Origin of the sequence: Rhizobium indigoferae, assembly GCF_034554815.1 — a bacterium.
Classification (GTDB): domain Bacteria; phylum Pseudomonadota; class Alphaproteobacteria; order Rhizobiales; family Rhizobiaceae; genus Rhizobium; species Rhizobium leguminosarum.
This window is the reverse complement of the sequence record NZ_CP140635.1, coordinates 2803107-3264479: the sequence shown is the minus strand read 5'-3', so window position 1 is coordinate 3264479 and position 461373 is coordinate 2803107. Positions and strand designations below refer to the sequence as shown.

Annotated in this window: 408 protein-coding genes, 1 tRNA gene, 2 other RNA genes and 9 pseudogenes (1 of these 420 cut by a window edge); 240 read left to right on the top strand and 180 right to left on the bottom strand. The window is 60.6% G+C overall.

The features are described from left to right. The 5 genes from mmsA to araD form a co-directional block, all read left to right on the top strand. Window positions 1–951, top strand: the 3' portion of a protein-coding gene (mmsA, locus tag U5G49_RS16380; protein WP_018243173.1) for a multiple monosaccharide ABC transporter ATP-binding protein. It extends 588 nt beyond the left edge of the window; 951 of the gene's 1539 nt are visible here — the last part of the coding sequence; its start codon lies off the left edge, out of view; it ends in the stop codon at window positions 949–951. Then, the gene (gene mmsB, locus U5G49_RS16375) at window positions 948–2159 is read left to right on the top strand and encodes a multiple monosaccharide ABC transporter permease (RefSeq protein WP_018243172.1); all 1212 of its coding nucleotides are present in this window, start codon (window positions 948–950) and stop codon (window positions 2157–2159) included. Before mmsA ends, mmsB begins: the two co-directional genes overlap by 4 nt. Window positions 2160–2265: 106 nt before the next feature. Beyond that, window positions 2266–3261 carry an AraD1 family protein gene (gene araD1 / locus U5G49_RS16370; RefSeq protein ID WP_193443355.1) on the top strand — a complete coding sequence of 332 codons (996 nt, stop codon included), beginning with the start codon at window positions 2266–2268 and terminating at the stop codon, window positions 3259–3261. A 68-nt stretch (window positions 3262–3329) separates the two neighbouring features. Next, the gene (locus U5G49_RS16365) at window positions 3330–4763 is read left to right on the top strand and encodes an aldehyde dehydrogenase family protein (protein ID WP_112904510.1); all 1434 of its coding nucleotides are present in this window, start codon (window positions 3330–3332) and stop codon (window positions 4761–4763) included. Between the two features lie 61 nt (window positions 4764–4824). Then, entirely contained in the window at window positions 4825–6564 is a 1740-nt protein-coding gene (gene araD, locus U5G49_RS16360) for an L-arabinonate dehydratase (RefSeq protein ID WP_193443358.1), read from the top strand. Between the two features lie 168 nt (window positions 6565–6732). On the opposite strand, the gene U5G49_RS16355 is transcribed toward araD, so the two are convergent. Genes U5G49_RS16355 through U5G49_RS16345 form a run of 3 tightly spaced genes read right to left on the bottom strand, consistent with a single transcriptional unit; the run spans window position 6733 to window position 9920 of the window. Then, window positions 6733–7557, bottom strand: a complete 825-nt coding sequence (locus U5G49_RS16355) for a transglutaminase family protein (protein ID WP_130652884.1) — start codon at window positions 7555–7557, stop codon at window positions 6733–6735. 12 nt (window positions 7558–7569) lie between these two features. Continuing rightward, window positions 7570–8511 (bottom strand): alpha-E domain-containing protein, encoded by a 942-nt coding sequence (locus U5G49_RS16350; protein ID WP_018446778.1) that lies wholly within the window; start codon window positions 8509–8511, stop codon window positions 7570–7572. Next, window positions 8511–9920, bottom strand: a complete 1410-nt coding sequence (locus U5G49_RS16345) for a circularly permuted type 2 ATP-grasp protein (RefSeq protein WP_018446777.1) — start codon at window positions 9918–9920, stop codon at window positions 8511–8513. The genes U5G49_RS16350 and U5G49_RS16345 overlap by 1 nt, the downstream gene beginning before the upstream one ends. 367 nt (window positions 9921–10287) lie before the next feature. Between U5G49_RS16345 and U5G49_RS16340 the strand changes: the two genes are divergently transcribed. Further along, on the top strand, window positions 10288–11187 hold the full coding sequence (locus tag U5G49_RS16340) for a DMT family transporter (protein WP_112906634.1): 900 nt from the start codon (window positions 10288–10290) through the stop codon (window positions 11185–11187). A 158-nt stretch (window positions 11188–11345) separates the two neighbouring features. Here U5G49_RS16340 and U5G49_RS16335 read toward each other — a convergent pair whose 3' ends face one another. The 3 genes from U5G49_RS16335 to U5G49_RS16325 all read right to left on the bottom strand — a co-directional run bounded on the left by U5G49_RS16335 (window position 11346) and on the right by U5G49_RS16325 (window position 15585). After that, window positions 11346–13079, bottom strand: a complete 1734-nt coding sequence (locus U5G49_RS16335; RefSeq protein ID WP_193443528.1) for a DEAD/DEAH box helicase — start codon at window positions 13077–13079, stop codon at window positions 11346–11348. 246 nt (window positions 13080–13325) lie between these two features. Further along, on the bottom strand, window positions 13326–14441 hold the full coding sequence (locus tag U5G49_RS16330; protein WP_193443360.1) for a DNA alkylation repair protein: 1116 nt from the start codon (window positions 14439–14441) through the stop codon (window positions 13326–13328). 115 nt (window positions 14442–14556) lie between these two features. Continuing rightward, window positions 14557–15585 (bottom strand): LacI family DNA-binding transcriptional regulator, encoded by a 1029-nt coding sequence (locus U5G49_RS16325; protein WP_018243162.1) that lies wholly within the window; start codon window positions 15583–15585, stop codon window positions 14557–14559. A 162-nt stretch (window positions 15586–15747) separates the two neighbouring features. Between U5G49_RS16325 and U5G49_RS16320 the strand changes: the two genes are divergently transcribed. Beyond that, complete coding sequence (locus U5G49_RS16320; RefSeq protein ID WP_018243161.1) at window positions 15748–16695, top strand: dihydrodipicolinate synthase family protein; 948 nt, start codon at window positions 15748–15750, stop codon at window positions 16693–16695. 197 nt (window positions 16696–16892) lie between these two features. After that, entirely contained in the window at window positions 16893–18278 is a 1386-nt protein-coding gene (locus U5G49_RS16315) for an MFS transporter (protein WP_018446771.1), read from the top strand. 229 nt (window positions 18279–18507) lie between these two features. On the opposite strand, the gene U5G49_RS16310 is transcribed toward U5G49_RS16315, so the two are convergent. Next, on the bottom strand, window positions 18508–18816 hold the full coding sequence (locus U5G49_RS16310; RefSeq protein WP_193443362.1) for a hypothetical protein: 309 nt from the start codon (window positions 18814–18816) through the stop codon (window positions 18508–18510). Between the two features lie 317 nt (window positions 18817–19133). Here U5G49_RS16310 and U5G49_RS16305 point away from each other — a divergent pair, with 317 nt between their 5' ends. Further along, window positions 19134–22493: a PAS domain-containing hybrid sensor histidine kinase/response regulator gene (locus tag U5G49_RS16305; protein WP_193443364.1), complete on the top strand. Its 3360-nt coding sequence runs from the start codon at window positions 19134–19136 to the stop codon at window positions 22491–22493. A gap of 102 nt (window positions 22494–22595) precedes the next feature. Here the strand turns inward: U5G49_RS16305 and argS are convergent, their stop codons facing one another. From argS to mnmD, 3 genes are all read right to left on the bottom strand, one after another. Beyond that, window positions 22596–24299, bottom strand: a complete 1704-nt coding sequence (argS, locus tag U5G49_RS16300) for an arginine--tRNA ligase (RefSeq protein ID WP_052215249.1) — start codon at window positions 24297–24299, stop codon at window positions 22596–22598. Window positions 24300–24586: 287 nt separating this feature from the next. Beyond that, a complete protein-coding gene (locus tag U5G49_RS16295; protein WP_047618729.1) occupies window positions 24587–24781 on the bottom strand; it encodes a hypothetical protein in 195 nt (64 codons plus the stop codon). A 71-nt stretch (window positions 24782–24852) separates the two neighbouring features. Beyond that, window positions 24853–25581, bottom strand: coding sequence for a tRNA (5-methylaminomethyl-2-thiouridine)(34)-methyltransferase MnmD (gene mnmD, locus U5G49_RS16290; RefSeq protein ID WP_047618727.1), 729 nt, complete (start codon window positions 25579–25581; stop codon window positions 24853–24855). Here mnmD and U5G49_RS16285 point away from each other — a divergent pair. The 8 genes from U5G49_RS16285 to U5G49_RS16250 all read left to right on the top strand — a co-directional run bounded on the left by U5G49_RS16285 (window position 25580) and on the right by U5G49_RS16250 (window position 31080). Then, on the top strand, window positions 25580–26758 hold the full coding sequence (locus tag U5G49_RS16285; protein WP_193443366.1) for an NAD(P)/FAD-dependent oxidoreductase: 1179 nt from the start codon (window positions 25580–25582) through the stop codon (window positions 26756–26758). The two genes, mnmD and U5G49_RS16285, sit on opposite strands and share 2 nt — an antisense overlap. Before the next feature lie 114 nt (window positions 26759–26872). After that, window positions 26873–27580, top strand: coding sequence for a DUF1045 domain-containing protein (locus U5G49_RS16280; RefSeq protein WP_193443368.1), 708 nt, complete (start codon window positions 26873–26875; stop codon window positions 27578–27580). Window positions 27581–27695: 115 nt separating this feature from the next. Continuing rightward, window positions 27696–28619, top strand: coding sequence for an allantoinase PuuE (gene puuE, locus U5G49_RS16275; RefSeq protein ID WP_018243154.1), 924 nt, complete (start codon window positions 27696–27698; stop codon window positions 28617–28619). Beyond that, window positions 28619–29119, top strand: coding sequence for a 2-oxo-4-hydroxy-4-carboxy-5-ureidoimidazoline decarboxylase (gene uraD, locus U5G49_RS16270; protein ID WP_193443370.1), 501 nt, complete (start codon window positions 28619–28621; stop codon window positions 29117–29119). The genes puuE and uraD overlap by 1 nt, the downstream gene beginning before the upstream one ends. Next, complete coding sequence (locus U5G49_RS16265) at window positions 29116–29478, top strand: HepT-like ribonuclease domain-containing protein (RefSeq protein ID WP_018243152.1); 363 nt, start codon at window positions 29116–29118, stop codon at window positions 29476–29478. Before uraD ends, U5G49_RS16265 begins: the two co-directional genes overlap by 4 nt. A gap of 4 nt (window positions 29479–29482) precedes the next feature. Beyond that, a complete protein-coding gene (locus U5G49_RS16260) occupies window positions 29483–29983 on the top strand; it encodes an ureidoglycolate lyase (protein ID WP_032980743.1) in 501 nt (166 codons plus the stop codon). Further along, complete coding sequence (gene uraH / locus U5G49_RS16255; protein WP_003541961.1) at window positions 29980–30336, top strand: hydroxyisourate hydrolase; 357 nt, start codon at window positions 29980–29982, stop codon at window positions 30334–30336. Before U5G49_RS16260 ends, uraH begins: the two co-directional genes overlap by 4 nt. A gap of 3 nt (window positions 30337–30339) precedes the next feature. Continuing rightward, on the top strand, window positions 30340–31080 hold the full coding sequence (locus tag U5G49_RS16250) for a metallophosphoesterase family protein (RefSeq protein ID WP_193443372.1): 741 nt from the start codon (window positions 30340–30342) through the stop codon (window positions 31078–31080). A 142-nt stretch (window positions 31081–31222) separates the two neighbouring features. On the opposite strand, the gene U5G49_RS16245 is transcribed toward U5G49_RS16250, so the two are convergent. The 4 genes from U5G49_RS16245 to U5G49_RS16230 form a co-directional block, all read right to left on the bottom strand. After that, on the bottom strand, window positions 31223–32968 hold the full coding sequence (locus tag U5G49_RS16245) for a flotillin family protein (protein WP_193443374.1): 1746 nt from the start codon (window positions 32966–32968) through the stop codon (window positions 31223–31225). Continuing rightward, the gene (locus tag U5G49_RS16240; RefSeq protein ID WP_193443376.1) at window positions 32965–33612 is read right to left on the bottom strand and encodes an OB-fold-containig protein; all 648 of its coding nucleotides are present in this window, start codon (window positions 33610–33612) and stop codon (window positions 32965–32967) included. Before U5G49_RS16240 ends, U5G49_RS16245 begins: the two co-directional genes overlap by 4 nt. Window positions 33613–33617: 5 nt before the next feature. Beyond that, window positions 33618–34775, bottom strand: a complete 1158-nt coding sequence (locus U5G49_RS16235) for a PspA/IM30 family protein (protein WP_193443378.1) — start codon at window positions 34773–34775, stop codon at window positions 33618–33620. Between the two features lie 232 nt (window positions 34776–35007). After that, window positions 35008–35619, bottom strand: coding sequence for a CDP-alcohol phosphatidyltransferase family protein (locus U5G49_RS16230; protein WP_193443380.1), 612 nt, complete (start codon window positions 35617–35619; stop codon window positions 35008–35010). Window positions 35620–35821: 202 nt separating this feature from the next. Here U5G49_RS16230 and U5G49_RS16225 point away from each other — a divergent pair, with 202 nt between their 5' ends. The 3 genes from U5G49_RS16225 to U5G49_RS16215 are packed head-to-tail and all read left to right on the top strand — an operon-like array spanning window position 35822 to window position 39381. After that, window positions 35822–37606 carry a bifunctional alpha/beta hydrolase/class I SAM-dependent methyltransferase gene (locus U5G49_RS16225; protein WP_193443382.1) on the top strand — a complete coding sequence of 595 codons (1785 nt, stop codon included), beginning with the start codon at window positions 35822–35824 and terminating at the stop codon, window positions 37604–37606. A gap of 9 nt (window positions 37607–37615) precedes the next feature. Continuing rightward, on the top strand, window positions 37616–38944 hold the full coding sequence (locus U5G49_RS16220) for a phosphatase PAP2/dual specificity phosphatase family protein (protein ID WP_193443384.1): 1329 nt from the start codon (window positions 37616–37618) through the stop codon (window positions 38942–38944). Then, a complete protein-coding gene (locus U5G49_RS16215) occupies window positions 38941–39381 on the top strand; it encodes a hypothetical protein (RefSeq protein ID WP_193443386.1) in 441 nt (146 codons plus the stop codon). Before U5G49_RS16220 ends, U5G49_RS16215 begins: the two co-directional genes overlap by 4 nt. 250 nt (window positions 39382–39631) lie before the next feature. Here the strand turns inward: U5G49_RS16215 and U5G49_RS16210 are convergent, their stop codons facing one another. From U5G49_RS16210 to puuD, 3 genes are all read right to left on the bottom strand, one after another. Then, window positions 39632–40774 carry an alpha-hydroxy acid oxidase gene (locus U5G49_RS16210; RefSeq protein ID WP_128412321.1) on the bottom strand — a complete coding sequence of 381 codons (1143 nt, stop codon included), beginning with the start codon at window positions 40772–40774 and terminating at the stop codon, window positions 39632–39634. 121 nt (window positions 40775–40895) lie between these two features. Beyond that, entirely contained in the window at window positions 40896–42206 is a 1311-nt protein-coding gene (gene guaD / locus U5G49_RS16205) for a guanine deaminase (RefSeq protein WP_193443388.1), read from the bottom strand. Then, window positions 42203–43441: a urate hydroxylase PuuD gene (gene puuD, locus U5G49_RS16200; protein WP_193443390.1), complete on the bottom strand. Its 1239-nt coding sequence runs from the start codon at window positions 43439–43441 to the stop codon at window positions 42203–42205. The genes guaD and puuD overlap by 4 nt, the downstream gene beginning before the upstream one ends. Window positions 43442–43484: 43 nt before the next feature. Here puuD and U5G49_RS16195 point away from each other — a divergent pair, with 43 nt between their 5' ends. Both U5G49_RS16195 and U5G49_RS16190 read left to right on the top strand, forming a co-directional pair. Beyond that, entirely contained in the window at window positions 43485–43643 is a 159-nt protein-coding gene (locus U5G49_RS16195) for a hypothetical protein (RefSeq protein ID WP_155295816.1), read from the top strand. 164 nt (window positions 43644–43807) lie between these two features. Beyond that, window positions 43808–44140 (top strand): hypothetical protein, encoded by a 333-nt coding sequence (locus U5G49_RS16190; protein ID WP_018243137.1) that lies wholly within the window; start codon window positions 43808–43810, stop codon window positions 44138–44140. An 88-nt stretch (window positions 44141–44228) separates the two neighbouring features. Here U5G49_RS16190 and gcvA read toward each other — a convergent pair whose 3' ends face one another. Next, window positions 44229–45125 carry a transcriptional regulator GcvA gene (gene gcvA, locus U5G49_RS16185; RefSeq protein ID WP_193443392.1) on the bottom strand — a complete coding sequence of 299 codons (897 nt, stop codon included), beginning with the start codon at window positions 45123–45125 and terminating at the stop codon, window positions 44229–44231. 101 nt (window positions 45126–45226) lie between these two features. Between gcvA and U5G49_RS16180 the strand changes: the two genes are divergently transcribed. Next, window positions 45227–45418: a hypothetical protein gene (locus U5G49_RS16180; protein ID WP_047618702.1), complete on the top strand. Its 192-nt coding sequence runs from the start codon at window positions 45227–45229 to the stop codon at window positions 45416–45418. Here U5G49_RS16180 and xdhC read toward each other — a convergent pair. The 4 genes from xdhC to U5G49_RS16160 form a co-directional block, all read right to left on the bottom strand. Next, complete coding sequence (gene xdhC, locus U5G49_RS16175; RefSeq protein WP_193443394.1) at window positions 45394–46209, bottom strand: xanthine dehydrogenase accessory protein XdhC; 816 nt, start codon at window positions 46207–46209, stop codon at window positions 45394–45396. The two genes, U5G49_RS16180 and xdhC, sit on opposite strands and share 25 nt — an antisense overlap. 62 nt (window positions 46210–46271) lie before the next feature. Further along, window positions 46272–48611, bottom strand: a complete 2340-nt coding sequence (gene xdhB / locus U5G49_RS16170; protein WP_193443396.1) for a xanthine dehydrogenase molybdopterin binding subunit — start codon at window positions 48609–48611, stop codon at window positions 46272–46274. 103 nt (window positions 48612–48714) lie between these two features. Then, the gene (xdhA, locus tag U5G49_RS16165) at window positions 48715–50181 is read right to left on the bottom strand and encodes a xanthine dehydrogenase small subunit (RefSeq protein ID WP_193443398.1); all 1467 of its coding nucleotides are present in this window, start codon (window positions 50179–50181) and stop codon (window positions 48715–48717) included. Between the two features lie 28 nt (window positions 50182–50209). Further along, window positions 50210–50986 carry a 3-hydroxybutyrate dehydrogenase gene (locus U5G49_RS16160; RefSeq protein WP_193443400.1) on the bottom strand — a complete coding sequence of 259 codons (777 nt, stop codon included), beginning with the start codon at window positions 50984–50986 and terminating at the stop codon, window positions 50210–50212. Between the two features lie 158 nt (window positions 50987–51144). Here U5G49_RS16160 and glpK point away from each other — a divergent pair, with 158 nt between their 5' ends. The 6 genes from glpK to map all read left to right on the top strand — a co-directional run bounded on the left by glpK (window position 51145) and on the right by map (window position 57344). Next, complete coding sequence (glpK, locus tag U5G49_RS16155; protein ID WP_193443402.1) at window positions 51145–52638, top strand: glycerol kinase GlpK; 1494 nt, start codon at window positions 51145–51147, stop codon at window positions 52636–52638. Window positions 52639–52810: 172 nt separating this feature from the next. Continuing rightward, a complete protein-coding gene (locus U5G49_RS16150) occupies window positions 52811–53185 on the top strand; it encodes a YciI family protein (RefSeq protein WP_018446745.1) in 375 nt (124 codons plus the stop codon). Next, the gene (locus U5G49_RS16145) at window positions 53182–54441 is read left to right on the top strand and encodes an RNA polymerase sigma factor (protein ID WP_018243127.1); all 1260 of its coding nucleotides are present in this window, start codon (window positions 53182–53184) and stop codon (window positions 54439–54441) included. The genes U5G49_RS16150 and U5G49_RS16145 overlap by 4 nt, the downstream gene beginning before the upstream one ends. A gap of 100 nt (window positions 54442–54541) precedes the next feature. Beyond that, window positions 54542–55009, top strand: a complete 468-nt coding sequence (locus U5G49_RS16140; protein ID WP_018243126.1) for an SRPBCC family protein — start codon at window positions 54542–54544, stop codon at window positions 55007–55009. Window positions 55010–55263: 254 nt separating this feature from the next. Further along, complete coding sequence (locus tag U5G49_RS16135) at window positions 55264–56325, top strand: LLM class flavin-dependent oxidoreductase (RefSeq protein WP_193443530.1); 1062 nt, start codon at window positions 55264–55266, stop codon at window positions 56323–56325. A 260-nt stretch (window positions 56326–56585) separates the two neighbouring features. Beyond that, complete coding sequence (gene map / locus U5G49_RS16130; RefSeq protein WP_018243123.1) at window positions 56586–57344, top strand: type I methionyl aminopeptidase; 759 nt, start codon at window positions 56586–56588, stop codon at window positions 57342–57344. A gap of 72 nt (window positions 57345–57416) precedes the next feature. On the opposite strand, the gene U5G49_RS16125 is transcribed toward map, so the two are convergent. Further along, on the bottom strand, window positions 57417–57992 hold the full coding sequence (locus U5G49_RS16125; protein ID WP_018243122.1) for a PadR family transcriptional regulator: 576 nt from the start codon (window positions 57990–57992) through the stop codon (window positions 57417–57419). 166 nt (window positions 57993–58158) lie between these two features. On the opposite strand from U5G49_RS16125, the gene U5G49_RS16120 reads away from it, so the two are divergent. Both U5G49_RS16120 and sbmA read left to right on the top strand, forming a co-directional pair. Beyond that, window positions 58159–59343, top strand: a complete 1185-nt coding sequence (locus tag U5G49_RS16120) for a YbfB/YjiJ family MFS transporter (RefSeq protein WP_193443404.1) — start codon at window positions 58159–58161, stop codon at window positions 59341–59343. A gap of 125 nt (window positions 59344–59468) precedes the next feature. Beyond that, the gene (gene sbmA / locus U5G49_RS16115; protein ID WP_193443406.1) at window positions 59469–60734 is read left to right on the top strand and encodes a peptide antibiotic transporter SbmA; all 1266 of its coding nucleotides are present in this window, start codon (window positions 59469–59471) and stop codon (window positions 60732–60734) included. A 211-nt stretch (window positions 60735–60945) separates the two neighbouring features. Here sbmA and U5G49_RS16110 read toward each other — a convergent pair whose 3' ends face one another. Beyond that, entirely contained in the window at window positions 60946–61932 is a 987-nt protein-coding gene (locus U5G49_RS16110; protein WP_026230718.1) for a polysaccharide deacetylase family protein, read from the bottom strand. Between the two features lie 136 nt (window positions 61933–62068). Here U5G49_RS16110 and U5G49_RS16105 point away from each other — a divergent pair, with 136 nt between their 5' ends. The 3 genes from U5G49_RS16105 to der all read left to right on the top strand — a co-directional run bounded on the left by U5G49_RS16105 (window position 62069) and on the right by der (window position 64986). Next, window positions 62069–62653 carry an NnrU family protein gene (locus U5G49_RS16105; protein WP_193443409.1) on the top strand — a complete coding sequence of 195 codons (585 nt, stop codon included), beginning with the start codon at window positions 62069–62071 and terminating at the stop codon, window positions 62651–62653. A gap of 206 nt (window positions 62654–62859) precedes the next feature. After that, the gene (locus U5G49_RS16100; protein ID WP_028732950.1) at window positions 62860–63543 is read left to right on the top strand and encodes a tetratricopeptide repeat protein; all 684 of its coding nucleotides are present in this window, start codon (window positions 62860–62862) and stop codon (window positions 63541–63543) included. An 18-nt stretch (window positions 63544–63561) separates the two neighbouring features. Then, the gene (der, locus tag U5G49_RS16095) at window positions 63562–64986 is read left to right on the top strand and encodes a ribosome biogenesis GTPase Der (protein WP_018243116.1); all 1425 of its coding nucleotides are present in this window, start codon (window positions 63562–63564) and stop codon (window positions 64984–64986) included. 105 nt (window positions 64987–65091) lie between these two features. Here the strand turns inward: der and U5G49_RS16090 are convergent, their stop codons facing one another. Beyond that, the gene (locus tag U5G49_RS16090) at window positions 65092–65541 is read right to left on the bottom strand and encodes a MarR family winged helix-turn-helix transcriptional regulator (protein ID WP_193443411.1); all 450 of its coding nucleotides are present in this window, start codon (window positions 65539–65541) and stop codon (window positions 65092–65094) included. Between the two features lie 161 nt (window positions 65542–65702). Here U5G49_RS16090 and U5G49_RS16085 point away from each other — a divergent pair, with 161 nt between their 5' ends. After that, window positions 65703–66716 (top strand): alpha/beta hydrolase, encoded by a 1014-nt coding sequence (locus U5G49_RS16085; RefSeq protein ID WP_193443413.1) that lies wholly within the window; start codon window positions 65703–65705, stop codon window positions 66714–66716. 6 nt (window positions 66717–66722) lie between these two features. Here the strand turns inward: U5G49_RS16085 and U5G49_RS16080 are convergent, their stop codons facing one another. Together U5G49_RS16080 and U5G49_RS16075 are read right to left on the bottom strand one after the other, a co-directional pair. Continuing rightward, window positions 66723–67904, bottom strand: coding sequence for a glycosyltransferase family 4 protein (locus U5G49_RS16080; protein WP_193443415.1), 1182 nt, complete (start codon window positions 67902–67904; stop codon window positions 66723–66725). Between the two features lie 240 nt (window positions 67905–68144). After that, entirely contained in the window at window positions 68145–69185 is a 1041-nt protein-coding gene (locus U5G49_RS16075) for a glutamine synthetase beta-grasp domain-containing protein (protein ID WP_047611346.1), read from the bottom strand. 432 nt (window positions 69186–69617) lie between these two features. Here U5G49_RS16075 and gstI point away from each other — a divergent pair, with 432 nt between their 5' ends. Next, window positions 69618–69809 (top strand): glutamine synthetase translation inhibitor GstI, encoded by a 192-nt coding sequence (gene gstI, locus U5G49_RS16070; RefSeq protein WP_018243111.1) that lies wholly within the window; start codon window positions 69618–69620, stop codon window positions 69807–69809. Between the two features lie 117 nt (window positions 69810–69926). Here the strand turns inward: gstI and U5G49_RS16065 are convergent, their stop codons facing one another. The 7 genes from U5G49_RS16065 to U5G49_RS16035 all read right to left on the bottom strand — a co-directional run bounded on the left by U5G49_RS16065 (window position 69927) and on the right by U5G49_RS16035 (window position 76984). Next, the gene (locus tag U5G49_RS16065; RefSeq protein WP_113542379.1) at window positions 69927–70847 is read right to left on the bottom strand and encodes a sugar kinase; all 921 of its coding nucleotides are present in this window, start codon (window positions 70845–70847) and stop codon (window positions 69927–69929) included. A 194-nt stretch (window positions 70848–71041) separates the two neighbouring features. After that, window positions 71042–71383, bottom strand: coding sequence for a hypothetical protein (locus U5G49_RS16060; protein ID WP_130652858.1), 342 nt, complete (start codon window positions 71381–71383; stop codon window positions 71042–71044). A 162-nt stretch (window positions 71384–71545) separates the two neighbouring features. Next, on the bottom strand, window positions 71546–72532 hold the full coding sequence (locus tag U5G49_RS16055) for an ABC transporter ATP-binding protein (protein WP_018243108.1): 987 nt from the start codon (window positions 72530–72532) through the stop codon (window positions 71546–71548). Further along, entirely contained in the window at window positions 72525–73517 is a 993-nt protein-coding gene (locus U5G49_RS16050; RefSeq protein ID WP_018243107.1) for an ABC transporter ATP-binding protein, read from the bottom strand. The genes U5G49_RS16055 and U5G49_RS16050 overlap by 8 nt, the downstream gene beginning before the upstream one ends. Next, window positions 73518–74435, bottom strand: coding sequence for an ABC transporter permease (locus tag U5G49_RS16045; protein ID WP_018243106.1), 918 nt, complete (start codon window positions 74433–74435; stop codon window positions 73518–73520). Further along, the gene (locus U5G49_RS16040) at window positions 74432–75355 is read right to left on the bottom strand and encodes an ABC transporter permease subunit (protein ID WP_017965401.1); all 924 of its coding nucleotides are present in this window, start codon (window positions 75353–75355) and stop codon (window positions 74432–74434) included. The genes U5G49_RS16045 and U5G49_RS16040 overlap by 4 nt, the downstream gene beginning before the upstream one ends. A gap of 48 nt (window positions 75356–75403) precedes the next feature. Further along, entirely contained in the window at window positions 75404–76984 is a 1581-nt protein-coding gene (locus tag U5G49_RS16035; RefSeq protein WP_112904438.1) for a peptide ABC transporter substrate-binding protein, read from the bottom strand. A 285-nt stretch (window positions 76985–77269) separates the two neighbouring features. Here U5G49_RS16035 and bglA point away from each other — a divergent pair, with 285 nt between their 5' ends. Further along, window positions 77270–78916: a beta-galactosidase BglA gene (gene bglA, locus U5G49_RS16030; RefSeq protein ID WP_018243104.1), complete on the top strand. Its 1647-nt coding sequence runs from the start codon at window positions 77270–77272 to the stop codon at window positions 78914–78916. Window positions 78917–78990: 74 nt separating this feature from the next. Here bglA and ade read toward each other — a convergent pair whose 3' ends face one another. Both ade and U5G49_RS16020 read right to left on the bottom strand, forming a co-directional pair. Then, a complete protein-coding gene (gene ade, locus U5G49_RS16025) occupies window positions 78991–80688 on the bottom strand; it encodes an adenine deaminase (RefSeq protein WP_193443417.1) in 1698 nt (565 codons plus the stop codon). A gap of 119 nt (window positions 80689–80807) precedes the next feature. After that, the gene (locus U5G49_RS16020; RefSeq protein ID WP_193443419.1) at window positions 80808–81911 is read right to left on the bottom strand and encodes a branched-chain amino acid ABC transporter substrate-binding protein; all 1104 of its coding nucleotides are present in this window, start codon (window positions 81909–81911) and stop codon (window positions 80808–80810) included. A 488-nt stretch (window positions 81912–82399) separates the two neighbouring features. Here U5G49_RS16020 and U5G49_RS16015 point away from each other — a divergent pair, with 488 nt between their 5' ends. Next, window positions 82400–83314, top strand: coding sequence for an HD-GYP domain-containing protein (locus U5G49_RS16015; RefSeq protein ID WP_018243100.1), 915 nt, complete (start codon window positions 82400–82402; stop codon window positions 83312–83314). A 126-nt stretch (window positions 83315–83440) separates the two neighbouring features. Here the strand turns inward: U5G49_RS16015 and U5G49_RS16010 are convergent, their stop codons facing one another. The 6 genes from U5G49_RS16010 to U5G49_RS15985 form a co-directional block, all read right to left on the bottom strand. Further along, window positions 83441–84766, bottom strand: a complete 1326-nt coding sequence (locus U5G49_RS16010; RefSeq protein ID WP_193443421.1) for an aspartate aminotransferase family protein — start codon at window positions 84764–84766, stop codon at window positions 83441–83443. Window positions 84767–85122: 356 nt separating this feature from the next. Beyond that, window positions 85123–85440, bottom strand: coding sequence for an ArsR/SmtB family transcription factor (locus U5G49_RS16005; protein ID WP_003561417.1), 318 nt, complete (start codon window positions 85438–85440; stop codon window positions 85123–85125). A gap of 115 nt (window positions 85441–85555) precedes the next feature. Further along, complete coding sequence (locus U5G49_RS16000) at window positions 85556–86305, bottom strand: HugZ family pyridoxamine 5'-phosphate oxidase (RefSeq protein ID WP_026188488.1); 750 nt, start codon at window positions 86303–86305, stop codon at window positions 85556–85558. A 31-nt stretch (window positions 86306–86336) separates the two neighbouring features. Beyond that, window positions 86337–87389 carry a choline ABC transporter ATP-binding protein gene (choV, locus tag U5G49_RS15995; protein ID WP_018243097.1) on the bottom strand — a complete coding sequence of 351 codons (1053 nt, stop codon included), beginning with the start codon at window positions 87387–87389 and terminating at the stop codon, window positions 86337–86339. Next, window positions 87386–88231, bottom strand: a complete 846-nt coding sequence (gene choW, locus U5G49_RS15990) for a choline ABC transporter permease subunit (protein WP_026242356.1) — start codon at window positions 88229–88231, stop codon at window positions 87386–87388. The genes choV and choW overlap by 4 nt, the downstream gene beginning before the upstream one ends. A gap of 72 nt (window positions 88232–88303) precedes the next feature. Continuing rightward, window positions 88304–89260, bottom strand: a complete 957-nt coding sequence (locus U5G49_RS15985; protein WP_018243096.1) for a choline ABC transporter substrate-binding protein — start codon at window positions 89258–89260, stop codon at window positions 88304–88306. Between the two features lie 237 nt (window positions 89261–89497). Here U5G49_RS15985 and U5G49_RS15980 point away from each other — a divergent pair, with 237 nt between their 5' ends. The 3 genes from U5G49_RS15980 to U5G49_RS15970 all read left to right on the top strand — a co-directional run bounded on the left by U5G49_RS15980 (window position 89498) and on the right by U5G49_RS15970 (window position 92528). Then, window positions 89498–90100: a thymidine kinase gene (locus U5G49_RS15980; protein ID WP_018243095.1), complete on the top strand. Its 603-nt coding sequence runs from the start codon at window positions 89498–89500 to the stop codon at window positions 90098–90100. Window positions 90101–90176: 76 nt separating this feature from the next. Next, window positions 90177–91250, top strand: a complete 1074-nt coding sequence (locus U5G49_RS15975) for a hypothetical protein (RefSeq protein ID WP_193443424.1) — start codon at window positions 90177–90179, stop codon at window positions 91248–91250. A gap of 147 nt (window positions 91251–91397) precedes the next feature. Continuing rightward, window positions 91398–92528, top strand: coding sequence for a DUF2333 family protein (locus U5G49_RS15970; protein ID WP_168298495.1), 1131 nt, complete (start codon window positions 91398–91400; stop codon window positions 92526–92528). 121 nt (window positions 92529–92649) lie between these two features. Here U5G49_RS15970 and U5G49_RS15965 read toward each other — a convergent pair whose 3' ends face one another. Further along, entirely contained in the window at window positions 92650–93111 is a 462-nt protein-coding gene (locus U5G49_RS15965) for a PAS domain-containing protein (protein ID WP_018243092.1), read from the bottom strand. Window positions 93112–93157: 46 nt separating this feature from the next. Then, the gene (locus tag U5G49_RS15960; protein ID WP_018243091.1) at window positions 93158–93883 is read right to left on the bottom strand and encodes a helix-turn-helix transcriptional regulator; all 726 of its coding nucleotides are present in this window, start codon (window positions 93881–93883) and stop codon (window positions 93158–93160) included. Between the two features lie 474 nt (window positions 93884–94357). On the opposite strand from U5G49_RS15960, the gene U5G49_RS15955 reads away from it, so the two are divergent. Continuing rightward, complete coding sequence (locus tag U5G49_RS15955) at window positions 94358–96052, top strand: hypothetical protein (protein WP_193443426.1); 1695 nt, start codon at window positions 94358–94360, stop codon at window positions 96050–96052. Between the two features lie 126 nt (window positions 96053–96178). Further along, complete coding sequence (locus U5G49_RS15950) at window positions 96179–97858, top strand: formate--tetrahydrofolate ligase (protein WP_018243088.1); 1680 nt, start codon at window positions 96179–96181, stop codon at window positions 97856–97858. On the opposite strand, the gene U5G49_RS15945 is transcribed toward U5G49_RS15950, so the two are convergent. Next, window positions 97837–98058 (bottom strand): hypothetical protein, encoded by a 222-nt coding sequence (locus U5G49_RS15945; protein WP_018243087.1) that lies wholly within the window; start codon window positions 98056–98058, stop codon window positions 97837–97839. The two genes, U5G49_RS15950 and U5G49_RS15945, sit on opposite strands and share 22 nt — an antisense overlap. A gap of 462 nt (window positions 98059–98520) precedes the next feature. Here U5G49_RS15945 and U5G49_RS15940 point away from each other — a divergent pair, with 462 nt between their 5' ends. Genes U5G49_RS15940 through U5G49_RS15930 form a run of 3 tightly spaced genes read left to right on the top strand, consistent with a single transcriptional unit; the run spans window position 98521 to window position 102396 of the window. Further along, window positions 98521–100461 carry a DUF3604 domain-containing protein gene (locus U5G49_RS15940; protein ID WP_193443428.1) on the top strand — a complete coding sequence of 647 codons (1941 nt, stop codon included), beginning with the start codon at window positions 98521–98523 and terminating at the stop codon, window positions 100459–100461. A 34-nt stretch (window positions 100462–100495) separates the two neighbouring features. Continuing rightward, window positions 100496–101404, top strand: a complete 909-nt coding sequence (locus U5G49_RS15935) for a peptidylprolyl isomerase (protein WP_284200516.1) — start codon at window positions 100496–100498, stop codon at window positions 101402–101404. Continuing rightward, the gene (locus U5G49_RS15930) at window positions 101401–102396 is read left to right on the top strand and encodes a HupE/UreJ family protein (RefSeq protein WP_193443430.1); all 996 of its coding nucleotides are present in this window, start codon (window positions 101401–101403) and stop codon (window positions 102394–102396) included. The genes U5G49_RS15935 and U5G49_RS15930 overlap by 4 nt, the downstream gene beginning before the upstream one ends. A gap of 173 nt (window positions 102397–102569) precedes the next feature. On the opposite strand, the gene U5G49_RS15925 is transcribed toward U5G49_RS15930, so the two are convergent. Then, window positions 102570–103523, bottom strand: coding sequence for an extensin-like domain-containing protein (locus U5G49_RS15925; RefSeq protein ID WP_193443433.1), 954 nt, complete (start codon window positions 103521–103523; stop codon window positions 102570–102572). Window positions 103524–103794: 271 nt separating this feature from the next. Between U5G49_RS15925 and U5G49_RS15920 the strand changes: the two genes are divergently transcribed. From U5G49_RS15920 to queF, 6 genes are all read left to right on the top strand, one after another. Further along, window positions 103795–106029, top strand: coding sequence for a TonB-dependent hemoglobin/transferrin/lactoferrin family receptor (locus U5G49_RS15920; RefSeq protein WP_193443435.1), 2235 nt, complete (start codon window positions 103795–103797; stop codon window positions 106027–106029). Window positions 106030–106295: 266 nt separating this feature from the next. Next, window positions 106296–108485: an anthranilate synthase gene (locus U5G49_RS15915; RefSeq protein ID WP_113542370.1), complete on the top strand. Its 2190-nt coding sequence runs from the start codon at window positions 106296–106298 to the stop codon at window positions 108483–108485. 123 nt (window positions 108486–108608) lie between these two features. Further along, a complete protein-coding gene (locus tag U5G49_RS15910; RefSeq protein ID WP_003561395.1) occupies window positions 108609–108848 on the top strand; it encodes a hypothetical protein in 240 nt (79 codons plus the stop codon). 15 nt (window positions 108849–108863) lie between these two features. Continuing rightward, window positions 108864–109535, top strand: a complete 672-nt coding sequence (locus U5G49_RS15905) for a DUF2161 domain-containing phosphodiesterase (RefSeq protein WP_193443437.1) — start codon at window positions 108864–108866, stop codon at window positions 109533–109535. 213 nt (window positions 109536–109748) lie between these two features. Further along, a complete protein-coding gene (gene emfA, locus U5G49_RS15900) occupies window positions 109749–110663 on the top strand; it encodes a CDF family cation efflux transporter EmfA (RefSeq protein ID WP_018243077.1) in 915 nt (304 codons plus the stop codon). Further along, complete coding sequence (gene queF / locus U5G49_RS15895) at window positions 110663–111127, top strand: preQ(1) synthase (protein ID WP_183619217.1); 465 nt, start codon at window positions 110663–110665, stop codon at window positions 111125–111127. The genes emfA and queF overlap by 1 nt, the downstream gene beginning before the upstream one ends. A 136-nt stretch (window positions 111128–111263) precedes the next feature. On the opposite strand, the gene U5G49_RS15890 is transcribed toward queF, so the two are convergent. After that, window positions 111264–112034, bottom strand: a complete 771-nt coding sequence (locus tag U5G49_RS15890) for a DUF2076 domain-containing protein (protein WP_193443439.1) — start codon at window positions 112032–112034, stop codon at window positions 111264–111266. A 231-nt stretch (window positions 112035–112265) separates the two neighbouring features. Here U5G49_RS15890 and U5G49_RS15885 point away from each other — a divergent pair, with 231 nt between their 5' ends. The 3 genes from U5G49_RS15885 (at window position 112266) to leuA (ending at window position 116404) form a co-directional block, all read left to right on the top strand. Further along, entirely contained in the window at window positions 112266–112850 is a 585-nt protein-coding gene (locus U5G49_RS15885) for an ATP-dependent Clp protease proteolytic subunit (RefSeq protein WP_003561390.1), read from the top strand. A gap of 142 nt (window positions 112851–112992) precedes the next feature. Beyond that, window positions 112993–114222: a benzoate/H(+) symporter BenE family transporter gene (locus U5G49_RS15880; RefSeq protein WP_193443441.1), complete on the top strand. Its 1230-nt coding sequence runs from the start codon at window positions 112993–112995 to the stop codon at window positions 114220–114222. 430 nt (window positions 114223–114652) lie between these two features. Continuing rightward, on the top strand, window positions 114653–116404 hold the full coding sequence (gene leuA / locus U5G49_RS15875) for a 2-isopropylmalate synthase (RefSeq protein WP_047618613.1): 1752 nt from the start codon (window positions 114653–114655) through the stop codon (window positions 116402–116404). Window positions 116405–116495: 91 nt separating this feature from the next. Here leuA and U5G49_RS15870 read toward each other — a convergent pair whose 3' ends face one another. After that, on the bottom strand, window positions 116496–117005 hold the full coding sequence (locus U5G49_RS15870; protein WP_193443443.1) for a winged helix-turn-helix transcriptional regulator: 510 nt from the start codon (window positions 117003–117005) through the stop codon (window positions 116496–116498). Between the two features lie 5 nt (window positions 117006–117010). On the opposite strand from U5G49_RS15870, the gene U5G49_RS15865 reads away from it, so the two are divergent. Continuing rightward, on the top strand, window positions 117011–117991 hold the full coding sequence (locus tag U5G49_RS15865; protein WP_193443445.1) for a quinone oxidoreductase family protein: 981 nt from the start codon (window positions 117011–117013) through the stop codon (window positions 117989–117991). A 56-nt stretch (window positions 117992–118047) separates the two neighbouring features. Here the strand turns inward: U5G49_RS15865 and U5G49_RS15860 are convergent, their stop codons facing one another. The 4 genes from U5G49_RS15860 to U5G49_RS15845 all read right to left on the bottom strand — a co-directional run bounded on the left by U5G49_RS15860 (window position 118048) and on the right by U5G49_RS15845 (window position 121220). Continuing rightward, window positions 118048–118893: an anti-sigma factor family protein gene (locus tag U5G49_RS15860; protein ID WP_018243070.1), complete on the bottom strand. Its 846-nt coding sequence runs from the start codon at window positions 118891–118893 to the stop codon at window positions 118048–118050. Window positions 118894–118895: 2 nt separating this feature from the next. Further along, a complete protein-coding gene (locus U5G49_RS15855) occupies window positions 118896–119405 on the bottom strand; it encodes an RNA polymerase sigma factor (protein WP_018243069.1) in 510 nt (169 codons plus the stop codon). A gap of 186 nt (window positions 119406–119591) precedes the next feature. After that, window positions 119592–120152 carry a tetratricopeptide repeat protein gene (locus U5G49_RS15850; RefSeq protein ID WP_018243068.1) on the bottom strand — a complete coding sequence of 187 codons (561 nt, stop codon included), beginning with the start codon at window positions 120150–120152 and terminating at the stop codon, window positions 119592–119594. Window positions 120153–120311: 159 nt separating this feature from the next. Next, window positions 120312–121220: a metallophosphoesterase family protein gene (locus U5G49_RS15845; RefSeq protein WP_193443534.1), complete on the bottom strand. Its 909-nt coding sequence runs from the start codon at window positions 121218–121220 to the stop codon at window positions 120312–120314. Window positions 121221–121293: 73 nt separating this feature from the next. Between U5G49_RS15845 and U5G49_RS15840 the strand changes: the two genes are divergently transcribed. After that, window positions 121294–121770: an NUDIX domain-containing protein gene (locus U5G49_RS15840; protein ID WP_018243066.1), complete on the top strand. Its 477-nt coding sequence runs from the start codon at window positions 121294–121296 to the stop codon at window positions 121768–121770. Between the two features lie 6 nt (window positions 121771–121776). Here the strand turns inward: U5G49_RS15840 and U5G49_RS15835 are convergent, their stop codons facing one another. After that, on the bottom strand, window positions 121777–122763 hold the full coding sequence (locus tag U5G49_RS15835) for a glutathione S-transferase family protein (RefSeq protein WP_018243065.1): 987 nt from the start codon (window positions 122761–122763) through the stop codon (window positions 121777–121779). 194 nt (window positions 122764–122957) lie between these two features. On the opposite strand from U5G49_RS15835, the gene U5G49_RS15830 reads away from it, so the two are divergent. Further along, a complete protein-coding gene (locus U5G49_RS15830; protein ID WP_193443447.1) occupies window positions 122958–123521 on the top strand; it encodes a GNAT family N-acetyltransferase in 564 nt (187 codons plus the stop codon). A gap of 60 nt (window positions 123522–123581) precedes the next feature. Here U5G49_RS15830 and U5G49_RS15825 read toward each other — a convergent pair whose 3' ends face one another. From U5G49_RS15825 to U5G49_RS15805, 5 genes are read right to left on the bottom strand one after another with little or no spacing between them, the layout of a single operon-like run. Continuing rightward, window positions 123582–123998 (bottom strand): GNAT family N-acetyltransferase, encoded by a 417-nt coding sequence (locus U5G49_RS15825; protein ID WP_018243063.1) that lies wholly within the window; start codon window positions 123996–123998, stop codon window positions 123582–123584. Between the two features lie 4 nt (window positions 123999–124002). Next, complete coding sequence (locus U5G49_RS15820) at window positions 124003–126072, bottom strand: hypothetical protein (protein ID WP_193443449.1); 2070 nt, start codon at window positions 126070–126072, stop codon at window positions 124003–124005. 1 nt (window position 126073) lies between these two features. Continuing rightward, complete coding sequence (locus U5G49_RS15815) at window positions 126074–128887, bottom strand: DUF4159 domain-containing protein (RefSeq protein ID WP_193443451.1); 2814 nt, start codon at window positions 128885–128887, stop codon at window positions 126074–126076. After that, a complete protein-coding gene (locus U5G49_RS15810; RefSeq protein ID WP_018243060.1) occupies window positions 128884–129804 on the bottom strand; it encodes a DUF58 domain-containing protein in 921 nt (306 codons plus the stop codon). The genes U5G49_RS15815 and U5G49_RS15810 overlap by 4 nt, the downstream gene beginning before the upstream one ends. A 13-nt stretch (window positions 129805–129817) precedes the next feature. Then, window positions 129818–130828 carry an AAA family ATPase gene (locus tag U5G49_RS15805; RefSeq protein ID WP_003541786.1) on the bottom strand — a complete coding sequence of 337 codons (1011 nt, stop codon included), beginning with the start codon at window positions 130826–130828 and terminating at the stop codon, window positions 129818–129820. 158 nt (window positions 130829–130986) lie between these two features. Here U5G49_RS15805 and U5G49_RS15800 point away from each other — a divergent pair, with 158 nt between their 5' ends. Genes U5G49_RS15800 through U5G49_RS15790 form a run of 3 tightly spaced genes read left to right on the top strand, consistent with a single transcriptional unit; the run spans window position 130987 to window position 133507 of the window. Next, a complete protein-coding gene (locus U5G49_RS15800) occupies window positions 130987–131610 on the top strand; it encodes a DUF1285 domain-containing protein (RefSeq protein ID WP_018243059.1) in 624 nt (207 codons plus the stop codon). Then, window positions 131607–132257, top strand: a complete 651-nt coding sequence (locus U5G49_RS15795) for a CoA pyrophosphatase (RefSeq protein ID WP_018243058.1) — start codon at window positions 131607–131609, stop codon at window positions 132255–132257. The genes U5G49_RS15800 and U5G49_RS15795 overlap by 4 nt, the downstream gene beginning before the upstream one ends. Beyond that, on the top strand, window positions 132254–133507 hold the full coding sequence (locus U5G49_RS15790; RefSeq protein WP_018446690.1) for a CCA tRNA nucleotidyltransferase: 1254 nt from the start codon (window positions 132254–132256) through the stop codon (window positions 133505–133507). The genes U5G49_RS15795 and U5G49_RS15790 overlap by 4 nt, the downstream gene beginning before the upstream one ends. Here U5G49_RS15790 and U5G49_RS15785 read toward each other — a convergent pair whose 3' ends face one another. From U5G49_RS15785 to hemF, 3 genes are all read right to left on the bottom strand, one after another. After that, complete coding sequence (locus U5G49_RS15785) at window positions 133508–133693, bottom strand: DUF1059 domain-containing protein (RefSeq protein ID WP_003561358.1); 186 nt, start codon at window positions 133691–133693, stop codon at window positions 133508–133510. 113 nt (window positions 133694–133806) lie between these two features. Next, window positions 133807–134076, bottom strand: coding sequence for a hypothetical protein (locus tag U5G49_RS15780; RefSeq protein ID WP_018243056.1), 270 nt, complete (start codon window positions 134074–134076; stop codon window positions 133807–133809). Between the two features lie 103 nt (window positions 134077–134179). Next, the gene (hemF, locus tag U5G49_RS15775; protein ID WP_166481019.1) at window positions 134180–135091 is read right to left on the bottom strand and encodes an oxygen-dependent coproporphyrinogen oxidase; all 912 of its coding nucleotides are present in this window, start codon (window positions 135089–135091) and stop codon (window positions 134180–134182) included. Window positions 135092–135269: 178 nt separating this feature from the next. On the opposite strand from hemF, the gene U5G49_RS15770 reads away from it, so the two are divergent. Continuing rightward, on the top strand, window positions 135270–135530 hold the full coding sequence (locus tag U5G49_RS15770) for a hypothetical protein (RefSeq protein WP_018243054.1): 261 nt from the start codon (window positions 135270–135272) through the stop codon (window positions 135528–135530). A gap of 3 nt (window positions 135531–135533) precedes the next feature. On the opposite strand, the gene U5G49_RS15765 is transcribed toward U5G49_RS15770, so the two are convergent. Together U5G49_RS15765 and U5G49_RS15760 are read right to left on the bottom strand one after the other, a co-directional pair. Further along, window positions 135534–137180 carry a Na/Pi cotransporter family protein gene (locus tag U5G49_RS15765; RefSeq protein ID WP_018243053.1) on the bottom strand — a complete coding sequence of 549 codons (1647 nt, stop codon included), beginning with the start codon at window positions 137178–137180 and terminating at the stop codon, window positions 135534–135536. A gap of 216 nt (window positions 137181–137396) precedes the next feature. Next, complete coding sequence (locus tag U5G49_RS15760; protein ID WP_018446686.1) at window positions 137397–137858, bottom strand: tRNA (cytidine(34)-2'-O)-methyltransferase; 462 nt, start codon at window positions 137856–137858, stop codon at window positions 137397–137399. Window positions 137859–138244: 386 nt separating this feature from the next. Here U5G49_RS15760 and U5G49_RS15755 point away from each other — a divergent pair, with 386 nt between their 5' ends. After that, window positions 138245–140101: an ABC transporter ATP-binding protein gene (locus U5G49_RS15755; RefSeq protein WP_018243051.1), complete on the top strand. Its 1857-nt coding sequence runs from the start codon at window positions 138245–138247 to the stop codon at window positions 140099–140101. A gap of 112 nt (window positions 140102–140213) precedes the next feature. Here the strand turns inward: U5G49_RS15755 and U5G49_RS15750 are convergent, their stop codons facing one another. Then, a complete protein-coding gene (locus U5G49_RS15750) occupies window positions 140214–140444 on the bottom strand; it encodes a CopG family ribbon-helix-helix protein (RefSeq protein WP_047618585.1) in 231 nt (76 codons plus the stop codon). A gap of 162 nt (window positions 140445–140606) precedes the next feature. Here U5G49_RS15750 and U5G49_RS15745 point away from each other — a divergent pair, with 162 nt between their 5' ends. After that, window positions 140607–142520, top strand: coding sequence for an ABC transporter ATP-binding protein (locus U5G49_RS15745; RefSeq protein ID WP_130729334.1), 1914 nt, complete (start codon window positions 140607–140609; stop codon window positions 142518–142520). Here U5G49_RS15745 and U5G49_RS15740 read toward each other — a convergent pair. Then, entirely contained in the window at window positions 142476–143408 is a 933-nt protein-coding gene (locus U5G49_RS15740) for an endonuclease/exonuclease/phosphatase family protein (RefSeq protein WP_193443453.1), read from the bottom strand. The genes U5G49_RS15745 and U5G49_RS15740 overlap by 45 nt on opposite strands. Before the next feature lie 284 nt (window positions 143409–143692). On the opposite strand from U5G49_RS15740, the gene petA reads away from it, so the two are divergent. The 4 genes from petA to U5G49_RS15720 all read left to right on the top strand — a co-directional run bounded on the left by petA (window position 143693) and on the right by U5G49_RS15720 (window position 147122). Beyond that, window positions 143693–144271, top strand: a complete 579-nt coding sequence (gene petA, locus U5G49_RS15735) for a ubiquinol-cytochrome c reductase iron-sulfur subunit (protein WP_026188482.1) — start codon at window positions 143693–143695, stop codon at window positions 144269–144271. Between the two features lie 14 nt (window positions 144272–144285). After that, entirely contained in the window at window positions 144286–145554 is a 1269-nt protein-coding gene (locus U5G49_RS15730; protein ID WP_018243046.1) for a cytochrome b, read from the top strand. 25 nt (window positions 145555–145579) lie between these two features. After that, a complete protein-coding gene (locus tag U5G49_RS15725; protein WP_047618577.1) occupies window positions 145580–146464 on the top strand; it encodes a cytochrome c1 in 885 nt (294 codons plus the stop codon). A 115-nt stretch (window positions 146465–146579) separates the two neighbouring features. Continuing rightward, window positions 146580–147122, top strand: coding sequence for an adenine phosphoribosyltransferase (locus U5G49_RS15720; RefSeq protein ID WP_018243044.1), 543 nt, complete (start codon window positions 146580–146582; stop codon window positions 147120–147122). Window positions 147123–147146: 24 nt separating this feature from the next. Here U5G49_RS15720 and U5G49_RS15715 read toward each other — a convergent pair whose 3' ends face one another. Further along, a complete protein-coding gene (locus U5G49_RS15715; RefSeq protein ID WP_018243043.1) occupies window positions 147147–147614 on the bottom strand; it encodes a MaoC family dehydratase in 468 nt (155 codons plus the stop codon). After that, entirely contained in the window at window positions 147611–148102 is a 492-nt protein-coding gene (locus tag U5G49_RS15710; RefSeq protein WP_130652836.1) for a MaoC family dehydratase, read from the bottom strand. The genes U5G49_RS15715 and U5G49_RS15710 overlap by 4 nt, the downstream gene beginning before the upstream one ends. 81 nt (window positions 148103–148183) lie before the next feature. On the opposite strand from U5G49_RS15710, the gene U5G49_RS15705 reads away from it, so the two are divergent. Beyond that, the gene (locus U5G49_RS15705; RefSeq protein ID WP_130652835.1) at window positions 148184–149281 is read left to right on the top strand and encodes a hypothetical protein; all 1098 of its coding nucleotides are present in this window, start codon (window positions 148184–148186) and stop codon (window positions 149279–149281) included. A 192-nt stretch (window positions 149282–149473) separates the two neighbouring features. On the opposite strand, the gene ychF is transcribed toward U5G49_RS15705, so the two are convergent. Beyond that, entirely contained in the window at window positions 149474–150577 is a 1104-nt protein-coding gene (gene ychF / locus U5G49_RS15700; RefSeq protein WP_026188481.1) for a redox-regulated ATPase YchF, read from the bottom strand. 264 nt (window positions 150578–150841) lie between these two features. Here ychF and clpS point away from each other — a divergent pair, with 264 nt between their 5' ends. Then, the gene (clpS, locus tag U5G49_RS15695; RefSeq protein ID WP_026188480.1) at window positions 150842–151153 is read left to right on the top strand and encodes an ATP-dependent Clp protease adapter ClpS; all 312 of its coding nucleotides are present in this window, start codon (window positions 150842–150844) and stop codon (window positions 151151–151153) included. A 31-nt stretch (window positions 151154–151184) separates the two neighbouring features. On the opposite strand, the gene U5G49_RS15690 is transcribed toward clpS, so the two are convergent. The 5 genes from U5G49_RS15690 to U5G49_RS15670 form a co-directional block, all read right to left on the bottom strand. Beyond that, the gene (locus tag U5G49_RS15690) at window positions 151185–151637 is read right to left on the bottom strand and encodes a GNAT family N-acetyltransferase (RefSeq protein WP_047618566.1); all 453 of its coding nucleotides are present in this window, start codon (window positions 151635–151637) and stop codon (window positions 151185–151187) included. Window positions 151638–151641: 4 nt separating this feature from the next. Next, on the bottom strand, window positions 151642–152373 hold the full coding sequence (pth, locus tag U5G49_RS15685) for an aminoacyl-tRNA hydrolase (RefSeq protein WP_047618563.1): 732 nt from the start codon (window positions 152371–152373) through the stop codon (window positions 151642–151644). Between the two features lie 92 nt (window positions 152374–152465). Further along, window positions 152466–153179, bottom strand: coding sequence for a substrate-binding periplasmic protein (locus U5G49_RS15680; RefSeq protein ID WP_018446677.1), 714 nt, complete (start codon window positions 153177–153179; stop codon window positions 152466–152468). A gap of 25 nt (window positions 153180–153204) precedes the next feature. Beyond that, a complete protein-coding gene (locus U5G49_RS15675; protein ID WP_047618560.1) occupies window positions 153205–155556 on the bottom strand; it encodes a putative bifunctional diguanylate cyclase/phosphodiesterase in 2352 nt (783 codons plus the stop codon). A gap of 184 nt (window positions 155557–155740) precedes the next feature. Beyond that, complete coding sequence (locus U5G49_RS15670) at window positions 155741–156349, bottom strand: 50S ribosomal protein L25/general stress protein Ctc (RefSeq protein WP_018243034.1); 609 nt, start codon at window positions 156347–156349, stop codon at window positions 155741–155743. A gap of 403 nt (window positions 156350–156752) precedes the next feature. Between U5G49_RS15670 and U5G49_RS15665 the strand changes: the two genes are divergently transcribed. After that, window positions 156753–158300 carry a hypothetical protein gene (locus tag U5G49_RS15665; RefSeq protein ID WP_130717365.1) on the top strand — a complete coding sequence of 516 codons (1548 nt, stop codon included), beginning with the start codon at window positions 156753–156755 and terminating at the stop codon, window positions 158298–158300. Window positions 158301–158517: 217 nt separating this feature from the next. Here the strand turns inward: U5G49_RS15665 and U5G49_RS15660 are convergent, their stop codons facing one another. The 6 genes from U5G49_RS15660 to lgt form a co-directional block, all read right to left on the bottom strand. After that, the gene (locus U5G49_RS15660; RefSeq protein WP_018073974.1) at window positions 158518–159450 is read right to left on the bottom strand and encodes a ribose-phosphate pyrophosphokinase; all 933 of its coding nucleotides are present in this window, start codon (window positions 159448–159450) and stop codon (window positions 158518–158520) included. Window positions 159451–159555: 105 nt separating this feature from the next. Beyond that, window positions 159556–160377, bottom strand: a complete 822-nt coding sequence (locus U5G49_RS15655; protein ID WP_130729331.1) for a hypothetical protein — start codon at window positions 160375–160377, stop codon at window positions 159556–159558. Window positions 160378–160468: 91 nt separating this feature from the next. After that, entirely contained in the window at window positions 160469–161620 is a 1152-nt protein-coding gene (locus U5G49_RS15650; RefSeq protein WP_130729330.1) for a M24 family metallopeptidase, read from the bottom strand. Window positions 161621–161625: 5 nt separating this feature from the next. Continuing rightward, window positions 161626–162420, bottom strand: coding sequence for a peptidoglycan editing factor PgeF (gene pgeF / locus U5G49_RS15645; RefSeq protein WP_018243030.1), 795 nt, complete (start codon window positions 162418–162420; stop codon window positions 161626–161628). A 111-nt stretch (window positions 162421–162531) separates the two neighbouring features. Beyond that, window positions 162532–163632, bottom strand: coding sequence for a class I SAM-dependent methyltransferase (locus tag U5G49_RS15640; protein ID WP_193443455.1), 1101 nt, complete (start codon window positions 163630–163632; stop codon window positions 162532–162534). 19 nt (window positions 163633–163651) lie between these two features. Continuing rightward, a complete protein-coding gene (lgt, locus tag U5G49_RS15635; protein ID WP_193443457.1) occupies window positions 163652–164500 on the bottom strand; it encodes a prolipoprotein diacylglyceryl transferase in 849 nt (282 codons plus the stop codon). Window positions 164501–164701: 201 nt separating this feature from the next. Here lgt and U5G49_RS15630 point away from each other — a divergent pair, with 201 nt between their 5' ends. The 4 genes from U5G49_RS15630 (at window position 164702) to U5G49_RS15615 (ending at window position 167033) form a co-directional block, all read left to right on the top strand. Beyond that, window positions 164702–164962 carry an accessory factor UbiK family protein gene (locus U5G49_RS15630; RefSeq protein ID WP_003541711.1) on the top strand — a complete coding sequence of 87 codons (261 nt, stop codon included), beginning with the start codon at window positions 164702–164704 and terminating at the stop codon, window positions 164960–164962. Between the two features lie 389 nt (window positions 164963–165351). Beyond that, complete coding sequence (locus U5G49_RS15625; protein WP_003541709.1) at window positions 165352–165852, top strand: type III secretion system chaperone family protein; 501 nt, start codon at window positions 165352–165354, stop codon at window positions 165850–165852. Between the two features lies 1 nt (window position 165853). Continuing rightward, window positions 165854–166681, top strand: coding sequence for a pyrroline-5-carboxylate reductase (gene proC, locus U5G49_RS15620; protein WP_193443459.1), 828 nt, complete (start codon window positions 165854–165856; stop codon window positions 166679–166681). Between the two features lie 10 nt (window positions 166682–166691). Next, on the top strand, window positions 166692–167033 hold the full coding sequence (locus U5G49_RS15615) for a tRNA-binding protein (RefSeq protein WP_018243026.1): 342 nt from the start codon (window positions 166692–166694) through the stop codon (window positions 167031–167033). 90 nt (window positions 167034–167123) lie between these two features. Here the strand turns inward: U5G49_RS15615 and U5G49_RS15610 are convergent, their stop codons facing one another. Continuing rightward, window positions 167124–167819 carry an MBL fold metallo-hydrolase gene (locus U5G49_RS15610; RefSeq protein WP_193443461.1) on the bottom strand — a complete coding sequence of 232 codons (696 nt, stop codon included), beginning with the start codon at window positions 167817–167819 and terminating at the stop codon, window positions 167124–167126. Window positions 167820–168107: 288 nt separating this feature from the next. On the opposite strand from U5G49_RS15610, the gene U5G49_RS15605 reads away from it, so the two are divergent. Further along, a complete protein-coding gene (locus tag U5G49_RS15605; protein WP_026188479.1) occupies window positions 168108–168725 on the top strand; it encodes a DUF1236 domain-containing protein in 618 nt (205 codons plus the stop codon). Between the two features lie 181 nt (window positions 168726–168906). Further along, window positions 168907–169176, top strand: a complete 270-nt coding sequence (locus tag U5G49_RS15600) for a hypothetical protein (RefSeq protein ID WP_193443463.1) — start codon at window positions 168907–168909, stop codon at window positions 169174–169176. Window positions 169177–169325: 149 nt separating this feature from the next. Here U5G49_RS15600 and U5G49_RS15595 read toward each other — a convergent pair. Next, window positions 169326–169529: pseudogene (locus tag U5G49_RS15595) on the bottom strand (branched-chain amino acid aminotransferase); the annotation flags it as partial. 328 nt (window positions 169530–169857) lie between these two features. Here U5G49_RS15595 and U5G49_RS15590 point away from each other — a divergent pair. From U5G49_RS15590 to U5G49_RS15580, 3 genes are read left to right on the top strand one after another with little or no spacing between them, the layout of a single operon-like run. After that, window positions 169858–170349: a MarR family winged helix-turn-helix transcriptional regulator gene (locus U5G49_RS15590; RefSeq protein ID WP_018243022.1), complete on the top strand. Its 492-nt coding sequence runs from the start codon at window positions 169858–169860 to the stop codon at window positions 170347–170349. After that, window positions 170350–171051, top strand: coding sequence for a response regulator (locus U5G49_RS15585; RefSeq protein ID WP_003581129.1), 702 nt, complete (start codon window positions 170350–170352; stop codon window positions 171049–171051). It abuts the gene before it with no gap. A 24-nt stretch (window positions 171052–171075) separates the two neighbouring features. Continuing rightward, the gene (locus U5G49_RS15580; RefSeq protein WP_018243021.1) at window positions 171076–172452 is read left to right on the top strand and encodes an ATP-binding protein; all 1377 of its coding nucleotides are present in this window, start codon (window positions 171076–171078) and stop codon (window positions 172450–172452) included. Window positions 172453–172553: 101 nt separating this feature from the next. Here U5G49_RS15580 and U5G49_RS15575 read toward each other — a convergent pair whose 3' ends face one another. Next, entirely contained in the window at window positions 172554–173012 is a 459-nt protein-coding gene (locus U5G49_RS15575; protein ID WP_113542335.1) for a winged helix-turn-helix transcriptional regulator, read from the bottom strand. 34 nt (window positions 173013–173046) lie between these two features. Between U5G49_RS15575 and U5G49_RS15570 the strand changes: the two genes are divergently transcribed. Further along, the gene (locus U5G49_RS15570) at window positions 173047–173913 is read left to right on the top strand and encodes an oxidoreductase (protein WP_131703959.1); all 867 of its coding nucleotides are present in this window, start codon (window positions 173047–173049) and stop codon (window positions 173911–173913) included. Window positions 173914–173973: 60 nt separating this feature from the next. On the opposite strand, the gene U5G49_RS15565 is transcribed toward U5G49_RS15570, so the two are convergent. The 3 genes from U5G49_RS15565 to U5G49_RS15555 all read right to left on the bottom strand — a co-directional run bounded on the left by U5G49_RS15565 (window position 173974) and on the right by U5G49_RS15555 (window position 176162). Further along, on the bottom strand, window positions 173974–174429 hold the full coding sequence (locus U5G49_RS15565) for a BA14K family protein (protein ID WP_026230703.1): 456 nt from the start codon (window positions 174427–174429) through the stop codon (window positions 173974–173976). Window positions 174430–174570: 141 nt separating this feature from the next. Next, the gene (locus U5G49_RS15560; RefSeq protein ID WP_003561293.1) at window positions 174571–174786 is read right to left on the bottom strand and encodes a cold-shock protein; all 216 of its coding nucleotides are present in this window, start codon (window positions 174784–174786) and stop codon (window positions 174571–174573) included. A 485-nt stretch (window positions 174787–175271) separates the two neighbouring features. After that, the gene (locus U5G49_RS15555; RefSeq protein ID WP_193443465.1) at window positions 175272–176162 is read right to left on the bottom strand and encodes a DMT family transporter; all 891 of its coding nucleotides are present in this window, start codon (window positions 176160–176162) and stop codon (window positions 175272–175274) included. 100 nt (window positions 176163–176262) lie between these two features. Here U5G49_RS15555 and U5G49_RS15550 point away from each other — a divergent pair, with 100 nt between their 5' ends. Then, on the top strand, window positions 176263–176733 hold the full coding sequence (locus U5G49_RS15550) for a hypothetical protein (RefSeq protein WP_026230701.1): 471 nt from the start codon (window positions 176263–176265) through the stop codon (window positions 176731–176733). A gap of 4 nt (window positions 176734–176737) precedes the next feature. Here U5G49_RS15550 and U5G49_RS15545 read toward each other — a convergent pair whose 3' ends face one another. From U5G49_RS15545 to U5G49_RS15535, 3 genes are all read right to left on the bottom strand, one after another. Beyond that, window positions 176738–177880 (bottom strand): PQQ-dependent sugar dehydrogenase, encoded by a 1143-nt coding sequence (locus U5G49_RS15545; protein WP_193443467.1) that lies wholly within the window; start codon window positions 177878–177880, stop codon window positions 176738–176740. 168 nt (window positions 177881–178048) lie between these two features. Next, window positions 178049–178768 (bottom strand): class GN sortase, encoded by a 720-nt coding sequence (locus tag U5G49_RS15540; RefSeq protein ID WP_193443469.1) that lies wholly within the window; start codon window positions 178766–178768, stop codon window positions 178049–178051. Then, on the bottom strand, window positions 178758–181145 hold the full coding sequence (locus tag U5G49_RS15535) for a marine proteobacterial sortase target protein (RefSeq protein WP_193443471.1): 2388 nt from the start codon (window positions 181143–181145) through the stop codon (window positions 178758–178760). Before U5G49_RS15535 ends, U5G49_RS15540 begins: the two co-directional genes overlap by 11 nt. Window positions 181146–181529: 384 nt before the next feature. Here U5G49_RS15535 and U5G49_RS15530 point away from each other — a divergent pair, with 384 nt between their 5' ends. From U5G49_RS15530 to U5G49_RS15520, 3 genes are all read left to right on the top strand, one after another. Further along, the gene (locus U5G49_RS15530; RefSeq protein WP_018243012.1) at window positions 181530–182732 is read left to right on the top strand and encodes a pyridoxal phosphate-dependent aminotransferase; all 1203 of its coding nucleotides are present in this window, start codon (window positions 181530–181532) and stop codon (window positions 182730–182732) included. A 269-nt stretch (window positions 182733–183001) separates the two neighbouring features. Beyond that, a complete protein-coding gene (locus U5G49_RS15525; RefSeq protein WP_193443473.1) occupies window positions 183002–183907 on the top strand; it encodes a glycosyltransferase family 8 protein in 906 nt (301 codons plus the stop codon). A gap of 47 nt (window positions 183908–183954) precedes the next feature. Next, window positions 183955–184824: a 3-deoxy-manno-octulosonate cytidylyltransferase gene (locus U5G49_RS15520; protein ID WP_130652827.1), complete on the top strand. Its 870-nt coding sequence runs from the start codon at window positions 183955–183957 to the stop codon at window positions 184822–184824. Window positions 184825–184934: 110 nt separating this feature from the next. Here U5G49_RS15520 and U5G49_RS15515 read toward each other — a convergent pair whose 3' ends face one another. Next, window positions 184935–186032 carry a calcium:proton antiporter gene (locus tag U5G49_RS15515; protein WP_130652826.1) on the bottom strand — a complete coding sequence of 366 codons (1098 nt, stop codon included), beginning with the start codon at window positions 186030–186032 and terminating at the stop codon, window positions 184935–184937. A gap of 232 nt (window positions 186033–186264) precedes the next feature. Between U5G49_RS15515 and U5G49_RS15510 the strand changes: the two genes are divergently transcribed. Then, a complete protein-coding gene (locus tag U5G49_RS15510) occupies window positions 186265–186546 on the top strand; it encodes a DUF2188 domain-containing protein (protein WP_017965291.1) in 282 nt (93 codons plus the stop codon). Window positions 186547–186548: 2 nt separating this feature from the next. Here the strand turns inward: U5G49_RS15510 and U5G49_RS15505 are convergent, their stop codons facing one another. Beyond that, the gene (locus tag U5G49_RS15505) at window positions 186549–187064 is read right to left on the bottom strand and encodes a GrpB family protein (protein ID WP_193443475.1); all 516 of its coding nucleotides are present in this window, start codon (window positions 187062–187064) and stop codon (window positions 186549–186551) included. A gap of 95 nt (window positions 187065–187159) precedes the next feature. Then, window positions 187160–188059: a LysR family transcriptional regulator gene (locus U5G49_RS15500; RefSeq protein WP_018243007.1), complete on the bottom strand. Its 900-nt coding sequence runs from the start codon at window positions 188057–188059 to the stop codon at window positions 187160–187162. A gap of 94 nt (window positions 188060–188153) precedes the next feature. On the opposite strand from U5G49_RS15500, the gene U5G49_RS15495 reads away from it, so the two are divergent. After that, window positions 188154–189176, top strand: a complete 1023-nt coding sequence (locus U5G49_RS15495) for an NAD(P)H-binding protein (protein WP_130652824.1) — start codon at window positions 188154–188156, stop codon at window positions 189174–189176. Here the strand turns inward: U5G49_RS15495 and U5G49_RS15490 are convergent. The 6 genes from U5G49_RS15490 to trxB form a co-directional block, all read right to left on the bottom strand. Continuing rightward, window positions 189173–189973 carry an aminoglycoside phosphotransferase family protein gene (locus tag U5G49_RS15490; protein ID WP_018243005.1) on the bottom strand — a complete coding sequence of 267 codons (801 nt, stop codon included), beginning with the start codon at window positions 189971–189973 and terminating at the stop codon, window positions 189173–189175. The two genes, U5G49_RS15495 and U5G49_RS15490, sit on opposite strands and share 4 nt — an antisense overlap. 74 nt (window positions 189974–190047) lie before the next feature. Continuing rightward, window positions 190048–191172: an alkene reductase gene (locus U5G49_RS15485; RefSeq protein ID WP_018243004.1), complete on the bottom strand. Its 1125-nt coding sequence runs from the start codon at window positions 191170–191172 to the stop codon at window positions 190048–190050. A 25-nt stretch (window positions 191173–191197) separates the two neighbouring features. Beyond that, a complete protein-coding gene (locus U5G49_RS15480) occupies window positions 191198–192364 on the bottom strand; it encodes an MFS transporter (protein WP_193443477.1) in 1167 nt (388 codons plus the stop codon). 1 nt (window position 192365) lies between these two features. Next, a complete protein-coding gene (locus U5G49_RS15475) occupies window positions 192366–192659 on the bottom strand; it encodes an ArsR/SmtB family transcription factor (RefSeq protein ID WP_018484589.1) in 294 nt (97 codons plus the stop codon). Between the two features lie 553 nt (window positions 192660–193212). Next, the gene (locus tag U5G49_RS15470) at window positions 193213–194109 is read right to left on the bottom strand and encodes a LysR family transcriptional regulator VtlR (protein ID WP_018446649.1); all 897 of its coding nucleotides are present in this window, start codon (window positions 194107–194109) and stop codon (window positions 193213–193215) included. 22 nt (window positions 194110–194131) lie between these two features. Continuing rightward, complete coding sequence (gene trxB, locus U5G49_RS15465) at window positions 194132–195106, bottom strand: thioredoxin-disulfide reductase (protein ID WP_018243001.1); 975 nt, start codon at window positions 195104–195106, stop codon at window positions 194132–194134. Between the two features lie 231 nt (window positions 195107–195337). Between trxB and U5G49_RS15460 the strand changes: the two genes are divergently transcribed. After that, window positions 195338–195805, top strand: coding sequence for an Lrp/AsnC family transcriptional regulator (locus U5G49_RS15460; protein WP_003541645.1), 468 nt, complete (start codon window positions 195338–195340; stop codon window positions 195803–195805). A gap of 32 nt (window positions 195806–195837) precedes the next feature. Here U5G49_RS15460 and U5G49_RS15455 read toward each other — a convergent pair whose 3' ends face one another. Next, window positions 195838–197184, bottom strand: a complete 1347-nt coding sequence (locus U5G49_RS15455) for a sigma-54-dependent transcriptional regulator (RefSeq protein ID WP_130652820.1) — start codon at window positions 197182–197184, stop codon at window positions 195838–195840. 4 nt (window positions 197185–197188) lie between these two features. After that, complete coding sequence (locus U5G49_RS15450) at window positions 197189–199057, bottom strand: ATP-binding protein (RefSeq protein WP_130652819.1); 1869 nt, start codon at window positions 199055–199057, stop codon at window positions 197189–197191. A gap of 224 nt (window positions 199058–199281) precedes the next feature. On the opposite strand from U5G49_RS15450, the gene U5G49_RS15445 reads away from it, so the two are divergent. Then, window positions 199282–200616, top strand: coding sequence for a dicarboxylate/amino acid:cation symporter (locus tag U5G49_RS15445; RefSeq protein WP_018242998.1), 1335 nt, complete (start codon window positions 199282–199284; stop codon window positions 200614–200616). Between the two features lie 73 nt (window positions 200617–200689). Here the strand turns inward: U5G49_RS15445 and U5G49_RS15440 are convergent, their stop codons facing one another. Beyond that, entirely contained in the window at window positions 200690–201748 is a 1059-nt protein-coding gene (locus U5G49_RS15440; RefSeq protein WP_130652818.1) for a glycosyltransferase family 4 protein, read from the bottom strand. 27 nt (window positions 201749–201775) lie between these two features. Further along, complete coding sequence (gene greA / locus U5G49_RS15435; RefSeq protein ID WP_003541639.1) at window positions 201776–202252, bottom strand: transcription elongation factor GreA; 477 nt, start codon at window positions 202250–202252, stop codon at window positions 201776–201778. Window positions 202253–202505: 253 nt separating this feature from the next. On the opposite strand from greA, the gene U5G49_RS15430 reads away from it, so the two are divergent. After that, complete coding sequence (locus tag U5G49_RS15430) at window positions 202506–203738, top strand: putative DNA modification/repair radical SAM protein (RefSeq protein ID WP_028732917.1); 1233 nt, start codon at window positions 202506–202508, stop codon at window positions 203736–203738. Next, window positions 203738–205192 (top strand): UdgX family uracil-DNA binding protein, encoded by a 1455-nt coding sequence (locus U5G49_RS15425; RefSeq protein ID WP_193443480.1) that lies wholly within the window; start codon window positions 203738–203740, stop codon window positions 205190–205192. Before U5G49_RS15430 ends, U5G49_RS15425 begins: the two co-directional genes overlap by 1 nt. Window positions 205193–205248: 56 nt before the next feature. Here the strand turns inward: U5G49_RS15425 and carB are convergent, their stop codons facing one another. Continuing rightward, on the bottom strand, window positions 205249–208737 hold the full coding sequence (gene carB / locus U5G49_RS15420) for a carbamoyl-phosphate synthase large subunit (RefSeq protein WP_112904308.1): 3489 nt from the start codon (window positions 208735–208737) through the stop codon (window positions 205249–205251). Between the two features lie 269 nt (window positions 208738–209006). Continuing rightward, on the bottom strand, window positions 209007–209783 hold the full coding sequence (locus tag U5G49_RS15415) for a LytTR family DNA-binding domain-containing protein (protein WP_018242993.1): 777 nt from the start codon (window positions 209781–209783) through the stop codon (window positions 209007–209009). A gap of 47 nt (window positions 209784–209830) precedes the next feature. On the opposite strand from U5G49_RS15415, the gene U5G49_RS15410 reads away from it, so the two are divergent. Beyond that, window positions 209831–210361 carry a DUF2306 domain-containing protein gene (locus U5G49_RS15410; protein WP_193443482.1) on the top strand — a complete coding sequence of 177 codons (531 nt, stop codon included), beginning with the start codon at window positions 209831–209833 and terminating at the stop codon, window positions 210359–210361. A gap of 77 nt (window positions 210362–210438) precedes the next feature. After that, window positions 210439–211359, top strand: coding sequence for a KPN_02809 family neutral zinc metallopeptidase (ypfJ, locus tag U5G49_RS15405; protein ID WP_193443484.1), 921 nt, complete (start codon window positions 210439–210441; stop codon window positions 211357–211359). A 58-nt stretch (window positions 211360–211417) separates the two neighbouring features. Here ypfJ and U5G49_RS15400 read toward each other — a convergent pair whose 3' ends face one another. After that, a complete protein-coding gene (locus U5G49_RS15400; protein ID WP_193443486.1) occupies window positions 211418–212413 on the bottom strand; it encodes an aldo/keto reductase in 996 nt (331 codons plus the stop codon). Between the two features lie 139 nt (window positions 212414–212552). Here U5G49_RS15400 and U5G49_RS15395 point away from each other — a divergent pair, with 139 nt between their 5' ends. The 3 genes from U5G49_RS15395 (at window position 212553) to U5G49_RS15385 (ending at window position 216399) form a co-directional block, all read left to right on the top strand. Next, window positions 212553–213464 carry a LysR family transcriptional regulator gene (locus U5G49_RS15395; protein ID WP_193443489.1) on the top strand — a complete coding sequence of 304 codons (912 nt, stop codon included), beginning with the start codon at window positions 212553–212555 and terminating at the stop codon, window positions 213462–213464. Window positions 213465–213602: 138 nt separating this feature from the next. Further along, window positions 213603–214853 (top strand): TCR/Tet family MFS transporter, encoded by a 1251-nt coding sequence (locus U5G49_RS15390; RefSeq protein WP_018446636.1) that lies wholly within the window; start codon window positions 213603–213605, stop codon window positions 214851–214853. A 142-nt stretch (window positions 214854–214995) separates the two neighbouring features. Beyond that, complete coding sequence (locus U5G49_RS15385) at window positions 214996–216399, top strand: MATE family efflux transporter (RefSeq protein WP_018446635.1); 1404 nt, start codon at window positions 214996–214998, stop codon at window positions 216397–216399. Between the two features lie 10 nt (window positions 216400–216409). Here U5G49_RS15385 and U5G49_RS15380 read toward each other — a convergent pair whose 3' ends face one another. Both U5G49_RS15380 and carA read right to left on the bottom strand, forming a co-directional pair. Further along, window positions 216410–216730, bottom strand: a complete 321-nt coding sequence (locus U5G49_RS15380) for an antibiotic biosynthesis monooxygenase (protein WP_028732909.1) — start codon at window positions 216728–216730, stop codon at window positions 216410–216412. 128 nt (window positions 216731–216858) lie between these two features. Beyond that, window positions 216859–218064, bottom strand: coding sequence for a glutamine-hydrolyzing carbamoyl-phosphate synthase small subunit (gene carA, locus U5G49_RS15375; RefSeq protein WP_026230698.1), 1206 nt, complete (start codon window positions 218062–218064; stop codon window positions 216859–216861). A gap of 273 nt (window positions 218065–218337) precedes the next feature. Between carA and U5G49_RS15370 the strand changes: the two genes are divergently transcribed. Further along, a complete protein-coding gene (locus U5G49_RS15370) occupies window positions 218338–218793 on the top strand; it encodes a GatB/YqeY domain-containing protein (protein ID WP_018242983.1) in 456 nt (151 codons plus the stop codon). Between the two features lie 3 nt (window positions 218794–218796). On the opposite strand, the gene U5G49_RS15365 is transcribed toward U5G49_RS15370, so the two are convergent. After that, on the bottom strand, window positions 218797–219687 hold the full coding sequence (locus U5G49_RS15365) for a hypothetical protein (protein ID WP_193443491.1): 891 nt from the start codon (window positions 219685–219687) through the stop codon (window positions 218797–218799). 669 nt (window positions 219688–220356) lie between these two features. Here U5G49_RS15365 and dnaG point away from each other — a divergent pair. The 17 genes from dnaG to U5G49_RS15280 all read left to right on the top strand — a co-directional run bounded on the left by dnaG (window position 220357) and on the right by U5G49_RS15280 (window position 237870). Next, window positions 220357–222366, top strand: coding sequence for a DNA primase (dnaG, locus tag U5G49_RS15360; protein WP_018242981.1), 2010 nt, complete (start codon window positions 220357–220359; stop codon window positions 222364–222366). Continuing rightward, window positions 222366–224246: a DNA helicase RecQ gene (recQ, locus tag U5G49_RS15355; RefSeq protein WP_193443493.1), complete on the top strand. Its 1881-nt coding sequence runs from the start codon at window positions 222366–222368 to the stop codon at window positions 224244–224246. The genes dnaG and recQ overlap by 1 nt, the downstream gene beginning before the upstream one ends. A gap of 48 nt (window positions 224247–224294) precedes the next feature. Then, entirely contained in the window at window positions 224295–225023 is a 729-nt protein-coding gene (locus U5G49_RS15350; protein WP_193443495.1) for a class I SAM-dependent methyltransferase, read from the top strand. A 164-nt stretch (window positions 225024–225187) separates the two neighbouring features. Further along, on the top strand, window positions 225188–226375 hold the full coding sequence (locus U5G49_RS15345; protein ID WP_193443497.1) for a glycine C-acetyltransferase: 1188 nt from the start codon (window positions 225188–225190) through the stop codon (window positions 226373–226375). Window positions 226376–226631: 256 nt separating this feature from the next. Then, on the top strand, window positions 226632–227669 hold the full coding sequence (gene tdh / locus U5G49_RS15340; RefSeq protein ID WP_193443499.1) for an L-threonine 3-dehydrogenase: 1038 nt from the start codon (window positions 226632–226634) through the stop codon (window positions 227667–227669). A gap of 10 nt (window positions 227670–227679) precedes the next feature. Further along, entirely contained in the window at window positions 227680–228027 is a 348-nt protein-coding gene (locus tag U5G49_RS15335; RefSeq protein ID WP_193443501.1) for a GFA family protein, read from the top strand. 571 nt (window positions 228028–228598) lie between these two features. Then, window positions 228599–230656 carry an RNA polymerase sigma factor RpoD gene (rpoD, locus tag U5G49_RS15330; RefSeq protein WP_011652885.1) on the top strand — a complete coding sequence of 686 codons (2058 nt, stop codon included), beginning with the start codon at window positions 228599–228601 and terminating at the stop codon, window positions 230654–230656. 241 nt (window positions 230657–230897) lie between these two features. Beyond that, window positions 230898–231191: a GYD domain-containing protein gene (locus U5G49_RS15325; RefSeq protein WP_018242976.1), complete on the top strand. Its 294-nt coding sequence runs from the start codon at window positions 230898–230900 to the stop codon at window positions 231189–231191. Between the two features lie 167 nt (window positions 231192–231358). Then, on the top strand, window positions 231359–232099 hold the full coding sequence (locus U5G49_RS15320) for a DUF930 domain-containing protein (protein WP_193443503.1): 741 nt from the start codon (window positions 231359–231361) through the stop codon (window positions 232097–232099). 85 nt (window positions 232100–232184) lie between these two features. Further along, window positions 232185–233315 (top strand): DUF930 domain-containing protein, encoded by a 1131-nt coding sequence (locus tag U5G49_RS15315; RefSeq protein ID WP_193443506.1) that lies wholly within the window; start codon window positions 232185–232187, stop codon window positions 233313–233315. A 106-nt stretch (window positions 233316–233421) separates the two neighbouring features. Then, window positions 233422–233583 carry a hypothetical protein gene (locus tag U5G49_RS15310; protein WP_164902203.1) on the top strand — a complete coding sequence of 54 codons (162 nt, stop codon included), beginning with the start codon at window positions 233422–233424 and terminating at the stop codon, window positions 233581–233583. Between the two features lie 108 nt (window positions 233584–233691). Next, window positions 233692–234489, top strand: a complete 798-nt coding sequence (locus tag U5G49_RS15305; RefSeq protein ID WP_193443508.1) for an APH(3') family aminoglycoside O-phosphotransferase — start codon at window positions 233692–233694, stop codon at window positions 234487–234489. 75 nt (window positions 234490–234564) lie between these two features. Further along, window positions 234565–235371: an AraC family transcriptional regulator gene (locus U5G49_RS15300; RefSeq protein ID WP_193443536.1), complete on the top strand. Its 807-nt coding sequence runs from the start codon at window positions 234565–234567 to the stop codon at window positions 235369–235371. A gap of 83 nt (window positions 235372–235454) precedes the next feature. Further along, window positions 235455–236354 carry a DMT family transporter gene (locus U5G49_RS15295; RefSeq protein WP_193443510.1) on the top strand — a complete coding sequence of 300 codons (900 nt, stop codon included), beginning with the start codon at window positions 235455–235457 and terminating at the stop codon, window positions 236352–236354. 3 nt (window positions 236355–236357) lie between these two features. Further along, window positions 236358–237050: a B3/B4 domain-containing protein gene (locus U5G49_RS15290; RefSeq protein WP_166481041.1), complete on the top strand. Its 693-nt coding sequence runs from the start codon at window positions 236358–236360 to the stop codon at window positions 237048–237050. A 97-nt stretch (window positions 237051–237147) separates the two neighbouring features. Beyond that, window positions 237148–237546, top strand: coding sequence for a DUF427 domain-containing protein (locus U5G49_RS15285; RefSeq protein WP_164594728.1), 399 nt, complete (start codon window positions 237148–237150; stop codon window positions 237544–237546). An 81-nt stretch (window positions 237547–237627) separates the two neighbouring features. Next, the gene (locus U5G49_RS15280; RefSeq protein WP_018242968.1) at window positions 237628–237870 is read left to right on the top strand and encodes a DUF6894 family protein; all 243 of its coding nucleotides are present in this window, start codon (window positions 237628–237630) and stop codon (window positions 237868–237870) included. A gap of 159 nt (window positions 237871–238029) precedes the next feature. Here the strand turns inward: U5G49_RS15280 and U5G49_RS15275 are convergent, their stop codons facing one another. After that, window positions 238030–238275 carry a DUF6894 family protein gene (locus tag U5G49_RS15275; RefSeq protein WP_018242967.1) on the bottom strand — a complete coding sequence of 82 codons (246 nt, stop codon included), beginning with the start codon at window positions 238273–238275 and terminating at the stop codon, window positions 238030–238032. Window positions 238276–238408: 133 nt separating this feature from the next. Here U5G49_RS15275 and U5G49_RS15270 point away from each other — a divergent pair, with 133 nt between their 5' ends. Further along, on the top strand, window positions 238409–239128 hold the full coding sequence (locus tag U5G49_RS15270; RefSeq protein WP_018446617.1) for a Crp/Fnr family transcriptional regulator: 720 nt from the start codon (window positions 238409–238411) through the stop codon (window positions 239126–239128). Window positions 239129–239206: 78 nt separating this feature from the next. Continuing rightward, window positions 239207–240142 (top strand): LysR family transcriptional regulator, encoded by a 936-nt coding sequence (locus tag U5G49_RS15265; protein ID WP_018242965.1) that lies wholly within the window; start codon window positions 239207–239209, stop codon window positions 240140–240142. A gap of 27 nt (window positions 240143–240169) precedes the next feature. On the opposite strand, the gene U5G49_RS15260 is transcribed toward U5G49_RS15265, so the two are convergent. Next, complete coding sequence (locus tag U5G49_RS15260; RefSeq protein WP_193443512.1) at window positions 240170–241096, bottom strand: NADP-dependent oxidoreductase; 927 nt, start codon at window positions 241094–241096, stop codon at window positions 240170–240172. Beyond that, window positions 241096–241563 (bottom strand): ester cyclase, encoded by a 468-nt coding sequence (locus tag U5G49_RS15255; RefSeq protein ID WP_047618415.1) that lies wholly within the window; start codon window positions 241561–241563, stop codon window positions 241096–241098. Before U5G49_RS15255 ends, U5G49_RS15260 begins: the two co-directional genes overlap by 1 nt. Before the next feature lie 240 nt (window positions 241564–241803). On the opposite strand from U5G49_RS15255, the gene U5G49_RS15250 reads away from it, so the two are divergent. From U5G49_RS15250 to U5G49_RS15225, 6 genes and pseudogenes are all read left to right on the top strand, one after another. Beyond that, complete coding sequence (locus tag U5G49_RS15250; RefSeq protein ID WP_026230697.1) at window positions 241804–243024, top strand: MFS transporter; 1221 nt, start codon at window positions 241804–241806, stop codon at window positions 243022–243024. A gap of 134 nt (window positions 243025–243158) precedes the next feature. Beyond that, a complete protein-coding gene (locus tag U5G49_RS15245; protein WP_050565075.1) occupies window positions 243159–243698 on the top strand; it encodes a DUF922 domain-containing Zn-dependent protease in 540 nt (179 codons plus the stop codon). Window positions 243699–243789: 91 nt separating this feature from the next. After that, window positions 243790–244142: pseudogene (locus U5G49_RS15240) on the top strand (DUF1428 domain-containing protein). Window positions 244143–244246: 104 nt separating this feature from the next. Then, window positions 244247–244669, top strand: a complete 423-nt coding sequence (locus tag U5G49_RS15235) for a secondary thiamine-phosphate synthase enzyme YjbQ (RefSeq protein WP_193443515.1) — start codon at window positions 244247–244249, stop codon at window positions 244667–244669. 126 nt (window positions 244670–244795) lie between these two features. Beyond that, window positions 244796–245101, top strand: a complete 306-nt coding sequence (locus U5G49_RS15230) for a hypothetical protein (protein WP_064245031.1) — start codon at window positions 244796–244798, stop codon at window positions 245099–245101. A gap of 177 nt (window positions 245102–245278) precedes the next feature. Beyond that, a complete protein-coding gene (locus tag U5G49_RS15225; protein WP_018446610.1) occupies window positions 245279–245659 on the top strand; it encodes a hypothetical protein in 381 nt (126 codons plus the stop codon). Between the two features lie 449 nt (window positions 245660–246108). On the opposite strand, the gene U5G49_RS15220 is transcribed toward U5G49_RS15225, so the two are convergent. Next, window positions 246109–246849: an SIMPL domain-containing protein gene (locus U5G49_RS15220; RefSeq protein ID WP_193443517.1), complete on the bottom strand. Its 741-nt coding sequence runs from the start codon at window positions 246847–246849 to the stop codon at window positions 246109–246111. A 197-nt stretch (window positions 246850–247046) separates the two neighbouring features. Between U5G49_RS15220 and U5G49_RS15215 the strand changes: the two genes are divergently transcribed. Then, on the top strand, window positions 247047–247493 hold the full coding sequence (locus tag U5G49_RS15215; protein WP_193443519.1) for a GNAT family N-acetyltransferase: 447 nt from the start codon (window positions 247047–247049) through the stop codon (window positions 247491–247493). Between the two features lie 198 nt (window positions 247494–247691). After that, window positions 247692–248243 (top strand): hypothetical protein, encoded by a 552-nt coding sequence (locus tag U5G49_RS15210; RefSeq protein WP_166481048.1) that lies wholly within the window; start codon window positions 247692–247694, stop codon window positions 248241–248243. A 166-nt stretch (window positions 248244–248409) separates the two neighbouring features. On the opposite strand, the gene U5G49_RS15205 is transcribed toward U5G49_RS15210, so the two are convergent. Beyond that, window positions 248410–248556 carry a hypothetical protein gene (locus U5G49_RS15205; protein ID WP_018242953.1) on the bottom strand — a complete coding sequence of 49 codons (147 nt, stop codon included), beginning with the start codon at window positions 248554–248556 and terminating at the stop codon, window positions 248410–248412. Between the two features lie 253 nt (window positions 248557–248809). Between U5G49_RS15205 and U5G49_RS15200 the strand changes: the two genes are divergently transcribed. Continuing rightward, on the top strand, window positions 248810–249010 hold the full coding sequence (locus U5G49_RS15200) for a hypothetical protein (protein ID WP_028732885.1): 201 nt from the start codon (window positions 248810–248812) through the stop codon (window positions 249008–249010). 103 nt (window positions 249011–249113) lie between these two features. Here the strand turns inward: U5G49_RS15200 and U5G49_RS15195 are convergent, their stop codons facing one another. After that, entirely contained in the window at window positions 249114–249308 is a 195-nt protein-coding gene (locus U5G49_RS15195) for a hypothetical protein (protein WP_246288819.1), read from the bottom strand. A 356-nt stretch (window positions 249309–249664) separates the two neighbouring features. After that, on the bottom strand, window positions 249665–250126 hold the full coding sequence (locus U5G49_RS37120) for a hypothetical protein (protein ID WP_193443521.1): 462 nt from the start codon (window positions 250124–250126) through the stop codon (window positions 249665–249667). 236 nt (window positions 250127–250362) lie between these two features. Here U5G49_RS37120 and U5G49_RS15185 point away from each other — a divergent pair, with 236 nt between their 5' ends. The 4 genes from U5G49_RS15185 to U5G49_RS15170 all read left to right on the top strand — a co-directional run bounded on the left by U5G49_RS15185 (window position 250363) and on the right by U5G49_RS15170 (window position 255771). Continuing rightward, window positions 250363–251577 carry a hypothetical protein gene (locus U5G49_RS15185; RefSeq protein ID WP_018242948.1) on the top strand — a complete coding sequence of 405 codons (1215 nt, stop codon included), beginning with the start codon at window positions 250363–250365 and terminating at the stop codon, window positions 251575–251577. A gap of 12 nt (window positions 251578–251589) precedes the next feature. Next, window positions 251590–253023: a DUF6384 family protein gene (locus U5G49_RS15180; RefSeq protein ID WP_193443523.1), complete on the top strand. Its 1434-nt coding sequence runs from the start codon at window positions 251590–251592 to the stop codon at window positions 253021–253023. A gap of 11 nt (window positions 253024–253034) precedes the next feature. Then, entirely contained in the window at window positions 253035–254453 is a 1419-nt protein-coding gene (locus tag U5G49_RS15175) for a coiled-coil domain-containing protein (protein ID WP_193443525.1), read from the top strand. 1123 nt (window positions 254454–255576) lie between these two features. Beyond that, complete coding sequence (locus tag U5G49_RS15170; RefSeq protein ID WP_003577126.1) at window positions 255577–255771, top strand: hypothetical protein; 195 nt, start codon at window positions 255577–255579, stop codon at window positions 255769–255771. Between the two features lie 626 nt (window positions 255772–256397). Here the strand turns inward: U5G49_RS15170 and U5G49_RS15165 are convergent. Continuing rightward, window positions 256398–256473 (bottom strand) — tRNA-Ile (locus tag U5G49_RS15165). A gap of 201 nt (window positions 256474–256674) precedes the next feature. On the opposite strand from U5G49_RS15165, the gene U5G49_RS15160 reads away from it, so the two are divergent. Further along, window positions 256675–257043, top strand: a complete 369-nt coding sequence (locus U5G49_RS15160; RefSeq protein WP_018242932.1) for a response regulator — start codon at window positions 256675–256677, stop codon at window positions 257041–257043. A 121-nt stretch (window positions 257044–257164) separates the two neighbouring features. On the opposite strand, the gene U5G49_RS15155 is transcribed toward U5G49_RS15160, so the two are convergent. From U5G49_RS15155 to U5G49_RS15145, 3 genes are all read right to left on the bottom strand, one after another. Next, window positions 257165–257368 (bottom strand): hypothetical protein, encoded by a 204-nt coding sequence (locus U5G49_RS15155; RefSeq protein ID WP_018242931.1) that lies wholly within the window; start codon window positions 257366–257368, stop codon window positions 257165–257167. Further along, a complete protein-coding gene (locus tag U5G49_RS15150) occupies window positions 257365–258030 on the bottom strand; it encodes an acyl-homoserine-lactone synthase (RefSeq protein WP_193445469.1) in 666 nt (221 codons plus the stop codon). Before U5G49_RS15150 ends, U5G49_RS15155 begins: the two co-directional genes overlap by 4 nt. A 236-nt stretch (window positions 258031–258266) precedes the next feature. After that, entirely contained in the window at window positions 258267–258992 is a 726-nt protein-coding gene (locus tag U5G49_RS15145; protein WP_193445686.1) for a LuxR family transcriptional regulator, read from the bottom strand. A gap of 123 nt (window positions 258993–259115) precedes the next feature. Between U5G49_RS15145 and U5G49_RS15140 the strand changes: the two genes are divergently transcribed. Together U5G49_RS15140 and U5G49_RS15135 are read left to right on the top strand one after the other, a co-directional pair. After that, on the top strand, window positions 259116–259310 hold the full coding sequence (locus U5G49_RS15140; RefSeq protein WP_018242928.1) for a hypothetical protein: 195 nt from the start codon (window positions 259116–259118) through the stop codon (window positions 259308–259310). Window positions 259311–259645: 335 nt separating this feature from the next. Next, window positions 259646–261571, top strand: a complete 1926-nt coding sequence (locus U5G49_RS15135; RefSeq protein WP_193445470.1) for a DUF5054 domain-containing protein — start codon at window positions 259646–259648, stop codon at window positions 261569–261571. 87 nt (window positions 261572–261658) lie between these two features. Here the strand turns inward: U5G49_RS15135 and U5G49_RS15130 are convergent, their stop codons facing one another. Both U5G49_RS15130 and U5G49_RS15125 read right to left on the bottom strand, forming a co-directional pair. Continuing rightward, on the bottom strand, window positions 261659–261889 hold the full coding sequence (locus U5G49_RS15130) for a DUF2934 domain-containing protein (protein WP_018446600.1): 231 nt from the start codon (window positions 261887–261889) through the stop codon (window positions 261659–261661). A gap of 25 nt (window positions 261890–261914) precedes the next feature. Continuing rightward, window positions 261915–262121 carry a hypothetical protein gene (locus U5G49_RS15125; RefSeq protein WP_018242926.1) on the bottom strand — a complete coding sequence of 69 codons (207 nt, stop codon included), beginning with the start codon at window positions 262119–262121 and terminating at the stop codon, window positions 261915–261917. Between the two features lie 354 nt (window positions 262122–262475). Between U5G49_RS15125 and U5G49_RS15120 the strand changes: the two genes are divergently transcribed. Then, a complete protein-coding gene (locus tag U5G49_RS15120; protein ID WP_193445471.1) occupies window positions 262476–262859 on the top strand; it encodes a BRA0787 family protein in 384 nt (127 codons plus the stop codon). Window positions 262860–263058: 199 nt separating this feature from the next. Further along, the gene (locus U5G49_RS15115) at window positions 263059–263472 is read left to right on the top strand and encodes a DUF4174 domain-containing protein (RefSeq protein WP_193445472.1); all 414 of its coding nucleotides are present in this window, start codon (window positions 263059–263061) and stop codon (window positions 263470–263472) included. Window positions 263473–263534: 62 nt separating this feature from the next. Here the strand turns inward: U5G49_RS15115 and U5G49_RS15110 are convergent, their stop codons facing one another. Next, on the bottom strand, window positions 263535–264245 hold the full coding sequence (locus U5G49_RS15110; protein WP_018242923.1) for a GntR family transcriptional regulator: 711 nt from the start codon (window positions 264243–264245) through the stop codon (window positions 263535–263537). 267 nt (window positions 264246–264512) lie between these two features. On the opposite strand from U5G49_RS15110, the gene U5G49_RS15105 reads away from it, so the two are divergent. The 8 genes from U5G49_RS15105 (at window position 264513) to U5G49_RS15070 (ending at window position 271807) form a co-directional block, all read left to right on the top strand. After that, a complete protein-coding gene (locus tag U5G49_RS15105) occupies window positions 264513–265601 on the top strand; it encodes an ABC transporter ATP-binding protein (RefSeq protein WP_020493400.1) in 1089 nt (362 codons plus the stop codon). 52 nt (window positions 265602–265653) lie between these two features. Continuing rightward, window positions 265654–266952, top strand: coding sequence for an ABC transporter substrate-binding protein (locus U5G49_RS15100; protein ID WP_018074083.1), 1299 nt, complete (start codon window positions 265654–265656; stop codon window positions 266950–266952). Window positions 266953–267263: 311 nt separating this feature from the next. Beyond that, window positions 267264–268178 carry an ABC transporter permease gene (locus U5G49_RS15095; protein ID WP_018242921.1) on the top strand — a complete coding sequence of 305 codons (915 nt, stop codon included), beginning with the start codon at window positions 267264–267266 and terminating at the stop codon, window positions 268176–268178. 1 nt (window position 268179) lies between these two features. After that, window positions 268180–269001 carry an ABC transporter permease gene (locus tag U5G49_RS15090; protein ID WP_018242920.1) on the top strand — a complete coding sequence of 274 codons (822 nt, stop codon included), beginning with the start codon at window positions 268180–268182 and terminating at the stop codon, window positions 268999–269001. 1 nt (window position 269002) lies between these two features. Beyond that, window positions 269003–269746: an aspartate/glutamate racemase family protein gene (locus tag U5G49_RS15085; protein ID WP_018242919.1), complete on the top strand. Its 744-nt coding sequence runs from the start codon at window positions 269003–269005 to the stop codon at window positions 269744–269746. A gap of 3 nt (window positions 269747–269749) precedes the next feature. Then, entirely contained in the window at window positions 269750–270361 is a 612-nt protein-coding gene (locus tag U5G49_RS15080) for a flavin reductase family protein (RefSeq protein ID WP_018242918.1), read from the top strand. A gap of 192 nt (window positions 270362–270553) precedes the next feature. Further along, window positions 270554–271051 (top strand): heme-degrading domain-containing protein, encoded by a 498-nt coding sequence (locus U5G49_RS15075; protein ID WP_012758341.1) that lies wholly within the window; start codon window positions 270554–270556, stop codon window positions 271049–271051. A 132-nt stretch (window positions 271052–271183) separates the two neighbouring features. Further along, window positions 271184–271807 (top strand): DUF2799 domain-containing protein, encoded by a 624-nt coding sequence (locus tag U5G49_RS15070; protein ID WP_193445473.1) that lies wholly within the window; start codon window positions 271184–271186, stop codon window positions 271805–271807. A 110-nt stretch (window positions 271808–271917) separates the two neighbouring features. Here the strand turns inward: U5G49_RS15070 and U5G49_RS15065 are convergent, their stop codons facing one another. Continuing rightward, window positions 271918–273177, bottom strand: coding sequence for an AGE family epimerase/isomerase (locus U5G49_RS15065; RefSeq protein ID WP_193445474.1), 1260 nt, complete (start codon window positions 273175–273177; stop codon window positions 271918–271920). 269 nt (window positions 273178–273446) lie between these two features. On the opposite strand from U5G49_RS15065, the gene metH reads away from it, so the two are divergent. After that, complete coding sequence (gene metH / locus U5G49_RS15060) at window positions 273447–277220, top strand: methionine synthase (protein ID WP_193445475.1); 3774 nt, start codon at window positions 273447–273449, stop codon at window positions 277218–277220. Between the two features lie 134 nt (window positions 277221–277354). Here the strand turns inward: metH and U5G49_RS15055 are convergent, their stop codons facing one another. Together U5G49_RS15055 and U5G49_RS15050 are read right to left on the bottom strand one after the other, a co-directional pair. Next, on the bottom strand, window positions 277355–278119 hold the full coding sequence (locus tag U5G49_RS15055; protein ID WP_018242914.1) for a GntR family transcriptional regulator: 765 nt from the start codon (window positions 278117–278119) through the stop codon (window positions 277355–277357). Next, entirely contained in the window at window positions 278116–279000 is an 885-nt protein-coding gene (locus U5G49_RS15050; protein WP_193445476.1) for an N-acetylglucosamine kinase, read from the bottom strand. Before U5G49_RS15050 ends, U5G49_RS15055 begins: the two co-directional genes overlap by 4 nt. A 532-nt stretch (window positions 279001–279532) precedes the next feature. Here U5G49_RS15050 and U5G49_RS15045 point away from each other — a divergent pair. The 5 genes from U5G49_RS15045 (at window position 279533) to U5G49_RS15025 (ending at window position 284871) form a co-directional block, all read left to right on the top strand. Further along, a complete protein-coding gene (locus U5G49_RS15045) occupies window positions 279533–280789 on the top strand; it encodes an ABC transporter substrate-binding protein (protein WP_018242912.1) in 1257 nt (418 codons plus the stop codon). 218 nt (window positions 280790–281007) lie between these two features. After that, window positions 281008–281955 (top strand): carbohydrate ABC transporter permease, encoded by a 948-nt coding sequence (locus tag U5G49_RS15040; protein WP_018242910.1) that lies wholly within the window; start codon window positions 281008–281010, stop codon window positions 281953–281955. Window positions 281956–281964: 9 nt separating this feature from the next. Continuing rightward, window positions 281965–282804 (top strand): carbohydrate ABC transporter permease, encoded by an 840-nt coding sequence (locus U5G49_RS15035; protein WP_018074095.1) that lies wholly within the window; start codon window positions 281965–281967, stop codon window positions 282802–282804. Between the two features lie 41 nt (window positions 282805–282845). Beyond that, window positions 282846–283859, top strand: a complete 1014-nt coding sequence (locus tag U5G49_RS15030) for a Gfo/Idh/MocA family protein (RefSeq protein WP_050578507.1) — start codon at window positions 282846–282848, stop codon at window positions 283857–283859. A 10-nt stretch (window positions 283860–283869) separates the two neighbouring features. Then, the gene (locus U5G49_RS15025; RefSeq protein WP_017988986.1) at window positions 283870–284871 is read left to right on the top strand and encodes an ABC transporter ATP-binding protein; all 1002 of its coding nucleotides are present in this window, start codon (window positions 283870–283872) and stop codon (window positions 284869–284871) included. 74 nt (window positions 284872–284945) lie between these two features. Here the strand turns inward: U5G49_RS15025 and U5G49_RS15020 are convergent, their stop codons facing one another. The 6 genes from U5G49_RS15020 to U5G49_RS14995 form a co-directional block, all read right to left on the bottom strand. After that, window positions 284946–285251 (bottom strand): NIPSNAP family protein, encoded by a 306-nt coding sequence (locus tag U5G49_RS15020; protein WP_012758329.1) that lies wholly within the window; start codon window positions 285249–285251, stop codon window positions 284946–284948. 196 nt (window positions 285252–285447) lie between these two features. After that, complete coding sequence (locus U5G49_RS15015; protein ID WP_028732867.1) at window positions 285448–286509, bottom strand: ABC transporter ATP-binding protein; 1062 nt, start codon at window positions 286507–286509, stop codon at window positions 285448–285450. A 12-nt stretch (window positions 286510–286521) separates the two neighbouring features. Continuing rightward, on the bottom strand, window positions 286522–287310 hold the full coding sequence (locus U5G49_RS15010) for an ABC transporter permease (RefSeq protein WP_003561111.1): 789 nt from the start codon (window positions 287308–287310) through the stop codon (window positions 286522–286524). After that, window positions 287307–288200 carry an ABC transporter permease gene (locus tag U5G49_RS15005; RefSeq protein WP_018242905.1) on the bottom strand — a complete coding sequence of 298 codons (894 nt, stop codon included), beginning with the start codon at window positions 288198–288200 and terminating at the stop codon, window positions 287307–287309. Before U5G49_RS15005 ends, U5G49_RS15010 begins: the two co-directional genes overlap by 4 nt. Window positions 288201–288271: 71 nt before the next feature. Further along, entirely contained in the window at window positions 288272–289375 is a 1104-nt protein-coding gene (locus U5G49_RS15000; protein WP_018242904.1) for an ABC transporter substrate-binding protein, read from the bottom strand. 190 nt (window positions 289376–289565) lie between these two features. Further along, the gene (locus U5G49_RS14995) at window positions 289566–290438 is read right to left on the bottom strand and encodes a MurR/RpiR family transcriptional regulator (RefSeq protein ID WP_018242903.1); all 873 of its coding nucleotides are present in this window, start codon (window positions 290436–290438) and stop codon (window positions 289566–289568) included. A 179-nt stretch (window positions 290439–290617) separates the two neighbouring features. Between U5G49_RS14995 and U5G49_RS14990 the strand changes: the two genes are divergently transcribed. From U5G49_RS14990 to U5G49_RS14965, 6 genes are all read left to right on the top strand, one after another. Further along, entirely contained in the window at window positions 290618–291388 is a 771-nt protein-coding gene (locus tag U5G49_RS14990) for an N-formylglutamate amidohydrolase (RefSeq protein WP_130717247.1), read from the top strand. 119 nt (window positions 291389–291507) lie between these two features. Further along, on the top strand, window positions 291508–293064 hold the full coding sequence (locus U5G49_RS14985; RefSeq protein ID WP_028732865.1) for an amino acid permease: 1557 nt from the start codon (window positions 291508–291510) through the stop codon (window positions 293062–293064). A 145-nt stretch (window positions 293065–293209) separates the two neighbouring features. After that, window positions 293210–294577, top strand: coding sequence for a glutamine synthetase family protein (locus tag U5G49_RS14980; RefSeq protein ID WP_018446579.1), 1368 nt, complete (start codon window positions 293210–293212; stop codon window positions 294575–294577). Between the two features lie 207 nt (window positions 294578–294784). Next, complete coding sequence (locus U5G49_RS14975) at window positions 294785–296170, top strand: aldehyde dehydrogenase family protein (protein WP_193445477.1); 1386 nt, start codon at window positions 294785–294787, stop codon at window positions 296168–296170. Continuing rightward, window positions 296167–297318, top strand: coding sequence for an iron-containing alcohol dehydrogenase (locus U5G49_RS14970; RefSeq protein WP_018242898.1), 1152 nt, complete (start codon window positions 296167–296169; stop codon window positions 297316–297318). Before U5G49_RS14975 ends, U5G49_RS14970 begins: the two co-directional genes overlap by 4 nt. Window positions 297319–297549: 231 nt before the next feature. Continuing rightward, the gene (locus tag U5G49_RS14965) at window positions 297550–298248 is read left to right on the top strand and encodes a ParA family protein (protein ID WP_018242897.1); all 699 of its coding nucleotides are present in this window, start codon (window positions 297550–297552) and stop codon (window positions 298246–298248) included. Window positions 298249–298304: 56 nt separating this feature from the next. Here the strand turns inward: U5G49_RS14965 and U5G49_RS14960 are convergent, their stop codons facing one another. From U5G49_RS14960 to U5G49_RS14945, 4 genes are all read right to left on the bottom strand, one after another. Continuing rightward, window positions 298305–299060 carry an ABC transporter ATP-binding protein gene (locus U5G49_RS14960; RefSeq protein ID WP_018517480.1) on the bottom strand — a complete coding sequence of 252 codons (756 nt, stop codon included), beginning with the start codon at window positions 299058–299060 and terminating at the stop codon, window positions 298305–298307. Window position 299061: 1 nt separating this feature from the next. Further along, window positions 299062–299901 carry an ABC transporter permease gene (locus U5G49_RS14955; RefSeq protein WP_113542698.1) on the bottom strand — a complete coding sequence of 280 codons (840 nt, stop codon included), beginning with the start codon at window positions 299899–299901 and terminating at the stop codon, window positions 299062–299064. A gap of 21 nt (window positions 299902–299922) precedes the next feature. Then, entirely contained in the window at window positions 299923–300891 is a 969-nt protein-coding gene (locus tag U5G49_RS14950) for an aliphatic sulfonate ABC transporter substrate-binding protein (RefSeq protein ID WP_026230694.1), read from the bottom strand. A gap of 235 nt (window positions 300892–301126) precedes the next feature. Continuing rightward, the gene (locus U5G49_RS14945; protein ID WP_193445478.1) at window positions 301127–302530 is read right to left on the bottom strand and encodes a L,D-transpeptidase; all 1404 of its coding nucleotides are present in this window, start codon (window positions 302528–302530) and stop codon (window positions 301127–301129) included. A 361-nt stretch (window positions 302531–302891) separates the two neighbouring features. On the opposite strand from U5G49_RS14945, the gene U5G49_RS14940 reads away from it, so the two are divergent. From U5G49_RS14940 to U5G49_RS14930, 3 genes are all read left to right on the top strand, one after another. Further along, window positions 302892–303731: an aldose 1-epimerase family protein gene (locus tag U5G49_RS14940; RefSeq protein ID WP_130717243.1), complete on the top strand. Its 840-nt coding sequence runs from the start codon at window positions 302892–302894 to the stop codon at window positions 303729–303731. A gap of 71 nt (window positions 303732–303802) precedes the next feature. Then, window positions 303803–304141: a TIGR01244 family sulfur transferase gene (locus U5G49_RS14935; RefSeq protein WP_018074112.1), complete on the top strand. Its 339-nt coding sequence runs from the start codon at window positions 303803–303805 to the stop codon at window positions 304139–304141. A gap of 73 nt (window positions 304142–304214) precedes the next feature. After that, window positions 304215–304559 carry a RidA family protein gene (locus U5G49_RS14930; protein ID WP_018446572.1) on the top strand — a complete coding sequence of 115 codons (345 nt, stop codon included), beginning with the start codon at window positions 304215–304217 and terminating at the stop codon, window positions 304557–304559. A gap of 45 nt (window positions 304560–304604) precedes the next feature. Here the strand turns inward: U5G49_RS14930 and U5G49_RS14925 are convergent, their stop codons facing one another. Genes U5G49_RS14925 through U5G49_RS14910 form a run of 4 tightly spaced genes read right to left on the bottom strand, consistent with a single transcriptional unit; the run spans window position 304605 to window position 309415 of the window. After that, on the bottom strand, window positions 304605–306263 hold the full coding sequence (locus tag U5G49_RS14925) for a thiamine pyrophosphate-binding protein (RefSeq protein WP_018242891.1): 1659 nt from the start codon (window positions 306261–306263) through the stop codon (window positions 304605–304607). Window positions 306264–306276: 13 nt separating this feature from the next. After that, complete coding sequence (locus U5G49_RS14920) at window positions 306277–307479, bottom strand: CaiB/BaiF CoA transferase family protein (protein WP_018242890.1); 1203 nt, start codon at window positions 307477–307479, stop codon at window positions 306277–306279. 17 nt (window positions 307480–307496) lie between these two features. After that, entirely contained in the window at window positions 307497–308453 is a 957-nt protein-coding gene (locus tag U5G49_RS14915; RefSeq protein WP_026188474.1) for a DMT family transporter, read from the bottom strand. Between the two features lie 32 nt (window positions 308454–308485). Then, the gene (locus tag U5G49_RS14910; RefSeq protein ID WP_018242888.1) at window positions 308486–309415 is read right to left on the bottom strand and encodes an alpha/beta fold hydrolase; all 930 of its coding nucleotides are present in this window, start codon (window positions 309413–309415) and stop codon (window positions 308486–308488) included. A gap of 157 nt (window positions 309416–309572) precedes the next feature. On the opposite strand from U5G49_RS14910, the gene U5G49_RS14905 reads away from it, so the two are divergent. From U5G49_RS14905 to metF, 4 genes are all read left to right on the top strand, one after another. Next, complete coding sequence (locus tag U5G49_RS14905) at window positions 309573–310313, top strand: ribonuclease T2 family protein (RefSeq protein WP_018242887.1); 741 nt, start codon at window positions 309573–309575, stop codon at window positions 310311–310313. Between the two features lie 98 nt (window positions 310314–310411). Continuing rightward, a complete protein-coding gene (gene ettA / locus U5G49_RS14900; protein WP_018242886.1) occupies window positions 310412–312061 on the top strand; it encodes an energy-dependent translational throttle protein EttA in 1650 nt (549 codons plus the stop codon). Window positions 312062–312227: 166 nt separating this feature from the next. Continuing rightward, window positions 312228–313253 carry an ArsR/SmtB family transcription factor gene (locus U5G49_RS14895; RefSeq protein WP_130729273.1) on the top strand — a complete coding sequence of 342 codons (1026 nt, stop codon included), beginning with the start codon at window positions 312228–312230 and terminating at the stop codon, window positions 313251–313253. 1 nt (window position 313254) lies between these two features. Next, on the top strand, window positions 313255–314157 hold the full coding sequence (gene metF, locus U5G49_RS14890) for a methylenetetrahydrofolate reductase [NAD(P)H] (protein WP_018446564.1): 903 nt from the start codon (window positions 313255–313257) through the stop codon (window positions 314155–314157). A 464-nt stretch (window positions 314158–314621) separates the two neighbouring features. Here the strand turns inward: metF and U5G49_RS14885 are convergent, their stop codons facing one another. The 5 genes from U5G49_RS14885 to U5G49_RS14865 all read right to left on the bottom strand — a co-directional run bounded on the left by U5G49_RS14885 (window position 314622) and on the right by U5G49_RS14865 (window position 319797). Next, on the bottom strand, window positions 314622–315527 hold the full coding sequence (locus tag U5G49_RS14885) for a DMT family transporter (protein ID WP_130729272.1): 906 nt from the start codon (window positions 315525–315527) through the stop codon (window positions 314622–314624). A gap of 132 nt (window positions 315528–315659) precedes the next feature. Beyond that, window positions 315660–316877, bottom strand: coding sequence for a lytic murein transglycosylase (locus tag U5G49_RS14880; protein WP_193445479.1), 1218 nt, complete (start codon window positions 316875–316877; stop codon window positions 315660–315662). A gap of 81 nt (window positions 316878–316958) precedes the next feature. Beyond that, the gene (locus U5G49_RS14875; protein WP_018242881.1) at window positions 316959–317756 is read right to left on the bottom strand and encodes a glycoside hydrolase family 25 protein; all 798 of its coding nucleotides are present in this window, start codon (window positions 317754–317756) and stop codon (window positions 316959–316961) included. A 125-nt stretch (window positions 317757–317881) separates the two neighbouring features. Beyond that, window positions 317882–318556, bottom strand: a complete 675-nt coding sequence (locus tag U5G49_RS14870) for a class I SAM-dependent methyltransferase (RefSeq protein WP_028732849.1) — start codon at window positions 318554–318556, stop codon at window positions 317882–317884. Next, complete coding sequence (locus U5G49_RS14865; RefSeq protein WP_047623411.1) at window positions 318553–319797, bottom strand: DUF3419 family protein; 1245 nt, start codon at window positions 319795–319797, stop codon at window positions 318553–318555. Before U5G49_RS14865 ends, U5G49_RS14870 begins: the two co-directional genes overlap by 4 nt. Before the next feature lie 217 nt (window positions 319798–320014). Here U5G49_RS14865 and U5G49_RS14860 point away from each other — a divergent pair, with 217 nt between their 5' ends. Further along, complete coding sequence (locus tag U5G49_RS14860; RefSeq protein WP_130652776.1) at window positions 320015–321439, top strand: serine hydrolase domain-containing protein; 1425 nt, start codon at window positions 320015–320017, stop codon at window positions 321437–321439. Between the two features lie 39 nt (window positions 321440–321478). Here U5G49_RS14860 and U5G49_RS14855 read toward each other — a convergent pair whose 3' ends face one another. The 3 genes from U5G49_RS14855 to U5G49_RS14845 form a co-directional block, all read right to left on the bottom strand. Then, entirely contained in the window at window positions 321479–322414 is a 936-nt protein-coding gene (locus U5G49_RS14855; RefSeq protein ID WP_065276109.1) for a lytic transglycosylase domain-containing protein, read from the bottom strand. A gap of 114 nt (window positions 322415–322528) precedes the next feature. Further along, complete coding sequence (locus U5G49_RS14850; protein ID WP_018446558.1) at window positions 322529–323164, bottom strand: LysE family translocator; 636 nt, start codon at window positions 323162–323164, stop codon at window positions 322529–322531. Between the two features lie 57 nt (window positions 323165–323221). Next, window positions 323222–324433, bottom strand: a complete 1212-nt coding sequence (locus U5G49_RS14845) for a pyrophosphate--fructose-6-phosphate 1-phosphotransferase (protein ID WP_130729270.1) — start codon at window positions 324431–324433, stop codon at window positions 323222–323224. Between the two features lie 409 nt (window positions 324434–324842). Between U5G49_RS14845 and U5G49_RS14840 the strand changes: the two genes are divergently transcribed. From U5G49_RS14840 to murB, 18 genes are all read left to right on the top strand, one after another. Then, the gene (locus U5G49_RS14840) at window positions 324843–325550 is read left to right on the top strand and encodes a J domain-containing protein (protein ID WP_182563434.1); all 708 of its coding nucleotides are present in this window, start codon (window positions 324843–324845) and stop codon (window positions 325548–325550) included. Next, window positions 325547–326308: an N-acetylmuramoyl-L-alanine amidase gene (locus tag U5G49_RS14835; RefSeq protein ID WP_182563433.1), complete on the top strand. Its 762-nt coding sequence runs from the start codon at window positions 325547–325549 to the stop codon at window positions 326306–326308. The genes U5G49_RS14840 and U5G49_RS14835 overlap by 4 nt, the downstream gene beginning before the upstream one ends. Before the next feature lie 262 nt (window positions 326309–326570). Beyond that, window positions 326571–327098 carry a lytic transglycosylase domain-containing protein gene (locus U5G49_RS14830; RefSeq protein WP_018242872.1) on the top strand — a complete coding sequence of 176 codons (528 nt, stop codon included), beginning with the start codon at window positions 326571–326573 and terminating at the stop codon, window positions 327096–327098. Window positions 327099–327196: 98 nt separating this feature from the next. Further along, complete coding sequence (locus U5G49_RS14825) at window positions 327197–328381, top strand: NAD(P)/FAD-dependent oxidoreductase (protein ID WP_047623408.1); 1185 nt, start codon at window positions 327197–327199, stop codon at window positions 328379–328381. Window positions 328382–328392: 11 nt separating this feature from the next. Further along, on the top strand, window positions 328393–329568 hold the full coding sequence (locus tag U5G49_RS14820) for an NAD(P)/FAD-dependent oxidoreductase (RefSeq protein WP_130729269.1): 1176 nt from the start codon (window positions 328393–328395) through the stop codon (window positions 329566–329568). Window positions 329569–329724: 156 nt separating this feature from the next. After that, window positions 329725–330122, top strand: an RNA gene (rnpB, locus tag U5G49_RS14815) — RNase P RNA component class A. A gap of 410 nt (window positions 330123–330532) precedes the next feature. Further along, window positions 330533–330970: a division/cell wall cluster transcriptional repressor MraZ gene (gene mraZ / locus U5G49_RS14810; protein ID WP_026188472.1), complete on the top strand. Its 438-nt coding sequence runs from the start codon at window positions 330533–330535 to the stop codon at window positions 330968–330970. Between the two features lie 17 nt (window positions 330971–330987). Then, window positions 330988–332013 (top strand): 16S rRNA (cytosine(1402)-N(4))-methyltransferase RsmH, encoded by a 1026-nt coding sequence (gene rsmH, locus U5G49_RS14805; RefSeq protein WP_018242868.1) that lies wholly within the window; start codon window positions 330988–330990, stop codon window positions 332011–332013. A gap of 1 nt (window position 332014) precedes the next feature. After that, complete coding sequence (ftsL, locus tag U5G49_RS14800) at window positions 332015–332518, top strand: cell division protein FtsL (RefSeq protein ID WP_193445480.1); 504 nt, start codon at window positions 332015–332017, stop codon at window positions 332516–332518. Then, on the top strand, window positions 332518–334278 hold the full coding sequence (locus U5G49_RS14795) for a peptidoglycan D,D-transpeptidase FtsI family protein (protein ID WP_018242866.1): 1761 nt from the start codon (window positions 332518–332520) through the stop codon (window positions 334276–334278). Before ftsL ends, U5G49_RS14795 begins: the two co-directional genes overlap by 1 nt. A 6-nt stretch (window positions 334279–334284) precedes the next feature. Next, on the top strand, window positions 334285–335805 hold the full coding sequence (locus U5G49_RS14790) for a UDP-N-acetylmuramoyl-L-alanyl-D-glutamate--2,6-diaminopimelate ligase (protein ID WP_193445481.1): 1521 nt from the start codon (window positions 334285–334287) through the stop codon (window positions 335803–335805). Next, window positions 335802–337235: a UDP-N-acetylmuramoylalanyl-D-glutamyl-2,6-diaminopimelate--D-alanyl-D-alanine ligase gene (locus U5G49_RS14785; RefSeq protein WP_193445482.1), complete on the top strand. Its 1434-nt coding sequence runs from the start codon at window positions 335802–335804 to the stop codon at window positions 337233–337235. Before U5G49_RS14790 ends, U5G49_RS14785 begins: the two co-directional genes overlap by 4 nt. A 22-nt stretch (window positions 337236–337257) precedes the next feature. After that, on the top strand, window positions 337258–338358 hold the full coding sequence (gene mraY, locus U5G49_RS14780; RefSeq protein WP_003541415.1) for a phospho-N-acetylmuramoyl-pentapeptide-transferase: 1101 nt from the start codon (window positions 337258–337260) through the stop codon (window positions 338356–338358). 7 nt (window positions 338359–338365) lie between these two features. Continuing rightward, window positions 338366–339778, top strand: a complete 1413-nt coding sequence (gene murD / locus U5G49_RS14775) for a UDP-N-acetylmuramoyl-L-alanine--D-glutamate ligase (RefSeq protein WP_193445483.1) — start codon at window positions 338366–338368, stop codon at window positions 339776–339778. Between the two features lies 1 nt (window position 339779). After that, window positions 339780–340934, top strand: coding sequence for a putative lipid II flippase FtsW (gene ftsW, locus U5G49_RS14770; RefSeq protein ID WP_018242862.1), 1155 nt, complete (start codon window positions 339780–339782; stop codon window positions 340932–340934). Window positions 340935–340940: 6 nt separating this feature from the next. Then, window positions 340941–342065, top strand: coding sequence for an undecaprenyldiphospho-muramoylpentapeptide beta-N-acetylglucosaminyltransferase (gene murG / locus U5G49_RS14765; RefSeq protein WP_193445484.1), 1125 nt, complete (start codon window positions 340941–340943; stop codon window positions 342063–342065). After that, on the top strand, window positions 342062–343477 hold the full coding sequence (murC, locus tag U5G49_RS14760; RefSeq protein ID WP_018446549.1) for a UDP-N-acetylmuramate--L-alanine ligase: 1416 nt from the start codon (window positions 342062–342064) through the stop codon (window positions 343475–343477). The genes murG and murC overlap by 4 nt, the downstream gene beginning before the upstream one ends. Beyond that, window positions 343474–344448, top strand: coding sequence for a UDP-N-acetylmuramate dehydrogenase (gene murB / locus U5G49_RS14755; RefSeq protein ID WP_018242859.1), 975 nt, complete (start codon window positions 343474–343476; stop codon window positions 344446–344448). The genes murC and murB overlap by 4 nt, the downstream gene beginning before the upstream one ends. Window positions 344449–344451: 3 nt before the next feature. Here murB and U5G49_RS14750 read toward each other — a convergent pair whose 3' ends face one another. Next, window positions 344452–345381 (bottom strand): UDP-glucose 4-epimerase family protein, encoded by a 930-nt coding sequence (locus tag U5G49_RS14750; RefSeq protein WP_193445485.1) that lies wholly within the window; start codon window positions 345379–345381, stop codon window positions 344452–344454. A gap of 114 nt (window positions 345382–345495) precedes the next feature. Next, entirely contained in the window at window positions 345496–346809 is a 1314-nt protein-coding gene (locus tag U5G49_RS14745) for an MFS transporter (RefSeq protein WP_130652767.1), read from the bottom strand. Between the two features lie 219 nt (window positions 346810–347028). Between U5G49_RS14745 and aqpZ the strand changes: the two genes are divergently transcribed. From aqpZ to ligA, 10 genes and pseudogenes are all read left to right on the top strand, one after another. Further along, window positions 347029–347715 (top strand): aquaporin Z, encoded by a 687-nt coding sequence (gene aqpZ, locus U5G49_RS14740; protein WP_028732837.1) that lies wholly within the window; start codon window positions 347029–347031, stop codon window positions 347713–347715. A 273-nt stretch (window positions 347716–347988) separates the two neighbouring features. Further along, window positions 347989–348915 carry a D-alanine--D-alanine ligase gene (locus U5G49_RS14735; protein WP_018242855.1) on the top strand — a complete coding sequence of 309 codons (927 nt, stop codon included), beginning with the start codon at window positions 347989–347991 and terminating at the stop codon, window positions 348913–348915. Beyond that, window positions 348903–349835: a cell division protein FtsQ/DivIB gene (locus U5G49_RS14730; protein ID WP_193445486.1), complete on the top strand. Its 933-nt coding sequence runs from the start codon at window positions 348903–348905 to the stop codon at window positions 349833–349835. The genes U5G49_RS14735 and U5G49_RS14730 overlap by 13 nt, the downstream gene beginning before the upstream one ends. Then, entirely contained in the window at window positions 349832–351163 is a 1332-nt protein-coding gene (gene ftsA / locus U5G49_RS14725) for a cell division protein FtsA (RefSeq protein WP_003561012.1), read from the top strand. The genes U5G49_RS14730 and ftsA overlap by 4 nt, the downstream gene beginning before the upstream one ends. 55 nt (window positions 351164–351218) lie before the next feature. Next, on the top strand, window positions 351219–352937 hold the full coding sequence (ftsZ, locus tag U5G49_RS14720) for a cell division protein FtsZ (protein ID WP_105006763.1): 1719 nt from the start codon (window positions 351219–351221) through the stop codon (window positions 352935–352937). 261 nt (window positions 352938–353198) lie between these two features. Further along, entirely contained in the window at window positions 353199–354155 is a 957-nt protein-coding gene (gene lpxC / locus U5G49_RS14715; RefSeq protein WP_018446543.1) for a UDP-3-O-acyl-N-acetylglucosamine deacetylase, read from the top strand. Window positions 354156–354412: 257 nt separating this feature from the next. Further along, a complete protein-coding gene (locus U5G49_RS14710) occupies window positions 354413–355282 on the top strand; it encodes an outer membrane protein assembly factor BamD (RefSeq protein WP_018242851.1) in 870 nt (289 codons plus the stop codon). 5 nt (window positions 355283–355287) lie between these two features. Then, window positions 355288–356961, top strand: coding sequence for a DNA repair protein RecN (recN, locus tag U5G49_RS14705; RefSeq protein ID WP_193445487.1), 1674 nt, complete (start codon window positions 355288–355290; stop codon window positions 356959–356961). A gap of 80 nt (window positions 356962–357041) precedes the next feature. Further along, window positions 357042–357568, top strand: a pseudogene (locus U5G49_RS14700) (DUF6886 family protein). 110 nt (window positions 357569–357678) lie between these two features. Beyond that, entirely contained in the window at window positions 357679–359835 is a 2157-nt protein-coding gene (ligA, locus tag U5G49_RS14695; RefSeq protein ID WP_193445488.1) for an NAD-dependent DNA ligase LigA, read from the top strand. Between the two features lie 31 nt (window positions 359836–359866). On the opposite strand, the gene U5G49_RS14690 is transcribed toward ligA, so the two are convergent. Then, window positions 359867–360403 carry a GNAT family N-acetyltransferase gene (locus tag U5G49_RS14690; protein WP_193445489.1) on the bottom strand — a complete coding sequence of 179 codons (537 nt, stop codon included), beginning with the start codon at window positions 360401–360403 and terminating at the stop codon, window positions 359867–359869. Between the two features lie 283 nt (window positions 360404–360686). Between U5G49_RS14690 and U5G49_RS14685 the strand changes: the two genes are divergently transcribed. Together U5G49_RS14685 and U5G49_RS14680 are read left to right on the top strand one after the other, a co-directional pair. Then, a complete protein-coding gene (locus U5G49_RS14685) occupies window positions 360687–361277 on the top strand; it encodes a 3'-5' exonuclease (protein ID WP_193445490.1) in 591 nt (196 codons plus the stop codon). A gap of 76 nt (window positions 361278–361353) precedes the next feature. After that, window positions 361354–361848 carry a CreA family protein gene (locus U5G49_RS14680; RefSeq protein WP_018446537.1) on the top strand — a complete coding sequence of 165 codons (495 nt, stop codon included), beginning with the start codon at window positions 361354–361356 and terminating at the stop codon, window positions 361846–361848. A gap of 111 nt (window positions 361849–361959) precedes the next feature. Here the strand turns inward: U5G49_RS14680 and U5G49_RS14675 are convergent, their stop codons facing one another. Next, entirely contained in the window at window positions 361960–362427 is a 468-nt protein-coding gene (locus U5G49_RS14675; RefSeq protein ID WP_017965084.1) for a chemotaxis protein CheW, read from the bottom strand. 2 nt (window positions 362428–362429) lie between these two features. Next, window positions 362430–362807 (bottom strand): annotated as a pseudogene (locus U5G49_RS14670) (methyl-accepting chemotaxis protein); the annotation flags it as partial. 484 nt (window positions 362808–363291) lie between these two features. Here U5G49_RS14670 and U5G49_RS14665 point away from each other — a divergent pair. Then, complete coding sequence (locus tag U5G49_RS14665) at window positions 363292–363894, top strand: SCO family protein (protein ID WP_026188469.1); 603 nt, start codon at window positions 363292–363294, stop codon at window positions 363892–363894. Window positions 363895–363962: 68 nt separating this feature from the next. Beyond that, complete coding sequence (locus U5G49_RS14660; protein WP_113542724.1) at window positions 363963–364841, top strand: 50S ribosomal protein L11 methyltransferase; 879 nt, start codon at window positions 363963–363965, stop codon at window positions 364839–364841. 262 nt (window positions 364842–365103) lie between these two features. Here U5G49_RS14660 and U5G49_RS14655 read toward each other — a convergent pair whose 3' ends face one another. Beyond that, window positions 365104–365277, bottom strand: coding sequence for a hypothetical protein (locus U5G49_RS14655; RefSeq protein ID WP_012758267.1), 174 nt, complete (start codon window positions 365275–365277; stop codon window positions 365104–365106). Between the two features lie 279 nt (window positions 365278–365556). On the opposite strand from U5G49_RS14655, the gene U5G49_RS14650 reads away from it, so the two are divergent. Next, window positions 365557–367392, top strand: a complete 1836-nt coding sequence (locus tag U5G49_RS14650) for an aminopeptidase P family protein (RefSeq protein WP_131704293.1) — start codon at window positions 365557–365559, stop codon at window positions 367390–367392. Window positions 367393–367422: 30 nt separating this feature from the next. On the opposite strand, the gene U5G49_RS14645 is transcribed toward U5G49_RS14650, so the two are convergent. Then, complete coding sequence (locus U5G49_RS14645) at window positions 367423–367731, bottom strand: AzlD family protein (protein ID WP_018242840.1); 309 nt, start codon at window positions 367729–367731, stop codon at window positions 367423–367425. Window positions 367732–367734: 3 nt separating this feature from the next. After that, window positions 367735–368466 (bottom strand): AzlC family ABC transporter permease, encoded by a 732-nt coding sequence (locus U5G49_RS14640; RefSeq protein WP_193445492.1) that lies wholly within the window; start codon window positions 368464–368466, stop codon window positions 367735–367737. A 133-nt stretch (window positions 368467–368599) separates the two neighbouring features. Here U5G49_RS14640 and U5G49_RS14635 point away from each other — a divergent pair, with 133 nt between their 5' ends. Continuing rightward, on the top strand, window positions 368600–368863 hold the full coding sequence (locus U5G49_RS14635) for a DUF2164 domain-containing protein (protein WP_026188468.1): 264 nt from the start codon (window positions 368600–368602) through the stop codon (window positions 368861–368863). Between the two features lie 103 nt (window positions 368864–368966). Here U5G49_RS14635 and U5G49_RS14630 read toward each other — a convergent pair whose 3' ends face one another. The 3 genes from U5G49_RS14630 to U5G49_RS14620 form a co-directional block, all read right to left on the bottom strand. Further along, on the bottom strand, window positions 368967–369632 hold the full coding sequence (locus U5G49_RS14630; protein WP_193445493.1) for a dihydrofolate reductase family protein: 666 nt from the start codon (window positions 369630–369632) through the stop codon (window positions 368967–368969). 99 nt (window positions 369633–369731) lie between these two features. Further along, window positions 369732–370358: a bifunctional nicotinamidase/pyrazinamidase gene (pncA, locus tag U5G49_RS14625; protein ID WP_026188467.1), complete on the bottom strand. Its 627-nt coding sequence runs from the start codon at window positions 370356–370358 to the stop codon at window positions 369732–369734. A 331-nt stretch (window positions 370359–370689) separates the two neighbouring features. Then, entirely contained in the window at window positions 370690–371175 is a 486-nt protein-coding gene (locus U5G49_RS14620; RefSeq protein WP_193445494.1) for an EF-hand domain-containing protein, read from the bottom strand. A gap of 398 nt (window positions 371176–371573) precedes the next feature. On the opposite strand from U5G49_RS14620, the pseudogene U5G49_RS14615 reads away from it, so the two are divergent. Continuing rightward, window positions 371574–371920: pseudogene (locus U5G49_RS14615) on the top strand (hypothetical protein). Between the two features lie 27 nt (window positions 371921–371947). Here U5G49_RS14615 and U5G49_RS14610 read toward each other — a convergent pair. Then, window positions 371948–374428, bottom strand: coding sequence for an ATP-dependent helicase (locus U5G49_RS14610; RefSeq protein ID WP_193445495.1), 2481 nt, complete (start codon window positions 374426–374428; stop codon window positions 371948–371950). A gap of 248 nt (window positions 374429–374676) precedes the next feature. On the opposite strand from U5G49_RS14610, the gene U5G49_RS14605 reads away from it, so the two are divergent. The 9 genes from U5G49_RS14605 (at window position 374677) to U5G49_RS14565 (ending at window position 388363) form a co-directional block, all read left to right on the top strand. Further along, the gene (locus U5G49_RS14605) at window positions 374677–375153 is read left to right on the top strand and encodes a VOC family protein (RefSeq protein WP_193445496.1); all 477 of its coding nucleotides are present in this window, start codon (window positions 374677–374679) and stop codon (window positions 375151–375153) included. A 410-nt stretch (window positions 375154–375563) separates the two neighbouring features. Next, a complete protein-coding gene (locus U5G49_RS14600) occupies window positions 375564–377507 on the top strand; it encodes a PrkA family serine protein kinase (RefSeq protein ID WP_018242831.1) in 1944 nt (647 codons plus the stop codon). Window positions 377508–377519: 12 nt separating this feature from the next. Further along, window positions 377520–378791 (top strand): YeaH/YhbH family protein, encoded by a 1272-nt coding sequence (locus U5G49_RS14595; RefSeq protein ID WP_026230684.1) that lies wholly within the window; start codon window positions 377520–377522, stop codon window positions 378789–378791. Beyond that, window positions 378788–380338 (top strand): SpoVR family protein, encoded by a 1551-nt coding sequence (locus U5G49_RS14590; RefSeq protein WP_018242829.1) that lies wholly within the window; start codon window positions 378788–378790, stop codon window positions 380336–380338. The genes U5G49_RS14595 and U5G49_RS14590 overlap by 4 nt, the downstream gene beginning before the upstream one ends. Window positions 380339–380498: 160 nt before the next feature. After that, on the top strand, window positions 380499–381422 hold the full coding sequence (locus U5G49_RS14585; protein WP_193445497.1) for an adenylate/guanylate cyclase domain-containing protein: 924 nt from the start codon (window positions 380499–380501) through the stop codon (window positions 381420–381422). A gap of 268 nt (window positions 381423–381690) precedes the next feature. Next, window positions 381691–382902 (top strand): efflux RND transporter periplasmic adaptor subunit, encoded by a 1212-nt coding sequence (locus U5G49_RS14580; protein WP_193445498.1) that lies wholly within the window; start codon window positions 381691–381693, stop codon window positions 382900–382902. Next, entirely contained in the window at window positions 382899–386054 is a 3156-nt protein-coding gene (locus U5G49_RS14575) for an efflux RND transporter permease subunit (RefSeq protein ID WP_193445499.1), read from the top strand. Before U5G49_RS14580 ends, U5G49_RS14575 begins: the two co-directional genes overlap by 4 nt. Before the next feature lie 371 nt (window positions 386055–386425). Continuing rightward, window positions 386426–387424, top strand: coding sequence for a flagellin N-terminal helical domain-containing protein (locus tag U5G49_RS14570; RefSeq protein ID WP_018242826.1), 999 nt, complete (start codon window positions 386426–386428; stop codon window positions 387422–387424). A 273-nt stretch (window positions 387425–387697) separates the two neighbouring features. Then, window positions 387698–388363, top strand: coding sequence for an OmpA family protein (locus U5G49_RS14565; RefSeq protein ID WP_065276333.1), 666 nt, complete (start codon window positions 387698–387700; stop codon window positions 388361–388363). Window positions 388364–388412: 49 nt separating this feature from the next. On the opposite strand, the gene U5G49_RS14560 is transcribed toward U5G49_RS14565, so the two are convergent. Continuing rightward, window positions 388413–388820, bottom strand: coding sequence for a DUF2000 family protein (locus tag U5G49_RS14560; RefSeq protein ID WP_193445500.1), 408 nt, complete (start codon window positions 388818–388820; stop codon window positions 388413–388415). A 45-nt stretch (window positions 388821–388865) separates the two neighbouring features. On the opposite strand from U5G49_RS14560, the gene U5G49_RS14555 reads away from it, so the two are divergent. Further along, complete coding sequence (locus tag U5G49_RS14555; protein ID WP_193445501.1) at window positions 388866–389780, top strand: AraC family transcriptional regulator; 915 nt, start codon at window positions 388866–388868, stop codon at window positions 389778–389780. Window positions 389781–389840: 60 nt separating this feature from the next. Here the strand turns inward: U5G49_RS14555 and U5G49_RS14550 are convergent, their stop codons facing one another. Further along, a complete protein-coding gene (locus U5G49_RS14550; protein WP_193445502.1) occupies window positions 389841–390935 on the bottom strand; it encodes an AbrB family transcriptional regulator in 1095 nt (364 codons plus the stop codon). A 253-nt stretch (window positions 390936–391188) separates the two neighbouring features. Then, window positions 391189–392091: a LysR family transcriptional regulator gene (locus tag U5G49_RS14545; RefSeq protein WP_028732818.1), complete on the bottom strand. Its 903-nt coding sequence runs from the start codon at window positions 392089–392091 to the stop codon at window positions 391189–391191. 92 nt (window positions 392092–392183) lie between these two features. Between U5G49_RS14545 and U5G49_RS14540 the strand changes: the two genes are divergently transcribed. The 3 genes from U5G49_RS14540 to U5G49_RS14530 all read left to right on the top strand — a co-directional run bounded on the left by U5G49_RS14540 (window position 392184) and on the right by U5G49_RS14530 (window position 398706). Further along, entirely contained in the window at window positions 392184–393218 is a 1035-nt protein-coding gene (locus U5G49_RS14540) for an aldo/keto reductase (protein ID WP_193445503.1), read from the top strand. Window positions 393219–393380: 162 nt separating this feature from the next. Beyond that, complete coding sequence (locus U5G49_RS14535; RefSeq protein WP_193445504.1) at window positions 393381–394793, top strand: FAD-binding oxidoreductase; 1413 nt, start codon at window positions 393381–393383, stop codon at window positions 394791–394793. A 202-nt stretch (window positions 394794–394995) separates the two neighbouring features. After that, entirely contained in the window at window positions 394996–398706 is a 3711-nt protein-coding gene (locus U5G49_RS14530) for an AsmA family protein (RefSeq protein WP_193445505.1), read from the top strand. A gap of 105 nt (window positions 398707–398811) precedes the next feature. On the opposite strand, the gene U5G49_RS14525 is transcribed toward U5G49_RS14530, so the two are convergent. The 4 genes from U5G49_RS14525 to ssrA form a co-directional block, all read right to left on the bottom strand. Continuing rightward, window positions 398812–399036, bottom strand: a complete 225-nt coding sequence (locus tag U5G49_RS14525; RefSeq protein WP_130717159.1) for a ribbon-helix-helix domain-containing protein — start codon at window positions 399034–399036, stop codon at window positions 398812–398814. A 159-nt stretch (window positions 399037–399195) separates the two neighbouring features. After that, window positions 399196–399390, bottom strand: a complete 195-nt coding sequence (locus U5G49_RS14520) for a DUF4169 family protein (RefSeq protein WP_065276327.1) — start codon at window positions 399388–399390, stop codon at window positions 399196–399198. A 50-nt stretch (window positions 399391–399440) separates the two neighbouring features. Continuing rightward, window positions 399441–399956: an SspB family protein gene (locus U5G49_RS14515; protein WP_018446518.1), complete on the bottom strand. Its 516-nt coding sequence runs from the start codon at window positions 399954–399956 to the stop codon at window positions 399441–399443. 127 nt (window positions 399957–400083) lie between these two features. Continuing rightward, window positions 400084–400446: a transfer-messenger RNA gene (gene ssrA, locus U5G49_RS14510) on the bottom strand. 111 nt (window positions 400447–400557) lie between these two features. Between ssrA and U5G49_RS14505 the strand changes: the two are divergent. From U5G49_RS14505 to U5G49_RS14480, 6 genes and pseudogenes are all read left to right on the top strand, one after another. Beyond that, window positions 400558–401085 (top strand): annotated as a pseudogene (locus U5G49_RS14505) (thymidylate synthase); the annotation flags it as partial. Window positions 401086–401224: 139 nt separating this feature from the next. Further along, the gene (locus tag U5G49_RS14500) at window positions 401225–402133 is read left to right on the top strand and encodes a thymidylate synthase (RefSeq protein ID WP_193445506.1); all 909 of its coding nucleotides are present in this window, start codon (window positions 401225–401227) and stop codon (window positions 402131–402133) included. Between the two features lie 478 nt (window positions 402134–402611). Next, on the top strand, window positions 402612–405629 hold the full coding sequence (locus tag U5G49_RS14495) for a hypothetical protein (protein ID WP_193445507.1): 3018 nt from the start codon (window positions 402612–402614) through the stop codon (window positions 405627–405629). A 4-nt stretch (window positions 405630–405633) separates the two neighbouring features. After that, window positions 405634–407658: a hypothetical protein gene (locus U5G49_RS14490; RefSeq protein WP_193445508.1), complete on the top strand. Its 2025-nt coding sequence runs from the start codon at window positions 405634–405636 to the stop codon at window positions 407656–407658. Next, on the top strand, window positions 407655–408221 hold the full coding sequence (locus U5G49_RS14485) for a hypothetical protein (protein ID WP_193445509.1): 567 nt from the start codon (window positions 407655–407657) through the stop codon (window positions 408219–408221). The genes U5G49_RS14490 and U5G49_RS14485 overlap by 4 nt, the downstream gene beginning before the upstream one ends. Then, the gene (locus U5G49_RS14480; RefSeq protein ID WP_193445510.1) at window positions 408218–409897 is read left to right on the top strand and encodes a hypothetical protein; all 1680 of its coding nucleotides are present in this window, start codon (window positions 408218–408220) and stop codon (window positions 409895–409897) included. The genes U5G49_RS14485 and U5G49_RS14480 overlap by 4 nt, the downstream gene beginning before the upstream one ends. 327 nt (window positions 409898–410224) lie before the next feature. Here U5G49_RS14480 and U5G49_RS14475 read toward each other — a convergent pair whose 3' ends face one another. After that, the gene (locus tag U5G49_RS14475; protein ID WP_193445511.1) at window positions 410225–410782 is read right to left on the bottom strand and encodes a helix-turn-helix domain-containing protein; all 558 of its coding nucleotides are present in this window, start codon (window positions 410780–410782) and stop codon (window positions 410225–410227) included. A gap of 522 nt (window positions 410783–411304) precedes the next feature. Between U5G49_RS14475 and U5G49_RS14470 the strand changes: the two genes are divergently transcribed. The 4 genes from U5G49_RS14470 to U5G49_RS14455 all read left to right on the top strand — a co-directional run bounded on the left by U5G49_RS14470 (window position 411305) and on the right by U5G49_RS14455 (window position 414392). Continuing rightward, window positions 411305–412279, top strand: coding sequence for a hypothetical protein (locus U5G49_RS14470; protein WP_193445512.1), 975 nt, complete (start codon window positions 411305–411307; stop codon window positions 412277–412279). A 94-nt stretch (window positions 412280–412373) separates the two neighbouring features. Continuing rightward, window positions 412374–413135: a metallophosphoesterase gene (locus tag U5G49_RS14465; RefSeq protein ID WP_193445513.1), complete on the top strand. Its 762-nt coding sequence runs from the start codon at window positions 412374–412376 to the stop codon at window positions 413133–413135. 143 nt (window positions 413136–413278) lie between these two features. Further along, entirely contained in the window at window positions 413279–413851 is a 573-nt protein-coding gene (locus U5G49_RS14460) for a hypothetical protein (protein WP_193445514.1), read from the top strand. Beyond that, window positions 413835–414392, top strand: a complete 558-nt coding sequence (locus U5G49_RS14455) for a hypothetical protein (protein WP_193445515.1) — start codon at window positions 413835–413837, stop codon at window positions 414390–414392. The genes U5G49_RS14460 and U5G49_RS14455 overlap by 17 nt, the downstream gene beginning before the upstream one ends. Window positions 414393–414964: 572 nt before the next feature. Here U5G49_RS14455 and U5G49_RS14450 read toward each other — a convergent pair. Both U5G49_RS14450 and U5G49_RS14445 read right to left on the bottom strand, forming a co-directional pair. Then, the gene (locus tag U5G49_RS14450) at window positions 414965–415594 is read right to left on the bottom strand and encodes a hypothetical protein (protein WP_193445516.1); all 630 of its coding nucleotides are present in this window, start codon (window positions 415592–415594) and stop codon (window positions 414965–414967) included. A gap of 31 nt (window positions 415595–415625) precedes the next feature. Further along, window positions 415626–416420: a lysozyme family protein gene (locus tag U5G49_RS14445; protein ID WP_193445517.1), complete on the bottom strand. Its 795-nt coding sequence runs from the start codon at window positions 416418–416420 to the stop codon at window positions 415626–415628. 165 nt (window positions 416421–416585) lie between these two features. Here U5G49_RS14445 and U5G49_RS14440 point away from each other — a divergent pair, with 165 nt between their 5' ends. From U5G49_RS14440 to U5G49_RS14405, 8 genes are all read left to right on the top strand, one after another. Beyond that, window positions 416586–417359 carry a gasdermin gene (locus U5G49_RS14440; protein WP_193445518.1) on the top strand — a complete coding sequence of 258 codons (774 nt, stop codon included), beginning with the start codon at window positions 416586–416588 and terminating at the stop codon, window positions 417357–417359. Window positions 417360–417391: 32 nt separating this feature from the next. Then, window positions 417392–418711, top strand: a complete 1320-nt coding sequence (locus U5G49_RS14435) for a hypothetical protein (protein ID WP_193445519.1) — start codon at window positions 417392–417394, stop codon at window positions 418709–418711. 8 nt (window positions 418712–418719) lie between these two features. After that, window positions 418720–420204, top strand: a complete 1485-nt coding sequence (locus U5G49_RS14430; RefSeq protein ID WP_193445520.1) for a C25 family cysteine peptidase — start codon at window positions 418720–418722, stop codon at window positions 420202–420204. Window positions 420205–420210: 6 nt separating this feature from the next. Further along, entirely contained in the window at window positions 420211–421413 is a 1203-nt protein-coding gene (locus U5G49_RS14425) for a S8 family serine peptidase (protein ID WP_193445521.1), read from the top strand. A gap of 57 nt (window positions 421414–421470) precedes the next feature. Then, window positions 421471–423222, top strand: coding sequence for a trypsin-like serine peptidase (locus tag U5G49_RS14420; protein ID WP_193445522.1), 1752 nt, complete (start codon window positions 421471–421473; stop codon window positions 423220–423222). Further along, window positions 423219–424349, top strand: coding sequence for an AAA family ATPase (locus U5G49_RS14415; protein WP_193445523.1), 1131 nt, complete (start codon window positions 423219–423221; stop codon window positions 424347–424349). The genes U5G49_RS14420 and U5G49_RS14415 overlap by 4 nt, the downstream gene beginning before the upstream one ends. After that, window positions 424346–428674: a hypothetical protein gene (locus U5G49_RS14410; RefSeq protein WP_193445524.1), complete on the top strand. Its 4329-nt coding sequence runs from the start codon at window positions 424346–424348 to the stop codon at window positions 428672–428674. Before U5G49_RS14415 ends, U5G49_RS14410 begins: the two co-directional genes overlap by 4 nt. Before the next feature lie 1259 nt (window positions 428675–429933). After that, window positions 429934–430686: a DUF5983 family protein gene (locus tag U5G49_RS14405; RefSeq protein ID WP_193445525.1), complete on the top strand. Its 753-nt coding sequence runs from the start codon at window positions 429934–429936 to the stop codon at window positions 430684–430686. A gap of 124 nt (window positions 430687–430810) precedes the next feature. On the opposite strand, the pseudogene U5G49_RS14400 reads toward U5G49_RS14405, so the two are convergent. Next, window positions 430811–431002: pseudogene (locus tag U5G49_RS14400) on the bottom strand (flagellin N-terminal helical domain-containing protein); the annotation flags it as partial. Window positions 431003–431146: 144 nt separating this feature from the next. Here U5G49_RS14400 and U5G49_RS37115 point away from each other — a divergent pair. Both U5G49_RS37115 and U5G49_RS14395 read left to right on the top strand, forming a co-directional pair. Continuing rightward, window positions 431147–431680, top strand: a complete 534-nt coding sequence (locus tag U5G49_RS37115; protein ID WP_193445526.1) for a DUF3624 family protein — start codon at window positions 431147–431149, stop codon at window positions 431678–431680. A 422-nt stretch (window positions 431681–432102) separates the two neighbouring features. Beyond that, complete coding sequence (locus U5G49_RS14395) at window positions 432103–433224, top strand: helix-turn-helix transcriptional regulator (protein WP_193445527.1); 1122 nt, start codon at window positions 432103–432105, stop codon at window positions 433222–433224. 51 nt (window positions 433225–433275) lie between these two features. On the opposite strand, the gene U5G49_RS14390 is transcribed toward U5G49_RS14395, so the two are convergent. Together U5G49_RS14390 and U5G49_RS14385 are read right to left on the bottom strand one after the other, a co-directional pair. Beyond that, window positions 433276–433659, bottom strand: coding sequence for a hypothetical protein (locus tag U5G49_RS14390; protein WP_210262334.1), 384 nt, complete (start codon window positions 433657–433659; stop codon window positions 433276–433278). Between the two features lie 22 nt (window positions 433660–433681). Further along, window positions 433682–434479 carry a hypothetical protein gene (locus tag U5G49_RS14385; RefSeq protein WP_193445529.1) on the bottom strand — a complete coding sequence of 266 codons (798 nt, stop codon included), beginning with the start codon at window positions 434477–434479 and terminating at the stop codon, window positions 433682–433684. Window positions 434480–435357: 878 nt separating this feature from the next. On the opposite strand from U5G49_RS14385, the gene U5G49_RS14380 reads away from it, so the two are divergent. Then, complete coding sequence (locus U5G49_RS14380) at window positions 435358–436113, top strand: SDR family NAD(P)-dependent oxidoreductase (RefSeq protein ID WP_193445530.1); 756 nt, start codon at window positions 435358–435360, stop codon at window positions 436111–436113. A 955-nt stretch (window positions 436114–437068) separates the two neighbouring features. Here the strand turns inward: U5G49_RS14380 and U5G49_RS14375 are convergent. After that, window positions 437069–438937, bottom strand: a complete 1869-nt coding sequence (locus U5G49_RS14375; protein WP_193445531.1) for an ATP-dependent nuclease — start codon at window positions 438935–438937, stop codon at window positions 437069–437071. Between the two features lie 946 nt (window positions 438938–439883). Here U5G49_RS14375 and U5G49_RS14370 point away from each other — a divergent pair. The 6 genes from U5G49_RS14370 to U5G49_RS14345 all read left to right on the top strand — a co-directional run bounded on the left by U5G49_RS14370 (window position 439884) and on the right by U5G49_RS14345 (window position 450214). Then, a complete protein-coding gene (locus tag U5G49_RS14370) occupies window positions 439884–441149 on the top strand; it encodes a metallophosphoesterase family protein (RefSeq protein ID WP_193445532.1) in 1266 nt (421 codons plus the stop codon). A gap of 1 nt (window position 441150) precedes the next feature. After that, entirely contained in the window at window positions 441151–444657 is a 3507-nt protein-coding gene (locus tag U5G49_RS14365) for an AAA family ATPase (RefSeq protein ID WP_193445533.1), read from the top strand. Window positions 444658–445072: 415 nt separating this feature from the next. After that, entirely contained in the window at window positions 445073–446314 is a 1242-nt protein-coding gene (locus U5G49_RS14360) for an endonuclease/exonuclease/phosphatase family protein (protein WP_193445534.1), read from the top strand. 67 nt (window positions 446315–446381) lie between these two features. Beyond that, window positions 446382–448010, top strand: a complete 1629-nt coding sequence (locus U5G49_RS14355; protein WP_193445535.1) for a right-handed parallel beta-helix repeat-containing protein — start codon at window positions 446382–446384, stop codon at window positions 448008–448010. Between the two features lie 10 nt (window positions 448011–448020). Further along, the gene (locus U5G49_RS14350; protein ID WP_193445536.1) at window positions 448021–448713 is read left to right on the top strand and encodes a hypothetical protein; all 693 of its coding nucleotides are present in this window, start codon (window positions 448021–448023) and stop codon (window positions 448711–448713) included. Between the two features lie 592 nt (window positions 448714–449305). Beyond that, a complete protein-coding gene (locus tag U5G49_RS14345) occupies window positions 449306–450214 on the top strand; it encodes a hypothetical protein (RefSeq protein ID WP_193445537.1) in 909 nt (302 codons plus the stop codon). Between the two features lie 245 nt (window positions 450215–450459). On the opposite strand, the gene U5G49_RS14340 is transcribed toward U5G49_RS14345, so the two are convergent. The 5 genes and pseudogenes from U5G49_RS14340 to U5G49_RS14320 form a co-directional block, all read right to left on the bottom strand. Continuing rightward, window positions 450460–451032: a hypothetical protein gene (locus U5G49_RS14340; protein WP_193445538.1), complete on the bottom strand. Its 573-nt coding sequence runs from the start codon at window positions 451030–451032 to the stop codon at window positions 450460–450462. A 269-nt stretch (window positions 451033–451301) separates the two neighbouring features. Beyond that, window positions 451302–451754: a GNAT family N-acetyltransferase gene (locus U5G49_RS14335; protein ID WP_077120320.1), complete on the bottom strand. Its 453-nt coding sequence runs from the start codon at window positions 451752–451754 to the stop codon at window positions 451302–451304. Beyond that, window positions 451751–451954, bottom strand: a complete 204-nt coding sequence (locus tag U5G49_RS14330) for an OB-fold nucleic acid binding domain-containing protein (RefSeq protein WP_168317885.1) — start codon at window positions 451952–451954, stop codon at window positions 451751–451753. Before U5G49_RS14330 ends, U5G49_RS14335 begins: the two co-directional genes overlap by 4 nt. 617 nt (window positions 451955–452571) lie before the next feature. Then, window positions 452572–454242, bottom strand: coding sequence for a P-loop ATPase, Sll1717 family (locus U5G49_RS14325; protein WP_193445539.1), 1671 nt, complete (start codon window positions 454240–454242; stop codon window positions 452572–452574). A gap of 194 nt (window positions 454243–454436) precedes the next feature. Next, window positions 454437–454696, bottom strand: a pseudogene (locus tag U5G49_RS14320) (DUF982 domain-containing protein). Between the two features lie 459 nt (window positions 454697–455155). Between U5G49_RS14320 and U5G49_RS14315 the strand changes: the two are divergent. Both U5G49_RS14315 and U5G49_RS14310 read left to right on the top strand, forming a co-directional pair. Beyond that, entirely contained in the window at window positions 455156–456094 is a 939-nt protein-coding gene (locus tag U5G49_RS14315; protein WP_193445540.1) for a sialate O-acetylesterase, read from the top strand. Window positions 456095–456453: 359 nt separating this feature from the next. Further along, a complete protein-coding gene (locus tag U5G49_RS14310; RefSeq protein ID WP_193445541.1) occupies window positions 456454–456720 on the top strand; it encodes a DUF982 domain-containing protein in 267 nt (88 codons plus the stop codon). 64 nt (window positions 456721–456784) lie between these two features. Here U5G49_RS14310 and U5G49_RS14305 read toward each other — a convergent pair whose 3' ends face one another. Beyond that, window positions 456785–457003, bottom strand: coding sequence for a hypothetical protein (locus U5G49_RS14305; protein WP_246289264.1), 219 nt, complete (start codon window positions 457001–457003; stop codon window positions 456785–456787). A 168-nt stretch (window positions 457004–457171) separates the two neighbouring features. Further along, entirely contained in the window at window positions 457172–457417 is a 246-nt protein-coding gene (locus U5G49_RS14300; RefSeq protein ID WP_193445542.1) for a BON domain-containing protein, read from the bottom strand. Window positions 457418–457661: 244 nt separating this feature from the next. Between U5G49_RS14300 and U5G49_RS14295 the strand changes: the two are divergent. Further along, a pseudogene (locus tag U5G49_RS14295) lies at window positions 457662–457778 on the top strand (DUF982 domain-containing protein); the annotation flags it as partial. A gap of 118 nt (window positions 457779–457896) precedes the next feature. Here U5G49_RS14295 and U5G49_RS14290 read toward each other — a convergent pair. Then, window positions 457897–461298: a TM0106 family RecB-like putative nuclease gene (locus U5G49_RS14290; RefSeq protein ID WP_193445544.1), complete on the bottom strand. Its 3402-nt coding sequence runs from the start codon at window positions 461296–461298 to the stop codon at window positions 457897–457899. Between the last annotated feature and the right edge of the window lie 75 nt (window positions 461299–461373).

Below are 461373 nucleotides of genomic sequence, written 5' to 3'. Positions count from 1 at the left end.
ATCATCATTTCCCATAAGCTGAACGAGATCCGCAAGGTCGCCGACCAGATCACGGTCCTGCGCGACGGGATGACCGTCAAGACGCTCGACTGTCATGCGGACGAGATCAGCGAAGACATCATCATCCGCAACATGGTCGGTCGCGATCTCGAGGACCGCTACCCGCCGCGTTCGGTGCCGATCGGCGAAACCATTCTCGAAGTGAAGAACTGGAACGCCTATCACCAGCAGCACCGCGACCGTCAGGTCCTGCACAATATCAACGTCACCGTCCGCAAGGGCGAAGTCGTCGGTATCGCTGGCCTGATGGGGGCAGGGCGCACCGAATTCGCCATGAGCCTCTTCGGCAAGGCCTATGGCCACAAGGTTTCGGGCGAGGCGCTGATGCACGGCAAGCCGGTCGACGTCAGCACCGTGCGCAAGGCGATCGATGCAGGTCTCGCCTACGTTACCGAAGACCGCAAGCAGCTCGGCCTCGTGCTCAACGATACGATCCTGCACAACACGACGCTCGTCAATTTGAAGGCGGTGTCGAATGCGTCCGTTATCGACAGCGTCAAGGAATCGAGAGTTGCGACCGACTATCGGTCGAAGCTGCGCATCCGTTCCTCCAGCATCTTCCAGGAGGCGGTCAATCTTTCCGGCGGCAACCAGCAGAAGGTGGTGCTGTCGAAGTGGCTGTTCTCGGATCCCGATATTTTGATCCTCGACGAGCCGACGCGCGGCATCGATGTTGGCGCAAAATACGAAATCTATACTATCATCAACCAGCTTGCCGCCGATGGAAAGGGCGTTCTGATGATCTCGTCGGAAATGCCCGAACTGCTCGGTACGTGTGACCGCATCTACGTGATGAACGAAGGACGCATCGTCGCGGAACTGCCGAAGGGAGAAGCAAGCCAGGAAACCATCATGCGCGCTATCATGCGCTCAGGGGAGAAGAAACAATGACGCCGATCAATCAACCCATCGCTGAGCAGGGGCGTGTCGTCTCCGTCGGAGACTACGTTCGCGGCAACATCCGCGAATACGGCATGTTTATCGCGCTCATCGCGATTATGGTGTTCTTCCAGTTCTCGACCGGTGGCGTTCTCTTCAGGCCGCTCAACCTGACCAACATCATTCTGCAGAACTCGTTCATCGTCATCATGGCGCTCGGCATGCTGCTGGTGATCGTCGCCGGCCATATCGACCTTTCGGTTGGCTCCGTCGTCGGCTTTATCGGCGCTATCGCCGGCGTCATGACGGTGCAATGGCACACCAACTATGTCCTGGCGGGTATCGTATGTCTCGCCATGGGTGCGCTTGTCGGCGGCATCCAGGGCTATTTCGTCGCTTATCACAAGATCCCGTCCTTCATCGTCACGCTGGCCGGCATGCTGGTCTTCCGCGGCCTGACGCTGTTCGTGATGACGGCATCGGGGACCGGCACCAGCATCGGTCCTTTCCCGCCGGCTTTCCAGCTGATCAGCATCGGCTTTCTGCCGAACGCTTTCGATATGGGCGGCATCAACTCGACCTCGATCATTCTCACCGTCGTCGGCGCCGTAACCCTCTTCTATCTGGCATGGCGCAAGCGCCTGTCGAATGAAAAGCATGGCAATGACGTCGAGCCGCTAGGCTTTTTCCTCGTCCAGAACGCCCTCGTCACCCTCGCCATTCTGGCGCTCGGCTACCAGCTGTCGATCTATCGCGGCTTCCCGAATGTGCTGATGGTCATGCTCGTTCTGGTGGCTGCCTATGCCTTCATTACCCGCCGCACGACGATCGGCCGCCGCATCTACGCCATGGGTGGCAATGAGAAGGCGACGAAGCTTTCCGGTATCAACACCGAGCGGCTGACCTTCCTGACGTTCGCAAACATGGGCCTGCTTGCCGGACTGGCCGGACTGATCGTTGCCCTGCGTCTCAATTCGGCGACGGCCAAGGGCGGCTTCGGTCTTGAACTCGACGTGATTGCGGCCTGCTTCATCGGCGGCGCATCCGCCCAGGGCGGCGTCGGCAAGGTGACCGGCGCTGTTATCGGCGCTCTGATCATGGGCATCATGAACAACGGCATGTCGATCCACGGTCTCGGCACCGACTCGCAGCAGATGGTCAAGGGTGCGGTGCTTCTCGCTGCCGTGTTCTTCGACGTTTACAATAAGAACAAGGGCTGAGCTTAGCTCGGCACCCGCATCGCAGTCATAAGAAACCTGAATTCCGGCTCCGCCTGGAGCCGGAGAGGCGTAGCTGTGCCATCGCCAAAGGAAAAGGATGAGTAACGTGCTTATTTCACAGATCAAGGGTGCAAACGGAGAGATCATCGTCGCCGTGCGCGAGGCGGGCGGCGCTGCCAGGTCGATCAAGAATGCCGTCAGCGTCTATGCGCTGGCGATGGAAGCCGCAGACGGCGGCAAGTCGCTTGCCTCGGTCATCGAAGCGCATGGCTACGGCGATGCCGTCGATCTTGAGAAGGCCTATGCAGAAGGCCGCTTCCTGCCGCCGATCACCCATCCCGATGCCGCGCACCTGCATCTGACCGGCACCGGCCTGACGCATTTGGGCTCGGCGGCAACACGCGATTCGATGCACAAGAAGACCACCGAAGCCGCGGAGGAAACCCTCACGGACTCGATGAAGATGTTCAAGATGGGCCTTGAGAACGGCAAGCCGAAGGCCGGCGAAAAGGGCGTCCAGCCCGAATGGTTCTACAAGGGCAACGGCTATGGCGCCGCTGCCCCCGGCGCGCCGCTCATCTCGCCCTCCTTCGCGCTCGACGGCGGCGAAGAGCCTGAAATGGCTGGCATTTACGTGATCGCCAAGGACGGCACGCCGTTCCGCATCGGCTTTGCAATGTCGAACGAGTTTTCGGACCACGTCACCGAGCGGATCAACTATCTCTTTCTGGCCCACTCAAAATTGCGCCCGGCCGCCTATGGTCCGGAAATCCGCGTCGGCGCGGCGCCGGAAGATATTCGCGGCACCTCGCGCATCAAGCGCGGCGACAAGGTGATTTTCGAAAAGCCGTTCCTGTCCGGCGAGGCGAACATGTCGCACACCTTCGCCAATCTGGAGTATCACCACTTCAAATACGGCCTCTTCCGTGTTCCGGGCGATGTTCATGTCCATATGTTCGGCACGGCGACCCTTTCCTTTGCCGATGGCGTCAAGACGGAAGAGGGCGATGTCTTCGAGATCGAAGTCGCCGAATTCGGCCTGTCGCTCCGTAACCCACTCAAGATAGCCGCCGAGGAAGAGATCGCCGTCAGGCAGCTCTGAATTCCAGACCTGGCCGCATCGGCGGCCGGATCTTTGCTCGTAAACGGTAAAGGAGGCTTGTTAAGCCCATGACCATTTATCAAAATCTGATCGCCGGCGAATGGGTCGGCTCGAACGCCACGAAGAACATCAATCCGTCGGATACGAATGAGGTCGTCGGCCTCTATGCCGATGGCAGCGCTGATGACACGAGAAACGCCATCGCTGCCGCCAAGGCCGCTTTCCCGGCCTGGTCGCGTTCGGGCATCTGGGAGCGCCACGTCATCCTGAAGAAGGCCGGCGACGAGATCATGGCGCGCAAGGACGAGCTCGGTGCGTTGCTTGCCCGCGAAGAAGGCAAGACGCTGCCGGAAGCCACCGGCGAGGTTATCCGCGCATCGCAGATTTTCGAATTCTTCGCCGGTGAGGCGCTGAGGCTGGCCGGCGAGGTCCTGCCGTCGGTTCGTCCGAATATCGGCATCGAGATCACCCGCGAGGCTCTCGGCGTCATCGGCATCATCACGCCGTGGAACTTCCCGATCGCCATTCCCGCCTGGAAGATCGCGCCGGCGCTCTGCTACGGCAACACCATCGTCTTCAAGCCGGCCGAACTGGTGCCCGCCTGTTCCTGGGCGATCGTCGATATCCTGCATCGCGCCGGCCTGCCGAAGGGCGTGCTGAACCTCATCATGGGCAAGGGCTCGGTCGTCGGCCAGGCAATGCTCGAAAGCCCCGACGTTCACGGCATCACCTTCACCGGTTCCACCGGCACCGGCAGGCGCGTCGCCGCTGCCTCGATCGAGCATAACCGCAAGTTCCAGCTGGAAATGGGCGGCAAGAACCCGATGGTCGTGCTCGACGATGCCGATCTCAACGTCGCCGTCGAGGCAGCCGCCAATTCCGGTTTCTTCTCCACAGGCCAGCGCTGCACCGCGTCATCGCGCCTCATCGTCACCGAGGGCATCCACGACAAGTTCGTGGCGGCGCTGACCGACAAGCTGAAGACGCTCGTCGTCGACAACGCTCTGAAGGCCGGCACGCATATCGGCCCTGTCGTCGATGAGCGGCAGCTGAAGACCGATACCGACTATATCGAGATCGGTAGAAAAGAAGGCGCGAAACTCGCCTTCGGCGGCGAAGTGATATCCCGCGAAACGCCCGGCTTCTATCTGCAGCCGACGCTGTTTACCGAAGCGACCAACCAGATGCGGATCTCGCGCGAGGAGATCTTCGGGCCTGTTGTGTCGGTGATCCGGGTCAAGGATTACGACGAGGCGCTGGCGACGGCCAACGACACGCCGTTCGGGCTCTCTGCCGGCATCGCGACGACGAGCCTGAAACATGCGACGCATTTCAAGCGCAATTCCGAGGCCGGCATGGTGATGGTCAACCTGCCGACCGCCGGCGTCGATTTCCACGTTCCCTTCGGCGGCCGCAAGGGCTCGTCCTACGGCCCGCGCGAGCAGGGCAAGTACGCCGCCGAATTCTACACAACCGTCAAGACCGCCTACACGCTGGCTTGAGAAAAATGCGATGAACCGGGCCGTACGAGGCGGTCCGGCGATATCCCGAAGGATAGAGACGATGAAAAAGAAAGCGGAATGGCCGCGCAAGCTGAGGTCGCAGGAATGGTACGGCGGTACGAGCCGCGACGTGATCTATCACCGCGGCTGGCTTAAGAACCAGGGTTATCCGCACGACCTGTTCGACGGCCGGCCGGTGATCGGCATCCTCAACACCTGGTCGGATATGACCCCGTGCAACGGTCATCTCAGAGAGCTCGCTGAAAAGGTGAAGGCGGGCGTATGGGAGGCCGGCGGCTTCCCGCTTGAGGTGCCGGTGTTCTCGGCATCCGAAAACACCTTCCGCCCGACGGCGATGATGTACCGCAATCTTGCCGCGCTCGCGGTGGAAGAGGCGATCCGCGGCCAGCCGATGGATGGCTGCGTATTGTTGGTCGGCTGCGACAAGACCACGCCGTCGCTTATCATGGGGGCGGCTTCCTGCGACCTGCCTTCGATCGTCGTCACCGGCGGGCCGATGCTGAACGGCTATTTCCGCGGCGAACGGGTCGGCTCGGGCACGCATCTGTGGAAGTTTTCCGAAATGGTGAAGGCCGGCGAGATGACGCAGGCCGAATTCCTCGAGGCGGAAGCCTCGATGAGCCGTTCGTCGGGCACCTGCAACACCATGGGCACGGCCTCCACCATGGCTTCCATGGCCGAGGCACTCGGCATGGCGCTCTCCGGCAATGCCGCGATCCCGGGCGTCGATTCCCGCCGCAAGGTCATGGCGCAGCTTACCGGCCGGCGTATCGTGCAGATGGTCAAGGACGACCTGAAGCCCTCCGAGATCATGACGAAGCAGGCCTTCGAGAATGCCATCCGCACCAACGCGGCCATCGGCGGATCGACCAACGCCGTCGTTCACCTGCTCGCCATCGCCGGCCGTGTCGGCATCGATCTTTCGCTTGACGACTGGGATCGCTGTGGCCGTGACGTCCCGACCATCGTCAACCTGATGCCGTCGGGCAAGTACCTGATGGAGGAGTTCTTCTATGCCGGCGGCCTGCCGGTGGTGCTGAAGCGCCTCGGCGAGGCGGGTCTCCTGCACAAGGATGCGCTGACGGTATCCGGCGAGACCGTCTGGGACGAGGTCAAGGACGTCGTCAACTGGAACGAAGACGTTATCCTGCCGGCCGAAAAGGCGCTGACAGCTTCGGGCGGCATCGTCGTGCTGCGCGGCAACCTCGCGCCGAAGGGCGCGGTGTTGAAGCCTTCAGCGGCTTCGCCGCATCTGCTGGTGCACCGGGGCAGGGCTGTTGTTTTCGAGGACATCGACGACTACAAGGCCAAGATCAACGACGATAACCTCGACATCGACGAAACCTGCATCATGGTCATGAAGAACTGTGGGCCGAAGGGCTATCCCGGGATGGCCGAGGTCGGCAATATGGGGCTGCCGCCGAAGGTGCTCAAGAAAGGCATCCTCGACATGGTGCGCATTTCCGACGCTCGTATGTCCGGAACCGCCTACGGTACCGTCGTGCTGCACACCTCGCCGGAAGCGGCGGTTGGCGGGCCGCTCGCGGTTGTGAAAAACGGCGACATGATCGAGCTTGATGTGCCGAACCGTCGCCTGCATCTCGACATTTCCGAGGAAGAACTGGCGCGGCGGCTCGCCGAGTGGCAGCCGAACCATGATCTGCCCACATCCGGCTATGCCTTCCTGCATCAGCAGCATGTCGAAGGGGCCGATACCGGCGCCGACCTCGACTTCCTCAAGGGATGTCGCGGAAATGCGGTTGGCAAGGACAGCCACTAGTCGGGTTATCCAAGATTGGAAAAGGCGGGGCATCACCCCGCCTCTTTCTTGTCTGCCGGTTTTCTCGCCTGATGGCGATCAAGCGTTCGAGACCGCGATGTGACGATCTTCATCGGCGCCATGTTCGAAGAGTGCGCGGATCGCCGGCCATTTGTCTTTGCGGTCGGCTCAACTCTGGCTCTGGCTTTGCATCTGTCCGCCGTCCTCGACCTTCACGGTAACCGACAGCGTTTCGCCCGGCGTGCCGATGCGCATGCCTGAAATCGGCGCGGCGTCGCGATAGCAGAGGCCGGAGGCGACTCTGATGTAGCGCGCGTCCGGGCAAATCTCGTTCGCGGGATCGAACCCGACCCAGCCGAGGCCGGGAATATGGGCCTCGGCCCATGCATGGGTCGCAGCCTGTTCGATCTTTTCCTCCATCATCAGATAACCGGAGATGTAACGCGCCGGTACCTGCAAGGCGCGGGCGGCGGCAATGAAAATATGCGCATGGTCCTGGCAGACGCCGCTCTTCTTCTCCAACGCCTGTTCGGCGGTCGTCTCGGTGTTGCTGGTGCCCGGCTTGTAGTCGACCGTTTCGTGGATTGCGGCCATTAGCGCGTGCATGCGGGCGAGCTCGTTATCGCCACCGACGCCCTTGATCAGTTCCTTGACCAACTTGCCGCCCTTGGTCAGCGGCGTGTCGCGCAGGAAGAGCCAAAGCGGGCAGAAGCCGGCATGCGGGCCGGTGACGCCGTTATTGTCCTCCGTCTCGACCTCGCCTTCGGCGAGGATGCGCGTCACATCCTGCTCGCCTTCCAGCGAGACCAGATTGACGTGATTGCCGTACTGGTCGTCATATTCCACTTCGGGCGTGGCGCCCTCGACGTTCAGTGCCCAGCCGAGCACTTTCTGAGCGGGGCTCGTCGGCGGCGTTAGCCGCAGCCTCTGTAGCGAGAACTGCGTCGGTCCGTCGTAGCGGTATTCGGTGAGGTGGCTGATCTTCAGTCTCATGTTGTTATCCGCTTATACATAGAACCGGTAGCCGTCGGAAATTTCCGCGCCGAGCTTATTGTTGCGCGAGACGAAATCCTCCAGGAATTCGTGCAGGCCCTGATCCATGATATCCCGGATCGCTCTCGTCTGCAGTGTCTTGCGGATCGCATCCGCGGTATCGTGGGCAGGGAGCCGCTCCTCGTAATCCTGGGCGAGATAGCCGAGATTGCTGACGATCTTCTCGTAGCAATAGGCAAGCGAGCGCGGCATCTGGACATTGAGGGTCAGGAAGTCGGCGATGTTCATCGCCCGGTATTCGCCGTCATAGGCCCAGCTATAGGCGCGGTGGGCGGAGACCGAGCGCAGGATCGATTCCCACTGCACATTGTCGAGAGAGGAGCCGACGGCCGAGACCGAGGGTAGCAGCACGTAGTATTTCACGTCGAGGATGCGGCTGGTATTGTCGGCCCGCTCGATGAAGGTGCCGATGCGGGCAAAATTATAGAGCTCGTTGCGCAGTGTCGAGCCATGGAAGGCACCGCGGATGAGGCCCGCCCGGCGCTTGATGACATCGATCACCTCTGGCATTTCGGCCGCCTTGACGCGCTTTTCGAGCAGCGACTTCAAGTCGATCCAGCATTCGTTGGTGGCTTCCCAGGTCTCCCGCGTCAGCGCGGTGCGCACCATGCGGGCATTGTTGCGGCCGGACTCGATGCAGGACATGACGCTTGATGGATTGGCGCGATCGCGCAGCAGATAGTCGATCGCGTCGGCATTCGTCAGCTTCGTGTGGCCCTCGTCATATGCCTCGCGCACCCCAGCGCTTTGCAGCACGCCATCCCAATTGTCATCGCCTGCGCTGCTGCGGGTGAGCGACATGCGCAGCCCAGCATCGACGAGGCGGGCGATATTTTCGGCGCGCTCGATGTAACGGAACATCCAGTACAGGCCGTTTGCGGTTCTTCCGAGCATCAGTCCTCCAATACCCAGGTGTCTTTGGTGCCGCCGCCCTGGCTGGAATTGACCACCAGCGAGCCCTGCTTCAGCGCCACGCGGGTGAGACCACCCGGAATGATCTGAACCTTGTCGGATACAAGCACATAGGGGCGAAGGTCGACATGGCGCGGCGCGATGCCCTTGTTGACGAGGATCGGCACAGTGGAGAGCGACAGCGTCGGCTGAGCGATGTAATTGTTCGGCTTGGCCTTCAGCTTCTCGGCGAAATCGGCGCGCTCCTTCTTCGATGCCGTCGGGCCGACCAGCATGCCGTAGCCGCCGGAGCCGTGCACCTCCTTGACCACCAGCTCTTCCAGATGCTCCAGCACATATTTCAGGCTATCGGCTTCCGAACAGCGCCAGGTCGGCACGTTTTCGAGCAGCGCCTTGCGGCCGGTATAGAATTCGACGATCTCGGGCATATAGGAGTAGATCGCCTTATCGTCGCAAATGCCGGTGCCCGGCGCATTGGCGATGGTGATGTTTCCGGAGCGGTAGACATCCATGATGCCGGGAATGCCGAGCGCGGAATCGGCCCGGAAAGTCAGGGGATCGAGGAAGTCGTCGTCAACGCGGCGGTAGAGCACGTCAATCGCTTCGTAACCGCGTGTCGTCCTCATCTTCACCTTGCCGTCGATGACGCGCAGATCCGAGCCTTCGACCAGTTCGACGCCCATCATGTCGGCGAGGAAGGAATGCTCATAATAGGCGGAATTGTAAATGCCCGGCGTCAGCACGGCGACGCGCGGCTTGCCCTTGCAGCCAGGAGGGGCGAGCGAGGCGAGGCTCTGGCGCAACAGATAGGGGTAATCCTCGACACGCTGCACCTTGTTCTCATGAAAGAGTTCAGGGAACATCTGCATCATGGTTTCCCGGTTTTCCAGCATGTAGCTGACACCGGAGGGCGTGCGGGCATTATCCTCCAGCACGTAAAACTGGTCCTCTCCGGTGCGCACGATGTCGGTGCCGACGATGTGCGTGTAAACGCCGCCGGGCGGCCGGAAACCGATCATTTCGGGGATGAAGGTGACGTTGTTCTCGATCAGCTCACGCGGAACGCGGCCGGCGCGGATGATCTCCTGCTTATGGTAGATATCGTCCAGAAAGGCGTTAAGCGCGATCACCCGCTGCTCGATGCCTTGGGCGAGCTTGCGCCATTCGCGGGCGGAGATGATGCGGGGAATGATGTCGAAGGGGATGAGCTTTTCGGAACTGTCGGCGTGGCCGTAGACCGCGAACGTGATGCCGGTCTTCCGGAAGATGTTTTCCGCATCGCGGGACTTGGATATCAGATGCGCCCGGTCTTGGCTGTTGTACCACTCGAAGTATTTTTCATAAGGCGCGCGAGGACTTTCGTCCCCGGTAATCATTTCGTCAAATGCCAAAGGCTCGGCTCCCCTTTTTGTTCATTTGAATACAACGCAAATGGCAATGCAAGAACCATGCGCAGTTCGAGGAAAAGATTTTGCGCTGCGGGAAACGGGTGAAAATCTGGGCATTTAAGGTGATGCGGTGCGGCATGGCGGATAATCAATCGCAAGGGCTGCGCAAAATCTGAGCATGTGACCGTTTTTCGTTCGGCCAGGGCGATCGAATATGGTCATGTGCGCGAGCTTCGGCGCCCTCCGTGGCAACCGCCATCCGGTCGTTGCATCAGCGAAATTTCAAATAAGCATCAACGCTTCGCTTTTGACTGCAGCCGCCGGGTGGGGCTATCAGCACGGCGAACCCTTCTCTCCCGAGCCATGCCCCATGTCTCTCGATCGCCTTGCCCCCGCCGTTTTCGTCCTGCTCTGGTCCACGGGCTGGGTAGTGGCGAAATACGCCTCGCTGCATTCAGAGCCCTTCACCTTTCTTTCGATACGCTATGCGCTGTCGGCGGCGGCATTCCTGGCGCTCTGCCTGGTGGTGCGGGCGCAATGGCCCAGCCGGGCGGCGACGCTGCGCGCCGTCTATTCCGGCTTCTTCCTGCATGGTTTCTATCTCGCCGGTCTCTGGTGGGCGATCGCCAATGGCGTGCCGGCCGGCATATCGGGCATCATCGCGGCGCTGCAGCCGTTGCTGACGGCGATGGCAGCTCCCTTCCTCATCGGCGAGCGGCTGCAGCAGGCACAGAAGCTCGGCCTTGCCCTCGGCTTCATCGGCATTGCCATCGCCGTTTCGCCGAAGCTGCTCGATCCGGCGACCGCCGATCTCACGCATGCCGCCCTGCCGCTGGCGATCAACCTGGTCGCCATGGCGTCCGTCACCTACGGCACGCTCTATCAGAAGAAGCACCTGCAATCCGGCGACCTCAGAACCATCGCGACCTTGCAATATATCGGAGCGCTGATCCTCACCCTGCCGCTTTCGCTGATCTTCGAGCATCAGCATTTCGACGGCGCCGCACAGGCCTATGGCGCGCTTGCCTGGTCGGTCTTCGGCCTGTCGATGGGCGGCGTCGGGCTGCTGCTTCATCTGATCCGTCGGGGCCAGGTGTCACGCGCCGCCTCGCTGATCTACCTGATGCCGCCAGCGGTCGCCCTAGAAGCCTTCATCGCCTTCGGAGAACCGCTGACCCTGCCATTGATCGTCGGCACCGTAGTGGTCGTGACAGGTGTCTATCTCACCAACCGCAAGGCGTTCAGCGAGCATAGGCCTGCGGAGGTTTAGAGCGCCGTGCGTCCTTTCGGACGTACAAAGGACGCTCTAACTCTTTGAATCTACGCATCGTGCTTTCCGAAAATCGATTCCGATCTTCGGGCCGATGCGCTGGATAACAAAAAGGCCGGAGATATCCCCGGCCTTTTTGCTTTTCGATCGTTCAATTATCAGGCGCGTTCGCGGCGCTGGCCGCCGCCGTTGCGGGAGCCGGAGCCACCGCGACGGTTGCCGCCGTTGCCATCCCGGCGCGGTTCGCCGGCCTGGGCCTGCTGCGGGCCGCGGTCCTCGCCGTGCTTGCGGGCCGGACGGCCATGGGCGTGACGGCTGTTGCCGCGGTGATGACCGCTCGGTTCACCATTGGCATGGGCGCCGTGATGGGCCGGACGCTGTGGCTTTGCAGAGGAGCGGAAATCGGAGGTCGAGGCCAGATCGTTGTCGGGGCCGAGATCCGGGGTCGCTTCACCGCGGCGCTGACCGCGGAAATCCTCGTTGCGGCTGGTCGGGCGCTCCGGACGCGGACGACGCTCCTCGCCGCCGGCGCGGACTTCGCTGCCTTCACCTTCGCGGCGCGGGCGGCGTTCCTGACGGTTGCCGCGATGCTCCGAACGGTTCTGGTCGCCACGGCCTTCGCCACGACCCTGACCTTCGCGACCCTGGCCGCCATTGCGATTGCGGTTGTTGCCATTGCCGTTGGCACGGCGGGGTCCGCCGCTGATGTTGGCCGGCGGTTCGCCGCTTGCGATAGTGATGTCGATGCCCATCAGGCGCTCGATATCACGCAGCAGCTTGGCTTCGTCGGGAGCGCAGAAAGCGATGGCGATACCGTCGCGGCCGGCGCGCGCCGTGCGGCCGATGCGATGGACATAGGCGTCAGGCACCTCAGGCAGGTCGTAGTTGTAGACATGGCTGACAGCAGGGATGTCAATGCCGCGGGCGGCGACGTCGGTGGCAATCAGCGTCTTGATGCTGCCGTCGCGGAAGGCCTTCAGCGCCCGCTCGCGCTGGCCCTGGCTCTTGTTGCCGTGGATCGAGGCGACGGAATAGCCGATATTCTCGAGATGCTTCATCAGCTTCTCCGCACCGTGCTTGGTGCGCAGGAAGACCATGGCGCGGCCGTCAGGGTTTTCGGTCAGCGACTTGCGGAGCAGTTCCGTCTTGTCGTTCTTGCCGCCGACGAAATGGACGTACTGTTCGACCTTGTCGGCAGCCTTACCCGGGGGCGTGACTTCGACCTTGACGGGATCGACGAGATATTCGCCGGCGAGATCGGCGATCGCCTTCGGCATGGTGGCCGAGAAGAGCATGGTCTGGCGCTTTTTCGGCACCATCTTGGCGATCTTGCGCAGATCATGCACGAAGCCGAGGTCGAGCATCTGGTCGGCTTCGTCGAGCACGAGATAGCGGACCGTGGTCAGCGTGATCGCGCGGCGATTGACGAGGTCGAGCAGGCGGCCCGGGGTGGCGACGAGGATGTCGGTGCCCTTTTCGAGCTGAAGCTGCTGCTTGTTGATCGAGACGCCGCCGACGACGACGTTGATGCGCAGCGACGACTTGCGGATGAACTTCTTCAGGCTCTCGGCGATCTGGTTCACCAGTTCGCGGGTCGGCGCCAGGATCAGCGTGCGCGTCGTGCGGTTGTCGGGACGCCGCTCATCGGCGAGCAGCTTTTCGATCAGCGGCAGGCCGAAAGCGGCGGTCTTGCCGGTGCCGGTCTGGGCAAGGCCGATCAGGTCGCGGCCTTCGAGGAGGAGGGGAATGGCATGTTCCTGGATGGGCGTCGGCGTCTCGATGCCGAGCTGGAACAAAGTAGCGACGATCGGCTTGGAGACACCAAGCGATTCAAAATTAGTCAAGGTATAACCTTTCGGGGCGCCACAATGACTATCGCCGGAACGCACCATGCGATCCGGTTTCATTCTGGCGTCAAGAACCCCGCGTGAAGTGGGAACTTGTGAGTTGGAAAAAGCTTTCCAGCGCTTCTGGCCGCTCATGGGAGTGCGGCGCTCTATCGAAATGCGCTTTTGTCCCTTCTTCCTGCGTCTGTATTTTTCAGCAGGGGCACGCTCACGCGGCGGCCGGAAGGGTGAAAGCTGACCCGCATTTGGGCTAGTTCGCGTGGAAAGTCAAGTGCAGTGCACAAGAAAGCCTCAAGCCGGGTCAGGGGAGGGCATGACGAGGACGAAGCTTTGCGATGCGGTCTCAACGCCGTTGACGAGGATGGCGATGCGATGTTCGCCTGGATAATAGCGTCGCGTCGTGATTGGCCGCATGGCGTGGCGGCGCCCAATCGTATGGCTTTGCCCCGGAGCGAGCATTATTGCCTTGCACTTGAAGACCTTGGGTGAGAGCGAACCGTCGCTCTTCATATGGTGAATGGCGTAGTCGATCATCAGCGACTGCGCTCGCTCGCCGGCGTTTGTTACCAGGATTTCGAAATCCAGCCCTTCGCCGAACATCACCTCAGCATTCCGGAGCCGCAGTTCGCATTCGAGCGAAGCGGCCGCGGCGAAGCCGAAATTGGCGAGCGCCTGCGCGTGGCCTTTCTTCAGAAGCGTGCGCGAGGCGTGTTTCAGCAGCCAGCGACGTTCGGATGAAGCGCCGTCGATATGACTGGCGATGAAGGCGGCGACCAGGTCCGGGTGGTCCTTGGCGACGTCGTTCAGGCTGTTGGCCACGGAGCGGCGCACATAATCTTCCGGATCATCCATCAGCGCGGTCAGGATAGGCAGGATCGACGCTGGATTCTTCACGAGCTGCGGCAGACGCATCGCCCAAGGCAGGCGCGGCCGCGTTCCTTCGCTCGCCAGCCGTCGCACATGCTGATCGGGATCGTCGACCCAGCCTGAAATGATGGCCAGCGCGCGCTGCTGGTCGCGGTGGATAAAGGGGCGGATGCCGTATTCGGCTGTGAAATGTGGCGTCAGCGCCTTCAGGAGAGCAAGACCGAGATCGAAGTGATCGGGGCCGCGTGCGGCGATGAACTGATTGACCGGCAGCAGCATCCAGCCGGAGAGCCCCGGCCTGCCGGCGGCGGGCAGGCTCGCCTTGAGCATGGCTGCGGCCTCTCGGAAATCACCGGGAAGTGTTGCAAACAGTGCGTCGCGGATCAGGGCCGAGCGCTCCATCAGCTCCAACGCGGTGAGGCCCTCGGTCGCCAGCGTCACGAAGCGGCTTTTATCGAAAGTCGGCGCGTTGCCGGCAATGCGATCGGCCATATCGCCGACCAATGCCTCATGCAGCAGGTTCTTGAGCGGTTCTGGCATGCTGGTCCTTCCTCTCTATGCGGCCGCCGCATGCCGCCCGCATGAGGGTCTGCGAAACATCTGGCCATTTGCTATCGGATCGTGTGGAGATAGCGGGATGCGTGTGACGCGAGCTTTAGCGTATCGGTGCCGTCGATTTCCTTGGAATGAGGGTTGGAGCCGAGATCCGAATACGCTCGTCGGCAGCGCTGTTGTCACCGGCGAGAAGATCAAGGGCGTTTGATGCAATTTGCTCAAACGGCACCCGCAACGTCGTGAGCGGTGTGGGGAGGTGGCTTACAATCGGAATATCGTTATAGCCTACGATCGAGATGTCCTGCGGCACGGAAAGGCCAAGTTTCGTCAGTCCCGACAAGGCGCCGATGGCGGTGTTGTCGTTGACGGCGAAAATAGCGGTTGGGCGCGGACTAAGATGCATCAGTGTCTCGACGGCTACCGCACCGGACTCGATGCCGAAAGTCGAGGGAATGATGTAGGAGGGATCCGCATTCAATCCAGCTTCTTCCAGGGCGTGCCGGAAACCCTCCACTCGGCCCCGCGAACTGGAGGCATAGGATGGACCGGCAATGACGCCAATTCTGCGATGGCCGAGATCGAGGAGGTGGCGTGCCGCGAGGTAACCACCGAGCCGGTCATCGCCGACCGACGAGAGGCTGTGGCCATCCGTCCGGAGTGCCAGGACATAAGGAATACCGCGTTTTGCCAGCTCGTCCGGAAAGTCATCGTCTTCCCGCGCTGTCGAAAGAATCAGTCCATCGACACCGCGCTTCAGCAGAGACTCGGCCGCGAGCCGGTCTGCCTTTGGCTTGTCGTCGGTCGTTGCGACAATGGCGAAGCGGCCACTACGGCTGCAAGCCTTGGCCAGGGCTTCGTAAAGCATGGCCATGACCGTATCCGTCAACCTGGGCACGATCACCCCGATTGTCATTGTGTTGCCGCGCCTAAGGCTCGCTGCGGAAACATCCCGGACGTATCCCAGTTCTTCGGCAACCTTGCGCACGCGCCGCGCGGTCTCGCTGTCGGAGCGGGGTAGCCTCTCGTCCAGTATGCGGGACACGGTAGACTTGGAGACACCGGCTGCGGCAGCGACGCCGTGAATAGTGACGCGAGTCTGCCCCGGAACTTCATCCGTCTTTGAATTCATTGAGCCTTTTCCAATCGAGTCAGCAAGACGCCGCGGCTCTCTCAGCATGCACCAAAAAAGATATTGACTCCAGAGATTTCGAGAACGATAGTGGGAACGTTCCCGTAAACGATCCTATATCGATCGCGAGCGAACTGCGATCGCACGAAGGAGGAGACCAACATGCAACCGATGGATATGCGCGGGCTGAGCCCGGCCCCCGTTACCGCTTTCACCCGCGACGGTGAAGTTGATCACAAAGCCAACGCCAAACTCGCCAAATGGCTGGTCTCGATGGAAGGCGTCAAAAGCCTCGTCATCCTCGGTCATGCCGGCGAGGGCACCTTCCTCACGGAAGAGGAGCGCCTTGCTCTCATCCACACTTATGTTGAAGCAGTCGACGGTGCCGTTCCGATCATTGCCGGGATTACCGGTGAAGGCACGAAGGTCGCCGCTGAAGAGGCTAGGAAATGCAAGGCCGCTGGTGCCACCGGCGCACTCGTCTATCCCAACCACGGCTGGCTGCGTTTCGGCTTTCAGAAGGGAGCGCCTCAGGATCGCTACAAGGCAATCTGGCAGGAGTCTGGCCTTCAGTGCATCCTGTTCCAATATCCCGACGCCACCAAGGCATCATACGATCTCGATACACAGCTTGCGATTGCCACACAGGAAGGCGTCGTCGCCACCAAGAACGGCGTGCGCAATATGAAGCGCTGGTATGTCGAAATTCCGGAGCTGAAGAAGGCCAATCCAAAGCTGCAGGTTCTGAGCTGCCACGATGAATGGCTGCTGCCAACCATGTTCGATGTCGACGGTCTGCTCGTCGGTTATGGCAATATCGCGCCCGAGCTGCTCATCGACCTGATCAAAGCTGGCAAGGCGCAGGACTATCCGGAAGCGCGCAAGATCTTCGAGCGCCTTCTTCCGGTGACGCGTGCCGTCTATCATCGCGGCTCTCATATGGAAGGCACCGTGGCCCTGAAACTCGGCCTCGTGCACCGCGGTATCCTTGACCACGCTACGATCCGCGAGCCGCTGAAGAGCCTTGGCGAAAAGGCCGAAGCGGAGATCTTTGCTGCCTTCGACGCCGCCGGTATCGGTCGCGTTGACCAGTTGCTGGCTGCCGAGTGACCTCTTTGACGCCCCTGCGCAGGTCGCAGGGGCGCATTCCGAAGGGAGGAGGAAACCATGGAAACTCGCCGAGGCAAACTTGAACGTCTTTGCAGGCCATTGCTCTGACAGGACGAACTGACGCGCAGTAGCAACCATCAAGCAGGAGCGCCCCTGGCCGGGAGAGTGGTAGGCCACGGGGCGAGAAGGAGGAACCAATGAATGTCATGCAGCCTATGCCGGCTGAGACGGCGAATGCCGCTGATCCTCAGGCCGAAATCAGCGCTCGTCTGGAGCGCCTTCCCATCACCCGCGAGGTATTCTGGGCGCGCAATATCGTCGGCGCGGCAACATTCTTCGACGGCTACACGGTCATCGCCATCGCTTATGCCATGCCCGTCCTCGTCCGCGAGTGGGGCCTGACACCCTCACAGACAGGCATGATCCTGTCGATGGGCTATCTGGGGCAGTTGATCGGTGCGATCCTGTTTGGCTGGCTTGCCGAGAAGGTCGGCCGGCTGAAAGTCCTTCTGTTCACGATCCTGCTCTTCGTCAGCATGGATGTCGCATGCCTGTTCGCTGCCGGGGCCGGCATGATGATGGCCTTTCGTTTCGTCCAGGGGATCGGCACCGGCGGCGAGGTTCCGGTCGCCAGCGCCTATATCAACGAGTTGATCGGGTCGAAGGGGCGCGGCAAGTTCTTCCTCCTCTATGAGGTCATGTTCCTGCTAGGCCTCGTCGGCGCCGGGCTGATCGGCTACTTCATGGTACCGGTTTACGGCTGGAAGGCGATGTTCGTCGTCGGTCTCGTTCCCGCAATCATCATGATTCCTCTGCGCTGGTTCCTGAAGGAATCACCGCGTTGGCTGGCTGCCAACGGCCGCTATGGCGAAGCAAACGCTATCGTCACCCGCATGGAAGAGAGTGCCCGCGCAGCCGGCAAGGAACTGCCCGAGCCGAAGCTCATCCAGGCGCCGGTCCGCCGCAAGTCGGACTGGCGCGAGCTCTTCCAGGGCATTTACCTGAAGCGGACGCTTTCCATCTGGGCAATGTGGTTTACCGCCTATACGGTGGCCAACGGTACGATCACCTGGCTGCCGACCCTGTATCGACAGGTCTTCAATCTGCCGCTTCAAACCAGCATCTTCTATGGTTTCCTGACGTCGGTCGGCGGCGTGATCGCCGCCGTCATCTGCGCGCTGCTCATTGACAAAGTGGGACGCAAGCGCTGGTACACCGGTGCACTGCTTCTCGCTCCCGTGCCGCTGCTGGCTCTCGCATGGCTCGGCGCGACGTCTCCCATCCAGGTTCTGGTTCTTGCCGGTCTCGCTTATGCGATTGTCCAGACCGTCACATTCTCCCTGTACCTATACTCGGCAGAGATCTACCCAACGCGCCTCAGGGCACTGGGAACAGGAACCGGCAGCGCCTGGCTTCGCTTGGGATCATCGACCGGTCCGATCCTCGTCGGCACGGTGATGTCTTCCATGGGCATCCAGTATGTCTTTGTGAGCTTCGCAGCCATTCTGATCGTCGGTGCGATCATCACGGTGTTGTTTGCGGTCGAAACCAAGGATCGCGTGCTGGAGGAGCTTTCTCCGTAATGGTTGAAAATGCGATCTGATCGGCTTGGAGCTGGCGGATGAAAATCCGCCAGTTTCATTTGATTGTCGTTCCGACTACTGCATCATTCCTTAAATCGGAATCGATTTAAGGATAAAATTATGCATAAATTCAAAGCGTTACAGCATCCTCTGTACGTCTGAAAAGACGCGCGGCGCTGTAATTTGACCGGCGCCGACGAGAGGTCAGGCGACGCCGGATGCGGTTCCGCTATCGCTGGCAAACTTTGACGCGATAGGGATTGCCCCAATCGTCGTGCAACCATTCGAAATGGCAATAGTCCGACCGATAGTAAGTCCGGTAAACGGGGTAGGGGCGGTAAGCGGGATAAGCGGGATAGACCGGGTAGGCGGGACGGGCGGCCTCCGACAGCAGGGCGCCGCCAACGACGCCGGCGGCAAGGCCGCCCCAGAAGGCATCGCGTGGACGGGCATCGGCGGTGGTGGCGGTGGCGAGCGAGGCGCCGGCGAAGGTCAGGGCGATCAGGCCCGTCGCCATGGTCTTATGAAAAACGGACATGGTATTTTCCTTTCATGGGCATGGCTTCCATAAAGCCATGCCGAGACTCGGCCCGGATCGCGGCGGCGCAATGGCCGCGCAAGCGGCTCCGGCATTAAATTTTCGTCATGATTTCAAGGGATCCCGACGTCGAAAGAATTATTGCGAGCGTTCTTTCAGTCTCGTGCAAGCCGGGGCTGGTAATCTCGAATTATCTTCAGCTTGGTGAGCCGCCTCGTAAAATTCCGCTGTCGAAATTTATGGTTAAAACCTTGTTAAAAGCCTTGGCGTTATAGTTTTTGTAGTCGATATTTCATTCATTGCGGGAGCGATATTTTTTGAAATCAGCCGGGGAACTTTTGGAGTTGGCTTGTCGCCGGATCGCTGATCTGGATACCCCGGCCTATGTCAAGAACAGCGAGTTACGCTATGTCGCCGTCAACGAGGCCTATGCCCGTTTTCTGGGTCGCGAAATCTCCGATTTCATCGGCAGGCGCAGCCGCGAGCTTCTCGACCGTCCCGAGGAAGAGGATCGTGAGGACAAGGAGCGCCGCGCGCTGGTATTCGGCACTGAGGAAAACGCAATCTGCTTCGATGCGGCGGGCCTCAGCCATGAACGCATCCAGATAGAAAGCTTTTCGCCATCGCTGGACCGGGCTTACGTGCTCGGCATTTTCGAAGTGCGCGCCGCGCCGCGCCGCGCCGCCGACGATAGCGACGACGCCGCCGATTTCGCCCGCGTGCGCGAGGCACTGGAACAGCTCGACCATCCGATTGGCATATTTGCCGAGGATGGCCGGCCGCTGGTCGTCAACGCCGCCTATCGCAACGACGCAAAGCCTGCGGCTGTCAGCGACACGGCCTGGCATGAGAGCGTCAACGAGCTCGACCTGCTGCGTACCATCCTGGAGGACCTCCCGGTCGCGGCCTTCGTGCGCGACGAGAAGCATCGCCTCGTCTATGCCAATCAATATTACGAAACCTTCAGCGGCCATAGCCGTTCTCGGGTCCTTGGGATGACCGAACACGAAATGTTCGGTCCGGAAGGCGGCGAGGCGATCTACCAGGAAAACCTGCTGGCGTTGGAGGGAGGCAAGTCGAAGGAGATCGAAAGCCTGCTGCCGAGCAAGGACGGCCATATCTATTCCGTCCTCTCGCGCGTCAACCGCGTTGTGACAGCGGATGGTCGGCCCTATGTCGTCGGCTCCTTTTCAGACATCTCGCCACTCAAGGAACGAGAGAAGGCGCTGATCGAGGCGCAGAAGCAGGAAGAGGTGCTGCACCGGGATATCGAGAATATCCTACGCTCGCTTCCGATCGGCGTGCTGATCCTCGATAACGACCACCGGATCCTCTCCGTCAACGACGAGTTCTACAGCATCTGGGAGTTGCCGCTCGACGATCCCTTCGACGGCCGCCCCTTCATCGATGTCATCCGCCGCAATTATGAGCTCGGTCGCTACGACGGCACACAGACGCCCGAGGAGATCTACGCTTTCCGCAAGCACCTGTTCGAAACCGAGGAGCCCGAGCCGATCGAGCTCGGCTGGGCGGGTGGCAAATCCGTCATTTTCGACAGCCGCCGTATCTCAAACGACCGGATACTGCTGACCTATGCCGACATCACGGCAGTGCGTGAGCGGGAAAATGAGGTCCACGAGGCCCGTGCCGCGCTGGAGCATCTCGGCGAGATGATGCGCGACGCGACACACGCCATGCCGCAGGGCCTCGCCATCGTCCAGGACGGCATTATCAAGATGTCTAATGAGGCGCTGGCTCATATCCTGGAGATTCCCGCCACCTATATCGAGACCGGGCAAGGTTGGCTCGGCATGTTCGAGTTCTGCGCTGCGCGTGGCGACTTCCACGAGGACGCGGCCGAGATTCTGCAGGGTTGGCGCGACAATATCGCGGCGAGGTTGCCCATCTCCACTGCCTTCCATGTCGGCGGCGAGCGCTGGGTGAACATGGATGCAACGGTCAGCCGAGGACAGCATTGGGTGGCGCTTTTTACCGATGTCACCGAACTCAAGAGCCGCGAAGAGGAACTGCGCCAGCTGCTGTCGCGCGCCGAAGCAGCCGACCGCGCCAAATCCGAATTCCTCGCCAATATGAGCCACGAGATTCGCACACCGATGAACGGCGTGCTTGGGATGGCGGAACTGCTTGCCAAGACCAATCTCGATACGCGCCAGAAGACCTTCGTCGATATCATCGTCAAGTCGGGCAATGCGCTGCTGACGATCATCAACGATATCCTCGACTTCTCGAAGATCGATGCCGGGCAGATGAAACTGCGCAAAGCCGCCTTCGATATCACCGAAGCGGTGGAGGACGTAGCGACACTCTTGTCCTCGCACGCGGCCGAGAAGAACATCGAGCTCCTGGTGCGAGCCGCTCCCGATTTGCCCGCTGCGGTCATTGGCGACGCCGGGCGCTTCCGCCAGATCGTCACCAATCTCGTCGGCAACGCTGTCAAGTTCACCGAGCGCGGCCATGTCTTTGTCGATGTCGGCTTCCAGCCGGCCGCAGGCGGCGAGATCATGGCGAGCATCCGCATCGAGGATACTGGTATCGGCATTCCGTCGGAGAAGCTCGAATCGGTCTTCGACAAGTTCTCGCAGGTGGATGCCTCATCGACCCGGCGGCATGAGGGTACAGGCCTCGGTCTTGCGATCACCGCCGGGCTCGTCGACCTCTTCGGCGGTTATCTCAGTGTCGAGAGCGAATGGGGCAAGGGTTCGGTCTTCACCGTCAACCTGCCGTTTGCGGTTGCGGCGGCCCGCCTTGAGCCGAAGCCGTTGCCGATCAACGTGCAGGGTGCGCGCATCCTCGTCGTCGACGACAATGAAGTGAACCGGCGAATCCTGACCGAACAGCTGTCCCTTTGGGGCTTCGACGGCGTGGCCGCCGAAGGCGGCGGTACCGGTCTTGCGATTCTGGAGGCGGCGGCCAATCTCGGCGTCACCGTCGATGCCGTCGTGCTCGATTATCACATGCCCGATATGAACGGCGCCGATGTCGCGCGCAGGCTACGAGCCGATCCCCGCTTCGTCGAACTGCCGATCATCTTCCTGACGTCGATGGATATTTCCGGCACGGAAAAGGAATTCGCGGCGCTGAACGGCCACGCGCATCTGATGAAGCCGGCGCGCGCCAACGTGCTGCGCAACACCGTCGTCGAGGTGGTGCGCGCCAGCCGCGTCAAGCAGGCATCCGAGGCCGAGATTGCCCGGCTGCAGACGGAAGTGGCCGTGCAGGCGCCCGCGCCTGCGCCGCAGAAGCGAACCGCTGAATTCGTCGACGTGCTCGTCGCCGAGGACAACGAGGTCAACCAGATCGTCTTCACACAGATCCTGCAAGGCACGGGTCTTTCCTTCCTCGTCGTCGACAATGGCGAGGAGGCGGTCGCCGCCTGGGAGCGGTATACGCCGCGCATTATCATGATGGACGTCTCAATGCCCGTCATGAACGGCCATCAGGCGACCCAGACGATCCGCGCGCGCGAAAACGGGCAGGGGCACCGGGTGCCGATCATCGGCGTCACCGCCCATGCGCTCGAAAGCGACCGCGAGCTCTGCCTCGATGCCGGCATGGACGACTACATGTCGAAGCCGATCAGTCCCGAACTGCTCGAGGAAAAAATCCGCCAGTGGCTCGGAACGAGCGAGCAGCAGCCGGAGCGCACCAGCTACTGATCTGCGCGAATTGGGTAACAACTGCCGCCGGCCTTGGGATCCGATCTCTTGTGGACGTCAGCCATCCGACTGCCGCTTTCGGATGCCTCCACAAGCAAAGGGTCACATCCTTCGCACTGTTTCCATTCCGAGAAGCTCGAGACACTTCCCAATCACTTGCCCAACCAGCTTGCAGGTGGCGAGACGTCCGGGTGGATCTTCTCCGCTCAGCACCGTGCAGTCCGTGTAGAAGCGGCTGAAAGTGTCTGCCACCTGGTATGCCCGTTCGGCGATCTCGAACGGCTCAAGCTGCCGGGCGGCCTCGGATAGGGAATACGGATACCAGAGACATTCGACGAGCACCGCCCGTTCCGACGGATGACTGACCGAGACCTTGACGCTTGGAACGATGCCCGCTGAGGCTGCTTTGTTGAGGATCGAACAGATCCTGGCGTAGGCATATTGCAGGTACGGCCCCGTCCGTCCCTCGAAAGAAGTCATCCTGTCGATATCGAAGACGTATCCAGTCTTCCTCGGGATGGAGAGGTCGGCGAACTTCAGCGCGCCGAGGCCAACCACGGTCGCCGTGTCCTTGTCCGTCACTTTCTCCGCGGCCTTCGCAAGTGCCAGCTCGATCATGCCGCTGAGCGACGCCGCGGAGCCGTCACGGGTCTTAAACGGCTTCCCGTCCCATCCCCGGACGGTACCGAAGGTCGCGTGTCGCAACTCAATACCGTGAGCATATCCTGCCGAACGCGCAGCCGAGAAAACGCTCCCGATGTGGAGCGCTTGGCGGTCATCGGTGCAATAGATGATCCGCTGCGCGCCGATATCCCGCACCCGCCGCCGCATGGTCGCCAGATCCGTCGTGCCGTAAAGCGCGGCACCATCGCTCTTCCGCAGCAAAAGCGGCGGGACGTTGTCGGGAAGTCCATCGCCGGAGACGTCGATGACCAGCGCTCCGTCGCTCTCCCGGGCAAGCCCGCGTGACACGAGGTCGTCGAGCATGGGGGCGACCTCGGAGTGGGCGTCGCTTTCGCCGAGAAACAGATCGAAATGCGCCCCGAGCTGTCCGGCGGTGGCTGACACTGCATCGAGGGAGATTTCCCGCATCCGCCTCCACGCGGTCGTGAGGATGGGGTGGCCGTCCTGGAGCATGTTCGTAAGCAACCGGGCGGTCGCAAGCGCGGTATCGTCCTCGCTGGCCGCATTGCCGGACTTGTAAAGTATCCCGAGCTCCCCGACCGACATCCCGTCGAAGGAAAAGTCTTCGATGAAAGGCACGGGATCCCCGTTCTGCCAGCCGGAGGCGATGGCGGCGCCGTGCAGGAGCTTGCCCATCTGCAGACCCCAGTCACCTAGGTGGATGTCCGAGATCACGTCGTGTCCGATCTCGACCAAAATGCGCCGGAGGCTCTCACCGATGACGAATGACCGGAGGTGCCCGACATGTAGGGCCTTCGCGACATTGGGGCCACCGAAGTCGATGACGGTGCGGACGGGGACCTCCTTCGCGACGCCGAGCGCGGGGTCTCCCAGCATCGCGGTCGCCTCTGCGGCAATGGCCTCGTCCGACAACCGGAAATTCACGAAACCTGGACCTGCGACGGACACGTCGTCGAAGACGTCGTTGCACGCCGCTGCGGCGACGGAGGCGGCCAGCTCGCGCGCGTTCTTCCGAGTTGCCTTGGCGAGCCGCATCATGTCGTTGCTCTGGAGGTCGCCGAATTCAGGCTTCGTTGACCGGACGACGGAGGGGACGGCTTCGAGGCCATTCAATTTATATGCGGATGCGAGTGCGGCGAGCGCGGCCGATTTCACGGACATGAATCATTCCCTTGACTGCATGGCTGAAGGTTCGCGGAAGCTTGAGAGCTTCAGCGTCGTCTTCGCACAGTCTTTGGAACGCTATTCTCCATGTCGGGCCTTATGAGTTCGGTCTGTCGATAGACCGTCGCGACGCCGAATGCAATCTTTGCGATAAGACAAATTACGGGACGGAAATCCGAGATTAGAACCATTCGCAACATTCATGTGGCGATCCTGTGAGGTAGCAACGCAAAGTCCAGCGGCCGTTGCTACCTAGTTGCAGATCTTTGCGGGAAACGGGACAATCACGAACGGTCGTTGTATTTGGCCGCAAGACGCGCGGCGACATCGCTGATGGGCTTGATGCGGCCTGCTTCTGTGTCGGCGATCCCCTGGTCTATTGCCAAATGGAGCGCTATCAGCCGTTCTTTCGGCTCCGATTTCACGCGTCCATTCACACGGTTGTCAAGTTGCGGTTCAGAATTCGTTATGCTTGCCATATCCTTTCCTACCAGGAAATAGTCGCGCGAAACGACAAAAGTTAGCAGCCTCCGCGATTGACTCGACAAGCTTATCCACTGGGTTCTTTGATACCACAGAGCATTTCGCGCTTGCCGGCGAAGCCTTGGCGGCGCTCGACGGCAAAACCCGCGGCGATGAGATTGCGGCGCACGAAACCGGCAGCCGCATAGGTGGCGAAGGTGCCGCCGGCTGCGCTTTTCTCGCAGACGAGCCGCATCAGTTCCTCCGACCACATATCGCTGTTGCGCGACGGGGCGAAGCCGTCGAGATACCAGGCGTCGAAGTCGTCTTCGGCTGCCGCGACGCCGTCCAAGGCATAGCCGCATACGACGCTGAGCGTCGTCTGGGCGTCGAGATCGAGTCGCACGATACCGGCCGGTATTTCCGGCCAAGCCGCCGTCAGCACCGGACGTTCGGCATCGATCTCCGGCCAGTGCGACAGCGCCCGGCCGATTTCTTCGCCGCGCATCGGGTGGAGTTCGAAGGAGGTGAAATGCAGGTGCTGGCCGTCGGCACGGTGGAGCTTCCATTGCCGCCAGGTTTCGGCGAAGTTCAGGCCGGTGCCGAAGCCGAGTTCTCCGATCCGGAATCTCTGCCGCCCGTTCCAGCGCTCCGGCAGGCCGTTACCGGCAAGAAAAACGTGGCCGCATTCCAGCCGCCCATCGGTCTGGCAATAAAAATGATCGCCAAAGGCGGTGGAATAGGGCATATCGCCGTCGCGCCATTCGAGCGGCTGCGGCGCGCCCGCGCCAATCTGATCGGGGTTCACGTCTGTCATGGAAAAAGCCGATAGTCCTCAGCCGGTCTCAGGTCAATCATCCTCAGAATTGCTGATCGTCGGCGGCGGCATCATGGGGCTCTGGGCGGCCGTCCATGCCGAGCGCCGGGGCATCCGTACTCTTATTGCTGACGCCGGGAGGTTGGGCGAAGGTGCAAGCGGCGGCCTGCTCGGCGCGCTGATGCCGCATATGCCGGACCGATGGTCGGAGAAGAAGCAGTTCCAGTTCGATGCGCTGGTCTCGCTCGAAGCCGAAATCACAGCGCTCGAAGCCGAGACCGGGCTTTCCTCCGGGTATAACAGGTCCGGACGGCTGATCCCGCTGCCGAAGCCGCATCTCAAAAAAATAGCGCGCGGCCATTTCGAGGACGCTGAACAGCATTGGCGGGTGGGCGAGCGCCGCTTCCATTGGCATGTGCTCGACAGGCCACCGGTCAACGGCTGGATCGAGGCGTCCGCCGGCGAGAGCGGCTTCGTGCACGACACGCTCGCCGCGCGCGTTGCGCCCCGCTTGCTGATCGCAGCGCTTATCGCCTTCCTTCGGCGAGCAAAGCATGTTCGTATCCTGGAGCATGCGACGGTTGCCGGCCCCGATCCTGATCGCGGCACGACCGAAGTCAACGGTGAAACGATCACTTTCAGTCACTGCATCGTGGCCGCCGGCCATCGCTCCTTTCCATTGCTGCAAGAACTGACGCCGGGGCTGAAACAACCGCTCGGCCAGCCGGTCAAGGGGCAGGCAGCACTGTTGAAAGCCGATATTGACCCGGCGCTGCCGACGATCTTTCTCGACGGGCTCTATGTCATCGCGCATGAGGGCGGGCACGTGGCAATCGGCAGCACCAGCGAGAACCGTTTTGACGATCCCAGCTCGACCGACGCCCAGCTCGACGTGCTGATCGAGGCGGCGCGCGGCATCGTGCCGACGCTTCGCGACGCTCCCGTTGTCGAACGCTGGGCCGGGCTTCGTCCGAAGGCGATCGACCGGGATCCAATGATCGGCCGCCATCCCGATCACTGGCGCCTGATCGCGCTGACCGGCGGCTTCAAGGTCAGCTTCGGCCTCGCCCACCGGCTGGCGGAGGCGGCGATATGTATCGCAGGCGATACAGACTGCGGATTTCTGCTGCCGGAAAGCTTCGCAATTTCAAGCCATATTGCGACGGCTTCACGTTAAACGTGAATTAGGCGGCGCTGCGTTTCGTTATTCTGTCATGCAAATCACCTATCTGCTTGCGCATCGACAGCGCCGGATCTCACCGGCGCTCACTTCCTTGATGGAGGAAATTGCATGCGCTATGCCATTTGCTTCACGCCTCCGGCGAGCGATCCGTTGTCGCTCGTGGCCGCCAATTGGCTTGGCCGAAACGTGTTTTCGGGCGATATGATGGAGCCTCCGGCAGTCCGTGGCCTCGGCATTCACGAGATCGCCTTCCATACCGCGGTGCCGCGGCGCTACGGATTTCACGGCGTTTTGAAGGCGCCGTTCCACTTGTCCCGCGACATGCCCGAATCGCAACTCCTGCGCGATCTGATGCGTTTTTCCGGGACCTTTGTTCCCTTCCAGATTCCGCGCATCGAAGTCGCCCGGCTCGGCAATTTCTACAGCCTGCTGCCGAGCACTCCCTGCGAGCAGATCCAGTATCTCGCTTCGGCGATCGTGCAGGAATTCGATCGTTTCCGCGCGCCGCTCAGCGAGGCTGAGATCGAACGCAGCGATCCGGACGGGCTATCGGCGACGCAACTTGCCAATCTGCATCGCTGGGGCAATCCCTACGTGATGGAGGAATTCCGCTTTCATATGCCGGTGACGGGTCCCGTCAACGCGATCGACATGCCGCGCATCGAGCCGGTGTTGCGGACAATCTTCGAGCCTGTCCTCACCGAGCCTGTCACGGTTTCGAACGTGGCGCTGATGATAGAGGAGGGCACGGGCGGTCCTTTCCGCGTTCACTCGCTGCATCCGATGGGCAAGGTCAGCGCGCGCAAAATCGCCTAAGGATGCTGATGAGCTAAAGCCTTGTGCTGCAAAGGCAAAATCCGGCAGAGCAGTTTCCGTCTCGACATTCCGGCTGCGGATGCTACCGTTCCCCGTCTTTTCAGAAGGTGATTTGATGGTATCCGAGACTTATCCGCGCAATCTCGTTGGTTACGGGCGTCTGACGCCTGATCCGAAATGGCCGGACGAGGCACGCGTCGCCGTGCAGTTCGTCATCAACTACGAGGAGGGCGGCGAAAGCTCGATCCTCGACGGCGATCCAGCTTCCGAAAACCTGCTGTCGGAGATCGTCGGTGCGGCCGCGTGGCCAGGGCAGCGCAACCTCAACATGGAATCGATCTACGAATATGGTTCGCGTGCCGGCTTCTGGCGGCTTTGGCGCATGTTCACCGATCTCAAGGTGCAGGCGACCGTCTACGGCGTGACGCTGGCGATGGCCCGCAACCCCGAGGCCGTTGCCGCGATGAAGGAGGCCGGCTGGGAGATCGCCAGCCACGGCTACCGGTGGCTGGAATATAAGGATTTTCCCGAAGATCTGGAGCGCAAACATATCCTCGAAGCCGTGCGACTGCACACCGAACTCACCGGCGTGCGGCCCTACGGCATGTATCAGGGCAAGCCTTCCGACAACACGCTGCGACTGGTGCAGGAGGAGGGCGGTTTCCTTTATTCCTCCGATTCCTACGCCGACGACCTGCCTTACTGGGTGAAGGGCGTCGACGGGAAACCCTTCCTGATCATTCCGTATACGCTTGAAACCAATGATATGCGATTTGCGACGCCGCAGGGCTTCAATGCCGGCGATCAGTTCTTCACCTATCTGAAGGATGCCTTCGATACGCTTTATGAGGAAGGCAAGGCGGGCAGCCCGAAGATGATGTCAGTCGGCCTGCATTGCCGCCTCGTCGGACGTCCGGGCCGGGCAGCGGCGCTGAAACGCTTCATCGAATATGTGCTGAAGCACGACAATGTCTGGATTCCACGCCGCATCGAGATCGCCGAACACTGGCACAAGCACCATCAGCCGGAAGCGCTTTGATGGTGTCGCGCGAGGATTTCGTCTCCCGCTTCGGCGGCGTCTTTGAACATTCGCCTTTCATCGCCGAGCGCGCCTATGACGCCGGCCCCGTGATAGAGCCGCTGACCGTGGCCGGCGTGCATGCGTCGCTGACCGCCATCTTCCGCGCGGCAAGCCCGCAGGAGCGTCTCGGCGTGCTCAACGCCCATCCTGACCTTGCCGGGCGCCTCGCGATATCGGGCGAACTCACCGAGGACAGCCGGAAGGAGCAGGCCGGCGCCGGTCTCGATCGCTTGAGCCCAGCCGAGTATGCCCGATTCACCGAACTCAATTCGATCTATGTCGAAAAATTCGGCTTTCCCTTCATCATCGCCGTCAAGGGGCTTGGCAAGGACGATATCCTGTCGGCGTTCGAAACACGGATCGGCAATGATCGGCATGAGGAATTTGTGACCGCGACGGCGCAGGTCGAACGGATCGCGCTGCTGCGGCTGACATCGATGCTGCCGGAGGCTGAATGAAAGAGCGGCGCGCCATCGACTATCTCAATGAAATGTATGAGGCGGCATCCGAAGCGCTGTCTTTCGTCGGCGGAATGGATGAGGCGGCGTTCGCCGGGGACAAGCTCACCTTCAAGGCTGTTGCCTTCTGCCACTTCACCATCGGTGCGGCGGCGTCCCGACTGCTCGTCAACCATCCGGAATTTGCGACTGAGCATCCCGATCTGCCATGGACGAGAATCTGTGGCATGGGTAACCGTATCCTCGAGGAAGTCTTCGATCTCAGTCCGTCGAACATATGGGAGGCGACCTATCGCACGCTGCCGGAGCTTCTTTCCGCGATCGATGCTGTCCGTTACTGGCATGCCCAAGGCGAATGAAGCCATGTCCGAATTTCTCGAGATCCGCCCGCTCACCAAATCCGCCTTCGCTCCCTTCGGCGAGGTGATTGAGGCCGATCCGGCCTCGATGCGGTTCATCAATGGCGGCACGACGGAGCGTTTTCATGCGCTGGCCACCGCTGATGCGACGGGCGAGGGCGCAGGCGTCATCATCAACCTCTTTCGCGGACAGCCGCGCAGCTTCCCCTATGACGTCGGGATGATGGAGCGCCACCCCCTCGGCAGCCAGAGTTTCTCGCCGGTCTCGGGCCGTCCTTTTCTCGTCGTCGTCTCCGAGGACGAGAACGGCCGCCCGGGCAGGCCGCAGGTGTTTCTGGCGCGCGGCGACCAGGGCGTAAACTACCGCCGCAATGTCTGGCATCATCCGCTGATGGCGCTCGACCAAGCCTCAGACTTCCTGGTCGTCGACCGCGACGGGCCAGGCAACAATCTGGAAGAATTCTTCTTCGAAGCCCCTTTTATCATCAAAGAGCCAGCCCCATGACCGGACTGACCACGCATGTTCTCGACACCGCCCTCGGCAAGCCGGCCGAGGGCCTGAGGATCGATCTTTTTCAGCTCGACGGCGAGATTCGCAGGCATCTGAAGACGGTCGAGACCAATGCCGACGGCCGGGTTGATGGCGGCCCTATCCTCATTGGCGAAAATTTTCGAGCCGGTACCTATGAGCTGGTCTTCCACGCCGGCGATTATCTGAGGGCGAGCGGCACGCCTCTGCCGCATCCGGCCTTCCTCGATCTCGTGCCGATCCGCTTCGGCATTGCCGACGTCACGGCGCATTACCATGTGCCGCTGCTGATTTCGCCCTATGGCTATTCTACCTATCGAGGGAGCTAAAAAATGCGGTTTGCGGCAATTGCCGATATCCACGGAAACCATCTGGCGCTCGAGGCGGTGCTTGCGGATATTCGTGCACAGGGCATCGAGGAGATCGTCAATCTCGGCGATTTCTTTAGCGGGCCGCTCGAAGCCGGCAAGACGGCAGACTTGCTGATGCCGCTCGGCCTGACCTCGATCTGCGGCAATCACGACCGCTACCTGATCGAACGGGATCCGGCGGCGCTGCATGTTTCGGATGCCGCCGCTTATCACCAATTGTCGCCAGCCCATCTCGATTGGATCCGTAGTCTTCCATTCGATACCGTCTATTGCGATGAGGTCTATCTCTGCCATGCGACGCCGAAGGACGACAATCTCTACTGGCTGGAATCCGTTTCGCCGGAGGGTTTCGTCTTCCTGAAGCCGATCGAGGCAATCGAGGCGCTGGCCGACGGCATCGACCTGCCGCTGATCCTTTGCGGCCACAGCCACATCCCCCGCGCTATCAGGCTTTCCGACGGCCGTCTCATCGTCAACCCCGGCAGCGTCGGCTGCGCGGCCTATGACGACGAGCTGCCCTATTACCACAAGGTGGAAGTCGGCCATCCGCTGGCGAGCTACGCCATTCTGGAAAAGACGGCGGCCGGATGGATATGGCAGTTCCGAACGGTCGCCTATGACCATATGGCGATGTCAGCACTGGCCACCGAAAGGGGCCGTGCCGACTGGGCAGGCGCGCTGGCAACGGGTTGGGTGAGATAGAGCATGATGCCGAAAAGTATGTGCGGTTTTCGGGCAACATCATGCTCTAACTAATTAATTTAGAACAAGATTCGGATTTTAGGCCGAACCGGCCTAAAATCTAACCCGGAAAGGCTCTAGTCCAGACCCGCTTTCGCGGCGATCAGTCCTTCTTTGGTGCCGGCTTCGGGGCCGGAGGGATGATCGTTTGTGTCGGGGCTGGGGCCGGTGTTGCCGGCCTTGCCGGGGCTGCGGTGGTTGCCGGTCTTGCGCCATCGAGATTTCCAAGAAGTGATGAGATGGCATCGTCGCCGTCGAAGCCGGCTTCCTTCAGCAATTTGTCGAGGATCGGTTTATTCGCCTGATAGGAGAGGAGCTGGCTGGCCAGCCCTTCGCCGAGCCCGATGCCGTTTCCGCCGGCCGCTCCGTTTCCGCGGCCGAGCATGCCGCCGGTATCGAATATCCTGATATCGGAGATCTTCTCGATCGGCTTGACCGCCTCGGCGAGCGCCTGCGGAATGATGCGGATACGTTCGCGGGTGATCTCGAACTCGATGATAGCAGAGCTCAGCTTGTTGCGAGCGTCGTTGAGCAATGCTTCGCTCTCGGCCGCGGCCTTGCCGGTTTCGAGAATGCCCTTGGCCTTGATGATCGCCGCATCCGCCTCGGCGGTTGCGAGCGTCTTGATGGCCTCGGCCTGGTCGCTTGCTGCCTGCTTTTCGGCCTCCGCGCCGACGGTGACGGCGGTTGCTTCCGTCTCGGCTTTCTTGCGCGCATCAATCACGGCAATCTGCTTTTCGCGTTCGGCAATCTCGATCGCCTTGGCTGTGCCGACTTTTTCCTCTGCCGCGATCGCCAGGGCGCGGGCCGTTTCCGCAGCCGCCTTCGCTTCGGATTCTTCACGGCTTTTGTTGGCAACGGCGATCGCGCTCTCCTGTGCCACGATCTGGAGGTCACGCTTGGCTTCGGTTTCGCGTTGCTGGACGGCGCGGGCGGCGTCGATGTTGGCGCTTTCGCGAGCCTGCTTGGCGGATGCCTCGCGTTCGGCGATCGCCTGTTCGGAGGCGATGCGGGCTTCCTCCTCGGCGCGTTTTGCGGCCTGCTCCTGCTGCGCGGTTTCGGCACGTGTCGCCGCGGATTTGTTGGCGATGTCTCTTTCCTGGCTGAGTTCGGCCTCTCGCTTCGTCCGCTCGATGGTCAGCGATTGCTGGCGGGCCTCGAGATCCTTCTGGGCGATGGCGACTTCGGTGTCGCGAACGATCTCGTTCCGCTCCTTCTTGCGTCCCTCGGTGATGCGGGTCAATGCCGCCAGGCCCTGCGCGTCGAAGAAGTTGTTGGCGTTGAAATGCTTGATATCGGTCTGGTCGAGGCGTGTCAGCGACACGGATTCGAGTTCGAGGCCGTTCGACTGGAGATCGGCGCCGACAGCTTCCTGCACGGCCTTGACGAAATCCATGCGCTGTTCCTGCAGCGCGTCGAGATTCATCGTCGCGGCCACCGAGCGAAGACCGTCGACGAATTTCGCCTCGATCAGGATGCGGAGGGCCTCGGCGTCATTGGTGCGATTGCCGAGTGTCTGAGCTGCAAGCGCAATCGAGGAGGCATCGGGTTTGACGCGCACATAGAACTCGGCGCCGATATCGACGCGCATGCGGTCTTTGGTGATCAGTGCATCGCCTTCGCCGCGGCGAACCTCGAGCCGCAGCGTCTTCAGGTTGACCCGCGCGGTCGAATGGAAGATCGGAAGGACGACCGAACCGCCGTCGAGCACGACCTTCTGGCCGCCGAGACCGGTGCGCACATAGGCCTCATCGCGGCTGGAGCGCGTGTAAAGAGAGGCGAGGACAAAACCGATGCCGAAGATCAGAACAATCCCAATGCCGGCTGGTAGAATAACGTCGTACATCATTGCTGCTCCCTGAAAGATTGATTGTTCGCATCGGTGGGGTCGACCGGCGCGGGAATGGCGATAAACACATTGGCCTTGTGATCGACGAGAAGAACCGAAGCGCCGATCCCAAGCGGACCCTCGCCCTTGGCGGCTCGGGCTCGAAGCACATGCCAGTTTCCGTGCTGATCTTTGACACGGACGCGGCCCGGCAGTCCCTGATCGAGCGGGCCGATCGACACCTCGGCGGTCCGGCCGAGGAAGGCGTCGAGATCGACGGCATAGGTTTCGTCGTGCGGTACGAGCCGCGCCACAGTTCTGCTCGATGCCCTGACCATAGGGATGGTTGCGAGCGCGGCAGGTATGACGGCGATGAAGCTCGGCAGCGGCGCCCAGAGGGCGCTGGCGACGGCCTGCAAGGCAAACCCAGTCATCGCGAAGAATCCGAGTGTCATCATCAGAAGAATCAGCAGGGGAACACCGCCGAGATTGAGCCAGGACAGGTATGCCAGGATGCCGTCATGGCCATGAGCCTCCGGCTTTCCCAGAAAATCCGTCATCGAAAAACCCATGACCATCGCAAGCATCTCGATCGCGGTCAGACCTACAAGCACGGCGGCGGCAATGGCAAAGGGAGCGCATTCGGGAGCGAAGAGAAGGGCCATCGGCGTTACCGGTTATCCGCCTTGAAGCGTGCGAGGCGTGCCTCGATCGCCTGTTCGCGATGCAACCGGTCGAGTTCGTCCAATTCGGAACTATGGGCATGCTCGCCAGTAGGAACCCCGGTCAGCCGAGAGACTGCCGCGGCAGCGCGGGCAGCATCTGCACCCGGTGCGGGCTGGCTGTGGCCGGTCGCGGCGTGTTCTGGATGCCGGGCGATGCTGCGCTTGAAATCGGCAAGGCGGGCGTCCGCCTCGCGGCGCGTGGCGAGGACGGCCTGCAAGGCTTTCTGGCCTTCGTCCACCTGTTCCCTGGCATCGGCCAGCGCCTTGTCGAGCGCTGCGATCTGGGATTCGAGATCGATCTGGCGAGCAACGCCGGCCTTTGCCAGGTCATCCCGCTCTGACGAGACGGCGATGCGGATCTTTTGGTCGAGCGCGTTCAGGTCGTCGACGATTTCGTCCTTGCGGCTCTGGATGCGGTATTCCTCCGCGCGCGCCTTGCCGAGATCGGTGCGGGCCTCATCCGCCGCTGCATCGATCTCGCGGATCGCCTGTTCGATGACGGCGATCTTGTTTACGCCTTCGGCCTTGTCGATCGCCGCATTCGCGATGCCCGCGATCAGACGGCCCATGCGTGAGAGAATGCCTTCGTTCGTCATGTTTTCCTCCATCCGAGCGGAATTCGGCGTAACGCCGATGTGAATCTCGTAGCGATTCTGGCCTGCAACGAGGTAGGCCGGAAAAATACTCTCCCATCCCCTGGAATAACCCGCGACATCGAAGGGCACGGCGACACGTCCGTGCACCGTGGCGATCGTCAGGTCCGAGGGGCCTTTGATGGCGAAGAGCTTGTCATCGAGCGGCAGATGCGGCGGATCGGCGGTGACGCCGCGATTGGCGGCAAAATCGCGAAGGCCGAGCGTGACCAGCCTTGCCGGCAAGCCCGTCTGCTCGCGGACGGTTTCATAGGCAAGGTCATGCAGCACGACGAGATTGGCGCCCGTCCTGTCGGAGACGAGGCCAGTCAGGATTTCGATCATCCTGAGATAGGCGGCAATGGTATCGTCCAGCGCCTGCCGGGCACTGTCGTCAGGCGCCAGCGTGTAGCGCAGCAGCGATGGATGTGGTGTCTTACCTGTGATAACCATAGGTAAAACATAAAGCACCGCTTTTGTGCTTTCAAGGGGTGGCGATGAAAATACAACCTAGGCTTAACGTGCGGTTAGAAGGACTGAGGCAGTGTCCAATATCGAGAGATGTCGCGAGCTGGCGGCAGTGAGCAGCCTTGTGAAAAGATTCACTTCTTGAAGCCCAACGCGTGACCGGCAGCAAAAGCCTCGACACAATTCCGGATCACATGTGCCGATGAAAGAACCGGCAGCAGATCGGCTCGGTTCCCTATCGGGCGGCCGTATGCGCCTCGCGAATACCGGCGCTGATACGGTTGATGGTGGTCCATATGAGAAGTAGAGCCACCACCGCCCAGAGCCACGAAGTCCATGCTGCAAATGTACCACCAACCGCGACAAAGATGCCGAGCGCGCCGAAAAGGACCGCGCGGTCGCTCTTGCCCAGCGGCCCGTCGTAACGCCGGCTTGCCCCGACCGTTTGACCCAGAACGCCGGTAAATTCCGTCAGCGCCGAGAGGAATATGACCGCCATCGCCGGCACAAAGCCGTTCGGATCGATGAGCGCAAACGGCAAATACAGGGCGACATCCGACACGACATCACCGATCTCGTTCAGATACGCGCCTAAAATGCTCTTCTGCCCATGTTCGCGCGCGAGCATGCCGTCGATGGCGTTGAGACCCATGCGCAGGAGAAACCATACAGGCACCAGCAGGAACCAATGCGGCAGCGGGGCGACGCTCAGAAAAAAGCCCAATGCAACCGAGACGGCGGCGGCAACTGAAGTCACCTGATTGGCGGTGACGCCTCGCGCCGCGAGGGAACTCACCAGAGGGCGAAGAATATTCTGAAATCGGGACTTCAATTGATAGACAGACATGCTACCTCATTGGAATTTCGTGCATCGAAATAGTCTATCCCCGCCTCTCGCGGGTGCAGATCATCTTAGTTATGAGGAAAGCCACACTTCATATCGGTTCTCGTAAAGGACTTACATTTGCAACTAGACTTTTGCAATGCAGGCAAATCACTGTTCCCGCCAATGGTTGTAACCCACCCACCAATCAGAATTGGAGAAGACCGTGCTGCAAACTGCCGATAGTGGGCAACCGTCCTCGACGGCCAGACCAATGCATGAATCCGAATTCGCATCGCATGATGGCACTCGACTCTTTTATCGGGCGTGGCCTTCGACGGGCGCTGCACCGAATGGTGTAATCATTCTTCTCCATCGCGGCCACGAGCATAGCGGCCGCGTCACCCACCTTGCCACCGAGCTCGGCCTCGATGATTTTTCCTTCTACGCCTGGGACGCACGCGGCCATGGACGCTCGCCGGGAGAGCGCGGCTATTCGCCATCCTTTGCTGCCTCGGCGCATGATCTCGATTGTTTCGTCCGCCATGTCAGCGAGACAAGCGGTACTGCTGTCGAAGACATCGCCGTCATTGCGCAGAGCGTCGGCGCGGTCCTCGCCGCCACCTGGGTGCACGACTATGCGCCGCCGATCCGTGCGCTCGTGCTTGCCTCACCGGCCTTCAGCGTCAAGCTCTACGTGCCTTTCGCCAAAGAAGGCATTGCACTCTGGGAAAAGGTTAAGGGGACATTCTTCGTCAATTCCTATGTCAAGGCGAGGTTCCTGACGCATGACCCCGAGCGCATCGCCTCGTACGAATCCGACCCATTGATATCTAGGCCAATTGCCTCCAACATCCTGTTGCAGCTCTATGAGGCGGCAGCCCGCGTTGTCGGCGACGCCCGCGCCATCACCGTCCCGACCCAATTGCTGATCTCCGGCAGCGACTGGGTGGTGCGACACGCGCCGCAGCACCGGTTTTACGAAAACCTCGGCAGCCGGATCAAGGAACGGCATGTGCTTGCCGGCTTCTACCATGACACGCTTGGCGAAAAGGAGCGCGCGATTGCCCTGGCCGAAGTCCGCCGTTTTATAGACGCGCGTTTCGCCGAGCCCCGGGCGCCTGCCAACCTTTGCACCGCCCATATCCAGGGCTATACAAAGGACGAGGCCGACCGGCTCGCGAGCCCGCTGGACGCCACATCCCCACGTGGCATCTACTGGGCGCTCAGCCGCCTCAACATCAAGATCGGTGCTTTGGTGTCTGAAGGCATAAAGACAGGGGTCAAGACCGGTTTTGATTCCGGCTCGACCCTCGATTACGTCTACGAGAACAAGCCGCGCGGGCTCGGTCCCGGCGGGCGATTGATCGACAAGGTGTTCCTCGATGCGATCGGCTGGCGCGGCATCAGGCAGCGCAAGCTACACTTGCAGGAACTGATCGACCGCGCGCTGCAGCGCCTGAAAGCAGTCGGCCGCAATACCCACATGCTCGACATAGCGGCCGGGCACGGCCGTTATGTCCTTGATGCGATCGAGACAGCTGCCGTGCGTCCCGATAGTGCGCGGTTGCAGGACTATTCCTCCATCAACGTCGATGCCGGCCGCAAGAGCATTGCGGCGCGTGGACTGAGTGATTTCGTCAGCTTCCGCCAGCAGGATGCCTTTGACTGCGAGGGTCTGGCTGCAATCACGCCGGCTCCGGATCTCGCGATCGTCTCCGGCCTTTACGAGCTGTTTTCCGACAATGCGATGATCGCCGCGTCGCTCAACGGGATCGCCCGCGCGATGCTGCCCGGTGGTCTGCTTGTCTACACCAACCAGCCATGGCATCCACAACTGGAGATGATCGCCCGCGCACTGACCTCCCACCGCGGCGGCGAGGCGTGGGTGATGCGGCGGCGGACGCAAGAGGAAATGGACCAACTGGTCGCCGCAGCCGGTTTCCGCAAGATCGAACAGCGCATCGATCAATGGGGCATTTTCACTGTCTCGCTGGCCGAGAGAGTCTGAGGGCAAAGCGTGGAGAGGGCACGTTCTACTTTTTCCGCGGCAGCACCGGTCCCGAAGCGGGCGGCGCTCTGGCTCGTCTTCCTGGGACCGTTCTTCTATCTGAGCTATGGCGGCGCCAATTGGCTGGCATCGCAACGCGCTCATGTGCCGAACGTCGCCTTCGCATGGGAAAGCGCCATTCCGTTCCTTGGATGGACTATTATTCCATATTGGTCGATCAATCTGTTCTATGCACTCTGCCTGTTCATCAACACGACGCCGCGCGACGTGGATATGCTCGCGCGACGTTATCTGACGATCCAGATAGTGGCCGTCGCCTGCTTCGTCGCGTTTCCGCTCCAAGCGACTTTCGTGCGGCCGGCAACGAGCGGCCTGCCCGGTTTCATGTTCGCCGTCCTCGGTGGCTTCGATAAGCCGTTCAACCAGGCGCCGTCGCTGCATATCGCGCTCCTGGTGGTGATCTGGGATCATCTGCGCGGCCGGTTGCCGCGGAAGGCACGGCTTCTTTGGCACCTTTGGTGCCTCCTGATCGGTGTCTCCGTGCTGACCACGTGGCAGCATCACGTCATCGACATACCGACCGGCATGCTGCTCGGTCTGTCTGCCGTCTGGCTTTTTCCGCGCGATGCCGGGTCGCCTCTCGCGAACTTTGCGATGAGCGGCGATCCAAAGTCGCGCCGTCTCGGCATCTATTATCTGTGCGGTGCCGTCGCATTTTTCGGCCTTGGAGCGCTCTGCACGCCTCTATCGGCCGCAGCGCTTCTGTTGCTCTGGCCGGCTGTTGCGCTGGCGATCGTCGCAGTCGGATATTTCGGCGCCGGTCCGCAGATATTCCAGAAACGCGTCGATGGCCGGGCCACGCTTGCCAGCCGCTGGCTATTGGCACCCTACCGGCTCGGCGCTCTCATCAACATTCGGCTCTGGACCCGGAGAATGCCGGCTTCTGTGGTGATCGCTGACGGCGTCCATCTCGGTCGTTTTCCACGTGGCCACGAGGCCGACCGTTTTGCCACGGTGATCGACATTACCGGCGAACTTCTGCGCCCCGGCGGGACACGCGCGCGCTGGTGCAGCTTTCCCACCCTTGATCTTACAGCCCTCGACAAGATCCAGACGCTCGCCGCAGCGAACCTCGTCGAGGATGCGCGCCAGCAGGGACCGGTCCTCGTCTGCTGTGCGCTAGGTTTCCAGCGGAGCGCCTGCGTTATCGTGGGCTGGCTGCTCATCAGCCGACGTTGCGAAAATCCAGCCGAAGCACTGCGGCTGATCGAACGGGCGGGGTGGCGCGTTCATCTGCCGGCGGAAAGTATCCATGCCATAGCGGAGGGCGTGCAATGACGCAGTGGAATACCACGGCCTCGGCGGCTGCGCGAAATCTCGGCCGCAATTCAATCTTCTGCGGGCTGACAGCGCTGTTGCCACTGATTGTCGGCCCGGTCACCGTGGGATATCGAGGCCTCGCTCCACCGCTCGGCTGGCTTTTGATGCTCGTTTTCTGCGTGATTGTTCTTGCGCTGGCGATCCATCTCCTCTTCGATGCGCTGTTGTTTCGCCTCGCGGCGAGCTACGAGACCGAGACGGCCGGTCTTGCCGCCATCGACGACCTGTTGTCCCGAATGCAGCTTCGCAAGCCTGACCGGATACCGCCTGACCTCGAGAGGCGGATTGCCGGATCGCGCCGCATCGCCTGGCGGCAGCGTTTTGCGCTCGCCATCTCTCTCGTGATTTTCGCGATCCTTCTGCTCGATGCGACCGATGGGCAGCCGCTCTGCTGAATACGACGGCAGGCGATAGATGCGGGTGCTCTCCGGCATGCGTCTGGCAGGTCTTGCCCACGCCATCAGGGACGTTCAGCCAGTGCCGATTTCTCTCCTTGAGCCTCTTTGCTGTTATCTGGCGTTCGAGGTGGAATACCAGAAACGGACGCCCGGACAGCATGCTCTCAGAATCGTGTGCTCAATGACTCAGCAATCGCGACGGCGATTCCGGGATTGGTGACTCTCCTAAGCTGGCTTCTCAAGCAGGTCATTGCCGCCCTGCGATGATCGACGAATTTACGTCATTGATGTCGCGCCTGCCGCAGAGCGCCATGGTGATGTCCATCTCCTTGCGGATGATGCCGAGCGCCAGCGATACGCCTTCCTTGCCCATGGCGCCGAGACCGTAAAGGAAGGGGCGGCCGATATAGGTACCCTTGGCGCCGAGCGCCACGGCCTTCAGCACGTCCTGGCCGGAGCGGATGCCGCCGTCGAGATGGACCTCGATGCGGTCACCAACGGCATCGACGATCTTCGGCAGCATGCTGATCGAGGAGGGGGCGCCGTCAAGCTGGCGGCCGCCGTGATTGGAGACGACGATCGCATCGGCGCCGGTGTCGGCGGCCGCCTTCGCATCCTCCGGATCGAGTATGCCCTTGATGATCAGCGGGCCGCCCCATTGTTCCTTGATCCAGGCGACATCCGCCCAGGACAGCCGCGGGTCGAACTGCTCGTGCGTCCATGCGGAGAGCGAGGCGATGTTGGAGACATTCTTCGCGTGGCCGACGATATTGCCGAAGGTGCGGCGCTTGGTCTGCAGCATATCCAGGCACCAGAAGGGCCGGGTCGCCATCTGCCAGACATGTTTCGGCGTGAATTTCGGCGGCGCCGACAGGCCGTTGCGCAGGTCTTTATGCCGCTGGCCGAGAATCTGCAGGTCGGCGGTCAGCACCAGCGCCGAGCATTTGGCGGCCTTGGCGCGATTGATAAGGTTGAGAACGAAATCCTTGTCCCTCATCACGTAGAGCTGGAACCAGAAGGGGCGCGTCGTCACCGAAGCGACGTCCTCGATCGAGCAGATGCTCATCGTCGAGAGCGTGAAGGGAACGCCGAACTCCTCGGCGGCGCGTGCCGCCAGCATCTCGCCGTCGGCATGCTGCATGCCGGTCAGTCCGGTCGGCGCCAGGGCCACCGGCATCGACACTTTCTGGCCGATCATCGTCGTTTCCAGCGTGCGGTCGGTCATGTCGACCATCACCCGCTGGCGCAGCTTGATCTGGCTGAAATCGCTCTCGTTTGCCGCGTAGGTCGATTCCGTCCAGGCGCCCGAATCCGCATAGTCGAAAAACATCTTCGGCACACGGCGCTGCGCGAGCTTTTTCAGGTCAGCGATGGTGAGCGGAGCGGCCATGAATTGAACCTTCACATCTGAATGCGGCTATCGGCCATAACATGAATTTCGTGGGAGCGTTACGGGAAATTGGCCGTGCCAGGCAGCTTTCACGGTCCGATTTCAAGAGTAACAGGGCGTCTCATTGAAGCTCCTTCTTCGACGCAACGCCGGCCACATAGGTCTCGGCGATCGCCCGGTCGTCGCCCATCGTCTGCAGCAGGAAAAGCTCCTCGGGCAGCGTCTTCACCACTTCCATCTTCAGCGCCATGGCCGGTGTCGCCGCGGCATCGAGAACGACGAGATCGGCCTCGGTGCCGGGTTCCAGCGTGCCGATCCGGTCCGCCAGCGACAGGGCCTCGGCATTGCCGCGGGTCATCAGGTAATAGCTTTCCAGCGGGTTCAGCCGTTCGCCGAGCAACTGCTGGATCTTGTAGGCCTCGTCCATCGTCCGCAGCATCGAATAGCTGGAGCCGCCGCCGATATCGGTCGCCACGCCGATGCGAACCGGCTTTTCGCGCCGTGTCAGCGCCTTCAGCGGAAACAGGCCTGAGCCGAGGAAGAGGTTCGAGGTCGGGCAGTGGACGGCGACGGCACCCGCCTCGCTCATGGCATCGGCTTCGCGCTCGGACAGGTGGATGGCGTGGCCGAAGAGGCTCTTCGGCCCGAGCAGGCCGTAGCGGGCGTAGATGTCGGTATAGTCGAGCGCGTCGGGATAGAGCTCGCAGGTGAATTTGATCTCGTCGTGGTTTTCCGAAAGATGCGTCTGGATGTGCAGGTCGGGAAATTCGCGGGCAAGCGCTGATGTCGCCTCCATCTGCGCCGGCGTGGAGGTGATGGCGAAGCGTGGAGTGATGGCGACATGGTTACGGCCCTTGCCGTGCCAGGCCGCTATCACCTGGCGGGTCTCATCATAGCCCATCTCGGGCGTGTCGAGCAGGCCCTGCGGGGCATTGCGATCCATCATCACCTTGCCGCCGACCATGCGCATATTGCGCCTCAGCGCCTCGGCAAAGAAGGCGTCGGCCGAGGTCTTGTGCACGGAGCAATAGGCGACCGCCGTCGTCGTGCCGTGGCGGATCAACTCGTCATAGAAATGCGTGGCGATCCTTTCAGCATGCGCACTTTCGACGAAACGGCATTCCTCGGGAAAGGTGTAGGTGTTCAGCCACTCGAGCAGGTTGGCCGCATAGGAGGCGATCACCTGCATTTGCGGAAAATGCAGGTGCATGTCGATGAAGCCGGGCATGATCAGATGCGGGCGGTGGTCGATCTCGACCATGTCCTCGCCTGTTTTTGCCTTGATGTCGACATAGGGGCCGACTGCCGCGATCAGCCCATTCTCGATCAGCAGGCCGCCATCCTCCTCGTAGAAATAGCTTTGGCTGTCGGTAAGGCTTAGCGGCGCGCGATGGAAGGAAAGCAGGCGGCCGCGCAGGAGTGTCGTCGTCATTGTGTCTTGCCTTCGACTGCGCTCTCGAACCAGGCGACGAGCAGCTTGCGTTCATCCGGCGTGATGTCGGTGATGTTGCCGGGCGGCATGGCATGGCTGCGGCCCGCCTGTATATAGATTTCGCGGGCATGGGCGGCGATTTCCGCGTCATTTTCGAGCAGCACGCCCTTCGGCGGCCGTACGATGCCCTCATAGACGGGCTCGGCCGCGTGGCACATGGAACAGCGCGTCGAGACCAGTTGCTTGACGGCGGGGAAATGCGGATCGTCGGCGAATTGCTGGAAGGCGGGCGCGACCGCCGCCGCATCCGTTTCGCCCGTCAGCAGCTTCGGCGCGGTTGAAAGCCACATGATCAGGATGAAAAGGATGACGGTGACGATCCACGTCCAGGTCGGCCGGCCCTTTCTGGCATGCGTGGTGTTGAACCAGTGGCGGATGGTGACGCCCATCAGGAAGACCAGGGCGGCGATCAACCAGTTGAACTGCGTTCCGAAGGCCAGCGGATAATGGTTCGACAGCATGAAGAAGATGACGGGCAGCGTCAGGTAGTTGTTATGCAGCGAACGCTGCTTGGCGACCTGCCCGTATTTGGGATCGGGAACCCGTCCGGCGATAAGGTCGGCGACAACGATCTTCTGGTTCGGAATGATGATCATGAAGACGTTGGCCGACATGATCGTGGCGGTGAAGGCGCCGAGATGCAGGAAGGCGGCGCGGCCGGTGAAAAGCTGCGTATAGCCCCAGGCCATGAAGACGAGCACGACATAGAGCACCGCCATCAGCCCCCAGGTATTCCGCCCAAGCGGGGATTTGCAGAGCAGGTCGTAGACGATCCAGCCGAGGGCAAGCGACGCCAGCGAGATCAGGATGGCGACGGGCGGGCTGATATCGAGCACATGCCGGTCGATGAGGAAGAGGTCGGCGCCGCCATAATAGACGATGCAGAGCATCAGGAAGCCGGAAATCCAGGTGAAATAGCTTTCGTATTTAAACCAGGTCAAATGCTCCGGCATCTGGGCGGGCGCCACCAGATATTTCTGGATATGGTAGAAGCCGCCGCCATGAACCTGCCATTCCTCGCCATAGGCACCGGGCGGCAGATGTGGGCGTTTCACCAGTCCGAGATCGAGCGCGATAAAATAAAAGGACGATCCGATCCAGGCGATCGCGGTAATGACATGGAACCAGCGCGCCGCGAAGGCGAGCCATTCCCATGCTATGGCATATTCATACATCGAGTTCCCCTATCTTCCTCCGACTCGTGACATTGCGGAAATTTTGGCGGGGAGGGAAGAGGAGATTGAAGAACTGCACACGCGCGACGACCGGCACGGCCAAAGGAGCAATGGAATGATCACCGCGTTCGTCGAGATCTTCAGCGGTTTTGCCGAAGCTGCCGATCGCGGTCGGATCGCCGATCTGCTGTCGCGTGCCTAAAAGCTGCCGAGAAGGCTGTGCATTATCTCAGCCTTATACTGAATCTGCTAATTCAGCAGATCTGGAACTGCGACGACTCGATTACAGTTATTTTTGCAGGCCGCCGGAATAAAATAAGAACCGTTAGCTCATCGGCGGCGCATTCATCGACGGAGAAGATGCCCATGCGCAGTATTCTGACGTGTGTGATGATTGCGTATGCGTCGTTGGCGACGGCTCACGACGCACCTTCGGGGTGGAGTTATGACCCCTATTGTTGCAACGGCGACAGTCATAATGGCGATTGCCAGATGATCCCTTCGAAAAGCGTGGCGGTGACGCCAGGCGGATATCGTGTGACGCTGATGCCGGGAGACCACCGGCTGGTGACGCATGCTCATGTCTTCCTGCTGCCAATGACGAAGGCAATGCAATCCGGCGATAACGACTATCATCTCTGTCTGTTCCCGAACGAGGATACGCCGCGCTGTTTCTATGCGCCGGAAATGGGATATTGAAGGCGGACCACAGCACCGGACCCGGCTCACCAACCGGGTCCGGTATGTCGTTCTCCGAAAACCGCTGTACAGTTTCAGGCGGCATGCATCAATTTCCGGCTGCCTTCATCTCCTCAAGGATCCAGTTGCGGAAGGCCTTGATCTTGGGCACGTTGCGACGGTTTTCGGGGTAGACGAGCCAGTAGGCCTTGCCGTCGCTACGGGTCAGTTCGAAGGGCTGGTAGAGCCGGCCGAGCGCGATCTCGGCCGCATAGAAGGCCGGATGGAGAATGGCGACGCCATGGCCGGCGATCGCCGCATCGGCTTCCACCGCCTGGGAGCCAAGCTGGTTGCGCGGGCGCCGATCGAGATCCGTCTCCGTGACGCCGGCTGCCTCGAACCATTGTTTCCACCAGACGTCGCCGGCGTCAAAGAGATCGAACTTCAGGAGATCGCGCGGCTCGCTGATGCCGCCTGCCGTCTCCGCCAGCTTTGGGCTCAGCATCGGGGTGAACTCCAGGCCCATCAGCCGGTGCAGCGTCAGCCCCGGCCAGTTGCCGTCGCCCCAGCGGATGCCGACATCGATCTGCTCGCGGGCGAAGTCGATGATATCAGAGCTCGCCTGAAAGCGCACCGCGATCGCCGGATGTTTCAAGTGGAAGGAGCCGAGGCGCGGCGCCAGCCATTTCGAGGCGAAGGTATGGGTCGAACTGATGGCGAGCGTGCCTTCGACGCTGTCGCGGGCCGTCGCCATTGCGTCGTGCAGCATGGCAAAGGCTTCGGTTACCTTCGGCGCCAGCCGCTCGCCGGTCTCCGTCAGTGCGATCTGGCGGGGACGGCGCAGGAAGAGCGGCTCGCCGACATTCTCCTCCAGCAGCTTGATCTGGTAGCTGACGGCCGTCTGCGTCATGCCGAGCTCGTTGCCCGCCTTGGTGAAACTTCCGAGCCGGGCAGCGGCCTCGAAGACGCGCAGCGCATTCAGCGGGAATTGCTTGGAGAGTTTCATGGATAAGTTCTCTTGATGCAGGCAGACGGTCGTTCGATTGGAATTGCAGCATTTTTACCGTCAAACTGCAACTCATACCATCAAGCCATCGAGGTGATGTCATGGATTGCTATGCTATCGAACAGAGCCCGCCGCAGCAGACCATCGGAATTTTCCGGCGCATCGGCGGTCGGCTGGCGCGGATCTGGCGCATGCCCAGCCTCGATCTCGACACGGTGCCGGATCGCGTCAAGCGCGATCTCGGTTTTCTCGACGGACGCGATCCCTATTACGAGGACGAGCGCATGCGGTAGGCCGCGAGCGCCGTGAGGATTTCGGCGGCGGTCATGGCGGCGATCACCTCAGGGCGCTTGTCCCTGACCGCCGAGCCGCCGATCGGCAGCGTCAGCCGCTCCATCCAGCCGCGCTCTCCGCCACCTTCGCGGGAAAGCCAGCTTGCAAAGGTGGCGCGTTTGGTCGCCGAGCCGATCATGCCGGTATAGGCGAGGTCGGTCTTTTCCAGCGCCTCGCGGGCGATGAGGAAATCCAGCGCGTGGTCGTGCGTCAGGATGACGACCACGCCGCCGGCCGGAATATCCCTGACCAGTGCTTCGGGCATCGGCACAAGCCGCGCCTTCGTCTCTGCCGGCAGGTTGGCGAGCTCTTCCTGTCGCGTTTCGACGACCGTCACCGACAGCGGCAGCGGCGCCAAGGCCGCAGCCAGCGCCCGGCCGACATGGCCGGCACCGAAGAGATAGACCTCCGGCAGACACTCGATCTCACTGGTTAGCCTGGCTTCGATTTCTTCAGCAACCGCCTTTGTCACCCGGCGAAACCGCAGTTGCGTGCGTCCGCCACAGCACTGGCCGATGTCAGGGCCGAGCGGGATATCCATCTCCGCCATCCCACCCGTTCCCGCGAGCATGTCCCGCGCATTCGCGATCGCCATGAATTCGAACTGGCCGCCGCCGATCGTGCCCCATAACGCGGTTTGCGATGCCAGCATGAAGGTACCCGCCTCACGCGGGGTGGAGCCTTGTGTGCCGGTGATGTCGATGAGGATGCAGTCCGGGTGGGCGGCGAGGAAGCGGCGGATGTCTGTCATGGGTGGCTGACCGATGGGTTCGCCGCCGAGGCTAACAAACGAGCCGGACGCATTCGCATCTGCTACACCCGCTTCATCCGCTCGACCGCCATCAGCACCCGCTCCGGTGTCGCCGGTGCGTCGAGCCTCGGGCAGACCCGATAATCCGCGACACTTGCTACCGCCATCGACAGCGCTTCCAGCACCGAGATCGCCAGCATCAAGGGTGGTTCGCCGACGGCCTTGGAGCGGCCGATGGTGGCCTCAGTGTTCTCGGACCATTCGGCGAGGCGCACGTTGAAGATCTTCGGACGGTCGGAAGCGAGCGGGATCTTGTAGGTCGAGGGGGCATGGGTGCGGAGCCGGCCCTTGTCGTCCCACCAGAGTTCCTCCGTCGTCAGCCAGCCCAGGCCTTGGACGAAGGCACCTTCGACCTGGCCCATGTCGATCGCCGGATTCAACGAGCGGCCGACATCGTGGAGGATGTCGGTGCGGTCAATCAGATATTCGCCGGTCAGCGTGTCGATCGACACCTCGGTGCAGGAGGCGCCGTAGGCGAAATAATAGAAGGGCGTGCCGCGGCCGGCCTTGCGGTCCCAGTGGATCTTCGGCGTCTTGTAGAAGCCGGCGGCGGAAAGCTGGACGCGGGCGAAATAGGCCTGCTTGATGAAATCGGGGAAGGGGATCTCGATCTCGCCGACGCGCACGCGGTTCGGCAGGAAGACGACGTCGGCAGGCCCAACATCCCACTTCTCGGCGGCGAAGGCGACCAGCCGTTCTTTGATCTGGCGAGCAGCGTCATAGGCGGCCATGCCGTTCAAGTCCGAGCCGGAGGAGGCGGCAGTGGCCGAGGTGTTCGGCACCTTGGCCGTCGTCGTCGCGGTGATCTTCACCCTGTCGATATCGACCTGGAAGCTGTCAGCCAGCACCTGCGCCACCTTGGTATAGAGGCCCTGGCCCATTTCGGTGCCGCCATGGTTCAGGTGGATCGAGCCGTCCTGGTAGATGTGGACGAGGGCGCCGGCCTGGTTGAAGGCAGTCATGGTGAAGGAGATGCCGAATTTCACCGGCGTCAGCGCGATGCCCTTTTTTATATAGCGGCTGTCGCGGTTGAAGGCGATGATGGCGTTGCGCCGTGCCTGGTATTCGGACGTTTCCTCCAGCTCCTCGACGATGCGGGGGATGATATTGTCCTCGACCTCCTGATGGTAGGGGGTGAGCGTGCGCCCGGAGCCCGGCTGGCCGTAGAAATTCAGCTTGCGGACATCGAGCGGATCCTTGCCGACGGCATAGGCGATTTCCTCGATGAAACGTTCGGCCCCGAGCATCCCCTGCGGCCCGCCGAAGCCGCGGAAGGCGGTATTGGAGACGGTGTGCGTCTTCAGCGGTTTCGACGTCAGATGCACATGCGGGTAGAAATAGCTGGAATCGGCATGGAAGAGGGCACGGTCGGTTACCGGCCCTGAGAGGTCGGAGGAGAAGCCGCAGCGTGCCGCATAGGTCGCGTCGACCGCGTGGATGCGTCCTTCGGCATCGAAGCCGAGCTCGTAATCGACGAGGAAATCGTGGCGCTTGCCGGTAGCGCTCATATCCTCGTCGCGGTCCGGGCGGAATTTGATCGCGCGGCCGAGCTTCTTGGCGGCAATCGCCGCAAGTCCTGCGAACTGATTGCCCTGCGTCTCCTTGCCGCCGAAGCCGCCGCCCATGCGGCGCACGTTGACGGTCACGGCGTTGGAGGGTATATCGAGCACATGGCCGACGATGTGCTGGATCTCGCTTGGATGCTGCGTCGAGGACCAGACGGTGACCTCGTCGTCCTCGCCGGGGATCGCCACGGCGATATGGCCTTCGAGGTAGAAATGCTCCTGTCCGCCGATGCGCATCTGACCTTTCACACGCATGGCGGCATTCGTCATTTCCGTATCCGGCTCGCCGCGCCGCAGCGTCATCGGGGTGATGACGAGCGGGCTGCCATTGGCGAGCGCCCCGTCGATATCGCTCCAATGCGGCAGGTCGCGATAGTCGATCTTTGCCAGCCGCGCGGCGCAGCGGGCGGCATCACGCGTCTCGGCGATGACGGCAAAGATCGGCTGGCCGTGGAACTGAACTAAAGTTTCGGCCAGCAGCGGCTCGTCATGGCTGCCGTTGGAGCTGACGTCGTTGACGCCGGGCACGTCTTTGCCGGTGAAGACCCAGACGACGCCGGGATAGGCGGCGACCGCGGAGAGATCGATAGCGGCGATTTCGGCATGTGCCCGGTCAGAGAGGCCGAGGGCGCCGTGCAGTAGACCTGCGGGTTCCGGAATATCGTCGATATAATCGGCGGTTCCGGTCACATGTTTATGCGCTGAATCATGTCGCTGCGAGCCGTGCATCGGGCCTGCGATGATGGCCTTGCGGTCTTCGAAGGTGGACTTGTCCATTAGCGCCTCCCTCCGCGAAGGGAGTGAGGGGAGGCGACCGCGACCGTTCCCATCGAAGCTTGCCACCAGGTCTTGGAGATCAGGCTGAAGATCGATTTTTCCATCACGCCACCTCCTCGAACCGCTTCAGTTCGGCCGGCGCGCCGACGGTCTCAAGATAGAACCGCGTCAACAGGTTCTTCGCCGTCAGCTGGCGGTATTCCGCCGTCGCGCGCCAGTCGGTCAGCGGCTGGTAATCGGCGTCGAATGCGGGGCGGGCTGCCTCGATCGTCGTTTCCGTCCATGGTTTGCCAATCAACTCGGCCTCCACCGTGCGGGCGCGTTTCGGCGTCGCCGCCATGCCGCCGAAGGCGATGCGAATATCGGTGATCATCTCGGCATCGTCGAGCGTCAGCAGGAAGGCGCCGAGCACGGCAGTGATGTCCTCGTCGCGGCGCTTGGTGATCTTGTAGGCAGCAAAGCGGCTCATTGCTGCGGGGTAGGGCACGAAGACGCACTCGACGAATTCGCCGGGCTTCCGGTCCTGCTTGCCATAGGCGATGAAGAAATCCTCGAGCGGCATTCTGCGCTGGCCTTGCAGGGATCGCAGCGTCAGCGTCGCGCCGAGCGCGATCAGCGGCGGCGGGCTATCGCCAATCGGCGAGCCGTTGGCGATGTTGCCGCCGATCGTGCCCATGTTGCGCACTTGCTCGCCACCGATGCGATCGATCAGCCGCCCGAGCGCCGGGATTTTCTTGGAGATCGCCTCGAAGGCCCTGGTGTAGCTGACGCCGGCGCCGATGGTGACGCCGTCCTCGCCTTCCGTAACCGACTGCAATTCGCTGAGGTGATTGATGAAGACGACCGGGCTCAGCCTGCGCATCTGCTTCGTCACCCAGAGGCCGACATCGGTCGCGCCGGCGACGATAATCGCGTCGGGTTCCTGTGAAAGGACCTCGGCCAGCGCCTGGACAGAAGCCGGCACGATCAGCCGGTCTTCGCCATTCCCAATCCTGATCGTGCCGCTCGCCTGCATTGCCCAAAGCCGCGCGACGATTTCCGAGCGCGTCCGTTCCAGCGGGTCGAAGAGCGTACTCGGCCGCACTAGGCTCACCTGCTCGGCGGCCTTGACGATCGGCTCGTAGCCCGTGCAGCGACAGAGATTGCCTTGTAGCGCCTTTTCAATTTCCTGGCGGCTCGGCTTTTCCTTGGCGAGCCAGAGACCGTAAAGCGACATGACGAAGCCCGGGGTACAGAAGCCGCATTGCGAGCCATGACAATCGACCAATGCCTGCTGGACGGGATGCAGCGCGCCGTTCTTGCCGGCCAGTTGCTCGACGGTCACCACATGGCTGGCATGCAGCGAACCCATGAAACGAATGCAGGCATTGACGGATTCATAGGCGAGCTTGCCGTCGGCCAGCCGGCCGACGAGCACGGTGCAGGCGCCGCAATCGCCTTCCGCGCATCCTTCCTTGGTGCCCGTCAGTTGTCGCTTCAACCGCAGAAAATCGAGAAGCGTCTCGGTTGGCCTGACATCGGTAAGCGTGACGTCCTCGCCATTCAGGATGAAGCGGATGCTGTCGTTCATGATGTTCCTGTTGTTGTTTTCCAAATGGTTAAGCCGCCGTCCAGCCACCGTCAATCGAGATGTGCGTTCCCGTCACCTGCCGGGCGGCATCGCTGGCGAGATAGAGCGACAGTGCGCCGATTTCTTCGGCCTTGACGAATTCATGCGTCGGCTGCGCCTTGAGTATGACCTCGCTCTTCACCTGTTCCTCGGTCATGCCGCGGGCCTTGGCGGTATCCGGTATCTGCTTCTCTACGAGCGGCGTCAGCACGTAGCCGGGGCAGATGGCGTTCACGGTCACGCCGAATTCGGCGAGCTCCAGCGCTGCCGTCTTCGTCAGGCCTAATATACCATGTTTTGCCGCGACATAGGCGGATTTGAAAGGGGAGGCGACGAGCCCGTGGGCCGAGGCGATGTTGATGATCCGGCCGTACTTCTTCGCTTTCATCAGCGGGATCGCGGCGCGCATGGTATGAAAGGAACTCGACAGATTGATCGCGATGATCTGATCCCATTTCTCGATCGGGAAATCCTCGACCTTCTCGACATGCTGAATGCCGGCATTGTTGACCAGGACATCGACGCCGCCGAAGGTCTTGGCCGCCGTTTCGATCAGGTCGGCGATCTCTGCGGGCTTGGTCATGTCGGCCGGATGATAGAGCGCCCGGCCTTTGGATAATGATTCAAGCCGTTCGACGATCGCCTTGATTTCATCAACCTTTCCAAAACCGTTGATGACGATGTTGTCGCCCGTTTCTGCGAAGGCAGTGGCGATCGCAAGACCGATGCCGCTGGTGGAACCGGTGACGACGACTGTTCTGCTCATGCTGTTCTCCCTGAAATGGCGATGCTGCGGTGCAGCGCTTAGCTGCGAGGTTATGCCCAAAGCCGGCGGGCTGGCAATTCCGCTTTATTCGCTTTTCTCGCCCCCATCCGTGTCCTATTGATTTGCTTCGACAATTGACATGCTGAGGGAGGGTTTTCATGAGCGGATATGTTCTGGCGATCGATCAGGGAACGACGTCGACGCGGGCGATCGTCTTCGATGGCGACATGCATGTCGCCGGCAAGGGCCAGAAGGAATTTACCCAGATCTACCCGCGCTCCGGCTGGGTCGAGCACGATCCCGAGGAAATCTGGGATTCGGTCGTCTCCACCGTCCACATGGCGCTGCGCGATGCCGGGATCGAGGCTAGGGATCTTGCAGCACTCGGCATCACCAACCAGCGCGAGACGGTGGTCGTCTGGGAACGCGAGACGGGTCGGCCGATCCAGAATGCCATCGTCTGGCAGGACCGGCGCACGGCAAGCTATTGCGACAATCTGAAAAGGCAGGATCTCGAGCGGCTGTTCACGAAGAAGACCGGCTTGATCCTCGATCCCTATTTTTCCGGCACCAAACTTTCCTGGATGCTTGCAAACGTGAAGGGCGCGCGGGCGCGCGCTGCCAGGGGCGATCTCTGCTTCGGCACGATCGACACTTTCCTGATCTGGCGGCTGACGGGTGGCAAGAGCTTCGTCACCGATGCCACCAATGCCTCGCGCACGCTGATGTACAATATTGCCGAAAACGCGTGGGACGAGGATCTGCTCGATATTCTGAGGGTCCCCGCCGCGATGCTGCCGGAGGTCAAGGATTGCGCCGCGGATTTCGGCACCGTCGATCCTGATATCTTCGGTGCTGCTATCCCCATCCTCGGCGTTGCCGGCGACCAGCAGGCGGCCACCATCGGCCAGGCGTGTTTTGCGCCGGGCATGATGAAATCGACCTATGGCACTGGCTGTTTCGCGCTGCTCAACACCGGCGCCGACATGGTGCGTTCCAAAAATCGGCTGCTGACCACCATCGCCTATCGCCTGAACGGCGAGACGACCTATGCGCTGGAGGGTTCGATCTTCATCGCCGGCGCCGCCGTGCAATGGCTGCGGGACGGGCTCGGCATCATCGGCAGCGCGGCGGAGACCAACGCGCTTGCCGAAAGGGCCGATCCGACGCAGGAGGTCTATCTGGTGCCCGCCTTCACCGGTCTCGGCGCGCCGCATTGGGATGCCAAGGCGCGGGGCGCGATCTTCGGGCTGACGCGCAACAGCGGCCCGGCGGAACTCTCCCGAGCGGCGCTGGAGGCCGTCTGCTATCAGACCCGCGATCTGCTCGACGCCATGCAGAAGGACTGGAAGAACGGCACTGAGGACACAGTGTTGCGCGTCGACGGTGGCATGGTCGCCTCCGACTGGACGATGCAGCGCCTTGCCGATCTGCTCGATGCGCCGGTCGATCGCCCGATGATCCTGGAGACGACGGCGCTGGGGGCTGCCTGGCTCGCCGGCAGCCGGGCAGGGGTGTGGCCGGACAGCGACGGTTTTTCGGCGACCTGGAAACGGGATCGGCGGTTCGAGCCAGACATGGACGAGAAGGTGCGGGCGGCGAAGCTCAAGGGTTGGAAGAATGCGGTCAAGCGGACGCTGAGCGAGGGCTGAGGCGCGATCAGCGCCCTCATGTAGCGCCGCTCGTCCCGGGAGATGCCAGCCATTTCTTCAGCTATGACGCCGTCCGTGCTCCGGAAGATCACGAATTTCCGGTCAATAATTTTTTGATGCGGCCTGTCGGGTAAGCGGTTACTCCTTCGTCATTCAAAAAGAGGAGTGAGCGATGCTTTATGCAATCCTTTGTTACGCCCATGAGGAAACCGTCTTCGCCTGGACCAAGGAGGAAGAAGCTGCCGTCATGGAGAAGCTCTACGCCGTGCAGGAGCCGCTTGCCGCATCCGGCAAACTCGGCCCCGTCGGCCGGCTGATGCCGACGACGGCCGCGACCACCGTGCGCAAGGGCAAGGACGAGCCCTTGGTCATTGACGGACCTTTTGCGGAAACGAAAGAGGCGCTTCTCGGCTTCTACGTCGTCGACTTTGAAACGCTCGACGAGGCGATCACCTTCTCGAAGCAGCTTTCATCCGTCAATCCAGGTTCCACCTCTTACGAAATTCGGCCTTTCTACGTCTTCAGGCCCGGAGATGCTTCATCATGACAGACATTGCCTGGATCGACCTCGCGCTTGCATCGGCCCGCCCGAAGGCGCTCGGCGCGCTGCTGCGCTATTTCCGCAATCTCGATACCGCGGAAGAGGCGTTTCAGGAAGCGTGTCTGAGGGCGATTCGAACATGGCCGGAGAAAGGGCCACCGCGCGATCCCACAGCCTGGCTCATCTTCGTCGGTCGAAACAGCGGCATCGATGCGGTGCGCAAGCGGGCGAAGATCCAGGCTCTGCCGGATGAGGACGTCATCTCCGATACCGAGGATGCCGAAAGCGATATCGTCGAGCGGCTGGACGATTCCAATTATCGCGACGATATTCTGCGGCTGTTGTTCATCTGCTGCCATCCCGATCTACCGGCGACCCAGCAGATCGCGCTGGCGTTGCGCATCGTATCCGGTCTTTCGGTGCCGCAGATCGCGCGTGCCTTCCTGGTTTCCGAGAGCGCCATGGAACAGCGCATCACCCGGGCCAAGGCGCGCGTCGCCAAGGCCGGCGTGCCTTTCGAAACGCCGAGCCCGCAGGAGAGGGCCGAACGGCTCTCGATCGTCAGCACGATGATCTACCTGATCTTCAACGAGGGCTACAGCCAGGCCGATCCCAGGCATGAGGCGGCTGCCTTCAGCGACGAAGCGATCCGGCTGGCGCGATTGATGCTGCATATCTTCCCATCCGAACCGGAGCTGATGGGGCTGCTTGCGCTCATGCTTCTGCAGATCTCGCGCCGGCCGGCACGCTTCAACGCCGGGGACGAGATCGTGCTGCTCGAAGATCAGGACCGGTCGCTGTGGAACCAGCCCTTCATCAATGAGGCCTTAGCGCTGCTCGACAAGGCGCTGCGCCATCGTCAGCCTGCCCCTTATCAGATTCAGGCGGCCATCGCTGCTGTTCATTCCCGCGCAAAACGCGCTGGGGATACCGACTGGGTAGAGATCGACCTGCTTTATCGCGCGCTGGAGCGTCTCCAGCCGTCGCCTGTGATAACGCTCAACCGGGCCGTCGTCGTCTCCAAGCTCCAAGGTGCGCAGGATGCGCTCGACCTCATCGATCCGCTTGGCGAAAAACTTGGCGGCTATTTCTACTATCACGGCTTACGGGGCGGGCTGCTGAAGCAGCTTGGCTTGACCAGCCAGGCGCGAGAAGCCTTCGACCGCGCCATTGCACTGGCCCATTCGGCGGCTGAGGCAGCCCATATCCGCCGGCAGATCGACAAGATGCAGGAAGAGACCACGCAGCCGATCGCAAAATAAAATGCGAAAGGGCCTGCGGGCTGTCGGAATGCCGAACTTCGACACGTCCTTGTAACGACCTGACAGGAGACAGGTTTCATTCAAATGGAGAGATGTCGACATGACCGCCAGCACGCAACATGAACTCGTCCTCGTTCGCGAATTCGACGCGCCACGCGAGAAGATCTACAAGGCATGGACTAATCCTGATCTGCTGAAGCAGTGGTTCGTGCCGCGTCCCTGGGGGGTGGCGGAAGCGACGCTCGACGTCCGCCCCGGCGGTTCCAGTGTGGTCGTCATGCATGACCCCGAGGGCAATCAGTACCCAAACCGCGGCGTCTATCTCGAGATCATCGAGAACGAGAAGATCGTCTTCACCGATGCCTATACAAGCGCCTGGGTGCCGTCCGAGAAACCGTTCTTCACGGGCGTCATCCTGCTCGAAGATCTCGGCAACGGCCGGACGAAATATACGGCCAAGGCGCTGCACTGGCGCGCCGAGGACAAGGAAGCGCACGAGAAGATGGGCTTCCACGAAGGATGGGGCAAGGCAGCGGACCAACTGGCGGAGTTGCTGGCGAAGATGTAAGCGGGGGCGAGGCGGCGCGGCGAGACCGCGTCGTCCTGGCAGTTGAAGCATCGTCTAAGACGGTTCGAAAGATGATTCCGCCGGTGCTTCGAAGTCGTTGAATTCAGATTCGAATTGGTCGCCGATCGGTCTTCCAGATCGCCGAAGACATCACGCCGCCCATCGAAATTCTCGAACATTCCGTTTCAAAATTTGTATTTGCGCTCTATCCCCGGCATCCTTATCTCAGCCGAGAATTCAACAGGATGCCGATGATGGAACTGGGGCTTTACACATTCGCCGACGTCAATCCCAACCCTGGCGGCAGCAGAGGCGTCGAAGGGGCGGAGCGGCTGAAGAATCTGATCGAGGAGATCGAACTTGCCGACCAAGTGGGGCTCGACGTATTCGGGCTCGGCGAACATCATCGGCCGGACTATGCCGCATCCGCTCCCGCAGTCGTCTTGGCCGCGGCCGCCGTCAAGACTAGGAATATCCGGCTGACCAGTGCGGTCACCGTGCTCTCTTCCGATGACCCGGTGCGCGTCTTCCAGCAGTTTTCGACGCTCGACCTGATTTCCAACGGCCGGGCCGAGATCATGGCGGGGCGCGGCTCCTTCATCGAGTCCTTCCCGCTATTCGGCTACAATCTCGAAGACTACGACCAGCTTTTCGAGGAGAAGCTTGATCTGCTGCTGGCGCTGCGCGACAACGAGGTTGTGGAATGGAAGGGTGAGCTTCGCGCGCCGATCATCGGGCGCGGCGTCTATCCGCGACCGCTGCAGGATCCGCTACCGCTCTGGGTTGCCGTCGGCGGCACGCCGCAGTCGGTGGCGCGCGCCGGCGCGCTGGGCCTGCCGGTGGCGCTGGCGATCATCGGCGGCGAGCCGCGGCGTTTCGCGCCGCTCTTCGATCTCTACCGCGAGGCGGCGCGCCGGGCAGGTCAGGACCCGGCGAAGCTGAAGACCAGCATCAACGTCCATGGCTTCATCGCCGATACAACGGAGGCGGCGGCCAATCAGTTCTACGGGCCTCAAGCCGAGGTGATGAACCGCATCGGCCGTGAGCGCGGTTGGGGACCGACGAACCGGGCGCATTTCGACATGTCGCGCGGGCCGAATGGCGCGCTCTTCGTCGGTGATCCCGAGGCGGTCGCCGAAAAGATTATCGCCCATCACGCCCTCTTCAAGAACGACCGCTTCCTGCTGCAGATGGCGATCGGCCTGATGCCGCATGCCGAGATCATGCGCGGCATCGAGCTTTACGGCACGAAAGTCGCGCCGATCGTCAGAAAGGCATTGACTGAAAGGGGCGAAGAGGCGAAAGCCACGGCCTGACGAGCGCATAACGTCGAACATCGGAATTGATTTTCGAAAAAGGATTGTGCGCCACTTCAACGTGATGAGCGTCCTTCGCGCGTCCTGTCGAACGCGCGGCGCTCTAGAACAGGATGATTTTAGACCGGGTCGGCCTAAAATTTTGAATCCGGTTCTAAATTAGATAGTTAGAGCATCATGTTGTCCGAAAACCGCTCACACGTTTCGGCATCATGCTCTGAGGCGGCCGCGGCCGTCCTGCGCAGGGCCGGAACAGACGAATGGTTATCGCAAACGACGACGAACTGGTAAAGCTCAAGGAGATCGGCCGGATCTGCGCCAACGCCATCCAAGTGATGGCAGCGGCGATGGAGCCCGGCATGACGACGCTGGAGCTCGACCAGATCGGCCGCAAGGTGCTCGAGGATTCGGGCGCGCGCTCGGCGCCAGAGTTCTGCTACCAGTTTCCCGGTGCCACCTGCATCAGTATCAACGAGGAAATCGCCCACGGAATTCCCGGCCCGCGCGTCATCCGCGCCGGCGATCTCATCAATATCGACGTCTCGGCGGAAAAGGATGGCTTCTTTGCCGATACTGGCGCTTCCTTCGCGGTGCCGCCGATCAAGCCAAAGATCGAGCGGCTCTGCCGCGACGGCAAACGGGCACTCTGGGTCGGGCTCAACCAGGTCAAATCGGGCGAGCCACTGGCAAAGATCGGCACCGCCGTCGGCGCCTTTGCGCAGAAGAACCGCTATACGCTGGTCGCCAATCTGGCGAGCCACGGCGTCGGCCGCTCGCTGCACGAGGAGCCGGCCGAGCTCTCGACCTGGCCGGACCCTTCGGAAAAACGGATGATGACGGAAGGTCTCGTCTTCACCGTCGAACCTTTTCTCTCGCTCGGCGCAACATGGGCCGAAGGCGGCGACGATGCCTGGACGCTCTATGCCGATCCGAAGGCGCCGACCGTGCAATATGAGCATACGGTGGTCGCAACGCGCAACGGGCCGGTGGTTCTGACCTTGCCGGATGAGCGGGCGTAAGACCGGTACTGAACAATGAAGAAAGGCGGCGGGAGCTGACTCTGTCTCAAATCCCGCCGTACAGTCTTCGTCTCAGCTCCGCGTTTCCGGCCTGCCGCCTTGCAGGATTTCGGTGGCGGCGCGTTCGAGGATGCCGGCGATGCGGGCAGCTTCGGGTTTCGACCAGGGATAGCGCATGCGCATCGCCGAGCGCAGCAGCATACGGGCGGCGCGGATATCGCCGCCGTCCTGCATGAAGTCGCCGTCATCACTGTCGTCGGCGCCGTGACGGTCTGTTTCGAAGACACGCTTCACGTGGGCCATCTTCTCGCCGATGCGCTCCAACTTGGCGAACGTATGCAGGATCATGGCACGGTTTTCCTCGACGCGGCGGCGGCCGGCCTCGGTGATGCGATAGAGCTTCTTGGCGCCCTCAGCCTCCACCTCGGCAAGACTGGTTTCCTCGAGATAAGTGAGGGCGGGATAGATGACGCCCGGACTCGGCACGTAGAAGCCGCCCGAGCGCTCTTCCAATATCTTTATCAATTCGTAGCCGTGGCGCGGCTGCTCAGCGAGCAGCGCCAGGATGACCAGTTGTAGATCGCCGGCCGCGAATTTGCGGCCCATGCGGAAATCTCCGCCGAACATGCCGCCTTTAAAACCTCTCATGATTCTTCCTTTCATCGTGGGATGTATCTCCAGCTATGTCGTAAAACATATATCGTACGATAATAGCTTTCAAGTGCGACTGAGAATTTTTGATGTTTCGGGAAATTGATCGATCGATCAGAATTACTTGATTGTGATGCCGGTACTGCGGCGTGATAAACGCGGCATGCTCGAGCGCATCCGTCACTCCCCACCGAACCTTGTTTCCACTGCCGCTGCCGGCGCCGTTGCCATGGCCGCCGCCATGGGCTTCGGGCGCTTCTCCTACACGCCGATCCTGCCCGGGATGATCAGCGGCGTGCCGCTTTCGGCAGCGGATGCAGGCTTCATCGCGTCGGCCAATTTCGTCGGCTATCTCGTCGGCGCCGTGCTTGCAGCCTATGGCTGGGCGGCGGGGCGGGAGCGGCCGGTGGCGCTGTTGTCGCTGCTGGCAACCGCGATCCTGCTTGCCGCCATGGCCGCCACCGATTCCGTCGCCGTCTTTGCCATCATTCGTTTCTTGGCCGGCGTCGCCAGCGCCTTTGCGATGGTCTTCACCTCGTCGATCGTGCTCAGCCACGGGGCTGCCGCTGGCAACGATCATGTGCAAGCAGCGCATTTCGGCGGGCCGGGTGCGGGTATCGCGCTGTCTTCGGTCATGGTGCTGCTGATCGGCCTCGGCTTTCACGATCAACCGGGCGGCTGGCGGGCCGATTGGATCGGCGGGGCGCTCTATTGCGCAGCAAGCCTTGTCGTCGTCTTCCTGCTATTGCCGTCGGCGCCGGCGCAATCGGCGCAGGTGGGCAAGGAGCCGGCGCTCACCTGGAACCGGCCAATGGTGCTTCTGACGCTGTCCTACGGCCTGTTCGGCTTCGGTTACGTCATCACCGCGACCTTCCTCGTTACCATCGCGCGCCTTTCTGCAACCGGACCCTTCGTCGAATTCCTCTGCTGGTTCATCGCCGGCCTGACGGCGGCGGTGGCGCTGTTTGCCTGGAAGCCGCTGGTCAAGCCGCTCGGGCTTGGCGGGGTCTATGTCGCAGCGCTTCTGATCGAGGCCGCCGGTGTGCTTGCGACCGTAGCGCTGCCGCCTTCCGTCGCACCGCTGATCGGCGGGGCGCTGTTCGGGGCGACGTTCCTGGCAATCACTGCTTATGGGCTGCAGATCGGCCGCAAGCTTTCGCCTGACAGTCCGCGGCGGATCCTGGCGATGATGACGGCCGCCTTCGGCCTCGGCCAGATCGTCGGACCTGTTGTTGCCGGCTGGATCGCCCAGCGCAGCGGCAGTTTTACCGTCCCGACGGTGATCGCCGCGATCGCGCTCGTCGCCTGCGCGGCGCTGGTGATGCCCGTGATCAAGAAAATCTCTTAACCGGTTACATCTCCGTAACAATCGGCCGAACCCATTGCTGCTTCCTTCGAACTGCCTTAGTTTCCGGCACAATCAGTGTTCGACGACACTCCCGAGACTCACAGTTCAGGAAAGCAAAGCCTCCCGTGTTTCATTCCTTTTTTCCGCAGCCAAAGGCGTTCTTTAGTTCGCTCGTCATTTGGACCCTGATTTCCATTGCCGGCTGGTATCTCTTCGCCGCGAGCCTCGGTGTATCGCTCGGTTATGCGCCGGTTGCCGAAGAGCAGCAGCCGATTGACCTTTCGTTCTTCCTGCTGCCCGAAAATGTCTGGTTCTACGGCTATTTCTTTCTGTCGGCGGTGGTCTTCTGCGGTGCATGGCATCTGAAGGCGCTGAACCACCCCTGGAAGATTTGGTCGATCTGGGGTTCGGCACTGATCATCTTCGTGACCTACTTTGGCGTCCAGATTAGCGTTGTGATCAATAACTGGCGCCGGCCGTTTGGTGACCTTCTGCAGAACGCATTGTCGAAGCAGCCAGGCATTTCCGTCGATAATTTCTACAGCCTGATGTGGGTCTTCTGCCAGATCGCATTCCTCAGCATGTTCGTATCGATCATGACCGACTTCTTCACCAGCCATTACATCTTCCGCTGGCGAACGGCGATGAACAATTTCTACATGTCGAAGTGGGAAAAGCTTCGTCACATCGAAGGCGCCTCCCAGCGCGTTCAGGAAGATACGATGCGCTTTTCGAGCACGCTCGAAGGTCTTGGTATCAGCCTCATCAACTCGGTGATGACGCTCGTGGTATTCCTTCCGATCCTTCTGGCCCTGTCGCATTACGTGACCGAGCTGCCGTTCATCGGGCCAGTGGCGAATTCGCTCTTTTGGCTGGCGCTGTTCTGGTCGGCTTTCGGCACGCTTCTGTTGGCGGTCGCCGGCGTCAAGCTGCCGGGGCTGAATTTCCGCAACCAGCGCGTCGAAGCGGCGTATCGCAAGGAGCTCGTCTATGGTGAAGACCATGCGGAACGGGCTGAGCCGCTGACCGTCAGGGAGCTCTTCGGCAACGTTCGCCGGAACTATTATCGCATGTATTTCCACTACATGTATTTCAATGTCGCCCGTTATTTCTACATCCAGGCCGACGCGCTCTTCGTGGTCTTCATGCTGGTGCCGACGATCGTGGCGGGCACCATCACTTACGGTATCTTCCAGCAGATCTCGACCGCCTTCGGACAGGTCAGCAACTCGTTTCAGTATCTCGTCAACTCCTGGACAACGATCATTGAACTGCTCTCGATCCATAAACGCCTCAAGGCCTTCGAGGCTGCGATCGACGACGAACCGCTGCCTGAAATCGACCAGCGCTACCTGGAGCGTGAGACGGGGGTCGTGCACGCCGACGGCTGATGGGCAGGGAATCTTTGCGAGCATCGGAAGATTGGCGTTTGGGGCGCCTCCTCCTCGCTGGGTAGGAGGGGCAATCGCAGCGTCGCAACGAATCTCTTCTCCCCCGCGGGGAGAAGATGCCGGTAGGCAGATGAGGGGGGCGGCCAGGCACGTCGTCTCGTTCAAGGGAACTTAGAGACACCCTGAAGGCTCGACAGCGCCATAGCCGCCATCAAAGACCTGACGTCTGCAATCTGCCGCGGGCCTCGATCATCGGGATCGCCTCCGAATAGCTGACGCAGGCGACGTCGGCGCGGTGGCAGACGTCGCTGACCAGGCGGTCGAGCGCCCGCCAATAGGCGCCGCCGTTCATTTCGACGAAGTGGAAGCCGAGCTGTAGCGGGACGCGGGCGCCGGCATACTGTTTGTCGAAAGCTTCCTTGAAAGCGGCATAGGCGCGATCCTCGAATTCCGCGGAATCGGCCGTATCCTCCTCACCCTTGGAATGGCGGACGAAGAGATTGTAGTCCATGCCGATGATCGGCTTCTCGTTCGGGCCTTCGGGGATCAGCGGCAGGCCGAAGCGGATGATGCCGTCTTCCTCGACAGGCATGGCAGGCCCTTTGGTGACCAGGCTCGCATCATAAGTGAAGCCCGCCTTCTTTTCGGCGGCGATCATGTCAGCGCCCGCGGTTGCCGAGAGATAGGGGGCGCGAAAGCCCTTGATGGCGTGATCGACCAGATCCTGCCAACCGGTCGGCTCCTGCAGGCCGACGCTCTTCCAGGCGTTTTTCAACGTCGCATGAAAGGTTGCGTATTCGGCCGACCAGTCGGCCTCGCTCCAGAGGCGGCCGTCGAAATGGCCACAGGCATGGCTCGATATGTCGTGTCCTTCGAGGTGGGCGTGCCAGATATTGCCGAGGCGCTCGCGGATCTCGTCGTCGCTCTGCGCGAAGCCGACATTGGATTTTCCGCGTTTCTGGTGCGGCGCCTGATAGGCCTTCTTCGCCGCCTCATTCATCAGGAAGGTGCAGGAGAGAAAATAGGTGAAGTGGGCGCCGTTTTTCGCCGCCATCTCGCGGCTCTTCAGCCAGAGCGCGTTGTCGTGGGCGCCGTCGAAGGAAATGATGACGAGCTGTTTCGGCCGGTCGGCCGCCTCGGCGATTGCCGGGAGCAGGAACGAGGCAGCCAGACAGGTGGAGAGGAGAAGACGGGACATGGACACCGCGACAATTTGTTCGCGGTTTCCCTCCGACAGAATTGCGGCGAAGCTGCGGTCGCGCTGGCATTTTTTCACGCCAGCCGTTAGAGCCTTTCCTGGTCAGATGTGACAAACGGTACGGAAGGGATCCGCAATGACATTGCTTATCGTCGGCATCATACTTTTCCTCGGGGTGCATCTGGTGCGGGTGGTGTCGCCGGACTTTCGCCGCTCGATGATTGCAAGCCTCGGCGAGAAGGGCTGGCGGGCGGCCTATTCGATCGCCAGCATCGCCACGCTGGTTCTTTTGATCTACGGCTTCGGGCAGGCGCGTGATGTGACCGGCATGCTTTACAATCCGCCGGTCTGGATGGCGCATATAACAATCACGCTGATGCTGATCGCGATGATCTGTCTCGTCGCCTCGCTGCTGCCGGCGGGGCATATTGCAACCAAGACCAAACATCCGATGGTGCTGTCGGTGAAGATCTGGGCGCTGGCGCACCTGCTCGCAAATGGCGAGACGTCGTCGGTCCTGCTGTTTGCCGCCTTTCTCGGCTGGGGCGTCATCCTGCGCATTTCCTTGAAACGGCGGCAGCGGGCGGGCGAGATCACGCTCCGGCCGTTCGTCTCGGCCAAATACGACCTCTATGCCGTCGTCATCGGCATCGTCGTTTGGGCGCTGATCATCTGGAAGCTGCACGAATGGTTGATCGGGGTTTCGCCGCTCGTCATGTGACCGGCGCATAACCCCGAAATTCGATTCCGATTTTCGGGAAGGATTATGCGCGGATTCAAAGTGTTAGAGCGTCCTTAGCGCGTCCTGTTGGACGCGCGGCGCTCTAATCTTTCACATCCCCCTTACAACGGCTGCAAAATGGGGTAGAAGGCCCGATAATATGCGTTTTGCATTGTGTATGGGTATTTCCGCGGCCGGAGACGAGAATGGCATTCAACGACGACAGCTTCATCCGTGAAGTCAATGAGGAATTGCGATCCGACCAGATGAAGGGTGTCTGGCGCCGGTTCGGCCGCTATATCATCGTCGTCGCCATTCTGATCGTCGTCGGCACAGCCGGCAAGGTTCTCTACGAGTATTGGGACGACAACCGTTCCTCCGGCACCGGCGACCAGTTTCTGGCGGCGATGAAGCTTGCCGACGAGAACAAGAACGACGAGGCGCTGGCCGCGCTCGACAAGCTCGAGAAGGAAGGCCATGGCGCCTATCCGGTGCTGGCGCGGATGCGGGCCGCGACCGTCCAGGTGCAGAAGGGCGATACCGCCGCGGCAATCGCCGCCTTCAACGAGATCGGCAAGGACAATGCCGTTCCGGCCGCCGTGCGCGATGCCGCCAAGATGCGTGCCGGCTGGCTGCTCATCGAGAACGGCGCTTACGAACAGGTTTCGGCCGCGATCGAGGAAATGGCTGTTCCTGGTAACGCCTTCCGTCATTCGGCGCGCGAGGCACTCGGCCTTGCCGCTTACAAAGCCGGCAACATGGCGCAGGCGCGGCAGTGGTTCCAGTCGATCGTCGATGATACCGACAGCCCACGCAATGTTGCCAATCGCGCCCATATGATGCTTGATCTGATTACCGCATCCGGCAAGGCGCCCGCCGCTCAGGGCTGATCGCGTTAAGGACAAGATATGAGTTTCACGGTCGCCATCGTCGGTCGTCCGAATGTCGGCAAGTCGACACTTTTCAACCGGCTGGTAGGTAAGAAGCTGGCGCTTGTCGACGACACGCCGGGTGTTACCCGCGACCGCCGGCCGGGCGATGCGCGGCTGATGGGCCTGACCTTCACGATCATCGATACGGCTGGTCTGGAAGAGGCCGACGCGGAGAGCCTGCAGGGCCGGATGCGGGCGCAGACGGAAGCGGCGATCGACGAGGCGGATCTTTCGCTTTTCGTCGTCGACGCCAAGAGCGGATTGACGCCCGTCGATACCGACCTTGCCGAAATGTTGCGCCGGCGCGGCAAGCCGGTGGTGCTTGTCGCCAACAAATCCGAAGCGCGGGGCTCCGACAGCGGCTTTTATGACGCCTACACGCTCGGGCTCGGTGAGCCGACGCCGATTTCGGCCGAACATGGGCAGGGCATGCTCGACTTGCGCGATGCGATCGTTGCGGCAATCGGCGAGGACCGGGCCTATCCCGCCAAGGAGGATGTCGCCGTCACAGATGTCGACATTCCACAGACGGAAGGCGAGGACAGCGACGCGGACGAAGAGCCGGCCTATGACGAGACGAAGCCGCTCAGGGTGGCGATCGTCGGCCGGCCGAATGCAGGAAAATCGACGCTGATCAACCGTTTCCTCGGCGAGGACCGGCTTTTGACCGGGCCGGAGGCAGGCATCACCCGCGACTCCATCTCGGTCGAATGGGACTGGCGCGGTCGCACCATCAAGATGTTCGATACGGCAGGCATGCGCCGCAAGGCGCGGGTTATCGAGAAGCTGGAGAAGCTTTCGGTTGCCGATGCGCTGCGCGCAATCCGCTTCGCCGAAACCGTCGTCATCGTCTTCGATGCGACGATCCCCTTCGAAAAGCAGGACCTGCAGATCGTCGACCTCGTGCTGCGCGAGGGCCGTGCCGCCGTGCTCGCCTTCAACAAGTGGGACATGATCGAAGACCGGCAGGCGGTGCTTGCGGATCTGCGCGAAAAGACCGATCGCCTGCTGCCGCAGGCGCGCGGCATCCGCGCCGTGCCGATCTCTGGCCAGACCGGCTGGGGACTGGACAAGCTGATGCAGTCGATCATCGACACGGACAGGGTCTGGAACAAACGCATCTCGACGGCGCGGCTCAACCGCTGGCTGGAGACGCAGCAGATTCAGCATCCGCCTCCGGCCGTTTCCGGCCGCCGCATCAAGCTGAAATATATGACGCAGGTCAAGGCCCGCCCGCCGGCCTTCATGATCTCCTGTACCCGCTCGGATGCGCTACCGGAATCCTATACACGCTATCTGATCAACGGGTTGCGCGCCGATTTCGACATGCCGAGCGTGCCGATCCGCATCCATTTCCGCTCGCCTGACAATCCGTTCGAAGGCAAGAAGAGGCGGACGTAGGCGGGGAGCTTGCACTGATTGGTGGGGCATTGCGCACGCGTCGTGGAGCCATCCCCTCTGCCTTGCCCGGCAGGGCAGAAGGGGGGGTCACAGGCACTGTGATAGCTATCCGGCAATCTCAGCCACGCTTTTGTTCAGCGCTTCACGCAGCGCCACGATCTCGGCCTGGAGGCGAGTGAGGTCGACTGTATCGCGACCGCTGGCAGCGGCGATGCAGCCGGGGATGCCGATCGCCTTTTCCTTGAGGCGCTTGCCTTCGTCCGTCAATCGAAGCATCACGACGCGTTCGTCGTCCTTGCTGCGTTCGCGTCTGACATAACCTGCGGTTTCAAGGCGTTTGAGCAGCGGGGTCAGCGTGCTCGATTCCAGGAAGAGCTTTTCACCCAAGCCGCCGACGGTCTGGCCGTCCTGTTCCCAGAGCGAAACCATCGTCAGATATTGCGGATAGGTGAGGCCGAGCGTGTCGAGTAGCGGCTTGTAGACGCGGTTCAGTGCGTGGCTTGCCGTATAGACGGCAAAGCAGATGAAATTGTCGAGCTTCAACTGATCCTGCATGGGAAATCTCCAAAATCAAACAAATTTACATCGTGCGATAAATAATCGTAGCCGCTTTTTATGCATGATAGCTATGCAGAAATATAAATTGTGCGATAAACAATCGTGCGCGATATAAAGTCAGTGTTCACAACGAACACCGAAACCGAGAGGACAAGACAATGTCGACCATCAAGACCGTAGTTTCCGCAGCAGCACTGCTCGCAGCCTCCGCCGTTGGCGCGCTTGCCGATCCGGTACTCGAGCCGACAACGCAGAAATTCATCGACGGGCTTGCCGGCGGCAAGCCGATCTACACGCTGTCGCCGGCCGATGCCCGCAATGTCCTGGCCGGCGCGCAGAAGGGCGATGTGAAGAAGCTTGCTGCTAAGGAAGAGGACCGGGTCATCAAGGCTGGTCCGACAGGCAGCATCAAGCTGCGCATCGTCCGCCCGGAACATGCCGAGGGCACACTGCCGGTCATTCTCTATTTTCATGGCGGCGGCTGGGTGCTGGGCGATGCGGATACGCATGACCGGTTGGTGCGCGAGATCGCCAACGGCGCCGGTGCCGCTGTCGTCTTCGTCGACTACGAGTGCTCGCCGGAAGCCCGCTATCCCGTTGCCATCGAGCAGGCTTATGCTGCGACCAAATATGTCGCCGAGCACGCCAAGGAGTTCAAGGTCGACGCCTCCAGGCTCGCGGTCGCAGGCGATAGCGTCGGCGGCAACATGGCGGCGGTGGTGACGCTGCTTGCCAAGGAACGCGGCGGCCCTGCCATCGATCAGCAGGTGCTGTTCTACCCCGTCACCGACGCCAATTTCGACAATGGTTCCTACAACCAGTTCGCCGATGGCCCGTGGCTGACCAAGGAGGCGATGAAGTGGTTCTGGAACGCCTATCTGCCCGACGAAGCCAAGCGCAAGGAGCCGACGGCTTCGCCACTGCAGGCATCGCTGGAGCAGTTGAACGGCCTGCCGCCGGCGCTCGTCATCGTTGACGAAAATGACGTGCTGCGCGACGAGGGTGAGGCCTATGCCCGCAAGCTCAGCCAGGCCGGTGTGAAGGTCACGTCGATGCGCTATAACGGCACGATCCACGACTTCGTGCTGCTAAACGCCATTGCCGAAACGCCTGCCGCACGCAGCGCGATTGCGGTCGCGAACGACACGCTTCGCAGCGCGCTTCACAAGTAAAACCAATCAGTCTGCGGACGGGAGGGGCCCGGCGGTTTCGCCGGGCTTTCTGCTTCTTGGAAGCGATTTGGCAAACTGCCAGGCCTTCTTCCATTTCGGCGTGATGACGCCGTTGGCGGCGCGGATATTGTTGATGAACTGCAGTGTCGCCGCTTCCCAGGAATATTGCATAGCGAGTTCACGCGCCTTGCTGCGCGAGGCGGAGAGGGCGGCAAGGCAGGCGGCTTGCAGGTTGGCGTCGAGCGCCCCGACGTCACTGTCCTCGCCGATGATGTCGAGCGGGCCGGTGACCGGGTAGGCTGCGACCGGCACGCCCGATGCCAGCGCTTCGAGAATGGTGTTGCCGAAGGTGTCGGTGAGCGAGGGAAAGACGAAGACGTCGGCCTGGGCATAGGCTTTCGCCAGATCCTCGCCGAACTGCACGCCGGCGAAGAAGACGTCGGGATATTGCTTTTCGAGCTCGGCGCGGGCCGGACCGTCACCGACGACGACCTTGGAACCCGGCAGGTCGAGATCGAGGAAGGCCGGCAGGTTCTTTTCCAGCGCCACACGGCCGACGGTCATGAAGATCGGACGCGGCAGGCCGAACGGGTTTTCCTCGAGCGCCATCGGACGGAACTGGGTGGCGTCGATGCCGCGGCTCCAGGGCATGAGGTTGCGGATGCCCTTATCCGACAGTTCGCGGGCAAGGCTCGGTGTCGCCACCATGCAGCCGGCTCCGCCATTGTGGAACCAGCGGACAAAGGAATAGAGCCAGCTCTTCGGTATGGGCAGGCGCGCGGAGACGTATTCCGGAAAGCGGGTGTGGTAGCTCGTCGAAAACGGCATGCGGTTCTTCAGGCACCAGCGGCGGGCGGTCAGCCCCAGCGGACCTTCGGTGGCAATATGCACGTAGGAGGGATTGTGCTTTTCGATCTCGCGGGCGATGCGGCGGTAATTGGCGATCGATAGGCGGATCTCGGGATAGGTCGGGCAGGGGATGCTGTTGAAGCGCTCCGGCGTCACCATCGAAACCTCGACGCCCATCTTCGCCAGTTCGCGATTGGTGTTCTCGATCGAGCGCACGACGCCGTTGACCTGCGGGTGCCAGGCATCGGTAACGATCACCAGCCTTTCGGGCAGGTTTCCGGCGGCTGCGGCATTGGCCCAGCTCTCGCCGCTATAAGTGTTTGCCGGACGTTGCAGCATGTCACGATTTCCATCCGCGTCGCAGTGATCTGGCAACGCTCAACCCCTCAGCGGGGTTCCGGAACGGCGATTCCCGCTTGCTTATTTTGAGGCATGACCATGATGGAAATATTACAGCCCATATTGCAAGGATTGCAGGGCTTTCGCTGGCCCGATCGCCTCGATTATGTCGGCGGCGGGCGGCGGTTTTCATGCATAAAGAATGACGGCGCCGGTCCTGGACCGGCGCCGTTTGGGAGGTTAAGCGGCAGCGGAAGCCGAGCTTGCAGTCGGAACTTCCGAGATCGTCTTCAGAACCTGCGAAGCGATCTGGTAGGGGCAGCCCTGTGAGTTCGGGCGGCGATCTTCCAGATAGCCCTTGTAGTCGTTCTTGACGAAGGAGTGCGGAACGCGGATCGAAGCACCACGGTCGGCAACGCCGTAGGAGAACTTGTTCCACGGAGCCGTTTCATGCTTGCCGGTCAGGCGCTTGTCGTTGTCAGGACCGTAGACGTTGATGTGGTCCATCAGGTTCTTTTCGAACTGCGCCATCAGCGCTTCAAAATAGGCCTTGCCGCCGACTTCGCGCATGTACTTGGTCGAGAAGTTGCAATGCATGCCCGAGCCGTTCCAGTCGGTGTCGCCGAGCGGCTTGCAGTGATACTCGATGTCGATGCCGTATTTTTCGGTCAGGCGCTGCAAGAGGTAGCGTGCCATCCAGATCTGGTCGGCGGCTTTCTTGGAGCCCTTGCCGAAAATCTGGAATTCCCACTGGCCCTTGGCCACTTCGGCATTGATGCCTTCGTGATTGATGCCGGCAGCGAGGCAGAGGTCGAGATGTTCTTCGACGATTTCGCGGGCAACGTCGCCGACGTTCGAATAGCCGACGCCGGTGTAGTACGGACCCTGCGGAGCGGGGTAGCCCTGCTCCGGGAAGCCGAGCGGGCGGCCGTTCTGGTAGAAGAAATATTCCTGCTCGAAGCCGAACCAGGCGTCTTCGTCGTCGAGGATGGTGGCGCGGGCATTCGATGCATGCGGCGTGACGCCATCCGGCATCATGACTTCGCACATGACGAGAGCGCCGTTGGTACGGGCCGGGTCGGGATAGATGGCGACCGGCTTCAGCACGCAATCGGAGCTGCGGCCTTCAGCCTGCTGTGTCGAGGAGCCGTCAAAGCCCCAGAGCGGAAGCTGTTCCAGCGTCGGGAATGCGTCGAATTCCTTGATCTGCGTCTTGCCACGCAGGTTCGGTACCGGAGTGTACCCATCGAGCCAAATATACTCGAGCTTATATTTTGTCATCGTGACTCTCTCAATGCTACGAAGGTGAGCAAATCCGGAGGTGATCTCGGCGCGCAAGCGCATCCGACCGCCAGGGATGACGCTTTAAAAGCACGTAGCGTGCCAGTTTTGGCGCCACGCAAAAGAAAAATCGCGAATCAGCGTGCTGGCCGATTTTTTCTCTTTTGGAAAATCGGGCTGTTTTTAACGGCCACAGGCGGTATCGCCCATCAAAACGCACTTTTCCCATCTGGAACTGGATGAAAATTGCGGCGTTAGGCTGAAATGATGAAGTGTTAAACAAATTATCGGAAGCTTTTAGCCGAGACAGCATGCCGACCGATTACAATTGTAACATTGCCCTTATTTTATGCAATTTGCATAAACTATGTGCATTGTGCTATGTAGATGGTCCTGAAATGTTGATGCGCCGAACTGAATGGAGGCGATCTCATGCCCACCGGTTTCCATCGTGAATCCGCAACGATCTACCAGTTTCCCGTGAAGGCGATACGAAACGCCAACCGGTTCGAACGCGCCAGGCTGATGGAGCGCGAGGCAGCAGACGTCTGCGATGCTGCGCTCGACAGCTGCTGGTACCATGACGAGGCAGTACGCGAGTCCGATCGGCCGACGAAGTCCTGATTTTTTCTTTCGTATAACCCTGAAATCGAAATCGATTTGAGGGATCAGCGGAGCAAACGATGCCGACGAGGCGGGAAGCGCCTGTGCATGGCGTTCGTACTGCGTCAGCATGCGCGGCTAGCCGCCATCCAATCCGAGCTTTTCCCTTACGACCAATGCACCATGTTCGCTGACGACGCGGGCAGCGACCTTTGCTGCGAAGCGGGCGGCGGCAGGCGCATCGCCTGCTTCGAGGTATCGTGCGAGAAAGGCGCCGTTGAAGCTGTCGCCGGCGCTGGTCGTGTCGACCACCTTCTTCACCTTTTCAGCCGGAACGAAGGTTTGCTCGCCGGCAAAATTCAGCGTGACACCGTCAGCGCCGTTCTTGACGACGATATCGACGGCGCCCAGTGCGCGATAGCGGTGGATCGTCGCCTCAATGGAATCATCGCCGAAATGGGCCGCCTCGTCGTCGAAGCTCGGCATTACGAGCACGGAGGAGCGGGCGCCTTCGCTGATCGTCGTGTGCATCACGTCGTAGCTCGACCAGAGGCGCGGCCGGATGTTCGGATCGAAGACGACGAGCTTGCCGGCGGCCTTGGCGCGACGGACTTCGGCAAGCAAAGTCTCGGCATCCTCATGTGGCAGGATGGCAAGGGTGATGCCGGAGAAATAGATGACGGCAGCGCTCTCCACCGCCTCGCGCAGGCGGTCCGGATCAGCCGCCAGGCTGCGGGCAGCCGAGCTGTCGCGCCAGTAGCTGAAGGAACGTTCGCCGTTCTTCAGATTGATCATATAGAGGCCGGGCGTCCTGCCCCTGATGCGGCGGATGAGGCTGGTGCCGATGCCTGATGTGTCGATGAAGGCCAGCATCTCATCCGACATGGCGTCGTCACCGAGGGCGGTGAAATAATCGACCGACCAGTCGGCGGCAAGGCAGGCGCGGGCATACCAGGCGGTGTTGAAGGTATCGCCGGCAAAGCCCTTGCGCAGCAGGCCGTCACCTGCCTGCGAGAGTTCCACCATGCATTCACCGATCGATAGAAACCGTCTGCTCACCTTGTCCTCCCGGCTTAGAGCGCTGCGGATCCAACAGGACGCGCTAGGGACACTCTATCACTTTGAATTGGCGGATTATCCGCAGGTCTTCATTCGCTGATACGCGGAGCCGGGCAGAGTGACAAGCGTCGATATTACGGGAGATGAAAGCCCGTCTTCGCGGGCGAGGCGAAGGCGGGCTTTCAGAAGGACGCCTATTCGTGGATGGTGTAGCTGCCCATCGCGCAAAGATCTTGCGTATCTTCCGTGGTTGCGAGGTTTGAGCCTTCTTCGAATTCGAAGCGCATGTCGTATTTGCAGACGGTGCGGCCATCGGCGATGGTGATATCGATGCTTTCGCCCGGATTGAGAACGTCGTCACCGAAGACGTCTTCTTCCCATTCGCCGACGCCGGTCGGCGAGCTGTAGAAACGTGTCAGGACGGAGTTCGTCCCGTTGGTGAGCTTGAAGTTCAGATCTTCGGCATGCGACGAAACCGCGGAGGCGGCGATCATCGTGGCGGCGAGTGCGATCAAAGCTGATATTTTCGATTTCATGTATGCGTTCCCCTGGCTTGCGATTAGGCCGAAATGGGATAGCATTGGCTCATAAAATCTTTCTTATCGGGGAGTTTAGATCCAAAAATAGTCCGCTTCGTCCCGCGATGGACGGCGGTCGGACATTCAAGGCGAGGGCCGCCTGGGCGGCCGTCTTTCCGTTCATGGCCTGTCCATATGATAGCAGGCGGCCTTCTGCCCGGGGCGGACCTCCTCGGTCGGCGGCATTTCGGTGCGACAGATGTCGGTCGCCTTCCAGCAGCGCGGTGAGAAGACGCAGCCCTTCGGCGGGTTGAGCGGCGAGGGCGGGTCACCCTGCAGGCGGATGCGGGTGCGCAGGCGCGCAAGCTTCGGATCGGGAATCGGCGCGGCGGAAAAGAGCGCCTGCGTGTAGGGGTGGGCCGGATGATCGAAGACGGTGGCGCAGTCGCCGGCTTCCACCACCCTGCCGAGATAGAGCACCAGCACATCGTCTGAGATCAGGCGGACGACGGAGAGGTCGTGGCTAATGAAGATCAGCGTCAGGCCGAATTCCTTGCGCAGCTTGCGCAGGAGCGTGATGACCTGACCCTGGATCGAGACGTCGAGGGCCGAAACCGGCTCGTCGCAGATAATGAGCTTCGGTTTGGTGACGACCGCGCGGGCGATGCCGATGCGTTGCGCCTGGCCGCCGGAGAATTCGTGCGGATAGCGGTTGATCATTTCCGGCACCAGGCCGACGGCGGTCATGATCTCGCGGACACGTTCGGTGCGCTCGGCTTTGGAGAGTTTCGGCTCGAAGACGGTGAGCGGCTCGGCGATGATGTCGCCGACCGTCATGCGCGGGTCGAGCGAGGCGATCGGATCCTGAAAGATGATCTGCATGTCGCGGCGCGCGGCGCGCATTTCCTCATCCGACAGGTCAAGCAGGTTCCGGCCCTGCCAGAGGATGCGGCCCTTCTGCGATTTCAACAGCCGCAGGATGGAGCGGCCGAGCGTGGACTTGCCGCAGCCGGATTCGCCGACGATGCCGAGCGTGCGGCCTTCGCTGAGGTCGAAGCTGACATTGTTGACGGCTGTGAGAAAGATCGGCGGCTTGAAGAGGCCTTTTGCCGGCAGTTCGAATTGGGTCGTTAGGTTCTCGACCCTCAGAAGCGATCGTTCAGCCATGGTTCAACAGCTCCTCGCGACGCGGGAAGGGGTGGTAACAGGCGGCGCAATGGTGCGGCGCCAGGGTTTCGAGCGGCGGCGGGCGGTCGATGCAATCGTCCTGGACCTGCGAGCAGCGCGGCGAGAAATTGCAGCCCTTCGGCAGGTGCTGCAGGTTTGGCGGACGGCCGGGGATGACGACGAGGTCGTCGACATCCTGGTCAGGGCGCGGGATCGAGGCATGCAGTGCTGCGGTATAGGGATGGGCCGGATTGTCGAAGAGTTCGTCGACCGGAGCCTCCTCGACGATGCGGCCGGCATACATGACGGCGACGCGGTCGGCGAGGCCGGCAACAACGCCGAGATCGTGGGTGATCATGACGAGCGCTGTGTTCATCTCCGCCGTCAGGTCGTTGAAGAGATCGAGGATCTGCGCCTGGATGGTGACGTCGAGCGCCGTCGTCGGTTCGTCGGCGATCAGAAGCTTCGGCCGGGTGAGCAGCGCCATGGCGATGACGATGCGCTGGCGCATGCCGCCGGAGAGCTCGTGCGGGTAGAGATGGAAGCGTCGTGTCGGATCGGGGATGCCGACGCGTTTCAGCATGTCGAGTGCGGCGGCGGATGCCGCGCGCGCCGTCAGCCCGCCGTGAACCTCGAGCTGCTCCGTCAGTTGCCGGGAGATCTTCAGCGACGGATTGAGGGCGGTCATCGGGTCCTGGAAGACCATCGCCATGTCCTTGCCGCGGATCTGGTCGAGCTCGCGCGGTTTCAGCGCCAGCACGTCCTTGCCTTCGAGCAACGCCTGTCCCGTCGTTTTGCCGTTCTTGGCGAGCAGGCCCATGATGCCGAGGAAGGTTTGGCTCTTGCCGGAACCGGATTCGCCGACGATGGCGATGCGCTCGCCGCGCTTGACCGTCAGGTTCATGTTCGAGACTGCCTTCACCTCACCGTCCGGCGTTTTGAAGGTGATCGAATAGTCTTTGAGTTCGAGGAGGGTATCCGTCATTTAACGATCCTTCGGGTCGAACGCGTCGCGCAGGCCGTCGCCGATGAAGAGCAGGCTGAGCAGCAGGGCCACGAGGAAGCTTGCCGGGAAGACCAGCAGCCAAGGCATGCTTTCCATGGCATCGGTCCCCTCGGCGATCAGCGTGCCGAGCGAGGTCAGCGGTTCCTGCACGCCGAAGCCGAGATAGGAAAGGAAGCTTTCGGTGGCGATGATTTCAGGCACCGTCAATGCTGCGAAGATGACCACGGGTCCGACGAGGTTCGGGATGATGTGCTTGATGATGATCTTGAACGGCCGCTGCCCGGATGCGCGGGCCGCTTCGATGAATTCGCGATGCTTGATCGATAGCGTCTGGCCGCGAACGATGCGGGCCATGGTCAGCCATTCCAGCGCGCCGATGGCGGCAAAGAGTAGATAGACGTTGCGGCCGAAGATCACCATCAGCAGGATAACGAAGAGGATATAGGGAAGCGCATACATGATATCGACGAAGCGCATCATGATCGCATCCAGCCTGCCGCCGATATATCCCGATACCGCACCGTAGAGGACGCCGATGAAGACGGAGACGACGGTCGCCGTCAGCGCCACGGCCAGCGAGACGCGAGTGCCGTAAAGGACGCGGGCGAGAAGGTCGCGGCCGTTCGGGTCGGTGCCGAAATAATGGCCGGTCTCGAACGAGGGCGGGATCCGGAAGGCCGCCCAGTCTGGATCCTCATAGTTGAAGGGAATGAACCAGGGGCCGATGAAGGCGACGAGGATCAGCAGCGTCAGGACGACGATCGACAGGACGGCCGCCTTGTTGCGGCCGAGGCGGCGCAACGCATCCTTGGTGAGCGAGCGGCTTTCGGGTGCCAGGCCTTCCGCCGCCAGCAGCTCCTGGGCGAGCAGCTCGCGTTTTGCGGGGTTGAGGATCATCGGTTTCTCACTTTCGGATCGAGCCACGCATAGGCGATATCAACGAGAAGGTTCAGGAACACGATCAGCACCATGTAGAAGATGACCGTGCCGAGAACCATGCCGTAATCACGGTTCAGCGCTGCGTTGACGAAATAGCGGCCGATGCCGGGCAATCCGAAGATGCTCTCGACAACAAGCGAGCCGGTGAGAAGATAGCTTGCTGCCGGACCCAAATAGGAGACGACCGGCATCAAGGCGGGCTTCAGCGCGTGGCGCATGACCGTCAGTCGAGGGCCGATGCCCTTTGCCTTGGCGGTGCGGATAAAATTCTGGTTCATCACCTCGATCATCGAGCCGCGCGTGATGCGCGAGATACGGCCGGCATGCGGCAGGGCGAGAACGACGATCGGCAGGATGAGGTATTTGATCGAGCCGTCACCCCAGCCGCCGACTGGAAACCATGCGAGATGGATGCCGAAGACGAGCTGCAGGATGGGCGCGATCAGGAAGTTCGGTAGCACGACGCCGATCAGGATGAGCGCGCCCAGAATATAATCCGGTGCCTTGTTCTGATAGAGCGCCCCAAGACAGCCGACCGCGACACCGACGATGATGGCAATCAGGAAGGCAGCCGTACCGATGGTGAAGGTGTAGGGCAGACCGATCATGATCTGCTGGGCGACGGTGAAATCTTCGCTGGCGAAGGAGGGGCCAAGATCGCCCCGGAGCAGGTCACCGACATAGATCAGGTACTGCTGGATAAGCGGCTTGTCGAGATTGTAGTGGATCGCAAGGTTCTTCAGGATCACCGGCGGCAATGGCCTTTCGCCATCGAAAGGGCCGCCGGGGGCAAGGCGCAAAACAAAAAACGAGGCTGTTACGGCGATCCACATGACGGGGATCGTCGACAGAAGGCGACGGAGGGCGTATTTGATCATGGTCGTGGGCCGGTCCTTTCCGCAACGCGCGGAAAGGACCGTTTTCCCTTACTCTTTCATCGACAGCCAGCGGGTGCGGTGGATGTCCTGGATGTTATCGACGAAGCCTTCGATCTTCGGCGAAACGACGTTCTTCGAGACATAGTAGTAGATCGGCAGGGCGGCGGATTCATCCAGCGCCAGCTGTTCGGCCTTCTTGAAGATCGCGGCACGCTTGGTGAGATCCGTCTCGGCGTTGCCTTCCTTGATCATCTTGTCGTACTCGGGATTGGACCAGCGGCCGTAGTTCATCTGGACACCTGTCACCAGAAGGTTCAGGAAATTGTCCGGGTCGTTGTAGTCGGCGAGCCAGCCGGCGCGGCCGATTTCGACCTGGCCACGCTGCATCTGGTCGTAATGCACCTTGGTTTCGGCATTGACGAGCTCGACATCGACGCCGAGCGGCTTCCACATGGAGGCGATGGCGACGGCGATGCGCTTGTGGTTGTCGTTGGTGTTGTAGCTGAGCACGGCGTGCAACGGCTTGTCCGGGCCGAAACCGGCTTCGGTCAGAAGCTTCTTGGCTTCGGCGACCTTCTCGCTATAGGGCAGGTCCTTCCAGCTGACATAGGCCGGCTCGCCGTAATTCGCCGTGCCCGGCGGAACCCAGGAATAGGCCGGCAGCTCGCCGGTGCCGAGGATTTGCGGGCCGATGACTTCACGGTTGATCGCCATGGAGAGAGCCTGGCGGACGCGCTTGTCGCTGAAGGGCGGCTTCTGTGAGTTGACGACGTAATAATAGAGGCCGGAGAAGGGGGCGACATGCGCCTGGCCGGGCAGGTTCTTCTTCATCCACTCGTATTGGTCGGTCGGGAAGTCGGTGAGGATATCGAATTCGCCGGCGCGGTAGCGCTTCAGCGCGGCTTCCTGGTCTTCGAGCACGAAGAACTTCGCTCCGTCGATCTTCAGGTCCTTGGTGTCATACCACTGATCGTTCTTGACTGTGGTGACATGCGAGCCCGGAACCCATTCGACGGGCTTGTAGGGGCCGTTGGTGACGATGTTGCCGATCTTGACCCAATCCTGGCCCTTCGCCTCGACGACATGCTTCGGCAGCGGGTAGGCGGTGTAATGCATCAGGGCATTGATGAAATAGGGGGTGGCATTTTCGAGGGTGATTTCGAGCGTCTTGTCGTCGATCGCCTTGACGCCGAGCTGGTTGAGATCGGTGATCTCACCCTTGTTGATCTTTTCGGCGTTCTTGATGGTGAACTGCAGATAGGCATAGTCGGCGGCGTTCTTCGGGTCGACGAGGCGCTGGAAGGCGAAGACGAAGTCTCCTGCCGTTACCGGCTGGCCATCTGACCACTTGATGCCGTCGCGAAGCTTGAAGGTGTAAACCTTGCCATCAGGCGAAATCGTCCAGCTTTCGGCCTGGCCCGGGATCGGATTATCCTTGGCGTCCTCGGTGACGAGGCCTTCGAAAATGTCGCCGGCGATACGGTTTTCCCAGTCTCCGGAAAGCTTCTGCGGATCGAGCGACTGCGGGTCGCCACCATTGTGAATGTTGAGCGTGGCCGCATGGGCCGAAAACGCCAGCAATGTGCCAAGCATTGCAGAGGCGAGAAATTTTTTCGCGAAATGGTTCATGGTGGGTCCACCTTTCTAGGCTTTTCGCCTTTATTAGACATTTGTTCCCGGTGTTTGACCTCTTACGTGCAGGTCAGCGCGCACATTATCACAAAGGCTTTGCGTTGCAACCCCAAATCCGGAGTGTGGAAACGGGTTGTGGACAAGCCTATATACGTCTCCCCCTTGTCGGATCGCGACGACGCGCCGTGACATCCGCCACGCTCTCATCACAGCTTCACCCGGTTGTCTTTTGTTTTGTCCGCTTTAGTGTGGCGAGCGCAAACGAGGCAGGAGATGTAGCCGATGGCATTGCAGGCAGGCGGGAGTGCGGACTGGTGGCGCGGCGCGGTGATCTATCAGGTCTATCCGCGCTCGTTTCAGGACACCAACAGCGACGGTCTCGGCGATCTCAGGGGAATCACCCGCCGGCTGCCGCATATAGCCAGCCTCGGCGTCGACGCGATCTGGCTTTCGCCCTTCTTCAAGTCGCCGATGGCCGACATGGGCTACGACGTTTCCGATTATTGCGACGTCGATCCAATCTTCGGGACGCTCGCCGATTTCGACGAGATGATGGCCGAAGCGCACAGGCTCGGCATCAAGGTTGTTATCGACCAGGTGATCTCGCATACCTCCGACCGGCATCCCTGGTTCGTCGAGAGCCGGTCGAGCCGGACCAATCCCAAGGCGGATTGGTATGTCTGGGCCGATCCGAAGCCGGATGGTACGGCGCCGAACAACTGGTTGTCGATCTTCGGCGGGCCGGGCTGGGAATGGGATGGCGTGCGCCGGCAATATTACCAGCACAATTTCCTGACCTCGCAGCCAGACCTCAACTTCCACAGCAAGGCCGTGCAGGATGCAGTCCTCGAGACGGTGAAGTTCTGGCTCGACCGCGGCGTCGACGGCTTCCGCCTGGATACGGTCAACTATTATTTCTGCGACAAGCAGCTCAGGAGCAATCCGCCGCACGAGCCGGATGAAGATGACGCAGGCCTTGATGCGCCCGACAGCAATCCCTACGGCATGCAGAACCACCTCTACGACAAGACGCAGCCGGAAAATGTCGATTTCCTCAAGCGCTTCCGGGCGCTGCTCGATCAGTACGAGGATCGCACGACTGTCGGCGAAGTCGGCGATGGCGCGCGTTCGCTGAAGACGGTTGGCGCCTATACGAGCGGCGGCGACAAGCTGCACATGTGCTACACATTCGATCTGCTCGGGCCGGATTTCACCGCCGAGCATATTCGCGGCTGCGTCGAGGCCTTCCACAAGGCAGTCACGGACGGCTGGGTCTGCTGGGCTTTTTCCAACCACGACGTCATGCGCCATGTCAGCCGTTTCGCGCGCACGGAGGAAGAGCGGCCCGTCATCGCCAAGCTGGCGGTTTCGGTGCTTGCGGCGCTACGGGGCTCGATCTGCCTCTATCAGGGCGAGGAGCTCGGCCTGCCGGAGGCCGAGCTCGCCTTCGAGGATCTGCGCGACCCCTACGGCGTCCGCTTCTGGCCGGCCTTCAAGGGCCGCGACGGATGCCGCACGCCGATGCCCTGGGAAGCCGGCAAGGCGCATGCGGGCTTCACATCCGCGGAAAAGAGCTGGCTGCCGGTGCCTTACGAGCAGGCAGCACTTTCCGTCGATACGCAGGAGGCGAGCGATAGCTCGGTGCTGCACCACTACCGCAAGACGCTTGCATTCCGAAAGAGCCATCCGGCGCTGGTCGACGGCGACATGGCCTTCATCGGCACCAACCAGGACCTACTCGCCTTCACTCGCGAAAAGGACGGAGAAAAACTGCTCTTCGTTTTCAACCTGACGCGCAAACCGGCGGAATTCCGCCTGCCTGATGGCATCGTGCTCGGGGAACCGCTTGATATGCCGGGCTTCGAGGCGGTAGCGGGCGCGGGATCAGTGAAGCTTGCGGCGCTCGACGGGTTTTGCGCGCGGGTTTGATGTTCGACTGCTGTGTCTCTAAAGGCGAACGTCGAGAGGTTGTCCACCGCGGAGCCAGCCCTGCTTCAATCGCATCACCCGATGAGCGCGAACTTGTCCACATCCACCATGCCGCGGTCGGATATCTTCAGGTGCGGGATGACCGGCAGCGGTAGAAAAGCGAGCTGGAGGAAGGGTTCTTCCAACGTGGCGCCGAGCGCGAAGGCGGCCTTGCGCAGATGGTGCAGGATGTCGCGAACCGTCTCATAGGGCTCGAGGCTCATAAGACCAGCGATGGGCAGGGCGATTTCGCCGGTGACCTTGCCGTCTTCGACGACGACGAAGCCGCCCTTGATCTCGCCGAGGCGGTTTGCGGCGCGCGCCATGTCGTCCTCGCTGACACCGACCACGCAGATATTGTGGCTGTCATGGCCGACGGTCGAGGCGATCGCACCCTTCTTCAGGCCGAAGCCCTGGACGAAGCCGTTGGCATGGTTGCCGTTCTTGCCGTGGCGCTCGATGACGGCGACCTTGATGATATCGTTGGCAAGATCGACCGTCGTCTCGTTGCCCCTGACGGGCAGGCGATAGCGGCGATGCTCGGTGATGATCTTGCCTGGCATGACGCCGATGACAGGCGTTTCGCCCTCGGCGACCGGGACGCCGAAATGGGCGGCGTTGACGGGCCTGGCCTTGACGCTGTCGAGGCCGATCGGGGCAACCGGCCTGCGCGAAGAAAAGAGCGCATCGGTGACGCGGCGACCGGCGGAGAAGATCATGTCGGCGCGGCAGTTTTCCAGGCTGTCGAGAACCACCAGATCGGCGCGCCAGCCCGGCGCGACCAGGCCGCGGTCCCTGAGGCCGAAGGCGCGGGCGGCCGAAATCGAGGCGGCGCGGTAGATCGCCAGGGGCTCGACGCCGCTTGCGATCGCCGTGCGGATCATATGATCGAGATGGCCCTGTTCGGCGATATCGAGCGGATTGCGGTCATCGGTGCAGAGTGCCAGGTAAGGGGAAAGCCGCTCGGTGATAATAGGCATCAGCGCCGCGAGATCCTTGGATACCGAACCCTCGCGCACAAGGATATGCATGCCCTTGCGGATCTTTTCCAGCGCTTCGGCGGCAGTCGTGCATTCGTGCTCGGTGCGGATGCCGGCCGAGAGATAACCGTTAAGATCGTTGCCGGACAGCAGCGGCGCGTGACCGTCGATATGGCCGCCCTGGAAGGCATCAAGCTTGGCCATGCAGACGGGATCCTTGTGGATCACGCCGGGGAAATTCATGAATTCGGCAAGGCCGATGACCTTCGGATGGTGGCGGTAGGGCAGGAGGCGCTCGATCGGCAGATCGGCGCCGGAGGTTTCGAGATGCGTCGCCGGAACGCAGGAGGAGAGCTGGACGCGGATGTCCATGATCGTCTCCAGCGCCGATTCGAGAAAGAATTCGATGCCGGCGGTTCCGAGCACATTGGCGATTTCGTGCGGATCGCAGATCGCGGTCGTCACGCCGTAGGGCAGAACGCAGCGATCGAATTCATGCGGTGTGACGAGCGAAGATTCGATATGCAGATGCGTGTCGATGAAGCCGGGAACGACGATCCTGCCCGATATATCGATTTCGGTCTCGCCATCATAATTGCCTGAGGTGCCGACGATGCGATCGGCGCCGATCGCAATGTCCGACAGGACGAGTTCGCCGGTAACGAGATCGAAGAAACGGCCGCCCCTCAGCACGATATCGGCCGGCACGCGGCCGACGCCCTGGTCGATGAGACGCTCGAGCTTGGTGGTCATGGCATTGCTCACATTACAACCGATTCCGAAACTTATAACCGATCTGCCGCCACAAGCGAGTGCCGCAAAACGAAACCGGGCGCCATAGGGGCGCCCGGTGGTCGACGGTCCGCGATGGTTTACTCGGCGGCGACGATCTTGCCGGCTTCCCATTTGTAGAGCGAGAAGCTCTGCGAGGTCAGGTCGCCGGTCTCGCCGTAGGTGACCTTGCCGATGGCGGTCGGGATTTCTTCGCCGCCCTTCAGCGCGGTCGCAACGGCTTCCGCATCCTCGGCACTGCCGGCCTTCTCGATGCCGGCTTTCAGCACTTCGACGGCGGCATAGGCGTTGAGCGTGAAGGCCTCGGCCGGGATGTTCTTCGCGGCGAGCGCGTCGGCTGCGGCTTTGGAATCCGGGCTCTTCGTGGCGTCCGAAGCGTTGGTGAAGATGGTGCCTGCTACCGCATCGGTGCCGATTGCCCAGAATTCGGTGTTGGAGAGGCCGTCGCCGCCGATGATCGTCGCGTTGGCGGCGAGGTCATGCAGCTGACGGGCGAGCAGGCCGCCTTCCGGGTGGTAGCCGCCGAAATAGACCACGTCGACCTTTTCCGCCTTGATGCGGGTGGTGAGCGCGCTGAAATCCTTGTCGCCAGGCGTGATCGCGTCATTGACGACTTCGGTGATGCCGCCGGCGTTCAGCGTCGCCTTGAAGGCGTCGGCTAGGCCCTTGCCATAGGCGCCCTTGTCGTTGACGATGGCGACGCGCTTGTCCTTGAAATTCTTCAGCACATATTTGGCGGCGACTTCGGCCTGCTGGTCGTCGCGGCCGCAGGTGCGCAGCACGTTGGTGAGACCGCGCTTGGTCAGGTCAGGGGCGGTCGCGGTCGGGGTGACCATCAGCACGCCGTTTTCAGCAAGCACGTCCGAAACGGGAATGGCGACGCCCGATGTCACCGGGCCGACGACGAAACGGATGCCGTCGCCGACGACCTTGTTGGCGGCGGAAACGCCCTGCTTCGGCTCGCCGGCATCGTCGGCCAGTTCGAGGACGACCTTCTCGCCGAGAATCCCGCCCTTCTTGTTGATCTCGTCGACGGCTGTCTGAGCGCCGTTCTTCACCTGGTCGCCATAGGCAGCGACGGGGCCGGTCAGCGGCGCGATCAGGCCGATGGTAATATCGGCGTGGGCAAGCGGCGCAAAGGCGAGTGACGCGACGAGGGTCGCCGTCAAAGTCTTGAGGGTCATTGTCTGTCTCCTTGGATGGGGTCATTCGACCCGCGATGAAGCGTCGCGCCGGCTTTTCCGGATCGTTCAACGGCCCTAAGGCCGTGCCAAGGACGATCGATATCGGCGCGATCAATGCGCCCTCCGGCCATATTTGGCTCGAATGGGTGCAACGGCAAGATTTCTAGGAATTTTGGTGAGATTTCGCAAGTTGATAGCAAAATGAAACGAGAATTGAGCCGATCCCGTGCGAAATCGTCCGAAATCGTCGATTTTGATGCCGTCTGCCGATTTCTAGAGGGTGCCGGTACCCCGCGTCAGCGATGCGCCGATGAAACCTGGCGAATTTCGCGGAGGCTCTCTTCGTCTTTCTGAATATTCGAATTCTGTTTCGAGATTAACATTTGATTCTACCAATTAGAGTAGAACCATTGTTCGCGCATATATTGCTGCGATGCAAAAGAACGGTCGACAATAAACAGAGAGTTATTTCAGGAATAGAGAGCTGGATGCTCAAGCGGGTCGAAGCCAGGCAGGTGCGCACCGGAATGTTTGTAGAGGCCATCGAGGGTGCATGGCACGATCCCTTTCTGTCCAAGCGAAGATTTCTTCTGCGCCGTGAAATCGATGCCCAGAAGCTTCGCAAGAACGGCATGACAGGCGTGATCATCAACACCAGCAGAGGCCTGGATATTGACGGCCTGCCAGGTGGCAATATCGAGATCGACACCAAGGCGGCACGCGAGACCATCCAGAAATCCATGCAAGTGCTGGAAAGCGTTTTCGGTCGACTCCAGCATGGCGATGGGATCAGCGTCGATCAGGTGGCGCCGGTGATTTCCTCAGTCTCCAAGTCTATCGATCAGAGTCCCACGGTCTTTCTGAGCGTTACGCGTCTGAAATCCAAGGACGAGGCGACGTTCCTGCATTCGATTTCGGTGAGCGCGCTGATGATCCTTTTCAGCCGTCATCTCGGACTTGACGAGACAACTGTTCAGATGCTCGGCACAGCAGGATTGCTGCACGACGTCGGCAAGCTCGAAATTCCGCTCGAGATACTCAACAAGGAGGGCCCCCTGGACGAGGATGAGATCAAGATGATCCGCGACCATCCGGAAAAGGGACACGCAATCCTGTCGCGCCAGGAAGGCATGTCGGAGATCGTTCTCGACGTCTGCCTCAACCATCATGAGCGTATCGACGGCAAGGGCTATCCCCGCAAACTTTCCGAGGCGCAGGTCAGCCTCCATGCGCGTATTGCTGCGATTTGCGACGTCTACGACGCCATCACCTCGGTGCGGCCGTACAGGGCGCCATGGAGCGCGAGCCAAGCATTGAAATGGATGCTTGGTAACGAAGGGCACTTCGATCGCCGGCTGTTGAAGAAATTCGCCCTCTGCCTTTCCGTCGCCGCCGTGACCTGAGGTCTATCCAGCTTCGCAACAAACCGGCCTGTGTGGAGTCATAGCGCCGCGCGCGTCCTTTCAGACGCGCGGCGCTATGACACTTTGACGTGCTGCATGCCCTTTTGCCGGAAATTTCAGAGCTTCTCAGATGTTGTTCTGCAGGATGGTCCGCAGCTTGCCAAAGAGGTCGTCGATATGGTGCTTCTCGATGATCAGCGGCGGCGAGAGTGCAATGATATCGCCGGTGGTACGGATCAGCAGGCCGCTTTCATAGGCTTTCAGGAAAGCGGTGAAGGCACGCTTGGTCGGCTCGCCGGCGATCGGGTCGAGTTCGATCGCGCCGATCAGGCCGGTGTTCCTGATGTCGATGACATTGGGGCAGTCCTTCAGTGAATGCAGCGCGTCGGCCCAGTAGTCGGAAAGCTCGGCGGCGCGTGTCAGCAGCCCCTCTTCCTTATAGGTGTTGAGCGTGGCGAGTGCGGCGGCGGAAGCGATCGGGTTGCCGGAGTAGGTGTAGCCGTGGAAGAACTCGATCATGTGCTCCGGGCCGTTCATGAAAGCATCATGGATCTCGGAGGTGACGAAGACGGCGCCCATCGGGATGACACCATTGGTCAGTCCCTTGGCGGCGGTGATCATGTCGGGCTTGACGTCGTAATATTGGGCGGCGAAGGGGGCGCCGAGGCGGCCGAAGCCGGTGATGACCTCGTCGAAGATTAGAAGGATGCCGTGTTTGGTGCAGATCTCGCGCAGCTTCTGCAGGTAGCCCTTGGGCGGGATCAAGACGCCGGTGGAGCCTGCCACCGGCTCGACGATAACGGCGGCGACGGTAGAGGCGTCATGCAGGGTGACGATACGCTCCAGCTCGGTGGCGATGTCACCGCCATGCTCGGGCTCGCCGCGGGTGAAGTTGTTCTTGCCGGGCTGGTGGGTGTGCGGCATGTGATCGACGCCAGTCAGAAGCGTGCCGAACATCTTGCGGTTGGTGACGATGCCGCCGACGGAGATGCCGCCGAAATTGACGCCGTGATAGCCGCGCTCGCGGCCGATCAGGCGGAACCGCGATCCATTGCCCTTCACCCGGTGATAGGCGAGCGCCACCTTGAGCGCGGTCTCGACGGATTCGGAACCGGAGTTGGTATAGAGAACGTGGTTCAGGCCTTCCGGGGCAATGTCGACCAGGCGGTTTGCCAGTTCGAAGGCCTTGGGATGGCCGAGCTGGAAGGCCGGCGCGTAATCGAGCTCGCCGGCCTGCTCGCGGATCGCCTCGGTGATCTTCGGGCGGCAGTGGCCGGCATTGACGCACCAGAGACCAGCGGTGCCGTCCAGCACCTGACGGCCGTCATGGGTCGTATAGTACATGTCCTTGGCGCCAACGAACAAACGCGGCTCCTTCTTGAACTGGCGATTTGCCGTAAACGGCATCCAGAAGGCGCGAAGATCGTTCGGTGCGTTGAGGCGATTGGACATGCTGTTCTCCTGGCCGCTGACGGCCCTTTCCCGGGGGCTTTACGCCCATATTTTTACTGCCCGGTCAAATTATCAGGGCTTCCCAAGGCGTCAACGGGAAAAGTCCCGAGAACGGCTCCTAACGGGAAGTTCAACGTGTCTCGGTCGATCACGGGGCGAGCGCTTCAGCTCGATCAGGCTGCAATTCTTTCCCCGCCGGCGAAAGGAGCAAAAGACCGGGCGCGCAAAGACACGACCGGCAAATCGCAAATTTGCCGGTCGTGCCATAAGGTTCACGTGCTGAAATATCGTTGCCAAGCCTCCGGGAACATTCCCTTGCAGCCTGGCATCGGCCGACATTCATGTCAGCGCTATCATTAAGCGGCGGATCTGTTCCGGTTCTGCACGAGGTAGATGTCTTCGAGCGTTGCCAGGATCTTCATGACCGGCTCGGAGGTGCTCGAATAATAGATGGTCTGTGCGTCCCGGCGGGTCTTGACCAGCTTTTGAGCGCGCAATTTCGACAGGTGTTGAGAGAGAGCCGACTGGCTGAGCCCGACCTGCGTCGCAAGCACGCCGACGGCCACTTCGCCCTTCACGAGGCTACACAGGATCAGCAATCTCTTCGGGTTTGCCATGGCCGACAATAAAGCTGCCGCCACGTTCGTGTGATCGGCCAAATCAGAGGTTTCCATATGTTATCTTCCTAATGCGAAACGTACATCAAGTGTGTTGGCGCAGGCCGCCAGCCGGGATTTTGACTGACGTCAAAAACTAGCAACTGGGCTCGAAGATTGTATATACCTAAATTTAAGGTATCGAGTATGCTATTTTAGATATGTTTGAACAAATGTGATCGGCATCCACAGCGAGGGTTTCGAACTCGTATCGCAGCAGAAAATCGCCGGAAATCATGTCGAAACCTGAGGAATCCACACCACAAATGCGCCAAGTACCCGATTCCGGCGCCCTTAGCCTGGTAGCAAGGCTTTCCTCCACATCGGGGTGGCGTTCTACTAAATCTCGCACTGTCTCTGTTGCCCTGGCGGCAATCTCCTCATTCGCGGCCGACTGGATTACGAGATCGTTCCCATCGAGTTGGTAGGCGCGGCCGAAACCGCCATTGAGGCTGGCCTGCTCAGGCTTGAGACGGAAGAATAGGAAATCAGGAAAGTCGATATAAAGCTTCGCCTTGGGGTGGCGAGCGAGAAAACGCGCGCGGATCCGCGCGTAGAATGGATTGCTGTGCTCGATGGGTTCTGCCAGGCATTGGGTCGTCAGGCGGGGATAGGCAAGGGGATCCCCCTTGCCGGGCTCGCCGGTCAGGAGCGAGGCGCGCGGGTCTCTGGCGAGCGCCTTGGTATGAGCCGACAGCTGCGAAACAAGGATGACGGGGATGCCGTCGATATCGGTGGCGACGAGCACGCGGCTGGCGAAGGGGAAGCCGGTCTCGGGGGCGAGAACGGCAATCGCCGCGTGCCTGGCGGAGCGCAGAAGCACGCGGGCGAGCTTTCGGGCATCGTCGTCGGTTTCGCGTAAGGGCGAGGGCTGATCTTTCATATCCACTTTGTGACAAAGCGGATGGAAAACATCAAGCTTCCTGCTTGCGGCGATGGCGGGTGAGGCCGGCAACGATATCCTGAGCCGAGATGGTGCCGACGATCGCGCCGTTCTCGACGATGCCGATACTGCCTGGCTGGCGGGCAAGGGCATCGAGGATATCGATGAGCGGGGTCGCGGCGCGGGCCGTGGCGCTGACGCTCATGCCGGCGGCAGTCTGGCCGAGGCCCGGCTGCATGACGTCGGCCGCCGTCAGCATGTTGATCGGATTGAGGTTCTGCACGAAATCGGCGACATACTGGTCTGCGGGGTTCTTGACGATGTCGTGTGGCGTTCCGCACTGGATGATGCGGCCGCTCTCCATGATGGCGATGCGATTGCCGATGCGGAAGGCCTCGTCGAGATCGTGGCTGACGAAAAGAATGGTCTTCTTCAGCCGCCGCTGGAACTCCAGGAGCTCGTCCTGCAGGCGGGTGCGGATCAATGGGTCGAGCGCCGAGAAAGGCTCGTCCATGAGCAGGATCGGGGCGCCGGTGGCAAAGGCGCGGGCCAGGCCGACACGCTGCTGCATGCCGCCGGAAAGCTCGTTGACCTTGCGGCCCGCCCATTTCGTCAAGTTGACCAGTTCAAGCTGCTCGCCGACGCGGAGCTTGCGTTCGGCTTCCGGCATGCCGGCGAGCTCGAGGCCGAAGCCGACATTCTCGGCGACCGTGCGCCATGGCAGGAGAGCGAACTGCTGGAACACCATGGAGACGGTGTGCGTGCGCAGATCCCGCAGCGCCTTGGCATTGCATCTGTAAGGGTTGACGGGGCCGGTGGTCGTGGAGACGGCGACATCACCACGCACCACGGGAGCGAGCCCGTTGACGGCGCGCAGCAGCGTCGACTTGCCGGAGCCGGAAAGGCCCATCAGCACCAGGATCTCGCCTTCCTCGATCGTCAGCGAGGCATCGGCGACGCCGAGCACCAAGCCGGTGGCGGCGCCGATTTCGTCGCGCGATTTGCCCTGATCGACCATGGCAAGCGCGGTTTCCGGCCGATCGCCGAAGATGATGCTGACATTGTTAAAGCTTACCGCGGTCATGCACCGCCTCCTTCACCCGCCGTGCGGAACATCCGGTCGAGAATGATTGCCAGGATGACGATGCAGAAGCCCGCCTCGAAGCCCTTGGCGATATTGACGGTGTTCAGCGCACGGACGACGGGCACGCCAAGCCCGGGAGCGCCGACAAGGGCGGCGATGACAACCATCGACAGCGACAGCATGATGGTCTGGGTGAGACCCGCCATGATCTGCGGCGTGGCGTAGGGAAGCTCGATCTTGCGCAACACCTGTATCGGCGTCGCGCCGAAAGCGACGGCGGCTTCGACGAGGGACGGCGGCGTCGAGATGATGCCAAGGCGCGTCAGCCGGATCGGGGCGGGGATTGCGAAGATGACGGTGGCGATCAGGCCCGGCACCATGCCGAGGCCAAACAGGATGAGCGCCGGGATCAGGTAGACGAATGTCGGTATGGTCTGCATGAGATCGAGTACCGGGCGCATGGCAGCATAGATCCAAGGGCGGCGGGCGGCAGCAATCCCTAGCGGAATGCCGATCACCATACAGACGAAGGTGGCGGCCAGCACGAGGGCGAGCGTCTCCGTCGTTTCCTTCCAATAGTCCTGGTTCACGATCAGCAGCAGCCCGAGACAGGTGAAGACGGCGACCGCGATCGAGCGGCGCAGCCAAAAGGCGATGGCGGTGATGGCCGCGATGACGATCAGCGGATGAGGCTTCTGCAGCACGAAGAGCAGGCCGTCTATGGCGCTCGACAGCAGGAAGGCGATCTGGTTGAAGAACCATTCGCCGTTCGAGGTCAGCCAGTCCACAAAGGATTTGGCCCAGGGGCCAACGGGAATCTTAAATTCGGTGATCCAATTCAAGGGCGCGCCCATCCAGAAAAACAACAATCGGACAAAAATGAAACGGGGCGGCGAGCCGCCCCGTTCGTATCATCAGAGGCCGAGGCCGGTCTTGGCGGCGGCGAGAGCGTCGCCCTTGCCATCGCGGGTCTTGACGCCCGCGAGCCAGGGCTCGAGTGCTGTGGGGTTCGCCTTCAGCCATTCGGAAGCTGCAGCCTCCGGCTCTTTGCCGTCGTTCAGGATTTTGCCCATGATGTGGTTCTCCATGTCGAGGGAGAACGTCAGGTTCTTCAGCATCGTGCCGACATTCGGGCATTCGTCGAGATAACCGGCGCGGACATTGGTGAAGACCTTGGCGCCGCCGAAATCCGGACCGAAGATATCGTCACCGCCAGTCAGGTAGGTCAGCTTGAAGTTGGTGTTCATCGGATGGGGTTCCCAGCCGAGGAAGACAACGGGCTTGCCTGATTTGTCGGCGCGCGCGACCTGAGCGAGCATACCCTGCTCGGAGGACTCGACGACTTCCAAATCCTTCAGGCCAAAGGTGTTCTTTTCGATCATGTCCATGACGAGGCGGTTGCCATCATTGCCGGGCTCGATGCCATAGATCTTGCCATCCAGCTCGTCCTTATGAGCGGCGATGTCCTTGAAGTCCTTGATGCCAAGCTCGGCGCCCTTGGCGTTGGTGGCGAGCGTATACTTGGCGCCGACGAGGTTGGGGCCGAAGGATTCGACCGACTTGTCGTCGAGATAGGGCCGGACGTCCTTTTCCTGTGTCGGCATCCAGTTGCCGAGGAAGATGTCGATGTCCTTGTTCTTCAGCGAGGTGTAGGTGACCGGCACCGAGAGAACCTTGATGTCGGTCTGATAGCCGATGCTCTTCAGGACGACGGATGCGGTGGCGGTGGTAGCGGTAATGTCAGTCCAGCCGACGTCCGAGAAATGAACGGTGGAGCAGCTGTCGGGATCGGCGGCGAAGGCGGCGGTCGCAACGGAGAGGGCGGCGACGGCAGTTGCGGTAACGAGTTTGAACGTGCTTGTTGTTTTCATTTTAGACTCCCAGTCTTTAAGTTCCCAAGCCAACCATCAATAGCCGAGTTTGACAAGCGACCTCAGTGCGTTTGCGTCGTATCGACCCATGCGATTGCGACGTCGGTGGATTTTTTCGCGACGCCTTAGTTTCTGGGCTTTCGGCGGTTTTTGAGCGTGGATTCCTGTGATTATCGCCGTCACGGGGCTTTTCTTTGCCATTCCAAGCTTTCAATAAGCCGATTAAGGAGAAATCGGATGGCAAAACTCTATTTCAACTACTCGACGATGAACGCCGGCAAGTCGACGATGCTGCTGCAGGCCTCCTACAATTACCAGGAGCGCGGCATGCGGACGGTGCAGTTGATCGCCGCTTTCGACGAGCGCGCGGGCCGAGGCGTCATCGGCTCGCGGATCGGCTTGGAGGCGAGCGCCATTCCCTTCGAGCCGCATGAGGATCTGTTCCGGTTGGTTGCGACGCTGAGCGGCGAAGGAGCACCGATTTCCTGCATCTTCGTCGACGAGGCGCATTTCATGACGCCTGTCCATGTCTGGCAGCTTGCCCGCGTCGTTGACAGGCTCGGAATCCCTGTGATGGTCTACGGGCTGAGAACCGATTTCCAGGGCAAGCTGTTTCCGGCCTCGCAGGAACTGCTGGCGATCGCCGACGAAATGCGCGAAGTGCGCACGATCTGCCATTGCGGGCGCAAGGCGACGATGGTTGTGCGGCTCGACGGAGAAGGAAAAGTGTTGCACGAAGGCGCCCAGATCGATGTCGGCGGCAACGAGAAATATGTCTCGCTCTGCCGCAGGCATTGGGACGACGCGATGAACGGTGCCTGGATCGCCGAGCCGGTCTGAAGCCGGCGACGCCGCCTGTTTTCTTTGGCGCCGCAAGCGACTAGCTTGGGGTCAGGAGATTCCCTGGAGAGATCAGGTGCGCAAACCCCCGCCATTCGACAGCCAGTACGAAGCCGCCGACAGCCTTGCCGAGAGGATTGCGGCCGAGGGGTCCTATTGCGTGGCCGCGATCGGCGCCTTCGGCGGCGACGAAACACGGTCGGCCGACGAGGTCTTCCTCGAGCAGAATGCCCGCTTCCAAGCACATATCGCCGATGCTGCGACGCTTGACGCCCAACTGGCCGAGCTGGTTTTTTCCCTCGACCGGCTGACGGCCGAGGTTTCTGCCGATCTCGATAGTTTTCGGGGGCTGACGCCGCGTGAGAAGATGGCCGGCTGGGTGTCGCGCCAGCGGATGTGGCGCATGTATACGGAACGCGTGCGGGAGGCGCCGGTCATCGAACGGCTGCTCGACCTTCTGACGAAATCGGACGCTCTCGCCAGGCTGATCGCCGGCCAGCGCGCCGCGCTCACCGAACGGCACAGGGCAGCCGAACTCAACCTCGTCGACATCGTCGAGCAGAGGCGCCGACTGGTCGTTTCCATCGATATCGCCCGTCTCAAAATGAAGGAGCTCAATGCCAAGGCGCTGACGACGCAAGGCCGTATCGGCGTCTATGGCAACAGGGCGCACTGGGAGCAGATGGAGGCGGAGCGGCGGGCGCTGAAGGCGGAAGCCGAGCGGATTTCCGCCGGGGAACACGAGATGCGCGACGACAGCCAGCGGCGTGAGCGCTTCATCGGCCTGTTCCAGGCTTTTGTCGATTCGCTGAATGGCCGGATCGCTGCCTGCAACCTGCTGCTGCGCAAGCTGTTGATCGACGTAGAGGAGCGGCTGATCATCTACCAGGCGCAGGTCGATACCGACCGGCCAGGCATGAAGGTGAGGATCAAGCGGGAACTCTTTCCTGATATCGCTGCGCCGATCAGGCTGTTCGAGAAGGGCATGCTGGTCGCCCAGGATCTGGAGCGGCGCAAGGGCCGTGTCGATCTCGAATTCGCCAGAAGGTTCCCGACCTATGCCGAACTGCCGCCGGAAACATCGGGAGCACCTCTGATCGACACAGCGCGCAGGTCCTTCCGTTTCAGCCTGCCTTTCCTGCGCTCCTGACCCACAGGCGCAGACATACCCCTCTTCCCAATGCTTTCATTCCGGAAAATCGAAGGGCTCGTGTTGTGCTCGGCCCATCGAGCGCATATGTGGGATGTAGCGGGGCGGCAATGTCCCGATGTTCGCCTCGCCTGACAGGAGACGACGATGCTTGACCGGATAGCCGGTTTTTTCAGGCTGATCGGCCAGATGATCGGCCGCTGGGCCCGCCTGTTTTCCGCCTGGGCCTTCTGGCCCTTTCTTGCCGCGCACGGCTGGTATCAGCGCCGGAGCTGGATCATCCGGTTGCCGGTCATCGCGTTCGCGGCGCTGCTGGTCGCGCTCTACGGTTATTTCTTCTGGCAGACGCAGGCCTGGACGAATTTCAATCCCGCATTCGTCGACCAATATCGGCTTTCGGAGCGCAAGGTCGCCGCCGGGCAGGATGTGCCGGTCGCCGAGGGGGCTGCTGCCACGGCGCCGAAGACCTGCCAGCGCTCGGCGATCGTCGACGTCGCGGCCGACCTGACCGATTTTAACGTCAACCAGAACGCATGGATTTCCTCCATGGTGCTCTACAAGGCGGGCTTCTTCGGCATCGACTGGGACCACACGCCCTTCTTCGACAACAAGGCGTCGTTCCAGCGCGGCGTCAACCAGGCGGTCCGACGTACCTCGGTGGAGCTTGTCGACACGCTCGGGCGCGTGCGCGGGACGTCGGGCATCAACAACGACCTGCAGAGCGCGCGCGGCAATCTGCAGTTCGACGAATATAGCTGGTATTTCGGGCTCGATCCCTTCGGAGTGAAGACGCCGACGCCTGCTTATTACCGCACGGCGATCGACAAGCTGCGCAAATTCAACACCGATCTTGCCGCCTGCAACGCCATTTTCGACGGACGTGCCGACAATCTTGTCCAATTCATCGACCGCATCGCCAACGATCTCGGCGGCACCTCCGACATGCTCGCCGAGCGTTCTGAAAACCACAACCGCGGTTGGTTCGATACACGTGCCGACGACCGGTTCTGGTTCGCCTACGGCCAGCTCTACGGCTATTACGCGATCATGGCGGCCGCCCAGGCGGATTTCTCGCAGGTGGTGGCGGAACGCAATCTCGGAGCGATCTGGGGCGGGACCATGCGGCAGTTCCAGTCGGCGCTGCGCATCCAGCCGGCGATCATCTCGAACGGGCGTGAGGATGGCTGGATCATGCCGAGCCATCTCGCCACGATGGGCTTCTATATTCTGAGGGTGCGCTCGAACCTCGTCGAGATCCGTTCGGTGCTCGACCGCTAAAGCGCGTCGCGATCTTTCAGATTCGCTCCTCGCGCTTTGGCTCTTTGCTTTTACGCATGTCGGTGTCGCGCGACATGCTTTGGATCCTGCGCGTCCAGCAGGACGCGCTATCGTTGTTGAATCAGCGGGGTATCGTGTTGTCCTCGAAGCCGACGACGCGCAGTCTTTCGACGAATTCATAGGTGACGCCGACGATGCCGCCGCCGCTTTCATCGTCACGGAAGCGGCCGACGCTGCGCACCAGCTTATAGCCGCCAAGCCGATTGTCGACGCGATAGACGAAATGGAAGCCGACGCCGTGAAGGCTTGCTTCTTCGAAGGTTTGGGCGATCAGGCTGCGGTCTTCCTCGTGGATGCGCGACATCAGCTCTGTCAGGTTGACAGGGCCGTCGCTGTAAGGGAGGCCGAAGATCGCGTGGACATCCTCGCTTGCAAAGAAATGTCCTGTCTCGATGTCGATGCGCCAAAAGCCGAAAAGACGGTAGGCAGCGAGCATCTGGACGACGTCCGCATCGGTAATGCCGATGTGGGCGCGGGATTGTTCTGTCTTGTCAATGACGGGCTGTTCGAAGTGAAGAGGCACGATTCCCCCAGATCACGGGACGACGTGCCGACTCTCTTCCGATTCCTCAGTTGATCAGCTTCAATCGAATTGCCTTAGCTACCAACTGGGTGCGGTTGACGCAATCGAGTTTTTTGATCGCATTCGTCATATAGGCGTTCACCGTATGGTCCGAGAGCGTCAGGATCTGGCCGATTTCGATCGAGGTCTTGCCCTGGGCCGTCCATCGCACAACTTCTAGTTCTCGGTTCGATAGCGCGGTATGCGCGCATTCCTCGTTGCGCTTGACTGCATTGTATGCATCGAGTGCATGGAGAATGATCATTACCAGCTCGTTGATCTCGCTCTGGCCGAGTGCGGTGCGCTCGCCGCAGAACCAAAAGACCAGGCGCTGGCCGTCGGCTGCGATGGTCGGCATGGCAACGCCTGCCGGTATGGCATGGCGCAACATCAGGGCGCGCAGTTCGGCGGGAAAGGCCTGACCACTGACGGCGTCGTTGAGGTGCCAAGCCGGCGGCACAGCGGACTGCCTCAGCCTTAGGCCGAAAGGGCAGCCGCGCATCATGTGGGCGCGGTCGAAATCCCTGACATAGGCGGCCGGAAGCGAGCTCTCGATCAGCAGAGGTTTCAAGAGAAGGTCTTCGGGGGAGGGGGCGTGCATCAGCGTCGCATGCGACAATCCGAAGGCTGTGGAAACCCTGCCGAGCGCCTGCGCAAAAAGGCTGCGCGTTCGAGCGGTCGCAAGCTCTGCCGAAAGCAATGACTGTCTTTCAGAGGTAGTCATGTAAGACATTTGTACGCCTCCGGCAGCCTCAATGTTACCGCTATCAAACACAGAAAATCTGCAGGATGCTAGCCCCAATTAACTTAAGGCAGGCCGATTCATTCAAATTGTGAGAAATTAGCCACGGGAGATCGCGCTCTGATTGAGTTTCGACTTGCAAAGATAACGTTGCGGTATCTTGAGGCGCTTCGTGACGGCATAGCTATGGCCTCACGCAGCAGGGCAGGCGGAGAATCACCTGAGTGAGTTCGATGAGAACTCCGGTCTTCTCGCACCGGCGAAAGGCGATGGACCGGTCCACCTGCAGCACCTTGCGCTGGAGCAGATGAACTGCGTGAACACGGCCGCAGCGGGGCGCCATGTAAGCCGGATTGCGAATGAGAGAACAAAGGTAAGAGGGCCGCAGCGGGCGTCGAAATCCGGCTTGCTGGCGTTCAATCCAATTGCTAAGCGTATGTTCAGTACAACTGAGGCAATTTAATCGTGCGCTTTGCAGTTTCCTTTTTGGTGAAGTGTCTATTTTTCAGATTATTACTTGTTTTTCTCCTTTTGACCTTACCGATCGGAGCGGTAACCTCGCAGGCTGCCGAGGAGAAGAAGGCAGCACAGCCGCCGATGAGCTTCATCCTCGTGCGTAGTTTTCTCTGCCGGGAAAACTGTCCGGAATGGATATCGGCGGAGGGACGCATAACGTCCGATACCCCCGCGCGGCTGAGAAAAATTCTCAAGAAGATCGGCGGCCGGAAATTGCCTGTCGTCTTCCGTTCGGAGGGTGGCGATGTCGATGCCGCCTATGCGATGGGCCGGATAATTCGCAAGGCCGGGCTGGAAACGGCGGTAGGCGGTACGCGGCTGAAGGGGTGCCCCGTTGGGGATACGCGCTGCGAAGCCGCTATTGCGAAGGACGGTGCCTCGGGCGGCTACACTTATTCTGCTGGTGCATACTGTCTTTCCGCCTGTCCGCTGGCGTTAGCGGGCGGTGCGTCGCGTGTCTCGTCGCAATGGGCCTTTATCGGCGTCCACCAGATCACGACCGTCTACAACAAGGTGCGTGTTTCCTATCGCATCGAATACAAGATCGTGAACGGCAAGAAGAAGGAAATCTCCCGCAAGGAGGTTGGGCGCAAGGTGGCGGGGCAGAGCAGTTCCACCAAACTTGGAAAGAAGGCTACCGCTGCCTTGACGGCCTATTTGAAAGAAATGGGCGTCAGCGAAGATGTGATCGGTCTGATGATGAGCGCCACGCCTGACAACATCAATATCGTACCGGCTGCAGAGGCACTTCGAACAGGTCTCATCACGGACATGCTGTCTTACAATGAGTGGCCCGGCATGCCGCTCTGCGCGCCGGATGCAGCGGCCGAAGCTGTGTGTCACGGCCATCCGGTCGCCGAAGCGCCCGTGGCGGCTAAGGCGCCTGTATCTGAGACGCCGGTATTTGAGTCGCCCGTGCAGGATGCGGCCGCAGACATAAGCGAGAGACTGCCGAGAACCCGGCCGATGGACTTTCTCCTGATGTACAATGGCAATTGCCAGGAGGAGTGCACGCAGTGGATTTCCGCGGATGGAGACATCACGCCGGACACGCCGGCTCGGCTGAAGGCGATGTTGACGACGCTCGGCGAAAGAAAGCTGCCGGTCGTCCTTCAGTCTAATGGCGGGGACATGGATGCGGCTTTCGCGATGGGGCGTATGATCCGTGCGGCAGGTCTGGAGACATCAATTGGCAGAACGCAATTGCCGAATTGTCCTAAGCTGGATCCGCGTTGCATAGCCAGCATCGCCAAAAGCGGACCGACAGAGGGTGAAGTCTTTGCCGGCCGTGCGTACTGCCTTTCGACCTGTACTGTTGTCTTGACGAGCGGAACGCCGCGGATTGTCGGATATTCCGCTATCGGCCTCGTCAGACCCACGGCGGCTGAATATACGAAATTCTTCGCCTACTTCGACGAGATGGGCGTCAGGGCCGAGACATACGAGACCATGATGCTTGCGACATCAATTGAGCAACGGAATATACTTCGTTCTCAGGCGCTCGATCTCGGCATCATCGATGGGATCATCCCTTATGATGAGGAGCCCGGTTATCACCTGTGTGGGCCGGATGCCAAGGAAAGCCTTCGATGCCCCAGGAAAGCTGAAGCAGAGACCGTTCCTGCTGCTGCTTCGGTCAATTGATATCGGGACGCGAAAGAGCATAGCGCGGCGTTTTGCGCGCTATTCACACCCCGCCGATATTTCGCTATCCCGATAAAGAGAGAACAAATAACTCCGCGTCTGCGGAGGTCGGGACGGGGAACATTCATGCCATCCATCAAATCCGATATCGAGATCGCGCGCGCCGCAGCCAAGAAGCCGATTTTCGAGATCGGGGCGAAGCTCGGCATTCCGGTCGAGCAGCTCGCTCCCTATGGTCACGACAAGGCAAAGGTCAGCGCCGAGTTCATCGCCGCGCAGACAGGCAAGAAGGACGGCAAGCTGATCCTCGTCACCGCGATCAACCCGACGCCGGCGGGCGAGGGCAAGACGACGACCACCGTCGGGCTCGGCGACGGGCTGAACCGGATCGGCAAAAAGGCGATTGTCTGCATTCGTGAGGCTTCTCTCGGCCCCTGCTTCGGCGTCAAGGGCGGGGCGGCCGGCGGCGGTTACGCGCAGGTCGTGCCGATGGAAGACATCAACCTGCATTTCACCGGCGACTTCCATGCGATCACCTCGGCGCACAATCTGCTGGCGGCGATGGTCGATAACCACATCTACTGGGGCAACGAAGAGAATATCGACATCCGCCGCATCACCTGGCGGCGGGTCATGGACATGAACGACCGGGCACTCCGCAGCATGGTCTCTTCGCTCGGCGGCGTTGCCAACGGCTTTCCGCGCCAGGGCGGCTTCGACATCACCGTCGCCTCCGAGGTGATGGCGATCCTCTGTCTTGCCACCGATCTCAAGGATCTGGAGCGGCGGCTCGGCGACATCATCATCGGCTATCGTTTCGACAGGACACCGGTGCATGCGCGCGACCTGAAAGCCGACGGCGCCATGGCGGTGCTGTTGAAAGATGCGATGCAGCCGAACCTGGTACAGACGCTGGAGAACAATCCGGCCTTCGTGCATGGCGGGCCCTTCGCCAACATCGCCCATGGCTGCAATTCGGTAACGGCGACAAAGACGGCGCTGAAGCTCGGCGACTATGTGGTGACGGAAGCAGGCTTCGGCGCCGATCTCGGCGCGGAGAAATTCTTCGACATCAAGTGCCGCAAGGCCGGGCTGAAGCCGGATGCGGCGGTGATCGTCGCCACCGTCCGGGCGCTGAAGATGAATGGCGGGGTGAAGAAGGACGATCTCGGCACGGAGGATGTCGTCGCATTGAAGAAGGGCTGCGCCAATCTCGGCCGGCACGTCGCCAATGTCCGCCGTTTCGGCGTGCCCGTCGTCGTGGCGATCAACCATTTCGTCTCGGATACCGACGCCGAGATCGCGGCAGTGAAGGAATTTGTCTCGAGACTGGGCGCCGAGGCGATCCTCTGCCGCCACTGGGCGCTGGGTTCGGCCGGCATCGAGGAACTGGCACACAAGGTGGTGGAACTGGCCGAGTCAGGACAGGCGAAATTCCAGCCGCTCTACGGCGACGATCTTTCGCTGTTCGAGAAGATCGAGATCGTCGCCTCGAAGATCTATCACGCCGGCGAAGTGACGGCCGACAAGGCGGTACGCGACCAGCTGCAGACATGGGAGGAGCAGGGCTACGGCAATCTGCCGATCTGCATGGCGAAGACGCAATATTCCTTCTCGACCGATCCGAACCTGCGCGGCGCGCCGGAAGGCCATATCGTCACGGTGCGAGAGGTGCGGCTTTCGGCGGGAGCCGGTTTCGTCGTCGCCATCACCGGCGAGATCATGACGATGCCCGGCCTGCCGAAATCGCCGTCGGCGGAGCGGATTTTCCTCAACGATCAAGGTTATATCGAGGGATTGTTCTGATCCTGGGAGCGCTGGACGGGCCGTTCGGCCAGACGACGCTGGCGCTTCTCAAAGTCCGGATCGATGAACAGCCAGATGAAAAGCTTTTCCAGAGGGGCGGAAAACAGCATTCCGATGACAAGGAACCAAGGCAGTTCGCCGGTAACCGATCCAATGGCGACGAAAAAGAGAGCGGCAATGAAGTATGCGATGATCTTCATTCGCCGCCAACCCTTGTCTTTGCATTTGCATCTTTGATTTGGATATTTCACGGCCTGATTCAAGCGCGGATTGCAGGCTTTTGAAACAATTATTTCCTCTGCTCACGAACCGCAACGTCCGGTTTCAGAGGGATCGGACATAGGGGCCGTTGAGGTATTTGCGGAAGCGCCAACGACCGCCATTCCCATCATGCTCGTTCAACGTTCAGTTCTCGGCCAAAGCCAAACTGGCAGGCCGCGATGCGTTTGCAGAAACCAGATGCTACATGAATTAGATTTCTTCTGGAGGTTGTAAAATGAGAGACTGAACAGGTTTTGGCGGCGTGCTATGATTGAAGCCGCATTCACGACAACACGCCTAGAAATGACCGAGGACCGGGAGGCAGGGGTCCTGTCGTTGAGGCAGATCAAAGGATGCCCCGTCAGGATGTCAGTATGACGCGGAAGAAAAAGGGGGGAACGATGATAAACACATCCGTGAAGCTGATTCTTGTCGGGCTCATCAGTCTGGGCTTTCCCTTGGCGACCGCAGCCCAGGAGGCCACGGATATCGGCGCGCTCGATAAGGCCACCGCCAATAGGGCGTTTGCCAGCAAGCCGGCCTATTCGCCCTATGCAGGGCGTAACTTTCCGACCCGGCCGTTTTTCGGCGACACTCATTTACACACCGGAGCGTCGTTTGATGCCGGGGCATTCGGTGCGAGGCTGACGCCCCGCGATGCATATCGCTTCGCGCGCGGTGAGGAAATCATGGCGTCGAGCGGCCAACCGGCCAAGCTGTCGCGGCCACTCGATTTCCTGGTGGTCGCAGACCATTCCGATAATATGGGCATGTTTCCTGATCTTTTTGCCGGTAAGCCGGATGTTATCGCCGATCCGCAGGCCAAGACCTGGTACGATATGATCAAGTCGGGTGACGGCGGCACGGCAGCGCTGGAGATCATCTTCAGCTTCGGCAAGGGAACGCTTCCTAAGTCGATGATCTATGGCCCGGAGACGCGTCCCTACAAGACAGCGTGGCAGGATACGGTAAAAGCCGCCGAGGAGTACAACGATCCCCGCCGATTCACCGCCTTTATCGGCTACGAGTGGACCTCGAACACTGCAGGAAACAATCTGCATCGCAATGTGATCTTCCGCGACAACGGCGACAAGGCGGATCAGGTCGTTCCCTACACGACCCTGAAGCCGTTGGGCAGTGACAACCCCCGCGACCTGTGGAAATGGATGCAGGCGTATGAAGAGAAGACAGGCGGCAATGTGCTGGCGATCGCCCATAACGGCAACCTGTCTAACGGTCGGATGTTTCCGATGATCGAGTCATTCACTGGCAAGCCGGTCGACAAAGAATATGTCGAGGAGCGTGCAAAGTGGGAACGTCTCTACGAGACAAGCCAGACGAAGGGTACCGGTGAGGCCCATCCCACCCTGTCTCCAAACGACGAGTTCGCCGATTTCGAGATCTGGGATTTCGGCAATCTCGATGCCAGCGTCCCCAAAACTCCGGATATGCTCGAGTTCGAATATACGCGGTCCGCATTGCGAAATGGCCTCAAGCTCGAAGCGCAGCTTGGCAGGAATCCGTATAAGTTCGGCTTGGTCGGCAGTTCCGATGCGCATACAGGACTTGCGGCCATGGAGGAGGAAAACTTCTTCGGCAAGACGACGCCGCAAGAGCCAAGCCCGGAGCGTCTCACGGCGACTTTCGTAAAAAATCCTAAAACGAATATCATGGTCATGGATTGGGAAGTGGGTGCGTCGGGTTATGCCGCCGTCTGGGCGATGGAAAATACCCGAGAGTCGATCTGGGATGCGATGCAGCGCAAGGAGACTTACGCCACTACTGGACCACGCATGACCGTGCGCTTCTTTGGCGGCTGGGACTTCGAGCCAGCCGATGCCCAGAGCCGCAATCCCGGCGCTGTCGGATATAGCAAGGGCGTGCCTATGGGCGGCGACCTCACTACCGCCCCGGAAGGTAGGGCGCCGACATTCCTCGTCGCTGCGCTGAGGGATCCGATCGGGGCTAATCTCGACCGCTACCAGATTGTGAAGGGCTGGCTCGACGAGAACGGCGAGACCCACGAAGAGGTTTACGACGTTGTCTGGGGCGGCGACCGCAAGCCGGGCGCCGACGGCAAGGTGCCGCCGGTCGGCAACACTGTGGACATCGGGAATGCCAATTGGACCAATACCATCGGCGCACCGGAATTAATCGCGGTCTGGAAGGATCCGGGCTTCGATCCGAAGCAGAAGGCCTTCTATTACGGGCGCGTCATTGAGATTCCGACACCGCGCTGGACCGCCTATGATGCCAAGCGGTTCGGCGTCAAGCCGCTGGAGGGGACCCGGATGACCGTCACCGAACGCGCTTACACCTCGCCGATCTGGTATACGCCTTGATGTAAGGGCATTTTTTCACGATGCCAGCGGCTATGTGGGCCGCCGAACCTTTCGGGCCCATTCACTCCGTAAACGAGCAAGTGCGATGGTGTTGAAGAGTGTTTTGAGGGAGCCGCTGGTCCACTTCCTGCTGTTGGCGCTACTAATTTTCGCGGCCTACGGGGCAATCGGCACCGACGCGAAAGACAGGCCGGACAGCATCGTGGTAACGGCACCGAAGATCGAGCAGATGGCCATCCTGTTCACCAAGACCTGGCAGCGTTCACCGACTGCGGAAGAACTCAAGGGCCTCATCGACGACTATGTGAAGGAGGAGATCCTCGTTCGTCAGGCGCTTGCGCTTGGGCTCGACAAGGACGACACGGTTGTTCGTCGCCGCTTGCGCCAGAAGATGGAGTTCCTGAACGTCGCGGACGCCGATGCGCTCGGTGCCACCGATGCTGAACTGGAGGCCTATCTGGCGGCCAATCCGAGGGCGTTCGATGTCGATGCGAAGCTGGCATTCCAACAGATCTTCCTCAACCCGGAGCGGCGTGGCGAGACAGTCGCACGGGACGCAACCTCCAACCTGCAGGTACTGCTGACCAATCCTGCGGTAGATTACACATCGCTCGGTGATGCCACTATGCTTCCGTCCGATCTGCCACTTACCGACAAGACATCGATCGCTCAGACTTTCGGGATGGATTTCGCCGAGGCACTCGACAAGGCTCCTGTGGGGCAGTGGACAGGTCCCGTCCTTTCGAGCTTTGGATTTCATCTCGTCCGGGTGGTGGAACGCAAGCCAGGCCGAGTGCCGAGCCTCGACGAGGCGCGCGACGCCGTGACGCGCGAGTGGATCAATGCAAAACGGAGGAAACTCGATGACCAACGTTTTGCGGAGCTTTTTAAAGGGTATGTCGTGCGCATCGAGAGCCTGACCGACGCGAAAACCAGCCCATGATGCGGCTCGGAGCCCTACTGGGCCTACTCCTCCTGGTATTTCTAAGCGAGCCGGGATACGGCCATGAAATTCGGCCAGCTTATCTCGATATGCGGGAAACCGCCCCGAACGAGTTCGCGGTCGTCTGGAAGATCCCGGCGCAAGGCGAGATGCGGCTCAGCCTTTACGCACGCCTGCCGGTCTCGTGCAGGGAGAAGGCCATGCGCACGAAGTCGATCGAAGGCGGCGCATATATCGAGCGATGGACGGTCACCTGCGCAGGCGGGTTGAAAGGTGGCGAAATCGGTATCAACGGGCTGCAGTCAACCATGACCGATGCCCTTGTCCGCATCGAATACGCGCGCGGCAATAAGGAGATTGCCCGTCTCAAGCCGGAAATGCCATCCTTCGCCGCAGCCGGCGCGCAAACCAGCATCGAGGTGGCGAAAACCTATTTCCTGCTGGGGGTCGACCACATCCTTTCCGGCATCGATCATCTGCTTTTCGTTTTTGCTCTCATCCTGCTCATTCGGGATCGATGGATGCTGATGAAGACGATCACGGCCTTCACCGTCGCTCACAGCATCACTCTGGCTGGAGCGTCGCTTGGATATTTCAGTCTGCCGCAGAGGCCAGTAGAAGCAACGATTGCCCTCAGCATAGCGTTTGTCGCCAGTGAATTGATCAAGATCAGGCCTGGCGAAAGGCGACTTTCCGAGAGCTATCCGTGGGTCGTGGCTTTCGCGTTCGGGCTGCTGCATGGTTTCGGCTTTGCTGGCGCTCTCAAGGAGATCGGTCTGCCGCAATCGGATGTGCCGCTCGGCCTTCTGACATTCAACCTTGGCGTCGAGGCGGGACAGCTGATCTTCGTGGCCGCAGTGCTGATCCTGTTCAAGGTGGCGGGCGCCTTGAGCACAATACGGCCCACGCTGGCACGTCAGGGGGCAGCCTACATCGTGGGCACCGCCGCGATGTTCTGGCTGGTCCAAAGGATCGCAAGCCTGGCGGCTTGAAACCGCGATCCACCGGAAAGTCTGCTTCACGCGCCGTAAGCGGAAGTCGGGGTGCTGAGCGGCAATGTCCCATCTGGAGGCCAAGCAGATTGCGCTTGGCCTTTCGGCCTGCCGAGAAGGATCATGCGATACGCAAGCTCGCCGCCATCCGGCTTTGCTTTCAGCATTATGCTTTAGTGACAATAACGATAGTTGCCCTTCCTCTCGATGACGTCGAGATGGAAATGCGTTTCGTGGGCGGCGTCGCTTTCCGGGTCGAGGACGGTGGTGAAGTAGAGGCAGCCGGCGGCGCTGACGGTGCGCTGGAAGGCGCCGGTGAGCGTCGGATCCTCGCGACGGGAGCGGACGGCGACATCTTCGCCCTTTTCGAAATGGAAGCTCGCAATGTCGATGGCGTTGCCGCGGGCATGTTCGGAGATCTTGCCCGTTTCGGCGCCGTTGCGCAGGCGGCACATATAGGACGTTGCCTGGTTGACGGTGGTGATGCGGCCCTGCTCCGGCAGGGCGGCGGAGGCGGCCGGAATGACGCTCTCCTTCATCCAGCGGGCAAGGGCAAGTGCTGCCGGGCAGCGGATCGTCGCCTCCGGCTTCAGCTTGATGCCGGGCAGTGCTTCGGAGACGATGATCGGCTTGTCGATGCCGCAGCCATTGCCGTCATCGATGCGTGGCGTGTCCTTGAAGACGACGCCCAGGGCCTGAAGCGCAGCCGTGCACTCGGCGTGTTCGGCATCGCTTTCGGGCTCGATCGTCAGATGCTGTTCCTCAAGTGTTTGTGCGGCGGGGGGCTTGTTCTCCTCCGTCGGAGCCTGCGGGTTTTCCTTCCCTGGGGGAAGTGGCGGACCCTGCATTGGTTTGGCGGGTTCGGTTTTCGGTGTCGCCATTTCGTTCGGCGTCGATGTCTCTGGTTTTTGGGTCTCTGGTCTTTGATTGTCGGGCTTCGGTTCAGGAGTGGGCATTTCTGCGGCCGGCGGCGGTTGCGTGCCTCCGGCATTTGAATCGGGGGTGGGTGCGGAAGTGCCCTCGATATCCGGCCTTTGTTGTGGCAGAGGGCCGTGAACGGGCAGGCGGGCACCGGCAAGAACGGCGGTTGCGGCGAGAAGGATCGCCAGTATCGCAAGTTTTCTCAACGCATCCGATTCCCTGGTGTCGATAGCTAGGGATAACGCAAGCGGGCGGATTTCGTTGCAATTTCGCAACGTCGGGAGAGATCGTTAAAACTTGATAATTTTTATTCAACATAAGTCGTCGGTTTATGTTGACCATACTTCTCATGTTTTTTATGCGGCAAAAAGAAGGCGGAATTCTGCATCGTCTTCATCCGCAAAAGCCCAGCCAGCCCATCGAGCGTTCGACGCGCCACGACCAGCCAGCCCGGTAATCATCATTAAGGGGTACGTTATGATCGTCCGGCATTGGCGTTCGGTTCTATTGGTCTGCACGGCAGCCACAGTTGTTCTTCCTGTTTCGCAGTCTTTCGCGCAAAGCGCTCCGGCAACCACGCCACAAGCCACGACGGATCACAGCACCGTCCTGCAGAAGATCGTCGTCAAGGGCAAACGCGTGGCGCCGGGCAGCGTCGCCGACACGCCGCTTGCGACCGAGATCACCGCCAAGACGCTGGAAGAAAAGCAGGTCACCAATTTTGACGATATCGGCCGCAGCGTCGATGCAGGTGTGAACTATTCACGCGGCGACGCGGGCTTCAACCTGCGCGGCCTTTCCGGCGCTCGCATCCTGACCACCATCGACGGCATTCCGATCCCGTATATTTCGAATAGTTCGCGCCAAGGCGCTTTCGCGCCGGCCAACGCCAATGGCGGCGGCGACACCTTCGATTTCGATTCGCTTTCCTCGCTCGATATTGTGCGCGGCGCGGATTCGAGCAAGGGAGGCTCGGGAATGCTCGGCGGCGCCATCGTTCTCAATACGCTCGAGCCGGAGGATCTTATTCCCGAAGGCCGGGATTGGGGTGCGATCGTCAAGTCGACATACGACAGCGAAGACCGCAGCATTTCCGGCTCGGCGGCGGCTGCCAAGACGATCGGCAACACGTCGATCCTGTTTCAGGGCGGCTACCGCAAGGGCCATGAACGCGACAATATGGGTGACAATGACAGCTATGGCCGTCCTCGTACCGAGGCGGATCCCGCCGATTTCGACCAGCACAACCTGCTCTTCAAGCTGCGCCAGGAGCTCGAAGGTGGTCACCGCATCGGCCTGACGGCCGAACGCTTCCGGCGCGATCTCAAGACCGACCTGCGCGAGCTCCAGGGCGGCACTACGCCCCGCAACTTCCTGATCGACAATTATGACGGCCGCGAATTGCGCGACCGCGACCGCGTTTCTCTCGATTACGATTATGAGGCGCAGTCTTCCGACGCATTCTTCAGCAGTGCGCGAGCCACGCTTTACTGGTTGGATTTGAAGAAGGAAGCCGGCAGCAGAGGCCGTACGACTGCCAATGTGGCTTATGGCCGTAACAACCAGATAGAAAACGAAACCTGGGGCTTCAGCGGCACGGCGACGAAGGATTTCGAATATTCCGGTCTCAGCCATTCCGTTCGCGTTGGTCTCGACGTGGGCGTTTCGAGCTGGAGCCAGTATAGCTGGGCCCTTTGCCCGACGCCCACAACGTGCCCGGCGCTGAACAACCAGGCGGAGGTGCCCAATGTCGACAGCCAGAATCTTGGGCTGACCTTCGAAGACAAGATCGAAATCGGCAATACCGGCTTCGCGCTGACACCCGGCTTTCGCTTCGACTGGTTCAACTACAATCCCTCGACCGGCGGAAGTTTCGCAAACAATACCGGGCTTACCCGTTTCGGGGACCTGAACGATCGGACGGAAGCCGGCCTGTCGCCGAAGATTCTTGCGACATACGAGCTGACGCCTGACGTGCAGATTTACGCACAGCTGGCAGTCGGTTTCCGTGCACCCACCGTGGACGAGCTTTACAGCCGCTTCTACAACCCGACGGGTCGTTATGCCCAGCTTGGCAATCCTGATCTGGAACCGGAAATCGGCCGCGGCGTCGAAATCGGCGCCAATTTCGACACGGGCGATTTTACCGGTCGGATTGCGGCTTTCCACACCCGCTACCAGAACTTTATCCAGACGGTGACGAGCGTCGACGCGACCGGCTTCACGACATTTAATTACACCAACGTGTCTGCCGCCACGATTTCGGGTGTTGAAGCCAGTGCCGTCAAGACGTTCAACAACGGCATCAACCTGCATGCGTCGCTTGCCTATGCCTATGGCCGCAACGAGGATACAGGCAAATACTTGCGATCGGTTGCTCCCTTCAAGGCGATCATCGGCGGCGGTTGGAGCAACGACAACTACGGTTTCGATCTTTCCTCGACGCTTTCGGCAGCCATGCCTGACGACGATGTTGCGGCCACATTCGATGCGCCCGGTTATGGTGTCGTCGATCTGACGGCATGGTGGACGCCGGAACAGTTGAAGGGTCTGCGGATCCAGGGAGGTGTCTACAACATCTTCGATCAGGAGCATTACAATGCGCTCGCCGTGCGCGACGTCAACCTGACCTCGGTGACGGCGTCGCAGCCGCAGGAGTGGTATTCGGAGCCGGGCCGTACGTTCAAGGTGTCGATCACCAAGACTTTCTGATCACGATCACCTCTTCAAGGCTGGGGAGGGGCGGCTTTCGGGCCGCCCTTTTTCATTCCCGCATTCGCCTCTTGCGCAATGGCTGATCTCAGGCTAACAATTTTTCCATGATCAAGTCCTTGAACATTGCAGTTTGGTGGTGGGTTCGCTAAGGCGGCCTCGACCAATCGTGTTCAAAGACGACGAGTGAGCCGCCCGAAACTTCGAGGCGGCTTTTTTTGTTTTATGGCCGCCTGTCGTCCGGGCCCCGATAACGGAGTGGAACAATGGTAACGATCCTGCGGGATGATGGTGCGGAAATCTACGAGACCAAAGGCGGCATATCAGTCACGCGGCAGCGGCGGGCGATCCCCTACGGCGATGCGGTCTCTTCCTATGTCGACAAGCTCGACGAGCGCCGCGGTGCGGTGTTTTCGTCGAATTACGAATATCCGGGCCGCTATACGCGCTGGGATACCGCCGTCGTCGATCCGCCGCTCGGCATCTCTTCCTTCGGGCGCGACGTCTGGATCGAGGCCTATAATGAACGCGGCGAGGTAATCCTCGGCTTCGTGACCGAGCGGCTGAAGACGGTGTCCGACATCGTGCTCGGCGCTTCTTCCGCCCGTCGCCTCGACCTCGCCGTCAAGACGCCGGACCGGGTGTTTACCGAGGAAGAGCGCTCGAAGATGCCGACGGTCTTCACCGTGCTGCGCGCCATCACCGACCTGTTTTATTCGCAGGCGGATGCGAGCCTCGGGTTCTACGGCGCCTTCGGATACGACATCGCCTTCCAGTTCGACGCGATCGATCTGAAGCTGACGCGACCCTCCGACCAGCGCGACATGGTGCTCTACCTGCCGGACGAGATCCTCGTCGTCGACAACTACGCCGCCAAGGCCTGGGTCGACCGTTACGACTTCGAAAAAGACGGCGTGACGACCGAGGGCAAGGCCCAGGATATCGCAGCGGAGCCCTTCAAACACACGGATGCCATTCCGCCGAAGAGCGATCACCGGCCAGGTGAATATGCCGAGCTCGTCACCAAGGCGAAGGAAAGTTTCCGCAAGGGCGACCTCTTCGAAGTCGTGCCCGGGCAGAAATTCATGGAGCGTTGCGACAGCAAGCCGTCCGACATTTCCAAGCGGCTGAAGGCGATCAATCCGTCGCCCTATTCCTTCTTCATCAATCTCGGCCATCAGGAATATCTGGTCGGCGCCTCGCCCGAAATGTTCGTGCGCGTTTCCGGCCGTCGCATCGAGACCTGCCCGATTTCGGGCACGATCAAGCGCGGTGACGATCCGATCGCTGACAGCGAGCAGATCCTGAAGCTCCTGAATTCGAAGAAGGACGAGTCCGAGCTCACCATGTGCTCGGATGTCGACCGCAACGACAAAAGCCGTGTCTGCGAGCCGGGTTCGGTCAAGGTGATCGGCCGCCGGCAGATCGAGATGTATTCGCGCCTCATCCACACGGTCGACCATATCGAAGGGCGGCTGCGCGACGACATGGACGCTTTCGACGGTTTTCTCAGCCACGCCTGGGCCGTCACCGTTACCGGCGCCCCGAAGCTCTGGGCGATGCGCTTCATCGAGAGCCATGAAAAAAGCCCACGCGCCTGGTATGGTGGGGCGATCGGCATGGTCGGCTTCAACGGCGACATGAACACCGGCCTGACGCTGCGCACCGTGCGCATCAAGGACGGTATCGCCGAGGTGCGCGCCGGTGCGACGCTGCTCAACGATTCCATTCCTGACGAAGAAGAAGCCGAAACAGAACTGAAGGCCTCTGCCATGCTTTCCGCCATCCGAGACGCCAAGACCGGCAATTCCGGCAGGGTCCAGCGCGACGTCGCGAGCGTCGGCAAGGGCGTCAGCATCCTGCTCGTCGATCACGAGGACAGCTTCGTCCACACGCTCGCCAATTACTTCCGCCAGACGGGGGCGACGGTTTCCACCGTGCGCACGCCGGTGCCGGAGGAAATCTTCGACCGGTTGAACCCGGACCTCGTCGTGCTGTCGCCCGGACCCGGAACGCCCAAGGATTTCGACTGCAAGGCGACGATCAAGAAGGCGCGGGCGCGCAACCTGCCGATCTTCGGTGTCTGCCTCGGTCTGCAGGCGATCGCCGAAGCCTATGGCGGGGAACTGCGCCATCTGGCGCTGCCGATGCACGGCAAGCCGTCGCGCATCCGCGTGCTGGAGCCAGGTATCGTCTTCTCCGGCCTTGCCAAGGAGGTGACGGTTGGTCGCTATCACTCGATCTTTGCTGATCCCTCGACGCTGCCGCGCGAGTTCATCATCACGGCGGAAAGCGACGACGGCACGATCATGGGCATCGAACATGCCAAGGAGCCGATCGCCGCGGTGCAGTTCCATCCGGAATCGATCATGACGCTCGGTGGCGATGCAGGGATGCGGATGATCGAAAATGTCGTGGCGCATCTGGCACGCAAGGTGAAGACGAAGGCTGCCTGACCGCGATTTCGACTGGCCCTTCCTACTGTGGGAAGGGCCGGCCATTGGGCCGTCGGGCCGCGACTTGACTTCTTCCGGCAAATCAGAACATTTCAGGAACGATCAATTGGAACCTATATCGCCGTGGCCAATGCTGAAAAGTTCATCGTTCTCCCTTACCGCAAGAACCGCGGCAATCTCGTGCCCGGCGAAATGCGCCAGGCATCGAACTCCGTCAGCGCGGAAAAGATCGCTTCGGCGATGGCTGAGCGTTTCGTCGGCGTGGCCGCCTATGCCGTGATCGTCGACGAGGAAACCGGCGACATGTCGTCGCCGCGATTGCTTGCACGATATGGCGAGATTGCCGATCTCAACGCCGCCTGAGGCGCCGTTTTCACCATGGAGACGTCGCTCTACCTGCCGGTCAAAGCGTTCCTGGAGGCGGCCGGTTATGTCGTGAAGGGCGAGGTCGGCGGATGCGATCTCGTCGGCTTGAGCGGTGCCGAACCGCCGGTCGTGGTGGTCTGCGAATTGAAACTCTCCTTCAACCTCGAACTGCTTCTCCAGGCGGTCGATCGCGCGGCGTTGAGCGATGAAGTCTGGGTTGCGGCCCGCGTTTCCGCCAAGGGCCGCGGGCGAGAGGCCGATAGACGCTACCGCGATCTCTGCCGAAGGCTCGGTATCGGCATGCTCGGCGTCTCCGATGGGGGCGAGGTCAGCGTCATCGTCAGTTCCGTCTCGCCGATGCCGCGCACCAATCTGAAACGGCGCTCGCGCCTCGTCAGGGAGCATCAGCGCCGCCGTGGGGATCCCGCCGTCGGTGGTGGCTCGCGGGCGCCGATCATGACCGCCTATCGCCAACAGGCGCTGCTCTGTGCTTCAGCACTCGCCCAGGGACTGGTGCGGCCGCGGGATATGAAGGCGCTTACGCCCAAGGCCGGCTCGATCCTGCGTGACAACGTCTACGGATGGTTCGAACGCGTGGACAAGGGCGTCTACGCCCTGACGTCTGTAGGGCAGGCTGCTCTTTTGCGCTGGCCGCAATCTTTGCTCTCCGACCCCGCTCCTTGAGCCGCGCTGTACCGGGCATCGGGATCGCTCGTTGGGGCTGTTTTCCGGCCGGGGACGGTAACGCCTGTGAAGGGCGTGTCATTCCCCTTTGACAAATCCTCCATCATCGCCCATATCACCCTCAACTGAACCGCCTGCGCGACATTCGCGTGGGCGGTTTTGCGTTTCAACGGCTTAGATGCTGCAATTCATTCGCAACCGCAGGGGGACGATATGAGTGACAACGGCGATCTTACGGTTCGGAAGCTGGCGATGTGGGGGATCCCACTGTCGCTCGGCGTCATGGGTCTGAAGATGGTGGCGTGGTGGGTTACCGGGTCGGTGGCGCTGCTGTCGGACGGGCTCGAATCGTCGGTCAACGTCGCTGCCGCCTTCATCGCCTTCTTCGTGATCCGCTATGCGCAGAAGCCGGCCGATCACGATCACCCCTTCGGCCATCATAAGGCGGAATATCTGTCTGCCGTGACCGAGGGCGTGCTGATCGTCGTCGCTGCCCTGCTGATCGTCGACGAAGCCGTCGGTTATCTCGCCGAGCCGCGCATGCTGGACGCACCTGTGCTCGGGCTTGCGATCAATTTCGCGGCCGGTGTCATCAATGCGGTCTGGGCGCGGTTGCTGATCAGAACCGGACGCAGGCATCGGTCGGCGGCACTGACGGCGGATGGACAGCACATCATGTCCGACGTGGTGACCTCTGTCGGTGTGCTCGTCGGTCTGCTGCTGGCGCTGGCAACGGGCTATGCGATCTTCGACCCGGTGCTTGCCATTCTCGTTGCCGTCAACATCCTCTATCAGGGCTGGAAGGTGATCTCGCAATCGATTGGCGGGCTAATGGACCAGGCGGTGGAGCCGCAGGAGGAAGAAGCGATCAAGCAGGCGATTGCCACCCATGCGGCGGGTTCGATCGGCGTGCACGACCTGAAAACGAGGCGGGCAGGCACCGTCACCTTCATCGATTTTCACATGGTGGTGCCCGGTGGGATGTCCGTGCGGCAGGCGCATGATATATGCGACCGCCTTGAGGATGCCATCAGGGCAGTGCACGAGGGCGCCACTATCGCAATTCATGTGGAGCCGGAGGGCGAAAAGGCTCACGGCATCCGCGTCAAAGTCGTCAAGGAGGCATAATGCCGAGTACCGATGTTTCCAGCCTGTCGATGCTGGGTCAGCAGACCGAAACCGCGCAATCACCGGAGGAGGCGGTGCTTGAAAAAGTGCCGTCCAACCATGCCGGCACCGATTACGTCGTGCGCTTCACCGCGCCGGAATTCACCTCGCTCTGCCCGATGACCGGGCAGCCGGATTTCGCTCATATCGTCATCGACTACATTCCGGGCGAATGGCTGGTGGAATCGAAGTCGCTGAAGCTCTTCCTGCATTCCTTCCGCAATCACGGCGCTTTCCACGAGGATTGCTCGATCTACATCGCCAAGCGCATCGTCGAACTGCTCGATCCCCGGTGGCTGAGGATCGGCGCCTACTGGTATCCGCGTGGCGGCATTCCGATCGACGTCTTCTGGCAGACGGGCACGCCGCCGGAAGGCGTGTGGCTGCCGGAACAGGGCGTTGCCAGCTATCGCGGCCGTGGGTGAGTTGCGTTCGGGCGCAGCCCGAGCAATCGATCCAGTGAATCGATTGCAGCAGCGAACGCCCTGAGCCCAAGCGAAGGGCCGGGCGACGGTGCGGCAATGTAAAGCCAACGGCCGCCCATTCTTTGGCCGCTAGATCTCACACATCCGTAACGTCATCGTTGGACGAATCGTCAATATAATCGTCGTCGCCGTCGTCGTAATTGGCCTGCTGCACGTTGGCGTTGTCGACGTCCTTGTCGCCGGCGTTATCGGAGGCCTGGCGGGTGTCGTCATTGCCGTAATAGTTGTTGATGACGGTTTCCTCGGTGGGGGCGCTGGCATTGCCGAAGGGATTGGCGCCGAAGGGCGAGCCCCAGCCGAGCGAGGACATGTGGTTGCCGAAGATGCCGCTCAGCGAATTGGCAAGCAGCATGCCGCCGGCAACGCCCGCTGCCGTGCCGAGTGCGCCGCGCAGGAAGCTGCCGCCGGCCGACGGCGCATAGGCCTGCTGGCTCCAGGGGCCGGTCGGCTGTTGTGGCGTCTGGCGGACATTGCCGTCGCCGGGATCGTCATAGCTGCGGGACTGGCCCCAAGGACCGGGGTTGGACGGAACGGGGGCCGGCTGCTGCGTCTGGGTGTTGCCGAAGATCGAGCTCAGGAAGCCGCCGCCCTGTTCGGCCTGGCGGTGTTCGCTCACGCCGGCTTCCAGCTGGCGAACATGCTCCTCGAGTTCCTTGATGTGGTTGGCGGCCGCCTCCAGCCCCTTTTCTTGAACAATGACGGCCTGGGCCAGATAATAGGTGGCCGACGGCTGCTCACGCGTCGCTTGGTCGATCAGGGCTTCGGCGTCGCGGTCGCGCGGCGTGGCTGCGGCGGTGCGCACGCGGTCGAAGAGGGCGGTCAGCAATTGGCGTTCTTCGGGTGACATTGTCCTGCCTCCTAATGATCTGATGCGGCATTTGCCGCGTGAGGCTGAGGTAGGAACCGATTTAGGCTTTTCAAAGCCTTTCGCCGTTACAATTCAGTAAGGCTTGCAGAACCGCGCGCGGCTTCTTAAGGATATCTCCATCGCTTCGGTGCCTTGTGTTTTTCCCGCATTGTTTTAGGCATTGAGTCGCACTATGTGCGAGGAACCCGAATTCATCTCCAAGAGGTTCGAATGAACGACGAAGACCAGGACGACAAGACGAAGGAACTGCCGCTCGGCAAGGAAACGGAGGCGAATCTTTTCAAGTCGCGTTCGATCTTCATCTACGGACCGATCAATCAGGAATTGGCGCAGAAGGTCTGCTCGCAGCTTGTGGCGCTTGCTGCTGCCAGCGACGAGGACATCCGCATCTATGTCAATTCGCCCGGCGGCCACGTCGAATCCGGCGATTCCATTCATGACATGATCAAGTTCATCAAGCCGAAGGTCTGGATGATCGGCACCGGTTGGGTCGCCTCCGCCGGCGCACTGATCTATGTCGCCACTCCGAAGGAGCGGCGCCTGTGCCTGCCGAACACGCGCTTCCTGCTGCATCAGCCCTCCGGCGGCACGCGCGGCATGGCATCCGACATCGAAATCCAGGCGCGCGAGATCATCAAGATGAACGAGCGTCTGAACAGGATCATGGCAGCGGCCACCGGCCAGCCGCTCGACAAGATCGACAAGGATACGGATCGCGACTACTGGCTTTCGGCCGAAGAGGCGAAGGAATATGGCCTCGTTTCACGGATCGTGACGTCGCAGGCCGATATCTGAGTTTTCTCAGCCAAAACTGCAAGAACCCGCCCTTGCCTGCCGATCGCAGGTGAGGGCGTTCTGTTTTCGGATAGTGCTAGCGGCAAGGTCTGAACGGAAAGCAGTGAATCCGGACTTGCGCCTGCGACAACCATCATGCTCCATGCGCCATTCGCGCAGCTCGAGTCCCGCCATGCTCAAAGATTTTTCCGTCCAAGCCCTGTTCATGGGGTTGCTGACCGCCTTCGTCGGTTCCGCCAGCTCCTTCGCCGTTGTGCTGCACGGGCTGCAGGCGGTCGGCGCTACGGATGTACAGGCGGCTTCCGGGCTGATCGCATTGTCGATTTCCATGGGCGTCTGCGCGATCGTGCTAAGTGCCGTGACCCGATTGCCGGTCAGCATCGCCTGGTCGACACCGGGTGCCGCACTGCTCGCAAGTACCGGGGCGATCGAGGGCGGCTTCAATGCGGCGGTCGGGGCATTCCTGATCTGTGCTGCGCTGATTATCGTTGCGGGACTGTTCAAGCCGCTCGGGCGGGCGGTTGCTGCCATTCCGGCACCACTCGCCAATGCGATGCTTGCCGGTGTGCTGATCGGCCTCTGCTTCGCGCCGGTGAAGGCGATCGGCTTCAATCCGCTGTTCGGCCTGCCGATCGTCGTCGCCTGGATCGTCGTCGGCGCCTTCAAGCGGCTTTGGGCGGTGCCGGCAGCACTCGCGGCGTTCGTGCTGGTGCTCGCCTTCGGCGTCGATATCCCTGACGATGCGCTCGGCTCGCTGGAACAATCACTGGTGCCGACGGTGGAGATCGTCCGGCCGGTGTTCAATCTTGCCGGCCTCATCTCGATCGCGCTGCCGCTCTTCATCGTCACCATGGCCTCGCAGAACATTCCGGGTATCGCGGTGCTGAAGGTCAACCACTACGATCCAAAGCCCGGTCCGCTCTTTGCCGTCACCGGTTTCTTCTCGCTGCTGTCGGCGCCGTTCGGCGGCCACGCGGTCAATCTGGCAGCCATCACCGCGGCAATGTGCGCCGGACAGGACGCCCATGCCGATCCGAAGCGGCGCTATTGGGCGTCACTGATCGCCGGCGTCGGTTATATCATTCTCGGGCTGCTCGCCGGCGCGGTGACGGCCTTCGTCGCGCTCGCACCTTCGATCCTGATCGAGGCGGTAGCGGGGCTGGCGCTGGTCGGAGCCTTCTCGTCCTCGGCAATGTCGGCCTTCCAGGCGCCGGACTCGCGAGAGGCGGCGGCAATCACCTTCCTTGTCACCGCCTCCGGCATTTCCTTCGGCGGCATTTCCGGTGCCTTCTGGGGCCTGATCGCGGGTGGGCTGATGCTGGCGCTGTCGCGGTTGGTGAAGATTTGGAAAGACCGAGCTCAGTCGAGGTAACGGAAGGTCGTTGTGCTCTCCAAATGCCGGATTCTGGCGCTTTCAAGCAGCTCCGCCGGCAATAGCTGGGCAGTTCGTCGAATGTTGGCGGCCACCAAAAGCCGGCCAAGGACTTGCCAGCTTTACCGTCCGAGGCTATAAGCGCGGGCATGAAGACCACTGGCGCCAGAATTTCTGACACGATTACACGCGGCCGCATCGCCCTGCGTGACAATACGCGCGCCCTGACCTCGCTTCTTCTCCTCGGCCTTACGCGCGGTTGCCGGGTCCTTTGAGGAGCGCCCGGCGGCCGAAAGCCCGCCCGGCCCATCGCTCCTCGCGACTCACTTTCAAAATTGACCTAACGACCGACAAGGTCCGCATTTGTTTATCGCCAAGCCCGACGTGATCGGCTAAGAGCGGGCAAATGCCGGGACGAGGAGACGATACGATGGACGCGAAGACGCAATCTTCCCAAAATAAGGTGGCCTCCACAAACAAGACGGCCCCCGCAAAAGGCATGCCCGACGCCGCCGTGAAATACCGGGCCTATCCGCAGGTGAACATTCCCGACCGCACATGGCCGACGAAGACCATTACCAAGGCACCGGTCTGGTGCTCGGTCGACCTGCGCGACGGCAACCAGGCGCTCGTCGACCCGATGGGCCACGATCGCAAGGCGCGCATGTTCCAACTGCTGATCGAGATGGGCTTCAAGGAAATCGAGATCGGGTTCCCCTCGGCTTCGCAGACCGATTTTGACTTTGCCCGCTGGTGCGTGGAGGAGGGCAATGTGCCCGACGACGTCTCCCTGCAGGTATTGGTACAGTGCCGCCCGGAACTCATCACCCGTACCTTCGAAGCACTGGAAGGCGCAAATCGGCCGATCGTGCACTTCTACAACTCCACCAGCGAGTTGCAGCGCCGCGTCGTCTTCGCCAAGGATGTGCAGGGGATCAAGCAGATCGCCGTCGATGCCGCCAAGATGATCACCGATATGGCCACGAAGGCCGGCGGCGGTTACCGTTTCGAATATTCGCCGGAGAGCTTTACCGGCACCGAACTCGATGTGGCGCTGGAGATCTGCAATGCCGTCATCGAGGTCGTCAAGCCGACGCCCGATAACAAGCTGATCATCAACCTGCCGTCCACCGTCGAGATGGCGACGCCGAACGTCTATGCCGACCAGATCGAATGGATGTGCCGCAACCTCGACAATCGCGAGAACCTGATCGTTTCCCTGCATCCGCATAACGATCGCGGCACCGGCATTGCCGCTGCCGAACTGGCGTTGCTGGCTGGTGCCGACCGCGTCGAAGGCACGCTCTTCGGCAATGGCGAGCGTACCGGCAATGTCGACATGGTGACGATGGCGCTGAACATGTTCACGCAAGGCGTCGATCCCGAGATCGACTGCTCGAATATCGAGCGCATCAAGGAAGTGTTCGAATATTCGAACCAGATGGCGATCGGCGAGCGTCATCCTTACGTCGGCGAGCTGGTCTATACGGCCTTCTCCGGCTCGCATCAGGATGCGATCAACAAGGGTATGAAGGCAGCACAGGTCGCCAATCATCCCGTGTGGGAAGTCCCGTACCTGCCGATCGATCCGCGTGATGTCGGTCGTTCCTACGAGGCGATCATCCGCATCAACTCGCAGTCCGGCAAGGGCGGCATCGCCTATATCCTGCAGCAGGATTACGGGCTGAACCTGCCGCGCAACCTGCAGGTGGAATTCCGCGAGGATATCCAGCGCATCACCGACGTAGAGGGCAAAGAGCTTCCGTCCCGGCGCATCTATGACCGCTTCATCGAGCGCTACGTGACCCAGCCGGAAGGGCGCCTGCGCTTCGTCGACCATCACACCTATCCTGACACTGAGCACAAGGGCCAGCGGATCGTCGCAGCCGAGATCACCGACAATGGGGATATCAAGCGCATCGAAGGGCGCGGCAACGGTCCGATCGACGGCTTCATCAACGCGCTGTCGCATTATCTCGGCATCGAGATGTCGGTCGAGGACTATTCCGAGCATTCGCTCCAGCATGGCTCGAACGCAGCGGCGATCTCCTACGTCGAGACCTCCTATCCCGGTGGCAAACTTTTCGGCGCGGGCATCAATACCAACATCGTCGCAGCTTCGCTGGAGGCGATCGTCTCGGCCGCCAACCGCGTGCTCGACGTGAAGGCTGGCAAGGCCTGATTTCGGCAGGTCTCAGGCCGCGATCGCACTACTGCATAATTCCTTAGATCGGAATCGATTTAAGGATAAAATTATGCAGCAATTCAAAATGTTACAACGCCCTTTGCGCGTCTGAAAAGACGCGCGGCGCTGTAGCGCTGCGCGGCCTGACGATGAAGTCGGCGATCTCGTCGGCCTCGTCGCGCGCCTCGGCGTGCCGCTGACCCCATTGGCAGAGCGCCAGCAACACCGGTTCGAGACCGAGGCCGAGTTCGGTCGCGCTGTATTCGACGCGGCCGGGGACTTCGGCGAAGATCTGGCGGGCGACCAGCCCGTGCTCCTCCATCTCGCGCAGCTGCTGGATCAGCACCTTCTGGGTGATGGCGGGCATCATCCGCTTCAGCTCCGACAGACGCTTCGGGCCGGAGAAGACGTAATAGAGGATGACTGGCTTCCAGCGCCCCGAGATCACCTTGAGCGCGCGTTCGACCGGCAGTTCCGGCAGTCTTTTCATCGGCTCAGCCATGGTCACCTCCTGGTGGGTAGGGCACGAAAGAGTGTGTATTTTTGCCTGATATCCTATTGCTAAACCTGCCCCACGCCAATCAGACGTGAGGTTCATCTGCCATGAAAGCCGTTCAATTCACTCGCTTCGGTCCGCCCGATGTCCTCGAGCTCGTGGAACTGCCGGTTCCCGAGCCGGGCCCGAGCGAGGTTCTCATCCGCGTTCACGCGGCGGGTGTCAACTTCTTCGAGGTGTTGATGCGGGCCGACCGCTATGCCGCAACGCCTGACCTGCCGATGTTTCCCGGTGTCGAGGTCGCGGGTATAATCGAGCGAGCAGGGCCTGGTGCCGACCGCTCGCTGATTGGCACGCGGGTTGCCGTTCCTCTCTTTGCGATCGGGCGCGGTTCGGGCGGTTATGCCGAGTTCGCCGCGGTCGATGGCGGGGCGGTGGTGCCGCTGCCCGACGCGGTCTCCTTCGAGGCGGCTGCCGCGCTGATGGTGCAGGGGTTGACGGCGCTGCACCTCCTACGCCGCAGTCCCGTGAAAGGCAAAATCGTTCTCGTCAACGCAGCAGCCGGGGGTGTTGGTTCTCTGCTCCTGCAACTGGCGAGGCGCGACGCGGCGAAGATGGTGATCGCAGCGGCGAGCAGTGACGAAAAGAGGGCGCTTTCCCTATCTCTCGGCGCCGATCATGCGGCCGATTATACGGCGCCCGGCTGGCAGGAGGACGTCAAGAGGCTGACCGGAGGGCTCGGCGTGGATATCATCTATGAAACCGTCGGCGGGGCGTTTTCACGGGCGGCGCTCGATGTGCTGGCGCCTTGCGGCGAGCTGGTGCTGGCGGCGATGGGGCGGTTTGGGCTTGAGGCGGCCGATGTCGGGCACATGCTTGATGACAATCAGTCAATCAAGGGATTTTCGCTATTGCCGCTGCTGACGCCTGAGGGTGTGCGGGAGGATCTTGCCGCGCTCTTCGAGCTTGCCGCAGCGGGCGCCTTGACGGTTACCGACGGCGGTCGTTTCCCACTGCATCAAGCGGCGGAAGCGCATCGCGCCATCGAGGAGCGGAGGGCGGTCGGCAAGGTGGTGCTGGTGCCTTAAGTCAAAGAAGGCGAGCACGACGTCGTGCGAAACCGCTCGTCATCATGCTCCGGCAATCAGATCGCGGTGGCGATCTCCATGGCAAGCTGGCCGAGCGTTGCTTCGGCGGAAGGGCCGGCGAGCACGTAGGAGGTGCCGGCATTGTGCCAGGTCACGAGGCCGATCTCGTCCTTGATCGTTTCCTTGAAGTCGTCGGTCTCCGGCGGCTGCGCGTCCTTGCGGAAGCAAATGGAGATGATGTCGCCATCGGCATTCGAATAGACGAGCTGCCCGACAGGGCGGCTGTCGCCGAGGATGACGCGCGCGCCCTGGAAGGTCCAGGCTTCTGCGCTCAGATCCGGCACGCGGAAGGGCACGCCGATCGCGGTCGTCAGCCAACTGGAAATTTCCTCGGCCTGCGAGGCGGGCACTTCGACGAGATGGCGGGGCTGGCGGATCAGCAGGCGCTGATAGGCGGTGACGTCGCCGAGCCAGTCGTTGGTATTGGCCGGAGCCGGATTGGTGGTGGCCGTGGTGGCAATCTCGTCGGCATCCGGGGCGGTGCCGACGAAATAGCCGATACCGCAACCGACGGCAAAGAGAATGAGGGCGGCGGCCAGCGCCTGCGGGCCGCTCGGCGCCAGTTTCACTTGCGGGCGCGTGGCGCGCTGGGCGATCGACGTTTTCGGCGGTTGCGTGCTCTTGATGGAACGGACGAGGGCGAGCGGCACCGGCTCCTTCAGGATATCGTCCAGGCGGCGGCGGCCGAAATCAGCCCCGTGGCGCAGCTTCTCATGCAGCCGGCGCGCATTCTCGTCGCTTGCCAGACGCTGCTCCAGTTCGTGCCGCTGTTCGGGCGAGACTTCGCCATCGAGAAGGGCGGTGAGCTGGGCTTCGAGCGGCAGTTTCCTAAGATCGAGCAAATTCAGAACCTGTGGATCGGGTGGGTGCCGGCAAGCCCGGCAAATTGCAGCCTTGCGGTGGCGAGTTGCGAGACGACGTTTGCCACCGGAATGCCCATGATGTCGGCCGCCTGCTGGTAGCTGTGGCCTTCGACGTCGACAAGCAGGAACATGCTGGAAACGCCATCCGGCATATCGGAAATCATGTGATGGATGGTGTCGGGATCGACCGCGGCCGAGCGTTCACGCGCGGCCTCGCGAATATCGGTGACGTTGCCGCGGACGGAAGCCTTAGGCTTGCGCTTGCGGTTGTCGTCGGTCCATTGCTGGCGGGCAAGCGTGTAGATCCAGCTTTCCAGCCGGCCTTCGCCGCTCCATTGATGACCTTTGGCGATGGCGCGCTGACAGACGGACTGAACGAGTTCATCGGCCACAGCAACCTCACCCGCGAGCGTGATCGCGAAGCGGCGGAGGCGGGGCAGGAGGCCGACGAGATCACGCCGGAGATCGATGGTCGTTGCGGGCTGACGCATTGTCTATCCAAGAAGCATTCACAATGGTTTCGCGGTCGAAGGGTTCACCCTCGGCGCGAAGCCGACATGGTTGGCGCCGGCGATACATGTGCTTTATGAAACAAGTCTCCTGCACTTCGCAAGCATCCGGTCGTCTTCATCCCTCTTTCCCAAGGGATTTTCGTATTGTGGCCCGCAAAGCTTGCGTCAATATGTCTTGTAGCCGTTCAAGCTTTGCAGCAGAGCGCGATAGGCCCAGGTGCCTTCGCCGCCGCGATCACGGATTTCGACCAGCTGGACGCGGGCGCCCTGGATATCTCCCTGTTCCACCAGCGCCATGCCCATGTAGGAGCGAGCGAGGATGTAATTCTCATCCGCCTGCAGCGCCTTGCGGTAGTAGGACATGCCGAGCTCCATGCGGCCGGCCTTGCGGTTGGCGTAGCCGAGATAGTTCAGGATGCGCGGGTCGTTCTGGTTGCGGGCGAGATTGAGCACGGTGATGGCGTTGTCATACTGGCCGGCATAGGCAAACTCGCGGGCGAACTTATAGAGATCGTCGTCGTTGAAGCTGCTCTTCTTCGGGTTGACACATTCCTTCTTGGCCTTGTCCCAGACCTTGCCGCCGGTGCAGGTCTTGGTCGTCTGGGTCTTCGGCGGCGGATTGGTGTCATCGTTGTTGTCGCCGACCGCGAAAGCGGCCGTGGCGAAGCCGAAGGCAAAGCCGGCGGCGAGCGAAAGTCTGGACAGGTGACGGAAAGAAGAAGTCATCGGCACGCTCCGTTCTCAGGCAATGCAGTTGCTCGAATTGTACGCTTACCACTAAAAATACCAAGAGGGTAAGCAACCTCCACGGCAAATGTTGCAGCGGTGGCCGGATCTCCTCGCAGATCGATTCAAGTGCTGCATAAATAGAGTCCGGACCCGGCGCTAAGGTGCGAAAATATTGGCACTTTCCGGCATCACCGCGTCGCCGGCCCTGTTGAGGCTGAAGCGCTCGCCGCTGAGCTCCCAGGCGCCGGGAGAGCCGTCGATGGAGAAGAGGTTGTAGGCGGCGGGCGGCTTGATGCTGCCCGGTCCCTGCGAGGCTGACGCGACGCCGACGACCGGCACTGGCTGCACCTGGCCGCGCAGCCAATGCAGCGTGTTCAGGTGCGTATGGCCGTGTAGCACGAGTTCGGCGCCGCCCGTCGAAATCACGGCAGCGAAGCGGCGGATGCCGATCATCCGTTTGTAGAAGGCCGTGGCGCCGCGGATCGGCGGGTGATGGATCATGACGACGCGGAAGAGACCGGCTTCGCCAGCCGCACGCAGTATGTTGACAGTATCGCGGGCCTGTCGCGCGCCGAAAAAGCCAGATGCGGCGAAAGGAGGGGTGGCGACCGCCGTCGAACAGCCGACAATCGCGACTTTGCCGCGGACGCGCAGATAGGGGAAGATATGGCGGTCGTCCTGCCATTGCGGCGGGGCCAGATCGCCGCGGACATAGTCGTACCACGCGCGCATCGACTTCTCATAGGCGCCTGGCACATAGGCGTCATGATTGCCGGGAACGACTGACGTGTTCGCGGGATCGCCGAGCGCGCGCAGCCATGCGGCCGCAGCGCGGATCTCAATGCCGCTCGCCAGATTGACGAGGTCGCCGGTGACGGCCACGTGATCGGTCTGATGGGCGCGGATGTCGTCGAGCAGCAGATCCAACGTGCTGCCGAAAAGGTGCTTGCGTCGATTTCGATGCCAGTTCACAAAGCCTGTTATGCGTTTTGAAAACAGCTCCTGAATGGAAAGACTGGGCAACGGCCCAAGGTGGACGTCGGAGATATGCGCGAGCTTGAACATGTTACGAGACATAGACCAGCTTATTGACAAATCAAACACATCGGGCGCGATGAAGAGCTGAAACGGAGCGATAGTGGATAAAGAGAACAGGCCCCTCTACACGAGGCTGGCGTTGCGCCTGCTGCATGTCTATTTCAGTTTCGTCCGCAGCATGACCGTGGGCGTGCGGGCCGCCTGTTTCGATGAAGATGGACGCATCTTTCTCGTGCGCCACAGCTATATCGGCGGCTGGCATATGCCGGGCGGCGGGCTGGAGCGCAACGAGACGGTCGAGGAAGCGCTTGTCAAGGAATTGCGCGAGGAGGGCAACCTTAGGATCATCGGCAAGCCGCAACTGATCCAGGTCTATTTCAATACCACGACGACAAGGCGCGACCATGTCGTCTTCTATCGGGCGACCGTCGAGCAGACGGCGCCGCGGCCGCCGGACTGGGAGATATCCGACAGCGGCTTCTTTTCCCTCGACAGCTTGCCCGAGGGCACGACCAAGGCGACGCATCGCCGCCTCGCCGAGCTTCGGGGCGAGCAGGAGCCCGATCACTGGTGGTAAGAAGTATCAGGCGGCATTTAGCCTGGCGCGGCCATGCGGGCTGTCGAGATCGAGCGCCGGACCGACGGGGACGATGCCGGTCGGATTGATCGTCTTGTGGCTGCGGTAATAATGCTGCTTGATGTGGTACAGGTTCACCGTCTCGGCCACGCCTGCCGTCTGGTAGAGGTCCCTGAGATAGCCGGGCAGGTTGCGGTAATCGGCGATGCGGCGGATGTTGCACTTGAAATGGCCGACATAGACGGGGTCGAAGCGCACCAGCGTGGTGAATAGGCGCCAGTCGGCCTCGGTCAATCTGTTGCCGAAGAGGTAGCGGCCCTTGCCGAGGCGTTCGTCGAGCGTGTCGAGTGTTTCGAACAGCTTGCCGACATTTTCCTCATAGGCTTCCTGGGTGGTGGCAAAGCCCGCTTTGTAGACGCCGTTGTTGACGGTGTCGTAGACGGTGGCGTTCAGTGCATCGATGTCGGCCCGAAGGTCCTCGGGATAGAAATCAGCTGTCGAGCCGGTCAGCCCGTCGAAGGCGCTGTTGAACATGCGGATGATCTCGGCGGATTCGTTGCTGACGATCGTGCCGGTCTTCTTATCCCAGAGCACGGGAACGGTGACGCGGCCGGAATAGTGCGGATCGGCCCTGACATAGATCTGCCAAAGCGCGGACGCTCCGAAGAGGTGATCGCCGGTGGCGCCATCGCCGACCTTAAATTCCCAGCCGTTCTCGACCATCAGCGGATCGACGACGGAGACCGAGATCAGCTCTTCGAGCTTCTTTAGCTTGCGGAAGATCAGCGTGCGATGCGCCCAGGGACAGGCGAGCGAGACATAAAGATGGTAACGCTCGGCCTCGGCCTTGAAGCCGCCGCTGCCGGAAGGGCCGGCCTCACCGTCTGATGTCACCCAGTTGCGGAACTGCGAGGGCTGCCGCCTGAAATGGCCCTTGCTCTCCTTCGTGTCGTACCAGGCGTCATGCCAAACGCCGTCCACCAGCATTCCCATGGTCTACATTCCCTTGATTGCGTGTTGGAATGGAAGATATCGCAGATGGCAGGGCTTTACAGGCGGCAAAGATTGAACAGTGCGTCACGTCGTGCATTTTGCGTTGGACGGCGGAAATTTTTCCTGCTATCGGCCTTTTCACGATTTTCGGACCCCTGCTTGATGTTCATTTCCAGAAACCCGCGACGACGCTGATGCTCCCGAACGCCCAAGGCGTGTTCGAGACCCATCAATCTGTCCATCCGGTTTCTGTCATCATGTACAAGCACGATCTCGTCTACCTCACTGAAGACGCGTCCCATGACGCCGCCATCGAACACATCAACGAAGAAGCCTTCGGTCCAGGCCGCTTCACGCGCGCTGCCGCGCGCATCCGTGAGCAGGGACCGCATGACCTGTCGCTTTCCTTCATCTGCACCGATAACGGCGAGACGATAGCCTCCGTGCGCATGACGCCGGTACTGGCCGGTACAGTGAAGGGCCATCTGCTCGGCCCGCTCGCCGTCCGTCCCTCTCACAAGAACAAGGGCATCGGCCGGGAACTGGTGCGGATCGCAGTGGAGGCGGCAAGTCGCAAGGGCTCGGAAGCTGTCATCCTCGTCGGCGACCCGCCTTATTACGGACCGCTCGGCTTCGAGAAGGTCGCCTACAACGCGCTTTCTTTTCCAGGCCCGGTCGATCCCCGTCGTGTGCTCGTCGTTCCGATCGCCGAGGGCGTGCACGAGCGGCTGAAAGGCACGATCGCCTGGCGCGGATGATTTAGAGCGCCGTGCGCGGACGCACAAAGGACCTCTAACTCTTTCGATCCTCGCATCCTGCTAGAGGCTTTTCCGGAGGAAGCTGCGCGTGCGACCTTCCGGGAAATCCTTGAGCTCTCCGAAAATCTCATAACCCTGACGCAGATAGACGCGCAGAGCCTGAGGGCTGAACGTGTCGATCCAGGCGCCGCGGCACCCTCGCGCCCTGGCCTCTTCTTCCGCCTTTGCGAGGATATTGCCTGATATACCGGTGCCGCGCAGTGTATCGGGAATATAGAGCATCTGGGTGAAGAGCCAGCCCCAGGCGGTAAAGCCGGAAAGACCGCCCGTCACCTTGCCGTCGGTGTCGCGGATGAGGACCGCAAGCGGCCGGCGATCCGAGGGGCCGACATCGCTGTTGTTGAAGGCCGAGAGCGCATCGGTGATCACTGCTAGTTCCTCCGGCGAGGGCGAAGCGGTGAGCTCGAATTCCGGCATGAGATTACCGGCCTTCGCGCCACCACATGGCGCCGAAGGCGAGAAGCAGGATGCCGACGCCAGCGAACCCGGCAAAGAGCGGCAGCGTGTTGATGCCCTTCAAGACCGTCTCGCTGGTCATGCGGATCATCATGCGATCGTTGTCGGAGACGCGAACCTGGCCGCGCACCGGCAGGATCGGCGGGACGGAGATCGCGCCATTTGCATTGGAAACGCGGGCGACGAGACCCTTGCTTCTGTCGGCGACCGGCTGCAGCACATCGGTTGTCGAGATCATCGCCTTGAATTCCGGCGCGTCGACGGCGCCGATATGGACAAGCGTCGACAGCTTGCCGTTGCGGATTTCGAAGAGGCCGATCTCGTCCATCCTCTTCTCGGCCTTGTAGAGGCCCGGTTCGGACTGGGTGAGCGGCAGGGTTTCGGTCTTGCCGGAGGGATAACGCACGGTGGCGTTGCCGGGATTGTCGCCGATCGTCTGGCGCGTGACCTCAAGGGTCCGGCCGGAGGCGCGCGCCGTCAGCGCTTCTTCCTCGAGCGCCGGCTCCTTCATCAGCCAATGGGCGATACGGCGATAGAGCGAAACGTTCGGACCGCCGCCTTCGAAGCCGCGCGCCCAGAGCCAGCCCTGATCGGAAAGCAGCATGGCGACGCGGCCCTGGCCGGCGCGGTTCAGCACCAGCAGCGGGTGCTTGTCGGCGCCGAGCATGATCGTCTCGCCCTGCGGCCGGTCGACATCGACGCTGCGGAACCATCGGCCCCAATGCGGCGGCTCCTCGCCCGAACCATCAAGGCCGCGCGTGACGGGATGTTTGCGGCCTTCCTCGGAGAGGCGGGGATAGAAGGCCTTTTCGATCATCTCTCCGGTGGGCGTTGCTGGCAGGACCGAGGAGAGTGGCGTCAGTGCAATGGAATCGGGGCCGGCGTGCTCGGGGCCGGCGGCGATCAGCAGCGCGCCGCCATTGTCGACATATTGCGCGATGTAATCGTAATAGAGCAGCGGCAGCACGCCGCGGTGCTGGTAGCGATCGAAGATGATCAGGTCGAAATCCTTGATCTTGTCGACAAAGAGTTCACGCGTCGGGAAGGCGATCAGCGACAGCTCGTTGATCGGCGTGCCGTCCTGCTTTTCCGGAGGACGCAGGATGGTGAAGTGGACGAGATCGACCGACGCATCGGATTTCAGCAGGTTGCGCCAGGCGCGTTCACCGGCATGCGGCTCACCGGAGACAAGCAGGACGCGGAGATTCTGGCGGATGCCGTCGATGACGTGGACGGCACGGTTGTTGGCGGTGGTGACTTCGCCAGGAAGTGCTGCGACCGAGAATTCGAGCACATTGCTGCCGCCACCCGGCACCTTGAAGGAGAAGGGCGTATCCTGCCCTGGTGTCGCCTGCAGGGTGGCGATCTCGTCACCATTCAGCTTCACCGTGACATCGGCCGAGCCGCCCGGGCTCGGGCCGTCGTCGAAGACGCGCAAGATCACCTGCTGCTCCTCGTTGACGATGCCGAAGCGCGGCCCCTTGATGACTTCGATGCGGCGATCGAATTCGTTGGCCTTGCCGGTTACGAGGCCATGGATCGGCGCGTCGAAACCGAGCGCCTGATTGGCGGCCGGAACATCATGGACCTCACCGTCGGTCAGCATGATTGCGCCGCCGATACGGGCGGGCGGGACATCGGCGATGTTGGCCGACAGCGCGTCGAACAGGCGCGTGGACGGCACGTCGGAATTGACGTCGCCTTCGACATCGACGAAGCGGGGCTCAATCTGGGGGAAGCGGGCGAGCTGTCCCTTCAAGGCCGCAAGCGCATCGTCGGTCATCTTGACGCGATCGGGCGTCTGCTGGCTCTGGCTTCGATCGACAAGAACCGGGACGATCGTCGACAACTGATCCCGGTCTTCCTGCAGGAGCACAGGATTGGCAAGGGCGGTCAGCATGGCGAGTGCTGCCAGCGTTCTGATCCAGGCGCCGCGAATGCCGCGCCAGATCGCGAAGGCGGCGATAACAGCGCTGACGACGGCAAGTGCAGCCAGAACCGACCAGGGCAGGAAGGGCGAAAAGTCGAACGTCATCTCATTGTCCTAACCGTTCGAGGAGGTCGGGAACATGGACCTGGTCGGTCTTGTAGTTGCCGGTCAGCATATACATCATGATGTTGACGCCGGAACGGTAGGCATATTCGCGCTGCGTTTCATCCGACGGCACGGTCGGCAGTATCGGTACGCCGTTGTCATCGATCGCCCAGGCGCCGGCGAAATCATTGCCGGTGATCAGGATCGGCGAAACGCCGTCGGCCGTTGCCGCCGATTTTTCGCTCGGCCCCTGACCACCCTGCCGGGATTCGATCCAGAGAGGGCTGCCGGTATAACGACCGGGAAAGCTCGACAGGAGATAGAAGGATTTCGTCAGCACATGGTCTGATGGTACCGGTTCGAGCGGCGGAATGTCGAGATTGGCGAGGATTGCCTGCAGCCTCTCACCGTTAGCGCTGACATTGCCGCCATTGTCCAATGCGCTGATCTGATCGCGCGTATCGAAAAGCACGGTGCCGCCGTTGCGCATATAGGCGTCGATACGGCTGATTGCCGCGGTCGACGGCATCGGCGCCGTTGCCGAAACCGGCCAGTAGATGATCGGATAGAAAGAGAGCTCGTCTTTGGTGAGGTCGATGCCCACGGGCGGTGCCGGCTCCAGCGTCGTGCGGAAAGTCAGGAACTGGGTGAGTCCCTCAAGACCGCGCTCGGAAATATTGTCCACGTCCTGTTCGCCGGTGACGACATAGGCGAGGTGCGTGTTATCAAGCCTCTGCAAGATGAGGTCGTCACCGGGCTGGGAGTCGTCGGCGTGAAGTATGCCGGGCTGCATGAGAAAGCCGGCGCCGACGGCGACCGCGATCATCGCTGCGGTGCGGACGGCCGGGCGCAATCGCGAGAACGCGCCATTCATGAAGAGGACGATCAGGCTATCGGCCAGTAGCAGCAGAAAGGCTGCGAGAAAGAGTGCGGGTTTTGCCGACCAGCTTTCGCCGCCGATCAGGCCTTCGCGCACGGCATTGGTCCCTGCCGTGTCGAGCGGCGTCAGTTCGGCGTTCTCGGGCAGCACGTTCAGGGAAGTGAAACCGTCCTCCGAACCGTAGAGCCCGGGCGGGTTGTCGAAATTCGCCGTCGGTTCAGCTCCGGCCTGCGGAATGAGCGGCCGCGCCGAACCCGTCTCGGAGACCAGCGTGCCCTTGGCCGTCAGCATACGGAATGGCGGCAGGGTTTCGGAGACACGCGCATTGCCGCGCGCCTCCGACGTCACGCCGCCCGAGCGCGATATCTGCAGGAGGTGACGCAGCATGTCGACGAAAGTGCCTGAGATCGGCAGATCGGACCAGGTTGCTTCCGCGGTGACATGAAACAGGACGATCTGACCGGATGCGATCTGCTTCATCGTGACGAGCGGCGTGCCGTCAGCCAGGCTAGCCCAGGTGCGCTCGGCAAGATCGGGCGTCGGTTCGGCAAGCACCTGCCGCTTGACGACGACATCGGCAGGGCGCGCTATGCCGGCAAAAGGCCCGAAACTCGGAAATTCGGCAAGCGACTGCGGCTCGCTCCAAGACAATGTGCCGCCCAGCGCCCGTTCTCCCTGGCGCAGGATGACAGGGATCAGCGGATCGTCTGCGGGAGCCGCCGCCATGCGCGGGCCGGCAAAACGCAGGAGCATGCCGCCATTCGATATCCAGCGCGTCAGAGGTTCGTAGGTCTCCTCCGGCAGCCGGCCGATATCGGCCATGATGATGATGGAGGGATTGTTGGCGAGAAGTTTTGGTATCGCGACCGAGAGATCGGAATCGGCGGGCTGGATCAGATCCGCATAGGGCTGCAGTGCCCGCTGGATATAATAGAGCGGCGAGAGCAGCGGCTGGAACTCATCCCCTCCTTCGCCTGACAGCAAGACGACACGGCGACGCTTGAACGCGTCGTCGAGAAGATGGACCGCGCCGGCCGTCGCGCCATTGTCGACGCTGACGCGCGCGAAATCGTTGCGCATCTCGAAGGGTGCTGTGATCGAACTTGTCGCAACACTCTGGCCGGGGCGGAAATCCACCCTGCCATTGGCAATCGAGCGACCCTGGCTATCGACGGCGTTCAGCGCCACGGATGCGGCCTGCGAGGTGTTGAGTCGAGTGACCTTGACGGCCATGGCATCAGCCGCATTGTTGGCCGCGGTGATCGCGACCGTCCTTGCGGCATCGCCCTCAATCAGGCGCAGATCAGCGGGCTGGAGTTCGGCCAGCCTGCGCACCGTCGTGTCGTCGGCCTTGGCGGCGGCACCGTCGGTCAGGAAGGCGAGGGTGCCGGGCTTTATGCCGTTCAGGGCGGCGCGCAGCGCCTGGAAGGCGCGCTCACGGTCCGGTACCAGCGGTCGCGGCTCGGCAGCGCGCAGCTTGTCGCGAGCGGCAGCGGCGGTGCCGGGCACGGCGTCGTTGGTCGGATCGGCGGTGAAAGCGATAGACACGGGTGTGCCGGCGGATTCGGCATCGTCTATCAACGCGTCGGCGGTCTGGATGCGGCGCTCCCAGTCGGGTGCCGCCGCCCAGCTGTTATCGACGAAGAGGACGAGCGGGCCACCTGATGCGAGCGAACTGGTGCGCGGATTGAAAACCGGATCGGCGATCGCAAGGATGATGGTGGCGGCGAGCAGCATGCGCAGCAGCGTCAGCCACCAAGGGCTTTGCGCCGGCGTCTCCTCGCGCTTCAACACCAAGGCCAGGATCTTCAGCGGCGGGAAGACCTCGGTCTTCGGACGTGGCGGCGTCAGCCGCAGCAGCCACCAGATGACCGGCAAGGCAACGAGCGCGCCGAGAATGGCGGGATAGGCGAAAGCGAAGGGAAGGGCGCTCATAGCTGCCCTCCATGCGTTGCCTTGGCCGGCATGCCGGACAGATACATGTGCACCGCGACCAGTGCTTCCGAAGCAAGATGATCGGTGCGATGGGTCGCGAAGGTCCAGCCGAGATGGCGCAGCGACTGTCCGAGGCTGTCCCTGCGGGCGAGGTAGGCGTTGCGATAGGCCTCGCGGATGTGTTCGGCGCGGCCGGAAACGAGCCTGGCGCCGCTCTCCGGATCGGTGAATTCGGTGCGGCCGCTATAGGGGAATATCTCTTCGGCGGGGTCTGATATCTCGACCACGTGGCCACGCAGGCCGCGGCGGGCGAGCGGGCCGAGCCGTTCCATGATTGCCGGCGCATCGTCGAGGAAATCGCCGATAAGGACGAGGTCGCTCCAGCCGCGGATCATCGCCGTTTCCGGCAGGCCGCCGGTCAGCGGCGTGTGCATGAGCGCGGCTGCGAGGCGTTCGGCGGCGTTACGGGCGGAGGCGGGTTCCATGATGCCGGGGCAGCCGATGCGCTCGCCGGAGCGGGCGAGGATTTCGGCAAGCGCCAGCATGATGACCAGCGCGCGGCTTTCCTTGGACACGTTGCCATAGCTCGACTTGTACATCATCGAGGGCGACATGTCGCACCAGAGCCAGATCGTGTGCGCCGCCTCCCATTCGCGCTCGCGCACATAGGTGTGGTCGTCGCGGGCGGAGCGGCGCCAATCGATGCGCGACAGGCTCTCGCCCTCGGCATAGGGACGGAACTGCCAGAAATTCTCTCCGATGCCGCGCTTGCGGCGACCATGCCAGCCGGCGATCACTGTGTTGGCGATGCGCTTGGCTTCCACCAGGCAGTCCGGCACCAGGGCGGCCCGCTGCCTGGCGCGAGAAAGGGCATCGCTGCCGGGTGTCGGATTGACGATCTGTCCGATAGATGCCACGCGTCCGGCTTCCTTATCCCTTTGCCTGCTTGACCAGTCCGGCGATGACATCACGCACCGACATGCCTTCGGCGCGGGCGGCGAAGGTCAGCGCCATGCGGTGCTGGAGAATGGGTTCGGCGAGCGCGAAGATATCGTCCAGAGACGGTGCGAGACGGCCTTCGTAGAGCGCGCGGGCGCGTGCGCAGAGCATCATTGCCTGGCCGGCGCGCGGGCCTGGACCCCAGGCGACGTTCTTGTCGGTCGAGGCATTGCCCTGTCCGGGGCGGGCGGAACGCACCAGCGCCAGGATGGCATCGACGACCGTGTCGCTCACCGGCATCTGGCGCACCAGGGTCTGGATCTCGATCAGCCGCTGCGCATCGATGACGGCTTCCGGCCGGGTTTCGCCCAAGCCCGTCGTCTCGAGCAGGATCTGGCGCTCGGCGGCGAGTTCGGGGTAGTTGACGTCGACCTGCAGCAGAAAGCGGTCGAGCTGGGCTTCGGGCAGAGGATAGGTACCTTCCTGCTCGAGCGGGTTCTGGGTGGCGAGCACATGGAAGGGCGCCGGCAGGTCATAGCGCTGGCCGGCGATTGTGATGTGATATTCCTGCATGGATTGCAGAAGGGCCGACTGGGTACGCGGCGAGGCGCGGTTGATCTCGTCGGCCATCAGAAGCTGGGCGAAGACCGGGCCCTTGACGAAACGGAAGGAGCGGCGTCCACTGTCGTCCTGGTCCATTACCTCGGAGCCGAGAATATCCGAGGGCATCAGATCCGGCGTGAACTGGATGCGGTTGGCGGCAAGGCCGAGCACCTCGCCGAGCGTCGTCACCAGTCTGGTCTTGGCAAGACCGGGAACGCCAACGAGCAGGGCATGACCGCCTGACAGCACAGCGAGAATGGTGTTCTCGACGACGCTTTCCTGACCGAAGATCACTTTCGAGACTTCCCCGCGGATGGCGGCAATATCGGAGAGCGCCTTTTCGGCGGCGGCGACGATCGCCTTTTCATCGAGGCTGGCTTCGGTCTTCATCATACCCATGCGTATCTCCAACGGCTGAAATCATTCGGCAGCGAATCGGCGGACTTATACATGTGCCTCATACCCGATAGAGTTATGGAGATGTGACGGGCTGACAAGTTCGTTGCGAATGACTATCTCGTGACTTTACTTCGTTAAGGACAAACCGGGACGGAAGAATGGCAGCCGAGGAAATCAGCGGACAGGCGGATGCGGCGGGACTTGCCGCACTGATTTCGCGTGCGTCTGAGGAAAGTGGCGAGAAAAAACGAGGGTTGCCGCCCGTCGAACGGTGGAATCCGCCATTCTGCGGCGATATCGACATGGAAATCCGGGCTGACGGCACCTGGTTCTACATGGGTACGCCGATCGGCCGGCCGGCGCTGGTGCGGCTGTTTTCGACGGTTTTGAGGAAAGACGACGACCAGAAGACCTATCTCGTAACTCCTGTGGAAAAGGTCGGGATAAGGGTCGTCGACGCTCCGTTCATCGCCGTGGAGATGAGCGTGACGGAGAGCGAAGGTCAACAGGTGTTGACCTTCCGCACCAATGTCGGCGATGTCGTGGAGGCGGGAGGGGAGCATCGGCTGCGCTTTGCCATTGCGGACGGCAACGCCGAATTGAAACCCTATCTGCATGTGCGCGGGCGGCTGGAGGCGCTGGTGTCGCGTGCAGTGATGTATGAACTGGTCGCGCTCGGCGAGACTTTCGACGTGGAGGGGCGGGCGATGTTTGCGATCTGCTCCGCCGGCGAGGTCTTCCCGGTCATGCCGGCCGACGAACTGGATGCGCTTTGCCGATGAATGATGCGATCACCCACCGCTACCCGCTGTTTTCCGCAACCGAATTCCGCCGCCGCGCGCTCAATCAGAATGGCGGGCCGGTCGACCATGCCTGGCGCGATCACGGGGACCATATCCTCAACCCCGACATCGTCGCCGAGGTCGAGACCTTCAAACTGCGCGACGCCGCCGTGCTCGTGCCCGTCGTCGACGACGGCGAAGAGGCGCATGTGATCTTCACCAAGCGCACGGCGACGCTGCGCAAACATTCCGGGCAGATCGCCTTTCCCGGCGGCTCGATCGATCCCACCGATATCTCCCCTGAAATGGCGGCGATCCGCGAGACGGAGGAGGAGATCGGACTGGCCGGTTCCTTCGTCGAAACCGTCGGGCGGCTACCGAATTACCTTGCCTCGACGGGCTTTCGCATCACGCCGGTGCTCGGCGTCGTCACGCCGGGCTTTGCGCTGACGCTGAACCCGACCGAGGTGGACGACGTGTTCGAGGTGCCGCTTTCCTTCCTGATGGATCCTGCCAATCACACCCGCGACAGGCGTGTCATCGACGGCATCGACCGGCATTTCTACCGCGTGCCCTATGAAACCAGAATGATCTGGGGCATCACCGCCGGCATCGTCCGCACGCTTTACGAAAGGCTTTATGCATGACCGGCCTTGCCGACCAAGCATGGTTCCGCGACCCGGCGCTCGGCCGGATCTTAGCACTTCTCAGCGCTGATGGCGGGGAAGGGCGTGTGGTTGGCGGGGCGGTGCGCAACAGCCTGATGGGCCTGCCGGTCAATGATGTCGACATAGCCACGACACTCAGACCGGAGGCGGTGATGGAGCGGGCGGCGGGCGCCGGCATCAAGGCAGTCCCAACCGGCCTGGAGCACGGCACGGTGACGCTCGTGATCGACGGCAAGCCCTTCGAGGTGACGACCCTTCGCACCGACGTCGAGACCGACGGACGCCACGCCAAGGTTGCCTTCAGCACTGACTGGAGGGCGGATGCCGAACGGCGGGATCTGACGATCAACGCGCTTTATGCCGATGCCGAGGGCGAGGTGGTGGATCTCGTTGGCGGACTTGCCGACATCGAGACGCGCAACATCCGCTTCATCGGCGATGCCGCAAGGCGTATTGCCGAGGATCATTTGCGCATCCTGCGCTTCTTCCGCTTCTTTGCCTATTACGGTTCCGGACGGCCGGATGCCGAGGGGCTGAAGGCGTGTTCCGCGGCGCGTTCGAAACTGACGACGCTTTCAGCAGAACGCGTCTGGTCGGAACTGCGAAAGCTGCTTGGCGCCGGCGATCCCGGCCGGGCGCTGCTCTGGATGCGGCAGGTGGCGGTGCTGACGGAAATCCTCCCGGAATCGGAACGATGGGGGATCGATGCGATCCCTTCGCTGATCACCACCGAAAAGGCGCTCGGCTGGACGCCCGATCCGTTGCTGCGCCTTGCGGCGATCGTGCCGCCCGATGCGGCGCGCATGGAGGCGCTCGCAGCCCGGCTCAAGCTCTCGAATGCGGAAGCGGCCTATCTCAAGGCCTGGGCAATGGCAGCGCCTGTTAATGACGACATGTCGTCGGCGGCCTTCGAACGGCTGCTTTACCGCAACGGTGCCGATGGCATCACGACACGGCTGAAGCTGGCGCTTGCGGTTGCGCGCGGCAAGGCTGAAAGCGATTTCGACGAAATGGCGCGGTCGGCGCGGCTTATCAAGTTGCTGGACAAGGCAATGCACTGGAAGAAACCGCAGTTTCCGCTGAATGGCGGCGACGTGATTTCGGCAGGAATCGCGTCCGGTCCGCGCGTCGGCGAGTTGCTTGCCGGCCTGGAAAACCAGTGGGTGGAGGAAAACTTCGTTTCCGACCGGGCGGCGCTGCTCGCCCGGCTGCAGGAACGCGTGCAATAATCAGGCGGCGGTCGCTTCGTCACGGATGCGAGCCTTGATATTATCCACCATGTTCTCGCGGATCGTGGTTTCGCCGTGAGCATCTTTCAAGTGCTCGACGGCACGGCGAACCACCTCGGCGTCGCTATCCGCCCGTGTATGCCAGGCGCAGCCCGGAACGAGAGTGCCGCATTCGAAAAGTCGCATGGTCTTCTCCTCTGTTCAAAACACAACGACGATCGCGATCTTACGCGATTTAAGAATGTGCGGGGGGAGGGAAGGTTCCGGCCGGCATCGACATGCCGGCCAGTAAAGGCCTATCAGTCGGGCATAGCCCAGGCTTTGTAGGTATCCGAAAGCTGACCGGGCATGTTGCTGTTGGCGGCCGCTGCTTCGTTCTGCAGCTGTTCCGGCGACTTCCCGCCGGCCAGTTGCAGCTTGACCTGCTCGATGAAGCAGGACAGCGGCAGATCCGAGCCGCTCTTGGTCCGCAGTTTCTCGGCGATGCGCGTCAGAAACTCGGATGTGTCGATCGTGCGGGATGTTTCCTGGACATCCGTAGACGCTGGCGAGCCACTTTGTATCGTCATGACAATCCTCCTCCGATTGTTACGCACATACATATAAAGTTAGGACGCACTGAATTTTCGTGAAGGTCTATCACCTCGAATTTATCGACGAGATATCACAGTTTCATGGCCAGCGGACGACGGGGGGCAACGAAGAGAGAATGGATTCAACGTTGCCGCCGGTCTTCAGGCCGAAGATCGTGCCGCGATCATAGAGCAGATTGAATTCGACGTAGCGGCCCCGGCGGATCAATTGTTCGTCGCGATCCGCCTCTGTCCACAATTTATTGAAGTTGGAGCGGACGATTTTTGGATAGACCATGGCGAAGGCCCGGCCGACATCACGCGTGAAGGCGAAATCGGCGTCCCAGCCGCCGGCTTCCTCGCTTGAATACAGCCAGTCGTAGAAGATGCCGCCGATGCCACGGGCCTCGTTGCGGTGTTTCAGGAAGAAATATTCGTCGCACCAGGCTTTGTACGCATCGTAATCGGCGACTGCATGATTGCGGCAGGCGATCTCCATGGCCTTGTGGAAGAGCTGGCTGTCTTCGTCCTCCTGCGTGCGGCGGCGTGACAGCACCGGCGTCAGGTCGGCCCCGCCACCGAACCAGCGGCTGGTGGTGACGACCATGCGAGTGTTCATGTGCACGGCCGGAACGTTTGGGTTCACGGGATGGGCGATCAGCGAGATGCCCGAGGCCCAGAAACGCGGATCGTCCTTGGCGCCGGGTATCTGGGCGCGGAAATCCGGGGCAAATTCGCCGTAGACGGTTGAGGTATGGACGCCGACCTTTTCGAAGACGCGGCCTTCCATCATCGACATCCGGCCACCGCCGCCGGCGCCGTTTTCGCGTGACCAGTCCTTGGCGACGAAGCGGCCGGGCTCCTGGTCGGAGAGTGGCCCTTCCAACTCATCCTCGAGGGCCTCGAAGGAGGCGCAGATCGTATCGCGCAATCCCTCGAACCAACTGCGGGCGGCAGCCTTCTTCTCTTCGATATCGTCAGGCAAGCCGATCGGCAGTTCCGGTCTTTCCATTTACGCCTCCGACGGTCGACATCTCCTTCGGAGGCGACTCGCTCATTCTTGATTGCGCGCCATGATTAGCAGTTGGCGCTGCATCTCGCCAAGCGTGGCCAAGCACCGCTGAGCGCTTCCAAGATTCGACTCGCAAATCAAGAATTTCGATACTACCTTTTCCGAGGAGGTAGGTTTGATGAAAAAAGTTCCAGGGCCTCCGTCCTTCGACGGCCTGAAGCGCAGGATAGCGAGACATCGGGCGGAAAATCCCCCGAGCAGGAAAGACCATTTCGTGCGTGAGACATATTGCCTCGGCCTCATGGACGCACGCGCCAAGGCGCGCGAATGGTTCGACGAATATCCGAAAGCCGCCTACTGGACCGAGGTGGAGAGCTGGCGTCAGCTCGACGGCGACCAGATCGAATTCACCATGCGCCGCCTGCCTTCGGCAGACTGACGGTCACTTCGTAGTCGCCCGCACACGGCTTTCGATCAGCAGGCCGTTTTCGTCCATGATCGGATGCGCCACCGAGACGATGTGGGCGTTGAGGCGCTTCAGGTCGCGCAGCATGTCGAGATGCAGAGAACTCGTCTGCAGGCTGTCGGCTCGGCCGTCACGCAGACGTTCAAGGTGGCGCTCGGCAGACTGTTTTTCCATCCGGCGCACCTCGACCTTTACCTCCATCATCTGGCGCGCAAGATTGAAGTCACGGGTGACGAAGATCGTCTGAGCGACGCGCAGATTGTCGATCGTCAGATCGAACAGCTTCCGCAGTTCCTGATGACCATCCTCGGAAAATTTCAGGCCGAGGGAGATCTTCTTCGCCACCTGCTCCAGCAAGCCCTTCTCGATGATGTCGCCCATATGTTCGAGGTTGATCGCATAATCGATGACGACGATCGAGCGGCGTGCGTTCTCGTCGCTGAGACCCTCGCGACCGAGCTTCGAGAGATAGACCTTCACCGCCTGCTGCAGCCGGTCGACGCGCTCTTCGAGGGCGGATATCTCGGCAAGCTTCGATGCGTCGTTACGCTCGAAGGCTTCGGAGACCCGAATCAGCATGCGCTCGATCAAGTCGCCGACGCCGAGCACTTCGCGGGTAGCGCTGGCCAGGGCCACGACCGGCGTCGAAAGTTCCTGCGCATCCAGATATTTCGGGGCACTGTCAGGCTCGGCCTGATCCGGCACCAGCCGGGCCATCAAGGTGGCGAGCGGCCGGGAGAATGGCCAGGCCAGCGCCGCCAGCAGAAGGTTGAAGGCAAGATGCGCATCGACCGGCAGCTTGGCAGGACCGAAGGGCAGCAACTGGATGAGTTCCGCCCCATAACCCGCCAGCGGCAAGGCGATAAGGCAGCCGAGCGTGCGGACGGCGAGATTGCCGAGGGTGACGCGCCGCGCCGAAACCGGACCGGACAATGTCGCGACGACAGGCGGTATCGCGCCGCCGAGATTGGCGCCGAGCACGAGCACGATGACGAGTTCGGCGGAGACGACGCCGGCCGAGGCGAGCGACAGGATGAGCACCACCACCGCAAGGCTCGACGAGGATGCGAAGGCAAGTGCTGCCGAGACGATCATTGCCACGGGCAGGGCGCCATCCAGCAGGCCGATGAAGGCGGCGAGAGCAGGGGAGGCGCGCATCGGCTCCGTCGCAAGACCGAGGAGGTGCAGCGACAACAGCATCAGCCCGATACCGATCAGCGCTGTGCCGCCGCCCTGGCTGGTGCTTGAACGGCCGCGGTAAAGCACAATGCCAACAAGAATGAGAAGAGGAGAGAGCCATTCTATGCCCGTTGCCACGATCCAGGCGGTGATCGCGGTGCCGACATTGGCGCCGAGCAGAACAATCTGCGCCATGCGCGGCTTGATCAGGTCACGCTCGACGAAGGAGGCAGTCATCAGCGCCGTTGCCGTCGAGCTCTGCAGTGCGACGGTTGCAACGAGGCCCGACAGGAAGGAACGAAGACTGCCGCGTGTGCCGGTCGCCAGCCCCGTTCTCAGGCGGGCGCCGAAGGCTCTCGATACGCCATCCTTCACCTGCGCGAGGCCGAACAGCAACAGAGCCACGGCGCCGAACAGGTTGATCATGATGATTGTAGAGTCCATTTTGTTGTTTTTATTCTTCTTTCACAGATCTGGAGAAATGCGGTTTTCCTCACATGGCCATTCCAACGTGTTGGAATCATGGAGGCCAATACTGAATTTTTGATTGCCCGGCTAATAAATATACGCCGGTTTGAGAGATAGACAACGCTATTTTGCGACATAGTCTGGAGCGGATCGGCAATTCCGCGGGCTTTGCTCCGTCAGCGCCGGCGTCCGTCAAGACCAAACGGTTTGGCGCATTGCCTCGCCGACGATCATGGCGGCCGAGACGGCGACGTTGATCGAGCGCTGGCCTTCGAGCATCGGGATCAGAATTCGGGCGTCGGCCCTCTCATGCACCTGATCCGGCACGCCGGCGCTTTCGCGACCGAAGAGCAGGATATCGTCCGGGCGAAAGGCAAGATCGGTGTAGCGCTCTGCAGCCTTGGTCGAGGCGAGGATCAGGCGGCGGCCGGTGGTCAGACGCCATGCCTCGAAGCGGTCCCAGCTGACATGGCGGGTGAGGGCGGCGGCGGCAATATAATCCATACCCGCCCGTTTCAGGTTGCGGTCGGAGATGTCGAAGCCGGCGGGCTCGATCAGATCGACCGCGAAACCAAGGCAGGCGGCAAGACGCAGGATCGTGCCGGTATTGCCGGGAATATCGGGCTGATAGAGTGCCAGTCTGAGTGAAGTCATGATGCGCCGTCTTCCCGCTTTCACCACAAAAGGCCTAATGCAACTGTGATTTCGACGCAACAGGGCGCGTTTGGACCCGAAAAGATGAATTTTTCGGCAGAACAGGGCTGGAAAATTCCTCGTTTTCGCGTTATCGGTGCATATCTTTAATCGCCAGCAAGGAGCGCCAGAATGAATATTTTGCTGTATGTGCGCCTCCCGGCCGTGATGCCAAGCGGTGCGATTTTCCGCCGATAGTGCGGGTTTCTTCCCTGAATTTCCTTTTTTGATCCATTGTGCGGCTGTCTCAGCCTCGCCCCTTGAACGTTCGGTTCCCATATGTGCTTGCAGTGCGCTGGGATGGCGCGAAGCCGGGAGCCGGAACGGTGACGTTTCGGAGCAATTTCATGTTTGGCTGGTTCGAACAGCGACTCAATCCCTTTCCAAGCGAGGACCCCGTCGCCCCGCCGAAAGGTCTTTTTGCCTTTTGCTGGCACTACAGCAAACCGGCTGCGCCCTGGCTCGGCCTGATGGCCGTGCTCACCGCGCTGATCGCGATCGGCGAAGTGGCGCTCTTCCAGTTCCTCGGCGACATCGTCGACTGGCTGACCAATGCCGACCGCGCCACATTCCTGGAGAGAGAAGGCCACAAGCTTTTCTGGATGGCGGCGCTGGTGCTGGTCGGCCTGCCGCTGACGGCCGGGCTCGATTCGCTCATCATGCATCAGATGATGCTCGGCAATTATCCGATGATCGCACGCTGGCAGATGCACCGCTTCCTGCTGCGCCACAGCATGTCGTTCTTCGCCAACGAGTTTGCCGGGCGTGTCGCGACCAAAGTGATGCAGACGTCGCTTGCCGTGCGCGAGACGGTGATGAAGATCCTCGACGTCTTCGTTTATGTCGTCACCTACTTCCTGACGATGATCATCGTTATCGCAGCGGCCGACTGGCGGCTGATGATCCCGATCCTCGTCTGGCTCGCGGTCTATATCAGCATCGTCGCCTATTTCGTGCCGCGGCTTCGCAAGATCGCGGCGGCGCAGGCGGATGCGCGCTCGATGATGACGGGGCGCGTGGTCGACAGCTATACGAATATCGCGACCGTCAAGCTGTTTTCGCATGCGGGCCGCGAGGAGGTCTATGCCAAGGAGGGCATGGACGAGTTCCTGCAGACCGTGCACAAGCAGATGCGCAAGGTGACGCTCTTCCATATTTGCGTCTACGTGAACAACTGTGTTGCGCTCTTCGTCATCTCGGGCCTGTCGATCTGGTTCTGGCTGAACGGCGCGATCTCGGTTGGCGCCATCGCCATCGCCATCGGTCTTGCCATGCGCGTCAACGGCATGTCGCAATGGATCATGTGGGAAGTCTCGGCGCTGTTCGAGAATATCGGCACGGTCTATGACGGCATGGAGATGATGAGCAAACAGCACGACATCGTCGACAAGCCGGGCGCACCCACCTTGACGGCGAAGAAGGGCGCGATCCACTACGACCGCATCCGCTTCCACTACGGCAAGAGCAAGGGCGTCATCGACAACCTGTCGCTCGACATCAAGGCGGGGGAGAAGGTCGGCCTGGTCGGCCGTTCCGGTGCCGGCAAGACGACGCTGATGAACCTGCTGCTGCGCTTCTACGATCTGGAGGCCGGTCGCATCACCATCGACGGGCAGGACATCGCCGGCGTCTCGCAGGAAAGCCTGCGCTCGCTGATCGGCGTGGTGACGCAGGACACCTCGCTGCTGCATCGCTCGATCCGCGACAACATTGCTTATGGTCGTCCCGAAGCAACGGACGACGAGGTGATCGAGGCCGCCAAACGCGCCAATGCCTGGGAGTTCATCGAAGGTCTCGTCGACATGCAGGGCCGCGCGGGGCTCGACGCACAGGTCGGCGAACGCGGCGTCAAGTTGTCTGGCGGCCAGCGGCAGCGTGTCGCGATCGCCCGCGTCTTCCTGAAGGACGCGCCGATCCTGGTACTCGACGAGGCGACCTCGGCGCTCGATTCGGAAGTCGAGGCGGCGATCCAGGAAAACCTCTTCGCCCTGATGGAGGGCAAGACGGTGATCGCGATCGCCCACCGGCTTTCGACGCTGACGGAGATGGACCGGTTGATCGTGCTCGACAAAGGCCGGATCATCGAGGCCGGCTCGCATATCGAGCTGGTCGAAGGAGGCGGCATTTATGCCGACCTCTGGAACCGCCAGTCCGGCGGCTTCCTCTCCGATCACGCCGAGGAAGCGGAAGTGGCGGCGCAATAAGATGCAATGAGGCCCTCCCTGCGAAAGCGGGGAGGGCATCTTGAATTCTTAGGATGGCTATAAGCTTGCCGGACGGTTGCTGAAGAACTGACTCCGTTTGCCTCTTATCCGTTCAAAGGCTGTCGGCCCAGTCGATCACGCGGTGATGCTCGACGACGACCATGGTGTTGACAGCCGCGATCGTGCGCAGGGCGACGAGGCGGCGGTGCTCCTCCTGATCGATCCAGGTGGTGATGGCCTCGGCGATGATCACGTCGCGCGGCAACCCCAGGGCGAATGCCAGGGCATCCAGCCTTTCTGCAAGCGGAAGCGGAACATGCACATCGAGCATTTTCGTTTCCATGGAAGTGGTCTCCGGTAAACCGCGATCGTAACGTGAGATTGTGACCAGTTCGGGGGCATTCAATGGGTATGCCGCCGATGTTACCGATAATTACCAAAATATAACATTCTGTCCGCTTTTCATTCCCTTTGCCGGCTCGGCTAATCCGCCTATATCGCTTCTATGTTGCTGAACCCCATCCTCCGCCGGTTCGAAACCTGGATCGATCCGTTCCGCCCACGCGCCAATCTCCAGCCGCCGCGCTCGACGCTCGGATTCATCTGGTTCTATATCGGCCAGGCGAGGATGCCGTTCGTCGCCATGCTCGTTCTGGGTGGGACATCGGCGGCGATCGAGGCCGCACTGTTCTGGTTCGTCGGGCGGCTGGTCGATATCCTCGGGAGCATCACGCCTGGGGCCGGCTGGAACGGTCTTCTCGCCGCCCATGGCGGCGAATTGTTCGGCATGCTCGCCCTTATCGGGCTCGTGCGTTTCGTCGTCGCCTTCCTGATTGCCCTCGTCGACCAGCAGGTGATCACGCCGGGCTTCTACAATCTCGCACGCTGGCAATCTTATCTCCACGTCTCCAGGCAGTCGTTGTCGTTCTTCCAGAGTGATTTCTCCGGGCGCATCGTCACCAAAGTGTGGTCGGCCGGGCAGGCAACCGGTGATCTTGTCACCTCGCTGATGGAAAGCGTCTGGTTCGTCGGCATCTATGCCGCAACGACGCTTGTGCTCGTTGCCCGGCTGGACTTTTCCCTGGCTGCCGTCGTGCTGTTCTGGCTTTGCGCCTTCAGCCTGCTTGCCCGCCACTTCGTTCCGCGGATCCGCCATCATTCCCGCGAAACGGCGGAAGCCGGATCGATGCTGAATGGCCGGATGGTCGACTCCTACAGCAACATGCAGACGCTGAAGCTGTTTGCCCGCGACGAGGAGAGCGACCGCTACATGCGGCAGGGTTTCGATATCTACCAGGATACGGTGCTGCGCTTCACGCGGTTCATCACGGGCGTCAGGGCCTCGATGGCGCTGCTCTCCGGCCTGATGATCGTGACGATGGCGGGGTTGAGCGTCGATCTCTGGTTGCGCGGCCTGGTCAGCTCCGGTGCCGTGGCATTCTCGTTGGCACTGGTGCTCAGGTTGAATTTCCTGCTCGGAAGGCTGATGACGCAGTTCAACGGCATCATGCGCAATCTCGGCACCATCCAGAACGCCGCCGAGCTGATCTCCCAGCCTCTGGGGCTCGTCGATCGGTCGGATGCCAGAGGCCTGGTGATCCGGCAGCCCGGCATCCGCTTCGACAATGTTTCCTTCCGCTACGGCAAGGGTCATCAGCCGGTCGTCGAGAATTTCTCCCTGACCATTCGGCCGGGCGAAAAAGTCGGGATCGTCGGCCGTTCGGGCGCGGGGAAATCGACGCTGATGAACCTGCTGCTGCGCCTCTACGATATTCAGGACGGGCGCATTCTAATCGACGGCCAAGATATTGCAGCCGTGACGCAGGAATCTCTCAGGATGCAGATCGGCGTCGTCAGCCAGGATACCTCGTTGCTGCATCGTTCAGTGCGCGACAATATCCTATTCGGACGGCCCGATGCCGGCGAGGAGGGGCTGGTCGAGGCGGCCGGGCGCGCCGAAGCCATCGAGTTCATCGAACGCCTGCAAGATCAGCAGGGCCGCAGAGGTTTCGATGCGCATGTCGGCGAACGCGGCGTCAAACTGTCAGGCGGGCAGCGGCAGCGCATCGCGATTGCCCGCGTCATGCTGAAGGACGCGCCGATCCTCGTTCTCGACGAAGCGACGTCGGCGCTCGATTCGGAAGTAGAAGAAGCAATCCAGTCCAATCTCCATCGGATCATGGAAGGCAAGACGGTGCTTGCGATCGCCCATCGGCTGTCGACGATCGCAGCGCTCGACCGGCTGATCGTCGTCGATCTCGGCCGGATCATCGAGGAGGGCAGCCATGACGAACTGCTTCGCCGCGGTGGACTCTATGCGGAACTTTGGGCGCGCCAGTCTGGCGGCTTCCTCGCTACGGATGAGGATGCGGGCCTAGGGGTTGACGACGAATTCCGCCATCAGGCCAAAATGATTTGATCCGAAGCCGTTCTCGATGCGGCGAGCCGATTTCAGCCGCAGGGGCGCGCGGGTAAAGATATGATCGATCGGAATGCCGAAAGCACCGGCGCGGATCGGCCATGTCGCGGGCTCCAGCGATACCGTGCCCAAGCCCTGGCTACGCATGAGATACTGCACGTCGGGCGCCAGAATCGACGTATTGAAATCGCCGGCAAGAACGAGCGGTCCCGAAAGGGAGGGAATGATCTCCGCAAGATCCTCGATTTCCAGGCCGTGGAATTCGTCGTAATAAGGTTTGGTCAGATGCGCGGCGAGGAAATTGATCTTCTGGCCATCGAAATCGATCGTCGAGATCGTCAGCCGGTTGCGCCAGAGCAGGCCGAGATTGCGGATACGGGGTTCGATTAACGGACGCTTCGACAGCACCAGCGTATCGCATTGCTCCATGCCGACACCGCAGCCGATGTAATAGGGATAGATCTTCAACAACCGCGGCAGTTCCGACAGCAGCGGTTCGGCCTCCAGGATGCTGACGACGTCGGCGCCTGAGGCAATGACCATATCGGCGATGTCAGGGCCGTTTGCGAAATTATCATTCTCGATATTGAAGGACATCAGCCTGAAGAGGGCGGGGCGGCTCTCCTCGACAGCCGGCTCGACGAATTCGCGCATCATCACGACACCATGGACGGCAAGGACCACCGATACCGCGAGGGTCAGCAGCGCATACCAGTGCCGCTTGACGAGAAGGGCAGCGACCGAGGCCACGGCGCCGGCCACCGCCAGATGGACCTGGAAGCTGTAAAAGAAGGACAGCAGATAGAAATCGGTGAAGTATCGGAGGGAGACAATGGCGAGAACGAGCGTCGTGAGAACGCTGAATACGCAAAAAATCGTGTCTCTCATCCGCTCCGGTCCGGCTCGCTGGCATGGCTGCGACTGCGCCTATCACGGGGGCATTTTTGTTGCAATGCAACATAATGGCAAGCGCGTGTTTGCCTTAAAAAATTCATCCGAAATTTCCCGCGACATTGTGCCCTCATCCCCTTGCCAAGGCTGGACATAATTTGCGATCAAGCATAGAACGCGCCGGATTGCCGGGGAATCTATGGCCGAATTGTGTCCAGAGAGATTCGCCGGTAGAGGGGGCAGGGCGGAATTCCGCGAAAATTGCGCAGAGGATGTTAGCCGTGAGCGAACACGAAACGACAAGCGAGGGCATGGGCGAACCCACTCGCCGTGATTTCCTTTATCTCACCACTGGTATGGCAGGCGCCGTCGGCGCCGTTGCGGTCGCTTGGCCGTTCATCGATCAGATGCGTCCTGATGCTTCGACGCTCGCTCTCGCCTCCATCGAAGTCGACGTTGCCAGCCTTGAGCCCGGCATGTCGCTGACGGTCAAATGGCGCGGCAAGCCGATCTTCATCCGCAATCGCACGCCTGAGGAAGTGGAAGCGGCAAACGCCGTCCAGCTTGCTGATCTAAAGGACCCGATCGCGCGCAATGCAAACCTTCCTGTCGACGCTCAGGCAACGGCTGTTGACCGTTCGGGCGGCAAGGGCAAGGAAAACTGGATCGTCATGATCGGCACCTGCACGCATCTCGGCTGCGTGCCGCTCGGCCAGGCCGGCGAATACAATGGTTGGTTCTGTCCCTGCCATGGCTCGGTCTACGACACGGCCGGCCGCATCCGCAAAGGCCCGGCGCCGCAGAACCTGGCGATTCCGACCTTTTCATTTTTGTCCGATACCAAGATCAAGATCGGTTGAGGGGAGACTGATTAATGAGTGGCCATTCCAGCTACGAGCCATCAACCGGCCTCGAGAAATGGGTCGATGCGCGCCTTCCGCTGCCGCGCATGGTCTATGACAGCTTCATCGCCTATCCGGTTCCGCGTAACCTGAACTATGCCTATACGTTCGGCGCCATGCTCGCCGTCATGCTGGTGGTGCAGATCCTGACGGGCGTCACGCTCGCCATGCATTACGCCGCCGAATCGTCGGTCGCCTTCAACTCCGTCGAAAAGATCATGCGCGACGTCAACCACGGCTGGCTGCTGCGCTATATGCATGCCAACGGCGCATCCTTCTTCTTCGTCGCGGTGTACCTGCACATCGCCCGCGGCCTCTATTACGGCTCCTACAAGGCGCCGCGCGAGATCCTCTGGATACTCGGCGTGGTCATCTACCTCCTGATGATGGCGACCGGCTTCATGGGCTACGTTCTGCCCTGGGGCCAGATGTCCTTCTGGGGCGCCACCGTCATCACCGGCTTCTTCTCCGCCTTTCCGCTGGTTGGCGAATGGGTGCAGCAGTTCCTGCTCGGCGGCTTCGCGGTTGAAAACCCGACGCTGAACCGCTTCTTCTCGCTGCACTACCTGCTGCCCTTCATGATCGCCGGCGTCGTCATCCTGCACATCTGGGCGCTGCACGTCGTCGGCCAGACGAACCCGACGGGCGTCGAGGTCAAGACGAAGACGGACACGGTGCGCTTCACGCCTTATGCGACGATGAAGGATGCTCTCGGCGTCTCGATCTTCCTGCTGGTCTATGCCTATTTCGTCTTCTACCTGCCGAACTTCCTTGGCCATGCCGACAACTACATCCCGGCCGACCCGTTGAAGACGCCGGCCCATATCGTTCCGGAATGGTACTTCCTGCCGTTCTACGCGATGCTGCGTTCGATCACCTTCAACGTCGGCCCGATCGACTCCAAGCTCGGCGGCGTGCTCGTGATGTTCGGCGCGATCATCGTGCTGTTCTTCCTGCCGTGGCTCGATACCTCAAAGGTCCGTTCCGCCGTCTACCGCCCCTGGTACAAGCTGTTCTACTGGCTGTTCGTGATCAACGCGATCATCCTCGGCTGGCTCGGCTCGCAGCCGGCGGAAGGCTTGTTCACCACGATCTCGCAGATCTGCACGCTCCTCTACTTCGCTTTCTTCCTGGTCGCGATGCCGGTTCTCGGCTTGGTGGAAACACCGCGCCGCATCCCGAACTCGATCACCGAAGCGGTGCTCGAAAAGCGCAACAAGACCCTAGCGGTCAAGGCATAAGCGAGCGACGGAAGGGAATAGAAATATGAAAACGCTTGTTACAAGCATTCTCTCGTTCGCATTCGCTGCCAGTCTTGGCAGTGCCGTGCTGGCCCAGGAGGCGACGCCCGCCAACGGCGCGGCTCCTGCCCATCACGCGGAAAGTGAGACGCCGCACTATCCGCTGAAGGAGCCGAAGGAGGAGGAATGGACTTTCGCCGGTCCGTTCGGTCATTACGATAAGGGTCAGCTTCAGCGTGGCCTCAAGGTCTACACCGAAGTCTGTTCCGCCTGCCACTCGATGAACCTCGTGCCCTTCCGCATGCTCGATGAGCTCGGTTATTCCGAGGCGCAGGTAAAGGCTTTCGCTGCGAACTACGAGGTTCAGGACGGCCCGAACGCGGCCGGCGAGATGTTTAGCCGCAAGGCCGTCCCTTCCGATCACTTCCCGGCGCCTTTCCCCAATGCAGAGGCCGCTGCTGCTTCCAACAACGGTGCGGCTCCGCCCGACTTTTCACTGATCGCCAAGGCCCGCGAGGTCGAACGCGGCTTCCCGCAATTCGTCTTCGACATCTTCACGCAGTATCAGGAGGGTGGCCCGGATTACATCCACGCGCTGCTGACCGGCTATGAAGAGCCGCCAGCCGGCTTTCAGGTGGCGCAGGGCTCACATTACAATCCATATTTCCACGCTGCAGCCGTCCTTGCCATGCCGAAGCCGCTCTCCGACGGGCAGGTGACCTATGACGATGGCGCGCCGGCGACGGTCGACCAGTATTCGAGAGACGTCTCCGCCTTCCTGATGTGGGCCGCAGAGCCGCATCTCGAGGAGCGCAAGCGCACCGGCTTCATGGTCATGATCTTCCTGGCGATCTTCACGGTGCTGATCTACCTGACGAAGCGCTCGATCTACGCCAACAAGGAACACTGAGCGGTTTCCGATCGACATTCAAAAGGCGGCCTCGGGCCGCCTTTTTTGTTGGTTCCACCCCTGGCAATTGATAGGGTGCGGCCAGTTTCATGCCCTCGCAGAATATGGACTTTCCATGGACAATACGACTTCGGAGCTCGCAGCCAGCATCCGCTCCATTCCCGACTATCCCAAGCCCGGCATCATTTTCCGTGACATCACCACGCTGCTCGGCAACCCCCGTGCGTTCCGCCGGGCGGTCGACGAACTCGTGCAGCCCTATGCGGGCATGAAGATCGACAAGATCGCCGGCATGGAGGCGCGGGGCTTCATCCTTGGGGGCGCGGTGGCGCATCAGCTTTCTTCCGGCTTCGTGCCGATCCGCAAGAAGGGCAAGCTGCCTCACGAGACCGTGCGTATCGCCTACAGCCTGGAATATGGCGTTGACGAAATGGAGATGCATCGCGATGCGGTGCAGCCTGGAGAGAAGGTGATCCTGGTCGACGACCTGATCGCCACCGGCGGTACGGCTGTGGGTGCCACGAAACTGTTGCGCCAGATCGGCGCTGAAGTGGTCGGCGCCTGCTTTGTTATCGATCTGCCGGACCTTGGCGGCCGCAAGAAACTGGAAGAGCTCGGCGTTGTCGTGCACACTCTGGTCGAATTCTCCGGGCACTGAACCCTCGTCCGACCGCCTGCAGTGTCAGTCGAATTCGAGCACGCCGCTTTCGAAGCGGATAACGGGATCGCTGTTTTGATTGACACCCTCGCAGAGGATGGTGTTGAGGTGCCAGCCTGGTCGCGATGCGAGCGGCCGGCTGGAGAGGAAGGCGACGGAATAGGTGACGACGTCGCCTGCGAAAACCGGCCGCAGCCATTGCAGTTTCTGGAAGCCGGGTGAAGGGCCGAGGTTCGGCGATGTCAGACCCTTTTGCGCGAGGGCGGCGCTCTGCCTTTCCCAAAAGGCGAGGAAGGTCCGCATCCAGGCGGCGGTGGTGTGCCAGCCCGAGGCGCAGAGGCCACCGAAGAGGGTGTCTTTGGCGGCTTCTTTGTCGACGTGAAAACGCTGCGGATCGTAGCGCGTCGCGAAGCGGATGATGTTTTCCTCGGTAAAGGTGTAGCTGCCGATCTCGGCCTTTTCGCCGACGGTGTAAAGCTCGGACATCCTCATGCGGATGTCTCCGGGCTTATGCCGATATCTGCGGGCCGGACGCGCATGCCGAACATGACCGAGTTCTCGGAGACGCAGACGAGTTCGCCGCGCTGGTTTTCCACCTCGTGGCGAAACTTGACGATGCCCATGCCGGGGCGCGAGCGCATCGGCCGGGCTTCGAGCACGGTCGAGCGGCCCGACAGCGTGTCGCCGGCAAGCACCGGCTTTCGCCATTCCATCAGATCGACGCCCGGCGCACCCTCGCAGAGCGAATGCAGCACATAGCTCTCGGCCATCATTCGCATGAACATCGAAGAGGTATGCCAGCCGGAAGCGGCAAGCCCGCCGAGAATGCTGGCGCGACCGGCAGCCTCATCGAGATGCATCGGCTGCGGGTCGAATTCGCTTGCGAACTCAATGATCTCCTCGGTGGTCACCAGCTTTGGGCCGAGCGTGAAGCGGCGGCCGGGCTGGAAATCCTCGAAGGAAAGCTTTTCTGCCGACATTCGCTCCTCCCGCCATATGCAGCGCACAATGCTTACAATAGCATCCGCGCGGGCTCAATGATTCCGGGGAGATAAACCGGCATGACTGAACTAAGGTCGATACTCGATGAGGCCGTGCGCCAAGAGCTGATCTCGCCGGAGGCCGGCGGGCGGCTTTTGCCGTTCCTGACGGAGCGCGGTGTCGGCGTCGCTGAGGCGCAGCCGGCAATGGCGGCGGAGGGACAGGTCTGGTCGGATACCGAGACGCCGCGCTTCGTGCGCGGCTTCCACGATGTGCTGATCACCATCGGCGTCGCCGTGGCGCTCGGCGGTCTCTGGGGGCTTGCCGCGCTCTATGCCGTGCTGCCTGCAATCATCGTGCTCTCGGAAATCCTGGTACGCCGCCAGCGGCTTGCGCTGCCGGCCGTCAGCCTGACAATCGCGCTGTTCTGTTGGACAGTCCTGCTGATGTCCTTCTTCTTCAAGCCGGGAACAGCCTTCTTTAACGACATCGGGGCGGACATGACGCAGTTCGTCGCCGGCTTCCCGATCATACTCGGCCTCTATTATGCCCGTTATCGCGTGCCGCTGTCGCTGGCGCTCTGCATCATGTCGGCCCTTGCCCTCGTCCTCGCCCTGCTTTTGCGGCTCGTGCAATGGGCGAGCGGGGATCCTGCGTTTTTCGGCAACCATCCCATGGTGCTGGCGGTGGCCTTCCTCGCTTGCGCGCTGGGCTTGTTCGCGACGGCGCTCTATTTCGACCTTGGCGATCGGCTGCGCCGGACGACACGCTCCGATATCGCCTTCTGGCTTCATCTGGGTGCTGCGCCGGCGCTGCTCTTCAGCGTAAGGCTGCTGATTTCGTTCGACGGCAGTTGGCTGGATGTTGCCCAGTCGGTGTCGATCAAGACGCCCGTCGTTGTTATCAGCGTGGCGGTGTTGATGCTGATCGGCCTTGTCATCGACCGCCGTGCCTTCGTCACGTCAGGCCTGCTGTCGCTCGGTTTTGCGATCTATGGCATTTTCCGGCAGGGGAGTGCGACTGTTGACACCTATATCTACACGACGCTAATTGTCGTCGGAGCGATCGTACTCATCATCGGAACAGGCTGGATGCCGCTGCGCCGCATCGTGCTGCGGGCGCTGCCAGCCGCTATTTCGCAAAAACTGCCGCCTGCTGTCTTAGCGGCGACGTCGTAAAACAAATCTCGCCCAATCTGCTCAGCAGTTGGGCGACAAGCATTGGTCGAGATAGCAGCGATTTCCGGTTAGAGCGGTTCAGCTTTTCATGGAAGCACAGAACCGTTCTAACCTTTTGTTTTCACGCAATTCCGGCAAAATCGCTTTGCGCTTTGCCTGGGAAAATCACTTCGCACTTTTCCTGGAATTGCTTTAGGTGTTGAAGCGGAAATGGATGACGTCGCCGTCCTGGACGACGTATTCCTTGCCTTCGTCGCGCGCCTTGCCAGCATCCTTGGCGCCGACTTCGCCGTTGTATTTGATGTAGTCGTCATAGGCGATGGTGTTGGCGCGGATGAAGCCGCGCTCAAAATCCGAATGGATGACGCCGGCGGCCTGCGGCGCCTTGGTGCCGCGCTCGATCGTCCAGGCGCGCGTTTCCTTAGGGCCGACAGTGAAATAGGTGATGAGGTGGAGCAGCTTGTAGCCGGCGCGGATCAGCCGGTCGAGACCTGCCTCGTCAAGGTCGAGGGCGGAGAGGAATTCCTTGGCTTCCTCTTCAGGAAGCTGGGCAACTTCCGCTTCGATCGCCGCCGAGATGACGACGGTTTCGGCACCCTGTTCCCTAGCCATCACGGCGACGGCTTCGGTGAACTCATTGCCGGTCGAGGCATCGCCTTCGGCGACGTTGCAGACGTAGAGCACCGGATGCGAGGTCAAAAGATTGAGGCTCTTGAGGATGACGATCTCTTCCGCATCGAGCGTCGAGAGCAGCGTGCGCACCGGCTTGCCTTCGTTGAGCAGCTTCAGCGAGGCTTCCATGATTGGCAGCATCGCCACCGAATCCTTGTCCTTGCCGGTGGCACGCTTGCGCGTCTGCTCGGTGCGGCGCTCCAGGCTTTCGAGGTCGGCGAGCATCAGCTCGGTCTCGATCGTCTCGGCGTCGGCGACAGGATTGATGCGGCCCTCGACATGAGTGATGTCGCTGTCTTCGAAGCAGCGCAGCACATGGACGATGGCATCGACCTCGCGGATATTGGCGAGGAACTGGTTGCCGAGGCCTTCACCCTTCGAGGCGCCGCGCACGAGGCCGGCGATATCGACGAAGGAGATGCGGGTCGGGATCAGTTCCTTGGACTTGGCGATGTCGGCAAGCTTGCGCATGCGCGGATCGGGAACGGCGACTTCACCGGTGTTCGGCTCGATGGTGCAGAAGGGATAGTTCGCCGCCTGTGCGGCGGCCGTCTTGGTGAGCGCGTTGAAGAGGGTCGATTTGCCGACATTCGGCAGCCCGACGATACCGCATTTGAAGCCCATGGCTTGATCCATATCTGTTTGCAACTTTGCCCTGCCTATGCGGGAATGGCCGCCCTGGGTCAAGGGTTCGCAACAGGAATTGAAGTTCAACGGCTCTCCGGATGACAGGAAGGCTGCGGCGATTCTCGAAAAACGTGGCCGGGATTGCCTCCGCTTTCCGCTGAGTGATATTTACGTGATTGAACTGCCGTGCTTACGGTGCAATATATTGTCGGCGGACGTTTTCTCCGCCTTTTCCATGTCATCAACGGGTGGATTTTTCCGATGAGTGACAATGACGTTGCCCTGAAACCGAAGACCAAGGTGAAGCCGAAGCTGGATAAGCCGAAGCTCTACAAGGTCATTCTGGTCAATGACGATTATACGCCGCGCGAACTGGTGATCATGATCCTGAAGTCCGTCTTCCGCATGAGCGAGGAGACCGGCTACCGGGTGATGATGACGGCGCACAAGCTCGGTTCCTGTGTGGTCGTGGTCTGCGTAAGGGACATCGCCGAGACCAAGGCCAAGGAAGGCATCGACCTCGCCAAGGGCATGGGCTTTCCGCTGATGTTCACCACAGAGCCGGAAGAATAGGCGCTTTGCCGGGGGCAGTCCCGAGAGGGGCTCAGCGTCGGCGGATCTGGTAGCCGGTCTTGTCCTGAGCGAAGCCACAATTCTCGTAGAAGCGCAGCGTGGCCGGATTCTTGGAGCCGGTGAGCAGCATCACCTTGTAGCAGCCTGCGTTCCAGGCGTCTGCGATCGCGTGGCGGATAACGGCGCCGGCGTAACCGCGCTTGCGATGATCGGCGTGGGTAACGACGTTTTCGATGAGCCCATAAGGAGCGCCGCTCCGCGTCAGGTTCGGCACGACGACGGTTGTGACGGTTGCGGCGGCGACATCACCGGCATAGCCGATGAACACGGTCATGCCCGGCTGCAAGAGGATGGCGGAGAAGCGTTCCTCGGCAAGTGCCTCGTCGAGAACCGGATCGGTCGGGTTCAGGTGACGGTAAAGCGTCATGAGACTGGGGAGATCGCTGCGGGCAGCAGGGCGGATGACGAAGTCCCGGTCCGTCATGGCTTCAGTCGCCCTTGTTGCCGAACATCTTCTTCAACATGTCGGCCATCGGCCCTGATGTCAGCAGCTTCGGCTGATTGTGGTTGCGGGCCTGATGGATATGCGACTGGCCGGCCGGCTTCTTTTCGGTACTCTTGTTTTCCTTTCGCGGTTTCTCCTCCTCGGCCTTGTCGCCGAGCGCCAGCGCGATCTTGTTCATCAGCTGCGAATCCTCGTTTCGTACCAGCATGTCGGCATTGTCGGCGAGCGTGTCGAGAAGCGGTTCCAGCCAGGCCTTGTCGGCTTTGGCGAAATCGCTGAGCACATGGTTCTGCACCATTTCCTTGACGCCGGGATGGCCGATACCGAGGCGTAGCCGCCGGTACTCCCTGCCGCAATGGGCGTCCAGCGACTTGATGCCGTTGTGGCCGCCATGGCCGCCGCCGGTCTTGAGCCGCGCCTTGCCCGGGGGGAGGTCGAGTTCGTCGTAGATCGCGACAAGGTCGGCGGGCTGGAGCTTGTAAAAGCGCATCGCCTCACCGACGGACTCACCGGAGAGGTTCATGAAGGTCTGCGGCTTGATCAGCAGCACCTTTTCGCCGGCGATCTCGCCCTCGGCGATCTCGGCCCTGAACTTCTTCGACCAGGGCGAGAAGCTGTGGCGCCGATGGATGGCGTCGACGGCCATGAAACCGACATTGTGGCGGTTGCCGGCGTATTTGCCGCCGGGATTGCCGAGACCCGCGATGATCAGCATGGCCTGTCTTCCCTCGCTAAAACTTCCCGCCGTTCACCACCGCGAAACGAAAGCAAAGTCAAGCGGAAAGGGCAGCAGCCCGCCGAGCAGGGTCATTCCGAGAGGTTCATACCGTATTTCAGGAAGATCTGCTTCTGGTCGCCATCGGCGATCAGCTTGTCGAGGGCAGCCTGCATCCTGGTGAGCAGATCGTCCGGAAAGTTCTTCTCGCAGGCGATGCCCATCGGCTGGGCGGAGAGCACGGTCACCATTTCCACCGGCTGGTCGACCTTCAGCTTTTCGAAATAGAGTTCGGAGATCGGCATCATGTCGATGCGCCCGCCAAGCAGTTTGCGCAGCGTCGCGTTGAAGTCGCTGGCGACATCGAGCTTGGTGAAGCCCTTCTCCTTCAGGATCGTCTCGGTGTAATCCTCGCGCTGAGTACCAACCGTATATTTCTTTGCCTCGTCCAGATTGCCGGCGGTGACGCCCGAACCCTTGCGAGTGATCAGGATGTTGCGGTCGATGAGCAGCGGCTCGACCCATTTGAACAACGGGTCGCGCGCGCCGTTGTGGGCGGTCGCGAAGACACAGGTCATCGGCGCCGTGCGGGCAAGGCTAAAAGCGCGCGCCCAGGGCATGATCTCGATCGTGTAGTCGACGCCGATTGCGGCCATTACCTTTTCGACCTGCTCGACGGTCGCGCCCTTGATCTCCTTGCCTTCGCGGTAGTTGAAGGGGGCATAATCCTCGGTCGTGAAGGTCACACTTTGCGCATGGGCGGTGCAGGGCAGCGCCAGGCATGCGAGAAGCAGGAGCTTTTTCATCGGCATCATCTCCTTCGTTCTTCGTTTACGAGGCGCGTGCGACGGCCGATTGCGAGGCCATCAGGTTCTCGATCAGTGAGGCTGCATGCTGCGGACGGTGGAAGAGGTAGCCCTGACCATAGTCAAGCCCCATCTGGTGGAGCGTGCGGCATTCCTCTTCGGTCTCGATACCCTCGGCAATGACGGTGCAATTCATCTTGTGGGAGAGCGTGGTGATGCCTTCGATTAACATACGGCTTTTCTGGCGCACGTCGTCGTCGCCGTCGTTGATGGCGCGGGTGAAGGACTGGTCGATCTTGATGATGTCGACGGGGAAGCGGTTGAGGTAGCTCAGCGACGAATAGCCGGTGCCGAAATCGTCGAGCGCGATACGGCAGCCAAAGCGACGAAGCTCCGTGACGATCATGCGAATCTCAGGATTGTCGTGCATCAGCACGGCTTCGGTGATCTCGACGACGATGCGCTCGGGGCGGATGCCGTGGCGACCGACGAAGGCGGCAAGACGGGCCGGCAGCGCCGGCTCGAACTGCAGTGGCGAGAAGTTGATGGCGAGATAGGTATCCTGCATGCCTGATATGCGGGAAATTTTTGCGAGGTTGGCGATCGCCTTTTCCATGATGACGTTGCCCACCCGGACGATCTTTGCCGTCTCCTCGGCGACGCTGATGATCTCGGCCGGCGGCATCAAGCCCTTCTGCGGATGGTTGAGGCGCATCAGCGCCTCGAAACCGGCAATCCCGCGGCCGTTCAGGTTGACGATCGGCTGCAGGAAGGCCTCGAACCAGTCGTCGACGAGGCCGGCTTCGATGTTGGCTTCGATTTCGGCGCGGCTGCGGGCACGGTCGAGCATGGCATTGTCGAAGAGCTGCGCGCCGTTCTTGCCGTCGCGTTTCTTTGCATACATCGCCATGTCGGATTTCTGCAGCAGTTCGGCCGCGGTTGCAGCATGATGCGGATAGATGGCGATGCCGACGGAAGCGCTCAGATGCATGTCGGGGGCGAATGGCGTTTCGAAGATCGAGGCAATCTGCTCGCACATCACCCTGGCGCGTTTTTCTGCATCCTTCGCCGGCAACAGGATGGCAAATTCGTCGCCGCCGAGACGGGCTGCCTCGTCGGAAGGGGCAAGATGGGCCTTCAGGCGCTCGACGAGCTCGACCAGCGCCATGTCGCCGGCGGCATGGCCCATATTGTCGTTGATCCACTTGAAGCGGTCGAGATCGACGAAGAGACAGGCGAGTTCCTGGCCGGCGGCGTCGGCGGCGGCGATCTTGTTGTCGAGGACGGCTTCGAAGCCCTGGCGATTAAGAAGCCCAGTCAAGTGATCGGTGATTGCCTGGCGGTGGTTGCGGTCTTCGGAGGCCTTGAGTTCGGTGACATCGGTCATGACCGATAGCGAGAGGCGGTCGTGAGCGCCGGCTCCCGCCTCCGATTCCATGATGAGGACGTCCATCGTGCGGCCGTCCAGGCAGACAAACTTGACGGTGACGGTCAAGCCGCTTTCGGCCCGGCGGCGCTTAACGAATTTGTCGCGGGTGGTGGGGGTGACGAGATCGGCGAAGTTGCGGCCGATGACGGCAGCGCGGTTGTAACCTGTGGCAAGCAGCCAATAATCGCTGACGGCGGTGATGCGATCCTCCTCGTCGAGCGAGAAGAGCATGGCGGGAGTCAGATTGTAGATGTCGGTGGCGCGGCGGTGGGCGAACTTCAGCTCCTTTTCCTCGCTTTCGAGCTTGGTCTGCATCTCGTTGAAGCTATGGGCAAGTCGCCCCATCTCGTCGTTCGACTGCCAGTCGACATGATGGCGGGAGCCCAATTGGCGGGTGGCTTCGATCGCTGCCGTCAGCCGCATCAGCGGCTGGATGACGAAGAAGCGGTTGCCGATCAGTGCCGTGCCGAAAACGGTCAATACCGCAAAGATGAAGATCGAGATGAAGACGACCTCTTCCTGCTTCAGGCCGGAAAACAGGCCGAGCGCGGGATAATAGACGCTGATGCTGCCGAGGTTCCTCGGACCGTCGACGGTGTTGTAGATGATGGCGCGCGACACCTGCACCAGCTTGCCGTCGAATGAGCGCGGAATGGTGGACTGGCTGACGTCGAGCTGGCCTGACTGGTCACGCACTTCGACCTTGACGATGGCGCCTTGGGAAACGACCGTCGCGCTGATCTGGGTAACGCTGTCTTCATCGAGGTCCCACAGGGGTTTGGCCAGCGCCTGGGCATTGGCGACAAGAAGAACGGAGATATGGTCACGTATTTCCTTGTCGGCCCGTTCCGAGGAAAGAAAAAGGAAGAGAACAAAGAGGGGAGCGACAAAAACGAGCAGCGCTCCGCAAACTATCGCAAAAAATCTGTTCTCAACGGAATTGTTCATGGTTCCGTCTACTCCCCAGGCCGACCATATTTGCTGTCGCGCGTTGAGGCGGGCTTCTTCGCAGCTGACGGATCATGCTTTCACGAATTTGTTAAATGTTGCTGAAACGGGGCATTTCCGGGCAATGAAAAGCCCGCCTTCCAGGGGAAAGCGGGCCATATGCTTTATAAATTGGTCGAAGCGATCAGGCTTCGGCTTCGCCTTCCGCGGCGCTCTCGTCGATGCCGGCAGCCGGAGCGATAATCGTCGCGATCGTGAAGTCGCGGTCGATGACCGGGGTCACGCCCTTCGGCAGGGTGACTTCCGAGATATGGATGCTGTCGCCGATCTTCTTGCCGCTGAGGTCAATGTTGAAGAACTCAGGGATCGCATCGGCCGGGCAATGAACTTCGACTTCATGGCGAACGATGTTCAGAACGCCGCCGACCTTGAGGCCCGGGGACTTCTCTTCGTTGATGAAGTGAACGGGGATTTCGACGGTCACCTGGGTGTTGCCGGAGACGCGCAGGAAATCGACATGCAACGTGAAGTCACGGACCGGATCGAGCTGGTAGTCCTTCGGCAGAACCTTGTGCTTCTTGCCGTCGATTTCGATCGTCGCCACGGTGGTCATGAAACCACCGGCGTGAATGCGCTTCGTCACCTCATTGGTGTTGAGAGCGATGGCAATGGGGGCCTGCTTGTCACCATAGATGACAGCGGGAATCAAACCGTTGCGGCGAAGTTCACGGGCGGACCCCTTACCAACCCGTTCGCGCGCCTCGGCCTTGAGCTCGTAAGTTTCCTGGCTCATGGCTATTCCTTTCGAGGTTATATGGAGAGTTCGGCGGCGGGCAAAAGCCTTGTTCCGACGAACCGGAGGCGGTATGACCCGACCTCATCCGCGTTGCCTCCAAGGGTGTCTACACGGACCGGTGGCCTATATTATAAGTCGATCGGAAACGCAAGTTGCGGATTCGGGCTGTTTTCCGGTGATATACACGCTTCGACAAGCCGAAACCGCATTCGAGCATTGCGTCGATCGTCAACGGCGAGCCGAATGGCGCATACGAGGAGGCGATATCCTCGCCCGTCCGAAATACGCGGCCGTATGAACGGCGAAATTGCCATTCTCTGCCACAGCTGAGGTTGACATCGGCGCGCTTCGCATCTTTGGATGGCCGCATTCAAAAAAGGGGCTGAGGAGAAATCGGACTATGCGTCTCAAACTTGTCACGGCAACGAGCTTGCTGGCACTTTGCCTTGTCACCACGGCTCAGGGTGTCGAGATCAATCAGGATGGCGCCAATGCGGTCAAGGACAATCTGACGAAGCTGCTTCCCGAGGATCTTGCGAAGAGCGGCCTGCTTACCGTCAATCCGGCAGGTACTCGCTACGAGATCATTTACGATCTGGCGAAGCTGCTTGCCAAGGCCGATCCGGCGACATTCGCAATCAACGGGCTGACGCCGTTCTCGATGTTCGCTACGCCGCTCGACAGCGGGCTCTGGAACATTGAGGGTGACAACAAGCTCAACGTCTCCGGCCATTTCAAGGGCCCCGACCAGAAGCCAACGGATTTCTCCTACTCCATCGCTTCGCTTGTCTACACCGGCGTCTTCGATCCGGCGATCAGCTATCTGCGCTCCGGCACTTTCACCGCCAAGGACATCAAGGTCGCCAGCAAATCCGACACCGAGGAAGTCCATGCCAGCTTTGCCGGGATGGACCAAAAGCTGACTTCAACGGACAGCGCAGGCGGCAATGGGCGTATCGATTTTGCCGGTAGCGGCTCGATGTCGACTTTCGTCGAGCAGGTTTCCGGCCTGCAAATGCCGCCTGTTGAAATCCGTGCCGACTCCATTGATTTCGATGCCAAGGTGAACGGCCTGCCGGCCAAGCAAATCCGCGAGATCGTCCTTTTCATTCTCGACCATCTCGAGGAGAAGGAACTAAGCCCGGAGAACAGCGACAAGATAAAGGGAATGCTCAAGCAAGCCTTTCCGATTCTTGCCTCGTTCAGCGAGACAATCGGGGTCAATAATCTGACCATCAGCAGCCAGGTAGGCAATGGCGGCGTCAAGGCGTTCGGTTACAACCTGGCCATCGATGGGCCGAGCGATGCCATGCGTTTCGGCTTCGGTATCGACGCTCAGGACATCAGCCTCGACAGCCCGGCGATGCCGGCAAGTTATTCGCCCTTCGTGCCGACCAATTTCGATCTGCAACTCGCCATTCCGAATCTGGATTTCGCAACCTTCGGCGACGCGCTCATGGCGATGGATTTCAACGCCAAGCCGCCGGAGCAAAGCGGCGACGAGATGGCGAAAAAGCTCTTCCGCGATGGCCGGCTCACCGTCGAGTTTCCGAAGGTCAGCGCCAAGTCCGATGTCTACGACGTCGACATGACGGGCAAGATCGAGGGACGCGTCGATACTCAGAAAGACTATTCGATGGAGGCGACCATCCTTGCCCGCGATCTCGACAAGACGATCGCCGCGGTTCAGGAGCTTGCCAAGACAGATCCCGACCTCAACCAGGTCTCCTTCGGCATCATGATGGTGAAGGGCTTTGCCAAGACCGATGCAGATGGCCGCTCGCGCTGGGACATCAGCATCAGTCGCGATGGTTCCGTGGCGATCAATGGCCAGCAGATCAAGGGTCCGGATGGTCCTGATCAGGATCAAGATCAGGAGCTGGAGCCAGACCAACAGGAACCGGATCAGGGTCAGGACGCGGTACCTGCGCCGCCGCAGCAGCCTTGAGCGTTATCAATTGGGATCAGAAATGAAAGAGGCCGGCCTTGTGCCGGCTTTTTGCGTCTTGCGTCACAAGCCCTGCGGAGACCAACGATCGGGACGGCGGTTTGCGCGGCCCGCGACGATCAACGGCCAGCAATTCATGCGGCTCGGAGAGCATGCCCGGCAATAGCTTGGTCCATCTGAAGTAGAAATTGAAAGAGCCGGTCGAACGCCGGCTCTTTTAATCGAAGAGGCTGGAGACAGACTCTTCCTGAGCCGTGCGGCTGATGGCTTCGCCGATCAGCGGCGCCGTCGTTACGACGCGGATATTGTGGGCCGAGAGGACGGCCGTGGTCGGCTGGATGGAATCCGTGATGACGAGTTCGCGCAGCTTCGAGGAGGTGACGCGGGTGACCGCGCCGCCGGAGAGAACGCCGTGGGTGATATAGGCGGTGACGCTGGATGCGCCCTTGGCCAGCATCGCATCGGCCGCGTTGCAGAGCGTGCCGCCCGAATCGACGATATCGTCGATCAGCAGGCAGTCCTTGCCGGCAATGTCGCCGATGATGTTCATGACTTCGGATTCACCCGGCCGATCGCGACGCTTGTCGACGATGGCCAGAAGACAGTCCAGGCGCTTCGCGAGCGCGCGGGCGCGAACCACGCCGCCGACGTCGGGCGAGACGACCACGACGTTGCTGAGGTCATAGTGGCTCTTGATGTCGCGGGTCAGCACGGGCATGGCAAAGAGGTTGTCTGTGGGTATATCGAAGAAGCCCTGGATCTGCCCGGCATGGAGATCGAGCGTCATGACGCGGTCGGCGCCGGCTTCGGTAATGAGGTTTGCGACCAGCTTGGCGGAGATCGGCGTGCGGCCGGAGGCCCGGCGATCCTGACGGGCATAGCCGAAATAGGGTAGGACGGCGGTGATGCGGCGGGCTGACGAACGACGCATCGCGTCGATCATGATCAGCAGTTCCATCAGATGGTCGTTGGCGGGAAAGGCGGTCGGCTGCACGAGGAAAACGTCCTCACCGCGCACATTTTCCTGGATTTCCACGAAGATTTCCTGATCGGCAAACCTTCGAACACTGGCTTTCCCCAAGGGAACATTGAGATAGTTGCAGATCGCTTCGGCGAGTTGCCGGTTCGAATTGCCTGCGAAAACCTTCATTTTGGTCCGCCTGTTACGCGCTGATAGCCGCGCTTTTTAGTCAGCTTCCCCGTGAATGCAAGGGCAAAGGCGCCACAGGCTTCCATATTTGCAAAAAGTTTGTGACTAACCGCCTTGAGTCTGCCGCCAGGAGGAGAATTCCGCGATGGTTTTTGAGCCGATTTGCTGCATCACCGAGGCTGGAACGCCCGCCCAGGGATCGGTCGCGGCCGTCGGCACGCTTTCCTGTCCCTGGATGCGATGCAAGCGGCCGCCGCCGCTGTCGAGAACGTCCCAGACATAGACAACGGTAACCTTGCCGTCGTCGCTGAAGGCGGAGAGATAGCCTTTGAGGATGTAATCGCTGCTCGCATCGTTCGAGCTCTTGATGGAAAGGCCGTGCGCGCGCGCCTCGGTGCCGAGCTGGCGCGAGAGCGGTGTCACGGCCTGCACCGGCGCGCCGATGATCGGCAGGAAGCGCACGGTACTGCCGCGAACGGAGGAGGAACTGGAGGGGAGGGCGGCGGTCTGCTGCGGCTGTTGTGCCTCGGCCGGCTGAGCCGACTGTGCGGGAAGCCCACCACTGGCCACCGGCGGTGGCAGCGATTGTCCGTCGATCGGGGCGGAGGCGGCCGGCGAGGAGCTGCTCCTCGACAGGGCGTCTGCCTGCTCCTGCATCGTCGTCGGCGGCGCGCCGGTGCCGGGCCGATAGGCCTGCTGTGACTGATCATAGGCTGGATGGTAGCCGCCCTGCTGCGAGCTTGCCGAGAAACTCGGCTGGCGGGTGCCCGCCAACCGCTCGGCTTCGCTCTGCGTTACCGGGCTCGATGACGGGCGGCCGGAGGAATCGCCGATATCGACCTGCGGCGTCAGCGCATCGGTGGTGTTGCAGGCGGTCAGCAGAGCCATGACGAACAGGAACGTGGGCACAATCGCAGCTCGCGTCATCCCTTGATCCGTCCTTCCCACAATCGCAATCAGCCCCACCCGAATTTATGCGGGTGGGGACGGTCGTCTGTCAATTCCGGATTCTCACCGGTCAAAGCCCGATGAAATCGAGCGGATGGCGCGACAAGGCGCGCGGCGCATCCGCTGTTGTCAGATAAGTTTGGCCGAGCGTCATCGCCGTGCCCGTATCGGAATCGGCGATGATCATGTGCACGAAGAGCGACATGTTCGGCTCGATCGGCTGCGGATTGCCGACATGGAACATCTGATGCTCCATCCAGGAGGGCGAGAAACGGGCGCCGAGCGAATAACCGCAGGCATTCAGCCGGTGGCGGGCCAGGCCGCGCTCATCGATGATCCTGGCGTGCATATCGAAGACATCGCCGAAGGTCTGGCCGGGCTTCAGCACGGTCTCGATCGCCTCGATGGTTTCGCGGCAGGCGTTGTAAAGCTCGCGATGGCGATGCGTCGGCTCGCCGATGACGATCGTCCGCATCATGGCGGCATGGTAATGCGCATAGGCGCCGGCCCATTCGAGCGTCAACTGGTCGCTGGCGTCGAGCTTACGGCGGCCGGCCTTGTAGCGGCAAAGCAGCGCGTCGGCGCCGGAGCCGATGATAAATTCGTTGGCGGGATAGTCGCCGCCGCCGGAAAAGATCGCACCCTGCATGGCGGCGAGGATATCGGCCTCGTCGGCGCCGGGTTTTGTCAGCCGGATCGCAGCATCGAGCGCATCGTCGGCGAGAGCGGCGGCGCGCTCGACATAGGCGACCTCCGTCGGGCTCTTGATCAGGCGCAGGCGGCTGACGAGGTAGGAGGCGTCGACGATCTGGCCGAAGGTGGTCAATTGCGCGTCCAGCAGGCGGGCGACGCGGCCGGTCATGCCATGCGTATCGTATTCGACGCCGATGCGGGCGCCGAGCAGATCCATCTCGACCAGCAGGTTCTTCAGGTCGAGCGTCGGGTCGGCATTGACCCGGTCGACCCAGATATGGATGTCCTCGAGGATTGAGGTATGCCTGGCCTGGCGAAGATCAGCCGAGCGGGTGATCAGCGCCATGGTGCCGTCGCTCTTGACGACCAGCGTCTGGAAGAAGCAGTAGCCGAAGGTGTCGTAGCCAGTCAGCCAGTACATGCTTTCCTGGGCGAAGAGCAGCAAGGCGTCGAGCTTTTCTTCCTTCATCTTCTCGGTGAGGCGCGCAAGCCGGCTTGCGAATTCGGCCTTTTCGAAGTGCAGTGCCATTCTGCTCAAGTCTCCCTGATTGATATCGCGGAAATCTGGCGGCCGTAATCCGGCTCCTTGCGATGTGTCGTCCTGCGGTAGGAAAAGAAGCGCTCGTTGTCCGGATAAGTGCAGAGGCCGAGGCTTTCGGCCCGCACGCCGGCTTTCGCCAGCCGGTCGACGGTCAGCGCCGGCAGGTCGAACATGGCGTGGCCGGGCGTTGCGGAAGGCACGAAAAAGCGCTCGTCGTCCGGGTTTTCGGCGACGAAACGCTCGACGAATTCGGGACCGACCTCATAACTTGCCTGGCTGATCGAGGGGCCGAGGCAGGCGACGATGCTGCCGCGGTCCGCACCCAGCGCCTCCATGGCGGCGACGGTATTTTCGAGCACGCCCGTCAATGCGCCCTTCCAGCCGGCATGAGCGGCGCCGATGACGCGATTGTCCGGGTCAGCAAACAGGATCGGTCCGCAATCGGCGGCAAGCACGCCAAGCACAATACCAGGGGCTGCCGTTACCATCGCATCGGCGTCGGGGCGGATGCCGTCATAATCGGCGCCGATCGTCACGACATCGGGGGAATGGACCTGATGCACGGTTGCCAGCCGCTCGACCGGCAAGCCGAACCAGGCGGCGACGCGACGGCGATTTTCCAGGACCTTGTCGCGTTCGTCGCTGGAGCCGAGACCGACATTAAGGCCGCGATACAGCCCTTCGGAAACGCCGCCGGCCCGAGTGAAATAACCGTGCCGGATCGTGCTGCCCGCCGCCTGGTTCAGCAGCGCGCTTTCGATCGGTGCGGGAGAGGCCGCGTCCTGCATCTGTGATTCCGGGGTTTTCGAGGGGTTTGTCATGATCCCAAGCGCATCGCATATGCGGCGCGCTTCAAGTTCTTGTTTCGGGCGGATGTTGAACCAGCCGCGTGCGCCCTGTCAATCCACCGGACGAAAGGGCATGAGATCGACGGCGGGATAGGAGACCGCCATCACCTTGAAGAGTTCGCCCATCCGGCCTTCACCGGCGCCGGCGAGCCTTTCGACCGCCGTCTGGATGACCTGCTGGGTTTGCAGCTCGCGATCGCGGCCGAGGGCGGTTGCGCGCTCGAGGATGCCGAGGCCGGTCAGAAAATCACCCTGATGCAGGGCGCCGTTCAGATGGAGGCCGGCCGCAAGCGCCGTTTCGGCGAGCTGCTGGAAGTCGACATGACTCGTCAGATCGGCTTCACCTGGATGGGCGAGCGGCGGGTCGAATTCATGCATGCGCACGGCCTGCAGCGTATCGCCGAAGCCGGTGACGAGATGGCCGTAGTCGATCGTAAGCGCCGTGCCGCCGAAGGCGCGCAGCCGCTCGCAGATCGCCATCATCACCGCCTGGCGGGCAGGCGAGATCTCGAAGAGCGTGCCGACCGGCACGTTCTGCACCGGTTCGGGCAGCAAGGTGGGGTCGATGCCGGCGACGCCGGCGGCAAAGGTCAGCTCGCCATCGGTGTCGATGCCGACCATGCGCTCGCGGAAACCCGTCGGCATGCGAACGAACTGGCGGATGGGGATGGCATCGAAGAGTTCGTTGGCGGCAATCAGCGTGAAGCCGGGCGGTACTTCATCGAAGCCATCGTGCCAAGTGATCTTCTCGCCGTGGGGTTCGAGCGTCTGGCTCTGGACGTCGCGCAGGCGCTCGCTGGTTTCGACGAGATGCACGGTCATGGCGTCGAAAAGCGGTGGAGCGATGCGGGAGATGACGCGCAGCATGTCGGCCATCATGGTGCCGCGGCCGGGGCCGATCTCGACGAGGCGGACGTCCGTCGGTGTGCCGTGGCGCTGCCATGCATGGACGATGAAGACGCCGATCATCTCGCCGAAGATCTGGCTGACCTCGGGCGCGGTGACGAAATCACCGGAACGGCCGAAGGGCTCGCGGGTGCGGTAATAGCCGTGTTCGGGGTCTGCGAGGCAGAGCGAGAAATAATCGGTGACGCTGATCGGGCCGTTGGCCTGGATGATCGCCTTGATCTTTTCGCCTAGAGTGGTGGTCATGTCGCGCGTCCTGCCGTTTTCAGAGCTGCAGCGCAGCCTGGCGGCGGGCCCGCAGCATCGCCCAGAGGCCGAGTAGGATCATCGGGGAGGAGAGCACCATGCCCATGGTCAGCCAGTTCGTGCCCAGGAGGTAGCCGAGCTGGGCGTCAGGCTCGCGGAAGAATTCGACGAAGATGCGCGACAGCGCATAACCGCAAACGAAGACGCCTGTAATGAAGCCGGGGCTTTTCAGCGCGCGCATGCCGTAGACCAAGGCGGCCAGCACCAGGAGCAGAACGATGCCTTCGAGGCCGGCTTCGTAAAGCTGGCTCGGATGGCGGGCGAAGGGACCGCCAGTCGGGAAGACCACGGCCCAGGGCACGTCGGTCAACCGGCCCCAGAGCTCGCCATTGATGAAATTGGCGATGCGGCCGAAAAACAGACCGAAGGGAACGACGGTGGCGACGATGTCGAACAGGCTCCAGATCGGGATGGCGTTGCGGCGGGCAAAGAGGATCATGGCGATCGTCGTACCGGTCAGGCCGCCATGGAAGGACATGCCACCGTTCCAGATCTCGAGCGCACGGATGGGACTGCGCAGGACGGCGGGGAGATCATAGAAGAAAATATAGCCGAGACGGCCGCCGAGGACGACGCCAAGCGCTGCCCAGACGATGAAATCGTCGAGCTGCGTCCTTGATATCGGCGAGACGTTGCCGGGCCAGAGACTTTCATTGGCGGCGAGGCGGCGCGCGTAGGCCCAGCCGAGCAGGATGCCGGCGACGTAAGCGAGGCCGTACCAGTGAATCGCCAGCGGACCGATCGAAAAGGCGATCGGATCGATATCCGGGAAAGGCATGATGGCAAGGAGATCGGCTGCTATCGGCAAGGTTTTCCACCTGTTGAGTTGCGCGGAACATGCCGCTGCGATCCCGGACGGTCAAGTCCATTGTTCGTGATGGCGCGTTCCCGGCCGGTTCCGGCAAGCTTATCCCGTGCAAAGCGCTTGCATCGTCGATGGTGAAGCCCTACCTCAACTCTTGAGGCCCTGAAGGGCTGAATTCACCTCATGCGAAGGGAGAAAACCGCCATGACGACCGGAACGAACCGCATCATGGACGAATTCGCCAAGCTGATGACCGATGCGGCCGGTGCCGCCCAGGGCGTCCGCAAGGAGATCGAAACCGCCTTCAACGCCCAAGCCGAGCGTTGGCTGAACAGCATGGACATCGTCAAGCGCGAGGAGTTCGAGGCTGTGCGCGAGATGGCGATCAAGGCACGCGACGAGAATGAGGCGCTTGCCGCCCGCATCGCAGCACTCGAGGCAAAGCTTGCCGGCGAGGGCGCTTAAATCCTAGTACGACACAGATGCGGCGTTGCCTTCATGCCACACGCCGCATCTTCCGCAAAAAAACCAGGTGAGTTTTCCACCTGTGGACACTGCCAAAAAAGCCAATTCGCAGAGTCGCTTATTCTCCCTTCTGAATTGAATTTCGAAGAGCCTTTCCACAGTGGCCGGTCCTATTTTCCGTTCGGGGGGCTGGCAGGGGGCAAGGGGCGCTATACACTGATTTTAAATGATGATTCGAAGCGACTTGGTAAGCTCCGGGCAGGTTATCTGCGTTAAGTCTGGCAGCGGTTCAACGATCATCCGAGTGGTGGTTTCCGGTATTTGCGTGTGTCTTTCTTGTGTTCGTACACCAAGTTAGGTCGCATTCGTTCCGGTCAAGAAGGTGCTGCATGAACCTGATGGAATTGGAAGTCGAGCGTCAGTCGAACCCGGTCGACATGATCGAGTACGTTGCCTCCAACAACGACTGGTCGTTCGAACGGTCCGGCGAGGACGAGATCGCGATGACGGTCGAGGGGCGCTGGACGGACTACCACGTCTCCTTCTCCTGGATGGAGGAATTCGAGGCGCTGCATCTTGGCTGCGCCTTCGATATCAAAGTTCCCGACATCAGGGTCAACGAGGTGGTCAAGCTGCTCTCGGCGATCAACGGGCAGGTGCTGATGGGTCATTTCGATCTCTGGCGCCAGGAAGATGTCGTCATTTTCCGCCAATCGCTGCTGCTTGCCGGCGGTGCGGAGCCTACCAATCGCCAGGTTGAGGTGCTGCTTTCCAGTGCGCTTGATACCTGCGAGGCCTATTTCCAGGCATTCCAGTTCGTCGTCTGGTCCGGCATGGAAGCGACGAAGGCGATGGAAGCCGTGCTGTTTGAAACGGTCGGCGAGGCTTGAGATGCCGACGAAGGCTTTCTCCTCGACACATCCCGTCGTTCTGATCGGCGCCGGAAATATGGGCGGGGCGATGCTCTCCGGCTGGCTGAAAAGCGGCGTTCCGGGCTCAGCCGTCATCGTCGTCGATCCCGGCCCATCGCCGGCGATGCTGGCGACGATCAACGAGGCTGGCGCCACCCATCTGACGGCGCTTCCCACGGACTTGAAGGCAAGCGTGCTGTTCCTGGCGGTCAAGCCGCAGGTGATGGAGACGGTGCTGCCGGCGGTGAAGAGCGCCGTCGGGCCGGACACGGTCGTCGTCTCGGTGGCGGCCGGCAAGACGCTCGGTTTCCTCGAGAAACATCTCGGCAAGGCCGCCATGGTGCGGGCCATGCCGAACACGCCGGCCATGGTCGGGCGCGGCGTCACCGGTGCCTTTGCCAATTCAGGGGTCAGCGACCCGCAGCGCGAACGCGTCCATTCCCTTCTGCGCGTCTCGGGCCCGGTCGAATGGGTGCCGGCGGAAGCCGATATCGATGCCGTGACGGCGCTTTCGGGCAGCGGTCCGGCTTATGTATTCTATCTCGTCGAATGTATGGCGGAGGCAGGCCGTAAACTCGGTCTGCAGGCGGACCTCGCCATGCGTCTTGCGCGGGAAACAGTCGCGGGGGCTGGTGAACTCATGCACCAGTCCCCCGACGACGCTTCGCGGCTGCGGGAGAATGTAACCTCTCCCGGTGGCACGACGGCGGCGGCGCTGGCCGTACTGATGGCCGAAGACGGCATGCAGCCCTTGTTCGACGCAGCACTCGCGGCGGCGCGCAAGCGGGCCGAGGAACTGGCCGGCTGACGGAGACCATATGGCCGACGAGATCACCTACGCCGATTTCGAGCGTGTCGACATTCGCGTCGGCACGATCATCGAGGCCAGTCCCTTTCCGGAAGCGCGCAAGCCGGCGATCAAGCTGGTGATCGATTTCGGCCCTGATATCGGCACCAAAAAATCCTCAGCGCAGATCACCGTGCATTATACGCCGGAAAGCCTGCTGGGCCGGCAGGTGCTCGGCGTCGTCAACTTCCCGCCGCGCCAGATCGGACCATTCCGCTCGGAAGTGCTGACGCTGGGATTCGAGGACGAGAACGGCGCGATCGTGCTTGCTGCTGTCGAACAGCCGGTCCCGAACGGCCGAAAGATGATGTGAGCTCAAGCTCACACTTAAAGCGCGTCGTGTCGAATCGGATTTATGCAAGTCGTTATCCCAAAACCGCTGCCCGCTTTTGGGCGACATGCATTAGATGTTCGGGGCTTCGCCTGATGTGCCGGTATCGGATCCTCCACGAGGTCTGATCTCCCGTAGAAATGGATTGCTGCGCCGCTCGTCGCCGATGCGGCTGCCCGGGCCGTGGCCGCAGATGAAGCCGACGTCGTCGCCAAGCGGCAATACCTTGTCGCGGATGGAATCGAGAAGCTGCTGATGATCGCCGCCCGGCAGGTCGGTGCGGCCGATGGAGCCGTTGAAGAGGACATCGCCGAGATGGGCGAAATTCTGCGTACGGTTGAAATAGATGACGTGGCCGGGGGCATGGCCGGGTGTGTGATAGACCTCGAATTCATGGGCGCCGAAAGAGATCTTGTCGCCGTCTTTCAGCCAGCGGTCGGGCACGACGTTACGCAATCCTGATATGCCGTATTTCGCGGCCTGGGTCTCGATCCGCTGCAGCAGTGGCAGGTCGTCCTGATGCGGGCCAACCACGTCGATGCCGAGAGCTTCCTTCAGTTCACTGGCGCCGCCGGCATGGTCGAGATGACCGTGTGTCAGCCAGATTTCCTTGATGGTTAGGCCGTTCTGGGCGATCGCCTGCAGGATGAGCGGCACGTCGCCGCCGGGATCGACGACGATGCCTTCCTTGGTATCGGGATCGAAGAAGATCGTGCAGTTTTGCTGGAAGGGTGTCACCGGAATGATGCCGGTCTGGAGCATGCCCATAAGTGCCTCGCTTGGTGTCTCTGCTGCTTCGGGTATAATCCGAAACCGCGGCAAGGACAGCCGGAACCTTGTGCCATTGGCGGTGTGCCTCACGGTAAAAAGACGGACTGCAACAAGAGTTTATGCCCCTTTTCGCCATCGTCGCAGGGCGAGAAAATCGAGTTTTTCCCAATTCTTCCAAATATTTGCATGAAATCTCCCGCAAGTAGTGTTTCGCTCGGCGGAGCACAGGGGAACATCGTGGAACCCCGTGCGTTTTCAGCCCATCGAAACCAAGGAGACGCTCACATGACCTTGAAGAGAAACATTCTGCTGGCAGGCGCGGTGCTGATGGCTAGCGCCGGTCTTGCGCAGGCGGAGATGATGGCGACGACGGTCAACGATCTCAATGTCCGTGCTGGCCCAGGCCCACAATATCCCTCGGTCGGTCTTGCCACCCGCGGCTCCACCGCAGTCCTCGACGGTTGCATCGAAGGCAGCCGCTGGTGCCGTGTCGACGTCAACGGCATGCGCGGCTGGGTTTATGCCGATTATCTGCAGGTCGATCACGGCGGCAGCTCAGTCATCGTCGAGCAGCACCGCACCGAGATCGGCGTTCCCAGCGTGACATACGAGTCGACCGCGAGTGTCGTTCCGGCGGAGCCACAGCCGGCACCGGGCGACGAGTTGCTCGGCCCCGTCGGGTCGGTCGAGACTATCACCCCGCCGGAGACGGTCCGCACCTACATCGACACCAATCCGGGTGAGACGGTGCAGCTTGGCGGCGATGTCGTCGTCGGCGCGGAAGTGCCTGCAGACGTTACCTTCCAGACGATTCCGGACTACGAGTACCGCTATACGAGGATCAACGATCGGCCGGTGCTGGTCGATCCCGGTACGCGCCGGATCGTCTACGTCTATCAATGACGTGATCGACAGAAACTGAGGCGAGGCGGACGTCGGACCGCCTCGTTTCGGGGCGCTTCTCCCTGCCTTAATCCCGCATCGGTTGATTTTTCTTAACGCTTCCTCCGAAATATGATAAAATACTAATACGCCAAAGATCGGCGTAGCTGGGCGATCGGGGAGATCGCCAGAGGAGGAAATCATGGAAGCCCTACTTCCGCTCATCACACAATTGACTGCCGGTGCAATCGGCGGCAACGCCGCGAGCGCCGCTTTGAAGCAGCAGGCGATCAACGTCGTCGCCCGTACGATCGCAGGTGCGATCGGCGGCGTTGCCGGCGGTATGCTGCTCAGCATGGTCGGTGGGGAAGCGGCTATGACCGGCCTGATCGCCGACGGCATCGGCGGCCTGATCGGCGGCGGCATTCTCTCGACGCTCGCCGGACTGGTCATGGCACGGGCGCATAGGTAAAAAGGCCCGGCAGGCGTTTATCTCCAGCGCCGCGCGTCTTTTGAGACGCGCAAAGAACGCTGTAGCACTTTAAATTGCTGCATAATTTTATCCTTAAATCGATTTCGATTTAAGGAATTATGCAGTAGCCGGCCGATTTCCTGAGGGTCTTATTCGGCGGCGATCACCGCCGGATAGACTTCCTTCATGTAGTCGTTCATTTCGGAGATCGTCGACGGCGTGAAGCGGTACGGGCCGGTTTCGGAAACCGGGGTCACTTCCGCAGCCGAACCGGTGAAGAAGCACTCGCTAAAGCCGGGGAGGTCCTCCGGCAGGATCGCGCGTTCGATCACCTCGATGCTGCGGCGTTTTGCAGCCAAGGGCTACGCCGATGCTATGGTGCTCGATTATCGCGGCCAGGTCGCCGAAGCGACCGGCGCATCCCTAACTCCTCCGGCGCTTCACGCGCCATGCCTGTTGATTGTTGTCCCCATTACGTCTTATCCACAGACGCAAGGGGAAATCGCGTGTTGCGTCGGAGTGCCGGACGGGCCTTAGTTTCCAGGAAGTGCCAGGGAAATGAGGAGACCGTGCGGGCCTCCCGCAGAGTTCGCGGAAGCTACGCGGCAAATTTATGTCAATAAAGCTGACATATCTTCGCGAAAGTTTCATGTAGCGCGCGGAAAGAGAAAGGAATGCCGAGTGTCACGACAGACCGGCCCGAAAGCAGGCAAGCCAGAGCCGCTGGGCACGCCGATGGAAGATACTGATATCATCGATTTCGAGATCATCGAGCTGTTCTTCTTCGCCTATCGCGACTTCGTTTCCGATCCGGATGCCATCCTCGAAAAGAGCGGCTTCGGCCGGGCGCACCATCGCGTCGTGCATTTCGTCAACCGCAATCCCGGCATGACGGTGGCTGATCTTCTCGATACTTTGAAGATCACCAAGCAGAGCCTCGCAAGGGTGCTGAAACAGCTGATCGATTCAGGCTATATTCGCCAGGTGGCAGGTCCCGAGGACCGGCGGCAGCGCAAGCTTTATCCGACACAATCGGGACGAGAGCTGGCGCTTGCCCTTGCCGAGCCGCAATCGCGCCGCATTGAGCGGGCATTCGAAGGGGCTTCTGCGGAGGTGCGGGAGGGCGTAAAAGCTTTCCTCAGCGGCATGCGGGACAGACAGAGGGCGGATTGAATGGCGGTCAAGACAGGTATTTCCGACGATGCGGCGCATTTGCTGGTGGTCGATGACGACTCCCGTATCCGCGCGCTGCTCAATCGTTATCTCGCCGAGAACGGCTTCCGCGTCACCGTCGCCGCCGACGGCGCCGAGGCGCAGCGCAAGCTTGCGGGTCTCGATTTCGACCTGATCATCATGGATGTGATGATGCCGGGCGAATCCGGCATCGACGTCACCCGCGGGCTTCGCGCCATCAAGAACGTCCCGATCATCATGCTGACGGCGCTGGCAGAATCGGGCAACCGCATTGAAGGCCTGGAGGCGGGCGCCGACGACTATCTTTCCAAGCCCTTCGACCCGCGCGAACTGGTGCTGCGCATCAACAACATCCTGCGCCGCAACGCCGGCGGCGAGGGACCGAAGATCGAACAAGTGATGTTCGGCCCCTACACCTTCTCGCTGACCCGCAAGGAGCTGAAGAAAGCCAGCGAGGTGATCCGGCTCACCGACCGCGAGCAGGAGATCATGCTGCTCTTTGCACGGCGCGCCGGCGACACGATCCCCCGCCATGAACTGATCGGCAACGATACCGAAGTCGGCGAGCGGACGATCGACGTGCAGATCAACCGGCTGCGGCGTAAGATCGAGGATGATCCCGCCAATCCCGTCTGGCTGCAGACCGTGCGCGGCATCGGATACAGGCTGAGCATCGACTAAACTCAAGGTTCGGGACCGGCGCTGATGGTGACGATCGACAGCTTGCGGCGGGAAGACCGCACTTCTGCGCCGGGCTGGCGCTGGATCGTCCGGTGGCTGCGCCGCCGGCTGCCGACCGGACTTTACGCGCGCTCGCTGCTGATCATCATCATTCCGATGGTGCTCTTGCAATCCGTCGTCGCCGCGGTGTTCATGGAGCGCCACTGGCAAATGGTGACGGAGCGGCTGTCGCTTGCCGTCACCCGTGACATCGCCGCCATCATCGAAATCATCGAGACCTATCCGCAGAACTCGGACTATAGCGAGATCATCCGCATCGCCCGCGACCAGCTCAGCCTGCAGATCTCGATCGAGCCGGACGGCGATCTGCCGCCGCCGCGCGTCAAGCCTTTCTTCTCGATTCTCGATGGCATCCTCAGCGACGAGATCACCGACGAGATCCACCGGCCTTTCTGGATCGACACAGTCGGAAATTCGAACCTCGTCGAGATCCGCATCAAACTCGACAACAAGATCCTGCGGGTGCTGACCAAACGCAGTCAGACCTATGCGTCGAACACCCATATCTTCATCGTCTGGATGGTCGGCACCTCGCTGGTGCTGATCGGCATCTCGATCCTCTTCCTGCGCGGGCAGATCCGGCCGATCCTGACCTTGGCGCGCGCGGCCGAAAGCTTCGGTAAGGGGCAGAAGCCCGATAATTTCTATCCGCGCGGCGCCGACGAGGTCAGGCGCGCCGGTCTTGCCTTCATTCTGATGCGGGAGCGAATCGAACGGCAGATCGAACAGCGCACCGCGATGCTCTCTGGCGTCAGCCATGATCTGCGCACCATCCTCACCCGCTTCAAGCTGCAACTGGCGCTCGCTGGCGACAATCCCGACCTGCATGGGCTGAACGATGACGTCAACGACATGCAGACTATGCTGGAGGCCTACATGGCCTTCGCACGCGGTGAGGTCGAAGAGGATGTCGGCGAGCTGAAACTCAGTGAGATCTTCGCGAAGCTGGAATCCGATTTCGCCCTGCACGGCAAAAAATTCAGCTATTCCATCGAAGGCGATGACGACATATCCGTCAGGCCGAACGCTTTCATGCGGCTCGTCACCAACCTGGCCTCGAACGCTCGGCGTTATGCCAATAGGCTCGACATCGAAGCCAAGCACAACGCCAAATGGCTGACCGTCGTCTTCGACGATGATGGGCCGGGCATTCCTGAAAAGAACCGCGAGGACGTGTTCAAGCCATTCTTCCGGCTGGATACGGCGCGCAACCTGGATGCGTCGGGCACCGGCCTCGGCCTTGCGATCGCCCGCGACATTGCCCGCAGCCACGGCGGCAATGTCACGCTCAGCGACAGCCCGCTCGGCGGGTTGAGAGCAACGATCCGCATTCCGGCTTGAAGGCATCTCGCGCAAAAATGTGCAGCGGTTTTGCGACAACGACATGCGTAAAAACAAAGACATAAAGCGCATGGCGCGAATCTGAAAGATTGCGACGCGCTTTAGACGCCGGCCGCCGTCAGCTTCACGGCTTTGCGCGCATCGAAATCATCCAGGTGTTCGACGATCCAGCGCCAGAGCGTGACGACTTGCATGAGGAGGTCGCGTCCGAGCGGCGTCAACTCATATTCGACGCGCGGCGGCACTTCGGGATAGAGCGTGCGGATGATGAGGCCATCTCTTTCGAGGGTGCGCAGCGTCTGCGTCAGCACTTTCTGGCTGATGCCCTCGACCCTCTCCATAAGGCGCGAGAAGCGCAGGGGCGCGCCGGCATCGGAGAGTACGTGCAGGATGCGCAGCGGCCATTTCGCCGCCGCCCGCTCGATCAGTTCACGGGCCCGCCCATCCTGTTCGTCCGTCATACTGCTGCAGAAATCGAAGATGTCACTGGTCAAGTCAGTTACCTCAAGGTGTGTATAGATCGTCTGGGTACCTTCTTTCGATTGGATACAATAGACCATACATGAGCCGGGAACCAAAGCAGGAGGGTTTCCGATGTTCAGAGTCTGGTTGATAACAGGGAGTTCGCGCGGTCTTGGCCGGGCGCTGGCGGAGGCGGTTTTGGCCTCCGGCGACAATTTGGTGGCGACTGCGCGCGATCCCGGCCAGCTTGCCGATCTTTCCGAGCGGTATGGCGATCAGGTCCTGACGCTGGCGCTCGACGTGACCGACGAGGTGGCGGCAGCGGCAGCAGTCGAGGCTGGTGTGAAGAGGTTCGGGCGCATCGACGTGCTCGTCAACAATGCCGGCTACGGCAATGTCGGCTCGATCGAGGATACCAGTCTTGCCGATTTCCGCGCCCAGATCGAGACCAACCTCTTCGGCACCATTATCATGACCAAAGCGGTCATCGCCCTGATGCGCAGGCGGGGGGCGGGGCACATCATCCAGTTCTCATCGGTCGGCGGCCGGATCGGACCTGCCGGGCGCGGCGCCTATTCGGCAGCGAAATTCGGTGTCGAGGGCTTTTCCGAGGTGCTGTCGAAAGAGGTCGCGCCGTTCGGCATCAGGGTGACGGTGATCGAGCCCGGCGGCTTCAGGACCGATTTCGCCGGCTCCTCGACGGTGCTTGCCGAAGGGCGGCAGGACTATGCGGAGACGGTCGGTGCTACGGTGCGTTTCCAGCGTGAGTACGATGGTCGCCAGCCCGGCGATCCTGCCAGAGCGGCGGCAGTCGTCATCCACATCGCCGGTCTCGACGAGCCGCCGTTCCGGCTGCTGCTTGGCAGCGATGCGGTACTCAATGTCGAAAAGGCGGATGCGGCGCGTATCGAAGCCGATCGGATGTGGCGCACCGTGAGCGTCTCGACCGATTTTGATGCTGAGGCTGAGTTCATGCCCTGGAACAAGAAGACCGGCTGACGCAGGCAAAACAAAAGCGCCGCTGAAAAGCGGCGCTTTGCATCAGGGATATTCGACGATTCAGCCGGCGGTGCAGAAGTGGCTGCGGCCGTCATTGCCGACATAGGTGCCGCTGCGCGGATCGAAGGAGCGGTAGCGGTAAGAGCAGTAACGCTCCCATTGCGGCGACCAGGGCTCCACCGCCGTGCGGACCGGCGCGTAATATTGCGGCTGATCGACATAGACGCGGCGGGGCGCGCGATAGACCGGGGCGGGCTCGTAATAATCCGGCTCGTAGGCCGGGTCGATGTAGCGGCGTTCTTCGTAGACCGGACCATTATTGGCGTTGGCGATGGCCGAACCGACGATCAGGCCGGTGGCAAGGCCGACGGCGCCGCCGACCCACGCATCGTTGTTGCCGTGATTGCCGTGGCGCCAGTGGCGGTCGCGGGCCGACGCTTCACCGATGGCAGAAAGCGTGAGTGCGGCAGCGGTTGCCGTCAGCAGAATGGTCTTGGCGAGCCTGTTCATAAGCATAAATCCTAATCCCGGGAACCGAACGCCGGCCCCTTTCTCGATGATGAGAGAAGTATAGATTTGTAGCTGAACGAAGGCTGAACGACAAAACCCGGCATTGCTGCCGGGCTTCAACTCGAACTCGCCAGCCTTGTTAAGGGTTCAGCCCGCAATCTGCAGATTGACGGCCTTCGGGCCCTTGCCGCGGCGATCCGGCTCCGTGTCGAAGCTTACCTTCTGGTTTTCCGTCAGACCGGCCAGGCCGGAGGCCTGAACGGCAGAAATGTGAACGAAGATATCGGCGCCGCCCCGGTCCGGCTTGATGAAGCCGAAGCCTTTGTCGGTATTGAAGAATTTTACAGTGCCAGTCTCTGCCATGCCTCAGGTCCTTTTCTCTCTGCCCGCCATCCACACGGGCAGCATCATAGCATTGCCTCCTTGCGGAGGTGTTGGCAGGCAATTCTTGAAATGTGAGAAAAAGGTCCCCTCTACCTCGGCCTGTTCCAGGCAGGACTTTCGCCCGCCATTTTCGGAACCGGCTGACCGGAATATTAGCGTTCCCGGCGCGCAAATACTTAAGGACTTCCCATGCTCGCAAAATGCCCGAACGCGCTGAGAGTGCTGCGTTTAAAGGATTTTGGCAAGCAAAAGTTTTTTAACGTGTCGTTCCGGGCACACCCCTGCCGACATCCAATTTGCGAAAAAACGCAAAATTTCCTTCGCTGATAGGGAATGATTAACGTTTTATATCGTCTGCAATATAAGTTCCGAGCAGATTTTCCCAAAAATGCAACGTGAACGCGTCTCTCGCGGCAAATGAATTTTTTTTCCGATGCGTGACTCACCCATATTTGGACGCGTGTTCACGCGGCTGGCAAGCGCCGGCGGGTCAGTCCCGGCACGAGTTCGACTACAAGCATAGCGATAAACATTAGCGCGCAACCTGCATAGCCTGTTACCGGCATCGTCTCGCCGAGCAGCAGGGCGGCGAGTGAGGCGCCAAAGAGCGCTTCGGAAGAAAGGAAGATCGCGGCTTGCGAGGGCGTCGTGTAGCGCTGGCCGATCACCTGCAGCACGAAAGCCACGCCCGAGGAGAAGATGCCGACATAAAGGATCTCCGGCGCCGCGGCCCAGATCGCCGAAAGGCTGACCGGTTCGACGGCTGCGGCAACGGCCAGCGCACAGACTGCGGTGACGGCGAATTGCACCGCGGAGAGCGCAAGCGGCCTTCCGGTCTCCGAAACGGTCGTGCCGGCAAGGGTGATCTGGATCGCCCAGAAGACGGCGCAGACGACGGTCAGCAGATCGCCTGGCGTCAGCGCCGAGAGATGGCCGCCGGACAGGAGATAGATGCCGGTGACCGCCATCAGCGCGCCCGGCCAGATGACCCAATGCGGGGCACGGCGCAGGAAGAACACGGCGATCAGCGGCACGAAGACCACATAGAGGCCGGTGATGAAGCTGGAATTCGTCACCGTCGTCGTCTGCAGGCCGACCTGCTGCGTGGCCGCGCCGCCGAAAAGGGCAAGGCCGATCAGGATATAGAGCTTCGCATGGCGTGCGCTGGTCTTCTCCTTTGCCTTGCGCGCTTCGAAAAGGACGAAGGGCAGTACGGCCAGCGTGGCGACGGCAAAACGCAGGCCGATGAACCAGAAAGGGCCGATCGCCTTCATCGCCGTCGACTGCGCGACGAAGCCGCCGCCCCAGATGGCGGCTGCAAGCAATAGGAGGAGGTTCGCCTTAACGCGCGTCATGTCGTCCTCGATGGGGAAGGGAGATGTGCGCAAGCGGTTAGCAGTTGCGTTTCCTTTCGGCAAGGGTGAAGACTTCGTGCCGGTTGACGGAGGTGAAGGCATGCGAGGCGAAGAACGGAAGCCGGCCGGCGACGTGGCCGCGCCGAGGGCGGCAGGCTATTCCGGCACGCCGCTCGTCAGGAAACTCGGCCTTGCACAGGGGCAGTCAGCCGCTCTTCTCGGCATTCCCGAAACGATCGGCGACATCAATGGTTTCGACGGTTTTGCCTCGGTCGTTCGGGCACTTCCGGAGACGCCCGCACGCGTATTCGACTATGTGCATCTCTTTACGACCGAACGGGCCGTGCTAGAGCGGACCGCGCCTGCGCTCCTGCCTGTTCTGGTGCCGAATGGCATGGTCTGGATCTCCTGGCCTAAGAAGAGCTCGAGGGTGCCGACTGATATCACCGAGGACGTGCTGCGGGAGGTTCTGCTTCCGATGGGCCTCGTCGACATCAAGGTCTGCGCCGTCGACGAAATCTGGTCCGGGTTGAAATTCGTCATCCGCAAGGAACTGCGCGGCGCGTTGTGACGTCTCAGCCGTTGCGGGCCTGCGCTCTGGAGATCCTGAGCAGCGCGCCGTTGTCCTCGTCCGTCACCATCAGCAGGGCGCCGTCGGGTGCGACGACGACGTCGCGGATGCGGCCGTATTCGCCCTCGAACAGACGTTCTTCGGTGACGAAGGCGCCGCCGTCGTCGCGCTGCATGCGCGAGAGCAGTTGGAACTTCAGCGCCGCGACGATGAAATTGCCGTCCCATTCCGGGAACATGGCGCCGCGATAGACGACGAGCGCGCCGGGTGCGATCGAAGGATCCCAATAATGCAGCGGCTGTTCCAGCCCTTCCTTGGCCGTGCCTTCGCCGATCGCGGCACCCGAATAATCGCGGCCATAGGTGATAACAGGCCAGCCGTAATTCTTGCCGGCCTCGGGCTGGTTGATCTCGTCGCCGCCGCGCGCGCCGTGCTCGACGGTATAGAGCTTGCCATCCTTGGCGTCGAAGGTGATGCCCTGCGGGTTGCGGTGGCCTTTCGACCAGATTTCCGGCAGCGCCTTGCCGCCGTCTTTGAACGGATTGTCGGCAGGGATGCTGCCGTCGGCATTGATATGGATGATCGAGCCGGCATCGTCCTGCCAGTCTTGCGAGCGGTCGCGGTCGCCGCGGTCGCCGACGCTGATGAACAGCGAGCCGTCTCGGGCAATCGCGATGCGCGAGCCGTACTGGATGTTGCCTGACGTGAAGCGCTGCATGGTGAAAACAGGCGTCACGGCGTGAAGCGTCTTTTCGTCATTTGAAAGCGTGGCGCTGAAGGCTTCGGTGCCGGAGCCCCGGCTGTTGGCGATGGCGGCGGTGAAATAGAGCTTGCGAGATGTTGCAAAGTCCGGTGCGAGCGCCACGTCCATCAGGCCACCCTGGCCACGGGCGCTGACCTTAGGCACGCCGCCGATCGGGTCGGAGAGCTTGCCGTCGCGGACGATGCGCATGCGGCCCGGCCGCTCGGTGACGAGATAGGCGCCGTCGGGCAAGACCTCGACCGCCCAGGGATGTTGGAGGCCGTCGGCAAGCTTGTCGACCCGCACCGCGAGATCCTGCGTGTTGATGGTGTCGGCCGCATCCGCCGACACGGTGCCGAACAGAACCAGCGCTGCGGCGAAATGGAAGGCGGACATTCTCTTCATCGTGCATCCCCGTCGTCTCTCAGGCTGAACGTGGAGCGGGCAGGCGAGAGCTTCAACCCACATTCGACCTGCAATAACGGCTTTGTGTTTACCGGTTGAACCGATCCCGTCGCGCAGATTCAAAAGAGGTAGAGCGTCCTTTGTGCGTCCAAGCGGACGCACGGCGCTCTAGCCATCGACCAATTCCGCCTCGAGGATGTAGCGCAATGGCCCGCGTTCCGTCGCGTCGAAGGGCCAGCAGGTGGTCAGCACCAGGTGGCGGCCATCGGAGGAGGGATCGATGCCGCTTGCATCCCACGGGGCGATGCGGCCCTCGCCGGCCTTGAAGGTCAACAGTTTGCCGTCGCGGCGCGTGACTTCAATCGTATCGCCGGGCCTTATATATTGCAGCCAGCGGAAATGCGTGTCGCGGTGGGCGGCAATGACGGAGGTGCCTTCCTCTCCGGGCTGTGGCGTGTTGACGAGCCAGGCCGGACCGAAGGCGAGAGCTTCGCCGGAGGCGCCGGAGAGCACGATCGCCTCCTTGCCGAGGCGCGGGGCGCGAACCTTGGCCTCGGTGGTGAAATCCGCCCAGGGCCAGGGTTTTGTTTCTTCGCCCCGCAATTCGGCGGCGAAGGCGCGTTTCAGCAGGATCTGGGAAAGCTCCGCCTTCGCCTTCAGCAGGAAGCCGTCGCCGATCAGCGCCAAGCCATAGAGGGCAAGGCCGGCGATGGCAAAGGCGATTGCTTTTTCGATCGAGGAAAGACGCCAGAGGAAGAAACCCTTCTTCTGGCGCATCTTCGGCCGGTCATAGGCCGTGGCGGCGGCCATGGCGAGTTCCAGATAGGTCGGAAGCGGCTCGAATTCGGCCGCTTCCTCATTCTGGCTTGCAGAGAGCCTAGAGACCATTTCGCTTAGCTCCGACGGCGATAATGCCCTTGAGGCGCCGCCGCCAGACGGCCAGGCCGCTTGCCGCCATCAGCGCGAGGAGCAACATGGTCAGCCCGCGGATGATCTGCTCGTCGGCGCGCGTTGCCGTCTGCGGCAGGTTCACGGTCGTGCTTTTTTGCGCGATCATGGTGGCGGCCTTGGCGGTCGGGGCTGCAGCCATCATGTTTGCGATCTCAGGCGATGCGATGAGTTTCTGTGTTTCGGCCGCAGCCTGCTCCGGTCCGGCGCTTCCCGTAGGCGTAGCCGAGCCATGGCGCTCTGCGTCGTCACGAGGGGCAGGGTTTTCGCCTAGGACCTTATCAAAGTCCCAACCTTCCGGCAGGTTGAGCGGCAGCTTGGTCGAGCCGAGCGGCTGATCGACCGGGCGAGACGGGGTGACATCGACGGCAACAAGGCTGGTGACGCGGGAGACGAGGTGATGGGCGAGCGCGACGGTCTCGATATCCTTGTCGAGCGCGGCCGGATCCTGACGTTCATAGGCGCGCGCCTCGAAATCGTCGATCTTGCGCCGCGCCCAGAGCTTGGAAATGCCGTTGCCGTTGGCGGCATTGGCGATATCTATCTCGACGCGCCAGGGCTGCTCGCCTGTCTTGCCGAAGATCTGCAGCTTGCCGGCGGGCTTATCGTCAGGCAGTCGCGCGGTCAGCACGACAGGCTCGCCGCTATAGAGGTCCGGCATCGGGTTCGGCGTGATATCCTCGGCAGCGATGCCTTCGAAGGTTGCGGCGATATCGGTCATGGCTGGGTTCTGCAGCTTGGCGAAAAGCTCGCCCATGCGGCTCGCCACCTGATCGGTCGAGCCGATCGCCGTAAAGGTGCCGCGGCCGACTTCGGCGGCCTTGGTCATGAAATAGGTGTTCGGCGCCGAGCCGATGCCGACGGTGAAGACACGGGCATCGCCGCGGTTTGCGGTGATCTCCTGGAAAAGCTGCTGTTCGTTGCCGATCGCGCCATCCGTCAGGAACACGACCTGGCGCAGCGCTCCGGTTGCGACCGGTCCCTGGTTACGCAGCGCAGCCTGCAAGGCAGGTAGCATTTCCGTGCCGCCGTCGGCAGTCAGGCCTCTGACATAGGCAATCGCCTTTTCGCGATTGTCAGGGGTGGCAGTGACGAGACCCTTGAAATAATCGGTCATCGTATCGTCGAAACGGATGACGTTGAAGCGGTCGTCGGCGTTCAGCTTGGAGATCGCAAGCGCCAGGCTCTGCCTTGCCTGCTCGATCGACGGGCCGGACATGGAGCCGGAATTGTCGATGACGAAGACCACCTCGCGTTTCGCCGGCGGCGCTGCCGTATCGGGGGCAATGGGCGGGGTAACGAAGGCGAGCAGATAGGTCTTACCATCAATCACTTCACGGAAGAGGCCGGCACTCGGCACCTTGCCGGGGGCGGCCTTCCAGGTGAGCTCGAAATCCTTGTCGGCGGGAACGGAGTCCGCCTTCAGGCTGATCGTTCTCGCCTGGTCGCCGTCCTGGCTGATATCGACCGCGTGGAAGGAGGATTTGACGTCGCCGAGCGGGAAACCGGCCTTGAGATCGACGGTCAGCGAAACCGGATTGATCCTGGCGTTCTCACGCGGGTCAAGCACGGGGGCTTCGATCTTGTCGCGGTTTTCCACCGGGTCTCGCGGTGTGGCAAAACCGGCGCCGTTGTTGAACTCGACGGTCTGGACGATCGGCGCCGGATTGTAGCGCGGGGCGACGACCATCGGGAAGTGCAGCGAGAACTCGCCGCCCGATTGGTGGATCATCTGCTGATACTCGATCTGGACGACGATAGTTTCGCCGGGACCGATATTGGCGACCTGGTTGGTGAAGATGTTCGGCCGCTGTTGCTCGAGCAACGCCGTCTTCTTGCCCTCGGCCTTGGCCTGCTCGTAGATCTCGCGGGCTTCCTGGCGCGGCTTGATCTGGCCTTCGATGAAGCGTTCGCCGATCTGCATTTTCAGGGTGTCGACGGCGGAATTGTCCGGCAGCGGAAAGACGTAGGTGCCCTCGACCCAACCCTGGCTCGGATTCTGGAAGCGTTGCGTCACCTTCACCCTGGCGATCGGGCCGGAGACATCGATGGCGACATCACTCTTCAGCCGCGGCGCTTCGACATAGAAGCCCGGCTCCTTCGACGGAAAGAGCAGCGAGCCGCTGCGGACGTCGTTCGGCCGGACAAGTGCTGCGAGCTCAGCGGATGCCTGCGGCGTCTCGGCGGCGCGGGCGGCGGAGGCAAGTCCCAGCACCGCGGTGATGCAGGCCGCAAAGATAGTGAATGCAACAAGGACTGAAACGGAAATTCGGCGCGCGCGAATGCGCCCTATGGCAAACTCATCTTCCAGAAACATTGGCATACCCTCAATAACCAATTTCGGATGCCGGATGATGCGGCTTCGATCTCGGCGCGCTCGCGACCGAATTGCGGCGTGGCGCGGCATTTGTTGCGGCTTATTCGTGGCGATGGCCGAATTCGACGATGCCTCTGATTTCAGGGGATAAATCCGGATGACTTCAGAGATTGATTCAAGATCTGCGCATGGCGTTTCGACCAGGTGACGCAAGCCTCTCCCAAGGGGGCGGCATGCCGGGCTGATGGCGCGGCGAACCGATCAATAAGAATCATGCCACCATGACGCCTTTCCGCTTGAAATGCCGTCATACATTGGACATAGAGCTAACCGCAGAACTCCGGTCCCGGCTTTCTGCCCGTTTCAACCATTAGGACCGTTATCATGGCTTTCCTTGCCGATGCTCTTTCCCGTGTGAAGCCTTCAGCCACCATCGCCGTCTCCCAGAAAGCGCGCGAGCTGAAAGCAAAAGGACGTGACGTCATTGGCCTCGGCGCCGGTGAGCCGGATTTCGATACGCCCGATAATATCAAGAAGGCGGCCATCGACGCGATCAACCGCGGCGAAACGAAGTACACGCCGGTTTCCGGTATCCCGGAATTGCGCAAGGCGATCGCCGCCAAGTTCAAGCGCGAGAACGGCCTCGACTATTCCTGGGAGCAGACGATCGTCGGCACCGGCGGCAAGCAGATCCTCTTCAACGCCTTCATGGCAACGCTGAACCCCGGCGACGAAGTCGTCATCCCGGCGCCTTACTGGGTTTCCTATCCTGAGATGGTGGCACTGTGCGGCGGCACGCCGGTTTTCGTTTCTGCCACCCAGGAGCATAACTTCAAGCTTCAGGCGGCCGATCTCGAAAAGGCGATCACGCCGAAGACCAAGTGGTTCATCTTCAACTCGCCGTCCAACCCGACGGGGGCCGCCTATACGCATGACGAGCTGAAGGCGCTGACGGATGTGCTGATGAAGAATCCGCAGGTCTGGGTGCTGACCGACGACATGTACGAGCACCTGACCTATGGCGACTTCAAGTTCGTCACGCCTGTGGAAGTCGAGCCGCAGCTTTACGACCGCACGCTGACGATGAACGGCGTCTCCAAGGCCTATGCGATGACCGGCTGGCGTATCGGCTATGCGGCCGGCCCGATCCAGCTCATCAAGGCCATGGACATGATCCAGGGTCAGCAGACCTCGGGTGCGACGTCGATCGCCCAGTGGGCGGCTGTCGAAGCGCTGAACGGCACGCAGGACTTCATCCCTGAGAACAAGAAGATCTTCGAAGGCCGTCGCGATCTCGTCGTTTCGATGCTGAATCAGGCCAAGGGTATTGTCTGCCCGGTGCCGGAAGGCGCCTTCTATGTCTATCCCTCGTGCAAGGGTCTGATTGGCAAGACCGCGCCCTCCGGCAAGGTCATCGAGACGGACGAGGATTTCGTCTCCGAGCTGCTGGAATCGGAAGGCGTCGCCGTTGTTCACGGTTCGGCCTTCGGCCTCGGCCCGAACTTCCGTATCTCCTATGCGACTTCGGAAGAGCAGCTCGAGGAAGCCTGCCGCCGCATCCAGCGCTTCTGCGGCGCCTGCAAGTAAGCGGGTTTTCAAAAACACCGATCGAAGGCCTGCCGGCGACGGCGGGCCTTTTTGTTTGCGGCGACGTTGGGCTGGCGCTGCGATTATCCCTCACATCCCGATTCAACATGCTGCGGAGTTGATTCCGCTTTGCCTCTCAAGTCGTTGAAATCCGATTCAAAACGTGACGCAGAGTGACGGTCCGGCGGGTGATCTGCGGTTGCGGGTTGGCATCAAACCAACTAGATATCCGGCATCAAGTTTAAGCGCCGCTTCGGGAGGCCGGGATTTTGCAGCAGAGTGCCGTGATCGTCTGTTCGGATGTCAACATGCTGCCTGCCGCCTGCTGCACCCTGCTTTCCGTCAAGCGCAATCTCTCAGGCTCTGCCGTGGAGTTCCTGCTTCTCGGCATCGACCTCAAGCCGAACGAGATCGCCGAGGTGGGAAATTTCGCGCGGCTGCATGACATGGCGATCAGGGTGCTGCCCTACAATACGCCGGATACGGCGCTGCAGGCGCGGGGCCGCTGGTCGGGCGCGACATTGGCGCGACTCTACATGGATCTGCATATACCCGATCATATCGAGCGCCTGCTCTATCTCGACGCCGATGTGCTGGCGGTTTCGCCGGTCGACGAACTCTTCACGAGAAATTTTCAAGGCAAAGCGCTGGCTGCGGTCGACGATTATGTCATGGCCTTTCCTGAAAAGGCCGGTGCCCGGCAGCGGAAGATCGGCATGCGCGAGGGCGGCCGCTATTTCAATGCCGGCGTGCTGCTGTTCGACTGGTCGGCCTGCCGGGAGAGGGAGCTTTTTGCGAGGACACGGGAGATCTTCGAGGAGCGGTCGCATCTTTTCGAGAATAACGACCAGGATGCGCTGAATGTCATCTTCGACGGCGACTGGCTGGTGCTCGGTCCGCGCTGGAACACGCAGACGGGCCTGCTGCCCTTCGTCGACCGGCCGGCGATCCTTCATTTCACCGGCCGGAAAAAGCCGTGGCAGGCCACCGTGCCCTGGGTGCACCGGCGGATGGCCAAGCACTATATCGAGGATCTCAGCAACACACCGTGGGCCTCTTTCTGCGGGCAGCCGTCAATGGCGGGTCGAGTTGCGGGTTTCTTCTCGCATTTGGGAAAGCGCATCGGCGGGCTGACGCGGCTGGCACGAACGCGCGCCTATTTCAGCAACAGCTAGTAAGGCGGGCAGAGCGCATCGTCCTTGGAAAGTGCATGTGAGCCGGTATGGAAGCAATCCCCAGTGATACGCAGAGTGCCGCCGCCGCAGATGGCGGCTTCAACGTCCTGATGCCGGAGGCGTGGAAGGCGTTGCTGTCCCCCTATTCCCACGTCGTGCTGGTGGCAAACAGCGAGGCGGTCGATTTCGGACGGCTGCGAAGCGAATTGCCGGAGACAGCGCTCTACGTGTTCTTCAACAATGTTTATAAGGTGCTCGACGAACCCTTCGCCGGCCATGCGGTGCTGATTGCCCGCAGCGGCGTGATGGGCGCCAATATCGTTCACCGGCGCGAGGTGGTGGATGTCCTGCGTTTCTTTGCCGGCGACGATTTTCTGGGCGTCGTCAACATTCGCGTCTCCCCGGAGGAGAACTTCAGTGACGCGAGCGGCTTCAAGGGCGCCAGAACCCGCCATCTCGATCTGACGCAAGTGCTCGGCGACCTCTATCCGACAGGCAAAATCGCGACGAGCGGCTTTGCGATGGCGCTTTGGCTTGCCGAGTTGCAACTGCCGGGCAAGATCCTGCTCGCCGGCTTTTCGGCCAAGAGGAGCGAGAAGTGGAAGGTCTTCGACGTGCACGACTGGACGTTCGAGCAGATCTTCCTGCGTCTCTTTGCCAGGATGGGCACGATCTCGATGATGGGCGGCGTGGACGCCGGCCCCTATGCGGCACTCGCCAAACGCTTCCCACAGGTGCCGCCGATCGAGATCGCGATGACTGCGGCTGAAGTTCTGTCGGAACGGCTCCACAATGCGAACGGCCAGATCGACAGGCTGATGTCCGTCACCAAATCGATCCGCGCCATTGAGGGTTTCTTCCGGCGCTTCAAGCCGAAAACCCGCAAGCAGCGTTTCCTCGAAAAGTCGAAGGAATGACTGTCGAAAGCCCTCCCCAAAGGCGAGGCTGTCGAGAAAGCTGTCTTTGAGCTAACGTTCCGCGCGCGGATGGCTGCTCTCCATTCCCCTGTCGGGGAGAAGGGGAGCCCTCAAAGTCCCAGCGCCGTCAGCATGACGAAGGTGGCGAAGAGGATGAAATGCGTCATGCCCTCGATGGCGTTGGTCTCGCCGTCGTTGAGGTTGATCGCGGCGGCAATCAGCGTGATCGCCACCATCACCGTCTGCACCGGGGTCATCGCCATGATGAAGGGCTGGCCAGTATAGAGCGCGATCGCCTCCATGACGGGCACCGTCAGGATGACCGTCGACAGCGAGGCGCCCATGGCGATGTTGACCGTCGCCTGCATGCGGTTCCTGAGTGCCGCCCTTAATGCGGTCAGGATCTCGGGGGCCGCCGAAATCGCTGCGACGACGACGGCGGTCACGGCGATCGGCGCGCCGCTGTCGCGCAGGCCTTCGGTCATGAAGGCCGCCATGAACTCCGCCAGCAGGCCGATGATGACGACGCCGACGAGAATGGTGGCGATCGAGATTGCAGTCGACTCGTCGGCGCCATGCTCGTCCGGAGTTTCTTTCTTCCGTTCGGAGCGCGGGTAGCTGTAGCTGAAGAAATAGCTGTGCTGGCCAACCTGCATGCGCAGGAAGAGGCCGTAGAGCGCGATCATCGCGACGATGGTGAAGGCGGAATAATAGTGCCATTTGTCGCTCGGCACGAATTCCGGCACGATCATCGAGATGCCCATGGCGGTGAGGATCATCACGCCGTAGGTCTTGCCGGAATTGTCGTTATAGGGCTGTTCACCGTGCTTGAGGCCGCCGAGCAGGGCGGCAAGGCCGAGAATGCCGTTGATATCGAGCATCAGGGCCGAGTAGATCGTGTCGCGCACCAGCGTCGGCGAACTCTCGCCGCCCATCATGATGGCGAGGATGATGACTTCGACGGCAACAGCCGAGAGCGTCAGGATCATCGTGCCATAGGGATCACCGACCTTGACGGCGAGCAGTTCGGCATGATGGGCGACGCGGATCGAGGCGAGCACGATGGTGCCGACCAGGACGACGGCTGCGATCAGCGCGACCCCGCGCCCCATCCCAATCACGGCGTGTTCCAAGAGATAGGCGATCGCTGCAACGACAAGTGCGGCGACCAGAAACTTTTCTTCTTTAAAGCGTGACGCGATCCTCAAGCCTCACCTCCTGTCCAGATTCACGCATTTTTATCTAAGTCGCTGATTTCGCCTATCAAGCGAGCTCCGGTCGAGTGCCATTTGCAGTCTTCGGCGTTTAATGGAATACTGAACGTCATCGGGGCCGGAAAGCAGATCGCGGCGTCCTCGAATTCTCGTCAAGCGGCCGCGATGATCCGGATCCTGTCCGGAAGCGTGCGAATGCGCAACAAGAAGATGAGGAGACGGATGCATGATCAAGGTGGTCTACGAAGTCGTGCCACATGACGGCGGCTGGGCCTACAGGCTGGGAGGTGTCTATTCCGAGGCATTCCCGACCCATGCCGAGGCGCTCGAAGCTGCGCGCATCGTCGCGGCCGAACAGCAGGTCGGCGGCGATTCCGCCGAGATCAGTTGGCAGGACGAGAACGGCAAATGGCATGAGGAATATGCCGAGGGCGGCGACCGGCCGGAAACCGAAGTGGTGGACGGTCTGTGGAAGGACCGTACGGCCGAGGCCTCGCAAGGCATTTGAAGCTAAGCATCGCCCGTCAATGCCCGCGCGACGATCGCATCGACGAATTCGCGCTTATGCGCAGTGTAGCGGTCGCCGTCCATCCTGAATTCGGCTGCCAGCCTGCGTTTGAGCGCGGTATAATCGGCCGCCGCTTGCGGATGCGCGATGAGATAATCCCGGAAAGCCAGCCTGTTTCGATGCGTGCCGTTGCCGGAAGGGCAAAGGTAGACCCGTTCCGCCGGCACTGAACCTCTCGATAGAAAAGCCCAAACCTCGTCGTCATAGCGGTTGCCGCGTGGCTCGTAGCCTTCTACCAGGAGCACGCGTGTGGCGCCCTCGATATGCCCGAGGTCGGGAAGAACGATGTCGATATCGATAAGCGGCTTGGCTGTCATGCCCGGTATGGACGTGCTGCCGATGTGATCGATGGAGAGCGCCTGCGGCAGCAAGGTCAGCAGCCTGTTGCGGATGCGCTGGAAGGCTTGCGGCCATTGCGGATCGTGAGGCACGAGTTCAACCGGGATGTGCGTTATCATTTTCATCCCGCTGTGGTGCTCGACGCGTTAAGGAGGCTCTATCGCTTCGAAATTTGCGCATGATTCTTTGCGAAAATCGATTCTGATTTTCGCGATTATGCGCTGGTCGAATATCGGTGATAGTCCTGAAGTCCCTTGACCAATACATCAAAGGTAGCGCGGCAGCGCGGCGAAGACTTCAGGCTCTCATGCATCGCCACCCACGTGCCGAGCGGAATGCTGAAGGCATCAGGCAGGATGTGAACAAGGTCTGGATTTTCACGCGCGAGCCCTGTCTGGCAGATGCCGATGCCAACGCCTGCACGGATCGCCGAAAGTTGGGCAAGGTTACTGTCGGAGCGGAAGGAGAACTCGATGCCAGGCACCGCATAACGTTTCATCACCATGCGGACATAGGCCGTCTGCCGGTCGAAGCCGATGAGCCGGTGGTTTGCGAGGTCAGCCAGGGTCTGCGGAATGCCGTATCGTTCGAGATAGCGGCGATGGGCGTGAAAGCCGAGCGGGATATCGCCGATTCGGCGCACGACGAGTGCGTCCTGCTGCGGTTCGGCCATGCGCACGGCAATATCGGCTTCGCGGTTCACCAGGTCCTCGATCGTATCGGAAGCCGAGAGCTCGATTTGAAGTTCCGGATAAGTCTCCTGCAGCGGTCCGAGAATCGCAGGCAGTACTTCGACGGCGATGACCTCGCTGGCGCTGACCCTGACCGTTCCCGTCACGCAATCGCGCTGGCCGGATGCTGTGCGCAAAAGGGCGGCGGTGGTTGCCGCCAGCGTTTCGGCATAGGGCTTGAGCGCCAGTGCGGCGTCGGTCGGCAGCAGGCCGTTCGGTGAGCGGGTGAAGAGTTCGGCGCCGATCGCCAGTTCCAGGGCGTCGACATGGCGGCCTATGGTCGGTTGAGTCAGCCCCAGTTCGCGGGCGGCGGCTGACAGCGACCCTTGCTGGAGCACGGTCAGGAAACTGCGGTAGAAATCCCAGCTTGGTTCGACGCTCATATATTTTTGTATAGCAGATGCATTTATTTCGTCAATTTCGTTTATTCCCTTCTGGGGGCATGATCCTCTCATCCGATCGAAGGAGATGATTGTCATGAGCAGCAAAATGAAGACGACGGCCCTCATTCTCGGCGCCACAGGCGGTATCGGCGGCGCGGTTGCCCGCAAGCTGCTTGCGCGCGGCTGGCGCATCCGGGCGCTGAACCGTGACGCCGCCAAAGCGTCGAGGAACGAGCCGGCTTTCGAATGGGTGCAGGGCGATGCGATGAATGCCGGCGACGTCCTGAGGGCGGCTGAAGGCGTCGGCCTGATCGTCCATGCTGTCAATCCGCCCGGTTATCGCGACTGGGAAACGCTGGTGCTGCCGATGCTCGACAATACCATCGCCGCTGCTCGCGTAGTCGGCGTGCGCGTCGTGCTGCCGGGCAACGTCTATAATTTTGGTCCCGATGCCCAGCCGGCGCCGACGGAAGAAAGCCCACAGAATCCGGTGACGAAGAAGGGGGCGATCCGCGTCGAAATGGAGAAGCGGCTGAAGGCGGCGTCGCAGTCCGGCGCCGGCGCCATCATCGTCAGGGGAGGGGATTTCTTCGGTCCAGGCACGACGGCCAATAGCTGGTTTTCGTCCGGCCTCGTGACCCCAGGCAAGCCGGTCGGCACGATCAGGAACCCGGCACGGCGCGGCATCGGCCATCAATGGGCCTACCTGCCCGACATGGCAGAAACCATTGCCCAACTCGTCGAGCGGGCCGATCGACTGCCGCCTTTCGCCGTCTATCACATGGAGGGCTTCTGGGATGCGGACGGCATGCAGATGGCCGAAGCGATCAAGCGCGTCGTCGGCGGTAGGGCGAAGATCGGCAACTTCCCTTGGTGGATCGTGCCGCTGACCGCTCCTTTCGTTCCCGTGATGCGGGAGATCAAGGAGATGCGCTATCTCTGGAAGGTGCCGGTGCGGATGCGGAATACCAGGCTTACGGCCGAACTCGGCAAGGAGCCGCAGACGCCGATCGACGAGGCGGTCAGGGCTTCGCTCGTGGCGCTTGGCTGCCTGCCCGAACCGCACCGTCAAGCCGCGGCCGCCCTTATCGGGCACCCGTCGCAGAACGCGGGTTAGCTCTCGAGTTCGGCCAGCGCGATCCGGGCGACCGTCAGGGCTGTCTCTGCCTGCTGAATATTCGGATCGCCGAGGAACCAGGCGGCGGAAAGACCGGAATAGGCGGCGATCCATCGCAGCAGCCGCTTCGGCTCCAGTTTCGCCTCTGCTGAGACGATGGCGAGCTGGCGGCGGAAACGGGCGGGATCGGTGATCGTTGGCAGTTCCTCGTTGGCGAAGATATTGGCGAAATCGAAGCCGCGTTCGCCATGGAGCCGCTTCGGATCGATTGCCAGCCAGCCGCGTGCCTCGAAATCGAGGATATTGTCGTGGTGGATGTCGCCGTGGAGGATGGTGACTTCACGCTGATCGGCAAGGAGGGTGTTGGCGATCGCCGAGCAATCGGTAAGCGTGCCGCCATGCTTGCCTGCTGCCGGCTCCAGATCGCGGAACCAGCGGGTGAGGGGTATGGGATCGGGAAGCGGTTTTTCGCGCGGCGCATGCAGCCGTGCCGCTGTCCGGCAGAGGATGCGGCTTGCCTCGTCGTCCTCGCCGTTCATCGCCATGGCAAGCAATGAGCGTTTTCCCGTCGCCCTTTCCAGCAGCACGGCGTCGCCCTCATGGGCGTAGACATAGGCTGCGCCGTCGCCGTCCCACCATTGCATCAATAGCGCGCCATAACGTTCGTCGATATCGGCCGCCACTTTCAGCATGGCTGGCCTGCCCTGCCAGCGGACCGGCAGCAGGCGGCTGGAATGGGTGATGATGGGTTCACCGTCTGATATCAGCGACCAGCGATCAAGATGGGGACTAAACATGGTGCAACTTACTGAGAGGTCGTGAAAATGGGAATCCCGCCTTTCGGCGGGATTCCCATTCGCGTGTGAAAGGTTCAGGCGACTTTTTCGAGGACGGGATAGTCAATATAGCCCTTGCCGGTGCCGCCGTAAAAGGTCGACTGGTCGGGCGTGTTGAGCGGCAGATTGTGTACCAGGCGCTCGACGAGATCGGGATTGGCAATGAAAGGCTTGCCGAAGGCGACGAGATCGGCGCGGCCGCTTGCGACGGCGTCGATCGCCAGATCGCGATCATAGCCATTGTTGACCATCCAGTCGGCCTTGCCGCCAGCCTTTTCGTAAGTCTGGCGCAGTCCCTTGTAATCGAAGGCGGGATTGTCGCCCTGCTTATAGTCCCGTTCGCCGCCGGTCTGGCCTTCGATGACATGGATATAGGCCAGGTCGTGTTTGGCCAGTCCCTCGACGACATGGGTGAAGGTCGCCTGCGGGTTGGAATCGTAGCTTTCGCCGGACGGCGTCACCGGTGAGATGCGGATCGCCGTGCGGCCGGCGCCGATTTCCTTCACCACGGCATCGACGACTTCGAAAGTCAGGCGGGTGCGGTTTTCGATCGAGCCGCCATATGCATCAGTACGGTCATTGACGCCGTCGCGGATGAACTGGTCGAGCAGGTAACCGTTGGCGCCGTGGATCTCGACACCGTCAAAGCCGGCGTCGATCGCCGCCCGTGCGGCCTTGCGGTAATCCTCGATGATGCCGGGGATTTCGGCGGTTTCGAGCGCGCGTGGTTCGGAGGTGTCGGCAAAGCTGCCGGTGCCGTCGGCATTGACCAGATAGGTCTTGGCCTTGGCGACACGATTGGTCGATGAAACCGGCTTGCCGTCGTTCGGCTGCAATGTCGTGTGCGAGATGCGGCCGACATGCCACATCTGGACGACGATCTTGCCGCCTGATGCATGGACCGCGTCGGTGACGCGCTTCCAGCCGTCGAGAGCCTCTTTGGTGTAGAGACCAGGCACGTTGGCATAACCCTGGCCCTGATGGGTGATCGCGGTTGCTTCGGTGATGATCAGGCCTGATGTGGCGCGCTGGCGGTAATATTCGACGTTGAGGTCGTTGGGAATTGCGCCCGGCGATCGGTTGCGGGTGAGTGGCGCCATGACGATGCGGTTCTTGACTGATATGTCGCCGACTTTCGTGGGTTCGAAAAGCTTGGCCATGATGGTCCTTTCTTTTGCGGGAGGATCACTCGGCAGGGGCGAGGGCGGCCCGGCCCCTGGCGGAGAGATAGGTGAGTGCCGTCGCGCCGAGGCCTATCAGGGCCATCAAGGCTGCGGCGAGCGGAACGCGGGTGAGATCGAAACCGGCGTCGATGACCACGCCGCCCACCCAAGCGCCGAGCGCATTGCCGGTGTTGAAGGCGCCGATGTTGATCGTCGAGACGAGATTCGGAGCGTCTTTGCCGAAGCCGACGACGCCGACCTGAAGCGCCGGCACGGCGGCAAAGCTTGCCATCGCCCAGAGGAAGAGGGTGATTTCAGCCGGGATGAAGAAGCGACTCGTATAGCTGAAGGCGATCGAGGTCGTGGCGATCGCGGCGAAGACGCCGGCAAGCGTCGCGCCGAGCCGCCAGTCGGCAAGCTTGCCGCCGACGAGGTTGCCGATGGTCAGTCCAAGGCCGATCAGAAACAGCGTCCAGGTGACGCCTTCCGGCGAAACGCCGGTGACGTCGCGCAGCAGCGGCGCAATATAGGTGAAGAGAGCGAACATAGAGGCGGCGAAGAAGACGGTGGTGGAGAGTGCCAGCCACAGGCGGCCATTCCTGAGGGCTGCGATCTCACGCAGGATGCTGCCGTTCTTTTGCTGCTTATCCCTGGGCAGGATGGCGATCAGGCCTGATATGGTGACGATACCGATGACGGTGACAACGCCGAAGGTGGCGCGCCAGCCATAGGCCTGGCCGATCGCGGTGCCGAGCGGCACGCCAAGAACATTGGCAAGTGTCAGGCCGGTGAACATCAGCGCGACGGCGCGGGCCCTGCGATCCTCGGCGACGAGGCCGGCGGCAACCACCGAGCCGATGCCGAAGAAGGCGCCATGGCAGAGTGCCGTAACGACTCGGGCGATCATCAGCACCCAATAATCGCTCGCCAGAGCGCAAAGCAGGTTGCCGGCGATGAAGAATGCCATCAGCGCAATCAGGGCGGTACGGCGCTTCAGCTTCGCAGTCGAAACGGCCATCACAGGGGCGCCGATCGCGACCGCCAGGGCATAACCGGTGACCAGCCACCCGGCCTGCGGGATGCTGACCGAGAGATCGGCAGCCACCTCCGGCAACAGACCCATGATGACGAATTCGGTGGTGCCTATCGCAAACGAGCTCAAGGCGAGGACGAGGAGGGCGAGGGGCATTCTAAAGATCCTGCGTCAGTTGCTTGAGGAAGGCGGCGATCGTTTCTTCGTTGCGCTTGTAAAAGATCCACTGGCCGACGCGTTTGGTGGTGACGAGGTCGGCGCGATGCAGCGTGCCGAGATGGGCCGAAACGGTCGACTGCGACAGGCCGCAGCGCTCGAACTGGCTGGCGCAGACGCCCATTTCGAAAGGATGCTCCTGCGAGGGGAAGTGTTCCTCGGGGTTTTTCAGCCAGCTCAGAATGTCCATCCGGGTGGGATGGGCGAGGGCCTTGATAATTTCGTCTTTGTCCATCGTCATTCGCCGAACTATAAATCGTGTTTAATCGATATAATGATCGGCAGGTTTCGATATGCAAATCACGGAGGCGTGAGGCAGTGGTTTTTAGTGAGTGCGCAAATTTTGGGCAAAAAAAGAGGGCCACCGGAAAACCAGGGCCCTTGTAATTGTGAAGGTCAAAAACCTCCAGAGGGGAACAGCTAATGCGGTGGTACTGGGAGAGAAACCACAAGATGCATCAGCTCAGAGAGATATGGTGCTTCCTTGAGCAGGTTTCAATGCTTTTTTGTGCATGTCTGCTATGCGCCGCACAATTTTTTTGCGGTGCGGCATTTATCGAGGAAGTAAGGGCAAAAAAAGAGGGCCACTGGAAAACCAGGGCCCTTATAAGTGTGAAGGTCAAAAACCTCCAGAGGGGAACAGCTAATGCGGTGGAACTGGGAGGAAAAGCCACCATGTGCATCAGCTATGTGCGATATGGTGGTTTATTGGGCAAACGGCAACCCTCATTTGTGCATGCCAGTCATGCACGTTCTGCATAGTCGACGATTCATCAATAAAACCGGGCTCAAAAGTTCCAGTTTCTGGCCTTGCTGACGATAAAATCGCGGAAGGCTTTCAGCTTGGCGGCGTTCTTGATCTCGTCTGGATAGCAGAAATAGGTGTCGAAGGAGGGGACGTCGGCATTGATCGCCAGCTGAATCAGGCCGGGGTCGCGACCGACGATGTAATCCGGCAGGCAGGCGACGCCGATTCCGAGCAGGGCGGCGCGCTTGATCGAGGTCTGGCTGTTGATCTGCAGATGCGGGATGCGCTTGTTGTCGGAGGAGCGGCCGGCGACCTCAAGCCAATTGACGTCGAGCAGGTAACTCGGCGCCGGCTCACCGAAGGTGATGATGCGGTGATTGTCGAGATCCTCGACCTTCTGCGGCTCGCCGTGGCGGTTGATGTAGGACGGGGCCGCATAGACGTGCATGTGCACGGTGAAGAGCTTGCGCTGGATGAGGTCGGATTGCTGCGGCTGGCGCAGGCGGATCGCGCAGTCGGCATGACGCATGTTCACATCCACTTCCTCGTTGTCGAGGATCAGCTGGATCTGCACATCGGGATAAAGCTGCAGGAACTCCTGGATCTTGTCGGTCAGCCAGCCCTGGCCGAGACCGACCGTCGTCGTGACGCGCAGCTTGCCGGATGGCGTCTCGGTCGTCTCGGTGAGCTGCATCTTCACGGTTTCGAGCTTCAGCAGCACGTCATGGGCGGTGCGGTAAAGCAGTTCGCCCTGTTCCGTCAGAATCAGGCCGCGTGCATGGCGGTGAAACAGCTTGGTGCCGACATCCTGCTCCAGCGCGCTGACCTGGCGACTGATGGCGGATTGGGACAGATGCAGTTTATCCGCCGCATGCGTGAACGAACCCGCCTCGGCAGCTGCGTGAAAAATACGCAGCTTGTCCCAATCCAATGGCATTCCCCCACCCCTCATGCCGATCTTACTCCGCGGCCACGGCGACGGGCATGTGGCCCGTCAGATATCGCTCGGCTTCAAGTGCAGCCATGCACCCCAGGCCGGCGGCAGTGATCGCCTGGCGGAACGTATCATCCGTCACGTCGCCCGCGGCATAGACCCCGTCCAGGCTGGTCGCGGTCGAATCCGGCGCGGTCCAGAGATAGCCATTGTCCTTCAGCTTCAGCTTGTCCTTGAAGAGTTCGGTTGCCGGCGCATGGCCGATCGCGACGAAGACGCCATCGATCACCATGTCGGTGATCGTGCCGGTTCTGACGTCACGCAGGCGCGCGCCGGATACGGATTGCGGCATTGGCGGCTTGGCCGGTGTGCCTGTTATTTCGGCCACTTCGGTATTCCACAGCACCTTGACATTCTCCTTGGAGAACAGGCGTTCCTGCAGGATCTTCTCGGCTCGGAAGAAGTCGCGCCGGTGCACTAATGTAACCGACTTGGCGATGTTGGAGAGATAGAGCGCCTCCTCGACGGCGCTGTTGCCGCCGCCAACCACGATCACGTCCTTGTTGCGATAGAAGAAACCGTCGCACGTGGCGCAAGCCGAAACGCCGAAGCCCTGGAAATGCTGCTCGCTCTCGATGCCGAGCCATTTGGCCTTGGCACCGGTGGCAATGATCAGCGTATCGGCGGTCCAGACCTGGCCGCTGTCGGTGCGGGCGACGAACGGACGCTGATTCATGTCGACTTCGGTCACGAGGTCGTTGACGATTTCGGCGCCGACATGTTTTGCCTGCTGCAGCATTTGTTCCATCAGCCAGGGACCCTGGATCGGATCGGCAAAGCCCGGATAGTTCTCGACATCAGTGGTGATCATCAGCTGTCCGCCCTGTTCGAGACCGGCGATCAAAACCGGTTTCAGCATGGCGCGCGCGGCATAGACCGCGGCAGTATAGCCTGCGGGTCCGGAACCGATGATGAGCACCTTGGTGTGGCGGGCGGGCATGTCATTTCCTTTCGATTGGCAGGAGGGCGGCGGCTAAGTGGCGATTGCGGCCGTTTCGCGGTCCATGCGCCATTTATGAACGTCCAATGCTTTTATTCAAGGGCAGCCTTGCGTTACCAACAAGGCAAATCGCCCAGATGTGCAAGAATCCGTCATCGGCGTGAAACTTTCTTGCGTATTCCGCGGCTTTATATAGAAGCTCCCCGCGGAGAATTAAAGAAAGGCAATGATGTGGGGCGTGCGGAACTCGACGTCATCGATATAAAGATCCTCCGGGAACTGCAGGCCGATGGCCGCATGACCAATGTGGAGCTCGCCGATCGTGTCGGCATCTCGGCGCCGCCTTGCCTGCGCCGTGTGCGCAAGCTCGAGGAAGCCGGCATCATCGAGGGCTACCACGCGATGCTGAACAGCCCGAAGCTCGGCTTCGACCTCGTCGCTTTCTGCATGGTCGGCCTCAAGCACCAGTCGGAAGGCAATCTCAAGGCCTTCGCCGCTGCCACCGCCGAATGGCCGCTGGTGCGCCAGGCCTGGATGGTCTCGGGCGACAGCGATTTCCTGCTGCATTGCGTGGCGGAGAACCTCACCCGCTTTCAGGATTTCGTCATCGAGGTGCTGACGGCGAACGAACATGTCGATACCGTGCGCACCATGCTGACGATCCGGCAGGTGAAGAAGCTGGGACTGGTCGAAGTCTAAAACGACCTTGGCAGGTTAATCGTCGTCACGGATTACTTGCGCGAGCTATAGCCGCCCCGGTTGATGCCGTGGCGCTGAAGTTTGTCATAAAACGTCTTTCTCGGAATGCCGAGCGCCTCGATGGTGCGGCGCACGTCGCCGTCATTGGCTGACAGCGTGTCGCGGATGATCTCCGCCTCGTAGCGTTCCAGCCGTTCGGGGAGCGTCGCACCCGTCGGCTGAGGAGGGACCGCTGCCGCTCCGCCGCCTTCCACGCCAAGCACCACGCGTTCGGCATAATGCGAGAGCTCGCGGACATTGCCTGGCCATGTGTGCGAGGCCAGATGTCGCCGTACATCAGGTGAAAGCGGCGGGACATCGCGACGGAAGCGCTCCGCGGCGCGAGCGGCGAAGTGGGAAAACAGAAGCGGAATATCGTCCCGCCGTTCTCTCAGCGGCGGAATGGAGATCGTCACGACATTCAGCCTGTAATAGAGATCCTCGCGAAAATCGCCGCGAACCGCGGGATCCCCGAGGTCTATCTTGGCAGCCGCGACGACGCGAAGATTGACGGGGCGCACCTCATTGGTGCCGAGCGGCGTGATTTCGCGCATCTCCAGCACCCTCAGCATCTTGACCTGCGTAGCGGCCGGCATGCTTTCGATCTCGTCGAGGAACAGCGTGCCGCCGCTTGCATGTTCGATGCGGCCCGTGCGGCGCTTCTGGGCGCCGGTAAAGGCGCCGGCCTCGTGGCCGAACAGCTCGCTTTCGATGACGGTTTCGGGCAGGGCGCCGCAGTTCAGCGCCACAAAATTGCCCTTCCGGCGGTGGCTCCATTGATGCAGGATCTGGGCGACCACTTCCTTACCGCTGCCCGTTTCGCCGGCGACGAGCACATCCACATCGGTATCGGCGATGTGGCGAAGAATGTTTCTGAGGTTTTCCATCACAGGCGTCTGGCCGATCAGCGGCAAATTCTCCTGCGCATCTTCGGCTGCTTTGCGCAGCATGCGGTTCTCCAGAACAAGCCGACGCTTTTCGCTTGCGCGACGCACGCTCTGCACGAGCCGATCGGCTGCGAAGGGCTTGGCGATGAAATCATAGGCGCCGTCCTGGATCGCCTGAACGGCCATGGGAATATCGCCGTGGCCGGTCATCAGGATCACCGGCAGGTCGACGTCCATCCCTTGCAGCGTGGCGAAGAACTGCAGTCCGTCGATCTCGGGCATGCGGATATCGGTGACGACGGGGCCGGCAAAGTCCGCCGGCAGGTCCGCCAGCGCGGCTTTCGCACCGTCGTAGGCGGAAACGGAAAATCCGGCGAGTTCGAGCGTCTGCGCGGTGGCACGGCGCAGATCCTTGTCGTCGTCGATCAGCGCAACGGGCATCAGTGTGTCCATGACCTCAAGCCTTCCTCAGCTGAACGATGAACCGGGTACCACCGCTGTCGCTTGCAACGTCCATCCGGCCGCCGTAGTCGCCGACGATATCCTTGGAGATGACGAGGCCAAGGCCGAGACCGCTTTCCTTCGAGGTATTGAACGGCGTGAACAAGCCTTTACGGATTTCCGGGGGAATGCCGGGGCCGTTGTCGGCGACTGTCACCGTTACCATCCCCGCGTCAGTTGATGTTCTGATCTCGACGCGACCCTCTCCGGCCTTCGGCGCCACCGCCTCCAGGGCGTTCTGAAGCAGGTTGATGAGGACCTGCTCGAGACGAATCCGGTTTCCCATCACCTGCAGTTCGTCGGGCGGCAGGTCGATGTCGAGCGTGTCCATGCGGCCGGCAAACCGGCTGCGCAACAGCATCACCGCGCCCTCGATGACGTCCTTCAATCCTGTTGGTTCGGCGCTGCCGCGGCCCTTGCGGGCAAAGGTCTTCAGCTCCTCGGTGATCGAACCTATGCGCTCCGTCAGCGCCGCAATGCTTTCGAGATTTTCGCCGGCAGGCGCAGTCTGGCCGCGATCGAGGAAGGTGCGGGCGTTATCCGCATAGGCACGGATGGTCGCCACCGGCTGGTTGATCTCATGAGCGACGCCGGCGGCCACCTGGCCCAGGATGGCCAGCCGATTGGCCTGCACCAGATCCTGCTGCACCGCCTGCAGCTTTTGCTCGGTGCTCTTGTGGCCGATGATTTCAGCCTGCAGCCGGTCCCGCGCCTGGCTGAGATCCAGCGTCCGCTCGACTACCCGCCGTTCCAGTTCCTCTCGTGCTTGCTGTTCGCTCGAGATCCGCAGGGCGATCGTATGGCGGCGGCGCAAGAGGAAGGCTGCTCCGGCCAGCAGTGGCAAGAGTATGAGCAATGCCAGCATGCGGGCTTCGCGAATCCCCGCATCGACGGACGGCCCCAGCGCCACCAGATGCTGCAAATGCCATCCGGTCGCCGGCACCGACGTTGCGACATCGAGAAACCTGGTTTTCCCGGCATCGCCGGGCATGACGATCTCGACGACATCGAGCCCTTCGCCGAGGTTTCGGACCATGTCGAGGGGCAGGGGTTGAAGTGGCGCAGCGCCGAATTGGAGGCTTTCGCGGATCGCTGTCAGCCGGTCTTCGGCGATCCGGCCGATCGTCATGAACCGCCATGATGGAAGACTGGTGATGAGGACAATGCCACGCTCGTCAACGACGTAGGACGGGGTGCCGGAGGCGTTCCAATCCGCCTCGACGTCGTCGAATTCGACCTTGACCACGACGACACCCAGCAAGCCATTGCTGCCCGAAATCCGCTGCGAGATATAAAGACCCGGTTTCTTGCTGACCGTGCCGAGCGCGAAGTGCTCGGCCTGTCCTCGTTCGACCGCCCCCTGAAAATACTCCCGGAAGCGGTAGTCATTGCCGACGAAGCTCGTCGGCTCGCGCCAGTTGCTGGCCGAAACCGCGATGCCGTCCTTGTCGATGACATAGATGACGGCGGCCTTCGTGCCCGCCGCCAGCATTTCCAGCTTCTGACTGAGCCGCTCGAACGTGCCGGCATCGTTTCCCACCAGCGCCGCGGCGAGCGCGGTGTCCTGCGACAGCACGAAGGGAAGCGCCCGGTATTTTTCGAGGACCGTGCGCAGCAACGCCGCATTCAGCGTCACATCCATGCGGGCCTGCTCCTCGAGGGCAGCCTCCGCCCGGTGCTGGCCGATCTCGCCGCTGGTCCAAAGGCTTGCGACGACCGCGAGGAAGGCGAGCGCGGCATAGGCCCACCACATCCGGCGGATGCGGTGTTGCAGGGGCAGGGAAGGCCACAATTTCTGCGACACGGACATGGCGGATTTGTGCATTGTTCTGCACGAAACGCAAATGGATTTGTGCGGATTTCCGCATTGATTAATGAGTTGTCAGCAGTCTCGTAAATTTTTCATTAATAAATTCAATCGGTTGGTTGGCGGCTTAAAACTGGCACGGCGATTGCGAAGGAGGTGGCAACAACGGCTGAGCTGTTGGACTTGAAGCGAACGGCTCGGGAGGCCGGAGTTCGTTCCGGACGAGCCACTAGGAGGACATCATGATCGCAGCACCACTCGATGCAGTCGCAGGCAGCAAGGGCAAGAAGCCCTTTTATAGCCATCTTTACGTTCAGGTTCTCGTGGCCATCGCTGCGGGTATCCTTCTCGGTCATTTCTATCCCGAACTCGGCACCCAGCTGAAGCCGCTCGGCGATGCCTTCATCAAGCTCGTCAAGATGATCATTGCGCCGGTGATCTTTCTGACGGTTGCGACCGGCATTGCCGGCATGAGCGACCTGCAGAAGGTCGGCCGCGTCGCCGGCAAGGCGATGCTGTACTTCCTGACCTTCTCGACATTGGCGCTCATCATCGGCCTGATCGTCGCCAATGTCGTCCAGCCAGGCGCCGGCATGAACATCGATCCGGCCTCGCTGGATCCGGCCGCCGTCGCCACCTTTGCCGCCAAGGCGCATGAGCAGAGCATCGTCGGCTTCCTCACCAACATCATCCCGACGACGATTGTCGGCGCCTTTGCCGATGGCGATATTCTGCAGGTTCTGTTCTTCTCGGTGCTCTTCGGCATCGCGCTCGCCATGGTCGGCGAAAAGGGCGAGCAGGTCGTCAACTTCCTCAATTCCCTGACGGCTCCCGTGTTCAAGCTCGTCGCCATCCTCATGAAGGCTGCCCCGATCGGCGCCTTCGGCGCCATGGCATTCACCATCGGCAAGTACGGCGTCGGATCGATCGCCAACCTTGCCATGCTAATCGGCACTTTCTACATCACGTCTCTGCTCTTCGTCTTCATCGTTCTCGGTGCTGTTGCCCGCTACAACGGATTCTCGATCGTGGCGCTGCTGCGCTACATCAAGGAAGAACTGCTGCTGGTCCTCGGCACCTCGTCTTCGGAAGCCGCACTTCCGGGGCTGATGAACAAGATGGAAAAGGCCGGTTGCAAGCGCTCGGTCGTCGGCCTCGTCATCCCGACCGGCTATTCCTTCAATCTTGACGGCACCAACATCTACATGACGCTGGCAGCGCTGTTCATTGCTCAGGCAACCGGCATCCATCTCTCCTGGGGTGACCAGATCCTGCTGCTGCTGGTGGCGATGCTGAGCTCGAAGGGTGCCGCAGGCATCACCGGCGCCGGCTTCATCACACTTGCCGCAACGCTCTCCGTCGTCCCATCCGTGCCGGTCGCTGGCATGGCACTCATTCTCGGCATCGACCGCTTCATGTCGGAATGCCGGGCGCTGACCAACCTCGTCGGCAATGCGGTGGCGACGATCGTCGTGGCACGTTGGGAAAACGAGCTGGATACGGTGCAACTCGCCGCAGCACTGGGCGGCCAGACCGGAGAGGATACTTCGGCTGCCGGGCTGCAGCCGGCCGAATAGTTAGCCGCTATCCCCTTATCCTTAGAAACCCTGCAGCGGCCCGTCATCCAACGGGCCGTTTCTCTTTTCGGCTTCAGCTGCGATTGTCGCCGAGAAGACTGTTATAAACGGCGCCGATCGCACTTGCTTCCTTCTCCAGCGCGAAATTCGCCCTGACATGCCGCAGCGCATTCTCGCCATGCGCGAGCGCCAGAACGGGATCTGCGATATAGGGCGCGATTGCCCGCGTCAGCGCCTCGCCATCGCCGGCGGCGACGACCGAACCTGTCTCGCCCGTGACGATGAGCTCGGCATAGGCGCCCGCATCCGATGCCACCACCGCGGTTCGCGAGGCCATGGCTTCGAGCGGCGTCAGGCCGAAGCCCTCGTTGCGGGAGGGGGCGACATAAAGCGTCAGGCGGCGATACCAGATCTTGATGTCAGGCACTTCGCCGAGAAAGAGGATACGGTCGCTCAGTCCGGCGGCGGCGACGTCCGCCTTGAGTTTGTCTGCGAATGCCACGTGCTCCGCCGTCACGCGGCCGGAGACGACTGCCGTCCACTCAGTATGCTGCGGCAGGAGTTCGATCATCGCCGTCACGAAAAGATCAGTGCCTTTCTGATGGCGCACACGGCCGAAGCAGCCGACGAGATGGCGGCCGGGCAGGCCGGTGGCGGCGATGCCGTCCTCTGCGGTTTCCGGCGGATGGAACAGAGCAAGGTCGACGCCGTGCTGGATGACCGTGTGCGGCACCTCGAGGAACGAGCCGGAACGGTCGCTGGTCGCGATAACGGCGTCCATGCGACGGATCAGCCATTTCGTATAGGCGGTGTGGCGGCGTTGCGCGGCCGAGGTGAAGAGAAGCTTCAGCGGCATGCGCGTGAGATGGCGAAGCAGGATGCCGACGGCCATCTCGTTGTTGCGGCGAGCGTGCCAGACACGCCGGCGCGGGCGCGCCGGCGGGCGCCAAAGGCCGAGGAGCTGCCGCCACTTCAGTTTCGGCAGGTCCTCCGGCAGGCCGGGGCCGAGTGTCGCGATCTTGATGCCGAGCCGGATCTGGCACGGGATGAGCTGGACGATCGTCGACGTGACGCCGGAGAGCCGGCGCTTGAAATTGGGCGCAATGATCTCGACGTCACGGATATCAGGCAAGGGAGGGGTCTCGCGGCTCGCGGGCGATCAGCCCCAGGAAACCTGGAGGATTTCGTAGGCCTTGGAGCCGCCCGGCGCGTTGACCTCGATGGAATCGCCGACTTCCTTGCCGATCAGCGCACGGGCGATTGGCGAGGAGATGGAGATGCGGCCGGCCTTGACGTCGGCTTCCTGGTCGCCGACGATCTGGTAGGTCTTTTCTTCCTCGGTGTCCTCGTCGATGAGCTTCACCTTGGCGCCGAACTTGATCTTGTCGCCCGACATCTTGGTGAGGTCGATGACCTCGGCGCGCGCCGTCAGGTCTTCCAACTCGCTGATGCGGCCTTCATTGTGGCTCTGGGCTTCCTTGGCGGCGTGGTATTCGGCGTTTTCGGAAAGGTCGCCATGAGCACGGGCTTCGGCGATCGCCTCGATGATTCGGGGGCGCTCCTCCTGCTGGCGCCAGCGCAGCTCTTCCTGCAGCTTGACGAAACCGCCCGGTGTCATCGGTACCTTTTCAACCATTTTTCTGTCCTTCAATCCTCGTATCCGCACAATCAGCGGCGAACACAAAAGAAAACAGGTCCCGAAGGGGAGCTTCGGAACCGTGCCACAATCTTAGTCGGACGCTTATAGCAGATCGCCACGGCCGATTTCCAGAAAATTCGCATAAGAGAAACGCCGCCCGCCCCGATATCAGGTGGTGCGCCTTGAGAATGGGCAGAAATCCGATCGTCCCGATTGACTCCGCACAAGAGAACATATAGTGAACATACTAATGAAGAAGTCGCTCACAGAACGCTTGGCCATCCTTTCCGATGCCGCGAAATATGACGCTTCCTGCGCTTCCAGCGGCACGGTGAAACGTGATTCCCGGGCAAGTGGCGGGCTCGGTTCGACCGAGGGATCCGGCATCTGTCATGCCTATGCACCGGACGGGCGGTGCATTTCGCTTCTAAAAATACTGCTGACCAATTTCTGCATCTACGACTGCGCCTATTGCGTCAATCGCTCGTCGAGCAATGTCGAACGGGCGCGCTTTACGCCCGAGGAGGTCATCTGGCTGACGCTGGAATTCTACCGCCGCAACTATATCGAAGGCCTGTTCCTTTCCTCCGGCATCATTCGTTCGTCCGATTACACGATGGAAGAGATGGTCCGCATCGTCCGCGAACTGCGTGTGACCCATAATTTCCGTGGCTATATCCATCTGAAATCGATCCCCGAGGCGTCACCGCGTCTGATCGAGGAGGCGGGGCTTCATGCCGACAGGCTGTCGCTCAATATAGAGTTGCCGACGGATAACGGCATCACCCGCTTCGCGCCGGAAAAGAAGCCTGCCAATATCCGGCGATCGATGGGAGATCTGAGGCTGAAGATCGAGGCCGCCAGCGAACCGACGCTGCGGACGAAGAAGCGTCAGCGTTTCGTGCCGGCCGGCCAGAGCACGCAGATGATCGTCGGCGCCGACGGGGCGAACGATGCGACGATTCTTGCGACAAGCGGCCGGCTTTACAGCAGCTACGGCCTGAAGCGCGTCTATTATTCCGCCTTCAGCCCCATCCCGGACTCGTCGAAAAATCTGCCTCTGATCAAGCCGCCGCTGATGCGCGAGCACCGGCTCTATCAGGCCGATTGGCTCTACCGATTCTACGGTTTCGGCATCGACGAGATCACCGCGAACCAGGCGGGTGGCATGCTCGATCTCACGCTCGACCCCAAACTTGCCTGGGCGCTCGCCAACCGGGCCGAGTTTCCCGTCGATATCAACAGGGCCGAGCGTGAACGGTTGCTGCGCGTGCCGGGGCTCGGCACCAAGACGGTCAAAGCGATCGTTTCGGCTCGGCGGTTTCGCCGGTTGCGGTTGGACGATCTCCAGCGGCTCGGCATTTCGATCAAGAAGGTCCAATCCTTCATCTCGGCGGAAGGTTGGTCGCCGCGCCGATTGATCGAGCGCCCCGACCTTCGCGCCATGTTCGAACCGCAACCTGAACAATTGTCGTTGCTGTGATGCGCCGGGTCGTGCTTGCAGGACGAGGGGAGCTTGCCGAATGGCGTGACGCCGCGCGCGCTTTCGCGGCTGCGGGCATCCTGCCGGAAGAGATCGATTGGCGCGAAAAAGGCGCGGAGGCGGACCTTGCGTTTCAACGCGACGCCATGCCGCCGGCGCCTGTCACGGCACGTAAGCCGATGACGGTGCCGCCCGCCTTCATCGAGCTCGCGCAGACAGTTCTCTGCCATACCGACCCGGCGCGCTTTTCCCTGCTTTACCGTCTGCTCTGGCGGCTGCAACTGGACCGGCAACTGCTGGAAGTGGCTTCCGACGAGGACGTTGCCCATGCCAGGCTGATGGCGAAAAACGTTCGACGCGACGCGCACAAGATGACGGCCTTCGTCCGCTTCAAGGAGGTCGGTGCGGTATCGGCGGACCGTCGAAAATTCCTCGCCTGGTTCGAGCCGGATCATCATATCGTCAGGCGCACAGCGCCCTTCTTCCAACGGCGCTTCACCGACATGGACTGGCTGATCGCCACGCCCAAGGGTTCGGCCGCCTGGGACGGCGAGCGGCTGACGATGAGCGACGAGCCGTGCGAAAAACCCAATCTCACCGATGCTGCCGATGAACTTTGGCGCACCTACTACGCCAGCATTTTCAATCCGGCGCGGTTGAAGCTGAAGGCGATGCAGGCGGAGATGCCGAAAAAATACTGGAAGAACCTGCCGGAAGCCGATCTCATCCCCGGGCTGATCGCATCGGCGGAGAGCAAGGTGCGGGCCATGGCCGCGCGGGAGGCGACCCAATCGTTGCCCTTTCACGATCGCCTGCAGGAAGCCGCGCGCACTATTCCTGCCGCGCCCGAAGCGCCGGCGGGCACGCTGGAAGCACTGCGCGCGGAAGCTGCCGTCTGCACCCGTTGTCCGCTTCATGCGAAGGCGACGCAAACCGTATTCGGGGAGGGGCCGCGCGATGCCGAGGTGATGTTCGTCGGCGAGCAGCCGGGCGACCAGGAGGATATATCAGGGCGCCCCTTCGTCGGTCCCGCCGGCAGGCTCCTCGATCAAGTGATCACTGATGCGGGCATCGATCGCTCAAAGCTTTACGTCACCAACGCCGTCAAGCATTTCAAGTATGAGCCGCGCGGCAAGCGTCGCATCCATCAGAAGCCTAATATGGGCGAGGTGAAGCATTGCCGCTGGTGGCTCGATCTGGAGATGGCGCTGATCAAGCCGAAGCTGGTCGTTGCGATGGGGGCGACGGCGCTCGCGGCGCTGACCGATACGAAACAGCGGCTGCAGGATGTCAGGGGGAAAGCGATCGCGATCGACGAGAGGCGAACGCTCTTCGTGACGGTGCATCCATCCTATCTGCTGCGTATTCCCGACGAGCGGCTGAAAGCGGATGAACTGGCACGATTTCGCGAAGATATGCTGACAATTCAGCGCCTTATGCTGGCGGCTGCATAAGCTGATTCAATGGCAAGGCTGGCGCCATCGCTCATCGAGCGATGGCGTTCCGTATCTCAGGCGAAATAGCTCTGCAGCGGCCGCACTTCCAGATTGCCGGCTTTCAGCGCCTTGATCGCCTGGGCGGCGGCCTCTGCGCCTGCCATCGTCGTGTAGTAGGGCACCTTCTGCATCAGCGTCGCACGGCGGAGCGACTTGGAGTCCGAGATCGCCTTGTTGCCATCGGTGGTGTTGATGACGAGCTGGACCTGGCGGTTGCGGATCGCGTCCTCGATGTGCGGACGGCCTTCGAGCACCTTGTTGATCTTGGTAGCGGTGATGCCGTTTTCGCCAAGGAAGCGGGCAGTGCCGCCGGTCGCCAGCACTTTGAAGCCCTGCTCGACGAGGATGCGGATCGCCGGCAGCACGCGCGGCTTGTCCGCGTCGCGGACGGAGACGAAGACCGTCCCGTCGCGCGGCAGCTCGACGCCGGCGCCGAGCTGCGACTTGGCGAAGGCCAGCGCAAAATCGGTATCGAGGCCGATGACCTCACCCGTCGAGCGCATTTCCGGGCCGAGCAGTGTGTCGACGCCGGGGAAGCGGGCGAAGGGGAAGACGGCTTCCTTGACGGCGATGTGCTTCAGCTTGCGCGGATCGGGCTTTTGCCCATAGGCGGCAAAGGTCGCATCGAGTTTCTCGCCGGCCATGACGCGGGCGGCGATCTTGGCGATCGGCGCGCCAATGGTCTTTGCGACAAAGGGCACGGTGCGCGAGGCGCGCGGATTGACTTCGAGAACGTAGACGGTGCCATCCTTGATGGCGAACTGGACGTTCATCAGGCCGCCGACATTGAGCGCCTTGGCCATGGCCTTGGCCTGGCGCTCCAGCTCGTCGAGCAGTTCGACCGACAGCGAGCGCGGCGGCAGCGAGCAGGCGCTGTCGCCGGAATGGATGCCGGCTTCCTCAATATGCTCCATGATGCCGGCGACATAGACATCGGTGCCGTCGGAGAGGCAGTCGACATCGACTTCGATGGCGTTGCTGAGATAGCTGTCGAAGAGCAGCGGGTTCTTGCCGAGCAGGGTGTTGATCTGGCCGGTCTTGTCGTTGGGATAGCGCTGCTTGATATCCTCAGGCACGAGTTCAGGCACGGTATCGAGCAGGTAGGTCTGCAACTGGCCTTCCGAATGGAGGATCTGCATGGCGCGGCCGCCGAGCACGTAAGAGGGACGCACGACCAGCGGGAAGCCGATTTCGGTGGCGACCATGCGGGCCTGCTCGACCGAATAAGCGATGCCGTTGTTCGGCTGATTGAGGTCGAGCTTCATCAGGAGCTTCTGGAAGCGGTCGCGGTCCTCGGCAAGGTCGATCATGTCGGGCGCGGTGCCGAGGATCGGGATGCCGTTCTTTTCGAGGGCTTCGGCGAGCTTCAGCGGGGTCTGGCCGCCGAACTGGACGATGACGCCGACGACCTCGCCCTTTTCCTGTTCTGCCCGCAGGATCTCGATCACGTCTTCGGCCGTTAGCGGCTCGAAATAGAGGCGGTCCGACGTATCGTAGTCGGTCGAGACGGTTTCCGGGTTGCAGTTGATCATGATCGCCTCATAACCCGCATCCTTGAGCGCGAAGGCGGCGTGGCAGCAGCAATAGTCGAACTCGATGCCCTGGCCGATCCGGTTCGGGCCGCCGCCAAGGATAACAACCTTCTTGCGGTCGGAGACTTCAGCTTCGGAGCGAGCGGCGCCGACGAAAGGCGTCTCATAGGTCGAATACATATAGGCGGTCGGCGAGGCGAATTCGGCCGCACAGGTATCGATGCGCTTGAAGACAGGCCGGACGTTCAGGCTGTTGCGGAATTCGGCGACTTCCTTCGGGCGCTTGCCGGTTAGTGTCGCCAGGCGCGCGTCGGAAAAGCCCATGGCCTTCAACATGCGCAGGTTAGCGGCATCATCAGGCAGGCCGTGCTCGCGAATCCGGGCCTCCATCTCGACGATCGCCTTCAGTTCGGCGATGAACCAGGGATCGATTTTGCAGCCTTCGTGGACTTCGGCTTCGCTCATGCCCTGGCGCAGCGCCTGGGCGACCATGCGCAGGCGATCGGGCGTCGGCGTGCCGATTGCGGCGCGGATGGCGTTCTGGCTGGATTCGCCCTCTTCAAAGCCGGGGATCTCGATCTCGTCGAGGCCGGTCAGGCCGGTTTCCAAGCCACGCAGCGCCTTCTGCAGCGATTCGGCGAAGGTGCGGCCGATCGCCATGACTTCGCCGACCGATTTCATCGCGGTCGTCAGCACCGGCGAGGCGCCGGGGAATTTCTCGAAGGCGAAACGCGGGATCTTGGTGACCACGTAGTCGATCGACGGTTCGAAGGAGGCAGGCGTTGCGCCGCCGGTGATGTCGTTATCCAGTTCGTCCAGCGTATAGCCGATCGCGAGCTTGGCGGCGATCTTGGCGATCGGGAAACCGGTGGCCTTCGAGGCGAGCGCCGACGAGCGCGAGACGCGCGGGTTCATTTCGATGACGACGAGACGGCCGTCCTTCGGATTGACGGCGAACTGGACGTTCGAGCCGCCGGTCTCGACCCCGATTTCGCGCAGCACCGCGATCGAGGCGTTGCGCATGATCTGGTATTCCTTGTCGGTCAGCGTCAGCGCCGGCGCGACGGTGATCGAATCGCCGGTGTGGACGCCCATCGGATCAATGTTCTCGATCGAGCAGATGATGATGCAGTTGTCCGCCTTGTCGCGGACGACCTCCATTTCATATTCCTTCCAGCCGAGCACCGATTCCTCGACCAGCACTTCGGTGGTCGGCGAGGCGTCGAGGCCGCCGCCGACGATCTCGAAGAATTCCGAGCGATTGTAGGCGATGCCGCCGCCGGTGCCGCCGAGCGTGAAGGAGGGGCGGATGATGGCGGGCAGGCCGACATGGTCGATCGCCTGGGCGGCAATCGCCATGGCATGGCTCATGTAACGCTGCTTGCGGTCGCTCTCGCCGAGGTTCCACTGGTTTTCCAGCTCGTCCAGCGCCTTGTCGAGATCGGATCCGGAGAGGCTTTCGCGCAGCTTGTTGCGCTCGGCCTCGTGCGTCTTGCGGTCGAGGTCCTTGATGTCGGTGGCGTTCGCCAGCATCGAGCGCGGGGTTTCCAGCCCGATACGGGCCATCGCCTCGCGAAACAGCGCGCGGTCCTCGGCCATGTCGATGGCGGCGGGCTTGGCGCCGATCATCTCGACATTGTAACGGTCGAGCACGCCCATGCGCTTCAGCGAAAGCGCGGTGTTCAGCGCCGTCTGGCCGCCCATGGTCGGCAGCAGCGCATCCGGGCGCTCCTTGGCGATGATCTTGGCGACGACTTCGGGGGTAATCGGCTCGACATAGGTGGCGTCGGCAAGGCCCGGATCGGTCATGATCGTCGCCGGGTTGGAGTTGACGAGGATGACGCGGTAGCCTTCCTCCTTCAGCGCCTTGCAGGCCTGGGTGCCGGAATAGTCGAACTCACAAGCCTGGCCGATGACGATCGGTCCCGCGCCGATGATGAGGATCGATTTGATATCTTGGCGCTTCGGCATGAGTGCTTCCGTTTTCTGGCTGCGCAGAAAGCCGGCCAGGGTGGGAGATCACCGGGTCGGGTCGCGCATGCTGGGTCTTTTCAGGCTAGAAGCGGCTTATAGGCAAATGTATTTGCAAACGGAACCCCATAAATCGCGGAATCGACAGGAATCCAACACGGCACGAAAGACTATTTCCCGTCAGGCACGACCACCACCCGGATTTTGCCGCCACCCTGCTTCAGGAGGAGCGAAAGCGGGAGTCCCGTCAAGCGTTTGGCGCGTCTTCTTTACGTGAAGCGGCGGCGCACATCCTCGGCATAGCTGCGGCTGACCGGGATTTTCGTGCCGTCGCGGGTGAGGATCAGCAGCCTGCCATTGTCGCGTTTCAGGCTGTCGACATGGGCGTCGGCCACCCAGTGCGAGCGATGAACGCGAAGGCCCGGCGTTGCGGCGGTTTCCTTCAGCGCGTCGGCAAAACGCAAGAGCACCAGTTCGCGCCCGCGGCCGGTCACCACCTCGGTATAGTGATCCTGGACGGAAAGGCGCAGCAGCGGGCCACGGTTCTCAGGCTTCAGCCGGTCGAGGATCGAGGTGCCGGGGCTGGTTTCGTGAGGTGCTGCGGCTTCGGCGATTTTCTGGCTCATCGCCATGTAGGTCAAAAGGCAGAAGAGGGCGCAGAGCGGCACCGCAAAAAGCGCGCGCTGCAGGCCGCTTTGCAGCGTGGTCGTTTCGCCGGTGAAGACATAGTCGACGAGGCCGATGGCAAAGCCGATCGGCAGGGCGGCGGCGAGTGAACCCGTCATCATGCGGGCGAACATGGAAACGATCACCTCCCGCAGCAGTCTTTCGGCCGCGACCGCGCAGAGGATGGCGATCACCCAGGCAAGGGCATGCAGGCTCAGCCAATAGGCGAGGCGTTCGCCAAAGGCCATGCTTTGCATCGTGCCGTAGGGGCCGGTGAAGGCAAAGAGCAGGACGATCGCGGCAAAGGTTCCCCAGAAGCGCCGGGAGTGGAGAAAGACCTGCAATTCGCGAAGCGTGGATTGCAAGAAGGGGTGAATCACGAAGTTTTCCTGCCGTTCGCGCGGTTCGGATTGAGGCAGATGAAGTCTTGGCGGAAAGAGCGATCGAATTCAACCGGATGCCGCTCATGACCCTCGAACCGCTCTTCGATGCCCCGCTCGCCGTTCAGATCCATGTCGCCGCTGTGACGCCGGCGGCCCTTCTCGGCGCCTATATCCTGCTGCGCCCCAAGGGCACGCCGCTGCACCGGCTGCTCGGCAGGATCTGGATGGTGCTGATGATTGTAACGGCAATATCGAGCTTCTTCATTCACCAACTCGATCTTTTCTACGGGTTCAGCCCGATCCATCTTTTGTCGATTGCAACATTGTTTGGCAGCTGGAATGCGATCGCTGCGGCTCGTCGCGGCAATATCCGTCTGCACAAGCGCATCGTCGCCGGCCTTTATTTCGGCGGCATCGTCCTTGCCGGCCTGTTCACTTTCGTGCCTGGCCGGATCATGCATGCGGTCGTCTTCACCGGCGCGGAATGGCCGGCGGCCCTTGCCGCGGCGGTGATCGGCTCGATCCTGGTCGCGATCGTGCTGCGCCGCCGACGCGGGCGCCTGATTGCCCGATGAAGTCGCTGGAATTCCAGCCGCCGACGGATATATAGACTCCTTGAGTGCAAGCACAGGCATTGCCGGGGAGAGCGAAGATGGAATGGAGAGGCCGGCGTCAGTCCGACAATATCGAAGATCGCCGCAGCGATCCGACCGGCGGCGGTTTCGGCCGCGGCGGCGGCTTTAATTTCCCCTCCGGCGGCGGCGTTCGCCGCGCCGGCGGCGGCCTCAGCATCGGCACGATCATCTTCCTCGTCGTCATCTATTTTATCTTCAAGGCGATGGGCATCGACCTGATGCAAGTGCTCGACACCGGCGGTACGACGAGCGGTCCCGGCTACGAGCAGAGCCAGTCCGGCGGAACACGCACGCCCGCCAATGACGAGATGACTGCTTTCATGCGCACCGTTCTTGCCGAGACCGAAGATACCTGGCAGGGCATCTTCCAGGCGCAGGGCCAGAATTACGAGGAGCCACGCCTTGTGCTGTTCTCGGGCTCGACGGCCTCGGCCTGCGGCTCCGCATCATCTGCAACAGGCCCGTTCTACTGCCCCAGCGACCACAAGGTTTATCTCGATACCGAATTCTTTCAGGAGCTTTCCGACCGCTTCGGCGCGTCCGGCGATTTCGCCGAGGCTTATGTCGTTGCCCACGAGGTCGGCCATCACGTGCAGAACCTGCTCGGCATCCTGCCGAAGTTCAACCAGGCGCGTCAGCGCATGAGCGAGGCCGACGCCAACAAGATGTCGGTGCGCGTCGAGTTGCAGGCCGATTGCTTCGCCGGCATCTGGGGCAAATATACCCAGCAGAAGGGCCTGCTGGAGTCCGGCGATCTGGAGGAAGCGCTGAACGCCGCCCAGCAGATCGGCGACGACACGCTGCAGAAGCGGTCACAGGGTTATGTCGTGCCGGAAAGCTTCAACCACGGCACCTCGGAGGAACGCGTCAGATGGTTCAAGCGTGGCTTCGACAGCGGCCAGTTGTCAGCCTGCGATACGTTTTCCGGCCCGATTTGAGGAGTAGAGAGGAAGGGGCGGATGGCATAAGCACATCGCAGCCCCTTCCATCCCTTGCTTACTTCTCGCTGTCCATATGCTGCAGCATATGCTCGGGATAACGCCCACCCGCGGCCGCGTCTTTCGGCACGGCGCGTTCGATAACTTCGAAATCTTCTGGCGACAGGTCGACGGCGCGTGAGCCGAGCGCCTCGCTCAGTCGGTCGCGGCGGCGAGCGCCGATGATCGGGACGATATCCTTGCCCTTGGCGGCGACCCAGGCGATGGCGATCTGGGCGACCGAGACGCTCTTTGCCTCGGCGATCTCGCGCAGCTTCTCCACCAGAGCGAGGTTCTGCTCGATATTGCCTTCCTGAAAGCGTGGGCTGTAATTACGGAAGTCGCCTGCCGTCGCACCCTGGCCCTTCTGCCAGTGGCCGCTGATCAGGCCGCGCGACAGCACGCCGTAGGCGGTGATCGAGATGCCGAGTTCGCGTGTCGTCGGCAGGATCTTCTCCTCGATGCCGCGTGAGATCAGCGAATATTCGATCTGCAGGTCGACGATCGGGGCAACAGTGGCGGCGCGGCGGATCGTATCGGCGCCGACTTCCGACAGGCCGATATGCCTGACATAACCCGCCTTGACCAAATCTGCGATGGCGCCGACGGTGTCCTCGATCGGCACGTTCGGATCGAGGCGGGCGGGGCGGTAGATGTCGATATAGTCGACGCCGAGGCGCTGCAGCGAATAGGCGAGGAAATTCTTGACCGCGACCGGGCGGGCGTCAATGCCGTTCCAGCCGCCGACCGGATCGCGCATGCCGCCGAACTTGACGCTGATGACGGCGTTCTCGCGCCTGCGGCCCTTCAATGCCTCGCCGATCAACATTTCATTGTGGCCCATGCCGTAGAAATCGCCGGTGTCGAGCAGGTTGACGCCGGCATCGAGCGCGGCATGGATCGTCGCGATGCTTTCTGCGCGATCTGAGGGACCATACATGCCCGACATGCCCATGCAGCCGAGGCCGATGGCCGAGACATCGGGTCCGGTCTTTCCCAAACGATAGGTCTGCATTGTCTTCTCCTTCTTTGCGCCGGAGCGGCGCGCTATCGGACGTCCGCGCCGGGGCGGCGCTGCCGGACACCTTTTTAGCGCTTTCGTATTTGTGCGATAATCCGGATAGTGTCGAACAGGCCGTACGGAAAAATGCACAATGAGCGATCTTCCCTTGAGTGATCTGGATGCTTTCACGGCGATTGCAAGGGAGCGCAGCTTTCGCGCCGCCGCCCGCAAGCGTGGGGTTTCAGCCTCATCGCTCAGCGACTCGCTGCGGCGGCTGGAAGAGCGGCTCGGCGTGCGCCTGCTCAATCGGACGACGCGCAGCGTCACGCCAACGGCCGCCGGGGAACGATTGTTGGCGCAACTAGAGCCGGCGCTCAGTGAGGTCGCCGCCGCGCTCGGGGCGCTCGACAATTTCCGCGACAGGCCGGCCGGCACGCTGCGGCTCAACGTGCCGACGGTCGCGGCGCGGCTGTTCCTGCCCGACATTGCCTGCCGGTTCCTGAAGCTCTATCCTGAGATCGAGCTGGAGATCGTCGCCGAGGATACGTTCATCGACGTGCTCGCCGCCGGTTTCGACGCCGGCATCCGTTATGACGAGCGCATCGAGCGCGACATGATCGCCGTGCCGATCGGTCCGCGCCGGCAGCGCTATGTCGCCGCCGCTTCACCGGCTTATCTGCAGGAAAGGGGCATGCCGCAACATCCGCGTGACCTGCTGGAGCACAGCTGCATCCGGCATCGCTTTCTCAGCGGGATCGGGCTCACCTGGGAATTCGAGCGCGACGGGGAGACTTTTGCCATCTCGCCAAGCGGTGCGCTTACGTCAAATTCGATCGAGATAGAGCTTGCCGCCGCCGTCGCGGGGCTGGGCATCATCAGCTCATTCCAAGAGCTCCTGGAACCGGGCCTCGCCTCCGGTCAACTGGTCGCTATCCTCGACGATTGGGCCAGCGAATTTTCCGGTCCGTATCTTTATTACGCCAGTCGACGGCATATGCCGGCACCATTGCGCGCCTTCGTCGATTTTCTGAAGCTGGAACGGCAGCGCGCGCCCCTCGGTTGAGACGTCTCATAAACTTCCCGTTCTGCACTATCAAAAACTTTGAAATGTTCACGGATTGTTTCGGTTTCCTTTCTGAGCTATGTCACTTTCTTGGCGACGAGATCGTCTTTTCAGAACCGATCGCTGTAGAGATGCCTCATGCTTGACCCTAAATTCGTTCGCCGCGGCCTTTTTCTGGTCTTTATCATCCTCTTCCTCGACATTATCGGCATCGCCATCATCATGCCGGTGCTGCCCGCTTATCTGGAGCAACTGACCGGCGGCAGCGTCAGCGATGCGGCGATTGACGGCGGCTGGCTGATGCTCGTCTATGCCGGCATGCAATTCCTGTTTGCGCCGCTGCTCGGAAACCTGTCCGACCGTTTCGGCCGCCGGCCGATCCTTTTGCTTTCGGTGCTGACCTTCGCGATCGACAATTTCATCTGTGGCATCGCCACCAGCTACTGGATGCTGTTCGTCGGCCGCGTGCTTGCCGGTATCAGTGGCGGCAGCTTCGCCACCTGCTCGGCCTATATCGCCGATATCAGCACCGAGGAGAACCGCGCGAAGAATTTCGGGCTGATCGGCATCGCCTTCGGCGTCGGCTTCACGATCGGTCCCGTCATCGGCGGTTTGCTCGGCGAATTCGGCCCGCGTGTGCCGTTCCTCGGCGCGGCCGCGCTATCGCTGGTCAATTTCATCGCCGCCTGCTTCCTGCTGCCGGAAACGCTGGAGGCGAAAAACCGCCGCCGGTTCGAGTGGAAGCGCGCCAATCCGCTCGGCGCGTTGCGCCAGATGCGCCATTATCCCGGCATCGGCTGGGTCAGCCTCGTCATGTTCCTGTTCTTCCTGGCGCATGCCGTCTATCCCTCGGTCTGGTCGTTCGTCTCGACCTATCGCTACGGTTGGAGCGAGGGACAGATCGGTTTGTCGCTCGGCATTTACGGCATCGGCGCCGCGATCGTCATGGGCCTGGTTCTGCCGCGGATCGTGCCGGTGCTCGGCGAGTGGAAGACCGCTCTTCTCGGCCTCTGCTTCTCGGCCGTCGGGCTCACCGGTTATGCTTTCGCCTGGGAGGGCTGGGTCGTCTATGTCATCATCGTTGCGACTGTCATGGAAAACGTCGCCGATCCGCCGCTGCGCAGCATCGCGGCCGGCATGGTGCCGCCCTCGGCACAGGGCGAGCTGCAAGGCGCGCTCACCAGCCTCAGCAGCATTACCACCATCCTCGGACCGCTGATCTTCACGCAGATGTTCGGTTATTTCACGCGGCCCGAGGCGCCGGTCACTTTTGCCGGCGCGCCCTATCTTGCCGCCGCCCTGTTCATCCTGTTGGCCGCCGGCGTGTTCCTCATGCGGGTCCGAGTCCGCGTCCGTGAGCCGGCCGAGGCGCTGGAAGCGGCAGGTTGATCGATCAGAAACGCTGATGCGATGATGAATTTTTCATCATTTGCCTCATCTGGGGTAGTTCTTTGCGGGGCTTTGCTCTAAGTCCGGATGTTATTTCGCCGCAAGCTGCGGCGACGCATATTTCAATCACAGGACTGGTGTCATGGACACGCCGATCGACACGCGCAGGCTTGCGCCGACAGCCGATAATCGTTGGGGCGCACATTTCCGCGCAACGCTGGCGCTCGGCATTCCGCTGATCGGCGCGCAGCTTGCCCAGCTCGGCATCAACACCACCGACGTCATGATCGTCGGCCGGCTCGGCGCCGAGCATCTGGCGGCGATGGTGCTTGCTGCGCAGTTCCTGTTCACGATCCTGATCTTCGGCTCGGGCTTTGCCATCGCCGTCATTCCGATGGTGGCGCAGGCCTATGGCCGCGGCGACGTCGTGTCGGTGCGCCGGTCGCTGCGCATGGGTCTGTGGGTGGTGATCGCCTATTGGGTGATCATGCAGCCGGCCTTCTTCAATTCGGAGCAGATCCTTCTCTTCGCGCAGCAGAAGCCCGAGGTGGCCAAGCTCGCCCACGGCTACATCATGATCGGCCAGTTCGGCGTGCTGCCGGCGCTGCTCTTCAACGTCATGCGGGCGCTGGTCAGCGCCATCGGCAAAGCGGGTATCATCCTCAACGTCACCATCGCCACGCTGGTGATGAACGCGATCTTCGCCTATATCCTTGTCCTCGGCCATTTCGGCTTTCCGGCGATGGGGCTCGAAGGTGCTGCGATCGTTTCGGTCGTCGTGCAAACGGCCGGCTTCCTCTTCATCCTGGCTTTCGTGCAGCGGCGGGAGGAGACTCGGCGCTACGAGATCTTCGTGCGGTTCTGGAAGCCCGACTGGCATGCGCTGCTGGAGGTGATCCGGCTTGGTTTCCCGATCAGCGTCACCATCCTTGCCGAGGTCAGCCTGTTCACGGTGGCTTCGCTCCTGATGGGCTATATCGGCACGATCGAGCTTGCGGCTCATGGCATTGCCCTGCAATGGGCCTCGATCGCCTTCATGATCCCGCTCGGCCTCAGCCAGGCGGCGACGGTGCGCGTCGGTGTCGCGCACGGGCAGGGTGATTATCAGGGGCTGGTGCGCGCTTCGATTACGGTGCTCGTCCTCGCCTGCGCCATTTCGGCGGTGGGCAGCGTGCTCTTTGCCACCATGCCGCAATTCCTCGGCAGCTGGTTCCTCGACGTCAATGCGGCCGAGGCGCCCGAGGTCCTTGCCTATGCCGGGCCGCTGATCGTCGTTGCCGGGCTTTTCCAGCTCGTCGACGGGCTGCAGGTGATCGCCAATGGATTGCTGCGCGGCCTGAAGGACGCACGCGTGCCGATGATCATGGCGTTGATCGCCTACTGGCCGATCGGCTTCTTCCTCGCCTGGGCCTTTGCCTTCCCGCTGGGTTTCGGCGGCATCGGCATCTGGTTCGGCTTCCTCGTCGGGCTGGCCGCCGCCGCCGTCATGCTCTGCGCGCGCTTCTACCTTCTCCTTCGCCGCGAAGGAGTGACGGCCGGCGCCTGATATCTCCTGATCAGGCTGCGACCGGCTTGTAGCCGGCGATATCGGCGCGGATGCCGAGCCGTTCAAACATTTCCTGCGGACTAAGGTTTGCCGTCGCCCGCGCGGCGGCGATCGCTGCCTGCGCCTGCTCGAACGCCTCGGCATTTTCCCATTCGGCGATCGTCACGAAGTTGAATTCGCCGGGTCCGGCGACCTGCTCCAGGACAGAGTGTCCGGTGAATCCTTCCTGCGCCTGCAGCAAGGCATGTGTGCACACCATATGCATCAGGAACTCGTCGCGTGCCGGGGCCGGCACGGCGAACTTGTCGATCCTGTAGAAAACGCCGTTCATCCGGTTTTCTCCCGCATAAATGTTTGCAGGCAGATCTGTAGTTCCTCAAGTTAAGTTGAGGTCAACAGGCGATTAGAGAAAAAGGCCCACTTGGGTGGGCCTTCATCTGAAATGGGCATTGTTTGAAATCAGCGCTCGGCGAGCGCCGGTTCGCCCTTCTTCTCACGCACCATGTTGATGAAGCGACGGAAGAGATAGTGGCTGTCCTGCGGCCCCGGAGAGGCTTCCGGATGGTGCTGGACGGAGAAAACCTGCTTGCCGAGGACACGCAGGCCGCAATTGGTGCCGTCGAAAAGCGAAATATGAGTCTCTTCAACACCATCCGGCAGCGACTTCGAGTCGACCGCGAAGCCGTGGTTCATCGAGACGATCTCGACCTTGCCTGTGGTATGGTCCTTGACAGGGTGATTGGCGCCGTGATGGCCCTGATGCATCTTCTCGGTCTTCGCGCCGAGTGCGAGGCCCAGCATCTGGTGGCCGAGGCAGATGCCGAAGACCGGGATATCGGTCTTAACAAGCGTCTTGATCACAGGCACGGCATATTCACCGGTTGCCGCCGGATCGCCCGGGCCGTTCGACAGGAAGATGCCGTCCGGCTGCATGGCGAGCACGTCTTCGGCGCTCGTTGCCGCCGGCACAACAGTCACTTTGCAGCCGAGGCCGGCAAACAGGCGCAAGATGTTGCGCTTGACGCCGTAATCCAGGCAGACAACGTGGTATTTCGCCTCCGTCGCCTTGAGTTCACCGTAACCTTCATTCCACACCCACGGCGTTTCGGTCCATTGCGAGGACTGGCCCGACGAGGCAATCTTGGCGAGGTCGAGACCTTCGAGGCCGCTCCAGGCTTTGGCTTCAGCCTTCAGCGTCTCGATGTCGAAGACGCCGTTCGGGTCGTGGGCGATCACCGCGTTCGGGGCGCCGTTCTCGCGGATCCAGGCGGTCAGCGCCCGCGTGTCGATGCCGCAAAGGCCGATGACGCCGCGGGCCTTCAGCCATTGGTCGAGGTGTTTGGCGGCGCGGTAGTTCGAAGGGTCGGTGATATCGGCCTTGAAGATGACGCCGACGGCGCCGTGACGGGCGGCAGGCGTCAGATCCTCGATGTCTTCATCGTTGGTGCCGATATTGCCGATATGCGGGAAGGTGAAGGTGACGATCTGGCCGAGATAGGAGGGATCCGTCAGGATCTCCTCATAGCCGGTCAGCGCGGTGTTGAAGACCACTTCGGCCGGCACCTTGCCGGTGGCGCCGATGCCCTTGCCTTCGATGACCGTGCCGTCGGCAAGAACGAGCAGGGCGGTCGGCTTCTCGATTGTCCAGGGTGCTGTCGCGGTCATCTTCATCCCGTTTCCGGCGTTCGGTGCGCGCGTTGCCGCGGCTCGCCGCCTTTTGATCTCGCAGGCGCGTGGACGCGGCAATGCCGCGCGCTTCAGGCCTGATCACGAATTTTGGTGCAGGTGGCGGTAAATAGCCACGCAATCGCTTAGCGTCAATCTTTGTAGCCGAGATTGCTGCCATTTTCCTGCGCTTTATCGCGCCGATCGCGCAATTTATTTGATCCCCTGCATCAGCGTGGTTTATGAAGCGGCATCAAAACAGGAGTGAAGACCATGCTGCGCGATCAACTCGCCACCCAGCTGAAAGAGGCGATGAAGGCCAAGAATGCAGAGCGGCTTTCCACCGTCCGGCTGATCCAGGCCGCGGTCAAGGACCGCGATATCGCCAATCGCGGCATTGGCAAAGAACAGGCGAGCGACGACGAGATCCTGCAGATCCTCGCTAAGATGGTAAAGCAGCGCGACGAATCGGCAAAGATCTACGAGGAGAATTCCCGGCCGGAGCTTGCCGCCAAGGAGCGTGCCGAAATCATTGTCATTCAGGATTTCATGCCGAAGCAGCTTTCAGACAGCGAAGTGCGCGCCAACGTATCGGCGATCATCGCCGAGACGGGTGCAGCGGGCGCCAAGGACATGGGCAAGGTGATGGCGGCGCTGAAGGAGCGTTATGCCGGCCAGATGGATTTTGCCAAGGCGTCGGCGACCGTCAAGGAACTGTTGAACGGATAAGCCTCAGATGACGAGCCTTGCCTGCGGTTCGTTACGAACCGCAGGCCCGAGCACCGCTTCCGCTGCGGCATCGATGATGGCGAATTTCGCCGCCTGATAATTCCAATATTCGCCGATGAAGTGGCCCGACAGCCAGAAGTCGCCCTTGCGGGCGGGTTCTGTCCAGCCAACGCTTTCCATGGTCGCTGCCTGCGTCAGAAGCCGCTTCAGGTGGGTGTTGGAGATCATGAACTGTTCACGGATTTCCCTGAGCGACAGAGGACCGAGAACGACGCGGTCGGCCGTCCTTGGAAATTCCGGAAGGCGCGAGATCAGGTAGTCCATCACCAGCCCGCCGGAATTTGCCCAGTTGAAGAGGTTGAAGGTGGCGCCCGGATTGCGCACCGCTTCACTCCCGATGATCGCCCTTGCGATCAGCGGCTGGATTGCTGCCATCATCGCAGAGGGATCGGCGGTGATCTTATCGGCGCGCTCACCGCCGTCGAGACTGTCGAGGATCATCATATGGGCGACGAGCCACCGGGTGAAATGCTGCTCGGCGATTTCGGTGGGCTCGAGGTAGCGTGTGCGCTTGTCGGGGCCGGGAACCGGTCGCAGGAAGCGATAGGCCAGCATCTCCTGCATGAAGGCCGCGGCCGTGTTGCGGCTGGCGATGTCGTTCCTGACCGCAAAATCGATGAAGCGGCCGGAATAGAGGCCGCCGCTCTTCCCGTCGTCGGAATAACCGTAATGAAGCGCGAAGCCGGCATGGGCCATCAGCCAGCGCTGCTGCGCGGCGAAGATCGAGGCGATGCGCGGGCTCTCACGATAAATGGAGAGCATCTGATCGGCGCAATGCAGGATGGCAGCGAGAAAGCGATCGTCTGCTGCAAGATTGTCCGCGGTAAAAGCCATTTGGAGAGGTCCAGGGAGTTCGGCGCATACATCTTTCATGCGAGCGCCGCCTGTCAACGGTTTTGTCAATAAGCGGTTAATTTCAAAGGGAGAGTTGTCGCAGGGAGAGCCAAAAATTTAAGAAGGCAGGAGCTGGGGGCGCTCCTGCCTTCTTGCTCTTTGCTTCCACCGGCACGCAGGGCCGAAGCCCAAGCCGGAGGGTATTTGCAAAGGCACCCTTGCGAAGCGGCGCCGGGGGTAGGGATGGTGCTTCGCTCGGGGATCGCTTTGTTGAGATCGAACCTATTGCGGTGCGGCGGCTTATTCAAATTACAAAAAAATAATAATTGCCGGAATCGGCGGTTTGGAGGCGTCGAAGCGGAGTCTCGGGAGGTGGCGCGGAGGTTGATGAGGCGCAATCATCCGAGGTGCTAATCTATTGTTTCTAAAAGGGATTCTTCGTCTCCGTCAGAGACCGCTGCGCTTGCTGAAGTTTTTCTGCCGGCGGAATTCCGGCTCTGAAGGGACAATAATGTCGCACCCTGTCGCAGGGGGCGATAACGCGTTGTTGATCGGATAACCGGAGCCGCCGATGACGGCCACATAGCCTGTGAATAGCGGGTTTTCATGACAAGTTTCGTGGCATGGAGCGGCAAAGCAGCTTATATGGAGGTTGGCCAAGAGGTATAAATGCGCTTTTCCAACACCTTTCTCGATGATATCCGCGACCGCGTTCCGATTTCGAACGTGATCGCGCGCCGCGTGAGCTGGGATAAGCGCAAGACGAATGTGTCGCGCGGCGATTACTGGGCCTGCTGCCCGTTCCACGGCGAGAAATCGCCGAGCTTCCACTGCGAGGACCGAAAGGGCCGCTATCACTGCTTCGGCTGTGGCGTCACCGGTGACCATTTCCGCTTTCTCACCGAGCTGGAGGGCCTGAGTTTTCCCGAGGCAGTGCAGCAGATCGCCGATATGGCAGGCGTGCCGATGCCGCTTGCCGATCCTGTGATGGAGAAGCGCGAGAAGGAGCGCGGCTCGTTGATCGACGTCATGGAAATGGCGACACAATTTTTCCAGGATCAGTTGCAGACGGCAAATGGGGCGAGGGCGCGCGCCTATCTGCGCGACCGCGGATTGACGGGGCGCACCATCGAGACCTTCCGTCTTGGCTATGCGCCTGACAGCCGCAATGCGCTCAAGGAATTCCTCGCCGGCAAGGGTGTCTCCAAGGACCAGATCGAGGCCTGCGGTCTGGTCGTCCATGAAAACGTGCCGGTTTCCTACGATCGTTTCCGCGACCGCATCATGTTCCCGATCCTTTCGTCGCGGGAAAAGGTGATCGCTTTCGGCGGCCGCGCCATGTCGGCCGACGCGCCGGCGAAATATCTGAACTCCAACGAGACGGAGCTCTTCCACAAGGGCAACGTCCTTTACAATTTCGCCCGTGCGCGGCGCGCAATCCAGGGACCGGGCCGCGGCGATTCTCAGGATGACAATGCGACCGGCACCATTATCGCCGTCGAAGGCTATATGGACGTGATCGCGCTGCATCAGGCGGGCATCGAGAATGCCGTCGCGCCGCTCGGCACAGCGCTCACCGAAAACCAGCTCGAGCTGCTCTGGAAGATGGTGCCGCAACCGGTGCTTTGCTTCGACGGCGACGGTGCCGGCATCCGCGCCGCCAATCGCGCCGCCGAACTGGCGCTGCCGCATCTGAAGCCCGGCCGTTCCGTTCGCTTCGCGCTTCTGCCCGACGGCAAGGATCCCGACGATCTCGTGCGCGATGACGGGCGCGCGCCTTTCGACAAGGTGATGAGCCAGGCAAAGCCGCTCTCCGAGATGCTTTGGAGCCGGGAGATCAACACCGGCAAGTTCGATACGCCCGAGGCGCGCGCCGAACTGGAGGCGCGGCTGAAGCAACTGGTCGCCGTCATCGCCGACGAGAACGTGCGCCGCCACTACCAGCAGGATATTCGCGACCGCCTGAATGCCTTCTTCCAGCCGCAGTTCCAGAACCGCAACAATGGCGATCGCCGTGGCGGCTTCAACGGCAATGGCAATTACCGGGCGGGCCGCGACAATGCGGGCAAGGCAGGGCCGAAAAGCCCGAGCGTCATTTCCGAAAGGCTCGCCCGCTCGGGCCCCGTGCGCGGCCACCAGAACAATACGGCGCTGCGGGAAAGCGTGCTGGCGCTGACCGTCGTCAATCACCCCTCGCTGATGATCGACGATTATGACGAGATCGCCGCGATCGAATATGACAGCCGCGAGCTGCAGCGGCTCTGGTCGGCGATGCTGGGGGCAGCCGCGGCCGTCGCCGGCCCGCATCTGACGCGCGAATATCTGACCGAAAGGCTGGAATTCGAAGGCTTCGGCCCGCTCATCAAGAGCCTCGACCAGCAGGTGCGCAATGCCCGGCTGTGGATCGCGACCGAGGAGGCGGCGATGGAGGACGCGCGTGAGGGATACCGCCAGGCGCTGGCCTCCCACAAGCGGGCGAAGGCGCTGCGCCGGCAGAAGATCGAGCTCGAGCGCGAGATCGCGCTGGCGACCGAAGCCGGCGACGGCGAGGCGATCGTTCAGCTGATGCGAGCGCAGCAGGAAGTGCATTTCGAAGGGGTGCGCCTTGAGAACCAGGAGGCAATCATCGATGGCTTCGGCGTGCTTTCCGGCCGCGTCAAAGGGGCGGCGAACCACTGATGTCGCTGACTGAACGGAATGAACCGGGTTTTTCCGCTTCCGGCGCGCTGTTTTCTTCCGGCCGCTCGCCGCTCGATATTCTCAAGCAGGTCTACGGCTATTCCTCCTTCCGCGGCAAGCAGCAGCAGGTGGTCGAGCACGTGGTTTCCGGCGGCGACGCGGTCGTGCTCTTTCCGACCGGTGCGGGCAAATCACTGTGCTTCCAGATCCCGGCGCTCTGCCGCGACGGCGTCGGCATCGTCGTTTCGCCGCTGATCGCGCTGATGCGCGATCAGGTCGAGGCGATGAAGCAGCTCGGCATCCGCGCCGCAGCACTCAATTCGTCGCTGTCGCGCGAGGAGTTCGTCGAGGTTCGCCGCGCGCTTTCGGCGGGGCAGCTCGACCTTCTCTACGTCACGCCCGAGCGTATTCTGACCGATGGTTTCCGCGAGCTGATCGCCAACGAGAAGATCGCGCTGTTTGCCATCGACGAGGCCCACTGCGTCTCGCAATGGGGCCATGATTTCCGGCCGGAATATCGCGCGCTCGGCCGGCTCGGCGAGCAATATCCCGGTGTGCCCAGAGTGGCGCTGACGGCGACGGCCGATCCGCACACACGCGACGACATCATCGAGCGGCTGGGGCTCGATGCCGCCCAGATATTCACCACCAGCTTCGACCGACCGAACATCGCCTATGAGATCGTCGAGCGTGACCAGCCGCGCCAGCAGCTGTTGCGGTTCCTGTCCGGCCACAAGGGCGACAGCGGCATCGTCTACTGCCTGTCGCGCGCCAAGGTCGAGGATACGGCCGAATGGCTGAACGGGCAGGGCATCCGCGCGCTTGCCTATCATGCCGGCATGGACAGGTCGGTTCGTGACGCCAATCAGGATGCCTTCCTCAAAGAAGAGAACCTTTGCCTGGTCGCCACCGTTGCCTTCGGCATGGGCATCGACAAGCCGAATGTGCGTTATGTCGCCCATCTCGATCTGCCGGGCTCCGTCGAGGCCTATTATCAGGAGACCGGGCGTGCCGGCCGCGACGGCCTGCCGTCCGAGGTCTGGATGGCCTATGGCATGGCCGACGTGATCCAGCGCGGCCGGATGATCGATGAGGGAAATGCCGCCGCGGAGATCAAACGGGTCGAACGCGCCAAGCTCAACGCATTGCTGGCGATCTGCGAGACCGCCTCCTGCCGCCGCCAGGCGATCCTTGCCCATTTCGGCGAGGCGCATGCCGGCCATTGCGGCAATTGCGACACCTGCCTGAAGCCGGTCGAGACCTGGGAGGGCACGGAGGCGGCGATCAAGGCGCTGGCCGCCATCTATCGCACCGGCGAGCGTTTCGGCGCTGGCCATGTCGTCGACGTGCTCCTCGGCAATGTCAACGAAAAGACCGAACGTTTCGGCCATGCCGAAATGCCGGTCTTCGGCGCCGGCAAGGATATTCAGGCGCGCGTCTGGCAGTCGGTCTTCCGCCAGTTGCTTGCCATGGGATTGATCCGCGTAGATCATGAGGCTTACGGGGCGCTGAAGCTGGAACCGGAGGCGCGCGCCGTCTTCAAGCACGAGCGACAGGTGTTCTTCCGCAAAGACCGGCCTGCCTCGGAACGGCGCACGAAGAAGGCGGAGCGCAGCGAACGCAAATCGGGACTATCGGGCGCCGACGGCAGTCTCTTCGAGGCGCTGCGGGCCGAGCGTATGGCGATTGCGAAATCGCTCGGCGTGCCGCCCTATGTCGTCTTTCCCGATACGACGCTGATCGCCTTCGCCACCGAGAAGCCGCGCAGCCGCAAGGAATTGCTCGCCATATCAGGTGTCGGGCAGGCGAAGCTCGAACGCTACGGCGATGCCTTCCTGGAGATCATCCTGGCGCAGGACAACGGCCCGCCTGATCCTTGAGATCGGGCGAGGGGGCATGGTAGTGCTGCCTCTGGAGGAGGAGCGCCGATGGCCCAGAATATCTACGACCGACCGGAATTCTTCGCCGGATATAGCGGCATGAGACGATCCGTTCACGGGCTCGACGGGGCGTCCGAATGGCCGGCCGTGCGTGCGCTGCTGCCTGATCTTGCCGGCAAGCGTATCGTCGATCTCGGCTGCGGCTTCGGCTGGTTTTCGCGTTTCGCCGCGAGCCAAGGTGCTGCAAGTGTGCTGGCGCTCGACATCTCCGAAAAGATGATCGCCAGAGCGAGGGCCGATACGGCTGAAGCCGTGATCACCTACGAGATCGCCGATCTCGAGCATCTCAGGCTTGCTCAAGCTTCTTTCGATTTTGCCTATAGCTCGCTGGCGCTGCATTATATCGAGGATTTCGCCGGTCTGGTCGCGACGGTCAATCGCGCGCTTTTGCCGGGATCGCAATTCGTCTTCACCATCGAGCATCCGATCTTCATGGCGCCGACCCACCCGACCTGGGCGGCCGATGCCGAGGGGCGGCGCATCTGGCCGCTCGACCGCTATTCCGTCGAAGGTCCACGCACCACCGACTGGCTCGCCAAAGGTGTCGTCAAGCAGCACCGCAAGCTCGGCACGACGCTCAACACCTTGATCGCGGCCGGTTTTGCCATTCGCCATGTCGAGGAGTGGAGCCCGAACGAAGATGAGCTCCACGACAATCCAGATTGGGCGGAGGAGCTGGACCGGCCGATGTTCCTGCTGATCTCGGTCCAGCGCTGAAGAAGACAAGCAGATGGTGATATGCTAACTCGGCTGGCGCATCGGCCCGAAATTGGAATTGATTTTCGGAAAGCACGATGCGCAAATTCAAAGTGTTACGGCGTCCTTTGCCCGTCTGAAAAGACGCGGGGCGCTGTAGAGAAATCTTCACGAAGGGCCGCCCCATGACCTCGCAATTTCTCTCCCATCTCCAAGCTGAAATTTCGGCGCTGAAGGATGCCGGCCTCTACAAATCCGAGCGCGTCATCAGCTCCAAACAGGCGGGCGAGATCGCGATTTCCACCGGCGAGCGGGTGCTGAATTTCTGCGCCAACAACTATCTCGGCCTTGCCGACAACGAGGAGCTGGCAGAGGCCGGCAAGAAGGCGCTCGACCGATACGGCTATGGCATGGCCTCGGTGCGCTTCATCTGCGGCACGCAGGAGGAGCATAAGCAGCTGGAAGCGCGCATCTCAGCCTTCCTCGGCATGGAAGACACGATCCTCTATTCCTCCTGCTTCGACGCCAATGGTGGTCTCTTCGAAACGCTGCTCTCGGAGGAGGACGCGATCATCTCGGACGCGCTGAACCACGCCTCGATCATCGACGGCGTCAGGCTTTCGAAGGCCAAGCGTTTTCGCTACGCCAACAACGACATGGCGGCGCTCGAGGAGGAACTGAAAAAGGCCGAAGGCAGCCGCTTCAAACTGGTCGCCACCGACGGCGTCTTCTCGATGGACGGCATCATCGCCAATTTGGGCGGTGTCTGCGATCTCGCCGAGAAATACGGCGCGATGGTCATGGTCGATGACAGCCATGCCGTCGGTTTCGTCGGTAAGAACGGTCGCGGCTCTGCCGAACATTGCGGCGTCGAGGGCCGAATCGACATCATCACCGGCACGCTCGGCAAGGCGCTCGGCGGCGCCTCGGGCGGCTATACCTCCGCCAAGGCGGAAGTCGTCGAATGGCTGCGGCAGCGCTCGCGGCCCTATCTGTTCTCGAACACCCTGGCGCCCATCATTGCCGCTGCCTCGCTCAAGGTGTTCGACCTCATCGAAAACGGCGATGCCTTGCGCAAGCGTCTTTCCGACAATGCGGATCTGTTCCGCACAGAGATGACCAAGCTCGGCTTCACACTTGCCGGCGAAGGCCATCCGATCATCCCCGTCATGCTGGGTGACGCCAAACTCGCCCAGGATATGGCCGGCCTGATGCTGAAGAAGGGTATCTATGTGATCGGCTTCTCCTTCCCCGTCGTGCCGAAAGGCCAGGCCCGCATCCGCACACAGATGTCGGCGGCGCATTCGCGGACGGATGTGGAGCGGGCGATCGCGGCCTTTGCGGAGGCAGGGCGGGAACTGGGTGTGATTTGAGAATAGCGTTGCCATCTCCCTCTTCTCCCAGCGGGGGTCCTAAGGACGGGTCGAGACCCGTGGCTCGACCCAGGCAGTCCGTCAGGACAGATGAGGGGGAGGAGCGAAGCGACGTTTCGAGCGGTAAGCGAGGAACAAAGTAAGGTTTATATGGCGTGCCGTGCCGCCCCCTCATCCGCCCTACGGGCACCTTCTCCCCGACGGGGAGACGAGGGAGTCGCAAAGTCGGGCACCAGAACAAGGCGGGATATCGTTGATGTCGAACATGATGAGGGCGCTGGTCAAAGCGAAACCGGAAGTCGGGCTCTGGATGGAGAATGTGCCGGTGCCCGAGGTTGGGCCGAACGATGTGCTGATCCGGGTGAAGAAATCGGCGATCTGCGGCACCGACGTCCATATCTGGAACTGGGACCAGTGGGCACAGAAGACCATTCCGGTGCCGATGGTAGTCGGCCATGAATTCTCCGGCGAGATCGCCGAGATCGGCTCGGCGGTCACCCGCTATCATGTCGGCGAGCGGGTCTCCGGTGAGGGGCATATCGTCTGCGGCAAGTGCCGCAACTGCCGGGCGGGCAGGGGGCATCTCTGCCGAAATACGCTCGGTGTCGGCGTCAATCGCCCAGGCTCCTTCGGCGAATTCGTCTGCATTCCCGAAAGCAATGTCGTGCCGATCCCGAATGATATATCAGACGAGATCGCCGCGATCTTCGATCCGTTCGGCAATGCCGTGCACACCGCGCTTTCCTTTGATCTCGTCGGCGAGGACGTGCTCGTCACCGGTGCCGGGCCGATCGGCATCATGGGCGCGCTCGTCGCCAAGCGATCCGGCGCCCGCAAGGTCGTCATCACCGATATCAATCCACACCGGCTGGAGCTGGCGCGCAAGCTCGGCATCGATTACGTCGTCGACGCATCGAAGGAAAACCTCACCGACGTCATGAAGGCGATCGGCATGACGGAGGGTTTCGACGTCGGGCTCGAAATGTCGGGGGCCGCACCTGCCTTCCGCGACATGATCGACAAGATGAACAATGGCGGCAAGATCGCCATTCTCGGCATCGCGCCGGCGGGCTTCGAGATCGACTGGAACAAGGTGATCTTCAAGATGCTCAATCTCAAGGGCATCTACGGCCGCGAGATGTTCGAGACCTGGTACAAGATGATCGCTTTCGTCCAGGGCGGCCTCGATCTCGCGCCCATCATCACCCACCGGATCGGCATCGACGATTTCCGCGACGGCTTCGAGGCGATGCGGTCAGGCAATTCCGGCAAGGTTGTGATGGACTGGATGTAGGGAGGACGACATGCTCCATGAAGGAAGCTGCCATTGCGGCAATGTGGCTTTCGAAGTCGAAAGCGAATTCACCGAGGCGCTTGACTGCAACTGCTCGCTCTGCCGCCGGCGGGGCGGACTTCTGGCCTTCGTGCCGCGCGAGAAGCTGGTGCTGAAAACACCGGAGGACAATGTCTCGACCTACACTTTCAACCGGCATGTCATCCGGCATCACTTCTGCGCCAATTGCGGCATTGCACCGTTCGGCGAAGGCGTGGGTCCGGACGGCGCGGCAATGGCTTCGATCAATCTGCGCTGCATTCCCGCGGTCGATCTCGGCGCGCTGACAGTGAAGGCGTATGACGGCGCGGCGCGTTAGCCACTATTTCTCAGGCCGGCGCATCGGCCCGAGAATCGGAATCATTTTCGGAAAGCACGATGCGAGGATTGAAAGAGTTAGAGCGTCCTTTGTGCGTCCGAAAGGACGCACGGCGCTCTAAAGGTGCATATACCGTCTGCACAACTGCAAAGATGATGGAAACAACTGGGTACGACGGGCAAAATATTTGCTGCCCTTGTCTTTTGTTCGCCGCATCTTAAATAAGGGTTCGCAATCGCTGCCGCGGTTCAAAGCCTGTGGATAAGGCTTTTTCCGTATTTTTGTGGGCTTTTTTTCTGGAAAAGCTTGACGAGAACAAAAAATGTGGGAATCACCGTTCGACTTGTTGAATGGTGAACTGGGTCAAGGCGGATCGCGCAACCATGGCCGGAAATCCAAGAGCAAGAAAGCTTTGCTGTCCGGTGCCGGTAATCGTGGTTAATCAGGCTTTAAATGTCATCCCGTTAGGTGGGCAAAGGTGATTCGAGGGCGGCGCGTGCGGCGCGTCAGGCCCTGAGACAGCCCGTTCACCGTAGCGAGATTGGATAGCGTCAGGAAGGCGACGATATAAATGGCAACCAAGGTCAAAGAGAACGAAGACGCGGAAGTCGAACGCGACGGCGCAAGCGACGGCCCTCTTCTCGATCTTTCCGACGACGCGGTCAAGAAGATGATCAAGGCCGCCAAGAAGCGCGGCTATGTGACCATGGACGAGCTTAACGCGGTCCTGCCGTCCGAAGAAGTGACGTCCGAGCAGATCGAAGACACGATGTCGATGCTGTCCGACATGGGCATCAACGTCATTGAAGACGAGGAAGCCGAGGAAGCCGGTGCTTCCGGCAGCAGCGACGACGACGACGCCGGCGGCGACGAGGAGAGCGAAGGCGGCGAACTCGCGCCTTCGAGCGGCACGGCGCTGGCGACCGCCAAGAAAAAAGAACCGACCGACCGTACCGACGATCCGGTTCGCATGTACCTGCGCGAGATGGGCTCGGTAGAGCTTCTTTCCCGCGAGGGCGAAATCGCGATCGCCAAGCGCATCGAGGCCGGCCGCGAGACGATGATCGCGGGTCTCTGCGAGAGCCCGCTGACCTTCCAGGCGCTGATCATTTGGCGTGACGAACTCAACGAAGGCACGACGCTGCTGCGCGAGATCATCGATCTCGAAACGACCTATTCCGGCCCTGAAGCCAAGGCTGCGCCGCAGTTCCAGAGCCCGGAGAAGATCGAAGCCGATCGCAAGCTCGCAGAAGAGAAGGAAAAGACCCGTCGCGCCCGCTCCGGCGACGACGACATCACCGATGTCGGCGGCGAAGGCCTGCCTCCCGAGGAGGAGGAAGAGGACGAGGACGAATCCAACCTTTCGCTGGCGGCGATGGAAGCCGAGCTTCGCCCGCAGGTGATGGAGACGCTGGATACGATCGCCGAGACCTACAAGAAGCTGCGCAAGCTGCAGGACCAGCAGGTCGAGCAGCGGCTGTCGGCTTCCGGCACGCTGTCCACTGCCCAGGAGCGCCGCTACAAGGAACTCAAAGATGAGCTCATCAAGGCCGTCAAATCTCTGTCCTTGAACCAGAACCGCATCGACGCCCTCGTCGAGCAGCTCTACGACATCAACAAGCGCCTCGTTTCCAACGAGGGCCGCCTGCTGCGTCTGGCCGAATCCTACGGCGTCAAGCGCGACTCCTTCCTGGAGCAGTACCAGGGCGCCGAGCTCGATCCGAACTGGATGAAGTCGATCGGCAATCTGGCCGCCCGCGGCTGGAAGGAATTCGCCAGGGGCGAAAACACGACGATCCGCGACATTCGTCAGGAAATTCAGAATCTGGCGACTGAGACTGGTATCTCGATCTCGGAATTCCGCCGCATCGTCCATATGGTGCAGAAGGGCGAGCGCGAAGCGCGCATCGCCAAGAAGGAAATGGTCGAAGCGAACCTTCGCCTGGTCATCTCCATCGCCAAGAAGTACACGAACCGCGGCCTACAGTTCCTTGACCTCATTCAGGAAGGCAATATCGGCCTGATGAAGGCGGTCGACAAGTTCGAATACCGCCGCGGTTACAAGTTCTCGACCTATGCGACATGGTGGATCCGTCAGGCGATCACCCGTTCGATCGCCGACCAGGCCCGCACGATCCGCATTCCGGTGCATATGATCGAGACGATCAACAAGATCGTCCGCACGTCGCGCCAGATGCTGCACGAGATCGGCCGCGAGCCGACGCCGGAAGAGCTGGCCGAAAAGCTCGCCATGCCGCTCGAAAAGGTCCGCAAGGTCCTGAAGATCGCCAAGGAGCCGATCTCGCTCGAAACCCCGGTGGGCGACGAAGAGGATTCGCATCTCGGCGATTTCATCGAGGACAAGAACGCGCTGCTGCCGATCGACGCCGCTATCCAGGCGAATCTGCGCGAGACGACGACCCGTGTTCTCGCCTCGCTGACGCCGCGCGAAGAACGTGTTCTGCGCATGCGCTTCGGCATCGGTATGAACACCGACCACACGCTCGAAGAAGTCGGCCAGCAGTTCTCGGTCACCCGCGAACGTATCCGCCAGATCGAGGCTAAGGCGCTGCGCAAGCTGAAGCATCCGAGCCGTTCCAGAAAGCTGCGCTCGTTCCTCGACAGCTAAGGGACGACAAGATCTCTACGATTGCGAAAGCCGGGCTTCATGTCCGGCTTTCCTTTCGATCTTTGCGCCACTGCCGCACACTTTTGGGCGACATGCCTAATACCAATGATCCCGGCGGCTTTCTTGTCGCTTGGTGGTGACAAGATTATAGTCCGGCCACGGGGGAAGAAATCGATCGCGATGCGCGAGCGAGGACCGACGCATGCCCGTGTCGGGCGAATCCTCCGCTGGGAGGTGCGAAATGACCACTTACATTGTGCTGATCAACTGGACGGACCAAGGTGTGCGCAACGTTCGCGACTCGTCAAAACGGCTGGATGCGGCGAAGAAACTGCTCGGCGACATGGGCGGCTCCTTCAACCAGTTCTTTCTGACGATGGGCGGCCACGACATGGTGGCTGTCTGCGAAGCGCCTGACGATGCCGTCATGGCGCGGTTTGGCCTCTCGCTGGCGATGGGCGGCAATGTCCGCACCCAGACACTGAAGGCATTCCCGGAGGCCGCCTATCGAGAGATCATCGGCTCGCTTGGTTGATCGCGACAAAGGAACGCTATCGGCGATCATAAGCGTTGCGCAACTCGCGTCAGGCTGGCACTGTCGCCCTGTCCTTAATTCCTCGTGGCGTATCGGCAGGGCTCTTGATGAAAGCGTTCCCGGGTTTTATGGCCGCCTTCGATTGTCCGACAGCTGCTTCCTGAGCGATGGCACTGGTGTGGGGAAATCGGGACGAAGGCATCGAGCGGGGCGCTTTCGCCTCGTTCGCTCTGCATGCCGTCATGCTTGCACTGCTGCTCCTGCTGCTTCCGAGACCTGAGCCGCCGGCACCGTTGCCGGATGACGGCATTACGGTTGATATCGTTCCCGAAGTCGCCAAACCTTCTGCGATAGCGCAGCGGGTCGCGACGCCTGCACCCACTACGGCAAAGCCGGACGCGAGTGCGTCGGTCCAGGAGATCTCTCCGCCGCATCAGGAGAAAGCGTCGACGGCCGCGAGGTCGCCTGAAGTGGCTTCCGTCCCTCCGGTGCCGCCGAAGCCTGGTGTATTCGTCCAGGCGGGCCAGCTGTTTTCGGAGACGGTGTTGTTAGATCCGCGCAGCCGGCGCGCCCGCGAGGCACTGCGTGGCCTTGCTGGCAGCGAGCGCAATCTGCAGCTCTGTGATCTGGAGGCGCTGGAGCAGGTGCGCCGCGCGCAGCCGGCGATGGCGCCGGATGCGCTCGCGCCCTATGCGATGGCGGCGGAAAAGGTCACCGGCAACAGCGTCGAGGTGAAGGGCGGCGCCTTCCGCAGCAAACGCAAGTGGTACAACATCCAGTTCAAATGCGAGCTCGATGCCGGCTCCGGCAAGATCGCGTCCTTCGCCTTTCTCGTCGGCGATGCCATTCCGCAAGGTGAATGGCGGGAGCACAATCTGGTGGCCGACGACGGAGCCGCCGACCAATAACACTACAGCGCCGCGCGTCTTTTCGGACGCGCAAAGGACGCTGTAGCACTTTAAATGGCTGTTGCGATCACGCGGTTTTTTTCTTTTGTGGCTTGATGCTGCCGGCTTTAGAGGCCACATCGCTGCTGTGACAGAAGAAGACGTGGAACCAGCGGAAACGCAGCATGAAACGGGAAAACAGCGGCCTGAAATCCGCTGGGGCGTCGTTGTGTCCGTTGTTGCGCATATTCCTATCATTGCTCTTCTGATTTTCGGGCTGCCGAAGATCGAGCCGAAGCCTGTCGAAGACGAGAGCGTGAAAGTGGAGCTCGTTCCGCCGCCGGAGGAGAAGAAGCCGGAGCCCAAGCCCGAGGAAAAGCCACCGGAGCCGAAGCCGCCGGAAGAGGCCAAGAAGGAACCGCCACCACCACCGCCTCCGCCGCCACCGCCTCCTCCTCCTCCACCTCCTCCTCCTCCACCTCCGCCGGCCAGCAAGACTCCCGAGCAAGCTAAGCCGAGGCCTATGCCGACTCTGAGCCCTGTCATCGAGTTTGGCGACAGGAATAGCGGCCCCGAAAAGTCGTTGGCGGGAAATTCTTCTCAGGGCGAAAACAAACCCGCAACAACTCCGCCGCAGCACGATGCCGAACCGGCGCAGATGCCGACAAAGGCTGCCGCAGAAAAACCAAAAACTGAGGAGCCTTCGTCAAAGCCGGTGCCGGACGATGTGAAGCTTCCTGAGGTCGCGACGACTGACGTTTCCCCAGAGCGCAATGGGCCGCCGACAGATGTCTCTGGCGAAGCCAATACAAGTATCGAGGAGGCCAAGCCGCCGGAGCAGCAGACCGCTGAGAAACCGAAAGTGATAGCTAAAGACGATCTGCCCAAGGCAAAAACTCTGTTTTCACGGACGGAAGATGGCAGTTTGTTTGCGCAAACTGCGGTCAGTGGTCTTCCGCGCAAAGAGCGAGTGGCCACGCTTTGCGCCACCGAGCTTCAGGGCCAACTCGTTCACGGTTCGCCGCGTTATTTCCCGTCCGCATTGCCTAGTTTTGGATTGCGAACCGGTACCATCCTTGATGTGAGAGATGCAGCCTTTGGCACAGTTAAGGGCTGGTACCAGGTTCGTTTCCGTTGCGAGGTGGATGAGGACGCCACGAAAGTCGTGTCGTTTGCCCACGAAGTTGGTGGATTGATCCCCCGCAGTCAGTATGCGAAATATGAAATTCGTGACTAGTCCTCGTGATCCTGGATTGCGTCTCACCGGCAACAGCCACGCGCAAGCAACCCTACCTAGCTTCTTCCCATGGCCGTGATGATCCGGTGAAGAAGAGGACAATGATATGTCGAATGAGATCGAGCGTTTCTTTGAGCGTCAGGACGAGGCCGTGAGCGCGCGGTTCCTAGAAAACAAAGGCGATGAGCTGACCGATATTCTGGTGGCTGCTCTGGAAGAGGCTTTCGAAATCCTTCTCGAGGCCGCACCCGCCGAAACCGTTCATTGAGGTCGCAGAGGATCGGTTCAGTCTGCCATTGTGTGCTGACCGATCGCGCCGCTTGCGGTCTCCCGACTGGTCGGGATAATGCGGTTGGCGTCAATGGTTCCAGATATCATGTCGATTTCCCAAGAGGATCAACCGCCGTCGGCGGGTGCGCTTGATGCCCGTCTGGCTGGTTACCGGTTCGAACGCGATGCGCTCGGCCGTTCCGCCGCGAGTGTCTTCCGGCTGGAAGCTCTCGGATTACCGACGCTTTATCTGAAGGTCGAAGAGGCTGGTGCTTTCGGCGAGCTCGCCGACGAGGCAGCCAGGCTTCGCTGGCTCAAGACTTGCGGTCTGTCCTGTCCCGACGTTGTTGCGGAGGACGGTGACGGTGTGCACAACCGGCTGCTGATCAACGCGCTGCCCGGGAGTGATCTCGCCAGTGCATCGGCGCTGACGCCGCTTGCGCGGGTCGAGCTGCTGGCTGCGGCGCTTCTTGACCTGCATCGCCTGCCGATCGCATCCTGCCCCTTCGACCATCGGCTGGAGAGACGCATGGCGGCGGCGAAAGCGCGGATGCAGGCCGGCATCGTCGACGAGACCGATTTCGATGAGACGCGGCTTGGAAAGAGTGCCGAGGCTCTGTTTGCCGAACTCGAAAGCGGGAGGCCAGGCGGCGAGGATCTTGTTGTCACCCATGGCGACGCCTGCCTGCCGAATTTCATCGCTTGGGAAGACGGGTTCTCCGGCTATATAGACTGCAGCCGGCTTGGCATCGCCGACCGCTATCAGGATATCGCACTCGCCTGCCGCAGCATCGCCTATAAATTCGGCGAGGCGCTGGTGCAGCCCTTCCTTGATCGCTACGGCATGCCGGCCACCGATCCGGCTCGGCTCGAATACTATCAGCTGCTCGACGAGTTCTTTTAGGCGTCCAGGCTGCAGCGATTGCGTCATGCCCATGCGGCTGGCAGAGTGGCCGGCGATCGGACCTGCGGGCAGACGATGGCGAAGAACCAGTTCAGGATGTTGCGCTCGGCGCTGGCTGGCGTCGAAGCGGTGGAAGCGGAAACGCCTCACAGCTTCGACCGGCACACGCATGAGCAATTCGGCATCGGCCTGATTTCCGCCGGTGCGCAGTCGTCGCTCAGCGGCCGCGGCATGGTGGAGGCAGAGGCCGGCGACATCATCACGGTCAATCCGAACGAGGTGCATGATGGTGCGCCGATCGGTGAGGGGCGGTCGTGGCGCATCCTCTATTTCGCCCCCGCCATCGTCACCGGTCTGTCGCAAAAGATCAGCGAAGGCGGGGCAGGGCGATCGGAAATCCCACATCCGGTCATCCGCAATGCGGCGATCGCCGCCGGTTTCGAAACGCTGTTTTGCGCAGTTACCGGCGGGGCGGCGGCGGATGGGCTGCTCTGCGAGGAACTGCTTCTGCAACTCGTCGCCGACGTCATGCGCGAGCGCGGCGGCGCCGAAGAGCGGCCACTGGTGCCGGCGTCGATCCGCGCCGCCCGAAACCTGATTGACGACGATCCGCTTGCCGCCGTCTCGCTCGCCGATCTCTCCAGGGAAAGCGGACTGAGCCGCTTCCAGGTGTTGCGCGGTTTTGCCAAGGCGACCGGATTGACGCCGCATGCCTATCTCGTCCAGGCCCGCATCCATATCGCCCGCCGGCTGATCGCTCAGGGCATGCCGCTTGCGGAAGCCGCCTTTGCCAGCGGCTTTGCCGACCAGAGCCACATGACGCGGGTCTTCGTGCGCAAATACGGTCTGTCGCCGCGCCTCTATGCCGGCGCCTTTGTCTGAACGTCGATTTTGCGGCTGCAATTTCGTTCAAGACCCCGACCGGCTCCTGCTGTTTCCTCGGCTCGCGCAACAGGAGACGCTGGATGTCGAGACAGGTTCATGGGTTTTTCTATCTGGCGATGGCGATGCTGACTGTGGGAAGCACTGTGATCGCAAGTAAGTTGATCGCGTCGGGTCTGCCGCCGTTCAGCGCCACCGCATTGCGCTTCGCCATCGCCTTTCCGGTCTTTCTCCTGCTGATGTGGGCGACCGGCGCGCGGCTGCCGAAGCTCTCCAGGAGCGACCGCCTCATCCTCCTCATTCAGGCCGGGGCCGGCAGCGTCGGTTATACGACGTTGCTGATCTCCGGCCTCAGCCTGACCTCGGCGGCCGATGCCGGCGTCATCATCGGCACGCTGCCGGTGGTGGCGGCCGCAATCTCCATCCTGCTGCTTCGCGAACGGCCGCAGCGTGCCCTGCTTCTGGCTGTGGCGCTTGCGACGGCTGGCGTGCTGTCGATCGCCTTCACGCCGGATGCGGCCGGAGGATCACTCTCCGGCAATGCACTGATCTTCCTGGCGGTCGTCTGCGAGGGATTGTTCATCCTGCTGAACAAAAAGCTGAAGACGGAGATTGCGCCACTTGCGCAGTCGACGATGATGGCCGGCATCGGCTTCATCGTTGCCGCCATCCCGGCCGCTATTTTTGAAGCGCCTTTCGCACAGGACATTTCCGCAAGCGCTGTCGCCGCCGTTGTCTATTATGCGCTGGTGCCGACCGTCGGCGGATTTCTGCTGTGGTATGCGGGGGCAGAAAGGGTGAGCGGCACCGAAGCTGCGCTCTTCACCGCGCTGGCTCCGGTTTCCGCCGTCATGCTTGCCTTCGTCCTCCTCGGCGAACAGGTCGGGCTCCACCAGCTCGCCGGCATCGCCTGCGTGCTCGCGGCCGTGCTCGGTCTCGCCTTTGCCGGGACCCGCACGGTCAAACTTGCCGGCGGGAGATAGATCATGCAGTTCAGCCATTCCGATGCCATATGGCAGGCCTTTCCAGAGCTTCGCGCCGGCGCGCTGCATGCGGGAGGGATCCATGCGAATGCCGATGTCGAGGCGGCGATCGCAGACTTCAACGCAATCGCCGAGGCCCGGCTGACGCTAGCGCAGGAAGGCGAATTCCCTGAAATCCAGGCCTGGCGGCGCGGCTTTTCCCGCATGGGGCTGAAGCCGACGCAATATCGCTGCGCTTCCGAGGCGCTGCTGCGCCGCTTCCGCCAGGAACATGCGCTGCCGCGCCTGCATCCGCTCATCGATCTCTGCAATGCGATTTCGCTGGCCTTCGCCATTCCGGTCGCCGTCTTCGACGCTGAAAAGATCGTGGGCGATCTCCAGGTTCGTCGGGCTAGGGGTGACGAGACCTATCTGACCTTTGGCGGCGAAATCGAATATCCCGAGCCGGACGAAGTGATCTTTGCAGATGGCGGGGAGAACGCGCATGCGCGGCGCTGGACGAACCGGCAGAGCGGGCTTTCGGCGGTGCGGGAGACGACGCGTTCGGTGCTGATCGTTGCCGAGGCGCTGCACGCCTCCGCCGGCGACGACATCGCCAGGCTGGTCGAAACAGTTGCGGATGCGCTTGCGCGGCACTGGCCGGCGGCGGCGAAAACGGCGATGCTAAGTCCGGTGTCGCCGCGTTTCGAGTTCTAAGGGCGCAGCGTTTCAGGGAAAGCAACGTTCGGGGCCTTGGGCCGGCGGCATGCCCGCCCTATCTCTATGCGATCGATAGCTTCTGGAGACGAACCCGATGTCAGACAAGTCGTTCAAGATTCCGGGGCCGGACCATCCGATCACCGTCGAGCACAATCCCTCCCGCGTCGTCGTCACGCTTGGCGGCAAGACAGTTGCCGATACCCGCGATGCGCTGACGCTGTGCGAGGCCTCCTATCCGCCGGTGCAGTATATTCCGCGCAGGGATGTGGACATGTCGCTGCTTCAGCGCACCGACCATAGCAGCCATTGCCCCTATAAGGGCGACGCCTCCTATTACAGCATCATTCCGGGCGGCGAGCGCTCGAAGAATGCCGTGTGGACCTACGAGGCGCCGAATGCCGCGGTCAGCAGCATCAAGGACCATCTCGCCTTCTATCCCGACCGTGTCGACGGCATCGAAGAGATGGCCTCGCCGGAAGCCGGCGCCTTCTGACGGCACGCATGACATTGAACCCGTTCCGGCGGAACATGTTTGCCGCCGGACCGTTAGGGTCATCTAGCGGGGAGATGTGTCGTGCCAAAATTCTATTTTCAGCTCTTCGATCGTGATGGCGCCGGGACGACCGAGACGGCATATGATTTTGAATCCATCGAAGCTGCGAAAGCGGAGGCACGGCGCGTGTTGGCGGAGATGGCCACCGAAGGTCTGCCGGCTGCACCTCTGAACATGATGTCGGTGGAACTCTTCGATGAAAGCCGGCGACCGCTCGCAGAAATCCGGCTGATTCTCGAAGAAATTGCGAAACAGCCACGATAGGCACGCCAAGCTGCGAATGCCGGTCGATCGAGCCAAAGCAATCAAAAGACTATGTCAAATTTAATTGCCGGCTATCAAGGCGGGTCTTAGCGTCGCGCCAACCGACCGAGTCGGATTGATGCGTAGGAGTGACCGGCGGCAGCCCCTAAACGGCAACCGCTATCGTAAGACGTCGAGCCATTCATTGTTGAAGACGAGGCTGGCAACCGTGACCGGATCGCCGCTCTCGTCGCGAACGGTGATGGCGATCGTCATTCGATCACCCGCGGGCAGTTCGTCGCGGGCCACATCCAGCAGGATGCGGGTCAGCTCCTTCGGAATGTCTTCACGAGATCTGAGCTCGGTACCGTGCTCGTCGCGCGTGGGGCCTTCCCCGTTGTGTAGATCGAAATAGTAGCGAGCCATGTTCTTTCCTGCGCGTCACAGGAGAAATCACAGATGAAGACAATTGTTCCCGAGGCTAGGCATTGATTCTTATAGAAAATATAGGTCGCATCGAAATGGATCAGGGCTCCAGCAATATCGGGCGGGCAAGACCGTGATTGAATCCCTGCTGCTCAACCTTGGAAGCCGCGATATTTTGTCGGCCGAAGAGGAAAGCCATCTCAGAGCGATCATCGTCAAAGACAGGTATTTTGCTGCCGGGGAGGATCTTGTCTCCGAAGGGAGCAGGCCGGGTTACAGCACGCTGCTGCTTGATGGATTTGCGGCGCGCTACAAGGTGATGGCCGATGGCAGTCGCCAGATCACCGCACTGCATGTCGCCGGCGATTTCGTCGATCTGCACGCTTTCCCGATCAAGAAGATGGATCACGGCATCGTTGCGCTGTCGTCCTGCCATGTCGCCTTCGCCGACCACGGCGATCTCAGAACGATCACCGAGCGCATGCCGCACCTGACGCGGCTGCTCTGGCTCGACACGCTCGTCGATGGCGCCATCCACCGCGAGTGGATCGTCGCCATGGGCCGGCGCTCCAAGCGCGCCCATATCGCCCACCTCGTCTGCGAACTGTTCGTGCGGCTGCAGGTGGTGAAGCGGACGCGGGGCGCAAGCTTCCAGTTTCCGTTGACGCAGATCGAGATGGCCGACGTGCTCGGCGTTTCCGTCGTCCATCTGAACAAGACGCTGCAGGCGCTGAGGCGCGAGGGCGTGTTCATCTGGGAGAACCGGACGATCACCATCGTCGACTGGGAACGCCTGCAGGAAATCGCCGAATTCGATCCCGGCTATCTCAGCATCTCCAGGGAACCGCGCTAGGGCGTCATGGTTCTTGCATCTAAACGGGGTTTGCAACATGTTGCCGGTCGATAGTCGTCGACCAGGATCATCCACATCATGAATAACCTTCCAGCGGTCGATCTCAACCTCCTGGTCGCCTTCGACGCGATCATGGCAGAGCGCAGCGTCACCCGGGCCGGCGCCCGCATCGGCCGCACCCAGCCGGCGATGAGTGCTGCACTTGCCAGGTTGCGCCAGCTTTTTCAGGATGAGCTCTTCGTGCGCAGCCCGAGCGGGCTGGAGCCGACACCGCGCGCGCTCGATCTTGCCGAGCCGATCGGAAAATCTCTGCGGCATGCGCAGGAGGCGCTGGCTTTCAGCGGTGTCTTCGACCCGCGGTCGTCATCGGCTTCGTTCCGGCTCGGTCTCTCCGAACACCCAGCCTTCGTGCTTCTGCCGAAGCTGCTGGCTGCGATCAGGCAGGCCGCGCCCAATATCAGCATCGATGTCAAGGGTTTCATCGCCCGTGAAAAGGCGGTGGAAATGCTCGATGCTGGCGAGGTCGATGCGGCGGTCGGCGTGCCGGTTTCCACGTCGCCACGCATCCTTTCCCGGCTGCTTTTCGAGGAGAGCTTCGTTTCGATCGTCCGCGCCGATCATCCGGCGGCGGCAAGGGGTCTCGATCTCGATACTTTCGTCGCGCTCGACCACCTGCTCGTATCGCCGGAAGGCGATCGTTATGGCCATGTCGACCGTAAGCTTTCGGAACTCGGCCTGCGCCGCAGGCTCGGCCTGACGCTGCCGCAGATGTATGCGGCGCCGGCGATCGTCGCCGAGACCGATCTCGTCGCCACGCTGATGCGCGGCATCGTCGACGTTTCGGATAGCCGCGCCCAGCTGTCTCTCCATAAGCCGCCGATCGAGCTGCTGCCGGTCTCCTTTGCGCTGTCATGGCATCGCCGCAACGATTCCCATGTCGGGCAGCAGTGGTTCCGCGAACTGATCGGGTCAGTTGCGGCGAAAAAGCAGGATCGGCTCGGGGAATCGAACTGATCCTGCTTGTGAAGTAGCCAGCTCGCCTTACACCATCAGCAGCGTCTTGCCGCGGGCGCCACCCTTCGAAAGGGACCGCAAGGCCTCGACTGTGTCCGCAAGGGCGAATTCTTGGCCGATGACGCTTTGGAGACGGCCATCTGTGGCAAGTGCCGCCACCGCAGCCAGGCGGCCGGCATCGCTCTGGTGAAAGAGGAATTGCGCATCGATGCCGCGCGCCTTCGGCCCTTCGGTGTCGAACGGTGCGGAAAGGCCGATGAGCTTGCCGCCGCGGCGGATGATGCCGAGTGATCGCTCCAGCGTTTCGCCGCCAATCGTGTCGATCACCAGGTCGAGGCCCGTCGCGAAGGCGGTAAAATCCTGGTTGCGATAGTCGATCACCCCGTCAGCGCCGAGCGAGCGGACGAGGTCGAGATTGGCCGCGGAGGCTGTCGCCGTCACATGCGCGCCGGCACGCTTTGCAAGCTGAACCGCGAAGCTGCCGACGCCGCCGGCGCCGGCATGGATAAGCACCGATTGGCCGGGCTGGACGGCTCCGGCCTCGAACAGCGCCTGCCAGGCGCTGGCCGCAGCCGTCGGCAGGCCGGCGAGGCTTGCGAGCGGCAGATCGGCCGACATCGGAACGACCAATCGGGCGGGCACGGCCGCCAGTTCGGCAAAGGCGCCGCCGCTTGCCGGATCGGTGCGCGCGATCACCCTGTCACCCGGCCTGACGGTGGCGACGAGCGGGCCTGTTGCAACCACCGTTCCGGCGAGATCGGTCCCGAGCGTATAGGGGAAGGCGAGGGGGAAAAAGTCCTTCAGATATCCGGCAAGCAGCTTGTTATCCATTGGATTGAGGGCGGCCGCCTCGACACGGATGAGCACGTCGTCAAGGCCGGGTACCGGCTCGGGCACATCCTCGATCCGGATATCGTCTATCGCGCCATAGGCATGGATGCGGGCGGCCTTCATCACGCGCTCTCCGGATGAAGGGACGTCGTCTTCGGCGGCCAGGCGCCGAGCTGGTGCAGCATGCCGAACCAGTCCTCGAGATGCCAGGTGTGGGAGATCCTGTCGCCTTCGAAGCGGTGGAATTCATGGAGCGCGATCTCGATTCGGCGATTCGTCGCCGGAATGCCGAAGAGCGCGCCGCGTTGGGTGCCGACGATACGGGCGCGAACGCCGGCGCGGTCGTTGAAGCCGATCACTTCGTCGACCACGATCTCCACATCCGGCAGGGATTCGATAAAGCCGAGGATGATCGGCTTCAGCCCGGCTGGCCCGGGACCCTGGCCGGGGGCGAGCGGAATATCCTGCCAGCCTGATGTGACGGCCTCATCGAGAAGATCGGGATTTTTGCGCGTGAAGGCGCCGTAGAAGGTTTCAAGCGTTGCGTGCTGCTCTGCGGTCAGCGTACTTGCCGTGGTGTCGATGGTCATCGAAAGCCTCTTGGTTTGGTAACAGCAATGAGGCTACGGCCAGCCGCTCCATATCGGAAATTGATACCTGATATATCGCCTCATCCATATTTTGTATGAGCAAAGGCCCGCGGCCTAACGCAATCCGGTGAGCGCAGCTCATTCCGATTGACAAGCCATCCATTCGAGCAGAACACCGTTCCGGCATTCAAAAACTCTATAAAGGCTGGCGGACCCGCGCTGCCGGCCGGTGACATCGTAATGGACATATCCCAAGGACCGGGGAGCGTTCTTCGCCACCCCGGCTATCTGAACTTCGCTGCCTCCCGCGTTTTTTCCTCGCTCTCCTTCCAGTCCATTGGCATTGCCATGGGATGGATGATCTACGATCAGACGCACAGCGCCTTTGCGCTCGGCCTCGTCGGCTTCTGCCAGTTCCTGCCGATGGCGGTGCTGACCTTCGTCGTCGGTCATGTCGCCGACCGGTTCGACCGGCGGCGCATCGGGCTTGTCTGCCAGTTGATCGAGGCGGTGACGGCACTGGTGCTGGCGATCGCCACCTGGCAGCAATGGCTGACGCCGGCCGGCATCCTTGCCGCCGTCACGGTGCTCGGCGCCGTCGTCGCCTTCGAGCGCCCGACCATGGCGGCGCTGCTGCCGAACATCGTGCCGGCCTCGATGCTGCAGAAGGCGGTCGCAACCTCGACCTCGATGATGCAGACGGCGCTGATCGTCGGCCCATCGCTCGGCGGCCTGCTTTATGGCCTCCATCCCGTCGCGCCCTTTGCCATCGCGGCGCTGCTTTTTGCCGTTGCGAGTTTCAACGTCATCTCGATCCGGATGCAATGGAGCCCTGCCAAGCGCGAGCCGGTGACACTAGCCTCGGTCTTTGCCGGCGTCTCCTTCATCCGCAGCCGACCGGTGATGCTCGGCACGATCTCGCTCGATCTCTTCGCGGTGCTGCTCGGCGGCGCGACCGCGCTGCTGCCGATGTTTGCCCGCGATATCCTGCATGCCGGTCCGTGGGGGCTCGGCCTGCTGCGCGCGGCGCCCGCGGTCGGCGCGCTCGCCATGTCGATCGTGCTTGCCCGCCGGCCGCTCGAGAGCAATGTCGGGCGCAAGATGCTTGCCGCCGTCGCCGTGTTCGGCGTCGCCACCATCGTCTTCTCGCTCTCCACCAATATCGCGCTTTCCGTCGTAGCGCTGCTCGTCGTCGGCGCGTCCGACACGGTGAGCGTCGTCGTGCGCAGCTCGCTGGTGCAGCTTTTGACGCCGGACGAAATGCGTGGCCGCGTCAGTGCCGTCAACTCGCTGTTCATCGGCACCTCCAACCAGCTCGGCGAATTCGAATCCGGCATGATGGCGGCAGCCCTCGGGCCCGTCGCCACCGGCGTTGTCGGCGGGTTCGGCACGATCGTCGTCGTGCTCCTGTGGATGCGGCTCTTCCCCGATCTCACCAAGGTCAAGACGCTGCAGGGCTAGTGCATGCATGACGCGTTGAAAGCGGCGACCGCTCCCGTTAGGTTCGCCCCAAATATCATTCGGCGGAGCCGCGCGTGACGACGACAAATTTCCTATCCTGTGTCCTGGCGGCAGTTTTCACGTCGGTGCCGGCTATGGCGCTGGCCGAGTGGCAGGCGGTCGAAGAGGTGCGGCCTTATTCGATATCAGGCAAAACGGGCGCTGAGCTCTATGAATCGATTGGGGCGCGAGGGCCTGAAGCCGGTGCGGGCAGGGTGATCGCGCATACGACGTTCAAGTTGACCTGGACCCGGAAATACGAACCGCAGGGAAACGCCTGCGTGATCACGACCAACCGGCCGAAGCTGATCATCACCTATACGCTGCCGAAGCCGGCGGCCGAGCTGCCGGCCGCCGTCAAGAGCAGCTGGCAGGCCTTCATATCAGGCGTGCAGGCCCATGAGCGGGTGCATGGCGAGACCATCAAGGAGATGGTCAAGGAAATCGAGGCGACGAGCATCGGCCTCACCGTCGCCGACGATCCCGATTGCAAGAAGATCCGGATCGAACTGACCCGCCGCCTCGGCGAGATTTCCGGCAGGCAGCGCCAGCGCGGCCGTGACTTCGACAAGATCGAAATGGGTGACGGCGGCAATATCCAGCAGCTCATCCTGAAGCTGGTGAACGGGCCCTGATTGCCCGTCGCTGCCGCGCGCTTTATCCCTGGACCTGCCCGACCGATCTCCTATCTCTCCCGCTAACGAGGGCAGGTGGAGGAGAAGCGCAATGTCCTATGTCGACGGTTTCATCGTGGCGGTGCCGAAGGAGAATGTCGATGCTTACAAAGAATTCTCGACCTTCGCCGGCTCGATCTGGAAGGAATATGGCGCGCTCGAATATGTCGAATGCATCGGCGACGACGTGCCCTATGGCGAGCTGACCTCCTTTCCCCGCGCCGTGCAGGCCAAGGAGGACGAGTGGTGGTGTTTTCCTGGATCGTCTACCGGTCCCGGCAGGAGCGTGACGATATCAATGCGAAGGTGATGGACGATCCGAGACTCAAGGGCGACCAATGGCAGATGCCGTTCGACGGCAAGCGGATGATCTATGGCGGCTTCGAGATGATGCTCAAGCTCTGATGCCGCCTTGCCAGGGCGCGTGTAGACTTGCGTGAGGCAAGCATTGACTTGGCCGTCACGGCGCGCCAACTCCCGGGAGATGTCATTCCAGACGGGAGAGCGCCTTGCCTCAGATGATCCTCATCTTGTCCACACGCGGACAGGGCCTTTACGAATTCACCGACCAGGCGGAGGCCTTCGTCAGAGCGTCGGGGCGGGAGGAGGGGCTTCTCACCGTCTTCGTGCGCCACACTTCCTGTTCGCTGCTGATCCAGGAAAATGCCGATCCCGACGTGCGCACCGATCTTCTCTCCTTCTTCCGCCGCCTCGTGCCGCCGGCCTCCGATCCCTCGATGGGCTGGGTCGTGCATCGGGCCGAGGGGCCGGACGACATGCCGGCGCATATCAAGGCGGCGCTGACGCAGGTCTCAATCGGCATTCCCGTCGCCAGGGGGCGGCTGATGCTTGGCACCTGGCAGGGTATCTATCTCTACGAACATCGCGACCGGCCGCACCGGCGCGAAATCGTGCTGCATCTTGGCAGCTGAAACCGGATTCATTCTTGTGAATGCAAACTGAATGCCCGGTTCGAACACCGTTCAGTTTGCGGCGGTTACTGTCGAGACAATCCCTGAAGGGAGAGCTTAGGTAATACCAATCGACGGAGACACCCCATGACGCATTTCCTGACTAAGGCTTCGCTTGCCGCTTTGCTCGCCCTCTGCACCATTCCGGCCACAGTTTCCACGGCCGCCGCCGCAGGGCCGCAGACGAGCTTTATCGTCGAGGCGCAATACCATCGTCCGATACGCGGCTGCTCGCCGATGCATGCGGTGCGCAAGGCGCGTGATTTCGGCCTGCGGGACGCCCGCATCACCCGCATGTCGCCGCGAGTCGTTGTCGTCGCGGGGCGCGAACGCCGCGGCTGGGACAGGATTACCTTCGCGAATGTCCGCGGCTGCCCGCTGATCCGGCGCTGAGGACTCCGCGGCAAGCGCCCATGTGGTGCTTGCCGCCCCGTTTTTGCCTTGACGCTGACACTTTCAGCCGTCTCTTCTCTGACCTGTATGAGTGATTCCCAAATGACGCTTCGGCGTAATGCGGACGAATGGGGAGGGCGGCTTGACCGGCCCGACTTTCAAACGAAAGGTTTTTCGATGATGCAGTTTCTGGCAAAGGCGGGTCTTGCCGTCATGCTGACAGCCGGTACCCTGGCCGGCACGGTGGCGCCTGCCGCCGCCCAGTTGAATATCATTATTGGCGAGCCGGACCGGGGTCCGCCGCAGGACTATCGCCGTCCGCCTCCGGGTTATGACCGTCCGCCTCCGGGTTATGACCGTCCGCTTCCGGGCTACGGCCGCCCGTCGCGCGGCTGCAATCCGCAGCTCGCCGAAAACCTCGCTCGCGATTACGGCTTCCGCCGCGCCCGCGTCGTCGACATCACGCCGCGCCGCGTGATCGTCCAGGGTTGGACCCGTCGCGGCCCCGATGAGATGAGCTTCGGCAATGTGCGCGGTTGCCCCGCTCTGCGCCGCTGATATCAAGGTCGAATACCGCCTCGTCTCCCCGATGCGGCGGCTAAGAACCGCCTTTGCCAGTCTCCCCGGATCGGCAAGGGCGGTTTTCTTTTTGTGAAAGTCTCTTTTACAACGCCGCGCGTCTGGAAAGACGCGCGGCGCTCCGTTTTGTGACAAACCTCGCTCTTTCCCCGGCGTCATCCTCGGCCTTGTCCCACCGCAGTCCGGTTTGCGCTAATGGCTGCCCCTCACCCTAACCCTCTCCCCGTAAAAACGGGGAGAGGGGACGTGCCCTGCGGAGAGCAAAGTGGAAACGGAGAGGTCGCGGCATATCCCCTTCTCCCCGCAGGCGGGGAGAAGGTGGCGGCAGCCGGATGAGGGGCCGGCATCGGCGTTCTCTCGGGCCGACGCGCAGAAGATGACATTGAACCGAGCGCCGTGCGCCTGAAAAGACGCGCGGCGCTTTCATTTTACTGCTCGATGGCGAAGGTCACGGTGACGCTGACATTGTAATTATTCTCGCCGCTCTGGACGGGAACGGCAGCGTCGGAGGCCTCCTTCATCATCGTAGCGCGATAGACCGGCTGCGGCATTGCGCGAGGCACATTCTCGCTGATCTCGATGATGCGGCCGAGCTTGACGCCGGCGGCTTCGCTCAGCGTCTTCGCCTTCTTGACGGCTTCGGCGACGGCATTCTTGCGCGCCTCTTCGATGGCGGCATCCGGCTTGTCGTTGGTGAACTGGATGTCGCCGCCCTGGTTGATGCCGAGGCTGACGGACTGGTCGATCACCGCGCCGAGCTTGGCGAGATCGCGCAGCCGGACGGTGACCGAATTGATGGTCTGGTAGCCGATCAGCTGCGGCTGCTGCTGCTGGCCGTCGACCGGCTGCGGATAATTGTATTGCGGCTGGATGGAAAAGCCGGAGGTCTGGAGGTCGCGCTCGGCGATGCCGCCGCTCTTCAGCGCGGAAAGCACGTCGTTCATCGCCTTGTTGTTCTCGTCGAGCGCTTCGCGGGCGGTTTTCGCCTGTTTGACGACGGCGAAATTGACGATGGCCATATCGGGAGCGACGGACGATTCGCCATCGCCGGTCACCGAAATCACCGGCTCGCGCGGCTTCATCTCCTGCGCGAAGGCGGGCGCTGCGGCGGCCAGCGGCAGCGCCAAAAGGGCGGTCATCAGGACTGTTCTGGTATAGATCGGCGCCATGTTTTCATTCCTTGGTTGTCGTTTCCCGGAAGAGCTTTCTGTCGGTTGATTGTGAAGCTATTACGGCGGAAAAGACAGGCGCATGTGTAGCGAGAAAAAAATGTCAGGGATGCCTCTATCCGAGCCTGAACCTGCAGGACGTCCGCCAACTCTTAAGAGCCGAAACGGCTGGACCGGAACCGACGGCTCGCTATCATATGGCGACCATCGACGACGAGGAAGCAATGTTCGAAACGCTCGATCCCGTCCCGTCCGAGATCGCCACCGCGATATCAGACGGCCTGAACGCCTTCAACGAGAGCGCTGAGATCAGACGCGAGGCTTTTGCCATCGTTTGGCGAGAGAACGGAGGGCTTGTCGCCGGAATAACGGCGTCCGTTTCCTTCTCGGTTCTTTTCATCGGTAATCTGTGGGTCGCAAAATCGCTGCGGCTGGGCGGCATCGGCACGAAATTGATGGCGGCGGCCGAAGAAGAAGGCCGCCGCCGCGCCGCGGTCGCGGCCTGCGTCGACACGCTCTCGACCCAGGCCCCGGATTTTTACCCGAAGCTTGGATATGTCGAATTCGGCAGGATCAGCGGGCATGCGGGAGGCCGGCCCGTTGACCGGATCTGGTTCCGCAAGGAATTTTCCGCCGTGGCTTGATCATGACCGTCGGCTGTGACCGCCCCCCTCTGCCCTGGCCGGGCAGGGCAGGGCGGGCTCACACGGCACGCCGGTAAAGCTGTAGCAAACAATGCTGCTCTGGCGCGACCGCTTCCCAAATCCTGCAAACCTGATAGCAAATACGGCGGGTTAAGGAACAAACGGCGGCCGCGCTGCTGCGGCCGGCAAGGGGGCAGCATGCGCTTCATGGCAATTCTTTCGATCAGCCTCGCCATCGGTCTGGCGGGGTGCTCTCAGGTGGCGGAAAAGGCGGAGAACGCCGCCAACCGCTCTTACACCAGCTATGCGCTGGGCAAGCCCTATGCGGAGGTCGCCAATCTTGGCCAGTCGCCAATGGCGCGGCTTTCCGGCTCCGAAGCGACCTTCGGGCCGATGATCGGCGCGACGCCATTGATGAACGGCATGACGATCTACCGGCATATGGCGCCCGGCGCCCAGACCGAGACCGGCACGAATTTCGCCGGCCTGGTCGGCAGTTCCACGATTTCGCAGAACAACCGGCTTTCCTATTTCCTGGTGGGCGCCGACGGAATCGTCAAGGATTGGGCCACGGGCTCGGTACAGGGCAGCGCCAGCGATTGCGTGCAGTATATCGGTGGCATCATCAACCGCTGCAACGATATGCGGCAGCTCCAGGCTTCACTCGCGCTCTATGACGTCAGGGTGGCGACCAAGGCCGGCCAGCCTATATCCAGCTGGGGCGAACCGGCCGCACCCGTAGTCAACTGAGCATGCGCGCCAGCCGGGATGAGGTCACTACCTTACCCGGCGGCGAGCGGATGCCTTGGATGGCCAAAGCATGTCACGCAAATGTGTGGAGCGGTTTCGCGATAGAGACATGCGCGAAACCAAAGGCGAAAGCGCGGTAAGCGAACTTAAAGGTTCGCTACGCGCTTCAGGCGCCGAAATCGTCCATGAAGGATGGATGGATGGCGGGCTTGCGCTCTTCGCGTGCGTCGCGAATACGCTGGGGAACCGCGCCGAGACCAGCAACGAAGCGGGTCAGGAGATTGCGGTGGAAAAGTTTCTGTATGGCACTCATGGCAGTTTACTCATTCTTTTTTTTGTTAGCTGGCAGCATATATTTTGCGCAAGCTGCTATCGCAATGGGCAATTTTACATGACAGTTATGCGACAGTGCATGGCTTGAGGCATTGGGCCTGAAAAACGATCACATTGGCGTTAGAAGCGGCCGCCGAGGCCGCTCAGCCTCTATAAGTCCTCGCATACCCTCGTGATGGCGTGGTAGATTGCAAACTTCGGCTAAAGCCGTGCCCCTCCGAGGAGAAGCTCAGATGAACCGATTTTTCGCATTTATCGCGACCGGAACGCTGATCAGCCTTGCCACGATCATTTCGGCTTGCACTTCATCCGGAAGCCTCGACCAGACGTCGTCGATCGGCGGCGGTTATGGCGGTTATTATGAGCGTCAGCCGCTTAATCCGGCGTGTGGGGGTGGGTTCAGGCCGAGCGATGGCCGCTCTTGCAGCTATTAGAAATGTGCGTTGATCGGCCATGATGCCGCCGGACGAAGTCGTGTGATAGTGGCCATCCCCACAGACGAACCATCGCGGCAATCAGACTTCTCATTTTTCAGCGCTAGTAGCTGCACGGACGATCATTGCCGAAACCATCGCGGCAGGCAGGCCGAAGCGCAAAGTCAGCGCTCTGAGCGGTATAGCCGACCGAGCCCGTCTGCACCGAATCGTTTGAGCTCGTGGTACACGACGACGCCGACACGGTAATGATGAGGACGGCTGCCATGGCTGCCGATAGTTTGCGAGTTTGAAGCATCTCCCCACCCCTTACTGTCCAAAGTGTCCGTATAATTCTGGCAAGTAGGGCCCTGAGGCGTTCCGATAACTGTCGTTGCCGATCAAGATTTTGTTATTGCCTGAAAACCCCTTTGCCAGCGCTCGCTGCCACGATCAAGGTTGGCCTCTACGCCTACAGATGTCGTTTGTTTGGACAACGATATGGGGAGCCGCAGTCTGTTCAAAGGGGTCCCATTCATCTAGTCGATTTCGCTATTTGGTCTACGCGGGAATCGGCATCAATGCGAAGGAGCTAGACATTGAGGGCGGTGCCTTCGGCTTGATGAGAAATTGAATGAGCACGGCATTTGCCTTTCTAGGTTGGTTTGCCACCATTTACATGGGCTGGAACCTGCTCACGTCTCTTTTCGTGCCGAGCCGAAGGACGTCCAAATTGAAGCGTGCTGGAATCGCCTTTCTTGTCCTAACCGCCTCGATCTTGATCGGCGGCATTTTGTTCGAAAACGATGCGCGGAATGAGGGCTCCGAAAGTGTGAACGACAGGCAAGAAGCCAATAGCGTCGGCATATACGATCCTGCAGTTTGGAAGGCCGAGAAGGAGGGCCGTCGAAGGCCTTCGGCGATCTCGACGTCGACGGTCACCAGGTTGCCAATCAGCTCTTCCGGCTTCACCACTTCACGTTTGGCACGAACGACGAGCTTTATCTCGAAAAGTTGATTTACCCCTTCCTCGACCGACATCCTCTCCGGTAGGAGCTGGTCGTCACCCAACGGTGACGTAAGCTTTAGAACGCGATTTGCTTGGATGAAATCGGAAGACAAAAAGAGGTCGTTCATAACGTTCTCCGAATGGGGGATGCTAACCTGCCCACATGAATAACAACTACATCATCGAGCAAGCTGCAGAGCTGATCAGACCCTATCAGACCCCTATCAGACCACGGGCGGTCGCTTGTTTGGCGACGTCGGTGCCGTGGCGATATCAAGCACGGGAAACCGGTAATTGCGAACAAGTTATTGTTGCATTAGATATTCACCAAGACGAGATTTCGTCCACGGAGAAGGAGGACAGCATGACCGATCTGACCGCGCAAGGGAACGCCATCGTGGCGACGGCAAGTACGGCCGTTTCCACGGTTCTAAAGGAAGGCGGCGAAAAGCTGCAGCAGGCTATCGACATTGTGAAGTCGCTCGGTCTGCGTGGTGACGTTCGCAAGCCGCAGGCTATCGTGTCGATCATCGAAGAGATCAAGGACGCCGATCCGGACCTTGCCTATTTCATCGCACGCACGCTGTCTGAGCAGGAGGCTTTCGACGACCTGGTCGTCCAGAAGATTTCCGGCATCGCCGTCGGCGACGACTATAAGGAAATCACGGCAGCCTTCGACTCCATCCGCGCCGACGCCAAAAAAGCTGTGCTTGATGCAGCCGATGGCAATGAATCCATCTGGGGCAAGATCACCGGCTTCTTCAAGGAAGCGACCCAGGGCGACATCGCCGACCGTTTCTCAAAGATCGAAGATCGTTTCGAGCAGGTCACGACGACTCTTGCGGCCCAGCTGAAGGGTGAAAAGGAAATTCTCGAAGCCTACCAGCTGTTCCGTGGCGCACTCGGCCAGTCGCAGGTCGCGGCGCTCGCGATCAAGGCGAACCTGGAAGCGACCTGGAACGCGGCCAAGGAAAAGGCGGAAACTGCGCAGAAGGCTGTTGATGATGCCCAGGCTGCTGATGAGGCGACCAAGGTCAGTCTGCAGATCGCTCGCGACAGCGCCAACGACGCTCGGTCAAAGGCCGAAGGTCAGTTTGATATCGGCAAGGACCTCGCCGACAACCTGATGATCGCCTACAACATCACAGAAGTGACCATGAAGAAGCTGGAAGGCACCAGCAAGCTCAAGGACCGCATCTATAAGCGCTCTGTCAGCTTCTATGCCACCAACCGTTCGACGCTTGCTTCGCTGAAGGCGAACTACAACGCCACCATCGGTCTGGCCGAGGGGACCAATGCCCTGGACTCCATGACCGGCGGCATCAATAAGTCGCTTTCCGATCTCGCGGATGTTTCCGGCGAGGTGAACGCCAAGGCAATCAGGAGTGGCTACGGAAAGACCATCGACGCTGATGTCGTCAAGACGCTGGCCGAAGCGCTTCTCGTCGAAGACGAAGAAAACGCCAAGCTCATCGAACAGAGCCGCGCGGAAGCTAGTCAGAACGCGGACGAAATTCGCGCGTCGGTCGAGGACGTCAAGCGTCGCTATGCGGCAACGGCGAACAAAATCGCAGCGTAACGGGTAATATCCATGGCAGCTTCGTCAGCATCGGGCGCGAGCCCTTCCTTCGGCGACATGTTGGGTGTTTCCAACATCATCGACGATATTCGAGCCAGCGACCGGGTGGTTGACTTTGAATTGGGGGCCGGTGAACGCCGGAAGGCCCTCATCCAGCGCCTCAAGGAGCAGAAGGCCAAGGAGGGCGTCGTCGTCAAAGATGACGTCATCGAATCTGCCGTGGAGCAATATGAAGAGCGGCGTTTCACGTTCACGCCGATGAAATCCGGGGCTAACCGGCTCGCGGCGACGGCTTACGTGCGTCGCGGCCGGTATCTCCGCAATACGGCCATTGCGGCGGCTGTCCTGGTGGTCGGTACGGTAGCGTACAACGTTGGCTACGATCAGTTCGTGATCAAACCGCGTGAGGCGGCCATCGCCCGCGAAGCGGCGGCAAAGGAAGCGGCGGCTCGCGAGCTTGAAACTGCGCTCACCGTTCGGCTCCCAGCCGAATTGAAGGCGGCAGTGTCGTCGGCAACCGTCGCCGCAGACCGCGTGTCGGATGTTCAGGCCAAGGCTGACATCGATAGCCGAAATACAGAGGCGCTGGCTGCCATCATCGCTCGCAACGTTGCGGGTGCTGAAACGGCAATCCGTCAAATTGGCACTATCGAAACGTCGATGCGTTGGAAGGAACAACGGGTACAGCAGGTGGCAGCCAAGCTTGCGATTCAGCCAAGCCAACTTCAGGCCGCCTACACTTCGGCCAAGGCACTTGCTGTGGCGGTCTCCGACAATCAGGCTGTCACCGACATCGAAAGCCGCAATACCGAAGGTCTCGGCGCGATTGCTGCGAAGAATGTCGAAGGTGCGCAGCAAGCTATCGCGGCTATCGGGGTGATTGAAAGTCATCTTCGACAGGTCCAGGCGCAAAAGCAGCTTACTGGTGAAGCGGCGAACTTCGTTGCTGATGCGGACGCGTCCCTGTCTCGTTATGTTAATTCGGGCAACCCTCTCGACGATGGCGCTCGTACCACGCTGACCCGTCGACTTTCGTTGATCACGGAAGCGGCCGAGGATGGCGACGGTCAGCAGATGCGTCAGGCTATGACGTCATACAAGAACCTCGTCACCTACGTTCAGAACGAAGCCAAGATTAGGATCGTCAATCGTCGTGGCGTGCGAGCCGGTGTCGAGCGGGATGGCACCCGCTGGTATCTTGTTGTCGAAGCACTTGTCGGCGGAAAGCCCGTTCCAGTCGAAGTTGGTAACAAGGAGGACGGCATTGCTGAGACGGTTCCCTACTGGGGTATTCGGGTTTCCAAGCGCCAATACACCAAAGTTCTGGACGATTACTCCGATGACAAGATCATCGACGACGACCGTGCCGGAACGAAACCCAAGGGCTCGCTCGATGTGAACTGGACCCTTGACGCCATCGACAATCAGACGATCACGCACTGGTAGGGAGATCGACCATGATCTCAGGATATGACGTTTACCGCCAGTTCAGCAGCATCCGTGACGATGTCGAGCGTGACCGTCGCAACATTTCCGAGAAAATTCTCGGCTTGCAGGGCGAAGTCGACAAGCTACTTCGCGAGCAGTCTGGGCTCTTCAAAAAGTTGGCGGCATTCCACGTTTCCGCAGGTGTCGCCCTCCCGGCTACCGTCGAACAGGCCCTTGACGAGCGGAAAGCCAAGGTGGCCTCCAAGAAGGAAGAGGTCGGCGAACGCACCCGGCTGATCAGTGTCTCGAAGAAGCAGGTCGCGATCCTCGACGAGAAGATCAATGCCCTCACCGCCGAAATTGAAAGCGAAGAAGCCGCGATCCGTGAGCGCTTCATGGCTGACGAGCGGGTCAAGCCGATCTATGTTGATCTGGCGGCCGCCTCGCAAGCTCATGGCGACATGAATCGTGCGCTACAGGCTGCCAACGAAGAGCTGGCTGAAAAGCGCCTTGCGTTCGAAAAGGACGAACTGTTCGTCTACCTGCATAAGCGCAAGTTCGGCACGCCGGATTACAAGGGAGGTCTCCTTCCGATCACGCGGATGCTTGATCGTCGGCTTGCCAACAGCTTCAACTATGTCGTTCAGGCTGCCGACTACGATTTCCTCGTTGCCCGGCCGGGTATGATCGAAGATCGCATTGCGGCTCGCAAGCCGGAGCATGAGAAACTGCAGGCCCAGTATGATGTACTGGAAGCAGAATATTTCGACGTCACCAAGCCGAAGCGCGATGAGCTGGAAACTCTGACGGAACAGCGGCAGCAGGCAATCGACAGCGGTAAGAGCCACGCCGATGCACTTGCTACGATCAATCAGTTCCTGGCCGAAGCCGCACTCGCTGAGGACGCCGACCTGAAGTCGATCATCTCGAATTTTGCAGACTTGCTGGCAAAGCCGGATTTCCAGTCGAAGATGCGTGCGATGGCAGAGCAGACGCCTTCAACTGAAGACGACGCGACGGTTTCACGCATCCAGGCAATCGCCTCTGAGGTCGCAACCCGCGACAGCCAGATCGACGACGAGAAGCGCAATCTCTCTTCGTGCGAGAGCAAGCTTGAAGGTCTGCGCCGCATCGAAAGTGAGATCGACCACAATAACTGGCACGCGACTGGTCATACGTTCAGCGGTCTTAACGTTGGCACGCTCGCGGACGCCTTCCTTCGCGACATGATGACGGACGCGAGCGTCATTGGGCAGCTGAACGATGCGCACCGCGACCCGCCTCGACCGCGTCCGACACCATCGTCGGGCGATTTCGGTGGTGGCTTTGGTGGCAGCTCGTCCTCCAGTTCTTCCGGTGGCTTTGGCGGCTTCGACGATTCGTCGACCACCAGTTCGTTCGGTGGCAGCTCGTCCCACACGACGACCGGCGGGTTCGGTGGAGATTGATTGGCAGTGGGCGATGAAAGTCACCTTCCATTTGGCAGGCGGGAGCATGTCGTCTATCGTGTCAGTACGATATCTCCCGATGAAATAGTGGACGTTCGCATCATCGAGCCGTTTTAAAACCTCGAATACTTTGGACATCGGCCGCCTCCTTCTGGTCCGGAAAATCAGCCGAATGATCGGCGCTTCGCGAGCGACCACAATGGCCGCTCCTGAAAGGCGACGGGTTAATGTTTCCTGGCCGCCGAACGCGGTCATCGTTGTTCGCGACGCTCTGCTGGCACCCCAGCGCGAGGGGTCTTATTCTCCGAAATAGCAAGTTGGTAGGGTATGTTGTTCTTTATCCTTTTTGTTTTGCCGTACATCGTCGGCTTCGTCGCGCTTGCGTTCTGGCGACAGGGGTGGACGCTTATGGCGGCAACCGTCGCAATGATTGTTGTTTATTTCTTTTCTATAGGATCAGGGGATGGCCCAGGCGCGTTCGCGGCGGATGCCCTTCCAGCTGTCCTCGCGGCTGGAATTGCAGCCGGGCTAGTAACCAGCGTCATTGCCATGACGTCGAACTATCGACCTGGCTGTAGCGGCAATGTTCCCACTCGGATATATCGCTGGTTATACGGTGATCAGGTACTTCTGAAGCCCTCAGGGATATCGCGCCCGTCCGGAAACTACGTGGGAGCGGAATAGGACTCTTTGGTCCAGCCGGCCTGGCACCTGCGCTCAGTGGCGATCTGCAATATCGCCAGTAAAGCCGTCGGCGGGCTTTCGATGATGGGGTCGGACGAACGTACATCATTTGTTACTTCGCACCTGCGGTAATTGTCATACGATTCAAAACACTAAATAATCACAAAAATCAGTTGCTTACTTGAAATTTCTCGACTACGTTTTTTACAGAAGAGTTCCGAAATAACCGGCCCTCGCCGGCGATACTCAGCGGTCGTTTGACCTCGCTTGAGGAGGATGATGACGTTGTTTGTCCGACTTCGTTTCTTCGCAACGGTGCAGCGAGTGCGTGATCTCGTCTCGATCCGATACCGACCTACGTCGGCAATCTGACGCGTCGTAAACCCTTTGTTCCACTTTTCTAAGATGGTGCTCCCGTGTGGCGCGCCCGAGGTTTGTTATGCAAAAGCAAGCTGTCGTATTCAACGGTCAGGAAGTCGGGATCGCGGTCCCTGTCGAAAACCGCCTCAAATTCATCGCTGTCCGGTTCAATGTCATCGATTTGGACAACAGGCTCTTCGACACGGTTACCGAAATCCGGCGCGCCATTACTGAGCATCTCGCGTCCAGCGGTCGTGCGATCACCTCGCACTGAATGGCAGGAGATATTCTTCTACGTCATGCGGCGTCCGTCATCGGAGGCCGACATGAACGCAATCCCCATCTGCTTCACTACGCTGCCCGATTACGAGAACTCAAAGGTGAAGAATGGTGGACGAAAGAGCATCAGCCGAGGCGGGTTCAATGCCCCACGTCTCAACCATGAAACTCCCGAACACCATCATCGAACTGAATTCTCTCGTGGCTCCGAGGTCGGATGTCGTGTTGATGTCCAAGCTGATCGGCCAGTGCTCAGGGCTCTTGCTTCCTACTCACGAACTTCAAGCTTGTCGCCATATTTCAAGGGAGCCGACGGCAGTCCTCGCAATTCAACATAATGCCCTCCGCAACGACACTCCGCTGGAACTCCGCGAGTGGAATCCCGCCTAGCCGCCGCAGGACGGGGCGGTTAGAACCGGCGCTCGAACGGCAGTCAGGCGTTCCAAGGCAAAAGCAGCTCAGCGTCGTGCAGGAGTGACCAATCCAGCGGTTCACTAAGGGTTTGAAAACACCGCTCATTTCCTGTAAAATATGCGGGACAGGAGGCGATATAAAGCCGTCGTCCTGTTGACCAGGGGAAGCCGGCGATACGGGCCGCACGGCGCAAAACCCTGGAAAAAGTGGTGGGCCCGGAGGGACTCGAACCCCCAACCAAGCGGTTATGAGCCGCCGGCTCTAACCATTGAGCTACAGGCCCTTGGCGTCGGGTGGCCGGCGCCGTGATGCCGGGGCAATGGTTCCCGCGAGCATCGGTTCGCTCTAACGCAAATTGCAAGGAGCCACAAGCGGGCAGCGCAAGCATCTGTGGACGATGCATAATTCGTGGGCAGCCACTGGAACCTTCTCGCGCGGGCTACACTTATCCAAGTCACATTCCGCATGAAGAGGGCGATCGCAGATGGTGGCTTCGAACAGTGCCGTGGTGCTCATCGTGGAGGACGAGCCGCTGATCCGGTTCAATATCCTCGATGTGCTGGAGGAGGTCGGCCATGTGGCGCTGGAGGCGGCGAATGCCGACGAGGCTCTGGTGGTGCTGAAGGGCAGGCAGGATGTCGATATCCTGTTCACCGACGTCAATATGGCCGGTTCGATGGACGGTCTCCAGCTTGCCAAGCGGGTGAGGGCGATGCGGCCGAACATCGGCATCATCATCACCTCCGGCATGGTGCGGCTCGACCCGATGGCGCTGCCCGCCAATACCGCTTTCCTGCCGAAGCCCTATCTGCACGACGCGCTGATATCGACCATCAATTCCCTGATGACGTAACGGCAATGTCCTGATGACATGGCAGGGGCGCGCAGCCGCAAAACGGGGACTGTTTTTGCGGCTGCGCGCGAGGCGCCGGGAGACATGCTCGTCTTCAGGCGGGCGGAGGGGAACCGCACCCTCAGCTGAAGCTGCTCTTCAGCGCCTCGTTCTCGTGATGGGCTTTCTTTTCGTAGATCGTGAACAGCGCCATCGAGAGGAGATAGGAGAGGAAGGGATCCCCGATCTGCGTGGCGATGTCGCGGGATGCGAGAACATGGCGCTCCAGCGCGCCGATATCCTTCTGCATTGAGGTCTGCGTAGCGGTTTCAGCGAGGCGGTTCATGCTGCCATCTCCAGGAATTGGGTCACGACCGAGCGGGCCGGCACGTGCCTGACATAAAGGGGTAGGGTGAGGCCGAGGGCGGCGCGCATCTTGCGCAGCACGCGGTCCGAGACTTCGAAGGCGCCGCAGCAGACGGGATATTTGCCGTAGCCGTCTGCGCGGCCGAGTTCTTCCACCTCGGCGCCGGCGCGCTTGTAGACGCGCTTGAGGTAGGGCTCGTAGTTGGAGATCATCGTGTGGATGCCGTGATCGAGCGCGCATTCGCAAAGCGCGAGCAGCATCATGGAGAAGGCGCGGCCGGCGTCGATCTCGGGGAAATCCTTGGCGATCGCCTCCTCGTCGATGCACATGCGCGTGCCTTCCCAGATGCCGGGGGCGATAAGATCGGCGGCATCAGGGAACGTCTCGCGGAAGACGTCGTAGAGAAGGGTCGGGCCCGTCGTCGGCATCAGGCGCATGCCGCCATAAAGACGGGTGCGGGTGTCGTTGCACCAGACGAGATAGGCGGGAGCAAGCGAATCGTAGCTGTCACGTTCGTAAGGGCCGATGACAGGAACGTCCCAGCAGAGCGTATCGGCGAAGACCTTCTTGCGCAGACGAAACATCTGGTCGAGTACGGCAGCGTATTTCTGATACTCATGTGCCTGAATGATAACGAACATTTTGCCCTCCAGCGTTTTCAAGTTCGTGGAAAGCAGAATGGTTCAGGCGAGCCGGATCGGAAATTCCCTCAGATAGGCCCCCCCAGATGAGGGGGATCAGAGCATGTCGCGCAAAACTGTGCAGCGGTTTTGCGATAACGACATGCGCCAAAACAAAGACTGAAAGCGCGAGGAGCGAATCTGAAAGATCGCGACCCGCTTTAGAGCGCCGTGCGTCCGTTTGGACGCACAAAGGGCTAGGGATTGATGATGCGCAATTGAACAGCCCGCGACGCGGCGGCCGAGATCGTGGCGCAGCCGAGCTTGAAGCGGGCGGTCTTCAGGTAATCGCGTGTGGTATGCTCTGATATGCCCAGGATGACCGAAATATCCTTGTAATCCTTGCCGAGGGCGGTCCAGTGCAGACACTCGATCTCGCGCGGCGACAATGCCGGCACCGGATCCTTTTCGCCATGCAGCTCATAGACCGCCTTGCGGTGGATCAGATGGGCGATCTCGATCCACTCGTTGCGGCAGCGGCGCACGAGCTCGGTCCATTCGTCGGCCGGTATACGGGCATTCAGCGACAGCAGGGCGCGGCGCTGCGCCTTGTCGGCGACGGGGATGGAGTAGCCATTGCCACCGATGCCGTGTTTCTGGGCGTCGACCAGCATGGCATAGGCCTCCGGCGTCGGTTCGACCTCGCTCCAGTCGAAGGGCAGCTGGCGTTCGAAGCCCTGCTTGACGATCGGATCGACCTTCACATAGCTGTTGAGGAGGTAGCGGGAAACCCAGGCATCCGGATAGGTGGTGCGCACGAAGGGCGAATCGATCTTGCTCGCGATCGTCTGGGCGAGATGGTAGGTGACGAAATCGAGGTTATATTCCGCCTGGAGAATACGGATGGCGGCATCCACGTTGGCCGCCGCCTTGATCTGTTCGAACGCGGACTCGAACTTTTCGCTATAGGTATTCTCAATCATTTCCACTGCCCCAATTCCCTCAATCCTACCGCGAGGGCCGTCACAAATACAAGGCATCCCCACATATGCGGGGAATGACAATCCGGGTCCCATCTGCTAGCGCCTGTGATGAGGAGACCTCATATGGACAGCAAGAGACCATTCGAGATTGCCGAATGCCAACAGGCCGCCAAGGGCCTGAAATCCAGCTGGCAGGACATGGCAGGCTCCGAAGCGCTGATCCGCGCCCTCGTTGCCGAACGCAATGGCGACAGGCCGCTGGCGCTGTTCTGGACCGAGGTTCACCGGGCGCTCTGCCAGGAAACCAACGCTTTCTGACGATCGGCCTTCCCGAACGGCTCAGCCCTTTCTCCGCAATTTAGGCGGGCCACCCACGCCGGTCGGCAGGGAAATCCCACCGCCTACTGCTCTGCAAAATTGCCAATGAACACGTCTTCATTCATGTCGTGATTCGATTTGGCGGCGAAAGGATCGGACGCTGCGTTCTGGATATATGGTTAAGAAATCCGCATTAATTTATGGATTTGTGCCAAAACGGTTGACGGAGCGTTTGCGGCAGGAGCAAGGGTGCTTGTGGAAACGGTTACACTCCTCACCTGTACCGCCACTGGCTGCAGACTGTTTCGACTGTCATCACCGATGTGTGAAATGGAATGACTGAAAAGCGCGTGCATCTGGTCTTCAAGACCCATCTCGATATCGGCTTTACCGACCATGCCGAGAAAGTCCGCCGGCAATATCACGAGCGCTTCATTCCGCAGGCGATCGAGACGGCCAGGCATTTTCATGCCGAAAATCCCGAAGAGCCGAAATTCATCTGGACGACAGGCGCCTGGCTGATCTGGGACCATCTGAATTCGCGCTCGGCGGGAGAGGTCGCAGCGCTGGAGCAGGCGATCGAGCGCGGGCAGATCCGCTGGCACGGCCTGCCGTTCACCACGCATACGGAGCTGATGTCGCCGGATCTCTTTCGGGCCGGGCTTTCCTATTCGCAGGAGCTCGACCGGCGTTTCGGCAAGACGACGATCGCGGCGAAGATGACCGATGTGCCTGGCCATACGCTCGGCATGGTGCCGTTGCTTGCCGAGGCGGGCATCCGCTTCCTGCATCTCGGCGTCAATACGGCCTCACCGCCGCCCGATGTGCCCGACATCTTCCGCTGGCGGGTGCCCGGCGGCGAGGAGGTGGTCGTCATGTACCAGCGCTCCTATGGCGAGACCTGTTTCCCTGATGGTTTCGAGGATGGCCTGAGCTTTGCCCATACCAACGACAATATCGGGCCGCAGAGCGTGCCGCAGACGGCCGAGGCCTATCGCGAATTGCGCGCCCGTGAGCCGGATGCGATCATCCGCGCAGCAACGCTCGAGGATTACGGCGCCATTCTCTGGAGCGAGCGTGAGCGTTTTCCTGTGGTCGAGCTGGAACTCGGCGACAGCTGGATCCATGGCAGCGGCAGCGATCCGGTGAAGACGGCGCGGTTTCTCGCGCTGCAGCGGCTCTACGACCGCTTCGCGGCGGATGGTCTCGACGCGCGGCGTCTTGCCTTCGGGCGCGGGCTGGCGATGGTGGCCGAGCATACCTGCGGCGTCGATATCAAATCCTATCTGCGCGACGACAAGGCGTGGTCGCGGGCCGATTTCGAGGCCGCACGCCGATCCGATTATCGCTTCGCCTATACCGAAGCCTCATGGGACGAGCAGCGGGCCTATCTCGACCAGGCGATTTCGGAGCTCGACGAGACGGACCGGAAGGCGGCCCAGGCCGTGCTCGCCGAACTCGCCACGCCTGCCGTCATCGAGGGCGGTGGGCGGGAGCTCCGCTTGCAGGCCGGTGGCTGGTCGATCGCGCTCGACGGCGTGAGCGGCGATATTGCCGAAATTACCTCGCCTTCCGGCAGGACGATCACCGGCCGCGACGGCTCGCTGATCGCCTATCGATACGAGAGCTACGATGCCGGCGACATCAACCGTCACATGCAGACCTATCTGACTCATCGGCAGGAATGGGCGATACTAGACCATGACAAGCCGGGGCTTGCCCGGTCGGGGGCGGCACTTTCGAAGATTTTTCTGCCGGTGCTGGAAGCGACTGATGAGGCGGGCATCCTTCTGTCGATGCCGGCCGAGGCCGTGCGGAAATATGGCGCGCCGCCGCATGTGATGCTGCATTTCACCGCCGAGGGCGATCGTCTTGATCTGCGTCTGACGTTGCTTGACAAGCCGGCCAACCGCATGCCGGAGGCAAGCTTCCTCTCCTTCACGCCTGATCGTGCCGCGGAGTGGAATTTCCGCAAGATGGGCCTCTGGCATCGATCGGGGAATATTGCGACGAGCGGCGGCGGACAATTGCAGGCGGTGACATCGGCACGCGGTGATCTTGCCGATGGTCCGCTGACAATCGAAACCTTCGATGCGCCGCTCGTTGCGCCGCAAGGCTCAGATTTCATGACGTTTTGCAGGACGTTGCCGGATTTCACCGCCGGCATCCGTTTCAATCTGCACAACAATAAATGGGGAACCAATTTCCCGATGTGGTGGCAGGGAGATTTTCAGGCGCGTTTCCGGTTAAGGCTCGACTGAGTCACCCCTAACGGGGATGCGATCCCGCGGGGATTTGCCGCTCGACCCGGTACGGATTGAGCCGTCCGGGCCGAGACAGGAAGCGGTTCAGCCGACGCTTGCCGATCGGCCGAGCCAGCCGGTGCATAGCGCTTCGGGCTGCCTCGGGCGAAACTTCAGTACTTCGCGACCGTCGGAAGAGGCCTTCGTGCGCTCCAGTGCATCGCGTTCGGCAACTGCCTGGCGCCAGTGTTCGTCGTCGCGGCCGTGAGGACGGCCCTGTTCCTCCCAGATCGCGTAAGCTCTTTTGCTGATCCATTCGTGGCGTCTATTGCTCATCTATCCATTCCACTCGTCTAAAGTATTATTCGGCAATTTTGTCCTGCAGAACCGGTGGCCGGCGTTTGGCTGCCATCAGCAGGTCGAGTTCGATCGAGGAGGGTCCGAAACGGGTGAAAAGACTTTCGGCCTGATCGCCATGCAGGCCATATTTGGAGGCGAATTCGTCAAGGCTATAGGGGCGGCCGCGCAGGATTCTGCTTCGGCGCTCCGGTTCATGGATTTGCGTCATTGGTGATAACCCCAGACTGTTTTGCGAATGTGAGAACAAAACAAATTACAGAGACAAAAGTTCCGTGAATTTTCAGGGTTTTTTCGCCTCGGCGTGCCATTCCGGAGCGATCTGAAGCGGCTGGCATAGATTTTTAAGAATGCGGGACGCTCAGAAAATTTCGCCTAAAACATGCAGAAATATCAGGGTGTTATGGAATTCGTTTCCGCAGCGGTTGATAAATGGGCTTTACCCCGGCGCGTTACTCTATAGAATCAATCGTGTTATTCGGTCCGCAGGGCAAATATTCGTTCCCCGCGTTGATGCCGACCGATACCGGAGGACTTGGCTTCAATCCAACAAGAGGAGACAGACATGATGAATGCACTGCCGCCACTTCATAACGGCCACGCGCCGTTTACCCTCCAGCAGCTGTTTCGCGAAGCGCTCTATGCCTTTGAGGAATGGGACAGCGAATTGACCGAGCCGATCGTGACCCACGAAGGAAGGGTCATTCCAATCAGCTTCGTTTTCGAAGCCATGCGCGAATGCACCGACATCGTGCCGATGAACATTGTCGGCGCCGTCACTGAACGGCTGACCAAGCCGTGGGAGGGCGAAGGCCCGCTCGACCAGATGACCTTCTCCACGGCGGCGCGCGTCATGCGCGTGCTGGTGCGCAAGCGCCTTCTCGCCACCGGTGCCGTGGATCTCGTTGCCGTTTCGGCCCACGCGTCCGAAGACCAGAGCCTCGACTGACAGGATGAGGATCGCGGCCATGGCTGCGATCCTTTTCCGCTTCCTGGCGGAACCTCACCTATTCCCAACCGTTTAATTCGGCAGGCACGGCCCGCCGCTACAGCGCCGCTGTGGCACTTTGAATTGCCGCATAATTCTATCCTTAAATCGATCCCGATCTAAGGAATTATGCAGTCGTGACGGGCGAGGAATAAGTACCATGCTAAAATCCATCGTTCATGAAATCATGGGCACACCGAGGCGTGAGCCTGACCTTCCGCAATCGCTCGAGCAGTTTCGCGACAGGAAGCGGGTGCTGATCATCTTCGCCGATGCGCAAGACGACCGCGCGCTCATTCAGGACGAATGGCTGCGCAAGGCGCATATGCGCCTCATCGAAGAAGACGTCGAAGTGTTCAGCATTGCCGGCGGCGGCGCGTTTGCGCTGTTCGACGATGACTGGGAACTCGATGCCGACGATATTCGCGAGCGGCTGCAGGGGCCGCCGACCGGCGAGTTCGGGTTGATCCTGATCGGACGCGACGGAACCGTGAAGCTGCGCTCGCTCGAGCCAATGACCGCGGAGGATATCTTCGCGGCCTTCGAGATGTTGCCGAAGAAGACGCCTTGGTAGTGTTTCGAGATTCCGTTTGAAGCGGAGCGCGGTGGAGCATCCGCCCCGCAGCTTTTGCATGTTCAGAGTTCGAAGGCTTCCTTAAGGCCCAGACTCTTGCGTTCACGCAGGTCGAGATCGGCCTCGATATGGGCGATATGATGCAGCATCAGCTGGCAGGCACGGTCGAGTTCGTTGGCTTCGATCGCCGAGATGATGTCACCATGTTCGGAGTGGCCGCAGCTCGATGCGGTCGACTGCCCGTAGAGCGCAATCACCAGGGAGGAGCGGGCGACGAGTTCCTCCATGAAGCGCTGCATGATCGAATTGCCTGATATGAGCGCCAGCGTCAGGTGAAAATCGCCCGATGCCTTGATTTCGGCGCGGCGCGCCGTCTGGCCGCGCTCGCTCATCAGGCGGCCTTCTTCCAGCAGAAGCTGTCTCAGATGCGCGATGTCATCAGGCGTGATCCGCGCCGCGGCCTCGCGCAATATGCCGGGTTCGACCAGGCGGCGGGCGGAAAAGATCTGGCGAGCCTCTTCCGGCGAGGGATAGGCGACGAAAGCGCCACGGTTCTTCTCGACGCTGACGAGGCCTTCATAGGACAGCGCCTGCAGGGCGGCGCGCGCGAGCGTGCGGCTGACGTTGAAGAGATTGCCGACATCGCTCTCCGAAAGCTTGGTGCCGGGCGAGAGCCTGCGCTCGACAATCGCTTCACGAATGGCATCGCGGATCTGTTGCGCGCCTGTTTCGGCGGAGTCTTCGGCTTGCTGAGCCTTGGCGGCGGATTTCATGAAAATCGATTTCCTGATGACGAGAAACCATATCCGTGTTCGCGGCAAAAGTTAAACGGAATTTGTGCCCGAAATGATGGCAATATTGTATACGATTTTCTGCACAAACTGTGCACGATAGCCTAAATCATGTGCAGATTTCGTTGTGCATATAATTTGCTCTCGCAAGTTTTTCGTCGAAAAAAGCCTGATTTCGCAATGGCTTGACGCGAGCAACGGAGTTTGGCACGGCAGATGCATCGTCTTTTCCGAACAGGGGAAGGCATGATGTCGAAAGCGGCAGAGATCGATATAGTATCCGTTTCGAAGGTCTATGGCGCGACGACGGCGGTCCATGCGATCAGCCTGAAGATTCCGGCCGGCTCCTATTGCTGCTTCCTCGGCCCGTCGGGCTGCGGCAAGACCTCGACGCTGCGCATGATTGCCGGTCACGAGAGCATCTCGTCGGGCGATATCAGGCTTGGCAATGTAGTCGTCACCGATTTTCCGCCGGCCAGGCGCGGCACGGCAATGATGTTCCAGTCCTACGCATTGTTTCCACATCTCGACCTGATCGACAACGTCGCCTTCAGCCTGAAGATGAAGGGCGTCGACAGGCAGGAGCGGCAGGCCAAGGCGCTCGAGATGCTGAAGCTGATGCAGATGGAGGCCTATGCCAACCGGCGTCCGGCCCAGCTTTCCGGCGGCCAGCAGCAGCGCGTGGCGTTGGCGCGCGCGCTGATCACCGATCCGGAAGCGCTGCTGCTCGACGAGCCGCTGTCGGCGCTCGATCCGTTCCTGAAGATCCGCATGCGCGCCGAACTCAAGAAGCTGCAGAAGTCGCTCGGCATCACCTTCGTGCACGTTACCCATAGCCAGGAAGAGGCGATGGCGCTCGCCGACGTCATCGTCATCATGAATGATGGCCGGATCGAGCAGGCGGCCGCCCCGCGCGAGGTCTTCGAACGGCCGGCGACTGCCTTCGTCGCGCGCTTCATGGGCGACCACAATGTGCTGTCCGGCCGGGTGACTTCGAGCGAGAACGGCGTGCTCGTCATGACCGTGCCGGAAGGGCAGAGCTTTTCCGTGCGCGGGACGGACAGGGAGGTCGGCGAGCCTGTCGATATCGGTATCCGCACCGACCGCGTGCGCCTGCAGGTGGCGACCGAATGGACGCTCGGCTTCGACGGCATCGTCTCCAACATCGAATATCGCGGCTCTTCCGTGAAGATCACCGTTATCGGCGCGGGAAGCGACGATTTCACCGTCATTGCCGACGACGGCGACTATTTCGCTCGGCCGGTCGCCGTTGGCGACACCGTCTCGCTCAGCTGGGCGCTCGAAGATGCCGTGCTTCTCGGCCGCTCTTCCGCATGAGCCATCACCATCAAGAACACTGAACCTTCTATCCAAGAAAAGGGGAACTGACATGACGACTGAAACGACATCGACCAAAGCGGAGAAGGGACTTTCCCGTCGCACGCTGCTGAAGACGGGTGCTGCCGCCGTCGGCGCCATCGCCGGCTCCGGCGCCATCACCGGCTTTCCCACAATCTGGGCGCAGACGAACATCACGCTTCGCCAGTTCGGCACCGGCGTTTCGAACATCAATGCCATCGCCGAGAAGTGCAAGGCCGATCTTGGCATCACGCTGGAGATGACGGCAACCGATTCCGACGCCGCCGCCCAGCGCGCCGTCACCCAGCCCGACAGCTATGACATTGCCGACATCGAATACTGGATCGCCAAGAAGGTGTTCCCGACCGGCGTCATGCAGCCGATGGACGTCAAGAAGCTGAAATATTACGACAAGATCGTGCCGCTGTTCATCAACGGCAAGCTGAAGCCGGAAAGCGTCATCGCCCAGGGTACGGCGCCGCACACGGTCGGCTTCGTCGAGGCGCAGGGTTCCAAGAAGTTCGCCAAGGAGCCGACGCAGTGGATGACGATGGTTCCGACCATCTACAACGCCGATACGCTTGGTATTCGCCCCGACCTCACCGGCCGTCCGATCACCAGCTGGGCCGATATTCTCGATCCGGCCTTCAAGGGCAAAACCGCGATCCTCAACATCCCGTCGATCGGCATCATGGATGCGGCGATGATCATGGAAGCCTCCGGCAAGATCAAATATGCCGACAAGGGCAACATGACGAAGGAAGAAATCGACAAGACGATCGACTTCCTGATCAAGACCAAGGGTGACGGTCAGTTCCGTGCCTTCTGGAAGTCGTTCGACGAAAGCGTCAACCTGATGGCCTCGGGCGAAGTCGTCATCCAATCGATGTGGTCGCCGGCCGTCGCCGCTGTCCGTTCGAAGGGCATCGCCTGCACCTTCCAGCCGCTCAAGGAAGGCTATCGCGCCTGGGGCGGCGGTCTCGGCCTTGCCTCGCACCTCAAGGGCGCGCAGCTCGATGCCGCCTATGAATACATCAACTGGTACACGTCGGGCTGGGTCGGCGGCTACCTCAACCGCCAGGGTTACTATTCCGCCTGCATGGACACCGCCAAGGAATTCATGTCGGCCGACGAATGGGGCTACTGGATCGAGGGCAAGCCGGCGCAGGGTGATATCCTGTCTCCCGAGGGCAAGGTCATGGAGAAGGCCGGCGCCGTTCGCGACGGCGGTTCCTTCGAAGCCCGCATGGGCGCGGTTGCCTGCTGGAACTCCGTCATGGACGAGGACCGCTACATGGTCCGTCGCTGGAACGAGTTCATCGCTGCCTGATCTCCGCAGAGAGGGTGGAGAGCCACTGTCTTTGGCGATGCTCAAGACGTGGCTTCGCTCCGCCCACTCACCTGCCCTTCGGGCATCTGACCGGGGTCGACCCACGGGTCTCGACCCGTCCTTTGGACCCCCGCTGGGGAGAAGAGGGAGTTCGCGGTTTGGCCGCGAGACGAAACTGAGGTGCGCGGTGGCTTAGGTGCCGCCGCGATTCTTTTCTCCTCGGCGGGGAGAAGGTGCCGGCAGGCGGACGAGGGGCGGGGCACGAGCCCTCGGTCGTCACGCTTGACAATGAGACAACGGAGAACCGGATCATGGCGACCATCGCGGCGGAAACGGAGGAGGACGGCCAGGGCGCGCGCGGCGGGCGCGGACTGAGGCTTTCCCCATCGGCGATATCCTATCTCCAGGCGACGCCGCTGTTCGTCATTCTCGGCTTCTTCTTCCTGCTGCCGATCGCCATGATCGGCGTCGTCAGCTTCTGGGACTACGATTTTGCCGGTCTCTATCCCGATTTCCTGACAATGAACTACACCGACACGCTCGGTTCGTGGGTGACGTGGAAGACCTATCTTAACACCTTGAAATTCACTGCGATTGTCTGGTCGCTGACGCTCGTCATCGGCTTCTGGGTCGCCTATTTCTTGGCCTTCCACATTCGCAAGACTTCGACGCAGATGATCCTCTTCCTCGTCTGCACCGTGCCGTTCATGACGTCGAACATCATCCGCATGATCTCGTGGATCCCGGTGCTCGGGCGCAACGGCCTGGTCAATTCGACGCTGATCAATATGGGTATCATCCCCAAGCCGATCGAATGGCTGCTCTATTCCGATTTCGCTGTCGTGCTCGCCATGGTGCATCTCTATACGCTGTTCATGGTGACGCCGATCTTCAACACGCTGATGCGCATCGACCGATCGTTGTTCGAGGCGGCGCGCGATGCCGGCGCCTCCGGCTGGCAGGTGCTGTGGAATGTCGTCATCCCGCTTGCCAAGCCCGGCATGGCGATCGGCACGATCTTCGTCGTCACGCTTGTCATGGCTGATTTTTCGACGGTGCAGGTGATGTCCGGCGGCCAGAGCGCCTCGGTGGCACTGATGATGAAGAATCAGATGTCGCTCCTGCAATATCCGGCGGCTGCCGCCAACGCCGTGGTGCTGCTTGCCGTCGTGCTCCTGATGGTCGCGGCCATCCTGCGTGTCGTCGACATCCGCAAGGAGCTTTGAGATGAACCACGAAAAACGCGGCCTGGAATTCTATCTGCTGGCGATCTTCTTCATCATCTTCGTGCTGTTCCTCTACGGCCCGCTTTCGGCGATCCTGATCCTCTCCTTCCAGGGGCCGGATGGCGGCCTGACTTTCCCGATGAACGGTGTTTCCACGCACTGGTTCTTCAACCTGTTCGAGAAGCAGGCGGTCGGCGATTTCGGCGCTTCTTTCCGCCGCTCCTTCACCCTCGGGCTGATGGTGATGGTGGTGACTGTCGTCGTCTCGCTGCTCGCCGGCCTTGCCTTCCGCCGCCGCTTCCGCGGTTCGACCGCGCTGTTCTACGCCACGGTCGCCAGTCTCGTCGTGCCGTCGATCATCATCTCGCTCGGCATCGGCGTCGTCTTCCAGGAGGGAGGGCTGAAGCCCGCATGGTATTCGTCGGCTTTCGGCGCGCATCTGACCTGGACGCTGCCGTTCGGCGTGCTGATCATGTTTGCCGTCTTCAACCGCTTCTCGCCGGCCTATGAAGAGGCGGCGCGTGATCTTGGCGCCAGCTCCTGGCAGACGTTCCGCCATGTCGTGCTGCCGATGATCGCGCCGAGCCTCGTCGGCGTCGGCCTGTTCGGCTTCACGCTCTCCTATGACGAATTCGCCCGCACGCTGATGACATCAGGCACCTACAATACGCTGCCGCTCGAAATCTACGGCATGACCACCAACGTCACGACGCCGGTGCTCTATGCGCTCGGCACGGTGACGACGCTGTTCTCCTTCACCATCATTCTCGTCGCACTCGGCATCATGACGATGCTCAGCCGGCGGCAGGCAAAGATAAACTGACATGCGCATCCTCATCGTCAATCCGAACACCACGGCCTCCATGACCGAGAAGGCCGCGACCGCCGCGCGTGCGGTGGCCGCATCCGGCACGGAGATCATCGCCGCCACCTCGCGCATGGGACCGGTCTCCATCGAGGGACATTACGACGGTGCGCTGGCGATCCCCGGTCTGCTCGCCGAACTCAGGGACCGGCAGCCGGCGGGTTATGATGCAGCTGTTATCGCTTGCTTCGATGATACCGGGCTCGAAGCGGCACGAACCTTCGCTGATGTGCCGATCCTCGGGCTTTGCGAATCCGCGGTGGTGACGGCGGGCTTTCTGGCGCAGCGCTTCACCGTGGTGACGACGCTGGAGCGGTCGCGGGTGCTGATCGACAATCTGGTGCGCCGCTACGGCATGGGCGACCGCGCCAAGGTGCGCGCCTCCGACATTCCGGTGCTCGAGCTGGAAGATGCGGCCTCCGGCGCGATCGGCAAGCTCAGGGCCGAGATCGAGCGGGCGCTTTCGGAAGACGGCGCCGAGGCGATCGTACTCGGCTGTGCCGGCATGACCGATCTGGCGCGTGAGCTGCAGGAGATCTACGGCGTGCCTGTCGTCGATGGCGTCGCCGCCGCCGTCAAGCAGGCCGAAGCGCTGGTGTCGCTCGGACTTTGCACCAGCAAGCGCGGCTCCTACGCCACGCCGCTGCCCAAACCCTTCACTGGGGCGATGAGCGCGTTCTCGCCGATCCTGAAGGTCGGCTGACCGATGTCCGTTTCCTTCGACTTCGAGCAGCTTACCGAGCGCCAACGCTACAAGCTGATGATCGGCACGATCATTCCGCGGCCGATTGCGCTGGTGACGACGGTCGACGAGAATGGCCGGATCAACGCCGCGCCCTTCAGCTTCTTCAACTGCCTTTCGGCCGATCCGCCGATCCTTGCGATCGGGGTCGAGAACAATGCCGACATGTCGTTCAAGGACACCGGCCACAATATCCGCATGACCGAGGTGTTCACGGTCAATATCGTCTCCTTCGCGATCGCTGAGGCGATGCATATCTGCGGCGCCAAATATCCGCGCGGCGTCGACGAGTTGAAGGAAGCCGGCCTGACGGCGATGCCGGGCGAGAAGGTGGCCTCGCCCTTTATCGCCGAGGCGCCGGCTGCCTTCGAATGCCGGCGGCATGTGACGCTGGAGCTCGGCCGCTCGCGGCAGATCGTCATGGGCGAGATCGTCTATGCGCATTACCGCGACGGGGTCGTCGATCCGGAACGGCTGCATGTCGATCCGGCCGCGGTCGATGCCATTGCGAGGCTCGGCGGCGATACCTGCGCCACCATCCGCGACCGTTTCGAGATGTTGACGCCGAAGCTCTGACATAGGGCATTTGCGTTTTCTTCGAGTCACGAAAGTGCTCTATCTCTTTGTCTTCGCGCAATTCCGGACGCAAGACCGCTGCGCACTCTTGCTGGAATTGCTCCAGGGATAGGCCCAAGTTTTTGCTTTACTTTTTCGGCTCCCGCGAGAATGGTCGGCTACGGATCATTGCGGCAGAGGAGCGCTTTACCCATGACAATCGAGGACGATCTCAGCCGGATCGCGGAGCAGGAGAAAGTCCTGAGCTTCGACGCTTTCGACCTGACGACGGCATGGCAGCTCGGCAAGCTCCTGCAGGAACTCGCCACCGAGCGCGGCCTCGGCATCGCGATCGACGTGACCCTGCATTCGATGCCGGTCTTCTATGCGGCACTCCCGGGTGTCACGCCCGACAACGTCAACTGGGTGCGCCGCAAGCGCAATATGGTGCTGCGTTATTTCCGCAGCAGCTACGCTTCCGGCCTGAAGCTGCAGAAGGACGGCAAGACGGTCGAGGATAACGGGCTTTCCGGCGCCGACTATGCGCCGCATGGCGGCAGTTTCCCGATCAACGTCAAGGGCACCGGCTGCATCGGCGCCGTCACCGTCTCGGGACTGCCGCAGCGTGACGACCATAATCTCGCGGTCGAAGCGCTGGCGCTGATGCTGGCGAAGGATCTGGATACGCTCCGGCTCGCCCCGCTGCTTTGATGCGGTTTCTTCCGCCGTAATTTTGACAGAAAAAAGCCATGAAAACTGCAAATTTGCGTCGCCGTGACGGTGACGCGGGCTTGTCGTGCGGCTAAGCTGCGGCATCGCACTCCTCATCTTACCCGGGACGCCATGATCCGCTTGTTTCTTGCGCTTGCCGCCACCATCGGCTTCGGTCTTTTGCTTGCCTCCTGCAACACGCTTTCCAAGGAGGAATGCGTCGCCGCCGACTGGCGGGTGATCGGCGAGAGCGACGGCGCGGCGGGCTACGAGCCGCAACAGCGCTTCGCCGCACATGCGAAATCCTGCGAGCGGGTCAAGATCGTACCCGATCAGACGATCTGGTCTCAGGGATATCAGGCCGGTCTGGTGCGCTACTGCACGCCGCTCAGCGGGCTTGCGCGCGGCCAGGCGGGCAGCGGCTATGCCAATGTCTGCCCGCCCGAGACCGCGCCGGGTTTCCTGCGTGGCTTCGGCCTCGGCAGCAAGCAGCACGAGCTGCAGGCACGCCTCAGCTCGACGCAGAGCGATTATAGCAATAAGGAAACTGAAATCGACGAGCTTTCCGACAAGCTGAGGGATGCCAAGGATGGCGACCGCTCGGAACTGCGCCGGCGGACCGAGGATCTCGAAGACGACATGCACGACATCCGCCGCGACCAGCGCGACGTGCAGGACGATCTCGACCGCGTCAGCGAGGATGTCGAGTGGTTCCAGCGCAACCCGAGTGCCGAACTGCCGGCGCCAGGCTACTGATCCTTACAGCGCCGCGCGTCGTTTTGGACGCGCAAAGGACGCTGTAATTAAATAGTTAGAGCATGATGTCGTCCGAAAACCGCTCGCACTTTTCGGCATCATGCTCTGCTTCAGAGCTTCCCGCCGGCCTCGGCGATGCCCTTTGTCAGGCTGCCGGTCGCCGGGAAGAGCGGGATGAGGCAGGCCTGCAGGGCGTGATAGATATCGCCCTTGCCGGGGAACAGCGAGTGTGAGGGGACGAGATCTTCCGTCAGCTCCTCGTGCCAGCCGCCGTTCTTGTGATCGATGAAGGCGCGTTCGATCACGTTCCAGATCTTGCGGTAGCTCTCTTCATGGAAATCGCTCGGCAGGTGCTCGTTGAGGAAATGCGCGGCGGCCGCACCTTCGCAGGCTGGCCACCAGAGCTTGTTGCGCTTGGCGGGCTTGTCGTCCCAGTCGAGCGTATAGAAGAAGCCGCCCTTGTCGTTATCCCAGCCGAGCGCCATGGATTGCGCAAAGAGCGCCTTGGCCGCATCCGGCATCCATTCGATGCGTTTGCCGCCGAGCGCCCAGAGCTGCAGGATGAGGCGGGCCCATTCCAGCCAGTGGCCGGGCGTCGTGCCGGCCGGGCGGAACATTTCGTTCGGATGATAGTACGTCTTGTCGAGATTCCATTCGGCGTCGAAATGCTCGGCGACGCGCCAGTCGACCGAACCGGCGGCGCGGCGGATGACGAGATCGGCGATGCTTTCGGCCTTGGTCAGATAGTCCCGGTCGCCGGTGGCTTCGAAGGCCGCCATCAGCGCTTCGGTCAGGTGCATGTTGGAGTTCTGGCCGCGATAGGCGCCGCCATCGAGCGGCTGCCAGTCGGCGGTGAATTCCTCGGCGATCGCGCCGTGTTTCGCTTCCCAGAACTTCGTATTCAGGATCTCGGTGATATCATCAAGCATGCCGTCGGCAAGCGGATGGCCGATCGTCTTTGCGGCTGAGGCGGCGAGCAACACGAAAGCATGGCCATAGCCCTGCTTGTTGGAATCGACGGGACCGTTATTGTCGAGGGACCAGAAATAGCCGCCATTTTTCCGGTCGCGATGATGGTTCCAGATATAGTCCATGCCGTGGTCGACGACATCGGCAGCGCCGGGACGACCAAGCAGGGCGCCGATCGAGAAGCAATGCACGGCGCGCGCGGCGATATGGATGCCGCGGACCTGGCCCTCGGCGTCGAGCGGCCCGCCTTGGTCGTCGAGATCGTAGAAACCGCCCTTGGGGTTGACCGAATTGTGCTGGAAGAAATCGAAAAGACCGTTCGCCTGGGTCAGCAGCCAGTCGCGATGATAGGCGCGGGTCGTCCAGTTTCCAAGCGCGGCGTTGCCGGTTGCGGGTGCCATGATGCTCCTCCGATTTCGTGCACAAGCGTCGCAAACGCCTATATAGAGGTCGGGCAAGCCTGTCATCTGGCTAGCGCATCGTGCTTTCCGAAAATCGAATTGCGGAAAACACGATGCGCAGATTCAAACTGCTACAGCGTCCTTTGCGCGTCTTAAAAGACGCGCGGCGCTGTAGACTTGCAAAGCACGAAATCGCCAGGCATATATTGACATAAAGATATCTTTATGTGATTTGGAAGTCTGGTCTTATGACGTCAAGGAGCCCTCCCGTGTTTGACAATCTCTTTGGTCCGGAAACGGGCAAGCGTGACGGCAGTGAAGTTTTCGCAGCTTTGAAACAAGCCGCGAGCGAACGCATCCTTGTTCTCGACGGCGCCATGGGCACGCAGATCCAGGGGCTCGGCTATGACGAAGACCAGTTTCGCGGAACGCGCTTCATCGGCTGCGCCTGTCACCAGAAGGGCAATAACGACCTTCTGATCCTGACCCAGCCGGATGCGATCGAAGAGATACATTACAGATACGCCAAGGCCGGCGCCGACATTCTCGAGACCAACACCTTCTCTTCGACCCGCATCGCGCAGGCCGATTACGAGATGGAAGGTGCGGTTTACGACCTCAACAAGGAAGGTGCGGAGATCGTGCGCCGGGCGGCACTGCGCGCCGAGCGCGAGGACGGCCGCCGCCGCTTCGTCGCCGGCGCCATCGGGCCGACCAACCGCACCGCCTCGATCTCGCCCGACGTCAACAATCCGGGCTTCCGCGCCGTCACCTTCGACGATCTGCGTTCCGCTTATGGCGAGCAGATCGACGGGCTGATCGACGGCGGCGCCGACATCATCCTCATCGAGACGATCTTCGACACGCTGAATGCCAAGGCGGCGATCTTCGCCTGCGAGGAGCGCTTCGAGGCCAAGGGCGTGCGCCTGCCCGTGATGATCTCGGGCACGATCACCGACCTTTCCGGCCGCACGCTGTCCGGCCAGACGCCATCGGCCTTCTGGAATTCCGTGCGCCATGCCAATCCCTTCACGATCGGGCTCAACTGCGCGCTCGGCGCCAATGCGATGCGCCCGCACCTGCAGGAGCTTTCGGGCGTTGCCGACACCTTCATCTGCGCCTATCCGAATGCCGGCCTGCCGAACGAGTTCGGCCAGTATGACGAAACGCCGGAGCTGATGGCGGCGCAGATCGACAGCTTCGCCCGCGAAGGCCTGGTCAACATCGTCGGTGGCTGCTGCGGCTCGACGCCGGAGCATATCAAGGCGATCGCCGAGACCGTTGCCAAGTACAAGCCACGGCCGATTCCCGAGCACCGCCCCTTCATGTCGCTGTCGGGTCTCGAACCCTTCGAACTGACGAAGGACATCCCCTTCGTCAATGTCGGCGAGCGCACCAACGTCACCGGCTCGGCCCGCTTCCGCAAGCTGATCACCAACGCCGATTTCACCGCAGCGCTCGATGTCGCCCGCGACCAGGTTGAGAACGGCGCGCAGGTGATCGACATCAACATGGACGAAGGCCTGATCGATTCCGAAAAGGCGATGGTCGAGTTCCTCAACCTGATCGCCGCCGAGCCTGACATCGCCCGCGTGCCTGTCATGATCGACTCGTCGAAGTTCTCGATCATCGAATCCGGCCTGAAGCGCGTTCAGGGCAAGCCGATCGTCAACTCGATCTCGCTGAAGGAAGGCGAGGAGAACTTCCTCGCCCAGGCGCGGCTGCTGCACAATTACGGTGCCGCCGTCGTCGTCATGGCCTTCGATGAGACGGGGCAGGCGGACAGCTACGAGCGCAAGGTGGATATCTGCACGCGCGCCTACAAGCTGCTGACCGAAAAGATCGGCTACCCGCCTGAGGACATCATTTTCGATCCGAACATCTTCGCGGTCGCCACCGGCATCGAAGAGCACAACAACTACGGCGTCGATTTCATCGAGGCGACGCGGACGATCCGCGAGCGCATGCCGCTGGTGCATATTTCGGGCGGCGTCTCCAACCTGTCCTTCTCGTTCCGCGGCAACGAGCCGGTGCGCGAGGCGATGCATGCCGTGTTCCTCTACCACGCCATCCAGGCGGGGATGGACATGGGCATCGTCAATGCCGGCCAGCTTGCCGTCTACGACAATATCGATCCCGAGCTGCGCCAGGCTTGCGAGGACGTGGTGCTGAACCGCCGCGCCGACGGCACCGAGCGGCTGCTCGAAGTGGCCGAGCGTTTCCGTGGCGCCGGTGCCAGGGAAGGCCGGGTCCAGGATCTCTCCTGGCGCGAATGGAGCGTCGAGAAGCGTCTCGAACACGCGCTGGTCAACGGCATCACCGAATATATCGAGGCCGATACCGAGGAGGCGCGCCAGCAGGCCGCCCGGCCGCTGCACGTCATCGAAGGGCCGCTGATGGCCGGCATGAATGTCGTCGGCGACCTGTTCGGCTCGGGCAAGATGTTCCTGCCGCAGGTGGTCAAGTCGGCGCGCGTGATGAAGCAGGCGGTCGCCGTGCTGCTGCCCTACATGGAAGAGGAAAAGCGCCTCAACGGCGGCGATGAACGCCGGTCGGCCGGCAAGATCCTGATGGCGACGGTCAAGGGCGACGTACACGATATCGGCAAGAACATCGTCGGCGTCGTGCTTGCCTGCAACAATTACGAGATCGTCGACCTCGGCGTCATGGTGCCGGCGACGAAGATCCTTGAAACGGCGATTGCCGAGAAGGTCGACGTCATCGGCCTTTCCGGCCTGATCACGCCGTCGCTCGACGAGATGGTGCATGTTGCCGCCGAGATGGAGCGGCAGGGTTTCGAGATCCCGCTGTTGATCGGCGGGGCGACGACCAGTCGCGTGCATACGGCCGTGAAGATCCATCCGGGCTACAACAAGGGGCAGACGGTCTACGTCACCGATGCGAGCCGCGCCGTCGGCGTTGTTTCGGCGCTGCTGTCGCCGGAGACCCGCCAGAGCTATGTCGACGATATAAGAGCCGAATATGCCAAGGTGGCGGCCGCCCATGCGCGCAGCGAGGCCGAGAAGGTGCGCCTGCCGCTGCCCCGGGCTCGCGAGAATGCCCACAAGATCGACTGGTCTGCCTACCAGCCGGTGAAGCCGCAATTCTTCGGCACGCGGGTGTTCGAGGATTACGATCTGGCCGAGCTTGCCAAATACATCGACTGGACGCCGTTCTTCCAGACCTGGGAGCTGCGCGGCCGTTACCCCGCCATTCTGGAAGACGAGAAGCAGGGCGAGGCGGCGCGCGCGCTCTGGGCCGATGCGCAGGCCATGCTCAAAAAGATCATCGACGAGAAGTGGTTCCGCCCGCGCGCCGTCATCGGCTTCTGGCCGGCCGGCGCCGTCGGCGACGATATCCGGCTGTTCACGGACGAGAGCCGGAAACAGGAGCTTGAGACCTTCTATACGCTGCGGCAGCAGCTTTCGAAGCGGGACGGGCGGCCGAACGTGGCGCTCTCCGACTTCGTCGCGCCTGTCACAAGCGGTGTTCAGGATTATGTCGGCGGCTTCGTGGTGACGGCGGGTATCGAGGAGATCGCCATCGCCGAACGTTTCGAACGGGCGAACGACGATTATTCTTCGATCCTCGTCAAGGCGCTGGCCGACCGCTTCGCCGAAGCTTTTGCCGAGCGCATGCATGAACAGGTACGACGCGAATACTGGGGCTATGCCAAGGACGAGACGCTCAGCAAGGAGGATCTCATCACCGAAGCCTATGCCGGCATCCGCCCGGCGCCCGGTTATCCCGCCCAGCCTGACCACACCGAAAAGGCAACGCTGTTCAAACTGCTCGACGCTGAAAAAGCGGCTGGCGTGAAGCTGACGGAGAGCTATGCGATGTGGCCGGGTTCCTCGGTCTCCGGCCTCTATATCGGCCATCCCGACTCCTATTATTTCGGCGTTGCCAAGGTGGAGCGCGATCAGGTGGAAGACTATGCGGCCCGCAAGGGCATGGAGGTTTCCGAAGTCGAGCGCTGGCTCGGACCGGTGCTGAACTACGTGCCGCGCAAGGTCGAAACCGAGATCGAGGATGCGGCGTAACCAGCCGTTTGGCGTCGTCCGCTGATAAAGTGATTCAAGAAACGATGGAGCCGGAAAGTGATTCACTTTCCGGCTCCATGCTTTTGAAAATCAAGAAGATTATTCCTTGGAGCCGATGCTGTCGGCTTTGCGGTTCAAGTCACCGCGATCGTCAACTCCGCGACGAAATCATAGGCGTCGCCGCGATAGAGCGAGCGGGTGAATTCGACGGCGCGGCCTGAGCCGAGATAGGAGATACGCTCGATCGACAGGCCGGCCGCACCCACGGAGACGCCGAGAAGCTGGGCATCGGCTTCCTTCATGTTGGTCGCCGAGATGCGCTGCACGGCGCGCACAGGGCGAACCTGGAGGCGTTCGAGTTCGGCATAGAGTGAATTGGTGACGGCTGAGGGATCGGGCAGGAATTCGCCGGAGACGCTAGCGTTCTCGATCGCCAGCGGCTGGTCGTCGGCGATGCGCAGGCGGGAGAGGCGCGAAACCTTGACGTCGGTACCGAGGCCAAGGATCATCATCTCGTCGGGCGAGGGGGTGTGGATGCCCTTGTGCAGCCATTCGGAGCGGGAGGACATGCCGCGGCGCGCCATATCCTCAGTAAAGGAGGTGAGCTGCGACAGGCGTTGCTCGACCTTGGAGACCGGCTTGGCGACGAAGGTGCCCGAGCCGTGGCGGCGCACCAGCAGGCCGTCGGCGACAAGATCGTCGATCGCCTTTCGCACGGTGACGCGGCTGACGGCGGCGAATTCGGCGATGTCACGTTCCGGCGGCAGCGCATCGCCGTGGCCGAGCGTGCCGGTGCGCACGGCCTCTTCGAGCATGCGGCGCAGCTTGACGTAGAGCGGGCCGGTGCCGGCAGCCTGCAGGCGCTCCAGGGACAGGATGGTAGCGAGGTCGTCGCTCATGCCGCACCTCTCTGTCGGTCGTTCAGGAGCTTCACCGCAAGTTCCACCGCGCCGTGCAAGGCATCGTTCTTCGGTCTGGCAAGCAGCGGCCTGTAGCGTTCGGAAAGCCAGGGTTCATAGGCTTCGGCAAGACCTCCGAGCAGGCAGATCGACGGGCATTCGGGCCAGAGCAGCGCGTCGAGGCTTTCGCCGATCGCCGTTGCGGCATCCGTAACGATGCCGACCGCGACGGCATCGCCCTTGGCCGCATGCTGGAAGACGATCGGTGCGTAGCGGGCAAAGTCCTTCGGTCTTGCCGAATGCGCGAATTCGACGATGCGCTCCGGATCATTGCCGTATTCGGCCATGACCGCTTCGGTGATCGGCGATGCCGGGCGCACTCCGTCGTGGGCGAGCAGCGATCGTTCCAGGAGGTCACGGCCGAGGCGGGCGCCGCTTGCCTGGTCGCCGACGACGAAACCCCAGCCGCCGATGCCATTCAGTCGGCCATCCCTACGGGCGTTATAGACCGAGCCGGTGCCGAAGGCGCCGACGATGCCGTCGGCATCGCCGAGCGCGCCCTGCAGCGCGATCAGCGCATCGGTGACGACGCGGCCTTCGGCGAAGGGCAGGGCCTTTTCGATTCGCCTGCCGTAATCCCCGACATTGGCGCCGGCGACGCCGACGACGGCTGCGACGAAGGAAATGGTTTCTGCAGCAAGCCCGGCATCGCGCAGCGCCTGCCGGGCGGATTCAACGATATTGAGAAGAGAGTTTTCGAGATCCGACAGAATGTTGGCAGGGCCTGCCTTGCCGCGGCCGATGATATTGCCGTTTCTGTCCGCGACCGCGGCTCGGCAGCTTGTTCCGCCGCCGTCTATGCCGATTGCAAGCTCCGTCATCGGGCCTCCGAATATGCCGTTCCCCATGTTTTTTAATACAATACCAAAAAAATACCATTTACCAAGTGGGAATGCGGGAGAAAATCAATCTTTTTATCTTATTGATTTTGCTTGATAAAATTTTTTAATGAATTTTTGGCAGCGAAAAAGTTAAATTCGGCTGGACAATTGGTATTTTTTTGGCCTTAATTCGATCAAAGGGAACAGCGTTTCGAAGCCCACGAAAACCGGCAGTAAAGCCAAGCCGGAACCGCTTCGAGGATGATTGCAAGGACACCTGCCGGCCCGTGTGGCCAGTGGTTGAGTTCAGGCATCCATCGGCTTTCCCTCGTCATTTCGCCGCGCCCGGTGCAGGCCACCGGGAAGGCGCGCACTTCCGGCCGCAGGCGATCCGCCTTTGCGTCCACGAGCTTTCGGGGCCGGCAGTCGCTGGCGGTCCTCCAAGGGGCATTGGGGTGTTTCCTCAGACACGCCAATTGCTTGTTTCAGATCGAAAAACGGCGCCTTCGGCGCCTGACAACAGGAGAGGGAAATGAAAAACACTGCTCTGAAAAGCTTGCTGCTTGCCTCTAGCCTGCTGACGCCGGCAGGTCTCGTCCATGCCGCCGACGTCACGCTGACGCTCGAAAGCTGGCGTAACGACGACCTGCAGATCTGGCAGGAAAAGATCATTCCGGCGTTCGAAGCCAAGAACCCGGGCATCAAGATCGTCTTCTCGCCGACCGCGCCGACCGAATACAATGCTTCGCTGAACGCCAAGCTCGATGCCGGTTCCGCAGGCGACATCATCACCTGCCGTCCGTTCACCTCGCTCGAGCTCTTCAACAAGAAACAGCTTGTCGACATCACCAGTCTGCCGGGCATGGAGAACTTCTCTCCGGTCGCCAAGGCCGCCTGGGCGACCGACGATGGCAAGTCGACCTTCTGCGTGCCGATGGCATCGGTCATCCACGGTTTCATCTACAACAAGGATGCCTTCGATAAGCTCGGCATCTCCGTGCCGAAGACGCAGGACGAGTTCTACGCAGCGCTCGACAAGATCAAGGCCGACGGCACCTACATCCCGCTCGCCATGGGCACCAAGGATCTCTGGGAGGCCGCCACCATGGGCTACCAGAATATCGGCCCGAACTACTGGAAGGGTGAGGAAGGCCGTAAGGCCTTGATCGAAGGCAAGCAGAAGCTGACCGACGCCGAATGGGTCAAGCCCTATGAGGAGCTCGCCAAGTGGAAGCCCTATCTCGGCGACGGTTTCGAAGCCCAGACCTATTCGGACAGCCAGAATCTCTTCACGCTCGGCCGTGCCGCCATCTACCCGGCCGGTTCGTGGGAAATCTCGCTGTTCAACAGCCAGGCGCAGTTCAAGATGGGCGCCTTCCCGCCGCCGGTTCCGAAGGCCGGTGACACCGGCTACATCTCCGACCATCCGGACATCGGCGTCGCCTTGAACGCGAAGAGCACACATGCCGAGGAAGCCAAGAAGTTCCTCAGTTGGGTTGCTTCGCCTGAGTTCGCCGACATCTATGCGAACTCGCTGCCGGGCTTCTTCAGCCTGAACTCCACCCCGGTCAAGATGTCCGATCCGCTCGCTCAGGAGTTCGTCTCCTGGCGCGGCCCGTACAAGTCGACCATGCGCTCGACCTATCAGATCCTGTCGCGCGGCACGCCGAACCTCGAAAACGAGACCTGGGTCGAATCGGCCAATGTGATCAACGGCACGGATACGCCTGCGGTTGCTGCCGAAAAACTCCAGAAGGGCCTCGACAGCTGGTACAAGCCGGCCAAGTGATGTGATCAGGGGCGGCGTTTGCCGCCCCTCGTCCGGCCTGCTGGCCACCTTCTCCCGCTTGCGGGGAGAAGGAGACTCGCAGCGACCTCCCAGCCCGACATGGCATTTCAGCAGGGCACGTTCCTTCTCCCCGCAGCCGGAGAGAAGGGCAGGGTGAGGCGCAATGTTTTCCATCTGTGCTGCGCCTTGCGGCCAGTCGACAAGAACAGGCAAAAGCCATGAGCGAAACCGACAACGCGGTCGATATCGTCCCGATCAGGCGCCCGGTGCGCTGGCACATCTTCGTCTTCATGCTGCCGGCCCTGATCGTCTATTCCGCCGTCATGGTGCTGCCCCTTATCGAAACGCTCCGGTTGTCGCTCTACAATACGGTCGACGGGCAGCCGGCCTTCGTCGGACTGGCGAATTTCAAGGTGCTGTTCGGCGATGCGCGCTGGGCGCGCGATTTCTGGAATGCCCTTGTCAATAACCTGATCTTCTTTGCCATCCACATGTGCGTGCAGAACCCGATAGGCGTGGCGCTTGCCGCCCTGCTTTCGGTGCCGAAGCTGCGCGGCGTTGCCTTCTACCGCACGGCGATGTTTCTGCCGACGCTCCTGTCCTTCGTCATCGTTGGCTTCATCTGGAAGCTCATCCTCTCGCCGATCTGGGGTGTGGCGCCCTGGATGCTCGATCTCATCGGCTTGAAATTCCTGTTCGCGCCCTGGCTCGGTAAGTCCGGTTCGGCGCTGATCGCGGTGTCGCTGATCTCGAACTGGCAATATATCGGCATTCCGATGATGCTGATCTATGCCGCACTGCTCAGCATCCCCGAAGAGGTGATCGAGGCGGCCGAATGCGACGGCATCACCGGCTGGGCCCAATTCTGGAAAATCAAGCTGCCGCTCATCCTGCCGGCGATCGGCATTATCTCGATCCTGACTTTCGTCGGCAATTTCAACGCCTTCGACCTGATCTATACCGTGCAGGGGGCGCTTGCCGGGCCAGACATGTCGACCGACATTCTCGGCACGCTGCTCTACCGCACCTTCTTCGGTTTCCAGCTTCAGCTCGGCGACCGCTCGATGGGTGCGACCATCGCCACGGTGATGTTCCTCATCATTCTCGCCGGCGTCTCGCTTTATCTGTTCGTCATCCAGCGGCGCATGCGTCGCTACCAGTTCTGAGGAGCGCGCATGTCCAAGGCACGCACATCTCCCATCCGCACCGGCCTCGTGCATCTGGCGCTGAGCGCCTATACGCTGGTCGCGCTGTTTCCGGTGTTTCTGACCATCGTCAACTCTTTCAAGGATCGTGCCTCGATCTTCCGCGAGCCGCTGATGATCCCGACGCCGTCGACCTTCAGCCTCGTCGGCTATCAGACGGTGCTCGGGCAGGGCGATTTCGCCACCTATTTCCAGAACAGCTTCATCGTCACGATCGTCTCGATCCTGCTGGTGCTGCTCTTCGGCGCCATGGCGGCCTTCGCGCTCTCGGAGTATCGCTTCCGCGGCAATATGCTGCTTGGTCTCTACATGGCGATCGGCATCATGATCCCGATCCGTCTCGGCACGGTGGCGATCCTGCAGGGCATGGTCGCGGCCGGCCTCGTCAATACGCTGACGGCGCTGGTCCTCGTCTATACCGCGCAGGGCATACCGCTGGCGATCTTCATCCTGTCGGAATTCATGCGCACGGTTTCGGACGATCTGAAGAATGCCGGGCGCATCGACGGGCTTTCCGAATATGCGATCTTCTTCCGCCTGGTGCTGCCGCTGGTGCGCCCTGCGATGGCGACGGTCGCGGTGTTCACGATGATCCCGATCTGGAACGACCTCTGGTTCCCGCTGATTCTCGCGCCCTCCGAGGCCACCAAGACGGTCACACTCGGCTCGCAGATCTTTATCGGCCAGTTCGTCACCAACTGGAACGCGGTGCTGGCGGCGCTGTCACTGGCGATCCTGCCTATCCTCGTCCTCTACGTCATCTTCTCGCGGCAGCTGATCCGCGGCATCACGTCAGGAGCCGTCAAGTGACAGTAAAACCGATCCGTGTCCTCGTTGCCGGCCTCGGCAATATGGGTCGCAGCCACGCGCTCGCCTATCACAACAATCCCGGCTTCGAGATCGTCGGTCTCGTCAACCGCTCGACGCCGCAATTGGAGCCTGAGTTGCAGGGCTATACGATCCATCCCGACTTCACGGCGGCGCTGGCCGAGCTGAAGCCGGACCTCTGCTCCATCAACACCTATTCCGACAGCCATGCCGATTATGCCGTCGCCGCCTTCGAGGCCGGCTGCGACGTCTTCGTGGAAAAGCCGCTTGCAACCACCGTCGCCGATGCCGAGCGCGTCGTCGCGGCAGCTAAGAAGGCGGGGCGCAAGCTGGTGATCGGTTATATCCTTCGCCATCATCCTTCCTGGATGAAGCTGATCGAAGAGGCGCGCAAGCTCGGTCCACCTTACGTCTTCCGCATGAACCTCAACCAGCAGTCCAGCGGCCCGACGTGGGCGACGCACAAGTCGCTGATGCGCACCACCTCGCCGATCGTCGACTGCGGCGTGCATTATGTCGACGTCATGTGCCAGATCACCGACGCCAAGGCTGTCGAGGTGCGCGGCATGGGGCTGCGTATGTCGGAAGAGATCGCCGCCGACATGTATAATTACGGTCACCTGCAGGTGCTGTTCGAGGATGGTTCGGTCGGCTGGTACGAGGCCGGCTGGGGCCCGATGATCTCGGAGACCGCCTTCTTCGTGAAGGATGTCATGTCGCCGAAAGGCGCGGTGTCGATCGTCATGGATCCGAACGCCAAGTCCGACGATATCGACACGCACACCAAGACCTCGGTGATCCGGCTGCACACTGCCGAGACCGGGCCTGACGGCAAGTTCATCCGACCCGACCAGGACATGACGATGGAAGGCGAACCCGGCCATCAGGCGCTCTGCGACCTGGAACAGGCCTTCATGCTGAGGGCGATCCGCGAGGATCTGGACCTCGACCGCCATATGGCGGATGCGGTGGCGTCGCTGCGCATCTGCCTTGCCGCCGACGAGAGCGTGCGTACCGGCCAGCCGGTCAGATTGTAAGGGAAAAACAGTGGGATCGCTTCAACTCAAATCCATCCGCAAGACCTATGGCACGCATGAGGTGCTGAAAGGCATCGACCTCGAGGTCAAGGACGGCGAATTCGTCATCTTCGTCGGGCCGTCGGGCTGTGGGAAATCGACGCTGCTGCGCAGCATTGCAGGCCTCGAAGACGTCACGTCAGGCGCCGTCGTCATCAATGGTCGCGATGAGACGCTGACGCCGCCGGCCAAGCGCGGCATTGCCATGGTGTTCCAGTCTTACGCGCTCTATCCGCATCTGACGGTCAAGGACAATATGGGGCTTGGTCTCAAGCAGGCCGGCACCGCCAAGGACGAGATCGACAAGCGTGTCGGCAAGGCATCCGGCATGCTTTCGCTGGAACCCTATCTGGCGCGGCGGCCGGCCGAGCTCTCCGGCGGCCAACGCCAGCGCGTCGCCATCGGCCGTGCTATTGTGCGCGAACCGGAACTCTTCCTGTTCGACGAACCGCTGTCGAACCTCGATGCGGCGCTGCGCGTCCAGACCCGTCTCGAAATCGCCCGGCTGCACCGCAGTCTGAAGGCGACGATGATCTATGTCACCCACGATCAGGTCGAGGCGATGACGCTTGCCGACAAGATCGTGGTGCTGAATGCCGGCGCGATCGAGCAGATCGGTTCGCCGATGGAACTCTACAAACGACCGGCCAATGTCTTCGTTGCGGGCTTCATCGGCTCACCGCAGATGAATTTCATCGCGGCCGAGAAGGTTGGCGATCACAGCGCCAAGACGATCGGCGTGCGTCCCGAACACCTGACGTTGTCGCGCGAACAGGGGACTTGGGCTGCGAAGGTCGTGCATGTCGAGCATCTCGGCGCCGACACGATCATCTATCTGGAATCTGATCAATGCGGCCTGTTGACGGCGCGTCTGTTCGGCGAGCACCAGTATGAGCCGGACGAGATCGTCTATGCGACCCCGGACCAGGCGCATGTGCATCGCTTCGATGTAGACGATCAGGCGATCCGCTAAGCGCCTGACAGAACGAAAAAGCCCCGCCAGCCAGCCTGGCGGGGCTTTTTCGTTTCCCGTCGTGTGCGGTTCGATCAGCCGAGCACGGGCCGCATGAAGCTGCGTTCATAGCTGACGATACTGCGGTTGCGTTTGTCGAGTTCGAAGGCGGCCTGACATTCCGGATCGCTTGCCATGCGTGTGCGATAGTCCTCGTAGGCGGCAAGGCTCGGGAAGGAAAACAAGGCAACGGCAATGTTGTTGGCGCCTTCGGACGGCAGGAAATAACCGTGATGGGTGCCGCCCATTCTGTTGACGATCGGAATCCAGAGCCGGGCATATTCCTCGAATTCGGCAAGCTTGTACGGATCGATCACATAACGCAGGTGGCAGGTAATCATTGACATATCCCATCGCGTAAATGCCGGGCGGAGGGCTGCCCGGCTCATTTGGTCTATTCAACTTCTGGCACTGGGCTGGGAGAGTTCAAGTGCTTTACGGTGATGGCTGCATCACGTTTGCTGACAGGTCGGCCGGCCTGAAATGAAAAAAGCGCCGCGTCGGCGGCGCCTTCCAGGCGAGGTCGCGCTACGCTGGTTAGTCGCGGATGATGAGCAGGTCGGCTGCCATGAAGCGCAGCGTTACCGTTTCGCCGGCCTGCGGCGGGGTGGTGCCCGGGCTGTTGAACATGTCGAAGGAGATGACGTTGCCGCCAACATTCATGCGGGTGCGAATGACCGACCCCAGAAAATGGGCCGAAACGACCTGACCGGTCAGCGCCGTGTCGCTCTTGACGCTGTCGGAGAGCGAGCCGGCTTCCGGACGCAGGGCTAGCGAAATGGTTTCGCCGGCCTTGTGGGCGGCGACGGACTGCTTCAGCGTTATGCCCTGATCGCCGATCTGGATGCGGTTGGTATCGGGATCGACGACCTTGGCCTCGATGAGGTTCAGCGTGCCGACGAAGGAGGCTACGAAGCGCGTCGCCGGCGTATTGTAGATCTCGAAGGGCGAACCGATTTGGTCGGCTTTGCCGGCATTCATGACGACGATGCGGTCGGAGATCGACAGGGCCTCTTCCTGATCATGGGTGACGAAGACTGTGGTGATGCCGAGCTGCTGCTGGATCTGGCGGATTTCCTCGCGCAGCGACACGCGGATCTTGGCGTCGAGTGCGGAGAGCGGCTCGTCGAGCAGCAGCACCTGCGGCTTGACAGCAAGCGCACGGGCAAGGGCGACACGCTGCTGCTGGCCGCCCGACAGTTGATAGGGGAAGCGGTCGGCCAGGTGATCGAGCTTGATCAGGCCGAGCATTTCCTTGACGCGGGCGTCGATCTCAGGCTTCGGGGCGCCTGCCACCTTGAGGCCGAAGGCGACGTTGTCGTGCACCGTCATGTTGGGGAACAGCGCGTAGGCCTGGAACACCATGCCGATATTGCGCTGGTTCGGCTTCAGCGAACTCTGATCCTTGCCGTTGATGGTCAGCGTGCCGCCAGTCGGCGTTTCAAAGCCGGCGATCATGCGCAGGACGGTCGTCTTGCCGCAGCCCGACGGTCCGAGGAAGGAGATGAACTCACCCTTCTCGATCGTCATGTTGAAGTTCTTGACGACCTGAACCGGGCCGAAGGATTTCTGAATGTTGTTCAGCGTGAGAAAAGACATGAGCCAGATACCTTAAGCCTTTGCCGGGGCGGCTTTGCCGAAGCGGGAAACGAGGTTGAGCAGGCCCATGCTGAGCCAGGTGATCGAGAAGGCGATGACGGCAAGCGCCGAAGGCTCGTAGGCCTTGTTGGCGCCGACGAGCTGCAGGTAGGGACCGAAGGCCGGACGGTTGAGAAGTGCGGCAAAGGTGAATTCGCCCATGACGATTGCGAGCGTGATGAAAGCGCCTGAGAGCACGCCGCTCATGACATTCGGGAAAATGCATTTGAACATGATGGTCGTCCATCGGGCGCCGAGGCTTTCGGCCGCTTCCGTCAGCGTGCGGACGTCGATGGCGCGCATGGCGGTATCGACGGCGCGGTACATATAGGGGAGGGACAGCGTGATATAGGAGAAGACCAGCAGGATGTTGGTCCCGGTCGTCGAACCCGTCAACGGTAGGTAAGAGGACGAATTATACATTCTGAGGTAACCGAAGACGATGACGATCGCCGGAATGACAAGCGGCAGCAGTGTGATGAATTCGACGACCGGACGCATCTGCGGCAGGCGCAGGCGCACCCAATAGGCCGTCGGCACGACGAGCAGCATACCGAAGACGATGGTGAGCAACGCCATCAGCATGGAATAGCCGAAGGTCTCGCGGAACTGAATGTCGGAGAATACCGACTCATAAGCATCGAGGCTGTATTCGCCGCGGCGCATGCGCAACGAAAACTCGATTGTGCCGATCAACGGAATGACGAAATAGGATGCACCCAGAATGACAGCGATCCAGGCTCCGAGACGTTGAGCTTTCATTTCTGCCACCGTTCGGCGCGCATGCGCAGCATGAGGTAAAGGACGTTGGAGACGCCGGTGATGACGATCATGCCGAGCGCGATGGCGTAACCGAGATTGGCATTGTGCAGAACGTCGCCGCGGATCTGTGCATAGAGCAGGATCGGCACGATGTTCAGCGAGCTACCGGTCAGCGCGAAAGCGGTGGCGATGGCGCCGAAAGCGTTGGCGAAGAGCAGCAACGTTGTGCCGAGCAGGCTCGGCCAAAGGATCGGCAGCGCGACCATGGTCCAGTACTGGCGGTTGGTGGCGCCGAGGATCTGCGAGGCTTCGCGCCATTCCTTCTTCATGCCGTCGAGGGCCGGCGTCAGGATCAGCACCATCAGCGGGATCTGGAAATACATGTAGGTGATGGTGAGGCCTAAGAAGGACAGCAGATTGAAGCCGGTGCCGTAGAGATTGAAGCCGAACCATTCGCGCAGGAAAATCGTCACAAGCCCGGTGCGGCCGAGCGTTGCGAGAAAGGCGAAGGCAAGGGGCACGCCGGCGAAATTCGAGGCGACACCGGAGAAGGTCAAGAGCGTCGAACGGACGGAGGCGGGCAGGCCGCCCAGCACAACGGCCCAGGCGAGGAAGAAGCCGATCAGCGCACCGCCTAGAGCCGACGCCACCGAGACACGGATACTGATCGAGTAGGCGCTCATGATGGATGGGGTAAAGAGATCACCGATATTCTTCAGCGTGAAATCGCCCTCGGGCGTCAGGAATGCGCCCGCCACAAGATAAAGCGTGGGGATGATCAGGAACAGCAGGGAGAAAATGATGAAGGGTGCAATGCCCAGCCAGTCGATCACGCGATCTCTGTTGATCAAGGGGGCACTGCGCACCATAGGCGTTGAAACGGTGCTCATGGAAAAGCTCATCCTGGGGCGTCGGAGTGAGAAAACCTCCCCGCCTTGCGGCGGGGAGGCAGGATTAGAGGCTACTTGACGGCGGCGCCGACGACGGAATCCCAGTTCTTGGTGATGGCTTCCTTGCCAGCGGACTGTTCTTCGAGCGTCGGGAAAACGGCCTTTTCATAGGCTGCAGCCGGCGGCAGCTTGTCGAGCAGTTCCTTCGGGATCTTGTTGTTCTTGGCAAGATCGTTGAAGCGGATCGGGTGGCAATAGCCCTTCAGCCAGCCGAGCTGACCTTCGTCGGAATAAAGGTATTCCATCCAGAGCTTGGCAGCGTTCGGGTGCGGAGCGAAGGCGGAGATAGCCTGGACGTAGACACCGGCAACGACGCCCGACTTCGGAACGACGACCTCGAACGGAGGATTGCCCTTCAGGCTTTCTCCCCAGGAGAGGGCGTTGTAATCCCAGGCAACGATGATCGGCGTCGAGCCCTGCGCGAACGGAGCCGCCTTGCCGACAACCGGCACGAAATTGCCGTTCTTGTTCAATTCGGCGAAGAATTTCAGACCTTCTTCGCCGGCCTTGGCAGCGTCACCGCCGGATGCGGAAAGACCGGCGGCATAGACGCCCTGGACGGCCTGGTTGGCGGTGCGCGGGTCGCCTGCGAGGGCAACGCTGTTTGCGTAGTCGCTCTTTTTCAGGTCGGCCCAATCGGCGGGCGATTCTTTGACGAGATCCTTATTCACGAGGAACGAGAGAACGCCGTAGTAGTCGCCGTACCAGTAGCCTTCGGCATCCTTGGCGGTATCCGGGATGGAGTCCCAGGTGGAGACCTTGTAAGGCTGGATCAGGCCGTCTTTCTTTGCAGACGGGCCGAAAGAGAGGCCGACGTCGATGACGTCAGGAGCCTGCGGGCCGGTGTTGCCCTTGTTGGCCTTGATGGCTTCGACTTCGTCGCCCGAACCCGCATCCGGGTTGAGCTCGTTGACCTCGAGGCCATACTTGGCCTTGAAGCCGGCAATGACTTCGCCGTAGCCGCACCAGTCGTGCGGAAGAGCGATCGTCGTCAGCGTGCCTTCCTTCTTGGCGGCGGCGATAAGTTCAGCGCTCGGCTCGGCAGCGGCAATCGCGGTCGAAGCCACGATCATCGCAGTAGAAAGCGACAGTAGTCGAGAAATGTTAGAGATCACTGTTGTTCTCCTTCGGGTTTTCAGTGTCTGGCGATGCTGTTAATGAGCTTACATGAAGCTTGTATGACGATTGGATGACGTTCATTTCACCCTAAATAGCAGGCGGTTGCGGCAATGTTTCATTTGCGACAGCGCGCCGTGGTTCCGTGAAAATCCGTCATTGTTTTTCTTCTGTTTTAATCTTGTCCTCCTAGCCGGGTTTACGGAAAAGCCTGGTCTGCTCGAACAGGCCTTCCAGTGTCTTCATGCGCTCCTTCGTCTCGTCCCAGGTCGAATTCTGAACGGCCTCGATCAGCGCTTCGACGATGAAAAGGGTGACGACGGAGGAATCCCAGGCCGACGGCGCCTCGATCCGGACGCGAAAAGCATGCCTGGCGAGCTTGGCGGCGGGCGAGGCCCACTGGTCGGTGAAGACGACGATTTCGGCGCCACGCTTGCGGGCGGCGGTGGCGAGGCTCACCATCTCCTGCTCGTAGCGGCGGATGTCGAAGATGATCAGGATGTCTCCGGCATTCATGTTGAGGACATATTGCGGCCAGCTGCTGGAATTCGACGATAGCAGTGTCGTTGCCGGCCGGATGACCTGCATATGGGTGAAGAAATATTCGGCAAGCGCGCCAGTGATGCGACCGCCGACGAAATAAAGGCCGCGCTTACGGTCGGAGAGCAACGCGGCGACGCTGTCGAAAGTCGCGGTGTCGAGATCGGTCAGCGTCTGGCGCAGATTGCCCATGATCGCATCGGCGAAACGGTTGAGAATATGGGTGCCTGGGGCGTTCTGCGCCCAGCGGTCATGTTTGGCGATGGGGTTCGAGATCGTCGCCTCGACTTCCTGATGCAGATGCGCCTGAAAGTCCGGATAGCCCTTGAAGCCGAGCTTCTGCACCATGCGCACGACGGTCGGCGTCGAGACGCCGGCGTTCTCGGCGATCGTAGTGATGCTACCGAGCCCGGAGACCGGATAATTGTCGAGCAGGCTTTCGGCCAGCTGCTTCTCGGCACGCGTCAACACCCCCAAATGCGAGTGTATGACGTCCGAAACCGTCTTCGACGCAACTGTCACGTACTTATGCTCCCCGGGATGGTCTGGCGCCACTTTCCCACTCAAAGTTAACAACGCTGTCATAATCGATGTCAACCACTGTCATGAAAAGAAATTTTCAGTGGATGCTTGACACGGGTTGAAACCTGAAGAATTCTTTTCTTCATAAGGAATTTGTTAAGGGATAAGGAGTGGCGCCTTTGGTGCTAGCCCGACCGAAAATCCTCAGCGAAGCGGACGGTGACTGCGTCGGGATCGAGCGCATCCACGGCCGGAGTCCGGTGCTTCTCATCTGCGAGCACGCTTCGAATGCGCTTCCAGCCCTTTACGGCGATCTCGGCCTGCCCAGCGAGGCGCTCTCCAGTCACATTGCCTGGGACCCGGGCGCGCTTGCGGTCGCGCGCAGCATATCGGAAGCGCTCGACGCGACGCTTGTTTACCAGCGGTTCTCGCGGCTTATCTATGACTGCAACCGGCCGCCCAGTTCACCCGGCGCCATGCCGGAAACCAGCGAGATCTACGCCGTTCCCGGCAACAAGGATTTGAGCCCTGAAGAACGGCTTGCGCGCACCGACGCGCTCTACGTTCCTTTCCATGACGCCATTCGCGGACTGATCCGCGATCGCCGGGCGAGGGGACAAGACAGCGTCATCGTGACGATGCACAGCTTCACGCCGGTCTATCACGGCCGCGAACGTGCCGTCGAACTCGGCATATTGCACGATGAGGACAGCCGGCTCGCCGACCGGATGCTGGAGGTCGCGGCCGAGGCGCCGCTTTACAGGACGGAACGCAACCAGCCTTACGGGCCTGAGGACGGCGTGACCCACACGCTGATCCTGCACGGGCTTTCGAACGGCTTGCGCAATGTGATGATCGAGGTCCGTAACGACCTCATCGCAGACGATATCGGCCAAGGGGTCATGGCCGACTATCTGAAAGGGCTGCTCCAGCAAAGCCTGGACGCCTGACATAAAAAGAAGACCCGAGGGAGCAGTTTAACTGCGGACGTCCGCACGGCGAAAATGCCGCGGACAATTGGCACTGAACCGGCCGCAATCCCGCGGCCGATCGTGAACAGGGGGAAGTCATGTCGGATTATTCCGAACTGGACAAGAAGCAGGATGTGCACATCCTGCATTCCATGGGTTATGCCCAGGAACTCGAACGACGCATGAGCTCGTTCTCGAACTTCGCCGTATCATTCTCCATTATCTGCATCCTCTCTGGCGGCATCAATTCGCTGGCGCAGGCAACCTCGGGCGCCGGCGGAGCCGCGATCGGCATCGGCTGGCCACTCGGCTGCTTCATCTCGCTCGTCTTCGCCGTCGCCATGGCGCAGATCAGCTCCGCTTATCCGACGGCCGGCGGCCTCTATCACTGGGGCTCCATCCTCGGTAACCGGTTCACCGGCTGGCTGACCGCCTGGTTCAACCTGCTCGGTCTCGTCACTGTGCTCGGCGCCATCAACGTCGGCACCTACTATTTCTTCATGGGTTCGTTCGGCACCAGCTATTTCGGGCTGACGGATACGACGATGGTGCGCATCGCCTTCCTCGTTGTCATTACCGGCGCGCAGGCGCTCGTCAACCACATGGGCATCGGACTGACCGCGAAGCTGACGGACTTTTCGGGTTATCTGATCTTTGCAACAGCAATCGCGCTGGCGGCCGTCTGCCTGATCGCAGCGCCCTCCTACGAGATCGGTCGCCTCTTTACCTTCGCCAACTATTCCGGCGAAGTCGGCGGTAATGTCTGGCCCTCCACTTCCGGTGCTTGGGTCTTCCTTCTCGGCCTGCTTCTGCCGATCTACACCATCACCGGCTATGACGCCTCGGCGCATACGTCGGAAGAGACAGTCAAGGCTGCCGAATCGGTCCCGCGCGGCATGGTCGCGTCGGTTCTCTGGTCGGCGCTTTTCGGATACATCATGCTCTGCGCCTTCGTTCTGATGTTGCCGAATATGGATGATGCGGCAAAGCAGGGCTGGAACGTGTTCTTCTGGGCGATGGACAGCCAGGTGAACCCGATCGTCAAGGATATTCTCTATCTTGCCATCTTGGTCAGCCAGTGGCTGTGCGGGCTTGCGACCGTCACCTCGGTCTCGCGCATGATCTTTGCCTTCTCGCGTGACGGCGGTCTGCCGGCATCGAAGGCCTTGTCGAAGGTCAGCCCGCAATACCGCACGCCGGTGGCTGCGATCTGGACCGGCTCGATCCTGTCGGTTCTGTTCGTCTGGGGTTCCTCGCTCGTTTCGATCGGCGACACGCCGGTCTATACGATCGTCGTCTCGTGCACGGTCATCTTCCTGTTCTTCTCCTTCGCGATCCCGATCACGCTCGGCCTGTTCGCCTGGGGCACGTCGAAGTGGGACAAGATGGGGCCATGGAACCTCGGCGAAGGCGTCTTCAAGCTCTTCGCGGTGCTGACTGTGATCGCGATGATCCTGATCTTCATCCTCGGCATCCAGCCGCCGAATGAATGGGCGCTCTACATCACCGTTGGTTTCCTGGTGCTGACCGCGATCGTCTGGTTCGGCTTCGAAAGCCGTCGCTTCAAGGGGCCGCCGATCGGCGCCGAAGTGGCAAAGCGTCAGGCCGAGATCGCGGCCGCCGAAGCAGCCGTCGGCGAAAGCGGCGAAAACTAAGCATCAAGGCTTCCCTCTCAAATGGCGGGGCCGCATCCTGCGGCCCCATCACGGTTCAACGAAAAGGCATCGGGCCGAAAAGTCCGGCCGAGCGCATGCGATTTCGTTGCCCCGATTTTGTCAATCCAATTCAGGCGGATCAATCATGAGCAGCAGCTACACAATCGACGACCTCAGGAAAGATGTTGCCGAAGGGCGCATCGACACGGTTCTGGCCTGCCAGGTGGATATGCAGGGCCGGCTGATGGGCAAGCGTTTCCAGGCGGAATATTTCGTCGAGAGCGCCTGGAAGGAAACGCACAGCTGCAACTATCTGATCGCCACCGACATGGAGATGGAGACCGTCTCCGGCTACAAGGCGACGAGCTGGGAGAAGGGCTACGGCGACTACACGATGAAGCCGGATCTTGCGACGCTGCGTCGAATTCCCTGGCTGGAAGGCACCGCGCTGGTGCTCTGCGATGTGCTTGACCATCATACGCATGAGGAGGTCGCTCACTCGCCGCGCGCGATCCTGAAGAAGCAGGTGAAGCGGCTCGAGGATATGGGCATGAAGGCCTACATGGCCTCCGAGCTCGAATTCTTCCTGTTCGACCAGAGCTATGAGGCGGCGCAGACTTCCGGCTACCGCAACCTCAAGCTCGCCAGCGCCTATAACGAGGACTACCACATCTTCCAGACCACCAAGGAGGAAGAGGTGATGCGGGCGATCCGCACCGGGTTGCAGGGCGCCGGCATCCCGGTCGAGAACTCCAAGGGCGAAGCTTCGGCCGGCCAGGAGGAGATCAACGTGCGCTACGCCGATGCGCTCGCTATGGCCGACCGCCACGCAATCATCAAGAACGGCTGCAAGGAGATCGCCTGGTCGAAGGGCAAGGCCATCACCTTCCTCGCTAAGTGGAATTACAATGCGGCCGGCAGTTCCTCGCATATCCACCAGTCGCTCTGGAGCCTGGAGGAAAAGCCGCTGTTCTTCGACCATACCGGCAAGTACGGCATGTCGCCGCTGATGCACAATTACGTCGCCGGGCTTCTCGCCCATGCGAGCGAGATCACCTATTTCCTGGCGCCCTACATCAACTCCTACAAACGGTTCATGGCCGGCACCTTTGCGCCGACCAAGGCGATCTGGAGCAAGGACAACCGCACCGCCGGCTACCGGCTCTGCGGTGAGGAAACCAAGGGAATTCGTATCGAGTGCCGCGTCGGCGGCTCCGATCTCAATCCCTATCTCGCCTTCGCCGCGCTGCTTGCCGCCGGCATTGACGGGATCGAGAACAAGCTGGAACTCGAAGCCCCCTTTGTCGGCGACGCCTATGGCGGCAAGGGCGTTCGCGAAATCCCGCGCACGCTGCGTGCGGCCACGACCGAAATGACGGAATCGGCAATGCTGCGCAAAGCCTTCGGCGACGACGTGATCGACCATTACACCCGCGCTGCCGAATGGGAGCAGGAAGAATACGACCGCCGTATCACCGACTGGGAAGTGGCGCGCGGTTTCGAAAGAGCTTAATAGGCATTTGCGGGTTGCTTGCCCTTCACCCTAACCCTCCCCTCGTAAAAGCGGGGAGAGGGGACGTGCCAAACGCGGCGTCGATGTTGGGGAAAGCCGGTGCGGCATATCCTCTTCGCCCCGTTTACGGGGAGAAGGTGCCGGCAGGCGGATGAGGGGCTACGGCCTTCGCAAAGATATTGAAGAATACGAGGACAGGATTCGATCATGGCAATGATCCAATGCATTTCACCGGTTGACGGGTCGGTTTATGCCGAACGCGCAGCCCTTTCTTTCGATGCCGCCAGGGACGTGGTGGCGCGCGCGCGCAAGGCGCAGAAGGCCTGGGCGAAACGGCCGCTCGAAGAGCGTGTGCAGCTGGTGCTGAAGGGTGCTGCGCGGCTGAACGAGATGTCCGATGTCGTCGTGCCGGAGCTTGCCTGGCAGATGGGCCGGCCGGTAAAATATGGCGGCGAATACAAGGGCTTCAACGAGCGCTCCAACTATGTCGCTTCGATCGCGGCGGATGCGCTGGCGCCTCTCGTCGTCGAGGAGAGCGAGCGTTTCGAGCGCCGCATCGAGCGCCAGGCGCATGGCGTCGTCTTTGTCGTCGCGCCGTGGAACTATCCCTATATGACGGCGATCAATACGATTGCGCCGGCACTGATGGCCGGCAATACCGTGGTGCTGAAACATGCCTCGCAGACGCTACTGGTCGGTGAGCGGCTGGTGCAGGCCTTCACCGAGGCCGGTGTTCCCGAGGATGTGTTCCAGAAAGTCTTTCTCGACCACGAAACGACGTCGGCGCTGATTGCCGCCGGCAGCTTCAATTTCGTCAACTTCACGGGATCGGTCGAAGGCGGGCGGTCGATGGAGCGGGCCGCCGCCGGCACCTTCACCGGCCTTGGCCTCGAACTCGGCGGCAAGGATCCGGGTTATGTCATGGAGGACGCCGATCTCGAGGCAGCCGTCGACACGCTGATGGACGGCGCGACCTACAATTCCGGCCAGTGCTGCTGCGGCATCGAGCGCATCTACGTGCATGAATCGCTCTATGACGCCTTCGTCGAGAAGTCGGTTGCCTGGGTGTCGAACTACAAGCTCGGCAATCCTCTCGATCCCGATACGTCGCTCGGGCCGATGGCACATAAGCGCTTCGCCAAGGTGGTGCGCGAGCAGATCGCCGATGCGGTTTCCAAGGGCGCCAAAGCGCTTGTTGATCCCAAGCTTTTCCCCCAGGATGACGGCGGCGCCTATCTTGCACCGCAGATTCTCGTCGACGTCGACCACTCCATGGCCTTCATGCGTGAAGAGACTTTCGGTCCGGCGGTCGGCATCATGAAGGTGAAGAGCGACGAGGAGGCCCTCGCTTTGATGAACGACAGCCAGTATGGGCTGACGGCCTCGCTCTGGACCAAAGATGTCGAGCGGGCAGGGCGGCTCGGTCGCGAGATCGAAACCGGCACTGTTTTCATGAACCGCGCGGATTATCTCGACCCGGCACTTTGCTGGACCGGCGTCAAGGAGACTGGCCGCGGCGGCTCGCTGTCGATCATCGGCTTCCAGAATCTGACGCGTCCGAAATCCTTCCATCTGAAGAAAGTCACAGCATGAGCAGCAACATCACCGCAAATTGGAGCTACCCGACATCGGTCAAGCTCGGCCGGGGCCGCATCACTGAACTGGCCGACGCCTGCAAGAGCCTCGGCATCAAGAAGCCGCTACTCGTCACCGACCGCGGCCTTGCCTCGATGGCGATCACCAAGACTGCGCTCGATATCCTCGAAGATGCCGGTCTCGGCCGCGCGATCTTTGCTGATGTCGATCCGAACCCGAACGAGAAGAACCTCGAAGCCGGCGTCAGGGCCTTCAAGGACGGCGGCCATGACGGCGTCGTTGCTTTCGGGGGCGGCTCCGGCCTCGATCTCGGCAAGTGCGTCGCCTTCATGGCCGGCCAGACGCGGCCGGTCTGGGACTTCGAGGATATCGGCGACTGGTGGACGCGTGCGAGTCTCGAGGGCATCGCCCCGATCGTCGCGGTGCCGACAACGGCAGGCACCGGTTCGGAAGTCGGGCGTGCCAGCGTCATCACCAATTCCGAGACGCATGTGAAGAAGATCATCTTCCATCCGAAGTTCCTGCCTGGGGTCGTCATCTCCGATCCGGAACTGACGGTCGGCATGCCGAAGATCATTACGGCCGGCACAGGTATGGATGCCTTCGCCCATTGCCTCGAGGCCTATTCCTCGCCCTTCTATCACCCCATGTCGGCCGGCATCGCGCTCGAAGGCATGCGGCTCGTCAAGGAATTCCTGCCGCGCGCCTATAGGGAAGGCACCGATCTGGAAGCCCGCGCCAACATGATGGCGGCGGCCGCCATGGGTGCGGTCGCCTTCCAGAAGGGGCTCGGCGCCATTCACGCGCTGTCGCACCCGATCGGCGCCGTCTACAACACCCATCACGGCATGACAAATGCGGTGGTGATGCCGGCGGTGCTGCGCTTCAACCGCAAGGCGATCGAGGAGAAGATCGGCCGCGCCGCCGCCTATCTCGGCATTTCCGGCGGTTTCGACGGGTTCTACGACTATGTGCTGAAGCTCCGCTCCGAACTCGGGGTGCCGGAGACGCTGTCGGCGATGGGAATCGCTGCCGACCGCATCGACGAATTGTCGGCCATGGCGATCGAAGATCCGAGTGCGGGCGGCAACCCGGTTGCCATGACGCTCGAAAATACCAAGGTCCTTTTCAGGGATTGCTTCTGACAATATAAGAGCGGACCTTTTGACTGGCCTGGAAAACCTCGGTTTTCCGGGCTTTTTTCGTTGCCGCGATATCCCAAGTTTTAGGGATGTGAAAAATACCGGCTGCAATTTCGCCGCGCGTGTTTCGAATTTGTTAACCATGATTAGAAAGGATGGATTAACCGCACGATGCTCCGAGGGTGCGTAAAAGAGCGATTCCGGCTCGCACCTCTTTCCTTCCGAGGACCGAACATGCCTGTTATCACATTCGCAAATACCAAGGGAGGCGCCGGCAAGACGACCGCTGTTCTCCTGCTCGCGACCGAGCTTGCCCGCAAAGGCTATCGCGTCACCATTCTCGACGCCGATCCGCAGCACTGGATTTCACGCTGGCACGAGATCTCTGGTCACGTGGCCAATCTTTCGGTGATCGATTTCGTGACAACCGCCTCGTTGCCGCAGCATATCAGCGAGAACAAGCACAATACCGACTATTTCATCGTTGACCTGCCGGGTGCACGCAATCCGCTGCTTGCCACAGCCGTCGGCCTTTCCGACCACGTGCTGATTCCGATCCAGGGCTGTGCAATGGATGCGCGCGGTGGCGCGCAGGTGCTCGAACTGCTGCAGTATCTGGATGAGAAAGCCGGCATCAAGATTGGCCATTCGGTGGTGCTGACCCGCGTCAACTCGATGGTGACGACACGGGCGCTGCAAGTCGTCAAGTCGCTGCTCAGCGAGCGGCATGTGCCGGTGCTGGACACCGCAATTATCGAACGCTCCGCCTTTCGCGACATCTTCGACTGTGGCGGCACGCTGCACACGATCGATCCCGCGCGCGTCAGCAATCTCGACAAGGCCCGTGAAAACGCCACCTGTTTTGCCGAGGAAATGATGCGCAAGCTGCCGGTAAGGCTGGTGGCGTCCGCCCGCATGGCGACGGCAGCCTGAGTTCCCGCATCCTCGAACGAAGTGCGTCCGGTTGGCTCCGCGACGCATTTCGTTTTTCAGGCGCTTGCCGTGCGGCTGCCATCATTGAGAGAATGAGCCAGAAGGTCGGAAAGCCGCCTTTTGACTTCGGCCAATTCGTCCGACATGCGATTGCGTTGTCGCGGGAGGCCTATATCGACCACCTCTAGAATGCGTCCCGGCCAGGGGCGCATCACGACGACGCGATCCGCCAAAAAGGCTGCCTCTTCGATATCGTGCGTGACGAGCAGCATCGTCGTGGCATTCACGCGCCATAGATCGATCAGATGATCCTGGAGTTCGACACGCGTCATCGCATCGAGTGCGGAGAAGGGCTCGTCCAAGAGGAGAACGGCCGGCTTCGTCACGAGTGCTCGCGCCAGGGCCACGCGTTGCGCCTGCCCGCCGGACAGCTCCTTTATCCAGCGCTTCTCGTGGCCGCGAAGGCCAATCTTCTCCAGGGCCGCCGATACCTGCTCATCCCGTTCGCTGCTTGCCAGATGGCGCAGGCCGAAACCGATATTGTCCGCGACTGTCAGCCATGGAAAGAGCCGGGGCTCCTGGAAGACGATATTCACGAGCGAGTCCGGCTCTGTCAGCAGCCGTCCCTCCAAGCTGATTTCGCCCTGTGTAGGGCCTTCGAGGCCCGACAACAGTCTCAGAAGGGTGCTCTTGCCGCAACCCGATCCTCCGATGACCGCGACCAACTCTCCCTTGCCGATACTGAGGGAGAAGTCTTGCAGAGCATGTGTTCCGTTGGGATAGATCTTGGATAGGGAGCGGATGTCAAGCATGTCAGATCCCGCTCGCATGGGTGTCGCGCCAGCGCAGGAACGGCGCGCTCGCAATCAGAAGCAGGCTATCGGTCGCCTTGCCGACAACGGCAAAGATCAAAATAGCCGCCAGAATCTGATCCGGCTTTCCGAGTTGCTGACCATCCACCAGAAGATATCCCAGGCCTTCGGATGCGCCCATGAATTCCGCCGCAACGACGAACATCCAACCGAGGCCCAGGCCTGCGCGCAGGGCAAGGATAAAGTCCGGAAGGACCGCCGGCAGCAAGATCAGACGAATGAGCTCGAAGCCCGAAAGCCGAAAGACGCGACCGACCTCTACGATGCGCCTGTCGACGCCGACGACGGCGCCATAGACTCCTAGATAGACCGGGAAGAAGACGCCAACGGCAATGAGGGCGACTTTGGAGGCTTCGAAAATACCGAACCACAGGATGAACAGCGGCACCCAGGCAATGGAGGGAATGGCTCGCAGAGCCTGCAGGGTCGGATCCAGCAGACGTGCGAGCGGTCTGGAGTACCCGGTCAGCGCCCCAAGAGCGGTCCCCGCCAGGGACCCGAAGGCGAAGCCGATTGCCACTCTACGCAGCGTCGCGCCGACATGCGTTGCCAGATCGCCGGAGGCCGCCAGCGCATAGACCGTATAGAGAATTTTCGAGGGCGGGGGCATCAAACGACCTCCGACTATTCCCGCACGAACGAGGATTTCCCAGGCGGCAAACAACGCAACCGGAAACACGATTCCGACAATCGGGCGATCGAAAGGCGAAACCCGGCGCTGCCGGGTCTCCCTTCCTGTTTCCGTATTGTGCCATGACAGCGCGATGTGCACCAAGGACATGGGAACGTTCTTTCTATCGCTTCACTGGCCGAGAGCGGCCGAGGCGTAGCTGGGATCGACCAGCGACGATACGGTCTTGACGACATCGACATCCGCTTTGATGACGTCGGCCTTTTGCAAAGCGAGACCCGCTGCTTCGATCGTCTCGCGCTGTGCATCGCCGATCACGGAATAGGTGAGGTTCGTGCGCTCCAGCTGGCGCTCTATCACCGTGTCGGGCAGCTTGGTGGCGGCAACGAGGGCGGCTTTGAGCTTGGTCGGATCTTTCAGAGCTTCAATGCGCGCCTTCTCGTAGGAAGCAAGCACGCGTTTGACGAGATCAGGATGCGCGATAGCAAACTCTTCGCGCACGTTAAGCACGCCCCAGCTGTTGTTTTCCGGCTTGCGATAGAACAGCACATCGCCATCTTCAATCTCGGCGGAGGCCATGATCGGATCGAGGCCGGCCCAAGCGTCGACGTCGCCCCGTTTCAGCGCAAGGCGGCCGTCCGCGTGCTGTAGCAGAACAAGCGAAACGTCCTTTTCAGTCAGGCCAGCATCGGCAAGGGCGCGCACCAGGAAAATGTGCGGGTCGGTGCCGCGCGTCACGGCGATGGACTTGCCCTTCAGGTCCTGGACCTTGGCGATGCCGGTATCCTTGCGTGTTACGAGCGCAGTCCATTCCGGACGCGAATACACATAGATGGATTTGATCGGGTTGCCGTTGACGCGGCCGATCAATGCAGCTGCACCCGCCGTCGAGCCAAAGTCGAGGGAGCCGGCATTCAGGAATTCCAGGGCTTTGTTGGAGCCTGCGGACTGGACCCAGGTTATCTTGATCCCATCCTTTTCGAATTCCTTTTCCAGGATCCCTTCATCCTTCAGAATGAGGCTGACCGGGTTGTAGGTCGCCCAGTCCACGCGAATTTCCGAGACATCGGCAGCCTGCGCCGTGCCGACTGCGACCAAACCCGCCAAAACGCTTAAAGCCAATCGAACTAGCGATTTCATACGACCTCCAAAATGTTAGGAAGTGAAATCTACAGATTTAATAGCTTTTGGCGCGCTTTCGGGTTCCAAACTTTGGTACGGGAGAGCAATTTTGAACTGCCGTCGCGGCCCGCGCTAGATTGTTGTGTCAAAGTGCGGGGCAGCGCCGATCCCGCCGCGTATTGGTCGATCCAGTCGCGTGACATTGTTGTCTGTTCGCTTTGCGGTTATTCCGCCCGAAGACGCGATGGTATGTTCAGTCGACGAATTCGACCGTCACTCCCGGCTTGACCATCTTGGCAAGTTCGGTGGCATCCCAGTTAGTCAGGCGGATGCAGCCGTGGCTCTGGGTGCGGCCGATCTTCGAGGGTTCGGGCGTGCCGTGAATGCCGTAGGTCGGCCTGGAAAGCGCCATCCAGACGGTGCCGACGGGACCGTTCGGGCCGGGCGGGATGTTGAGGATCTTGTCGTTGGCACCCTGCTGGAAATTGATCTTCGGATTGTAGGTATAGCCGGGATTGAAGGCGACACGCTCGACGTTCACCAAGCCTGACGGAGAGGGCGTGTCGGTGGAGCCGATCGATGCCGGATAGGCGGCGAGGAGATTGCCGGCGCCGTCATAGGCGAAGACCTGCTTGCGGCCCTTGTCGGCGATGATACGGGCAACCTCGCCGCTTTTCGGCTCACCCGGATTGACGACCTTGATGACGGTGCCGGGAACGCTGAAATCGGCGCCGGGGTTCATCTCCTTGAGAAAGGCCTCATCCATGTGGAAGCGTTCGGCCAGCATTTCGGTGGTCGAGGTATAGGCGAGCGACGGCAGCAGCGCCTTGTGCGAATAATCCTCCGGGATCTCCGCAACAAAGGGACCGGCGGCATCGGCCGGCGTGATCGTGTAACTGACGACGGGCAGGCCGCCGTTCATGCGCAGCTCTTCCAGAATGGCATCGGTGTCGTTGGGATCGAGCTTCGATCCGGTCATCTGGTCATAGGCATAGATCCCCTTGGTGACGTTCGAGCCCATATGGCCGTCGATGACACCCGGAGAGATGCCGGCACGATCGAGGAAGACCTGCAGCGCGACGATTTCGGGCTTCGACTTGTTCTTCAGCGTGATGACGGGCTCATCAGGCGCGGTCTTGGGCGCGTCGGCGGGCGGGATCTGCTGATCGGGGTCGATCGAGGCATAATCGTCGCCGGGCTGCGGATTACCGATACTGTTGTCATCGGGATAGGGCTGCTCGCCAAGCGGCCGGCGTTCGATCGCCGCATCGCGCGGAATGCCGCCGGTGACGGCGCCCCGCTCGGAATAACGCGTATCGCCATCGGGATTGTTGTCGGAATAATAGGGGTCGTCGCCGTACTGGTCGTTATAGACCTCGCGCGGGCCGGGCCGCGGCGGATAGTAGCCCCGGGCGCGCATCTCGGTAGCGACGACGTTGCCATAGGCATCGATCAACACGCGATTGCCGCTACGATCCCGGGCGTAGGCATAGCCAGTTGGAACGTAGTCGAGGATTTCGCCGTTTGGCGTCACGAGCACGATATCGCTCTGGCGGCGGTCGCGGAACTGCTGCGCGCCTGCCTCCGGCGCTATAGCCGCAAGGGCAGCCAAGCTGGCTGCTGCGAGGCAAAATGCCGATTTTAAAAAGCGATTCACGTCTCACACCTCGAACAGTGACTGGGCAGACACACACATGCGAATTTTGACGCTAGTGTGGAATTTATGAAACCGTGCTGAACAAAATATGAAAATCACTAAGATTTCCTTTTATTCATAAACGTTTGCGTCCTTGTGGCAGTTCCGCGAATTCCACGGTTGCTGCAAAACCACAAGATAGGAACGGCACCGATTGACGAATGGCGGCGCGAAACCTAACGCTAGCGCATCGTGCTTTCCGAAAATCGGAATCAATTTTCGAAAAGCACAATGCGTCGATTCAAAGTGTTAGAGCGTCCTTTGTGCGTCCGAAAGGACGCACGGCGCTCTAAGGGGCCGACAATTCCCCGAGGAGACCGTGATGATCGAATTTGCCGCCGCAAGCGGGCCGCGCCTGATGCTGGACGAAACATCGGTGCTGGATATCGGCGGATGCATTGTCGACGGCGTCGACATCGCACCGAAACGCGCCATTCCCGACGACGGTGATGCGCGAATCGACCACTCGCTCGAAGGCTTTCTCTTCACCTGCGGGCCGGATCATATCCGCCACCGCCAGCCGATTCCCGGCCGGGACGACGGCAAGGTTTATCCGCTGCACGGATCGGCCTCCGGCCATGCGGCAAATGTGCTGTGGACGAAGTTCGAGAACGGCAATGCCGAATGCCGCGCCGATATCGACCTCACCACCGTCGAAGGACTGCCGCAGCGCATCGAGCGGCTGTGGCGAATCGATGGGGCGACCGGCGAGGTGCGGCTCGAGGACCGAGTCGTCAATATGAGCGATCGGACGGTGCCGACCTTCCTGATGTACCACATGAACACCGGCGGCAAATGGCTGGACGAGGGCACGCGGCTCGAAGGCCAGATGCTGGAGAATGGCGGTTTCCCCTGGGCGTTCGGGGAGGAGCCGGGTGGCATCTTCTGCGTCACGGCGCCGGCGACGGTGGAGGGTTTTGCGGAGGTCCGCCTTGGACCGATCGCCGCAATCAGCGGCAGGACGTTGCGTGTGCGTTTCCGCGCCGACACGCTGCCCCATCTGCAGGTCTGGCGGAACCAGAAGGCGCCCGCCCATATCATCGGCATCGAGCCGGTTTCGCATCGCTGGATATCGCGCGACGAGCTTCAGGCAGCCGGTGAGTTCAACATGTTGGCGCCCGGCGAGAGCCGAAGCTATGCGCTGACCTTTACCTTCCTGTGAACGAAGTGTTGTTGACGCTGGCGGACCTCCGTCGTAGACCTTCAGCCCACGATTTTTGAGGAGACAAGACGATGGATATTCGCCAGATCGACGATGAATATTCGGTTTCGGGCCAGATCACGCTGGAGGAGCTCGACGAGATCAAGGCGCTGGGGTTCAAATCGATCGTCTGCCACCGCCCCGATCACGAAAGTCCCGACCAGACGTCGTTCTCCGTCATCGAGGCGCGCGCCAAGGAGCTCGGCCTCGAGATCGCCCATGTGCCGGTTGGACCGATGGGCGTGACCGAGGAAGCCGTGCAGGGCATGGTCGACGCGCTCGATGAATTCCCGCGGCCGATGCTCGGCTATTGCCGCTCTGGCGCGCGCTCGACGGCGATTTACCAGAAGACCCACCATATCCGTAATTGAGCCCATTCCGGGGGGCCGATTTTCCGGCGTTGAACCTCAGCGCCGCCACCTTCCATTCACTCAGGAGACTATAATGAGCATTAAGCGTATCGACGTCGGCTCGCGCATGAGCGGCGCCGTCATTCACGGCAACACGGTCTATCTCGCAGGTCAGGTCGGCGAGGGCGAAAGCGTCACCGATCAGTGCAAGTCCTCGCTTGCCGAAGTCGACCGCCTGCTGGCTGCATCAGGCAGCAGCAAGTCGAAGATCCTGCAGACGATCATCTACCTGTCCGATATCGCCGATTTCGCCGAGATGAACGCCGTCTGGGAGGGCTGGATCGATCCGGCCAACCCGCCGGCTCGCGCCACCAGCGAAGCCAAGCTCGCTGCGCCGAAATACAAGGTCGAGTTCATCATCACGGCCGCACTCGACTAAGTCGCACCATTTCGATTGCCTGAAGCCGGTGAGAACTGCGCGTGCTCACCGGCTTTTTGTTTGCGCGATTTCGGAGAGTGTGCGTGTCGGCGTGATCGCTTCGGGATCGAGCTTGACCTCGATGATCGCCGGTTTGCCGCTGGCGCGTGCCCGCTCGAAGGCGGGGGCGAAATCCGCTGTCGTTTCCACCGTCTCGCCGTGGCCGCCATAGGCGCGGGCAAGGGCTGCGAAGTCGGGATTGGTCAGATCGGTGCTGCTGACGCGGCCGGGATACTCGCGCTCCTGATGCATGCGGATCGTGCCGTAGATGCCGTTGTTGACGACGACTGCGATGATCGGCAGGCCGTAGCGGATGGCGGTGGCGAATTCCTGGCCGTGCATCAGGAAGCAGCCGTCGCCGGCAAAGCAGATGACCTCGCGCTCGGGAAACAGCCGCTTGGCGGCCACCGCCGCCGGCAGGCCGTAACCCATCGAGCCGGAGGTGGGGGCGGCTTGGGTGTTGAAACGGCGAAAACGATGGAAGCGGTGCACCCAGGTGGCGTAGTTGCCCGCACCATTGGTGAAGATCGCCTGCGGTCCGGTATTGGCCTCCAGCCATTCCATGATCGGCCCCATATGGACGGCGCCCGGACCTGTCGATGGCGGCGTCGACCAGGCGAGATAGGCCTGGTGCAGGCGTGCGGTGCGCTCGGTCCAGTGCGGTTCGCCCGGCGCTTCCAGGTCGGCGAGCGCGGCGACGAAATCGGCCGGTGCGGCGCAGATGGCAAGATCCGGGCGATAGACGCGGCCGAGCTCGGAAGGGTCGGGATAGATGTGCACCAGCGATTGCTGGGGATAGGGGATATCGATCAGCGTATAGGACGAGGACGGCATTTCCGACATGCGGCTGCCGAGGAGGATCAGCAGGTCGCTCTCCTTGATCTCTTTTGCCAATGCCGGATTGATACCGATGCCGACATCGCCGGCATAGCAGGGATGAAGATGATCGAACAACATCTGCCGGCGGAAGGAGCAGCCGATGGGCAGTTGGAAACGCTCGGCGAAGCTCTGAAAATCGGCGACGGCATCGGCATCCCAGCGTGTGCCGCCCAGGATCACCATCGGCCGTTCGGCCTTCAGCAAGCGGAGATAGAAATCGTCGATCTGGCGGCGGCCGGGATGGGCCTCGACGTTGGCATAGTGCCTGGCGCGGGGTGCCTCGACCTCATCGCGCAACATGTCCTCCGGCAGCGTCAGCACGACAGGACCGGGCCGGCCGGAGGTTGCGACCGCAAAGGCGCGGGTGACGAATTCGGGAATACGGGCGGCATCGTCGATCTCACCCACCCATTTGGCGAATTCGGTGAAGGCGCGGCGGAACTCGACCTCCTGGAAGGCCTCGCGCTCGCGTGCTTCCCGCTGCACCTGGCCGATGAACAGGATCATCGGGATCGAGTCCTGCCTTGATATATGCAGGCCGGCGGAGGCGTTGGTGGCGCCGGGGCCGCGGGTCACCATACAGATGCCGGGTTCGCCGGTCAGCCTGCCCCAGCAATCCGCCATCATCGCCGCTCCGCCCTCCTGGCGGCAGACGAGGACGTCGATATCGCTGTCGCGCAGCGCATCGAGCACGGCGAGGAAACTCTCGCCGGGCACGCAGGAGAGACGCTTGACGCCATTCGCCTTCAGCGCCTCGACGATCAGTTCTCCGCCCGTCTTCTTCATGACAATGCCTTCTTCATGACGATGCCTTCCTCTCGAGCTCGACGAGTTCCGCCAGAACTTCGGCCTGATGTTCGCCAAGACGCGGGCTCGGCCTGATGTAACGCAGCGGCGTCTCCGACAGCACCACAGGTGTCCTGACGCCGGGGATGACGGTACCGGCGGCATCCGCTAGGTCGATGCGCAGGCCCCGAGCCTGCACCTGCGGATGGGCGAACATTTCCTCGATCGTATTGATGGCGCCTGATGGAACCGCGTTCTCCTCGCAGGCCTTCAGCAGATCCGCCTTCTGCCATTTCAACGTCTCGGTGGAGACGAGGCGTCGCACTTCGCTACGATTGCCGACGCGGGCCTTGTTGGTGGCGAAACGCTCGTCGCCGGCGATGGCCTCCAGGCCAAGGATGGTGCAGAGGCGACGGAACTGCCCGTCGTTTCCAACTGCGAGAATGAGGTAGCCGTCCGCCGTCGGCACGACCTCATAGGGCGAGATATTGGGATGGGCGTTGCCCAGGCGGGTCGGTGCCTCGCCGGAAACCAGATAATTCATGTTCTGATTGGCGAGCACGGCCGATTGCACATCGAGCAGGGCCATGTCGACCAACTGGCCTTCGCCTGACTTGAGGGCGTGAATCAGGGCGGCTTCGATCGCCGAGACGGCATAAATGCCGGTGAAGATATCGGCAATGGCGACGCCTGCCTTCATCGGTTGGCCGCCTGGTTCACCGGTGATCGACATGAAGCCGGACATGCCCTGGACGATGTAATCGTAGCCGGCGAGGCTGGCATAAGGGCCGTTCTGGCCGAAGCCGGTGATCGAGCAATAGACGAGCTTCGGGTTCACCTTGCGCAGGCTGTCATAATCGAGCCCGTATTTGACGAGGCCGCCGAGCTTGAAATTCTCGATGACCACGTCGGCGGTGGAGACGAGGCGGCGGACGAAATCCTGGCCTTCGGCGCTCTTCAGATCGGCAGTGACGGAGCGCTTGCCGCGATTGGCGGCGTGGTAATAGGCGGCCGAGAGGTTCTCGCCATCGGCACCTTCGACGAAGGGCGGCCCCCATTGGCGCGTGTCGTCGCCGCCGTCGGGATTTTCGACCTTGATGACGTCGGCACCGAGATCGGCGAGCATCTGTCCCGCCCAGGGGCCGGCGAGCACGCGGGCAAGCTCGATCACCCGGATGCCGGCAAGCGGTGGTTTTTTCATCACGGTCTCTGTCATGTTCCTCCCGGCAATTTCTATGGTGCCAGCGTCACCTCAGATGTATCGGATACAGGCTTTGAAGCAAAGCGGCGCTCGCGCCAGAGGATGTAGAAGCCTGATGCCACGATGATGGCAATGCCGAGCCATTTGACCGCATCCGGAAAGTCGCCGAAGACCAGCCAGGCGAAGATTGTCGCCGAGACGATCTCGAAATATTGCAGCGGCGCCAGCGTCGAGGCCGGTGCTGCGCGATAGGCGTAGACGCCGAGGATGCCGGTGATTGCGGCCATGGCGCCGACGCCGGCGACATAGAACCAGGCGCGGCCTTCCGGCATGACCGGATCGAAGAGGTCCGAGCCGGTTCCCTGACCGAGGAAAAGCAGGAGGACACAGAAGAGCAGGCCCCAGATGCTCATCTGGAACTGCATCGACCAGGGGTCTTCCCTGCGCGAGAGGGCGCGGGTCATCAGCACGAAGATGGCGATGCACAGCGCGCTGACGACAGGCAGAAGCGCGATGTAGCCGACCTCTTCGAAACTCGGCTGGATGATCAGCATCGCCCCGAAGAAGCCGACGCCGCAGGCGGTATAACGCCGCCAGCCAATCGTCTCCTTCAGGAAGATGCCACCGAGGATCGTCACCATGATCGGCTCGACGAAGAAGATCGCGATCGCGTCGGCGACCGCCATATATTTCAGCGTCGTGACGAAGGAGATCATCGAGACGGTGATGATCGCGCCGCGGATGGCATGGAACAGGCTCTGTCGCCAGGAAAAATCGGCGAAGCTGCGCCGCCATATCACCAGTGGCAGCATGCAGAGCGCCTGGACGATGAAACGGCCGGCGGTGATCTCCCCGGATGGCACGGTCGTGATCGCAAGCTTGGCGAAAATATCGATGAGCGGCGAGACCATCACCGAGAGAACCATCAGCGCAAGCCCCGTCGTCACGTCGGAGGCGGACGAAACGGGGCGGGCGGAGGTGCTGTTCATGATGAAATCCCTGTACTCAGGATATTGGTCGCTCAGGATCTTGCGACGGCCCTGTCGCACCACTCGCCAAAGGCTGCGATCGCCGCATCCGCGCCGATCTCATTCAGTGTTTCGTGTCGCATGTCCTGATATATCTCACTGCTGATACGGGAGAAGCCTTGGTCTTTCAAATGGTTTGACAGCCAGAGCACGGCTTTTCCACGCTCCGTCGCCGGGTCCTCTCCACCGCCGACCAGATGGATCGGCATATCCCGCGGCAGCCGGTCGAGATGGATTTTCTGCGGCGCGCGGAAGGTCAGCTCGAAGAGATCGAGCCAGAGAGAGACTGAGGCGTCGAAGCCGCAGAGCGGGTCGGCGACATACTTGTCAACTTCATCAGGACGACGCGACAGCCAATCGAACTCGGTACGGCGGCCGGCAATGGATTTGGCCCAGGTGCCGAAGGTGAGCTTCGGCAGCAGGCCGCTCGGCACGTCAGAGCCCTTCAGCATGCGCTCGGCAAGCAGGATCGCCTGGGCGGCGCGGCCGGCAAGGCCAACGGCGAAATTCGAATTCCAGACGGCGACAGCATCGAAGTCGGCCGGAGCCGTGACGGCTGCATTGAGGGCGATGAGGCCGCCCATCGAATGGCCGAAGAGGATCACCGGCAGGCCGGGATGGCAGGAGGCCGCATGGCCGCGCATGGCGATGACGTCGCCAATCACCCTTTCGACCCCACCACGCCGGGCAAAGCGGCCGATCGGCGCATCGGCTGCCGTCGTCTCGCCGTGGCCGCGATGATCGTGGGCATAGACATGATAGCCGCGCACCGCCATCGCCTCGGCAAAGGAGCGGTATCGTTTCGAATGTTCGGCCAAGCCATGCGATATCAACAGGATCCCGCGTGCGGGGGTGATGGCCTCGGCATGGTGATAGGCCAGCGACGCCCCTGGCACGGCGAGCCTTTGCGTTTCAGAAAACATGTGGGTCCTCCCGGCGGCAACAGACCAGATCGCCGGGTAATTGCAACATCGGCGTTTGGTTATCCGATAACAAATTGCAGCCTTGTTGCGATCTAGGGTTGCGGCCTTCTGAATTTGATGCTTATTTGTTCCTGTATTGTTCTTTTTGGGGGTTGAAATGAGCAGCATGCAATTGCGTACCTTGTCGTTCGCTGTGTCGATGGTTATTGCCGGCGCCGCCGTGGCGCAGGAGGCCGGCGGGCGCACCCGCTTCATTCTGGCGGCGAGCTGGCAGCCGGCTTTTTGCCAGACAAACCAGAAGAAGGCCGAATGCGCCAGCCAGACCGGCGAGCGCCCTGACGCGACGAACTTCTCGTTGCACGGGCTCTGGCCGATGCGGCAGGATTATTGTGGTGTGAGCGCCGATCAGAAGACCGCCGACAAGGACGGCGACTGGAACAAGCTGCCGGAGGTCACGCTTGCAGCGGAGACGAAGACGGCGCTTGCCAAGGCGATGCCCGGCACGCAATCCGGCCTGGAACGGCATGAATGGGTGAAGCACGGCACCTGCACGAAGATGAGTGCCGACGACTATTTCGGCGTCGGTGTGCATCTCGTGGGTGCACTCAACGCGTCGGCTGTGCGTGATCTCTTCGCTGCCAATATCGGCAAGCCGGTCAAGGCCGAAGCGATCAAGGCGGCTTTCGACAAGAGCTTTGGACCGGGTGCCGGCGATCGTGTCAAGATGAGCTGCCGGCGGGCCGGCAATGTCAGGATGATCAGCGAGCTGACGATCGGGCTTTCGGAAGCTGCCGGAGCGGCATCGGCGAAAAGTGCCGAGCTTGCCGATCTGATCCAAGGTGCTGGAAAAACGTCGTTCGGCTGCGACGAGGGCGTCGTCGACGCTGCGGGCTTTTGACCGGAAATCCTGAGTAAACCGGGTTTCGGCGTTGCCCGGAGGCGCTGTTTCGCCTACATAGCGGCACAATCAAAGTTTCCCGCCCGGAGCAGCGCAGCATGGCACGTCAGTTCATTTATCATATGTCCGGCCTCAACAAGGCCTATGGCAACAAGAAGATCCTGGAGAATATCCACCTTTCGTTCTACCCGGATGCCAAGATCGGTATCCTCGGTCCGAACGGCGCGGGTAAATCCACCGTACTGCGCATCATCGCGGGCCAGGACAAGGAGTATACCGGCGAAGCCTGGCTCGCCGAGGGTGCGACGGTTGGCTATCTGGAGCAGGAGCCACATCTCGATCCCAACAAGACGGTGTTCGAGAACGTCATGGAAGGCGTTGCCTCGAAGACCGCTGTCCTCGATCGTTACAACGAATTGATGATGAACTATTCCGATGAGACGGCGGAAGAGGGCGCCAAGCTTCAGGACGTCATCGACAGCCAGAACCTCTGGGATCTGGAAAGCCAGGTCGAAATGGCGATGGAAGCGCTGCGTTGCCCGCCGCGCGACGCCGAAGTCACCAGCCTTTCCGGTGGTGAGCGTCGCCGTGTCGCGCTCTGCCGTCTGCTGCTTTCGCAGCCGGATCTGCTGCTGCTCGACGAACCGACCAACCACCTGGACGCCGAAACCATCGCCTGGCTCGAAAAGCATCTACGCGACTATCCGGGCGCCGTGATGATGATCACCCACGATCGCTACTTCCTGGACAATGTCACCGGATGGATCCTCGAACTCGACCGCGGCCGTGGCATTCCTTACGAAGGCAACTACTCGGCCTACCTGCAGGCGAAAGCCAAGCGCATGCTGCAGGAAAGCCGCGAAGACGCATCGCGCCAGAAGGCGATCAGCCGCGAACAGGAATGGATCGCTTCCAGCCCGAAGGCCCGTCAGGCCAAGTCCAAGGCGCGTATCAAGTCCTACGAGCAGCTGGTGGATGCCGCCGAGAAGCAGCGTCCCGGCGACGCGCAGATCATCATCCCGGTCAGCGAGCGCCTCGGCCAGGTGGTCATCGAGATGGAAGGCATCACCAAGGGCTTCGAGGGCCGCACGCTGATCAACGACCTGTCGATCAAGCTGCCGCCGGGCGGCATCGTCGGCATCATCGGCCCGAACGGCGCCGGCAAGACAACACTGTTCAAGATGATCACTGGCCAGGAAAAGCCGGATGGCGGTTCGATCCGTATCGGCGAGACCGTGCATCTCGGTTATGTCGACCAGAGCCGTGACGCGCTTGCGGCTGACAAGACGGTCTGGGAAGAAATCTCCGGCGGCGCCGAAATCATCAAGCTCGGCAAGTTCGACATGAACTCCCGTGCCTATTGCGGCGCCTTCAACTTCAAGGGCGGCGACCAGCAGCAGAAGGTCGGCAATCTCTCCGGTGGTCAGCGCAACCGCGTTCACCTTGCCAAGATGCTGAAGGCCGGCGGCAACGTTCTGCTGCTCGACGAACCGACCAACGACCTCGATACGGAAACGCTGGGTGCGCTGGAAAACGCGCTGGAGAATTTCGCCGGCTGCGCCATCATCATCAGCCACGATCGCATGTTCCTCGACCGTCTGGCGACGCATATCCTCGCCTTCGAAGGCGACGGCCATGTCGAATGGTTCGAAGGTAACTTCGAGGATTATGAACAGGACAAGGTGCGCCGCCTTGGCCCCGACGCCCTTAACCCGGGCAGCCAGGCCCACAAGCGCCTGACGCGCTGATTTATTCCATCTGTTTTCGCTTGCGAGAGCCCCGGTTCGGCCGGGGCTTTTTCATGTCTGGCTCTGTCGCAATCTGAGCAGGCAATTTCGTGGAGAGAGCTAATTCTCGCTTGCCACCGCTTTTCAAATCACATAAAGATATCTTTATATCTTGATTGGATCGAAGATGAGCGAACCCTTGAAGCTTGGACTGGATGCGCTGGTGGACGTCTTGAAGGCGGCCGGCGAGCCCACGCGCCTGCGTCTTCTGGCGCTTCTTGACAGCGGCGACCTGACGGTGACCGATCTTACCGAAATTCTCGGCCAATCCCAGCCCCGCATCTCCCGTCACCTGAAGCTGCTCGGCGAGGCCGAACTGATCGAACGCTACCAGGAGGGCGCCTGGGCCTATTTCCGCCTCAAGCAGGACGGCAAGGCCGCCATGCTGGTGCGGGCGCTGCTGAAGCATGTTTCCGAGAACGATCCGACCATCCTTCGCGACGGCGAGCGGCTCTCGCAGGTCAAGCGTCAGCGCGCCGAGCGGGCGCAGGCCTATTTCAGCCGCAACGCGGCCGAGTGGGACGAGCTTCGCCGCCTGCATGCGGCCGACGAAGAGGTCGACGCCGCTGTCATCCGGCTGCTCGGCAGCCAGCCGATCGACTCGCTGCTCGATCTCGGCACCGGCACCGGCCGCATCCTCGAACTCTTGTCCGGGCTCTACCGCCGCGCGACCGGCGTCGATGCCAGCCGCGACATGCTGAGCGTGGCGCGTGCCAATCTCGACAAGTCCCGCATCACCAAGGCCACCGTGCGCCATGCCGATATCCTGAACCTGCCGTTCGAGGGACAGGATTTCGATCTGGTGACGATCCATCAGGTGCTGCATTTCTTCGATCAGCCGGAAATTGCGATCGCGGAAGCGGCGCGCATGCTCCGACCGGGTGGCCGGCTCGTGGTCATCGACCTTGCGCCGCACACGCTCGAATATCTCCGCGACGAGCATGCGCATGTCCGTCTCGGCTTTTCGCACCAGGCAATGTCCGACTGGCTGCGCAAGACCGGGCTCGACGTCGAGCAGGTCGTCGATCTTCATCCGGGTCAACAAAGCGGGCAGGGGTTGACGGTCACCGTCTGGCTCGCGCGCGATCCGAGGCGCCTCATGGCTTCGCAGGCGAGCGAAGGTGCCGAACCTACATTTGCCGGGAGGGTATGACATGGTTTTGAAAAACGAAGCGCGCGGCCGCAACATCAGGGTCTCCTTCGAATTCTTCCCGCCTAAATCGGAGGAGATGGAAGGGCAGCTCTGGCATACCGTCAGCCAGTTGCAGGACTGGGACCCGGATTTCGTCTCGGTGACCTATGGCGCCGGCGGCACCACCAAAGCGCCGACGCTGACCACCGTCACGCGGTTCCTGTCGCAGACGCCGCTTGCCACCGCCTCGCATCTCACCTGTGTCGGTGCGACCAAGGAAGAGACGCATCAGGTGGTCGACACGTTCCGCAAAGCCGGCGTGACGCATTTCGTGGCGCTGCGCGGCGATGCGCCCGGCGGCGCCGGCGCGCCCTACCAGCCGCATCCCGGCGGTTACGCCAATGCGGCGGAGCTGGTTGCCGGCCTCAAGGAAATCGGCGATTTCGAGATTTCGGTCTCCGCCTATCCGGAAAAGCACCCGGAAAGCCGCGATACGGCGGCCGATATCGACATGCTGAAGCGCAAGGCCGACAATGGCGCCGACCGGGCGCTGACGCAATTCTTCTTCGACAACGACAATTTCGAGCGTTACCTGGAGCGGGTGCGCGGCGCCGGCATCTCGATCCCTGTCGTGCCCGGCATCATGCCGATACAGAACCTGACGCAGCTGAAGCGCTTCGCCGGGGCCTGTGGCACCATCATCCCTACCTTTCTCGACGAGCGCTTTGCGGGCTTCGACGACAAGCCTGAGGAGCGGGCGAAGGTCGCGGCCGAAGTCGCTGCCGAACAGATCGAGGATCTCGTCCGGCGCGGCATCCATGATTTCCATCTCTATACGATGAACCGTGCGCCGCTGGTTTCCGCCGTGCTCGACAATCTCGGCATATCCCGCCGGGAAACAAAAAGTGCGGGCGCAGCCGCCTGATCCTTTCGGGACGTTCAAAAGTAAAAAGCGCATGTCGGGCGGGACATGCGCTTTTTCGTTGGCGGATTGATCAGCTATTCAGGAGTTTAGGCACTATCAGTCATTACACTTTCGTCGGCCAGCTCAGATGAAGAGCATAGACAAGACGAAAGCAAATGCTGCACTGACCAACAGAACATTCAAGGATTGCGTGAGTCCCATGTCTGTCTCCTCGCGTTAACCGGCCGATAATATGTCTGAAATATGTCGGTTGGGAAGCAGATCTTATGCTGCGCTGCAGAACGGTTCGGTGGATAAGTCGAATAGCGCTCTTGCAAGCCTTTGAAATAAATCAATAATTCGCGACAAATTTTTGTTCACACAATTTAACATGCCGTTAAATCGGGCGATTGAGCATTTATCTATGCGCCTAAAACATGGCGGGCTCACAACCGGTTGAAAACATATGGAATTCGCAACCGGTTTCAGGCGGCCCTTGCCAGCATGCGATAGGCGCGGCCGTCGAGAATGACCAGGCCGAAACCGATCAGCGCCATGCCGGCGAATTCACCCAGTGCAAGCCTTTCGCCGAGGAAGAGCACGCCGAGAAGGATGGCGCTCGGCGGCACCAGCAGGGTGACGAGCGAGGCGTTGGTGGCGCCGGCCGACGTCATGATCCTGAAATAGAGGATGTAGCCGAAGGCGGTCGACAGCAGTGCCAGCGCCAGGATGGCGAGGAAGGCATCGAGCGGCGGTGCAGTAAGCGTCCAGGGACGATCGGCCAGTAGCGACAGCGGCAGCGCAATCAGCGAGGAGGCGGTCAACTGGCCGGCTGCGGTGACAGGGGCAGGAACATTCTTGAAGCGTTTGCCGTAAGTGGCGGCAAAGCCATAGGAGATCGCGGCAAGTACGGGAAGAAGCAGCGCCCAGAGGGGGGCTTCGCCACCGGCCGACATGCCGGGGCCGATCAGCACGATCGTTCCGACCAGGCCGACAAGACAGCCGGCGATCTTTGCCGGCGACAGCTTCTCGTCTGAGGTGAAGTAGTTGGCGATGAGCACGGTCCAGATCGGTGTCGTCGCATTCAGGATCGCCGCAAGCCCGGCGCCGATGCGGGTTTGGCCGAAGAAGATCAGCGCATGCGGCAGGGCATTGTTGATGAGCCCGAGGATCAGGAATTCGCGCCAACGGGCCTTGAGGATCGCATAGAAGTCGAAACGGCCGGCGATATAGACATGCAGCGCCAGCGCTGCGAGCAGCAGCCTGAAGAAGACGAGGGTCAGCGGCGGCACATGCTCGACGGCGATGCGGGCAAAGAAGAAGGAGCCGCCCCAGATCAGGCCGAGCAGGACCAGCAGACCCCAGGTCCAGGCATTCATTCTGCTGTCCATGCCGATTGCTCCACCGCAAGCTGCTCGTTTTGCCGAAAATCGGCACCGGTTTCGGCTTGATGCTTTAGCGCAAGCAGCGGATCGCGCCACCCGTTTCTTGCGAAGCGGGCGGCGGTAAAGTGTCAGCGGAGATCAGAGAGCGTTGAGAAGGGCAGGCGTTGCCCATCCATCGGCCGGCATGCCGAGGCGCTGCTGTTCCTTCTGGATTGCGACACGCGTGCCGGAGCCGAGGATGCCGTCGATCTCGCCGACATCATGGCCGAGCGACTGCAGCTTGGTCTGCAGCGCCTTCATCTGGTCGCTGGCGAGCCCCTGTTCCGGCACCCCCTTGAGATAGGGCTCGGCGCCCGAAAGGCGGGTCCCGAAATAGGCGGCCGAAGTCGTGTAGATGAACGACTTGTTCCATTCGAGATAGATCTTGAAATTGGGATAGGCGATGAAGGCCGGTCCCATGCGGCCCTGCGGCAGAACGAGATCGCCTTCGAGGTTACCGAAGGCGGTATTGCCGTCGCGCGGCTTGACGCCGAGCGCGAACCATTCGCCCGCTTTCATCGTGCCGCCGAGACCGGATTTTTCCCAGGGCAGATTATCGGGCAGGGTCACTTCCTGCAGCCAGGCCTGGCCGCGCTCGAAGCCGAGATGCTGGATGAATTTGGCCGCCGTCAGAATGGCGTCCGGGCCGCTCTGCTTCAGGCGGATATGACCGTCACCGTCGCCATCCATGCCATAGGCAATGATGTCGCGCGGCAACATCTGCACCTGGCCGATCTCGCCGGCCCAGGCGCCGGTATTGGTGGCGGGGTCGAGGTCGCCGTGCTGAACCATCTCGACGAGGGCGATGAGCTGCGGACGAAAGAGTTCCGGGCGGCGGCAGTCGTGTGACAGCGTCACCAGGGCATTGCGGGTGTTGAAATCGCCCTGGACGGCGCCGAAATCGGTTTCCATTGCCCAGAAGGCGGTGATGACGCCCGGGGGGACGCCGAATTCCTGCTCGGCGCGGGCAAAGACGTCGGCATATTGCTTCATCTTCTGGCGGCCGATGTCGAGGCGGGCCTGGCTGACGGTGCGCTGGGAGAACTCGAGGAAGGTCTGCTTGAAGACGCCCTGGGCGCGGTCCCGGCTCAGCACCTTGGGGTCGATCTCGGCGCCGGCGAAGGCCTCGTCGGCGGCTACCGCACTGGCGCCGGCTACGACCGCATCTTTCTTGACGCCTTCGAGGAAGGTGGACAGATCGCCGCCGCAGGGCGCTGCCGGGGCTGCGTCTGGCGCCTGCTGGGCGGCCGCGCCGCCTGCGAGGGCGAGGGCAAACAGAAGGGCGAGTGCAGAGCGGCTTGCGAGCGAGCGGTGCATGGATGTGGTCCTTATATCAAACAGAATGCCGTCGCTTTCACAGACGAATGTGACGGAAGCAAGAAATATCGCAAGACGTTACTAAGAATTTCTATCCTTGGAAACGGCCGCGACCCAATTGTTCCAGTTCTTTGCGCTGCCGGCAAAGACATTGATATCGGTCGGCCCACTGATGCCGGGAATAACGCCGGTCGAGGTATATTGCCAGAAGGCCCAGCGGCGGTCGGAATAGGTCACTTCGGGGTGTTTTGCCACCGAACGGACCCAGAAATGATAATCCTGGAAGTAGCCGGCGAGATTGTCGCGATGGAAATCGACCGAGGTATAGATGATCGGGCGCTTGCCGTAGTAGGCCTCCAGCCGGTCCATGAAACGCTGCATTTCGGCGCGCACCGTTTCAGCGTCGGGGCGGTAGCGGCAGGTCTTCGATTCGGCGTTCCATTCGACGTCGAGCACTGGCGGCAGGCGCATGGCCTCCTTCGGCACGTTGCGGATGAACCAGTCTGCCTGCTGATCGGCCGAAGAGCAGAAATAATAGAAATGATAGGGGGCATGCGGGATGCCGGCTGCGCGGGCTTCGCGCCAGTATTCGTCGAAGCGCGGATCGACCCTGTCCTTGCCTTCGGTTGCCTTGATGAAGGCGAAGGCGACACCGGAATTCTTTACCGTGGCCCAATCGATATCGCCCTGCCATTTGGAGATATCGATGCCGTGGACCTGGTTCTGCTGCGGATGCTTCGGACCGAAATCCTGCGGATCGGTATCCTTGAAGCGCGTCTTTGGCTTGATCGATGCCGTTTCGAGATAGTCATAACCGGAAGAAGTGCAGCCAGCCAGCATGATGGCCAGGGGCAAAACGCAAAACAAAAGCCGGCGCATGGGCGTCCCGTCGTAACTCGAATGATCTTTTTGCCCCACAACTTGACCTTCGAAAAAGACGAGTCAGCAGAGGATAACCCTCTTTTCACCATATCAACGTAAAAAATCGGTTAGTTTCAAGCGAATTATAAGCGCTTGCTGATAATGGCAGCCCGCCAGGCATAACCACCGCCGACGGTATCGAACAACAATATCGCGTTGTTTTCATGGGCTTGCGCTTCCAGAACCTCACGCAGATCGGGGCGCGGGGTGACGTGGAATTTCGCAAGCCAGGACTGCAGCATGCGCCGGAACCAGGCCGGCAAGCCTTCCTGCTGGCCGAAATCGACGATGTGCAGCTGTCCGCCGGGATTGAGTGCGGCGATCGATGCATCGACGGCGCGCTCCCAGTCCGGGATCATCGACAGGGCATAGGAAATCAGGATGCGGTCGAAGCCGCTGACGCCGAATTCGCGCGGCGTGAACGCCGTGGCGTCGGCGACGCGGAATTCCGGGATCGTCGCCTTGGTGGCGAAGGTCTTGCGCGCCGAAATCAGCATTTCCTGGGAAATGTCGAGGCCGAACAGCTTGGCGGTCGGGAAATGCCTGTGGGCGAAGGCCATGTTGCGCCCGGTGCCGCAGCCGACTTCAAGCAGGGTGCCGCCTTCGGGAACGTCGAGATTGCGGATCGTGCTGTCGCGGCCGAGAAGATAATATTTGCGGGTCAGGTCGTAGATGTGTCGCTGGTAGCGGTACATGCCATCCATGAGGCTGGCATGTTCATCACTCTTTCCTGCCGTCTCAGTGCCGACCTTGCTCACGCCTTCTTCCCGTAAATGTGGAAGCCGCCGTAGATTGCCGAGCGATCGAGCGCGGTCAGTTCAAGCGACTTCTCCTCGAAGTAATCCCATTGGTCGCGGATCGCCGGAGCCAGACGGCCTTCGATGATGCTTTTTTCGGCGGCGGTGCGGAAGATCACGCGGGCGCCGTCGCGCGCCGTGCGGGTGATTTCCGTCCAGACGTCGTTCAACTGCTCGTCCGTCATCCAGTCCTGTGCGTCGAGCAGGATGTAGCGGTCGCGCGAGGCGGCCGGCTCGCGAGCCAGAAGCTCGGTGAAGCTTGCGTGGTGGACGTTGACGCGGTCGACATTGGCGCGGATCACCTGATAGTGCTCCGACTTCAAATAGGTCGGCAGCGGGCCTTCCGTTTCGGTGCCGTAGCGGCGGCCGAAGGCCTGCCAGGCAAAATAGTTGTCGCTCATCGGGAAATGACAGGCGAGCTTTTCCAGGCGGTGCTTCAGCACCGGCGCGATCGAATGATCGGCGGCAAGGCTCGCAAGTTCGTCATATTGCTGCGGCGGAATGCCGAGGCCGAAGAGCGAGCTCTTGCGGCCGGTGATCCAGCGCACGACCGGCTTTTCGAAGAGCGGCGCGATCTGCTCGTCGAAGAACTGGCGCTGCTCGCGGATCGAGCGGGTTTTGGTCATCTCGCGCAGTTTGACGCCATGCAGGCGGGCAAGAAGGTGGGCAGCGCCGATGAAGCGGCCGAGCAGGCCCGTTTCGTAAATGTTGCGGTCGAAGACGCTGACGCGGCGGCGGCCGAACTTGCGGCCGTTCCAGTAGCTACGGGTCGCCTCATCGAGACGGGCGGCGAGATGCTGGTCGTAAGCGCGGCTGTTCGACTTCTCGTTCGGCATCGCCAGGAAGCGGACAAGATCGGCATGGCCGGGAAGATGCTTGAAGGCGGCAAGCTTCAGGCGGTTCAGCGCGATGTGGTGCGGGTTGAGATCGACGACGTCGATCGAGGCCGGCGCCTTGGAGAGATAGGCGAGCATGTTGCAGCCGCCAGAGCCGATGGTGACGATGCGATGGTTGGGCTTCAGCTCCATCGCCTGCATGTCGAGATCCGGATCCTCCCAGATCTGCGGATAGACGAGGCCGGAGAAGAGAAGGCCGAAGAGACGCTCGGAAAAGCCATCCTTCGAAAAAGCCTTATGGCGGAGAAGGGCGTCCTTGAGTTTCCGGTTCTTGCGGAAGCCGGCATCCGGTGCAAATTCTGACATGAGTCTGTCACCTTTTTAGCGTTTAGGGCGTGTAGCGCGCCTCTGCTACAGTTTGATGACGTGGGCTGTGGGCGCCGTTCTTCGGAGGCTTCGACCTCCTCGGGCGAGCAACCGGGATGGCTCTCCTGGGAAAGTGATCGGGACGATGGCCGTTCTTCGCTTCGGCCCCTTTCCGGCGCGTGTGATTCCTGCTTTTCTCCCGCCATGGAGGAATGCCATGCGATTTGTCCTGCGTATCCTGAAGGCGCTTGCTCTCCTTCTCGTTCTCCTCGTCATCACTGCCGCCAGCTGGCTCTTCATCCGGCCGCCGGAACTGCTCAGCGTCGGCGACGGCTATGCCGCCAAGATCGTCTGCTCCAATGTCTTCATCGCCGGTCGGGGGGCCGAGGATGTGCTTCATGACGACGTCCAGGCGCCCGGAAATCCGCTGCTGCGGCTCGTGCGTGTCAGCGTCGACCGCGACAACGACCGCGTGACGGCGCGCTTCATGGGACTGTTTGCGCCGAGTTATGCGCTCTATCGCGGCGCTTTCGGCTGCGCGAGCGTGCCGGACGGCAATTTCGAGGCGGCGGCGAATGCAGCGCCCTTCGATCCACCGGCCAAGATGCAGCCGAATGACGCCTTGTGGCCGGAGGGCGAGGGCACCGGCAACCCGGCGGACGGCAAGATCGCCGCGCTGCTTGCCGATGCCGGCGTGGCCGGCCCTGCAATGCGGGCGATCGTCGTGGTGCGCGATGGCCGCATCGTCGCCGAAGCCTATGGCCCCGGCTTCTCGGCAAAGACGCCGCTCATCGGCTGGTCGATGACGAAGACCGTGAATGCGGCGGTCCTCGGCCGGCTGATGCTCGACGGCAAGATCTCCTTCGACGATGATAACCTGCTGGCGCAGTGGAAGAACGATGCGCGCGCCAGGATCAAGGTTTCCGACCTGCTCGGCATGGAGAGCGGCCTTGCCTTCAACGAGGACTATGGCGACGTCGCCGATGTGACGCGCATGCTCTATCTCGATCCCGACATGGTATCGCTGCCGGCCAATGCGCCGATGGAGGCAGCACCCGGCCAGCGCTTCCGCTATTCGAGCGGTACGGCCGTGCTCTTGTCACGCATCTGGATGGACAGGGTCGGCAATGCGCAGGCCGCCTTTTCCTATCCGCACGACGCGTTGTTTTCGCCGCTCGGCATGACGAGCGCGGTGTTCGAACTCGACGCGCGCGGCACGTTTGCCGGAAGCTCCTATCTCTATGCGACGGCGCATGACTGGGCGCGCTTCGGGCAGTTCCTGCTGCAGGATGGCGTGTGGAACGGCCAACGGCTGCTGCCGGAGGGTTTCGTCGGCGCCATGCGTACCCCGACGGCAGCGTCGAACGGGCGGTATACGCAAGGCCAAGCCTGGCTCGCTCCTGGCGGCCCAAGCGCCGCGTTCGGACTGCCGGAGGATACGTTCTGGCTGACGGGGCATGACGGGCAGAGCATGGCGATCGTGCCTTCCGCCAATCTGGTCGTCGTCCGGCTCGGCCTGACGCCAAGCCGGCTCGACTATCAGCCGCAGACGCTGCTCAAGAAGATCCTGGCCGCCGTGCCGCAACCGGGGGAGCCGAAACAGCAGGCCGGGTCACAACAAAAGGCGCAGCCGCAGCCATAGGCCGGAGCTGCGATCGCCGTTTCAGCAATTGCCTTGGTGTCAGTAGTTGCCTTGGGCGATGTCGGTCATGCCCTTGCGCTTGGCGTCATAATAATAGCCGCGCGCATAGAGGCGGACGGCATCGTCTTCCTTATTGTCGGAGACGAGCCAGGCGCCGCGCAGATATTTCGCGGCATATTTGATGTTGGTCTCGGCATCGAAGAGGCCGCCCGGGGCACCGTCATAACCCATGGACTTGGCGGTGTTGTACTTGATCTGCATGAGGCCGAAATAGCCGCGCTTGTTGTAGGCCTTCGGATTATAGCGGCTCTCGCGATGGACGATGCGGTGGAGCAACGTCTCGGGAATCTCGTAGACCTTCGAATATTTGGCGATGAGTTTGGTGACGAAGCTCTTTTCGACCGTCGGCGCATCGTCTTTGTCGTCGTCGCTGAACATCGGGGGCGCCGTCGGCGGATCGATCGGCCCGGATTCGTCGAAACCGTAATCCATGCTGGCGCGTGGCGTGGTGTCAACTGCGGCAAGTGCTGCAAGCGCACTGTTTTGCGGTGTCGCAGCAAAGGCAAGCTGCGTCGTCGGCTGTGCGGGCGCTCCTGGACGCGGCGTCGGCACGACGGACTGGATCGCCGTCATCTCGGGCGTCAGCGGAATCTGCGCGTAGGCTGCCGGCTGTATGCCTGCCTGCATGGCGAGATCGGCAGGCTGAGAGGTCGCCACGGCCGGCATCGCCGTTGCGGTCAGGGAGGGGGGTGATGCCTGAGGGATGGTCGCGCCAGCGACAGCTGCGCCTTCGGCTGTCGGGATCGCGGCAAGTGTTGCATCTTCGCCGGGCTTCGGCATCGGCACGACGGTCTGGGCGGCTGTCAGTTCGGCCTGGGACGTGTATTCGACGCTCGCACATCCCGTCATCACGCCGCAGAGTATCGTGGAAACGACAAGACTGCGTTTCAGGCCGGATAATCCGATCGCTACCATTCCGCCACTTTCGTGAAATCGCGCCGCCCCGGCAGCGTATAAAAGTTACCAAAAACCTTAAGCCTTGGTGACCCATTAACCTATTCGTGGCATTCCGGCAACCACGGAGTATTACTAGGCTGCAATACGACGATACCCGGCCGTTACGGCACCTGCAGCGATCAGCAGAGTGCCTCCGGTTCGGTTCACGGCGCGCTGGATGCTCGCCTTGCGAATCAGTCCGCGCGCGGCATGGGCGAGAAACGCGTAGGTGGAAGCGTTGAGGATCGCCAGCACGAGGAAGGTCGCTTCCATGATCGCCATCTGGCCGAGGAAGGGCAGGGCCGGATTGAGGAACTGCGGCACGAAGGCGACGAAGAAGATGATGCTCTTCGGATTGAGGGCGGTGACAACATAGGCGTGGAGGAAGATCTTGAGGGACTTCTCCTCCGGCAGATTGTCGTTGTCGGCAATCGGTTCGCCGATGATGGGAGCCCGCCAGAGCTTGAGTCCCAGCCAGATCAGGTAGGCGCCGCCGATCCACTTCAACACGGTGAAGAGGGTCGCGGAGGCGGCCAGAACAGCACCGAGACCGAAGAGAGAAGCGGTCATCGCGGTGAAGTCACCGAGCGCCACGCCGCCTACCGTCGCAAACGCCGTCCTGCGTCCATGACCGAGCGCATAGGATACGACGAGCAGTATCGTCGGCCCCGGTATGGCCAGCATGATGGCGGATGCGGCCGCAAACGCGAGCCAAGCTTCAAGTGACATGGTGTCTCCTCCTATTCCTCGGGAACAAGCAAAGACATCATATTAACCATCCGTCAATCACGCTTCTTTGTATTTCTGGCCTATATTGTCCATGACTTCGGCAAACCATGCCGTCGAAAGGTCAAAAGCCTTGCCGCCCTTGATGCGCGGGAATTCTATAGTGCGCAATTTACCGTTCTGGCCTTCATCATGGCCGGTGACGCCGGAGACTTTATTGAGCGCGCTTTCGACGGCGAGATCGACCATGCTCTGGATCAGCCGCAGGTCGTCGCCGTTGGCGGGCGCCGAGCGGGCGAAATAGCCTGATTTTTGCACGAGGGAACGCTCGGCGTTCAAGAGATTGGCGAACTGCTTCTGGAACCATGCGCCGACATTGATCGTGTCGATCTTCACATGGCCGAAGGCATCGCGCTTGACGGTCTCGCCGGCGGCTTCGCGCTCGGCGACGATGGCGTCGAGGCATGCGCCTTCCGAGACAAAGACCGTGGCATGGCCGTTGCGGTCCATGCTTTCCGTCAGGCGGGCGGCTTCGGCGTCGAGGTCGAAGGCCATCTCAGGCAGGTAGACGGCGTCGATGCTTTTCAGATGCGCGTCCATCATCAGGCCGTCGACATACTGGTTGCGGCTGGTGCGCTGGAGATAGGCGCGAGCGGTGGCGGCCGTCAGCCAGCCGCAATGGCGGCCCATGACCTCGTGGATGACGAGGGTGCGGGGTGCGGCCGTCTGTTCGTTGCTGACATTGTCGAAGAAATGCGCGCCGACTTCGGCGGCCGTCCAGGCGCCGAGCGACTGGCGGATCGGCACGACGTCATTGTCGACAGTCTTCGGCAGGCCGACGACGGTGAGATCGTAGCCGTTGGCGGCGAGGTAGGCGGCAAGGTCGGCGGCCGTGGTGTTGGTGTCGTCGCCGCCGATCGTGTGGAGAATGGTGATGCCGTCATTGGCAAGACGTTCGGCGGCGACCCGCAGCGGGTTCTCGCCTTCCTTGACCAGGCCGCGCTTGACGCAGTCGGCGGCATTGGTGAGCTTGACGCGGCTATTGCCGATCGGCGAGCCGCCGTAGCGGTGCAGCAGCGGCGCCTTTTCGCGCATCTGGCGGGTGATCTCGAGGCTGTCGCCGATCAGCACCCCTTGGTAGCCGGATTTGTAGGCGACGATGTTGAGATCGGGTGCGATGTCGCTGTAGCGTTCGATGAGGCCGCCGACGGCGGAAGAAAGACAGGGCGCCAGGCCTCCGGCGGTCAGCATTGCGACTTTCTGTTTGGCCATGATCCCTCCTACGGTGTTTCGGTGCGGCAGCGTTAGCTAACGCATGGATGCGGCAGGGAAAGGGCCCTGTAAAGTAAAGAATTTACGAAAAATGCGCCTTTCTGCAGTGTTGAACTGCAAAGGCGACCGGAAGTGCGGATATAATCGTTTCAAGCCCGGTCTGCCTGTCGGGGATCTGTTGTGGAAATTTCCATCGCGCGCTCCGCAGCCTACGTGCCTGGCCAATGGCGGCGACCGCTAGCCAGGCCTTAAGGTAAGATAAAGCGGGGCGATGAATCGTTTGCTGCGGTGCGACAATTACCAAATCGTGAAAACTGTGTTCGGCCCTACGACCAATAGTCGCCTTGCAAAGGCTGCGATTCTTTGGTCAAGCTGTTTGTCATAAGTTGACAAGTGTGTGAGATTTTCGATGTCCTTCTGGGAAAAGCTGTTGAATGCCATTGGCAATACCGCAGGCAATGCGCTGTCTGCGGTGGTCGAGGCTATCCGCACGGTTTTCGAAGGCGATCCCGAGACCCGGCGTAAAGTGGCTTTCTCCGTGGCGATCATCGCGCTGTCGGCCAAGATGGCCAAGGCCGACGGCATCGTCAGCGAGAAGGAGGTCGAAGCCTTCCGCGAAATCTTCGAATTCCCGCAGGATCAGGCAAAGAACGTCGCCCGGCTTTACAACCTCGCGCGCCAGGACGTTGCCGGCTACGAAGCCTATGCCGAACGGCTTTCCACGCTCTGCGTTACTTGCGCAGCCAATTGCACAGTGCTGGAAGACGTGCTCGACGGCCTCTTCCACATCGCCAAGGCCGATGGGCTGATCCACGAGAAGGAACTGAATTTCCTGCGTCATATCGGCGAGATCTTCGAGATGAGCGAGACCCGCTTCGAGCAGATCGCTGCCCGCCACGTCTCGTCCGGCGGCGATCCCTACAAGGTGCTCGGCGTCTTGCCTTCGGACGATTTCCCGACCATCCGCCGCCGTTACCATGGCCTTGTCAGCGAACATCATCCCGATCGGCTGATCTCGCGGGGCGTGCCGAAGGAATTCCATGTGATCGCCAATGAGCGCATGGCGGCGCTGAACGCGGCCTATGAGGCGATCGAGAAGGAACGCCGCGCCGCATGACCTCTTTCGAGGCCGACTGCAGCAGCGCTCGCGTGCAGCCCTCGCCGAACCATGGCGAGCGGGCGGACGGGCGCCCTCCCGATATGATCCTGCTGCACTATACCGGCATGCCAACGGCTGATGGCGCGCTCGACTGGCTCTGTCGCGCCGAGAGCCAGGTTTCCAGCCACTATTTTGTGCATGAAAACGGCGAGGTGGTGCAGCTCGTGCCGGAAACACGGCGTGCCTGGCATGCGGGAAAAAGCAGCTGGCACGGCGAGACGGACATCAATTCTCTGTCGATCGGCATCGAGATCGCCAATGCCGGCCATCCCGGCGGGCTCCCCGATTATCCGAAAGAGCAGATCGCCGCGGTGATCGAATTGTGTCGCGACTGTGTCAAACGTTGGTCGATCGTGCCGGAACGGGTGCTCGGGCATTCCGATGTCGCCCCGATCCGCAAGGTCGATCCGGGCGAGAAATTCCCCTGGGCCGAGCTCCACCGGGCGGGCATCGGGCACTGGGTCGAGCCGGCAACGATCACCGGCGGGCGCTTCTTCCAGCGCGGCGATACTGGCCAGCCTGTCGAGGCGCTGCAGTCGATGCTGTCGCTCTATGGTTACGGCACTGAAATCACGGGTGAATTCTCCGAGAAAACGGCGGGCGATGTGGAAGCTTTCCAGCGCCATTTCCGGCCCCAACGGGTAGATGGCATCGCCGATTTCTCGACGATCGACACGCTGCACCGGCTGCTGTCGTCGCTGCCGCGTTATTCCTGACCGGAAGAACCGGATATCAGGACGGATTTCTCGCGGCCGGCGAGAAAACCGCCTCGCCACATCATTTCCCTATTATCTCCTCATTGCGATGGTCTAAGAACGCCCGCTGAACAGCGCTCGCGGCTGTTTTCAAGTGTAACCATGAGCGCCAAATGAAACGATAAGAATTGCTACGGAACGCGACCAGTCCTGGGTCGCGTGTGACCGGATGACGGCGAGGCGCGCAGTCCTGCAATTCTTTGGGTCGGAGTGAAGAGACTACATGAAGAATATGATTGTTGGTGCTGCGGCATGCGTTGGCATGCTGCTGGCGGGATATAGTGTTGCCTTGGCTGGTGATGACTGGGGTGTCCGGGCCGAAACCATCTCGCTGAAAACCGTCGATCGCCAGAGCGGCTATGCCATGCCGGATTTTTCCACGAGCATTCCCTATGCCGCACTGATCAACAAATATGCCGCTGAATACGACGTGCCCGTCGCACTCGCCCAGGCTGTCGTGCGCGTCGAGAGCAATTTCAATCCGAACGCCCGCGGCAGCGCCGGTGAAGTCGGCCTGATGCAGATCAAGCCGGCGACGGCGCGGATGATGGGTTATTCCGGCTCGAAGAAGGGCCTGTTCGATCCGGAGACCAACATCAAATACGGCATGAAGTATCTGGCGGCTGCCCATCAGCTCGGCGGCGGGCAGACCTGCAACACTATCCTGAAATACAATGCCGGCCATGCCGCCACGCGCATGAACCCGGTGTCGAAGACCTATTGCGGCAAGGTCCTGGCGATGCTCGACTGAGCATAGCCTGACGCGTCCTGACGAAATTCCCTTGCGGCAATTTTGCGATGTGAATCAGTGCGCTCGCCGTGATATCCCACCTTGAAACGAGGTGGGATATGGCAGTCGATTTCAGGTTTATCATCATCGGACGCGGCATGATGGGGGCTGCCGCCGCACGGCATCTCTCCTCGATGGCCGACGGCATCGCGCTGATCGGCCCGCGCGAGCCTGAGGAGCGCAAGGCTCATCACGGTGTCTTCGCCAGCCATTACGACGAAGCGCGCATCACCCGCACCTTCGACGGCAATCTTGCCTGGGGAACCTTCGCCGCCCGCGCGCTCGACCGCTACCGCGAGATCGAGGCAAGGAGCGGCATTTCCTTCTATTCGGAGGTCGGCTGTCTCTTTGCCGCTCCTGAGAAGGGCGAGCAGGACTATATCAAAAGGGCGCTGACCGTCAGCCGGACACTCGGCAGCGATATCGAGACCATCGCGCCGTTAGACCTTCGCCGGCGTTTTCCCTATCTTGCCGTCGATCCGGATTTCAGCGGGTATTTCGAGCGCAGGCGCGCGGGCTACATCAACCCGCGGGCGCTGGTGCGGGCGCAGACCAGGCTTGCCGAACAGGGCGGCGTCTCGCTGATCGAGGCAACCGCGACATCGGTGCGCCATACCGGTTCCCATGTCGAGGTGACGGCCGGCGGCAGAAGCTACAGCGCCGAACGTGTGCTGGTGGCCGCCGGCGGTTTCAGCAATTTCCATACCCTGCTGCCGCGTCCCGTCGATACCAGGGTGATGGCGCGCACGGTCGCCTTCTACGAACTCGGCGAGCGCGAGATGGCGGTTTTCGGCGGCATGCCGTCGACGATCGTGCTCGGTGACCGCGAAGAGGATCACATCTATATCTTGCCGCCGGTGCGTTATCCCGACGGCAAGACTTATCTGAAGCTCGGTGGCGACACTGAGGCGCTTTCTTTCAGCCAGTTGGAGGATGCCGGCGCGTGGTTCCGTTCCGACGGCAGTGCTTCCGAGCGCGATCATCTCGCGCGTGTCGCCCTGCAGCTGATGCCGGAGCTTGCCGGCTGCCCTGTCACATCGGCGCCCTGTGTGGCGAATTTCACGCCGACCGGTTATCCCTATGCTGGATTTACGCAGTCGCCGCGCATCGCGGTGCTGACCGGCGGCAATTTCGTCGCGGCCAAATCCTCCGACGAGCTCGGGCGGCTGGGAGCGGTGCTTCTGGCGGAAGGAAGGCTCGGGGATCAGGATTTCGGCGGCGAGCTGACGCCGGTCTTTGGTTGAGGGGAAATGTTATGGCAGTCGATTTCAAATACATCGTCGTCGGCCGCGGGCTGATGGGGGCAGCGGCGGCGCGGCATCTGGCGCGCCAAGTGGACGGTGTCGCGGTGATTGGGCCGGACGAGCCGGATGATCGCAAGGCGCATCAGGGCGTCTTCGCCAGCCATTATGACGAGGGGCGCATCACTCGTACCATCGATCCCGACCGCAATTGGGCACTGCTCGCCAACCGCTCGATCGGCCGTTATGGCGAGATCGCCCGCGACAGCGGTATCGATTTCTATCGGGAGGTGGGCTGCGTCGCCGTCGCGCCGACGGGAGGCGATTATATCGAGAAGACCCGGCGGGCCGCCATTTCGCTGAACGTCGAAACCAGCCTTCTCGATGAGGCCGGGCTGAAGGCCGCCTTTCCCTTCTTCGCCTTTCCTGATGGGGGCACGGGCGTCTTCGAGGCGAGGGGGGCCGGCCACATCAGTCCGCGCAAGCTTGTGAAAGCCCAATCGCTGCTGGCGGAAAAGTCAGGTGCTGCCGTCATCCGCGATCATGTCATTTCGATCCGCAGCGAGGGCGGATGGGCCGCCGTCGAGACGGCCGGTGGCCTGACCTATCGCGGTGCAAAGGTGCTGCTGGCAGCGGGCGGATTTTCCATTGCGAAGAATCTGTTGCCGCGGCCGGTTGCCATGACGGTTTATGCCCGGACCGTGACGCTCTTTGAAGTAAGCGAGGCCGACGCGGTGCGCCTGGCCGCGATGCCGTCGCTCATTCTCAGGGCGCCCGGCATCGATATCTACCTGCTGCCGCCGATCCGGTATCCCAACGGCAAATTTTACCTGAAGATCGGCGGCGATCCTGACGATCTGGCGCTTAGCGACGAAGCGGAGATGCGCGCCTGGTTCAAGACCGAGGGGCGCGATACGGTGCGCGCGCATCTCAAACGCATCGTTGAAGGTCTTGTGCCCAATATCGTGCCGCTTTCGATTTCGACGGCCGCTTGCGTCGTGTCGCATACGGAAAGCGGCTATCCGATGATTGGCTATACTTCCTCGCCCGAGATCGCGGTGCTGACGGGCTGCGCCGGCACGTCGGCCAAGAGCTCGGACGAAATCGGCCGGCTTGGGGCCGAGCTGCTTTTATCAGGCGGAATCGGCGAAGAGGGCTACTCCACGGATTTCACACCGCAATTTCGCTAGAGCATTTCCGTTTTTCTCCGAATCACGGAAGTGCTCTCTCTTTTGTTCCTACGCAATTGCGGACGCAAAACCGCTGCGCATTTTTGCTGGAATAGCTCCAAGCGATATCATTTATTTCGATAGCAATTGCGATCTCTCTCGTTTATGGGAGCCCTGCCAGTTGGCTGGGCAGCCGCGCTTTACCAATGCCGAAAGGCGGTAGGGTGAGGAAAGTCCGGGCTCCACGGAAACACGGTGCCGGATAACGTCCGGCGAGGGCGACCTCAGGGAAAGTGCCACAGAAAGCAAACCGCCTGTCATGACAGGTAAGGGTGAAAGGGTGGGGTAAGAGCCCACCGCATCTCCGGCAACGGAAATGGCACGGTAAACCCCACCGGGAGCAAGACCGAATAGGGATGACGCGGCAGGCCGAAAGGCCTTCCGGCTGGTTTCCAGGCCAGTCATCCGGGTGGGTTGCGCGAGGCAGCGTGCGAACGCTGTCCCAGAGGAATGGCTGCCACGTTCCGGTTCACGCCGGAGCCTTACAGAACCCGGCTTACAGGCCAACTGGCGATTAACATCTTGCGGCGCGTCGGCCGGATTTTCACCGTAAGTCGCTGAAACTGACTGTTATCGAGCGGATGTTAATGCATTCAGGGGTTGATTTTTCTCGCTTAGCCACCACTACGTGTCGTTTGTAAGATGGCGATGCTAACCCTTTGTTAAACTTAACGGCTTATAAATTTTTGATCATGCGTCCATTGCAAAATGGGCGTATCCCATTGACGCCCATATGGTCCCATGCTATCCCAAATGCGCACTGCACCAGGGCAATCACCTGCCCATTCATCGCAAAGCAAAGGCGTCTTCCTCTCCGGAAGCGTCGGAGGGGTTTTGGCTCATCCGGCTTGCGAAGCTGTGCCTGATATCGGGAGTTTCGGGCGTCTTTTGGTCCGGATCCCTGCGGGAACGGATGTTTCGTGTCATGAACCGCTTCCTTTCGAACGCGACCAACAGGATCGATGCCAAGGGCAGGGTTTCCGTGCCTTCGGCTTTTCGTTCCGTGCTGGCGCAGCGCAATGTTCAGGAGCTCTATTGCTTCCAGGACTTTGTGTTTCCGGCGATCAGCATCGGCGGTCCGGATCTTCTCGAAAGATTCGAACGGCAGATTGCTGCGGAGGATCCGTTTTCGCCGGATGCGAACGAGATGTCGCTTCTCATTCATGGAGGCGGGGTCTTCATGAAGCTCGATGCCGAGGGGCGGCTGATGGTCACGGATTTCATTCGCGGCTTTACCGGTATCTCGGACGAAGTGACCTTCGTCGGTCGGGCGGATCATTTTCAGCTCTGGCAGCCGCAGGCTTTTGTGGCCGCACAGGCGCAAGCACGAGGGGAGCGCAAGCTGGCGGGCAAGCGTTCCTGAAAGAACGAGGGAACGGAATGGTGGCGAATCCTGGCGGAGGTTCAACTGATGCCGGTGGCGGACCGGTTCGTCACATTCCTGTTCTACTCGAAGAAGTGCTTGCGGCGCTGGCGCCCGCGCCCGGCAAGCTCATCCTCGATGGTACATTCGGTGCGGGCGGTTACAGCTCGGCCATCCTTGCGGCCGGCGCCGAGGTGATTGCGCTCGACCGCGATCCGACGGCGATTGCATCGGGGCAGGCGATGGTCGCCGCCCATGGTGGTCGTCTCAAGCTTGTTCATTCGCAATTCTCGCATCTCGCCGATCATGCGCCGCAGGGCGGGCTCGATGGTGTCGTGCTCGATATCGGCGTCTCCTCCATGCAGATCGACGAGGCCGAGCGCGGCTTCTCCTTCCAGAAGAACGGACCGCTCGACATGCGCATGTCGGCCGAAGGTGTTTCGGCCGCCGATGTCGTCAACCGCGCCAAGGTCGCCGATCTCATCCGCATCTTCCATTTTCTCGGCGAGGAAAGCCAGGCGCCGCGCATCGCGCATGCGATCGAGAAGCGTCGCGCCGAAAAGCCATTTGAGACGACGCGCGATCTCGCAGGTCTCATCGAGCTCGTTACGCCGCGCAAGATGAAGGACAAGATCCATCCGGCAACGCGCGTCTTCCAGGCATTGCGCATCTTCGTCAATGACGAGCTGGGTGAACTGGCGCAGGCGCTGTTTGCGGCGGAAACGGCGCTGAAGCCCGGCGGGCGGCTCGTCGTCGTCACCTTTCATTCGCTGGAAGACCGCATCGTCAAGAAATTCTTCTCCGACCGCGCCGGCAAGGCGTCGGGTTCACGGCATCTGCCGGTCGCGCATGAGCGAGCGGCAACTTTTGCGGCTATCGGCAAGGCGATGGTTTCGGCAAGCGAGGCGGAGGCCGAGATCAATCCGCGCGCCCGCTCCGCCAAGCTGCGCGCCGGCCTGAGGACGGACGCCGCCGCCGAAGCCGCGGATATGTCGCTCTTCGGGTTTCCCAATCTTGCCAGTCTCGGAAAGCTTGGTGGTTGATATGCTGAAAACGTTCGATCTCGTGCTTATCGGCGTCATGACGGCCACCGCCGCCGTGACCTACACGATCAAGCACCGCGCCGAATTGAAGCTCGAGGAGGTTCATCGCCTCGAAGCCGAGATCAAGCTTGAGAAGGACACGATCGACCTTCTCAAGGCCGACTGGGCGCTGCAATCGCAGCCGAACCGGCTGGAGCGGCTGGTCAAGGCCTATAATGACGAATTGAAGCTGCAGCCGACGGAGTCGACGGCGCTCGTGCATGCCAAGGAATTGCCGATGCTGAAATCCGAGGTTCCCGTGCCTGACGTGACGGAGGCAAAGGCCAGCGCCAAAGGCGCGACCGTGGCCAGCGCCAAGAGCGCGACCGTGCCCAGCGCCAAGAGCGCGCCGGACACCGCCAAGGGCGCGCAAGCCACCGCCAAGTCGCAGCCCATTCCGATGCCTGCGCCACGCGGCGAGGCAGAGGATGCAGACCAGATCGAAACCGGATCGGTGGAGGAATAATGTCGTTTCTTTCCCGCATCATGGTTTTGAAGAGCCAGGCGCATTTCTCCGCCGGCGTCTATAACCGGTTCGGCGGCCCTTCCCCCGCCGGCCTGGCGATCGAGGGATCGCGCAAGAAGAAATCCGGGCAGGCGAAAAGCCGCGTCGGCCTGCTGATCCTTGGCTTCATGGGCGTCTACGCCGTCATCGGCGGCCGCCTCGTCGAATATGCGATGAAGGATCAGGAGGTCGTCTCCAGCATTCTGCCGCCCGACCGGCTGATGGCCTCGCGCCCGGACATTCTCGACCGCAACGGCGAGGTACTGGCGACCGACATCCGCACCGTCTCGCTGTTTGCCGAACCGAACAAGATCGTCGACGCCGACGAGGCAGTGGAGAAGCTTGCAACGGTGCTGCCCGAGCTCGACGTCAGGGACACTTATAAGAAGCTCTCGGTCAAGACCTCGCATTTCGCCTGGCTGCGCCGGCAGCTGACGCCGAAGCAGCAGAGCCAGATCCTGGCGCTCGGCATTCCCGGCATCGGCTTCCGGCCGGAGAAGCGCCGCTTCTATCCGGGCGGGTCGACCGCCGCGCACATCCTCGGTTACGTCAACATCGACAACCGCGGTGTCGCCGGCATGGAGAAATTTATCGACGACCAGGGGCTTGCCGATCTCGCCTCGGTCGGCATGACCAGCGACCAGCCGCTCGAGCCAGTGCGGCTATCGATCGACCTGCGCGTGCAGAACATCGTGCGGGACGCGGTCGTCAACGCCGTCAACAACTTCCAATCCAAGGGCGCCGGTGCCGCGGTCATCGACGTGCATACGGGAGAAGTGCTGGCGATGGCATCGGCGCCGGATTTCGATCCGAACGATCCGCAGGAAGGTGCCAAGGACGGTTGGCTCAACCGGATGACCAACGGCACCTTCGAAATGGGCTCGACCTTCAAGACCTTTTCGCTGGCCATGGCGCTCGATAGCGGCAAGGTGAAGATGACCGACAGTTTCGATGCCAGCAAATCGATCTATATCGGCGGCTTCACCATCCACGATTTTCACGGGCAGCGCCGCTGGCTGACCGTTCCCGAGATTTTCCAATATTCTTCGAATATCGGCACGGCGCGCGTCATCGACATCGTCGGCATCGATGCGCAGAAGGACTACCTGACCAAGTTCGGACTGTTAACGAAGATGCAGACCGAACTGCCCGAAGTGAAGATGCCGAGCCAGCCGCGGGTCTGGAAGAAGATCAATTCGATCACGATTTCCTTCGGCCATGGCGTCTCGACGACGGCGCTGCAGACAGGGGTGGCCGCCGCCGCCCTCGTCAATGGCGGCAAGCTGATCGAGCCGACATTCCTGCCGCGCACGCGCGAACAGGCCGATCAGATCGCTACGCAGGTGATCAAGAAGTCGACCAGCGACAACATCCGCTATCTCCTTGATTTCAACGGCTACAAGGGATCCGGGCGCGTTGCCCGCGTGCCGGGCTTTGCCGTCGGCAGCAAGACCGGTACGGCCGACAAGGTGGTGAACGGGCGTTATTCGGCGACGCTGAACTTCAATTCCTTCATTGCCGCATTCCCGATCAATGATCCCAAATATGCCGTGATCACCTTCTGCGACGAGCCGAAGACCGGTGAGAAGCAATACGGCGGAACGATCTCCGCCGGCACCGCCGGCCCGATCGCTCGTGAGATCATCAGCCGCGCGGCCCCCATTCTCGGCATCGAGCCGAAATTCGGGGAGGGCGGATCGGCCTTGCTGGTGTCTTATTGAGTGTGAATGAATATCGACGCCGATTCGCGAGGGGTGAACCGGCTTCAAGAGGGAAAAGTGCGTTCGATGAAATTGCGAGACCTGGCCGGAGATCAGTTTCCGGAACTTGAAGCACAGCTCGAAGGCCCGGCAGGCTTGCTTGATATCTCAGGCCTGTCTTCGGATAGCCGCAAGGTGGCGCCTGGCAATGCCTTCGTCGCAGTCGCCGGCACCAAGGCGGACGGCGCAGGCTTCATCGCGGATGCCGCCGGCCGTGGCGCTGCCGTCGCGATCGCCTCCCAAGCCGTCGATGCTTCGATCCCCGTGCTTGCGGTCAAGGAGCCGCGCCGCTTCCTTTCCATCGCCGCCGCGCGTTTCCACGGCAAGCAGCCCGATACCATGGTCGCCGTCACCGGCACGGCGGGCAAAACCTCCGTCGCTTCTTTCACCCGGCAGATCTGGGCGCATGCGGGCCACGCGGCTGCGATGATCGGCACGACGGGCGTCGTTTCGCCGACGCGCAACGAATATGGCTCGCTGACGACGCCCGATCCGGTGTCTCTGCACGCGCTGCTGGCGGAACTCGCCGGAGAAGGCGTGACGCATGCCGCGATGGAAGCGTCCAGCCACGGCCTCGACCAGTGCCGGCTCGACGGCGTGAAGCTTGCTGCCGCCGCCTTCACCAATCTCGGCCGAGACCACATGGATTATCATCCCACGATCGAGGCCTATATGGCCGCCAAGATGCGGCTTTTCGATACGCTGTTGCCGAAGGGGTCGCCGGCAGTGATCTTCGCCGACGATCCGTGGTCGTCGCAGGCGATCAAGTCCGCGACCGATGCCGGTCACGACATTCGTACCGTCGGGCGAAAGGGCGATTACCTCTCGTTAAAGCGCGTCGAGCACTTCCGCCACAAGCAGATGGCCGAAATCCATATCGGCGGCGAGATCTTCGAGGTGGACATTCCGCTGGCCGGCGATTTTCAGGTGGCCAATGCGCTGGTCGCAGCGGGGCTTGCCATGTCGACCGGCGTTGAGGCGAAGGTTGCGATGGCCGCGCTCGAGAAACTCGTCGGCGCGTCCGGCCGTCTCGAACTCGTCGGCCATACAAAAGACGGCGCGCTCGCCTATGTCGACTACGCCCACAAGCCGGATGCGCTGGAAAACGTGCTGGGCTCGGTCAGACCCTTCACCACCGGCCGCGTCATTGTCGTTTTCGGCTGCGGCGGCGACCGTGACCGCGGCAAACGGCCGATCATGGGCGAAATCGCCTGCCGACTTGCCGACGTCGTTATAGTCACCGACGATAATCCGCGTTCTGAGGAGCCGGCCTCGATCCGGGCGGAGATCATGGCAGCAGCAGGCTGCGCCGCGGAAATCGCCGATCGCGCCACGGCGATCCGCGAGGCTGTTGGCATGCTGAGATCCGGCGATACGCTGATCGTCGCCGGCAAGGGGCATGAGGAAGGGCAGACGATCGGCGGCGTCACCCTGCCGTTCTCCGATCATGCGGAGGTGCGCAAGGCCTTGGAGGAGTTGAAATCTTGAGCTGGCTCTGGACGACGGAAGACATGATCGCAGCGATGGCGGGGCGCCCTTTCGGCACGCTGCCCGAAGGCATCACCGGCATTTCCATCGACAGCCGCTCGATTACTCCAGGCGAAGCCTTCTTCGCGATCAAGGGCGACCGTGTCGACGGTCACGACTACGCATCGATGGCGACGGCGAACGGCGCTTCCCTTCTCGTCGTCAGCGAGGCGAGGCTTCCCGCCATGGGCCGCCTGACGGTGCCGATGATCGTCGTGGAAGACGTGCTCGCGGCACTTGGCCGGCTCGGCCTTGCCTCGCGCGAGCGCTCGCGGGCCCGGATCATCGCGGTGACCGGATCTGTAGGAAAGACGACCACCAAGGAAATGCTGCGGCATGTGCTGTCGCCCTCCGGCAAGGTGCACGCCTCCGTCGCCTCCTTCAACAATCATTGGGGCGTGCCGCTGACGCTGGCGCGCATGCCTGAGGATACGGATTATGGCGTCTTCGAAGTCGGAATGAACCATCCCGGCGAGATCCGGCCCCTGGTGGGGATGATCCGTCCCGATGTCGCCATCATCACGACGATCGCGCCGGCCCATCTCGGCAACTTCAAGAACATCAAGGAAATCGCCGCTGCCAAGGCCGAGATCTTCGAGGGGCTCGAACCCGGCGGCCATGTCGTGCTCAATCGCGACAACGACCAGTTCAATTTCCTCGACCGCACGGCGCAATCGCTCGGCATCGAGCATATCCATTCCTTCGGCCAGCATGCCAAGGCCGAATTCCGGCTCGCAGAATTCAATGGCTCCGACGAGAATTCGACGCTGTGGCTGACGATTGGTGGCGAGACGCTGGAAGTCGCGCTCGGCGCGCCGGGCCGCCATATCGCCGAGAATGCACTCGCAGCACTCGGAGTCGTCAGGATCGTCGGCGCCGATATGCAGAAGGCGATCGAAGCGCTGGCGACGCTGAGGCCGGAAAAGGGCAGGGGCAAGCGCCACCGGCTTTTAATCGGCGGCGGCAGCTTCACGCTGATCGACGAGAGCTACAATGCGAATCCAGCCTCGATGCGCGCGGCGATCGCGCTGTTGGCGGCCTCCGAGCCGACCGGCCGCGGACGCCGTATCGCCGTGCTCGGCGACATGCTGGAGATGGGCGAGTATGCGCAGAAGGTCCATACCGACCTTGCCGTGCCCCTGCTTGCGGCCGGCATCGAGCATGTCTGGCTGGCTGGAGCCGAGATGGCTGCGCTGAAGGAATCGTTGCCGGAAAGCGTCCACGTCGAATATCGCGAGAACACGGACGAATTGACGGATTATGTATTGAACTCGGTCGCGCCAGGCGACGTGTTGATGGTGAAATCGTCTCTGGGCATCGGTTTCGGCAAGATCGTCGCCGCGCTCCTTGACAAGTTCCCGGCATTTGCCGACACGCAACGCGAATTTTGATCGGGTAAACAAGGGGCCCTGAATGCTGATCTGGCTTGTCGAACTGTCGGAATATTTCAAATTTCTGAACCTGTTCAGATATATTACCTTCCGCACGGGGGCTGCTCTCTTCACCTCAGCACTGATCGTCTTCCTGTTCGGACCGACGATCATCAATTCGCTGCGCATCCGGCAGGGCAAGGGCCAGCCGATCCGCGCCGACGGGCCGCAGACGCATTTCAAGAAGGCTGGCACGCCGACCATGGGCGGGTTGATGATCCTCGCCGGCATCGTCGGCGCATCGCTGCTCTGGGCCGATCTTTCCAACGTCTATGTCGTCGCCACGCTGCTGGTGACCCTGGGCTTCGGCGCGATCGGCTTCTATGACGATTATCTGAAGGTCACGAAGCAAAGCCACATGGGCTTTTCCGGCAAGGCGCGTCTCGGCATCGAATTCGTCATCGCCGGCATCGCCGTCTATTTCATGATGCGCACCGCTCTTGCCTCGGGGATTGCCGGTTCGACCTTTGGCTCCTCGATCGCCTTTCCCTTCTTCAAAGACTTCATGATCAATATCGGCATCATGTTCGTCGTCTTCGGCGGCTTCGTCATCGTCGGGGCCGGCAATGCCGTCAATCTGACGGACGGTCTCGACGGACTTGCCATCGTGCCTGTGATGATTGCAGCCGCCTCCTTCGGCGTCATCGCCTATCTCGCCGGCAACGTGGTGTTTGCGAACTACCTGCAGATCAATTTCGTGCCCGGCACCGGCGAGCTCGCCGTCGTGCTCGGCGCCGTCATCGGCGCCGGCCTCGGCTTTCTCTGGTTCAATGCTCCGCCGGCCGCCATCTTCATGGGCGACACCGGGTCGTTGGCGCTCGGCGGCACGATCGGCACCGTCGCCGTCGCCACCAAACACGAGATCGTCATGGCAATCATCGGCGGCCTCTTCGTCATCGAGACGCTCTCGGTCATCATCCAGGTCGGCTTCTTCAAGATGACCGGCCGGCGCGTCTTCCTGATGGCGCCGATCCATCATCACTTCGAGAAGAAGGGCTGGACCGAGAGCCAGGTGGTGATCCGCTTCTGGATCGTCGCCGTCGGCCTTGCCATGCTCGGTCTCTCGACGCTGAAGCTCCGGTGAGGCGGCGATGATCCCGGTCACGACGCTCAAGGACAGGAAGGTCGCGCTCTTCGGGCTCGGCGGCTCCGGCTTTGCCACTGCCCGGGCGCTGATATCAGGCGGTGCCGACGTGACCGCCTGGGACGACAATCCCGACAGCGTCGCCAAGGCTGCGGCCGAAGGCATCAGAACGGAAGACCTGCACAACATCGACTGGAGCCAGCAGACGCTGTTCGTGCTGTCACCCGGCGTGCCGCTCACCCATCCGAAGCCGCACTGGACGGTCGATCTTGCGCGTGCGGCGGGCGTCGATATCGTCGGCGACGTCGAGCTCTTCGTGCGCGAGCGCCGCGCTCATGCGCCGGACTGCCCCTTCATCGCCATAACAGGCACCAACGGCAAGTCGACCACGACGGCGCTGGTCGCCCATATCCTGAGGTCATCAGGCTACGACACGCAGCTTGGCGGCAATATCGGCACGGCGGTGCTGACCCTCGATCCGCCGAGGGCCGAGCGCTTTTACGTCGTCGAATGCTCCTCCTACCAGATCGATCTGGCGCCGACGCTGGACCCGTCGGCCGGAATCCTGCTCAACCTGACGCCCGATCATCTCGACCGTCACGGCACGATGCAGCATTATGCCGATATCAAGGAACGGCTGGTCGCCGGCAGCGATGTCGCGATTGTCGGCGTCGACGACAGCCATTCCGCCTTGATCGCTGACCGCGTCCAGCGGGCAGGCGTCAAAGTGGTCCGCATTTCGCGCCGCAACGTGGTGGCGGACGGCATTTATGCCGAGGGCACCAAACTCATCCAGGCCGCCGGCGGCGCTATGCTGCCTTTCGCCGATCTCGACGGTATCCAGACGCTGCGCGGCAGCCATAATGCGCAGAACGCCGCCGCCGCCGTCGCCGCCTGCCTCGCTGTCGGGGTTTCCGCCGACGACATCCGCGCCGGCCTTGCCTCGTTCCCCGGACTCAAGCACCGCATGCAGCCGGTTGGACAGCGTGGCCGCGTCGTTTTCATCAACGATTCCAAGGCGACCAATGCCGATGCCGCAGCACCGGCTCTTTCGAGCTATGATCGCATCTATTGGATCGCCGGCGGCCTGCCGAAGGCTGGCGGCATCACGACGCTCGCTCCCTATTTTCCGCGCATCGCCAAGGCCTATCTGATCGGCGAGGCGGCCGCGGAATTCGCAGCGACGCTCGGCGAGGCCGTGCCTTACGAGATCTCGGGCACGTTGGAGCGCGCGGTCGCGCATGCGGCAGCCGATGCCGAACGCGACGAGAACGTTGCTTCAGCGGTGATGTTATCCCCGGCTTGCGCAAGCTTCGACCAGTATAAGAACTTCGAAGTCAGGGGCGATGCCTTCGTCGGCCACGTGGCAGCGCTTGACGGGATTGCGATGCTGATCGGTCCGGCAACAGGAGAGAAATGACATGGTAAGCCGCGCGGAACGTGGGCCTCTGGCCGATTGGTTCTGGACCATCGACCGCTTCTTCCTGGCGATGTTCATCTTCCTGATGGGCATCGGCTTCATGCTGTCGTTTGCGGCATCTCCTGCGGTCGCCGAGCGCATCGGGCTCGAACCCTTCCACTTCGTCAAGCGCCATGCGGCCTTCATGATCCCCTCGATCGGCGTCATGCTCGGGCTGTCGTTCCTGACGCCGCGCCAGGTGCGGCGAACCGCTATCCTGATCCTGATCATCTCCGTCGCCATGATGGTGCTGGTGCTCTTCGTCGGGCAGGAGGTCAAGGGTGGCAGGCGCTGGATCTGGATCGCCGGCCTTTCCATCCAGCCGTCGGAATTCATGAAGCCTGCCTTCGTCGTGGTCTGCGCCTGGCTGTTTGCCGAACATGCGCGCCAGCCGGAGATCCCCGGCAATCTCTTTGCGATCATCCTGTTCGGCATCGTTGCGGCACTTCTTATCGCGCAGCCGGACCTCGGCCAGACCATCTTGACCACGGCCGTCTGGGGCGGGATGTTCTTCATGGCCGGCATGCCATGGATCTGGATCATGCTGCTCGGTATCGGCGGCGCCGGTGGCCTGCTCAGCGCCTATTACGTCTTCCCGCACGTCGCCGGCCGAATAGACAAGTTCATGACCGGCGAGGGTGATACTTTCCAGATCGACACCGCGCGCGAGGCGATCATCCGCGGCAGCTGGTTCGGCCAGGGACCGGGTGAGGGTATCGTCAAGCGCATCATCCCGGATGCGCATACCGACTTCATCTTCTCGGTCGCTGCCGAAGAATTCGGGATCGTCTTCTGCATGGCGCTCGTTGCGCTGTTTACCGTGCTGGTGCTTCGCGGCCTCTCGCATGCCTATCGCGAGCGCAACGACTTCAACCGCTTCGCCGTCGCCGGCCTCGTGCTGCAGATGGGCATCCAGTCGATCATCAATATCGGCGTCAATCTCGAACTGCTGCCGGCGAAGGGCATGACGCTGCCGCTGATTTCCTATGGCGGCTCGTCCATGGTGGCGATCTGCGTCACCGCCGGCTTCATTCTGGCGCTGACGCGGCATCGACCGGAAAAACGCGCGCAGGACCGGAGCCTCTTCCGCGTCCCGCACGGCATGCCGGCGGAGTAGAAGACTATGAGCAAAGGCATCGTGCTGCTTGCCGCCGGGGGAACCGGCGGCCATGTGTTCCCGGCGGAGGCGCTGGCCTTCAAGCTGAAGGAGCGCGGCTATTCGGTGCATCTCGTCACGGACAGCCGAGCCGAGCGTTATGCCGGCAAGTTCCCGGCCGAGGAGATCCATGTCGTGCCGTCGGCGACGATCGGCTCGAAGAACCCGGTTGCCGTGGCCCGCTCGCTGTGGACGCTCTGGAGTGGCATGCGGGCCGCAAAGAAACTGATCCAGCGGCTGCAGCCGGTCATCGTCGTCGGTTTCGGCGGTTATCCCACCGTGCCGCCGCTGCTTGCCGCTACCCGGCTCGGCGTGCCCTCGATGATCCACGAGCAGAACGCCGTGATGGGCCGCGCCAACAAGGCCTTAGCAACCCGTGTGCAGGCCATCGCCGGCGGTTTCTTGCCGGAGGGCGGTGCCGCCTTTCCAGACAAGACGGTGACGACGGGTAATCCGGTCCGCCCGGCGATCATTGCCGCGGCCGAGGTGCCTTACACGCCGTCGCATCCGGGTGAGGCCTTCAACCTCGTCGTCTTCGGTGGCAGCCAGGGCGCGCAATATTTTTCCAAGGCGCTGCCGACGGCGATTAGCCTGCTCGACGACGCGCTTCGCGTGCGCCTGCGTATCACCCAGCAGGTGCGTCCCGAGGACATGGAGATGGTCAGCGGCTGCGTTGCCAAGCTGGAGATGGGGGCCGATATCGCACCCTTCTTTACCGACATGGCCGAGAGGCTGGCCAGGGCGCATCTCGTCATCTGCCGTTCGGGCGCCTCGACGGTTTCGGAAATCTCGGTCATCGGGCGGCCTGCCGTGCTCGTGCCTTACCCGCACGCTCTCGATCACGACCAGGCGGCGAATGCCGCGGCACTTGCTGCGACCGGCGGGGCGAAGGTGATTGCCCAGTCGGAGCTTTCGCCGGAGAAGATCGCGGCGATCCTGACGGCTGTCATGAACGATCCGGAAAGGCTTTCGCACATGGCGGCGGCGGCGAAACTCGCCGGGAAACCCGACGCCGCAAACTTGCTTGCCGACATGGTTGAGGCTATTGCCGCCGGACGGACAATTGCGGAATTCAAGAGGACACGCGCATGAAACTGCCGAAGACGATCGGTCTCGTCCATTTCATCGGCATTGGCGGCATCGGCATGAGCGGTATCGCCGAGGTGCTGCACAATCTCGGCCACAAAGTGCAGGGATCGGACCAGGCCGACAGTGCCAATGTCCAGCGGCTGCGCGACAAGGGCATCGAGGTGTTCGTCGGTCACCGAGCCGAAAACCTGGGTGAGGCCGAAGTCGTGGTCGTCTCGACGGCGATCAAGAAGAGCAATCCGGAGCTCATCGCCGCGCGCGAAAAGCTGCTGCCGGTGGTGCGCCGTGCCGAAATGCTGGCCGAGTTGATGCGCTTCCGCAATGCGATCGCCATCGGCGGCACGCATGGCAAGACGACGACCACTTCGCTGGTCGCCACACTGCTCGAAGCCGGCGGGCTCGACCCGACCGTCATCAATGGCGGCATCATCAATGCCTACGGCACCAACGCCCGCATGGGCGAGGGCGAGTGGATGGTGGTCGAGGCCGACGAATCCGACGGCACCTTCCTCAAGCTTCCGGCCGATGTCGCCGTCATCACCAATATCGACCCGGAACATCTCGACCATTACGGAAATTTCGACGCCGTGCGCGCCGCCTTCCGGCAGTTCGTCGAGAACGTGCCGTTTTACGGCTTCGGCGTCATGTGCCTCGACCATCCCGAGGTGCAGTCGCTGGTCGGCCGCATCGAGGACCGCAAGATCATCACCTATGGCGAGAACCCGCAGGCCGACGTGCGCTTCAAGAATGTCCGCATCGACGGCACGCGCTCGATCTTCGACGTCGAAATCCGCCGCCGCCGCACCGGCCAGGTGATCGAGCTCAAGGGGCTGGTCATGCCGATGCCCGGACGGCATAATATCTCCAACGCGACGGCGGCGATTGCCGTTGCCAACCGGCTCGGCATATCGAGCGCCGATATCGCCAAGGGGCTTGCTTCCTTCGGCGGCGTCAAGCGGCGCTTCACGCTGACCGGCGAATGGAACGGGGTGCAGATCTTCGACGATTACGGTCACCATCCCGTCGAGATCAAGGCGGTGCTGCGTGCTGCTCGCGAATCCTGCAAGGGGCGCATCATCGCGGTCCACCAGCCGCACCGCTATAGTCGTCTTGCGAGCCTATTCGAGGAATTCGCCGCCTGCTTCAACGATGCCGACAGCATCTTCCTGGCACCTGTCTATGCAGCGGGGGAGGATCCGATCGAGGGTATCGATTCCGTGTCGCTGGTTTCGCGCATAAAATCCGGCGGCCATCGCGACGCCCGCTTTCTCACCTCGGCGGAGCTTTTGCCGCAGATGGTCGCGGAGGTTGCAAAGCCTGGCGATTTCGTGGTTCTGTTGGGGGCTGGGAGCATCACATCCTGGGCAGCGGCGCTGCCCAAGCAACTGGAAGGCCTATCGGGAAAGTCCGTATGAAACAGGTGAATGGGGAAAAGCTTCTCGCGTCTCTCGGAGAGGGTGTAAAGGATATCCGCGGCCGTATCACGCCGGATGCCCCGATGGACCGCGTCACCTGGTTCAGGGCCGGCGGCCTGGCCGAGCTGATGTTCCAGCCGCATGACATCGACGATCTCATCGCCTTCCTGAAGATATTGCCGGAAGAGGTGCCGCTGACGGTGGTCGGCGTCGGCTCCAACATCCTGGTGCGCGATGGCGGCATTCCCGGCGTCGTGCTGCGCCTGTCGGCCAAGGGGTTCGGCTTCGTCGAGCTCGCCGGCGAAAACCGCATCCTGGCCGGCGCCATCTGCCCTGACAAACATGTGGCGGCGATGGCGATGGACAACGGCATCGGCGGCTTCCATTTCTTCTACGGCATTCCCGGTGGCATCGGTGGCGCGGCGCGCATGAATGCCGGGGCCAATGGCGTGGAGACGCGCGAGCGGCTGATCGAAGTCCATGCGGTCGACCGCAAGGGCGACAAGCATGTGCTTTCCAATGCCGAGATGGGCTATTCCTACAGGCATTCGACCGCATCGACAGATCTGATCTTCACCTCCGTGCTGTTCGAGGGCTATCCGGAAGAGCGCGCGCAGATCCGCGCCGAGATGGACGCCGTGCGCAATCATCGCGAGACGGTGCAGCCGGTGCGTGAAAAGACCGGCGGGTCGACCTTCAAGAACCCCGCCGGCCATTCGGCCTGGAAACTGATCGACGAGGCAGGCTGCCGCGGCCTCGTCATCGGCGGAGCGCAGATGTCGTCGCTGCACTGCAATTTCATGATCAACATGGGGCAGGCGACCGGCTACGACCTCGAATATCTCGGCGAACAGGTGCGCCGCGAGGTCTTCGAAAAAGACGGCATCAAGCTCGAATGGGAAATCAAACGTCTCGGCGTCTTCATGCCCGGCCGTGAGGTGCACCCGTTTCAGGGTGTGACGAGCGAGTAACGGTTACTTCACCGCAAGCTTCAGGCCTTCGCGCGGCGTGACGAGGGGCGACCAGCCAAGCACGTCGCGGGCACGGGATATGTCGACCTGGAGGGAGCCACAAAGACGTTGGAAGACGGCGTCCTTTCCCATTACTCTCGCGCCCATCTGCAACAAGGCGGGGGGAAAGGGGAGCAGCATCGGTTTGACACCCAGCCCTGCGGCAATCCCTTCAATAAGCCCTGGAGTCGAAAGATCTTCTCCATCGCCTGCGAGAAAGGTCTCGCCGGCTGCGCCGGGATGCTTCATCCCGGTGATGATCAGATCGATGAGATTTGGAAGCGCGACCAGTGTTCGGCGGTTCTTCAGCGACGCGAAGGGGAGCGGTATCTTCTTCCGGACAAGTCCGACGAGCAGGGCGAAATTGCCCCTCGCACCGGGTCCATAGACGAGCGGCGGGCGAATGACGACGACCTCCATGCCTGTTCGGGCGGCGATTTCACGCAGCCCGATTTCAGTTTCCAGCTTCGAGATGCCATAGGGATCGATCGGCATTGGCGTATCGTCGTGCCGGAAGGGCCGATCGTTCTCCTCACCATTGACCTTGATGCTGCTGATGAAGACGAACCTTTTTACGCCCGCGCGGGCGGCCTGCTCGGCGAGGTTCAAGGTGGCGGCGGTGTTGATCTGACGAAATTCCGCAAGCGGATCGGCTGCGCGGTCGTTCATGATGTGAACACGAGCGGCGAGATGGACGATGACATCAATACCCTCGAGAGCCGCTGTCCAATCGGTTTCGCTTGTTATCGCGATGGGGAAATGCCGCACAGATGTCGGGAAGCTGGCGGTTGCAGATCGCGTCGTCACCACAAGCTCGCATATCCGCTCTCCGTGCAGTCTTTCGACGAGAGGCCCACCGACAAAGCCGGCTGCGCCGGTAATGAGGCATCGCATGATCTGTTCCCCGTTTTGCCGTGAGTGTTCCGGTTAACCGGAAGTGCTCACGGCATCAATAAAAAAGCCGCGACGGTGGCCGTCGCGGCTTGTTGTTGACTTGCTACTCGAGGTTCAGACTTCCTCGCGGCCCGACAGCCGGATGCAGACCAGCGAGATCACCGCCGAGGCGGCGAGGTAGTAGCCGACATAGTCGAGGCTGTAATGGGTGGCGAGCCAGGTGGCGATATAAGGAGCGAGCGAGGCGCCGAAGATGCCACCCAGATTGAAGGTCATAGAGGCGCCGGTGTAGCGCACCATGGTCGGGAAGGGCGCGGCAAGGGCAGCGCCGATCGGACCGTAGGTGAAGCCCATCAAGGCGAGGCCGATGATCGAGCACAGGAAGGCGCCTGTGAGACCGCTGGTCAACAGCGTTGCGTAGAAGAAGCCGAAGATCGCGATGGCAATCGTCGTCAGCGTCAGGATGGTGCGGCGCGAATAGAGATCGGAGAGCCAGCCGGAGAGCGGGATCGTCAGGCCGAAGAAGACGACGCCGACAAGCTGGACGACCAGAAACTGTTCTCTCGTATAACCGAGCCCACCCCTTTCCAAGGGTGTCGTGCCCCAGGAGAGCGTGAAGACCGTCATGAGGTAGAACAGCACGAAGGTCGCGACGGCAATGAAGGTGCCGAGGATCAGGCTGCGCAGATGACCGCGGAAGACCACCTCGATCGGCACGGCGACGCGCTCGTGCTTTTCGACGGCTTTGCGGAATTCCGGCGTCTCGGCGATCTTCAGGCGGACATAGAGGCCGACGGCGACGAGGGCGAGGCTGGCGATGAAGGGAATGCGCCATCCATAGTCGAGGAAATCCTCGTTGCTCATCGTTTCCGCCAGGATGAGGAAGAAGCCGGAGGAAAGGATGAAGCCGATCGGCGCGCCGAGCTGCGGGAACATGGCGTACCAGCTGCGCTTGCCGGGGGGAGCGTTTTCGGTGGCAAGCAGAACGGCGCCGCCCCATTCGCCGCCGAGGCCGAGGCCCTGACCGAAGCGGCAAAGCGCCAGCAACAGTGGCGCGGCGATGCCGATCGCATCATAGCCCGGCAGCATGCCGATCAAAACGGTCGAAAGCCCCATCGTCATCAACGCGGCGACGAGCGTCGCCTTACGGCCGATGCGATCGCCAAAGTGACCGAACACGACGGCGCCGATGGGGCGGGCGAAGAAGGCGATCGAGAAAGTGACGAGCGACTGCAGCGTTGCGGCGTTCGAATCGCTGGCCGGGAAGAAGAGATGCGGGAAGACGAGGACGGCTGCCGTCGCATAGACGTAGAAGTCGAAGAATTCGATGGTGGTGCCGACAAGGCTGGCGACGAGGACGCGAGCCGGGGAATTGACTTGCGCGCTGTTCGAGGCAGGAGTCGGCGATGCGGAGATCGCGTCTGTCATTTTCGATCCAATCAGTATTTTTATGAATCGCCTTGGGAGGCCGGCGGGTCTTAACGCACTTTCAGGCCTGAGAAAACGTCTCCTTGCGCCGCAGGTACCGCATCTCCACCCGCTTCTCGATCCTTGCGTGAAGCTTGCCGCGGCAATGTCCGCGCGCTTGACCGGAATCGAATTGTAACGGATTCACTTAAACTCTTGGTTGAGGTTAAGGAGGCGCGCATGCAAAAGAGTTTAGTTGCCGAGTTTCTCGGCACGTTCTGGCTGGTCTTCGGCGGATGCGGCAGCGCCGTGCTGGCCGCGGCCTATCCCGAGCTTGGGATCGGTTTTGTCGGCGTGGCCTTTGCGTTCGGTCTGACCGTGCTCACCATGGCCTATGCCGTGGGCGGCATCTCAGGCGGTCATTTCAATCCCGCCGTCTCCCTCGGCCTAACTGTTGCCGGACGGTTTCCCGCGGCGCGCCTCGTTCCCTATGTCGTCGCGCAGGTTGTCGGCGCCATCGCCGCGGCGGCGCTGCTTTATCTCATCGCCAGCGGCAAGGCGGGTTTCGAACTCGGCGGCTTTGCCGCCAACGGATATGGCGATCATTCTCCGGGCGGTTATTCACTGCTTTCGGCGCTGCTGATCGAAGTGCTGCTGACCATGTTCTTCCTGATCATCATCCTGGGATCGACCAGCAGCCGGGTGCCTGCCGGCTTCGCGCCGCTTGCGATCGGCCTCGGACTGACGCTGATCCATCTCGTTTCTATCCCCGTGACGAACACCTCGGTCAATCCGGCGCGTTCCACCGGCCAGGCGCTTTTCGTCGGCGGCTGGGCGCTGCAGCAGCTCTGGCTGTTCTGGATTGCGCCGCTTGCGGGTGGGGCGCTTGGCGGGCTTGTCTGGAAATTCCTCGACGACGCCGACTGACTACAGGACATCGAACTATCCCATTGAGCCCGCGCGGTTTTTCCGCGCGGGCTTTTCTGTTTCCACGGAACGATGGGCACCTTCGCTCCGACACTCCCGAAGGCGCGAAGGTTAAAAAATCATGGGCGCGGCAATATGGAGTTAACGAAAGTAAACACTTCATTAACCATAATGATGCTCTAATGCACCCAGGTCGGACAAAGGCCTGAAACGGCGCAGACAGCTTCGCGCAAGCGTCGATTTCGAAAATGAAAGTTATTTTTGGGGGTGTTGATGAGTCGCAAGCATGTCGCTGTCCTGATGGGCGGATTTTCCTCGGAAAGGCCTGTCAGCCTTTCCTCGGGAAAGGCTTGCGCAGAAGCCCTCGAGGCGGAAGGCTTCGACGTGACGCGCATCGACGTGGCGCGCGACGTTTCCGAGAAACTTGCCGCGCTGAAGCCTGATGTCGTCTTCAATGCGCTTCACGGCCCATTCGGCGAGGACGGCACCATTCAAGGCATCCTCGAATATCTCGAAATCCCCTATACGCATTCGGGCGTGCTTGCCTCGGCGCTGGCGATGGACAAGGCCAAGGCGAAGCGTGTCGCTGCCGCCGCTGGCATTCCGGTCGCCGAATCGCAGGTGGTCAACCGTTTCGCCTTTCCCTCGACGCATCCGATGAAGCCGCCCTATGTGGTGAAGCCCGTCCGCGAGGGGTCGAGCTTCGGCGTTGTGATCGTCACGGAAGATCAAGCGCATCCGCCACAGATCGTCAGCTCGCCCGAGTGGCGTTACGGCGAGGAGGTGATCGTCGAGCGCTATGTTTACGGTCGCGAGCTCACCTGCGGTGTCATGGGCGAAACGCCGCTCGGCGTCACGGAAGTGGTGCCGCAGGGACACAATTTTTATGATTACGACTCCAAGTATGCGGCGGGCGGTTCAAAACACGTCATCCCCGCGAAAATTTCACCGAATATTTACCAAAAAATACAAACATTGTCCCTAAGGGCGCATCAGGCAATCGGTTGTCGCGGCGTCAGTCGGTCCGACTTTCGTTACGACGATCGTTTCTCCGAAGACGGCGAAATCATCTGGCTGGAGGTCAATACCCAGCCAGGTATGACCCCAACCTCGCTCGTGCCCGAAATGGCCGGTCATGCCGGTTATTCGTTTGGTCAGTTTCTCCGGTGGATGGTGGAGGACGCGTCTTGTTTGCGTTGACAGTCAAGAGGATTGGGCGCCCCAGCCATCATGCCGTGCTTCCGATCATGGAAGCCGAAGAGCGGTTCGTGCTGCCGCGTCCACTGCGCCGCGTCACGCGCTTCCTGATCAGCCTCTGCAGCGGCCGTATCCATATTCCTGTTCATACGGGCACGGTCTCGGCGCTCGCCTTCCTGGCTGCGACGGGGTTTTACGGTATGTCGCTTGGCGGCCACACCGAAGCTGTCGCGCAGGCGACGACGACGGCGGCGGGTTTTGCGATCGAGGACGTCAAGGTCTCCGGCAATTCGGAGACCTCCGAAATCGAGATCCTGCAGCTGATCGGCCTTGACGGCACGACCTCGCTGGTGGCCCTCGACGTCGATGCCGCCCGCCGGAAGATCGCGCATCTTCCCTGGGTCGAAAGTGTCGAGGTCCGCAAGATCTATCCGAAAACGATCGAGGTGAAGCTCAAGGAGCGCCAGGCCTATGCGATCTGGCAGCACGGGCAGGAGCTTTCCCTGATCGAGAAGAACGGCAGCGTCATTGCACCCCTGCGCGACAACAAGTTTTCGGCGCTGCCGCTCGTCGTCGGCCGCGATGCCGAAACGGCGGCGGCTTCGCTCGACGACGCCTTCTCGAAGTGGCCCGACGTGAAGGCCCGCGTGAAGGCCTATGTCTGGATATCAGGCCGTCGCTGGGACCTGCACATGGACAATGGCGTCGTCGTCAAGCTGCCGGAAGATGGCATCGCCCAGGCACTGGCGACGCTTTCGAAGTTCGACAAGGAGCACCAGCTCCTGGAGCGGGACATTGCCGCAGTCGATCTCAGGCTGTCCGACAGAACCGCGATCCAGCTGACGCCGGAGGCGGCGGTCCGCAGGCAGACGGCAGTGACGGAGCGTACGAAAGAATTGAAGAAGGCGGGGCAGAATATATGAGCTTGTTCGGTTCATCCCATTTCGGATTGCCGCGCCTTAAGCCGCTTTCGTCGAAGCGGTCACATGTCGTTTCGGTGCTCGACATCGGCTCGACCAAGGTCGTCTGCATGATCGGCCGGCTGACGCCGCGCGAGGAAAGCCAGATCCTGCCGGGCCGCACGCACAATATCGAGATCATCGGCATCGGCCACCAGCGTTCCCGCGGCATCAAGACCGGCGTGATTGCCGATCTCGACGCGCTGGAAGGCGTCATCCGCCTTGCCGTCGACGCGGCGGAGCGCATGGCGGGACTGACCGTCGAGAGCCTGATCGTCAACCTGACGGCTGGCCGGCTCGGCAGCGACATCTACACCGCGACGATCGATCTCGGCGGCCAGGAAGTGGAGCTCAACGATCTGAAGAAGGTGCTGTCGGCCGCTTGCCAGCAGTCGCTGCGCCAGGACCGTTCGGTGTTGCATTCGCTGGCGACCGGCTTCTCGCTCGACGGCGAGCGCGGCATCCGTGATCCGCTGGCGATGTATGGCGATGCGCTCGGCGTCGACATGCATGTGGTGACGGCGGAGCGCTCGGCGCTGAAGAACCTCGAACTCAGCGTCAATCGTGCGCATCTGTCGGTCGAGGGCATCGTCGCCACGCCCTATGCATCGGGTCTTGCAGCTCTCGTCGACGACGAGGTCGAACTCGGCTGCGCGGCGATCGACATGGGCGGCGGCACGACGACGATCTCGGTCTTTGCCGAGGGCAAGCTCGTTCATACGGACGCCGTCGGCCTCGGCGGCCATCACGTCACCACCGATCTGGCGCGCGGCCTTTCGACCCGCATCGAGGATGCGGAGCGGCTGAAGGTCGTGCATGCCTCGGCGCTTTCGAATTCCTCCGACGAGCGCGAGCTGATCTCGATCCCGCCGATCGGCGAGGACGATCGCGACCAGCCGTCGCAGGTGCCGCGGGCACTGGTTTCGCGCATCGTATCGGCGCGAATTGAGGAGACGATGGAACTGATCCGCGACCGTATCCAGCGCTCAGGCTTCAGCCCGATCGTCGGCAAGCGTGTCGTGCTGACCGGCGGGGCGAGCCAGTTGACCGGCCTTGCCGACGTGGCGCGGCGCATCCTTGCCCGCAACGTCCGCATCGGCCGTCCGATGGGCGTCTCGGGGCTGCCGACGGCTGCCAAGGGTCCGGCCTTTTCGACGGCCGTCGGCCTGATGATTTATCCGCAGGTCGCGGACATGGAGACACATGCGTCACAGAGCGGTCTGCTCATGTCGCTTGGAGGAAATAACAGCCGCATAGCCCGCATGGGCCAGTGGCTGAAGGAAAGTTTCTGAAATTGAGTAATTGGCCGGCGTGGCGATGCGGCCAGAGAGAGAAGGAACAGGTACCATGACCATCAAGCTGCAAAAGCCTGACATCACAGAGCTGAAGCCGCGCATCACCGTGTTCGGCGTTGGCGGCGGTGGCGGCAATGCCGTCAACAACATGATCACCGCCGGCCTCCAGGGCGTCGACTTCGTCGTCGCCAACACGGATGCGCAGGCGCTGACGATGACGAAGGCTGAGCGCATCATCCAGCTCGGCGTCAACGTCACCGAAGGCCTCGGTGCCGGCTCGCAGCCGGAAGTCGGCCGCGCGGCCGCCGAGGAGTGCATCGACGAGATCGTCGATCACCTGAACGGCACGCATATGTGCTTCGTCACCGCCGGCATGGGCGGCGGCACCGGCACGGGCGCTGCGCCCGTTGTCGCGCAGGCGGCCCGCAACAAGGGCATCCTGACGGTCGGCGTCGTCACCAAGCCGTTCCATTTCGAAGGCGGGCGCCGCATGCGTCTGGCCGAGATGGGCATCCAGGAACTGCAGAAGTCTGTCGATACGCTGATCGTCATTCCGAACCAGAACCTCTTCCGCATTGCCAACGACAAGACGACCTTCGCCGATGCCTTCGCCATGGCCGACCAGGTTCTCTATTCGGGCGTTGCCTGCATCACCGACCTGATGGTTAAGGAAGGCCTGATCAACCTCGACTTCGCCGACGTCCGCTCGGTGATGCGCGAAATGGGCCGCGCGATGATGGGCACCGGCGAAGCCTCCGGCTCCGGCCGAGCGCTGCAGGCAGCAGAGGCTGCGATTGCCAACCCGCTGCTCGACGAAACCTCGATGAAGGGCGCCCAAGGCCTGCTGATCTCCATCACCGGCGGTCGCGACCTCACCCTCTTCGAAGTCGACGAAGCCGCGACCCGCATCCGCGAGGAAGTCGATCCTGACGCCAACATCATCCTCGGCGCCACCTTCGACGAATCGCTCGAAGGCATCATCCGTGTCTCGGTCGTCGCAACCGGCATCGACCGGGCGATGAACGAAGCCGCCGAGCGGAACCTCCAGCCGGCAGCAAGGCCCGCTATCCGTCCCTCCGCGGCTGTTGCTCCGGCAGCGGCCGCAGTTCAGCCTGCCCCCGTGATGCAGGCACCGAAGGCCATGGATCCGATCGCGCAGACCATCCGCGAAGCCGAGATGGAACGCGAGCTCGAAATTCCGGCCCCGCGTGCTGCCGCACCGCTGCAGCAGCCCGTAGTACAGCAGGAAACCTTCCGTCCGCAGAGCAAGATCTTCGCGCCTGCACCGGAAGCTCCGGCAATGCGTCCGGCCCCGGTGCAGCAGCAGGCTCCGGCGCCCGTCATGAGCCAGCCTGTCATAAGCCAGCCGGTTCAGCAGCAGCCGGTCCGGCAGGAGCCGACCATCCGCCAGGCGCCCGAACCGGTGCGCATGCCGAAGGTCGAGGATTTCCCGCCGGTCGTCCAGGCCGAACTCGACCACCGCACGCAGCCGGCTTCCGCGCATGCGGCGGAGGAGCGCGGTCCGATGGGCCTGCTCAAGCGAATCACCAATTCGCTTGGCCGCCGCGACGACGACGCCGTTGCCGCCGATATGACCGCCGCACCGCCGGCCGCTTCGCAGCAACGCCGTCCGCTGTCGCCTGAGGCAAGCCTCTACGCACCGCGTCGCGGCAATCTCGACGACCAAGGCCGCGCAGTTCCGCAGGCCCGGATGATGCAGGAAGACGACCAGCTGGAAATCCCCGCATTCCTGCGTCGCCAGTCGAATTGAGTGCGTGCTTCGGCACCGTTCATGCCCGGGATCAAGGTCCCGGGCATTGCTGTTTTTCAGCCCGTGATTCGCGAGCAATTTCAATTGCGTGACTTCGTAACAAAGCGAAAGAAACAGTGATTTGGATTGGAGCGCCGGCGCACGTAAGTATGGTGCAAGGAAACTGCACTAGGAGACCTTTCGACAGGCTCCTTGTGCAGAATGAACGATGACCGTGCCGATCGGACAGACCGCCGGTACGGAAGAATAAAGGCAGAATTTATGGCAATTGGCTTGCTGGGTTTTCAAACGACGGTATCGCGTCCGGTGACGCTTTCGGGCATCGGGGTGCATTCGGGCGCTAACGTCTCGATCACCCTGAATCCGGCCGAATCGGACACCGGCGTCATTTTCCAGCGTCTGCATGACAATGGCGACATCACCGAACTGAAGGCCGTCTCCTCGCAGGTCGGCAATACTGACCTCTGCACCGTTCTCGGCTTCTCTCCCGCCCATTCGGTCGCGACGATCGAGCATGTCATGGCCGCCGTCTACGCGCTCGGCCTCGACAATGTGGTGATCGAAGTGCAGGGCTCCGAAATGCCGATCATGGATGGCAGCTCGCTGCCCTTCGTCGAGGCGATCGAGCAGGTCGGTCTCGTCTCGCTCGGCGTCAAGCGCCGCTATATCCGTATCACCAAGCCGGTGCGGATCGAGCATGGCGGCTCCTGGAGCGAATTCCGCCCCTATGACGGTACGCGCTTCGAAGTCGAGATCGATTTCGACTGCCCGCTGATCGGCCGGCAGAAGTGGGCCGGTGACATGACCGCCGCCGTCTTCAAGGCCGAGCTTTCCCGCGCCCGCACCTTCGGGTTCATGCGCGATGTCGAGCGCCTCTGGGCGTCGGGCCATGCGCTCGGCTCCTCGCTTGAAAATTCCGTCGTCATCTCGGACGACAACACCGTCATCAACGTCGAAGGGCTGCGTTACGCCAAGGATGAATTCGTCCGCCACAAGACGCTCGATGCCGTCGGCGATCTGTCGCTTGCCGGTGTCCAGTTCATCGGTTGCTACCGTTCCTATCGCGGCGGTCACAAGATGAATGCCAATGCGCTGAAGGCGCTGCTCGCCGATCCCTCCGCCTACGAGGTTGTGGAGACGTCGACGCCGCGCCAGCGTGTCGCTGCCCGCGAACTGATTGCAGTCAGCGCTTCGGAATTCGCTCCCTGGTCGGCATGACCTCCAGCATATTCTCAAGACCAGGCCGCCTCTTTCCCGGAGGCGGTTTTTTTATGTCCGGCCATGTCTGCGGCAATAGACCGATGCTTGGCCGCCACAGGTCGGGAAGAAGTTGAAAAGCCGATCATTCTGCGGCTGCTGCCACAAAAATGCGTTAATGCCTTATCATTGCGTTGCTCTTGATGCACATTTGTGGCTAGAAACGCCAGCGAGGCGTGGCTGCCGTGGAGAGAGCGGCAGCAGTGGGGTTCTTTCGAATGGGTTATGCAGGATCTGAAGGTATGATGAAGACAGCGCGCGCTTTGTTCGCATCGCTTCTGGTGCTCAGCGCAGGCGCCTCGATCTCCGGTTGCCAGTCGGATCCCGACATCGACATCACCAAGCTCGGTCTCGAAACCGATCCGCCTGACGTGCTCTACACCCAGGGTCTTGCCAATATGAAGGCCGGCAACATGGCGGAAGCGGCGCGCAAGTTCGACGCGATCGACCGCGAGAACCCGTTCTCCGAATGGGCGCGCAAGGCGCTTGTGATGAGCACCTTCGTCAAATACCGCCAGGGCCGTTTGGACGATGCGCTTGCTTCGGGCAACCGCTACATGTCGCAATATCCGAAGTCCCAGGATGCTGCCTATGTGCAGTATCTCATCGGTCTCACCTATTCCAAGCAGATCGTCGACGTGACGCAGGACCAGCGCGCCTCGGCCAAGACGATCGAGGCGATGCAGGCCGTCATCGACAATTATCCGAACTCCGAATATGTCGACGATGCACAGGCCAAGATCCGCTTCGCGCGCGACCAGCTCGCCGGCAAGGAAATGCAGATCGGCCGCTACTACATGGAGCGGAAGGAATATCTCGCCGCGATTTCGCGCTTCCGCATCGTCGTCGAGAAATATCCGAATACGAACCAGATCGAAGAGGCCTTAGCGCGTCTCGTCGAAGCTTATTATTCCATGGGCATCGTCGACGAGGCGCAGACAGCCGCTGCCGTTCTCGGTCACAATTACCCCGACAGCCAGTGGTATGCTGATTCCTACAAGCTGCTGCAGAGCGGCGGTGCCGAGCCGCGTGAAAACAAGGGCTCGTGGATCGCAGCAGCGGGCAAGAAACTTCTTCTCGGTTCCTGAGGCCAATGCTGATCCAGCTTTCGATCCGCGATATCGTCCTGATCGAGCGGCTGGATCTTGCCTTCGAGACCGGCCTCTCCGTGCTGACGGGCGAGACCGGGGCGGGCAAATCCATCCTGCTCGACAGCCTGTCGCTGGCGCTCGGTGGGCGCGGCGACGGCGACCTGGTGCGCCACGGCGAGGATAAGGGCCAGGTGACGGCGGTGTTCGACGTCGGCATGGAACACGGCGCCCGCATACTCCTGCGTGAAAATGGCATCGACGACGAGGGCGACCTGATTTTCCGCCGCCAGCAATCGGCGGACGGGCGCACCAAAGCCTACGTCAACGACCAGCCGGTCAGCGTGCAGCTGATGCGCCAGGCCGGGCAGATGCTGGTTGAAATCCATGGACAGCACGACGATCGCGCCCTTGTCGACACCAATGCCCACCGCACCCTGCTCGATGCCTTCGCCGGCCTCACCGACGAGGTTTCAGAGGTCTCCAGGCTCTATCGGCTGTGGCGCGACAGCGAGCGGACGCTGAAGAAGCACCGGGAGAAGGTGGAAAGCGCGACGCGCGAAGCCGACTACCTGCGCTCGTCGGTCGAGGAACTCGAGAAGCTCTCGCCGCAGGATGGCGAGGAGGAAGAGCTCGCCGATCGCCGGCAGAAGATGATGAAGGCCGAGCGAATCGCCGGCGATATCGCCGAAGCGTCCGAATTCCTGAACGGCAATGCCTCGCCGGTGCCCCATATAGCCTCGCTGGTACGCCGGCTGGAGCGCAAGAGCCATGAGGCGCCGGGACTGCTCGAAGACACCGTGACGCTGCTCGATGCCGCGCTCGACCAGCTTTCCAACGCGCAGATGGAAGTCGAGGCGGCACTCCGCAAGACCGAATACGATCCGAGAGAGCTGGAGCGGGTGGAGGAGCGGCTTTTCGCGCTCAGGGCCGCCTCGCGTAAATATTCCGTGCCCGTCACCGAACTGCCGGCGCTTGCCGTGCGGATGATTGCCGATCTTGCCGATCTCGACGCGGGCGAGGAGCGGCTTGCGCGGCTCGAAGCCGAGGTTGGCCTGGCGCGGGAAAATTACGATGCGGCTGCACGCTCGCTATCCGACAAGCGTCATCATGCCGGCACCGCACTGGCTGCGGCTGTCATGGCCGAGCTGCCGGCGCTAAAGCTCGAACGGGCCCGTTTCATGGTCGAGATCAGCACGGATGCGGGGGAGGCGGCGGCCGAAGGCATCGACGTCGTCGAGTTCCATGTTCAGACCAATCCGGGCACGCGACCGGGTTCGATCATGAAAGTCGCCTCTGGTGGCGAACTCTCGCGTTTCCTGCTGGCGCTGAAGGTGGCGCTCGCCGATCGCGGATCGGCCCCGACGCTGGTCTTCGACGAAATTGATACCGGCGTCGGCGGTGCTGTGGCCGATGCGATCGGCCAGCGGCTGAAGCGGCTGTCGGAGCGGGTGCAGGTGCTGTCGGTTACGCATGCGCCGCAGGTCGCGGCACGGGCTGCGACGCATCTCTTAATCTCCAAGGGGCCGGTGGCCGACGGTTCGGAAAAGATCGCCACCCGCGTCGCGACGATGGCGCAGAAGGACCGTACCGAGGAGATCGCCCGCATGCTGGCCGGGGCTTCGGTGACCGAAGAGGCGAGGGCGGCGGCGAAGCGCCTGCTGGCCGGCAACGGCTGATCGCCGAGCGACGGCGGGCGGTGACAAGCGTTCCGCTTCGCGTTATGCGCAATATTCCCGATCAGCGGCGATCTCTTGCCATGCGCCTTTTCCATTTCAGCGATAATCCGGATATTACCGTGTTCGAACCGCGCCCGGTCCGTACTCCCTCGATTCGCCCGACCGGCCGGGAATGGCTGAACGGTCCGCTCGTCTGGGCAATCGATGCCGATCATGACTTTATGTATCTCTTTCCGCGTGACTGCCCCCGCATCCTGATATGGGCGAAACCCGAGACGCTGGAGACGGAGCGGCGGCACTGGCTCGGCGACTGGCGCGCCGTCGCCTACGCCGAGCGTCATTGGCTGGAAAGGCTCGAGCGGAGACGATCCACCGTTATGAGCTGCCGACTGAGGGCTTCGAGAATCTGGATGATGCGGGCATGTGGGTGGCCCGCAGACGCGTTGTTCCCACCGAGCGCACCGCCATCTCGCGGCTCGACCGGGAGTTTGCGCCGCGCGGCGTGGAGCTCAGGGTGGTCGATAGCTTGCAGCCGTTGAAGAGCCTCTGGAACACCAGCCTGCATGTCAGCGGCATCCGGCTGCGCAATGCCAGGGATTGGGAATAGGCCGGTCAACCGACCTTCCTTTCGCAGGATATGTGGTCTCCCTTTTCATCCAGAAATTTTGCTCTAAAAACAATCCAGATTTCTGACCAGATTCTCTGGAGTGATGTTCCATGTCCACCGAAGGTTCCGCCGTCGACACGTTGACGATCGAAGAGGCTGCCGCCGAGCTAGAACGGCTGGCAAAGGAGATCGCGCATCACGATGCGCTCTACCACGGCAAGGACCAGCCGGAGATTTCGGATGCCGATTACGACGCGCTGAAGCGCCGCAATGATGCGCTCGAGGTGCGCTTTCCTGAGTTGATCCGCGAAGACAGCCCATCGCGGCATGTCGGTGCGGCGCCCTCCGTCACCTTCTCGCCCGTCATCCATGCGCGGCCGATGCTGTCGCTCGACAACACTTTCTCGCAGGAGGACGTGCAGGATTTCGTCGCCGGCGTCTATCGCTTCCTCGGCCGGCTGCCCGACCAGTCGATCGCCTTTACCGCTGAGCCGAAGATCGACGGTCTTTCGATGTCGATCCGTTACGAGAACGGCAGGCTGGTGACGGCTGCAACGCGTGGCGACGGCACGACGGGGGAGAACGTCACCGCCAACATCCGGACCATCGCCGAGATCCCCAACGAGCTGCCGAAGGGCGTGCCCGCGGTCGTGGAGATCCGCGGTGAAGTCTATATGGCCAAGAGCGATTTCCTGGCGCTGAACCGGCAGATGGAGGCGGAGGGCAAGCAGACCTATGTCAATCCGCGCAACACCGCGGCCGGATCGTTGCGCCAACTCGACGCCAAGGTGACGGCGAGCCGCAAGCTGAAATTCTTCGCTTATGCCTGGGGCGAGATGTCGGAGATGCCCGCCGACACACAGTTCGGTATGGTGCAGACCTTCAAGGACTGGGGTTTTCCCGTCAATCCGCTGATGAAGCGATTGAACTCGGTCGCCGACATCCTGGCGCATTATGACGAGATCGGCCTCGAGCGCCCGGATCTCGACTACGACATCGACGGCGTCGTCTATAAGGTCGACAGTCTCGAGCTGCAGGCTCGTCTTGGCTTCCGCTCGCGTTCGCCGCGCTGGGCGACGGCGCACAAGTTTCCGGCGGAGCAGGCCTTCACCGAGGTCGAAAAGGTCGAGATTCAGGTCGGTCGCACCGGGGCGCTGACGCCGGTGGCGCGGCTGAAGCCGATCACGGTTGGCGGCGTCGTCGTCACCAATGCGACGCTGCACAACGAGGATTACATCAAGGGCATCGGCAATAGCGGCGAGCGCATCCGGCCGGAGGAACACGATATCCGCGAAGGCGATACCGTCATCGTCCAGCGCGCCGGCGACGTCATTCCGCAAATCCTCGATGTGGTGATGGAAAAACGCGCGGCCGACGCCCGGCCATATGAATTCCCGAAGACATGCCCGGTCTGCGGTTCGCATGCCGTGCGCGAGGTCAACGAGAAGACCGGCAAGATGGATTCGGTGCGCCGCTGCACCGGTGGCTTCATCTGCCGGGCGCAGGCGACGGAGCATTTGAAGCACTTCGTTTCGCGCAACGCTTTCGATATTGAAGGGCTCGGTTCGAAGCAGATCGACTTCTTCTTCGAAAACGAGGACGCGTCGCTGCAGATCCGCACCGCGCCCGATATCTTCACGCTGGAGAAGCGCCAGCAGCAATCGCTGACCAAGCTGGAGAATATTGACGGTTTCGGCAAGGTCAGCGTCGGCAAGCTCTATGCGGCGATCAACGAACGGCGCAGCATTGCGCTCCACCGCTTCATCTACGCGCTCGGCATCCGTCACGTCGGCGAGACTACGGCGAAGCTGCTGGCGCGCTCCTATGGCACCTATGCCGCCTTTGAGACGGGGATGCGGGAGGCCGAGACGCTTGCCGGCGACGCCTGGAACGATCTCAACGCCATCGAGGGCATCGGCGAGGTCGTTGCGCGGGCTATCGTCGAATTCTACAAGGAGCCGCGCAATGTCGAGGTGATCACCCGGCTTATCGATGAGGTGACGCCCGAGGAGGCCGAGCAGCCGGTGACGACAGGCAGCCCGGTCGCCGGCAAGACCGTGGTTTTCACCGGCTCGCTGGAAAAGTTTACCCGCGACGAGGCGAAGGCGAGGGCGGAGAGCCTCGGCGCCAAGGTGGCGGGATCGGTCTCCAAGAAGACCGACATCGTCGTCGCCGGCCCAGGTGCTGGCTCCAAGCTCGACAAGGCACGCGAGCTTGGCGTGCAGACGATGGACGAGGACGAATGGCTGGCACTGATCAGCGGGTGAGGGGCTGACGGCAAGCCGCCAGCCCGTTTGCTCATAGCCTCAGCCGCGCCATCGTATAGGCGTCGACATATTGACCGGCGCGATACCCGAAGGCCCTTAGCAGGCCTTCCTGTTCGAAGCCGAATTTTCGGTAGAGCCCGATGGCGACATCGTTGTCGGTATAGACGGTCAGTTCCAGCCGTTTGATATCAAGCCAGTCGTCGGCGGCGTCGACCATCGCGCCGAGCAGGATCCGTCCGAAGCCGCGGCCGGTGAAATCGTCATGCACGCCCATGCCGATACTGGCGACGTGCTGCCGACGGCCGGAGAGGCGGTTGAGGCCGCCATTGCCGACGATCTTGCCATTTTGGGTGACGACGAGGTTGAGCGCGCCTGGCGACGGGTTTTCCATGTGCTTGCGAACCTCCTCGACCCGCTGGTAGGGCGGCCTCAAGGTGCCGGCCCTGTAGCCCGGCAGATTTATGAGATCCGTGATCTCCTCCGCATCGGACAGGCGGACGGCGCGCACCAGGACGCCATCCGGCAGGCGCGCTCGGCCGCGAGGTTCATTCTCTTGGTTTTCGGACATTCATGCTCTCCATCGGTGTCAGGAGGAGAGCCGGTTTCCGAAAACCCTGCTCGCCTCGGCAGGGTTTCGGGATGATGATCGGATCGCTGCTAAAGCGCCATCGCTCCCGCGTACCCTTCAAGGGTCGTGGTGTGATGGATAAGCGCTGCCATGGTCACGGAACCGATCATGGCGGCAAGTTTCGATATGCGGGTTAAAAAGTCAACCATGCGTCGTGTCGAATTTGCGCGGCCGGAAGCGGGGCGGTATTCCTGTGCCTGAAGAAACGATTCGGGTTGCTGATTTGAAGACCATCGCGATTGACTTCGAGACGGCGAACGAACAGCGCGGCAGCGCCTGTTCCGTCGGCCTTGCCTGGATCGAGGAGGGCAGGGTGACGCGCGTCGAAGAGCGACTGATCCGACCGCGGGACATGCGCTTTTCCGGGATGAACATCGCACTCCATGGCATCCGGCCGGAGCATGTCGAGGACGCGCCCGAGTTTCCCGAGGTGATGGACGAGTTCGAGGAGGATTTTCGCGGCGCGACGATGATCGCGCACAATGCTTCCTTCGATTTCAGCGTCTGGCGGGCGAGCCTCGATCTCTACCGGCAATCCTATCCGGAGCTTACCTATCTCTGCAGCCTGAAGATGGCCCAGCGAATCTGGCCGCATTTCCTCTCGCACCGTTTGAACCTGATCGCCGAGCATCTCGGCCTGCGTTTCGTGCACCACAACGCTGCCGAGGATGCTGTGGTCTGCGCGGCCGCGGCGATCGAGATGGCGAAAGCCGTCAAGGCCAACGCCGTTCACGCGATACCGGCGCTGATCGGAATGAGGCCCGGCCGGCTGACGGCGCGGGCCTACGAGCCCTGTACCTGCCGGAAAGGCTGATCCCTTCCACGAGCCCCATTTCTTGCAAAGCATGGGTGCATGCTTATCTAAAATGTGGATTATTCAGGGAGCCGCCATGTCCAGACTGCGCAATCTTCTTCTCGCCGCCTTTTCCTTCTCCGTCCTTTCCGCAGGCGCTGCCTCAGCCGAAGTCGTCGGCAAGGTCGGGGTCGACTGGATCGGCAACGACATCATTGTCGAGGCGGTCTCCGACCCTGAGGTCAAGGGTATCACCTGTCACGTTACCTATTTCGATCGCAGCCTGATCGACCGGTTCAAGAACGGCAACTGGTTCGAGGACCCGTCCAACAATTCCATCGCCTGCCGGCAGACCGGGCCGATCGAGATCGGCAGTATCGATCTGTCCAAGGATGGCAGCGAGGTGTTCCGCCAGGGCATGTCGCTGATCTGGAAGACGCTGGTCGTCAACCGCATCTACGATAAGACGAACGACACGCTGATCTATCTCGCCCATTCGCGCGAACTGACCGACGGCTCGGCGAAGATGTCGATCTCGACCATTCCGCTCTATGGGCAGAACGTTGTCTGGAAGAATGGGAAGCCGCAATAGAGCTTCTGCTGTGAGATATTTGGAAAGAGCGCTGCTTCCCTTTTTCTCTCATTGCAAAATCAAAAAGGGCCCGGACTAGCCGGGCCTTCGAATTCCAGATATGGATAGCCCTCAGGCGGCCTGCGTCAGTTCGTCGGCAATGACCGTGTCGAGATTCAAGAAGCAGACCATGGTCTTTTCGAGCGCGACGATGCCGCGGCAGAAGGCGCGCTGGGCTTCCGGGATGATTTCCGGCGGCGGCTGCAGATCTTCGCTCTTGATGGTCATCATGTCGGAAACCTGCTCGACCAGCAGACCGACCAGCTTGCCCGCAATGTCGGTGACGATGATCGCCGAGCGCTCGGAGGGCTCGGTCATCTTCATGCCGAGGCGGCAGGCCATGTCGATGACGGGGATCACCGCACCGCGCAGGTTGATGAGACCCAGCACATAGGGCGGGGTGTGCGGCATCGGCGTCACCGGCGCCCAGCCGCGGATTTCGCGGATGGCCATGATGTCGATGCAGAACTCCTGATCGCCCAGGTGGAACGAAACGATTTCGAGATAAGCGCCCGACTGCTTGATGGCGTTGTTGTTCATGGTCAGAATTCTTCCCAGTTGTCCCCGACGGGAGAAGCGATGACTTTGGCGGCAGTGCCGCCGTTGAATGCGACCGCGATTTTACCGATCAGGCTGCGCGCGGGTGATTGTCTCGAATGCGAGGCGGCAGGTCCCTCTCGCGGCGTTTGCCGGGCGCTCATGCCCTCGCCAGTCTTGAACTGCATGACCAGTTGCATCAGGTTTGCCGCGTCGATGGCGAGCCTATGGCCTACCGCGTTCGTCTGCGTGACCTGATCCATCTGGCTGATGGATGTATTGATTTCGTTCAGTCCCACGGATTGTTCGCGCGCAGAGGTTACGATTGATTTAACATGTTCATGGATGCGCAAAACATCTTCGCCGATCTGGCGAAGCGCTTCGTACCAGCCGGCGCCGATCATTGTTCCGAAACCTGGAAACGCCGCGCCGTCGAGCGTCGAAAGCCGCTGGCTGGCCGACAGGCTCTTGCGCGCCGCTGAGTTGGTCACGAAATACCCCTTCCGAAAACCGCTCGGATTCGTGTTTGTCTTCCCTCATGCGGAGTCCGGGGTTTTCGCCACGCGGCAGACATCATGTCAGAACGGCAGAAGAGCGCCGCACGCGATTGCTAATATAGATACAACGGCTTAAGCCTTTGCTAACGATATCTATCTCGAAACTGCTTGTTCGGCTGAGAACACATCATCAAAACGTGTTGCTTTCGATTTTTAGCCGATCCGACCGAGGGCACGGCGTCGTCTCCGGTGAGACAATCGATCGCGGGTTAGAAAACATATTGTTGAATTGCGCCCGTCCGGTCGAGCCTATAATCACGCGGGGCAAGGGGCGGGCGGTACATATCCGCCTGGATCGAGGATCATGCCAATGAAGACATTCCGCATCGCCGTCTGGATCGGTGTCCTGATACTTGCCGGGTTTCTTGGCGGGTTCACGTACTATCTCAACAGATCGGGGAATGTGGTGGCGGAGGCTCCCTTCGGCGTTCCCTTCACCCTGGTCTCCCAAAGCGGGCAGCCGATCACCGAGCAGGCGCTGCGCGGCAAGCCGACGGCGTTGTTTTTCGGCTTCACCCATTGCCCGGAAGTCTGCCCGACGACGCTTTTCGAGCTGAATGGCTGGATGGAGAAGGTCGATCCGAAGGGCGACAAGCTGCAGGCCTATTTCGTGACCGTCGATCCGGAGCGCGACACGCCCGAGATCATGAACGAATACGTCTCCAACGTTTCCAAGCGCATCACCGGCATTTCCGGCGCGCCTGACAAGATCGCCGAGGTTATCAAGGGGTTCCGCGTCTATGCCAAGAAGGTGCCAGTCGACGAGAAGGATCCGAACGGCGACTATACGATGGATCACACCGCTTCGGTCTTCTTGCTCGATTCGGCCGGGCGCTTTTCCGGAACGATCGCCTATGGCGAAAACCCGGACACGGCGGTAAAGAAGCTGGAGAATCTCGTCAGCAAGGGGTGATGGTTTCAGCGTGATGGGGCGTTGGCTCGACCGATGGCGGGCAACGGAAACGGGAAAGACCGCCTATCGTGAGTGAAATCCGCCTTTACGTGACGACGACCGAAAGCAAGGCCGAAGAGATCCTCGACCTTCTGAGTGCGGTCTTCGGTGAAGAAGACTTTGCCATCGGCACCACCGAGATCGATGAGAAGAAGGATATCTGGGAAGCCTCGATCTATATGATGGCCGAGGACGAGGCGGAGGTGCATTCCCGCGTCGAGGAGGCATTGAGGACCTCTTTCCCTGATGCCCGGCTGCAGCGGGAAGTCATCCCGGATGTCGACTGGGTGGTGAAATCGCTGGAGGGGCTGAAACCCGTCAGGGCAGGGCGCTTCCTGGTGCATGGTTCGCATGACCGCGACAAGGTTCGCTCCGGCGACATCGCCATCGAGATCGATGCCGGCCAGGCCTTCGGTACCGGTCATCATGGCACGACGGCGGGCTGCCTCGAGGTGATCGATGCCGTGGTGCGCTCGCGCCCGGTCCGCAACGCGCTCGATCTCGGCACCGGCAGCGGCGTACTGGCGATTGCGGTGCGCAAGCTCAGGAACATACCAGTGCTTGCGACCGACATCGATCCGATCGCGACGAAGGTGGCGGCCGAAAACGTGCGCCGCAACGGCATCGCCTCGGGCATCGTCACCAGGACCGCGCCGGGCTTTCATTCAACGGCCTTTTCCGAGCACGGTCCCTTCGATCTCATCATCGCCAACATTCTCGCCCGGCCGCTGATCCGCATGGCGCCGAAGCTTGCGGCGCATCTTGCGCCTGGCGGGTCGGTCATTCTCTCCGGCATCCTTGCCGGGCAACGCTGGAAGGTGATTGCCGCCTATAGCGGCGCAAGGCTTCGCCATGTCAGAACCATCTGGCGCAACGGCTGGGTTACCATCCACTTCGACCGACCCTAATGCGCGTCGCATAGAATTTGATTCATGCGACGCGGTTAGATCCTTGTTTTTATGCAATGTCGTGATCCCCAAACTGCTGCACGGTTTGGGCGGCATGCGGCGCATCCCGAAACGGCAAAAGAAAAAGGCGGTGCCGATGGCACCGCCTTGGACCGGTCTATCCGGTCAATGCCCGCGAGCTCAAGGGAAGGAGCGCTCGAGCGGGCTCTACTGCATTCCAATAGGCCGGTCCGGGAGGGAGGAGACGGACTGGCTTTCAGGCTTAGAACGCGTAGCTGAGGGCGCCCTTGTGGCGCGTGGCCCGCTGGCCGGCGCCGAGCAGCTTGAGGCTGTCCTCGTTCTGCGGGCGGCGGGCGCCGATCACGTGACGCACGGTCTGGCGTTCGCCAGCCTGCACCGGGCTGCTATATGCGAAGCGCGAGAGAGAGGCGGTCATTTCAAGAATTCCTTTGTTTATAGGTTCATCGCGAACCGTTCGATGACGCCTATATAGCTATTCTGAAATGCGGAGGCAGAGGGTTTCGCTCATGGGAGCCATGCGGCCAATGCATAAAGCGTGCCAAATTAACTTTTGGCGTCACAGTTCTGTCAAAATGTTGAGCGGCCCCAGAGGTTTCGACTCGTTTGGTCGCTTTTTCTCCCCATCGGTTGAAATTTCGCTAACATGGCCAGCATCCCATTAACCGGATTCGTCTCAATCATTCGGGTTTCCAGCATGTTCCAGTCTTTCGAGGTTACCTCCACGCCGCAATTCGGCAGGGATCGTGTATCGGCGCTGCGGGCCGGTTTCGATTCGCTCGGCATCGACGCCTTCCTCGTGCCGCGCGCCGACGAGTTCAACGGCGAATATGTTCCTGCAGGTTCCGAGCGTCTCGCGTGGCTGACGGGCTTTACCGGTTCCGCAGGCATTGCGCTCATCCTGCGCACGCAGGCGATCGTCTTCGTCGACGGGCGCTATGTGACGCAGCTTGCCGAACAGGTCGACGGTTCGGTCTTTTCGGGCGGCGATCTCGTCAATGAGCCGCCGCATGTCTGGCTTGCGGCAAACGGCAGCAACGGCCTGCGGCTCGGCATCGACCCCTGGCTGCATGCGGGTGCCGAGGTGCGCCGTCTGGAAAGAGCCCTTTCGCAGATCGGCGGCACGCTGGTCTTCCTGCCGCACAATCCGCTCGACAGGCTTTGGAGCGACCGGCCGGCCGAGCCGCTCGGCGCGGTCAGCATCCAGAACGTCGCGCAGGCCGGCGTGCTGGCGAGAGAGAAGATCGCGACGATCGCCGCCGATCTTTCGAAGAAGAATCTTGCGGCGGTTTTGATCGCCGATCCCTCTTCTGTCGCCTGGACCTTCAATATTCGTGGAGCCGACGTGCCGCACACGCCGCATCCGCTGGCGCGCGCCATCATCCATGCTGACGGCCGGGCCGAGATCTTCCTCGACAAGCGCAAGACCGGCATCGAGCCGGAGGCCTATCTTGCGCAGATCTGCACGCAGCTGCCGCCCTCGGCGCTGGAGGAGAGGTTGGCTGCCGTTTCGAGGGATGGCGGCCGCGTGCTGATCGACCCGGATATCGCCTCCTATGCGCTGGCGGAGATCATCCGCAAGGCGGGCGGCGAAGTGGTGGAGGGCGCCGATCCCGCCAAGTTGCCGCGCGCAGTGAAGAACGACGTCGAGATCAACGGCTCGGCCGCGGCGCATCTGCAGGATGGTGCGGCGATGGTGGAATTCCTCTATTGGCTGTCGCAGACAAAACCCGGCACGGTCAGCGAGATCGCTGCTGCCGAGCATCTCGAAGCGGCGCGCGCCCGCGTCGGCCAGAGCATGCAGAACCCGCTGAAGGACATTTCCTTCGACACGATTTCGGGTGCCGGCGAACATGCGGCGATCATGCATTACCGTGTGACGACCGAGACCAACCGGATGATCGCGGCCGGCGAACTCTTCCTGATCGATTCCGGCGCGCAATATATCAACGGCACGACCGACATCACCCGCACCGTCGGCATCGGCGCGGTGGCGGAGGAGCATAGGCGCTTCTTCACGCTGGTGCTGAAAGGGATGATAGACATCAGCACCGCGCGTTTCCCGAAGGGCACGCGCGGCTGCGATCTCGATCCGCTGGCGCGCATCGCGCTGTGGCGGGCCGGCGCCGATTTCGCTCACGGCACAGGCCACGGCGTCGGCTCCTATCTTTCGGTGCATGAGGGGCCGCAGCGCATCTCCAGGCTTTCGACGCAGGAACTGCTGCCCGGCATGATCCTTTCAAACGAGCCGGGCTATTACCGGCCCGGCAGCTTCGGCATCCGCATCGAGAACCTGATCTACGTGCGCGGGGCCGAAGAGATCGAGGGCGGCGATGCGCCGATGCTCGGATTCGAGACGCTGACTTTCTGCCCGATCGACCGCAGCCTCGTCATTCCCGAGCTTTTGACCCATGACGAACTGCACTGGTTCAACGACTATCATCGCCGCACCTGCGAGGCGCTGATGCCGCTCATCCATGATCACAATGTCAGGGCGTGGCTCGAAAACGCGACGCTGCCTCTGGAATACTAAGATGTCTCGGCGCCGGCCCCGGGCCGGTGCTCAGAACCCGCCGGCATGGCGCCAGATCATCACGACGATCCAGGCGGCGACCAGCATCCATGTGTGGGTGAAGCGCAAGCCGATGAAGAGGGCGACGATCAGCGCCAGCTTCGATTCCCAGCCGCCGATGAAGAAGGCGGGTGCAACCAGCGTCGTCAGCACGGCGGCCGGCACGGCATTCAGCGCCGCCTCCATGCGCGGCGGAATGCTCTTCATTCGGGTGATGAGGATATAGCCGCCGATGCGGGTGGCGAAGGTGGCAGCTGCTGCGGCGAGGATGACGAGCGCCATGTGAAGATCGAATTCCATGGCTCAGACCTCGTGCACTCCGGATTGAAGGGCGTCGGCTTCGAGATCAGGCTCTTGCTGCGGCAAAGGCAGCACGGCGGCGAGCACGATGCCGACGGCGGCGCCGAGGCTGACATGCCAGGGCGAGCCGACATAGCGGTAGGCGAGCACGGAAGCCACCGCGCTGACGAGCGCCACCGGCAGGAAATTGTCTCGCTTGCGGAAGCCGAGGACGATGCCAAGGAAATAAGCCGGCAGCAGGATGTCGAGGCCGATGGCCTTGGGATCGCCAATGAAGCCGCCGAGCATGCCGCCGGCGACGCTGATCAGCACCCAGGGGACGTAGATGATGATGGCGAAGCCGAAATACCAGGCGAAGGTGAGTTGCCGGCCGGCCTCGCCGCGCTTGACCGCTTCGGCGAATTGCGGATCGACGAGCAGGAAAAAGGTGAAGAATTTCTGCACCGGCGTGAAATGGCCGATGTAGCGCGCCAGGGCCGCCGAATAGAGCACGTGGCGGAAATTGACGGCGAGGATCGACAGCACGATCAGCCAGGCGTGGACATTGTGACCGAAGAGTTCGATACCGACCATCTGGCTAGCGCCGGCGTAGACGGTGGCGCTCATGAAGGCGGTTTCGGAGAGCGACAAGCCGTTTTCGACCGCAAGCGCTCCGAAGAGAGCGCCAAAGGGCGCGGATGCCAGCGCAACGGCGGAGCCACCCCGCAAACCTTCAACAAAGTCGGCGCGATTCATGCGATCTTGTCCAGTTGGAATACAAGTTTTCCCTTATGGTCTATGGCTTGCAACAGCAATTGAATTTCCTTGATTGACCAATCGATTTTGCTGAACCATCAAAGTCCCGATCGCATTCGGCAAAGAGGCAATGATGAAGAAGATCGAATTTTCGAAGGAGGCGAAGGCGACGATCGTTGCCAGCATTCGCCGCTATTTCGAGGCCGAGCTCGACCAGCCGATCGGTGTGCTGCCGGCGGAATTCCTGCTCGATTTCTTCGCGGACGAGATCGGCGCCCATTATTACAACCAGGGCCTTCGTGATGCGCATGCGGCGCTTCTGAGGAAGATGGAGGACCTGGCCGAGGACATCTATCTGCTGGAGCGAGACGACAAGAGCAAAGGCACTGCTGCATAGTTTTAAGGCGTTCCTTGCGCATTTGAAGGGACGCGCGGCGCTGCAGCCGATAACGGGACGCGGCGGCGCCGCGCCCCGCAAAGATTGCGGAAGGCAGAAGGCATCAGCCCTCGCGCTTCATCCTCTCCCGGCGGGCGATTTCGGCCTCGGAGGGCTGCGCCAGTTCGAACGTGCCTGTCTTGATTGCGCCAGCACGCTCGTAGACGCTCATGATGACGCCTGTCGTCGATACCGTGTTGGCGGTGAGCTTCAGCGCCTCCGGCTTGGCGCCTTGACCGAACAGGCGTTTGCCCGGGCCAAGCACGAGCGGGAAAGTCAGAAGCCGCAACTCGTCGATCAGGTCATGCGCCAACAGGGTCTGCAACAGGCCGCTGCTGCCCTGTGTCAGGAGGACGGGGCCATCCAGCTGCTTCAACCGGGCGATTTCGGCAGCTGCATCGCCGCGCAGGGCGACGGAATTTGCCCAGGTGAGCGGCTCTGCGGAAGTGGTCGCGACATATTTGGTCACGGCGTTGAAGACTTTGCCGATCGGATCGTTTTTCCCGACGAAGGGCCAGTGCGCGGCGAAGATTTCGTAGGTCTTGCGGCCGAGCAGCAGTTCGAAGGGATCGGTAAAGATCCCGCCCATGAACTGGCCCATCGGCTCGTCCCAATAGTTGACGGTCCAGCCGCCCTGAGTGAAGCCGCCGGTCGGATCCTCCCGCGGCCCACCGGGCGCCTGCATGACGCCGTCCAAACTCACGAAGGCGGCAGCAACTAACTTTCTCATCTCTCAACTCCCATTGTTGGTGCGTTCAGAGCCAAGGACGGATTGACTTGCACCGATCCGACATTCGATGCGATTTTTTCGGGCGTTATCCGAGCTAAACTAGCCGGCTAGGACCTTGGCGCTGTCGATGATCGCGATGCCATGCGCCCGCATTTCCTCGATGGCGGCGGCGACGCCTTCGGGGGTGATGCCGCGGCTTGCATCCTTGATGAAGCGCACGCGGACACCAGGCATCATCTCCAGCGCGTCGAGCGCAGAGAATTTGACGCAATAGTCGGTTGCCAGTCCGCAGACGTCTAGGTCGGTGACGCCCTGGTCCTCGAGGAAATCGGAAAGGCCGGTCGAGGCGTCGCGGTCATTGTCGCGGAAGGCCGAATAGCTGTCGATATAGGGATTCTCGCCCTTCTGCTGGATCAGGTCGATCTCTTCGGATTTGAGCTCGGGATGCAGTTCGGCATCAAGCGTACCCTGAATACAGTGGTCGGGCCACATCATCTGCGGTTTGCCCGACAGTTCCCCCATCTCGAAGGGGGCGGCACCCGGATGGGCGGAGGCAAAGCTGCCATGGCCAGACGGATGCCAGTCCTGCGAGGCGACGATCAAATCGTATTTGCCGCTATCGATCAGTCTGTTTGCGACGGGAACCACCTTGTCGCCCTCCGGCACCGGCAGATTGCCACCCGGACAGAAGCCGTTCTGAATATCGACGAGCAGCAGCGCTTTCATCAAGGCCAATCCCTTCGCTTTATTGCAGTGCAAGACGCCAAGCACACTGAATGGATCAACTAGTGGATTTCCAGGCGCGGACGCGCAAGTGTTAATTCTGGCACTAGCGGTAGTAAGTCGTCGAAACAGAATGCTCTAATGCAATCATTGCGTTAGCTGGCGGCGGTTCTCGTGTTGAAATGGAGCGGAGGGATGGGGACGGCTCGTGCATGATTTCCGGATCGCAGCCCGCGACGGTGGCAATTGCCGGCAAATCGATCTGCCTGCGTAGGACGCCTTTGTGCGCATCGATGGATCGAGGCTCCCCCGGCAGAGCCCGGATCTTGGCCAGCTAGACGGCCGCCACGTCTTCGGCTGCGGAATCACCTGCTGCGGCGGAAGCGCCGTAGGTATTGCGGTAGGCCTGAAGGGCCGTCTGCATGTCGCTCAACACCTTGGTGAGGAGCGGATCGCTATCACCTGAAGTCTTGATGCTGTTCGGATCGGCGGCGAGGAATTCGGACTCGGTCAACTTGCCGTCGCCATTCGTATCCATCGCTGCGAAGACGCCCTTGGAATCGTCGTCGCTCTGATCGCTATCGTCGCTGCCGTCGGTCTTCTGCATGGACAGCATCAGCGACAGGATATCGGCGGTGATCTTCTTGACGATATCGGTGCTGCTGTCGTCGCTGTCGGTCGACGTCGTGCCCGATGTCGAGGACTGCGAGGCGGCGGCCAACTCGTCCGCCGAAATGACACCGTCGCCATTCTTGTCGAGGCTGGAAAGCGGAGACTGGTACTGGGTCACTGTGCTGCCGAGAGATGAAACACTGGTCACTTGAACCTCCTTTGAAAAGTTCGTCGTGAAGCCTGCCTTTCATGGGCGGGCAGCCTTTGGGCTAAGCTGATTTGCGCAAAGCGTCAAAGCGACGTTTTGACAGGGTAGAAGTGCGATTGACGGCGCGGGGCGACGCACGTTAACCTTTCGGTTACCAAAACTGTCTCATTGGAATTATTGGCTTTTTTGGCGGCCCATGGGTTCTGGCGAGCGGAAGCACATGCGTGCGATAGCAGGAGATCGCGCCGGTGCGGCTTGCGGAAGGGGCGATGGGCGATATACCAGCTCTCCGCCGCTGCGGCATTTCGTCCGCCTTCTCGAAGCGCTACGCCAGGTCGATCTTGCTCCCTGCCGCGATTTCTGCCTTTCTTGCCTCAGCAGCAAGCCGGAGCGAAGCCATGTCCGAGCCCGATCCAGACGAAAAGATCGATGCGACGTTCCGCAACGGATCGCTGACGGCGGCCGGGATCATCCTCGGCTTCTCCCTTAATTTTATTAGTGTCTGGGTTTCCAATCCCAACGACTGGAGCCGCATCGATATTCCGCCGATGCTGTTTCTGACCATCGGCATCGCCGTCCAGGTGAAGGTCTTTGCCGATCTGCTCGCGCGCGATTCTCTCTTTGCCGTCAAATATGATCGGTCTCGCCGGCTCTTCCTGATTGGATTGGGAATCTCGCCGCCGGAATCGGCATTGCCCTGATCAACGATATTCTCGGGCTCGGAAGGATGCGGATGCTCGGGTGAAGGTTTTCGCGCCGTGTTGATGCGAGGTCACACGCGCTCGACGAACCCGTCCAAGACCCGCTTCTGTCCGGCCCGGTCGAATTCGATCGTCAGCTTGTTGCCTTCGATGCCGGTGATGTTGCCGTTGCCAAATTTCAGGTGGAACACGCGGTCGCCGAGCGTGAACCTCGACGGTTCCGATGAGGTCGATTTCGCCACCAGCTCGCCTTCGATGGTGCGCCCCTTGGGGCCGCTCTCGCCGTAGCCGATACGTTCGACGGCGTGGCCGGAGCGGGTGCCCCAATTGTCGCGCGTGGCATCGGTCTTGTTGGCCTGGGCGCGTTTCCAGCCGGGAGTGGAATAGGAGTTGGCGAAGGGTTCGGCCTTGTCGAAGCGGGACTGGCCGTAGCCGCCGCGGCCGTACCCGCCGTAGCTCTGCTCCATTTCGGCGACCTCGACATGGGTTTCCGGCAGTTCGTCGAGGAAACGCGAGGGCAGGGTCGATTGCCAGAGGCCATGGATGCGGCGGTTGGAGACGAACCAGATGTGGCAGCGGTGCTTGGCGCGGGTGATGCCGACATAGGCGAGGCGGCGTTCCTCCTCCAGGCCGGCGCGGCCGCTCTCATCGAGCGAGCGCTGGTGCGGGAAGAGGCCTTCCTCCCAGCCGGGCAGGAAGACGGTGTCGAATTCCAGGCCCTTGGCCGAATGCAGCGTCATGATCGAGACGGCGTCGAGGTTCTCGTTGGTCTCGGCATCCATCACCAGTGAGACGTGTTCGAGGAAGCCGCGCATCGACTCGAAGCTTTCCATCGAGCGGATCAGTTCCTTGAGGTTCTCAAGGCGGCTGGGGGCTTCGGCGCTCTTGTCGTTCTTCCACATGTCGGTATAGCCGGACTCTTCGAGGATCTGCTCGGCAAGTTCGGTATGCGGTGTGTTTTCAAGCAGTTCCTGCCATCGGCGGAAAGATTGAATCACGTCGAAGAGCGCCTTTCGCGCCTTCGGCTTCAGCTCGTCCGTCTCGATAATGTCGGCCGCCGCCGCAAGCATTGGTATATCGCGGGCGCGGGCATAGTCGTGCAGCGCACGTACCGTCGTGTCGCCGAGGCCGCGCTTCGGCGTGTTGATGATGCGTTCGAAGGCGAGGTCGTCGGAGGCTTGAGCGACCAGGCGAAAATAGGCCATGGCATCGCGGATTTCCAGGCGCTCGTAGAAGCGCGGGCCGCCGATGACACGGTAGTTGAGGCCGAGGGTGACGAAGCGGTCTTCGAATTCACGCATCTGGAAGGAGGCGCGCACGAGGATCGCCATGTCGTTCAGCAGATGCTTGCCGCGCTGGAGCTGCTCGATCTCCTCGCCGATGGCGCGGGCTTCCTCCTCCGAATCCCAGGAGGCGTGGACCTGCACCTTGACGTCGTCGGGATCGGAGCGGTCGGTGAACAGCGTCTTGCCGAGGCGGCCCTCATTATGGGCGATCAGATGGGCAGCGGCCCCGAGGATATGTTCGGTCGAGCGGTAGTTGCGCTCGAGCTTGATCACCTTGGCGCCGGGGAAATCCTTTTCGAAGCGCAGGATATTGTCGACCTCCGCGCCGCGCCAGCCATAGATCGACTGATCGTCGTCGCCGACGCAGCAGACGTTCTGCGGCTCGCCCTTGGGGCGCTGGGCGAGAAGCCTGAGCCACATGTACTGAGCGGTGTTGGTGTCCTGATACTCGTCGACGAGGATATAGCGGAAGCGGCCGTGATATTCCTTCAAGAGATCCGGGTACTTGCGGAAGATCGCGATCGGATGCATCAGCAGGTCGCCGAAGTCGCAGGCGTTCAGCGTCGTCAGGCGCGCCTGATAGGCAAAATAGAGATCGCGGCCGCGGCCATTGGCAAAGGCGCGGGCGTCGCCCTCGGGGATGTCGGCGGGGCCGAGACCCTTGTTCTTCCAGGTGTCGATCATGCCGGCGAACTGCTTGGCCGGCCAGCGCTTGTCGTCGAGGCCTTCGGCCTGGATCAACTGCTTGATCAGGCGGACGACGTCGTCGGTATCGAGAATGGTGAAATTGGAGCGCAGGCCGACGAGCTCGCCGTGGCGGCGCAGAAGTTTGACGCCGATCGAGTGGAAGGTGCCGAGCCAGGGCATGCCTTCGACGGCGCCACCGACGAGCAGCGCGATGCGCTCCTTCATCTCGCGGGCCGCCTTGTTGGTGAAGGTGACGGCGAGGATCTGCGAGGAGAAGGCACGGCCGGTGTTGAGGATATGGGCAATGCGGGTCGTCAGTACGCGCGTCTTGCCGGTGCCGGCGCCGGCCAGCACGAGGACGGGACCTTCCAAGGTTTCAACGGCTTCGGTCTGCTCGGGGTTCAGCCCGGCGAGGTAATCCGGCCGCTTGCCACCGTCGCGAGCCGCCATGGCGCGCGCCGCGATGCCGCCGCCGGCGACGGGCGCCCTTTCGGCGGCTGCGGCAGGCGGCTGCGGCTTGCGCGCCATCTCGCCCGGCTCTTCGTCGAAGAAGGGCATATCGTCGAAACTATTGCTCATGGCGCGTAATGTAGTGATTCGGGAAGGAAAGACCAGAAAAGATGTTCTGCTTTCATTCCCGAGCCGCCGCTATTCCGGGCGGTAGGTTGCGGGCAGCAATGCCGCCGCAGAGCGCGGCCATGGTGGTCACGCGGGCGAGCGGGGCTAAAAATTTCGGTTCGCGGCCTGTCGGAACCGGCGCCGGTGGGGCGTCCTTGGGTCATCGGACAGCAGTCCGGATCGATACCCGTCAACAAGGAGGCCGTTTCATGCCGAAGGTCGTTTCAAATCTCTGGTTCGCCGAGGAAGCACGCGAAGCCGTCGAATTCTATGTGTCTGTTATCTCGGATTCCAGGATCGGCCGCACCACCATTTTGCCGGCGGAAACGCCGAGCGGGCCTCCCGGCAGTGTCGAATTGATCGAGTTCACGCTCGCCGACCAGGCCTTCCTGGCGATGAAGGCCGGCCCGCTCGATAGCTTCAATCATTCCTTCTCGATCGCGATTCTTGTGGAAAGCCAGGCCGAGATCGATCGGATATGGGAGGCATTTCTCGCCAATGGCGGCACGCCGGAGGCCTGCGGCTGGCTGAAGGACCGATGGGGTCTTTCCTGGCAGATCGTGCCGCGCATGCTGTCCGAAATGATCGCCGACAGCAACCGCGAGCGGGCCAGGCGAGTAACCGAAGTGATGCTCGGCATGGTCAAGATCGATGTCGCCGCGCTGGAGAAGGCATTCAACGGCTGAGTCGCGCGGTTAGCGTATGATCACGATGACGGGCGCATAGTCGCGATGCGTCCGTTTCCATCATGTCTGAAGCGGATCGGCACACGCTGTCCTGCATCGACTTTGCGCAGATTGGCTGCCAATCGTCGATTTCTCCAGTGCTCGAATCACGGGCGACATTGCACACCTTTTTCATCTTTCTGTCACGTCGCGAAATGTGCTGATACCGCGATGGCACCCTTCTCCACTACAATAAGGAACAGTTTCGTAGAGTAAAAAAATAACCGGTGCATGCACGTTTTTGTGCATTGCCAGAAACAGCCGGTGAGCGTGGAATATACCTGCGAAACTATTGATTCTTAGGAATGTCGTGTCCATCTCCTTGGTATGACGACCTAGAGCCTGTGGCATTAACCTTGAATGGAGGGCCCATGCTGAGTGAATCCGTATTTGATGCGTTCACCCGCACCTATGATGCGCGTCGCGAAACCGATATGTCGATCGCGGAGTATCTCGACCTTTGCAAAAAGGAACCGCTTGCCTATGCCAATGCGACCGAGCGCCTGCTCGCCGCGATAGGCGAACCGCAGATGGTCGACACCGCCAGGGACACGCGCCTCGGTCGGATATTCATGAACCGGACCATCCGGATCTATCCGGCCTTTGTCGGCTTCCACGGCATGGAAGAGACAATCGAACGCATCGTTTCCTTCTTCCGGCACGCGGCCCAGGGGCTCGAGGAGCGCAAGCAGATCCTTTATCTGCTCGGCCCGGTCGGCGGCGGCAAGTCATCGCTGGCCGAGCGGCTGAAGCTGCTGATGGAGCTTCATCCGATCTATGTGCTGAAGGCGGGTGACGAGATCAGCCCCGTTTTCGAAAGTCCGCTCAACCTGTTCGACCCGGACACGATGGGATCGCTCCTGCAGGAGCAATACGGCATTCCCCTGCGACGCCTGAGCGGACTGATGAGCCCGTGGTGCCTGAAGCGGCTCGATGATTTCGGGGGTGATATTTCCCGCTTCCGTGTCGTCAGGGTACAGCCTTCGCGGTTGCGCCAGATCGCCATTGCCAAGACCGAGCCTGGAGACGAGAACAATCAGGATATCTCGTCGCTGGTCGGCAAGGTCGATATCCGCAAGCTGGAGACCTATTCCCAGAACGATCCCGATGCCTACAGCTATTCGGGCGGCCTCAACCGCGCCAATCAGGGCGTGCTCGAATTCGTCGAGATGTTCAAGGCGCCGATCAAGATGCTGCATCCGCTGCTGACGGCGACGCAGGAGGGGAACTATATCGGCTCCGAGAATATCGGCGCCATACCCTTCTCCGGCATCGTCCTTGCGCATTCGAACGAAGCGGAATGGCAAACCTTCAAGGCCAACAAGAACAACGAGGCCTTCATCGACCGTATTTGCGTGATCAAGGTGCCCTATTGCCTGCGCGTCACGGAAGAGCAGAAGATCTACGAAAAGCTGATCGAGGGATCGGAACTGGCCGATGCGCCATGCGCCCCCGCGACGCTCGAAATGCTGGCCCGCTTCTCCGTGCTTTCACGTCTGCGTAAACATGAGAATTCGACCTACTTCTCGAAGATGCGTACCTATGACGGCGAGAGCCTGAAGGAGACGGATCCGCGCGCCCGCAGTGTCCAGGAATATCGGGATGCGGCGGGCATCGACGAAGGCATGGACGGCATCTCGACCCGCTTCGCCTTCAAGGTGCTCGCCTCCACCTTCAATCACGACACCACGGATATTGGCGCCGATCCGGTTCATCTGATGTATGTGCTGGAGCAGTCGATCCGCCGCGAGCAGTTTTCCGACGATGTCGAGAAGCGGTATCTGGAGTTCATCAAGGCCGATCTTGCGCCACGTTACGCAGAGTTCATTGGCAATGAGATTCAGAAGGCCTATCTTGAGTCCTATGCGGATTACGGGCAGAATCTGTTCGACCGCTACGTGGATTATGCCGATGCCTGGATCGAAGACGTGGACTTCAAGGATCCCGATACCGGCCAGCTTCTCGATCGCGAGCTCCTCAACCAGGAACTGACGAAAATCGAAAAGCCGGCGGGAATCGCCAATCCGAAGGATTTCCGCAACGAAATCGTCAAGTTCTGCTTGAGATCGCGGGCAGCCAACGGCGGAAAGAATCCGTCATGGACGAGCTACGAGAAGATCCGGGAAGTCATCGAGAAGCGAATGTTCTCGCAGGTCGAGGATCTTTTGCCGGTCATTTCCTTCGGTTCGAAGAAGGATTCGGAAACAGAAAAGAAACACAGCGAGTTCGTCTCGCGCATGGCTGCGCGGGGCTACACGGAGAGGCAGGTTCGGCGCCTCGTCGAATGGTACATGCGCGTCAAACAGGCAAGTTAATGTGGAGCCAATATGCACATTGTCGACCGTCGGCTAAATCCGCGCGGTAAAAGTCTGGAAAATCGGCAACGGTTTCTTCGGCGCATGAAAGGCGCCGTGCAGCAGGCGGTAAAGCGTTCGCTGCAAAACCGGAACATTCGCGATGTGCTCGACGGCGGTGAGATCAGCCTGCCGATCGATGGAATGGCCGAACCGAGCCTTCGAAGGGGCGACGGCGGCGTCGCCGATCATATCCTGCCGGGAAACAGGGCCTTCGTAGAAGGCGATATCATTCCACGGCCGCCGGGTAGGAAGGGCGGAAAACCAAAAGATGCAGGCGAAGGCGATGGCGAGGACGGCTTCCGTTTCGTGCTGACGCGCGAGGAATTCCTCGATGTGTTTCTGGATGACCTGGAACTGCCCGACCTTGCCAAGCGGCGTCTGACCGAAACCGAGGAGGAAACTCCGTCGCGGGCCGGCTATTCCGTATCGGGATCGCCGTCCAACATCGCCGTCGGTCGCACGACGAGGCTCGCGATGATGCGCCGCGTCGCGCTTCACCGTCCGCGTCGCGAAGAGATCGAAGCCCTGCAGCGACAGATCGAGGAATGCGAGGACGACGAAAGCCGCCTGACGCTTGAGGCAAAACTCAAATCCCTGACGGAAAAAAGCCGGCGCATTCCCTATATCGATCCGCTCGACGTGCGGTATCGCCGCTTCGAAAACGAGCCGAAGCCTGTGGCGAAGGCCGTGATGTTCTGCCTGATGGACGTCTCAGGCTCCATGTCAGAGCACATGAAGGACCTTGCGAAGCGGTTCTACCTGCTGCTCTACCTTTTCCTGTCGAAGCGATACAAGAAAGTGGAGATCGTCTTCATCCGTCATACCGACAAGGCCGAGGAGGTCGACGAGGAAACCTTCTTCTATGGTCCGGCGACGGGCGGGACGCTGGTATCCAGCGCCCTTGCGGCAATGCGCGGGATCATCGCGGCGCGTTTCGATCCGGCAGAGTGGAATATCTACGGCGCCCAGGCTTCGGACGGCGACAACGCCCATTCGGACGGAAACCTGACCGGGCAACTGCTGCGCGAGATTTTGCCGCTGTGCCAGTATTTCGCCTATATCGAGGTCGGCGAAGAGGGCGGCGACTCCTCAATATCCCGTTCACCGCTTTGGATGCTCTATGACGGGATCCGTTCCGAGCTTCCGCTTTCGATGCGCAAGGTCTGCCGGCGGAGCGAAATATTCCCTGTTTTCCATGATCTCTTCCAGAAACGTGACGCACAGTCGAGGGTGACGCCATGACCACAACGATGAGACCAAGAGAGCGGCTTTTGTTCCAGGGAGCCGACTGGGATTTCGCAACGCTCCAGCGCATCCACGACGCCTGCGAGGAGATCGCGCTTAACGAACTCGGCCTCGATGTCTATCCGAACCAGATCGAAGTCATCACCTCGGAGCAGATGCTCGATGCCTATTCCTCCACCGGCATGCCGCTCTTTTACCGCCATTGGTCTTTCGGCAAGCACTTCGCGCATCACGAAACCTTCTACCGCCGCGGGATGCGCGACCTTGCCTATGAGATCGTCATCAACAGCTCTCCATGCATCTCCTACCTGATGGAAGAGAACACGGCGACGATGCAGACGCTCGTCACCGCGCATGCGGCCTTCGGCCACAACCACTTCTTCAAGAACAACTATCTCTTCAAGCTCTGGACCGATGCGGAGGGTATCCTCGATTACCTCGATTTCGCCAAGGGTTATATCACCCGCTGTGAGGAGCGTTACGGCGAGACGGCCGTCGAGCGTACGCTCGACGCAGCCCATGCGCTGATGTCGCACGGCGTACATCGATACGCGGGCAAGACCACCATCGATCTTCGCCAGGAGGAGAAGCGGCAGCAGGAGCGCCGCGCCCACGAGGAGCAGATGTTCAACGACCTATGGCGCACGGTTCCGGTCGGCAAGGCCCGGAAGGCGGGTGACATCGGCCTGGAAAAGCGCCGCGCCGCCCTCGGTCTTCCGCAGGACAACATCCTTTACTTCCTTGAAAAATCGGCGCCGCGGCTGCAGCCGTGGCAGCGCGAGATCCTCCGCATCGTCCGCCACGTCGCGCAATATTTCCATCCCCAGCGGCAGACCAAGGTGATGAACGAGGGAACCGCCACTTTCGTCCACTACCAGATCATGAACCGGCTTCACGAGCGGGGGCAGATCAGCGACGGAAACTTCCTCGAATTCCTGAAGTCGCACGCCAACGTCGTGTTCCAGCCGAGCTACGACGACCGGCGGTTCTCGGGCTTCAACCCCTATGCGCTTGGTTTTGCGATGATGCAGGATATCGAGCGGATCGTCACGAAGCCGACGGAAGAGGACCGCACATGGTTTTCCGATATCGCTGGACGAGGCGATGCGATGGCGGTCCTGCGCGACATCTGGGCCAATTACCGGGACGAGAGCTTTATCAGCCAGTTTCTGAGCCCGAACCTGATCCGGCAGTTGCGGCTGTTCCATCTCTACGACGATCCTGAACAGACCGAGGGAGTGCTGGTTTCGGCGATCCATAATGAGCGTGGATACTTGCGCATCCGCCGCCAGCTCTCTCGCGAATATGATATCGGCTGGACCGATCCGGCAATCGATATCGTCGATGTCGATCTCGCCGGCGACCGCCGGCTGTTGCTGCAACACATCATGATGAATGGCTGCTATCTTCAGGAAAATGACACGAAGCTCGTCCTGCAGCATCTCGCCGATCTCTGGGGCTATGACGTATTGCTTCAGGAAATCGACAGTTCCAGCACGGTGGCGAGAGAACACACGGCGAGCCCGCGCAAGATCGTTCAATAATCACCCGTTGTGCTGACGGGCGATAACGTGAACAATTATCGGTGGCAACAAACACAAAGCCTTAGTAGTTTACCGCCGTTGCAATCGCCCACTTGATCTCGACCAGTTTCAGCCTTTGCAGCGATCTTTCCCGGGGCGGATGGCGCGGAGACGAGAGACCATGAGTGAAACGCGGCGCAAGCTGACGACGATCTTCTGTGCTGACGTGCAGGACTATACGCGGCTGATGGGGGCTGACGAGGAGGGGACGCTTGCGAGCCTGAAGCGCTGCCGAGAAGCGATGGGGCGCCTCATCGAAAGCCATGGCGGCCGCGTCATCAATACCTGGGGCGATGGGCTGATCGCCGATTTCCCGAGCGTGGTCGAAGCGGTGCGCGCGGCCGTCGACACCCAGAACGAACTCGCGGGCTTCAACGCCCGCCGTCCGGCCGACGGGCGCATGCTCTTTCGCATCGGCATCAATCTCGGCGACGTGATCGTCGAAGGCGAAGACATCTATGGTGACGGCGTCAATATTGCGGCGCGGCTGCAGGCTTCGGCTGCGGCCGGCGGCATCGTCATTTCAAGCACTGTCTACGATCAGGTGCGCAACAAGGTGGCTGTTGGTTTCGAGTTTCTCGGACCGTTGATGGTGAAGAATGTCGATGAAGGCGTGCCGAGCTACGCGGTGAAGATCGGCGATGCCAGGGACGAGACGCCGCCTGCCGAACGATCCGGCCCCGCGCGTCCGCAGCCGCAGCCGGCGGTTATGGCGGCGGCAATCTCCGAGGCAAGGCCGGCACCGCGCGGACGCAGGCCCTACGGCGTGCTCGCCGTCATCGCCGCTGTCCTGATCTGCATCAATCTGCTGTCATGGCAGGGCGTTTTCTGGGCGCGCTTTCCCGTGCTGGCGCTGGCCGTCGTCGCGGCGCTCGCCTGGAACCGCGACCAGCCGCTGTTCAACCGCAAGATCACCTCGCTGGCGATCGTGGCGCTCGGCATTGCCGGCATCAACCTCTTCACCTGGACGGGGCAGTTCTGGGCGATGTGGCCGATACTGGGGATTGCGGCCGTCATGGGCGTGCGATGGTCGATGCGCCGATAGACATCCAACCCGCATCGTCAGAGATTTTGTGCAATATTTCGCCCGACAATCGGCGGTGTCAAAGACAGCGGAGAGTGTTCGTTCAAGCAAAAGTGAGCGGTCGGGTTATTTCCATTCTTTGCTGATATTACAAATCGGTAATGCCGGCTGCTTATGCTTGCCGGTAAGCTGTAAACGCGCGATATTGTCGCATCAGACGGGAATCTTGATCCCGCAGCGCCTCTTTCGACCGACCCTGGTCCAACCTCGAGTCCCTCTGGAGACGTGAATGGCCTTTTGGAAGCAGTTTATACTGTCGCTCATCGTCATTGTTGCCGGCTTTGCCGCGTGGGTTTTCTTTGTGCCCGGCGCCGGCGATACGATGCGCGGTGCAGGTATTCCAGACAGCATCGTTTCCAAGATCGCGCCGAAGGCTGAGGAGACGGCGGATGCCGACGCTCCCGCCCGGGCGCAGGGGCAGCAGCGCGGCGACGGACAAGGGCAGGGACAGAACCGCCGTAATGGCGGCGGGCGCAACAGCGCCATTCTCGTCGCGACGCAGGCTGTCGTCCAGGGCGTCGTCAACGACCGGCTGAACGCCATCGGCACGGGGGACGCGATCCGCTCGGTGGCGGTCACGCCGCAGGCATCGGGCACGATCCGCGAAATCCTCATCAAGTCTGGTGACAGGGTGAAGGCCGGGCAGGTGCTCGCCAAGCTCGACAGCGAGGAGCAGGTGATCGCCCGCGGCCAGGCTGATGTGGCGGTCAAGGCCGCCGTCGAGAAGTCCAATCTCTATCACAACATCAAGTCCAGCGTGTCGCGCATGGACGTCTTCGATTCCGAGATTGCCGAGCAGGGCGCGCGGCTGCAACTGCAGGCCGCCGAGCTCAATCTCGCACGGCGCAACATCACCGCGCCGATCGACGGCATCGTTGGCATCGTACCGGTTAATATCGGCGACAACGTCACGACGAGCATCCCGATCGTCACGCTCGACGACCGTTCGGAAATCCTCGTCGATTATTGGGTGCCGGAGCGTTTCGCCAATACTGTGTTGGTCGGTCAGCCGGTCGAGGCGATGTCGGTGGCGCGGCCGGGACAGGTCTTTTCCGGCGTGGTCGAAGCCGTCGACAACCGCATCGACGCGGCAAGCCGCACACTTCGCCTGCGCGCCAAGATCGACAATAGTTCGGATGAGTTGCGCGCCGGCATGTCCTTCAGCGTCAGCATGAAATTTGCCGGCGACAAATATCCGGCGGTCGATCCGGTCTCCGTGCAGTGGGATTCACAAGGGTCATTCGTCTGGCAGGTCAATGACGACAAGTCGCGCAAGGTGCGGGTCAGCATCGTACAGCGCAACCCGGATTTCGTTCTCGTCAAAGCTGAACTCAAGGACGGCGACAAGATCGTGACGCAGGGCCTGCAGCGTGTGCGTGAGGGCGGGGCTGTGCGTGTGAGCGCCGATGTCGCCGCGACCGCGGAGGTCGCCACCCAATGAGCGTGACCGAGATTCATCAGGACAGGGCCTCGGGCAAGCAGAGCTTCACCGCACTTTTCGTTCGCCGGCCGATCCTGGCGCTGGTGTTCAACACGCTGATGGTCGTCGCCGGCCTTGCCGCCTATGTCGGCGTCGAGGTGCGCGAACTGCCGGATGTTGACCGTCCCGTCGTCACCGTGCGCACCACCTTCGACGGCGCTTCGCCGCAGACGATCGACCAGGAGTTGACCAAGGTGATCGAGGGGGCGGTCGCGCGCGTCAGCGGCCTGAAGTCGATTTCGTCGACCTCTTCCTTCGGCCAGAGCCGGGTCACTCTGGAATTCTCGGATGCGATCGATCTCGCGGTCGCCGCCAACGACGTGCGCGACGCGATCGGCCGCATCACCCAGAACCTGCCCGACGAAGCGGACGCGCCGCAGATCGTCAAGGCGGATTCGGATTCCTCGGCGATCTTGCGACTTGCCGTCACCTCCACCAAGCTCAACATGGACGACCTGACGCAGCTCGTCGAAAACGAGGTGATCGATCGCCTCGCCTCCGTCGACGGCGTTGCCGACGTCGAGGAGTATGGCGACCAGGAGAAGGTCTTCCGCGTCGACGTCGACCAGGGCGCGCTCGCCAGCCGCGGGCTGACCATCGGCGACCTGACGAAGGCGCTCGACAATGCCGCACTCGACGTGCCGGCCGGATCGCTGAAGAGCAATACGCAGGATATCGTGGTGCGCGCCACCGCCAACCTGCAGACGCCGGCGGATTTTTCCAACGTGATCCTACAGGACCGCGTCCGGCTCGGCGACGTCGCGACGGTGATGCTCGGGCCGCGCGACGGCGAAACGGCGCTGCGCTCCAACGGCAAGCCGGGCATCGGCCTCGGCATCATCCGCCAGGCGCAGTCGAATACGCTGAACATCTCGACCGGCATCAAGGCGGCTGTCGACCAACTGTCGAAGACGCTGCCCGAGGGCACGACGATTGCCATCACCAGCGACGACGCCGTCTTCATCCAGGGCGCGATCCACGAGGTGGTGCTGGCGCTGGTGCTCGCCGCCGTCATCGTCACCGCCGTCATCTATCTCTTCCTGCGCGATTGGCGGGCGACGCTGATTCCGGCGGTCAGCATGCCGGTGGCGCTGATCGGCACGCTGGCGGCGATCTATATGGTCGGCTTCTCGATCAACATCCTGACGCTGCTCGCGATCGTGCTGGCGACCGGCCTCGTTGTCGACGATGCGATCGTCGTGCTCGAAAATATCGTGCGCCGGCGCGCCGAAGGCATGGGACCGCGCGCGGCCGCGGTGCTCGGCACGCGTGAGGTGTTCTTCGCCGTGATCGCCACGACGGCGACGTTGGCGGCGGTGTTCATTCCGCTCTCCTTCCTGCCGGGACAGGTCGGTGGACTCTTCCGCGAATTCGGCTTCGTGCTCGCCTTTTCGGTCGGGCTGTCGTCGATCGTGGCGCTGACGCTGTGTCCAATGCTTGCCTCGCGCATGCTGACGAAGCCGATGCTCGAAGATCACGGCGTGCTCGGCCGCTTCGGCGGGGCGCTTGCCAATCTCTACAAATGGGCTCTGCACGGCTGTCTCAACGCGCCCTTCGTCGTCATCCTGTTCTCGGTGATCTTTGCCGGTGCGGCACTCGTCGCCTTCTCGACGGTCAAGAGTGAGCTGACGCCCGAAGAGGACCGGTCGATGGTGATGATGCGGCTGACGACGCCGCAGGGATCGAGCCTCGAATATACACGAGATAAGATGCAGCTCGTCGAAGAATATCTGCAGCCGCTGGTCGACAGCGGCGACATTCGCAACGTCTTCTCGATTTCCGGCCAGGGCGGTTCGCTGAACAGCGGCTTCATGGTGCTGACGCTTGCCCCCTGGGGAGAGCGCCAGAGGACGCAGGCGGAGATCGTCGGCGATATCAACCAGGCGGCCTCAAGGGTGCCGGCTCTGCGCGGCAACGCCATCTCATCGAACAGCCTGCGCATCCGCGGCGCAGGCAGCGGCGTGCAGATGGCGCTGATCGGCAATGATCACGAGGCGCTGACGGCGGCGGCCGCCAAGCTGGTGCAGGCGCTCGAGGCCACTGGCCAATACGAGACGCCGCGCCTGACTAACGAGCCCAGCCAGGCGCAGGTGTCGGTGACAATCGACCGCGAGCGCGCCTCGGATCTCGGCATCGACATAACCGGACTTTCGACGGCAATCCAATCGCTGCTCGAAGGGCGCTCGGTGGTCGACGTCTTCGTCGACGGCGAATCCTATCCCGTTCTTCTGACCTCGACGACGCGGCCGATCGACGATCCGACCGACCTCGAGAACGTGTTCCTGAAGACCGGCGATGGAAAGATCGTGCCGATGTCGGTCATTGCCACGATGAAGGAAGGGTCGGTCGCGCCGCAGCTCAACCGCGAGCAGCAGCTCGCCTCCGTCGCGATCACCGCCGGCCTCAGGAACGGCATGTCGCTCGGCGATGCCGTCAGCCGAGTGACGGCTCTTGCCGAGCCGCTGCTGCCGCCAGGCTCTCGCTTGCTGCCGCTAGCGGAAGCGGCGACTCTCGAAGAGAATTCGAGCGGCATGGCGCTGACCTTCGGCTTCGCCATCGTCATCATCTTCCTGGTGCTGGCTGCGCAGTTCGAAAGCGTGCTGTCCTCGCTGATCATCATGTCGACGGTGCCGCTCGGTCTTGCCTGCGCCGTCTTCGCGCTTGTTATCACCGGCTCCAGCCTCAACATCTACAGCCAGATCGGCCTGGTGCTGCTGGTCGGCGTCATGGCGAAGAACGGCATCCTGATCGTCGAATTCGCCAATCAGCTCCGCGACCGGGGCGAGGATGTGCGGTCCTCGATCGAGAAGGCCTGCGCGCTACGCCTTCGCCCTGTGATGATGACGATGATCGCCACCATCCTCGGCGGCGTGCCGCTGGTCTTTGCCCATGGCGCGGGCGCCGAAGCGCGTGTTGCGCTCGGCTGGGTGATCGTCGGCGGTCTCGGTTTCGCGACGCTGGTGACGCTGTTCATCACGCCGGTCGCCTATCTGTTGCTTGCCCGCTTCGCCAAGCCACACGCCCATGAGGAGGCGCGCCTGCACGAAGAGATGTCGGTCGCCACGCGGCCGCGCGCTGCGCCCGACGACGAGCAGCTGCAGGCCGCCGAATAAGGCGTTCATCCGATTTCGAAGGCTGCCGGACTGCCGCGCAACCCTTTAAATTGGAACGGATTTAAGGATAAATTTTGCAGCAATTCAAAGTGCTACAGGTCCTTTGCGAGTCTGAAAAGACGCGGGGCGCTGTAATCCGGCGGCGCTTCTCATGGTGTATGAAACCTTGCGAAATAAGATAAATTACTTCTGAAGTTTAGTCGTTTGTTAAGCATAAACGGCAATGATTGTTATCAGTAACCGACTGGTCTTCTTCGTTTCTTGGAGGCCGCAACGCGCTGGAATTCCAGCGACCCCGGACATGAGAGTCCGCGCGGACGGTTCATTTCTTGTGCAGTTTGCGTCCTGTTGTGTTTTTGGAGTTTAGTTCCGTGAGTATTTACCAGCGCGTCTCGGTGGATGCGGCGCTTCATGTGCTGCGCGATATCAACCGCAATATGGCGGTCACGCAAAACCACATCACCACCGGCAAGCGCGTCGCGGAGGCCAGAGACAATTCCGTCTACTGGTCTGTCGCGACCACTGCGCGAACCGACAACAAGGCGATTTCAGCAATCCAGGATGCGCTCGGTATGGCGGCGGCGACCATGGGAACGGCCTATACCGGCGTTCAGAACGTCATCGATGTCGTCTCGGAGATCAAGGCCAAGCTGGTTGCCGCGACCGAAGATGGCATCGACAAGAACAAGGTCAACGAAGAGATCAAGCAGTTGCAGGAGCAGTTGCGCAGCGTCTCCGAGGCGGCGACTTTCAACAGCGACAACTGGGTGGTTCTCGACAACAACGCGACGCCGACGCAGCCGCGCCAGATCCCGGCCTCCTTCATCCGCAATGCCGACGGCACGATCTCGGTCGGCATGCTGAGCTACCATATCGACACGACGCCGACCGGGAGCACCTCCTCCAAGGACGCGCGCTACCTGATCGACGATCGCGCCACCGGTTCGGGCGAATACGGCGTGCTGACATCGGCCTATTTCGCCACCGAGCTCGGCGCCTCGCAGAATTATGTGCTGATGGAGAGCAAGAACGGCACGACCACGGGGCAGGTGGTGATTTCGCTCTCGGACGTCACCACGAAAGGACAGGTCAGCGAAATGATCAGTGTCGTCGATGCGGCACTGACGCAGCTGACGACAGTCGGTTCAGCCTTCGGCGCGTTGGAGAAGCGCATCAACCTGCAAAACGACTTCGCCACGAAACTCCACGACAACATCACCGCCGGCATCGGACGGCTTGTCGATGCGGACATGGAGGAAGAGTCCAGCAAGCTCAGGGCGCTGCAGACGCAGCAACAGCTCGGCCTGCAATCGCTGAATATCGCCAACGCGACCTACGATACGGTCAGGCAGTTGTTCCAGAATTTCTAAGAGTGCGGTCACCCCGCCATCCGCCCTCGTGGTTCGAGACGGCCTTTCGGCCTCATGACCATGAGGGCTGATTGTCGCGCTGGCCGCAGAGGCTATCGTTCTGCCATAACGTCGCGCAGGCGCACTACTCGCTAAAACTGGTGATATCTGCGCATTCCCGCAACATCGCTTCTGTTTCGGCGCCTGAAATTCCCCTATCAAGGGAACATCTTCATTTTCTTGCCGCAATCCTTGCCATTTGCTCGGATCAGTCGAACGGAGACCGTCCTGTCCATGATCAAGAAATTCGTACTTCTAGCTATTGCCGCAAGTTATCTCAGCGCCTGCACGACGACCGATCCCTATACCGGTGAACAGAAGGTTTCCAATACGGCCGGCGGCGCCGCGCTTGGTGCCCTCGGCGGTGCGCTCGTCGGCGTGGCCGTCGGCGGCGGCGGTCACGGCAAGCGCAATGCGGCGTTGATCGGCGCCGGCGTCGGCGCTCTCGCCGGCGGCGCGATCGGTAATTACATGGACCAGCAAGAATCCGAGCTTCGCGCCCAGCTCGAAGGCACCGGCATTTCGGTGACCCGCAACGGCGACAACATCATCCTCAACATGCCCTCGAACATCACCTTCGACGTCGACCAGGACGCGGTGAAGCCGGGCTTCTATCCGACGCTGAATTCGGTGGCGATCGTGCTGCGCAAGTTCAACCGCACGCTGATCGACGTCAACGGCCATACGGATTCGACCGGCAGCCTGCAGCACAATCAGGACCTGTCGCAGCGCCGCGCGCTGTCGGTTGCCGATTATCTCGGCGGCCAGGGCATCGACCAGCGCCGCGTCTCCGCCGTCGGTTTCGGCCCGTCCCAGCCGGTCGCCTCCAATGCGAGTGAGGCCGGCCGGGCGCAGAACCGCCGCGTCGAGATCCAGATCGCTCCGATCACGCAGAGCTGAACCGGATTTTCTGCCTTTGAAGCGGCCGGGCTTAGCCCGGCCGTTTTTGTTAATGCTGCATCGTCGCACCCTTGGTGATCTTGTCGACGATCTTCTTTTCGGCGCGCAGCGCGATGCCGACCACCTTCGCGTCTTCGGGAGCAAATTCGGCGAAGACGGCGCGATTGGCTGCGTCGTAGCCGGTCGCAAACATCTCCTCGATGAACAGCGAGCTGGCAATATCGCGATCCAGCGCGCGGCGGTGAACGGCTGACATCGTCGCCTCGTCGGCAGAGAGCACGATGATCGGCTGGATCGATAGCGGATTGTAGAGATTGCCGGCGCGGTCCCTATAGGCTTCGCCGATGATCTCCGGATGCCGGCCGGCGATGCCTGTCATCAGGAAGGCGGTGACGTTCAGCTTCTGCCAGCCGGCAAGATTGTTTCGCAGGACGACGGCAATTTTGGTATCAAACATCGGACGGTCTTTCACCTAACTACGGGTTATGGAGTATCGGGCGCGTTGAACCAGGATTTACATCCGCAGGTCTTCGAAGGTCTTGAACGTTTGTGCGCGGGACCGTCCGGCAACGCCATCCTGGCTGCGCCGGCCTTTCCCGGCATCGAGCGCATCGCGGCGCAGTTCTCAGGCAATGCCTTCGAGCCGCACCGACACGATACCTATGCGCTCGGCGTGACCCTGAAGGGGGTTCAGACCTTTCGCTATCGCGGCGAGCGGCGCTTCAGCCTGCCGGGGCAGGTGATCGTGCTGCATCCCGATGAGGAGCATGACGGCGGGGCGGGAACCGAGGACGGGCTGCAGTACCGCATGCTTTATCTGGAGCCGTCGCTGCTTCTTGAGTGCCTGGAAGCCGATGGCGTCGGCCTGCCTTTTGTCGATGAACCCGTTATCGGCGATCCCGCGCTGGCGGGCGTGCTGCTGGCAGCACTCGGCGAACTCGACCGCGAACTGGACGAGCTTTTCGTCGACGATTTCGTATCGCGGGTGACCGGCGGGCTGTCACGGCATGCGCGCATGCCGCGCCGGCCGCTCGGCGGTGTCGCCTGGCGGCAGGCGCAGGCGGCGCGAGATTATCTTGAGGCGCATGCGACCCGGGCAGTGCATTCCCTAGAGCTGGAAGCGGTAACGGGGCTCGACCGTTTCGCGCTGTCGCGGCATTTCCGGGCGGCCTTTGCCACCAGCCCTCATCGGTACCTTTTGATGCGGCGGCTGCAGCGGGCGCGGGCGATGATCGGCGCGGGCGAAGGGATTTCCGATGTGGCGGCGGCGACCGGCTTTGCCGATCAGAGCCATCTCAATCGCCATTTCAAGAAGGCATACGGCATGACGCCCGGCCAGTGGGCAGCGCTCGCGCATAACTCCGCGCCGCGCTCTAAAGCGCGTCGCGTCAATCCGGATTTATGCGACGCGCTTTAAGTCTTTGATTTATGCATGTCGTTATCCCAAAACCGCTGCGCACTTTTGGTGCGATATGCATCAAGCGGGATTTTCCGCAAGGCCGGAACGGCGCGCGATGAAACGGGCGAGCATCGGGCCGATCATCAGGATCACCAGGAAACGGCCGGTCTGCATCGCCATGACGAAGGGCACGTCGACATCGCTGGAGGCGGCGATAATAGCGACGGAATCGGCGCCGCCGGGGCTGGTAGCGAGATAGGCGGTCAGCGGATCTATGCCGGCGAAGACGTGAAGCGCCACCGCCATGCAGCCGCAGAGCGCCATCAGCAGCACGATGCAGGCCGATACCCTCGGCAGGGCGCGCGCCACGTGCTTGAGGATCGAGCGGGTGAAACGTAGGCCGATGCTCCAGCCGACGAGCGCATAGGCGATGGCGAGCAGCCACATCGGCAGCTCGATCTTCAGGAGGCCCGTGCCCTGCAGCAAGGCGCCGAGAAAGAGCGGCACGATGATCGTGCCGCCCTGGAGGCGCAGGCGCCAAACGCCATAGGCACAAAAGGCCGCAAAAGCCATCGTCGCTGCAAAGTCCGGCCAGTCGATCTCGGGAAAGAGGACAAGCGGCGGCGGCTCGGCGCCGTCGGCTGCCACCCACAGGCGCGAGATCACCGAGGCGCCGACGGCGACGAAGACGACGCGCAGATACTGCATGAAGGCGACGAGACGGCCATCGGCGCCATAGGCTTCCGACATGATGACCATGGCGGAGGCGCCGCCCGGCGAGGAGCCCCATACCGCCGTCGTTCCCGGCAGCACCTGCCAGCGCGTCAGCAGCCAGCCGAGGCCGGTGGCGATGGCGATGACCGAGAAGATGAACAGCAGGAAGAGCGGCGCGTCCTTCGCCATGGTGCCGAGAATGTCAGGGGTGATGGTGCGCGCCATCATCAGGCCGACGAGGACCTGGCCGAACTGCAGCGGCCAGAAGGGCACGCGAAGCTTTCCTTTGCCGACGGTCAGCGCCAGTGCGATTGCCGCGGCCATCGGTCCGATCAGCAGCGAGGCCGGCAGGGCGAAGAGCTCGAGGAAGACGACGAGAGCTGTGGAAAGCGCGAGCAGCAGCGCCCATTTCGGCAGGCCGGCATCCCGCAGCAGGCGGCTTGCGTCGCTGAGTGACATGATCCCCGTGTCTTTCCTGGCCGGCGCCAAGCCCTGAGGCTGAAGATGGGAGGGGCTCCGGCATGACGAAGAAAGGCCGGCTACAAGAGCCGGTTGGCGCGGGTCCGGTATAGGCGGGTGGAAGACGAGCGGTCAATTGCGAAATTTGGCTACTCGACGCCTTAAGATGCGAATTTGATTCACGTGGCAGCTCTAAGTCATTGTTTTTATGTATGCCGCCCTCCCAGGCCGCACGGTTTTGGGCGGGGTACCGTCACAAACGCACATGGCCGGCGAGAAAATCAAGCAGGGCGCGTACACGCGCCGGCAGTGGCCCGCCCTGGCCCATATAGAGGGCGTAGAACTCCTCGAGATCGCCGGGATTGGCCTCTTCGAGCACCGGCACCAGGCGCCCGGCATCGATATCGGCGCGCACGGTGAAGGCGGCAAGGCGGGCAAGGCCGGCTCCTGATAAAGCGAGGTGGCGCATGGCTTCGCCGTCTCCCACCTGCACGCCGGGGGTGATCGGGATCATCAGCGTTTCGCCGTCCTCGCGCAGCGGCCAGCCCTCTACGGCGCGGGCGTAGGAAAAGCCGATGCGGCAATGGCGGCGGAGATCGGCAGCCGAGCGCGGTTCGCCGTGGCGCGATAGATAATCCGGCGACGCGACGACGATCTTGCTGGTGGCGCCAAGCTTGCGGGCGATCAGGCTGGAATTCTTCAACGGGCCGGCGCGGATCGCGACATCGGCGCGTTCTTCCATCAAGTCGACTATCCTGTCGGTATGGGAAATATCCAGCGTCACGGCCGGATGAAGCGCCATGAAGGCAGGCACGAGCGGCGCCAGCACATGGTTGCCGAAGGAGCCGCTGGTGTTGATGCGGATGCGGCCCGAGGCCTGTTCGCCTGTCGAGGCCTGACGTTCGGCTTCGGCGATATCGGCAAGGATGGCGATGCTGCGCTCGTAGAAGGCGCAGCCTTCCGGCGTCAGTTGCAGCCTGCGGGTCGAACGGTTGACGAGGCGGGCGCCGAGGCGTGTCTCCAGTCGGGCGACGAGCTTGCTCACAGCCGACGGCGTCATGCGCCGGGCGGTAGCGGCGGCGGAAAAACCGCCACGTTCGACGACGCTGACGAAGACTTCCATTTCGCCGGAGCGATTGATGTCCTGACGACTCATGATGAATTCAAGTCACAAATGATTTGCTTTTAGGCAATCTATATCATCGAGAGACCAAGGTCTATCTCATAGGAAATACAGGAGACAGATCCATGGACTACAGAAATCTTGGCGCCTCCGGCCTCAGAGTGCCGGTCTTGAGCTTCGGCGCGGGCACATTCGGCGGCAGTGGTCCCCTGTTCGGCGCTTGGGGCAATACCGATGCGGAAGAGGCGCGGCGGCTCGTCGACATCTGCCTTGAAGCGGGTGTCAATCTCTTCGACACAGCCGACGTCTATTCGGCCGGCGCCTCCGAAGAGGTGCTCGGCCAGGCGATCCGCGGCCGGCGCGACGCTGTGCTGATTTCGACGAAGACGGCACTGCCGATGGGCGAGGGGCCGCAGGACTGGGGAACGTCGCGGGCGCGGCTGATCCGCGCGACCGAGGATGCGCTGCGCCGGCTCGGGACCGACTATATCGACCTCTTGCAGCTTCACGCCTTCGATGGCTCGACGCCGGTCGAGGAGGTGCTGTCGACGCTCGACGGGCTCGTCGCCGCAGGCAAGATCCGCTATGTCGGCGTTTCCAATTTTGCCGGCTGGGAACTGATGAAGTCGCTCGCCGCCGCCGAGCGCCACGGCTATCCGCGTTATGTCGCCCATCAGGTCTATTATTCGCTGGCAGGGCGCGATTACGAATGGGAGCTGATGCCGCTTGGCGCCGACCAGGGTGTGGGAGCCCTCGTCTGGAGCCCGCTTGCCTGGGGACGGTTGACCGGCAAGATCCGCCGCGGCCAGCCGCTGCCCAAGGCAAGCCGGCTGCACGAGACGGCGCAATACGGCCCGCCTGTCGACGACGAGAAGCTATTCGACATCGTCGAGGTGCTGGACGCGATCGCATTAGAAACCGGCCGGACGGTGCCGCAGATCGCCATCAACTGGCTGCTTAACCGGCCGACGGTATCGAGCGTCATCATTGGCGCCCGCAACGAGGAACAGCTCCGGCAGAACCTCGACGCGGTCGGCTGGAGCCTGTCGAGGGAGCAGATCGAAAGGCTCGACGCCATAAGCACTGTCACGGCGCCCTATCCCTATTTTCCCTATCGCAGGCAGGAGGGTTTTGGGCGGCTCAATCCGCCGATTGTCTGAGGTGCGGGGACTGCGGACTTGGCTATAGCGACCGGCCTATAACAAAGTAGGAATGAAATCTTCTGCCAATCTTAACTGGACAGCCGCTTTGACTTGCCGCATACCCAGCCTGACCTGCGGAACACGATATGGTTTCTGCGGAATGGCAGGGAGATCAAAGGGATGGCGCTGAAGGACGCGAAGGCGGGCACACGCAACGAGGCCGGAATTGCCGCGGTGCTTGGTATTCTCAAGCAGAGCTTCGGCGAGCGTTTCCAGACCGGCCAGTCCTTCCGCGAACAACATGCCCATACGACCACTTACATCCCGCCGCAGCTGCCGGACGGTGTGCTCTTCGCCGAGAGCGCGGAGGACGTGAAGATGGCGGTCAGGGCGTGTGCGACTGACAAGGTGCCGGTGATCGGCTTCGGTGTCGGCACCTCGCTGGAGGGCCAGGTCAATGCCGCCAATGGCGGTATTTCGATCGATTTCAGCCGCATGAACCGGGTGCTCGAGGTCAATCCGGAAGATCTCGACTGTACCGTCGAGCCGGGTGTGACACGCGAGGCGCTGAACATCCACCTGCGCGATACCGGCCTGTTCTTCCCGATCGATCCCGGCGCCAACGCCTCGATCGGCGGGATGGCCTCGACGCGGGCCTCCGGCACCAATGCCGTGCGCTACGGAACTATGAAGGACAATGTGCTTGCCGTCACCGCGGTCACCGCCAATGGCGAGGAGATCCGCACGGCCCGGCGCGCCCGCAAATCTTCCGCCGGCTACGACCTGACGCGGCTTTTCGTCGGCGCCGAGGGCACGCTCGGCATCCTGACCTCGGTAACGCTGCGCTTGCAGGCGATTCCGCAGAAGATCGCCGGAGGGGCCTGTGCCTTTCCGAGCATCAAGGCCGCTTGTGATGCCGTCATCATGACGATCCAGATGGGCATTCCGGTGGCGCGCATCGAGCTGCTCGACACGGTACAGATGCGGGCCTGCAACGCCTATTCCAAGCTCTCCTATGCCGAAAGCCCGACACTGTTCCTCGAATTTCACGGCACCGACGAGACGGTGCCGTTGCAATCGGCAGCCTTTGCCGAGATCGCGGCGGAATGCGGCGGCGGCGAATTCCTGTGGACGGCCAATGCCGAGGAACGGACGAAGCTCTGGAAGGCGCGCCACGACGCCTATTGGGCCGCAAGGGCGCTGGCGCCTGGGCTTGCCGCACTTTCGACCGATGTTTGTGTTCCGATATCGAGGCTCGCCGATTGTGTTTCCGAAACGCAGGCGGATATCGAGGAGCACGGGCTGTTGGGGCCGATTGTCGGCCATGCCGGCGACGGGAACTTCCATGTGCTGCTGTTGTTCGACGATAAAAGTGCCGAAGACATCGCCGGGGCTGAGAGCTTCGTGCAGCGGCTCAACCAGCGAGCGCTCGACCTGGACGGGACATGCACCGGCGAACACGGGATCGGGCAAGGCAAGATGGCGTTTCTGGAACAGGAGCTCGGCGGCGCGGTGGATCTGATGCGACAGGTGAAACAGGCGCTCGATCCAGACGATATCTTCAATCCCGGCAAGATTTTCCACCATGGCTGAAAACGGAATATTCTCATGAACTTGGGCCTTGCCCCCGGCATGAATAGCGCTAGAACAGAATGATGTTGGGCAAGCTCAACCTGAAATCTGAATCCTGTTCTCAAATAAAGAGTTAGAGCATGATGTCGTCCGAAAACCGCTCACACTTTTCGGCATCATGCTCTAGTGTCGGCAACAGAATCCCGAATGGAGACGCTTTGCATTGGTAGGCCGGTTCCTCGTCTTTCTGGGGGGAGTGATCGTCGTAGTGCTGTTTGTGGCGCTGCTTGCGCCGCTGTTCATCGACTGGACAGATTTCCGCAAGAATTTCGAGGATCAGGCAAGCCGCATTATCGGTAAGAAAGTCACCGTCTACGGCACGGTGGATGCGCGCCTGCTGCCGTTTCCATCGGTGACGCTGCATGATGTGCGCGTCGGCCAGGAAGCGGACGGCACGCCGATCGTCAAGGTCGAGCAGTTCTCCATGGATGCGGAGCTCGCACCTTTCCTGTCCGGCGAAGCGCTGATCTTCGACATGCGCATCGTCAATCCGAAGGTGCGCTTGAGACTGCTCAAGGACGGCACGCTCGACTGGATGCGCGGCAGCCGCGCGGAAATACCGGCAAGGACCGTCGTTCTCGAAAACGTGCATGTCAGCGGCGGCGAGGTCGAATTCATCGACGACCAGTCGGGCCGCTCGCGTCGCATCACCGGACTCAATGCGGAAATGTCGGCAAAGTCGCTGGCCGGCCCCTGGCGCATCGAGGGCGACGCTGCGCTTGACGGCGAGCACGGCGGCTTCTCGATCTCGAGCAGCCAGCCGGACGACAAGGGCGTGCTGCGCATGCGCACGAGGCTTTCGCCGGACAAGCACCCTGTCAGCGTCGATCTCGACGGCGAGCTGAAGCTCGTCGACAGCAAGCCGAATTATCAGGGCCAGCTTTCGGCGGCGATCGAGATCCGCAACAGCGCCAAGCCCGCCAACAAAAAAGAGCAGCCGCCGCGCGTCAAGGGCCGCTTCGAGCTCACCAATGAACGCATCCGCATTCCCGAATACCGGATGGAGATCGGCCCGACCGACGATCCCTATGTCATAACCGGCGAGGCGACGCTCGATACCGGCAATGCACCGGAATTCCTGCTGACCGCCGACGGGCAACAGATCGACGTCAACCGTATCGGCAATCAGGGCACTGCGGGCAAGACGACGCGCGATGCGGCTGTTTCGGCGCGCCAACGGCTGAATTCGCTGATCGATATCGTCGGGCAGGTGCCGATCCCGCAGGTGCCGGGCAAGGCGAGCGTCAAGCTGCCGGCGATCGTCGCCGGTGATACGACGTTGCGTGACGTGCAGTTGGAGCTCGAGCCGGCCGGCACCGGCTGGATGATCGACAGCGCCACCGGCACGCTGCCGGGGCGCACGCAGGTGGAAGGCAAGGGCAAGCTCCTGCTTCAGGGTGAGGCCTCGTTCAACGGCCAGATCGTGGTGGCTTCCAGCCAGCCGACCGGGCTTGCCTCCTGGCTTGCCGGCTCGGTCGATCCGGCCATCCGGCAACTGCGGCGGGCGGGCTTTTCCGCCAATGTCAGCCTGACGCATGAATTGCAGCGTTTCGAAAATCTCGAGATTGCCATCGGACCGGCGACGCTGAAGGGCCGGCTGGAGCGCCAGGCGATTTCCGGCCAGACGCCGACGCTGTCGGTGGCGCTAAACGGCGATACGCTCGATCTCGACGCGCTGCAGGCGCTGAGCGGGCTCATGACCGGCCAGGATGCCGGCGACAACGTGCTCGACCACAAGATCGCCGCCCAGCTTAAGGCCGACAAGTTCACCGCCTTCGGCGTCAGTGCCGACAATGTCGAGACCACCTTTACGATCGCCGATGGCGCGCTTGCCGTCGACCGGCTGTCGATCAAGGATATCGCAGGCGCCGAGCTGACGGCGACGGGAAGAGCGGAAGGCTCATTGCTCGACTACAAGGGCGCGGGTGAAATCACCTTTAAATCGGCCGATCCCGGCGGCTTCTTTACCATGCTGCGCGAGCACCTGCCGCATCACCCGGTGCTCGACCGGCTGGTGCGCAATGCCGGGTGGTACGGCAATACGGCGCTTCGCGGCGCGCTGACGCTCGGCGGCGACGAGGGCAACGCGCTGACGGTGACACTTGCCGGTGTCTCGAACGGCAGCCGCGTCAATCTCGACTACCGCATGTCCGACCTCTTGGCGCTGACCGGCAATGGCACGACGAGCCTTGAGGCAACGCTCGAAAACGCGGTGCCGTCCATCCTGTTCGGCCAGGCCGGGCTCGACCCGCTGCCGGTCGATGTCGGGGCCAATGGCCGCCTGACGCTGAAGGTGAAGGCATCGGGCAATGATCCCGCCGATGCGGCCCTGAGCTTTGCGACCGACCGGACCTCGTTCACCGCCAACGGCAAGGTCGATGTTCGGCCGGAGACCTTCATGAACGGCCAGATCGGGCTTTCGCTGGACAGTGCCGATATCGACCCCTATCTCATCATGAACGGCATCGCCCTGCCGCAGACCGGAACCGGGTTGCCGCTCGGCCTGCAGGTCAATGCCGCCGTCGACAGCGACAAGATCGTCTTTTCGGATCTCAAGGGGCATGCGGCCGATAACGAATTTTCAGGTGCGCTGACCTTCGACCGGAAGGCTGCGAAGACGACCGCGAGCGGTGGGCTGACACTCACCAAGGCCGATGCCGGCTGGCTCGGCGAGGCGGTGTTCGGCCAGATCGTCGATCCCGCCAACGGTCAGCTGACGACGGCGCCGCTGGGGCTGCCCATCTTCAAGGATCTCGACGTCAACGTGAAGCTGATGGCCAAGCAGTTCTGGCCGGGCCTGCCGGATACGGCGGTGTCGGACTTCACCAGCAACGTCGCCTACAAGGGCGACGAGTTGCAGCTCAACGACATGGCCGGCAACTGGGACGGTGGAAAGCTTTCCGGCAACCTGCTCTTCACCAATGCCAACGGCACCGGCTTCCTGCAGACGAAGCTTGCGCTTGCCGATTCCGATCTTTCCGGCGTCGTCTGGCTGCGCGACGGCGCGCCGATCGCCAACGGCAAGTTCGGATTGTCGCTGTCGATGGAGGCCTCGGGCAAGACGATCGGCGAAATTGCCAGCTCGCTCAATGGTTCGGGCGAACTGAGGCTTGGCGATACCAGCATACGCGGGCTGAATCTTGCCATCCTTCCGCCGCTGCTTGCCGCGACCGATACGATGCAGGAGCAGATCAATGCCGGCAAGGTGCATCCGATCATCGAAACGCTGCTCAGCAACGGCGAGGCGAAGCTGCCGCCGCTCGGCGTCCCCTTCAACATCACCGACGGGACGCTGAGGGTGCAGAATGTCACCGTCGCCAACGATCTCGCCCGCATCACCGCCGATGCGCAGATCGCGCTGCCGGAAGAGCGGGTCAGCGCGACGCTGGGTGTCGGGTTCAATCCGGGCACCGAAGCGCTTTCTGGTGCGGAGCCGGCGCTCAGGCTGAATTTTTCCGGCATGCTGCCATCACCCGGCAAGACGATGGATGTGACCGATATCACCAGCTATCTGTCGCTGCGCGCTTTCGAGCGCGAGCGCCGGCGGGTCGAACGGCTGCAGGCGATCGTGCTCGAAAAACAACGGCTGCGCCGCGAGGTGGCGCTCTATCGGTTCAACGACGCCGAGCGCATCAAGGCGGCCGAGATCGAGCAACAACGGCAGGCGGAGGAAGAGCGGCTGCGTGCACTGGCGCAGCAAGCAGCCGCTGTGAAGGCTGCTGCCGAGGCAGAGGCTGCACGCGCGGCGGAGGCCAAAGCGAAGGCGGATGCGCAAGCGAGGGCTGCCGCCGAGGCGGAAGCGGCACGGCGCAGCGGGCAAGCACAGCCGGGTCCGCTCAATTTTGACCAGTTGCCGGGCGTTCAGGCGCAGTGAGATTGCATAGAATTTAATTCATGCAAGGCGTATCAGATTTTTGTTTTCATTGATTTTTCGCCAAAAATTGCCCCACGGTTTTGTGCAGCGTGCATCAGGCCCGGGTCACGGCTGGCGGTCGCCCCCAGCCTTCAGCCAGGAAAGCACATGCAAGCGCAGCGCCGAGGACAGGTTGCTGTCCGGCGGGCGGTGGTCGTCGATTTCGGAGATCAGAGAGGCGAGCGGTATCGAACGGCCCGCGGCAATCATCTTCAGCTCGGCCCAGAACTCATCTTCAAGCGAAAAACTGGTGCGATGGCCGTGCAATGTCGCCGAATGCTTGCGGATCATGGAGCGCCTTCACATCCCGGTTAGAGCGCTGAGCGTCCGCGAGGACGCGCTCAGGACGTTTTGTCAAATCATGCGTGGGTTGGCAGATCGATTCAAGGAAACCGCGCAAGTGGCTGATCGCAGAATCCATTCCAGCTTTTCAAGCTTTGCGTGAAACCCTCACGCGCCGTCGTCATCAGTCTCGATCCGGCCGTCGCGATGGGTCTTGTCGGCCTTGTCGTTCAGGCTGCGGGTCAGTTGCTTTTCGGCCTTGGCGCGGCCGAAGGAAATACGGTTCTGTTCGGCCTGCTTCTCCTTTTCGGAGCGAGCCTGCTTCTTGCGGAACTGGCGCAGATTGATGATTTCGGCGCTCATGCGTTTGCCTGAATTCCCTATGAAAAAGGGAGGCTTGGCCTCCCTTCAAATCACTGTTTCTTGCGGAAGGAGTCGAGTGAGACGACGGAGCCCGGTTTCTTCTCTTCGCCATCGACGGGTTTTGCGCCCGCAGCGTCATCCGACTTTCCAGCCGCATCCACCGGATAGGCGGTGATTTCACCGGACGGCAATTCCTCGCCATCGGCGAGAGGCACGTCGAATTCGAGCTCGAAGTTGACGGAGGGATCGTAGAAGCCGCGGATCGCATTGAATGGGATGACCAGCTTTTCCGGAACGTCGGAGAAGGAAAGGCCGATCTCAAAATGCGTTTCGGTGATCTTCATGTCCCAGAACTGGTGCTGGATGACGATGGTCATCTGCTCGGGGTATTTCGACTTCAGATGCTGGGAGATGCGCACCCCGGTCGCGCCCGTGAGGAAGGTGATGAAGAAGTGATGATCACCGGGCAGGCGGCCCGTGGCTGCGACTTCCGCCAATACCTTGCGGATGACGCCGCGAAGTGCATCCTGTGCCAGAATGTCGTAGCGGATATGATCCTGCCCCATGCTTTTCCTGTCTTTCGTCGGTTCGGAGTCTTTTCACAAGGTTGTATGCCACGTCCGGGCGCCTTGGGAAAGACCGGAGCCGAGTCACGTTTTTAAGCAGCATACATGATTTCGGCGGCAGGGAGAAGGTGAAGGCTTCTGTTGCCAGGTGCCTTCGGACCCCGCCTAGAGGTGCGAACCACTAGGACTTTGATTGAAGTGTCACACCGCGATTAAGCAGCGAGACGAGCTTCCGCATAGTTGTCGTTTGCAACTACAATTTTAGCCCGATAACGGCGGTACAATGCCGAGCAAAAAGACGATCTTTACACCCTTGTCGATCCTGTTTCGCCCCCATCAAAAGCCGGCCTTCGAGACCGCCGGTTTTTGGTGGAGGCGCCGGGTACCGCCCCCGGGTCCAATAGGTTTATTACACCGCTCATTTATCGCCATAGCCGGCCCGAAAGCCGGCATGGGTGATATAGTGGTTTCCTCAGCCCAAGGAAAGGGCAAACGTCATAAAAGCGTTATGCGACCTATCAGAAACATTGGGAAAATGCCCGGCGGTGATTGGTTTCCCGGTTCTGAAGGCTTAAATTAGCCGAAACGGAATCAGCGCGACATGAAGCAGTATCTCGATCTCTTGAATCATGTGATGGAAAAGGGCTCCGACCGGGGCGACCGCACCGGCACCGGCACACGCTCAGTCTTCGGCTACCAGATGCGCTTTGACCTGGAAGAGGGCTTCCCCGTCCTCACCACGAAGAAGCTGCATCTGCGCTCGATCATCCACGAGCTTCTCTGGTTCCTGAAGGGCGAGACGAATATCCGCTATCTTAAGGAGAACGGCGTTTCGATCTGGGACGAATGGGCCGATGAAAACGGCGATCTCGGGCCTGTTTACGGCGCCCAGTGGCGCTCCTGGCCAGCGCCCGACGGCGGCCATATCGACCAGATCGCCAACCTCGTCAAAGGTATCGTCAACAATCCGAATTCGCGCCGCCACATCGTCTCGGCCTGGAATCCGGCGGAAGTGGACGAAATGGCGCTGCCGCCCTGCCATTGCCTGTTCCAATTCTATGTGGCTGATGGCAAGCTTTCCTGCCAGCTCTACCAGCGCTCGGCCGATATCTTCCTCGGCGTGAATTTTGTTCCCGGAGTGTCAGTCGGTATCACGCATACAGTACATTGAAATCTTTCACAGAAATCGGAAACCGCTCAGGATAGCGGTATCATTGCAGTTCGTGAGCGGACTGAAGCAACGCTAACAGCATTTGTTTGGGATACCCATGGCCCGTCACCCCGAGACTCAATATCTTGATCTACTCGAGCGTGTGCTCCACACTGGAGACAAGCGGATCGATCGGACGGGCGTGGGCACCTTCAGTTCTCTCGGTGCGATGATGCGCTTTGATCTATCGGATGGTGATTTTCCCGTTTTCACGACCAAGCGTGTCTACTGGAAGCTTGCAGTGAAGGAGATGATCTGGTTCCTGACAGGCGATACTAATATCCGGCCTCTGCTCGCCGAGGGCGTTAGAATATGGAGTGACTGGCCCCTCGCCACGTACCGCAGGCAGACCGGTGAGCAGATTTCGCAGCAAGCGTTTGAAAGTCGCATACTGAACGACGAGAGTTTCGCCCGTAAGTGGGGCGATCTGGGACCTGTCTACGGAAAACAGTGGCGGGCATGGGTCGCGGCTGACGGCCGAACCTACGACCAAGTTGCCACTCTTATCAACGACCTCCGGACGAACCCGTCCAGCAGGCGTCTAATTTTTCATGCATGGAATGTCGGCGAGCTGTCGAGCATGGCTCTCGCGCCGTGCCACATGGTCTATCAATTTCACGTCTCTGGAATTGGTTCTCAGCCAAGGCTGAACCTTATGGTCTTCCAGAGATCGTGTGACCTCTTTCTGGGATTGCCATTCAACATTTGCCAGCAGGCGGCGCTTGTACACATGATCGCGCAGCAGGTGGGAATGCCAGCCGGAGAACTCGTTTGGTCCGGTGGCGACGTGCACATTTATTCCAATCACGTTGAGCAGGTGACGGAACAAATGGCGCGCGAACCGAGGCCCTTCCCTAAGCTAACCTTATTGAGAAGGGCGGCGGACATAAACGACTTCAAGATCGGCGACTTTCAGGTTTCCGGATATGATCCGCACGCCCCAATAGCTGGTGATGTGGCCGTCTAATTTTGATCCTGAAGTTTGACACGCGTTGCGTGAAACTGGCTTTGCCTTGGCTTTGTGAAGCGCAGGAAGTTGGCCTGTGCCCGCCGTAAATAAAGACGGCAAGGTCTATAATTTGCATTTCCAGGCTAAATTAAAGATTTAAAGTAAAAAATGTAGATAGATAAATAAAGACGATAATATCTGTGTCGCACTCCGACGTTTTTGTGCGGAGTGTTCATCCGAAAAGGCTATTGTTCTATCAACCTCAGTGTTGATGCTCCGGCCTGATTGCGTCGATATTTTTAGTTAACTGTAAATTAACTAATTTGCTTTTGAATCTTCGCCGTGAGAGGAGAGCGGCGATGGACGAATTGCATCGATATCTGGAGCATCATCCCATCTATCGTGCCGCGGGGCGAAGGAATTGCCCACGCATTACCTTGCAAATACACGGCACACTCAACGGTCCTGACATTCCCCGCGGTAGTAGAGGCGGACAATGATGCCGCCCAAGTTCAACGAGGGGTCAGCGCGCGCAGCCCTCTATCATTTCCTCGAACAGCGCCTAGCTTCGAGATCGCTGCCATTTACCGACCACGGTTTTATCAATCAACGAACGGTGGCTACTCAGATAGGTCTTTCGCAGTCTTACGTCTCAAGAAGTAGGGATATCGTCCGCTACTTTGAGGAGAAGGCGAACAACGGTTATCTTGAAGACCGGCTGGCCGCGCTAGGGGCGTTTATAGAACGAGGTTTCCGCAACAGGACGTTGCATTATTCTCAAGGGCGGCTTGATCGGCAACAGGCCTTCGAAGCAATTTCTGTCGGACGTAAGGCCAAGATCGCACCCAGTATCGAGAATTCGCTCGTTGAATACGATCGCCGCGCTTTCGATCTAGGTTACGATCCAAGCCCTGACTTGCCGCCCGTCTACATTCCGCCTGGCTCACAACGCGAGCGCATCTATCTCACTATACAAGAGTGTATTGCGAACGATGAGCCGATTTGGAAGCATAGCTGCGTGCTCAAAGTTGCGATTGCGAAAAAGATGGGCATCGACCAGGCCAATCTCACGCTTCACCCCGAAATTTTCGAGTACTTCAACGCGAAGTACGGCAATCGAGATGTCAATGAGGACGTTTTGGACAGACAGGTGGAAGCTGCGATCAGAGCATCGATCGATCAGCGGCTTGTCGATGTAGTATCGGGCAAGCTTGAACATAGAAGCTTGATCCGCGACGCTATCCCCGAGGCGTTCTCCACCGCCGAAAGACGGGGAAGAATGCAAGCGCTTTTCGAGCGATTTGATCGCGAAGCGATCGATGCCGGGTACATATGCGTTCGTAAGGAGAAATCGCTCCGAGAGCTTGCCGAGCTGCTCAGTACAGGCCGCTTCACCCACGAACTCTATGGTACCGCGAACCTTGTAAAGTTACGCGAGGCGCTTGGAATACCCCGGCTGTTCAAGGAAGCTGAGGACCTAATAGAGGCCTTTGAGAAGGGCAACGCTACACGGTTGGCCTCGGATTCGTATGTTGCCGCTATCGACGGACGGTTCTTTTCTTTCGCAGAGTTGGATCTCTTAGGCTATTCGGCGGAGTACGTCGAGCGCATGGCAAAAGCCTTTCGCCAATCGTATTCGGAGCTGGACGGCTCCAATGCCGGGCGAATGCATCTTGTCTTGCTAGAGTTAATGAGATGGGCGAAGGGACAGGGGGGCATAATTGCCACCATCGTGGATCGTCTTAACGTTCGTGGTTCCGTCACCGATGTGGACTGGGTTTATGTGCTAATACAGTTCCGCGACAGCCTGGAGGAACAAAGCCGCCCGCGGGTCGTCAGAACCATCAACAACCTTAATCGCAAACTAAGTGTCCATGGGCTATTTCCTTGGCTGCCCGCGGGAATAGCTGAGGGGCGATCGAGGAAGCCTCTTGGAACGATCAAATCTTTCGCTGAAGTCGCGCCAAGGTCGGCAGATGATCACGAGAAGACGGTCGACGGCTTTATTGAGTTTATCGAAAAGCTTACGAACGCTAACAATCTCTCCCTTTTCGCTGAATGCGATCGCCTCGACTCGCGAAACTTTTTCAACGCCCTAAGACAGGATTTCCTGATCAACGGAAAAGAGGGGCCTTTAGAGGTCATCGCGGCGACCCGTACATTGATTGAGAAACGACAAACCCTGTTGAACACGCGCTTCAAACATCTGATCGAGGAGGGGGTGGGGCGATTGATAGAAGGGGATGATCTTGCCTCAGAGGGGGCGGACCCTTCCCTATATTGGGACGCAATCTCCGAAAAATCGCTGAGCCAATCGCAGCGAAGTCGGATATTCCGAGAGTATTTTCCACATCCCGATACGAATGACAGATGCGCTCTCAAGAATTGCCTGCGATTGATCCGAGACAGGTTCAGGCGGAAAGCTCCTCTTGCTGACGAGGATGGCTACTGGTTCTTCAAAAACCGCTACCAAGAGATTGCGACCTCAAGCGAAATCCAGAGCTATCTGCTTCCAAGTAACGATCTGATGCACGCGTGCGCATCCGTTTATTTTCAGGCATCGGGCGTCAATCTTCCAGTTGGCAGGGGATTGCTAGAGAAGTGCTATCAGCAATCTCAGGACAAGAACTATCGAAGGGTAGTTGGGTTCAAAACTCGGGCAAAGGGAAAGCCCATTATATACTATTTTGAAATGCGCTCCGACGAGTGTTCGGCACTGGAAGTCGCATTGAAATGGGGAAAGTACCTCAGAGATATAGCCCCTCCGGCCTACAAGGATCTGATGTTTCTTCAGAGGGTTGGCCCGAGAATTCAGCCCATTAATCAATACGGCCTGCGAACATTCTTCAAGAAGCAGCGGCAGACGATTGCCGAACTTCGCGATATTCCGCTCACGCCGCAAATGTGGCGACCCAGCCTACTTTTGATGTGCGCGATCGACAACGGCGGCAAACTCGGCACCGCTCTAGCCTTGGCTCAGCATACCGAAAACGTGAGCCTAAGTTACTACGATCGGCTCCCATTACGTCTGATGGCCGAGATCCAGTCGAGACACTTCAAAGAGTTACTTGAGGCGTGCACGATCCATGCAATCCCCGGCGGAGCCGCGTTCATCAGCTTGGACACAAACCTGATTGAAGCTAGGCTAGCGGAGGCGATCGATGTCGGTATCGGCATTACATGCGCCGATCCATATGCTCGGTCCAGCGAGACGCAATTGATGTGCGAAACGCTCGACTGCTTCCGCTGCAAGCAAATGAGAATCATGATCGAAGCCGAGTCCCTCTCGTGGCTTATCATTTGGCGAAGCTCGCTCGAGCAGGCAGAGGGGGACTGGACCCGTGATCACCCGGAGCGCTGGGAGGAGGAGTTCGTACCATTCTTGGCGTTGGTGGAAGTGGTCGAGGAACTCATGTCACCGGCGATGTTTTTGCCGGTCTGGCGGGAGGCTGAAGAAATCGCTGACCAAAGACTTAATGACCCTGACTTCCGCCCTTATCAGCCATGGAATTGACGCAATGAAGCGACGTGAAAAGCTGATTGTTGAACCGTTGGTGAAGAGTTTGCTTTCGACCGGCTCGGACCGAAAGGCTATATGGCTGCGAAGCTCCTATGTGGCAAACGTGTGGGAGGTTCATGACGATGTTGGGCCGGATTCGGAGCGCCTTGACTTCAGGTTCCGTATGCCCGATGGGCGATGCTTAACCGAAAGCTCAAACTGGCTTCCCGTTGCTCGGGAGTTCACATTCTGGATACGAGCGGGACCCTACGTCCGCTTTCGTGACGCGTCGACCCACCAACGCTGGCATCGCGTCGGGCTGAATACTCTTCATGGGCTCGCCGCCAGGCGCTTTAAGTCGCTCCAAGAGGTCTCTGAAGGCGATCTTGAGGAGTTGTTTGAGGACGCCGCTTTCGGGGTCGATGGAATACTGAGGACCGTTAACCGCGTCGAAGACCTGATGCGGCCATTCGCCAGCATTTCACAGCTCCCGGACCGGTTCCTAAAACGCAAACCGCAGTTGGCGCTCGATCCCAAAGCCGTGATTGAGGCCTGCAATCTACCCGATTCGGTGACAGCCGGCGCGTTTTCGAGAATCCTCCTTGTTCAACTCAATCGCCTGCAGGCCAGACCGGTACCTGAGAGGGAACCAGAGGACGACGAAGACGATGATGAAGTTGTCAGTAAGACGGGAGGGACGATGTCCGCCAACTCCGTGTATAGCTACATCTCTTTCTTTGAAGCGCTTCATTCACTCAAAAGCGTAATGAATTGCCCGACAATTAGGTTCAATCCTTTTGCTGAGGAGACACCGAACGAAATTGCAAATCGTCTCGGGCGCGCATCAAAGTCGACGCCAATCGCCCCGCATGGATTGATGATCAGCCTCTTTGAACAGTGTGCCAGGATCCTGGTGAACGAATGGGGCGGAGTGGAGAAACGTTACAACGAGACCTATCGAAGCTATTTGAGTTCGACGGTCAGTTGGGACACGGTTCAACTTGTGCGAGCTGAGGTGCTGAGGGTCGCAAAGGCTTGCTTCATTCTTATCTCCGGATTCACAGCACGTCGACGGACAGAGGTTCTGCTGCTGGATCGGGATTGCTTGGCTGGGAACGACACCTATGGATGGTGGCTGAACATCACCATTGTCAAAAATCACGACCACACGAAAACATTGGTAACTATCCCCAATATCATCGCACGTGCAGTGAAAATCCTGATTGCCATCGCAGATCTGCACAGTGCCGAGGCTCAGACCAATGAACTCTTCCGGATGTACGATCCTCGTTTTAGGCGGTTCATAAGACTAGAGGTGACAAGGGGCATGACCGAATTGGCCCGTACACTTGGGGCCACGTCGTACGAAGAGGATGGGGTGGAGAAGCAATGGCATTGGTACCCACGCCAGTTTCGCCGGTTCTACGCTGTCGTGTTCTTTCACAGGTTCAATGGGGGAATGGAAACACTTTCCCACGAACTTCGGCATTGGAGTGTCGCGTTAACGAGGGCATATGCCACCCTAGACACGGAGGCCGCGCGCTACTGGATAAAAACGGAGCAGGAATTCAAACGCCACATTGCCAGATCCATAGCTAACGATGAGGACGAGTATACTGGGCCGCTTGCCAATCGCTATCGGAAACTGTCAGAGCGGCTCAAGAGGATGTTGCGTGGCAAAGTCGTCATGGTCGACAAGGCAGCAGCCGAATTGTTGCTTAGACACATGGGAAGAGAAGCTAACATCTTCACTGCGAACGCCTGGAGCACATGTGGATGCCCGCACACTGAGGAAGCAACTGAGAAAGCGAACTGTCGAAAAAATGGGCAGGGCGAGGGACTTGGCGCAGACGTAAGCGCGGCCGGATCGTCAGTATGCGGCGATTGTCCATTTAGCATGCAGAACGCAGAACAGCGAAAGTACGTTGCTAACCAGGCCGTCGAAGCTCAGGCGGCTCTAAACGATTGTCGCCCTCAGAACATCTTCAAAATGCTCCAGGCGCACAGATTCTTGCGTCTTGTTCCGCCAAAGGAAGCTGCATGACCAAGCGCGTAAGATGCATCAGAACTACTGCGCCGAAAAAGCGACGTGTGTTTGCGAATTCCATGGAGCAGCGGCTGCGGGAGCGAGTGAACGCTCTCGCGAGCTTGCGCCCGGAGGACATCACACCAGAGCTTTGGTCCAACATCGAAAGCCTAGAGCAGATAAGAAAATGGGAGTCGTCCGAGTTCGGAATTGAGCCGATCGGCTCCAAAGCGAGGTATACGACCACGAACTCAGATTTTGGGGCGATGCTCATCCTTCTCCAGGCCGAGATCACCCGATTGACGCCGCCTGTGGAGGGCAGTGCCGCATCCCCTCGCAAATCGCTCGCTGTTCAACTCGAAGAAAGCAAAGCGAGGGGAGGTCTCCTTGAGAAGCGTCTTAAAGTCGTAGGACGCGAGCGGGACCGTCTTTCGCAGGGGCTAGAGTCGAAGGCGAAAACGGTGCGATCGCTGGAAAGTTTGGTCGATCACTATGAGCAAAGGGTCGAAGCCCTGAGCCGAGAAAATAGCAACCTAAAGGCACGTTTGTTTGGTCTTGAGGGGTTGGGGGTTGTTAAATGAGAAAGCAGATGGCCGTGTCCAATTCTGCCCGCAGTGCAGACTACAAACAACGGTTGGAAGAGCTAAGGCAGAACTACGAACTGACCGCACCATTCAAGCGGGGCATGGTCGTTCGTCGCTGGCTCCGCAGCCAGCTAGGTTGTCATGCGTCCTTTCTTAGTACCCCGAAAATCAAACGCTTTCTGAAGACCTGGGATTTGGTTCGCGCCCGCAAGGAAGCGTCGGTCGAGTTCGGTGGTAACTTGATTGCCAGCGATCCATCGCCCAAGACCATGAGCTTGGATGAAATTACCTCTAAACGCATCCACCGTGAACAGGCCCGGAAGCTGCGCGATGTCATCGAATGGGGTGAAGCTAGGATTGGAAAGTATACTAGACGTTGCCCAAGGGTCACTTTCGACAACGATTTCCAGGCTGAAATTTACAGCTGGCAGTGTGTCAGGGTCAGGATGGATCTTCCGGACTCGCTGTGGGACAGCGCGAAGATAATACTGCAATTTTTTCGATGGCTACGGCGCTTGAGGAAAAAATGGCGGGAGGTCGATGATGACCTAATCCTCGAGTTCCGCGAAAGTCTCAGGGTGAAGCGAACCGGGAAAGAGCGGATAAACAAAATCATGGGCGTGATCCACTCTTTTTACCGTCATCAAGAGCGTGCCGGACGATTGAGGTATCGCGTACAGATTTATGCCCCAGACGCATTGCCGGCGGAAATGCTCGAATACGAGTTTCCAATCAAGAGCGAGCTTAGGACCAACGTCTCGAAACGCGGAGTGAGGACACATAGCTGGTCGTCGCCATGGCTACTCAAGGGAAAGGAAAGTTCATACGGCAAAAAGGTCACGCCGACGGACCCCGACCTCGTGACGGTTCACCAAAACTTCCATAAGCGCAATCACGGCACACGAAACTCCCTCATTTTCTCGGCTGTCGAGGACAGTGGGGGTAGGGTGTCAGAAGTGCTCGCTGCCCGAGTTTGGCAGCTGCCAAACATTGATCAGTTCAATCAGTTGCTCAACAGCGGCGGGAAATGGGCAATTCAAGTCAAGCGCAAAGGGCAAGATGACCAACTCGGTGAGACTGCTCCTCTTTATTTCAGCGTTCCAGTCGTCATGCGGATGCTTAGCTACGCAAGTGGCCCTCGCGCTGATATCATCCGGAAAAGTGGTTCACCCGCAGACCACCTTTTTATCAAGAGTAACGGGCAGGTCCCCAAATCGGGTACCGTCAGTAAGCTGGCCACGAAGGCACTCCGAGAGGCAGGGGTCCACAATAGCACCATCCATAAGGTCCGGAGCAAGTTCATCAAGGACAGAATCAGGGAAAGGCTTGCAACCGCTAGGGCCCATGCGGCCCGTATCGGCCCCGCCTCGAACTGGACCGAAACTATCCTTTCCGGTTCTGCCATTGATATGAACCACAAAAGCCCTGAAGCTCTGAAACCGTATATCGACGACATTTTCGCGGAGGAAACCGCGAACGGTGGACCCCAGACATTGGTAGACCTCGAGACAAAGATTCGAGAAGCCAAACTGCATATAGCCGATATTGAAGCCCGGCTTGCTACCCTTGTCGCACTCAATCGCATTGTTGCGATGGTCGAGCTATCTCCAAGGAAAGACGAGATTTTAGCTCAACTGTGCAATCGCGCGGAGGAGTTGCTGCGCGCTGCCTGAGTGCCGAGCGGGGTTTCTCGTCGCATCTCGTGCGTCAGTCTCGATCGCCATCTTGGTTACATTCATCAATGGATGGAAAGCACTTCGAATCACCCGAGGATGCCGTCAAGTTCGCTGCAGTTATTGTCGATCCGCCTATTGCGAAGTTGCCGACCAAGGGATTTGGTCGCCCCTAGTTGAATCGGCCCTCGACGATCGACTAGATAACTTGTGGGTCTTTAGGTGAAAGACGGGACTTCGATGAGGCATGTGCCCCTGGACTACGGTGTAGCAGCCGTCGGCGATGCCAGGATCACGCAAGTCCCGCGCGATCAGATACCATTTTTGTTACGAGCGCGTACTCACCCTACGCTCGCCCTTCCAGCGAACCCCGACGCCATAGAACTTCTGCGTCGAGGGCTCGCCCCATCCAGTGAACTCGATGCCTTCCGATTCGTAGAATTCGACGAGCTTCTGATAGGATTCAGTCCATTTCTTTCCTGCTTCCAAACCTCTCACTGCGGCCACCGTGAGTCCAGCTGAGTCAGCAATGTCTGCTCGCTCTCTGTTCAGAAATGCGCGTGCTGCCTTGAAGGACACCGAGACGTCCAGCGTCTGGAACTGCGGTTCCGTTGACTCTGGCTTTCCCGGATTTTCCGGGGCAGCCCAACAGGCTCCGCAACGTGCGATCTCGGAGCCGATGAAGCCTTCACCTAGGAAAACCAAGCCCTTGGCGGTGTAAAAATCAACGAGAAGCAGGTTGGTGTCCGCAAGCAGATAGTCGGAGTTCTCGACGATCGAAAGCGACCTCTGAGGAACACCGGCTTGGTCCGCAACGTCACGCTGCGAGACGCCCAAAAGCGCGCGAGCGGCGCGTAAAGCCTCTGGGGGTGCAATAATCCTCATTTTTTTGATGAAGCTGGGGACTTAAAAAATGTCAACAACAGCACTTTGATGTCTTTAAATATCTCAAAGTGAGTCTATAAAGGGCGTTGTGAAGATGATTCGGACATCAAGAATAGGGACCGAGCGTGATACCTGACGAATCGGATGCCAGTAAGTGCTTTGGTACGCCCCGGGCGAGCCTTGTGACTATGCTTCGACGTCTCGCAGACGACCTTGAGAATGTCGACAAAATCAACGCTGCCGTTGCTGCCGTTGCGATAAACTCTTGGTGCCTTGCCAGCAGGAGGGTGCCATGCCTCGTTGGCCGAACCCTTGCTCATCCCTCGATCCAGGATGGCCAAACTGCTGCATCAAGCGAACTGTTCTATTTGGACCGCCATCGTGGCATCGCGAGGACTTTGTCTCGTTGGTACCGTCTCGGGTCGCAAGTCGAATTTGACCATTGGGAGGGTCGTCTGCCGCCGATCTTTGACGACTAAGTTTCCTCATGAGGATGAACCAACAATGAGAGGCGTGCGGTCTATGGCAGAGAGAAGTGGCCAACCAAAGGGGCAGTTGGTTTCGGGTAAATCAGTTGCCGTCGGTTCCATCCCGATCAAACGACCGATAGCCCCTGGTGCCGAGCCCACCAGCCTCGCCCACGGACGGGAATGGGTGGAGCCCGTCGTCGACTTTCTCGTCGCGCGGCTCCCCCGCGACCTCTCTGGCAGTTGGGAGCACCAATATACAAGTTGTTACGAAGCCGGGTGCGATGCGCTGATAAGGCTTGGCTATGCGACCTTTGCGACGTTGGGCGCGGTGCCCGTTCCGGAACCCGCATTGCCAACAGTTTTGCCGCGGTGGGACGATCTTGCTGCGATCGTGGTAAGTCTAGCCGCTCAAAACGACATCCTCGGGTACCGGCATCATCCGGGAGCGCGAGATGCGCCCAAACCGTCCGGTCTTATTCGACCTAACATCCGGGCCGCGAACGGGTGCGGACCCGCGTTTCTCGCGCCCGAGGCATTTCCGGCTTTCCAGAGTCTTGGTTTGATTTTGGACGGACGATGGACAAGAGAAGCTGAGACGATCCTCTGGCGCGACGACCCCCAGGAGTGGGCCATCGATTTCACGGTAGACAAGCGCTTTCTTGAGGCTCGTGACATCGCGCTGGCTACCATTCCGGAGGATATCGCCGCCGAGATCGAGAGCATCACTGCCATAACCGAGCAGGACATCGTCGAATGGTTGGCGATGATGGCGCGAGGTTCCTCGTCGCCACAGGCAAGGGCGAAAGCCGTGAAAAACCTCCAACTGTGGACCGCGTTCGAGCTAGATGACCTATTCCACGAACGTTGGCGATTGGGTGACGGGTGGCTTTCCGAGGAACAGGCTCGCCGCGGTCTAACGAAAAAGTACGACCCAGTTGCGCTAAATATGCGACCGGCGTTTGCTGCCCGTTACCTTCCGGACCTTCCTTTTTTGTTTCAAAGAGACTCGAGGTCAAAAGAATGCTGAGCTTCAAAGAACGAGCCAACGCCGGCCGACGCCGTTTTGGGGGCGGCAGGTCATTCTCGTTTCCAACGCCGGTTTGCAATTGGTGCTTCCGTCCATGAACATCTGGACGATCTCCGACCTTCATTTGGAGTTCGGCGAACCTTTCAGTTTCGAACCTCCGGCTGACGCCGACGTCGTCGTCTGCGCCGGCGACATTCTGACGAAGGGGATCGTTCCGAGCTTACGCTGGCTGGCGAAGTATCTTGCTGGAAAAATCCCGATAGTCGTCGTGGCGGGTAATCACGAGTTCTATGGCGATGCAGTCCAAGAGAGCTTGAAGGAGGCCGTGGCGGAAAGCCATGCGGGTGTCCACTTCCTCGAAAACTCCGTGGTCGAGATCGATGGCGTGTCGTTCATAGGAGGCACACTGTGGACTGATTTTCGGTTGTTTGGGATCAACCCTCAGGTCGCGATGTCGTACGCAGCCCATGACATGAACGACTACACTAAGATCAGGCTTTCGAAGAATCCGTACTCCAAATTCAGACCCATCGACACCTATAAAAAGCATGTCGAGACGAGAGAGTTCATAGCCACGGAACTTCGCAAGCGGTCAACCGAAAAAGCAGTCGTCGTGACCCACCACGCACCGTCGCCCCGTTCGGTGGCCTCGGAGTTTCGACACGACCCGCTGTCGGCTTGCTACGCTTCGGATTTGCAAGAACTCATACTTGAAACCCCACCGGCCCTTTGGGTCCATGGACACGTTCATCACCGCAATGATTACTACGTCGGGAGCACAAGAATTGTCTCGAACCCACGAGGGTATCCAAAAGAGCAAACCCAATTTGCCCCCGGCCTCATTGTAGAAGTCTGACGCATCGCGGGCCCAATAGGCAAGTTCGTTTGGATCTTGGGGCCGGTTTGACACACCTCCTTTCTATGAAGCGCCAAGCCCCATTTTTCGTATTGACGGTCTCTCTGTTTGCCGGAACACTTTTAGCCAGAAGTGGAGATGAGATGGCGAACGAAGATCGGACGAAGCTCCTCAGGGACCTGCTGGAGCAAGAAAACATTCTGGAAATCCAATCACTTATAGCAAAGGGATGCCCGATCTCAGCTCTAAGAGCAGCAACGGCAAACACTGCCTGGCGGTTTGTCCTGACCAATTCCGGCCGCGGCATCTCGATCGCAAAACTGGACGACCTTTCAACGGAGTGGACGCAAGCGCTTAGCGGCCTCAAAACTGCGGCCTCACGCCTCAGAGTACAGGACATGGACGATCCTGGTCGTACCGCGGAGTTTCAGCAGGTGAGGGTGCGCACTCTCGTTGCCCGCATCGCGGAAAATACCCAGTTGGCTGGCATTAGGATCAATCGACATATGCGGGCTGGCGAACTGTCCCCGCCGCTAAAAACGGCTATCGACGACTGCCTCAAGGAGCATGGTTTCCAATGGAACGGTGGCGATACCGTCCATGAAATTTGGTCCGAGGAGCACGAAGCCCGTCTTCGATCGGCACAAGCGGAATTCGAAGCAAGAAAGCAGCTAGCTCAAAACTCTAAGGCAGGCATCGATGCGGCAGTCCTTTGATCTCTCCCGGGTTGCGGCTTTGCGCTGCCAAGCGCGCGCAGAGGACGACAAAGCGCTTGCGGAAGCCGCAAACCGCCATCTCAGTGAGGGCCTACCAGTAGAGGAGATCCAGCAGGCTATCGAATGCACGGACTGGCGATACGTGCTCGAGAACTGCGGTGACCAAATCGAGCTTTCGCGGCTATCCGATCTCAAGGCCTGGTATTTCCAATTGGTCGATCAAATCGAGGAGAACCTTGAGGGTATCCTCCAGGTTAGTGAAGTCCAAGGCAGCCCCAAGGCGATGCTTCGGCTTCTGGAGGCGCGAGAGGCACTCGGGCGACATTGTCACGAAGTCCACATCGATGGACTTCGTGTGCAGCGATTTCTTCTGCCGGAGGACGAGCCGCCAGCACCTGTCCTGGATATTCAACGGGTTCTCGCACGCGTGGGACTGACGTGGGATGGCGGTTTCGAAGTCGAAGGTGCCCCTGGTGAAAACGCGAAGTTGTTTACGGACGCTTGCGTGCTGATGGGCGTGCGAGACGTTTCGTATTCCTAGCGGTCGTGCCACTTTTGCAGCGAGGGACCGTGCGATCTCGGGGCTTCAAGGGCAGCGGATATTTTGTACGGATAGTGCTTCCAAAACCACCAGTCATCGCGTTCGCCCTGACGAATCCGAAGCCAGCCCAATCCCCGCGATAGCATTTCCGCGCAACGCCCATCGGCCCAAACGGTTATGCGGAAACGGCTGACGGCGAAGATCTATCGGTCGGTGTCCGCTCTGCGCCCCGAAGCGTACACCGCGCGGAACAGCTTCTTGGCGAGGGCGACGTCGACCATGGTCTCGAGGTCTGGTCCCTGTGCGATCCACCCTTTCCGGACGGCGGTCTCGAAACTGGGCTTTGCTGTGCGGCTGGTTCTTTCCAGCACGTTAGGTTTCGGGGTCGAAAGTAGGCTTCGATCCCCGCGTCATCCCGTGACCCATCGCCGCCGTCGCAAATGCCAGTTGCAGGCGAAGGTGCTTGATGTCACCGAGCAGTGTCGCAATGTAGCCTTGGCATCGTCGTCATGGAAGGCGAGGGCGGCCTCGACCTCGAAGTCGACATCCACTTGCTCGTGTCCCTCTCAGGATCACACTGCCCGACCGAAAACATAGACTTTGGTCTTCGCTTGCCATCCGGCTCCGGTCCATGGCCGTGAATCGGGTCCAACGCCGCCGTGGGATTCGAAACTCATGCCCCGGTAAAGCAAGACTACGTGCCCAATGCCGCTGCTTGTCGAGCTCGGAGATAGGAAAGCGATCCGAATATTGTTATCACTTGCCGCGCCGGAGGCCACGCTATCAGGCGCATAGCCCTTCTTCCGCACCCATTCATGCTGTACTACCGAGCCATCCGGGAACGTTCCTCCCAGATTGGTGGCGAGACGGATCGTTTGTCGCACGAAGCCGCTGCAATCAACTTGAAGGAAACCGCCACTGCCAGGCTGCTGTCCCGGAGATATCTTCTTGCCCAGCCCATAGGTGACGCGCGGATTCGAATTCAGGCACGCCTCTAAAAACGCCTTGGCTTTAGCTATGGAAAAATCCGTGGTGGCGATCGCAAACGCTTCTGGAAGGTCGTCAACCCTTTCCCCGGGAGGAAGGTCGCCTGTTCCGTCGATTCCAAAGTTCGCGACAACAATATCTTCCCGCGATGGGTTGGGACCGGGCGACTTCCCGGGATCAAGATCATTGTTCGCATTCGGGTCAAGATCGTCCACTGTATTGCTCCCTTATCCAGATGGGTCGTCGTCAAGCATTTCGTAGACCAGCTTCAAAAAGTGCCGCTTCTTCTTCGCGCCGCTTTGTCATTTCGGCTTCAATTGTCTTGCCTTTCCAGATGCGTTTCATTGCCCTGATATGTACGGGGATTGCGCCGAACTCGCGATTTGCCATATCGGCTTTGATTGCCCGCATTTCTTTGTAGCGATCGATGGGATCCTTGTCCCTGTTCCACGCGATGCCATACGACGCGCCTCTATTAAACGTGAGTGACACTAGCGACCCATAGCAGTCGTCGGTGAGGTCGTCGGTGTTGGACAAGCTCTTGGTGGTGAGGCTCGAGAATTTGGGCACGGTTACCGCTTTAAAAACAACTTCGCTTTGTTCCCAAGCAATGACGATGTGCCTGACGGCATTCGTCAGTGCTTTCAAGGACGCATCTTCTGTGTTTCCCCCGTGCTTTCCAACGCATCGCGACAATTCGCCGACTGCCGCGGTGCCCAGCGACCTCCAGTCGAACTGAAATTCGTTCGCACCAACGTAGCCGAGATCATAACCGAAGCCGATCGTTACACCTGAGTTTTCACCAGGCCATACCGGGCGGCCGCCGTAGACTCTTTCATAGTAACGACGGCCTCCAGTTTCGTGATTCACAATCAAGTCGTAGGGTCGTTGCGAAATGCCTCGCGCGTTTGGGGGCGCGAAATCGATCCCAAGCGAAGCTAACATCTCTTGGTTGATTTCATTCGCCTCCCGATCCGCCAGAGCGGCCGAGAGCGAAGTATTGCCGAAGAATTCTTCTGACTGAGTATCATTTTCGGACATTTGACAAGCCTAAAGCGTCGCCTTGTTTTAGAAGGCGTGGTTATTCCATTGGCTGAAGAGTACTTGCAGGGCCATTATTACTACACGATTGCTATATTGTCATTTACAATTTAGGGGCGACGTGATTGTATTGAAGTGCAATAGATTCACGCTGGAGGGCCGGCGATGGGCATATGCACGGACAATGCACTCACCTATTTGAACGAAATTGGATACAACGTGGTGCGTGTACCACGCAGGGGTATTAATCCTCTCGATGTTCTCGGTCGCGACGGAAAGAGTCTCGAACGTTTAGGCAAGTTGTCACAGATTTGGAGGTCCTCCGAAGCCGTCCCGGAGGAACGACCGCCTGAGTTCGCCTCGGCTGTAACCGGCCAAAAGACTAACGAAATGAGCACCTCAGTGGGACTGAAACTGCTCTATGGAATATTGGGGTCACTGGGATCAGCAGCACCAAAACTAGACTTTGTGTTTGCCGATGCTGAAAGCATTCAATTTACGTTTGGCGATGTTACCTATCGCGGCGTCGATCCCTTTGCCGTCGGCAGCTATCTAGGGCACGGCGACCTGTCGGGCGACGGGCCGATCTTCGAGCGCTATTTCGAAAATGATGAAGCCCAGACCTACGTCATCACCGAGGTCCTTGAATCGACATCCATATCGGTCGAGGCCAAGGACAAAAAGTCGGGCAGGATCGACATGCAGATTCCGGTCATCAAGCAAGCAATCGGCGCTAATCTTAGCGTTTCGAGCGCCAGCGAGAGCTCCGGCGGTGTGACTTTCTCCGGCACCGTTCCAGTGGTGTTCGGCTTTAAGGTTTTCAATATCGCGTTTGATGGGAAATGGCGGATGTCGGGTGCTGCTCCCGGTCCGGGGCTCGCGTTCGGCGCAGGAGCCCAGCCTGTATTGATATCGAATCCGGGAATGTTGAATGCCTAGTTGATCGCTTCTCGCGCAACATGGAGGAGTGGATGCCTTACCAAGCCACCAAGAACGGGCGCTACGCCCTGCTTTGCTTCGACGGCGAAGGCCGGGAGCGAACGGATGATCCAGACGGCCGTGGTGGGCTATTTTCCAAAACGATTGTAGATGACGTCTCGTCCGGACAATACACCGATGTCTTTATCCTGAGCCATGGCTGGATGGGCGATGTTGATGCTGCGAAGGCACAATACTCACGCTGGATCGCGGCTGCGGAAGCTTTGAGTGCGGATCGTGACGCCATGGTCGCGACGCGGCCCGGCTTTAAAGAATACCGGATCGGCGTTCATTGGCCAAGCCTGCCGTGGGGGGACGAGGAACTTGGCTTTGGAGCCCCGTCGTTTGGATTGGCGGACGACATCCTTGAGACTTATGTCGAGCGACTTGGGGACAGGCCGGGTTTGCGGGAGAACCTTCGCGTGGTGTTCGATGCGGCAGCCGCGCAACCGGATGCCCTTGTTCTACCTGAAGAGGCGAAGGAGGCGTACCTCAACATCAACGAATTGCTAAGTGAACTCGGGACGGGCGGAGAGGGTGCTTCCCCCGATTCCGACAGGGATGATTTTGATCCGGCGGAGACATTCAACCAGGCAAAGGGAGCGTTGCCCCCATCTTTTAGCGGCTCGGCGCTTGAATGGATACTGGCCCCGCTCAGGCAATTGTCGTTCTGGAAGATGAAGCAGCGGGCGATGACTGTCGGTTCAGGCGGCATGAACAAGATGTTTCGGACCCTCCAATCGAGGGTGAACGGCCAAGATGTTCGCTTTCATTTGATGGGTCACAGCTTTGGGTGCATCGTCGTAAGCTCTATGGTGGCGGGACGCAACGAAGCGGAACAGACACGCCCCATTGCATCGATGGCATTGGTACAGGGGGCCATGTCACTTTGGTCCTATTGCCATGATATCCCCGTGAAGCGGGGCTCGCCCGGTTATTTTCTTCGGTGCCTTTCCAATCGACTCGTCGACGGCCCGATCATCACGACCCGAAGCAGACACGACACGGCGTTGCGGATCTACTATCCCCTTGCGGCTGGTGTTGCACGGCAAGTCGACTTCGCCGCGCTCGATCTGCCTACATACGGTGCCGTCGGGACGTTTGGAGCCCAGGGACTGGGCGGCGAAGCTACGGATATGGCGATGAAAACGGCGAGGGAACAATACGCGTTCCAGGGAGTGCGCGGAGTTTTCAACATCGAGGCAAGCGAATTCATTGCTGGAGGCCAAGGGGCGTCTGGAGCTCACAGCAAGATCAATGGGCCCGAGGTCGCTCACGCCATTTGGCAGGCGGCACTTCCAAAGGCAGATTGAGGATTAGTATGTCCAATACCCCCGTGAGCTACACAGACATCGAAGTGGTCGCCAATGGCGTGGATGCCGACACTGGCCACCCACTGCCGGCCATTTCACGAGAGGCGGTTATCGCGGCTGCGAAGAGCGACCTCGTTGGAAACATTGATCCGGCAAAACGCAAAGCACCGCCACTGGGTTCTATGCCCGGCGTTGCGCCCAAAGCAGTGGTGGGGGATTTTGAACCCGACGAGCTCAGTTCGGTGGGTTGGGGCATCGTCTTTCCAGCTAACAAGGATACCGCGGCAATCTGCCAGGCCCTGGCTCCTCTTCTGGAACGAAGGAAGGTCGAGGCCGGCGACAGGTATTTCGTCTTCGACGGAGACCTCGGTGTCCGGCAGGGCGAGACGGCCGCTGCTTGGTTGTCGCGACAGGGGCGGGGGCCCTCCCTGGAGGCTGTGGATCCCGACAATAAGGTGCCGTTCTACCTGCTTATCGTCGCAGACCCGACGGAAGTGAGTATGGAGTTTCAGTACCTGCTCGATATGTTCTGGGCAGTAGGACGTCTACATTTCGACGAGCTTGAACCCTACGCGCGCTACGCGCAGAGCGTCGTAGGCGTGGAAACGACCGATTCTCCCGCTGTGCAGACGGCGGCGATCTTCGCAACTGAGCATCCCTTCGACGCGGCAACCGCGCTCTTCACGCGCGATGTCGCAAAGCCATTTTGCTTCGGCACTCCCGAAGCTTCCAATCTCGTTTCACACTTGAATATATCGATCGATCCGATTTTAGGAAAATCAGCCACCAAGGCCGCTTTCGGAGAGCTCCTTCGAGGAAACCGCCCCTGCGGAACTCCCTCGGTCCTTTTGAGCGGAACTCACGGGATGGCATTCAGTCAATCCGACAGCAGGCTCGCTGACGCCAATGGGGCACTGATCTGCCAGGATTGGGAGGGATATGGGCAGATATCCCAGGATCACTGGTTCTCCGCTGCCGATGTACCTTCCGACGCCCGACTTCGGGGAATGATCTACGTCTTGTTCGCGTGCTACGGTGGGGGCTGGAGCGAATTTGACACTTTCCGGGATAACCCCGACAACACCGCGAAAAAGATCGCACCTCGTCCAGGTATCGCAAAACTTCCGTTGGCACTCCTCTCCCATCCTAACGGCGGCGCTTTGGCGGTGCTCGCTCATATCGATCGCGCATGGTCTTACTCTTTCCGGACGGGGAGCAACAACCCGCAAACGGCGGGACTCCGCGACGTTCTCAGGCGTCTTCTGAAGGGTGAGCGGATAGGTCTGGCGACCGACCAGTTCAATTTACGCTGGGCCGCGGCAGCGGTGCAGCTTTCGGACGCGTTGCGGGATCCGAATGCGGCCGAGACAAGAACCGCTGAACTCGCGCGGCTCTGGGTACAGCGCGACGACGCGAGGAATTACATCGTTCTTGGAGATCCGGCTGTCCGAATAAAAAGACCTCCGCCGGATACGAAGGGAGAGAGGGTGTGAGGAACCATGAAAAAGCTTCAAATGGTGGTCTTGCGGACGGCCGGCAGAAAGCCGTTTAACCCTAGCCCGGCGTTCGAGAGGGATCCGGAGCTAATTGGTGCAACGAAGAAGGCTGACGCCTATCGAGGCATTCAACCCCACGACATTGAAATTGACGAAATGGATGCAGTCGAGCACGCGAGGGCATTGTCAGACCAGAGTGTACTTTCGGTGGCTCCTCGTATGCCGATGACCTTGATCAAGGGTGTAGACGAAGGAAGGCTGGATTCATGTCACGTCAATGCTTGGAACCTTGAAGCAATCAAGGCCGCCAGCAACCGCTACAGGGGACAGGGCGTGAAAGTTGCCATTTTGGACACGGGGATCGTGAAACATCCCGCGCTCGAAGGGGTCAACATCAAGGGACGCGACTTTACGGTGAAGGACGGCGAAGCCGACACCGACTTCACGGATACCGATGGTCATGGGACCCATTGTGCCGGCATCCTGCTTGGACGGGAGGTCGATGGCCGTCAGATTGGCGTCGCGCCAGGCATCACCGATTTGCTCATCGGGAAGGTGGTCGCAGGAGACGGAGGAAACTCGGAACAGATTGTGCGAGCCGTCCTATGGGCAATGTCGGAAGGCGCGATGATCATCTCGATGTCGCTGGGAATGGATTTCCCCGGTTACCAAAAAGCGCTCGTACAGCAATATGACATGGATCCCGCCCAGGCGACGTCTCTCGCCCTCGCGGGGTATCGTCAGAACACCAAGTTGTTCGACGACCTCTCGCGCGTTACCGTAGGACATGACGGGCTCGTCCGAGGGTGCGTTGTTGTCGCATCGGCCGGGAATGAAAGCAAACGACCAGACTACACGATCATCGTTGCGCCGCCGGCGACGGGAGACAAATTCCTCTCGGTATCAGCCGTAGGGCGGAATCCCGCAGGGGATTTTGAAGTGGCGAAATTTTCCAATACGGGCGCAACGCTGAGCGCTCCCGGTGTGGGAATATGTTCATGCGACAAGAGCGGCGGTTTTTCCGTCGGTAGTGGGACAAGCATGGCCGCACCCCACGTTGCTGGCGTCGCCGCATTGTGGGCGCAAAAGTTGGCCGAAGACGGTCCCGTTTCGGCCGACGCCATCGCCACCGCCGTGAGATCCTCAGTGAAATCAATCCCTTTGCCGCAAGCTGATGTCGGCATTGGCCTCGTCCAAGCACCGTGAGGTGCTCGTCGAGAAACTACTGGGTCATTGAAGTTGTTACCGAATGGAGGACGGAGGTTGACGGTCGATTCAGCCATGGCGTTGACAGTCCTGGTGCGCCGAATAGCCCCGGACGGGTCTGAGGAAATCGGAACGGGTTTGCTGATTAGCAGACGTCTAGTCCTGACAGCGCTACATGTGGTTTGCGATTTCGGCCCTGATCTCGCGGTGCCGAAGCACGATGAGGTGAACATCAGGTTGCAGTTCGAAATTTCCCGAGATCCCGACGCTGACGAGTCGAGGATTGCCGAAAAGCGTGCCATAGCGCCATCGATTGTTACTGGGCGGCTCATATGGCCAGCATCCGGAACACCTGCCTCCGACGACAGGCTAGATGTCGCGCTTATCGCCTTGGACAATGAGGGGCTCGTTCCAACTTCAAAAAAGCTCATAACGATCGAGAGCATGCTGGAAGTCGACGACGTCATCGAGCGCAACAATCTAACGGCCAGCCTCGAAAAGCTGCGCTTCTCCGCGCCGAGAGCCGACACACTCACAGTGACCTTTTGGGGCTACACGGGAACAGCACAAAAGCTCCTCGCGGGCGCGATGCGCAATGCGGGGCTGAAGGATGTCGCCGCAATTCCAAGCAGGGGGCAATTGATGGACACCAAAGCGCTTATAACCGGGCACTATCTCATGGGAGTGGACAAGCTACTCGGAAATGTCGCCGGCCAGCCCAATCCTCTAGGAGGAGGGTCAGGCGCTGCGGTGTGGCGCTACGCTGTGGAGACGGATCTGTTGGAAGTGTTTGGAATATTGCAACGTGCGCCTCCAACCGATGTCGCCAAGGACGCCGTTCTCGTTCTCCCCTTGCCCGATCACCCCGAATTCAAAGCGTTGGTTCCCGCGCAACTTTTCGAATGCGGTGTGAAAAATTCAGTCGCTGAGAGCGGAATATATCCAGTAGCAAAAGCTCGACAGGTCATGCATCGACTTGACCGTGCTGACCCTGTGAAATCGTATTTGGACGCTTTCAAGTTGACAAGGCCTAAGGGCTATCTGTTTGCTTTTGTTTCGACACAATGGGATGGTTCCCCATTCTTTCTGAGAAGGCTGCAGGAAGAAAGCGCGCGGCCGGAGAACCCGATCTTCGATCGATTAATCTGTCCTAAGCCCGGCGTGAGCGTACTGTCGATTCCCGGGATGACATCGCGGGCCGATCTGGGACGCATTCTAGATAAACTCGCCGACGCGCTTGTTGCGGAGCGGCCCGGTAGCCCAAAGAAAGAACCGACCATCGCCATGCGGCTCGCAAGCGGCGCGGTATCAAGACTTCTACTGTTCGATGTGCTGGATTCCAGAATCTTCGATCGAGTGACCTTTGAGGCTCGGGACGGTTTCCGGGAAACATTGCACTTGTTTCTACAACATGTGGCGGATTGGTCCGTGCCCTCGGTCATCCCGCCCGGAGGAGAGACGTTGGAGCGAGACAATCCGTTGGTCGCCATTCTCAACGTCGTGACGAGCGCACCAGATTTCGACGAAGCCCGTTCCCGGGCGGAGAAGGTCATCGGAAAGCTGACTGAAGTCTTTAGCGAGTCCAGCATGGTTCCTTCCGAAGTGAAATGTGAGGTTTATCCTTTCGTTTTAGACGAAATAGCCTTTGCGGATTTCCTACAATGGTGTCGCGACGAAGTTCAAATGGAGGAATTCGCTGATGCGGTTGGGCGGAAGATGAACCCGCCGTTCGACTCCGGAACGCGAAATTTCAATCTCATCTCACTCGGCCTGGATGCCGTAGTCGAGAGGAAATGGGGGGACCTATGAAGGGCTTGGAACTCGATGCTCATTTGTTGGACAATCGGTTGGAAACAACGTCATTCGTGGCGCGCGCTGCAGGCGGAAGGAAGAGACCCTACACTGCCGACGAAAGCCTTGAGACAGCCGCGTCTCTGGCGGTGCTGCTTGGCCAACCCCTCTTGTTAAGTGGTCTGCCAGGCGTCGGAAAGACGGGCGCGGCATACTATCTTGCCTCCAAAGTTCTGGGAGAGGACCAGGAACCGATCCGCTTGACAGTGACGACCCAGACCTCCGGTCGTGACCTACTCTACAAGTTCGATACCCTTGGCCGCTTTCACTTTAGCCAGAAGCCCCTGCGGCAATTTCTGCGTTTCGAAGCACTCGGTCGGGCGATCGTTACGGCATGCGGGGCAAACGCCCTGGTTTTGGATTCCGCAAAAGATGAACCCATTACCAATCCTGACCGCATCGCCGAGATCGTGGGTAACGAGAGAGGTTTCGACGGCCCCCTAAGGCTGCGTGATCTCCTATCGCGCGCTGATGAACTCTCCGAAATCCCTGCGGCTACGGTCGTCCTAATCGATGAAATCGACAAGGCACCCAGAGACACTCCGAATGATCTCCTCGAAAGTTTCGAGGCAATGAGGTTCAACATCGACGAGTTGGGATTGAAGATCGGCGCGGTCGATGACGCCGCGGATCCTCGACTGAGAAAAAGGGCGCGACCGATCGTCGTGGCGACTACCAATGCCGAGAACAACCTGCCCGACGCGTTCTTGCGGCGATGTGTGTTCCACGAAATCGCCATGCCTGACGAGGAAACGGTCCGTTCGATCGTGTTTCAACATCTCATGACGATCGATGAGATGGACAAAACCTTGGCGGAGCGTACATCTGAAGTCGCTGTGTCGTTGGGAAGGCGAGTTGCCGAAAGGGTGAAAGGCTCATCGCGCGTTCCGGGAACTGCCGAATACATTGCGCTGGCACGCGCCGTCCACGCGTCTCCCTTGACTTTGAATGCAATCCAAAAGGCCTTGATCGAAGGAGTCCCGGTTAACCGGGACGTCGCCAAAGCAATTTTGGGCGTAATGGTCAAAACAGCCGACGATCTGCTCAATGCGCTGAAGGCGCTGCCTGTGAGCGCACTGAAATGAGAACCCTCGAAGGTCAGGAGAGCGATTTCCCACTTCAGCCGTATTGGGAGGCCATTGGCGGAGTGGGGCAGCTTACAGATCTTCTGAAAAGGCTCGAAGCCACCTCGGGGATACTGCTAAGCCCCGATCGCCTTTTGCGACTTGCCGACATAATGCGCGCTTTGTCAGCCAGGGGTATGAGGATCACGCGCAGCCAAGAGGCGGCAGCCGTTCTGTTGCCGCTCTTGGTTACCAGTGGCGAAGCACAGCTCATCGCAACAGCCGAAATCGACGGATTCTGGTCCCCGGCACTACCGCCAAAGGGGTCAATTGCAGAGGCAGCCACCACTGCCAGTAAGACACCCCTAGTCAGTGCGCGTCTGAGGATTGCGTTTATCTCGGCGATATTGCTTTTGATCGTCATGGTTGCTGCCTGGGTGATGCTACGACATCCAATCGAGGACGTGGCTCAATCCGTCCCCGTGCCGCAGTCCGAGGTGACCTCTGAGCAGGGAAGCTTCCGGGCGTGGCTATTCAATCTTCTTTTCGGAGAAGTGATCCACAGGCTGTTTGGATTTTTTGCCGTTTCAATTTTCGCACTTCTTTGGTGGAAGTCGAAAAAGGCCAGCCAGGTGAGGCTCTCGCGCGCGAGGAGCGAGGGTTCGCTTGCGGGACTACTCACAGTCGATACCAACATCACGCTTTTCCCGACTTCGCTTGTGAGAAGAGCTGGTCGTCTCCTCAGGCGTCCGGTGAAGGTTCGAGGAAGCGGGATTGATGTATCTAGGACAATTTGGGCTACGATCGAGGCGGGAGGGTTTTTCAGGTTGATACCGGGCATAGCCTCGCGCATCCCGGATTGTTTGATACTGGTCGATAGAATAAGTCGAGACGATCATCTGTCGGCTCTAGCTTCATCGCTGGCCAAGAGGTTGAGAGACGGCGGCGCGGATTTGCTGAGGTACGATTTCCGTACCTATCCCGAAGTCCTGGAGGCGGTCGGGAGACGCTACGGCGGGCAGGCTGTACTCTCATTGAAAGCAGTCGCTCGCAGACATCCAGGCTCGCGGGTCATAGTCGTCAGTACAGGTCGCGGCTTTTTCGAACCTTTTAATTCACTCAAGCCAAGATTGGAAAAACCATTCTTTGGCGAGCCTGACCACGCTGGTATGGTTGCGGGGCAGCCTGACCGCCGCCGCGCCCGTGTTTTGCCGTCCTTTGGGGACAGCCCAATTTTGCTTACTCCAACACCTTCCGATCGATGGGGACCACGCGAACAGACACTCAGCAACATGGGCTTTACTGTAATCCCATTCGGAGACGTTGAGGGTTCAACGTCCGGCCTCTTTAGCGCGGTAGAGGCCATTATACATGATAGAAAGTCGTCCAGATCTCTAAATCTGGTTGCTCGATATGCAACGCCTGCGGAGGACCCGTTGATGGTCGACCTGGAGCGTGTCGAACTCCTGAGCGATACTCCGCCCCGCGATCCAATCTATCGCAAAAAGCTGGCAAGCCGCGTCCTCACGTATGCCACCAAGCACTTATCTGTGATGGAGGCGGGAGCTGCGCGGTCAGGCGAAATGACGATTGCTAACGCCGAGCTAGAAGCGCGCGCTGCGTTTACCGGGCTGCTGCTGTTTCCTAAGGTCAGCCCCAATCTAACGCCACAGATTTGGGCCGCGATTACTGGCTGCGAACCAGGGGCTGCCCTGCTGTCGCGTCTTAGCCGTTTGCCATGGTTTCGGTCGGGACATGTGCCAGACTGGCTTAGGGCCGACGTCGCCTCGTCGTTTCAGACCTGGCTTGTCGAGACGCAGCAAAGCGAGGAACGCTGGCACGAACTTCGCGCCCAACTCGCCGCTTTCGCGACAGGTTGTCTCAATCGTGCAGCCAACGCGGAAAGCGTGGTGGTTTATAGAAGATCGACCGTCCTAAACAGTGCGTGGAATGACTTGAAGCTTATCCTAAGGGAGACTTCGCCTGCCGATCGCGCGTTCATTGAGGACCGCCTCTTTCTGACTTTTGTCGAAAGCGGAACCGTGGTCGGTGACGATCTCCTTTCAGTTGAGCTGCGTTCTGCAGACCGTCCTACCGGTACCATGTTGCTTGGCCTGGCGACATTCGGCGTTGTGGCTGCGGTAGCGGCAATATTCCTGCCGTGGGCATTGAGACTATTTATCGGCGCAGGATATCAGGATGTATTCTCGGGTGGCTTGCGATTGGCACTGTTGGCAATGAATTGCTTGGTGGCCACTTTCATTTTGCTCGGCCCTCCTCTCAAAGCGGAAACCCTTTCAGGTAGGGCCGTCGTTGCCGTCGGCGCGGCGTTGGCGATAGCGGCCTATCCTTTTTATGTCGCGGTACCGAGCATCTTTCCCCTAACAATCCTGCCAGCGCTCACTCTGGTTCTTCTGGCGCTGCCATTGTTGTGGCCGCCGGCGGGGAGCAGGCCGCTGATTTCGTGCTTGTTCGACGGCGATACCAGCGGACTGGAATTCGCTGCAGCGTTCGCGGCGGCGGCAACGCTGGTTTTAGTCGGATACTACGAGGGCTTTCAGATGGCTTTCCTCATATCGTTTGTCCTACTTCTAGCCTTTTCCCGGTATAGCGATGGCCTATGGGCAATGACAGCCATGGCGAGCTACGCCCTGCTGTTTCTATCATGGGCAGCGTTCCTGCAGCAGGCGTTTCCGTCGGTTTCAACCCTGACGTGGGCGGCTCCAGCTATGATGGCGTTCGCGGGGTTTGCAGCAAAGTCCCGTACAAACGTCGACAGTCGAAACTCCGATTTGAAGTTCTTCTCATTCGTTGCGATAGCCCACATAGCGGCGTCAATGTTAGCAGTATCGGAGGGTGGCTCCAGCTTACTTGGTACGCTCGGAAACACGATTGTACCTGGTGCGGTTGCTGTTTATGTGGTTGCTCACACACTGATCGGAATGTTGTCTGATGGTCCCTCGGTGAGGGCGATAAGGGCGTTTGACCCGGTAGAGGAATTTTTCCATGTCGGGACGGTTGCAGGGCGCTCGGGAGGACTTGCCTACCTCGAAATTGCTGTAAAGGCTCTTATTTTCGGCTTCATCCTCGCCGCGTTGTTCAGACTAACGGTCCGATTAGCTGACACGTTGCCATGGTTGATCTCGCTCAGGGTGGTGATCGAATTCTTGTTCATATCGGTTACGCTTTTCCTTTTCCGTGCAGACGGTACCTTTGCAACGGAAACTGGTAGGGGGTGGCTGTGGCTTGCGTTTCCGGCGCTGTTCCTGATGGGGGTCCTGCCACCAAAGTACTATGTTGCGATTGATATGGAGTTGGATGCGCTGGCGTACCTTACGTTGCCTGCAGCGGTCTTCATCGGAAACAGATGGGGACGAAATGCGGATCGCCCGATCCTTTTCGGCCTCTTTCCGTTTCTCTTTGCGGTCAGATCTGGCTTTTGGGTAACGCTCGGTGGCATCTGGATCGTCTTAGTAGCTTTTATGATTAAAGAGGTAGCCCGGAGCGGGAGCCTCGGCGAGGTCGTCTTAGGACTGCGGAGCTTCTTAGATCAACGTTCAAGCATATCTAAGGTCGCGGTGGCCACCGGTACTTTGCTTCTGCTTTCGTTTTCGGTCTATCCGATTTCAGGTACTGGTTTTGTAATCGATCCCGAGCCGATGCGACTAATGTTATTGGTTTTGCTCGGCATTGCAGGTGTCGCATCGTGGCCCATACTGGTTTCAATGTTGTTAGTGACGACCGTTTCGCTAGGGCTCATGGTTGTAGGAGTGCACCAGCGTCTCGGCGACACGCACATCGCTATGCGACTCTTGAATTCGGATGAATTGCTCAACATGTGGATGGCATTTCTGGCGATGCCGGTAGCGACCTTCTGCTGGCGGCGCGGCTCGGCATCGCGTGCCCCGATGGTGGTGCAGGGAGCGAGTGCAGCTTTGTGTGGTGTAGCGCTGGCATTTTCGGCAACCATGTATTCCACGCCGGCGTTTGTAATCCTTTATCTCAAGGGGCCGTTCACGATCCCACTTTTGGCGTGGATGTTCGGGGTCGTGTCACTTTGGACACGACCGACTTCGGCGTCCTTTTGGTTACCCGGTATTGCCGCGGGGATCGCGGGAGCGGCGATTGCCATGTTTGTCATACAGCAAATCGGGTTCAGGCCCAGCCCCTTGAGTCTGCAAATGTATGCGCCGGATGCCCTCGTCTTCATCGGCTTTGCCGTTTTTGGTTACCAATCTGCAAAGGTGATAGCGGCCGCAACGGGACAAGTGAGTGCAGCTCCCAGAACTCAGCCTCCCCACAGGAATTTCGTGGAAGACGCGCAAGGTTTCGAAGGAGTGCGGTGATGGACCTAAAAGGAGAGGAGGTTTATTGGAAGTGGAGCCCTGATATGAAATACACGGCTCGTCCGCTTTCGTTCCGGAATGTAATTGCCCTCCCTTTTGTGCGGTTGTGTGTTTCTCTTGCTGGAGGAACCTTTCTAATTGTTTGCGCGGGTTTGGTGCTCGGCGGAGTGTGGAGCTACACGCGTGACGAACGTGCTCATGGCACAAAAATTGACCTGGTAACGCCTTCGGACGCCAGTCCTCAAACCCCGACGAGCTTCCAATCAGATTCAACGGAAACGCAAAAAGAGATACCTCAACGCCAAGTCCAGCCAAGTCCGTCTGGGGTCAATATACCGCAGAGGGAGGTGGTCCCCAGTCAGCAGCTTCCCATGCAGCAGGAACGAAACCTGAATGGCGAGAAGCAAGTGCAACCGCCCGGAATCGATATACCGCAGAGGGAGGTGGTCCCCAGTCAGCAGCTTCCCATGCAGCAGGAACGAAACCTGAATGGCGAGAAGCAGGTGCCGCCTGGAATCGATATACCGCAGAGGGAGGTGTTCCCCAGTCAGTGGCTTCCCCGTTCGCAGTTGCACTAAGAGGGGCTTTCGCAATTGGGTTTGTGGGTGATAAAGCAATGTGGGAAGCGCTCGACGTGATCAAAATCATGGGGATCCTATCCGCCAGTTGACGTTTGTCGATTGTCGTTTGGTAGGAGCCACGGCGGGCGGGGCAGCGGCTGGGCTTGGCGGATCGACCTACGCGCCGCCCCGATCCGGCTTGTCGAGCGGATACCATTGTCCGTACATCAACGATTTGAGCACAGTGACCAACGGTAATTCGGCACTCAGATCGAACCGCGGCCTTCGCGTTTGCGCCGGCTCGACACGGCCGAACGCTTGTGCGCAAGGGGACTAGCGACCTCACGGAAGTGACGAAAGATGCGAGCCCAGGATTACCTTGCCAGAGGCGGACCTACCGACGAATGACGTTCTTCGAACGTCCGAATAGCATCCAGCTGTTACAAATTTAATGAACTCGGTGCCGGTATTGCGTCGCGTGCTGCAGCCACTGAACATTCATTCAGCCGCGTTTTCGCTTGGGCTTCGGTCCCGCCTACGCGATTGGGTCTGGAGCACGCGGTCGGAAGCCGCGCAACAACGACGGCTGATTTTTCCTACGCCATTTTTTGGTTGTCGGGCCATCGTTTCCGGACAACCATTGTCAAATCGACAGCGCAAAACGCGCGGAATTTCCATTCACGAAGAAGCAAAAGCGGTATGAAAACCAGAAAAACTCTCGTCCTCAGTGCAAGCCATCTATCCGTACGTACATCGCGCTTTCTGTCGCGCACCAAGGCCGTCGATTGGCCCGTACCCGGAGGGCAGTACAGCGACATGGGGTTCTTTTTTCATGTCGTTGACGAAAATGGCGTTGGCCCCGACTTCGTTCCGAGGGACCTCTTTGATGTTCTGGAATATGCCAGAATTGGCGGTTTCACCTACGTCCTCATTGAGGTGGGGGCCGGCGTCTGTCCAGAATTGACTTTCTACGCGCGGCGCGACATCGGGAGCGAGCTTGAAGCCAATCATCTTTACAAGCGAAGCACCCAACAGGAGCTGGATGCCAAGAAGGGGCAGGAGGCGTTCGAAGCTCTAAGCGCATCGGCTGAGTTTAGTACCTCCGACCGAGATTTCAGTTCACGTATAAATGCTGCCGTTGTTGGCCTTCTTGAGCGCGTCTCGAGCAAAATGGACAACTCAATGTCGCTGCTACAGGAAGACGTGCAACATCTTGCCGACCTAGCGGCCTCATCCACCGTAATTCCTAATCGGGCAGAGGAGGACTATCCCGAAAGTCGATCAGCATTACAGCTTGCGCAACAGCGAGTTTCCGAATTGACAGACGCATTGGAGCTTTCCGACGAAGGCGAAGAGGCACGAGTATACGAAGCTTTAGGGGAGGCTAATTACCGATTGGATTTGGCACTCGCTGAGATGCGAGGGGGCGGGATCGCGTTGAGTGGCTCTTGAGTCAACTGAAGCCCGTTAGGTCTGCCCCTGGCTGGCCCGGCACTCGCCCCTAATCATCCATTCTCTGCCGTCTTCCGCGGGCCACTATCCAAGATCACCGGCAAGGCTGGCGAGGTCGATGAAGGGCCTTCGTCGCGTTCAGATGCTCGAGCACCTCTTCGACGGCGGCATAGGCGGTATCGGTGATCGCCTTGGCGACCCCGATACTGTCGGAGACCGCCGACAAGGCTTTGTTGTCCGACTTCATGGTCGTGGCGATAGACCAGTAGGCGGCGTTGTCGGCGGCCTTCCCCACACGCAGGCCACTGCTCACCCGCACGGGTCAGATGGCTGCTGCTCTTTCCAGAAATTAATGCGCTCGACCCTCGGAGAAGCCGGCGATGGCCTCGTACCCTAAATGGGAGATGATTCACTGTGGAGGGTGTGACAATGGATGTTCTTCTGATTAAAGGAGGGTTCCATGCTCAGAATTGTGCAGTTCGCGCGAGAATACTCGGCCCTGTTCGGCCGTTGCCCCCGTTGCATGCGACAGTCTTTCCTAGCAGCGAGCGTGGCGGGCATTGTTACGATCACGCTGTTTGGAATTTATCGAGAGATCAACGCGATCACCGTTCTTGCCACTACTGGTTTCGGGGCGACAATCCTACTCTGGCTTGCGCACATCACGGCGTTTGCCTGGCGAGTGGCGTCAGGCAAAGTACGGCAATCCGCTCTGTCCGATGGTGCAACTCAAGAGCGGCGAACGGTTTTGCTGAACTTCGGACAGGCCTTCGTGGCAATGGCTCTCGCAACAAGCGCCATACCAGTTCGCTGGCCGATGATTCCATCCAATGTCGACAAATCAGACCCGAAACGGGAGAAAGGAACTATCCTGGCTATGAATTGCTGGGATGGCCAGTGTGGTGGCGGAACTTATTGCTGCCAGTGGGGAGATGACTCTTGGTGCTGCCAGAATGGGACCTCGTGTGCCCCGAGCGTCCGCGGTTGCTCTTGAATTCAGCGCGAGTCTTCATCCGCCTTCGATGGGACGAATTGGGCTCTCTCAGCGGCCTGGAGGGACAAAGGGCCTCGTTCAGACTGCGACGGGCAACGTCCACTGGTTCCCTCACTTCTCGAACGAGGGCGTCGAGCGGAGGCTTGCCCGCATCCGGGTTGAAAATCCGGGTGCTGGCATCCTAGTTGTCACAGAAACGGTTTTCTCCGTGGACAGCGACGTTCCCGACATCGCCGGACTGACGCCTTCGTGATGAACCGCCCAGTTGGATGCCTTGCAGTACTTACTACTTTTGAAGGTGTTGAGGCATGGCTTGCACCGTGTTTCCATTCCACAAGGCAGGGAGCATCAAGGGGGCCAGTCCCTCCGCAATGCTATTCTCGGGGCGGCTTGTCGACCTATAGGGTCGATGCCGGACGTGGGTGGACACGAAACTGTTGTTCAACGACGCCGTCGAGGCGATTTTCGATGCGGCACTAGCGCCCGCCGGTTGGCCGATTGCGCTCCAGAGGATCGCCAATTGCTTCGGCGATGTCGGCTCGGTCCTGCTGTACGGCCGCGACGACGGCGGTTTCGGATATATCGAATCGGAAGCGCTCGCAGGGAAGGCAACGGAGTTCTTCAGCGACTACTACAGGGGGCCGGACCTGCGTGCCGTCAGAGCCGTTGAACGCGGTGCATTCCTGAAGCACAACGCCTTCACCGACCGCCACGTGGTTACGGAGGAGGAGATCGAAAGTCACCCCTACTATGTGGCGCTTGCCAGGATGCGGCTTAAATATTTCGCCAACGTGCCGATTTGCCCGGATTGGCGGATCGTCGCCGGGGTCGTGATCCAGCGGAGCATCGACAAGTCCCCCTACTCGGACGATGAACTCCAAACCCTCACATCGCTTGGCCGTCACGTCGAAAAGGCGTTTCGGCTAGGCATGCGCCTGCTTGATGCCGAAATCGCGCAAGCTGGCCTTGGCGAGGCGCTGGCCAGGTTGAAGATGGGGGTATTCGTTATTGATTCCAGCTGTCGCATCACATTCCAGAACGAGGAGGGGGCAAAACTTCTCGGCGACGGGCTAAGCATCGCAGGTGACCGCCTCACGTTTCATTCCGCCATCGCGCAGCGTCAACTCGACATGGTCGTCAACCATAGAGGCGCAGCCGATGACGGCGACTTCGGAGCGAAGGCGCTCATGATAGGCCGGGCGCGATCCGAACAGCCGTTGACAATCTACGTGCTTCCCATAACGAGGAAGTCGTCGGCGCACGGCGATTTCCTGACCCATGCCCGCGCGATCGTTCTCGTCAACGATCCTGACAACAGCGACCCGCCCGATCCGTCACTGGTCCGCGACCTCCTCGGTCTGACCCTCGGGGAGGCAAGGCTCGCATCGCTTGTTGGGTCGGGTATCAGGCTCCGCGACGCGGCCAACAGGCTCGGGATCACCGAGATGACGGCGCGGACCGTCCTAAAGCGGGTCTTCGACAAGACGAACATTTCCCGGCAGCCGGAACTCGCCACGCTTCTCGCCAAGCTTATGCGCTGTTGAGCAGTCGCCTTTGAGGTCCAGAATTTCGTCAGCACCCTTGCTCGGACCTCGTTAAAAGCCGCAGGCTTTCTGTCTGCTAAATCCTCCTGGACTGGTCGCCTTTGCGGCAGCAAGAGAGCCGTCGGCCACTCGCTTGTTTTCATCACTTTGGCGGTATGCGAGTTTGGCACAGGATTGATTGCCCATGTTGGCCAGCTCGTCCGCGCAAATCCTGGCGATTTCCGCTTGCGCGAGATTGACGCAATAGGCCGCGATCGCCGCGTCTGCGCCTCCGCCACTGAGATACCTTTGTGCTCTCTGAATATAGGGGTTCATCTTCGCCCCTTTCGACCTGCATTCGGGACCGATCTGGCAGTTGGATGCAGCTAGAACATCGCCAGCAGTCACCGCGACCATCATGACAATTAGAAGCGCTTTTCTCGAACATGCAATCATAACAGCTCCCTCCTCATTGGTTTCAGCATGAATCGAATAGTGAGCACGAATGCAGTGGTTGCGTACGGTGCTCAGTCGCATTCGGTGGTTTTGATGGATGTCTGATGGTTGGTTTGTGGGCGGATGGTTTCCTAACTTTCAGGGACGTTCCCTTTCCAGGGTCCGGGGAGACACACCGATAAACCCGCGGCTCCGCCCTCTTCAGCAGTTCGTTGACCAAGTAGTACCGTTCGGGGCCGCCCATCGCGATCAGCTTTGACTTTGCCGTCTTGAGACTTCGCTCGATCGCGTCGATTTGTTGAGAGACCTCCCGATTTGCTTTTGCCCAATCGTCCATCTCCCGAGCCAATTGCAACCCCGGAACGATCCCCGTCAGTTGGTCTTTTATCGCTGCCATCTGATCGTCGACGACCTGATCCGCATTTCGCTTGGATTCGTCAATCTCTCCTCGGGTGGTGTCCAGGATGGTGAGCATGGATTCCTGCACGACGTTCGGCGAAGGAACAAAAAGGGCGGTCATATTTCGAATGAGGTCAGATGTTTCCTTTATGACTGCCGCGAGCGCTATGCCTCCCTCTTTTAGACTTCCCGTCTCCCCAACTGTGTCCGCTTTGTCCTGCTTCAAGTCGGCTTTGATTCCCTCGAGGGTTCGTATCCCGTCCTCTAGCCCCGCTTTCTTGTCGCTGATGACGTCATCCCATGATTTTTCGTACTCTCTGCGGACCTTGGTAGCATCGGAACACTGAAACGATGCGGCGAAGCATGGCATCGGCATCCCTGCCAGCAAAATGATAGCCGCCAGTGTGGATTTCACTGTCATCACACACTCCTGTAATCTCGCCACGAGTTCAGAAGATGATGTGGTACAGTGATGAGCGCATCTCCCATATGGGGTACGATGCGGGGCAGGATTCCCACGCTGGAAGAGGGGCGCGCCCTTCGCATTTGAGCTTCGCGACAGCGGGCATGCGCCTGCAAGGCACTAGAAGAGCATCAACCTTCCCATGAATGCCGCCAATTCGCTCTGCCTCGAAACCTCAAGTTTGCTGAAGACCCTTTTGAGGACGACACGAGCTGTCTGTTCCGTGATGTTCAAGTTCCCTGCGGCATCTCCGATGGCAATACCGGTACCAACCAGTGAAGCCAGCCTGGCTTCACCCAGCGTTAGCCCCAGCACGTCCCGTACCAACTCCGGATCGGGCGGATGAATCCCAGGCTGGAGATCACGCACAAGGACAATTGCGCGCGCGTGACTAAGAAAAGCCTCGGCGGCCGACAACCGTTGCGGCGCGGGCAACGTCCGGAGAGCCGGTGTCCCAGCCAACGCTGCTCTAAGCGATGCTCGCTTCGAGATATGCACGGTCTAGGCCCTCTATCCGCAACATTAACGGGCACAGGTGAAGGATGAAAACCGGAGAACCAGCGAGACTTCGACCATCGATTTGAGCTTTCGGACGTAGCGGTTCTCGACTATTTCTCAACATATCGCCTTCTCAAATAACCGGAACAGCCTCTTCTCCGAGGAGAAAGCCCAGCAACGCCGTTCAGCCAGACCCGCGTTGCGCGGTTCGTTGCCATCATACTCGCGTATAGTCCCGGCATACGGAGGAGTGATTCAATCGCGGTGAGCGTCACGTTAGTTTCTGGCTAGGCAAACGGCGGTTTCGCGTCGGATTCGAACTCAGGGCTTGGACAACAATGCAGCAGAACGCTCTCGCGGGTAAAGTGGCGCTAGTTACGGGAGGATCGCGTGGTATCGGCGCAGCGATCGTAAAAAGGCTTGCCCGGGACGGAGCAGACGTCGTCTTCAGCTACTCGTCGTCCGAAGAAAGCGCGAACCGCGTTGCTGAGGAGGTGCGGTCTCTCGGGCGACAGTGTCTTGCGATCAAGGCCGATCAGTCAATCATGGAGGAAGTCGGTGGTCTTGTGAAAACCGCTCATGCTGCTTGGGGCCGACTGGATATCCTCGTCAATTCGGCTGGGGTGTTTGTAACCGGGGTGGTCGGTGATCCAAGCGCCGACGTCGCGGCGTTCGACCACCAGCTGGATATCAACCTCAAGGGCGTGGTAGCCGCGGTTCGCACAGCAGCGCCTTTGTTGAGCGACGGTGGCCGTGTCATATCGATCGGGACCGCGGGCGCAAGCAATCGCGGGGCTTTTCCGGGGATCTCAGACTACGTCGCCACCAAGGCAGCCGTTGCGGCATATTCCCGTGTTTGGGCTCGTGACCTCGGAAGCCGGAAGATTACCGTCAATGTCGTGCAGCCGGGTCCTATAAATACGGGGATGGCACCGACCGAAGGAGAAGTTGCCGAAATGCTGAGGTCACTATCTGCGCTTGGCCGGTACGGTGAACCCGATGAAGTAGCTGGGGCGGTTGCTTACCTCGCCGGGCCGGAAGCGGGGTACATCACTGGCTCCACAATCACCATAGACGGCGGGCTGTCGATTTAAGCAGCGGCATATCCTGCCATCCACCACCTCTGCGCCGATGACAATCTCCGGCTGCACATCGACCGGCAGCAGACCATTCGAAATCACGACATGCTGAAGGAGCTGGCCGCTCATAAGAAAAGCCATCGTCGTATTTCCTCCCGGGAAGGCAGATACGCCCAACGACCTACGTTCATGGAATTGGTTGTGGAAGGTCACCTTCAACAGTGCCTGGACCGTTCTTGCCCAATCGGATGGATATTGTCCGGGGGTCGCGTCGCGCCCGGCCTTGTTTCCCAACATCAAAACGATGAACTCACCCAACGTCGGGGCCGCGGCCGTCGCGCCCGGGACTACCGAGGGGTCGAGCTGCTTCCAATTTGGTACGCGGGGAGGAGTCAGCCAGTGTCGATCAATGATCCCGTAGACTCCCGATCCGGCGGCTCCGCCCGATTTCTGGAAGTCGACCTGTTGAAGGTTGTAGACCTTTTCTTCGAAGTCGAACGGGGGCCAGTTCTGGAAGAGGTCAAGTTGCAGCTTATTTTGGTAGCCGCCTATTTTGACCCAGCCTCGTTGAGCGGCCATCTTCGCCTGCACGAGCGCCGCTTTCCGAGTTTTTGTTCCGAGGTCATCAATGACAACGAGCATATCGGCAAGCTCACATGTGCCAGTGACATTGGCGGAACTTGTAAACCGCACTTTAGGTGATTGGTGCGTGAACACCGCGCTGATCTCGATAGTCAAGCCCAAGGGCTGCAGGTGTGAGCGCCAAGCTCGTGCCAAGGCTGGGACTGCCTCAACCACCACAGCCGCCACGAGCCCCGGCTCCGTCCGGGGCGCTTTAACGCTTCCCGGCGCTCCATTGGACAAACTTTGTCCGATCGCGGCGTCGGCGCTCGCAACGAGTTTGCCGGCAATCTTGCCAATTCGCTTGTTCATGGTGCAGCCGATCGGGTTTTATCTGTTTTCGAGTGTTTCAAGAAACGGGAGCGTCTTCGCTTCTGATTCCAGCAACCTGGGCTGTTCCCTGCCCGGCAACACTATCGATCTCGAACCCTAAAAACCTCAGTGCGTCTACCAAGGTCGATTTGAAGCCCGCGAGAACCGCGGAGCATTCGGCATCGGGCTTGGCGCAAATTCTGCGCGCCGTTGACACTTTGTGATCTTTCTCGAATTGGTATGATACGAAAATATCCCAAGGCTCTTGGAGCACCTCTCCGGCTTTAATTTCTTCGAATATGATCTGAGCAGTCAGTTGGGGAGGATACGTCTTCACGGGATCGCGCTTTTCAAGATGACCCCGCGCTAGCGAGTCTCTCCATATTGGTTCGGGATAGAGCGACTCGAGTGTCACAGGTATTTTGAAGCCGCGACGCAACGGCTCATGTAGGAGAGCCGGGTTTGGAAAGCAGAAGCATTTAGCCGATTTCGTATTGTCTGGCTGCTTATTAAATTCGTCGCGCTCACCAACGGCGTCCCTGTCGAGAATGCCTACGGCTTTCGGTCTATCCGGATGGTGTTTATGGTGCGCGCGCCACCCGCTCAACATGTCGATAACGTAGCTATGGCCAGCCCCGTCTCGTTTTGTTGCAAAGCTGACCTGATCCGCGATGTCGGGGAAGAACAAACGGGTCGCTCGTTCAAGAATAAGCTTGTCGCTTTCTCCTTCTACGAAAATCTTTGGACAATTCTCCTCAGCCAGACGGGCAGCTTCGTGCCTAGCCGCTTCCTGCTCTCTGACCTGCGCTATCATCTCCGAGATACGGGGTGCCAGCATGGCTAGAGTTCCCAGGCTTTCGTCAATCCCGGTAGCATCTGCCTTGGTGGTGGTGCCTTCGATGTCTGTCAACCGGGTAATGAAATTCAAAGCAACTGAGCTCTCCCGCTGTCCCAGGTCGTAGAACGCTGGGGAGTGAGTAGTTATGAGAATTTGTGCCGTCCCGCCGTTCGCGAGCGCATGTATTTCGTCTGCAAGCTGAACCGCGCTTGCGATCTCGAGATTGTTCTCCGGTTCTTCGTAAGCCCAGATATTGCTGATCGGCGCGTTGCCACGCTGCTGAAGTTCGGCCTTTTTGTCGGCCATAAATCGGAGAATTAGCGGGATGTGCCGTGCTTTGATACCATCCCCGCGATTGTCGAGTGACACTGATTTATCGCCGCTGACGAAGTCCAGACGCTCGAAGATGTGATACAGGTCCCTGGGCAAGGCCAGTCGCGTTGAGAAGCCGAGAGAGGTGGTTATGCTGGAAGTCAGGTCCGTGAGATGGTCGCCAATAGCCTGTTCAAAGGCCGCGCTCGAGTCATGGAAGGTTCGCGCAGCGACCTCTGATATAATTCCGTATATCCGGCCGCGAAGGTCATCGAAATATTGGGAGTCTTTCACCGCCGGCACGTACTCGAACTCCATCTTTCGCAATAGCGAATGAACGTTCGACTTGTCAGGGATTTTAACCGGTTCCCGGACTTCATTCCCACGGCGGTTCATTGACAGGCGCTGCCCTACGTATTCTTCGCTCCACAGACCTTCTTCCCGCCACCGCTTGGTCCAAACGATGACCTGTCCGTTTGTGTTGTGGTACGATTCAGGGATATCGATTTCAACTCTTACGATAATTTCCTTTGCTCTACGTTCACGAACTGGTGCGAAAAAATTGTAGTCTTCCCGGAAGTCAAACTCGGCACCCGGATTGGTGTAGCCGTTGAAAAAAAGGTTGAGTGCGCGGAGTACATTTGATTTTCCGCAGTCGTTTTTTCCTACGAAAACCGTGAGTTTTGCCAAGTCGGCGTCGAGTGACCGAACGGAGCGAAAGTTTTCTATATGGATGGACCTAATTGTCGCTGCCATGATGCTATCCGCTCTGCATGGGTGGGAACGTTGGTTGAGTCGCTGGGGTCGCGCACGTACTTATTGCGTCCGCCACCGATAAACCGCAAGCGTAGGCTGCGGTTATCAAGGCCCGTTTATTGACATTTCACCAAGGTCTGGCCTGGGTGCGAACATACCATTCCGATCTGGAATCCGGCTTGTATTGCCGCTCCACCGCCGTGGGTGACACCGGCGTACTTCCAAGGTGCAAAGAAGATTTCAATGCCGACCGCCGTCGAACTCGCGAAACGTACCTTCGAGATTGGTCCAAACAAAGATCAATCGCGCCGGCTGCGGCGCGATGCGGGTGACCGCGCCTGACGTATGGGGAATGTAGCCGCGAACCATGAGCGTTATCAAAGGCCCATGATGCGTATCAGCCGCTCCCGCGTCTGCATGACCTCTCTAACCTAAGGCGTTTAGGGGACCGAGACTGCGGAGGCCGCCGAACCGGCGCTCGCATACGCGCCTCCAATTCGTCGAACAGCCAAGCCCACAACTAAGTACCGTTTAACGACGCCATGTATGATACCCGTATTGAATTTCGGCGTCGCCGAAGGCTGTCTGCCGCTCAGGACTCTTGCTGGTGCAACTCATTTAAATCGCGAGGATTCTCGTCTCACATCGATGGCTTTTGCAATTGCGACATGCTGGACCGACGATGATTTGAACACATTTTTTTGCACTTCTGTCGTTCGCAACTGGTGCGGAGGCGACTGCGTCCTCCTCTCATCCATCGATTCGGACGAGGTAACCAATCGTCGTTCGGGTGAACCGCATCATTCCACTGGATCTGGATCGGGTGAAACGAAGCAAATTGCGTGCCCTGCAACTTTCTTGGGGATTTCCAGAACAAAACGAGAATATAGGCTGGCGCGGGCGCATTGTAGCGGCTACGGAAGTAGATCACAGATGAGGCTCCGCATTGGTCTATCGATTCCTCCACACGGCCGACATTCATCTCGATTCCCCGCTGCGTACGCTGGCGTTGCGAAACCTTGAGCTTTCCGAAATGATTGGACTGGCGACCCGGCGCTCGTTCGTTCGGATCATCGATCTTTGTCTTGAAGAACAAGTCAACGCGCTGGTTGTTGCCGGAGATCTCTACGACGGCGAGCAGACGTCGATGAAGACGGCCCGGTTCCTCGCTGAACAGCTTGGACGTCTGCAACAGGCGGACATCAGGACGTTCATCATCCGCGGCAATCACGATGCGTTGTCGAAAATCACGGCCGAGCTGGTGATGCCGGAGACGGTGAAGGTTTTCGGTGCCGTGGCGGAGGTAGTCGCCGTCGACCGCGATCCAGGCCATTTCCCGGTCGCAATACACGGGATGAGTTTTGCAAAGCCGCATGCTCCGGAAAGCCTCCTGCGGAACTACGCACTTCCAGTTCCCGACGCAGTCAACATCGGCATCATGCACACCAGTCTTGGCGGGTCGACTGGACACGATCTCTACGCTCCATGCAGCGTACCGGACCTCCGCCAGACCGGATTCCGTTATTGGGCTCTCGGACATATTCATAAGAGATCTGCTATCGAGGATACGTCTTCCGCGATTGTCATGCCTGGGATACCGCAAGGGCGCGATATAAACGAGGACGGTTCCAAGTCCGTTTCGTTGGTTACAGTCAGGGACGACCGTTCGATCGTCGTCGAAGAACGCCACACGGCCGTCGCCCAATTCGAGAGACTGGTGATTGATGTATCGGGAGCAGTCGATTGGAGAGATCTGGTCCTCAAAGCAAACGGTAAACTGAAAGATCTCTCTTCGACGAAGTCGGCCGAACATCTCGTCGCCCGCGTTGAACTAAAGGGATCCAGCGAGTTCGCCTGGCTCATCCGACGAGACGCCGATCTCCTGCGGACCGAACTCGAGACACATGCCTCTGACATCAGGAATGTTTGGATCGAGAAACTGGTGACATCACCTGTCGCACCCCGACGCGAGGAAGCACGGTCCGGCGCGCTTGAAGAACTCGCGTCGATTGTCGACACCGAAATTCGCGGCTCGATCTCTTATCTCGAAGAGGTGCGCTCGATCGCCGACGAAATGCGGAGCCAGCTTCCACCAGAGCTTCGGGATATGTTCGGCAAGGACGAAGCATCGTTCGAAACCCTTCTGTCGCAATTCGCGAAGGACGGCGCGTCGCAGGTGTTGGCGCGGCTGCGCGGTGGCGAAGGAGCATGACGTGCGCATCAATCGTCTAGATCTCACCCGATATGGCAAATTCACCGAGGCTTCCATTGACTTCGGGCCGCGTCCCGTCGCCTCGCCTGACCTCCATGTGATCTACGGCCCCAACGAGGCGGGAAAGTCGACGACGCTCGATGCGATCCTCGATCTGATCTTCGGGATCGGCAATACGACGAAATACGATTTCCAGCATCCCTATAGTACCATGCGTTTAGGTGCGAACGTGCATGTGGCGGGTCAGGAACGGGACTTCGTTCGCATCAAACGGCCACAGAACAGTTTGCTTGATCGCGAAGAGCGTAGCGTGGCCGACGCCGAGATAAAGGCGGACCTCGGCGGAATCGACCGCGACGCATTCTCGACAATGTTCTCGCTGGATGACATCACACTCGAAAAAGGCGGTGAGAGCATCCTGGCGAGCAAAGGCGATCTCGGCGAACTGCTTTTCTCCGCAAGCGCGGGTTTGTCCGATCTGAGCAGGCAACTCCTGGCGATCCGCGCCGACGCAGATGGCTTCTACAAAGTTCGCGCACGCAGCGGCCTGCTGAGCGATCTGAAGGCTCGGTTGACCGAGCTGAAGCAAAAACGCGACGAACTCGACCTCAAGGCCAATGAGTATCATAGGCGGGTGGCTGAACTGGGCCGCCTTGACGATCTCTACGACCAGTCGCTGGCCGAGCGTGCAAACACACAGCGGAGAACTGACGATATCAATCGCATTCTCCGTGCGCTCCCGACAATGAGAAGGCTGACCGGATTACGATACCAGCTTGAAAATCTCGAGATCGTATCTGACCCACCGGAATCGTGGAGACTTGAGCTACCCGATATCCGCAGGAACGGGATCGAAATCCACGTCAAAATGGACCAGCTTTCGCGCGCCATTTCAGAGATCGAGCGGGAGATCGGCGAGATCGCGGATGACGAGGTCGCTCTTCGCCTTGCGGCGCGCGTTGGCGAACTCACGAAGACACAGGAACCAAGGTACATCACGGCGCAAGTCGACATTCCGAAGCTCACTTCCCGGGTAGCCGAACTTTCCGTCGAAACCCTCCTCCTGCAATTAGGCAAACCGAACGAAAATTCCCCAGCCCGGCTGGTCCTGGATGCGGCGACCGTAGGCAAACTCAGGGCTCTTATCCAGTCGAAATCGGGCATCGAGGTGCGCCGTGCCTCTGCGATGGAAGAATTTGCCAAGGCAGAGCGGGCTCTTCAGGAGGAGGGCGAAAAGGTCTCCCGTTTCGATGAGTTCCGTTCGCCGGCCCGGGTTAAAGCATTCGAACTGCTGTCCGCGACAGTGAAGGCGCTGCCGAAGCTCGACGACGGGGCTTCTATTCGTTCCTTGATGCGGCGGCGAGAAAATGCGGAAGTCGTTTTGACGGAAAGCTTAGTGCAGCTCGCTCCTTGGCGCGGCAGCCCGGCCGAGCTCGCGGTCATGAGCACACCTTCTCCTGCAAAGCTCGACGATTGGAAAGCGCGTTATAGAGAGACCAGAGAGAAGTTGAAGGCAGCGCGGTCTGAACTCGATCGCTTAGAGCCGGAGAGCAGAAGGCTAGACGCGCAGATCAATGTCGTCCGGGAGAGGGCAGGAGAGATCGACGAACCTTCGGTCGCTGCGAGCAGGGCGGCTCGCGACAGGGCCTGGATTTTACATCGCCAGACCATGGACGCTAAAACGGCCGACGATTTCGAGAGCGCCATGAGGACGGACGACCAGCTCGTTTCGCAACGGATTCTGCATTTCGCGGAGGCAACCAAGTTGGCGCAGCTGATGCTAAATCGTGCATCGGTGGGATCAGATATTGATACGGCGCAGGGACGCCTAGAAGCGGCGGAATTTTCGCTCGCCGAACTCACGACAAAGATGTCCGGAACCTTGGCATCGATATCTGGAGACAGCAATTTCAGCTCCGATCCGGCAGATCTAGAGGAATGGTTTCGCAGGAGGGCGGCTGCCCTGAGATCACGCGATGATCTGGCTGCCATCGACCAGGAAATCGCCGACATCCGCGACAGGGCTGAGCAGTCGAAAAAACAACTGCTTGCCGCGATGAACGGGGCGGGCCTTATGTCCAACCCTGACGCCGACCTGGGAACGCTGTTCGCCGCTGCCGAAGAAGGCCTGGATGACTTCAACCTTGCGATGGATCAGGCCGAACACCTTGAGCGGCTAAAAGAACATAACGTCGCACGCGCGCGTGCCAAGAGCGAAGCGCTGAAGGCCGCCAGCGAATGGGACGAAAGATGGTCGGAGCTTTGCGGCAGTTGCTGGCTGGGGGAGGCGACGCCGATCCCGGACGTAGATGCCGTCAACGGAATTCTCCACGTTCTTGAAAAGCTCGCCGCTGCTATCGAAACCAAAGCCGGGCTCGTTGATCGAATCCAGAAAATGGAGAACGACAGGGCGCTCTTTGAAGCGTCGGTTTTTGAATTCTGCGACACCTTGGATATCCCGAGATCGTCCTCACTCACGGAGCTCGCGCGGACGATATCCGACAGGGTTAGGGCGGCAGAGCGGGGTCAGGAACAACGGCAAAAGCTATTGGGCGATCTCGATAAAAAACGCGACGACGAACGCGCGCTGCTTATCGCCAAGGGAGTACTCGACGCCCGGATAGGCAAGATGGTCGAGTTCTTCGGATGCGCCACCATGGATGAGGTCGAAGCCTATATCGATCTGTCGTCGAAGCGACAGGCTTTGCGGAACTCGATCACCGAGCTGGAGCAGGAACTGGTCGAGATCGGCGGCGCGAATGACATCGCCGAGATCGAGGGGCGGCTCGCACTGGCCGATAGAGAGACGTTAGAGGGCGAGCTCGCATTGTTGGCCCCAACCCTGGAGGACCAGGATAAGAAGTGCCATGACGTGTTTCACGAGCGGTCGACGATGCAGAAGGCGCTTGATGCTATCGGCGGCGATTCCGTTGTGGCGGAAATGGAAGAGCAGCGACGAACCGTTTTGCTCGAAATCGAAGAACGAGCTGGACGCTACCTCGAACTACGCGCGGGGATAACGGCCGCCGAGCAGGCTTTGAAGCTCTACAGGGATCGACATCGCAGCGGGATGATGACGAGAGCCTCTGAGGCATTCAGGACTATCAGCCGAGGAGCCTACACAGGTGTCGCAGCGCAGCCTAGCAAAGACGGCGAAGTACTGATCGCGTTATCGGCGAACGGCGGTTCGAAGGCTGCCGACCAGCTATCCAAAGGTGCGCGTTTTCAGCTCTACCTCGCACTGCGGGTGGCTGGCTATCACGAGTTTGTCGCTAATCGCGCTCCCGTTCCCTTCATCGCAGACGACATCATGGAAACTTTCGATGACTTCCGCGCCGAGGAAGCCTTCAAGTTGTTCGCGGAGATGGCCCGATACGGTCAGGTCATCTACCTTACCCATCATCAGCATCTGACCGAGATCGCAAGAAGGGTATGCCCGGGCGTCAGACTGCATAATCTGGAAACGATCGAATCGGCGCGTGGCCTCACCGGGATAGCCGCGGAATAGTCGAGGGACTTCCCGTGCAATCTCGGTCGCTCACGCTGCGAATAAACGCTGGACCACCCGAAAATGCCAGTGAGAATTGCGCATTTTCTCGCTTTCTATCTTTCCTCCATGTGCGCCTCTGATTACTTCGCCGCAGAGTGAATCTCAATTGTTCGATACCTCGTGCGCCGGCGCAAGAAAACTTCGGCCGATTCCTTAGCATGTCGTGCAATGGCCAAAGGGCCACGAGTGTAGTTTCTCAAAAATGAAGTATCGGTCTGAAAATCAAGGGGTCTGTTTGCGATGGGATTTGCTTTGATTTCATTCATCTGAATTCAGCGCTCGATGTTTTGCTACCGATCTTCTTTCGTTCCTGTTGAATTTTGTATAAAGTTGTATTTAAATCAACGGCCTACTTTTGGGCGAGGGGGCGATCATGTATCGGTATTTTCTTGCGATGGCATTGTTGCTCGTGTTCGGGCTCGACGCGCAGGCGAGGGTCCTAACCGTCTCTAGTTGGAACCTTGGCTGGCATATGGACCTCGCGACGGCCAACCGCTGGATCGACCTCTGCAATAAGCGATACGTCAAAGACGCGGCCGCCGACGTTTGGCGGGAAGGATCCGGCCCGGATTCCAAACCAGGATGGTTCGTCGACGCCTTCAAAATCCAGGGGTGGGATACCGCACAGTACCCGGTGTGCAATGTCTACCGCGACAGAGACAACGACGTGGTTTTCGTCAAGCCCGCCGGCTACGAGAAGCGGCTCGCCCAGCTTTCGAAGTACATTGCCTCGTCGCTCCCGGCTGACATACTTGCGTTCCAGGAAGTGAACGGCGAAGAATCCATCCGGGCGATCCTCCCGGATAATGGCACCGACTATGATTTTTGCCCGATCTCCGGCTACAAGGTCCAACGGATGGTCATCGCCTGGAAGAGGTCTTTGGGACAGAAGGTCTCCTGCGACATCGAAGATGCCTTGAGCCTGCCCAATAACCCGCCTGAAAACCAACCCCGACCCGGGCTTGCGCTCTCCCTCAGCATCGACGGGACGACATTGCGTGTCTTGTCAGTGCACCTCAAGTCGAGGTGCGTGTCGCCGTTCGAGAATGGAAACCTTTCAGGGGGCGGCGATCATTGTCCGATCCTCCAACAACAGGTTGCCCCTCTGGAGAGTTGGATCGAGCGCGTAACTGCAGATGACGGGAAAGTCATACTGCTGGGCGATTTCAACCGGAATTTCTGGCACGAGCTTCGCGATCCGTCCCCCGTCCGGTCGGACGGCGGATCGCCGGCGGCACCGCACACACCATCGTCACTGACGAACTCTCTGATCGAGGACGTATTCGATGGCTCGCCCGCGGCGAGCACGATGCGGATGCTCGAAGAGCGCTGCGATACCAACGCAATCGGTTCGCTGCTCTGCGACGTCAGCGAGATCCGGCCTCTGGATCCGGCCGAGCGCGCCTTACTCGGCTCGCCGAATTATCTCGGCTGCACCAATGCAGTTGGTCTCGACCACGTGTTCATAGGAAGCGGGTTAAAGAACCCGTTGCCTGCCGAACACCGTAGCATCGGGAAGTTCGGAGGAAGCGTCGCGGGTTCCAAGCCCGACGGCAGTGATCAGTTCCTTTCAATCTCGGATCACTGCCCGACGGTGGCTTTGATAGAATTCTAGGCCGCCAACGGCGGTGCTTCAGTCTGGGGACTAAATTCTTGCAACCTCGAAGGGGCAGGAGGCAAGCGTGCAGAGAAGGGTGATAGTTGACCGTTCGACGGTTCAAGACGCAATGCGGCGCGCCATTGCCGGAGATGTCATCTCGCTGTCGCCAGGAGATTACCCTGATCGGCTCGTGATCTCCGGGAAAAGCGGAAGTCCATCCGAACCGATCATCATCTACGGTCCCGGTGCGGCGATTGGATCGAAAACCGATTTCGAGGACTATCGGGTCGAAGGCAATCGCCTGTCAAAGCGAATGGAGGATGAAGGGAAATTTCCAGGTCTCTACTATCTCGCCGACGACGCGGCCCTGATCGTTCGTGACTGCCAATGGATAATACTGGAAGATCTCAGGTTCGATGGCTGTTGGCCGACGGCAGTCTACTTCGACAATTGCCAGAACGTGATCGTCCGCGGCGTCCACTTCCGCGGGGGTACCTTCGCCATAGGCGCAACGGGCGGCAATACCAGGCACATGCTGGTCGAAGGCTGCTCGTGGATCCAGGATAAGAGCGGCAAGGGGGAAATCGATCTTGCCTCGATCGTGAAGAACGGCCATCCGGATCCTAATCCGCCCCCGCCGCAAACGGAGCTTTGGAGCAAGACACTCTGGACCCAAATACACGGTGCCGCGAAGGACGGTTTCCCGGTGAAGGACACGGACGCCAGGGCTTTCGATGGCGACTTTTTCCGAGCCTGGACGATCGCCGGCTACGTCGTTATACGCAAAAACATAGTCATCGACGCGTTCAACGCCGTGCACATGTTCAATGAGGCCGCGGCTGACCGCGTTCAGGCCTACTGCAAAAATGTTCTGATCGAAGACAACTGGTTTGTCCGCATCCGCGACAACGCCGTCGAACCCGAAAACCACGCGTTCAACTGGACGGTTCGGCATAATAAGTTCGTCGACTGCTATATGCCCTTTTCATTCGAGATGGTCAGCTCCGGGCATTTCTACGTCTACGGAAATTTGGGCTGGAATGCCCACAAGCCAGGCCCGCTAACAGACGACCACGCGGCAGGACAGCTCCTCAAATTTCCGGACACCCGGGAAGTTTCTGGACCGCACTATGTCTTCAACAACACGTGGCTGACCCGGATGGCGGTCGCCAAGAAGAAGCGATTTGCGGGCTTCTACCATTTCAATAACGCAATCGCACTTCGTGAACCGAATGGCGCACCAGCCGTCGATCCACCGAACGTTTTTGGCAGCCAGTGGGCTGCGCCGGACAGTCCGGATTTCAGTCCCGAAGACCTTATTTTGAGCGAGGAAAAGCGGTTTACGAAAAGATGGGAAGCGCTGGCGATCGTATTTGATGGAGATACTATCGAGCATCCTAACTTTCCGGACGCTTACCGTGGCGCGGCATATGCATTGGGGGCCAAGTCCCGGGGCGCACAACTGCATCTCTCAGGCGTCCGTTTTGGGGTGCCCGAGGACCTCAAGCTCGAGAACGCCTCTAAGGCCACTACATTCCAGATAATCCTGGCAAATGGGCAAACCATACCATCTGGAAACGACGCAACCTCGATTGGTGCTTGGCAAACCTCTGGCCTTTTTGCCGTCAACACGTGCGGCTTCGAGAGCCTCTGGCCGGGTGAGATTTTCGCGTCAATTAGTGGGAAAGACGACAGCGAAAATGACGTCTAAGGAGGATGGGATGCCGGGCTTTTTGAAGAGACACGGTTCGGTGATCGTGGTCGGTACCGTGGTATACTTGATAACCGGTCTTATAGTTTGGGTGAGCTTTGCCGGCCTTGACTTCATGTGCTCCGAGCCGACGACCCGTGATAAGTGTGTAGCGTCGTTGACGACACCGATCGGTGTCTGGCTTTCTGCGTCACCCATCCTAGCCGGTTTGATTATCAACGCCGACGAATTGAGGAGAAACCGGCTGCAGTCGGAGCGTGAACTCGGAGAAGCGATGCCAACTATCACGGTCCTTCAGAATGCAGCGGCTGCAAACGCGCATATTGCGAACATCATCATCACGAATTGGAACAGCAGACCGATAGTTTTGAGAGGTTACAGCATCGACGGGCCAGGATTGGCCGAGAGCGAACGGATAAAGTTTCGCTTCGAGAAGGAATTGGAGCGTCACGATGGCTTTGGCAGGAAGACTGGCAGATTCTCCACGCGGCCAAGCCTGGAAGGACGGACGTTCAATGAGGGGACGCCGCCAATCGTATATTTCCAGCTCAGAGTTGGAGATGGGAAATCAGTAGCTGGCGCAAGCGTAACTATCACCTGCGACATCATCGGTTATGAGAAACCCCTGCTGCTGGCTGCGAGAGTTCATCCGACGCATTGGTCTCCGACCGAAAAAGCGATGATCTCCGACGAGGCATGGTGATCGTGAGGCTCCCCGTTTTTATCTCCATTAACTAAAGCCCCCGTCGGTCCGAAGCAATCCGGGGCGAGTATGCATCCGCCGTCGTCCATGCCGATACTAAGGTGTCACTCCCTGGTCGCCACTGTTTTGGCAAGCCAGCGAAGACAGAGCCTCGAGTTCGGTTTCGTTGCTCTTTACACTGCTCTTTACACTCGTCCGCTCCGCGCGATGAAAGCCACTAACTGCAAAAAATCGTTAGACTAAAGCGGAAATGTCAGGTGATTCTTTGACGAAAATCAATGTCCTGAAAATGCGTGAAATCCCTGCACCTGCGTACAGCAAACCCGGCATCCCAAGCGAGCTCCACGGGTCTGTCGCGCCGACAAGTCAGTTGCGCGTCCGCCATTTACAACTCACAATAAAAGTGTAGAATAAATCGTTAGAAATGTAAGTAAATGACACTTTATATATGACGTTCGCGCCAAGGGTGACTGCAGGCTGATAATATTGTTCACCCAGCGGCGCTGAAGATGACTAAGCATCAATGCGGATAAAATGCACAAGTAGGTGAATTTGCATTGGCGCGGCTGCGCTAAAGGGGATGGAGTGATTGATGATCTCCAAGACGTTGTCTGCCCTGCAAATGCTTTCCGCGTCTCTGCGAGCCTTGATGTATATCATCATCGTCGTCAACACATCGGCCTTCCTCTATACCATGAGTACTTTCGTATTTTCTCCTTCGCAGGTTCGCATGGGAGAGCTGCGCGAGCAGTTGAAGTGCTGGTCCGCTCGCGACTATCAGGTAAGAATGGCGGAGGCCTGTAGGGAGTACGACCAATATCTCGAAGGCAGTAGAACGAACCCGCGAGATCCGCCGACCGCGCCTGACTGGCAACTGACTAGAACCGCTTACTTGCTCAACAAATACACAGACGAGGTTATAGCGCGAAACAATTATCAGATCCCAATTTTCGGCATCGCCGTTGATCGGAATTATTTTTGGCTTTTGAATGCGCTCTGGGGCTCTATTCAGTTGCTCATGATCTTGTCGATTTCAACGCGTATCCGAGAGTGTTTGCTGTCGGCGCGAGGATTGCCTGACGTCGACTCGCTGGATCTGCGGTTGATGAGAGCGACCGCCATTCTCGATCTCCAACCGCTTGGTCGGCCGGTTGAACTATTCGGCAAACTACTTGTCGTCGCGGCGATGTCGCTTCCGTTTGTCGTAAGCGTGATCCTTTGGGCGGATGACCTATATATAACTGATTTTTTTAGCGGGATGGAAATCTCTAAGGCGATCGCTGGCTTCCTCAGCGATGCATCAAGGCACCCCGGTTTCAGCTTGGCGGCAGGCGTTGTCGAAACATCCGCCGTTGCCGGGCTGGCGTGGTTGACATTCCTCTCATATCAGGCGCTTAGCAAGATGGTCGACAGTTATGACGAACTGCCATCTTTTAGCCCCGCGTCGCAATTGCCCAGAGGGCCTTTTCCTTGGCAGCGTTCGTCGAAAGCGACTCTTTGATAGAGTGAAGACCGGCGTTCTGGCATCTCGGATAGCCGGAACACAAAAATAGAATCGCCGCGACGTCCCGCCCTTTCCTGGATTGCGCAAGATAGTACGAGCACTCCAGGTGTCTGCAGTCTGGTGAAGAAGCGGCGTTTGTGGTTAGCGCTGTTTGCTTCGCACCTTGACCATGCACGTATTGCGGTTTCGAATAATACCGCTGTGATAGAGGTGGCAACAATGCGCCGGTTGCGGGCATTTTACTACCGGCTTCCATCGCCAAAGAAATGGGCCTCTGTGACCTTAAAACCCAGCGGACTATCGCGATATGAGCGTTGTTTGCCTGGTGGATCGCGCTCGAACACTTCCCGCCCCACGGGGGTGTTCAGCCATGGCAACCTATCGCGCAGGACTGTTGACACTGGCTCGTCGGTGATCTGAATTTCGAGCCCGGTGATACGCACCCCCGGAAAAACCTTATCCAGCCGCCTCGGATCGATTTCAAATATGGTCTTCGGCTTGCTCTCGTCATGAAACGATATCATGGCGGGATATTCGCTGCCGCTGAACGTTTTCAGCCGCATCCATCCAGAGGCTTTTCTCATGGTTTCGAAATCCTCGGTCTTTAACATTCCAATGCTGCTTTTAATGCCGAGGGTTAAAAGGATGGCGGTTTCCCAGAACTGGCTCAAAACGCCCTGCTTCTCATGCTTCACGGGCAGGAGGTAGAACGTGCCTTTCCCCGGTATGTCTGCGATAAGCGCCTCACCGTACAAGCGTGTTGCACCACCGGCACCGATCAGACTGTTGGTGACGCGTGCATAATGAACTTCCATCACCGTGGATGCTTGAAACGGTCTACCGTCTACTTCTAGCGATGCGATTGCACGGTACCGTACTTTCACCTTCTCGCCGGACTGGCATCCAGCCAAAGGTAAAGCTGTAAGCGATGCGAGAAGACTTCGCCGCGTTATAGCTTTCAAAGGATGCCCCATTTGCGTTTAGTGGGGTCTTTGTAACTGTCAGGCGTTGGGGATGAGTTAAGGGGCGATCAGCAATTTGTAGAATATGAAGTCCCCTTCGGGCCGTCAGCGGACTTCAGCCGTCATTGCTTGCCACGAAAGATGTGGGTCGTGTTATCGCGCTCAATTGGGATAAATCCAATCGTTGGCCAGAATGCTTCCGCCTCTGGGCCCGCGGTATAAAGTACGATCGGGCGATCGAAAGCTTTCGCATGTTCAAGAACAAATAACGCGATCTGTCTGCCAACCCCTAGCCTTCGATAGGCTGGCCGAACGTAGAATCGCCTCATACGCAGCCAACCGCTATCCATGAAATCCTGTGTCGTGCCGCCAATACCGGCGACCTCACCATCGATTGTGGCAAGAGCTAGAATTTCCCCTGGGCGCTCAAAGCGATTGGCCCCGCTGCGCCATTCGTCTTGAAGCACAGAAATCATCTCGAAGCCTTCTGCCTCCGCCTCTAGCAGCAATTGATCAAGCTGGTCGGGCAGCTCTACAATCTGCCTAACCACAACAGCATCACGGTCGCCCATCATCCGAATTCCACCTCTGTCAGCGCTGAACCTTCTTTGCTTTGGGCGAGCTGAACCTTTCCTGTCTTGTCGCGCAGAACGATAAAGCGCATCCGCTTTTGGTCGCGAATGGCGTCGACAAATCCATGAATTGTAACGCGATGCCCAATGCAATGGGACAGGTCGGCAATGGCTGGATGGCTTAACGATAAAGTATCAGACATGACTTTCTCCGGAAAAGCCGGGAGGAAAAGCCAAAACCTGAAGCCCTTCCGAAACCGGCAGGGCTGTGATGATCAGTGAGCTACGCTAAAATGCGCACACGCCGTCCACGACCCCAAAGGGGCCATTATTATTGACGGCGATGTTACGCTGCGTGCTCATGTTCGTGATCTATGCATAACGGCAGGCCAATGTAAATTACTGAGCGGCGCAAGTATCCGATTTTCGGAAAGAGAAAAGTTCCCGAACGCCAGAAACGAGGATCAAAACAGCCTTTTTCGATGCTCATGAACATGTCGTCTTTTGGCGCATTGTTGCCATCTCCATCACAGCGGTATTACTCGATACGGCAATGGCGCATGGTCAAGGTGCGAGGCAAACAGCGCTAACGATCAACATAGAGTTGCGAAGAAACTATTGGGGCTTTTGGATTCAAAGCAAGCGGTCACGGCCTGAGCATGCCATGAACGATGAATTTTACCGCCTCATCGTTGTAGATAGACGAAGTCTGCGACGTCAGACGTTTCGCTTTCAGGTGTTGATCTTCGGGCCGCGTGCCCGCAGGTGTCAGACTCGGCATTCCCCGCGAGGAGCCGAATTCGTCCGATCTGCGAACCGTTCACGCATTCGATCTCTGAGGCTCGTCTTGAACATTCAGCGCCCGATGAAGCATAGGGTGGATATGAATTTTCGTATCCAAGTCGATAGAATCGGGGCTTATTACAGGAACATCCTGAAACGAGTAGATATATCGCTCGCCAGATGAGGTTTTTACTCCGATAGCGCCGATTCGATACAGCTCGCTCACAAGCGTCCGGACTAAGGGAAGGCTCGCGACCTCAGCGCCATCGCGAATATAGCGGTTGACGCCAGCTCCAATGGGGTCGCTCTCCGTGATGCCTCTCTGATCAATATTGAGAGCGAACTCATCGAGAAAGGCTTTGTCGGAGATGTCACGAGAAGTGAATCGGCCTCGCCTGTTAGCCAATAGCTTAAATGCTGTTGACAGCGAAGGAAACGCGCTCTGCCACTCCGAAATGAGAGCTTGCATACGAATCCTAGAATACTGAGATTCCGCTTCCTTGATTATTTTCGGGGAGACTTCAGTCTTTCCCTGCGCTTTTTGAAAACACTCGTTCACGAATGAAATTACATCACGGGGTCTCTTCAACGTTCTTTCAATGATGTAATCCATCGGCTCCTTATTGCCGATCTTGTTCCTGAAAATGTCGTCGAAGGTGACGTTTTCAGAGGTGTATTTCTTCTTATAAAGCTTGTTTATTCGCCGTTGCACCAGCTCTTTGAGTTGGCTATTGGTCCAGACAACCCGTAGGAAGTAGTCGTCATATTTCTCGCGTTGAAAGCCAATATCTCTGTTGTCTTGAACAACGCGTTCAAGGACATCCTCGCGAATTGCAACAACAATCTTTAGGCGTGATAGTTTATTGAATGATCTTAGGCATTCGATCAATGCTCGAATTAGGTCAAATCGGATTGTTTCATCGACCCATTTTTCGTCGAGTTTATCAATGAGGATGTAGAACGATTTCTTATATTTCCCATCGTCGGAGTCGTACGTTGAAAGAAGGTCCAAAACCTTATTAAGCTCAGCAAGTTGTTCCGCGTTGACGATCCGCTTTGCTCTCGCGACCAGTTCCGATTTCTTCTCGCTGCTCAAAGTACGAGAATATCCCGCGCGGGCGTTGAATTTTTCGACCTCTGCAGAAAGCTCGGTGCTCACTTTCGATTCGAGTTTCGCAGTTATTTCCTTGATGTTCTCATCCATTGTGATGAAGAACTTTCCTTCCCATTCGGAAAGATACTTGAGCGCTGACTGCCGCCGACCATCCGATCTAAAAAAGTCTCGAAACCAGCCAAATACTTGGCGAGAGTTCTCGTCATTTTTCACTTCGTAACGCAGACGAATAAACTCTAGGCATAGAACGTGCTTCCACAGAGCCTGGAAGAACAGGTCTAGATCAATATTGATGGATTGCAGGAAGCGAATGATGTTCGAATTTGCAACATAATCCATTGAGAGCCCGGACAGGTCTATAACGGACGAGGTATCGGCGAATTGTTGATTAATCTTTCTTATGATAGCGGTCTTGCCGCCACCGGTTCGAGCTAGGACGAACATCTTCGAGTTGGTGACGTCACGCGTGACATCCAACGCCGGATGATCGACAAAGCATTCAAACAGAAATTCGTCGTCTGCTTCGGCTGAATTGTTTCCGATACTTGTGTCCGGCCGGATAACTACCGGGTTCGCCCTAATATCTCTGGTCATCGCACCGCTTGTGCACTCGCCTCACTGCACGAGATAGTGGCATGGTTTTTTCGATGTGTCTGCTAAGGATTGCAGACGGTAGACTGTAATTCACTGCTTTTATTAGGAGTGGCTTTTACGCAGGGAGCGAGGGCTTGCCACATGCCGGATGGGATCGGAGAAGCCGCAGCCAGCCGTTTTTTTACCGATTGTCATCAGTGAACGACTGTTAAAGTAGCGATCCCCGCCTCGTGGGCCGCACGTAAAAGCGCTTCCCGGAATTGTTCTGGAGCAATGTGTCCGCCCATTGCGTCGATGCAGGCCTTTATAGCCGCGACATATTCCACATCGTCATCGGATGGCCAATCTTCAGGCTGAATGCTGCATCGGCAAGCGTACGTACGATCTTGTGCGTTGCCGGATCGCGCTGAGCTAGCCCGACCGGCGCAAATGCCGACGATGTGTTCAATTTCATTGTCCTCGACCCTCAAGGCACGGATTGCGGTCCCCAAGAGCTATATACGCGCGGACCTTAAATCTGGATTTGAAGAATGTGAACGATGGTTGCCCGTCGCGGAGCTGCCGCCTGAAAAGAGAGAGGGCGCTCTACGACCTCATGCCGGAGCGCCCTGAGCTGCATCGGCATTTGTTGCGATAATTGACGACGGCAGCAGGGCATCTAGATGACGGAATTCGAGCCAAATTGCAATTCCGTCATCGCAACCACAATCAATAACGTTCCTCATTGAGCGCGCGTCGTTTGGCAATCGAGATCAATTTCTCGAAGTGAGTAGTAATCCTACCTTCGCGGCTAGTGTCCTCCGTTTTCCAGCCGAATTTCTACGTGGCGGTGCAAAGGAACCTTCATGGCTGGAACAGCTTTGATCGGTACGATAGGCTCCGTGTCATCGGATGATGTTTGAAGGGTAACGGCATGCGCAAAACGCTGGCAGTCGGCCTAGCCGCTTTGATCGCCATGTATTTTCTCGGCGGCATGAGCGCGAGACATGAGGTCTTTCCTTGGCCACAACTTTCCGCGATGAGGAAAGTGGTTGTTGGAGAGAAGCCGGCGGCCCCAAGCCGATATAGTTTCGACGACAAGGAACGCCTCATCGGGGATGAATCAAAAACCTCTGTGACCTGCCCCACTCAAACCGATCGAACGGCTGTCTTGCTCATTCTTGGCCAATCGAACGCGGCCAACGACGGTGGACAACGGCACAGGTCAAATTATGGCGCTCGCGTCGTCAACGCCTTTGACAAACGGTGCTTCATCGCAGCGTCGCCACTTCTTGGATCGACCGATACCAAGGGAGAGTACTGGACGCTCCTTGCGAACAATTTGATCGCATCGGGACAAAATGACAGCGTCATCCTCGCACCGCTCGCATATTCCGGATCTGAGGTCGCACGATGGGCGAAAGGCGGTGACCTCAATCCCGTGCTGGTCGATACAGTGAAACAGCTTCAGGATTCCGGATATCGGATAACGAGCGTCCTCTGGGTGCAAGGAGAGAAGGACCTTGTTGTCGGCACCACTGCGCAGGCCTATCAGGAACATTTCATCTCGATGGTGGACACATTGCGTCAGCACGGCGTTGAAGCACCCGTTTACATTTCGATCGCATCGAAATGCCTCGAACCGAGCAACGGCGGCTTCAAGGAGCATATTCCGGACAATCCGATTGTACGGGCGCAACTGGCCCTGTCAAAAAGCAGCCCCGGTATCCGAGAGGGCGTCAATTCCGACGCGTTGCTCGACGGAGAAGACCGCTACGACGATTGCCATATCGGCGGCACCGGCGCGGAGAAAATGGCACGGGCGTGGCTGAACCTTCTGCGCGGCGATTACCGCCTGCAAACTTCGCGATAATCTTCGCTGAACCGGTTTTCGCGCTCGGGCGAGGACTTCCTCAGAAGGCGACGCAGCGACGTTCCAAGAAACGATCTTGACGTCAGCGGCCCAGGAGTTTGTTGAAGCAATGCAGAAGAAAGAAGCAGCGCACGAAGGCAGTTCATTTCGATAACCCCTCAAGTCTGCGAAATGTGGTTGCGATGTAATACTTGCAATGTAGGGGAGTAGTACCCGATTAACTAGAACTTTCGGTTGTACTCTACCCGGGCTAAGTCGTAGGGATGTACCTATCGGTCACAGAATCTTCAGTTTCGAATTTTAGCAACTATGCTTATAGTTCGGTCAGACGAGGCAATATTGGTTCCTTGAGGGTCGCAATGTGCTGGAATACATCGTCGGCGTTCACGCCGGTCGGGCTAGCTCTGCGCTGTAAGAGAACGCGCAAGATCGTACGGACGCTCGGTGATGCAGCGCAAATCCTGATCAAGGAGTGGCCTTCGGATGACGGCGAGGAATATATCGCTGCCGTTAAAGCCTGCGTCGATGCGATCAGTGGGCAGATTGCCCCCGAACAATTCCGTGAGGCGCTTTTGCGTGCGGCCGACGAGGCGGGTATTGCCGCTCTAACTGTCGTTCGCCGATAACAATAAATAGGCTGACATAGCGGTGCCAGAACGCAATTAATGCTGGATGACGGATGCATTCGCGCTATGATGATTTGGTTGGTCTTTGGGGGCCAGCTTGGGAGATGTTTACGCTCTCTGCCTCTGTCTGCGGGGGTGGGAATTGGGCCTGCTTTCTGATTTCGCGATTGACATTGATGACCTCGAATTCCTCCAGGCGATCCTCGTCGATGCGTGCAGTGAGCTGAAGATTTCTCCAGACCATCAGGGCTTCGTGACGCGGATCGTTGACCTGCGCTCCCAAGGTCACTCCCGGGAGGAAATCCTTCAAAGTCTTAGGGTGGAGTTCGCGAGACTCCCTAACTGTGGACGTAATGCCATTGATCCATGAGGACTTTGGTGATCGGATCGAAGTGCCCGCAACGCGGACTGTGCACTAGGAGTCAGTTCTGTCATTATCCCCGGCGTGTGGCTAGCTATCTGTCGTCGGGTCGCGGTCCTGCATCCTGTCGTGCACGTTCTCCGGACCCGCGATCAAAGCGGCGATCGCCGTCGCCTTCTCCCGATCACCGTAGCCGGCCACATAGCCCTCCAACAAGACGCTTCTACCCACCATGCTCACAGAGATGGACGAGCTTTTCAGTTCTGATTCCGAGGACACCGCGGCCTGCACGCTCGCGAGCTGATCGTTGGCTAGACTTTCCGGCTCAAAGGTCATGGCAGTCCTCCTTCGTGATAGGAAGGTAACAACGGACAGGTAATTTGGTTCACGATAGGGGACATAGGTCCGAGAAGGCTGTGGGCCGCCCCGCAGTCGACCCGGGAGCCTTTTATGAGGCATTGGTCCGCCCAGAATGTCGGATCGGCAAGTTGGCCCGCTCGGCAAGAAAGGCATCCGAACATACAGGTATGAGTGGTGTCGTCCAACTCCCTCTTATGGATGAATCCTATGATCCTCCGTATACAGGGCTGCTGTGAAGACCTGCCTGGATGCCATTCACGGGAATATCCCGGCCACGGTCGCAGTTGAGGCACTCATTCGCGCTGCGGAGGACGCCGGGATTGCACTGATAGAATAGCTCCGCGTGCATTGCGTCTATGTAGGCCCAGCGCGCGGGATTTTTGGACCAGAGCACATCGCCATAAAAGAGAGGCGGTAGGCCCATCTACCCACCAATAGAAACCATTCGCCAATCTCTAAATCTCCACGACCTCAGCCATCTCGAGGTACCTACAGAAGGCATTTGCGAGCTGCATTTGGCGAGGCGTCTTGCACTCTACCTCGAACAGCTCTGGCGACGCGATCAGGATGGCCATGCATTTTGCCCGGCTGATGGCCACGTTCAATCGGTTTGAACTGTAGAGAAATTCCATTCCCCGAGGTGCGTCTGCGTAGCTGGACGTGGCCGTCGAGTAGATCGCGATCGGGGCTTCTTGACCCTGAAACTTGTCGACCGTCCCGACGTGCGCGCCGGGAATGCGTTTCTGAATCTCGAACACGTGGGCGTTGTAGGGTGCGATGATGTTGATGTCTCCGAGCGCCAGAGGTCTGGTTACACCCTTGCGGTCGGTCCAATGCATTTGTGAACCCAGTATTGTTTCGACGATCTGAGCAACGGCGTCTGCTTCTTCGATGGAACGCGACTGATTGCCGGAATGGCGAACGGGGACATAGCGCAAGCCAGTGCCTTTGAAAGGGCCTGCCGAAGCTGTCCCCTGGACGCTGCAGGCCTTCTCGGAGTCGAGTTTGCCTTCGTAGAACAGTTCGGAGTTGAAGGCCGTGATGTCAGGGTGGAGCCGCCAAGTCTTCCCGAGGAAAAGACCCTGCTCAGGTGCGATGGTCTTCTGTCCCCGCAGAAGATGGTCAAGAGCGGATACTCCCGTGCCATCAGGATGGGAGCCTTGCGTTGGTTGCTCCAATTGTTGAGGATCGCCAAGGAGAACGAGTGTCGATCCTGCTTGCGAGACCGCCAGCACGTTCGCTAGGGCCATCTGCGCGGCTTCGTCCACGAACAGCACGTCAACGCTGCCTGCGGCGTCCTCGCGAGCCCAAAAGAAGGAAGTTCCGCCCATCAACTTCACATCGCCGGACCCGATCGCCATTACCGCCGTCCCATTGTCCACGTAGAACCGGACGTCGTCAGTGTCCTCCACCTTCGAAGAGAGTTTCTGGCCCGCTTGCACCTTGGTGCCTTCTTCCTTGGCGACCTCGATCGTTTTGTCGATCAGGTGGCGGATGACCTTGTGGCTGTTGGCCGTGATTCCGACCCGCTTACCCAGTTTCAGCAGAGTGAAGATCATATGCGCGGCAGTGAATGACTTCCCGGTCCCCGGTGGCCCCTGGATTGGAAGCACGCCACCCTGAAGCTGTGGCGCGATGCGGACCGCGCAGGTCAGGGTGTCTTCCCCATCCCTATGTAGCGGCTCTGCGACCCGAGGCGGTTGGCGCAGAAGCAGATCGCGGGCAGCTTGATTAGGTCCGATTCCCTCTATGCCATGGTCGGCAACATACTCGCCGAGCCGCAAGAGCGAGTTTTCTTGCTCGGGGGTGCGGATGAGCGTGTGAGCAAAGACCCCGTCAGGATGGAGATCAGCGGACTTCTTGCTCTTCCTGACATCAAGCGTTCGAGCATCCTGCGAAGTCGCCACCACTTTGCCAAAGGTCTCTCCGCCGGCGGCGCGAAGCTCGTCCTCCTCACGGATTTCCGTATCCTGCATATCGAATTCATAGCGGTCGGTCGGCATACCGCCCTTTGTCCGCTCGACCGTGCCTACGAACCGCAGCCCGCCCAATGCCGCCTTTTCGTCCAGCAGTTCCTCCGCGGTCAGGTCGCAAAGCCGGAAGTACTCCCACCAGCCTGCCTTCGCCTCCCGGCGGTGCCAGCCGAGGCTGTGGGCGAGAATCCACCTCCCGTGCTCGGCGGGTGTTCTTTCCGCGGCGTCGACCGGCACATCCCGTGTCAGCCGCTCGATGAGTTCGGCGACGCGCGCGTCGCGCTCTGAGACGCTTTCGCTTGGTTCTTCGTTCTCGGGGGAGGGGCGGTCGATGACGGTGCCTGAAGCGATGGCATCGGTGCGGAGCCGTTCGAGCCAGCCCCGCAATGCTTCTGTTGATCGGCAGTCGTCGTCGTTGTAGGCGGCAACCACCGTTTTTGTGTCGTCAGATATCGAGCGGCCGTCGTCGAGTTCCAAAGCCACCTGAAGTGCGGAGAGCGCGACGTTCGCATCTCTCAACGGTGTCGAGCGCTCGAATCCGTAAAACGGCTCCAACTTCTTGATCGAGTAGCTCTCGACGCTTGCCCGAATGGCATTGCGAACGACGCTGTAGAGATCGACGAGCACGTTGCCGCGCAGGAGATTGTCTACCTCACTTTCGCGCGTGGCATAGCGCCCCATGAGCCGCTTCAATGTGGCCGGCTCATATGGAGCATAGTGATAGATGTGGAGGTCCGGGAATTGTGTGCGGCGTTCCGTGACGAAGCCCATGAACCGCTCGAAAACAACCTTCTCGGAGTTTCGGTCAAACGCCCAATCGGCAATGCGAACCAAATTGCCCGCCTCGTCACGATAGTGATATCCGAATAGGTACTCGAGCCCGTGCTCGCCGATGAAGGGATCGCCTTCGATATCGAAGAAGATGTCGCCGGGCGATGGTTCGGGCAGCCGGCAGAGCCCGGTGGCCGGTATCACTTCGAGCATTTCGAATTGCCGCTCGCCAGCCTCTCGGGCGCACACCTGGATGTAGGCCTGGGCTCTCGCTTTTTCGAAGCTCGCAGGAGAGCCGCGTTCAGGCTTCCACGGCATCGGCGAGGGGAGGTTCGCGAACGCCTTTGTCGTCATAACAGAGTGCGCCCGCAATTCCGCAATCTGGGTTTTCGAGATATTGGCGACAAGGCACAGATGGTCGTCGTCGCGTCTCCTGGCGTCGCACTGCTCGGCCCATCTGCAAATGTCGCAATGTTCCGTCGGCTCCGGGTAACGATCCCCCCGTCCGGCAGCCGTAGCCTCCTCGGTGGCCCTCCGAACCTTCCTGAAAAAAGCGGCAAAGTCAGAGACGCGGAAGGTCTGCGGCTCGAAGTTGGACCAGGGCACAACGACGTGCACAAACTCCGGCGCAATACCCTGCATAGTGTGGAGAAGTTCGGCGTAAAGGCTTAACTGAAGCACCGTACCGCCTTTGGTCTCTCGGGAGAGCTTCGTATCGATGATCTCGTACGACCATGGACCCAAGTCACTGCTTCGTTCCACCCTTCGCAGAACGTCCGCCCTCCCGATCCATCGGCCGTCGCGAAGCGCCGCCTGCACCACGATCTGCTGCCCTGAACGCATCGCGTCCATGGTCGCGCCGACGCTGTCATCGTTCACGTCAATGCCGTCTATGACGGTAGCATCGAGGCCTTGGGTTTTCAGATTATCGATGAATCCCTTTTCATGCTTCAGCCCACGCTCCCTCAGGACCTCGAGCAGCGGGTCCCAGTGGACTGGCTTGGCCAAAGCTCCTTCCGCAACCTGGAGATCGAGCGCCGTCAAATGGCGACAGCTCAGATGCCCGATCAGATCATGCGCGCTGAGGATGAGTTGAGTGCCGATTCGCTGCATGATTCAACTGTAACGAGTGCGAAGCAGCTTGTCGAATCTTCGGACACAGTGAGTCGTCGCACTTGTGCAAGAGGT

Coding starts and splice junctions, on each gene's coding strand:
- U5G49_RS15040 (WP_018242910.1), top strand. CDS start 281,008: ATGAGCGAAACCGACAACGCGGTCGATATCGTCCCGATCAGGCGCCCG.
- U5G49_RS15800 (WP_018243059.1), top strand. CDS start 130,987: ATGGCAGCCGAGGAAATCAGCGGACAGGCGGATGCGGCGGGACTTGCC.
- U5G49_RS15255 (WP_047618415.1), bottom strand. CDS start 241,563: ATGACCATCGACACCACGGCAAGTACGCTGACCGCAGAGCAGCACGCA.
- U5G49_RS15425 (WP_193443480.1), top strand. CDS start 203,738: ATGCGCCGGGTCGTGCTTGCAGGACGAGGGGAGCTTGCCGAATGGCGT.
- U5G49_RS14745 (WP_130652767.1), bottom strand. CDS start 346,809: ATGACAGACGCGATCTCCGCATCGCCGACTCCTGCCTCGAACAGCGCG.
- metF (WP_018446564.1), top strand. CDS start 313,255: ATGGTTTTGAAAAACGAAGCGCGCGGCCGCAACATCAGGGTCTCCTTC.
- murD (WP_193445483.1), top strand. CDS start 338,366: ATGATCCCGGTCACGACGCTCAAGGACAGGAAGGTCGCGCTCTTCGGG.
- murB (WP_018242859.1), top strand. CDS start 343,474: ATGAAACAGGTGAATGGGGAAAAGCTTCTCGCGTCTCTCGGAGAGGGT.
- U5G49_RS14835 (WP_182563433.1), top strand. CDS start 325,547: ATGACCTCTTTCGAGGCCGACTGCAGCAGCGCTCGCGTGCAGCCCTCG.
- U5G49_RS15675 (WP_047618560.1), bottom strand. CDS start 155,556: ATGAACAATTCCGTTGAGAACAGATTTTTTGCGATAGTTTGCGGAGCG.
- U5G49_RS14375 (WP_193445531.1), bottom strand. CDS start 438,937: ATGGCAGCGACAATTAGGTCCATCCATATAGAAAACTTTCGCTCCGTT.
- U5G49_RS15170 (WP_003577126.1), top strand. CDS start 255,577: ATGCAAAAGCAAGCTGTCGTATTCAACGGTCAGGAAGTCGGGATCGCG.
- U5G49_RS14500 (WP_193445506.1), top strand. CDS start 401,225: ATGGCCCGTCACCCCGAGACTCAATATCTTGATCTACTCGAGCGTGTG.
- U5G49_RS15885 (WP_003561390.1), top strand. CDS start 112,266: ATGAACGACGAAGACCAGGACGACAAGACGAAGGAACTGCCGCTCGGC.
- greA (WP_003541639.1), bottom strand. CDS start 202,252: ATGGTTGAAAAGGTACCGATGACACCGGGCGGTTTCGTCAAGCTGCAG.
- U5G49_RS14790 (WP_193445481.1), top strand. CDS start 334,285: ATGAATATCGACGCCGATTCGCGAGGGGTGAACCGGCTTCAAGAGGGA.
- U5G49_RS14605 (WP_193445496.1), top strand. CDS start 374,677: ATGCCGAAGGTCGTTTCAAATCTCTGGTTCGCCGAGGAAGCACGCGAA.
- U5G49_RS14595 (WP_026230684.1), top strand. CDS start 377,520: ATGCACATTGTCGACCGTCGGCTAAATCCGCGCGGTAAAAGTCTGGAA.
- U5G49_RS16080 (WP_193443415.1), bottom strand. CDS start 67,904: ATGCTGCAACGTCCGGCAAACACTTATAGCGGCGAGAGCTGGGCCAAT.
- U5G49_RS14865 (WP_047623411.1), bottom strand. CDS start 319,797: ATGTCAGAATTTGCACCGGATGCCGGCTTCCGCAAGAACCGGAAACTC.
- U5G49_RS14830 (WP_018242872.1), top strand. CDS start 326,571: ATGAAGAATATGATTGTTGGTGCTGCGGCATGCGTTGGCATGCTGCTG.
- U5G49_RS15220 (WP_193443517.1), bottom strand. CDS start 246,849: ATGGCGCCGATCTATACCAGAACAGTCCTGATGACCGCCCTTTTGGCG.
- U5G49_RS14680 (WP_018446537.1), top strand. CDS start 361,354: ATGTCCAGACTGCGCAATCTTCTTCTCGCCGCCTTTTCCTTCTCCGTC.
- U5G49_RS15880 (WP_193443441.1), top strand. CDS start 112,993: ATGCGCCATTCGCGCAGCTCGAGTCCCGCCATGCTCAAAGATTTTTCC.
- U5G49_RS15105 (WP_020493400.1), top strand. CDS start 264,513: ATGTCGAAAGCGGCAGAGATCGATATAGTATCCGTTTCGAAGGTCTAT.
- U5G49_RS15160 (WP_018242932.1), top strand. CDS start 256,675: ATGGTGGCTTCGAACAGTGCCGTGGTGCTCATCGTGGAGGACGAGCCG.
- U5G49_RS14415 (WP_193445523.1), top strand. CDS start 423,219: ATGAAGGGCTTGGAACTCGATGCTCATTTGTTGGACAATCGGTTGGAA.
- U5G49_RS15090 (WP_018242920.1), top strand. CDS start 268,180: ATGAACCACGAAAAACGCGGCCTGGAATTCTATCTGCTGGCGATCTTC.
- U5G49_RS15715 (WP_018243043.1), bottom strand. CDS start 147,614: ATGAGGATGTCCGAGCTTTACACCGTCGGCGAAAAGGCCGAGATCGGC.
- choV (WP_018243097.1), bottom strand. CDS start 87,389: ATGACCGCGGTAAGCTTTAACAATGTCAGCATCATCTTCGGCGATCGG.
- rsmH (WP_018242868.1), top strand. CDS start 330,988: ATGGTGGCGAATCCTGGCGGAGGTTCAACTGATGCCGGTGGCGGACCG.
- trxB (WP_018243001.1), bottom strand. CDS start 195,106: ATGCCCGCCCGCCACACCAAGGTGCTCATCATCGGTTCCGGACCCGCA.
- U5G49_RS15150 (WP_193445469.1), bottom strand. CDS start 258,030: ATGTTCGTTATCATTCAGGCACATGAGTATCAGAAATACGCTGCCGTA.
- recN (WP_193445487.1), top strand. CDS start 355,288: ATGCTGATCCAGCTTTCGATCCGCGATATCGTCCTGATCGAGCGGCTG.
- U5G49_RS15535 (WP_193443471.1), bottom strand. CDS start 181,145: ATGTTTCTGGAAGATGAGTTTGCCATAGGGCGCATTCGCGCGCGCCGA.
- U5G49_RS37120 (WP_193443521.1), bottom strand. CDS start 250,126: ATGAACGACCTCTTTTTGTCTTCCGATTTCATCCAAGCAAATCGCGTT.
- U5G49_RS14535 (WP_193445504.1), top strand. CDS start 393,381: ATGGCGCTGAAGGACGCGAAGGCGGGCACACGCAACGAGGCCGGAATT.
- U5G49_RS16160 (WP_193443400.1), bottom strand. CDS start 50,986: ATGAGCAGAACAGTCGTCGTCACCGGTTCCACCAGCGGCATCGGTCTT.
- U5G49_RS14665 (WP_026188469.1), top strand. CDS start 363,292: ATGAAGACATTCCGCATCGCCGTCTGGATCGGTGTCCTGATACTTGCC.
- U5G49_RS14860 (WP_130652776.1), top strand. CDS start 320,015: ATGCGATTTGTCCTGCGTATCCTGAAGGCGCTTGCTCTCCTTCTCGTT.
- U5G49_RS15640 (WP_193443455.1), bottom strand. CDS start 163,632: ATGACCACCACTCTAGGCGAAAAGATCAAGGCGATCATCCAGGCCAAC.
- U5G49_RS15400 (WP_193443486.1), bottom strand. CDS start 212,413: ATGCAGACCTATCGTTTGGGAAAGACCGGACCCGATGTCTCGGCCATC.
- U5G49_RS15890 (WP_193443439.1), bottom strand. CDS start 112,034: ATGTCACCCGAAGAACGCCAATTGCTGACCGCCCTCTTCGACCGCGTG.
- araD (WP_193443358.1), top strand. CDS start 4,825: ATGAAAAAGAAAGCGGAATGGCCGCGCAAGCTGAGGTCGCAGGAATGG.
- U5G49_RS14340 (WP_193445538.1), bottom strand. CDS start 451,032: ATGGAAGTTCATTATGCACGCGTCACCAACAGTCTGATCGGTGCCGGT.
- U5G49_RS14855 (WP_065276109.1), bottom strand. CDS start 322,414: ATGGTAGCGATCGGATTATCCGGCCTGAAACGCAGTCTTGTCGTTTCC.
- U5G49_RS15295 (WP_193443510.1), top strand. CDS start 235,455: ATGTCGAGACAGGTTCATGGGTTTTTCTATCTGGCGATGGCGATGCTG.
- U5G49_RS15770 (WP_018243054.1), top strand. CDS start 135,270: ATGAAAAAAGTTCCAGGGCCTCCGTCCTTCGACGGCCTGAAGCGCAGG.
- U5G49_RS15285 (WP_164594728.1), top strand. CDS start 237,148: ATGTCAGACAAGTCGTTCAAGATTCCGGGGCCGGACCATCCGATCACC.
- U5G49_RS15750 (WP_047618585.1), bottom strand. CDS start 140,444: ATGGAAACGAAAATGCTCGATGTGCATGTTCCGCTTCCGCTTGCAGAA.
- U5G49_RS15380 (WP_028732909.1), bottom strand. CDS start 216,730: ATGAACGGCGTTTTCTACAGGATCGACAAGTTCGCCGTGCCGGCCCCG.
- U5G49_RS14980 (WP_018446579.1), top strand. CDS start 293,210: ATGAGCAGCAGCTACACAATCGACGACCTCAGGAAAGATGTTGCCGAA.
- U5G49_RS15300 (WP_193443536.1), top strand. CDS start 234,565: ATGGCGAAGAACCAGTTCAGGATGTTGCGCTCGGCGCTGGCTGGCGTC.
- U5G49_RS14525 (WP_130717159.1), bottom strand. CDS start 399,036: ATGATCCGCAAGCATTCGGCGACATTGCACGGCCATCGCACCAGTTTT.
- U5G49_RS15215 (WP_193443519.1), top strand. CDS start 247,047: ATGGCGACCATCGACGACGAGGAAGCAATGTTCGAAACGCTCGATCCC.
- U5G49_RS15985 (WP_018243096.1), bottom strand. CDS start 89,260: ATGAAAACAACAAGCACGTTCAAACTCGTTACCGCAACTGCCGTCGCC.
- murC (WP_018446549.1), top strand. CDS start 342,062: ATGAAACTGCCGAAGACGATCGGTCTCGTCCATTTCATCGGCATTGGC.
- U5G49_RS16355 (WP_130652884.1), bottom strand. CDS start 7,557: ATGAGACTGAAGATCAGCCACCTCACCGAATACCGCTACGACGGACCG.
- U5G49_RS15205 (WP_018242953.1), bottom strand. CDS start 248,556: ATGAGTGCCATACAGAAACTTTTCCACCGCAATCTCCTGACCCGCTTC.
- U5G49_RS15265 (WP_018242965.1), top strand. CDS start 239,207: ATGAATAACCTTCCAGCGGTCGATCTCAACCTCCTGGTCGCCTTCGAC.
- carA (WP_026230698.1), bottom strand. CDS start 218,064: ATGACCGCGACAGCACCCTGGACAATCGAGAAGCCGACCGCCCTGCTC.
- U5G49_RS15565 (WP_026230703.1), bottom strand. CDS start 174,429: ATGCTTATGAACAGGCTCGCCAAGACCATTCTGCTGACGGCAACCGCT.
- U5G49_RS14825 (WP_047623408.1), top strand. CDS start 327,197: ATGGCAGTCGATTTCAGGTTTATCATCATCGGACGCGGCATGATGGGG.
- U5G49_RS14675 (WP_017965084.1), bottom strand. CDS start 362,427: ATGAACAACAACGCCATCAAGCAGTCGGGCGCTTATCTCGAAATCGTT.
- U5G49_RS15470 (WP_018446649.1), bottom strand. CDS start 194,109: ATGCCATTGGATTGGGACAAGCTGCGTATTTTTCACGCAGCTGCCGAG.
- U5G49_RS16005 (WP_003561417.1), bottom strand. CDS start 85,440: ATGGAAACCTCTGATTTGGCCGATCACACGAACGTGGCGGCAGCTTTA.
- U5G49_RS15760 (WP_018446686.1), bottom strand. CDS start 137,858: ATGACTTCACTCAGACTGGCACTCTATCAGCCCGATATTCCCGGCAAT.
- U5G49_RS15430 (WP_028732917.1), top strand. CDS start 202,506: ATGAAGAAGTCGCTCACAGAACGCTTGGCCATCCTTTCCGATGCCGCG.
- U5G49_RS14905 (WP_018242887.1), top strand. CDS start 309,573: ATGAGCAGCATGCAATTGCGTACCTTGTCGTTCGCTGTGTCGATGGTT.
- U5G49_RS14875 (WP_018242881.1), bottom strand. CDS start 317,756: ATGCGCCGGCTTTTGTTTTGCGTTTTGCCCCTGGCCATCATGCTGGCT.
- U5G49_RS15905 (WP_193443437.1), top strand. CDS start 108,864: ATGGAGACGTCGCTCTACCTGCCGGTCAAAGCGTTCCTGGAGGCGGCC.
- U5G49_RS15325 (WP_018242976.1), top strand. CDS start 230,898: ATGACCACTTACATTGTGCTGATCAACTGGACGGACCAAGGTGTGCGC.
- U5G49_RS15070 (WP_193445473.1), top strand. CDS start 271,184: ATGATCCGCTTGTTTCTTGCGCTTGCCGCCACCATCGGCTTCGGTCTT.
- U5G49_RS16085 (WP_193443413.1), top strand. CDS start 65,703: ATGTCGACCATCAAGACCGTAGTTTCCGCAGCAGCACTGCTCGCAGCC.
- U5G49_RS15600 (WP_193443463.1), top strand. CDS start 168,907: ATGGAAGCCCTACTTCCGCTCATCACACAATTGACTGCCGGTGCAATC.
- U5G49_RS15570 (WP_131703959.1), top strand. CDS start 173,047: ATGTTCAGAGTCTGGTTGATAACAGGGAGTTCGCGCGGTCTTGGCCGG.
- U5G49_RS14960 (WP_018517480.1), bottom strand. CDS start 299,060: ATGCTTGACATCCGCTCCCTATCCAAGATCTATCCCAACGGAACACAT.
- hemF (WP_166481019.1), bottom strand. CDS start 135,091: ATGGAAAGACCGGAACTGCCGATCGGCTTGCCTGACGATATCGAAGAG.
- U5G49_RS15080 (WP_018242918.1), top strand. CDS start 269,750: ATGTCCGTTTCCTTCGACTTCGAGCAGCTTACCGAGCGCCAACGCTAC.
- U5G49_RS14390 (WP_210262334.1), bottom strand. CDS start 433,659: ATGATTGCATGTTCGAGAAAAGCGCTTCTAATTGTCATGATGGTCGCG.
- U5G49_RS15495 (WP_130652824.1), top strand. CDS start 188,154: ATGAGCAGCAAAATGAAGACGACGGCCCTCATTCTCGGCGCCACAGGC.
- U5G49_RS14910 (WP_018242888.1), bottom strand. CDS start 309,415: ATGTTTTCTGAAACGCAAAGGCTCGCCGTGCCAGGGGCGTCGCTGGCC.
- U5G49_RS15655 (WP_130729331.1), bottom strand. CDS start 160,377: ATGACGCGAGCTGCGATTGTGCCCACGTTCCTGTTCGTCATGGCTCTG.
- U5G49_RS14330 (WP_168317885.1), bottom strand. CDS start 451,954: ATGTCTGATACTTTATCGTTAAGCCATCCAGCCATTGCCGACCTGTCC.
- U5G49_RS15720 (WP_018243044.1), top strand. CDS start 146,580: ATGGACAATACGACTTCGGAGCTCGCAGCCAGCATCCGCTCCATTCCC.
- mraY (WP_003541415.1), top strand. CDS start 337,258: ATGCTGATCTGGCTTGTCGAACTGTCGGAATATTTCAAATTTCTGAAC.
- U5G49_RS15780 (WP_018243056.1), bottom strand. CDS start 134,076: ATGACGATACAAAGTGGCTCGCCAGCGTCTACGGATGTCCAGGAAACA.
- pth (WP_047618563.1), bottom strand. CDS start 152,373: ATGCTGATCATCGCGGGTCTCGGCAATCCCGGCGGCAAATACGCCGGC.
- U5G49_RS14975 (WP_193445477.1), top strand. CDS start 294,785: ATGGCAATGATCCAATGCATTTCACCGGTTGACGGGTCGGTTTATGCC.
- U5G49_RS15490 (WP_018243005.1), bottom strand. CDS start 189,973: ATGTTTAGTCCCCATCTTGATCGCTGGTCGCTGATATCAGACGGTGAA.
- U5G49_RS14655 (WP_012758267.1), bottom strand. CDS start 365,277: ATGACCGCCTCTCTCTCGCGCTTCGCATATAGCAGCCCGGTGCAGGCT.
- U5G49_RS14405 (WP_193445525.1), top strand. CDS start 429,934: ATGAAAACCAGAAAAACTCTCGTCCTCAGTGCAAGCCATCTATCCGTA.
- U5G49_RS14880 (WP_193445479.1), bottom strand. CDS start 316,877: ATGCACCGCTCGCTCGCAAGCCGCTCTGCACTCGCCCTTCTGTTTGCC.
- dnaG (WP_018242981.1), top strand. CDS start 220,357: ATGCGCTTTTCCAACACCTTTCTCGATGATATCCGCGACCGCGTTCCG.
- U5G49_RS15785 (WP_003561358.1), bottom strand. CDS start 133,693: ATGCGACTTTTCGAATGCGGCACTCTCGTTCCGGGCTGCGCCTGGCAT.
- emfA (WP_018243077.1), top strand. CDS start 109,749: ATGAGTGACAACGGCGATCTTACGGTTCGGAAGCTGGCGATGTGGGGG.
- ypfJ (WP_193443484.1), top strand. CDS start 210,439: ATGGAATGGAGAGGCCGGCGTCAGTCCGACAATATCGAAGATCGCCGC.
- U5G49_RS15950 (WP_018243088.1), top strand. CDS start 96,179: ATGCCATCCATCAAATCCGATATCGAGATCGCGCGCGCCGCAGCCAAG.
- U5G49_RS16040 (WP_017965401.1), bottom strand. CDS start 75,355: ATGATCAAATACGCCCTCCGTCGCCTTCTGTCGACGATCCCCGTCATG.
- U5G49_RS14300 (WP_193445542.1), bottom strand. CDS start 457,417: ATGACCTTTGAGCCGGAAAGTCTAGCCAACGATCAGCTCGCGAGCGTG.
- U5G49_RS14575 (WP_193445499.1), top strand. CDS start 382,899: ATGAGCGTGACCGAGATTCATCAGGACAGGGCCTCGGGCAAGCAGAGC.
- U5G49_RS14350 (WP_193445536.1), top strand. CDS start 448,021: ATGCCGGGCTTTTTGAAGAGACACGGTTCGGTGATCGTGGTCGGTACC.
- U5G49_RS15290 (WP_166481041.1), top strand. CDS start 236,358: ATGCAGTTCAGCCATTCCGATGCCATATGGCAGGCCTTTCCAGAGCTT.
- U5G49_RS14895 (WP_130729273.1), top strand. CDS start 312,228: ATGAGCGAACCCTTGAAGCTTGGACTGGATGCGCTGGTGGACGTCTTG.
- U5G49_RS16330 (WP_193443360.1), bottom strand. CDS start 14,441: ATGCCAGAACCGCTCAAGAACCTGCTGCATGAGGCATTGGTCGGCGAT.
- U5G49_RS14925 (WP_018242891.1), bottom strand. CDS start 306,263: ATGAAGAAGACGGGCGGAGAACTGATCGTCGAGGCGCTGAAGGCGAAT.
- U5G49_RS15960 (WP_018243091.1), bottom strand. CDS start 93,883: ATGTCTTACATGACTACCTCTGAAAGACAGTCATTGCTTTCGGCAGAG.
- U5G49_RS14710 (WP_018242851.1), top strand. CDS start 354,413: ATGGGTTATGCAGGATCTGAAGGTATGATGAAGACAGCGCGCGCTTTG.
- U5G49_RS15850 (WP_018243068.1), bottom strand. CDS start 120,152: ATGACTTCTTCTTTCCGTCACCTGTCCAGACTTTCGCTCGCCGCCGGC.
- U5G49_RS15075 (WP_012758341.1), top strand. CDS start 270,554: ATGACAATCGAGGACGATCTCAGCCGGATCGCGGAGCAGGAGAAAGTC.
- U5G49_RS15030 (WP_050578507.1), top strand. CDS start 282,846: ATGGGTCGCAGCCACGCGCTCGCCTATCACAACAATCCCGGCTTCGAG.
- U5G49_RS16140 (WP_018243126.1), top strand. CDS start 54,542: ATGACCGCCAGCACGCAACATGAACTCGTCCTCGTTCGCGAATTCGAC.
- guaD (WP_193443388.1), bottom strand. CDS start 42,206: ATGACGACGACACTCCTGCGCGGCCGCCTGCTTTCCTTCCATCGCGCG.
- U5G49_RS15820 (WP_193443449.1), bottom strand. CDS start 126,072: ATGACGTTCGACTTTTCGCCCTTCCTGCCCTGGTCGGTTCTGGCTGCA.
- U5G49_RS15195 (WP_246288819.1), bottom strand. CDS start 249,308: ATGCTTCAAACTCGCAAACTATCGGCAGCCATGGCAGCCGTCCTCATC.
- U5G49_RS16315 (WP_018446771.1), top strand. CDS start 16,893: ATGAATGTCATGCAGCCTATGCCGGCTGAGACGGCGAATGCCGCTGAT.
- U5G49_RS15085 (WP_018242919.1), top strand. CDS start 269,003: ATGCGCATCCTCATCGTCAATCCGAACACCACGGCCTCCATGACCGAG.
- U5G49_RS15680 (WP_018446677.1), bottom strand. CDS start 153,179: ATGAAAAAGCTCCTGCTTCTCGCATGCCTGGCGCTGCCCTGCACCGCC.
- U5G49_RS15365 (WP_193443491.1), bottom strand. CDS start 219,687: ATGGCTTTTACCGCGGACAATCTTGCAGCAGACGATCGCTTTCTCGCT.
- U5G49_RS15100 (WP_018074083.1), top strand. CDS start 265,654: ATGACGACTGAAACGACATCGACCAAAGCGGAGAAGGGACTTTCCCGT.
- U5G49_RS15815 (WP_193443451.1), bottom strand. CDS start 128,887: ATGAGCGCCCTTCCCTTCGCTTTCGCCTATCCCGCCATTCTCGGCGCG.
- U5G49_RS15320 (WP_193443503.1), top strand. CDS start 231,359: ATGGCACTGGTGTGGGGAAATCGGGACGAAGGCATCGAGCGGGGCGCT.
- carB (WP_112904308.1), bottom strand. CDS start 208,737: ATGCCGAAGCGCCAAGATATCAAATCGATCCTCATCATCGGCGCGGGA.
- U5G49_RS15130 (WP_018446600.1), bottom strand. CDS start 261,889: ATGAGCAATAGACGCCACGAATGGATCAGCAAAAGAGCTTACGCGATC.
- recQ (WP_193443493.1), top strand. CDS start 222,366: ATGTCGCTGACTGAACGGAATGAACCGGGTTTTTCCGCTTCCGGCGCG.
- U5G49_RS15730 (WP_018243046.1), top strand. CDS start 144,286: ATGAGTGGCCATTCCAGCTACGAGCCATCAACCGGCCTCGAGAAATGG.
- U5G49_RS16150 (WP_018446745.1), top strand. CDS start 52,811: ATGCTTTATGCAATCCTTTGTTACGCCCATGAGGAAACCGTCTTCGCC.
- U5G49_RS14985 (WP_028732865.1), top strand. CDS start 291,508: ATGTCGGATTATTCCGAACTGGACAAGAAGCAGGATGTGCACATCCTG.
- U5G49_RS15310 (WP_164902203.1), top strand. CDS start 233,422: ATGTCGAATGAGATCGAGCGTTTCTTTGAGCGTCAGGACGAGGCCGTG.
- U5G49_RS15450 (WP_130652819.1), bottom strand. CDS start 199,057: ATGCACAAATCCGCCATGTCCGTGTCGCAGAAATTGTGGCCTTCCCTG.
- U5G49_RS15790 (WP_018446690.1), top strand. CDS start 132,254: ATGACCGGCCTTGCCGACCAAGCATGGTTCCGCGACCCGGCGCTCGGC.
- U5G49_RS15445 (WP_018242998.1), top strand. CDS start 199,282: ATGATCGCAGCACCACTCGATGCAGTCGCAGGCAGCAAGGGCAAGAAG.
- U5G49_RS15010 (WP_003561111.1), bottom strand. CDS start 287,310: ATGAAAGCTCAACGTCTCGGAGCCTGGATCGCTGTCATTCTGGGTGCA.
- U5G49_RS16240 (WP_193443376.1), bottom strand. CDS start 33,612: ATGGCCCTTCTCTTCGCTCCCGAATGCGCTCCCTTTGCCATTGCCGCC.
- U5G49_RS15395 (WP_193443489.1), top strand. CDS start 212,553: ATGAGCGATCTTCCCTTGAGTGATCTGGATGCTTTCACGGCGATTGCA.
- U5G49_RS15915 (WP_113542370.1), top strand. CDS start 106,296: ATGGTAACGATCCTGCGGGATGATGGTGCGGAAATCTACGAGACCAAA.
- U5G49_RS15660 (WP_018073974.1), bottom strand. CDS start 159,450: ATGAAGGTTTTCGCAGGCAATTCGAACCGGCAACTCGCCGAAGCGATC.
- U5G49_RS15920 (WP_193443435.1), top strand. CDS start 103,795: ATGATCGTCCGGCATTGGCGTTCGGTTCTATTGGTCTGCACGGCAGCC.
- U5G49_RS16260 (WP_032980743.1), top strand. CDS start 29,483: ATGTCCGAATTTCTCGAGATCCGCCCGCTCACCAAATCCGCCTTCGCT.
- U5G49_RS14935 (WP_018074112.1), top strand. CDS start 303,803: ATGGATATTCGCCAGATCGACGATGAATATTCGGTTTCGGGCCAGATC.
- ychF (WP_026188481.1), bottom strand. CDS start 150,577: ATGGGCTTCAAATGCGGTATCGTCGGGCTGCCGAATGTCGGCAAATCG.
- U5G49_RS15155 (WP_018242931.1), bottom strand. CDS start 257,368: ATGAACCGCCTCGCTGAAACCGCTACGCAGACCTCAATGCAGAAGGAT.
- U5G49_RS16145 (WP_018243127.1), top strand. CDS start 53,182: ATGACAGACATTGCCTGGATCGACCTCGCGCTTGCATCGGCCCGCCCG.
- U5G49_RS15140 (WP_018242928.1), top strand. CDS start 259,116: ATGGACAGCAAGAGACCATTCGAGATTGCCGAATGCCAACAGGCCGCC.
- U5G49_RS14380 (WP_193445530.1), top strand. CDS start 435,358: ATGCAGCAGAACGCTCTCGCGGGTAAAGTGGCGCTAGTTACGGGAGGA.
- U5G49_RS15530 (WP_018243012.1), top strand. CDS start 181,530: ATGGCTTTCCTTGCCGATGCTCTTTCCCGTGTGAAGCCTTCAGCCACC.
- U5G49_RS15670 (WP_018243034.1), bottom strand. CDS start 156,349: ATGAGCCAGGAAACTTACGAGCTCAAGGCCGAGGCGCGCGAACGGGTT.
- U5G49_RS14635 (WP_026188468.1), top strand. CDS start 368,600: ATGAAGAAGATCGAATTTTCGAAGGAGGCGAAGGCGACGATCGTTGCC.
- U5G49_RS15930 (WP_193443430.1), top strand. CDS start 101,401: ATGATGCGGCTCGGAGCCCTACTGGGCCTACTCCTCCTGGTATTTCTA.
- ligA (WP_193445488.1), top strand. CDS start 357,679: ATGTCCACCGAAGGTTCCGCCGTCGACACGTTGACGATCGAAGAGGCT.
- U5G49_RS14425 (WP_193445521.1), top strand. CDS start 420,211: ATGAAAAAGCTTCAAATGGTGGTCTTGCGGACGGCCGGCAGAAAGCCG.
- U5G49_RS14650 (WP_131704293.1), top strand. CDS start 365,557: ATGTTCCAGTCTTTCGAGGTTACCTCCACGCCGCAATTCGGCAGGGAT.
- U5G49_RS16210 (WP_128412321.1), bottom strand. CDS start 40,774: ATGGCCGCTCCGCTCACCATCGCTGACCTGAAAAAGCTCGCGCAGCGC.
- U5G49_RS14360 (WP_193445534.1), top strand. CDS start 445,073: ATGTATCGGTATTTTCTTGCGATGGCATTGTTGCTCGTGTTCGGGCTC.
- clpS (WP_026188480.1), top strand. CDS start 150,842: ATGAGTGACAATGACGTTGCCCTGAAACCGAAGACCAAGGTGAAGCCG.
- U5G49_RS15385 (WP_018446635.1), top strand. CDS start 214,996: ATGGACACGCCGATCGACACGCGCAGGCTTGCGCCGACAGCCGATAAT.
- ade (WP_193443417.1), bottom strand. CDS start 80,688: ATGACCACCAAGCTCGAGCGTCTCATCGACCAGGGCGTCGGCCGCGTG.
- U5G49_RS15250 (WP_026230697.1), top strand. CDS start 241,804: ATGGACATATCCCAAGGACCGGGGAGCGTTCTTCGCCACCCCGGCTAT.
- U5G49_RS15650 (WP_130729330.1), bottom strand. CDS start 161,620: ATGGCACTGCACTTCGAAAAGGCCGAATTCGCAAGCCGGCTTGCGCGC.
- U5G49_RS15390 (WP_018446636.1), top strand. CDS start 213,603: ATGCTTGACCCTAAATTCGTTCGCCGCGGCCTTTTTCTGGTCTTTATC.
- gcvA (WP_193443392.1), bottom strand. CDS start 45,125: ATGAAACTCTCCAAGCAATTCCCGCTGAATGCGCTGCGCGTCTTCGAG.
- U5G49_RS14545 (WP_028732818.1), bottom strand. CDS start 392,091: ATGAGTCGTCAGGACATCAATCGCTCCGGCGAAATGGAAGTCTTCGTC.
- glpK (WP_193443402.1), top strand. CDS start 51,145: ATGAGCGGATATGTTCTGGCGATCGATCAGGGAACGACGTCGACGCGG.
- U5G49_RS15740 (WP_193443453.1), bottom strand. CDS start 143,408: ATGAGAGACACGATTTTTTGCGTATTCAGCGTTCTCACGACGCTCGTT.
- U5G49_RS15225 (WP_018446610.1), top strand. CDS start 245,279: ATGATGCAGTTTCTGGCAAAGGCGGGTCTTGCCGTCATGCTGACAGCC.
- U5G49_RS14630 (WP_193445493.1), bottom strand. CDS start 369,632: ATGAGAAAGTTAGTTGCTGCCGCCTTCGTGAGTTTGGACGGCGTCATG.
- U5G49_RS14465 (WP_193445513.1), top strand. CDS start 412,374: ATGAACATCTGGACGATCTCCGACCTTCATTTGGAGTTCGGCGAACCT.
- U5G49_RS15115 (WP_193445472.1), top strand. CDS start 263,059: ATGCTAAAATCCATCGTTCATGAAATCATGGGCACACCGAGGCGTGAG.
- U5G49_RS16125 (WP_018243122.1), bottom strand. CDS start 57,992: ATGAGAGGTTTTAAAGGCGGCATGTTCGGCGGAGATTTCCGCATGGGC.
- U5G49_RS16245 (WP_193443374.1), bottom strand. CDS start 32,968: ATGATGTACGACGTTATTCTACCAGCCGGCATTGGGATTGTTCTGATC.
- U5G49_RS16310 (WP_193443362.1), bottom strand. CDS start 18,816: ATGTCCGTTTTTCATAAGACCATGGCGACGGGCCTGATCGCCCTGACC.
- gstI (WP_018243111.1), top strand. CDS start 69,618: ATGCCCACCGGTTTCCATCGTGAATCCGCAACGATCTACCAGTTTCCC.
- U5G49_RS16100 (WP_028732950.1), top strand. CDS start 62,860: ATGGCATTCAACGACGACAGCTTCATCCGTGAAGTCAATGAGGAATTG.
- map (WP_018243123.1), top strand. CDS start 56,586: ATGGTTATCGCAAACGACGACGAACTGGTAAAGCTCAAGGAGATCGGC.
- U5G49_RS14565 (WP_065276333.1), top strand. CDS start 387,698: ATGATCAAGAAATTCGTACTTCTAGCTATTGCCGCAAGTTATCTCAGC.
- U5G49_RS14585 (WP_193445497.1), top strand. CDS start 380,499: ATGAGTGAAACGCGGCGCAAGCTGACGACGATCTTCTGTGCTGACGTG.
- pncA (WP_026188467.1), bottom strand. CDS start 370,358: ATGAAAGCGCTGCTGCTCGTCGATATTCAGAACGGCTTCTGTCCGGGT.
- U5G49_RS15065 (WP_193445474.1), bottom strand. CDS start 273,177: ATGGCACCCGCAACCGGCAACGCCGCGCTTGGAAACTGGACGACCCGC.
- U5G49_RS15480 (WP_193443477.1), bottom strand. CDS start 192,364: ATGCCCCTCGCCCTCCTCGTCCTCGCCTTGAGCTCGTTTGCGATAGGC.
- U5G49_RS15830 (WP_193443447.1), top strand. CDS start 122,958: ATGCTCCCGAACGCCCAAGGCGTGTTCGAGACCCATCAATCTGTCCAT.
- U5G49_RS14850 (WP_018446558.1), bottom strand. CDS start 323,164: ATGTCACTTGAAGCTTGGCTCGCGTTTGCGGCCGCATCCGCCATCATG.
- U5G49_RS14315 (WP_193445540.1), top strand. CDS start 455,156: ATGCGCAAAACGCTGGCAGTCGGCCTAGCCGCTTTGATCGCCATGTAT.
- U5G49_RS15610 (WP_193443461.1), bottom strand. CDS start 167,819: ATGGGCATGCTCCAGACCGGCATCATTCCGGTGACACCCTTCCAGCAA.
- U5G49_RS16190 (WP_018243137.1), top strand. CDS start 43,808: ATGCGCAGTATTCTGACGTGTGTGATGATTGCGTATGCGTCGTTGGCG.
- U5G49_RS15485 (WP_018243004.1), bottom strand. CDS start 191,172: ATGGCCAAGCTTTTCGAACCCACGAAAGTCGGCGACATATCAGTCAAG.
- U5G49_RS16230 (WP_193443380.1), bottom strand. CDS start 35,619: ATGTCTGTCTATCAATTGAAGTCCCGATTTCAGAATATTCTTCGCCCT.
- U5G49_RS15230 (WP_064245031.1), top strand. CDS start 244,796: ATGACGCATTTCCTGACTAAGGCTTCGCTTGCCGCTTTGCTCGCCCTC.
- argS (WP_052215249.1), bottom strand. CDS start 24,299: ATGTCCGTGAAATCGGCCGCGCTCGCCGCACTCGCATCCGCATATAAA.
- U5G49_RS14495 (WP_193445507.1), top strand. CDS start 402,612: ATGATGCCGCCCAAGTTCAACGAGGGGTCAGCGCGCGCAGCCCTCTAT.
- U5G49_RS14440 (WP_193445518.1), top strand. CDS start 416,586: ATGGGCATATGCACGGACAATGCACTCACCTATTTGAACGAAATTGGA.
- U5G49_RS15180 (WP_193443523.1), top strand. CDS start 251,590: ATGGCAGCTTCGTCAGCATCGGGCGCGAGCCCTTCCTTCGGCGACATG.
- U5G49_RS14590 (WP_018242829.1), top strand. CDS start 378,788: ATGACCACAACGATGAGACCAAGAGAGCGGCTTTTGTTCCAGGGAGCC.
- ettA (WP_018242886.1), top strand. CDS start 310,412: ATGGCACGTCAGTTCATTTATCATATGTCCGGCCTCAACAAGGCCTAT.
- U5G49_RS14490 (WP_193445508.1), top strand. CDS start 405,634: ATGAAGCGACGTGAAAAGCTGATTGTTGAACCGTTGGTGAAGAGTTTG.
- U5G49_RS14325 (WP_193445539.1), bottom strand. CDS start 454,242: ATGACCAGAGATATTAGGGCGAACCCGGTAGTTATCCGGCCGGACACA.
- pgeF (WP_018243030.1), bottom strand. CDS start 162,420: ATGCAGGACGCGGCCTCTCCCGCACCGATCGAAAGCGCGCTGCTGAAC.
- U5G49_RS16180 (WP_047618702.1), top strand. CDS start 45,227: ATGGATTGCTATGCTATCGAACAGAGCCCGCCGCAGCAGACCATCGGA.
- puuE (WP_018243154.1), top strand. CDS start 27,696: ATGGTATCCGAGACTTATCCGCGCAATCTCGTTGGTTACGGGCGTCTG.
- U5G49_RS14345 (WP_193445537.1), top strand. CDS start 449,306: ATGATCTCCAAGACGTTGTCTGCCCTGCAAATGCTTTCCGCGTCTCTG.
- U5G49_RS15980 (WP_018243095.1), top strand. CDS start 89,498: ATGGCAAAACTCTATTTCAACTACTCGACGATGAACGCCGGCAAGTCG.
- U5G49_RS16000 (WP_026188488.1), bottom strand. CDS start 86,305: ATGAAAGATCAGCCCTCGCCCTTACGCGAAACCGACGACGATGCCCGA.
- U5G49_RS14965 (WP_018242897.1), top strand. CDS start 297,550: ATGCCTGTTATCACATTCGCAAATACCAAGGGAGGCGCCGGCAAGACG.
- U5G49_RS16250 (WP_193443372.1), top strand. CDS start 30,340: ATGCGGTTTGCGGCAATTGCCGATATCCACGGAAACCATCTGGCGCTC.
- proC (WP_193443459.1), top strand. CDS start 165,854: ATGCCGACGAAGGCTTTCTCCTCGACACATCCCGTCGTTCTGATCGGC.
- ftsL (WP_193445480.1), top strand. CDS start 332,015: ATGCTGAAAACGTTCGATCTCGTGCTTATCGGCGTCATGACGGCCACC.
- U5G49_RS15350 (WP_193443495.1), top strand. CDS start 224,295: ATGGCCCAGAATATCTACGACCGACCGGAATTCTTCGCCGGATATAGC.
- U5G49_RS15005 (WP_018242905.1), bottom strand. CDS start 288,200: ATGAGCACCGTTTCAACGCCTATGGTGCGCAGTGCCCCCTTGATCAAC.
- U5G49_RS16035 (WP_112904438.1), bottom strand. CDS start 76,984: ATGAACCATTTCGCGAAAAAATTTCTCGCCTCTGCAATGCTTGGCACA.
- U5G49_RS15175 (WP_193443525.1), top strand. CDS start 253,035: ATGATCTCAGGATATGACGTTTACCGCCAGTTCAGCAGCATCCGTGAC.
- U5G49_RS14950 (WP_026230694.1), bottom strand. CDS start 300,891: ATGAAATCGCTAGTTCGATTGGCTTTAAGCGTTTTGGCGGGTTTGGTC.
- U5G49_RS14840 (WP_182563434.1), top strand. CDS start 324,843: ATGTCCTTCTGGGAAAAGCTGTTGAATGCCATTGGCAATACCGCAGGC.
- U5G49_RS16060 (WP_130652858.1), bottom strand. CDS start 71,383: ATGAAATCGAAAATATCAGCTTTGATCGCACTCGCCGCCACGATGATC.
- U5G49_RS15245 (WP_050565075.1), top strand. CDS start 243,159: ATGGCGCTGGCCGAGTGGCAGGCGGTCGAAGAGGTGCGGCCTTATTCG.
- U5G49_RS16350 (WP_018446778.1), bottom strand. CDS start 8,511: ATGCTCGGAAGAACCGCAAACGGCCTGTACTGGATGTTCCGTTACATC.
- U5G49_RS16280 (WP_193443368.1), top strand. CDS start 26,873: ATGCGCTATGCCATTTGCTTCACGCCTCCGGCGAGCGATCCGTTGTCG.
- U5G49_RS14930 (WP_018446572.1), top strand. CDS start 304,215: ATGAGCATTAAGCGTATCGACGTCGGCTCGCGCATGAGCGGCGCCGTC.
- U5G49_RS15870 (WP_193443443.1), bottom strand. CDS start 117,005: ATGAACCTCACGTCTGATTGGCGTGGGGCAGGTTTAGCAATAGGATAT.
- U5G49_RS14540 (WP_193445503.1), top strand. CDS start 392,184: ATGGACTACAGAAATCTTGGCGCCTCCGGCCTCAGAGTGCCGGTCTTG.
- U5G49_RS15855 (WP_018243069.1), bottom strand. CDS start 119,405: ATGCGTCAGCCCGCAACGACCATCGATCTCCGGCGTGATCTCGTCGGC.
- U5G49_RS15120 (WP_193445471.1), top strand. CDS start 262,476: ATGATGAATGCACTGCCGCCACTTCATAACGGCCACGCGCCGTTTACC.
- der (WP_018243116.1), top strand. CDS start 63,562: ATGAGTTTCACGGTCGCCATCGTCGGTCGTCCGAATGTCGGCAAGTCG.
- U5G49_RS15575 (WP_113542335.1), bottom strand. CDS start 173,012: ATGGTCTATTGTATCCAATCGAAAGAAGGTACCCAGACGATCTATACA.
- U5G49_RS15135 (WP_193445470.1), top strand. CDS start 259,646: ATGACTGAAAAGCGCGTGCATCTGGTCTTCAAGACCCATCTCGATATC.
- U5G49_RS16325 (WP_018243162.1), bottom strand. CDS start 15,585: ATGAATTCAAAGACGGATGAAGTTCCGGGGCAGACTCGCGTCACTATT.
- U5G49_RS14560 (WP_193445500.1), bottom strand. CDS start 388,820: ATGTTTGATACCAAAATTGCCGTCGTCCTGCGAAACAATCTTGCCGGC.
- U5G49_RS14955 (WP_113542698.1), bottom strand. CDS start 299,901: ATGTCCTTGGTGCACATCGCGCTGTCATGGCACAATACGGAAACAGGA.
- U5G49_RS16045 (WP_018243106.1), bottom strand. CDS start 74,435: ATGATCCTCAACCCCGCAAAACGCGAGCTGCTCGCCCAGGAGCTGCTG.
- U5G49_RS15110 (WP_018242923.1), bottom strand. CDS start 264,245: ATGAAATCCGCCGCCAAGGCTCAGCAAGCCGAAGACTCCGCCGAAACA.
- U5G49_RS15545 (WP_193443467.1), bottom strand. CDS start 177,880: ATGAAGAGAATGTCCGCCTTCCATTTCGCCGCAGCGCTGGTTCTGTTC.
- U5G49_RS15540 (WP_193443469.1), bottom strand. CDS start 178,768: ATGGTCTCTAGGCTCTCTGCAAGCCAGAATGAGGAAGCGGCCGAATTC.
- U5G49_RS15275 (WP_018242967.1), bottom strand. CDS start 238,275: ATGGCTCGCTACTATTTCGATCTACACAACGGGGAAGGCCCCACGCGC.
- U5G49_RS15555 (WP_193443465.1), bottom strand. CDS start 176,162: ATGACGCGCGTTAAGGCGAACCTCCTCCTATTGCTTGCAGCCGCCATC.
- U5G49_RS14410 (WP_193445524.1), top strand. CDS start 424,346: ATGAGAACCCTCGAAGGTCAGGAGAGCGATTTCCCACTTCAGCCGTAT.
- U5G49_RS15145 (WP_193445686.1), bottom strand. CDS start 258,992: ATGATTGAGAATACCTATAGCGAAAAGTTCGAGTCCGCGTTCGAACAG.
- U5G49_RS15455 (WP_130652820.1), bottom strand. CDS start 197,184: ATGGACACACTGATGCCCGTTGCGCTGATCGACGACGACAAGGATCTG.
- U5G49_RS14480 (WP_193445510.1), top strand. CDS start 408,218: ATGAGAAAGCAGATGGCCGTGTCCAATTCTGCCCGCAGTGCAGACTAC.
- U5G49_RS15805 (WP_003541786.1), bottom strand. CDS start 130,828: ATGGGTATGATGAAGACCGAAGCCAGCCTCGATGAAAAGGCGATCGTC.
- queF (WP_183619217.1), top strand. CDS start 110,663: ATGCCGAGTACCGATGTTTCCAGCCTGTCGATGCTGGGTCAGCAGACC.
- U5G49_RS16285 (WP_193443366.1), top strand. CDS start 25,580: ATGGAAAAAGCCGATAGTCCTCAGCCGGTCTCAGGTCAATCATCCTCA.
- murG (WP_193445484.1), top strand. CDS start 340,941: ATGAGCAAAGGCATCGTGCTGCTTGCCGCCGGGGGAACCGGCGGCCAT.
- U5G49_RS16110 (WP_026230718.1), bottom strand. CDS start 61,932: ATGTCCCGTCTTCTCCTCTCCACCTGTCTGGCTGCCTCGTTCCTGCTC.
- ftsA (WP_003561012.1), top strand. CDS start 349,832: ATGAGCTTGTTCGGTTCATCCCATTTCGGATTGCCGCGCCTTAAGCCG.
- U5G49_RS15705 (WP_130652835.1), top strand. CDS start 148,184: ATGACTGAACTAAGGTCGATACTCGATGAGGCCGTGCGCCAAGAGCTG.
- mmsB (WP_018243172.1), top strand. CDS start 948: ATGACGCCGATCAATCAACCCATCGCTGAGCAGGGGCGTGTCGTCTCC.
- U5G49_RS16010 (WP_193443421.1), bottom strand. CDS start 84,766: ATGTCCAATCGCCTCAACGCACCGAACGATCTTCGCGCCTTCTGGATG.
- bglA (WP_018243104.1), top strand. CDS start 77,270: ATGGCATTGCAGGCAGGCGGGAGTGCGGACTGGTGGCGCGGCGCGGTG.
- U5G49_RS15095 (WP_018242921.1), top strand. CDS start 267,264: ATGGCGACCATCGCGGCGGAAACGGAGGAGGACGGCCAGGGCGCGCGC.
- U5G49_RS16320 (WP_018243161.1), top strand. CDS start 15,748: ATGCAACCGATGGATATGCGCGGGCTGAGCCCGGCCCCCGTTACCGCT.
- U5G49_RS14750 (WP_193445485.1), bottom strand. CDS start 345,381: ATGCGATGCCTCATTACCGGCGCAGCCGGCTTTGTCGGTGGGCCTCTC.
- U5G49_RS14445 (WP_193445517.1), bottom strand. CDS start 416,420: ATGTCCGAAAATGATACTCAGTCAGAAGAATTCTTCGGCAATACTTCG.
- U5G49_RS15725 (WP_047618577.1), top strand. CDS start 145,580: ATGAAAACGCTTGTTACAAGCATTCTCTCGTTCGCATTCGCTGCCAGT.
- U5G49_RS16335 (WP_193443528.1), bottom strand. CDS start 13,079: ATGGTGCGTTCCGGCGATAGTCATTGTGGCGCCCCGAAAGGTTATACC.
- uraH (WP_003541961.1), top strand. CDS start 29,980: ATGACCGGACTGACCACGCATGTTCTCGACACCGCCCTCGGCAAGCCG.
- U5G49_RS14335 (WP_077120320.1), bottom strand. CDS start 451,754: ATGATGGGCGACCGTGATGCTGTTGTGGTTAGGCAGATTGTAGAGCTG.
- U5G49_RS15055 (WP_018242914.1), bottom strand. CDS start 278,119: ATGAGCGACGACCTCGCTACCATCCTGTCCCTGGAGCGCCTGCAGGCT.
- U5G49_RS14485 (WP_193445509.1), top strand. CDS start 407,655: ATGACCAAGCGCGTAAGATGCATCAGAACTACTGCGCCGAAAAAGCGA.
- U5G49_RS16215 (WP_193443386.1), top strand. CDS start 38,941: ATGACGCAGTGGAATACCACGGCCTCGGCGGCTGCGCGAAATCTCGGC.
- U5G49_RS15615 (WP_018243026.1), top strand. CDS start 166,692: ATGGCCGACGAGATCACCTACGCCGATTTCGAGCGTGTCGACATTCGC.
- mraZ (WP_026188472.1), top strand. CDS start 330,533: ATGAACCGCTTCCTTTCGAACGCGACCAACAGGATCGATGCCAAGGGC.
- ftsZ (WP_105006763.1), top strand. CDS start 351,219: ATGACCATCAAGCTGCAAAAGCCTGACATCACAGAGCTGAAGCCGCGC.
- U5G49_RS15865 (WP_193443445.1), top strand. CDS start 117,011: ATGAAAGCCGTTCAATTCACTCGCTTCGGTCCGCCCGATGTCCTCGAG.
- lpxC (WP_018446543.1), top strand. CDS start 353,199: ATGGCAATTGGCTTGCTGGGTTTTCAAACGACGGTATCGCGTCCGGTG.
- U5G49_RS16075 (WP_047611346.1), bottom strand. CDS start 69,185: ATGACAAAATATAAGCTCGAGTATATTTGGCTCGATGGGTACACTCCG.
- U5G49_RS15745 (WP_130729334.1), top strand. CDS start 140,607: ATGTTGCTGAACCCCATCCTCCGCCGGTTCGAAACCTGGATCGATCCG.
- U5G49_RS14290 (WP_193445544.1), bottom strand. CDS start 461,298: ATGCAGCGAATCGGCACTCAACTCATCCTCAGCGCGCATGATCTGATC.
- U5G49_RS15260 (WP_193443512.1), bottom strand. CDS start 241,096: ATGAAGGCCGCCCGCATCCATGCCTATGGCGCGATAGACGATATCCGG.
- U5G49_RS15710 (WP_130652836.1), bottom strand. CDS start 148,102: ATGTCGGCAGAAAAGCTTTCCTTCGAGGATTTCCAGCCCGGCCGCCGC.
- U5G49_RS15560 (WP_003561293.1), bottom strand. CDS start 174,786: ATGGCAGAGACTGGCACTGTAAAATTCTTCAATACCGACAAAGGCTTC.
- U5G49_RS15020 (WP_012758329.1), bottom strand. CDS start 285,251: ATGATTACCTGCCACCTGCGTTATGTGATCGATCCGTACAAGCTTGCC.
- U5G49_RS14735 (WP_018242855.1), top strand. CDS start 347,989: ATGAGTCGCAAGCATGTCGCTGTCCTGATGGGCGGATTTTCCTCGGAA.
- U5G49_RS15015 (WP_028732867.1), bottom strand. CDS start 286,509: ATGTCTTTTCTCACGCTGAACAACATTCAGAAATCCTTCGGCCCGGTT.
- U5G49_RS14820 (WP_130729269.1), top strand. CDS start 328,393: ATGGCAGTCGATTTCAAATACATCGTCGTCGGCCGCGGGCTGATGGGG.
- U5G49_RS15475 (WP_018484589.1), bottom strand. CDS start 192,659: ATGGACAAAGACGAAATTATCAAGGCCCTCGCCCATCCCACCCGGATG.
- xdhC (WP_193443394.1), bottom strand. CDS start 46,209: ATGACAGACATCCGCCGCTTCCTCGCCGCCCACCCGGACTGCATCCTC.
- U5G49_RS15305 (WP_193443508.1), top strand. CDS start 233,692: ATGTCGATTTCCCAAGAGGATCAACCGCCGTCGGCGGGTGCGCTTGAT.
- ftsW (WP_018242862.1), top strand. CDS start 339,780: ATGGTAAGCCGCGCGGAACGTGGGCCTCTGGCCGATTGGTTCTGGACC.
- U5G49_RS15755 (WP_018243051.1), top strand. CDS start 138,245: ATGTTTGGCTGGTTCGAACAGCGACTCAATCCCTTTCCAAGCGAGGAC.
- U5G49_RS16015 (WP_018243100.1), top strand. CDS start 82,400: ATGCTCAAGCGGGTCGAAGCCAGGCAGGTGCGCACCGGAATGTTTGTA.
- leuA (WP_047618613.1), top strand. CDS start 114,653: ATGGACGCGAAGACGCAATCTTCCCAAAATAAGGTGGCCTCCACAAAC.
- tdh (WP_193443499.1), top strand. CDS start 226,632: ATGTCGAACATGATGAGGGCGCTGGTCAAAGCGAAACCGGAAGTCGGG.
- U5G49_RS14610 (WP_193445495.1), bottom strand. CDS start 374,428: ATGAGCAATAGTTTCGACGATATGCCCTTCTTCGACGAAGAGCCGGGC.
- U5G49_RS16055 (WP_018243108.1), bottom strand. CDS start 72,532: ATGGCTGAACGATCGCTTCTGAGGGTCGAGAACCTAACGACCCAATTC.
- U5G49_RS15665 (WP_130717365.1), top strand. CDS start 156,753: ATGCGTCTCAAACTTGTCACGGCAACGAGCTTGCTGGCACTTTGCCTT.
- U5G49_RS16020 (WP_193443419.1), bottom strand. CDS start 81,911: ATGACCCTCAAGACTTTGACGGCGACCCTCGTCGCGTCACTCGCCTTT.
- U5G49_RS15520 (WP_130652827.1), top strand. CDS start 183,955: ATGGAAGCAATCCCCAGTGATACGCAGAGTGCCGCCGCCGCAGATGGC.
- U5G49_RS14515 (WP_018446518.1), bottom strand. CDS start 399,956: ATGGGGCAGGATCATATCCGCTACGACATTCTGGCACAGGATGCACTT.
- U5G49_RS14455 (WP_193445515.1), top strand. CDS start 413,835: ATGCGGCAGTCCTTTGATCTCTCCCGGGTTGCGGCTTTGCGCTGCCAA.
- U5G49_RS14690 (WP_193445489.1), bottom strand. CDS start 360,403: ATGTCCGAAAACCAAGAGAATGAACCTCGCGGCCGAGCGCGCCTGCCG.
- U5G49_RS15035 (WP_018074095.1), top strand. CDS start 281,965: ATGTCCAAGGCACGCACATCTCCCATCCGCACCGGCCTCGTGCATCTG.
- U5G49_RS14550 (WP_193445502.1), bottom strand. CDS start 390,935: ATGTCACTCAGCGACGCAAGCCGCCTGCTGCGGGATGCCGGCCTGCCG.
- U5G49_RS15585 (WP_003581129.1), top strand. CDS start 170,350: ATGGCGGTCAAGACAGGTATTTCCGACGATGCGGCGCATTTGCTGGTG.
- U5G49_RS16050 (WP_018243107.1), bottom strand. CDS start 73,517: ATGACGGATACCCTCCTCGAACTCAAAGACTATTCGATCACCTTCAAA.
- U5G49_RS15200 (WP_028732885.1), top strand. CDS start 248,810: ATGAACCGATTTTTCGCATTTATCGCGACCGGAACGCTGATCAGCCTT.
- U5G49_RS14470 (WP_193445512.1), top strand. CDS start 411,305: ATGGCAGAGAGAAGTGGCCAACCAAAGGGGCAGTTGGTTTCGGGTAAA.
- U5G49_RS15125 (WP_018242926.1), bottom strand. CDS start 262,121: ATGACGCAAATCCATGAACCGGAGCGCCGAAGCAGAATCCTGCGCGGC.
- U5G49_RS16105 (WP_193443409.1), top strand. CDS start 62,069: ATGACATTGCTTATCGTCGGCATCATACTTTTCCTCGGGGTGCATCTG.
- U5G49_RS15345 (WP_193443497.1), top strand. CDS start 225,188: ATGACCTCGCAATTTCTCTCCCATCTCCAAGCTGAAATTTCGGCGCTG.
- U5G49_RS14600 (WP_018242831.1), top strand. CDS start 375,564: ATGCTGAGTGAATCCGTATTTGATGCGTTCACCCGCACCTATGATGCG.
- U5G49_RS14920 (WP_018242890.1), bottom strand. CDS start 307,479: ATGACAGAGACCGTGATGAAAAAACCACCGCTTGCCGGCATCCGGGTG.
- U5G49_RS15825 (WP_018243063.1), bottom strand. CDS start 123,998: ATGCCGGAATTCGAGCTCACCGCTTCGCCCTCGCCGGAGGAACTAGCA.
- uraD (WP_193443370.1), top strand. CDS start 28,619: ATGGTGTCGCGCGAGGATTTCGTCTCCCGCTTCGGCGGCGTCTTTGAA.
- U5G49_RS14580 (WP_193445498.1), top strand. CDS start 381,691: ATGGCCTTTTGGAAGCAGTTTATACTGTCGCTCATCGTCATTGTTGCC.
- U5G49_RS15970 (WP_168298495.1), top strand. CDS start 91,398: ATGCTTGACCGGATAGCCGGTTTTTTCAGGCTGATCGGCCAGATGATC.
- U5G49_RS15845 (WP_193443534.1), bottom strand. CDS start 121,220: ATGTTCAAGCTCGCGCATATCTCCGACGTCCACCTTGGGCCGTTGCCC.
- U5G49_RS15210 (WP_166481048.1), top strand. CDS start 247,692: ATGCGCTTCATGGCAATTCTTTCGATCAGCCTCGCCATCGGTCTGGCG.
- U5G49_RS14940 (WP_130717243.1), top strand. CDS start 302,892: ATGATCGAATTTGCCGCCGCAAGCGGGCCGCGCCTGATGCTGGACGAA.
- xdhB (WP_193443396.1), bottom strand. CDS start 48,611: ATGGACAAGTCCACCTTCGAAGACCGCAAGGCCATCATCGCAGGCCCG.
- U5G49_RS14640 (WP_193445492.1), bottom strand. CDS start 368,466: ATGAATCGCGCCGACTTTGTTGAAGGTTTGCGGGGTGGCTCCGCCGTT.
- U5G49_RS15605 (WP_026188479.1), top strand. CDS start 168,108: ATGACCTTGAAGAGAAACATTCTGCTGGCAGGCGCGGTGCTGATGGCT.
- U5G49_RS15625 (WP_003541709.1), top strand. CDS start 165,352: ATGAACCTGATGGAATTGGAAGTCGAGCGTCAGTCGAACCCGGTCGAC.
- U5G49_RS15630 (WP_003541711.1), top strand. CDS start 164,702: ATGACGACCGGAACGAACCGCATCATGGACGAATTCGCCAAGCTGATG.
- U5G49_RS16090 (WP_193443411.1), bottom strand. CDS start 65,541: ATGCAGGATCAGTTGAAGCTCGACAATTTCATCTGCTTTGCCGTCTAT.
- U5G49_RS15505 (WP_193443475.1), bottom strand. CDS start 187,064: ATGATAACGCACATCCCGGTTGAACTCGTGCCTCACGATCCGCAATGG.
- U5G49_RS14795 (WP_018242866.1), top strand. CDS start 332,518: ATGTCGTTTCTTTCCCGCATCATGGTTTTGAAGAGCCAGGCGCATTTC.
- U5G49_RS15510 (WP_017965291.1), top strand. CDS start 186,265: ATGATCAAGGTGGTCTACGAAGTCGTGCCACATGACGGCGGCTGGGCC.
- U5G49_RS16120 (WP_193443404.1), top strand. CDS start 58,159: ATGCTCGAGCGCATCCGTCACTCCCCACCGAACCTTGTTTCCACTGCC.
- U5G49_RS16340 (WP_112906634.1), top strand. CDS start 10,288: ATGTCTCTCGATCGCCTTGCCCCCGCCGTTTTCGTCCTGCTCTGGTCC.
- U5G49_RS16295 (WP_047618729.1), bottom strand. CDS start 24,781: ATGGCAAGCATAACGAATTCTGAACCGCAACTTGACAACCGTGTGAAT.
- U5G49_RS15335 (WP_193443501.1), top strand. CDS start 227,680: ATGCTCCATGAAGGAAGCTGCCATTGCGGCAATGTGGCTTTCGAAGTC.
- U5G49_RS16265 (WP_018243152.1), top strand. CDS start 29,116: ATGAAAGAGCGGCGCGCCATCGACTATCTCAATGAAATGTATGAGGCG.
- U5G49_RS16135 (WP_193443530.1), top strand. CDS start 55,264: ATGGAACTGGGGCTTTACACATTCGCCGACGTCAATCCCAACCCTGGC.
- mnmD (WP_047618727.1), bottom strand. CDS start 25,581: ATGACAGACGTGAACCCCGATCAGATTGGCGCGGGCGCGCCGCAGCCG.
- U5G49_RS15690 (WP_047618566.1), bottom strand. CDS start 151,637: ATGACGGACCGGGACTTCGTCATCCGCCCTGCTGCCCGCAGCGATCTC.
- U5G49_RS14310 (WP_193445541.1), top strand. CDS start 456,454: ATGTGCTGGAATACATCGTCGGCGTTCACGCCGGTCGGGCTAGCTCTG.
- U5G49_RS15940 (WP_193443428.1), top strand. CDS start 98,521: ATGATAAACACATCCGTGAAGCTGATTCTTGTCGGGCTCATCAGTCTG.
- U5G49_RS14475 (WP_193445511.1), bottom strand. CDS start 410,782: ATGAGGATTATTGCACCCCCAGAGGCTTTACGCGCCGCTCGCGCGCTT.
- puuD (WP_193443390.1), bottom strand. CDS start 43,441: ATGTATGAATATGCCATAGCATGGGAATGGCTCGCCTTCGCGGCGCGC.
- U5G49_RS15945 (WP_018243087.1), bottom strand. CDS start 98,058: ATGAAGATCATCGCATACTTCATTGCCGCTCTCTTTTTCGTCGCCATT.
- U5G49_RS15835 (WP_018243065.1), bottom strand. CDS start 122,763: ATGGGAATGCTGGTGGACGGCGTTTGGCATGACGCCTGGTACGACACG.
- U5G49_RS15045 (WP_018242912.1), top strand. CDS start 279,533: ATGAAAAACACTGCTCTGAAAAGCTTGCTGCTTGCCTCTAGCCTGCTG.
- U5G49_RS14645 (WP_018242840.1), bottom strand. CDS start 367,731: ATGGAATTCGATCTTCACATGGCGCTCGTCATCCTCGCCGCAGCAGCT.
- U5G49_RS14970 (WP_018242898.1), top strand. CDS start 296,167: ATGAGCAGCAACATCACCGCAAATTGGAGCTACCCGACATCGGTCAAG.
- U5G49_RS16365 (WP_112904510.1), top strand. CDS start 3,330: ATGACCATTTATCAAAATCTGATCGCCGGCGAATGGGTCGGCTCGAAC.
- U5G49_RS14430 (WP_193445520.1), top strand. CDS start 418,720: ATGTCCAATACCCCCGTGAGCTACACAGACATCGAAGTGGTCGCCAAT.
- U5G49_RS14915 (WP_026188474.1), bottom strand. CDS start 308,453: ATGAACAGCACCTCCGCCCGCCCCGTTTCGTCCGCCTCCGACGTGACG.
- U5G49_RS14885 (WP_130729272.1), bottom strand. CDS start 315,527: ATGGACAGCAGAATGAATGCCTGGACCTGGGGTCTGCTGGTCCTGCTC.
- aqpZ (WP_028732837.1), top strand. CDS start 347,029: ATGCAAAAGAGTTTAGTTGCCGAGTTTCTCGGCACGTTCTGGCTGGTC.
- U5G49_RS15550 (WP_026230701.1), top strand. CDS start 176,263: ATGCGAGGCGAAGAACGGAAGCCGGCCGGCGACGTGGCCGCGCCGAGG.
- U5G49_RS14385 (WP_193445529.1), bottom strand. CDS start 434,479: ATGACAGTGAAATCCACACTGGCGGCTATCATTTTGCTGGCAGGGATG.
- U5G49_RS14845 (WP_130729270.1), bottom strand. CDS start 324,433: ATGGCCAAACAGAAAGTCGCAATGCTGACCGCCGGAGGCCTGGCGCCC.
- U5G49_RS37115 (WP_193445526.1), top strand. CDS start 431,147: ATGCTCAGAATTGTGCAGTTCGCGCGAGAATACTCGGCCCTGTTCGGC.
- U5G49_RS15185 (WP_018242948.1), top strand. CDS start 250,363: ATGACCGATCTGACCGCGCAAGGGAACGCCATCGTGGCGACGGCAAGT.
- U5G49_RS15500 (WP_018243007.1), bottom strand. CDS start 188,059: ATGAGCGTCGAACCAAGCTGGGATTTCTACCGCAGTTTCCTGACCGTG.
- U5G49_RS14435 (WP_193445519.1), top strand. CDS start 417,392: ATGCCTTACCAAGCCACCAAGAACGGGCGCTACGCCCTGCTTTGCTTC.
- rpoD (WP_011652885.1), top strand. CDS start 228,599: ATGGCAACCAAGGTCAAAGAGAACGAAGACGCGGAAGTCGAACGCGAC.
- xdhA (WP_193443398.1), bottom strand. CDS start 50,181: ATGAACGACAGCATCCGCTTCATCCTGAATGGCGAGGACGTCACGCTT.
- U5G49_RS15795 (WP_018243058.1), top strand. CDS start 131,607: ATGAATGATGCGATCACCCACCGCTACCCGCTGTTTTCCGCAACCGAA.
- U5G49_RS14460 (WP_193445514.1), top strand. CDS start 413,279: ATGGCGAACGAAGATCGGACGAAGCTCCTCAGGGACCTGCTGGAGCAA.
- U5G49_RS15765 (WP_018243053.1), bottom strand. CDS start 137,180: ATGGACTCTACAATCATCATGATCAACCTGTTCGGCGCCGTGGCTCTG.
- U5G49_RS15050 (WP_193445476.1), bottom strand. CDS start 279,000: ATGACGGAGCTTGCAATCGGCATAGACGGCGGCGGAACAAGCTGCCGA.
- U5G49_RS15580 (WP_018243021.1), top strand. CDS start 171,076: ATGGTGACGATCGACAGCTTGCGGCGGGAAGACCGCACTTCTGCGCCG.
- U5G49_RS14520 (WP_065276327.1), bottom strand. CDS start 399,390: ATGAGCGCCGAAATCATCAATCTGCGCCAGTTCCGCAAGAAGCAGGCT.
- U5G49_RS15370 (WP_018242983.1), top strand. CDS start 218,338: ATGCTGCGCGATCAACTCGCCACCCAGCTGAAAGAGGCGATGAAGGCC.